Below are 457,531 nucleotides of genomic sequence, written 5' to 3' on the forward strand. Positions count from 1 at the left end.
CGGGGCCAGCGGGGGCGGCAAAAGTACCCTGGTGCAACTGCTGTTGGGGCTCTACACACCACAGTCCGGCAGCATCCGCTTCGGCGGTGCCACCCAAGAGGAAATCGGCTTGGAAACCATCCGCGAAAATGTCGCGGTGGTCCTGCAACATCCGGCGCTGTTCAACGACACGGTGCGCGCCAATCTGTCCATGGGCCGCGAGCGCAGCGACGAGGCGTGCTGGCGAGCCCTGGCGATTGCCCAACTGGACGAAACAGTGCGGGCGCTTCCGATGGGGCTGGAGAGCATCGTCGGGCGTTCCGGTGTGAGGCTGTCGGGCGGGCAACGCCAGCGACTGGCGATCGCCCGTATGGTCCTGGCCGATCCGCGCGTGGTGATTCTCGACGAAGCCACGTCCGCGCTGGACGCGGCTACGGAATACAACCTTCACCAGGCGTTGGCGCGGTTCCTGAGCGGGCGCACCACGTTGATCATCGCCCATCGGTTGTCGGCGGTGAAACAGGCTGACCGGGTATTGGTGTTCGACGGCGGGCAGATCGCCGAAGACGGCGACCACTTGCAGCTGATTGCCGAGGGTGGCCTGTACGCCCGGCTCTACGGTCATTTGCAACAAATACAGCGACCTTGAGTTTCGTGCACTTTTCTGTGCTTAGTATCGGAAAAAAATCAGCCAAATCCGTCGATTTTTCCAAATCTCCATCCTGAGCCGGGCGATCCGAACATCCAGTCCTTCGAAGGGTCGAAAACTAGCCTAGGCTGTTGAGTCAGGAACGGAATTCTCGCGGGTGCTCTATTGGCAATGCCTGTGCAAGGGACCTCATGAAGCAAAAGCGGACTCTCGGAACGCCTCGGTTGTTGGGCATCGTCTGGCCCTTTATCGCCGTCGTGCTATTTCAAGCATTGCTAGGAGGCGTCAGCCTTTATGTCCTGTCCGCAGTTCGCGGCTACGTGGCGGGGGAGAGCCTTTGGTCCAAGGGCCAGAAGGACGCTATCTATTACCTCAATCTTTACGCCGACAGCCGTGACGAGGCGATCTTTCGCAAATACCAGCAGGCCATCGCCGTGCCCGAGGGTGGACACGATCTACGCGTGGCCCTGGATCGCCAGCCGCCGGATCTCGAAGCGGCGCGGGTCGGGATTCTCCAGGGCGGCAATCATCCGGACGACGTGGCCAGCCTGATCTGGTTGTACCTCAACTTTCGCCATTTCAGTTATCTGGAAGAAGCCATCGATCTGTGGACGGTTGGCGATGGTTACCTGACCGAACTGGATAACGTCGCCCGGCAGATGCATCGCAGCATCACGGCGGGAGAACCCTCCGAGGCCGATGTCCGCGGCTGGAAAGCGCAGATTTTCGCCATCAACGATTCCGTTACCCCTGCCGCCAAGGCATTCAGCGACGCGCTGGGCGAAGGATCGAGGTTTATCCTGCGCCTGTTGCTGGTGACCAATTTCGCCACCGCGCTGGGATTGATCGTGCTGGCGCTGTTGCGCACGCACAAGTTACTGGCACAGCGGCAGGTCTTCGCCAATGCGCTGCAACTGGAGAAGGAACGGGCGCAGATCACCCTGCAATCGATTGGCGATGGCGTGATCACCACCGACGTCGAAGGCGCCATTGCGTACATGAATCCCGCTGCCGAAGCGATGACCCACTGGAAAGCCGAGCACGCCACGGGGCTGCCCCTGGCGGCGCTGTTCAATCTGCTTGACGACAATGCCCAGACCGAAGGCCTGACCTTGATCGAGCACATACTCAGCGGACGACTCGGCGGCGGCAGCGAGCATTCCAAGCTGATCCAGCGACTTGACGGCAGCACGGTGTCGGTGACCCTGGTGGGGGCGCCGATCCGTCATGCCGGCAAAGTCAGCGGCGCGGTCCTGGTGCTGCATGACATGACCCAGGAGCGCCAGTACATTGCCAACCTGTCATGGCAGGCTACCCACGACGCCCTGACCGGCCTGGCGAACCGCCGGGAATTCGAATACCGCCTCGAGCAGGCCCTGCACAACCTCACGCGCCAGGTCGGGCGCCACGCGTTGATGTTTCTCGACCTGGACCAATTCAAACTGGTCAACGACACCTGCGGCCACGCGGCGGGCGACGAGTTGCTGCGACACATCTGTGCCTTGCTGCAATCGGGGTTGCGGGAAAACGACACGCTTGCCCGGCTGGGCGGGGACGAGTTCGGCATCCTGCTGGAAAACTGCTCGCCCGAGGCGGCGGAAAAGATCGCCGAAGGCCTGCGCCAGACCGTGCAGAACCTGCATTTTGTCTGGAAAGGCCGGCCATTCGTGACCACTGTGAGCATCGGCCTGGTGCACATCGCCCAAAGCCCGACGACGCTGGAAGCCTCATTGCGTGCCGCCGACATGGCCTGCTATATGGCCAAGGAGAAAGGGCGCAACCGGGTCCAGGTCTACCATGCCGACGACTCGGAGTTGTCCCTGCGTTTTGGCGAAATGGCCTGGGTGCAGCGCTTGCACATGGCGCTGGAGGAAAACCGTTTCTGCCTCTACGCCCAGGAAATCGCCGCGTTGGGCCCGGGTGACCACGATGGCGGACATATCGAGATCCTGTTGCGCCTGCATGACGAGGCAGGGCGAATGATCCTGCCGGACAGCTTCATTCCGGCGGCGGAGCGTTACGGCTTGATGACCTCGCTGGACCGTTGGGTCGTGGAGAATGTGTTCAAGATCATTCGCCAATGCCTGAATGAGTCGCGGCAAGGTCCGTTGGCCATGTGTGCCATCAACCTGTCAGGCACCACCATTGGCGATCAGGCGTTCCTGGATTTCCTGCGTAAACAGTTCGCTGCCTACTCGATTCCCCCGGAAATGATTTGTTTTGAAATCACCGAGACCAGTGCCATTTCCAATCTGGGCAGCGCGATTCGTTTTATAAACGAACTCAAGAGCTTGGGTTGTTACTTCTCGCTGGATGACTTTTGTGCCGGAATGTCTTCATTCGCTTACTTGAAACATTTACCTGTAGACTTCCTGAAGATCGATGGGAGTTTCGTAAAGGATATGCTGGACGACCCGATTAACCGGGCAATGGTCGAGGTGATCAATCACATCGGCCATGTCATGGGGAAGCGCACCATTGCCGAGTTCGTGGAAACGACTCAGATCGAACAGGCATTGTTGGAAATCGGCGTGGATTTCGCCCAGGGTTATGTCATCGAGCGTCCACAACTGTTTACTTGTGACACGTTGCAATGCCGGCCGGCCAGGCCTCAGCCATTGTTGTTCAAGGCCCCCGGCACGTTTCGCTGAACCTCTTGTTGATCCGAAAAAATCACAATCAGAAGGAGCCCGACAGTGATCGACACATTCAACCGAACAGGCCCGCTCATGGACGCCGCCAGTTATCCACAATGGGCACAGCAGCTCATTGCCGACTGCAGCGAGAGCAAGCGCCGGGTTGTCGAACACGAACTGTATCAACGCATGCGCGACAACAAGCTCAGCGCCAAGACCATGCGCCACTACCTCATCGGTGGTTGGCCGGTCGTCGAACAGTTCGCCTTGTACATGGCACAGAACCTTACCAAGACCCGCTTCGCCCGCCACCCCGGCGAGGACATGGCGCGTCGTTGGTTGATGCGCAACATTCGTGTCGAGCTCAATCATGCCGATTATTGGGTCAACTGGAGCGCTGCTCACGGCGTGACGCTCGAAGACCTGCAGGCGCAGCAGGTGCCGCCTGAGCTTCATGCGTTGAGCCATTGGTGCTGGCACACCAGTTCGGCGGACTCGCTGATCGTGGCTATTGCCGCGACCAACTATGCCATCGAGGGGGCGACCGGGGAGTGGTCGGCACTGGTCTGCTCTACCGGTGTCTATGCGTCGGCGTTCGCCGAGGAAGACCGCAAGCGGGCCATGAAGTGGCTGAAGATGCATGCCCAGTATGACGATGCCCACCCGTGGGAAGCGCTGGAAATCATCTGTACGCTGGCGGGCATGAACCCGAGCAAGGCGTTGCAGATGGAACTGCGCCAGGCCGTTTGCAAGAGCTACGACTACATGTATCTGTTTCTCGAAAGGTGCATGCAGCTGGAACACTCGGGCGCCGGCGAAAAAGCCTCGGCTGGCCGTGAACGGCTGGCGCTGGCCAGTAACTGATACCCGACAGCTTCACCCTGTGGGAGCGAGCTTGCTCGCGATAGCGGTCTGCCTGACAACCTTGCGTTGGCTGGTCCGGCCCCTTCGCGAGCAGGCTCGCTCCCACATTGGTTTTGTGGTGCTGGCAAATCCCGAGGCCGCCATCACCCCCTGTGGGAGCGAGCTTGCTCGCGATAGCGGTCTGCCTGACAACCTTGCGTTGACTGGTCCGGCCCCTTCGCGAGCAGGCTCGCTCCCACATTGGTTTTGTGGAGTTGGGTGGGAGCGAGCCTGCTCGCGAAAGCGGTGTGTCGGCCAGCAGAGAAGCCTGGTTTCAGCCCGCCATCGTCAACCGGTTCCGCCCCTCGCGCTTGGCTACATACAGCGCATTGTCCGCCCGGCGCACGAGACTTTCAGCGGACTCGCCCGGCAGCAACGTCGCGCAGCCCAGGCTCACCGTCAATTCGATCCTCGTGCCGTCGGCAAAATAATCCTGGGCCTGGGCGGCATAACGCAGCCGTTCACCGACCATGGCCGCCGCTTCCCGGCTGGTGTTGGCCAGCAGGATCAGGAATTCCTCACCACCGAATCTGAACACCATATCCACATTGCGCAACTGGCCCTTGATCGAGTCGGCAACGGCCTTGAGTACTTCGTCGCCGACCCCATGCCCATGGCTGTCGTTGATGCGTTTGAAATGGTCGATGTCCAGCATCAGCAACGACAGCGGCTGCATGTGCCGCCTGGCCATGTCGATTTCCCGCTCCAGCGTCTGGTCCATGGCAATGCGGTTGCCGGTGCCGGTCAGTGGATCGCGCAGGGCGCTTTGGGTGGCGGCGCGGTAGAGCAATGCGTTACGCAGCGGGAAAAACAGCGCCGACAGGATTGACTCCAGGTCGCTTTGTTCCGCGCTGCTGAAGCGCTGGTTGCGCCGAAACACCAGCTCACCCAGATGCTCGCCCTCATGGCTGAGGTTGTAGCTGAGGTTGTGGTGCCCGCGCTGGCCAAACTCCAGGCGCAGGTCGCTGGGTTTATGCTGGTAAACCAGTGCGTCCAGAGGCACCAGCCGCTGGATTTCACGGAAGAACAAACCGAGAATCCTTTGCGGCTCCAGGCTGGTCTGCAACTGCTGGCCCAATTGCTGGCGCAGCTGCGTCAGGCTGATCGGCCGCGTCACGAGCGCCGACGGCTGGGCGAGGCCCAGGCGCTGCAACTTGGCGCTGTCGAAATCAATAGCATTGGTCTGCGTGGGCGTTTTCATATGGCGTGAGCCCCTGAACTGAATCGGTCCTGACCGGCGGGGGTGAAGCGGCTCTGGGCTGCGCGTCGTACTGATCCATCAGTCCCGAAGGACACTGAGTTGAGTCTAGTCCGCTTCGCTGTGCTGGCGGAGGTCTCGTCCCAATGTCCCGACTCGCCGGACACGGCGTGTTTGAATGGATTAGAGCGAAAGTCGTGCCATTCAGTTCATAGTGATAAAACTTGTCGATGAATCAATAAGTTGCAGGCTCGTAGCGTGAGCAACGGGCGGCAGGGCTTTGGCGTTTCGCCTGGCCGGGGGATCAAGGAGAGGCACGCCGCGACGGCAAACCGCCGCGACGTCGAGTCTGGCGCTTACTGCGCGTTGAAAGCCTGGCCGTTGACGCCGGTACTGTCCGGGCCCATGAGGTACAGGTACACCGGCAGGATTTCTTCGGGCGTCGGGTTGTTCAGCGGATTTTCTCCCGGATAGGCCTGTGCGCGCATGCTGGTGCGGGTGGCGCCGGGGTTGATGCTGTTGGAGCGCACCGGGGCTACCGTGTCGACTTCGTCGGCCAGGGTCTGCATAAGCCCCTCTGTGGCGAACTTGGACACGCCATAAGCGCCCCAATAGGCCCGGCCCTTGCGACCGACGCTGCTGGACGTGAACACCACCGATGCATCCTTGGACAGTTTGAGCAACGGCAGCAAAGTGCTGGTGAGCATGAACATGGCGTTGACGTTCACTTGCATCACCCGCATGAAGTTCTCGCCGGAAAGCTGTTCCAGCGGCGTGCGCGGGCCGATGATCGAGGCGTTGTGCAGGAGGCCGTCCAGATGGCCGAATTCGGTCTCGATCATCGCCGCCAGTTCATCGTATTGATGGGGCAGGGCGGTTTCGAGATTGAAGGGGATCACCGCTGGCTGCGGATGACCAGCCGCCTCGATTTCATCATAGACCTGGGTCAGGTTGGCTTCGGTCTTGCCCAGCAACAACACGGTGGCGCCATGGGCGGCATAGGCCTTGGCGGCAGCGGCGCCAATACCGCGACCGGCACCGGTGACCAGGATGATCCGGCCCTCGAGCAGGTCGGGGCGGGCGGAGTAGTCAAACATAAAAAACCTCAACAATTGAAAGCTGCACGAAACCGGCCTTTGTGGCGAGGGGATTTATCCCCGCTGGGTCGCGAAGCGGTCCGCCTCACAACTTGTTTGATGCAGTGCAGGGCAGATTTTGGGGGCGCTTCGCACCCCAGCGGGGATAAATCCCCTCACCACAAAAGCAACCTCGCCAGCATCAGATCAGCAACTGCACAACGCGTTATCCAGCACTTCGCGCAGCGCCAGAGGATGGTCGATTACCACATCCGCGCCCCAGTGCTTGGGGTTGTCGTCCGGGTGGATGTAGCCATAGGTCACCGCGCAAGTCTTGGTCCCGGCGCTGCGGCCGGACTCGATGTCCCGCAGGTCGTCGCCGATGAACAGCACGCTGGCCGGGTCGAGGTCGAGCATCTTGCAAGCGAGAATCAGCGGCTCGGGGTCCGGTTTGCTGTTTTTCACATGGTCGGGGCAGACCAGCACTTTCGACCGCTCGGCCAGGCCCAACTGCTGCATGATCGGCTCGGCGAAACGCACTGGCTTGTTGGTGACCACGCCCCAGATGAGATTCGCCGCCTCGATATCGGCCAGTATTTCGGCCATCCCATCGAACAGATGGCTGTGGACCGCGCAACCCTTGAGGTAGCGGTCGAGGAACTCCTGGCGCAACTCCTCGAAACCCGGCGATTCCGGGTCCATGGAGAACGTCACTGCGACCATCGCCCGGGCGCCGCCGGAAATCTCGTCGCGGATGTGCTGGGTGTTCATCGGCGGCAGGCCACGGTCGGCGCGCATGGCCTGGCAGATGGCGATGAAGTCTGGCGCGGTGTCGAGCAGCGTGCCGTCCATGTCGAAGAGAACCGCTTTGAGACGCATCGACTTATTCCTCGCGCAGGGTCTGGATCATGTAGTTGACGTCCACATCGGCAGCCAGCTTGTAGTGCTTGGTCAGCGGGTTGTAGGTCAGGCCGATGATGTCCTTGACGGTCAGCCCGGCCATGCGGCTCCAGGCGCCCAGCTCCGAAGGCCGGATGAATTTCTTGAAGTCGTGGGTGCCGCGTGGCAGCAGCTTCATGATGTATTCGGCGCCGATGATCGCGAACAGGTACGCCTTCGGGTTGCGGTTGATGGTGGAGAAGAACACCTGGCCGCCGGGCTTGACCATCTGGAAGCAGGCACGGATCACCGATGACGGGTCCGGTACGTGTTCGAGCATCTCCAGGCAGGTGACCACGTCGAACTGGCCGGGCATTTCCTCGGCCAGGGCTTCGGCGGTGATCTGCCGGTATTCGACGCTGACGCCGGACTCCAGCTGATGCAGTTGCGCCACCGCCAGCGGCGCCTCGCCCATGTCGATGCCCATTACGGTGGCGCCGCGCAGGGCCATGGCTTCACTGAGGATGCCGCCACCACAGCCGACGTCGAGGACTTTCTTGCCGGCCAGGCCGACGCGCTCGTCGATCCAGTTGACGCGCAGCGGGTTGATGTCGTGCAGCGGCTTGAATTCGCTTTCGCGGTCCCACCAGCGATGGGCCAGGGCCTCGAACTTGGCAATTTCAGCGTGGTCGACGTTGCTCATGTGCAGCTCCTCGAAAAACTTGAAAAATCGATGGTCCCGAGCCGTGGCTCAAGGGCTGTGCTATTCGTTCTGGCCGCTGACCCGACGGCCCCAGTCCTGGGCCGTGGCGATCAGCTGCGATTCGTCCATGCGCGTCAGGCGGCCATCCTCCAGCAACGGCTTGCCGGCCACCCAGAGGTGTTTCACGCAATGGCGGCCGGTGGCGTAGATCAGTTGCGACACCGGGTCATAGATCGGTTGTTGCGCCAGGCCGGACAGGTCGAAGGCCACCAGGTCGGCGGCCTTGCCGACTTCCAGTGAACCGACGATCGACTCGATGCCCAGCGCGCGGGCGCCATTGAGCGTGGCCATGCGCAACGCCCGATGCGCGTCCAGGGCCGTGGCCGAACCGGCGACAGCCTTTGCCAGCAGGGCGGCGGTGCGGGTTTCGCCCAGCAGATCGAGGTCGTTGTTGCTCGCCGCGCCATCGGTGCCGACCGCGACGTTGACGCCGGCCTGCCACAGGCGTTCCACCGGGCAGAAACCGCTGGCCAGCTTCAGATTCGATTCCGGACAATGGATCACGCTGCAATTGTGTTCTACCAGCAGCGCCTGGTCCTCGTCGCTGACCTGGGTCATGTGCACCGCCTGGAAGCGCGGCCCCAGCAGGCCAACGCGCGCCAACCGGGCCATCGGCCGCTCGCCAGTGTTATCCACAGCCTGCTGCACTTCGAAGGCGGTTTCATGAACATGCATGTGGATGGCCGCGTCCAGTTCCTCGGCGATCACGCGGATCTTTTCCAGGTTGTCATCGCCGACGGTGTACGGGGCGTGAGGGCCGAATGCGACTTTGATCCGCGGATGGTGCTTGAGGTCGCCAAACAATTCGATGCCCTGACGAATGGCTTCGTCGGCGCTGGCGGCGCCGGGGATCGGAAAGTCGAGGATCGGAATGGCGATCTGCGCGCGGATGCCACTGTTATGCACGCGTTCGCTGGCCACCTTGGGATAGAAGTACATGTCGGAGAAACAGGTGATGCCGCCCTGGATCTGCTCGGCGATCGCCAGGTCAGTACCGTCGCGGACGAAGGCCTCGTCGACCCATTTACCCTCGGCGGGCCAGATGTGCTGTTCGAGCCAGGTCATCAGCGGCAGGTCGTCGGCCAGGCCACGGAACAATGTCATTGCCGCGTGACCGTGGGCATTGACCAGGCCCGGACTGAGCAGCATGCCGGGCAGTTCGCGAACCTCCGTGGCAGCGCATTGCATGGCTTCGGCCCGTGGCCCGATGAACACGATGCAACCGTCGCGAATGCCCAGGCCATGATCCTTGAGCACGATACCGGCGGGTTCGACAGGCACCAACCAGGTCGGCAGCAATAATAAGTCGAGCGCAACGGCAGGCTTGGGCATCGTGGAACGGTTCCATGGGTTATAAAGGATGACGAAGTATACCCGAGCGTCTTCGCGGAGGGATCGCTATAATCGGCGGCTTTTGTTCTTGAGTGCGGGGTGAGGGATGCGCGATCGACTGTTGGCTGCGGAGAAGGTGAAGGCCATCGATTGGCGCGATGGCGCTCTTTACCTGCTGGATCAGCGTGTTTTGCCGTTCGAGGAAAACTGGATCGCCTACACCAGCGTGGCCGGTGTGGCCGAGGCCATTCGTTCGATGGTGGTGCGCGGTGCGCCAGCCATCGGTATCAGCGCCGCTTATGGCGTGGTGCTGGCGGCGCGGGCGCGGATGGCCGAGGGCGGCGATTGGCAAGCGGCGCTGGAAGCGGATTTCGCCTTGCTGGCCGATTCCCGGCCGACGGCGGTCAATCTGTTCTGGGCGCTGGATCGCATGCGGGACCGGTTGGGACGCTTGAAGGAGCATGCCGAACCGCTAGCGGTGCTTGAGGCTGAGGCCATTGCGATCCATGAAAGTGACCGCGAAGCCAACCTGACCATGGCCCAGCTTGGCGTCGACCTGATCCGCAAGCACCAGGGCAACGCCCAGGCCATCTTGACCCATTGCAACACCGGGGCCCTGGCCACCGGCGGCTTCGGAACGGCCCTCGGGGTAATTCGCGGGGCGTTTCTGGAGGGCATGGTCGAACGGGTCTACGCCGACGAAACCCGTCCATGGCTGCAGGGTTCACGGTTGACGGCATGGGAGCTGGCGAACGAGGGCATTCCGGTGACGCTCAACGCCGATTCCGCCGCTGCCCACATCATGAAGACCAAGGGCGTGACCTGGGTCATCGTCGGCGCCGACCGCATCACGGCCAACGGCGACGTGGCGAACAAGATCGGCACCTACCAGCTGGCGGTCTGTGCCATGCACCACGGCGTACGTTTCATGGTGGTGGCGCCGAGCTCGACCATCGACATGAACCTGGCCAGCGGTGATGACATCCCGATCGAAGAGCGCGACGGGCGCGAGCTGCTGGAAGTCGGCGGCAAGCGGGTCGGGGCGGATGCCGATGCGTTCAACCCGGTGTTCGACGTGACCCCGGCGGACCTGATCGATGCGATCGTGACGGAGAAGGGCATCGTCGAGCGGCCGGATACGGCCAAGATGGCCCAATTGATGTGTCGCAAGCGGTTGCATTGAAGGCTTTCGGCGCCTGAGCTGGCCCCATCGCGAGCAAGCTCGCTCCCACATTTGATTGCGATATGGCTCCATTGTGAGAGCGAGCTTGCTCGCGATAGGGCCGGCAAAGTCAGAAAAAATCCAAATCCAGCCACAAAATCTGCGTTTCAGCGCCTCTGAGCCCCTCTCGTCCCGTTCCAGCCTGTCATCGGTCAACTAACTACGCACCATGCGCATCAGGGGGATAGGTGCGTGGCGGCTCTTGTGATAACATCCGGCGGTTTCCAAGGCTGCCTCGCGAGGTGGCCTTTACTGCGCAGATCCATGGCATAACTCGTTGATTTGTCGTAAGTCGCTGCACGGCACTTGTCCTGCAGCGGCGAGCTTCGTTCATCCCATCTGGATGTAGCGAGGTTTCACCAGAAAAAGGAATCAGGCTTCTCATGGGCGAACTGGCCAAAGAAATCCTCCCGGTCAATATCGAAGACGAGCTGAAACAGTCCTACCTCGACTACGCGATGAGCGTGATCGTCGGGCGGGCGCTGCCGGATGCGCGCGATGGCTTGAAGCCCGTGCACCGGCGCGTGCTGTTCGCGATGAGCGAACTGGGCAACGACTTCAACAAGCCGTACAAGAAATCCGCCCGTGTCGTCGGCGACGTGATCGGTAAGTATCACCCCCACGGCGACACTGCCGTGTACGACACCATCGTTCGGATGGCCCAGCCATTCTCCCTGCGCTACCTGCTGGTGGACGGCCAGGGCAACTTCGGTTCGGTGGACGGCGACAACGCCGCGGCCATGCGATACACCGAAGTGCGCATGACCAAGCTGGCCCACGAGCTGCTGGCCGACCTGCACAAGGAAACCGTGGACTGGGTGCCGAACTACGACGGCACCGAGATGATCCCGGCGGTCATGCCGACGCGTATCCCGAACCTGCTCGTCAACGGCTCCAGCGGTATCGCCGTGGGCATGGCGACCAACATCCCGCCGCACAACCTCGGTGAAGTCATCGACGGTTGCCTGGCCCTCATCGACAACCCCGAGCTGTCCGTCGATGAACTGATGCAATACATCCCCGGTCCGGACTTCCCGACGGCGGCGATCATCAACGGTCGCGCCGGCATCATCGAGGCCTATCGCACCGGTCGCGGCCGCATCTACATGCGCGCCCGCTCGACCGTCGAGGACATCGACAAGGTCGGTGGCCGCCAGCAGATCGTCATCACCGAGCTGCCGTACCAGCTGAACAAGGCCCGCCTGATCGAAAAGATCGCCGAGCTGGTGAAAGAAAAGAAACTCGAAGGCATCACCGAGCTGCGTGACGAGTCCGACAAGGACGGCATGCGCGTCGTGATCGAGCTGCGCCGTGGCGAAGTGCCGGAGGTGATCCTCAACAACCTCTACGCCCAGACCCAGCTGCAAAGCGTGTTCGGCATCAACATTGTCGCGCTGATCGACGGCCGTCCGCGGATCCTGAACCTCAAGGACCTGCTGGAAGCCTTCGTGCGTCACCGTCGCGAAGTGGTCACCCGGCGGACCGTATTCGAACTGCGTAAAGCTCGCGAACGCGGCCACATCCTTGAAGGCCAGGCCGTTGCCCTGTCGAACATCGACCCGGTCATCGCCCTGATCAAAGCCTCGCCAACCCCGTCGGAAGCCAAGGAAGCGCTGATCAGCACCCCTTGGGAATCCTCCGCGGTGGTGGCGATGGTCGAGCGCGCCGGCGCCGACTCGTGCCGTCCGGAAAACCTCGACCCGCAATACGGCCTGCGCGAAGGCAAGTACTTCCTGTCCCCGGAACAGGCGCAAGCCATCCTGGAACTGCGCCTGCACCGCCTGACCGGTCTGGAGCACGAGAAGCTGCTGGCCGAGTACCAGGAGATCCTCAACCAGATCGGCGAGCTGATCCGCATCCTCAACAGCGCCACGCGCCTGATGGAAGTGATCCGCGAAGAACTGGAAGTGATCCGCGCCGAGTACGGCGACGTGCGCCGCACCGAGATCCTCGATGCGCGCCTCGACCTGACCCTGGGCGACATGATTCCGGAAGAAGAGCGCGTGGTGACGATTTCCCACGGCGGCTACGCCAAGACCCAGCCGCTGGCCGCCTACCAGGCCCAGCGTCGCGGCGGCAAGGGCAAGTCGGCGACCGGCGTCAAGGACGAGGACTACATCGCTCACCTGCTGGTCGCCAACAGCCATACCACGCTGCTGCTGTTCTCCAGCAAGGGCAAGGTGTACTGGCTCAAGACCTACGAAATCCCTGAGGCGTCCCGTGCGGCTCGCGGTCGTCCGCTGGTGAACCTGCTGCCGCTGGACAGTGACGAATACATCACCACCATGCTGCCGGTGGAGGAATACACAGAAGGTCACTTTATCTTCATGGCGACCGCCAAGGGCACCGTGAAGAAGACCCCGCTGGAATCCTTCAGCCGTCAGCGCAGCGTCGGCCTGATCGCCCTGGAGCTGGACGAAGGCGACGTGCTGATTTCCGCTGCCATCACCGACGGTGCGCGTGAAGTCATGCTGTTCTCCGACGGCGGCAAGGTCACGCGCTTCAAGGAATCCGACGTCCGCGCCATGGGCCGTACCGCCCGTGGTGTTCGCGGCATGCGCCTGCCGGAAGGGCAGAAGCTGATTTCCATGCTGATTCCGGAAGAAGGCAGCCAGATCCTCACCGCTTCCGCGCGGGGCTACGGCAAGCGTACCGCCATCAGCGAGTTCCCCGAGTACAAGCGTGGCGGCCAGGGCGTGATCGCGATGGTCAGCAACGAGCGTAACGGCCGTCTGGTCGGCGCTGTCCAGGTGCTCGATGGCGAAGAGATCATGCTGATCTCCGACCAGGGCACCCTGGTGCGCACGCGCGTCGCCGAAGTGTCGAGCCTGGGTCGTAACACTCAGGGCGTGACGCTGATCAAACTCGCCAGCGACGAAACGCTGGTCGGGCTTGAACGGGTCCAGGAGCCGTCGGAAGTCGAAGGCGAGGAGCTGGAAGGCGAGGAAGGCGTGGCGTTCGACGGCACCCTCGGTGCCGATGTCGATGACGCCGTCGGCGATCAACAGCTCGATGCCGCCGCAGACGAAGAAGAACCGCAGGACTAAGCGGACACACAGGGGGCGGATGAAGATTCGCCCCCTTGTTGTTTGTTCCGTTTGAAAATTTGCGACACTGCACATTCCCTATGGGACTGCCCCTCTCTTGAGGCTTGTTTGATTTATCGTGGCGAGGGAGCTTGCTCCCGCTTGAGTGCGAAGCGCTCACAACAAAGAGGGGCCGCTGCGCAGCCCAGCGGGAGCAAGCTCCCTCGCCACGAATTCATCCATGCCTTGAGTGAGCGGTAGCCCTGTGGGATCGGTGCAAATCAGAAGATTTAAGTGACCACCAGATCAGAGCGAGATTGGATGTGAGCAAGAGAGCCTATAACTTCTGTGCCGGCCCGGCGGCGCTTCCTGAAGCGGTCCTGAAGCGCGCCCAGGGTGAACTTCTCGACTGGCATGGCAAGGGCCTGTCCGTCATGGAAATGAGCCATCGCAGCGATGAGTTCGTGTCCATCGCGACCAAGGCCGAGCAGGACCTGCGCGATCTGCTGAACATCCCGTCCAACTACAAAGTGCTGTTCCTGCAGGGCGGCGCCAGCCAGCAGTTCGCGCAGATTCCGTTGAACCTGTTGCCGGAAAGTGGCAAGGCCGACTACATCGACACCGGTATCTGGTCGCAGAAAGCCATCGAAGAAGCGTCGCGCTACGGCCACGTCAACGTTGCCGCCACCGCCAAGCCTTACGACTATTTCGCGATCCCCGGCCAGAACGAGTGGAACCTGTCCAAGGACGCGGCCTACGTGCACTACGCGCCGAACGAAACCATCGGTGGCCTGGAATTCAACTGGATCCCGGAAACCGGTGACGTGCCGCTGGTGGCCGACATGTCCTCGGACATCCTCTCGCGTCCTGTGGATATCTCCCGTTTCGGCATGATCTACGCCGGCGCCCAGAAAAACATCGGCCCGAGCGGCATCCTGGTCGCGATCATCCGCGAAGACCTGCTCGGTCGCGCCCGTTCCCTGTGCCCGACCATGCTCAACTACAAGGTCGCGGCCGATAATGGCTCGATGTACAACACCCCGCCGACCCTGGCCTGGTACCTGTCGGGCCTGGTATTCGAGTGGCTGAAAGAGCAGGGCGGTGTCGAAGCCATCGGCAAGCTCAACGAAGTGAAGCAGCGCACGCTGTATGACTTCATCGACGCCAGCGGCCTCTACAGCAACCCGATCAACAAGTCCGACCGCTCTTGGATGAACGTGCCGTTCCGCCTGGCGGACGACCGTCTCGACAAGCCGTTCCTGGCCGGCGCCGACGAGCGCGGCCTGCTGAACCTCAAGGGCCACCGCTCGGTCGGCGGCATGCGCGCCTCCATCTACAACGCCGTAGACATCAACGCCGTCAATGCGCTGGTCGCCTACATGACAGAGTTCGAGAAGGAACACGGCTGATGTCTGAGCAAGAACTCAAGGCGCTGCGCCTGCGCATCGACGCCCTGGACGAAAAAGTCCTGGAACTGATCAGCGAGCGTGCACGCTGCGCCCAGGAAGTCGCCCGGGTGAAGATGGCTTCCCTGGCTGAAGGCGAAGTGCCGGTGTTCTATCGGCCGGAGCGCGAAGCCCAGGTGCTCAAGCGCGTCATGGAGCGCAACAAGGGCCCGCTGGGCAACGAAGAGATGGCGCGGCTGTTTCGCGAAATCATGTCCTCGTGCCTGGCCCTCGAACAGCCGCTGAAAGTCGCGTACCTGGGGCCGGAAGGCACCTTCACCCAGGCTGCCGCCATGAAGCATTTCGGTCATGCGGTGATCAGCAAGCCGATGGCGGCCATCGACGAAGTCTTCCGCGAAGTGGCCGCTGGCGCGGTGAATTTCGGTGTGGTGCCGGTGGAAAACTCCACCGAAGGCGCGGTCAACCACACGCTGGACAGCTTCCTTGAGCATGACATGGTGATCTGTGGCGAAGTCGAGCTGCGGATCCACCACCACCTGCTGGTGGGCGAGAGCACCAAGACCGACAGCATCAGCCGCATCTATTCCCACGCCCAATCCCTGGCCCAGTGCCGCAAATGGCTGGACGCGCATTACCCGAATGTCGAGCGCGTGGCAGTGTCGAGCAACGCCGAGGCGGCCAAGCGGGTCAAGGGCGAGTGGAACTCGGCGGCCATCGCCGGGGATATGGCGGCAGGCCTCTACGGCTTGACGCGCCTGGCCGAGAAAATCGAGGACCGTCCGGACAACTCCACCCGGTTCCTGATGATCGGCAGCCAGGAAGTCCCACCGACCGGCGACGACAAGACCTCGATCATCGTTTCCATGAGCAACAAGCCGGGCGCGCTGCACGAATTGCTGGTGCCGTTCCACGACAATGGGATCGACCTGACGCGGATCGAGACCCGTCCGTCGCGCAGCGGTAAATGGACCTACGTGTTCTTCATCGATTTTGTCGGCCACCACCGCGATCCGCTGGTCAAAGGTGTGCTGGAGAAAATCAGTCAGGAAGCAGTGGCACTCAAGGTGCTGGGTTCCTACCCCAAGGCAGTTCTTTAAGGGCGGATAGCAATGAGTGGCAACTTCCTCGCACTGGCGCAGCCAGGCGTGCAACAACTTTCGCCTTACGTTCCAGGCAAGCCTGTGGACGAACTGGCTCGCGAGCTGGATCTGGATCCGGCCAGCATCGTCAAGTTGGCGAGCAACGAAAACCCGCTGGGCGCGAGCCCCAAGGCATTGGCGGCGATCCGCGACGAGCTGGCCGAGCTGACCCGCTACCCCGACGGTAATGGCTTTGCCTTGAAAAGCCTGCTGGCCGAGCGCTGCGGCGTCGAGCTGAGCCAGGTGACCCTGGGTAACGGCTCCAACGACATTCTCGAGCTGGTCGCTCGTGCCTATCTGGCGCCGGGCCTCAACGCTGTGTTCAGCGAGCATGCGTTTGCGGTCTATCCGATTGCCACCCAAGCCGTTGGTGCCGATGCCCATGTGGTTCCGGCCAAGGATTGGGGACACGATCTGCCGGCCATGCTGGCCGCCATCGACGCCAATACCCGCGTGGTCTTCATCGCCAACCCGAACAATCCGACCGGCACCTGGTTCGATGCCCAGGCCCTGGACGACTTCCTGCAGGACGTGCCCGAGCACGTGCTGGTGGTGCTGGACGAGGCCTACATCGAGTACGCCGAGGGCAGCGACCTGCCCGACGGCCTGGATTTCCTCGCCGCGTACCCGAACCTGCTGGTGTCGCGCACGTTCTCCAAGGCCTATGGCCTGGCGTCGCTGCGGGTCGGTTACGGCCTCTCCACCGCAGTGGTGGCCGATGTGCTGAACCGCGTGCGCCAACCGTTCAACGTCAACAGCTTCGCCCTGGCCGCCGCCTGCGCCGCCTTGCAGGACGAGGCCTACCTGGCCGAGAGTCGCCGCTTGAACGAGGCCGGTATGCAGCAGCTGGAAGCCGGCTTCCGTGAGCTGGGGCTGAGCTGGATTCCTTCCAAGGGCAATTTCATCTGTGTCGACGTGGGCTGCGTCGCGGCGCCGGTGTTCCAGGGCTTGCTGCGCGAAGGCGTGATCGTCCGTCCGGTGGCCAATTACGGCATGCCGAATCACCTGCGGGTCACCGTCGGCCTGCCGGCGGAAAACAGCCGTTTCCTGGAGGCGCTGAGCAAGGTCCTGGCTCGTGGTTGATGTCACCTCGCTGCAACCTGCGACACCTATGATCGGTCGCCTGGTGGTGGTCGGCCTGGGATTGATCGGCGGTTCGTTCGCCAAGGGCCTGCGTGAAAGCGGGCTGTGCCGGGAGGTCGTGGGGGTCGACCTCGATCCGCAATCGCGCAGGCTCGCCGTCGAGCTGGGCGTGGTGGATCGCTGCGAGGATGACCTGCTGGTCGCCTGCCAAGGGGCTGACGTGATCCAGCTGGCGGTGCCGATCCTGGCCATGGAGAAACTGCTGGCCCGGTTGGCCGGCATGGACCTCGGGCAAGCGATTCTCACCGATGTCGGCAGCGCCAAGGGCAATGTCGTGCGGGCGGCGACCGAGGCGTTCGGCGGCATGCCGGCGCGCTTCGTGCCCGGTCATCCGATTGCCGGCTCCGAGCAGAGCGGGGTAGAGGCTTCCAACGCCGAGCTGTTCCGTCGTCATAAGGTCATTTTGACGCCGCTGGACCAGACCGATCCCGAGGCATTGTCGGTGGTGGATCGTCTGTGGCGCGAGCTGGGGGCCGATGTCGAGCACATGCAGGTCGAGCGACACGACGAAGTATTGGCCGCCACCAGCCATTTGCCGCACCTGTTGGCGTTCGGTCTGGTGGATTCATTGGCCAAACGCAATGAAAATCTTGAGATCTTCCGTTACGCTGCCGGCGGTTTCCGCGATTTCACGAGAATCGCGGGTAGCGACCCGGTCATGTGGCACGACATCTTCCTCGCCAACCGCGAAGCTGTCCTGCGCACACTCGATACATTTCGCAGCGACCTCGACGCCTTGCGCGACGCGGTCGATGCAGGGGACGGGCACCAATTGCTGGGCGTTTTCACACGCGCCAGGGTGGCCCGCGAGCATTTCAGTAAAATCCTGGCCCGTCGGGCCTATGTGGACGCTATGAACTCCAACGATCTGATTTTCCTGGCACAACCTGGTGGCTCCTTGAGTGGGCGGATTCGTGTACCGGGCGATAAATCGATTTCCCACCGCTCGATCATGCTCGGCTCCCTGGCTGAAGGCGTGACCGAGGTGGAAGGTTTCCTCGAGGGCGAAGACGCCCTGGCAACGCTGCAGGCATTTCGCGACATGGGCGTGGTCATCGAAGGCCCGCACCACGGCCGCGTGACTATCCATGGTGTTGGCCTGCACGGTCTGAAGCCCGCTCCGGGCCCGATCTACCTGGGCAACTCCGGCACGTCGATGCGCCTGTTGTCCGGCCTGCTGGCTGCCCAGGATTTCGACAGCACCCTGACCGGTGATGCCTCGCTGTCCAAGCGTCCGATGAACCGCGTCGCCAACCCGCTGCGGGAAATGGGCGCAGTGATCGAGACCGCGGCCGACGGTCGCCCGCCGATGACCATTCGCGGCGGCAACAAGCTCAAGGGCCTGACCTACACCATGCCGATGGCCAGCGCCCAGGTTAAATCCTGCCTGCTGCTCGCCGGCCTTTATGCCGAAGGCAAGACCACCGTCACCGAGCCGGCACCGACCCGCGACCACACCGAGCGCATGCTGCGTGGCTTCGGTTATCCGGTCAGCGTTGACGGCGCCACCGCTTCTGTCGAATCGGGCAGCAAGCTGACCGCGACCCATATCGAAGTGCCGGGCGATATTTCCTCGTCGGCGTTCTTCCTCGTGGCCGCGTCGATCGCCGAAGGCTCCGACCTGGTACTCGAACACGTCGGGATCAACCCGACCCGTACCGGCGTGATCGACATCCTGCGCCTGATGGGCGCCGACATCACCCTGGAAAACCAGCGTGAAGTGGGCGGCGAGCCCGTTGCAGACTTACACGTAAGAGCGGCTAAACTCAAAGGCATCGAAATTCCCGAGGCGCTGGTTCCCCTGGCGATCGACGAGTTCCCGGTGCTGTTCGTGGCGGCGGCGTGCGCAGAAGGCCGCACAGTGCTGACCGGCGCCGAAGAGCTGCGGGTCAAGGAGTCGGATCGCATTCAGGTTATGGCCGACGGCCTGCTGGCCCTTGGCGTCAAATGCGAACCGACGCCGGACGGCATCATCATTGATGGTGGCCAGATTGGCGGTGGCGAAGTCCATGGTCATGGCGACCATCGCATCGCCATGGCATTCAGTGTTGCGTCCCTGCGCGCCAGCGCGCCGATCCGCATCCATGACTGCGCCAACGTCGCCACGTCTTTCCCGAACTTCCTGGCGTTGTGCGCGCAGGTCGGTATTCGAGTAGCACAAGAGGCACAGTCGTGAACATCAAGGCACCGGTCATCACCATCGATGGCCCAAGCGGCTCGGGCAAGGGCACCATCGCCGGCATGCTGGCCAAGCAATTGGGCTGGAATCTGCTCGATTCCGGCGCCCTCTATCGCTTGCTGGCCTTCGCCGCCAAGAACCATGGCGTCGACCTGACCAACGAGGAACTGCTCAAGGCCCTGGCAGCCCATCTGGACGTGCAGTTCATCGCCGCCACCGATGGCCAGTTGCAGCGCATCATCCTGGAAGGTGACGAAGTCAGTGACGTCATCCGTACCGAAAGCGTTGGTGCCGGGGCCTCCCAGGTCGCCGCGCTGCCGGCGGTGCGCGAAGCGCTGCTGCAGCGTCAACGGGCGTTCCAGGAGCCGCCAGGACTGGTGGCCGATGGCCGCGACATGGGCACAGTGGTATTTCCGGATGCGCCGCTGAAGATATTCCTCACCGCCAGCGCGGAGGAGCGGGCTCGCCGCCGATATTTGCAGTTGAAGGGCAAAGGCGAGGATGTTAGTCTGTCGAGTCTGCTAGATGAGATCCGTGCACGCGACGAGCGTGATACCCAGCGCGCAGTAGCCCCGCTAAAGCCGGCGGCCGATGCGATTCAGCTGGATTCCACGGAGTTGTCCATTGATCAGGTGTTGCAACGCATCATGAGCGAGATCGCGCTTCGCGATATCGCCGGGTGACAGGAAGCTCCGCAGGGGACCAGTCATAGTCCTGCGGCGCTTCTTTTATATGAAACTAACCCACATCGTCTGGGGTGTGGAGATGGGCGTTTACTTCGCCCTAATCAACAGGAATTAAAATGAGCGAAAGCTTTGCGGAACTCTTTGAAGAAAGCTTGAAAACCCTGAACCTTCAGGCAGGCTCCATCATCACCGGCGTTATCGTTGATATCGATTACCAGGCTCGCTGGGTAACCGTTCACGCTGGTCTGAAGTCTGAAGCGCTGATCCCGCTTGAGCAGTTCTACAACGACGCTGGCGAACTGAACATCAACGTCGGTGACGAAGTTCACGTTGCGCTGGACTCGGTTGAAGATGGCTTTGGTGAAACCAAGCTGTCCCGTGAAAAAGCCAAGCGTGCTGAATGCTGGATCGTTCTGGAAGCGGCCTTCGCAGCTGAGGAAGTGGTCAAGGGCGTTATCAACGGTAAGGTTAAAGGCGGCTTCACTGTCGACGTTAACGGCATCCGTGCGTTCCTGCCAGGTTCCCTGGTTGACGTCCGTCCAGTGCGCGACACCACGCACCTGGAAGGCAAAGAGCTGGAATTCAAGGTCATCAAGCTGGACCAGAAGCGCAACAACGTTGTCGTTTCCCGTCGCAGTGTCCTGGAAGCCGAGAACTCCGCCGAGCGTGAAGCTCTGCTGGAATCGCTGCAGGAAGGCCAGCAGGTCAAGGGTATCGTCAAGAACCTCACCGATTACGGCGCATTCGTCGATCTGGGTGGCGTCGATGGCCTGCTGCACATCACCGACATGGCCTGGAAGCGTATCAAGCATCCATCGGAAATCGTCAACGTTGGCGACGAGATCGATGTCAAGGTTCTGAAGTACGATCGCGAGCGCAATCGTGTTTCCCTGGGCCTCAAGCAACTGGGTGAAGATCCATGGGTCGCTATCAAAGCCCGTTACCCAGAAGGCACTCGCGTTACCGCTCGTGTTACCAACCTCACCGACTACGGCTGCTTCGCTGAGCTGGAAGAAGGCGTTGAAGGCCTGGTACACGTTTCCGAAATGGACTGGACCAACAAGAACATCCACCCTTCGAAAGTCGTACAAGTCGGCGACGAAGTGGAAGTCATGGTTCTGGACATCGACGAAGAGCGTCGTCGTATCTCCCTCGGCATCAAGCAGTGCAAGTCCAACCCATGGGAAGACTTCTCTGGCCAGTTCAACAAGGGCGATAAAATCTCCGGCACCATCAAGTCGATCACCGATTTCGGTATCTTCATTGGTCTGGACGGCGGCATCGACGGCCTGGTTCACCTGTCCGACATCTCCTGGAACGAAGTGGGCGAAGAAGCCGTACGCCGCTTCAAGAAGGGCGACGAGCTGGACACCGTTATCCTGTCGGTTGACCCAGAGCGCGAGCGCATCTCCCTGGGTATCAAGCAACTGGAAAGCGATCCGTTCTCCGAGTACGTTCAAGAGAACGACAAAGGCGCAATCGTTAAGGGCATCGTGAAAGAAGTTGACGCCAAAGGCGCCATCATCACCCTGGCCGACGATATCGAAGCGACTCTGAAAGCCTCCGAAATCAGCCGTGACCGCGTTGAAGACGCGCGTAACGTTCTGAAAGAAGGCGAAGAAGTAGAAGCCAAGATCATCAGCGTTGACCGCAAGAGCCGCGTAATCCAGCTCTCCATCAAGTCGAAAGACGATGCTGAAGAGAAAGAAGCAATCCAGAGCCTGCGCGAGAAGCCAGCTACTGATGCTCCTGGTCCTACCACTCTGGGCGACCTGCTGCGTGCACAGATGGAAAAGCAGAACTGAGTTCTGTCAGACCATAAAAAAGGGCGACTTCGGTCGCCCTTTTTTGTGGGTGAATTTTGGGCGCAAGCAACGGTGCTATTGTCCGGCCGGCTGCGAAACCAACTTGGCAGCTAAATTGTCTCTTCCTTAGGCGGATCGGCTAGCTCTTCCACTCTTGGCTTACTACTGGAGAGTGATAAGTGCTCGATGTAAGGGATATTAATGAATAGATTCTTGATCATGGTGACGATGCTGGCATTGGCTGCGTGCACCACAGCTGCCAAGCCTCATGCGGTGCGCGGCGTCAGTGGTATTCAAGTCGACTGTTCGGGCCTAGGGGCGGGGTGGGGGAAATGCCACGAGCGGGCAGTAAAGGAATGCAAAGGGGCGGGATACAAGGTCATCACCCGGTCCGATGATGCAAAAGATGAAGATCAGTATCCTTTCGGTTTTAATCCAGCAGGGTACCTGACCCGTACGATGTTGATCATGTGCCGATAAGCGCGAGTAGATCTTCCTGGTGTATGTTCGTTCTGGCTTTGAGCAGAAATAGCATCAATGGATGCCGCCAATGCGACGGCATCCCAAAGGTTGTCAATCCGCTACGTTGTAGAAGTTCTTGTACCAGCTCACGAATTTATTAATGCCACTTTCTATTGACGTGCTGGGGGCATAACCGGTATCGATCTTTAGCTGTTCAACGTCGGCATAAGTATGTTCAACATCCCCTGGCTGCAATGGCAGCAGTTCCTTCTGCGCGCTTCGCCCCAATGCATTTTCAATATGGCCGATATAGGTGAGCAGTTCTACCGGCTGGCTATTTCCGATGTTATAGATTTTCCACGGCGCACGACTGGATGCAGGATCTGGCGCTAGCCCTGACCAGTCGGTATTCGGCGTTGCCGTATGGTCGAGAGCCTGCAGCACGCCTTCGACAATATCGTCGATATAAGTAAAGTCGCGACGATGTTTCCCATAATTGAAGATTTTTAACGGTTTACCTTGCAATATCGCCCTGACAAACAGGAACGGCGACATGTCAGGCCGCCCCCAAGGCCCGTACACCGTGAAGAAGCGCAACCCGGTAGTCGGCAAGCCATAAAGATGGCTATAGGAGTGAGCCATCAGTTCATTGGCTTTTTTAGTCGCTGCGTAAAGGGATACTGGGTGGTCGACATTGTCGTGCACCGAGAAGGGCATGCTCTCATTTGCTCCATAGACGGAGCTGGAGGAGGCATACACCAAGTGCTGTATTTTCCCCTGACGACAGCCCTCCAGGATATTCAAGAAACCGACAAGATTGCTGTCCGCATAGGCAAGAGGGTTTTCCAGTGAGTAACGGACTCCTGCTTGTGCCGCAAGGTGGACAACTTTGTCGAAACCTTCATTGGCAAAAAGAGCCGCCATTGTATTACGGTCGCCAATGTCCATCCGTATGAAGCGAAAGTTAGAATGAGGAGTCAGCAGCGCGAGCCGGGCTTCCTTGAGGGAAACCTCGTAATAATCATTCAGGTTATCGATGCCGATAACCTCGTCACCGCGGGCAAGCAGCGCCTGGCTCACATGAAAGCCGATAAAGCCAGCTGCCCCCGTCACTAAAACCTTCACAGGCGCGTTCCTTCCGGTTGTGGGGCATCACCACGGCCGATTGCGTAATACATCATCCCGGCTTCCTTGGCGGCAACCGGATCAAACAGGTTGCGCCCATCGATTAGCACTGGAAAATTAAGGCGGGTCTTGAGCCATTGGAAATCCACAGTACGGAACTGCTTCCATTCTGTACAAATGACCAGCGCATCGGCGCCTTCCAGGGCCTGCTCGCGATTGTCCACCAGTTTCAGATCGCTACGTGATCCGTAGATCCGAGATGTTTCGTTCATTGCGGCCGGGTCGAATGCTTGGACTTTTCCCCCCGCTGCCCAGATCGCTTCCAATAAATTGCGGCTCGGAGCGGCGCGCATATCGTCAGTATTGGGTTTGAAGGAAAGCCCCCAGACTGCGATGGTCTTGTTGGTCAGCTCATGGTCGAAGGCGTGGGATAGCTTGCTGAACAGCACATTTTTTTGACGATTGTTTACCGACTCCACAGCGTTGAGCAGCTCGGCTTCATAACCGATTTCTTGCGCGGTGCGAGCCAGCGCCTGGACGTCTTTGGGGAAGCAGGAGCCGCCGTAGCCACAGCCCGGATAGATAAACTGAAAGCCGATTCGCGGATCTGAGCCGATACCCAGCCTGACGTGCTCGATGTCCGCCCCGAGGCGTTCTGCCATCTGAGCAATTTCGTTCATGAAGCTGATTTTCGTCGCGAGCATTGCATTGGCTGCGTATTTAGTGAGCTCGGCGGAGCGCACGTCCATAAAAATCAACTTGTCGCGATTGCGGCTGTAAGGGGCATAGCATTCACGCATGACTGTTCTGACCATTTCCGAGTCGGTCCCGACAATGATGCGTGCTGCCTTGGAAAAGTCCTCAATGGCTGAACCTTCCTTCAGGAACTCCGGATTTGAGCATACTGAGAAGTCCAACTCGACTTGCCTGGCTCTAAGCGTTTCCTTGATCGCATCGGTTACCTTATCGGCCGTTCCCACGGGAACGGTCGATTTGTTGACGATGATTTTTGGGTCACTCATATGCTGGCCAATGGTGCGGGCGACGGCCAGTACATGTTGGAGATCTGCGGAGCCGTCTTCGTTGGGGGGCGTCCCCACGGCTATTATCTGCAATTCTGCGAAGTCGACGCCTTCGTGCGGGGCGGTCGTGAAGTGCAATCGGCCCTGCAACTGATTCTGTTCGATCAGCGCATCCAACCCAGGCTCGTAGATGGGGATGATCCCGCGCTTGAGGCCTTCGATCTTTCCGGCGTCGATATCGACGCACATGACTTCATGGCCGGCATCGGCAAGGCATGCGCCAGTAACGAGACCTACGTAGCCCGTGCCGAAAATTGTAACTCTCATAATTATGATCCTGATAAATACGGGAGGTCTGTCGAGGCCTCTTAAAGAGTTTTGTTGGACGCCAAGGTGAACTTGATGCGGTTCACGATCTTCCTGACAACCAGGCGCATGCCTCCTTCAGCGTAGACGGTAGAAGCCCTTACCCATAGGGATTCAAGCTGGAGGAAGCGGGTGATGATAAACGACCTCAGCCTGTTGACTCGCAACGCTTTGATTTTGGTGCGCCTCATGTGTCGCTGCACATGTGTGAAATGGTCGGACCAGATCGTAGCTACTCGTTCAACGCTGTGCTTCTCGAATACGTCTTGATATGCATTGGCTGCGATGCTCTCTCGTAGCGGCTGGTCGGAGATCAGTCGACTGATGGCTGAGAACCACGCCTGCGTGGTGTGCTCGGCCAGGACGCCGGTTTCGCCGTTGGTGACGGAGCGTTGATACGGTGGCATATCGGAATAGATCCCAGCTATGCCGCACGCTGAATACTCCCGATACTTGTTATTGGTTTTGCAGCGATTCGAGTAGTTGTCGATAAGCGGCGCCAGACCGATTGCCCATTGACGGCCCTGCTTGAAATGGACGAAGTCCTCGTAATCTGCATTGTGCGGAAAGCTGCGGATGCGGCTATCAGGTTCTATGCCTGACGGCATCGCGCCGATAAACTCGAAAACGACGTGCGGATAGGTATCCAGGATGGGTTGAATGACCGGTTTGATGATATTCAGATCATCAACTCTGGATGGGCTCCCGGCAAATCCGATGCGCAGCTCGTCGTGGGAAATGTCCTGCACGGGTTTTAGCAGGGAAAAATCGAAGAACGAAGGCAACACTTCTATTTTGCTGTTGAATTGGCAGAGAAACTCCGCCAATAAATCCGAGTTGGTCAGTACCCGGTAAGCCCCGCAGACGGCTGCTTCCAGGGTGTGACGAATTAGCGGATGCTGGTAATACAGGGCAATGGGAGAATTGCCTTCGATTTTCCAGAAATTATCATCCAGGTAATATATATAGGGATGATTGGCCCTGTGCAGCTTGTCAATCCAGAGACGCAGCGACGGGTCGCCGCTGCGGACGAATAACGGAATGGTGCTCTTCCGTATATCCGACGTCTTCAGAGCGGAAAGAAATACCTTGCGGTAAACGATCCGATAAGGTTTGCAGGCGGAGAGCATATGCTCAATCAAATGAGTCGTAGCAATCTCCCCCTCAATGACCAGCAGGATCTCTATATTCGGCGTTATCAAGCTGCGACCTTCCACCATTACTGTAATGCAGCAAAAGGGAAATATTTGTAGCGTTTCCTTATCAGCGAGTACTCGCTGACTTCATAAAGACCCACGGGGACGTCCGAGTCCTTTACGAAGATCCTCAGGTGCCAGTTTTGCTCCAGTGCGGTTGGTACCGGCAGTTCGAAATGTGTTGGTGCATCAGGGTCCACGCTAGCGAGCGGCAGGACGACTTGAGCGACCACCGCTTTATCCTTCGAGACAATTTCAATGCCAACCAGTCCTTGAGTTCCGCGCATCAGCGGACGGATCGCCAGGGTTACGCGGCATAGATCTTCCTGTTTGACTGGAATCAGATACTCGCGATACGGAATATTTCTCAGGTCGTCACTCAGCGCCAACTGTGGGCGGGAAGTGTTGAGGAGGTGTTTTTCCGTAAAGCTCCTGAGGGAGGAAAATGCTGGTGAAATCGAATCCCACAACGAGCCTTTGCTCTTGTACAGAGAGGCCAGTTGCAACGAGCGTGAAGCGCGATACCCGCTCACTTCCGCCTGAAGGTTGTCAATGACCTGCAGCGCCTCATGGCGGGAATGATGAGCGTGTTGCTGTGCGTTGTTCAGCGCCTGTTTCAAATGTTGTACTTCTTGCAGCAATGGAGACGACTGTCCCTGCGAAACCTGCTGCAGGGACAGTAGTTCCTGTTTGAATTTGTCCTGCTCGCCTTTCCAGGATCCCTCCTTGGTGCGATACCAATCAATAATGCCGTTGGCTGTCAAAAGTTCTGCCTTGAGCAGCGCAGCTTTTGCGTCAATTTTTGCGAGAGCTTCCAGCTTGCCGTGCAGTTCCTGGTTCGTCCGTAGCAGAACCAGGATCTCCTGGTTGGCCTCTACGGCATTTGCCTGGGCATGTGTCAGACGTTCCAACAACTCGTTGAGACGGCCAGACATTTGTTCAGCCTCGTCATGAAGACGCCTGTTTTGCTCGTTGAGATCAATGGTTTTCTCATCGAGTAACTGTTGCTGCAGCTCGGATTTCACCAGACGAGTATTGCTGTCCTGCAATTGAGTGCTGAGCAGTTCAGTTTTTTCAAACAGCCCCATGATTTGCAGGCGAAGTTGATGATTTTCCGTCCTGGCTTCATGAAGCAGCCGTTCGGATTGCGCACGGTCTTCCAACAGCTCACTGATTCGTTGCTCGACATTTCGATCAGGAGCATGAAGGGGGGCGGCCTTGCCGGCGAGTTGCGTCTCCAGAGCTTCGATGCGCTGACGAAGCGATGTTTCGGTCTGAGTGAACTTCTGAATGATTTCTTCTTGCTCGTGCATCTTGAGGTGCCTGATGTAATGAGGTTCATAGGGGACGAATGCGCTGACGTGATCCGCAAAGCTTGCATCAGGCGAGCATTCATCACCCTTCCAAACAATCAGTTGGTACATGATCTGGTCACATACATTGAATCGTTCGTTACGAAACTTTCTCTTTTGGTCGAGGGGTAAATGGCGGTATTCGGGAAAGTAGAAAAATTCAACGTTGATCAGACGGATGTCGAGCCCTGGGTTCGAATTGTCCGACTTTGAAAGACCCCATGGACGCTGTATCGGATCGGCATAGTCAAGTACGTCTACCGGAGTCTCGGGGTGATCCGTCCAGAAACGAGGCGTGTGTTCGTTGAACACCATAAGATGATAGGGGTTGGCGACGTTCAGCTTTTGTTCGTAGTAGGGCGCGATGATACATACTTGCGCGCCATGCTTACAAATCCGATAGATCTCGCGCATCGTGAACATCAAGTCCTTGGTATGTTCCAGGGCATGTGACGAGAACAATACGTCGACCGAGTTATCTTCTAGCGGCAGAACGGTATCGATATCTGCCAGGATATCGACTTCTGGCATGGGGAAACGGTCAATTCCGATGAAACCGTCCTGTTTGCGTTTGCCGCAACCGAGGTCGATTCTTACTGGTTCGTTTTCAGGTTTCATTATCCAGCGCTCTGCTCAATTGACTGATGTGTTTGCGCGTTTCAAAAAGTGTTTCGAGTAGCATGTCCTCGTGCGAGAGCATTGATAGCGTGTGTTCTGCGATCGTTGATGGCTGTGCGCCGGTCTTATGTTTGGAGAACTCGTCAAAGGCCTGATTGTACAAGTCCACCAGTTCGGAACGAACGTATGTAGGTTTGGCGAGAAATTGCATTGATCGCTGGGCCCGGTCAACGATTTCCAAACGCTGATCCGCCGACAGCTGCGCATATTCCGAAATCGCTGCGGCCAACGCTTCAGGGCTGTGATCCCGGGAGATGAAGCCACTGTAGCGATGCTTGATAATCTCAGCTACGCCGCCGACGTTGGTCGACACAACAGGGATGCCCATGGCCATGGCTTGTAGCATGGTTTGCGGCATCGATTCGTCGATGGCTGAAATCAGCAGAAGATCCGCCTTGTCATAAAAAGGTTTCGGGTCATCGATGAAACCGTAAATGGTGAATTTGTCTTTGAAGTCGCTGGCTGCGATCAATGACTTACACTGGCCCAAGTAGGCATCATTGAATACGTCATAGCCAATCAAATCCACCGATACATCCAGGCCCGCCTCATTCAAAAGTATCGCCGCCTGGATCGCGCCAAGCTGGTTTTTTCTTGGCTGGAGCGTACCTGAGACCAGTATTCGCAAGGTGTTCCGACTTTTTGCAACTCGCTCCCGATTTACTCGGAAAGAGTCGAAGTAGTCGCAAGAGACTGGACAGACGATTCGTCTGGCAGGGCTTTTCGACAGACGTGCCCATTTGAGCCCGTGGGTAAGCGAGGAGCAGTGGATCGAATCGGCGAAACGGTCGATAAAGCCTTCCGCCCCTTCATAATACTGGTGGACACTTGCGGTACACGGGATGCCCAAACGCTTGGCCAGCAGACTCATGGTGGGCGACCACGTCGCGAAGTGAAGAAGACCAATCTTCTGGTGGGCCAGGCGACGGGCAAGTTGATCGGCCGCCAACTCATCCTCGCGTTGAAATGGGCGCTGGGGCAGGGGGGGCTCAACGTAGCCTGAAGGCCAGCTCTCTTCAATGAGATTCGCCCTGTCAGTGGCGGCGTCCCAGCGAGATTTGAAAGCGGCGCTGTAGATGGGGTCTTTGGGAACGATCCCTACGACGCGAAAGCCAAGGGATACCAACAGGCTTGCATGTCTGATCAAGTGAAGCGTGGCGCCACCCAGGGCGGCTTCGTGAAATGCATAGGCGATTGTTTTATCGCCGAGCCTGGAGTGCAAGCGAACGGATTCGAACGTCGCCAGGAAGTCGTAGAACTGCGACTCGGTGGTATACCGGGACAGAACCAGTTCACGAGCATTTTCGAGCATTGTCGTTCGCTCTTGCTGGCCCATCTCATAGGCCTTTAGCAGTGCCTCCTCCCAAGCTGCCACGGTATTTTCAACCTTGAGACAACAAGCGTCTGGAATACTGGAGTAAGGGATGGTATCGGTGAAGATGCATATCGCGCCAGCGGCGACTGACTCCAGGAGCTTGACCGGGCTTTTGCTGCGTGCTGCCCGGGTACCGAAGTCCAGTGGGACCAGCGCTACGTCGAAGCTGCTCGTGCTCAGATCCCGAACATAGCTTTCATAGACGTGGGTGAACGGTTTGAAATGGACCGGACAGTCCAGGGGGCCGAATTTTTCCGGGTCCAGGCCCCAGAAATGAAACTCCACCGTCTCTGAATACCGGCGGGCAAAGTTCGCAAGGGCTGGCCAAAGCTCTCTCAGAATGTCTTCGCGCACCGCACCGGACATAACGGCGACTTTCAGGCGTTTAGCGCGATCATATTTCCGCTGCCGGACGAAACGAGCATTGATGTTGGTTTGGAGTCGCACGGTCTTGCTGTTGAGTTGTAGCAAGTCTTCATTGATCGCCTCGCTGTAGCCGATGCAGGTATCCACGTTCTTGATCTGATGAACGATTTCCTGATAAGCCGGTGTTCCAGGTGCAAGAAAACCGTGCTGCGGGCCCACAGCGTGAAAGTGCAGCATATTATCGTCCATCAGATAAGCCGTAGGCGTCTTACCTTTTTGGATGTTGACGAAGTGACTGGCCGCAGCACCAACGGTGCGGTAGAGCACAGCCACGTCGATACCGGTCACGTCGATAGTCAACAGCTCGTTCTCTTTGACGAATGTACTGCTGATTGCGCGTTGTGCCGGTAGCAACGCAAAGTTATTTATTGTGACGTCAATCGACGTGGAATAGTCCGGTTTGGCGGTCAGCAGATGAAGCTTGCGGCCGCGGGCACTTGCCGCCACAGCCATTTCGTCATCGCTGCAATAATCGTTGAATTTCGTCAGGAAGGGGATTGCCTCCATTCGGCGATACTCATCGATCTCCGCATCGGTAAATGCACCGGAGAACTGTGAAAGGTCAACGACGTCATAATTGTCGATCGCGGCAGGCGTCAACAGGTGATCACGGGGGATGGGTAGGCTCTTGCGATAACGAGTGAAGAACAATGGAATCTCCTTACCCAAGGAGTCCGCCAGGTTGGCGCGCACGTGGGACGTCACTTCGTCGACCCAAATGATGTCGGCATGCTTGGCGAATCTCAGCCACAAGTCATAGTCTGAGTATCGGCGCATCATTACGTGAGCGTCATACATGCCAGCGACGTCGAACAGCGCTTTGTGATGCATCACCGTGTTGTTGGCGATGTAGTTACCGTTCATCAAGAGACCGTAATTGAAAGGGCCGCCCAGCGTCCTTGAAGTCGTCGTGCCATCAGCGAGGGCAATATCAACACTGGCATTCGCATACACTACTGCCGGTTTGTTGCATTTATCCAGTTGCTCTACACGTACCTGCAAACTGTGTTCAGTCCATTGATCATCGTCGAACTGATAGGCGATGTACTTGCCCTTCGCCCGTAGCGCCGCCTGATTGACCCGAAGAGCCGGCAGACCACTGTTCTTGTGGTAGGAGTGGACGATGATTCGCGGGTCTTTCTTCAGGTACTCTTGCAGCACGAGCGCGGTACCGTCCCGAGAACCATCATCGACGATGATCAGCTCGAAATCGCTGTAGTTTTGAGCCAAGACACTTTCGATGGCTTCCTGCAGCGGGCCATGACCACGAGAATAAGTTGGCAGGATCACGGTGACTTTGGGAGTCGATGGAGCTCTGGGACTGGCGTGGATTTTCAGATCAGTGGAAAAATCGCTAAATTTCATGGCTGTTCCAAAGGCTGCCTAATTGAGGCATAGAGCTGTAAAGAGAGAAGGCGTTCAACCATTGGCGGGATTTCCAGATAAAGCCAAGGTGTGAGCTTGCCAATGTTGACGTGGTGGGCCGTGCCAAAATCGTCATTAGCAGAGAGTTGAAAATGTCCGTGCTTCCCGCAGGGGGACGGTAAACACGGGTAACATGAGGGGGTGGGCTGATGCTGATGTCCTTTCCATTATTCTTCCTGATGCTTGGTGCTGTTCGTTAACGTTGAACTCACAGGCTATTCGTATGCGCTTCGTTGTAGCGTTTTACGATTTCGTCAGTAGGGCCGTCAGCCACTATCTGACCTTTATGCAGCCATATTGTCCTGTTGCAGAAATCGTTCAAAAGACTGAAGTTGTGGGTGGTAAAGACGAGAATTTTTCCCTGCTCCATAAACTCGAACATTCTGCGCTTGGCTTTTTCGGCAAAGGAAATGTCGCCGGCCCCCATCACCTCATCAATCAAAAGGATTTCCGGGTTGATACTGGTCGATACAGCGAATGCCAAGCGAATGAACATGCCAGAGGAATAGGTTCGAACCGGGTAGTCTAGGAAATCGCCCAATTCGGTAAACTTCGCGATCTCAGGAAGCTTTTCTTCGATCGCCTCCGGAGACATCCCCAGGAGCAGCCCGCGGATACGGATGTTGTCCCAGCCGGATTGATTCATTTCGAAGCCGGTAGCAAATTCGAACATTGGGCAGACATGGCCCTTGATCAAAACTGTTCCGGATGTCGGGGGGTAGATATCTGCCATCACTTTGAGCAGAGTACTTTTGCCCGCGCCATTGAGTCCGATCAGGCCGACGCGCTCTCCATGATTGATTTCAAGATTGATGTCTTGAAGCGCGGCGATACGATAGTTGGTGGCAGTTGCAGCTTTACGAGTGAGCAGCTTGCGTTTGACCCAGCTTTTCAATCCTTCTTCGCTACTCAATGCTCCTTCGAAGGTGATATCGACATTCTTCAAAACAAGCGATGCATGAGTCATAACAGGAAAACCACGCGAGAGTCGAGCTTGAGGGCTGCCAGCAGTGCCACTATCCAGGAGACCAGTACATAGACACCTGCCCAAAGATAATTTTCCGGCAGTGCCAATTCACCTTGGATGATGGGGTGGCGTACTACATCAATGAGATAGTAAAGCGGATTGAGCTGATAGATAAATCCGAGTCCTTTATCATGCAACATCTTGATTGGAAACATGATGGGAGTGACAAAAAACAACATTTGCAGCATGACCGCCATTGCGTGGGGGAAATCCCGAAAACGCGCGCCGAGGTAGGCGCTGATCGTGATATGACCCAATGCCGCCATAACAAGAAGCAACAAGCCTGGGATTGCGCATAGCCAACCGATTGCGCTTACTTCATTGAAGAAGAGTTGGACCGGTATCACTACGGCAATGCCGATCAGTAGTACGATCACGCTTGATATCAAGGTTCTGAGCAAATAAATCTGCTTGGGATAGGAGAATTGCTTTATGTATCCTTCAGCCCTGACGAATGTTGCACTGGCGTCAGTGATGGAGGCGACAATAAATCCCCACAGAGCGAAACCGCACGCGAGATAGGGCAGGAACTCATGTACGGGCTGGCCGAACAATAATCCGTAGATCAAGCCGACACCGATCACGAAGAAACCGGTCGTCAACACGATCCATAGAGGACCTATGAACGATCGATGAAATCTTGCCTTGATGTCCTGAACGCCTAGGTAAGTCCATACACGCCACATCTTTAATGCGCGGCCGCTATCGATAAACAGTCTTGTGACACTCGTCATTCAATTCCCGCCTGGTTCTTTCGGACGCCCATTCTAATCAGTCCCTCGTAGCGCTGCTCTTCACGAAAACCATGCCGGAGATAAAGGCGGATTGCACGTTCATTAGTCTCGATGACTTCAAGAAATACATACTCCAAGTCCAGTGCGTCCCAACAGATGTCCAGCAGGTGCCCGCAGGCTCGGCTGATATGGCCCCGTCCCGAGTGATCGGGATCGGCCAGGAATCGGCCAACTTCGGCTGAGCGCTGTTGCCAGTCAATCGCGTACACCGAGGCTTGTCCCACCAGCGCACCGTCTGCTTCGACTACAAACAGAAAGTCATTATCCTTCGGTTGGTAGTGATTGTGGAACCAGTTGGAATGCTGCTCATAGGTCAATAGGGCCGAAGTCTTGAACCAGACACGAGCCTCGTCCCGGTTTCGCCAGGACAAGGTCTCATGCAAGTCACTCTCTTCGATTAAGCGAAGACGCAACGCGTCGTCTCCAAACGAGGGGAGTGAACGCTTCATTTTGCGTAGCGGATCAGGAGTTCGCACACGGTATCGACGTCGGCGCGCGTGAGGCCGAGGTGCATTGGCAGCGACAGGATTTCCAGGCTGGCCTGTGCGGCTTTAGGGCAAGTGCCTGCACCAAATGAGTACATGGCATACTCGGTGTTGTCGCGGTAGTGGACGCCAGGATAGATCTGGTGCTCGTTCAGAGCCAGCATCAGTGCGTCGCGATCCTTGACTCGGATTTGAAGCAGGTGCGTCGATGACTCGCAACCTGGCGTCACGTCGACAATGCGAATCTTTGCATGACCCGCGAGATTCTGGCGATACCAAGTGGCAAGCTGACGGCGATAAGCGTTGTCCTGATCCAAATACTTGAGCTGTACCAGGCCCATGGCAGCCATGATCGAGTTGCCGTGATACTTGTAACCCAACTCTTCGACGTCATACATCCACTTGTAGGCGCCCTGTGCCGCGGTGCGCGCAAAGGTGTCCTTGTTGATGCCCAGCCAAGTCAGCTTGCGAACGCGTTCATCGTCTTCCTGATCCTTGAAGCAGATCATGCCAGAGTCGGCGGTTGGCAGGTTCTTGACCGCTTGGAAACTGAATACAACGCTGTCTGCTTCTTGACCGACATGCTTGCCGTTGAATCGAGTGCCAGCCATATGAGCCGCATCGAGAATCAACTTGATACCGCGATCTCTGCAGATTTCCACGATCTTCTGATACTGACCGATATTACCGCCGATACCGACGAAAATCAGTGCTTTGGTCTTTGCGGTGATTCGCTCAACCACGCTTTCCGGATCCAGGCACAGGGATTCGTCGACATCCGCGAACACTGGCTTCATTCCCGCGTACAGGATGGCATGGTTGGTGGAAATAAAGGTCAGTGGAGTGGTGATGACCTCATCGTCGTCGGCCCAGCCGAACTTGGTCTTGAACAGCTCGACGGCCAGGTGTAGGCCGACGGTGTTTGAGCTCAGGAAGTGGGCGTGCGGCAAACCTGTGTAGGTTTTCCATTCCTCTTCCATGGTGGCTGTCTTGAAGCCGAGGCCGGTCCAGCCTTTTTCAAGGCATTCGCGGATCGCAGCGAGGCATTCATCGATGCGGAATTTTGGAACGAACAGCTGAATCGACATGGGAATATCCTTATAGGTAGGTTGGCCAAAGATCTAAGGCGTTACGTACCGATCGGGTGTTGTGCAAGTGTTGGGTGAAGGCTTGGTGCCCGACGACGAAGGTCGATACCCAGGTTCTGTTTTTGTGGCGCGCGGGCCGGTCAAGCGGGGTGAAGTTCAAGGGGCTGAGCGCATTCTCCATCTCTCGTTTTGTGGGCAAGAGGTCTTTCTACCTCTGACGGTGTTTCCCACTTCTGCTACCTGCTGGGCACATCCAGAGACCTGAAGCGCAGCGTGGTCGTAGCAGGAGGATTTCGTGGGTGAAAACAATTCGTCATGTCAAGCCAAGTCCTGGGCGACCAGGCACAGATTCGTGGTGGTGGAATCATGGCGAGTCAGTTGTTAAGTCGATTTTTCCGACAACTGCAGCTGAGTATCTCACCTGAGTATGTCCACTAATCCTACACGGGAGGAATGATAGTCATAAGTAGCTCCTGAAGCCATCCCTTTGGGAGGAGCGCAGGAATTCATCGCTTTTTTTCGAGGAAGACAGGCAGGGGCCAAGGCAGAATAATTCGCTACGACGAACATTTTGTAATGATTGGTGCTTACGCTCCGGTGTTGCAAAGCGGTAGCGAGCTGCATCGGGTCAGTCGCATTTTCGTCGACTGCCTTGTCCTGACATCGATCATATTCGCGTGTCCTCCAGAAGGAATCCGGCAATAGCCGTGGAGGGCGTTTCAGGGGCTTCGGTTGGCTAGGCCTTCACTCACGAAGGGGAGTGGGGCGATAAGTCAAGGCGGCGGGCTGTTCAAAAGCCTCCGAGCGTGCTAAAACCACTGAAGCGCTGGTCTAGCTGCTTGAAAAAGAAGGGAAAAATATGACGAAATCGGAGTTGATCGAACGAATTGTCACCCATCAAGGGCTGCTCTCGTCCAAGGATGTCGAGTTGGCCATCAAGACTATGCTTGAACAGATGTCACAATGCCTTGCAACTGGTGATCGAATAGAGATCCGCGGTTTTGGCAGCTTTTCCCTGCATTATCGCGCGCCACGTGTCGGCCGAAATCCCAAGACAGGCCAGTCTGTAAGTCTCGACGGAAAGTTCGTTCCTCATTTCAAGCCAGGCAAGGAGTTGCGAGATCGCGTGAATGAGGAGGAGGAGGGACATTGACAGGAAGCAGATATCAAAAGAGTTCCATGCGCAACATGATGCGCACGCTACTGGCGTTGTTTGCTCTGTTGCTGGTTCTGGCGACCCTGACCTTTGTCCTGGAGAATCAGGAGCCGACATCGTTGCTCTTCCTTGGTTGGAAGGCGCCGGAACTCCCAATCTCAATGCTTATGGTCTTCGCGTTGCTGCTCGGTATGAGCATCGGGCCGCTCATCGGGTGGAGCCTAGGGCGCAGATTCAGAGCTTCGCGTAATAAAGGAGGCTGAGAGCGACCACTGAAGTTGCCTGCCGATTTTTCGTTACGAGTTGTCTTATCCATTAGTAAATCCCTCGCTAAGCTGTAAAATGCTGCGCCTCTACGATCAGAATCGTTCCTGCATCGGTCAGATGATTTCCGCAGAAGATCCTGGCGATTTTGCTTGGCTTTTGCGTTCATGGATTTAGACAGTGCTCCGTTGAGGCCTGTCAGTAACTCAAGGGTATGGTTTCGAGTGAAAATTCTAGTAACCGGCGGCGCCGGGTTTATCGGGTCGGCAGTCATCCGTCATATCATTTCCAATACCACCGATTCTGTCATCAATGTCGATAAGCTTACGTATGCCGGTAACCTGGAGTCGCTTGCCGAAGCGAGCCTGAGCCCGCGATATGCGTTCGAGCACGTCGATATCTGCGATCGCAGCCAGATGGACCGGGTACTGAATGAGTATCAACCTGATGCGATCATGCATTTGGCAGCTGAGTCGCATGTAGACCGCTCGATCACTGGCCCATCTGAATTCATCCAGACCAATATCATTGGTACCTACACATTACTGGAAGCTGCGCGCCACTATTGGGCGTCACTCGATACCGCGCGCAAGAAGGATTTTCGCTTTCATCATATTTCCACCGATGAAGTCTACGGAGATCTTGAAGGGCCGGAAGACCTGTTCACCGAAACTACTCCCTATCAGCCAAGCTCACCGTACTCTGCGAGCAAAGCCAGCTCCGACCACTTGGTCCGTGCATGGGCACGAACGTACGGACTGCCAACGCTGGTCACCAATTGTTCCAATAATTATGGTCCGTGCCATTTCCCTGAAAAGCTGATTCCGCTGATCATTCTTAACGCACTGGAAGGCAAGTCTCTGCCCGTCTATGGCAAGGGTGATCAGGTTCGTGATTGGCTATACGTCGAAGATCACGCTCGCGCCCTCTACTGCGTTGTGACCAAAGGTGCCGTAGGCGAAACCTACAACATCGGTGGACACAATGAAAAACAGAACATCGAAGTCGTGCGCGCGCTCTGCGAGCTCCTTGACGACCTGTGTCCGGACTCTGCTTTTCATCCACATGCCAGTCTTATCACCTACGTTGAGGACCGTCCGGGCCACGACCAGCGTTACGCCATCGACGCCAGCAAAATCCAGCGCGAGTTGGGTTGGGTGCCAGAGGAAACCTTTGAGACTGGCCTGCGTAAAACAGTCGAGTGGTATCTGAACAACCCGGAATGGGTGGCTCATGTGAAGAGCGGTAGCTACCAGCAATGGATTGATCAGAACTACGCGGGACGCCCTAACAGCGCATGAAAGTCCTCCTACTTGGTAAGAATGGACAGATTGGGTGGGAGCTTCAGCGCTCACTCGCTCCGCTTGGAGAGTTGACCGCTCTCGCGCGTCATTCGGACGATGGCCCATATCTGGACGTATCCGACCTTGATGCGCTGCGTGCGATGATTCGCCAAGTCGAGCCGGACGTTATTGTCAATGCGGCAGCTTATACAGCGGTTGATAAAGCCGAGTCTGAAAAGGATTTGGCTGATCGCGTGAACAGGCAGGCAAGTGGGGTGATGGCCGAGGAGGCTTTACGCTTGGGCGCCTGGCTGGTCCATTACTCGAGCGACTACGTTTTTGGTGGCCAAGGGGTGGTTCCTTGGCAGGAAGCTGACAAGGTCGCGCCCGTAAATTATTACGGCATGAGTAAGTTGGCCGGCGAGCGGGCCATAATCGCGACAGGATGCAAATACCTGATTTTTCGTACTAGTTGGGTATACAGTGCTCGTGGTAATAATTTCGCCAAGACGATGCTGCGCTTGGCAGCGGAGCGCGAAACCTTGAGAGTGATTGCGGACCAGATTGGCGCCCCCACCAGTGCTGAATTAATCGCGGACGTGACGGCCCTGGTTCTTCGGCAGGCCATAGACCACCCTGAATTGGCTGGTCTCTACCATTTGGCGGCCAGGGGGGAAGTGTCATGGTACGGTTATGCTAATTATGTGATTGATTTTGCCAAGGCGAGCGGTGAGGCGCTTGCTGTCGAGTCGGTCGAACCGATCGAGGCAACTGCATACCCCGCTACCGCACGCCGTCCTTTGAATTCACGATTGAATACTCAGAAACTGCGCGACAGTTTTTCTTTACACTTGCCGGATTGGCAAAGTGGCGTAACCCGAATGCTTAGGGAAGTTTTAGACAAATGACCACGACAAATCGTAAGGGCATCATCCTCGCCGGTGGTTCAGGCACAAGACTGCACCCATTGACTCTCGGCGTGTCCAAGCAGATGTTGCCGATTTACGACAAGCCGATGATTTTCTATCCCTTGTCTGTACTGATGCTTGCAGGCATGCGTGAGATCCTGATTATTTCCACGCCTGAAGACCTGCCATGTTTTCGTAAGTTGCTGGGCGACGGCAGCCAGTACGGAATCAAACTGACCTATGCCGAGCAGCCTAGCCCGGATGGTCTGGCTCAGGCCTTCATTATTGGGGAAACGTTCATCGGCCAGGATCCCTGCTGTCTTATTCTCGGGGATAATATCTTCTACGGTCAGCATTTTTCGGAGAACCTGCGTTCTGCCTGCATGCAAGAGCAAGGCGCAACAGTATTCGGATATCACGTGTCGGACCCTGAGCGGTTTGGTGTGGTGGAGTTTGATGCGACCGGTCGCGCGTTGAGCATCGAAGAGAAGCCGGCCAATCCGAAATCCAGCTACGCAGTGACTGGTCTTTATTTTTACGACAATCAGGTTGTAGAGATAGCCAGGAATATCAAGCCTTCTGCGCGTGGAGAGCTGGAAATCACGGATGTCAACCGTGCTTATCTTGAGCAGAAGGAGCTTAATGTGGAAATGCTCGGGCGTGGCTTTGCATGGCTGGATACGGGTACCCACGATTCGCTGTTGGAAGCCAGTCACTTTGTGCATACGATCGAGCAGAGACAAGGCTTGAAAGTGGCGTGTCTGGAAGAGATTGCATACAACAATGACTGGATCACCGCCGAGCAGTTGGCTGTCCAGGCAGAGGCTCTGAAAAAAACCGGATACGGTCAGTATTTGCAGAAACTGCTGCGCTTGTCCAATCCCTGAGTCGCTTGTTCTATTCGTTTAGCCCAATGCATACAGGAATGGCATGTCGGTAAAGCTCCCCAAGATTGCAGTTTTGCTGGCTGCCTATAATGGTATGCGCTGGATTGAAGAGCAGTTGAATTCAATCCTCGGTCAGTTGACTGTGGATGTAACTGTTTTTATCAGCATTGATTCTTCCAGTGACGGCACTGAGGGATGGTGCGCGAGTTACGCCGAGGAGCGTTCCGGTATTGTCGTCCTGCCTTCCGCCGGTCGCTTCGGAGGGGCGTCGCGCAATTTTTTCAGGTTGGTCCGTGATGTTGATTTCAGTGATTATGATTTCATCGCTTTCGCTGATCAGGATGATATCTGGCAGCCTGATAAACTCCACCGCGCCACCCAAATCATGCGCACCCTTGATGTAGAAGGGTACTCCAGCAATGTAGTGGCGTTCTGGCCCGACGGCAAAACTCATTTGCTCGACAAGGCGCAGCCCCAGGTCGAATGGGATTTTCTATTTGAAGCAGCTGGGCCCGGCTGTACCTACGTGATGAGCAAGGGCCTGGCGGCTTCGCTCACGACTTCCGTTTGTGAAAACTGGCAACAACTGCAAAGCGTCAGCTTGCATGATTGGTATTGCTATGCGTACGCCCGTGCCCACGGTTATCGTTGGTACATTGATCCTCAACCATCAATGAGTTACCGCCAGCATGAAAGCAATCAGGTGGGTGCCAACAAGGGCTTGAGTTCTTTGCTGGCACGCTATAAGGCAATTCGCAGCGGCTGGTGGTTCAATCAGGTTCGGCTGATAGCCCAGTTAGTAGGGTGTTCAGACGAACCGTTTGTTAGAGGCTGGTTGGGATTGCAGCGTAAGCAACTAATAAGATTGTCGTTCAGCGCTCGGAAGTGCCGACGTTGCTTTCGAGACAGAGTGTTTTTCTTTCTGGTTTGCTGGGTAGTGGCTTTTAGAGAAAACACAGCCTGATGAGCGTTTCAAAGATCCTCGTGACAGGGGCGAACGGCTTTATTGGAAAAGCCTTGGTTTCCCGTTTGTTGGCGGATCGCCAATACGCCGTTATCGGGGCAACTCGTGACAAAACGCCGGCCAATGCGCAGTGTCAATTTGAGCGCCTCGATTTAACAGACCCTGACGTCTTGCCATCACTGCGGGACGTTCAAGTCATTGTCCATGCCGCCGCTCGTGTGCATGTCATGAATGACGTCGCAGTTGATGCGCTAGCTGAGTATCGCAAAGCCAACGTCGAAGGAACTCTGCGGCTGGCGAAGCTTGCAGCCGCCTCCGGCGTCAAGCGTTTTATCTTCATAAGTTCGATCAAGGTCAATGGTGAGCGAACTGGGCCGGGAAGGCCGTTCAGGGCCGACGACACGCCTGCTCCTGTGGATGCATATGGAATATCGAAACGGGAGGCAGAGGATGGTCTGATGAAGGTCAGCCGCGATACTGGGATCGAAATTGTGATCATCCGCCCGCCACTCGTGTATGGGCCCGGAGTAAAAGCCAACTTCCTGAATATGATGCGTTGGCTCAGCAGGGGAGTGCCGCTTCCGTTGGGTGGGCTGAACAACCGCCGCAGTTTGGTGGCGCTGGACAATCTCGTGGATCTGGTCATTACCTGTATTGCTCATCCTGCTGCCGCAAATCAAATTTTCCTCGTGAGCGATGGTGAGGATCTGTCTACGACGCAACTGCTCCTACGGATGGCTGAAGCGTTGGAGGTTCGCGTGTATTTGTTGCCGTTGCCGGAAACCGCGCTGCGCTTAGCTGCATCGTTGCTGGGGAAGAAGGCGATGGCAGACAGATTGTGTGCTTCATTACAGGTCGATATTGAAAAGACATGCTCCTTGTTAGGTTGGTCTCCGCCAGTCAGCGTGGACGAGGCGCTTGAATTGGTTGCTAACCGCCCATCATAAGAGGCTACAAGCAGATTGCCTGAGGTGAAGGTCGCGAAGCAGAGATCCAAACGTAGACGCTTCGGGGCGGGACGCGTTCTCTAAATGAGGACGCTGGCTGCCTCTGGAAAAAGATTATGCTTGTGGGGTCTGGCGGTCGCACCGGAGATGGAATACGTCAGGGAGTCAAGCGCGCCCCCGGGATTGCGCCCAGTACGAATCAACTGGAAACCTGGGAGCAAGCAGGCTCCGCCGGATCGGCTTGTCCGAAGAGGATGGACCTTCATTAATGCATACGATATCTCGCTTATCCATGCATTGGCAGAGGGCCCAATTGCAGTAATGGCATTACATAATGATGAATTTTTTGAGCCTGTGCAGAAAGGCAAGAGCGATTCATGAATATCAAAATGGCCGTGGTCAGGCGGTTTTTGACGTAGCTTATTCTTCGAATATTTAGGTGTATTTAGTGCTAAATTTCCCCATGACGCCGAAGGAAGCTATCAACAGTTTCTGGCGAAATCGCAGTTTGATCAGTGCATTGGTACAGCGAGAGGTGGTTGGACGATACCGGGGTTCGTTCATGGGTATTCTCTGGTCTTTTTTTAATCCTATATTCATGTTGGCCGTCTACACATTTGTATTTAGCGTCGTTTTCAAGGCTCGCTGGAGTGGTGGAAGTGATTCAAAAACGGAGTTTGCCTTGATTTTGTTTGCGGGCCTGATTGTGTTTAATCTGTTTGCGGAATGTTTCAATCGAAGTCCCACACTGATTATCGCCAATACGAATTATGTCAAGAAAGTTGTTTTTCCTCTGGAGATTCTACCGTGGGTGACAGTTGGCTCTGCACTGTTTCATATGGTAATCAGCTGGATCGTCTGGCTGGTCGCCTATATCCTGCTGTTTGGAGTGCCACAGATGACCGCCATACTTTTCCCCTTGGTAATATTGCCGCTGATATTTCTGCTGCTAGGGTTGATGTGGCTATTCGCCTCACTCGGTGTTTACTTGCGGGACGTGACACAAGTTATAGGTATATTAACCACCGTATTAATGTTCCTCTCACCCATTTTTTATCCTGTCAGTGCGTTGCCGGAGAGGTATCAGAGTTTCATGATTTTTAACCCACTCACTCCAGCCGTCGAGTATGCACGTGATGTGCTGTTTTGGGGGCGGTGGCCTGATTTTAAAGTATTGGCGATCTATATGGCTGGTTCGCTCACGGTGGCTTGGTTGGGCTTCGCATGGTTTCAGAAAACACGTAAGGGGTTTGCTGATGTCCTCTGAAATCGCCATTAAGGTTCAAAATCTCAGTAAGTGTTATGAGATTTATGACAAGCCAAGAGATCGATTGCTTCAAATGCTAAGCCGCGGAAAAAAACGCTACTGTCGGGAATTTTGGGCGCTCCGCGATATCTCTTTTGAAATACGTAAAGGAGAAACCGTAGGTATCGTCGGACGTAACGGCAGCGGTAAGTCGACCCTGTTACAAATTTTGTGTGGCACGCTTAATCCAACTGGCGGAACCGTAGAAACTCATGGTCGAATAGCGGCCTTGCTAGAGCTAGGGTCTGGTTTTAATCCGGACTTTACCGGGCGAGAGAACGTGTACCTGAACGCTTCGATTCTGGGGCTGAGTAAGGCGGAAATAGACAGTAAGTACGATGCCATCATAGGCTTCGCCGATATCGGCGACTTCATAAATCAGCCCGTAAAGACGTACTCGAGCGGCATGTTGGTACGTTTGGCTTTCTCCGTTCAGGCTCAGGTAGAACCTGACATTCTGATCGTTGACGAGGCCTTGGCCGTCGGGGATGCTAAATTCCAGGCGCGCTGTTTTGATCGCCTGAAAAAACTCAAGGAGAATGGCACCAGTATTCTCCTGGTTACCCATTCGAGTGAACAGATAGTTTCCCATTGCGATAAGGCGTTCCTGCTGGATTATGGCCTGCAGCTGGAGCAGGGAGAACCACGCCAGGTGGTCAATCGTTATCTGGACTTGCTTTTTGGCAAGACTCCGCATTCGGTAGCCACCATGGACGAATCGGTGAAGAGTGAGTCGCAGACGTACCTTACGCCCGCTGGAGGTGCTGACGTTTTCGAATCGCATCCCAATTACAACCCAAACGAGTACCGGTGGGGCGATGGAGCCGCCACGATCATCGATTTTTATCTTGGTTGTGCCGGAGTCGATTATCCTGTTGCCGTCGATACGGGATCGAACATCAAGCTTGTGGTCTTTGTGAAGTTTGATACCGATTTGGTATGCCCTATCCTCGGTATGACAATCAAAACCAAGGAAGGTGTAACCGTATATGGTGTCAACAGTGAGACTCTGGAATGTCCGGATTTCCGGATGTTAGGTCGCAAGGGCGATATTGTTGAAGTTGAAATGCGAATCTCCTGCGATCTGGCGCCTGGTGACTATTTCATTTCCATAGGTGTCTCGACCAAGGAAGGAGAGGATGTCACGCCAAGGGATCGCCGCTACGACTCGATTCATATTCAGGTTCGTCCTACAGATAAATTTTTTGGGCTGGTGAATCTTGACTCCAGCATTCGTGCCAAGAAGGTTGTAAATTGAATACTCTATTGAGGCAAGCCGGCTATCGTTTTGATGAGAATCTCAAGATTTGGTCAAAACCAGGTTATTCGAGCATTAACTATAGTGATGGCGACAATACTGAGTTGCGCATAAAGTTTTTGCTTGATCAAGCCAGCGATGTCAGTGTTTTTTCCGATGAGTTGCGCCGCTCCTGCACAGATTGGCCGTCGATGTACTATCTATCCAGCAGTCGTTCGAATTTGCTTCGGGTTTTCGAGGCAGAGTTTTCGGGTGACGTGTTGGAGATTGGCGCTGGTTGCGGAGCTATCACTCGTTACCTGGGCGAACAGGGGGGGCGAGTTTTGGCGCTGGAAGGCAGTTACCGAAGGGCAAGTATTGCACGAACTCGAACCAGAGACCTTGAGAATGTCTCCGTGTTGGCTGAGTCATTTGAAGATTTTGATATTGATAAAAAGTTTGATGTCGTTACGTTGATTGGCGTGTTTGAATATGCCAATTTATTCATTTCCGGAGACAGCCCCGGACCGAAGATGCTGGAAAAGGTTCGCTCACTGCTAAAGCCGGATGGATTGTTGATCATCGCTATCGAGAACCAGCTCGGCTTGAAATATTTTGCCGGTGCTCCTGAAGATCACGTGAGCGCGCCAATGTTTGGCGTTGAAGGTCGTTACAGCAGCCATACCCCGCAAACCTATGGAAAAAAGGCGCTGAGTTCATTACTTGCCGATGCGGGTTTTTCAACGCGAGAGTTCATGGCGCCCTTTCCGGATTACAAACTGCCGGTTTCAGTTGTAACCGAGCGCGGGTTTAATGAATCCGTCTTTGATGCGTGTGCTTTCGCTACGCAAACCGTTAGACGCGATCCGCAGCTGCCGAAACTTACGACGTTTTCGCTTGAGTTGTCTTGGCCGCAAATAATCAGTAACGGCCTTGGGCTGGATATGGCCAATTCTTTCCTGATTGCTGCTTCGGCCGGGTCGCGGAAACGAGTAGAGCCTGAGGTCTTGGCTGTGCATTACAGTTGCGACCGTCGCGCTGTCTATTGTAAGCGTTCAGAATTCAGGATGAACCCGAACGATGGGATTCGCGTGCATTATGAGAAGCTCGGCAAGCTTGCAGCCAACGCCTCCGATGAGGGCACCATCGTCAAGTTCAGGCTGCCTGAGTCAGAGCCTTACATACAGGGTGAGGTTTTTGTAAACAAGCTGATCCACATAGTCAATGCCGAGGGCTGGACGTACGCCGATGTGGGGGCGTTTCTTAAGCAATATGTAACTGTTCTGGGACTCGTATCGGAAACAGCGGGAAATGAGCTGAATATATTGCCAGGGACTTTGATAGACGCAGTCCCGCAGAATATTATTGTCAACGGTGATAGCAGTCCTCAGCTAATCGACAAGGAGTGGGCGCTGAATTCGCCTGTACGACTTGAATTTCTGTTGTTCAAAACCTTGACGCAGTTGTTGTCATCGGTAACTCGCTTCGCTAAAGGTGCTGAATCGGGACCTGTCACGAGAAGAGGTTTTGTTTTCAAAAGTTGTGAGGCGGCCGGTTATCCAATTAGCGATAACGATGTTAAAGATTTTCTGCTCCTCGAAGCGTCAGTTCAAAACGTCATCAATGGTCGGGAGATCAGTGAGTTCCTGAGTTGGGACGGTGATCAGATCATTACTGAAGATAATCTGTTCTCAGCCTTCAATGTTTCCCAAACCTTACTGGCGCAAACCTCTCGAGGCCTGAACGTTGCAGAAGAGGAGATCGACAGATTATCCAAACAGCTGGTTGAACGAGAGGCGATTTATGGCGCTATCGTCAGTTCCAACTCCTGGCTCATAACAAAACCTCTCCGTTTTTTTGCGCGCTCCCTGCGTAAAGGTAGTGGTTGTCTTCAAAGGGGATTGGAGCATTCCAAAAAAACGCTGACCGCTTATCTACGGGGTCAAGAGATAAATGCTTCGATGTTGGAAGCCACTCATGGCGTCGTGGAGGAGCCTGTAAAGCGTGTGCGTTCCATAAGTGTCATCTTGCCTATCTACAGGGATGTGGAGATGACCAGGCGCTGCATTCTGGCCGCAATGCCAGGCATTATTGCCTGTGAGTCGAAACTCATTGCGCTTAATGACTACAGTCCAGACGCGGGCATGCAGGACATGCTGCTTGAGTTGCAGAAACAATGGCCTGATGTCCTCATGGTTCTGGAAAATCAGCAGAATCTTGGTTTCGTCAAAACCGTGAATCGCGGTATGCGCCATAGGCCTGAGGACGACATTGTCTTTTTGAACAGTGACGTCATCGTTCCGGTGGATTGGTTGGAGCGTTTGGCGTCGGAGGCATACATCGCACCCAACATCGGCACGGTCACCCCATTTTCCAACAATGCTACTATCTGTAGTTTCCCGGCTTTTCTGCTCGAGAACGAAGCGGCGTTCGGATTAAGCGTCGACGAGATCGACTCGGTGTTCTCTAATCCGCGTCTGCCAGTCGCCCAGGTGCCGACGGGTGTAGGCTTTTGCATGTATGTACGTCGGGATTGCCTGGAGCTTATCGGTCTACTGAATGAAGAGAAGTTCGGTAGAGGTTACGGCGAGGAAAACGATTTGTGTCAGCGCGGACTGAAAGCGGGCTGGCTTAACATCGTCACCCCTAACCTTTATGCTTTTCATGAGGGAGGGGTAAGCTTCTCTTCCTCCAAACAGGCTCTGACTGACCATGCCTCCAAGATGATCGCGGAGCTTCATCCAGATTATCACTTGGACATACAACGCTTCATCGTTGCAGATCCGCTGAAGAGCGTCCGTATCAGGCGTTTTGCTCAACTGATCGGGTCTTTGGATCGGCCAAAGGTGTTGCACATTTCTCATGAAGCAGGCGGTGGCGTTCGACAGCATCTGGAAGAGTTGGCCGAAGCGGTCGGGTCCAATGCGTGCTGCCTGTTCTTGGCCCCTCACAGGGGCACCGCTGCGATTACGTTGCGTATGGGACTTTTTACCGGAGCGGACGAACTGGTGTTCCAGCTGCCCAAGGATCACAGCGCCCTCGTAGCGCTCCTAAAAGCCTGCGGAGTCAACTTGGTGCATTTCCATCATTCGTTAGGGCTCAATCCTGCGCTGCTGGAACTGCCCGCAGAACTGGACGCCGCGTATGCTTTGACGGTTCATGACTATTATTGGCTTTGCGGTAATCCTACGTTGACAAATCAACGAGGTTTCTACCCTGGTGCTTACGCGGATAACATTGAAAATCCGAACTTCCCTTTACCTCGTGGCGTTTCCGCGCAGGACTGGCGCGAACAGCTAAGGGGATTTATAGAACATGCCCTGAAGGTGATTTTTCCTTCCAGCTATACGCTTTCGATCTATAAACGACATTATGAATTGGCTAACGCTGTAATCGCAGGGCACGTCGAGCATTTGCGTAACATTCACGCTGCGGTAACCCCATTGTTGACCAAATCACGGTACAACGTGGGGGTGATCGGTGCGTTGGGTAAGGAAAAGGGCGCAGATTATCTGGAGCAGATGGCGGCAGTCGCATTCTCCACGCAAACCCCTATCGACTTTAAATTGATCGGATTTGCTTACCGAGAACTGAACGGTATTAAGTGCACTGGCCATTATGAATCTGACGAACTGGCCGCCTTGATCAAGGCTAACGATATCGATCTCTTCCTGTTTCCGAGTCAGTGCCCCGAAACGTACAGCTATACATTGAGTTTTGCGATGGAGTCAGGATTGCCCATCATCGCTCCCGATATTGGAGCTTTTCCGGAGCGGCTCAGTGGTCGAAACAGTACCCTGATCTATGAGTACGGGATGGAACCTGCCGTTTTGCTGTCAAAAATCCAGATGTTCATTAAGGAAGTGGCTGCCGGCCAAAGTTTACCCGCACCGTGTGTTGATAACTCGGCCTGCCAGGATGATTTTTACAACACCGATTACCTCGCGTTATGCCATTGTGGATTCGACGGTGCCCGAGACAGTCAAGCTGTACTGCAACTACCGGTTAGGTCAGCTGTTTCGGCTGATATGGACAGTTCGTTGACCTATAAAGAGTTGATGCTGCTGGCTCTTTGGACTCTTTACCGTAAGCCTGGAATGCACAGGGTTCGGGATTCCGTTCCGTATGAGGTGCGTCAGAAGATCAAGAGGATGCTGACAAAACGGCCTTTATATGAAGTGGTTGGTGTCCATAAGAAATGAACAGTTATATGCATTTGGTGATTGTCGAGTTTGATTGGCTTGCGGCGTGCCGGTGTTGTTTGTGGTCTCTGCGGATTGGGATGGCGACTCTATGAACTGGTTCTGGTTTTTGCTGTTCAGTTTCACCAGCGCGTTTGTTTTGACGGCGCTGTTGCGGCGCTATGCATTATGCAAAAGTTTAATCGATATGCCCAACGACCGTAGCTCTCATTCTATACCTACGCCGCGGGGTGGGGGGGTCGCTGTCGTCGTGACGTTTCTGGTCGCGCTGTCGGTACTGTTGTTTGAGCAATTGATCCCCGTCGATTTATTTCTGTCTGCGATTGGAGCTGGAGCATTTGTTGCAGTAATAGGTTTCATGGATGATCATGGGCATATTGCTGCGCGATGGCGGTTACTGGGACATTTTGCAGCAGCGATATGGGCTCTTTGTTGGATCGGCGGTCTAGCTCCTATAAGTGTATTTGGCGAGCATGTCAACTTAGGTTGGCTGGGGTCGATATTGGCTGCATTCTTCCTTGTCTGGATGCTTAATCTGTTCAACTTCATGGACGGTATCGATGGCATTGCAAGCATCGAAGTGATTACTGCTTGCTTGGGTGCATGTGTGCTGTATGCATTGGGCGATGCGGATCACTTGGTTTGGCCTGCTCTTTTGCTGGCCTCTTCCACTGCCGGATTTCTGCTATGGAATTTTCCACAGGCCCGAATTTTCATGGGGGATGCTGGCAGCGGGTTCCTGGGTATTATCCTTGGTATCGTCACGCTTCATGCAGCCTGGACATCATTTATGTTTTTCTGGGGCTGGTTGATTCTTTTAGGGGTATTTATCGTCGATGCATCCCTCACTTTATTTCGGCGTTTGATTCGCGGCGAGAAGGTCTATGAGGCGCACCGCAGTCATGCCTATCAAGTTGCATCGCGTAGATACCGCAGGCACTGGCCTGTGACCGTTGTGGTCGGAGGAATCAACTTGCTGTGGCTGTTACCCATCGCGGTGTGCGTCACATGGTACGGGTTGGATGGGGTTATAGGTTTGTCCCTGGCCTATTTACCCTTGGTACTGCTTGCGATCAAATACGAAGCGGGGCAGGCTGAAGCCGGATGATTTTGTTCACGCGCTTAGGCGCAACTGGCTTGCGCACGCCTGGCTAGAAACGGCGTCGTTGCGTTATACAGGCGTTCAGATTTTATTAAGGCACGCGGCGAGGAAGAGGCTGATATTCCCTTTGCTCGTCTGTCGGTATATTCCGGCTTCCTTCATCAGGCGTAATCTAGGGAATAGGGCGCTTTGGCGCGCTTGTTCGAATTGTTCAAGTGCGCGTCGGTTTTCCGTTGTCAATGTCGGCTTGAATTCGGCCAATACATTGAGGTTCTGGTCGCTCCACTCTTTGAACCGTCCCGTACACATCTTGACCAAGCGAGTCAGTCGCGCCCTGAGGCCTGAGTTTGCTCCGATCAGGTTGCCGTCATGTTGCCGGTAATCGAGGGTGGGCGTCTGATCGAAAAAAACTTTGCCCCCACACCCGCTGACCAAGAGATACGTCAACCAATCGTGGGCGACAATTATTGACTCGTCGGGCGTTTTCGCCAATAACGCTCGGGCCTGACGATTTATCAGCATTGTGTTGGCCCCGGCTATACTTTGAACCAATGCGTTGCGAAAGTGAGGAGGCGCTGAAAAGCGCGGCGAAAGCCCGATGAACTGCCCGTCGGCAGAAACAAGACGGGTTCTGGAGCAGTAAAGCGCCGGCGTGTCTTGCAGGGGCTCGAGCTGGGCGATACTTCGTTCTAATTTGTCGGGAAACCAGACATCGTCCTGGTCACTGAATGCGAAGTAGTCCGCTTCAATGGATCGGTTTTTTATTAAAGACAGGAAGTTTTTTGCAAAGCCCTGATGCGGGCCATTTAGAATGATTAAGCGGTCTTCTCCATTCTGGAGCTGGAAATTCTTGAGATGCTTTATGGTGTCGTCGCTTGAACCGTCATCGGATGCGTAGATTACCCAATCCTTATGGGTCTGGGTTGCAAATGAGCGCAATTGTTCCTGGATATAAGCAGCGCCATTATAGGTGCAAAGTAGAATACCAACTTTGCTGTGATGAGTTGTCAAGTCGATATCGGCTGCTGTGTGCAGATTCAATTCGGTGTGAGAAGGGCGCGTATTCATTCTTAATCTCAAACATTGCCAAATAGATGCGGTGCCGGCGCTGGCTTGCAGCTATAACGATTTCGTAATTCGAGCCAGACTGTCCTTGCGGACGGGAGCCATGGCCGAAGCCTCCTGCAGCACGTACCGGATGGGTATTTTAAAGTGGATTCGTTAAAAAGTCTTTTCTACAGGCAGTTCGTCAGGAAAAAGTGATCTATTCGAAACGCTGAGTCACCGTTCGTGTATTGGTTCGATTTTTTTCTGAACTGGGACGAGCGCGATCGGCTCATGCAGAAAAATCACATCGCACCACTCGCGTGTGGTTTCGTCAGTTCATGAGTCCTTGATGTAACATTGGGGGGCTTAGCCTTGCTGTGGTGGCGTTACAGTGGCTTCATGAAAGCTCGTTCCGGGGTGATGGTTATAGGTTAGTTCGTCCGGGAGATGTGCTAAAACTGAACAGGCAGTACAATTCCAGCGCTGCGTCATTAAAAAAGGGAGTGAGCGACAGTGTTCGATGACGTTATGAAGGGGCTGAGGACGTTCCTCTTAGGCTTGCCGCGTCGGAAAAAACGCCTCATTCAAGTCGTTACAGATGTAGCCCTTGTGTGGTTGGCCCTCTGGCTGGCCTTCATCGTCCGCCTCGGCATAGATGACATGTATGATCCTTTGAGGGCTCATGTCTGGCTGTTCGCCTCCGCTCCTCTCATCGCCATTCCGTTATTCATCCGTTTCGGTATGTATCGAGCGGTCATGCGCTATTTTGGCAACGACGCTCTTGTAGCCATTATCAAGGCGGTCAGCCTTTCGTCGCTTGTTCTGGCGGTCGTTGTCTATTGGTACAGTAACCACCAAACGGTGATCCCACGATCGATCATCTTTAACTATTGGTGGCTGAGCCTTGTCATTATCGGCGGATTGCGGCTGTGTATGCGCCAGTATTTCATGGGGGATTGGTTTACGGCTGCCCAGCATGTGCCGTTTACCACTCGTGACGATGGCCTGACCAAGGTCGCCGTGTATGGGGCGGGCGTGGCTGGCAATCAGTTGGTTGCGGCGTTGCGCATGGGAAAGGTCATGCGTCCGGTCGCTTTTATTGATGACGACCCCGGCATTGCCGATCGTTCCATCTCGGGTCTTCAGGTTTACAAGCCCAAGCACATCCAGCAAATGATTGATGTAACGGGTGCGCAGGAAATTCTCCTTGCGTTGCCGTCGTCCACCCGTGCACGGCGCAGGGAGATCCTCAATCTGTTGGAGGGTTATCCGCTTCACATACGAAGCGTGCCGAACTTTACTGATCTGGCCAGTGGCCGGGTAAAAGTGGACGATATCCAGGAAGTCGACATCGCCGACCTACTCGGTCGGGATGCCGTACCGGCTCGCCCTGACTTGCTCAGGCGTTGCGTCAAGGGTAAGACAGTGATGGTGACAGGCGCTGGGGGCTCAATCGGTTCGGAGCTGTGCCGGCAGATATTTTCCTTGGGGCCGACCACGCTTCTACTGTTCGATCACAGTGAGTTCAATCTCTACAGCATTCTGTCCGAGCTGCAGCAGCGTACTGATCGCGAGTCTACTTCGATCAAGTTGTTACCGATCCTGGGTTCTATCCGTCATCCGGAAAAATTGCTGGATGTGATGAAAACCTGGAAGGTGGACACCGTTTACCACGCGGCGGCGTATAAGCATGTGCCGATGGTAGAGCACAACATTGCCGAGGGCGTGTTGAACAACGTTATAGGTACGTTGAACACGGCGCAGGCTGCACTGCAGTCGGGGGTTTCCAATTTTGTTCTGATTTCCACCGACAAGGCGGTGCGGCCGACGAATGTCATGGGTAGCACCAAGCGTTTGGCTGAGTTGACGCTTCAGGCCTTGAGTCGGGAGGTTGCGCCTGTGTTGTTTGGCGACAGGGCTAATGTATCGCGGGTAAACAAGACCCGTTTCACGATGGTTCGCTTTGGCAACGTATTGGGTTCCTCGGGTTCAGTGATTCCTTTGTTTCACAGCCAGATCAAGTGTGGGGGGCCGCTGACGGTCACCCACCCGAAAATCACCCGTTATTTCATGACGATCCCCGAAGCTGCGCAGTTAGTGATCCAGGCGGGGTCCATGGGGCAGGGTGGGGATGTCTTCGTGTTGGATATGGGTGAACCGGTAAAGATTGTCGAGCTTGCGGAGAAGATGATTCATCTTTCCGGCTTGAGCATCCGTTCGGAGCGCAATCCCCAGGGTGACATTTCCATCGAGTTCACCGGCCTGCGGCCTGGTGAGAAGCTGTACGAGGAGTTGCTGATCGGCGACAACGTTGCGGCTACCGAGCATCCGATGATCATGACCGCCAACGAGGATCATTTGCCTTGGGACGTACTCAAGCTCAAGTTGGGCGAATTGCTCGTCGCGGTCGAGGGAGATGATTTCACTCGAGTGCGACAGCTGCTGCGCGAGACTGTCCACGGCTATACACCCGACGGCGAGATCGTCGACTGGGTGTACCAGCAGCGCCGTCTCGAACCCTGATTGTTACACACTTCGAAACGTACACATTTTTGACAGCCATCCATCATCGCCTAAGTTTGAGAAGCAGCTTCGGAAAAGCTGCTTTTCTCTTAACGATGTCATGGAGCGTCACTTATGCGTACAAGCTACCTCTACTCGGTGATCTTTGCCTTGCTTACCAGCGCCTCGATCGTTGCTATCGCGGCCCCAGCGGCCAAGCCGGTGTCAATGGCTGCGCCACAAGCGGTGGAGCAACCGGTCACCACGCAAAGCGCCAAGGTCGATATCAATGGGGCAGATGCTGCGACATTGCAGCGCGAGCTTTCCGGCATAGGCAAGGGAAAGGCTGAGGCGATTGTTGCATATAGGGATAGTAATGGACCTTTCTCTTCAGTAGAGGAGCTGCTGGAGGTCAAAGGGATCGGAAAGGCGATCCTCGACAGGAACCGCGACAAACTGGAAGTGAATTGAGGTAACGAAGGAGGCCGGTCGAATCGACTGGCCTTTTTATATCTGGTCGATCTGGCACGATAAATGGTTGGTTGTTGGCAAACGATTGTTCAACAATCCCAGGCTTACCCATGACTAGCTCTCTCTCCCTGGCCGACCAGATCACCCTCGAACTGCGAGCCGATATTATCGGCGGTCGCCTGGTTCCAGGCATGGCGCTGATAGAAAACAACCTGGCATCCGCCTATAACGCATCACGCAATACCATCCGCGAAGCCTTGCATCGTCTCGGCCAGGAAGGGTTGACCCGTTACGTGCGTAACAAAGGGGTGATGGTCCGTAGGTTGGATGCCGATGACGTGCGGGATCTGTTCAAGGTCCGTCGTACCTTGGAGCTACAGGCCATCATGGCCAGCAAGCCCTTGAGCGACTATCAGTCCGACCGGATGCTCGAAACCCTTGAAGCGGCTGAGCTGGCTCGTGAGCGCGAGGACTGGCGCGCCGTCGGGACCCACGGCTTGGCGTTCCACCAGCACATCGTTGGGCTGATGCGCAGTCCTTTGCTTGATGAGTTTTTCACTAACGTGGTTGCCCAGATGCGCCTGGTGTTCTGTTCCGCTCCCGATGAGGCGCGCTTCCAGGCGCCTTGGCTCGCCCGAGATCGACAAATCCATGACTGGTTGGCTGAAGGCAACAAGCTCGCAGCCCTGGAGGGGATGAACCTTTATCTCGACGATTCCGAACAGTTGCTTCTGCACCTGTTGGTTTGCGCCACACCTCAATGAACAAAGGACCTCGCCATGTACAAAGACTACCCCGCTGCTTACCAGGTCAGCAAAGGCTCAGCCTTGCAAGTAGACCAACCCTTCTACGAGCGCATCCGCGCCGAGCAGGGCAAGCGCACGCTCATCGAGCAGTTCGAGGTGCCGATCCGCACCGGTCGCGCTTGGCATGTGCCAGCGGGGCATGTGTTTCGCGTCACCACACCGGTGGGGCCGCAGGTGGGAGACTTCAACGTCTGGAATGCCCATGATCCGCGAGAGCGCCTGTGGGCTGCGCGTACTCGGCAACTCCAGGGTGCGCATGTCAGCACCCACGATCGGTTGTGGTCGAACTTGCCGTTTCTACGTCCACTGGTGACGATTACTGATGACAGCCTGGCCGGCTACGGCATCGACGAGCATGGCGGGCGTCTACATGATCTGTTGGGGACGCGTTGTGATCCTTACGTGAACAAGATGCTGACCGGTGAGGATTTCCATCATCATTGCCACTCGAATCTGACCCGGGCGGTATTGCCTCATGGTTTGACCGAGTTCGATGTGCACGATGTGTTGAATATTTTCCAATGCACCGGGCTGAATCATGACGACATGTATTTCATGAAGGCGTGTCCGGCGCAGAAGGGTGATTACTTGGAGTTCTTCGCAGAGATTGATTTGTTGTGCGCGTTATCGACCTGTCCTGGGGGTGATCTGTCGTTGGCCATGTGGGGGCCGGATGCCGAGGATCCTTTAAGCGTCTGTCGTCCGCTGGGGGTGGAGGTTTACCGGTTGGAGGATTCGTTGTTGCAGGGCTGGAGTCAACCGGAGCGGGCGGCTTACAAGGGGCTGCATGGGTTGCATATTGCCAAGGCGGATTGGGAGAAGTAATTGTGTTTGCTGGTTTGTTGTGGCGAGGGAGCTTGCGGGAGTGTCAGATTTTTTGTGTGCGGGCCGGTAACGGCCTGCCGTTAGGCAGACCTTCATTTACCACGTCGGCCTGATGAACCGATCCCCGTACAGGATCGCGAACTGATTCATGGCGCTTTTCCAGTCATGGGCTGCACTGCCCCAGTTTGCGGTTATATTGCGCAAGCCCAGCCAGATTAACTTGGTGGCAGCTTCATCGGTTGGGAAGTGCCCCCTCGTTTTAATGATCTTGCGCAGTTGAGCGTTGATGCTCTCGATTGCATTGGTCGTGTAAATCACTTTCCGGATGGCGGGCGGAAAGACAAAAAACGGGATGACTCGATCCCAGGCGCGTCGCCAGGCAGCTACGATGGTTGGGTACTGTTTGCCCCAGGGGCCATTTTCGAACGAGTCCAAAGCCGCTTCGGCGGCCTCGGCGTTGATCGCTTGATAGATCGGCTTAAGCGCTTTGGCCAGTTCCCGACGTTTGTCCCAGGCTGCATAGTCGAGGCTGTTGCGGATCAGATGTACGATGCAGGTTTGCAAAGTCGTCTCAGGAAACACCGCGCTCAGGGCTTCTGGCATGCCTTTGAGACCATCGGTCACGGCAATCAGCACATCTTCGACTCCGCGTGTCTTGAGGTCATTGAAGACCTTCATCCAGAACTTGGCGCCTTCCGTTGTCTCGATCCAGATGCCCAAGATATCGCGGGTTCCGTCCGGTAATACGCCCAAGGCCAAGTAGATGGCCTTATTGCGGACCAGTCCTTCTTCCCTGATTTTGACCCGCAACGCGTCGAAGAAGATGACCGGATACATCTGCTCAAGCGGTCGTTGCTGCCAAGCGCCGATCTCCTCCATCACCGCGTCGGTGACCGAACTGATGAAGTCGTGCGAGACATCTGTCCCGTACTGTTCCAAGAGAAACGCGCGAATCTCGCGAACCGTCATGCCCCGAGCGTACATGGCGATGATCTTGTCATCGAACCCGGTAAAGCGCCGCTCATGCTTGGGAATCAGGATCGGCGCAAAGCTGCCATCGCGATCACGGGGAATCTCCAGACGAAGCGGACCGTCGTCTGTCAGAACGGTCTTGCCGCTTTTACCGTTGCGCTGGTTACTCGACTCCTCGGGACGCTCCGCGCCCTGAGGATAGCCAAGATGGTGGCCCAGCTCTGCGCCCAGGGCTCGCTCGATAAGCGCCTTCTTGAAGGCCATCGACGCATCCTGAATCGCCTCGGCAGTCATTGGGCCTTTGACGAACTGATCAATCAGCTCCTTCGGGATCGAAGGGAGCTCGGCTTTGGCCTCCAAGGCCGTCTTCTTTTTGGTTGGCATACATGCACCTCTTCAGCATGTTATGCCCGAACACAAAATTTCTGACAGTCCCGAGCTTGCTCCCTCGCCACAACAGCAGCTCAGCGATCCTTGGCCTCCTTCGCATCCATTTCCGCATTGCGCTCGGCAACACGTTTGCGTTGCTCATCCGTCAGTTCCACCTTGTTGGCGGTGTCACGCAGCATCATCAGGCCGCCAACGATCGAGCCGATGGCGACGATCAGGATCAACCAGGCATACCAGGGCATAGGGTTCTCCTTGAGTGGGGCAGTAGCCAAGCGAGTATTTCGCTGGCCATTGCCTCTACCACTTATGAGCGAAGGCTGTTCGCAGTGGTTCCATACTACGCCGGTTATGCCGGGTCCACCTTATAGCCCGGTCAACATCGCATCGGCCGGCGCGTCTGCGCGCAGTTGTGCCGTGAGGAAGAAATAGACGAAGCCGACTGCCATGAAGCCGAGGAAGATCAGCCCGATCAGCGTGTTGAACCAGGCCATCGCCACCAGGCACACCAGCGCCAGCGCCAGGGCGATCCCCGGTACGATCGGATAGCCGGGGGCGCGGAACGTACGTTCGAGATTCGGTTCGGTTTTGCGCAGTTTGAACAGGCTGAGCATGCTCATGATGTACATGACGATTGCGCCGAACACGGCCATGGTAATCATGGCCGCGGTCAAGGTCATGCCGCCGAGGTTGATCAGGCCGTCGCTGTAGATCGCCGCGATGCCGATCAGGCCGCCGGCGATGATGGCCCGGTGTGGGGTCTGGAAGCGTGACAGTTTGGCGAGGGACGCGGGAAGGTAACCGGCGCGGGCCAGGGCGAAGAACTGGCGTGAGTAGCCAAGGATGATCCCGTGGAAACTGGCTACCAGGCCGAACAGGCCGATCCACACCAGCATGTGCAACCAGCCGGAGCTTTCACCGACGACGGTTTTCATGGCTTGCGGCAGGGGATCGTTGATGTTTGACAGGGTGCGCCAGTCACCGACGCCACCGGCGAAGAACATCACGCCCATGGCCAGGAACACCAACGTCAGGATGCCGCTGATGTAGGCTTTGGGGATCGTGCGTTTCGGATCCTTGGCTTCTTCAGCGGCCATGGCCGCGCCTTCGATGGCGAGGAAGAACCAGATCGCGAAGGGAATGGCGGCGAACATTCCGGCAATGGCCGGTGCACCGAACACGTCGGAACCGGCCCAGCCGTTCAGGGCAAAGCTGCTGAAACTGAACGCGGGTGCGACCACGCCCATGAAGACCAGCAACTCGGCGACGGCAAGCACGCAGACGATCAGCTCGAAGGTCGCGGCCAGTTTCACCCCGAGGATGTTCAGGCCCATGAACACGATGTAGGCGCCGACGGCAGCGTGTTTCGGGTCGAGCGCCGGAAATTGCACATTCAGGTAGGCGCCGATGGCCAAGGCAATGGCCGGTGGTGCGAAGACAAATTCGATCAGGGTTGCCAGGCCGGCGATCAAGCCGCCTTTTTCGCCAAAGGCTCGACGGCTGTAAGCGAACGGTCCGCCAGCGTGGGGAATGGCGGTGGTCAGTTCGGTAAAGCTGAAGATGAAGCAGGTGTACATGGCCGCGACCATGAACGACGTCACCAGAAAGCCCAGCGTTCCGGCGACTCCCCAGCCGTAACTCCAGCCGAAATACTCACCGGAAATCACCAGGCCAACGGCGATGCCCCATAAGTGCAGGGTGCCCAGGGTGGGTTTGAGTTGTGTGTTCATCGGTGGCTCCCCTCGATAAATAGCAAAAGCGCTGGGGAGAGGGCAGTGCAGTGGACGTGCCACAGGGCTGGAACCGGTCGTAATAGGCGAAATCGTGTCGTATCGGGAATGTTCACTGCTGGATTGGCCGGATTTATGCCCCAGTTCGGAGCGTAGGTGTCTGGGCTGGCCTCATCGCGAGCAAGCTCGCTCCCACAGGGATCTTCGGTAGACGCAAAATCTCTGTTCACAACAGAGCCATTGTGGGAGCGAGCAAGCTCGCGAAGGGGCCCGCCCAGCCAACCATCAAGTCGATTTTTACAGATTCTTTATCCCCCACACCCTGCCTCGATCTCGCGCCTTTACACCCTCCCTGCCGACAATCCCCCCACACACGGCATGACGCCGTACCACGGAGAAATCCCATGAGTGTTCTGGACGGGGTGTCATTGCTGCTGGCAGTGGCGCTGTTCATTTATCTGCTGGTTGCGCTGTTGCGCGCGGATCGGAACTAGGAGCGGTTATGCACGGTTATGACTTCGGGCTGATCCTCGGCTTTTTTGCTCTGGTGCTGATTCCGGCACCGTTTCTGGGACGGTTTTACTACCGGGTGATGGAGGGCCAGCGTACCTGGCTGTCGCCGATTCTTGGGCCGGTGGAGCGCGGTTGCTACAAGGTGGCCGGCATTGATCCGACTGCCGAGCAGAGTTGGCAGAAGTACACCCTGGCCTTGCTCGCATTCAATCTGGCGGGATTTGTGCTGTTGTTTGCGATCCTGTTGTTGCAGGGTCATTTGCCACTTAACCCGGAAAACCTGCCAGGCATGGAATGGACCCAGGCCTTCAATACGGCGGTCAGCTTCGTGACCAACACCAACTGGCAGTCCTACAGCGGGGAGGCGTCCCTCAGCTATTTGAGCCAGATGGTCGGTCTGACGGTGCAGAACTTCGTCAGCGCCGCCACCGGCTTGGCCGTGCTGGTGGCGCTGTGTCGTGGGATCGGGCGCAAGTCCGCGACGACGTTGGGCAATTTCTGGGTCGACATGACCCGTGCCACCCTCTATGGACTGTTGCCGCTGTGCCTGCTGCTGGCGCTGTTTCTGGTGTGGCAGGGCGTGCCGCAAACCTTCGCGCAGTATGTGCACGGGGTGACGATGCAGGGCGTCGACCAGGTGATTCCATTGGGCCCGGCCGCCAGCCAGATTGCAATCAAGCAACTGGGCACCAACGGCGGTGGTTTTTTCGGTGTCAACTCGGCGCACCCGTTCGAGAACCCGACGGCCTGGAGCAATCTGTTTGAAGTCGCGTCGATCATCCTGATCCCGGCGGCGCTGGTGTTCACGTTCGGCCATTACGTCAAGGACCTGCGCCAGAGTCGGGCAATCATCGCCTGCATGCTGGCGCTGTTCCTGATCGGCGGCGCGACGTCGCTGTGGGCGGAATTCCAACCCAACCCGGCCCTTGATAACGCGGCCGTTGAACAGGCCGCGCCGCTGGAAGGCAAGGAGTCACGTTTCGGCACCACGGCCACGGTGCTCTGGTCGGTGACCACCACGGCAGCCTCGAACGGCTCGGTCAACGCGATGCACGACAGCCTCAACCCGCTGAGCGGCATGGTCGCGCTGGTGAACATGATGCTGGGCGAAGTAATTTTCGGCGGTGTTGGCGCCGGGCTCTACGGGATGCTGCTCAACGTGTTGATCGCGGTGTTCCTGGCCGGGTTGATGATCGGTCGTACGCCGGAATACCTGGGCAAGAAACTCGGCGCCCGGGAAGTGCAGTTGCTGGTGGTGACGCTGCTGGTGATGCCGGTGAGTGTGCTGGTGCTCGGCGCGATTGCCGCAAGCCTGCCCGGGCCCGCCGCGGCGGTGAGCAATCCTGGCGCTCATGGCTTCAGTCAGTTGCTCTACGCCTACACCTCGGCGGGGGCGAACAACGGTTCGGCGTTTGCCGGTTTCGGCGCCAACACGCCGTTCCATAACCTGATGCTGGGCCTGGGCATGTTGATTGGCCGTTTCGGCTACATCCTGCCGGTGCTGGCGTTGGCCGGCAGCCTGGCGCTGAAGAAGACCGCACCGATCGGCCAGAACAGCTTCCCGACCCACGGCCCGCTGTTCGTGACCCTGCTGACCGTGACCATCCTCCTGGTGGGTGGCCTGACGTTCTTGCCGACCCTGGCCCTGGGGCCGATCGCCGAACACCTGAGCATGGGTTTCTGAGGAATAGATGATGAATATGCCAATGAGCAAAACCGTCGTCGCCAAGGCGCCGGAACAACCGCAAACCCAGCTGTCGGCGCTGTGGCGGCCGGCGCTGGTGCAAGCCTTCGTCAAGCTCGATCCGCGCCAGTTGCACCGCGCCCCGGTAATGCTGGTGGTGGAGCTGACCGCGATCCTCACCACGGTGCTGTGCCTGGTTCCCGACGACGCCGTGCCGACTTTCGTCGCTGCGCAGATCGCCCTGTGGCTGTGGTTCACCGTGTTGTTTGCCAACTTCGCCGAAGCCTTGGCCGAAGGTCGTGGCAAGGCCCGTGCCGACAGTCTCAAGGCCGGCAGCGAAGGCCTGAGTGCTCGCCGCCAGACGGCGGACGGCTTTGAAGTGATTCCCGCCACCCGTTTGCGCAAAGGTGACGTGGTGCGTGTCGCCGCAGGGGAAATGATCCCTGGCGACGGGGAAGTGATCGAGGGCATCGCGGCGGTCAACGAAGCGGCGATCACCGGGGAGTCGGCACCGGTCATTCGCGAATCCGGCGGGGACCGTTCGGCCGTCACCGGCAACACTCGGCTGGTCTCCGACTGGTTGCTGATACGCATCACCAGCAATCCCGGCGAATCCACCCTGGACCGCATGATTGCCTTGGTCGAAGGCGCCAAGCGCCAGAAAACCCCGAACGAAGTGGCGCTGGACATCCTGCTGATCGGCCTGACGCTGATCTTCCTGCTGGTGGTGGTGACGCTGCAGCCGTTCGCCCATTTCGCCAATGGCAGCCTGCCGCTGGTGTTTCTGGTAGCACTGTTGGTGACCTTGATTCCCACCACCATCGGCGGGCTGCTGTCGGCGATCGGCATCGCCGGGATGGACCGTCTGGTGCGCCTGAACGTCATCGCCAAATCCGGCCGTGCGGTGGAGGCGGCGGGCGATGTCCACGTGCTGATGCTGGACAAGACCGGCACCATCACCTTTGGCAACCGTCGCTGTGCGGCGATCTATGCCGCTCCTGGGGTGAGCGCCAGGGAACTGGCTGAAGGCGCGTTGTTCGCCTCGTTGGCCGATGATACGGCCGAGGGCAAATCCATCGTCGAGTATCTGCGCGGCTTGCATCCCCAACCCGAGCCTGCTTTGGACGCGCTGACGGCGGTGCCATTCAGCGCCGAGACGCGGTTGTCCGGCGTGGATCATCAGGGGCGCGTCTATCGCAAGGGCGCGGTGGATTCCTTGCTGAGTTTCATCGGCCTGCCACGCAACGAGCTGCCGCCGGTACTGGCGCGGGAAATCGACAAGATCGCCCAGAGCGGCGGCACGCCGTTGCTGGTCTGCGTGGACGGCAGATTGCTCGGTGCCATTCACCTCAAGGACGTGGTCAAGCCCGGCATCCGCGAGCGCTTTGCCGAACTGCGCAAGCTGGGCATCCGCACCGTCATGGTCACCGGTGACAACCCGCTGACCGCTGCCGCGATTGCCGCCGAGGCGGGCGTCGATGATGTGCTGGCGGAGGCCACGCCGGAGAAAAAACTGGCGCGCATCCGTCACGAACAGAACGACGGCCGGCTGGTCGCCATGTGCGGCGACGGCGCCAACGACGCCCCGGCCCTGGCCCAGGCCGATGTCGGCATGGCGATGAACGACGGCACCCAGGCGGCGCGGGAGGCGGCCAACATGGTCGATCTCGACAGCGACCCGACCAAGTTGCTGGACGTGGTCCAGATCGGCAAGGAATTGCTGGTAACCCGCGGGGCCCTGACGACTTTTTCCATCGCCAATGACATCGCCAAGTACTTTGCGATTTTGCCGGCGCTGTTCGCCTCGATTTATCCACAGCTCGGCGTGTTGAACGTCATGCACCTGAACAGCCCACAGAGCGCGATCCTCTCGGCCATCGTCTTCAATGCCTTGATCATCGTCGTGCTGATTCCCTTGGCCTTGCGTGGCGTGCGAGTGCAGGCGGCAAGTGCGGCGGCGTTGCTGCGACGCAATCTGCTGATCTACGGCCTCGGCGGGATCGCGGTGCCGTTCGTGGGGATCAAGGCGATTGATCTGTTGCTGACGGGGTTGGGGTTGGTTTGAGCCTGAAGACATCCATCACAGATGTGTTTTCAACTGAGGATTTGAAATGTTCACCATGATTCGCCCGGCCCTGAGCCTGTTATTGCTGATGACCCTGATCACCGGCGTCGCCTACCCGTTGTTCGTCACCGGCGTGGCACAAATCGCTTTTCCGGAGCAGGCCAACGGCAGTCTGATCCACGATGCCGACGGCAAGGTCCGCGGTTCCCGATTGATCGCCCAGGACTTCACCGGCGATGCCTGGTTTCATCCGCGCCCTTCGGCCGGCGCCTTCGCCACGGTCGCCAGCGGCGCGAGCAACTTTTCCCCGAGCAACCCGGCGCTGGCCGCCCGGGTCATCGATGACGCCGGCAAGCTGCAAGTGCCCGGCCAGGGACCGGTGCCCCTGGCGCTGCTGAGCACTTCCGGCAGCGGCCTGGATCCGCACTTGCCTCCGGCCGCGATTGCCTATCAACTGGCGCGTGTCGCCACGGCGCGCAACTTGCCGGTGTCGACGTTGCAGCAGTTGCTCGACAGCCATATCGAGCGGCCTTTGGTGGGCCCGCCCGTGGTGAACGTGCTGGCGCTGAACCTGGCCCTGGAAAACCTGTAAACCGCTGTGGGAGCGAGCCTGCTCGCGAAAGCGGTAGCTCAGCCAACACTGTCGTTGACTGACCCACCGCATTCGCGAGCAAGCTCGCTCCCACAGGGTATCTTGATCAAATCTGAAAGAGACCCAGCATGAGCGACTCCGGCCGCGCCGATGCACTGTTAGCCAACCTGCCACGCAACGACCGTGGCCGCCTCAAGGTTTTCCTCGGCGCCGCCCCAGGCGTGGGCAAGACCTACGCCATGCTGCAAGCGGCCCATACCCGGTTGCGCCAAGGAACAAACGTCATCGCCGCGGTCGTCGAGACCCACGGGCGCGCCGAGACCGAAGCCTTGTTGAATGGCCTGGCGCAACAGCCGATGGTGCGTTCGGAATACCGCGGCGTGATGCTCGAGGAGATGGATCTCGACGGCCTGCTTGCCGCTCGCCCGAGCCTGGCGCTGGTGGACGAGCTGGCCCACAGCAACGCCCCCGGCAGCCGCCATGCCAAGCGCTGGCAAGACATCCAGGAACTGCTCGCCGCCGGTATCGACGTCTTCACCACGGTCAACGTCCAGCATCTGGAAAGCCTCAACGATCAGGTTCGTGGCATCACCGGAGTGCAGGTGCGCGAGACTTTGCCGGACTGGGTCTTGCAGGAAGCCGATGAGCTGCTGCTGATCGACCTGCCACCGCGCGAACTGCTGGAGCGTCTGCGCGACGGCAAGGTCTATGTGCCGGAACAGGCCCGCGCGGCGATCGATGCGTTTTTCACCCAGACCAATCTCACCGCCCTGCGTGAGCTGGCCATGCAGACCGCTGCCGCACAAGTGGACAACGACCTGGCCCAGGGTTATCGGCAACTGGGCCAGTCGGCTCCGGCGGTCCAGGGCCGGTTGCTGGTGGGCGTGGACGCTGATCACCAGGCCGAACGGCTGGTGCGCCACGCCAGCCGGGTCGCCCAGCGCCGGCATCTGCCCTGGAGCGTGGTGCATGTAGACAACGGCACGGCACGGGACGAGTCCTCGCGCCAGCGTCTGCAGAGCGCCCAGCAACTGGCGGAACGCCTTGGCGGGGAAGTGGTGCTGCTGCGGGCGGGAGAGGTCGCCAGGACGCTCATCCAGCACGCGATGCAACGGCGTGCCACGTTGGTGTTGGTCGGCCAGTCCCGCCGGCGTTTGCGCAGGCGCCTGTTCGGCGGCGGCCTGGCTTCGCGATTGCTGCGCGATGCCCGTGGGCTGGAGATCAACGTGCTGGACGGCGATGAAGCACCGCCGCCGCCCCGCCTGCGTCCGGGCACCGTCCAGACCGGGTTCGACTATGCGCTGGCGGTGGTCGCTACGCTGGCCGCCAGTGCCCTGGCCTGGGGAATTTCCGGGTTGCTTGCGTTGCCCAATATCTCCCTGGTATTCCTGATGGCGGTGTTGCTGGTGGCGGTGCGCAGCAGCCTCGGCCCGGCGCTGGCCTGTGCGGCGCTGTCGTTCCTGGCGTACGACTTTCTGTTCATCCCGCCGAATTTCTCCCTGACGATCCAGCGCGAAGAAGACGTACTGACGCTGGTGTTTTTCCTCTTGATGGCCGCCCTGACCGGCAACCTCGCGGCGCGCCAGCGTCGGCAATTGCAGGCGCTGCGCGACACCCAGCAGGAAACCGCTGAGCTGCTGGATCTGTCGCGCAAACTGACGGCCGCGACCGATCGCCAGGCCGTAATCAGCGCCGCCGTGCAACACCTCAACAGCGAGGGCGATCTGCAACTGTGCCTGCTCAAGCGCGACGCACAGCACGGCTGGCACGTCGAGACGGTTGCACCGTTGACCTTTACCGAGGCCGAGCGCGCTGCCGCCGACTGGTCCTGGCAGCACGATCAGCCGGCCGGCGCCGGCACCGCGACGCTGCCGTCCGGGCGCTGGTGGTGGTGGCCCTTGTCGTCTGAGGGTGGTCCGCTGGGCCTGTTGGGAGTCTGCCTGAAAGACGGCAAGCCGTTGAGCGGTCAGCGTCGCCGCTTGCTGGCGGCGCTCAGCCAGCCGCTGGCCCAGGCGCTGGCTCGGGCGCAGCTGGCGCAGGACCTGGAAGCGGCGCGGCTGCACGGCGAAACCGAGCAATTGCGCAGCGCCTTGCTGGCCTCCGTCTCCCATGATTTACGCACGCCCTTGACTTCCATGCGCGGCAGCATCGACAGCCTGCTGGCGCTGGGCGAGGCGATCCCGCTGCAGGACCGTCGCGAATTGCTCGAAGGCACCCGCGACGAAGCCGAGCGCCTGGATCGTTATATCCAGAACCTGCTCGACATGACCCGCCTCGGCCACGGTGCGCTGAAGCTGGCGCGCGATTGGGTATCGCCGGCCGATATCGTTGCCAGTGCGTTGAACCGGTTGCGGGCGGTACTGGCGCCACTGGCGGTCAGCATCGAGGTGCCAACCGGCTTGCCGCTGTTGTATGTCCATGCGGCGCTGATCGAACAGGCGCTGGTCAACGTGCTGGAAAACGCCGCGCGGTTTTCGCCGGCCCATGGTCGGTTGCTGTTGAGCGCCGCAGCGACGACCGATGAAATATGCTTCGCCGTGGCCGATGAAGGGCCCGGAATTCCCGAGCCGGAGCGTGAGAAAATCTTCGACATGTTCTACACCGCTGCGCGCGGCGACCGTGGCGGGCAGGGCACCGGGCTGGGGCTGGCGATCTGTCAGGGCATGGTCGGCGCCCATGGCGGGCGGATCAGCGTCGACGAGGGGCTCGATGGGCGCGGCACCTGCATCACCTTGCACCTGCCCTTGCAGGCACAACCGGGCATGGACGATGAAGCCTGACTGGCGCTGCGTTATGCTCTCGCCACTTGATGGAAATGAACGGACCCCATGAGCCAGAACGCGACCCTTTTGGTCATCGATGACGAACCGCAGATCCGCAAGTTCCTGCGGATCAGCCTGACCTCGCAAGGCTACAAGGTGCTCGAAGCCGAGACCGGCGCAGCGGGCCTGGCCCAGGCGGCGTTGAACAAGCCTGATCTTCTGGTGCTCGACCTTGGCCTGCCGGACATGGACGGCCAGCAGGTACTGCGCGAGTTTCGCCAATGGTCTGCCGTGCCGGTGCTGGTCCTGTCAGTACGCGCCAGCGAAGCACAGAAGGTCGAGGCGCTGGACAACGGTGCGAATGACTACGTGACCAAGCCTTTCGGCATCCAGGAGTTCCTCGCCCGGGTGCGCGCGCTCCTGCGCCAGGCGCCAGCGGGCGAGGCACCGTCGGCGGCATTGACGTTCGGCCCGCTGACGGTCGACCTGGCTTACCGCCGGGTCCTGCTGGACGGCGCCGAAGTGGCCCTGACCCGCAAGGAATACGCGGTGCTGGCGCAACTGGCGCGGCATCCAGGGCGGGTCATCACCCAGCAACAATTGCTCAAGGACATCTGGGGCCCGACCCACGTCGAAGACAGCCATTACCTGCGCATCGTCATCGGTCACCTGCGGCAGAAACTCGCCGACGACCCGACTCGGCCGCGGTTCATCGTGACTGAGGCGGGCGTGGGGTATCGGTTGTTGGAGGAGGGTGGGTTTTAGTCTTGTCCTGCCTGGCTGGCCTCTTCGCGAGCAGGCTCGCTCCCACACTTGAGCGCATTTCATTGTGGGAGCGAGCCTGCTCGCGAAGGGGCCGAAACAGTCACTCGAAGCCTTCAGCTCTGCTCGCTCTCATACCGATCCAGCGTATCGCTGGCTATCTCCCGTCCCAGCGCGATCAGCTCCGGTGCCTTGTAGAACTCGAAGAATCGGCACACCCGTTTTGGCACGTTGATCAGCACATCCGGCGGGTAGCCGGCGATCTTGTATTGGGCCAGCGACGTCTGCATCACCTCGAAGCTCTGGTTGATCAGATCGAGCAACGAGGCCGGTCCGACGTTATCGATGATGAAAGATCCGGTGGCGGATTTCGGCGCGCCTTCGATTTCGGGCGCGGCGGCCGGTTGCTGGCCTTCCGGCTCGGCCGAATCGAGCCATGGGTTGATATCGGCCGCCTCGGCCTTCAGCGCTTCCTGTTCCAACAGCAACAGTTGCTCGGCTTGTTTGCGGCGAAACGGCAACCGTGAACCGAGGGAACTGACCAAGGTGTCGAAGCGCCGCCGGAACGCGGCGGGGCGCTGGATCACAGGCAACCGGTATTGTTTCTGGTTGGTGGCGTTGAGGTTGACCGCGATGATCAGGTCGCAATGGCTCGACACCACCGGCACGATCGGCAGCGGATTGAGCAAGCCGCCATCCACCAGCATGCGGTTGCCTTGCATCACCGGGGTGAACAGGCTGGGAATCGCCGCCGAGGCGCGCATCGCCTGGTGCAGGCAACCTTCCTGGAACCAGATTTCCTGCTGGTTGGTCAGGTCGGTGGCTACCGCCGTGTAAGGAATGCGCAGGTCTTCGATATTGAGCTCGCCGACGATCTTGCGGATCTGCCCGAAGACTTTTTCGCCGCGAATGGCCCCGAGGCGAAAGCTGACATCCACCAGCCGGAGCACATCCAGGTAGTCGAGGCTTTCGATCCAGTTGCGGTAGTCTTCGAGTTTGCCCGCCGCGTAGATCCCGCCTACGACCGCCCCCATGGAACAACCGGCGATACAGGCGATGTCATAGCCGCGTCGTTCGATTTCCTCGATCACTCCGATATGGGCATAGCCCCGGGCGCCGCCCGAGCCCAATACCAATGCGACACGTTTTGTCATGAGCAGGCCTCTTGTAGAACAGAGCTCAACAATGCACTCATCGACGGGCCGGCTCAATCGCTGTAGCGCAGGCGTCGTTTTTTGACACGTCGCAGCAGCATTTGCGTATGCTCGTGCCCACTTGAATATAGCGGCCGCGCCGAGGCACTTTTTGCCGGCGAAACCGTCTTACCAGCACGACTGTTGACCTGACTTGAGGTGTTATCGATGAAAGCCCGGATCTGCCTGCCCCTGGTGGCGTCCCTGATGGTTCTGGCCTTGGCCGGTTGTGCCGGCAAGACCGCTTACCGCGACAGTTGCGGCAGCCAGCTCGACAGCGCGTGGCGCGAACTTGACCTGGCCAAGGCCGAAGGCTTCGCTGGCACCGTCAGCTACTCCAAGGCTCTTTCATTGCTGACCGGGGCCAAGACCCAGCAGCAATTCGAAGCTTTCGAGGGCTGCGCCAAGAAAGCCGAGAAGGCGCGTTTCTACATTCGCGAATCCCGCGCGGGGCGATAAACACAGCGGCGAGCTGCAAGCTGTAAGCAGAAGCGAAACTGCTTTTTCTTGCGGCTTGTGGCTCGAAACTCGAAGCTGCGTACGGAGTACGCCCGATGATTGATCGGCTGGTGGCCCGTATTCTGGGCCTGGAAGTCCGCCTGCTGGCCTGTCAGGCCCGCTTGAATGCCCATACCGACAGCGAAGCTTTGCACGACCTGCGGACCACCGTTCGCCGTTTGCGCAGCCTGCTTCGTCCGTTGCGCGGATTGCCCGGCGTCGAGCAGTTGGAAACAGCCGCTTCGGCAGTTGGCAGCCTGACCACACCCTTGCGCGACCGTGAGGTGCTGGCAGCTTATCTTCAGCAGCACGGCAAGACCGAGGCCGCGCAGCGACGCCAGCTGCAAATGGCCGAGGCCTATCCCGCCGTGGCCAGCAGTCCGGAGTTGGCGCATTTGCTGATGATCCTCGATGCGTTCCCACGCTTCATCCGCGCTGCCCAGCGCCAGGGTCTGCTTGCAGGGTTGCGCAAACGTGTCGAAAAGCGCCTCGACAAACAATGGAAAAAGCTCGGCGAGGCCTTGCGCGATCCGGCTCACGACCGCCACCGACTGCGCCTGCTGATCAAGCGCGTGCGTTATGCCATCGAAGCCTATCCCGAACTCGACCGCTTGCCGGAAGCGGCCATGCCCCGACTCAAGGCCGCCCAAGGCGCGTTGGGCGATTGGCATGATTGCTGGCAATGGCTGGCGCGTGCCGAGCAGGAAGCCGACTTGCGGGCCTGCGTACCGGTTTGGCGGATCACCATGGAAAAGGCCGAGGCCAAGTCCGACCGGGTACTCGAAAAACTCCTCGTCAGCTGCTTCGATAAGTCCGGAATCTACCCGTAACCCCTGTGGGAGCGAGCTTGCTCGTGATAGCGGTGTATCAGTCAATCCTTACGCAAACTGACCCACCGTCATCGCGAGCAAGCTCGCTCCCACAGGGAATTGAGGAGTATTCAGAACACACGGCTTTTCTGTCAGCCTCTTTGGCCGGAATGAGCGCTGTACTGCCCGCTTTGGATAGTTAATATCCATCATCGTTTCCCATCTCTTCGAGGTTGCCATGCGCTTTTCCGATTTGATCGATGCCGTGCGTCATCAGCCAGGCGCCGTCACCATTCCACCTGAGTGGGGTCAGGGCCGGGCCAGTTTTGGCGGCCTGGTGGCGGCGCTGCAATACGAGGCGATGCGTGCCCGGGTTCCGGCCGATCGCCCGGTGCGCTCGCTGGCGATCACCTTTGTCGGCCCGGTCGAACCGGATGTCCCGGTCAGTTTCGAGGTTGATATATTGCGTGAGGGCAAGGCTGTCAGCCAGGTGCTGGGGCGCGCTGTGCAGAAAGGCCAGGTGGTGACTGTGGTGCAAGGCAGCTTTGGCGCATCGCGAACCTCGGTGGTGGCGGTACAGGCTGATCCCGCGCCGCCGTTCAAGGACGTCGAGCAATGCCAGGAATTGCCCTACATCAAAGGCGGGACACCGGAATTCATGCGGCATCTGGCGATGCGCTGGAGCGTCGGCGGCCTGCCGTTTTCCGGTAACAAATCCCGAAGCATGGGCGGCTGGGTGCGCTTGCGTGGTGATGTGAAAGAGGAGGCGCTGGACGAAGGCCATATCCTGGCGTTGGTGGACGCCTGGCCGCCGGCGTTGTTGCCTCACCTGACGCAAATGGCACCGGGCAGCACGCTGACCTGGACCATCGAGTTCGTCCAGCCATTGCTTGAGCTCACGACATTGGATTGGTGCCAGTACCTGGCCGAGATCGAGCATGCCCAGGATGGGTATGGCCATGTCGCGGCGAAGTTCTGGAGCGCCGATGGCCGCTTGATCGCCATGAGCCGGCAGACGGTGACGATTTTCGGCTAAGGCGTTACGGCGATTCAGTGACGGTGGCGATCCCGCCAGGCCCGCCACCATCCGCCGCTGAGGAAAAAGCGTGGGAAGGTCAGGAACTGTTCCACCAGCAGGCGCGACATGGCGTCCTTGCGATCGCTGAAAGGTTCTGAGGCCTGCGCCTCGAGACCGTGGCCGTGGCGCTGCAATCCGAGTGCGGCGAGTACACCGATCACGCCGATGGCGACATCGCCCAGGCTCAGGCTGAAGACGCCCGATACGATCAACAGAAACGCGACAATGAACAGCGGCACCGCGATCAGATGCAACACCAGGTTGGTCGGGTGGCGGTGATTCTCGGGATAGGCGCGCCATTGCCAGGCCGGAAGGTTGGGGTGACGTTTGCCCATGATGCTTTGTCCTTGAGTCCGTGAAATCCGAATAACCCAAGAATAGGCCGGGCCAGGCAGGGCGGCGAATCACGGTTGGCTATCGTAACGATAGGCGTCATAGGCATATGGCTGTTGGGATGAGGCCAGCCCTGATGATAAAGGCTTCCTTCGTGAGAAGAACCCGCTCTTGTGGCGAGGGAGCTTGCTCCCGCTCGGTTGCGCAGCGACCGTAAAATCCTGGGGCCGCTGCGCAGCCCAGCGGGAGCAAGCTCCCTCGCCACAAGAGCTGTGCAGCAGATCCGGAATTACAGCTTCAACTGCCCAATCGCCCTGTTCAACTCACCCGCCAGCGTCGCTAGCTCATCGCTGGTGGTGGCCGAATCCACGGTCTGGCGCACGGTATTTTCGGTCACGTCGCGGATGCTCACTACGGCGCGGTTCATGTCTTCGGCCACCTGGCTTTGCTGTTCGGCTGCGACCGCGATCTGCGTGTTGCTCTCGCGCATCTGCGCCACCGCCTCGGTGATCTGCAGCAACGCGTCGCCGGCCTCGCAAGCCTGTTGCACGCAGTCGTCAGCCTTGTGCGAGCTTTGCTGCATGAACTCCACCGCATCGCGGGTGCCTGCCTGCAAGGCCGACACCATGGCGGTAATCTCGTCGGTCGAGGTCTGGACCCGCTTGGCGAGGTTGCGGACTTCATCGGCCACGACTGCGAAACCCCGGCCCATTTCGCCGGCTCGCGCCGCTTCGATGGCGGCGTTGAGTGCCAGCAGGTTGGTCTGCTCGGCGATGCTGTGGATCACGTTGACCACACCGTTGATCTTCTGGCTGTCTTCGGCCAGGCGCTGGATCATTTCGGCGGTCTGCTGCACGCCAGTGGACAGCCCGGTGATCGATTGCTGCACGCGACTGACCACTTGCCGTCCGTTACCCGCCAGGATATCCGTGGTTTTCGACAGGTCGCGGGTGGCGCCGGCGTGCTGGGCGATGTGATAGACCGTGGCGGTCATCTCATTGATGGCCGTGGCGGCCTGATCCGTTTCGCTCTGCTGGCCGAGCATGCCCTGGCGCACATCGTTCATGCTCGAAGCCAGGCGCGTCGCACCGTTATCCAGCTGTCGAGCAGTGCTGGCAACGGTGTCCACCACCCGCTGGTAGCCAGCTTGCATGGCATTGAACGCAGCGGCCATCTGGCCCACTTCGTCCTTGCAGGCCAAAGGCACGCGGGCGGACAGGTCACCACTTTTCTCCACATGCAGCATCACGTCTTTCAACGTGTTGAGCTGACTGAGAAGAAAGCGGATCAATAGCTGCGATGCTCCCAACATCGCCAGCATCAGCACGAATACTGCCACGGCATATTGACTGAAGCGTTCGCCGAACACCTGGCCCAGGCTGACCCCTCGGACCTGCTGTTCAAGGTGCATGGCATAAAGCACCAACAGCAATGTGGTGACAAAGGCGACCGCATTGACCGCCCAGAATTTGTACTTCAGCGAGATATTGCTAAGCCAGGCACCCATGGAAGGTTTTCTCTGATAGCGGAAACAGTTTTGGCAAGGTGCCAGTATTCTGCTGCTATGCAGGGGGCGGGGTTTTGATGTGGGTCAATGGATACCAGGGAACCCTTGTAGGAGCGAGCCTGCTCGCGAAGGCGATCGATCTACTGCAGATAATCTGACTGACAGACCGCTTTCGCGAGCAGGCTCGCTCCCACAGGGGCCCATTCCGGTCAGGAAATCACCGGCAAGCCGAAAAACGCCCGCGCACACGCCGTGCTGTGGGCCGCCAGGTCTTCCTCGCTTTCGCCCCGGTGCAAGGCGACTTCACGCAATACGTCTGTCAGATAGGCCGGCTCATTACGACCGTTCTTGGGCTTTGGGCGCAGGGTGCGGGGCAGCAGATACGGGGCGTCGCTTTCGAGCATGAGCCGGCCGCGGGGAATTTCCCGCACCAACGGATGCAGATGTGTGCCTCGGCGCTCATCGCAGATCCACCCGGTAATGCCGATGTGCAAGTCCAAGTCCAGGTAACTGAACAGCGCTTTTTTCTCACCGGTAAAACAATGCACCACAGCGGCGGGCAATCGGTCGCGAAAGTCCCGAAGAATCTCCAGCAGTCGCTGGTCGGCGTCGCGCTCATGGAGAAACACCGGCATTTGCAACTCCAAGGCGAGCGCGAGGTGTTCTTCGAGGACTTTTTCCTGCAGCGGGCGAGGAGAAAAATCACGATTGAAATCCAACCCGCATTCACCCACCGCGCGCACACGGTCCTGCTTGAGCAACTCGTGCAAATGCCTGGCGCTGTCAGCTGTCCAGTCGCTGGCGCTGTGGGGGTGGATGCCGGCGGTGGAAAACAGTCGCGTCCCGTCCTCGTCGAGCTGCTGGCATAGTTCGAAGGCCTGTTCGCTGCCCTCGATGCTGGTGCCGGTCAGCACCAACTGGCAGACCCCGGCGGCATAGGCGCGCTCAAGCACCGCCTGGTGTTTTTCGGCGAAACTGGGGTTGGTCAGGTTGACGCCGATATCGATGAGTTGCATGGTGCTACCTCGGCCCAAAGGCCGGAAAGCATACCAGAGCTGTAGATTTATAAAAAAAGCCAAGAACTACAATGAGTTGCGGCTGTCTGTTGAGGCCACGAGACAGGTCGGGGTGGTATCAATGCCATCGCTGTGCCAGTCTTTCGCACTTTTCAGCGCCCCACGGTGCTCTGTTTTGCCGAATCAACCACGGTTTGCCACCGGGTTGGCTCGGCAACATTCTTCCGGAGTGTGGATGGTTCGTCCCCAGGTATTGCTACTGCTGTGTTGTTCGCTGCTGTTGCCAATGGCGGCCGAAGCACGCCTGCCCGGACCGTTGCAAGTGGTGGCGCCGGGCACCGTGCGTGATCTGGCGCAGATCCGCAGCAGCCGGGTACTGAAGGTGCTGGTCAACCAGAGCCGCAACAGCTCCGGTGAAGTCCAGGGTCAGCCCATCGGCGTCGAATACCATCGCTTGCGGGCCTTCGAACAGTACCTCAATGGTCATGCCCGGGATGGCCAGGAAATCACCCTCAAAATCATTCCCAAGGCCAAGGATCAATTGCTCGGCGCACTGCAGCGCGGGGAAGGGGATCTGGTGGCGCCAGGCGAATTGCTTGAGCCGCAAGCCGGCCATGCGGTGAGCGCCAGTGAGCCGATACGCACCGATGTGCCGTTGCTGCTGGTGGGGATCAAGGGCGAAAAGCGTTATTCGCGCGTGGAGCAATTGTCTGGCAAGACCCTGGCGCTGCCCAACGGCAGTGCGGCGGGGGATGCGGTCAGCCAGATCAACCAGAAGCTGGCGTTGCTCAAGTTGCCGCCGGTGAAAATCGAATGGGTCGATCCCACCCTGGCGGTGGAGGATGTGTTGGAGATGGTCCAGGGTGGGATCTTCCACTTGACCATCGTCGAACAACCCATCGCCGAACGCTGGGGCAAGATCCTGCCCAAGTTGCGTTTCGACCGCCAGGTGCTCATCGGCGAGCCGAGTGATGAATATTGGTTCGTCCGCCGCGACGCCGCCATGCTGCGGGCGAGCATTGATCGATTCCTCACCACCTATAAAGTCCCCGACAACCAGGACGCCGCATTCCTGCGTATCTACCGACGCTTGTACCAGGTTCACTACCCGCTGGCCCGGGCCAATCGCCAACGCCTGGAAAAACTTCGGCCGGTGCTGCAAAAACATGCCCAGGCCCAAGGCATGGACTGGCTCAACCTGGCGGCCCTGGCGTTCAAGGAATCAGCCTTGCAACCCAACGCGCGCAGCGGCAGCGGCCCCACCGGCCTGATGCAGATCACGCCGTCCGCGGCCCAGCGGGTCGGGGTCAACAACATCCAGGACCTGGATGCCAATGTGCAGGCCGGCGCCAAATACCTGGCCATGATCCGCCGCAAATTCTTCTCCAGCCCCAAGCTCAACGAGCGCGAACGCATGGCGTTTGTCCTGGCTGCGTACAACATGGGACCAGAGCGCGTCCAAGGCATGCGTGCCGAGGCCCGGCGGCGAGGCTTGAACCCTGACCAGTGGTTTTTCCAGGTCGAGCGAATAGCCATGGAGCAGGTGGGAATGGGCGCCGTCAGCTACGTTAACAGCGTGAACAAGTATTACCTGGCGTTTGATCGAGAGCGTGAATCCCTAGAGCCGCAAGAGCGGAAAGTGGCTTCGACTAAATCATCTAATTTATAGATTGGTTTGGTGGGTTTTTTGCGCTTTTTACTCGAGATTATTTGATTAATATGGCGCCCAACACACACATCTCCCAAGGAATGCACCTCATGAGCACTTTCATCAACAAGGTTCTGTTTTCCCGCGCCGGCTACGGCCTGACTGTCCTGCGCATCGTCGTCGGGGTCATTTTTGCCGCCCATGGCTCGCAGAAACTGTTCGGGCTGTTTGGCGGTTATGGGTTGGCGGGCACGGCGCAATGGATGGACAGCATCGGCCTGACGCCTGGCTACCTGATGGCAACCCTGGCCGGTGGCACCGAGTTTTTCGCCGGGCTGGCCTTGATCATCGGCCTGCTGACGCGCCCGGCGGCTTTGGGTCTGGCCTTCCTGTCACTGGTGGCGATTTTCTCCGTGCACATCGGCAACGGTCTGTTCATGGCCAACAACGGTTATGAGTTTGCCCTGGCCTTGCTGGCCGGCAGTATCGCGGTGTTGATCGAAGGTGCAGGCAAGCTGTCGGCGGATAACGCCATCGCCCGTTGATAACTTGCTCAAGACAACAAGGCCCGTCCAGTACGGGCCTTTTTTGTGCGCGTCGATTCTTGACACTGGCCAGTCAGCTTCTCTAGGATGCCGCTCATGCGCCGATTTAAACAGCTACTTGCGGGGCGCCAGGTGACTCATCCAGTCACCGACAGAAGCCGTGAAACAAGGCTTCGAAATACCGCTAAAGCGCTGGTTCGGTGTTGCCTCTCACCTGCCATGCAGACTTTTGAGGCAGAGACACGACACAATGAACGCACCCAGCCCCCTCGTACGTCTGGCGCCGATCACGGCGAACCTGCTGCAACGCAATCCGAAAATTCTCCTGGGCGGTACCCATCAGCCTACGCTGTTGCGTTATCTCGACGGCTGGCCGCGACGCAGCCATGGCCCCGCGGCCTTCCTGATCCAGTTTGTCGAAGACGGTGAGTCGCTGGCGCGTTTCGCCGATGACAGTTTCGACCTGGCGGTAATCCAGTCACCGACGGCGGCGGACGCTGCCGAAATGATCCGGCACTTGACCCGTGTTGCACGGCAGGGGCTGATCACTCGCCGTTGAGGCGAGTCGGGCTACGGATAGCTGATATCGACGATGTAGACGAGCTTTTCTCCGGTTGGCGCCTGGACCCTGACTTCAGCGTCCAGCGTCTTGCCAATCAGGGCGCGGGCCAGGGGCGAGTCGATACTGATCAGGTTCTGCTTCAGGTCCAGCTCGTCAGGCCCGACGATGCGATAGCGCGATTCCTTGCCGTCCTCATCCTCAACGGTGACCCAGGCGCCGAAATACACCTTGTTCGGGTCACTGGGTTTTTCGCTGACGACCTTGAGTGCTTCGAGGCGTTTGGTGAGGAAACGCACGCGACTGTCGATTTCCCTCAGCATCTTCTTGCCGTAGGTGTATTCGGCATTTTCCGAGCGATCACCCTGGGCCGCCGCTTCGCTGACCGACTGGGTCACCTGGGGGCGGCGGACATGCCACAGTTCGTGGAGTTCAGCGCGCATCCGCGCTTCACCCTCGGGGGTGATCAGCGCGGTGCCGGCGGTACGGGGTGGACGATAGCGGCTCATGGCAACTTCTGGTGATGGCGAGGCCCGAAGTCTATCAACCCTCGCGCAACACTGTCAGTGGGCTGGCGTTGAGCGCCCGGCGAGTGCCAAATACGCCCGCCGCACCGATCAGCAACGCGCCCACCAGCGGCAATACCAGCAGCCATGGATGCGGATGCCACGGCAAGTCGAAGGCGTAACGGTAGAGCACCAGGCTGACCAGTTCCGAACCCAGCGCCGCGAGCAAACCGCTGACCGCACCCAACAGGCCGAATTCGATGCGCCGGGCCTTGGTCAACAGCAACCGCTCGGCGCCCAGGGCACGCAGCAGCGCGCCTTGGCGGATCCTTTCGTCGAGGGTGGCCTGCAAGCCGGAGAACAGCACCGCCATCCCCGCCGCCAGCACAAACAGCAATACGTATTCCACGGCCAGGGTCACCTGGGCCAGGATGCTGCGCAGTTGTTCGAGCAACGCCTCGACTTGCAGGATCGTCACGGCCGGGAAGGCGCGGGACAGGTCGACGATCTGCTGGTCATGGCCGGGAGCCAGATAAAAGCTGGTGAGGTAGGTCGCCGGCAGGTCCTTCAGCGTACCGGGCTGGAAAATCATGAAGAAGTTCGGCTGGAAATTGTCCCAGTTGATTTCCCGCAGGCTGGTGACCTTGGCTTCCCGGTTGAGGCCGCCGACGTTGAACACCAGGCGGTCGCCCAGTTTGATCTTGAGGTTCTCGGCCACCTTGCCTTCCACCGAAACCCCCGGGATATCGTCCGGTGGCTGTTGCGGCCACCAGTTCCCGGCCGTGACGACGTTGCCCGCCGGCAGCTCCGCCGCCCAGGTCAGGCTCAAGTCGCGTTGCAGCGCACGGTCACCGGCCGAATCCTTGGTGACGAACTCCTTGGCCGGCTCGCCGTTGATGCTGATCAGCCGTCCCGGTACCACCGGGTAGAGCGGGGCCGACTGCGCCGACAACGCCATCAGCTTGTCGGTGAAGGCCTGCTTGTCGTTGGGCAGGATGTTCAAGGCGAAATAGTTCGGGGCGTTTTTTGGCAACTGGTTTTGCCAGGTGTCCAGCAACTCGCCGCGCAGCAGCGCGATCAAGGCCATGGACAACAGGATCAGGCCAAACGCCAGGGCTTGCCCGGCTGCCGCCAAGGGATGGCGCAACAGCTGACCGAGTCCCAACCGCCAGGGCAGCGAGGCCCGGGCCAGCATCCGGCGCAGGCTCTGCAGCACCAGCAACAGCAGTCCGCCGAGCACCAGTGCGGCAATCACCCCACCACCGAGCAGCGCGAAAGTCAGCACCAGGTCCAGGCTCAGGCGCCACATGATCAGCCCGAGCGCACCGAGGGCCGCACCGTAGACCACCCAGCTACTGGAGGGAATCGGCAACATGTCCCGACGCAGCACGCGCAACGGTGGGACCCGGCCCAGTGCGGCGAGCGGCGGCAAGGCAAAACCCGCCAGTGCCACCAGCCCGGTGCCGATCCCGGCGACCGCCGGCAACAGGCCACCCGGGGGGACGGCGGTGGGTAGCAAGTCATGCAGCAAGGCAAACAATCCCAACTGGGCCACCCAGCCCAGCAGCGCACCGCTGATGCTCGCCAACAGGCCCAGCACGGCCAGTTGCAGGCTGAACAGCACCATGGTTTCCCGGCGCGACAGGCCAAGGCAGCGCAGCAATGCACTGGCATCGAAGCGTCGAGTGGCGAAACGGTTGGCGGAGAGGGCCACGGCAACGCCGGACAGCAGCACCGCCACCAGGCTGGCCATGTTCAGGTAGCGCTCGGCCTTGCCCAAGGCGCCGCCGATCTGGCGATTGCCGTCGCGAGCGTCCTGCAGGCGCTGGTTCGGCTCAAGACCTGGCTTGACCAGGTCGCGATAGGTTTGCAGCGCCGACGCCGGGCCGCGCCACAGGTCGCGATAGCTGACCCGGCTGCCGGGTTGCACCACGCCCGTGGCGTCCAGGTCCTTGAGGTTGATCATGACGCGCGGGGTCAGGCTGTAGAAATTACCGGCGCGGTCCGGCTCATAAGTCAGCACGCGGCTCAGGCGAACGGTCTTGTTGCCGACATCGATGCTGTCACCGATCTTCAGGTCCAGCGCGGTCAGCAGCCGTGCTTCGACCCAGGCCTCCCCGGGGGCTGGTCGTCCACCGGTCTCTTCCGGAGCGAAGGGCGCCGGGGCGCTTTTCAGTTCCCCGCGCAAGGGATAGATGTCATCGGCTGCCTTGACGCTGGACAGCTGGATACCGTTGTCGGTGGCGACAACGCTGGAGAACTCCACCACCCGGGCATGTTCCAGGCCCAGTTCGGTGCCGCTGCGGATCTGCTCCGGGCGGGCAGGGGAGCTGCCCTCGAGCAGCAGGTCGGCGCCGAGAAATTCGGTCGCGCGCATCATCATCGCGCCATTCAGGCGGGCGCCGAAGTAACCGATGGCGGTGCTCGCCGCCACGGCCACCAGCAGGGCGAAGAACAGCACGCGCAACTCGCCGGCGCGGGCATCGCGCAGCAACTGGCGCAGGGCAAGGCTGAACAGGCGCAACAGGGGCAAGCGTGCCATCAAGGCTCCAGGGGCGCGACCATCAGGCCGGCTTCAAGTCGGATCAGGCGCCGGCAGCGATGGGCCAGGCGTTCGTCATGGGTCACCAGCACCAGGGTGGTGCCGCGTTCCTTGTTCAGCTCGAACAGCAGATCGCTGATGCGTTCGCCGGTGTGGCTGTCGAGGTTGCCGGTCGGTTCATCGGCGAACAGCACGTCGGGCTCGGCGGCAAAGGCGCGGGCAATCGCGACGCGTTGTTGTTCGCCGCCCGAGAGCTGGCGTGGCGAATGCGTCAGCCGTTGGCCGAGGCCGACCCGTTGCAGCAGTTGTGTAGCGCGTTCCCGGGCATCCTTGCGGCCGTCCAGTTCCAGCGGCAGCATGACGTTCTCCAGCGCGTTGAGGCTGTCGAGCAGTTGGAACGACTGGAAAACGAAACCGACGTGTTCGGCGCGAACCCGGGCGCGCTGGTCTTCGTCCAGTGCGCTGAGGGCTTGGCCTGCGAGGGTCACTTCACCGCTGCTGGGCAAGTCGAGGCCGGCCAGCAGCCCAAGGAGCGTGGATTTGCCGGAACCGGACGCGCCGACGATGGCCAGGCTGTCGCCCTTGTTCAGTTCCAGGCTGAGTTCGTGCAGGATGGTCAGTTCACCTTCCGCGCTGGGAACCACTTTGCTAAGGTCCTTCGCGGTGAGAATGCTTGAGCCCATGGAGAATCCGATGCGAGTGTGGTTTTTGAGTGCCGGCCTGGCCTTGATGTGCATGGTCCAGAACGCAGCGGCGGGTACAGTCCTGATCGTTGGCGATAGTATCAGCGCGGCTTTCGGCCTGGATACCCGCCAAGGCTGGGTGTCGTTGCTGGAACAACGGCTCAAGGCCGAGGGTTTCGACGATAAAGTGGTCAATGCATCGATCAGTGGCGACACCAGCGCAGGCGGCCTGGCGCGCCTGCCGACGCTGCTTGCAGCCCATAAGCCGGAGCTGGTGGTCCTGGAGTTGGGAGGCAACGATGGCCTGCGTGGACAGCCGCCAACACAATTGCAACAAAACCTTGCAGCGATGATCGACAGCTCCCGCGCCAGCGGTGCCAAGGTGCTTTTGCTGGGCATGCAGTTGCCGCCGAACTATGGGCGACGCTACACCGAGGCTTTCTCGAAGGTCTACAGCACCTTGGCCGAGGAGAAAAACGTCCCGCTGGTGCCGTTTTTCCTCAAGGATGTCGGCGGCGTTCAGGGAATGATGCAGGGCGACGGATTGCACCCGTCCGTCGCGGCCCAGGGCAAGTTGCTGGAAAATGTCTGGCCGACGCTGAAACCGCTGCTTTGACGCTTTTCTACAGGCGGTCTTTCGGCTAATGTGGCGCCCCCGATTTGGAGCCCCCGATGCCGCGTCCCGCCTGGTCCCTGTTTGCCTACCAACTGATCGAGCCTGACGAACAGCTGGATCTGTTCGCCTGCCAGGAAGTGCGGGTGCATCTGGTGACCCGGCAGCTGGAGCTCGGCGGCTCGGCCGACCGGACCCTTTGCGGCAGTCTTTTGCCGGCGCAGCCACGCTGGTCGGCCGTCGACCGCAGGATTTTCCAGGACCATCGCCTCTGTTCCTTGTGCCGGGCGATCCTGGAATCGCAGAAGCGCGGTACCTCGCCGATCTGGCCGGAGCTGCGGTTCGAGTTGTGATCAGCGCGACCAGTGTGGGAGCGAGCTTGCTCGCGATCTGGCCGGCACATTCAATACCGTGCATACAGACCCACCGCTATCGCGAGCAAGCTCGCTCCCACAAGGGCTCACCAGCTTGATGACTGCTACACATCGGACGCTTCGGCGCCGCTCTCCCCGAAATAACGGGACGCAGTGTACAATCGCGTTTTCATACCCTCTGTTCGATCTGCGAAGGATTTCCCGGATGTTGCCGCGCTTGCCTGCCGTCGCCCGCTGCCTGTCTCTTGCCGCCCTGTGTATGGCGGGTCCCGTTGCTGCATTGGAGCTGCCTCTGCCGCCACCGGGTGAAGACATCATCGGCCAGGTGCAGGTCATCAAGGCCAAATACGAAGACACCTTCGCTGACCTGGGCACCACCTATGACCTGGGTTACACCGAGATGGTCGCCGCCAACCCGGGCGTTGATCCGTGGTTGCCGGGTGCTGGCACTGAAATCGTCTTGCCGACCCGTTTTATCCTGCCACCGGGCCCGCGCGAAGGCATCGTGATCAACCTCGCGGAATACCGTCTCTATTATTTCCCCAAGGGGCGGAACGTGGTCTACACCTTCCCGCTGGGAATCGGTCGCGAAGGTTGGGGCTCGCCCATCGCCCACACCAGCATCATCGCCAAGACGCCAAACCCGACGTGGACCCCGCCGGCCTCGATCAAGGCTGAACATGCCGCCGACGGCGATCCCTTGCCGAATGTGGTTCCGGCCGGCCCCGATAACCCGCTGGGCCCGTTCAAGTTCACGCTGGGAACGCCGGGTTACCTGATCCATGGCTCGAACAAGAAATTCGGCATCGGCATGCGTACCAGCCACGGCTGCTTCCGGATGTTCAACAACAACGTGCTGGAGATGGCCGGCATGGTGCCGGTGGGGACTTCGGTCCGGATCATCAACGACCCGTACAAACTGGGCCTGAGTGGCGGCAAGGTTTACCTGGAAGCCCACACTCCGCTGGACGACAAGGGCAACCCGTCGGTGGTGGACAAACACACCGCGGTCATCAACGCGATGCTCAAGCGTGAGGACATCACCAGCAACTTGCGCATGAACTGGGATGTGGTGCGTGACGTGGTGGCCGCTGAAGACGGCCTGCCGATAGAGATCGCTGTTCCGAGTGCCTCGGCACCGATGGTATCGAGCGCGCCGATCGACCTGACGCAATAGGGCGACGCGCCAACCTGACCCGCCCACATCCAAGGATGTCGGCGGGTTTTTTATCGCCGGGGAAAACGCCGGGCAATAAAAAAGCCGACCCAGTAATGGGTCGGCTCGATAACAATCCCGAAGGACTATTACTTGCGGCTAGCTTTTTCCAGCATGCGCAGAGCACGCTCGTTAGCTTCGTCAGCAGTCTGTTGTGCTTTTTGAGCAGCAGCCAGAGCTTCATCAGCTTTGCGGTAGGCTTCGTCTGCACGAGCTTGGGCGCGAGCTGCTGCGTCTTCGGTGGCAGTCAGACGTGCTTCGGTTTCTTTCGATGCGCTGCTGCAACCGGTAGCCAGAACTGCGGCCAGGGCCAGAGCAGAGAATTTCAGAACGTTGTTCATCGTGTTCCCCTTCAAAGGACTTTCTATTTAGTGACTGTCTCCCCAGAGTGAGGAGTTAGCCGGCGTACATACTACTCATTACTTGTAGTAAGTAAACTGACGTAGCGCAAGAAGCAAAAAAATTGTAGGCGGTGATTCTTTTTCAAGCAACTTTTCCGAGCGGTGTTTGAAAAATATCCAGCGCCAAGCCCCGGAATGGAGCACGGCGATGAAGAAAAGTTCCGTTGACGCGACAACTCACAGGCCTGCGCTAAAGTCGCTGTTTATTGATTCCCTTAGAGTTTTGTTCATTTTTTGTGCAATCGTCCCGGCATCTTTTTATTGCCGGTGACGGTGACTTTAACAATCGGCGCTCGTCCAAGACTCAACAACTGGCGATGTTCACCTATTGCGCCTTGGGCGACTACCGCGCGACCGTGTCGCTCAATCGATAAACCCGTCGAGGTTTAACACCTCGGTGACAGGCGTGCCTTGAGCATTTGCGTCATTGGTGCCTACTATTCACGACGTGCTCGGGTTTGAGCGATTGGTTTTTTGCGCTCGGTGACCAGGCAGGCACGGGGTGGCGTAGATGTTCCTTCGCCGGAAAAACATCGGTAAGGTAGGGGTCGGCATTCAGACCCGCGAGGAGTAGTGATGAGCGAGGCGGTTTCCATCCACCATGACCAGGCTGGTCATCAGTTCGAGACCATTGTGGACGGTCATCGTGCCTATCTGACCTACATGGACCTGGGCAAACAGACCCTGGACATCTATCGCACCTTCGTGCCTAACGCGCTGCGTGGCAGGGGGATTGCTGCGAAGTTGACCGAAGAGGCGTTGAAGTACGCTGAAGAAATGGGCTACACGGTGATCCCGTCCTGCTCCTATGTGGAGCGCTACATGGAACGGCACCAGCGGCACGCGGCGAAGCTCTGACGCAATGATTCCCGATAAAAAAACGCCGGACTGAGAAGCCCGGCGTTTTTTTATGTGTTGATGTTTGGTGGATAAAGCCCGATCAGCTGCGCTGACGCTTTGGCAGCACGTCCTTGAGTTTGGCGTGCATGCCGCGCAGGGTCTTCTCGGTGGCGCTCCAGTCGATGCAGGCATCGGTGATGGAGACGCCGTACTGCAAATCGGCAAGGTCCTTCGGAATCGCCTGGCAGCCCCAGTTCAAGTGGCTTTCGACCATCAGGCCGATGATCGACTGGTTGCCCTCGAGGATCTGGTTGGCGACGTTTTCCATCACCAGCGGCTGCAATGCCGGATCCTTGTTGGAGTTGGCGTGGCTGCAATCAACCATGATGTTCGGCTTGATGTTCGCCTTGTTCAGCGCCTGCTCGCACAGCGCGACGCTGACCGAGTCATAGTTCGGCTTGCCGTTGCCGCCACGCAGCACGACGTGGCCGTAGGCGTTGCCCTTGGTGGTGACGATCGAAACGCCGCCTTCCTGGTTGATGCCCAGGAAACGGTGAGGACTGGACACCGATTGCAAGGCGTTGATCGCCACGGTGAGGCCGCCGTCGGTGCCGTTCTTGAAGCCCACTGCCGATGACAGGCCGGAAGCCATTTCGCGGTGGGTCTGGGATTCGGTGGTGCGCGCGCCGATGGCCGACCAGCTGATCAGGTCCTGCAGGTATTGCGGGGAGATCGGGTCCAGGGCTTCGGTGGCGGTGGGCAAGCCCATTTCGGCCAGGTCCAGCAGCAACTGGCGACCGATGTGCAGGCCATCCTGGATCTTGAAGGAGTCGTCCAGGTAAGGGTCGTTGATCAGGCCTTTCCAGCCGACGGTGGTCCGGGGCTTTTCGAAATACACCCGCATCACCAGGTACAAGGTGTCGGAGACTTCCGCCGCGAGCACTTTCAGGCGCTCGGCATATTCATGGGCGGCCTTGATGTCATGGATTGAGCAGGGCCCGATGACCACGAACAGGCGATGGTCGGTGCCGTCGAGAATGTTGCGGATGACTTCCCGGCCCTTGGTCACGGTGCGCAGTGCAGCATCGCTCAGGGGGATATCGCGCTTGAGCTGGTCAGGCGTGATGAGGGTCTCGTTGGAGGCGACGTTAAGGTCATTGATCGGTAAATCAGCCATCGTGTTACTCGTCAGGTCACGGGTGCCGGCCGCCAGCGATCCCCGCGCGGCGGTGCACAGCGGATTTAAGCGCGGCGGGGAGCCGAACCTTAGCGCGTTAAGAGGTGGCTCGACAATGGGCAGGGGCGGGTTTACTCCCCTATTTTCCGGGTAACCGTGATCGGGTCGGCCCGCGAAGGAATAGGTAACCGGGTGTAAGGACGTTTGCATGCCTGACCGCTCGCGCTGATAGTGTGCAGGGATTGTTCACCAGAGGAGTCGTGTGATGCAGGCAGGCGGTAAACCGAGGATCGGGGTGATCGGCACCGGCGCGATTGGCGGGTTCTATGGCGTGATGCTGGCTCGTGCCGGCTACGACGTTCACTTTCTGCTGCGCAGCGAATTTGCCGCCGTGGCCGAGGCTGGCCTGCGGGTCGACAGCGCGGTGCATGGCGCGCTGGCGCTCCAGCCGGCCCAGGCCTATCGCTCGGCGGCCGACATGCCGCCTTGCGACTGGCTGCTGGTCGGTGCCAAGACCACCAGCAATGCCGACCTGGCCCCAGCCATCATCCAGGCCGCGGCCGACGGCGCGAAAGTGCTGTTGCTGCAGAATGGCCTCGATGTCGAGGAGGAGCTGCGACCACTATTACCCGATTCACTGCACCTGCTTGGCGGCTTGTGCCTGATCTGCGTCAATCGGCTCGGCCCGGGCGTCATTGCCCACCAGGCGCTCGGGGCAATCAACATTGGTTACCACAGCGGTCCAGGGACGGATCAGGCCGCACGCATGGCGATCGTCGAGGAGGGAGCGGGGCTGTTCCGGGCAGCGGGCCTGGATTCCCAGGCCATGCCAGACCTCGGGCAGGCACGCTGGCAGAAGCTGGTGTGGAACGTGCCCTATAACGGCCTTTCGGTTCTGCTTGGCGCGAGCACGACGCCGTTGATGGCAGACGACCACAGTCGTGGACTGATCCAGGCGCTGATGGCTGAAGTGGTACGTGGCGCACAAGCCTGCGGTCATGAGATCGCGCCAGGCTACGCGGAATATCTGTTCACGATGACCGGAAAAATGCCCGACTATTGGCCCAGCATGTACCACGACTATTCCCAACGGCGCCCGTTGGAGCTGGAGGCGATCTACGCTCGGCCACTGGCGAGGGCCAGGGCGGCGGGGTGCGAGTTGCCGAAAATCGAAGCCTTGTATCAGGCACTGGCGTTCATCGATCGACGCAACCGCTGATCGGACGAAACGGGGGAAGCATGGCAAACAATATCGATGACAGGCTGGTGCTGGCGATTTCGTCGCGAGCGCTGTTCGACCTGAGCGAAAGCCACAAGGTTTACCTGTCGGGGGGCGTCGAAGCCTATCGGCAATACCAGATCGAACACGAGGATGAAGTCCTTGAACCGGGGGATGCCTTCGCGCTCGTGCAGAAACTGCTCAACCTCAACGAGCACCTGGGCCGTGCCCGCGTCGAGGTCATCCTGGTTTCGCGTAACAGCGCCGACACCGGCCTGCGGGTCTTCAACTCGATTCACCACTATGGACTGGCGATTTCCCGTGCCGCGTTTGTCGGCGGTCGCAGCCCATACCCGTACCTCAAGGCGTTCGGCTGCGATCTGTTCCTGTCCACTCACGCTGAAGATGTACGCAGTGCCCTGGATGCCGGATTTGCCGCAGCGACGATCCTTTCGGGCGGTGCCAGCCGCGCCGCCAGCGAAGAGCTGCGCATTGCCTTTGACGGCGACGCGGTGTTGTTTTCCGACGAGTCTGAGCGTGTCTACCAGGCTGGTGGCCTGGAGGCGTTCCAGGCCAGCGAACGCCAGGCCGCGCGCGAGCCGCTGCGAGGAGGGCCGTTCAAGGGGTTCCTGGCGGCGCTCAATGCGCTGCAACGGGAATTCCCCGAGGACGCCTGCCCGATCCGGACCGCGCTGGTCACCGCCCGTTCGGCGCCGGCCCATGAGCGGGTCATCCGCACGCTGCGCGAATGGGACATCCGCCTGGACGAGTCGCTGTTTCTCGGCGGCCTGACCAAGTCCGCCTTCCTCGAAGCCTTTGCCGCCGACGTGTTTTTCGACGACCAGACCGGGCACTGCGAACTTGCCCGGGAAGTGGTCGCCACCGGGCATGTGCCCCACGGTATCAGTAACGAAGTGAAGCCCTGAGCGCCCGTTCCCCGGGGCGCTGCTAAGCTGAATCAATCTCCGCCATCCTGGCACTCGAGGAGGTCACATGATTCGTTCGATGCTGTATGCCACGGACCTGGGGCTGTACGCCCCGTATGTGATGCAGCATGCCTTGGCGTTGGCACGGACGTTTGAAGCCGAGTTGTATGTGGTGCATGCGGTAGAGCCGATGGGGCTGTTCGCCGAATCGGTGTTGCAGAGCTATCTCGACGAGCAGGCGTTGAACGAATTTCATCGCCAGGGTCTGAGTACGGTGATGGCTAACATCGAGCAGCGGGTCCTCGACAATTTTCGCGAAGAGTTGGGCGAGGGGCAGCAGGACCTGAAATTGATCAAGTCGGTTCGGGTGTTCCAGGGCGACCCCTCCCAGGTCATTCTTGAACAGGCTGCGAAACTCTCCGTCGATTTGCTGATCGTAGGCAGTCATTGCCAGGGGGCGAGCGGCGAAACGCCGTTGGGCAGGACCGCCGCGCGGGTATTGCAGTTATCCCGCGTGCCGGTCTACCTGGTGCCGCTGGTCCAGCGCAGGCGCCAGGGCGAAGCTTGAGGCTAAATGATGGCTTTTTATAAAAAGTTCTAGATTTATTGGTGCGACCATTCATATAGTTATATACACCGTCGCTGATGCCCGTGACGTCCAACTGCTTTGAGGGATACATATGAAGCTTCAACAACTGCGCTACATCTGGGAAGTGGCGCACCACGACCTCAACGTTTCCGCAACCGCTCAAAGCCTCTACACGTCGCAACCTGGCATCAGCAAGCAGATCCGCCTCCTGGAAGACGAGCTGGGCGTCGAAGTCTTCGCCCGCAGCGGCAAGCACCTGACTCGCGTCACTCCCGCCGGTGAACGCATCATCACCACCGCCGGCGAGATCCTGCGCAAGGTCGAAAGCATCAAGCAGATCGCCCAGGAATTCTCCAACGAGAAAAAAGGCACCCTGTCCATCGCGACCACCCACACCCAGGCGCGTTATGCCTTGCCGCCGGTTATCAGCAATTTCATCAAGCAATACCCTGACGTGGCGCTGCACATGCACCAGGGGTCGCCGATGCAGATCGCCGAAATGGCCGCTGACGGCACCGTCGATTTCGCCATTGCCACCGAGGCCCTGGAGCTGTTCGGGGACCTGGTGATGATGCCGTGCTATCGCTGGAACCGCTGCGTGGTCGTGCCTCAGGGGCACCCGCTGACCAAGCTGCCGAAGCTGACCCTCGAAGCGCTGGCCGAATACCCGATCGTGACTTATGTGTTCGGTTTCACCGGTCGCTCGAAACTCGACGAAGCCTTCAGCCATCGCGGCCTGACCCCGAAAGTGGTGTTCACCGCTGCCGACGCCGACGTGATCAAGACCTATGTGCGCCTCGGACTGGGCGTGGGCATCGTCGCGAAGATGGCGGTCGACACCAAGCTCGACAATGACCTGGTGGTTCTGGACGCCAGCGAGCTGTTCGAATCCAGCGTGACCAAGATCGGTTTCCGCCGCGGTACGTTCCTGCGCGGATTCATGTGCGATTTCATCGAGAAATTTGCCCCGCACCTGACCCGGGAAGTCATGGCCAAGGCCATCCAGTGCCACAACAAGCAGGAACTCGAAGAACTGTTCGACGGCGTCGAACTGCCGGTGCATTAAGCAGACCTCTAGATCGCCTCGGTGACAGCGAACTGTTGCCGGGCGCCTGCCACGACGATCTCCACTTCATCCCCTTCGAATTTGCCCGACAAGCCTCGGCCCAGTGGTGAGCGAGGGGTGATGACGGTAATCGGCTGCCCCACCAGCGAGACCTTCAGCCCCGCCGCGTCGGGTCCCAGGAACAGCCACTGCTGGCGACCCTCCTCATCTTCCAGCCCGATCAATGTGCCGACCTGGATGCCGCGTTCTTCATCGTAAGGTCTCAGCGCGAGGTTCTGGCAGAGCACCAGTGCCTGGCGGATTTCCTCCACGCGCCTGGCTTGCCCGGCCGCAAGGTACGAAGCCTCCAGGCCCAGGGTGTCGTATTTGTTTTCGGCGATATTTTCCTCGTGGGTCGCGGTTTCGTAGGCGGTCTGCGCGGCGCGTTCGGCGATATCGAGGTCAATCCTGAGCTTGTCGAGAATCAGTTGGTGGACGGTCTGTTTGTTCATGTTCATTCGCAGAATTGCAGGACATTGGCGCGGCTTTTCTCGCTAGGCGCGTTCTGGTCCTGTTGGAGCCAGAATTGACACTTTGGGTTGGACAGGTTGCGAGGGTTGCTGCGGGCCTGGTCGAGGGCCTGGCGTTGCTCGTTCTTCTGCAGGTTCTGTTGATACTGCTCGAACATTGGGGTTGACGTTGGGGTCGGCTCCGGGGCTGGCGGTGCTGCCGGCGGCTGCGCCAATTGATGAACCGCGGCGGCCACCGGGGCCAGTTGCTCATCGAACAGAAACCTGGACAGCAGCCATCCCGTCAGCACGATGGCAAGGAATCCCAGCCACAAACCCAAGGCGATGCCCAGCGTCAGTTGCAACGTTGTGAGGCGGGGAGAGGAGTGGTCGGGCATGTCTGCTTCCTGGCGATGAACATGGAGGATGCGTTGATTGTCGCATGAAGATTAATCGCCGTCGGCCCTTCTGCTTCACGGCTTTAATGCGGGACAATCAGGCTTTGCCACAGGGAGTCGGGAATGACTGTGCGTTGGGATATTTTTTGCACCGTCGTCGATAACTATGGCGACATCGGCGTCACCTGGCGCCTGGCTCGGCAATTGGTCGCCGAGCATCAATGCGCGGTGCGGCTGTGGGTCGACGACCTGCGCGCCTTCGAGCGGTTATGTCCGTCTATCGATGTCACGCTGACCGAGCAATGGCAGCAAGGCGTACAGGTGCGTCACTGGCCCAAGGACTGGCAGCCCACCGAAGCTGCCGATGTAGTGATCGCCGCATTTGCCTGCCAGTTGCCCAGCGCCTACATGGACGCGATGGCCGAGCGTCCGGCGGCGCCTTTGTGGATGAACCTCGATTACCTGAGCGCCGAGGATTGGGTGATCGGTTGTCACGGTTTGCCGTCGGTGAAGTACAAACATGTGCAGAAATATTTCTTTTTTCCGGGCTTTCAGGAGGGCACCGGTGGCTTGCTGCGGGAGGCCGGTTTGTTGGGGCGTCGTCGAGAATTTCAGCAGGATGGCGAGGCGCAAAAGGCTTTCCTGCAAGGATTGGGTGTCGAGCGCGAGTCAGGGGCGCGGCTGATTTCGCTGTTTGCCTATGAGAACGACGGTTTGGCCAGCTGGTTTGATGCGCTGGCGACGGATGCTCGTCCGTCGCATGTGCTGGTTCCGGAGAGCCGCATTCTCGCCGATGTGGAGCGTTGGGTTGGAATCGACGGCCTGAAAACCGGTGCCGTGCATCGCCGTGGCGCCCTGACCGTACAGGTGCTGCCTTTCGTGCGCCAGGATGAATACGACCAACTGTTGTGGTGCTGTGATTTCAACGCCGTGCGTGGCGAAGACTCCTTCGTGCGCGCGCAGTGGGCCGGCCGGCCGCTGCTCTGGCATATCTATCAACAGGAAGAAGACGTCCACCTGGAAAAACTCGAGGCGTTTCTCCGCTTGTATACCGAGGGGCTCCCGGAGGCTGCGGAAAAAGCGATCAGCGGTTTCTGGCGGGCCTGGAACGCCGGCCAAGGCGTGGCAGAGCACTGGAGCGCCGCCTGCGAGCAACACCAGGTGCTCGCCGAACATGCCCAGGCGTGGTGCGAGAAACAGGCCTCTCGAGCCGATCTTGCCACGGCGCTGGTGAAGTTTTACCGAAATTGGATATGATACGCGGCCTAGATTTTTGTAAATCCCATCCAAATTCGGATATTCGCAATGAAAACTGGTAAAGAACTCAAACCCGGTACCGTGATTCGTATCGACAACGATCCTTGGCTGGTTCAGAAAGCTGAATTCACCAAGTCGGGTCGTAACAGCGCGATCATGAAGACCAAGCTGAAAAACCTGCTGACCGGCTACAAGACCGAAACCGTCTACGGTGCGGACGACAAGCTGGACGACGTGATCCTGGACCGTAAAGAGGCGACCCTGTCTTTCATCAGCGGCGATACCTACACGTTCATGGACACCACTGACTACACCATGTACGAACTGAACGCCGAAGACATCGAAAGCGTCCTGCCATTCGTTGAAGAAGGCATGACCGACGTCTGCGAAGCCGTATTCTTCGAAGAGCGCCTGGTTTCCGTGGAACTGCCGACCACTATCGTGCGTGTAGTTGACTACACTGAAGGTTCCGCTCGCGGCGACACTTCCGGCAAGGTCATGAAGCCTGCCAAGCTGAGCAACGGTACTGAGCTGCAAGTTGCTGATTTCATCGAAATCGGTGACAAAATCGAGATCGATACCCGCGAAGGCGGTTCCTACAAAGGCCGCGCTAAATAAGCGAAGCTTTCTGTATGAAAGAAAAGCCCGACCATTGAGTCGGGCTTTTTATTTCCTTCATTTTCGATCCGGGCTCTGTGGCTCCACCATTACTTCAGGTGTTGCTTGAGTTCCTCGGACGCCTGCAGCATCGCCGAACGCACCGCCGGTACCTGGCTCACCACGTTAAGCAAGCCATAGTCGTGGATCATGCCGTTGTAGCGCACGGCTGTAACCGGTACACCCGCCGCATCCAGTTTGCGCGCGTAGGCTTCACCTTCGTCGCGCAGCACATCAGCCTCGGCGGTCTGCACCAGCGCCGGCGGGAGGCCCTTGAGTTGTGCGGTAGTTGCCCGCAATGGCGAGGCATAGATCTCGTTACGCTGCCCCGCATCGGTGGTGTAGTTGTCCCAGAACCACTTCATCATGTTCTTGCTGAGGAAGTGCCCTTCGGCGAACTGGTTGTAGGACGCCGTCTCGAAGCTGGCGTCGGTCACCGGCCACAACAATGCCTGGAAGCGGATCGCCGGCGTACCCTTGTCCTTGGCCATCAGCGCGACGACCGCCGCCATGTTGCCGCCGACGCTGTTGCCCGCTACGGCCAGGCGCTTGCCATCGACATTGATCTGTTTGCCATGCTCGGCCACCCACTTTGTCGCGGCGTAGGCCTGGTTGATCGCTACCGGGTAATGCGCCTCGGGCGATGGTGTGTAGTTGACGAACACCGCAACGGCACCCGAACCCGCCACCAGATCCCGAACCAGTCGTTCATGGGTGGGGAAATCGCCCAGTACCCAGCCACCGCCGTGAAAGAACATGAACGCGGGCAACTCACCCTTGACCCCGGCCGGACGAACGATGGTCAGACTGATCGACTGGCCATCGACCTGGATGGTTTTCTCGCTGACGTCGGCCTTGGGTAGCGTCAACTTCACCCCCGCCTGGGCGCCGACCAGTACGGCACGGGCATCTTTTGGCGACAACTGCTCCAGCGGTTTGCCGGTGCCGGCATTCAGTGCGTCGAGGAACGCCTGGGTGTTGTGCTCGACGATGCCGTCGGCGAAGGCGTTGCTGATGCTCAGGGCGAGAAGGGTGCCGGTCAGGGCTTTGCTGAGGGTGTTCATGTGAATCTCCTTGAAGGTCGGTCCGGGGTAGGGGTTTAGACGGTTACGTGCAGGCGAACATCAACGTTGCCGCGGGTGGCGTTGGAGTACGGGCAAACCTGGTGAGCGGCTTCCACAAGGCTTTGGGCGTCGACCTGGTCAAGACCTGGCAGGCTGATGTGCAGGTCGATGTCGAGACCAAAACCACCGGGAATCTGGCCGATGCCGACGTGAGCAGTGATCGAGGCGTCGTCCGGGATCTTGCGTTTGCTCTGGCTGGCGACAAATTTCAGCGCGCCGATGAAGCAGGCCGAGTAGCCGGCGGCGAACAGTTGCTCTGGGTTGGTCGCAGCACCGCCCGCACCGCCGAGTTCCTTGGGCGTGGCAAGTTTGACGTCGAGGATGTTATCGCTGGAGATGGCACGACCGTCACGGCCGCCGGTGGAGGTTGCGATTGCGGTGTAGAGAGTTTTCATGGTGGACGCCTCGTTTGATGGTTGGTTTGCTGCGCTAATTATTTGCGCGCTAAGTAGGTGTGGGAAGAATGTAATACGCAAGTGTTTTGCGCGCAAGATAAAAATTCGAAATGAGTTTGGACAGACCAGTCCTGGATGGCTGAGAGCCTTGGTTTAGAGCGGTTTAGGGGGGCTGAATTTTTTTGATGTGCGAGGTCTGGCAGGCCGGCCAACGCTATCGCGAGACAGCGGATTGGTGGTGGCCACGGATTTTGTGACCAGTAAAGGTCAATGTGGGAGCGAGCCTGCTCGCGAAAGCGGTGGTTCAGTTGGCGGCGATGCTGGAGGTGCCGGCGCCTTCGCGAGCAGGCTCGCTCCCACAGGGGATCGGTGGTGGGCACTAATATTGTGACCAGTGAGGGTCAATGTGGGAGCGAGCCTGCTCGCGAAAGCGGTGGTTCAGTTGGCGGCGATGCTGGAGATGCCGGCGCCTTCGCGAGCAAGCCCGCTCCCACAGGGGGTTCGTGCTGGCCACGGATTTTGTGACCAGTGAAGGTCAATGTGGGAGCGAGCCTGCTCCCGATAGCGGTGGTTCAGTTGGCGGCGATGCTGGAGGTGCCGGAGCCTTCGCGAGCAGGCTCGCTCCCACAGGGGGTTGGTGGTGGCCACGGATTTTGTGACCAATGAAGGTCAATGTGGGAGCGAGCCTGCTCGCGAAAGCGGTGGTTCAGTTGGCGGCGATGCTGGAGGTGCCGGCGCCTTCGCGAGCAGGCTCGCTCCCACAGGGGATTGGTGGTGGGCACTAATATTGTGACCAGTGAAGGTCAATGTGGGAGCGAGCCTGCTCGCGAAAGCGGTGGTTCAGTTGGCAGCGATGCTGGAGGTGCCGGCGCCTTCGCGAGCAGGCTCACTCCCACAGGATTGGTTGCGTCAGAAAAATCAAAGGCTGTCCTGCAAATGCCCGCGCAGTTCCTGCAGGTCATGTTGCAGTTTTTTCAGTTGTTCCAGCGTCTGGCCGCTCGCGGCGAGGATGCATTGGGGGATGTCGAGGGCCTTTTTCTGCAGGGCGCGGCCCTGTTCGGTCAGCTCGACAATGACCACGCGTTCATCTTCGCGGCTGCGGGTGCGACTCAACAGGCCTTCGGCCTCCAGGCGCTTGAGCAGCGGGGTCAGGGAGCCAGGGTCGGTGAGCAGGCGGTTACTGATTTCGCCGACGGTCAGCCCGTCTTGTTCCCACAACACCATCATCGCCAAGTACTGCGGATAGGTCAGGCCCAACGCCTGGAGCAGGGGCTTGTAGACCTTGGTCATCAACAGCGACGTGGAGTGCAGGGCGAAGCAGACCTGGTTTTCCAGCAGCAGGGCTTCGCAAGGATCGGGGGTGTCGTGTTGGGTAGTCATGGCAAAACCTTTCATCAATGATCGTTACGAATCTAGCGGACAAGCCTTTAATGCACCAGATAATTCTGACGTATTGATCAGCCGTTACGTTTCCTGGTGACCGCCAACTGGGTAGGATAGGCGCCCTGATTAAGGGGAGAGTCGTCTGTGATCGAGGTCATGCTGTATTTGCTGTTGGGCGCCGCGCTGGGCACTTTGGGGGGATTGTTCGGCATTGGTGGCGGGCTGATCGCGATTCCAGTGCTGGGTGTATGGTTCGGCCTGGATCAGCATCTCGCCCAAGGTACGGCATTGGTGATGGTCGTCCCCAACGTGATGCTGGCGCTGTGGCGTTATCACCAGCGTAATCGTATCGAAATGCGCCATGTCCTGCCGCTGGCATCCATGGGCTTCTGCTTCGCGTGGCTTGGCTCCATCTGGGCCGTGGGCATTGACGCGCAAAGCATGCGGATTGGTTTTGTGGTGTTCCTGGTGGTCCTGGCGGCCTACAACCTGATCCGCATGTTCGCCGCGACGGCGCCGGCTTCGGCGCGGATGCGCCACGGCTGGCCTTGGCTCGCCGTGCTGGGCGCGGCATCGGGCACCATGGGCGGTCTGTTTGGGGTGGGCGGAGCGGTTGTCGCCACGCCAATACTCACCAGCGTGTTTGGCACTTCCCAGGTCGTCGCCCAAGGGTTGTCCCTGGCGCTGGCCTTGCCCAGCACCGGCGTGACCCTTGCCACCTATGCGTTTCACCATGAGGTGAACTGGTGGATCGGGCTGCCCCTGGCTGTCGGTGGGCTGATGAGCATCAGTTGGGGGGTGAAGGTCGCCCACGCGATGCCGGAGCGATTGCTGCGCGGGCTGTTCTGCGGCTTCCTGGTGCTGTGCGCGGTGTTGCTCCTGCTTAAAGTTTGAAACCTTCGACGATGTGTTCGGCCAGGCACTCGGTGATCGGCGACGGATTGTGCAGGTTGCGGATCAACATGATGCTGGCCTCGGGCAGCTCCGGCAGGTTCTCGGCCTCGCCGAGGACGCGCATGTCCGGGGTCAGCAGGCTCTCCAGTTGCGCGGTGATCGCCAGGCCCGCGCCAACCACCGCCATGATCGCCGACAGGCTTGAGCTGTTGTACGCCACGCGATAATCACGCCCCATGGCGTCCAGCGCATTGCACGCCCATTGCCGACAGAAACAATCACTGTTGAACATCGCCAGCGGCAGCGGTGTTTGTTCATGAGTGTTGAAGCAGGCCGCCTCGGCCCAGACAAAACGTTCCTTGCGCAGCAACTGACCGATCTCGTCGCCTGGTTTGCGAGTGACGATGGACAGGTCGAGATCCTGGCGCAGCAGCAGTTGCTTGGACGATTCGCAGTGCACTTCGATTTCGATCAGTGGATAGAACTGGGCGAAGCGCTGCAGGATTCCCGGCAAAAAGCGCATCACATAATCGTCCGGCGTGCCGATGCGGACCGTGCCGACCATGTGCGGTTCGCGCAGCGTGTTGAAGACTTCACTGTGCAGCTTGAGGATCCGCCGGGCATAACCCAGCAACACCTGGCCCTCGGCGGTGAGCTTGACCTGCCGCCCGTCGCGCTCGAACAGGCGGCGCTGCAAGACGTCCTCTTCCAGGCGCTTCATCTGCATGCTGACGGCCGATTGCGTACGGTTGACCAGCTCCCCGGCGCGAGTGAAGCCGCCCTGGTCGGCGATGGCGACGAAGGTCCGCAGCACTTCCGTATCAATGCTCGGGTAACTCGACAATTGATCAATCTCCGAGATGTATTGCATAAGAAACATTCGTTGGATTGATCTTATCCCTGGCGCGAGACTAGAGCCATCCCCAACGGAGGACATCACGATGAAAGGTCAAAAAGGTTATTTGCTGATTGATAAATTCTCATCCCACGGTTTTTCGCTCAGCGCGCTGTTGCACAAGTTTAGCCGCTGGTACGAATTGCACCACGAGCGTGAACTGCTCGCCTCGATGAGCGATGAGGCGCTCAAGGACATAGGTGTCAGCCGTGCCGATGTTGAAAAGGAAGTGGTTCGGCCATTCTGGGATGACCCGATGCACAAATGAGCCATCCTTCCCTACACAAACCGCTTAATGGTGAGGTAGGTTGCGAGCAGACAAGGAGATCTCCATGCCCGCGACTGTATCCTTTACCCTCAGACAGGCCCGACGCCTGGCGTTGGCCGCCCAAGGATTCGATGGGCGACCATCGCCAGCTTCGGTGCAACCCGCGCGCCTCAACCGTCTGATCGAGCGCCTCGGCGTCGTGCAGATCGATTCAGTCAATGCCTTGGTGCGCTCGCATTACCTCCCGCTGTTCTCCCGCCTTGGTCACTACAATCGCGACTTGCTCGATCAGGCAGCCTGGAGCCAGGGGGGCCGCCGTACGTTGTTTGAATATTGGGGGCATGAAGCTTCGTTGATGCCGGTTGCGATGTATCCGCTGATGCGTTGGCGCATGGCGCGGGCGGCCCGTGGCGAAGGCATTTACCAGCAGTTGGCGCGGTTTGGTCGTGAGCAGCAGGACGTGATTCATCGGGTCCTTCAGGCGGTTCAGGAGCAGGGCGCGCTTGGCGCCGGCAGCTTGTCCACCCGTCAGGAGAAGGCCGGTCCCTGGTGGGACTGGAGCGCCGAGAAACATGCGCTGGAATGGCTGTTCGCCGCGGGCAAAGTCACCGTAGCCGGGCGGCGGGGGTTCGAGCGGCTCTATGATCTGCCTGAGCGGGTGCTGCCCGAGTCGGTCCTGCGCCAACCGCAGCTGGACGAAGCCCATGCCCAACGCGCGTTGCTCCTGCATGCGGCGCAGGCCTTGGGCGTCGGCACCGAGAAGGACCTGCGTGATTACTTCCGCCTGGATCCGGCCGACAGCCGCGCGCGACTGGCCGAGTTGGAGGAGGCGGGTGAGTTGTTGCGATGTCAGGTGCAGGGCTGGAAGCAGCCGGCCTGGTGCCAACCCACCGTGAAAATCCCCCGCAAGGTCGCTGCCAGTGCCTTGCTGTCGCCGTTCGACTCGCTGGTCTGGGAGCGCAGCCGCACCGAGCGCTTGTTCGACTTCCGCTATCGCCTGGAAATCTACACGCCGGTGCACAAGCGCGTGTATGGCTATTACGTCTTGCCGTTTTTGCACAATGAGCGGATTGCGGCGCGGGTCGATCTTCGTGCGGAGCGGGCCTTGGGGCGGCTGGCCGTGCATGCCGTGCATGAGGAAGAGCCGGGGCTTGACGAGGAGGGCATGCAGGCGCTGGCGATGAATCTGCGGCGCATGGCTGACTGGTTGGGACTGGAGCGGGTGCAGCTCAATTGCCAGCGGGAGGGTGGGGTGCGGTTGGCGGTGGCGTTGGCGCGGGTTGATGGTGGCTGAGCTGGCCCCTTCGCGAGCAGGCTCGCTCCCACAAGGTATTTATGGTGACCACGGCTTTTGTGTCCGCAGCCAGTCACCTGTGGGAGCGAGCCTGCTCGCGAAGCGATTGAGCAGGCGAAGAAGCCCCTACTGACTCACCGCCGTACCTGCTTCAGCGTCTCGGCAATCAAGAACGCCAGCTCCAGCGACTGATCGGCATTCATCCGCGGGTCGCAGTGCGTGTGGTAACGATCCGACAGCCCATCCTCGGTGATCGGTCGGGCGCCGCCGATGCATTCGGTGACGTTCTGCCCGGTCATCTCGATATGAATCCCGCCGGCGTAGGTCCCTTCGGCTTCATGCACCTGGAAGAACTGCTTCACCTCGCCAAGAATCTGCGCAAAATCCCGGGTCTTGTAGCCGCTGCTGGCCTTGATGGTATTGCCGTGCATCGGGTCGGAACTCCAGAGCACCTGCTTGCCTTCACGCTGCACGGCGCGCAACAGTTGCGGCAGGTGATCAGCGACCTTGTTGGCGCCCATCCGCGCGATCAGGTTCAGTCGACCGGGGTCGTTATCCGGGTTGAGCACGTCGATCAGGCGGATCAGGTCGTCAGGGTTCATGCTCGGGCCGACCTTGACCCCGATCGGGTTGTTCACCCCCCGCAGGAACTCCACATGCGCTCCGTCCAGCTGGCGGGTACGATCGCCGATCCACAGCATGTGGGCGGAGCAGTCGTAATAATCGTTGGTCAGGCTGTCACGGCGTACGAAGGCTTCTTCATAGTTGAGCAACAACGCTTCGTGGGCGGTGAAAAAACTGGTCTCGCGCAGTTGCGGCGAGCTGTCCATGCCGCAGGCGCGCATGAACGCCAGGGTTTCGTCGATGCGGTCGGCCAAGTGGCTGTACTTTTCCGCCAGGGCCGAGTTGGCGATGAAGTCCAGGTTCCACTTGTGCACCTGGTGCAGATCGGCGAACCCGCCCTGGGCGAACGCCCGCAGCAGGTTGAGGGTTGCGGTGGACTGATGATAGGACTGCAAAAGCCGCTCCGGATCCGGCACGCGACTTTTCTCGTCGAAGCCGATGCCGTTGACGATGTCGCCCCGGTAGGCCGGTAGTGTCACGCCATCGATCGTCTCATCGTTGGCCGAGCGCGGTTTGGCGAACTGGCCCGCCATGCGCCCGACCTTGACCACCGGGCAACCGGCGGCGAAGGTCATGACAATCGCCATTTGCAGCAGCACCTTGAAGGTGTCGCGGATCTTGGCGGCGGAAAATTCGGCAAAGCTCTCGGCGCAATCGCCGCCCTGCAGCAGGAAGGCCCGACCCTGGGTGACTTCGGCAAACTGACGACGCAATTCCCGGGCTTCACCGGCAAACACCAACGGCGGATAACTGGCCAGGGTCTGCTCCACCTGCAGCAGATGCGCCGCGTCGGGGTAGCGGGGTTGTTGCTGGATCGGCAGGGCGCGCCAGCTGTCAGGGCTCCAGGGTTGGCTCATCATGATCTCTAGGTGATTTACGCTCGGGCGCTCATGTTATCAGCAAATTAGTGCGTGACCTGTTCCGCTCGCTTCGCCGACAATCGCGCCTTTGCCCCGTTTGCGCGGGCTTGAGCCAGCACGGCAACATCAGGAGAGGAAATGACAGAGGAGCGCGTCGAGCATTTGCTCGCCGAGGTGCACGACGAGTTCGGCATGATCCGCGTACTCGAAGTGGCCGATTACCGGTTTCTCGAATTTGGCGATGCGATCGAGCAGAGCTGCGTGTTCACGGCTGATCCGAGCTGGCTCGAATATGACTACACCCGCGCCATGCTCATCGGTGCGTTGTGCCACGAGCAACCGGAGAGCGCGCTGTTCCTCGGGCTGGGGGCCGGTACGCTGACCCAGGCCTGTCTCAAGTTCCTGCCGCTGGAAGATGTCGAGGCCATCGAACTGCGCCCCGACGTGCCGCGCCTGGCCATCGAATACCTCGGGCTGGACGATGATCCGCGCCTGTACATTCGTGTCGGTGATGCCTTGGAGCTGCTTGAAACGGCGGAGCCGGCGGACCTGATTTTCGTCGACCTCTATACCGATGTCGGTCCCGGCGTCGGTCACCTGGCCTGGGGATTTCTGGAAAACTGCCAGAAGCGCCTCAATCCCGGCGGCTGGCTGGTGATCAACCAGTGGGCCACCGACGATGGCAAGCCGCTGGGCGCGGCGCTCTTGCGCGGCTTGTATCACCGGCACTACTGGGAGTTGCCGGTGAAGGAGGGCAACGTCATCCTGATCGTGCCGGCGGACCTGGACCAGGCATTGGACATGCAAGGTCTGGTCGCCCGTGCCGAAGGGCTCGCGCCGCGGCTGGGTTATTCGTTGCAGTCGCTGATCAAGGCGATCCGCCCGGCGACTTGATCGGCTTTTCAAGCATTCTTTTGGATGGGTTCCCCCGTGGCGAGGGAGCTTGCTCCCGCTGGGCCGCGAAGCGGCCCCTTCGATTTCAGATATCAACCCAGGCGTCTGCTTCGCAGCCGAGCGGGAGCAAGCTCCCTCGCCACAGGGAGCTCATCACAGGGCTTAGCCATCCAAAGGTGAACCGTTTTAGCTAACGCCCTCAACGCCTGCTGCACAGAGCCCCACCACACCCTTCGTTGATAAAAAAATCTCCCTTTTTCAACGAATTCCGGTATAGTGCGCGCCGGCCTTTAGCCGGGCCGCGTCACGGTAGCGCAATTCCCCGAAGCCAGCTTCGGTTGCATGTCCGCACAACGGATGCTTCCACGACGTTCTTTTTCATTCATTCGTTTTCGCAAATCCCCGCCGACAAAGCAGCCAGGGCGACTCTTGAGTCTCAACACGGCATGCGCAGCTTTGGAGCATGGGTCTTTGCGGATGCACTTAGAGGCAGACCCATGACCCAGGAAACCGGCGGCTTCGCCGCTTTTAATCTCAACCCGAACATTCTTGCTGCCGTCATTGCGACTGGCTACGAAGAACCTTCGGCTATTCAGCAGCAATCGATCCCGATCATCATGGCCGGCCACGACATGATTGGCCAGGCGCAAACCGGTACGGGTAAAACCGCTGCGTTCGCCCTGCCGATCCTGCATCGCATCGATCCTGCCAAGCGCGAGCCGCAAGCCCTGATCCTGGCGCCAACCCGAGAGTTGGCGCTGCAAGTAGCAACCGCTTTCGAAACCTACTCCAAGCAAATGCCTGGCGTTACCGTTGTGGCCGTTTACGGCGGCGCCCCGATGGGCCCACAACTGAAAGCAATCCGTAATGGCGCGCAGATCGTTGTCGCCACCCCGGGCCGTCTCTGCGACCACCTGCGTCGTGACGAGAAAGTCCTCGCTACCGTGAACCACCTGGTTCTCGACGAAGCGGACGAAATGCTCAAGCTGGGTTTCATGGATGACCTGGAAGTCATCTTCAAGGCCCTGCCAGCGACTCGCCAGACTGTTTTGTTCTCGGCCACCTTGCCGCAATCGATCCGTGCCATTGCCGAGCGCCACCTGCGCGATCCGCAACACGTGAAGATCCAGACCAAGACCCAGACCGTTACCGCGATCGAGCAGGCTCACCTGCTGGTTCACGCTGACCAGAAGACTTCCGCCGTTCTCAGCTTGCTGGAAGTGGAAGACTTCGACGCCCTGATCATGTTCGTGCGCACCAAGCAAGCAACCCTGGACCTGGCCAGCGCCCTGGAAGCCAAAGGCTACAAAGCCGCTGCGCTGAACGGTGACATTGCCCAGAACCAGCGCGAGCGCGTGATCGATTCCCTCAAGGATGGCCGTCTGGACATCGTTGTGGCGACCGACGTTGCTGCCCGTGGTCTGGACGTTCCGCGCATCACCCACGTGTTCAACGTGGACATGCCGTACGATCCGGAATCCTACGTCCACCGTATCGGCCGTACCGGCCGTGCCGGTCGCGAAGGTCGCGCGCTGCTGCTGGTGACTCCGCGTGAGCGCCGCATGCTGCAAGTGATCGAGCGTGTAACCGGTCAGAAGGTCGCGGAAGTCCGCCTGCCGGACGCCCAGGCCGTCCTCGATGCCCGTATCAAGAAACTGACCAACAGCCTGTCGCCGCTGGTGGCTGACGCCGAATCGACCCACGGTGATCTGCTCGATCGCCTGACCGCCGACATCGGTTGCACCCCGCGTGCCCTGGCCGCTGCCCTGCTGCGCAAGGCTACCAACGGTCAGGCGCTGACCCTGGCGGCGATCGAGAAGGAACGTCCACTGGTGCCGAACAGCGCGCCGCGTGGCGATCGTCCCGAGCGTACCGGTGATCGTCCGGACCGTGGTGATCGCGAGCGTCGCGCGCCGATCCCGCTGGGCGAAGGCCGTGCCCGCTGCCGTACCGCGCTGGGCGCTCGTGACGGCATTGCCGCCAAGAACCTGCTGGGCGCGATCCTCAACGAAGGCGGCCTGGCCCGCGAAGCGATCGGTCGCATCCAGGTGCGTGACAGCTTCAGCCTGGTGGAACTGCCGGAAGAAGGCCTGGAGAAGTTACTGACCAAGCTCAAGGACACTCGCGTGGCTGGCAAGCAGCTCAAGCTGCGTCGTTACCGCGAGGATTGATCGGCCCGCAGGCTGATTGATCGAGCATGAAAAAATCCCCGACTGGTTCGGGGATTTTTTTTGCCTGTTATCTGGTGTTCCTGCCGGGGGAGCGGTGTTGAAGCCAATCGCGAGCAAGCTCGCTCCCACAGGGGATTTGTGAGGCCGAAAATCCAATGTGGGAGCGAGCTTGCTCGCGATTGGAGCGACTCGGTCTGCTGGTCAATCAAACCGATAAATGTCCATCCCCAACGTTCCCATCGTGAACCCTTCATGGGCAATGCTGAATTTCCCACCCGCACCCCGGGCAAAATACAGCGGCAACAGGTGCTCGTCGCTGGGATGGCTGCGCACCGCATTGGGGGCCTGGCGGCGGTAATCATGCAGCGCGAACTCGTCGTTGGCCGCCAGTTGCGCCACTATCCAATCGCGGAATGCCTTGGCCCAGGGCTCGATGCTGTCAGGGCCGGCGTTCCAGTCCAGATCCCCCAGGTTATGCGTGATGCTGCCGGAACCGATCAGCAGAATGTCCTGTTCGCGCAGTCCTGCCAGAGCCCGGCCGACCTGCGTCTGCAGTGTCGGGCCGCGCTGGCTGGGCAGGGAAACCTGTACCACGGGAATATCGGCCTCGGGGTACATCAACGACAGCGGCACCCAGACGCCATGGTCCGATGGCCGCACTGTCTCCAGGCGTGCCGGCAATTGCGCTGCATTGAGCAGTTCGGCGACCTGCGTTGCCAGCAGGGGATCGCCTGGCGCCGGATATTGCACTTCGTACAACGCTTTCGGGAAGCCACCGAAGTCATGCCATGTACGCGGTCGCGGGTTGGCGCTGACCAGCAGTTCATTACTCTCCCAATGGGCGGACACAATCACGATGGCCTTGGGCTTCGGCATTTGCGCGGCCAGGCGAGCCAAGGCCGGACCGCTCTCGCCGGGTTCCAGGGCAAGCATCGGTGAACCATGGGAGATAAACAGGCTGGGCAGCATGGACGGGCTCCTGAGCGTTAAGATGGGTTCATCTTCGGTCAGGTCAACGATCGAAATCTAATATAAGTTTTAACCCGTTTTGATCGAATTTATGGAGCGATTCCCATGGACCCCGAGTTTTGGCACAAGCGTTGGTCAACCAACCAGATCGGTTTTCATCTGCCGGAAGTGAACCCTTACTTGCAGCGTTTCTGGCCACAGTTGGGATTGCCTGAAGAAACTCGAGTATTGGTGCCCTTGTGCGGCAAGACGCTGGATCTGCTGTGGTTGGCGCAACAAGGTTTTTCCGTGCTGGGGGTGGAGCTATCGGAAAAGGCCGTCACTGATTTTTTCCAGGAGCATCAGCTTGAGCCAAACGTGAGTGAGGAGGGCGCCTTCAAGGTATTTCGTTCTGGTGCCATCGAGATCCGCTGCGGTGATGTCTTTGCGTTGACACCTTTGGACGTCGCGGATTGCGCGACGTTGTATGACCGTGCGGCACTGATCGCCCTGCCTGCACCGATGCGCGAGCGTTATGCGGCCCATCTGCAGAGCATAATGCCGGACTGCGTCGGCCTGCTGATTACCCTGGACTACAACCAGGACGAGATGCCTGGGCCGCCGTTCTCGGTAGGACATGAAGAGGTGCAGCGGTTGCTGGGCAGGGCTTGGCAATTGCAAGTCCTGCAGAAGCAGGATGTGCTGGGCGAGAGTTGGAAGTTCTTGCAGGCGGGCGTGAAGCGGCTGGATGAGCGGGTATATCTGGTGTCCAGTCGTGGGGTGCGCTCAATGACCCCGTCCCGGACGGGCCCGCTGCCGCTTTTGACTTAGCAGGCACAAGAAAGCCCGCATCGCTGCGGGCTTTCTTGTATCAGTTGGCGGTTAGCCGCGACGACGCAGTGCGTCGATTCGCTCTTCCAGCGGTGGGTGGCTCATGAACATGCGAGCCAGGCCCTGCTTGATGCCGCCGTTGATGCCGAAGGCATTCAAGGTATCGGGCATGTGCACCGGCAGGCCTTGTTCGGCGCGCAGGCGCTGCAGGGCGCCAATCATGGCGCTGGTGCCGGCCAGGCGCGCACCGGCGTCATCGGCGCGGAACTCGCGTTTGCGCGAGAACCACATGACGATGGCGCTGGCGAGGATGCCCAGGACCAGCTCGGCGAAGATGGTCGCCACGTAGTAGGCGATACCCTGGCCTTCTTCGTTCTTGAAAATCACCTTGTCGACAAAGTTGCCGATGATGCGGGCGAAGAACATGACGAAGGTGTTCACCACACCCTGGATCAACGCCAGAGTCACCATGTCGCCGTTGGCGACGTGGCCGATCTCGTGGGCCAGCACAGCTTTCACTTCATCTGGCGAAAACCGTTCCAGCAGGCCCTGGCTGACGGCAACCAGGGCGTCGTTCTTGTTCCAGCCGGTGGCGAAGGCGTTGGCTTCGTACGCCGGGAAGATCCCGACTTCCGGCATCTTGATCCCGGCTTCACGGGACAACTGCTCGACGGTCTGCAGCAGCCATTGTTCGTGACGAGTGCGCGGCTGGCTGATGATCTGGGTGCCGGTGCTCATCTTCGCCATCCACTTGGAGATGAACAGCGAGAAGAGGGAACCGGCAAAACCGAACACCGCACAGAAGATCAGCAGCTGATTGAGGTTGAGATCAACCCCGTTGGCCGCCATGAACCCGTTGAAGCCGAAAAGGCTCAGGGTGATGCTGGCAATCAGCACGACCGCCAGGTTAGTGGCCAAGAACAGCAGGATGCGCATCATGGTGGTAGCAATCTCCTCATGCTAAAGATGTAGCGTTATGCGGGGTATATAAGGTGCTGCCGCAGGCTATTCAACTCGCCTTCTATTTCAAACTGTGTCCTACAGCGGTCCTCATTGTTTGAAAGACTTTTCTGAAAGTTGCGCCGGAAAAGAAATGTGGCCGCTGCCCCCCGTGAACGTTGCGTCTCGTCGTCCATCGGACAACGAGTCCCCGCGTCAGAAACCTGCGGAGGCAGGAAAATGGATATGTTGCTGAATCAAACAGAGCGCGAGGCGAACGCCCCGCACTCCGTCTGGCTCATTGACGGTAGGATTTGAGGAAATTGCCGATGCGGCCAATGGCCTGATCGAGGTCGTCAACCCGCGGCAGGGTCACGACGCGGAAATGGTCCGGCCATGGCCAGTTGAACGCCGTGCCCTGGACGACCAGCAATTTCTCCGACAGTAGCAGGTCGAGGACGAATTTCTCGTCGTTGTGGATCGGGCAGACCTTCGGGTCGATTCGCGGGAAGGCATACAGCGCACCCATCGGTTTGACGCAGCTGACGCCGGGGATGTCATTGAGCAGTTCCCAGGTGCGATTGCGCTGTTCCAGCAAACGGCCCTGGGGCAGGACCAGGTCGTTGATGCTCTGGTAGCCACCCAACGCCGTCTGGATCGCATGCTGGCTCGGCACGTTGGCGCACAGACGCATGTTGGCCAGCATGTCGATGCCTTCGATGTAGCTCTGAGCGTGGTGCTTGGGGCCGGAGATGGCGATCCAGCCGGAGCGGAAGCCGGCGACACGATAGGACTTGGAGAGGCCGTTGAAGGTCAGGCACAGCAGGTCCGGTGCCAGCGAGGCGGTGCAGACGTGCACGGCGTCATCGTAGAGGATCTTGTCGTAGATCTCGTCGGAGAACACCACCAGGTTGTGCTGGCGGGCCAGTTCGAGCATGCCCAGCAGCACCTCGCGGGAGTACACCGCGCCGGTCGGGTTGTTCGGGTTGATGATCACCAGGGCCTTGGTATTCGGGGTGATCTTGGCCTTGATGTCCGCCAGGTCAGGGAACCAGTTGGCCTGCTCGTCGCACAGGTAATGCACCGGGTTGCCGCCGGACAGGCTGACGGCGGCGGTCCACAGCGGATAATCCGGCGCCGGCACCAGCACTTCGTCGCCGTTGTTGAGCAAGGCCTGCATCGACATCACGATCAGCTCGGACACGCCGTTGCCCAGGTAGATGTCCTCGATGCCGATGCCTTCGACCTGCTTCTGCTGGTAATACTGCATCACGGCCTTGCGCGCACTGAACAGGCCCTTGGAGTCGCTGTAGCCTTGCGCGGTCGGCAGGTTGCGGATGACGTCCTGGAGAATTTCATCGGGGGCTTCGAAACCAAAGGGCGCCGGGTTGCCGATGTTCAGCTTGAGGATGCGATGGCCTTCCTCTTCCAGGCGTTTGGCGTGCTTGAGCACCGGGCCGCGAATGTCGTAGCAGACGTTGGCGAGCTTGTTCGATTTGCTGACCTGCATGGCGATGTGTTCCCGAAAATGAACGATCCAGGCGGCGTATGAACTACCGTACTGGGGATCCTGCGTCTGTGCCCGGGCCGGACGCGGTAGATGCGCCACAATCCATTTGAATGCGCATGACGTGACTGCCAGACTGGCGCCTGACGAGGCGCAATCATACGTGCCGCCCGATCTGCGGAAAAGCGTCGGATCGGGCTTTTTCAATTGCCGAGGTAGGACGATGGAAAAGTTGCAGAAAACCCTTGAAGAATGGCGTGAGATGCTCGACCCGGAGCAGTACAACGTCTGTCGCCTCAAAGGCACCGAACGCCCATTTTCCGGCAAGTACAACGCGACCAAGACCGACGGCATCTACCACTGCATCTGCTGCAACGAGCCGTTGTTCGATTCGACGACCAAATTCGATTCCGGCTGCGGCTGGCCGAGTTTCTACGCCCCGATCGAGGGGAGCGCGGTGGTGGAAGTGCGAGATGTCAGCCACGGCATGATTCGCACCGAGGTGGTCTGCGCCAGATGCGACGCGCATCTGGGCCATGTCTTCCCCGACGGCCCACCGCCCACTGGCTTGCGTTACTGCATCAACTCGGTGTGCCTGGATCTCGTGCCTCGCGAGTAATCGGCACAGTCTTTGTGGTGAGGGGATTTATCCCCGCTGGGCTGCGAAGCAGCCCCATTCTTCTGTGTGCAGAGCGAGGGTATCCAACCTTCCAGGGTCGCTTTGCGACCCAGCGGGGATAAATCCCCTCGCCACAGGACTCGGTTTTGCAGCTAAATTAAATTGCACACAATTTAATTGCTCGCTATCTTCGGCATCCAACTTCCCTCTGGAGCCGTCCCATGACCGACAATCTGCTGAGCATTCCCTGCACCACCATCAAGGGCGAGCAGAAGACGCTCGCCGATTTCGCCGGCAAGGCCGTGCTGGTGGTCAACACCGCCAGCCAATGCGGCTTCACCCCGCAGTACAAAGGTCTTGAGGCTTTGTGGCAATCCTACAAGGACCAGGGCCTGGTGGTGCTGGGCTTTCCTTGCAACCAGTTCGGCAAGCAGGAACCAGGCAACGAACGGGCGATCTCCGAGTTTTGCGAGCTCAACTTCGGCGTGAGTTTTCCGCTGTTCAAGAAGATCGATGTCAACGGGGCCAACGCCCATCCGCTATTTGTCCAGCTCAAGCAGCGGGCGCCCGGTGTGCTGGGGTCCAAGGGCATCAAGTGGAATTTCACCAAGTTCCTGATTGGCAGGGACGGCCAGGTGGTCAAGCGCTTCGCCCCGACCACCAAGCCCGAGGATCTCACCGGCGAGATCGAAGCCCTGCTGAAATGAGCGACCTGTCAGTCGATTCGCTGAAGCTCGACAGCCAGTTGTGCTTCAAGCTGTACGCCGCATCACGGGCGGTGATTCGTGGCTACAAGCCGATGCTCGATCAGCTTGGCCTGACCTATCCGCAGTACCTGGCGATGCTGGTGCTGTGGGAATGGCAGGACAACACCCCGGAGCAGCCCACGGTCAAGGCGCTTGGAGAGCGTTTGCTGCTGGATTCCGGCACGCTGACGCCGTTGCTCAAGCGCCTGGAGCAACTGAGTCTGATCCGCCGCCAACGCTCGGTCCAGGATGAGCGAGAGGTGCATTTGAGCCTGTCGGATGCGGGCCGCGCCTTGCGCGAGCAGGTCGGCCCGCTCAAGGCGCGCCTGCTGTGCGACAGCGGGATCGATCTGGATCGCGTGGGCGAGTTGCGCGATGGCCTGGATCACCTGCTCAAGCAGATCAAAGGGCTGACGTAGTCGGCACCCACTGGTCCAGCAATGCCGCCAGTTCCTCGCGACGGAACGGCTTGGACAGGTAATCGCTCATGCCGGCGGCCCGGCAGCGTTCGCGTTCCTCGGGCATCGCGTTGGCCGTCAGCGCGACGATCGGCAGGTCCGGCCAGCGGCCGCTGCGGCGAATCTGCCGGCTGGCTTCGTAACCGTCCATGACCGGCATGTTGCAGTCCATCAGGACCAGGTCGAACGCTTGCTGTTCGAGCTGGTCCAGGGCTTCGGCGCCATGGGCCGCGACCACCACTTCACAGCCCAGCTTGACCAGCATGCCCTTGGCCACCAGTTGGTTGACCGGGTTGTCCTCCACCAGCAGCACCCGGCCACGCCGCGAGGGCGCCAGTGCTTCGATCTGCGCGTCGTTGATGGTCGTCGCCTCGCTTTGCAGGGCCCGGCGCAGGATCTGGTAAAGCGCGTGGCGCGCCAGCGGTCGGGCCTGCTGCAGCAAAGGCGCGAGGGCGGCGGCTTCTTCGCTGGGCATGAAACTGCCATAGGCGGTGACGAGCAGGATCGGGGCGTCGAAGGTCGGGCGTAAATTGAACAGGCATTCCGGGCAATCGGTGATCAGGATGTCCGGCTTGAGCCCCAGCAACCCGTCGTCCACGGTGCGCTGTATGTAGTCCAGTCCCCAGACCGGCAGCAGCATGCCCAGCAATTCGGCCAGCCCGCTGTTGGCGGTGGTGATGGCGACCACGTTGCCCCGCAAGGTCTCGACGGGCGCGGCCGGGCTGTGGGCGGGCAGCGGCAGGTCGGCGCAGAACTGGCTGCCGAAGCCCGCCTCGGAACTGATCGTCAACCGGCCCTGCATCGCCTCGCAGAGGTTGTAGGTCAGTGCCAGGCCCAGCCCGGTGCCGCCGAACTGGCGGGTAATGCCCGCGCCGGCCTGGGTGAACGGCTGGAGAATCCGCGCCTGGTCCTCCTGGGGAATGCCGATGCCGGTGTCCCAGACCTCGACCCGCACGCCGCCTTCATAGTGATTCAATCGCACATCGACCCGACCGAAACGGGTGAACTTCAACGCGTTGGAAAGCAGGTTGCTGACGATCTGGCGAACGCGGGTCGGGTCGCCCAGTACCTGGGCTGGGAACTGCGGATCGATCAGACACGCCAGTTCGACGCTTGGCGCCGCGTTCTGCGACAGCAGGTTGGCGGTGTCTTCGACCAGCGCGCCAAGGTCGAACGGGATACGTTCGAGTTCCAGTTGGCCGGCGTCGAATTTGGACAGATCGAGAATGTCGTTGAGCAGTTCGACCAATACCTTGCCGGAGTCATGCGCTATCGACAGCTGTTGTTGTTGCTCGGCCGTCAACGGGCCATCCAGGGACAGGGCGATCATCCCGAGCAAGCCATTGAGGGGGGTGCGGATCTCATGGCTCATGTTGGCCAGGAACGCGGAGCGCGCGTCAGCCATGTCGAGGGCGGTGCGCCGGGCAATATCCAGCTCCTCGTTGGACTGGCTGAGCCGGGCATTGATGGCCTTTAGCTCGGCCGTGCGCGCCGAAACGATATTCTCCAGTTGCGCCAGGTAATCGGTCAGACGATTTTCAGCCGCGCGCCGTTGCTGGATTTCAGTGGAGACATTCTCGAACTGCTGGTTGGCGACCGAGACCAGCACGCCGATTTCGTCGTGTTGGTGGCCGGAAGGACATTCCAGCGGGCGCTGTTCGCTGCTGCCCGGGTCGCGGCTGCTGAGTTCGCGGATAACCCGCACCAAGGGTTTGGTCAGCATGACGTAGAACAGCGCGAGCAGCAGGCCGGTCAGGATCAGGCTGCGGGCGAAACCGTTGAGCAGTGTCACCTCGGCCCGGCGCAGGAAACGGCTGCCGAACGCATAAGTGTCTACATCCAGTCGCAGCACGCCGAGGGACTCGCCCGGCGAATGATTCAGGTAGAGCCGGTCTTCGAACTGTCGTTGGGCGCCAAAAAGCGAGTCGCTGATAAATCGGTAGCTGCTTTGCAGCTCGGGTCGCTTGACGCTGGCCAGCACCGTATTGTTGTTATCGATCAGTTCGGCGCCGACGATGGCCGGCGAGCGCAACAGGCCCAGGGCCAATTCCTGGGCAAGCTCGGCATCGATGTTATAGGCGATGCGCGAGGCCGGGTTGTGGCTGATTTCCAGCAACGAGAGGATTTCACGGTTGATCGACGCGTCTTCGCTGGCATAATCGATGCCGATCTGTACCAGGCTTAGGAAGGTGCCCAGCACGAAACCCACCATGACGGTCAGTCGAGCCTGTTTGTACGACAGCCGTTGGGTGAATCTGATGTCCATGGGATGGTGAACCACTTACGTTTCCCTTCGCCGGTCAAGCATAGCTGATCATTTCCGAATACCGGTGCGGCCGGTTTGCATTGTCTGAAACAGACCCGCAGCTGGCCTCGTCGTTTCGTCGCTGTAGCGTCATCATTACCGTGAACTTGTCCGAGGAAAAGACGTGGACGCCCGATTGAATGCTTTTCTTGAGCGCGCCGATGCGGTGCTTGCCCGTATCGAGCCCTTGTTGCCCGCCCCGCGGCCCGACATCGACTGGAACCAGACCCTGGCCGCGCGCTGGCAACGTGACGGGCGCAGCGGTTTCCTGATGCCGTTGACGGTCAGCCTCGACATGCGCCTGTCGGACCTGATCGGTGTCGACCGTCAGGTTGAACAACTGGGCCGCAACACCCGTCAGTTCATCGATGGCATGCCGGCCAACCACGCTTTGCTCTGGGGCTCGCGCGGCACCGGCAAGTCGTCGCTGGTACGGGCCTTGCTGGCTGAGCATGCCGGGCAGGGCCTGCGCTTGATCGAGATCGAGCGTGACCACCTGGCCGATCTGCCCCGGGTAGTCGAGCAGGTGGCAAAACTGCCCCAGCGTTTTGTGCTGTTCTGCGATGACCTGTCGTTCGAGTCCGGCGAAGGCGACTACCGCGTGCTCAAGAGTGTGCTCGACGGTTCCCTGGAACAGGCGCCGGACAATGTGCTGCTGTACGCCACCTCGAACCGCCGTCACCTGGTACCGGAAAAGGAAAGCGACAACGAGAACTGGAAACGGGTCGACGGCGAGCTGCACCCCAGCGAGGCGGTGGAAGACAAGATCGCCTTGTCCGACCGCTTCGGGTTGTGGCTATCGTTCTATCCATTTACCCAGGAGCATTTCCTCGATGTGGTAGAGCATTGGATCGGCGAGCTGGCGGCCAAGGCCGGGCTCGACTGGCAGCGTGACGAAGCACTGGATGTGCAGGCGGTGCGCTGGGCAACCGGACGTGGCAACCGCAACGGACGTTGCGCCTATCAATTTGCCCGTTATTGGGTGGGCCTCAAACTCCTGGAGCACAAAGCATGATCGATTTGACCCACACCGGTGACGGCCTCGAAGGCTACGGCCTGTTGTCGGCACAGCTGCAATCGTTGCTGGCGGATGAACGCGACTTCATCGCCAATGCCGCGCAATTCTCGGCTTTCCTGTTCAGTCAGTTGGAGGGTCTGAACTGGGCCGGTTTCTACCTCAACCGCAGCGAGGAATTGGTGCTGGGGCCGTTCCAGGGCCAGATTGCCTGTGTGCGCATTCCCTTCGGTCGTGGTGTCTGCGGCACGGCGGCGGCGACTCGCCAAACCCAGCGTGTCGAAGATGTCCACGCGTTTCCCGGGCACATTGCCTGCGACAGCGCCTCGAACAGCGAACTGGTGGTGCCGCTGGTCAAAGAGGGACGACTGATCGGCGTGCTGGACCTGGACAGTCCGAAACCGGCGCGCTTCACCGAGCACGACCAGGCCGGCATCGAGCAACTGGCGGCAATCTTCCTGCGGCTGACCGATTGCTGATCACGCCTTCAGCCCGGCATTGACCAGCAGGCTGCCCGGGTCGATCTCATCGATCTGGCTCGGGTCCAGGAACTCATCGGCATAAAGCAAGTAGATTCGCTCGTCGACAAACAGCTGGAACAGCTCGGGATCGATGTGGGCGTCGCGGCACATGGTGGCCATGATGCCGAGGGCTTCACTCAGTTTCTTGGCTTTTTTATACGGGCGATCCGCTGCGGTCAGCGCTTCGAAGATATCGGCAATCGCCATCATTCGAGCCGGCAGGCTCATCTGCTCGCGCTTGAGTCGCTTCGGATAACCGGTGCCATCCATTTTCTCGTGATGGCCGCCAGCGATTTCCGCAACGTTTTCCAGGTGGCTGGGGAAGGGCAGCTGGCTGAGCATCAGGATCGTCTGCACCATGTGGTGGTTGATCACATAACGTTCTTCGCGGGTCAGTGTGCCGCGCGTGATGCTGAGGTTGTAGAGTTCGCCGCGGTTGTATTTCCAGCGCGGTACATCGAGCTGGAAGCCCCATGGGTTGTCTGCCGGAATCAGCTCGGCTGCATGCCGCTCGATCAAATGCTCGGGTTTGTCCGCCAGCAGCGATTCAGTCACCGGAAGCGTCGGCGAAGGTGTGCGCGCCTGGCGTCGGCTTTCCTCCCAGGAAACTCCCAGACGATCATCCAGGGTGCGCGTCCACGTGCGCTGGGCGATGCGTTGCAGACGCTGCAGATCACGCTCGGCCATGGCTTCGGAGCCCAGGTTGCAGCGTGCGACAAAGGCAAAGTCATCATCGAGGGCGGCCAGCGTCGCGTCGCGCTGGCGGGCCAGGGCTGACGACTCGCCACCGGTTGCCAGGGCCTGCCAGTAATTGATCCAGGCGTCGCGCTTGAGTACCTCGAAGCGGGTACGGATTTCATGGATCCGGTCGTTCAGGGTTTCCAGCTTGGTGGCCTTGTCCACTACGTACTCGGGTGTGGTGACCTTGCCGCAGTCATGCAGCCAGGCAGCGATGTGCAGCGCTTCCCATTCATCGTCCGTTGGCCGGTAGGCGTCGAACGCCGGTGCCTGGCTGGCGGCCGCGGCCTGGGCGAGCATCAGCGTCAGGGCTGGCACTCGCTGGCAATGGCCGCCGGTGTAAGGGCTCTTGGCATCGATCGCCCCGGCGAGCAGTTGGATGAATGAGTCCAGCAGCTGCTTTTGCCTGGCTTGCAGGCGCTGGCTTTCGATGCTCACCGTCGCGGTGCCGGAAACGGCCTGGAGAAAGGCGATGCGGTCCGGCTGGAGTTTCTCCAGGTCGGCTTCAGCGCCGCTGTCTGTGATCAACAGCAACAAGATGCCAACGGTTTCCTGATGGCGGTTGCGCAAGCGGATGCCGATCAGGTGCACGCGCGGGGCATCCAGTTCCAGCAGGACGCTGCGCAAATCGGCAGCCTGCTCGAAGCCCAGCGAGGACACCAGGGTCTCCGCGGTGGCCAGTTCCTGTAACCACGGCGGGCTGTCCGCGCCATTCAGTGCGTAGCCTCGCAGGGCGAAGGCTTGCAGGTCCCGAGGCGTCCCATCGATCACCAGCCCGTAGGGCTTGACTTGCTCCTCGTCGTGTTCGCGCAGATAGATCAGGCCGGCCTGGGCCTGGCCGATTTTCACCGTCTCGAACAACACCCGCTCCAATAGCGGGGCAAAGCGGGTTTCAGCGCGCAGGCTGGCCGTGATCTCGAAAAAACTCGCCAGGGTTTCTTTCATGCGTGCCATCGAAACACCCAGTTGATCGACCTCCAGCACCGGAGAACGGCGGGACACCGGATAGTTGAAGTCGAAGCTGCGAATGGCGTCGGCTTCCTTGACCAGTGCGCGCAAGGGCTTGACCAGGATTCGCGAGGTCAGCCAGCCGAGGGGCAGGCACATCAGCAACGTGGCGAGGGTAATCAGCGCGCCTTGCCAGCGCAGGCGATAGGCATCGGCGAGCAGTTCGTCCTCCGGCACCAGCAAGGCCAACTCCAAACCCTGCGGCCCGCCCTCCTGCATGTGGCTGCGGGAAACGATCCAATGGCGTCCGGCCGCTTCCAGGCGTGGCGTGTCAGTGTGGTCATCGAGCGCAGCGGCGATGGCCGGGGCAAGGTCACGCGCCTTGATCAGGCGGGACGACTGAATGTCGGCGATCAACCGGGGGCTGTCCGGATAGCCCACCGCGTTGCCTTGGGGATCGATCAGGACAATTTCGGTGCCGGCGCTCACCTTGTGCTTGGCCAATGTCTGGGACAGGGCGGCGAGGGTCAGGTCAGCGCCGATGACGGCCTGCTCGCCGCTGCGCCGCGCAAGGGTGGTGCCGATGTTTCGGGTGGAAAAGAACACGTAGGGTTCGGTGGTGATCTGTTCATGGCTGTTCAAGGCGCTACGGAACCAGCCCCGGCTCCGCGGATCGTAGGTTTCGTCAGGATGTTGCAGGCGGCTGAGAAGGTTAAGGTCCCGGTCATAGAACAACGATTGCGAGCGAACCAGGCCTTCGTTGCCGGCGCGCTCAACGGTCCAGACCTGATACAGCGCGCCGACCGGTGCCTTCATCGCAGCCCTCAAGGCATCGGTGCGCAACGGCCGGACCATGAAAAACTCGCCCTTGCTGTCACCCAGGTACAGCGACGCCAGGTTCGGGTTGTCTCGCAGCGCCTGGCTGAAGGGCACGAGCAGGTCCAGCCGTTGCGCCATCCCAGGCGCACGCGTCGCCGGGTAATCGGCCAGCAGGCCCAGCAGATGACGGATCGGTTCGTAGGTGTCGTACAGGTCCAGGCGTACGTCCTGTTCAATTCGATTGAACAGCTTTTCGCTGCTGGACAGGATGATCTGGGTGGTTTGCCGGTAGTTGAAGACGCCCAGCACGACGCCGGTCAGCAGCAGGAGCAGGGTAAACATCACGCTGATATGGACGTGCAGGGGAAACCGGCGTTTTTCCGGACGCGGTGCGCTGGGCATATCCGTCACTCCAAGTGTTCGGGGGGAGATCGCCCCCTGATACGCACTGCTGAGCCAACAGCATAGTAAACACTGGATTATCCTGCCTTGGCGATCTCCGTTTCCAGCGCCTGTTCCAGTTCGGTCATCGCTCGGTGGAGCGCTTTCGCGCAGGCGTCGATTTGTCCGGGTGCCTGCTCTTGATGACAGGCGATTTCCAGAGCCTCGCACAATTCGATCAGCCCATTTGCCTGCACGATACGGGCGACACCTTTTATCTTGTGCGCCGTTTCGGCGAGCGCTTGGGAAGCGCCGGTACGGGCGGCTTGGAGCAGTTCCTGGCGGTCGGAACGGTTGCTGCTGAGCAGTTCCGCCAGCAGCCGCCGGACGGAGATCGGGTCGCCGCCGGTGAGCATGTGCAGGCTCCGGACATTGAACACGGCTGGGCGGCTCGCGGGCTTGATCGTGTTCATCCATTGGCTCAGGCTGCTCAAGTTGATCGGCTTGAACAGGCAGTCGTCCATTCCGGCCTCCTTGCAGCGCTGCTTCTCCTCGGGTTGCGCATTGGCGGTGAACCCGAGGATGGTGCAGCGCGGCTGTTGATGTTCGGCCTCGTACCGACGGATGGCCCTGGCAAGCTCGTAACCGTTCATGACGGGCATGTTGCAGTCGGCGATGATCAGGTCGAAATCACCCTCATGCCAAGCCTTGAGCCCTTGCGCGCCATCGTTGGCGAGGGAGTGGCGATGACCGAGGTATTCCAGTTGCTGCGTCATCAATAAACGATTGGCCGGGTGATCATCCACCACCAGGACGCTCAATCGGGCCGTGGCCGTTTCGACCGCAGGCTCAGCCGGGACGCCGATCGTCGTTTCGGGCAGGATGCTCGGCTCCAGGGTAAGCCGGACCTGGGTACCGACGCCCGGTTGGCTGTCCAGAGACAACTCACCGCCCATCATCTGGCACAACTGGCGGCTGATCACCAGCCCCAGCCCCGCGCCTTTGCGGGCCATCCGGCTGCTGTTGTCGGCCTGGGCAAACGGTTCGAACAGGCGCTGCATGTCCACCGGACTGATGCCAATGCCGCTGTCGCTGACTTCTATCTGCATCCGCAACGTATTTTCGTGAGCGGTTCGGGAAAGCCTGGCGCGGACCTTCACCTCGCCCTGCTCGGTAAATTTCAAGGCATTGCTGATCAGGTTCGAGATCACCTGCTTGAATCTCGACGGGTCTATCAGGACGTCGTGTTTGTCGTCGGCGGGATCTACTTGCAGCGACAACAGCAGATTCTTTTGCCGGGCCAGTCCCTCGAATACCCTGACCACCGAGCGCAGCAAGGCGCTGACATTCACTCGTTCGGGGGCCAGGGTCAGGTGGCCTGATTCGATGCGGGCAATGTCCAGGATATCGCCGATCAGCTCCAGCATGCCTGAGGCCGATTCGTACGCGACCGCTATGGTCGAACGGTCGACCTGTCCCTTGTCGGCATGCTTGAGGGCCAGTTCCAGCATGCCGATCACTGCGTTCATGGGCGTACGGATTTCATGGCTCATGGTCGCCAGGAAGGTGCTTTTCGCGCGATTGGCGGCGTCGGCCTGTTCCTTGGCGGCATGCAGTTCCTCGACAAGCTGGCGCCGTTCACTGATGTCGATCCAGCCACCGATGATGCCTTGTACGTGTCCCGCGGCGTTACGGTAGGGGAGGATCCAGTGATAGATCGTCAGCTTCCGAGCGCCAATCTGCAGTGGCCGGTCGGTGATCAAGGCGGTGCCCTCGGCCATGACACGTTGGTAATCCGCCCGATATTCCTGCGCTTCGAAAACATTGCTCATGGATACCGCCGCGACGTCCTTGCCGATCACTTCTTCGCGTGTTGCGTTGAACGATTCCAGGTAACTGTCGTTACAGCTTTGCAGAAACCCATGGCGGTCCCTCACGTAGATCGGATGGGGGGTGCCGTTGAGCAGGGCATGCATGAATTCAAGCTGGTCATTGAGCGCCAGTTCCGCCTTCTGGCGTTGCCTGATCTGCCGCTGCATATAGGCATTCCACGCCAGGGACAGCAGCAATAACAGGCCGGCGCCTGCGACAAACTGCAGGAATACCCGGTGATAGGTGCGCCAGGTAAGCTCCGCCGCCGAGATATGCCCTCGCCAGCGGTTGTTGATGACCCCCAGTTCGGCGGGTTCGATGCTGGTCAGGGTCTTGTCCAGGATCGAGCTCAACTCTGGTGAGTTCGTTGCGCTGGCCAACGAGAACAGGGCTTGTCGGGTGCCTACGGTGCTGCTGATCTGCAATGTGTCGCGCAGCGTGTGGGAAGACAGGAAATAATTGGCCATGACCAGCGAACTGACGCTGCCATTGGCCTCACCCTGGGCAAGCATGTCGACGGCCCGCAGGGAGTCGGCGGCCTCGACCAGTTGGATATGCGGATATTCGCTGCGTAGCCAGTCGATGATGGGATTGCCTGCGGCGATTGCCAGACGCTTGCCGGCGAGCTGGTCGAGGGTCGCGGGCGTGTCGGATTGTTTGCGGGTCAGCAGGACAAAGGCGCTGTCGAGGTAGGGACGGCTGAACTTCAAGGACTGTTGCCGTTCGCTGCTGGGCAGGAGCGCGGCAATCATGTCGGCCTCGCCTTTCACCACCGCGGAGATCATTTCGCCGTCAGTCTGGCGCCGCTGGATCTCCAGGCGCAGGCCGGTACGCAGCCTGATCAGTTCCAGCAGGTCGGCGCTGATACCGCGAAAATCACCGTCCGGATCGAAGAACGTAAACGGCGCGAACGTTTCGTTTACGGCCACGCGAACGACGGGATGCTTCGTCAGCCAACGTTGTTCGCGGTCAGTCAGTTGTATCCGCTGATCCGTGAGGTACAGGTCGCTGCCGGCACTCCAGCGTTTTGAGATCGCCGTCTGCTCCGCAATCGGGAGCTGGCTCAGCGTGGCGTTCAGGATTTCCAGCAGCAGGGCATTATCCCGGCGGACCGCGAAACTGAAACCGTAGGTTTCGTGTTTTCCGAAGCTGGCCATGCGGACGTTGCTCAGGTAGCCCTTGTTGATCAGATAGTGGGTAGAAACGGTGTCGCCGAGAAATACGTCGGCCTGGCCGAAGGCGACGGCATTGATGGCGTTCTGGTAAGAGGTGTAGGTGGTGATCTGCGTCTTGGGATAGAGTTTTCTGATTTCATCCAGGGGCAGGTAGTGATAGGCCATGCTCAGCCGCAGCCCTTCGAGATCTTCGGTCAGGGACGGGCTGTCGCTCGTCCGGGTAACAAGGACGGGCTGGTCTACTGCATAGGGTTTCGACAGGGCGATGCCCGGATTGCTGGCCTCGAAACCGTTGGCGCTGCCGAGCAAGTCGATTTGCCCGCTTTCGAGCGCGGCAATCGCTTCGCCACGGGAACTGAAGCGCAATACCTTCATGGGCAAACCGGTCGCCTGGGCGACGACACCCGCGTAATCGGCAGTCATGCCTTCATAATCGCGGCCACTGGTGGAAAGGTCGAACGGGGGATAATCCGGTGCGGATGTACCCAGGACCAGCTCCTGACGACCTTGCAGCCAGGCGCGATGGGGAGCGTCGAGTCTGATCTGCATGGGATCCGCCGTCGCCCGACTCAGCAGCGTATAACGCTCGGGCAACTGCGGGGCGGCCATGAGAGTCGCGACATAGAGTCCTGCGCACGACAGCAGAAGAAATTCGCGTAGACATCTGTACATGCTGTTATTTCTCAAACCAGTGCGTTGCGCTTGGCCATCTCGATCAGATCTACCAGGGACTTGACCTTGAGTTTCTGCATCAAGCGTTTTTTATACGTGCTGACGGTTTTATTGCTGAGAAACATGCCTTTGGCGATGTCTTTGTTGGTACGGCCCTGCGCGAAAAGTTGCAGCACCATCAATTCGCGATCGTTGACGCTTTTGAAAAGATCCAGCTCGATACTGCGCGGATCATCATGACGCAGGGGCGTCAACGCCTGGCTCGGGAAATAGTTATAGCCGGACAGTACGGCCTTAATTGCGCTGATCAATTCACTGAGGTCTTCCTGTTTACACACATAGCCGGAGGCACCAGATTGCATGCAGCGGATGCCAAACAGCGTCGGTGATTGCGCCGTCAGCACCAGCGTCTTGATCGGGGCGGTCATTGCGTTGAAACGTGAAAGAATTTCCAACCCATCAAGCTTGGGAATGCTGATGTCCAGTATGACCAGGTCCGGCATACATTCACGGACCATTTGCATCGCGTCGACGCCGTTGTCGGTTTCTCCTACAACTTTATAACCTTCATGCTCCAGCAGCATTCGAACGGCGAGGCGGATGACCGGATGATCGTCGACAATGAAAACGGAGTTCATGAATAAATCCCCTGCGAACTGAATAAAGCGCGCACCTTAGCCCAGTTAAGTCAGGGTCGTACGAGGAGACGGGGCTACATTTCCAGTTTCGGAAGTTTCCTACAAGAAAAGAGGAAAGGTACTACGAAGTATTTAGGTTATTGGTAGGCGAATGGAGTGGGACGAGCGCGTCTTATATTCTATTCAAGGCAAGATGTTTAACTTTTAATCAAGCGCGCATAGTCCGTCAGTAGCTTGTTTCGCTCATTTCGTAGAGATAGCGAGTTTGAGAAAAGTTTGTTTATCTGTTGTTGAGTGAGCCGCCGATAAAGGCGGCGCTTAGCTCATTGACGAGTGCGACCGGTCATTTCCTGTGCCATTTCGCTGGCATAGCTGTCGGTCATGCCGGCGATGAAATCGATCATTCGCAGGAACGCGCTGTGCAAGGGGCCGTCAGGGTCTGGCGCGTTGTTACCCAGCAGATCGAGGATGCGCCGATTCTTGAACGAGGGTGTACGGCCGCCGTGTTGTTCCAGGGCGGCACCACAGAACCCGTTGAGCAGAATTTCCAGCGTGGTGTAGGCACCGATTTCATGCAGGGTCTTGCGCTTGTCCTGGAATATCTTCTTGCGGGCCATGTCCTTGGCGTTCAAGACACAGCGTTTGGCCGGGCCATGCATGTGTTCCACCAGGTCTCCCTGCAGCGTGCCTGCCAGCAGTGCCTCCTGCTGCTCGACGAACGCCCGGGCGGCGGCGTTGGTCAGGTGTTCGATGGCCTTGCCGCGCAGGATCGCCAGTTTGCGCCGCCGGGAATCCAGCGGGCCAAGCTGACGATAAGTCTCCGGCAGGTCATCGCCGACCAGATCCAGCAGCAGCGATTCCACCTGCGGGTATTCCAGCAGCTCCATTTCCACGCCGTCTTCCAGGTCGATGAGCGCGTAGCAGATATCGTCGGCGGCCTCCATCAGGTAGACCAGCGGATGCCTTGCCCAGCGCTGGTCCTCGATTTGCGGCAGGCCGAGCTTGTGGGCAATCTGCTCGAGCAACGGCAGTTCGCTCTGATAGCAGCCGAACTTGTGCTTCTTGTAGCCCAAGGAGTCGGCGTGGCGGGCAGTCCAGGGATATTTCAGGTAAGTGCCAAGTGTCGCGTAGGTCAGCCGGGTGCCGCCGTCGAACTGATGGTATTCGAGCTGCGTGAGGACCCGGAATCCTTGGGCATTACCCTCGAAATTGAGAAAGTCATTGCGCTCGGCCTCGCTCATGGCATCCAGCCAGCCTCGTCCGGCCGCCTGTTGAAACCAGTAGCGGATGGCGTCTTCACCGGAGTGGCCGAACGGCGGGTTGCCGATGTCGTGGGCCAGGCAGGCCGATTGCACCACCATGCCCAGGTCGCTGGGTTCACACCAGTCTGGCAGGGCGCCGCGGATGGTTTCTCCCACGCGCATGCCCAGGGAGCGCCCGACGCAACTGACTTCAAGCGAATGGGTCAGGCGCGTGTGGATATGATCGTTGCTGGAGACCGGATGCACCTGGGTCTTGCGTCCGAGGCGACGGAATGCACCGGAAAAGATGATGCGGTCGTGGTCTTTATGGAAAGGGCTGCGGCCCAGTTCTTCCGGACTGTGCAGGGGTTTGCCCAGGCGTTCGCGAGTCAGCAGGGTGTGCCAATCCAAGGCCAGTTGCTCCGTTTGGTGAGTCGATGCCCTAGCTTCCCGGTTCGGGACGCGTCCTGCAAGGGCCGCAGGCATCGACCTGTTGTACCCGGGTGTTGCACGGACGGGTCAATCGGGCCGTTCCAATGGAAAGGCCCGTTCAGGGTCGGTCCGCGGACACGGCCGTCAGGGTTTGCGTACAGTCTTGGCCAGCTTGATCAGCGGCAGCAGCGCGGTGGCCAGCCGGATCAGTCGCGAGAAGCCACCTGAGCGTCCTGAGCGTCCGCTTCGGGTCCGCTTGCCGCCGAGGAAGCCGAGCAAGGACACGGCGGCCACGCCCCAGAGTGACGCATGCTTCAGGCCGAAGCCCTCATGCCAGCTTTGCGTAAAGCCGCGCACCCGTTGCAGCGGGTGCAGCAGTTGCCGGGTTTCCTGACGAATTTCCTGGCGGTGCATCTCCATGCGCAGGCGCACCAGCGCCTTGCGCATTTCCTGCCGGGTACGGGCTTGGGGAATATCGGGCCGACTCATGGCAACAGGCGCTCCCGGTCGTTGGCGAGTTCTTCGAGGGTGGCATGGAAAGGCGAGGACTCATCAAAAATCGCTGCCTTGAGCCGAAGCCCGCAAAACAACGCCGCTAGCAGATAAAACAGGCAGAGGCCGATGATCCCCGCCAGGCGATAGGTATCCCACACCAGAATCAGTACCAGTGCGGACAGCCCGACCAGCAGCAGCAAACCGAAAACCAGCGCGAGCCCGGCAAACAACAACAGGCTGACGGTGCGGGCCTTCTGCTCCTGCAATTCGATGCCGAACAGTTCGACATGACTGTGCAGCAAGCCGAGGAATGCCGCGCCCAGGCGCCGCGCGGTAGGCTTCGTGCCCGATTCGGGCGAGCCGGATTCGTCGATGCCCATCATTAGCGCCGTGTCGCCAGCAGTCCGATCAAAAAGCCCACGCCCGCAGCGATGCCGACCGATTGCCAAGGATTGGCCTGCACATATTCTTCGGTGGCAATCACTGCAGCCTGACCGCGCTCGCGTACCGAGTCTTCGGTCAGCTGGAGGGTTTCACGGGCGCGCAAAAGGGTTTCGTGGATCTGGCTGCGCAATTCGTCAGCCTGATCACCAGCCAGGGTCGCCGTGTGGTCCAGCAACCGTTCGGTGTCCTTGACCAGCGTCTGGAAGTCTTCCTTCAAGGTTTCTTGAGCAGTCTTTGCCTGGGTTCTGGCCATTGGTGCATCTCCGTAAGTGACGTCTGAAGCGTTCGAGTATGAGCCTTGCCGGAAGGTTCAGTGAAACTGCTGGTACAACTTTTGCTCTGGCATCCGCCATGTACTGGTGCGTCAGCATGCGCCGGTGCGCTGAAGCTGGGCAAAAGCCCGCAGAACCTTAACTCAAATAATCAAAACCCGCGAAGCACCACGCTGCGCAACGTCGTGACAGCGGTTTTCGCGCACCAAAGCGGCTCGCAGGGGAATGAGGCGTTTCAACTTGGTGCGTCCGCCGCTCGATTGAACCGCTTTGGTGCCTTTTCAACTTTCTCAGGTCTGCCAACACCATGGAAAATCTGCAAAGCGCCGTGGACAATCTGGTCCACAGCTCCAACACGCTGTTCATCCTGCTCGGTGCGGTCATGGTTCTGGCCATGCACGCCGGCTTCGCGTTCCTTGAAGTAGGCACCGTCCGACAAAAGAATCAGGTCAATGCGTTGTCGAAGATTCTCAGCGATTTCGCAGTGTCGACCTTGGCCTATTTCTTCATAGGCTACTGGATTTCCTACGGCGTGACTTTTTTGCAGCCGGCGGCGGTGCTCAGCGCTGACCACGGCTACAGCCTGGTGAAGTTTTTCTTCCTGCTGACCTTTGCCGCCGCGATCCCGGCCATTATTTCCGGAGGGATCGCCGAGCGTGCCCGGTTCGTACCGCAGTTGTGCGCCACGGTGCTGATAGTAGCGTTCATCTACCCGTTTTTCGAAGGCCTGGTCTGGAATGGCAACTACGGCCTGCAAGGCTGGCTGCAAGCCCGTTTCGGCGCCAGTTTCCATGACTTTGCCGGCTCCGTGGTCGTGCATGCCATGGGCGGCTGGCTGGCATTGGCCGCGGTACTGTTGCTCGGGCCGCGCAATGGTCGCTACCGGGACGGGCGCCTGGTGGCGTTCGCGCCTTCGAGCATCCCGTTCCTGGCGTTGGGCTCGTGGATTCTTATTGTCGGCTGGTTCGGTTTCAACGTTATGAGTGCCCAGACGTTGCCTGGAGTCAGTGGGTTGGTGGCGGTCAACTCGTTGATGGCAATGGTCGGCGGGACCGTGGCGGCTTTGATCATCGGGCGCAACGACCCCGGCTTCCTGCATAACGGCCCGTTGGCCGGGTTGGTGGCGGTCTGTGCCGGTTCCGACCTGATGCATCCGGTGGGGGCGCTGGCGACCGGAGCCATCGCGGGCGGGCTGTTTGTCTGGTGTTTCACCGCGGCCCAGGGCAAGTGGAAAATCGACGACGTGCTCGGGGTCTGGCCCCTTCATGGCCTGTGCGGCGTCTGGGGTGGCATTGCCTGCGGCATTTTCGGCCAGCAAGCCTTGGGTGGCCTGGGCGGCGTCAGCCTGGTCAGCCAACTGGTCGGCACTGCGTTGGGCGTCGTCATTGCCCTGGTTGGCGGGTTCGCGGTTTATGGTGCGATCAAGTTCGTGCTGGGCCTGCGGCTGACCCAGGAAGAGGAGTACTACGGCGCCGATCTGTCGATCCACAAGATCGGTGCCGTCAGTCAGGACTGAACACTGCGCTACGGTTCCTTGTCCTGATTGCCGGGATAGAACCCGTGCAGCAGGCCATAGCGTTCGTGACGAACCTGATCCACATGATGCCGGACCCGCTGCTCCGGCAGCCCGAGCATGACCAGCGCGTGAGAGGCGAGCATCAGGCTCGATTCAAGCAGTTCCGGGACCACTTCGGTCGCTCCGGCGGCCTGCAGTTCGGCCAGTTGGCTGTCGTCCCGAGTGCGCACCAGGATCGGTACCTGCGAGTTTACGCGTCGGGCTGCCCTGAGCACGGTCAGCGCGATGTCCGTCTTGTCGACCGCAATGACCAGCAGCCGGGCGCGGCTCAGTCCGACGGCGGCCAGCAGGTCTGCCCGGCGTGAGTCCCCGTAATGTACGCAACGCTCGTCGACCGTGGCTTCCTGAATGATCACCGGGTCGTCGTCGAGGGCGACAAAGGCCAGGCCTTCGCGGCGCAGGAACCGCCCGATGGATTGGCCCACCCGACCATACCCGCAGATCACCACATGACCCGACAAGCCTGCATTGAGTTCGCTGATCTGGTCCAGTTGTGCTTCCTGGTTGGGTTTGCGGTGCAGGCGCGCGGCAATCGCCGGCGCTGCACGCAGCAAAAGCGGGGTCAGCAGCATCGAGCAGAATGTCGCGGCCAACAGCAGGCCGCCGATGTCGGCGGGCATCAGGCGGTTCTGCTGCATCAATGCCATCAGGGCAAAACAGAACTCGCCACCTTGAGCCAGGGCCAGGCCGCTGCGCCACGCGGTTTCGCCGTCGCTGCCGCGCCACTTGACCAGTGCGGCGACCACGCAGCCCTTGATGATCATCAAGCCGAGGGTCAATCCGAGTATCTGCAGGCCATCGTCGATGAACAGTCGAAGGTCGATCAGCATGCCGATGCTGACGAAAAACAGCCCCAGCAGGATGTCGCGGAATGGACGTATATCGGCCTCGATCTGGTGCCGGTAATGGCTTTCTCCCAGCAGCATGCCGGCCAGGAATGCCCCCAGGGCCGGTGACAGGCCGAGCAGGTGCGTCAGCCATGCGGTGAGCAGTACGATCACCAGCGCCAGCAGCACGAACAGTTCGGCGGACCGGGACGCGGCTACTTCATGGAATAGCCGGGGCAGCAGCCAGCGGCTGGCAAGCAGCAGACCGCCGAACAGAAACAGAGTCTTGCCCAGGGTCAGGGGCAGCGCCCAGTACCAGGCGTACTCGCTGCTGCCGGCAAAGACCGGCACCAGGGTCAGCAGTAATACCGCAACGACATCCTGGAACAGCAGCACACCGATAGCGTTCTGGCCGTGACTACTGAAAATTTCCCCCAGGCTGGTCAGCTCCTTGCTGACTATGGCCGTGGACGACAGCGCCAGCCCGGCGCCCAGGAGCAGTGCCGCCAGCGCCGGGGCACCGCAGATCACCAGCACGCCCCCCAGCAGCACCCCCGAACACACCACCTGCAAACTGCCGAGGCCGAACACCACCCTGCGCAGTTCGAGCATCTTCGACAACGAGAATTCCAGCCCCAGCGAGAACAACAGGAAGACCACGCCGAGTTCGGCCAGATCCGGCAATTCCTCGCTGTCGTTTACCCAGTCCAGGGCTGTGGGGCCGACCGCCAGCCCGACGCAGAGGTAGCCGAGCACCGGTGGCAGGCGTAATCGCCTGAACAGGGCGATGACTACCAGGGACGAGGCTAGGATGATCAGCAGGTTGGCGAACAAGAGGAACTCCGTTTCAAGACGCTGACATCCAGCTTAGGAGAGAAAATACGTCGAGCATTGCCGAAAAGACATTTGGGCTCAATGATTTGCGTCAGTGTTTTACTGAAACATGGTGAGCCACGGTACGCCGCTCGACGGCCACGTGGAGCGAGCCTAGAATGATGGTCTATTTTTTCGGGTCTACCTGCCATGCCGCCTGAATGCCAGTTGTTCGGCACCCTGGGGTGCCACCTGTGTGAAGTTGCCGAGGGCGTGCTGATGCCTTTCGTCGAGCATGGCCTCTTGGTAGAACTGGTGGATATCGCCGAAAGCGAGGCCTTGTCCGAAGCCTATGGCTTGCGCATCCCCGTGCTCCGTCGGATCGATACAGGGGCGGAGCTGGACTGGCCCTTCGATGACCCTGATCGGGTTGCGGCGTTTCTACGTTGATACCTTCCATCGCCTTAGTCCATCCACCGCCATTGGCGAAATGACATTCTTCGGTTACTGTATGCCCATACAGCAATCCGGAGTGCGTCCCTTGGTCAATGTCGAACAATTGAAAAACAGCGTGAACAGGATGTCCGCGGACGTTGTGCGCGAGGCGGTCCTGGAGTTGCGCCTGGATGGTCTGGTAACCGAAGGCAAGACACCCTTCAACAAGCTGCATTTCAACACCTGTTTTGCCGAGATCGAAGCGTTGTTCCAGCGTGCCGGTTACCACAAGCAATTGGACGTGGTGGGTTACCAGGGGCTGTTGTATGCATTGTACGACCCGGGACGTTGGGAGGCAGTCGAGGTGCTGCGCTGGTTGAAGGAGTTCACCGAGGCAGCGGAAAAACCGACATCAGTTCGCGCATGAGCCAATAAGCACTGTGCCGGCTTGTGCGAGTGGCGGATAATACCGGCCCCGTAAACGCTCAAGAGTTTTTAATGTCCGGTTCATCATTTTCCGCCGCGCACCATCAGGCCAGCACACTGTACTTGCCGCCTGGCTCCTGGCAGACGGTGCTGGAATGTCTTTGCGAGCATTTCAGCACGATCAGCCGCGAGCAGTGGCTGGATCGGATTGTCCGGGGGCGGGTGTTGGACGGGGAGGGGCGGGCGATCGGTATTGACCTGCCCTATCGCGAAGGTATGCGGATCCACTATTTTCGCGAAGTACCCGATGAAAAACCGATCCCTGTGGTGGAGTCGATTCTCTACATCGACGAGCATCTGGTGGTGGCGGACAAACCGCATTTCCTGCCTGTCACGCCGGCGGGGGAATACGTGGAGCAGACATTGCTGCGCCGTTTGATCCGTCGCCTGGACAACCCCCATCTGGTGCCCTTGCACCGTATTGATCGGCACACGGCCGGGCTGGTCTTGTTCTCAGCCAATCCGCAGACGCGTTCGGCTTATCAATCGTTGTTTCCGACGCGGCGAATCGAAAAAAGTTATGAAGCCATTGCCCCCGCACTGCCCGGAGTGGCTTTTCCGTGTGTGCACAGAAGCCGGATGATCGACGGCGAGCCTTTTTTCCGGATGCAGGAGGGGCCAGGCGAGCCCAATACCGAGACGGCCATGGAAGTGCTTGAGAGGAACGGCGACCTGTGGCGGTACGGCCTGTATCCGGTTACCGGGAAAAAGCACCAGCTGCGGGTGCATATGAGTGCCTTGGGGGCTGGCATCTGCAACGATCCGTTTTATCCCGATGTGATTAGGGATGCCCAGGATGACTATGCCAACCCGCTCAAGCTGTTGGCCAAGAGATTAGGTTTCATCGATCCGATCACGGGTCAGGAGCGGGTCTTCAAGAGTGATATTGCCCTGCGCTGGTAGCCATCGCACTTTCCGCCAGGCATTAAAAAGCCCGCAATGCTTGCGGGCTTTTTTCTATCTGGCTGTAACGCTGAAGATCACAGGTCTTTAACGGTACGAACCTGGTCCTTGTTCACGCGAGTCTGCTTGCCGTCCAGTTGCTCGAATTCGTAGAAGCCGCTGTCTTCGTCGTATTTTGGCGTGTCGACGGCCTGGATTTCGCGACCGTCATTCAGGGTAATCACTGTTGGCGATGCACACCCGGCGAGAGTGGCGAGGCCCAGCGCGAGCATGAAAGTGGCGAGGGTCCGTTGAGTCATGGTGTTTCTCCGAAATGGATTCTTCAAGTTACTGACCGTAAGACGTATACATCGCATGTTAGTTCCTGGCTAGTGTCAATCTGACACGCCTGTATGCCGGGCCAGCAGTTCCGGCGTATTGAGATTGGCCAGCCGGGCATCGTTGGCCGGGCATTGCAAGGCGACGGCGTGTAGCGTGCGCATGATGCGGCCGGGACTGCGTTCGCCTTCGTCCCAGGCCCTTTCAAAGTCTGCTGCCAGGACCCGTGGGATGATGCATAACAACGGCTCCCAATGCTCCCCCTGACGCACCATCAACGGCTTGCCGGGATGGCGGCTTGCCGTTTCGCGCATGCTGTCGAGCAGGCTTGAGTCGATTTGCGGGACATCGCAAGGCAGTACCAGCACATACGCATGCCGCGCCACCTTGAGGCCCGCCCGGATGCCTGCCAGCGGCCCGGGAAAATCCCCTTCGGCGTCATGCACCAGCTGGTCGGCATACAATGCGTAGCGCTCCGGGTTGCGGTTGCAAGAGATGATCAGATCGTCGCTCAGGGCCCGGGTCCGCCGATGAAGGTGGGCAATCAACGGTTCGCCTTGCCATTCCAGCAGGCCTTTGTCCTGGCCTCCCATGCGTTGTCCGCGGCCACCCGCCAGGAGCAGGATCGAGCAGGCTGGCAAGGGATCGTTCGAGGTCATGATGTGTCTCCGCACAGGCGAAAAAATGGGCCGCTGTGATATAACACCGGGCTGTTTCCCCTACAACTGGACGAGCCTATGAAAGCCAAGGCTGATGTACCTTTCGTACCGCTCAATATCGCGGTGCTGACTGTCAGTGATACCCGTACTCTGGAAACCGACACGTCGGGACAGGTTTTTGTCGACCGCCTCACGGAGGCGGGGCATAACCTTGCGGCCCGGGTACTGCTTAAAGATGATCTGTACAAGATCCGCGCTCAAGTCGCCACCTGGATCGCCGACGACGTGGTGCAAGTGGTGTTGATCACCGGTGGCACCGGTTTCACCGGTCGCGACAGCACGCCCGAGGCCGTTACGTGCCTGTTGGACAAGCAGGTCGATGGTTTTGGTGAATTGTTCCGGCAGATATCCGTGGCGGACATTGGCACTTCTACCGTTCAGTCCCGGGCGCTGGCCGGCCTGGCCAACGGTACGTTGGTCTGTTGCTTGCCGGGTTCGACCAATGCGGTGCGTACCGGATGGGACGGGATCCTCGCCGAACAACTGGACGCGCGCCATCGGCCGTGTAATTTCGTCGCCCATCTGAAACAGGCTGCCCCTTGTGAATCCCGTGGGTAAACCGGGCAAGGCCGGCGCCCTGATGGCCGTCGAGGTCGCGCTGGAGCGGTTGCTCGAGATGGCGGCAGCCACGCCCATTACTCAGCATGAGCGCGTGCCGCTGTCCGAGGCGCAGGGGCGAGTATTGGCCGAGGACCTGGTCTCGACACTTGACCTGCCGCCCTGGCCCAACAGTGCGATGGACGGCTACGCCTTGCGCCTGAATGACTGGAGCGGCGAGGCTTTGGTCGTCAGTCAGCGGGTTTTCGCCGGGCAGGCTCCAGACGCTCTCGCCGCGGGTACCTGCGCGCGTATCTTCACGGGTGCGCCGGTCCCGCCGGGTGCCGATTGCGTCGAAATGCAGGAAAACGCCATTGTCGACGATGATCAGCGGGTAAGATTCACCCAGCCCATGGTCAGCGGACAGAACATTCGACCTCAAGGACAGGAAACAACCATCGGGGAGCGAGTCCTCGACGCCGGCACCCGCCTGGGTCCGATCGAGTTGGGTCTAGCGGCATCCCTGGGGTGCGCATCGCTGCCAGTGGTGCGCAAAGTACGCGTTGCGGTGCTGTCGACCGGTGACGAACTGGTGGAGCCTGGTCAGAACCTGGGTCCAGGCCAGATCTATAACAGCAATCGTGTCCTGCTCTGTAGCTGGTTGCAGCGCCTGGGTTGCGATGTTGTCGACGCAGGTATCCTGCCCGATGATTTGCCCGCTACGCGTCGCTGTCTGGCCGGGCTGTCGGATGTCGACCTGATCCTTTCCACCGGCGGCGTATCGGTGGGGGAGGCGGATTTTCTAGGCGTTGCATTGCGCGAAGAAGGCGAGTTGACGCTCTGGAAGCTCGCTATCAAGCCTGGAAAGCCGCTGACGTTCGGGCACTTCCGTGGCCTGCCGGTAATAGGCCTGCCGGGAAATCCCGCTTCTACGCTGGTGACCTTTGCACTGTTGGCTCGGCCTTACCTGCTGCGGCGCCAGGGCGTTCAGTCAGTGGCGCCCCTCAAGTTCAAGATACCTGCAGGCTTCACCTGGCCGAAGGCGGGCTCTCGCCGAGAGTATTTGCGAGGTCGCATTGAAGACGGTCAGGCGATCATCTACCGCAACCAGAGCTCCGGTGTCCTGCGCAGCGCCGCCTGGGCCGAGGGGTTGGTCGAAGTCCTCGAAGGGCGAACACTGGTCCAGGGTGATGAAGTGAGCTTCATTCCCTTGAGCGAAGTGCTGGATTAATCCTGGCAACGTTGTCCGCCCCGAGTGAGTAACCGTGCCTTATGCCGGCCTTTATCGCGACAGCAACGTCACCACCTGATCGAAGCGGCTGTTCGCCACCCAGCCCAGCAGGCCGACCACCACTGCGGCTGCGCCGGCCAGATAGGCGAGCCGGTGTCGGACCGCTTTCACATCGGTACGGATTTCATCCATGTCCCTGCGGATGTATTTGAGGTGAGTTTCCAGTTCAACGACGCGCGGTTCCAAATCAATTCCTCCTACGGGATTAATGCAACTTTTGCCTTCGTTCTGCTTATCGGCCCGCTCGCTCCTGAGCGGGCCAAATTGCCGGGGGGACAATTTGAATTCATGGCCGGGCATGAGACGTTCCTCCGCGGTGTCCATGAGCCTTCAAATGATTGGTCCTGGCCCTGCGGGCCTTGATGCATCCATCCATGGGTTATTCATCCTTGTCTATTGGGTGTTTTTCGATTCAGCGCAACAGAATGCCAAGGTGTTCCAATACGGCTGGAGGGTCAATTGAGCTGATTCGCCAGATCTTGTAGGAAAAGTCCTTGAATGAAGGGTTGCCGAGAAGAGGCAGTCCGCCGCCTCCTTCGAGGTGCTGGGTCTTATTTTGTATAAATTGAGCAGCGCCGGGCTTTTTCGGCTGAATGAGCGGTCCCATTTCCTGAACCTTCCAATGACGGAGACAACGATGAGCAAAGGCAAGGCGCTACTGATCCTGCACGGCAAGCAAGCGCTCAACGAAGAGGTTCGCGCGGCAGTGATGCTCAAGCGCAAACAGGGCTGGGACCTGGCGGTACGGTTGACCTGGGAAGCTGGGGATGCCCGGCGATGCGTCGACGAAGCACTGGATGCCGGTTACACCCGATTGATCGCCGGCGGCGGTGACGGAACCCTGCGCGATATCGCCGAGGCGATGGTCCAGCGGCCTGGCGATGCCAGCCTGGTGTTGCTCCCCCTGGGCACTGCTAACGATTTTGCCCGGGCGGCCGGCGTCCCGTTGGAGCCGGACCAGGCCCTGGATCTGCTGGATGTCACGCCCAGGGCGATTGATGTGGGCGAGGTCGGCGGCTGTATTTTTCTGAACATGGCGACGGGCGGCTTCGGTAGCCAGGTGACCGCCAATACCTCCGAGGACTTGAAGAAAGTCCTTGGGGGCGCCGCTTATCTGTTTACCGGCCTGTCGCGTTTCAGCGAGTTGAGCGCAGCCTATGGCGAACTGCAGGGCCCCGATTTTCACTGGCGCGGCGACTTGCTGGCGCTGGGCATCGGCAATGGTCGGCAGGCGGGTGGGGGGCATTTGCTCTGTCCGCAGGCGTTCGCCGACGACGGTTTGCTCGATATCAGCATCCTCCCGGCGCCTCAAGAGGTTGTCAGTACGCTCAAGGACCTGCTGGCCGGTGGCCTGGGCATAGACAACATGTTCGTACGAGCGCGTTTGCCCTGGGTGGAAATCAAGGTGGCGCAGGGCCTGGACATCAATCTGGATGGCGAGCCGTTGCAGGTCGACGATCTACGTTTCACCGTGCGCCCGAAAGCGCTACGGGTGCACCTGCCGTCGGATTCGCCATTGCTGGAGGGTGCGGCGCTGCTCAGTCATCCAGGCTGATGATCTGTTCGCGGACCGCAAACAGTACCAGTCCGGCCACGTCATGGATCTGCAGGCGCTTCATGATCTGGGCCCGGTGCGTTTCCACGGTCTTGATGCTCAGGCTCAAGCCGTTGGCGATTTCCCGGGTGGACTTGCCACGAACGATCAGCCGCAGGATCTCCAGCTGGCGCGCCGTCAGGTTGTGGTTCTGGGCTGGATCGGGCTGATGTTTCTGAACGCGGGTCAGCGCCTGGTTGATCACGGTATGGGCAATGGCCGGGCTCAGGTAGCGTTCGTTGTTGCGCAACGCGTCCAGGGCGTGCGCCAGCTCGGTGGCCGTGGTGTCCTTGAGCAGGTAGCCATGGGCTCCTGATTCCAGCGCCTGCATGATCAGCGCGGGGTCAGTGTGCATGGACAGGATCAGCACCTTGCTCTGGGGGCGTACCTTCCTGAGTTGCTGCAAGGCTTCCAGGCCGCCGGTATCCTTCATGGAAATATCCAGCAGGACGATGTCGGGGTTGAGGCGTTCCACCAGTTCCGGCAATTGCGCGCCGTCACTGGCTTCGCCGACGACGGCGTAGCCAGGGAGATCCAGGACCAGGGCGCGTACACCGGCCCGGATCAGCGAGTGGTCATCTACCAGAAGCAAATTACAAGTCAATGGAGAACCTTATTCTTGCTGGCCCGCTCAAGGGCACGCGGTGCCCAGGGAATACGAGCTTCGATATGCGTGCCTTTGCCGGCCTCGCTGGTGACCTTGAGGGTGCCGCCCAACTGTTCGACTCGCTCCGACATGCCGGCCATGCCGCGCTGTCCTTCGCGGCCGGGGTGGCTGGCCGGGACGAATCCTCGGCCGTCATCGCTGATCAGCAACGTCAGCCCTTCAGGACGGCGTTGCAGGCGCACCAGCAGATTGCTCGCCTGGGCGTGGCGCAACATGTTGGTGACGGCTTCCTGGGTGATCCGAAAGGCGGCGACGGTCATTTCATCCGGGATGCCGGTCATGCGCTGCTGGCAATCGAGGCTCCATTTCACCGGCGTATTGGCCAATGTCTTGAGTAGATGAGCGCGGAGACTGGCTTCGAGCCCAAGGCTGGTCAGCTGCCTGGGATTGAGGATCGCCGAGACATCACGCACTTTGTTCAGGGTTTCGTCCAGCGTGTCGCTCAGTACGCTGCATTGGCCCTGCAAGTCTTCCGGCAGGCGGCGCTTGAGCCATTCACTTTGCAGTTTTGCCGCGGTCAGCAGTTGGCCAATGTCATCGTGCAGTTCGCGGCTGAGCCGGTGACGCTCGTTTTCCTGGACCTCCAGCAGTCGGTCAGCCAGTTCCTGCGGCTGGAACTTGATGGACTTGCGCGAGAGTCGATAGTGGATCCAGACACAGGCCAGCGCCGCGCCATTGAGCATCAGCAAGCCCAGCGGCAGCGGATGGGCCAACAAGTAGGCCAGCAGGCAACCGAGGGTCGAGCAGATACACAGCAGCAATGTGAACCGGCGGGCGTTTTCTCGGGACGGTGGCCAGGTGATGATTGACTTGAAGCTGGCGTGCATAACGGATGGAGCCAATGAATGTTCGCTGCGGGCAGGCCAGTCAGCGCATCTGACGGGCCGGGTCGGGTAAATGTTTCAGGTCGGGGACGGCTTCGGTTGGCGGCTTCTTGCGCCGCTGTCCGAGGCGACTGACGCGAGACATAGTACCACTTCGGATTTCGTTGGTCGCGCCCGGCTTGGCGGCGGCAAGGCACGACGGGCCAGGCACATGATGTTGGTCGGCTGCTACCAGCTCACGCTTGTTTTTGTGCGTAAGGAACCAACGCCATCGGGCGCGGCGTCGGCAACGCCTCGCAGGGACTCTGGCCAACCTGGAAGGCAAATGCTTCGATCAGGGAAGTCTGTTCAGTGTTGTCCAGACTCAGTTTGCCGGTGGTGTGGTCGACGAGCTCCAATTGCCAGGCCATCAGGGTAAAGCAATCTTTCAGCGCGACCAGTGCCTGGTCGTGCAGCTCCATGTGGTGTTGCGCATGACTGAGCAAGCCATGGATATGCAGCGAAAACTCCGAAACGGCCTCCAATGCGAGAGCGTCGGCCTTGTTTGCCAGCTTCAGCAACGTGCTGAGCATGCAGTCGATGGCGTCCTTGTCGTTGTTGATCAGCTCCAGATGGCTCAGGCATTCCTCCGACTTGGCCAAGAGTGTCTCGGCTTCAATCAGGAACTCGGGAAGGCGCTGGCTCCAATTGTTGCGATCGTTCGGCATGCTTATCTCCACAACATCATGTCAGGCGAAAGTAGATCGCGTGTGGCGAACGGCTTGATCTCATGGCCGGTACGAACGAAGGTGCCTTGCGGATCGCAAACTCGGCCTCGCAAACGATTGCACTGAAATCGGTTGGGAGACTGGAAATCCGTTGTTCTGCAGTCGCGCACAAAAGCCTGACTCCGTTCAGCAATGAGAATGGCGTCACATTAATGGCTATTGGATATCGGGAATATCAGGTTAGACCTGATTGTGCCTAGGGGAATCCCTTAGGCAGGGGAACTTACTGCATCAACGGAAGTCGCGCAGCGGAAAAAACGGATGTAAAACGGAAGGCCAGTAAAGCATGATGTCTATGTGACATCAATGCCCGCGGCGGTATTTAATGTCGGGGTCAAGATCCGGCGCATACCGCCGATAGCGTCTTTACAGATTCATCCGAACAAGCCCAGGAGTCATCGATGGCCGGCATTCTCGACACAGTAGATCAACGAACCCAATTGGTGGGTGAGAATCGCCTGGAAATTCTCATGTTTCGCCTGGCGGGGCGCCAATTGTTCGCCATCAACGTATTCAAGGTCCAGGAAGTGCTGCAACTGCCGAAGCTGACCTTGATGCCCCAGCGCCACCCGTTCGTCTGTGGTGTGGTCAATCTGCGTGGCCAGACCCTTCCGGTGATCGATCTTTCCCAGGCCATCGGCATGCGTCCGCTCGTGCCGGGACCTAACAGCACCATCATCGTCACCGAGTACAACCGTTCGGTACAGGCGTTCCTGGTAGGGGGCGTGGACCGCATCGTCAACATGAACTGGGAAGCCATCCTGCCGCCTCCGACCAGTGCCGGTCGCGAGCATTACCTGACGGCTATCAGCAAGGTCGACGACCAGTTGGTGGAAATCATCGACGTGGAGAAAGTCCTCGCCGAAATCGTCCCCTACAACGCCAAGGTCTCACGGGACAAGCTCGAGGATCCGGTGCTGGAACGAGCCCGCGGTCGAGAAGTCCTGCTGGTGGACGATTCCAATGTCGCGCTCTCGCAGTTGCGTGACACCCTGGGCCAGTTGGGCGTGAAGATGCACATCGCCAGCGACGGCTTGAAGGCACTGAACATGCTCAAGGCCTGGGCCGACACCGGCGAAGTGATGACCGACAAGTTGCTGATGATTTTCACCGACGCGGAAATGCCCGAGATGGACGGCTACCGCCTGACCACGGAAATCCGCAACGATCCACGCCTGCGTGGGCTCTACGTGGTGCTGCACACCTCGCTGTCCGGCAGCTTCAACGATTCGATGGTCAAGAAGGTTGGCTGTGACAACTTCCTTTCCAAATTCCAGCCGGACAAGCTGGTCGACGTGGTGCGCCAGCGGTTGATGCTCGGCTGAGGCTGATCGAGGTTTGCTTCACCGGCTCGCTCGTATAAGGTTGCGCTTTTTCGTCATCAGGGAAAGTTGATCATGTTGCGGCTGAGCGCGCTGTATCGGTATCCGTTGAAGTCCGGCAAGGGGCAGCCGCTGCAGGGCATCGGCCTGGACAAGCTCGGGCTCGACGGTGATCGACGCTGGATGCTGGTGGATGAGGCCAGCGGGCGCTTCCTGACCCAGCGGGCCGTGGCAAAGCTGAGCCAGCTTTCGGCGTTGTGGAACGCGGCGGGCGGACTGACACTCAGCGCGCCGGGCTACGGCGCCATCGAGGTGCCGCTGCCGCCTTCTCTCGAAGAACAACGGCGTGGCGTGATCATCTGGCGCGATACGCTGCGTGTGCCGGATGCCGGTGACGCGGCGGCTGCCTGGGTCAGTGAGTTCATCGGCAATCGCACCCGGCTGGTCCATGTGCCGGTGGAGTTGGCTCGTACCACGGCAGCCGGCTACGGCAAGGATGACGACAAGGTGGCCTTCGCCGACGGTTTTCCCTTGTTGTTGATCGGCCAGGCCTCGTTGGAGGATTTATCGGGCAGAGTTGGCCGCTCGCTGGAAATGCTGCGCTTTCGTCCCAACCTGGTGGTCGAGGGCAGCGAGGCGTTCGCCGAAGACGGCTGGAAGCGTATTCGTATCGGCGAGGTGGAGTTCCGGGTGGTCAAGCCGTGTTCACGCTGCATCATGACCACGGTCGATCCGCAAACCGGCGAACGCGATCCGCAGCGCGAGCCTTTCGCCACGTTGCAACAGTACCGTTCTACCCCGGATGGTGCGATGTTCGGCCAGAATCTGGTCAACGATGGCAATGGCCGACTTGAGGTCGGCATGCCGGTCGAGGTGCTGGAATAGAAGATCCCTGAATAAAAAATGCCCGTGTCGCTGGACACGGGCATTTTTATTTATGCAGGCGCTTTTTGTGGCGAGGGAGCAAGCTCCCTCGCCACGGCTCAGCCGCGATATTCGCAGAGGTAAGCCGTGTCGACGGCTACCTTGAGCTGAAACTTGCTGTTGGCCGGGACGTTGAACTGGCTACCGGCGGCGAAGGTTTCCCAATCGGTGCTGTCGGGCAGTTTCACGGTCAGGGCGCCGGAAACAACATGCATGATTTCCCGCTGCGCGGTGCCGAACTCATATTCGCCCGGTGCCATGACGCCGATGGTCGCTGGACCTTCGGCGGTGCCGAAGGCGATCGACTTGACGGTGCCGTCGAAGTACTCGTTGACTTTGAACATGGGCGATTCCTCGAGAAAGGGCTGAAAAAGGCCGGCCAGTATGCACAAGGCCACAACAGTCGTCATCTGTCGCGCCTGGCAGGGCGCTCAGCCGGTCAGCACCAGCGGCAACAATCGCGCCGTATTGCGGGCGTCCTCCAATGCACGGTGTTGTTGGCCGCAGAACTGCAGGCCGGCCAGTTGCAACGCCGCATTGAGCCCCAGCGGTCGCTCCAGCCGACGGGCCTTGGCAAAGCGCTGCTTGAGATTCATGTGCGGTACCTGGCCGAGCGCGCTGTGCAAGTGCTGGCCTTGCCATTCCTGAAGCAATTGCTTGCGGTCGTAGTCGCCCCAACTGACCCAGCCTTCGAGGTTCGCTCGATAAGGCGCCAGCCAGTGTTCGAATGCCGGCCAGACCTCGGTCAGCGGTGCGGCGCCGTCAATATTGGCCTGGCTGATATGCGTCAGCGTGCGACAGAAAGAGGTCAGCAACGGGCGCCTCAGCGGCCGTACAAAGCGCTGGAAATGATCCACCTCGCGCCCATCCCGATTCACCAGGGTGGCGCCGATTTCGATGATTTCCATTTCGGTAACCGGCCAGCCACCTTCGTCGGTGGTGGCTTCCAGATCAATCACCAGCCAGTAAGGCATTGCAAGGTTCCCGGTATCGGCGTGCAGATGGGTTTGAGCGTAGTCAAACCCGAAGCATCCGCCTAGTCCCTGATGACGCCCGAGCGACCAGACCGGCCTGATGGAGGTTGTCCTGCATGGAAGATGGCTGTTCGCTGTCCGAGCGCTTGCTTGGTTGTCTTGGCCAGCTTAAATTGCCCCGCGCGACCGGATGAAAGAAGAACAATGATCGAGCCGCTGTTTTAAATTGATCGTGCGGCTGGCTAAGCGGCTGAAACCGCCTAGCGTGAAGAGTGATGGGGACTTTGGGGAGTGGTTATCTTGACGTGTTCGCCGATGGGGATGACCTCACGTACCTTGCTGGCCGTCCTGGCCATGTTCTTGACCGTGTCAGCTGAAGCTGCACAAGTGGTCCGGATCGGCGCGGCGCATTTCCCGCCCTATACCGTTCGTCCCGAAAACGGCGCCGACACCGGTCTGTTACCGCAATTGGTGGAAGCCTTGAACCGGTCACAGGCCGATTATGAATTCGTGCTGGTACCCACTTCGATTCCGCGCCGGTTCAACGATTTCAAGCAGGGCCGGGTCGACATGGCGATTTTTGAAAACCCCGACTGGGGTTGGCAGGATGTGCCCCATACTCCGGTAGACATGGGCCTGGAGGATGCGGAGATATTCGTCGCCCAACGCCAGCCGGATCGCCAGCAGAGCTATTTCGCCGATCTCAGGGGCAAGCGCCTGGCCTTGTTCAGCGGTTATCACTATGCGTTTGCAGAATTCAACGCCGATCCGAAGTTCCTCATCGGCCAATACAACGCCACGTTGACCTATTCCCACGACAGCAACCTGCAAATGGTACTACGCACCCGCGCGGACATTGCCTTGGTGACCCGTTCCTACCTCAGCGATTACGTGTTGCGCAATCCGCAAGCGGCCTCGCAGTTGCTGGTATCCGAACGCATCGACCAGATTTACCACCATTACGCGCTGATTCGGCCCCAGGCGCCCATTTCCCCCCAAGCGTTCGCCCAGATATTGCAGAAGTTGCGGGACGACGGCCAGTTGCTGGAAATCTTCCAGCCCTACCGGATCGAGCTGGTGCCGACCCACGCCCATTGAAACCGGACCTTAAATTTATCTGCCTGGCTCACGTCACACGTTGACCACCGACGAAAACGTGAGCTCCCATGTCCAACCTCAATCAGCCGACCCTATTGCCCTTGCCCGGCGGGCGCAGCCTGGGTGCCGATGAAACCGAACGCCACCTGAGCCTGATGCTCGAAGGCGCGCCGCTGATCCGCCTGCGCCTGGAGCGCGGTCCCCAGTTGCACGTGCATTTGCAGGAAAACAACGACCGGCCGGTCGGCCCGGCACTCTGGGCGGCCTGCTATTGGCTGTTTGCCAGGGATCCCGAATGTCAGCGCCTGGTCTGGCACCTCAATGAGCGTCCCGGTGAGGCCCTGCTCAGTGGTTTGCTGACGGGCGGGGAACTCAGCGACGAATACATCTGCGAACGCACGCTGTTCTGGCAACTGCCGCAGCCTTGGTTGGGAGAGTCGTTCAGCGGCAGTTATCCGCAACAGATGATCGTCACCGACGGCAAGCGCCATCCACGTCGCCCGATCAAGCCGCGCGGCGAGGTGTATCGCCGTTTCGACGCGCGGCTAGGGGCCTGGGTGTCTTTGCGCACGCTTGAAATCGAGCAAGACCTGACGCGATTCAACCGCTGGCAGAACAGTCCCAGGGTGGCGAGCTTCTGGCAGGAGGAGGGCAGCCTGGAACAGCACCGCGAGTACTTGACCAGGCTTGAGCATGACCCTCGGGTCTTGACCTTGATCGGTTGTTTCGATGAGCAGCCATTCGCCTACTTCGAAGCCTATTGGGCCAAGGAGGATCGAATCGCACCGTTTTATGACGCTCACGCCTATGACCGCGGCATCCACATGCTGGTGGGCGAAGAGCAGCATCGAGGTCCGCACAAGGTCGCAAGCTGGTTATCGGCGCTGGTGCATTACCTGTTTCTCGACGATCCGCGTACCCAGCGCGTGGTGGCCGAGCCTCGGGCCGACAATGCCCGGATGATCGGGCATCTGCATAACCAGTGTTTTCACTGTGAAAAGGAATTCGATTTCCCGCACAAGCGCGCGGCACTGATGATCCTGGGGCGCGAGCGGTTTTTTGACCGGTGTTCGTTGGTGTAGGGCTTCAAGGCCCCATCGCGAGCAAGCTCGCTCCCACAGGTTGGTCGTGAACCCTGTGGGAGCGAGCTTGCTCGCGATGAGGACAGCAACCCAATGCGGATTTCACCGCCGGGCGAACGTATCCCCACGCACCCCTGACACCTTGCGGCAATGCACCAGGGCGTCGCGGATCATGAAGTTCACCAGTGTCGGCGAGACGCCCAGTTCCTTGGCGATGTCTTTCTGCGGTACGCCGTGCAGGCGGTACATCTCGAAGGCGTAACGGGTTCGGCTGGGCAGCTCGGTCAGCGCGTCGGCAATGTGCTCGAGGGTGGAAAAGTTGATATGCGACGTTTCTGGCGAAGCACCCTGGATCACCACGTTCAACCCTTCTTCTTCCGGCCCCGAATATTTCTGTTCCAACGCCTGTTTGCGGTAGTGGTCGATCGCCAGATTGCGCACGATCTGGAACAGGTAGCTGAGTTGAGCCTTGAAGGACGAGGTGATCTGGGGCGCCGATTGCAACCGGAAAAACGCATCCTGGACCACGTCTTCCGCGCGGGAGCGGCAACCGGTGATACGCGCTGCGATCTTGACCAGGATCATCCGGTTGTCGACGAAGGCCTGGAGTAGCGGTGAGTCGCACCTGCTTGTGGATACTTGTTCCGTCATGGAATTCACCTTACTGCAAATAGTTAGCGGGACGACCCGTGCATCGGATCCGTCCTACATGTCGAGCGCCAAATTAGGCTTAATGATAATCGTTGTCAATTGAGAAGAAGAATTATTGATGGGCGGAAGTCCAGCCTGGAAACTGCGACCCGTTGCCGCGGCGTGGCGCCGACCGATGATCATCCGGATGCGCGGAGGCAAGGCCTGCGACTAATTATTTGCCGGTGTAATCCGTTCCCAAGGGTGACCACTTGCAAGCCGAATCCAGGCAGGAACCCCAGATGACCGACGCGTTCGAACTCCCCAGCACCCTGGCCCATGCCCTCCAGCGCCGCGCCGCGTTGACGCCGGACCGGGTGGCCTTGCGCTTTCTTGCCGACACCCCGCAGCAGGGCGTCGTGTTGAGTTATCGCGACCTGGACTTGCGCGCCCGGACCATCGCCGCCGCTTTGCAGGCCGAGGCGGAACTGGGTGATCGCGCCGTACTGCTATTCCCGAGCGGCCCGGATTACGTCGCGGCGTTTTTCGGTTGCCTGTACGCCGGCGTGATCGCCGTTCCGGCCTACCCACCCGAGTCCACCCGCCGCCACCATCAGGAGCGTCTGCTGTCGATCATCGCCGACGCCCAGCCGCGGCTGTTGCTCACCAGCAGTGAGGTGCGCGACACGCTGCAGGCCATCGAATCGGCACCGCCGGTACTCTGTGTCGATATCCTCGATCCGGCCCACGCCGGCCAATGGCGGGCGCCGAACCTGCAAGACGACGACATCGCCTTCCTGCAATACACCTCCGGCTCCACTGCGTTGCCCAAGGGGGTGCAGGTGAGCCACGGCAACCTGGTGGCCAACGAAGCGCTGATCCGGCATGGCTTCGGGATTGACGTGAATCCCGACGACGTCATTGTCAGCTGGCTGCCGCTGTATCACGACATGGGCCTGATCGGCGGTTTGCTGCAACCGATCTTCAGCGGAGTGCCGTGCGTACTGATGTCGCCGGCGTATTTCCTCGCCCGACCGTTGCGTTGGCTGGAAGCGATCAGCGAGTACGGGGGCACCATCAGCGGCGGCCCGGATTTCGCCTACCGGCTGTGCAGCGAGCGGGTCAGCGAGTCGGCCCTGGAGCGCCTCGACTTGAGCCATTGGCGCGTGGCCTATTCCGGCTCCGAACCGATTCGCCTCGACAGCCTGGAGCGCTTCGCCGAAAAGTTTGCCTCGTGCGGCTTCACGCCGGACAGTTTCATGGCTTCCTATGGCTTGGCCGAAGCCACCCTGTTCGTCGCCGGCACGCCGCGTGGCCTAGGGATCCCCGCGATGCGAATGGATGACGCGGCATTGGCGCAAAACCGCGCCGAGCCGGGGCAGGGCAACGCAGTGATGAGTTGCGGCGTGAGCCAGCCGGACCACGCGGTACTGATCGTCGAGCCCGCCACGCTACAGCCGCTGGCCGACAATCAGGTCGGCGAAGTCTGGGCCGCCGGGCCGAGCATCGCCCACGGTTACTGGCGCAACCCCGAGGCCAGCGCCAGGACATTCGTCCAGCATGCCGGCCGCACCTGGCTGCGCACCGGCGACCTTGGCTTTGTGCGCGAAGGCGAGCTGTTCATCACGGGGCGCCTGAAGGATTTGCTCATCGTGCGCGGGCATAACCTTTATCCACAGGACATCGAGCAAGCCGTAGAGCGCGAAGTCGAGGTGGTGCGCAAGGGGCGGGTCGCTGCATTCGCGGTCGACAACGGCGGCGAAGAGGGGATCGGGATTGCCGCGGAAATCAGCCGCAGCGTGCAGAAAATCCTCCCGGCCGAGGCCTTGATCAAAGCGATTCGCCAGGCCGTGGCCGATGCCTGCCAGCAAGCCCCAAGCGTGGTGGTGCTGCTCAACCCAGGGGCCTTGCCGAAGACTTCGAGCGGCAAGCTGCAGCGTTCGGCCTGCCGGGCACGACTGGCTGACGGCAGCCTCGACAGCTATGCGCTGTTTCCCTCGGTCGAGGTGCAAACCCATGAGGCGGGCGCTTCATCGAAGCTGCAAACGCTGATTGGCCAGATCTGGTGCGAGCAGTTACAGGTCGACCAGGTCCAGGGCGCCGATCATTTCTTCCTGCTGGGTGGCAATTCCATCGCCGCCACCCAAGTCATTGCGCGGCTGAGCGAAACCCTCGGCCTGGAGCTCAACCTGCGCCTGCTCTTCGAAGCCCCAACGCTCGGCGCTTTTGCCGCGGCAGTGGCGAACCTGCAGCAGGACGGCGGCCAGGCCCAGGGCGCCATCAGCCGGTTGCCACGCCACGAGCCGCTGCCGCAATCGTTGGCGCAAAACCGCTTGTGGCTGACCTGGCAGCTGGATCCGGCAAGCCGTGCCTACAATATTCCCGGCGCCATCCGTCTGCGCGGCGAGCTGGACGAAAACGCCTTGCGCGCCAGCTTCCAGCAATTGATCGAGCGCCATGAGTCCCTGCGCACGCGGTTCCTGGAATGCGATGGGGTGGCCTTGCAGCAAATCGATCCGGCCGGCGAGTTCAATCTTCAGGTGATCGATCTTTGCGACATGCCTGCTGACCAGCGCGAAGCGCGGGCGCGGCAGATCCGCGAAGACGAAGCCGCCACCCAGTTCGATCTGGAAAAGGGTCCGCTGCTGTGGGTCACCTTGTTGCGCCTGGATCAGGACGACCACCAACTGTTGGTGACGATGCACCACATCATCGCCGATGGCTGGTCGATGAACGTCCTGATCGAGGAGTTCTCACGGCTCTATGCCGCGGCGTCCCAGGGACAGGTCGCCGAGTTGGCGCCGTTGCCGCTGCACTACGCCGACTACGGCAGTTGGCAGCGCCAATGGCTCGGGCAAGGTGAAGCCGAGCGCCAACTGGCCTATTGGAAACAGCAACTGGGCGATGAGCATCCGACCCTGGCGCTGAGCACCGATCATCCGCGCAGCGCCCTGCATCAGCGCAGCGCCGCGCGCCACAGCCTGCGCCTGGACAAGGACCTCGGCGATGCCCTGCGCCGGACGGCCCAGGCCCATGACGCCACGCCGTTCATGTTCTTGCTGGCGGCATTCCAGGCGCTGCTGCAGCGCTACACCGGCCAGTCCGACATCCGCATCGGCGTGCCCAACGCCAACCGCCCGCGCCGGGAAACCCAGGGCCTGATCGGCTTCTTCATCAACACCCAGGTGCTGCGCGCGCAAACCGATTCGCGCCAGCCATTCGCCGCGCTGCTGGCCCAGGCCCGGGAAGCCACGCTGGGCGCCCAGGCGCATCAGGACCTGCCTTTCGAACAACTGCTGGAAGCGTACCCACAGGCGCGGGACCAAGGTCTGTTCCAGGTCATGTTCAACCATCAGCAGCGCGACCTCGGCGCGTTGCGGCGCCTGCCGGGGCTGTTGGCCGATGAGTTGCCGTGGCACAGCCGCGAAGCCAAGTTCGACTTGCAGTTGCATAGCGAAGAGGACCGCAACGGACGGCTGACGCTGTCGTTCGATTACGCTGACGAGCTGTTCGAGGCGACGACTATCGCCCGCTTGGCCGAACACTTTTGCAGCCTGCTTCGGTCGGTTTGCAGCAACCCGCAACAGGCGATCGGCGACGTGCAGCTGTTGAGCGACGCTGAATCCGCGCAACAACTGCCATGGGGCTCGGGGCCTTGCGAGCCGGCCAGCCAGTGGCTGCCGGAACTGCTCAACGAACAGGCCCGCCGCACCCCGCAACGTACCGCGTTGCAGTGGGACGGTGGTGCGCTGGACTATGCCGAGCTGCACACCCAGGCCAATCGCCTGGCCCATTACCTGCGGGACAAAGGCGTCGGCCCGGACGTCTGCGTGGCGATTGCCGCCGAGCGTTCGCCGCAGTTGCTGATCGGCGTGTTGGCGATCATCAAGGCGGGGGGCGCCTATGTGCCGCTGGATGTCGATTATCCGGCCGAGCGCCTGGCCTACATGTTGGGTGACAGCGGCGTCGATCTGCTGCTCACCCAAACCGCCTTGCTGGACCGCTTGCCGGCCTGCGCAGGCGTCAGCGTCATCGCCATGGACGCCCTGCACCTGGAACAGTGGCCGAGCAACCCGCCGGGGCTGCATTTGCATGGCGAGCATCTGGCGTACGTGATCTACACCTCCGGTTCGACCGGTCAGCCGAAGGGCGTCGGCAACACCCATGCCGCCCTGGCCGAGCGCCTGCAATGGATGCAGGCCGCCTATGGGCTGAATGAAACCGACGTGCTCATGCAAAAGGCGCCGATCAGTTTCGACGTGTCAGTGTGGGAGTGCTTCTGGCCGCTGATCAACGGCTGCCAACTGGTACTGGCCGGCCCCGGCGAGCACCGCGACCCGCACCGCATCGCGCAGTTGGTCGAGCGGTTTGGCGTGACCACGCTGCATTTTGTACCGCCGCTGCTCAGCCTGTTCCTCGAGGAGCCGTTGAGCGCCCGCTGCACGAGCTTGCGGCGGATCTTTTCCGGCGGCGAAGCGTTGCCGGCCGAGTTGCGCAACCGGGTGCTGGCGCAACTGCCGGCGGTGCAGCTGCACAACCGCTACGGCCCGACCGAAACCGCTATCAACGTCACGCACTGGCACTGCAGCGAGGCCGATGGCGAGCGCTCGCCGATCGGTCGTCCGCTGGCCAATGTGCTCTGCCGCATCCTCGACAGTGACCTCAATCCGGTGCCGGTCGGTGTGCCGGGTGAATTGTGCATCGGTGGCCTCGGCCTGGCCCGGGGTTACCTGGGGCGACCGGGGCTGACGGCCGAGCGGTTTGTCGCCGACCCGCTGGGTTCGGCCGGCGCGCGGCTGTACCGCACCGGCGACCGGGCGCGCTGGGGCGCTGACGGCGTCATCGAATACCTCGGCCGCCTCGACCAGCAGGTCAAGCTGCGTGGTTTCCGGGTCGAGCCGCAGGAAATCGAAGCGCGACTGCTCGCCCAGCAGGGCGTCGCCCAGGCGGCGGTGCTGGTGCGTGACACCGCGGCCGGTGCGCAATTGATCGGCTACTACACCGCGGTCGATGTCGATGAAGATGAAACCGTCCAGGCTGCTCGCCTGAAAAACGCCCTCGTCGGTGAATTGCCCGACTACATGGTGCCTGCGCAATTGCTGCGCCTGGACGTCATGCCCCTGAGTCCGAGCGGCAAGCTCGACCGTCGCGCCTTGCCCGAGCCGCAGTGGCAAGTGCGCGAGCACGTCGAGCCGGTCAGCGCCCTTGAACAGCGGGTCGCCGGCATCTGGCGCGACGTGCTGGGTCTGGAGCGCGTTGGCTTGCGCGATGACTTTTTCGCCTTGGGCGGCCATTCGTTGCTGGCGACCCAGATCATTTCCCGCACCCGCCAGGCCTGCGATGTCGAGCTATCGCTGCGCGCGTTGTTCGAAGCCAGTGAGCTGGGCGCCTTCGCTGAGCAGGTGCGGTTGATCCAGGCCAGCGGCCAGACCAACCGCCAGCCGCCGATCGAGAAAGTCGACCGCAGCCAACCGGTGCCGCTGTCCTATTCCCAACAGCGTATGTGGTTCCTCTGGCAAATGGAGCCGGATAGCCCAGCCTACAACGTCGGCGGCATGGCGCGGTTGCGCGGGGTGCTGGATGTCGGACGCTTTGAAGCGGCGTTGCAGGCCCTGATCCTGCGCCACGAAACCCTGCGCACAACGTTCCCGAGCATTGATGGCGTGCCTCGCCAACAGGTACACGGCGAGACGGGCCTGCGCATGGGCTGGAAGGATTTCTCGATGCTGGACGCCGACATGCGCCAGCAACGGGTCCGGCAACTGGCCGACAGCGAGGCCCACGAACCCTTCGACCTGGAAGCCGGGCCGCTGCTGCGGGCCTGCCTGGTCAAGACCGCCGAGCATGAGCATTACTTTGTGCTGACCTTGCACCACATCGTCACCGAAGGGTGGGCGATGGATATTTTCGCCCGTGAGCTGAGCGCGCTGTATGAAGCCTTCGTCGATGATCGCGAGTCGCCGCTGGAGCCGTTGCCGGTGCAATACCTCGACTACAGCGTCTGGCAGCGCCAATGGCTGGAATCCGGCGAGCGCCAGCGTCAGCTGGACTACTGGACCGCCCAACTGGGCCGCGAACATCCCTTGCTGGAGCTGCCCGCCGATCGCCCGCGTCCGCCGGTGCAAAGTCATCGTGGCGAACTGTTCCGTTTCGACCTCAGCGATGAGTTGGCCGCGCGGGTCCGCGCCTTCAATGCCGAACGTGGCCTGACCCTGTTCATGACCATGACCGCCGCCCTGGCCGTGCTGCTCTATCGCTACAGCGGCCAGACCGACCTGCGCATCGGCGCGCCGGTGGCCAACCGCATCCGCCCGGAAAGCGAAGGGCTGATCGGCGCGTTCCTCAACACCCAGGTGCTGCGTTGCCAGCTCGACGGGCAAATGTCGGTGGGCGAACTGTTCGAGCAGGTGCGCCACACCGTGATCGAAGGCCAGTCCCACCAGGACTTGCCCTTCGATCATCTGGTCGAAGCCCTGCAGCCACCGCGCAGTGCCGCATACAACCCGCTGTTCCAGGTGATGTGCAACGTCCAGCGCTGGGAATTCCAACAGAGCCGCACGTTGGCCGGCATGAGCGTCGATTACTTGGTCAACGACGCCCGCGCCACCAAGTTCGACCTCAACCTGGAAGTCACCGACCTCGACCAGCGCCTGGGTTGCTGCCTGACCTACAGCACCGATCTGTTCGATGAGCCGCGCATCGCCCGCATGGCCGGTCATTGGCGCAACCTGTTGGAGGCGTTGCTGGTCGATCCGGCTCGGCGGCTGAGCGAATTGCCGTTGCTTGGCGTCGGCGAGCAGCAGCAAATGCTCGACAGCCTGGGCGTCGAGCCCGGTGAGCATCGCCTCGATCAATGCCTCCAGGTGCTGTTCGAAGAACAGGCCCGGGCGCGTCCCGACGCAGCCGCGCTGACGTTCGCTGGGCAGACCCTGAGCTATGCCGAACTCGAACGCCGCGCCAATCGCCTGGCCTGGATGCTGCGCGAGCGGGGCGTCGGGCCGCAGGTGCGGGTGGGCCTGGCGCTGGAGCGCTCGCTGGAAATGGTCATCGGCCTGCTGGCGATCCTCAAGGCCGGTGGCGCCTACGTGCCGCTGGATCCGGAATACCCGCTGGACCGTTTGCACTACATGATCGAAGACAGTGGCGTCGGTCTGCTGCTCAGCGACCGGACCATGTTCCAGGCCCTCGGCCCATTGCCGCCGGGCGTGCAGCGCTGGTGCCTGGAGGACGACAGCGAGGCGTTGGCGCAGTACCCGGACCAGTCGCCATCGCTGATCAATCTGCCGCAGCACCAGGCGTACCTGATCTACACCTCCGGCTCCACCGGCAAGCCCAAGGGCGTGGTCGTGTCCCACGGTGAAATCGCCATGCATTGCCAGGCGGTGATCCGCCGTTTCGGCATGCGCCCGGACGACTGCGAGCTGCATTTCTATTCGATCAATTTCGACGCGGCCACCGAACGCCTGCTGGTGCCGTTGCTCAGCGGCGCTCAGTTGGTGCTGCGCGCCCAGGGCCAGTGGGATGCTCAGGAGATTTGCGGGCTGATCCGTCAGCACCGCATCAATATTCTCGGCTTTACCCCGAGTTATGGCAGCCAGTTGGCGCAATGGCTGGCGACCCAGGGGCAAACGTTGCCGGTACGCATGTGCATCACCGGTGGCGAAGCCTTGACCGGCGAACACCTGCAGCGCATCCGCGCCGCGTTCAGCCCGAGTCTGTTTTTCAACGCTTATGGTCCGACCGAGACGGTGGTGATGCCGCTGGCGAGCCTGGCGCCGGAACAACTGGAGGAGGGCGCGGGCAGCGTACCGATCGGCAGCGTGATCGGCGCCCGGCGGGCCTACATTCTCGACGCGGACCTGGCGTTGGTGCCGCCAGGCGCGACGGGTGAGCTGTACGTTGGTGGCGCCGGCCTGGCCCAGGGTTATCACCAGCGTCCGGGCATGACCGCCGAGCGCTTCGTCGCCGATCCGTTTGCCGCCGATGGCGGTCGGCTGTACCGCACCGGCGACCTGGTGTGCCAGCGTGCCGACGGCCAAGTGGAGTACCTGGGACGAATCGATCATCAAGTGAAGATTCGCGGTTTCCGCATCGAACTGGGGGAAATCGAAAACCGCCTGCTGGAGCACGCTGCCGTGCGCGAAGCGGTGGTCCTGGCCCTCGACATGCCGGGCGGCAAGCAGTTGGCCGCTTATCTGGCCAGCGACATCGCCGAGCAGGACGCCACGGCGCAAGCGGCCCTGCGCGAAGCGCTGAAGCAGCACCTCAAGGCGCAATTGCCGGACTACATGGTGCCGACTCACCTGATCCTGCTGGCGAGCATGCCGCTGACCGCCAACGGCAAACTCGATCGCCGCGCCTTGCCGATGCCCGATCCGGAGCTCAATCGCCAGCAGTACGTGGCGCCGAGCAATGCCCTGGAACAAGCGCTCGCAGCGATCTGGTGCGAGGTGCTGAACGTCGGACAGGTTGGCCTCAACGACAACTTCTTCGAGCTGGGCGGCGATTCGATCCTGTCGATCCAGGTCGTCAGCCGTGCCCGGCAGCAGGGCATTCACTTCACGCCGCGAGACCTGTTCCAGCATCAGACCGTGCAGGCCCTGGCCGCCATCGCCACCCGCAGCGAGCAGGTGAGTGTCGAGCAAGGGCTGCTGAGCGGTGAGTCGGGACTTACGCCGATCCAGCACTGGTTCTTCGCCAGCGAGATACCCAACCGTCATCACTGGAACCAGGCGTTGCTGCTGGAGCCGACCACGCGTCTCGAACCACAGCTCCTGGAGCAGGCGTTGCAGGCTGTTTTCCAGCAGCATGATGCCTTGCGCCTTGGCTTCGCCAATACCAACGGGCATTGGCGCGCCGAGCACCAGCCCTTGTTCGATGGGGCGTTGCTGCAGCATCTTTCGGTGGAGTCCACACAAGCCTGCGAAGCGCTGTTTGCCCAGGCGCAGCTTGGCTTCCAGCTGTCGAGCGGGCCGTTGCTGCGCGCCGTGCTGGCGGACTTGCCGGACGGTCGGCAGCGCCTGCTGATCGCCATCCATCACCTGGTGGTGGACGGGGTTTCATGGCGGGTATTGATGGACGATCTGCAGACGGCTTACCGCCAATCTGCCGGCGGGCAAACGCTGCGGCTACCGGCCAAGACCAGCCCGTTGCGTGACTGGGCTGCGCGGTTGCAGGCCTACGCCGGCAGCGAATCCCTGCGCGAGGAATTGAACTGGTGGCGCGACCAACTGAGCGGGCCGGACGTTACGCTGCCTTGCGCGAACCCTGGCGGCGGGCGGCAGGAGCGACACGCCGCAAGCGTCAGCGTGCGCCTGGACGCCGAGCGTACCCGGCAACTGTTGCAGCAGGCACCGAGCGCCTATCGCACCCAGGTCAACGACCTCCTGCTCACGGCGCTCGCCCGCGTGCTGTGCCGCCAAGGCAATCAGCAATCGGCGCTGATCCAGCTCGAAGGCCATGGCCGCGAGGCGCTGTTTGATGACGTCGACCTGACGCGCACCGTGGGCTGGTTCACCAGTGTCTATCCGCTGCGCCTGAGCCCAGCGGCCGATGATGTCGGCGCGTCGATCAAAGCCATCAAGGAGCAACTGCGCGCGGTGCCCCACAAGGGCCTCGGCTACGGCGTGCTGCGTTATCTGGCGGACACCGGCACACGCCAGGCGATGGCCGGTTTGCCGCAAGCGGCGATCACTTTTAATTACCTCGGTCAGCTTGACCATACGCTCGGCCAGGACGCGTTGTTCCAACCGCTGGATGCGCCTCTTGGCGCCATTCATGACCCTGACGCGCCACTGCCGAACGAGCTGAGCGTCGACGGTCAGGTCAGCGGCGGCGAACTGCTGTTGCGCTGGACCTTCAGCGCCGAGCGGCATGACCGTGAAAGCATCGTCGCGCTGGCCGAGGCCTATCTCGACGAGTTGCAGCGGCTGATCGAACATTGCCTGGCGGACGAGGCGGGCGGCCTGACGCCGTCGGATTTCCCGCTGGCAAAACTGACCCAGGCGCAGTTGGACAACCTGCCGGTGCCGGCCGGGCAGATCGAGGATGTCTACCCGCTGACGCCGATGCAGGAAGGCATGTTGCTGCACACCCTGCTCGAACCGGGCACGGGCCTGTACTACATGCAGGACCGCTACCGCATCAACAGCGAACTGGACCCGCAGCGTTTCGCCCAGGCCTGGCAGGCGGTGATTGCCCGCCACGAAGCCTTGCGCGCTTCGTTCTGCTGGAACGTCGGCGAAGACATGCTGCAGATCATCCACAAGCCCGGGCGCACGCCGGTGGAATACCTCGACTGGCTGCACGTGCCTGAGAACAATCAGGAGCCCAAGCTCCAGGCGCTGCTCAAGCGCGAGCGCGAGGCCGGTTTCGATCTGCTCAACGAGGCACCGTTTCACCTGCGATTGATCCGGGTCGGCGCGGCGCGCTACTGGTTCATGATGAGCAACCACCACATCCTGATCGATGCATGGTGCCGCTCACTGCTGATGGATGATTTCTTCGAGATCTACACCGCCCTCGGTGAACATCGCGAGCCCCGGCTGGCCGTGCCGCCGCGCTATCGCGACTACATCGGCTGGTTGCAACGCCAGGGCCTGGCTGAAGCCCGGCAATGGTGGAAGCAGAACCTGCAAGGCTTCGAGCGGACCACGCCGATCCCCGCCGATCGCCCGTTCCTGCGCGAACACGCCGGTGACAGTGGCGGCATGGTCGTCGGTGACTGCTACACCCGGCTCGACGCTCGGGACGGCGCGCGACTGCGAGAACTGGCCCAGGCCCATCAATTGACCGTGAATACGTTCGCCCAGGCCGCGTGGGCCCTGGTGCTGCGCCGGGTCAGCGGCGATCGGGACGTACTCTTCGGCGTCACCGTGGCCGGGCGCCCGGTGGAATTGCCGCAGATGCAACACACCGTGGGCTTGTTCATCAACAGCGTCGCCCTGCGGGTGCAGATCCCGGGCGATGACCAGCGTTGCAGCGTGCGTCAGTGGCTCAACGGCTTGCTGGACAGCAACATGCAATTGCGCGAATACGAATACCTGCCGCTGGTGAGCATCCAGGAAGTCAGCGAACTGCCCAAGGGCCAACCGCTGTTCGACAGCCTCTTCGTGTTCGAGAACGCACCGGTGGAAGTCTCGGTGCTGGATCGTGCCCAGAGTCTCAATGCCACCTCGGACTCGGGCCGCACCCACACCAACTTCCCGCTGACGGCGGTCTGCTATCCGGGCGATGACCTGGGGCTGCACCTGTCTTACGACCAGCGCTATTTCGATGAGTCCACCGTCCAGGGCCTGCTGGGCGAGTTCAAGCGATTGCTGCTGGCCTTGATGGAAGGTTTCCACGGTGACGTGGCCGAGCTGCCGCTGATTGGCAGCGCGGAACAGGACTTCCTGATCGAAGGCTGCAACCAGAGCGAGCGCGCCTATCCGCTGGAGCGCAGTTATGTCGAGCTGTTCGAGGCCCAGGTGGCGGCCCATCCGCAACGCATCGCCGCCAGTTGCCTGGAGGACCGCTGCACTTACACCGAGCTGAACGAGCGCAGCAATCGCCTCGGCCACGCGTTGGTCGCCGCTGGCGTCGGGCTCGATCAACCGGTGGCGCTGCTGGCCGAACGCGATCTCGACCTGTTGGGCATGATCATCGGCAGCTTCAAGGCCGGCGGCGGTTACCTGCCGCTTGATCCGGGCCTGCCGAGCCAGCGCCTGAGCCGTATCATCGAACTGAGCCGCACGCCGTTGCTGGTCTGCACCCAGGCCTGTCATGAACAGGCGCTGGCCTTGCTGGAAGAGTTCGCCTGCGCCGGCCGGCCAAAGCTGCTGGTCTGGGAAACCGTTCAGGCCAGCGATGTGTCGCGGGACAATCCGCGCCTCTACAGCGGGCCGGAGAACCTGGCCTACGTGATCTACACCTCCGGTTCCACCGGCTTGCCCAAAGGCGTCATGGTGCAACAGCGGGGCATGCTCAATAACCAGCTCAGCAAGGTGCCATACCTGGCGCTGGACGAGACGGATGTGATCGCCCAGACGGCGTCGCAGAGCTTCGACATTTCCGTGTGGCAGTTCCTTGCCGCGCCGCTGTTCGGTGCTCGGGTGGACATCGTGCCCAATGCCATCGCCCACGATCCGCAAGGGCTGCTGGAGCACGTAAAACGCCAGGGCATCAGCGTGCTGGAGAGCGTGCCATCGTTGATCCAGGGCATGCTCGCCGAGGAACGCATCGGCTTGGAAGGCCTGCGCTGGATGCTTCCGACCGGCGAGGCAATGCCGCCGGAACTGGCCCATCAATGGTTGTTGCGTTATCCGGACATCGGCCTGGTGAATGCCTACGGTCCGGCCGAATGTTCCGATGACGTGGCGTTCTTCCGGGTCGACCTGGCTTCGACGCGCGGCAGCTACCTGCCCATCGGCACGCCGACCGACAATAACCGCCTGTACCTGCTCGACGGTGCGCTGGAGCTGGTGCCGCTGGGCGCGGTGGGCGAGTTGTGCGTCGCCGGCACCGGGGTCGGGCGCGGTTATGTCGGCGATCCGCTGCGCACGGCGCCGGTGTTCGTGCCCGATCCGTTCGGGGCGCCGGGCGACCGGCTGTACCGCACCGGTGACCTGGCGCGCCGCCGCAGCGATGGGGTGTTGGAATATGTCGGGCGGATCGACCACCAGGTGAAGATTCGCGGCTATCGCATCGAACTGGGGGAAATCGAAGCGCGGCTGCATGAACAGCCCGAAGTACGCGATGCGGCAGTGGGCGTGCAGGAAGGCGCCAATGGCAGACATCTGGTGGGTTATCTGGTCGCCGCCGACGCGACGCTGAGCCCGACCGAGCGCCTGGATCGCATCAAGCAGCGCCTGCGCAGCGAATTGCCGGAATACATGGTGCCGCTGCACTGGCTGTGGCTCGACCGCCTGCCCCTGAACGCCAACGGCAAGCTCGATCGCAAGGCCTTGCCGGCCCTGGAGATCGGCCAGTTGCAAAGCCAGGATTACCAGGCCCCGGCCAACGAGCTGGAACAGACCCTGGCGGAAATCTGGGCCGAGGTGCTGAAGGTCGAGCGGGTGGGCGTACGCGACAACTTCTTCGAGCTGGGCGGACACTCATTGCTGGCCACACAGATCGCCTCGCGCGTGCAAAAAACCCTGCAGCGCAACGTGCCGCTCAGGGCCATGTTCGAGTGCAGCACGGTGCAGGAACTGGCCGAATATATCGCAGGGCTGGAAGCCAGTGAAATCACCGAGGAGAAAGTCGATCGACTGAATGATTTGATGGCGGAATTGGAAGGAATGTAGTTTTGCGGCGTCTATAAGGACCCTTTCGCGAGCAGGCTCGCTCCCACAGTGGATTGGTGGACATGATCCATGTGGGAGCGAGCCTGCTCGCGAAGGCGTCTGCATAAACAGTGCAAAAGCCGAAGTTGACGACCCGCTCATCGCGGCCCAGTCTCCTGAAGGTTTTTCCGGACTCAATCAAGGAATTCACTCATGCCCTTCGCAACGATCGACGGACAACCGCTCCATTACCTCGACCAGGGCCAGGGCCCGGTGGTGCTGCTTGGCAGCAGCTATTTGTGGGACCACAGCATGTGGGCGCCGCAGATTGACGCCTTGTCGAAGCACTATCGGGTCATCGTCCCTGAACTGTGGGGCCACGGCCAGTCCGGACGTTTGCCCGAGAATACGTCCTCGCTGAACGATCTGGCTCGCCAGGCATTGGCGTTGCTCGATCAGCTGGGCATCGATTGCTTCAGCCTGGTGGGGCTGTCGGTGGGCGGCATGTGGGGCGCACGCCTGGCGCTGGCGGCGCCCAAACGCGTGCAGTCGCTGGTATTGATGGACACCTATGTGGGCGTCGAGCCGGAGCCGACCCGTCTGTACTACTTTTCGCTGTTCGACAAGATCGAGGCCAGCGGTGGAATCCCGGAGCCGTTGCTGGACATCGTCGTGCCGATTTTCTTCCGGCCCGGCATCGACCCGCAATCAGCGCTTTACCAGCAGTTTCGCGCCACCTTGGCGGCGTTGCCAGCCGACCGCCTGCGCGACAGCATCGTACCGCTGGGGCGGATCATCTTTGGTCGGGACGACATCCTGGGGCAATTGCTTGAGTTGAACGCCGAGCGCACGCTGGTGATGTGTGGTGACCAGGATAAGCCACGGCCACCGTCCGAGGCGCTGGAGATGGCTGAATTGATCGGCTGCGAGCATGTGTTGATTCCCGAGGCGGGGCATATTTCCAACCTGGAGAACCCGGCGTCTGTGACCGAGGCGTTGCTGGGGTTCCTAAAGCGCAGGGATTGACTTTGTGACGAGGGGATTTATCCCCGCTGGGTCGCGAAGCGGCCCTAATGCTGTCGACTCGGTATCAGGTGACCGTGGTGTCAGGTTTCAGGGCTGCTGCGCAGCCCAGCGGGGATAAATCCCCTCGCCACAGGTGGCCGGGGGTTTATTTCGGCCCGAGAATCTTCACCAGTTTGTCCGGCGAGGGCGCGCCTTGCTGCTGTTGCAGGTCGCCCTGTTCGTCCAGGTAGAAAATCGCCGGGGTCGCGGACAGCTCCAGTTCATCCATCAGTTGCTGGTTGGCGTCCAGTTTGGCCTGGATCGCCGGCGGTATTTCTTTCAGCGGTTTCAGGGCGCTGCCCTTGCCGGCCTTTTCGTGGTCCGCCAGGGCTTTTTCCGGTTCTTTGGCGGCCAGCAATGCGGCTGATTTCCCCGGGCTGTCTTCGCGGATGATGCCCACCATGATGTGGCGCAACTGCACCTTGCCGGCATTGACCCACGGCCGCGCCTGCTCCCAGAACATGTTGCAGTACGGGCAGTTCGGGTCGCTGAACAGATACACGGTGCGCGGTGCGTCCTTGCTGCCGTCGGCGATCCAGCTGCTGGCTTGCATCTTCGCCCAGATTTCCTTCGACATCGGATCGTAGACCAGCTTTTTCAGGGGTTCGAGGCTCAGGTCCTTGCCATCGGCGTCGTACAGGTTGCCCAGCAGCACATGCTGGCCGTCCGGCGTCAGGTAGAGCGTCATGCCGCGGCTCTGGTACTGCGCCGCGTAGCCGCGCAAGCCGTTCGGTGCGTCGAAGGTGCCGACGATCTTTGCGCCCTTGGCTTCGATCTTCCTGATCGCCGCGGGCAGCTCTTCGGCCTGAAGCAGCGGCGCTTGTAGCAGTGCGCCGGCGAATGCCAGGGTCAGCAGGTGGTGGAGGCGGGGCATGGCAATTTCCTTGTCGCGGGGTGGATCGCCGTGGTGGAACCCGGCGTTTCGAAATTTTCCAGGGCGCGGGCCAGGCTCGCTTCCGACAGTTCGCCCAGGTGGCTGCCCAGCAGGCGACCCTCGGCGCTGTAGAACAGGGTCGTTGGCAGGGCCATGGAGCCGACGGCCTGGCCGAGGCGTCCACTGCCGTCGAACAGCACGTTGGTCAGGCTCAGGCCCTGGGTGGCGAGGTAGGTGCTGACGCTTTGCATGCTTTCGGCCTGATTGACGAACAGGAACGTCAGGTCCGGGCGCTGTTTTTGCGCCTCTTCCAGGACCGGCATTTCCCGTCGGCAAGGCGGGCACCAGGTGGCCCACAGGTTGATCACCAAGGGGCCGCCCTGGTAGTCGGCGAGGTTCACGGTTTCGCCTTCAGCGTTGCGCAGCTCGATCTCCGGCAGCCGGGTGCCTTGCTCGTAGATCGTCAGCGACATTGTCGCCACCAGCCAGAACAGCAGACCGCTGCCGACGCTGAAGCCCAGGGGCCGGCGCAGGGCGGGTCGGCGACGCGCCCAGAGCAGCGCGGCGACCAGCAGGGCGATGATGCCAGGCCAGGCCAGGAATCCGCCGTCGCGTAAATCGACGATCTGCCACGGGTCGTCCCGGTAATGGTTCCAGTACGCGGCGACGAAGCCGATTCTCGCGGCAAGCAGTCCCAGCAGGAACAGCCCGAACAGCACCGACTCGGGGTTCTCGCCGCCGCGCTTGGCCACGCGCCAGCCGACGAAAGTCGCCAAGGCCAGTGCGCTGATCAGCAGCAGATGATTGAGGGCGATGGCAAAGGTGCCCAGGGTAAACGTCAGCATCAGCGTGCGTTCCGGGTCATGTTCCAACGTTCCAGGAACGCCTCGGCGTCCACTTCTCCGGTGATCCGCTGGCTGCGGCGCTCTTCACCGTCGGCACCGATCCACAACAGGCTCGGCGGCCCCGGCACTTTGTAGCGACCCAGCAGCTCACGGCTGGCGGCGTTGTCAGCGGTGACGTCCAGGCGTAGCAGGCGCACGCCTTTCAGGGCGTCGAGCACTTCGACGCGGCCGAACACCTGTTTTTCCATGATCTTGCAGGACACGCACCAGTCGGCGTAGTAATCGAGCAACACCCATTGGCCCTGCGCCTTGGCGGCGTCCAGTTCGCGCTGCAGGGCGGCGGGCTCGCTGACCGTGACGAAGGCATCGTGGGCGCTGACGGTGGCGCTGCCCCTGGCGCCGCTGTAGACCTGCAGCGGCCTGAACAGATCGTCGCTGCCGCCCGCCGCGCCAATCACCAGCACGCTACCCCACAGGCCGAACAGCAGCGATACGCTGCCCCACAGATAGGCGGCGCGACCGAAGCCCTGGGTCTGGCGCCAGGCGCAATAGGCGGCGACAACCAGTAACGCGCCCCACAGTCCGATCCACAATGAGCCATCGATGACCGGGCGGAGCATCAGCAGCGCGGTGCCCAGGAACAGGAAACCGAACACGCCCTTGAGCAGATTCATCCAGGCGCCGGGCTTGGGCAGGAAGCGATTGCCCACCGTCACCAGCAGCAACAGCGGCAGACCCATGCCGACACCCATGGTGAACAGGATCAACCCGCCATGCAGCGCGTTGCCGCTCTGGGCGATGTACAGCAGCGCGCCGGCCAGGGGCGCGGTCATGCAGGGGCCGACCAGCAGGCCGGACAACGCCCCGAGAACGCCCGCGCCCACCAGGCTGCCGCCGCGGCGCTGGCGGCCGGCATTTTCCAATCGATCACGCAGAGCGGCCGGCAGTTGCAGTTCGAAGAAACCGAACATCGGCAGCGCCAACACCACGAATACCGCGGCGAAAGTGCCCAGCAGCCAGGGTTGCTGGAGCAATGCCTGAAGATTGGCGCCCAACAGCGCAGCAAGCACGCCCATGGCGGCGTACACCAGCGCCATGCTGATGACATAACTGCCGGCCAGTGCCAGGCCGCGCCGGGGCCCGGCGCCGCTGCCCACCACCAGCCCCGCCAGGATCGGCAGCATCGGCAGCGAGCACGGGGTAAACGCCAGCAGCAGCCCCAGGCCGAAGAACACCAGCAGGCTCCAGCCCAGCGCGCGCTGTTGCAGGCCGCTGGCCAGGGCCTGGTCCTGCGCCTCGCCACTGGCCGTGGCCGGTGCGTCGCCGCCCAGGTCGACCACCTGGGTCTGGGGCGGATAGCAGAGGCCCGCGTCGGCACAACCCTGGAAACCGACCTTGATCTTGCCGGTGGCCCCGGCGGGAATCTTCAGCTCCAGTGCCTGGCGATAGACTTGCTGGTCGCCGAAGAACTCATCGCTGTGAGCTTCGCCCTCGGGCAGCCTGGGCTTCTGCGCGTCGGCCAGGCCGTCGAATTTGAGCCGTTGCTGATACAGGTAGCAACCGTCGGCGATCTGCCAGAACAACTGAGTCTCACCCGAGTCCAGGCGTTCGGAGGTAAAGACGAAGGCCTTTTCCACCGGCAGGAAGTCGGGTTTGGTCTCGAAGGGATTGGCGGCCTGGGCCAGACCCGAGATCAGCAGTAGACACAGCAAAAACAATCGACGCATGGATAAAGCCTTAGAACGAAGCAAGTGGAATGCACATTGGTGGCTGGCGATTAACCGTCGATTAACCCGGCGACGGCCGGTTTACAGCGAAGATCACCCATGCCTGGCGTACTCGTCGCATAATGTCGACTTAATCGGCCGGCGGCCTAATGTACCTTTTTCCACGGGGCTTACCATGCGCGTACTGGTCTGCGAAGACGACGAGTTGATCGCCAGCGGCATTGTCGCCGGGCTCACGGCTCAAGGCCTGACCGTCGAACATGTCGCCACCGCCTCGGCGGCGCGGGCGATGCTGGGTGTCGCCGAATTCGATGTCATGGTGCTGGATCTTGGCCTGCCCGATGAAGATGGTCTCAAGCTGCTCAAGCAATTGCGCCAGCAAGGCCTGGAGACGCCGGTGCTGATCCTCACCGCGCGGGATTCGGTGACCGATCGGGTCGACGGCCTGCAGGCCGGGGCCGATGATTATCTGCTCAAACCCTTCGATCTGCGGGAACTGGCGGCACGCCTGCACACCTTGCTGCGGCGCGTGGCGGGGCGCAGCGTCAACCTGATCGAGCACGGTCGCCTGACCTATGACCCCAGCAGCCGCGAAACCACCCTGGGCGGCCAGCCGGTGGACCTCTCGCGCCGCGAGCAGTCGCTGTTGCAGGCGCTGCTGCACAGTCGCGGTCGTGTGTTGTCCACCGAGCAACTCAAGGACAGTGTCTATGGATTCAGTGACGAGCTGGAAAGCAACGCCTTGAACGTGCATATCCACCATCTGCGCCGCAAGCTGGGCAACGGCATTGTCGAGACCGTGCGTGGCCTGGGGTATCGGCTGGGGCCGGCCGATGGCGGGGAATCCTCCAAGTGATGAGCCTGCGGCTACGGCTGAGCCTGACGCTCGGCGCGGCCTTTACCTTGATCTGGGCCCTGGCCGCGGCCTGGATGCTCAGCGACCTGCGCAACCAGATGATGTTTTCCCTCGACCAGCGCCTGGTGGCTTCGGCGCGGATGGTCGCCGGGTTGCTGGAGCAGTTGCCACCGGTGCCCAGCAAAGGTGAAGGCACGCACTTGAGCTCGGAGCAGTTGAGCATCCCGGGCGGCATGGCCTGCCAGGTCAGTTCCTTGCGCGGCGAGATCCTGGCACGCAGCCACGGTAACCCGGAACAGGCCCTGGAAGCCGAGAAGACAGGCTTCCATGACCAGATGATCGACGGTGCGCCATGGCGCAGCTTTACCCTGGTTCGAGGCGATTTGCGCATTACCACGGCCGACCGCCAGATCGAACGCGAAGCGTTGAACCTGTCGGTGCTGCTGGCAGCGTCGGTGCCGGTCGGCGTGGCGTTGCTCGGTTGCCTGTGCTTGTTGTGGCTGGGCATCGGCCAGGGCCTGGCGCCGCTCAACCGCATGCGTGATGCGTTGATGCGCCGTAACGCGGACTCCCTCGAACCCCTGCAGATCCATCCGCTGCCCAGCGAGCTGCGGCCCTTGCTGGAAACCCAGAACCAGCTGTTCCAGCGTATCGGCAAGACCATCGAGCGCGAGCGCCGGTTGACCGGTGACGCTGCCCATGAATTGCGCAGCCCGCTGACGGCCATCAAGACGCATCTGCAAGTGGCGCGCATGACCGAGGGGGCTGCGCGCGATCAGTCCTTGGCCCGGGCAGAGGAGGGCGCCGACCGCTTGCACCGTACCCTTGAGCAACTGTTGCTGCTGGCGCGGGTCGAGGGCAGCCTTTCGTTTGATGATGGCGTGCAATGCAACGCCGAGCAGGTCGCGCGACTGGCGATCCAGGATGCGGCCGGCGGCGCGCCCCAGCGGATCAGGCTGCACCTATCGCCGCCGCTGTCCGATGCGCCGGTGCAAATGCCGGCGGTGCTGGCCATCGCCGCGTTGCGCAACCTGCTGGAGAACGCCCTGCGCCACACCCCGGCCGATACCGAGGTCGAACTGAGCCTGGAGATGATCGGCCAGCGCGTGCGTTTCCTGGTACGTGATCATGGCGACGGAATCGCCGCCGACGATATCCAGCACCTGACCCAGCGTTTCTGGCGCAACGGCCACAGCACCGGCTGCGGTCTGGGCCTGGCGATCGTCCAGGCGATCGTCCAGCGTTGCGGCTGCGGTCTGCATTTCGACAGCCGCCCGGATGGGCTGCGGGTCGAACTGACCGTGCCAGTGCAAGTCTCTTCGGGCCAGTAGATCTCGTGGCGAGGGAGCTTGCTCCCGCTGAACCGCGCAGCGGGCCAAAACTTTTCACCTCGGTCAATCTGATCTACCGCGTGCTCTGGCTTGAGGGGGCTGCTGCGCAGCCCAGCGGGAGCAAGCTCCCTCGCCACGGGATAGGGTGATAGTAAATCCTTGCCTCGCTGATGCGTTTCCACAACAGGAAACCTGCATGTGCGCCTTGAATGCGCACCTGTCCGGTGTGCCGTTTGGTCACTCATCGCGGGGTCGAGAAATGTCAGTCGCCAATCCTTCTGTCGAAGCAGCGCCAGCGCGGGTCAGTCCCGCGTCGGGCGAGACGCTCTATCAATTCAACGAATCACCGTTGCTGGCCCGCCAGAGCCGGCAGGAATCCAATGCTCGCAGCTATCCCCGGCGGATTCCCCTGGCCCTCAAGCGCGCCAAGGGCCTTTACGTCGAGGATGTCGAAGGCCGCACCTTCATCGATTGCCTGGCCGGCGCCGGCACGCTGGCCCTCGGGCACAACCACCCGGTCGTGATCGAGGCGATCCGGCAGGTGCTCGCCGACGAGTTGCCCCTGCATACCCTGGACCTGACCACGCCGGTCAAGGACCGGTTTGTCCAGGACCTGTTCGGCCTGTTGCCGGCGAGCCTCGCCGCCGAGGCGAAGATCCAGTTCTGCGGCCCCACGGGGACCGACGCGGTGGAAGCGGCACTCAAATTGGTGCGCACCGCCACCGGGCGTAGCACCGTACTGTCGTTCCAGGGCGGATATCACGGCATGAGCCAGGGCGCGCTGAGCCTGATGGGCAGCCTGGGGCCGAAGAAGCCTTTGGGGGCATTGCTCAGCAACGGCGTGCAGTTCATGCCATACCCCTACGATTATCGCTGCCCGTTCGGGCTCGGTGGCGTCGAGGGGGTCAAGGCCAATCTGCATTACCTGGAAAACCTGCTGAACGATCCCGAGGCCGGGGTGCAGTTACCGGCGGCGGTGATCGTCGAGGTGGTGCAGGGCGAGGGCGGGGTCATACCGGCCGATCTTGATTGGCTGCGCGGCTTGCGGCGAATCACCGAGCAGGCCGGGGTGGCGCTGATCGTCGATGAAATCCAGAGTGGTTTCGGTCGCACCGGCAAGATGTTCGCGTTCGAGCACGCCGGCATCATTCCGGATGTGGTGGTGCTGTCCAAGGCCATCGGCGGCAGCCTGCCACTGGCCGTGGTGGTGTATCGCGATTGGCTCGACACCTGGTTGCCGGGCGCCCATGCCGGGACCTTCCGCGGTAACCAGATGGCGATGGCGGCGGGCAGCGCGGTGATGCGCTACCTGGTCGAACACAACCTGCCGGCCCACGCCGCCGCCATGGGCGCGCGCTTGAGCGAGCACCTGCATATCCTGCAGAGGGATTTTCCGCAATTGGGCGACATCCGCGGTCGCGGCCTGATGCTCGGCGTCGAGCTGGTGGACCCGACCGGCAAGCCGGACGCCTTGGGCCATCCTCCGGTGGACGCACGGCTGGCGCCGCGGTTGCAGCGTGAATGCCTCAAGCGCGGCCTGATCCTGGAGCTGGGTGGACGGCAGGGTGGCGTGGTGCGTTTCCTGCCGCCACTGATCATTACCGCGGTGGAAATCGACCGTGTGGCCGAGCTGTTCCGGCGCGCCCTGGAGGCTGCCGTGGCCGACGCCTAATTTTCATCCGGCCCGGTACGTTCCTTTTCATACCTTGGCTGCGCCCATGGCGCGGCGAACCTTGAGCAACGACGGAGAAACACCATGACTTCAGTATTCGACCGCGAGGACATCCTCTTCCAGGTCGTGGTCAACCACGAAGAGCAGTATTCGATCTGGCCGGACTACAAGGCCGTTCCGGAAGGTTGGCGGACCGTGGGCAAGAGCGGCTTCAAGAAGGAGTGCCTGGCCTACATCGAAGAGGTCTGGACCGACATGCGCCCGTTGAGCTTGCGCAAGAAGATGGAAGAGCAGGCGACTGTGGCCCATTGATACAGAAGTTCTGAGAACACCCCTGTGGGAGCGAGCTTGCTCGCGATAGCGGAGAGTCAGCCGGCATTAATGTTGCTGATCCACCGCTATCGCGAGCAAGCTCGCTCCCACAGGTTTTGGTTTTGGGCGTCTAGATTACTTGAACCGCCGCTCCACCCCTTTCTCCACCAGGATCTTCGCCGAAATCTCCTCCACGGAAAAATGCGTGGAGTTGATGTGGGGAATATTCTCCCGCCGGAACAGGTTTTCCACTTCGCGCACTTCGAATTCGCACTGGGCATAGCTCGAATAGCGGCTGTTGGGCTTGCGCTCGTTGCGAATCGCGGTGAGGCGGTCCGGGTCGATGGTCAGGCCGAACAGCTTGTGCTGATGGGCGCGCAAGGCGTTGGGCAGTTGCAGCCGCTCCATGTCGTCTTCGGTCAGCGGATAGTTGGCCGCGCGGATCCCAAATTGCATCGCCATGTACAGACACGTCGGCGTCTTACCACAGCGCGACACACCCACTAGGATCAAATCGGCCTTGTCGTAATAATGCGTGCGGGCGCCGTCGTCGTTGTCCAGCGCGAAGTTGACCGCCTCGATCCGCTCCATGTAGTTGGAGTTGTGGCCAATGGAATGGGACTTGCCGACCGAGTAGGAGGAGTGTTCGCTCAGTTCCTGCTCCAGGGGCGCCAGGAACGTGGAAAAAATGTCGATCATGAAACCATTGGACGTTGCGAGAATCTCACGGATGTCCTGATTGACGATGGTATCGAAGATGATCGGGCGAAAACCGTCGGTTTCGGCGGCTTTATTGATTTGCTGTACCATGGCCCGCGCCTTGTCGACGCTGTCTATATACGGCCGTGTCAGCTTGGTGAAGGTTATGTTTTCGAACTGCGCCAACAGGCTCTGGCCCAGCGTTTCGGCCGTGATGCCGGTGCCGTCGGAGATAAAGAAAGCGGATCGTTTCATTTGCGCCTTGGGCCTTAAGCTAGTGAGCTAGTAACGATTCTTGGATATGATAGGCGCGATTTGCCGGCCGCCCGTGGCCAGCATTCTCACTTATTTTCCAGGTCCAGGCCATATCGCCGGCGATTGCTCCCTGGAGCTGCCGGTACTTGAGCTTTTCCAACACAGTCAGTGGAGAGATCACCTTGGTAGAGTACGTAGTTTCCCTCGATAAGCTCGGCGTCCATGATGTAGAGCATGTGGGGGGCAAGAACGCATCCCTGGGCGAGATGATCAGTAACCTCGCCGGCGCCGGTGTCTCGGTGCCAGGTGGCTTCGCCACGACCGCCCAGGCATATCGTGATTTCCTGGAACTGAGCGGCCTGAACCAGCAGATCCACGATGCGCTCGACGCCCTCGACGTCGATGACGTCAATGCCCTGGCCAGGACCGGCGCCCAGATCCGCCAATGGATCATGGAAGCCGAGTTCCCCGAGAAACTCAACGCCGAGATCCGTACTGCTTTCGCCAAGCTGTCCGAAGGCAATCCCGACATCGCCGTCGCCGTCCGCTCCTCGGCCACCGCTGAAGACCTGCCGGACGCCTCGTTCGCCGGTCAGCAGGAGACCTTCCTGAACATCCGTGGCGTGGAAAACGTCATCCGGGCCGCCAAGGAAGTCTTCGCCTCCCTCTTCAACGACCGCGCCATTTCCTACCGCGTGCACCAGGGCTTCGACCACAAGCTGGTCGCCCTGTCCGCCGGCGTGCAGCGCATGGTCCGCTCCGAAACCGGCACCGCCGGTGTGATGTTCACCCTCGACACCGAGTCGGGCTTTCGTGACGTGGTGTTCATCACCGGCGCCTACGGCCTGGGCGAAACCGTCGTGCAGGGCGCGGTGAACCCGGACGAATTTTATGTCCACAAAGGCACCCTGGAAGCCGGCCGCCCCGCCATCCTGCGTCGCAACCTCGGCAGCAAGGCGATCAAGATGATCTACGGCGACGAGGCCAAGGCTGGTCGCTCGGTCAAGACCGTCGAGGTGGACAAGGCTGATCGCGCGCGCTTCTGCCTGACCGACGCCGAAGTCAGTGAACTGGCCAAGCAGGCGATGACCATCGAGAAACACTACAAGTGCCCGATGGACATCGAGTGGGCCAAGGACGGTGACGACGGCAAGCTGTACATCGTCCAGGCCCGCCCGGAAACCGTGAAGAGCCGCACCCAGGCCAACGTCATGGAGCGCTACCTGCTCAAGGAAACCGGCACCGTGCTGGTGGAAGGCCGGGCCATCGGCCAACGCATTGGCGCGGGCAAGGTGCGGATCATCAAGGACGTCTCGGAGATGGACAAGGTCCAGGCCGGCGACGTACTGGTTTCCGACATGACCGATCCGGACTGGGAACCGGTCATGAAGCGCGCCAGCGCCATCGTCACCAATCGCGGCGGGCGTACCTGCCACGCGGCAATCATTGCCCGTGAGCTGGGCATCCCGGCGGTTGTTGGTTGCGGCAACGCCACCCAATTGCTCAAGGACGGCCAGGGCGTCACCGTTTCCTGCGCCGAAGGCGATACCGGCTACATCTTCGAAGGCGAGCTGGGCTTCGACATCAAGAAGAACTCCGTGGACGCGATGCCGGAGCTGCCGTTCAAGATCATGATGAACGTCGGCAACCCGGACCGCGCCTTCGACTTCGCGCAGTTGCCGAATGCCGGCGTGGGCTTGGCCCGCCTGGAATTCATCATCAACCGCATGATCGGCGTGCACCCCAAGGCGCTGCTGAACTACGACGGCCTGCCGCAGGAAATCAAGGACAGCGTCGACAAGCGCATTGCCGGCTACGACGATCCGGTCGGTTTCTACGTCGAGAAGCTGGTGGAAGGCATCAGCACCCTGGCGGCGGCGTTCTCGCCGAAAAAAGTCATCGTGCGCCTGTCGGACTTCAAGTCCAACGAGTACGCCAACCTGATCGGCGGCAAGCTCTACGAGCCGGAAGAAGAGAACCCGATGCTGGGCTTCCGCGGAGCTTCGCGCTACATCAGCGAGTCGTTCCGTGACTGCTTCGAGCTCGAATGCCGGGCTCTGAAGCGCGTGCGTAACGAGATGGGCCTGACCAACGTCGAGATCATGGTGCCGTTCGTGCGCACCCTCGGCGAAGCGAGCCAGGTGGTCGACCTGCTGGCGGAAAACGGCCTGGCCCGTGGCGAAAACGGCTTGCGCGTGATCATGATGTGCGAGCTGCCATCCAACGCGATCCTGGCCGAAGAGTTCCTTGAGTTCTTCGACGGCTTCTCCATTGGTTCCAACGACCTGACCCAGTTGACCCTGGGCCTGGACCGCGACTCCGGGATCATCGCCCACCTGTTCGACGAGCGTAACCCGGCGGTCAAGAAGCTGCTGGCCAATGCGATTGCCGCCTGTAACAAGGCCGGTAAATACATCGGCATCTGCGGCCAGGGCCCTTCCGACCACCCGGATCTGGCCAAGTGGCTGATGGAGCAGGGCATCGAGAGCGTTTCGTTGAACCCGGACTCCGTGCTGGAAACCTGGTTCTTCCTGGCTGAGGGTCAGGCTGCGGTCTGATTGAGTGAAGGGGCTTCGCTGGTGATGTAAACCGAGGAATGCCTTGTGGGAGCGAGCCTGCTCGCGATTGCGGAGTGTCAGCCGATACGGGTTTTACTGACCCATCGTCTTCGCGAGCAGGCTCGCTCCCACAGGTTCGCGGGCGACCAGTCTCCCAGTCCCTTTTGATTTGAAGCAGGGCGGGCTCCACCAGGACGCCGCCCTTTTTTGTGCAAGAAGATCATGCAAAGCAGCAGCAACCTATTTCCTGTCGCCCTGATCAGCGCCGAGCGGCGCGGTGATCTGAGCGAAGATGTGTATCGCCTGAAACCTGGCAACAGCCCGGACTACAGCGTCGAAGTGGCCGTTACCCGCCTGGGCATGGCCGATGCCGGCGAGGTCCGTGGTGTTCCGGTGATCCTGCTCCACGGCAGTTTTTCCAACCGGCGCTTCTGGTATTCGCCCAAGGGCCTGGGGCTGGGAGCGTACCTGGTGCGCCTGGGGTTCGATGTCTGGATTCCCGAGATGCGTGGCCATGGGTTATCCCAGCGCAACCAGGGCTACCGCAATAACCGGGTCGCGGACTATGCCCGTTACGACTTGCCAGCCATCGGCGCTTTTGTGCGCGAGCAAAGCGGGCAAGTGCCCCACTGGATTGGCCATTCGCTGGGTGGCATCACCCTGGCGGCAGCGTTGGGCGGCCATTACCTGGGCGAGCCCGCCGTGGCGTCGGCGGCGTTTTTCGGCACTCAGGTCAGCCGCACTTACTGGCCCTTGAAAATCCCCCCGGTGGAGTGGAGCGGGCGCTTCATTCTCAAGCGTTTTTCCCAATTGTCCGGCCCAAGGCTCAAGCGCGGCCCGGAAGACGAGCCTATCGGCCTGGCCCTGGAGAGCATGCGCTGGTATGGCCTGTTCGGGCGTTTCGGCGATGCCGAGAAGAACTGGTGGGCCGGCCTGGCGGACGTGCAAGTGCCGGTACTGGCGGTGAGTGCCGCCGGCGATCAGCAGGATCCGACCTGGGCGTGTCGAAAACTTTTCGAGCAGATCGGTTCCGAGCGCAAGCAGTTTGTCTGCCTGGGCCGGGCGCAGGGCTTCGGTGATGATTACGGCCATGTCGAAATGCTTGTCAGCAAAGCCGCGCAAGCCGAGGTCTGGCCGCTGGTGGCGCGCTGGCTGGAAGATCAGCGCGCGCCGCTGTCGGCAGACCAGCCTCGCCTGGCCGAAGCGGTTTGAGGGGAAGGCTCTGACAAGGGCATTCCGCTCTGGTCGGCTTGCGGCTAAGATATGACGCGCTACGTTGTTTCGGTCACAAACGGTTATTCATTCAGCCAGACGTCCAACCCTTGCAGGAGCTGCCCGATGAACCATTACCTCACGCCCGACCTGTGCGATACCTACCCGGACCTGGTGCAGGTGTTGGAACCGATGTTCAGCAATTTCGGTGGCCGCGACTCCTTTGGTGGTGAAATCGTGACCATCAAGTGCTTCGAAGACAATTCGCTGGTCAAGGAGCAGGTTGAGCTCGAAGGCAAGGGCAAAGTGCTGGTCGTCGACGGTGGCGGGTCGCTGCGGCGGGCCCTGTTGGGTGACATGCTGGCCGAGAAAGCGGCGAAGAATGGCTGGGAAGGGCTGGTGATCTACGGCTGCATCCGCGATGTCGACGTCATTGCCCAGACCGACCTCGGGGTCCAGGCCCTGGCCAGCCACCCGATGAAAACCGACAAGCGCGGCATTGGTGATCTTAATGTACCGGTGACCTTCGCTGGCGTGACGTTTCGCCCGGGCGAGTATGTCTATGCGGACAACAACGGCGTGATTGTTTCGCCGAGCCCGCTGAAAATGCCTGAATGAAGCGCTACAGCCATAAGGGATGAGGATGTTCGAGGAAGAAAACGCGCAGTGGGGATTGGTGCATGCCCTGGTGCTGGATGGTAAAGGCGGCGCGCGTTCGATAGCCCGGACCGAACTGGACGACTTGCAGTTGCAGGCTCATGAAAGCCTGTGGCTGCATTGGGACCGCAGTCATCCGCAAACCCACACGTGGTTGCGCAAATCCAGCGGCCTGAGCGAATTCAATTGCGACCTGCTGCTGGAAGAGAACACCCGGCCGCGCCTGCTGCCGCTGCCCAATGCCGAGCTGCTGCTGTTTCTTCGCGGGATCAACCTCAACCCGGGCGCGGAACCGGAAGACATGGTCTCGGTGCGCATCTTCGCCTCGGCCCAGCGGGTGATTTCCCTGCGGTTGCGCCCGTTGCGCGCCACCGATGAGTTGCTGGCGGAACTGGCCGAGGGCAAGGGGCCCAAGACGGCTTCGGAACTCATCCTTTATATGGCGCAATACCTGACCAACAAAGTCCAGGACCTGGTCACCTGTCTCTCGGAAATCGTCGACGGCGAGGAAGAAAAACTCGATACCGACGAACGGTACACTCCCGAGCACGACGCCATTTTGCATATCCGTCGAAGGGCGGCCGGACTGAAGCGATTCCTGGCCCCGCAGCGGGATATCTTCGGCCAGATGTCACGGATCAAATTGCCCTGGTTCGTCGAGGACGACGGCGACTACTGGAATGAATTGAACAACAGCCTGACCCGTTACCTGGAAGAGCTGGAATTGACCCGGGAGCGCGTGGGGCTTGTGCTGGAGGCCGAGGACCGGCGTCTTTCGGTGCGCATGAACCGTACGATGTATCGCTTCGGCATCATCACCGGCATCTTCCTGCCGATGAGCTTTCTCACCGGGCTGCTGGGGATCAATGTCGGCGGCATTCCGTTTTCGGAAAGCCCCTATGGTTTCCTCGTTGCCTGCCTGTTGATGCTGTGCGTGGCCCTGGGGCAGTGGTGGCTGTTTCGCCGTTTGCGCTGGGTGTGACGAGGCTTCATGTGACCCAACGAAATCTGATCGCGTCTTCCACAGACATCACGAGAGGTGCGCGTATGCACGATCCGTTTGAACAGTCTCTGCGCGACATGCTCAAGGCTTCGCCGTCCAGCCGGGACGACGACGCATGCCTGGGACGCGTACTCAAAACCGCCAACCGTCAGGTTGGCGCCGGTGATCTTTTCAGCCTGCTGGGCCGCTGGCTGCCCGCGCTGATGATCGCCCTGAACAACGGGTCGGCCCATGTCTCGCCGGTCTCCCGTCGCAAACCCGTTACTCGCACCGCTGATAAGGCTGACTGAATATGGAACTTGATCTCTGGACCCAGAGCCTCGTCACGGCAATGACTGCGTTGTGGACCAAAGTGGCTAACTTCATCCCCAACCTCTTTGGCGCCCTGGTGGTGCTGTTGCTGGGTTTCGTGGTGGCCAAGCTCCTCGACACGCTGCTCTCCAAATTGCTCGCCAAACTTGGCCTCGACCGCCTGATGGGCGGTACCGGCCTGACCAAGTTGCTGTCGCGTGGCGGCATCCAGGTTCCGATCTCGACGCTGGTGGGCAAGATTGTCTACTGGTTCGTCCTGCTTATTTTCCTGGTTTCGGCGGCTGAGTCCCTGGGGCTGGAGCGGGTCTCGGCCACGCTCGACATGCTTGCGCTCTATCTGCCAAAGGTCTTCGGTGCCGCGTTGGTGCTGCTGGTGGGCGTACTGCTGGCGCAACTGGCCAACGGGCTGGTGCGTGGCGCGGCAGAGGGCGTCGGGCTGGATTATGCCTCGGGCGTTGGGCGTATCGCCCAGGGCCTGGTGATCATCATCAGTATTTCGGTTGCGATCAGCCAGTTGGAGGTCAAGACGGACCTGCTCAACCACGTGATCGTGATCGTCCTGATTACCGTTGGTCTGGCAGTCGCGCTGGCAATGGGGTTGGGGAGCCGGGAAATCGCCGGTCAGATTCTTGCGGGAATCTATGTGCGTGAATTGTATGAGGTTGGGCAACAAGTGCGTGTTGGCGAGGTCGAAGGCCAGATCGAAGAGATCGGCACGGTGAAAACCACATTGCTGACCGAGGAGGGCGAACTGGTATCGCTGTCTAATCGGATCCTGCTGGAGCAGCATGTGAGTAGCCGCTAACCCGGCAAATCCTGCTAATGTATGCCGCCGCAAAATGCCCGCCACGGCGGGTTGCGGCGCACATTGACCTAGACTGTCGGCCCGACTTGTTTTGAACAAACCCCAATCGCTATCCACGCGCTACGACCCCCGTGATCTCTCTGATGAGGAGTTGGTCGCGCGCGCGCATACGGAGCTGTTCCACGTCACGCGCGCCTATGAAGAGTTGATGCGCCGTTACCAGAGAACTTTATTTAACGTTTGTGCACGATATCTTGGGAACGATCGCGATGCTGATGATGTCTGTCAGGAGGTGATGTTGAAGGTGCTTTACGGGTTGAAGAACTTCGAGGGGAAATCGAAGTTCAAGACCTGGCTGTACAGCATCACCTACAACGAATGCATCACGCAGTATCGAAAGGAACGGCGAAAGCGTCGCTTGATGGACGCTTTGAGCCTGGACCCCCTCGAGGAAGCGTCTGAAGAAAAGGCGCCCAAGCCCGAGGAAAAGGGTGGGCTCGACCGCTGGCTGGTTTATGTGAACCCGATCGATCGGGAGATTCTGGTGCTACGATTTGTCGCAGAACTGGAATTCCAGGAGATCGCAGACATAATGCATATGGGTTTGAGCGCGACAAAAATGCGTTACAAGCGCGCGCTCGATAAGCTGCGTGAGAAATTTGCAGGCATTGCCGAAACTTAGTTCGGCGCAAATATCTCTTACGTGTAGGCAAGTTCTGATAGACTTGCCGCCGAGTTGTCCCCCGGTTTGCGGGACTGCTTCACAATCACCAGATGGGGATTTAACGGATGAAACTGAAAAACACCTTGGGCTTTGCCATTGGTTCTTTGATTGCTGCCACTTCGTTCGGCGCTCTGGCACAAGGCCAAGGCGCAGTTGAAATCGAAGGCTTCGCCAAGAAAGAAATGTTCGACAGCGCTCGTGATTTCAAGAACAACGGCAACCTGTTTGGCGGTTCGGTTGGTTACTTCCTGACCGACGACGTTGAACTGCGTCTGGCCTACGACGAAGTGCACAACGCACGTACCGACGACGGCACTAACGTCAAGGGCGCCAACACCGCTCTGGACGCTCTGTACCATTTCAACAACCCAGGCGACATGCTGCGTCCTTACGTCTCTGCCGGTTTCTCGGACCAGAGCATCGACCAGAATGGCAGCAACGGTCGTAACCGTTCTACCTTCGCCAACGTTGGTGGCGGCGCCAAGCTGTATTTCACTGACAACTTCTACGCCCGTGCCGGCGTTGAAGCTCAGTACAACATCGACCAGGGCGACACCGAGTGGGCGCCTAGCGTTGGTATCGGTGTGAACTTCGGTGGCGGTTCCAAGCCAGCCGCTGCTCCAGTTCCAGCACCTGCTGAAGTCTGCTCCGACAGCGACAATGATGGCGTGTGCGACAACGTCGACAAGTGCCCTGACACCCCAGCCAACGTAACCGTTGACGCTGATGGCTGCCCAGCTGTTGCTGAAGTCGTACGTGTTGAGCTGGACGTCAAGTTCGACTTCGACAAGTCGGTCGTTAAAGAAAACAGCTACGGCGACATCAAGAACCTGGCTGATTTCATGAAGCAGTACCCATCCACCAGCACCACTGTTGAAGGTCACACTGACTCCGTCGGTCCTGACGCTTACAACCAGAAGCTGTCCGAGCGTCGTGCAAACGCCGTCAAGCAGGTTCTGACCAACCAGTACGGTGTTGAATCGTCCCGCGTTCAGTCTGTTGGCTACGGCGAATCCCGCCCAGTTGCTGACAACGCCACTGAAGCTGGTCGTGCAGTTAACCGTCGCGTAGAAGCGCAGGTTGAAGCCCAAGCTAAGTAATTAGCCCAAAGCTTTGGAAAAGCCCGGCTCAGGCCGGGCTTTTCTTTGCCTGCGATTTGGTGAATTAGTGGCCGGCTGGAAAAACCAGGAACCTGTGGGAGCGAGCCTGCTCGCGAAGGCGGCCTGACAGTCGGCCCAGGGTTTTGTTGACTGGGTACATATCCGTTGCTGCGGTAACGGCTGCTTAGGGTTCCGCCCTTACGGCGGGTCACTTTTTTCAGACGCCAAAAAAGTAACCAAAAAGGCTTTGCGGTATGACTCACCCACATAGGTTACAAATCAGTTCACTCACATAGGTAACAGTTTTTAACTGGCAGGGTCGGTTTTCGAGGATCTGACCATGCCATGGCGAGAGCTGAAACCTATGGACCTGAAACTGCTATTCATCGCGGACTACATCAAAGGCCCGCCAAGCTTCAGTGCGCTTTGCCAGGCTTACGAGATCAGTCGCAAGACTGGCTATAAATGGGTCGAGCGGTATGAGAAGGAAGGGCCGGCGGGACTGGAAGAACATAGTCGTCGTCGGCTTACCCAGGAATGGGTAGTGCCCCTGGCTGTCCGTGAGGCGATCATTGAATTACGCGGTCGGGGTGAGACAGAGCCTGGCCCCAAGAAAATTCAGGCGGCTTTGCTCGAGCGTTTCCCTGACCAGACGCCGCCATCAAAGACGTCGATCTACAACATTCTAAAGAAAGCTGAGCTGGTCAAACCACGCCGATTGCGTCAACGGGTGGCGGTTTATCCCAAACCACTGCAGAAAGCAGAGGCTCCCAACCAGCTATTCAGCGCCGATTACAAAGGCCAATTCCTGACAGGTGCGGGTGTCTGGTGCTATCCATTGACGATCATGGACCATGCCAGTCGTTTCTTGCTCGCTTGCCACAGCATGGCTAACACCAACTTCCAGGAAACCCAGGCGGTGTTTACTCAGGTGTTTCGTGAGCATGGTCTGCCGGAGCGCATTCGTACCGACAATGGTGTTCCGTTTGCGAGCAAAGGGCGTGCGGGCCTTTCCCAATTATCCATCTGGTGGTTGCGTCTAGGGATCATTCCTGAGCGGATCGCACCCGGCAGGCCGGAGCAAAATGGCCGGCATGAACGTATGCATCGAACGTTGAAAAGTACTCTTCCGTCACCACCAGCGGTAGCGTGGGAGGCCCAACAACGGCACTTTGATCGTTTCAGGCAACATTACAACTATGAGCGTTTCCACGAGGCTCTAAAGCAGAAGACACCCGCGTCCTGCTATGAGCCTTCGTCCCGCCAATACCCTGAGAAGCTTCCTGAGATGACCTACCCGAGCCATATCGATAGCCTCCAAGCGGACTGCTCGGGCATCGTCAATCGTCGTGGTCTAAGGATCTACGTCGGCTATGTGCTCAAGCACCAGACCATTGGACTGGAGCAAATAGAGGACGGGATCTGGGATGTTATCTTCGGCCCAATCATCCTTGGACGGATTGACGTAAGAGATGCCATTGATGGCTACGTGACACTCCGGGTGTTACCTATGTGAGTGCACTTTTTTGTAACCCATGTGGGTGATCCGTATATTGCCCCACCACTCGGCACCTCGCCAAGGCTCGGTGTGCCCTCACTCCGGCATTGCTCCGTGGGCCCGCCGCGAAGGGCCGTCCCTGGCCCAGCGCGGCTATCCCGGCATCCATGCCGGGATGCCCACTGCGCAATGCCTGCGTTCGGCCAGCGTGGTTAACGGGGCGCCGAAATCAACGTCCACCGCGAGGCGGCCTTATAGCCGACCTGGTTTTGGGTGGATCCGCGTTTCCCTGTGGGAGCGAGCCTGCTCGCGAAGGCGGCCTGACAGTCGACCTATCTCTCCCAGTCGTACCTCAATCCCATTGTGGGAGCGAGCTTGCTCGCGAATGCGGTAAATCAGTCACCAGTGAGGTTGCTGATACATTGCATCGCGAGCAGGCTCGCTCCCACATTGTGCAGGGCTGTCAGATGGTTGATGCCTGGGCGAAGACCGGCGGGGAGGCGGCCAGTTCGGCTGCACCGGCCACCGCGCCAATCACCAGGATCGCCGGGCTCTTGAGTTGAAACGCGACGGCATCGGTCTCCATCGAGGCCAGGTCGCTGCGGCAGTCACGTTGATGGGGCAGGGAGGCGTTTTCGATCATCGCTACCGGCGTGTCCGCTGCCAGTCCGCCGGCCAGCAGTTGCTCGCGGATCTCGCTCAGTTTCGCCACGCCCATGTACACCACCAAGGTCGTGCCACTTTGCGCCAGGGCTTGCCAGTTCAGGCTGCTGCCGTCCTGGGTGTGAGCCGTTACCAGGGTCACGCCCCGGGCAACCCCGCGCAGGGTCAGTGGGATGTCGCACTGGGTCGCGCCCGCAAGACCGGCGGTGATGCCATTGACCAGCTCCACCTCGACGCCGTGCTCGCGCAGCCACTGGGCTTCTTCACCGCCCCGGCCGAAGATGCACGGGTCGCCGCCTTTGAGGCGCACCACGCATTTGCCTTGGCGGGCATAACGCAACATCAGCCGGTGGATGAACGCCTGGGGAGTGGAGCGGCAGCCGCCGCGCTTGCCGACGGCGATGATGCGCGCACTGGGGCAGTGCTCCAGCACCGCGTCGTTGACCAGGTCGTCGATCAACACCACGTCGGCCTCGCCCAGGGCGCGCACGGCTTTGAGGGTCAGCAATTCTGGGTCGCCAGGACCCGCACCTACTAGCCAGACTTTTGCGTTCATAGTGTTTTCCTCACGAGATCGCGGCGACCGGTTGCGCGGTGGCAACCAGCAGGCGCTTGATTTCCGGTACGCAGGAACCGCACTGCGTGCCGCAGCCCAGTTCTTTTTTCAGGCCCTGCAAATCCAGGCCGCGCTCGATGCCCGCGCAAACCGCACGCTGGCTGACATTCATGCAATTGCACAGCGTCTTCCCACCAGCCGTGGCGGCGCCGGTGTTACCCGGCGGTGCGCTCAAGGGGGCCAGCAGCCAGCGCCGCAACTGGTCGTCGGCGCGCCCTTCCAACCAGAGGTTTTGCAACCAATGCCGGGCCAGGGTTTCGCCGGCCAGGCGAATGGCGGTGATGCGGCTGTTTTCGATCCGTACCCGCTTGCCAATGGCGCGGCGCGGGTCGTCATAGGCCAGGACCGGGCCTTCGATCAGCCCCAGCTGTTCGTCGATCGCCTGCAAAAGCTGCGGTTCGGGCGCCACGGCGCTGGCAGCGCGTATCAGCAACGCTGGACGGTCGCGGCCGGTCAGGCTCAGGCTGACGTAGGAAAACGCCTCACACAGCGGACGCAACGCCTCCAGATGCTGTTGAACATTGCCTTCAACCAGGGCGAAAAGCTGCCAGGGCAGGTTCACTGGTTCCAGGCGTACGCCGCTGTGCTTGAGTTCCGGCTGTTTCGACAACGGGTCGAATGCCGGTTGAGTCAGGATGTTGACCCCGCCCTTGAGAAACCGGTCGCCCCAGTGCATGGGCAGGAAGGCCTGGCCGGGGCGCACGCTGTCGTCGCTGTCCACGGCCACGATCACGCTGCCGCGACGGCTCTTCAGACTGACCAGGTCGCCGGACTGCAGGCGATGGCGAAGCAATTCGTCGGGATGCAGGCTGAGCACCGCTTCGTTCACATGGCCGAACAACTGCGCGGCGGTACCGGTACGGCTCATCCCGTGCCACTGGTCGCGCAGCCGACCGGTGTTCAGCGTCAGGGGGTAGCGTGCGTCGCGCAATTCCTTGGCGGCGCGATAAGGGTCGGCCACGAATCGGGCGCGGCCGCTGTCAGTCGGGAAAATCCCGTCCCCGTACAAGCGCGCTGTTCCGACCGTGGCGCCCTCCGGGAAGGGCCATTGCTGAGGGCCGAGGCGGTCGATCACGTCATGGCTGATTCCGGACAGGTCCAGGTCGCGGCCACGGGTCAGTTGCTTGTATTCATCGAACAAATGGGCTGGGGTTTTAAAGGCGAACAGGCTGGGCTGGCCGGGGCGCAGGCGTTTCTCCAGTCGTTGCGCGAAATCTACCGTGATCGCCCAGTCCGGCCGTGCTTCACCCGGTGCGTTTATCGCCCGGCGAACGTGGGAAATGCGTCGTTCGGAGTTGGTGACCGAGCCTTCTTTTTCGCCCCAACTGGCCGCCGGCAGCAGCAGGTCGGCAAAGGCGGCGGTTTCGGTAGTCCGGAAGGCCTCTTGCAACACCACGAACGGGCAAGCTTGCAGGGCTTCGCGCACGGCGGCCTGGTCCGGCATCGACTGGGCCGGGTTGGTGCAGGCGATCCACAGGGCCTTGATCTTGCCGCTGCGTACCTGCTCGAACAATTCGATAGCGCTCAAGCCTGTGGTGCTCGGCAATTGCTCCACGCCCCAATAGCTGGCGACCTCGGCGCGATGCTCCGGATTGCCGGCTTCGCGATGGCCCGGCAGCAGGTTGGACAGGCTGCCGGTTTCGCGGCCGCCCATGGCGTTGGGCTGGCCGGTCAGCGAGAACGGTCCCGCGCCCGGTCGGCCGATCTGGCCGGTGGCCAGGTGCAGATTGATCAGGGCGCTGTTTTTTGCGCTGCCGGCAGTGGACTGGTTCAAGCCCATGCACCACAACGAGAGGAAACTTGGCGAGGTGCCGACCCACTCGGCGCATTGGTGCAGTTGCTCGACGCTGATCCCGCACAGCTGGGCAACCATGGCGGGGGTGTAGTCGCGCACCAGATTCTTCAGGTCCGCCAGGCCTTCGGTGTGGGCCTTGATGAAGCTGCGGTCGACCCAGTCTTCCCACAGCAGCAGATGCAAGATCCCGTGGAACAAGGCGACATCGGTGCCAGGCAGGATCGCCAGGTGCAGGTCCGCCAGGTCGCAGGTGTCGGTGCGCCGAGGGTCGATGACGATGACTTTCATCTGCGGCCGGCGGGATTTGGCTTCTTCGAGCCGACGAAACAGGATGGGATGGGCGTAGGCCATGTTACTGCCGACGATCATCACGCAATCGCTCAGTTCCACATCCTCATAGCTGCAAGGTGGCGCGTCGGCACCCAGGCTGCGCTTGTAGCCCACCACGGCGGAGGACATGCACAGCCGGGAATTGCTGTCGATGTTGTTGGTACCGACCAGCGCCCGGGCGAGTTTGTTGAAGGCGTAGTAATCCTCGGTCAGCAGTTGGCCGGAGATGTAGAACGCCACGCTGTCCGGTCCGTGCTCGGCAATCGTGTCGGCGAAGACGTTGGCGGCATGGTCCAGGGCGCTGTCCCAATCGGTACGGCCACGGGCCAGGCCTTTGCCCAGCCGCAGTTCGGGATAGAGGGCGCGCGCGGCGAGGTCGCCGGTCAAGTGCAGGGTCGAGCCCTTGCTGCACAGTTTGCCGAAGTTGGCCGGATGGGTGGGATCGCCACTGACGCCGAGAATGCGCTCGCCGTCATGTTCGATCAGCACGCCGCAACCGACCCCGCAATAACAGCAGGTCGAGGCAGTCGTCTGGCGGTTCATCAGCTTGCGTCCCGCAGGGCCAGCATCACCCGGCCGTTCTCGACGCGGGCCGAATGATGATGGGCGCAGCCCACGTCCGGGGCCTGGGCCTGGCCGGTTTCCAGGTCGATCTGCCAGTTGTGCAGCGGGCAGGCCACGCGCTTGCCGTAGATCAGGCCTTGGGACAGCGGGCCGCCCTTGTGCGGGCAACGGTCGTCGAGTGCGAATACTTCATTGTCGCTGGTGCGAAAAATCGCGATATCGCCTTTCGGCCCGTTGATGATGCGTGAGCCCAAGGCGTTGATGTCTTCCAGCGCGCAGATATCCAGCCAGTTCATGCCAGTACCTCCAGGTTCTTCACGGGGATGACCTCGAACTCTTTTTTCAGCTGCGGTTGTTCCAGCCGTTGTTTCCAGGGGTCCTGCTCCAGCGACAGGGAAAACTTCAAGCGCTCGTGCAGGGCCTTGCGCCGCTCCGGGTCTTCCAGCACGGCTTTCTTGATGTGTTCCATGCCGACACGCTGCATGTAGTGCACGGTGCGTTCGAGGTAGAAGGCTTCTTCGCGGTACAGCTGCAGGAAGGCGCCGTTGTATTCGCGCACTTCTTCGGCGGTCTTGAGCTTGACGAAAAACTCGGCGACTTCGGTCTTGATCCCGCCGTTGCCACCGATGTACATCTCCCAGCCGGAATCTACGCCGATGATGCCGACGTCCTTGATGCCCGCTTCCGAGCAGTTGCGTGGGCAACCGGAGACCGCCAGCTTCACCTTGTGCGGCGACCACATGTTGAACAGGTCGTGTTCCAGCTCGATGCCCAATTGGGTGGAGTTCTGCGTGCCGAAGCGGCAGAACTCGCTGCCCACGCAAGTCTTCACGGTGCGAATGGATTTGCCATAGGCGTGGCCGGACGGCATGTCGAGGTCTTTCCAGACGCCGGGCAGGTCTTGCTTCCTGATGCCCAGCAGGTCGATACGCTGGCCGCCGGTGACCTTGACCATGGGCACGTTGTATTTGTCGGCCACGTCGGCGATGCGGCGCAGCTCGGATGGGTTGGTCACGCCGCCCCACATCCGTGGGACCACCGAGTAGGTGCCGTCTTTCTGGATGTTGGCGTGGGCCCGCTCGTTGATCAGGCGCGACTGCGGGTCATCCTGGGCTTCGCCGGGCCAGGTGGAAATCAGGTAGTAGTTCAGGGCCGGACGGCAAGTGGCGCAGCCGTTCGGGGTGCGCCAGTTCAAGTAACCCATGGTCCCGGCGATGGTCAGCAGGTGCTGGTCGCGGATCGCCTGGCGGATCTGCCCATGGTTGAGGTCGCTGCAGCCGCAGATGGCTTTTTCGCTTTTCGGCTTGACGTCCGCCGCGCCGCCCACGGTGTTGATCAGGATCTGTTCCACCAGGCCGGCGCAGGAGCCGCAGGAGCTGGCGGCCTTGGTGTGTTTTTTCACGTCATCGACGCTGAACAGGCCGTGTTCCTGGATCGCCTTGACGATGGTGCCCTTGCACACGCCATTGCAGCCGCAGACTTCGGCGGTGTCGGCCATGCTCATGGCTTTGTCCTGGCCTTGATGGCCGACGTCGCCCAAAGCGTTTTCGCCAAACATCAGGTGATCGCGGATCTCGCTGATGCCATGGTTCTCACGGATCTGGCGGAAATACCAGCCGCCATCCGCGGTATCGCCGTACAGGCAGGCGCCGACCAGCACGTCATCCTTGATGACGAGCTTTTTGTAGACGCCGCCGATCGGGTCGGAAAGGGTGATGGTCTCGGTGCCTTCGCCGCCCATGAAATCCCCGGCGGAGAACAGATCGATACCGGTGACTTTCAACTTGGTCGACGTCACCGAACCCTTGTAAGTGGCGAAGCCCAGTTGCGCGAGGTGATTGGCGCAGACCTTGGCTTGCTCGAACAGCGGCGCCACCAGGCCATAGGCGGTGCCGCGATGGTTGGCGCACTCGCCGATGGCGTAGATGCGCGGGTCATAGGTTTGCATCGTGTCGTTGACGAGGATTCCGCGGTTGCACGGAATGCCGGATTTTTCCGCCAGTTCGGTATTGGGCCGGATACCGGCAGCCATCACCACCAGGTCGGCGGGAATGATGTCGCCGTTCTTGAACTGGACCGAGCCGACCCGGCCGTTGCCGGCGTCGTGCAAGGCCTGGGTCTGCTCGCTGAGGCGGAATTTCAGGCCACGGTTTTCCAGGGCGGTTTGCAGCAGCTGGCCGCTGGTCTTGTCCAGTTGGCGTTCCAGCAGCCATTCGCCGATGTGCACCACGGTCACGTCCATGCCGCGCAGTTTCAAGCCATTGGCGGCTTCTAGGCCGAGCAGGCCGCCACCGATGACCACCGCGTGCTTGTGGGTCTTGGCCGTGTTGATCATGGCCTGGGTGTCGGCGATGTCGCGGTAGCCGATCACGCCATCCAGAGTGTTGCCAGGGATCGGCAGGATGAACGGCGTGGAGCCGGTGGCGATGAGCAGGCGATCGTATTCGGCTTCGCTGCCGTCTTCGGCGATGACCCGGCGCTTGACCCGGTCGATCTCCACCACCTTGCGGTTGAGCAGCAGCTTGATGTTGTTGTCCAGGTACCAGCTCAGGTCATTGAGCACGATTTCTTCGAACGTCTGTTCCCCGGCCAGCACGGGCGAGAGCAGGATGCGGTTGTAGTTGGTGTGGGGCTCGGCGCCGAAGACCGTGATGTCGTAGAGCTCGTTGCTCAGTTTGAGCAGTTCCTCGAGGGTGCGAACCCCGGCCATGCCGTTGCCGATCATTACCAGTTTGAGTTTTTTCATCAGGGTTCTCCGCAAGCTCAGGCCCGTTTCATCACGGCGGTCGGGCTGGCTCGGCAATTTTTTCGAAAACAAAAAAAGGCGTCTCGCTAGCAAACTAGCGAGGACGCCTTTGTCCTGGTCCCGTTCTCTCGGGAAGCACCGCCTTCATCGTTGGAGGCGTTGCTTTATGTATGGTGGAAGAGGTTATGCAGTGGTTGTGCCAAGTGGCGCGAGGGCTTGGATTTACTGGAGGAGGCGCGGATTGGCCGCGTTGCGGGGGGATTTATTGCACCGAATCAAAGCGTGTTGCCCGGTAATGGAGCGTCAGCCTTGGCACAGGTAGCGGCTGTTACACCGCTTTCGCGAGCAGGCTCGCTCCCACAGGAGACCGCGATCAACCTGTGGGAGCGAGCCTGCTCGCGAAGGGGGCAACTGGGCTTCAGCTATGAAACACCAGAAACAGCAGCACAACATTCACCACCAACGACACCAGCGCCAACGTCCGCCAGACCTTCAGCGGCTCCCGCTCAAGCAATGGCCGGGGCCTTACGCTCAAGCTTCGCCGCTCGCCCTGTTCCAGCTGCAACAGCCATTCTTCTGCCGTTTCAAAGCGCTGCGCAGGGTCTGCCGCCACGGCGCGTTCCAGGCTCTGCCCGAGCCATTCGGGCAGGTCCGGTCGATAACGATTGGCGCTCACGGGCACACCAAAGCGCGGTCGCTGGAACGCTTCGATTTCGCCGTAGGGGTAATGCCCGGTCAGCAGGAAATACAAGGTCACGCCGACCGCATATAAGTCCTGTTGCGCCGTCGGCGCGGCGCCGCCGAAGGCTTCCGGCGCTATGTAGCTGGGGGTGCCAGGCAAGACGTTGGCCTGGTCTTCGGACAAACCGGGGCAGTACGCCAGGCCAAAATCCAGCAAGCGCAACTCCCCATCGTCGCCCTGGTGCAGGTTCTCCGGCTTGATGTCGCGGTGGTAGATCTGCCTTCGATGCAACAGGCCCACCGCGCGCACCAGTCGCTGCGCCAGCTCCAGCCATTGAGCCAGGGGCAACGGACCGCCCTGGTTGAACAGTTCGGCCAGGGTCGCGCCCGGATATTCACGCATCACGTAGTACAAATGCTGACGCTGCGGAACGCCATGCACCTCCGGAAACTGCCGACCCGCGACCCGCTTGAGAAACCATTCCTCCGACAACAGCGCCTGGCCGGCGCGGGTGTCGTCCCGTAGCTGCACGGGCAAGGTTTTCAACAGCCAGGGTAGGCCCTGACCATCGTGTACCCGGTAGAGCAACGATTGCTGGCTCTGGCCGAGCAGGCTTTCGATCTGCCAGCCTTCGAACACCTGGCCCGCCTTCAGTGCAGGGGGCAGCGGCCACTGTTGCAGTTGGATCAGCGCGTCGCCGATGCTCGCTTCGCCCACCGCATCGACCCGCACCAACAGCGCGCTGGCGTTGTCCTGGCTACCGGCCAGGTGCGCGGCGTTGACCAGCGTCTGCGCCGCGCGATCCAGGTCTGGCTGGTCGCGCAGGATGCCGGCAATGGCCGTGTCCCCCAGTACCGCCCAGACGCCGTCGCTGAGCAGCACGAAGGTTTCATCTTCACGCAGCTCACCGTCGAGGAAGTCGAGTATCAAATGCTGATCCAGCCCCAAGGCACGCTTGAGCACATGTTGCATGCCCTGTTGTTCCCAGACGTGATCTTCGCTGACCCGTTGCAAATGGTCGGCGTGCCACCGGTAGACCCGGCAATCGCCGACGTGGGCCAGGGTGAAGCGCCGCCCCCGCAAGACCAGCGCGCTGACCGTCGTCAGCAGCGGTTGGCCGCCACCGTTGGCTTGCAGCCAGCGATTCTGCGCCAGCAGCAGCCGGTCCAGCGCCTGGGCCACGCCCCAGGTCTGCGGCGTGGAGTAGTAGTCCAGGGCGAGTGCCTGCAAGGTCGAACGCGCGGCCAATCCGCCATCGGCGCATTGGCTCACGCCGTCGGCGATGGCGAACAGGTAACCCTTGCTGGCGGCCAGGGCCGGGGCGGGAGTGACCAGGCGCAGGGCGTCCTGGTTTTCCTCTCGGGGACCGGTAGCGCTGGCTTCGGCAAAACTCAGTTGCAGGCTCATGGTTGCAGGTTATACCCGAGCCGCGGTGACCGCTGCCGAACCCCAGGTGGTCCTCCAGCGACGCTTGACCCCGTGCAGGCCGAACCAGGCCAGGACACCGAGGCTGGCGAACAACCACAGCGCCAGCTGGTAGCTGCCGGTGCTCTGCTTGATCGCGCCCATGCCCGCCGCCAGGGCGAAGCCGCCGATGCCGCCGGCCATGCCGATCAGCCCGGTCATCACGCCGATCTCGCGACGAAAACGTTGTGGCACCAGTTGGAACACCGCGCCGTTGCCCGCACCCAGGCCGAGCATGGTGCAGACGAACAGGGCCAGCGCCGCGTAGGAACTCGGCAGGTTGAAGCCGACCGCGGCGATGCAGACAGCCGCCACGGTGTACATGCCCAGCAGGGTGCGGATGCCGCCGAAACGGTCCGCCAGCGCGCCACCCAAGGGCCGCATCAGGCTGCCACCGAAAACGCAGGCCGCGGTGTAGTAGCCGGCGGTCACCGGGCTCAGGCCATATTGGTCGTTGAAGTAGCCGGGCAGGGCGCTGGCCAGGCCGATGAAGCCGCCGAAGGTCACGCTGTAGAAGAACATGAACCACCAGCTGTCGCGGTCACCGAGGGCCTTGAGGTAGTCAGCCATGGATTTGGCCTTGGGCCGCTCCGGTGCGTTCTTGGCCAGCCAGGCGAACAAGACCAGGGTAATCACCAGCGGGATCACCGCGAAGCCGAACACGTTGGTCCAGCCGAAGGCCACCGCCATCACCGGAGCGATCAACGCGGCAAGCACGGTGCCCGAGTTACCGGCACCGGCGATGCCCATGGCCTTGCCCTGGTGCTGTGGTGGATACCACTGGGAAGCCAGCGGCAGGGCCACGGCGAACGAAGCGCCGGCCACGCCCAGAAACAGGCCCAGCAGCAAGGCTTGTTCGTAGCTGTGGATGCCCAGTTTCCAGGCGCAGAACAGCGCGCCGATCACGATCACCTGGCCGACCATGCCGGCGGTCTTCGGTGAAATGCGGTCGGCCAGCAGGCCCATGAACAGGCGCAGCACGGCGCCGGCGAGGATTGGCGTCGCGACCATCAGGCCGCGTTGCTGGGTGGTCAGGTGCAGGTCGGCGGAGATCTGTACCGCCAACGGGCCGAGCAGGTACCAGACCATGAAGCTCAGGTCGAAATAGAGGAAGGCCGCGAACAATGTCGGGGTGTGGCCGGATTTCCAGAAGCTTGAATTCATCGCGCACCTCAGCTGTAAAAGTCTCGAGAAATGAGTCAGTGCTTTGAGCAGTGCGCCGTCTGTGGTCGCACCACCGGCCCCGCGGGGCCAAAACAAAAAAACGCCGCAACCCGGATCGCCAGAGAGGCGAGGAGGGTGTGCGACGTCTTTGTCGTAGGTGGGGCAACCGCCGTTGGTTACCTGTGGGGTTGCTTAAGCGAGATCTGTGCCAACCTGCGAGGTTTGGGGGAGGCCTTCGCGAGCAGGCTCGCTCCCACATGGAATCAGAGTGTTCTCCGAACCTGTGGGAGCGAGCCTGCTCGCGAAGGCGGCTGGTCAGGCGCTACAAGGCTTTCAGCCGAGCAACTCGTTCATGGCAATGATCTGCTCCGCCACTTGGATCAGCTTCTGCTGGCGGCTCATGGCCTGGCGGCGCATCAGGGTGTAGGCCTGTTCCTCGTTGCAGTCCTTCATCTTCATCAGCATGCCCTTGGCCAGTTCGATGCGCTTGCGTTCGGCCAGTTGCTGGTCCCGGGCCAGGAGTTGCGCGCGCAGGGCCTGGTCGCTTTCGAAGCGGGCCATGGCCACGTCGAGGATCGGTTGCAGGCGTGCGGCATGGATGCCTTCGACGATGTAGGCGCTGACGCCTGACTTGATCGCCTGGCGCATCACATCCGGGTCGTGCTCGTCGGTAAACATGACGATCGGTCGTGGCTGGTCACGACTGACCAGCACCACTTGCTCCATGACGTCGCGCCCGGGTGACTCGGTATCGATCAGGATCACGTCCGGACGCACCGTTTCGACGCGCGCCGGCAGGTCGATGGTCAATCCGGATTCGTCGATCACCTCGAATCCGGCTTCAATCAGGGCCGCCTTGAGACGCCCGACTTTTTTCGCGGTGTCGTTGATCAGCAGGATACGCAGCATAATCGAGGCTCCTGTCAGCGGCTGGCGAGAAGGGGAGCCGCATCGCTCAAGGCGTGCAGTTTGAAGCTGCGGGCATACCCGACCGGGTCCGAGCCGTCCCAGGTCGTGCCGTCGATCAGTTGACTGCTGCGCATGTCCTGGCGAGGCGACGTCACGCCCAGCGCCGCGCAGGCTTCACGATACAGCTTGAGCTGTTGGACCTGGCGGGCCACGGCCAGGTAGTCCGGGTCTTCGCGCAGCAGACCCCAGCGCCGGAACTGGGTCATGAACCACATCCCGTCGGACAGGTACGGCAGGTTCACCTCGCCGTCCCCATGAAAGCGCATGGCGTGGGGATCCTGCCAGCTGTTGCCCAGGCCGTCGGCATAAATCCCGAGCAGGCGCGGCTCGATGCAATCGAGCGGAGCGTCGAGGTATTCCGGGGCGCTCAACAATTGCGCGGTACTGCGGCGGTTTTCAGTGCTTTGTTCGATGAAGCGGCTGGCTTCGAGGATGGCCATCACCAGCGCGCGGGCAGTGTTGGGGTATTGCTCGACAAACGCGCGGGTACAACCCAGGACTTTCTCCGGGTGGTCGGGCCAGATGGTCTGGGTAGTCGCCAGGGTAAAACCGAGGTTCTGCTTCACGGCGCTGGCGCACCAGGGCTCGCCGACGCAGAAACCATCGATGCGCCCGGCTTGCAGGTGCGCGATCATCTGCGGCGGTGGCACCACTACGCTGTCGACATCCGACAACGGATGAATGCCCTGGGCGGCGAGCCAGTAATAGAGCCACATGGCATGGGTGCCGGTGGGAAAGGTCTGGGCGAAGGTCAGTTTCGGGCGAGTTTGGTGCACATGCTGCTCCAGTGCCTCAGGACTGGTCACGCCTTGCGCCTGCAAACCATGGGACAGGTTGATGCTCTGGCCGTTCTGGTTCAGCCCCATCAGCACGGCCATGTCGGTCGGCGCGACGCCGCCGATCCCCAGGTGCACGGCATAAATCAGGCCGTACAGGCTGTGGGCCGCGTCGATTTCACCGCTGACCAGCTTGTCCCGCAGGTTGGCCCAGGAGGCCTGGCGCTTGAGGTTCAGCGTCAAGCCGTAGGGCTGGGCGAAGCCCTGGGTGGCGGCCACGACCACCGGGGCGCAGTCGCTCAGGGCCATGAAGCCGAGGTTGATCGCGCTCTTTTCCGGGGCATCGCTGCCATTGACCCAAGCCAGGGGGGGGGCTGGAATTTCATTCATCGCGCATCACCTTCCGCATAAAAAAGCGCCGTGCCCGGACCGATGCCAGAGCAAGGCCGGAGGACGACGCCGTTGTCCTTGAAACAGTGTGGCACTCATTCCGCCATTGGGATGGGTGCCGATGAACACGAAGGGTGCAAGGCATATGCCAGCTAGCGCCTCATCACCTTCCCATCAGGATTGCGGGCGGCGTGCCTTGCATCCTGTCGCTCCTTTCATCGCCACCTGGCAAAGGAGACGGATGTGCAGGAAAAATCGTTTTGCTTCCCGGCCTCGCCTGATCTGCGCGGGCGAGTGCTGCACCTGCGTGTTGCCCTGGGCCCGGTTCAACTGAACGCGGGGCAGCCGGGCCTCGGTCAGACACTGCCGTCCGGGTGGGAGGGGCTGCTGGTGCTGAGCGATTCGCTGCAATTTCACGGCGGCGAATTGCACGTCACACCGATTGACGAAGCGCCGTTGGTGAAGCTACTGGCTTTTTTCGACATGAGCGCTGCCTTCTCCGGGCAAAAGGCCGATGTTGCGCCGTGGGCGCTGTTGCCGGTAAACGAAGAAATCGTCCGCTCGCCGCAGCGCCTCGAACGCTGGTACATCGAGCAGGCGATGCGCGGCACCGAGGCCTATCACACGGTGGCCAACCTGTTGCGTCACCACGAGAGTTACGGGCTGGTGCGTTTTCTGTTGGAGCAGGGCACTCACAGCGAAAAGCTCAACACCCTGGCACAGCGCTACGGCGTCTCGGTTTCGCATTTTCGCAGGCTTTGCCGACAGGCCCTGGGGAGCGCGGCCAAACCGGCCCTGCGTGGCTGGCGCACGGCCCAGGCGTTACTGGACATGAGCCTGCGGGACTGTTCCCTGACCGACGTGGCGCTGGAGTTCGGCTTTGCCTCTTCTTCGCATTTCTCTCGGGAGATTCGTCAATTGGTGGGTTTTACGCCCAGCAGCCTGGCTGACATTACCTACTTGCCCAGGCCAGTGAACCGATGACACGCCGATTGTCCCTTACCGCTCTTCTCGTCTATTGCCTGGGCATCGCGGCGCTTGCGCCCGTTGTCGCGCAGGCCGATGTCTATGCGTTCGAAGCCAGGGAGCAGAGCGCGCGGACGTTTTTCAGCGAATTGTCCGCAGCCTTGGGCAAGCCGGTGATTGTCAGCAAGGCCGCAGCGGTCAAGCGGATCGGTGGGACGTTCGACCTGCGTACGCCGCAGCGGACTTTCGAGCGAGTCAGCGCGCAGATGGGGTTGATCTGGTACAGCGATGGCCAGGCGATCTACCTGTATGACGCTGCGGAATTCAAGAGCTCGATGATGTCGCTGCAAACCCTGACCGTGGCCAGGCTACAGGCATTCCTCGGGCGTTCCGGACTGGATGATCCGCGTTATCCGTTGCGCCACGACGGTTTACGGACCTTCCATGTGTCGGGGCCGCCGATCTATGTCGACCTGGTGACGCAAGCCGCAAGCTTGATGGACAACCAGCGCTCGGAGCTGCTGCTGGGCAAACAGCAGATCGGCGTCATCCATGTGCGCAACACCTTCGTCGGTGACCGCAAGTATGAGCTGCGTGACGACAAGGTCACCGTCCCCGGGCTGGCCACGGTGATCGAGCAGTTATTGCAGGGTGAGAAGCGTGGGGTCGAGCCGGTAGTGGCGCAAGCCCCCGCGCAACAAGCGCGTGGATCGATGCCGCAGTTCCCGTTGGAGGGACTGGCAAACGCCTCCTCGGACCAGGACCCGCTGGCACCACGGATCATTGCGCGGGAGCTGGCCGCCGGCAACATTCGGGTGGTGGCCTATCCGGATACCAACAGCCTGTTGGTCAAGGGGCTGCCGGAGCAGGTCCACTTCATCGAAAATCTCGTCAGTGCCCTGGACACGCCGAAACGACACGTCGAGTTGTCGTTGTGGATCATCGACCTGCACAAGGATGAGCTCAATCAACTGGGCATCAACTGGCAAGGCGCATTGAAGTCGGGCGGCCAGTTCAGTGCATCGCTCAACGCCGGTTCGGCCACCACCCTGGACGGTGTTTCGTTCGTCACCCAGGTCATGGCGCTGGAGCGTACCCAGCGGGCCAACGTCGTCTCGCGCCCGGTCATCCTGACGCAAGAGAACGTGCCGGCGATCTTCGATAACAACCGCACGTTCTACGCGCCGCTGGTAGGCGAGCGCAGCGTCGATCTGCAGCATGTGACCTACGGCACGCTGGTGAGCGTTCTGCCGCGTTTCGCCCAGTCGGATGAAATCGAGATGCTGCTCAATATCGAGGACGGCAACGAGGTGGAGAACCCCGGCCAGGGCGAACAGCAAGGGGCTTTGCCGACGGTCGGGCGCACGCGTATCAGCACCGTGGCGCGGGTGCCACAAGGCAAGAGCCTGCTGGTCGGCGGGTTCACCCGCGATGACCACGGCGAGCAGATCGGACGCATCCCGGTGCTGGGTTCGATTCCCTGGATCGGCAGGTTGTTCAGCTATCGCCAGAGCCGCTCGGCCAACACGGTTCGGGTGTTCCTGATCCAGCCCAAGGAGATCGTCGATGCCCTTGAGCCGGCCACGCTGGAGCAGGGCGCAGAAGTGCTGAGCCCGGAGCTGCACGAACGGGTGCGCCGAATGTACTTCCGGATGTCGGAGAAATGATCCTGACCCCGACTTCCCCAGGTGGGCGAGCCGCCCAGGCGCGCTTGAATACCGAGAAGGCCGCCGAGCAACGCCAGCCGTCAGTCGACGTCGAGACGGGCCCGGACGACAGCGCGACGGCCGCGGTGGCGCAGCGCATCGTGCAGATCAGCGACGAACTGTCGGCGGCGCTCGCACAGTTCCGTGGCCGACGGTTGTTCGAGCTCAAGTCAGGCACCCAGGCCGATACCTTCGAACGAGTGCTCGAGGACGATACCGTGCCCAAGGCGCGCCAGGTATTGAGCCTGGCCCGGCTGGCGGACAAACCTGTCGACTGGTTGCTGCAGATGGCACGCAGCCTGTTTCCCGATGACAGCGATCTGGTGCTGGTGCTGCGAGCGTTGTTGCGCCGCCGCACACTCGAAGCCTCCACGCGGCAGCGACTCACGGCGCTGAAGCAGACGGTGGTTGCCCAGGCTGATCCCAAGCGCATGAACGCCGGGATCAATGCGGCGCTCAAGGCGCGAATGTCTGGTTCGACCATGGCGGTGCGGGCCAGCCTGCTACGCGAGACCTACCGCGATTTCCTCGAGTCCGACGAAGGCTCGCTCGGTTGCTACCAGGACTGGATTGCCCAGTACGGCGCGCCACAGCGCATGAATGTGCTGGCCTTCATCGAGGCCGCATTGCTGACCGACATCAGTGCCCAGGACCCCAGTTGCTCGCGCATCGAGTTCGGCCTGCTTTTTGCCAGGGTGACCGATATCAAGCGCCTGCGCTCGGCCGACCAGCTGTTCGTCGGTGCTGTGCTCGACGATGGGCTCATCTGCCGGCACAACCCCCACGAGGCCGATTGGCTGGTGTTCCTGCTCGGCGTGTTGACCTGCCCCGATGATCTCGACCAACTGTTGCTCGGCACAGTGGGCGAGCAGGTGCTGCTCAGTTCCCACCGTGAACGCTCGATGTTGCTGCAAGCCGTGCGTCGGCTCTGCCTGCGCTTGCCCGCGCCACTGTTCGTCGACGAAGCCGCGCCGCAGCGCCTGGCCTTGCAGTTCACGCGCCTGGCCGATGTTGCCCATGCCCACGAGTGCATCGAGCAGCACCGCAGCGAGACCCAACCATGATGTCCTCCCGCCCCCCGGCCTCGCTGCTCAACGTCTTTCTGCGCAATGTCAGTGCTCGCCCGGAGCTGCTGATCCTGACGTTGATGGTGATGATCATCGCCATGCTGATCATTCCTCTGCCGACGGTGCTGGTGGATTTCCTCATCGGCCTGAACATCGTCATTTCTCTGCTGGTGTTCATGGGCTCGTTCTATATCGAACGCATCCTCAGCTACTCGACGTTCCCGGCATTGCTGCTGCTGACCACGCTGTTCCGCCTGGCGCTGTCGATCAGCACCAGCCGGCTGATCCTCAGCCAGGCCGATGCCGGGGAGATCATCGCCTCGTTCGGCGACTTCGTGATCGGCGAAAGCCTGGTGGTGGGGTTCGTGATTTTTTCCATCGTCACGATTGTCCAGTTCATCGTGATCACCAAAGGCTCGGAGCGGGTCGCCGAAGTGGCGGCGCGCTTCTCCCTGGACGGCATGCCCGGCAAGCAGATGAGTATCGACGGCGATCTCAAGGCCGGTGCCATCGATGCGACCCAGGCGCGGGAAAAACGCAGTGTGCTGGAGCGCGAAAGCCAGTTGTACGGTTCTTTCGACGGTGCGATGAAATTCATCAAGGGTGACGCAATCGCCGGCATCATCATTATTTTCGTCAACTTCATCGGCGGCATGGCCATTGGTGTCGGGCAGATGGGCATGGACATGTCCACGGCCCTGTCGACCTACACCCTGCTGACCATCGGCGACGGCCTGGTCGCACAGATACCCGCGCTGCTGATCGCCATTGGCGCAGGTTTCATCGTCACCCGGGTCAACGGTGACGACAGCAACCTGGGGCGCAACATGCTCGCCCAGATGCTCGGCAACCCGTTCGTCCTGGGTGTGACCGCGCTGCTGGCGGTGGGCGTGGGCCTGTTGCCCGGTTTTCCGTTGCTGACATTCCTCTCGATCGCCAGTGTGCTGGGGCTGGTTGTGTTTGTTCGCCATCGCCGCTCGTTGCGCCAGGCGGGGGCGGACGAAAGCCGCGTCGAACCCGCCGAACAGGGCGCGGTCCAGGGCGAATCGGGGTTGCTTGATAATGTCGACAACATCGCGACAGAAACCATTGCGCTGATGCTGCTGGTGCCCACGGCACGCCTGCAGGAGCTGGAAAAGAACCGCTGGGCGGCGCGCTTTCGCAGCCAGTTCTTCGTCGACTACGGGCTGCGCATTCCGGAGCCGCGGCTACGGGCCAGCGAAGCGCTGCCGGCGCATCAAGTGGCGGTGCTGATCAACGAAGTGCGCGCCGAACAGTTCGATATCCATTTCGACCATTGGCGCCTGCTGGACTATTCCCCCGAGCTGGAACCGCTGGGCTTTGCCCTGGTGCGCGGCGACGACAGCAATCGCCTCGGCGGAGTCTGGGTCAGCGCCGCCGACCGGGAGCGGGTGCAACAGTTGGGTTACCACCTGCGACCGGCTGACGAAGAATGCTACCGCTGCCTGGTCACGTTGCTGGCGCGCAACATCCAGGAATTTTTCGGCGTGCAGGAAACCAAGCACCTGCTCGACGAAATGGAAACGCGGTATCCCGATCTGCTCAAGGAAGTCTATCGCCACGTCACGGTGCAAAAGATCGCCGAAGTGCTGCAACGGCTGATCGGCGAGCGCATTTCGGTACGCAACATGAAGCTCATCCTGGAGGCACTGGCCCTTTGGGCCTCCCGCGAGAAAGACGTACTGGCGCTGGTCGAGCACGTTCGCGGCGCGATGGCCCGCTATATCAGCAACAAGTTTGCCCGGGGCAACGAGCTGCCGGTGTTGCTGTTGTCGGCGGAATTCGAGGACGTGGTACGCCGTGGCATCCGGCAGACCTCGGGCGGCCATTTTCTCAACCTGGAACCTTCCGAGTCGGAAGAGCTGATGGACCGACTCAGTGTCGGCCTGGACAGTCTGCACATCGCCCACAAGGACATGGTGCTGCTGTGTTCGGTCGACGTACGGCGCTACATCAAGCGGCTGATCGAGGGGCGTTTCCGGGAGCTGGACGTCATGTCGTTCGGCGAAGTTTCCGAGACCGTCTCGGTCAATGTCATCAAGACGCTCTAAGGAACCCTGCAAATGATACCGATGGATATTGCCGGCCTGTTGCGCGAAGCACTGCGTCACAGCGGTTGCGTGGACAGTCAGATAGGGGACTTCGACAGCCACGGCACGATAGCGATGCAATTAAGCAATCTGCCCGATGTGCATCTGGCTATCGTCGAAGGCGATACGTGGCTCTGGGCAGCAGTCGCCGAGGCGATGCCACAGTCGTTGAATTATTGTGCTTTCGATCTGCTGCAGTTCCTGCTCGAAGGCAACCCGTTTTCCCGTACCGGGCAACTGCACCTGTGCGAAGTCGAGGGGCGGCTGGAGTTGCGTTTGCTGGCCAACGTCCAAGCCCTGAGCGATGCCGAGCATCTGGCCCAGGCGCTCGATTCCTTTGTGCAGGGCCTTGGACGCCTCCTGGAAATCCTCCGTTGATCAACTTCCGGCTGGAACGACGGGCGGCCCATCCGTTGCGCCTGAGCGGTCCCTTGATCGAGGCGGCGTTGAGCGAGGTGGTCATTGGCGAGATCTGTGAGGTGCGTCGGCACTGGCGCTCGCCCGACATCGCCGCCAGGGCCCAGGTCATCGGCTTCAAGCCCGGTGCGGTGCTGCTCAGTTTGCTTGGCGATGCGAAAGGCCTGTCCCGCGAATCGATGATCGTGCCGACGGGCTCGTCCTTGCAACTGACCTGTAGCGACGCCTTGCTTGGCAGCGTGGTCGATCCGCAGGGCGTCGTGGTCGAGCGCCTGGCGCCGGCGACGTTGACCGTCCAGCGCGACTGCCCGGTGGATGCCGATCCGCCGTCGTACCAGCAGCGGCGGCCAGTCGTGGAACCCTTGCGAACCGGCATTCGGGTCATCGATGGTTTGCTGACCTGCGGAGTGGGCCAGCGCATCGGCATTTTTGCCGCCGCCGGCTCCGGCAAGACCACCCTGATCGACATGCTGATCGAGCACACGGACGCAGACGTCTTCGTGGTCGGCCTGATTGGCGAGCGCGGGCGCGAAGTGACCGAGTTCATCGAGCACCTGCGCCAGTCGCCCAAGCGCTCTTGTTGCGTGGTGGTGTACGCCACTTCGGATTTCTCCTCGGTGGATCGCTGCAACGCAGCGTTACAGGCCACCGCCATCGCCGAATATTTTCGTGACGAGGGACGGCGCGTGGTGTTGCTGCTGGATTCGCTGACGCGCTACGCCCGCGCGCGACGCGATCTGGCCCTGGCGGCTGGCGAAGCGCCGGCGCGGCGCGGCTATCCGGCCTCGGTGTTCGATGCCTTGCCGCGTCTGCTGGAACGACCCGGGGTGACCGCCTCGGGCAGCATTACCGCCTGGTACACGGTGTTGCTGGAAAGTGACGACGAGCCGGACCCGATCGCCGAGGAGATTCGCTCCATTCTTGACGGCCATGTTTACCTCAGCCGTGCCCTGGCGGCCAAGGGGCACTACCCGGCAATCGACGTCCTGCGCAGCGCCAGTCGGGTGGCGACGCAAGTCACCTCGCCAGAGGTCCGGCAGTTGGCTGCGGCGGCCCGGGAGATCCTGGCGCGCCTGGAACGGTTGCAGGTTTTTCTCGACATGGGCGAATTCAGCCCGGGTGCCGACGCCGCCAACGACCACGCGCTGCAACGTCGCGACGCGCTTGACGGGTGGCTGCGCCAACCGACAGCCGAATATTGCGCGCCGGACGAAGCACTGCGGAGCCTGCATGAACTCCTTGCATGATCGACGGCGCTTGCTGGCCTTCAGTCTGTTTCGCCGGCAACGCGGCGAACTGGCGGTGGTGCGCGCCCAGCGTCAGTTGCAGCCGCTGCTGCGAGAACGCGCCGGTTTCGATGAACAGGAAGCTGCGCTGCGACGCCTGCTGGCCAGCCATCGGGTGAACGATTGTGTGCTGGATCACGGACAACTGTTGACGCTGCTGCGCACCCAGGCGGTGATCCGCCGGAGGATCGACGTGTTGCGCGTCGAGCGTGACCGCGTCGAGCAGCAGTGCCGGCAGGCCGAGCAGCATTTGCTCGGGCAACGTGAGCTGCTGCGTTCATTGCAGCGCCGACATGACAAATATGTGGATTCAGTCCAGCGACTGGTGCGCGCGCAACGGCTTGAAGCGGCGCGCCGGGAAGAGCGGGAGCTGGAAGAGATGATCGGAGTTCGTCGATGAGCAAGATATCCGTGGTTCCCACTCGACCGATCCAGATCGAGGATCCCGCCGACCAGCGTTCGAGCGATGAGCACCGGACCGAGCTGGTTCCGGTGCAGTTGGACGAGCTGCCGCAAGGTGTCCTTGACCTGATGGCTTTGCTGATACGGCCGGGACCTGCCGAACCCCGTGGCGCAATGGCCTGGCACACGACAGTCGCTGCCCGGCGAAGCGTGGAAATTGAATTCGACGGCACTGCACCGATTGTCCAGGCGACGATGGATATCGAACCAGACACCGTTCAGCCGAATCTCCGGGCAGCCATGCCTTTTTCGGAAAAGCCTTTGTTGTCCGCTACACCGGTACAACAGGCGTTGCCACAACGTCCGGAGCCGGCGGCATCTGTTGTCGACAAGGTGATGCCGGCAGCGCTTGCACTTTTGCCCGAGCCGATAAACCGTCCCCTCGCCAGTGATACGCCAACGGCCCCCATCGGCGCCGAACAGATACCCCAACTGCCGTCGAATCTTCAAGCCCCGCGCCAGGTGTCGTCAGTTGTTTCCGTGCAGCGCCCGCTGCCGCCCATGCCGTCCTCGACAACCGACGCCTTGGTTGAAGCACTGCCATCGGCAGACCGGGGCTTGTTGCAGATCCCTTTCAACAAAGGCGCGGCCAGTGGTCAGGTGGTCATCAGCCGCGGGCCTGAAGAGCCCACTCGGAACCTGACGCTCAGCCCAAGCAATGCCTTGGTGTTCGAGCAGCTCAAGGAGCCTTTCGAGCTGGCCCGCGAGCCGGCCTGGCGACTCGCTGAACGTGGTGGCGAACAGCAGCGCCAAGGGTCGCAGCCATCGCCGGATGAGGATCAGGATGAATCGGCGGAGCATTCGGCATGAGCGCGCTGAAGCTGCGCCGCGTCGACGCTTCGGCGCACGCTCATGCCCAAGCGATTCAACGCTGGCGGCGTGCCGGGCGGGACGCGGGGCTGGAGCAGATGCCGCAGCGTCGCGGCTATCTGCGATTTCGCGCGCAGGGCGAGGGGGGCGGCTGGCAAGGGTTGATCATGGCCCACGACTGGTTGCATCACTCGATCCCCACCCTGCAACCGTTGCTGACGGCCGAATGCCCGTTGCCGAGTATCGTCGCCTTGTTTCGAGCCGTGCCACGGCCCTTGTTGCCGGACGTGGACGAGCTGGGCTACCGGGATCTGTGCGACATCGAATGCGTCGCCCCGACGCGATTACCCACTTACCCCTTGCCATGGATCGCGACGCCGCGGGGACGCCTGTGGTTGCAGCAGCTACCGACGCCTGGCACTGCCTGCGTCCCTTTGGAGGCGGATTCATGGCTGAGCGATCTGCCGTTGCGACTGATGTTCGTATTGGGCATCAGCCACCTGAGCCTCGCCAGTCGCCTGCGCCTGGCTCAGGGCGATGTCCTGCGGATCACCCGGCTGACCCGGCAGTGCTTTTTAATACAGCAATGCCTTGGCACTTTCACCTTGACCCAGGAGGGTTTACGCATGCAACCAACGCTGGCTGATGCCTGCCCGGAAGAAACGTCGGGGCCCGGCGCGCAGATCGACCTGGGGGCGCTCCCGGTGCGCCTGGAATTCGTCCTCGCCACCCATGCAACCGATCTGGCCATGCTCGCGCAGATCAGCGACGGGCAACTGATCCCTCTGCCCGGGGATGTCGCGCGAAACATCGAGGTCCGTGCCAACGGCAAGCCTGTCGCCCGTGGTGAGCTGGTGCAGTTGGACGGACAACTTGGCGTTGAACTGCTGGACGTCTATCGGGACCGTGGCGATGAATGATGTTTCGCTGATCGCCTTGCTGGCCTTCGCCTCGCTGCTGCCGTTCCTGGTGGCGGCAGGCACTTGCTACATCAAGTTTTCCATTGTCTTTGTCATCGTGCGCAACGCCCTGGGCTTGCAGCAGGTGCCGTCGAACATGGCCCTCAATGCAATTGCGCTGATGCTGGCGATTTTTGTCATGACGCCGGTCGTCAAGCAGGGCCACGACTATTACAAGACCGAAGCGGTGGCTTTTACCGATATCGAGTCGGTGGTGAATTTCGCCGAGAACGGCCTGGGCGGCTACAAGGATTACCTGCGCAAGTACACCGACCCGGAACTGGCGCTGTTTTTCGAGCGGGCCCAGGCGGTCCAGGATGGAACCGACGCAGACCCGCCGGCCGATGAAGAACTGACGCCGTCTTTGTTTTCGCTCCTGCCGGCCTATGCGCTGAGCGAGATCAAAAGTGCCTTCAAGATCGGTTTTTATCTGTACCTGCCCTTTGTGATTGTGGACCTGGTGATTTCCAGCATCCTGCTGGCGTTGGGCATGATGATGATGAGTCCGGTGATCATTTCCGTACCGATCAAGCTGGTGCTGTTTGTCGCACTGGACGGCTGGGCGCTGCTGTCGACCGGCCTGGTCAAGCAATACCTGACGCTGCTGGCATAGGCGCGGCCATGAATGATCTGGTTTATGCCGGTAACAAGACCTTGTACTTGATCCTGCTCATGGTGGCCTGGCCGATCATCGTCGCCACGGTAGTCGGGCTGGTGATCGGGTTGATCCAGACCGTGACCCAGTTGCAGGAACAGACGCTGCCCTTCGGCTTCAAGTTGCTGGCGGTCGCGGCGTGCCTGTTCCTGCTCTCGGGGTGGTACGGCGAAACCCTGCTCGATTTCAGTCGTGAAGTCATCCGCCTGGCGTTGGGTTAGCGATGTCCATGACGCTGTTCTTCGAACTCTATGCCGGGTTTGCCGCCGCAACACTGGGCGTGGCTCGCCTGGCACCGATTTTTTTCATGTTGCCGTTTCTCAACAGCGGTGTGCTGACCGGCGTGGCACGCCACGCGGTGATCCTGCTGGTGGCGCTGGGGTTCTGGCGTTACGTCGGCGTGCCCGCGCCAGCCCTCGACAGCCTGGCGTTCTTCGCCCTGATGCTGCGCGAGGCGGGTATCGGTGTGCTGTTGGGCGTGCTGCTGTGCTGGCCGTTCTGGGTGTTGCATGCCATGGGCAACCTGATCGACAACCAGCGCGGCGCGATGCTCAGCAGCACGGTGGACCCGGCCAACGGCGTCGATACTTCGGAGCTGGCGAATTTTCTCCAGTTGTTTGCCGCTGCGGTCTATCTCGAAGGTGGCGGCATGTTGTTGATGCTTGAGACCGTCAGTCATAGCTATCGCATCTGTGCGCCGGCGAATCACTGCCAGGTGATCCTGCCTGCCGTCCTGGATTTGCTGGATGCGCTGGTGAGCAAGACGCTGGTCATCAGCGCGCCAGTGGTGGCGACGTTGCTGATCAGCGAGGCCTTGCTCGGCTTGCTCTCGCGTTATGCGCCACAGATGAACGCCTTTTCCGTGTCGTTGACGGTCAAGAGCCTGGTGGCACTGGTAGTCCTGATCCTGTATTTCGGCGTGCATCTGCCGGATGAAGTCCTGCGCATGGGCATGCAGGCTGATGGGTTGGCGCGCTATCTGGAAAGCGGAGAGGCCAGTCATGTCGTCCAGCGCGTCGAAGACTGAAAAGCCCACCGCCAAGCGGCTCAGGGACGCGGCGCGCAAAGGGCAGACGTTCAAGGCCAAGGACCTGGTCATCACCTGCCTGACCCTGTGCGGCATTGCCTACATGGTATTCAACAGCTCGCTGGTCGAGATCATGGACGTTTATCGGCGCATCATCGCCAGCGATTTTCAGGCGGATCTGCAAGGTTACTCGGCGACGTTGGTGCTGCTCGGCCTCAAGACGCTGTTGCCGCTGTTGCTGGTGTGTGTACTGACCAGCGCGCTGCCGGCGTTGCTGCAAAGCGGTTTTGCCCTGGCCAGCGAAGCGTTGAAGCTCAATCTGGACGCCTTGAACCCGGTCAACGGCTTCAAGAAACTGTTCAGCCTGCGGACCGTCAAGGACACCTTCAAGGCGTTGTTGTACCTGGTCAGTTTTGCCATGGCGCTGTGGATCGTCTGGATCACTCAGCGGCAGCTACTGTTTGCCCAGTTGTTTGTCCAGGCGCCGGAGTTGTTCGCGATCTGGGGGCACTTGTTGCTGGTGCTGGTGCTGGCCTTCCTCGCCTGCGTCCTGCTGATCGTCGTGCTCGATGCTCTCAGCGAATACTGGCTGTTCATGAAAGACCAGATGATGGACAAGGACGCGGTCAAGCGTGAACACAAGGAGCAGGAGGGCGACCCGCAGATCAAGGGCCGCCGCCGTGACCTGCACATGGAACTGCTGTCGGAGCAGGTCAAGTCCGATGTGCGCAGCTCGCGCATGATCATCGCCAATCCGACCCACATCGCCATCGGCGTGTATTTCCGCCCGGAAATCACCTTGCTGCCGTTCATCTCGCTGATGGAAACCAACCAGCGCGCCCTGGCCGTGCGGGCATATGCCAAGGAGGTGGGCGTGCCGGTGGTCAACGACATCGCCCTGGCCCGGCGGATTTTCAAGACCCACCAGCGCTACAGCTTCCTCCAGGTGCAGGAAGTCGAGGAAGTGCTGCGCCTGCTGATCTGGCTCGAACAGGTCGAGCAGGCTTGAAGGACAACCAGGCTTGGCGGGGGAGCAATCGCGGCACAACGGCATGAGCGCAATCTGGCAGCGGCCTTTCAGCGTTTTTGGCTCAATGCATCGGTCAGCAACGCTGGCGTTTTCTCAGGAGTGTGGCGGATGAGTCGCGACAACAAACAAGACGAGCAGGTAGCCCTGGATGTCGTCGACGCCGTGCTCGGCGGCGCGGCGTTGAAGGATGTGCAAGGCATCACCGACGAACACATGGACAGTCTGTATGCCTTTGCCTTCCAGTTCTATGAACAGGGGCGGCTGGACGATGCCGAGAAGTTCTTCCACTTCCTGTGCATCTACGACTTCTACAACAGCCATTACTGGATGGGACTGGCTGCGGTGCATCAACTCAAGCAAAACCACCAGAAAGCCATCGACCTGTATGCGATTGCCTTTGCCCAGGGCAAGAACGACTACCGGCCCATGTTGTACACCGGCCAGTGTCACCTGGCCTTGGGCAAGGTCGGCAAGGCCCGGTTGTGTTTCGAGTATGTACTGGAACAAACCACGCAAGACGAGCTGCACGAGCAAGCCAGGGTATATCTCGACACGTTGGCTCGCATGATGGAACAGCAAGGTCCGGAGGACCGCACATGAGCGAAATAAGGACGACTGGCCACCCGGGGCATCACGGCCCCATGAGCCGTGGCGAGGCCTTTGAAAAATACGCCGAGGCGGCCGTCAAGGCCGCACGGACGGTGGACTACCAGAAGGCCGGGCAGGACGCCTTGGCACGCCTGATGTCGGTGAAGTACGAAGGCCGCGACGGTCAGCCTGGTGCCAACGCAGGCAAACCCGTACTGCAAGCGCCGCCTCCGCGCGCCGACGGCGGCAAGCCGGATACCAGTGGCGATCTGTTCACGCTGTTGATGGCAATGATCAACGAGCTGATCGGCGAGGTCGACGTCAAGAAGCTGAAGAGTCGCCTGGCAATGCTCCAGAGCATGGCCGGTGCCAGGCAGCAAGGGCACGAAAAGTTGTCCGCCGAATACACCGCTGCCGTCCAGGCGATGGAAGTTGCCGAGGGCGACGTCGGCAGTAGCCAGCAACACCTCGAGCAGTTGCGTGAACGGGTCGCGCATGCCCAGGGAGGGCTGGACGAAAGCGAGGCCCGGCTGATGAAGCTCGACCCGCAATCGCCGGAATACACGCGGGAGCTGGCGCGTCGCGACCAGCTCAAAGGCGAGCTGGCGAGCCACACCCAAGCCTTCAAGCTGGCAACCGATGCTCATCTGAAATTGATCGAAGTGGCCAACGCCTGTGCCAAGGCGGTGAGCGAAACAAGCGCAAAAGTGCATGCCTCCGGCATCAACACGCCCGGCGCTCGGCAAGCCGACGAAAAAGCCCTCTCCAGTGGGGCGCAAGCGTTGTTGAGCCGTTTGCAAATCATCGAGCTGCTCGGCGAGTCGGCGAAAAACAAGGAGGAGCTTAACCAGGAGCTTTTCCAGGAGCTGCAGACCAGGCTCCAGGCCCACATGGAACGTGAGTCGGAGAAATACCTGGAAGAAGTCCGCAAGGCTGAGGCATTGCAGAAAACCATGGGCTGCATCGGCAAGATCGTTGGCGCGATATTGGCCATCGCGACAATTGCCGCCGGTGTCTTGACCGCCAATCCGGTGCTGATCGCGGTGGGCGTGGTCGGCGCGGCCGTGATGATCGCCGATTCGGTGATCAAGGATAAAACCGGAGTGTCGTTCATGGGCGAAGTCATGAAGCCGCTGACCATCGTCATGCAGGAAGCCATCAAGCTGTTCACCGAGCTCTACACCAGGTTGCTGGTCGGCCTGGGCGTCGATGAGGACAAGGCCAAGGAAATCGCGCAGATCGCCGGCATGATCCAGGGGATCGTCGCGACGCTGGCCGCCGTCGCGCTGGTAGCCGTGGTCGGGGCGCAGGTGATCGGGCCGATGCTCAGCGCCGTTGCTTCGAAACTTGCCTCGATGGTCGCCCAGGCCGCACCCGCGGCGATGCAGGCGATGAAGCAAGTGGCAACCTCGGTCGGCAATACACTGACCCAGATGCTGACGCAACTGCGCAGCATCATTACCAACGGCGCCGATCCGGTAACGCTGGCGCGCTATGCCGCCAACCTGGAGATCACCCAGGCAATCACCGAATTCGGCAACGTGGCGGTGCAAGGCGGATTACAGATCAAGAGCGGCCAGCACCAGGCCCAGGCGGCCGTGCACCTCGCCGATGTGCGGGTGCGCATGGCCATCAGCGAGGAAGTCACCACCTACCTCACCCGAGTGGTCGAGGACTACGGCCAGGCAATGCAGGCCCGTACCCGTCAGATCGAACAACTGTTTGCCGACCTGCAACGAAGCCATTCCGTCAGCCTGCAAATGGCCCGGCACGTCTGACATCCCATCCGACAGGAACCCATCATGACCCTCATTACCACCACGGTCGGGATCGTTCCCGCTGCCGTTCACCACGACTCGTCCAACGACACAGGGCCGAGCGGACCTTCGCGGGACAAGTCCCTCGCGGGTTCGCCGATGCTCGACCGGATCACCGCGAAGCAGGTACTCCAGGACAGCCAGTTTCCGACGCCATCGGTTACGGAACTGGAAAACCGGATCAACGCCTATCAGCCTACTGAATCCGATCGAAAGGACTTCGATGAAGCCCTGTCGATGGTCGGCGAAGACGTGCGCAACGACCTGGTGTTTGACCCGGGCGCCTGGGAGAAACATGCCAACGTTCTGGTGGCCGCGATCATCGCGTTGAACATCGCACGGGTCGCCAACGCGCAGCTACGCGGCCACTTCGGCGTCATGGCCGCCGAGGCGGCCAAGGCCCAGGGGGCGGCTATCGTCGATTCAGGGCGGGCGGCGCTCAACAGCGCCATCACGTCGGCGGTCGTGTCCGGCGCCATCGCAGGCTTCGCCATGGTCAAGACTTTCCAGGGCCAGAATCTCAAGCATGCGGATATCGACCTGAACAAGCGCAACACGCTGGATGCCGGCAACGTTGAGCGCGACCTCAAGCTTGAGCGCGAGCGCAATGACTGGAATCCGGATGCCACTTACAAGCTCAAGACACTCGATGACTTCGGTCGCCCGACGACAGTCGATTTCAAACCCAAGGGGGCGGCACTGACACAGCAGGAACAGGCCTGGTTCGACGGCGAGATCCTCAAGGCCCAGAAGGTCGGCCAGACCTCCGACTGGTTGAGCCAGATGGGCAGCAAGGGCATCGAGAAGAAACTGGAAATCGGGCGCGCACTCAACGCGATGTCGATGAGCATGAGCCAGGTCGTGGCGAACACGGTACGCATGGCCGAGCACGCGGCGCGGGAAAAGGAGGTGTTGATGCAGAGCGCCCAGGCCAGCCAAAAGACCTTGGGCGATGAGGTTGGGCAGAAAGACGCAGCGGAAGCGGCGCTGGTGCAAAAACTGATGGAAATGGTGATGCAGCTCTTTCAATCGCGGAGCGATGTCATTCGTGCCCTGACGGCCTAGGAGTCAATCAGATGATCATTCAAGGGTTCACCCCAACCAACCACCGACTCACCGAACCGAACACCGCAGCCTCGCCGCCGACACCCGCCGAAATGCCCGCCGCCGTCGGGCCGGGATTTGATCTGACGGACCCGCTGGAACGTTCGGTAAAAAATCTCAATCGACATCTCGATCGTGCACTCGACGGGTCGACCGGGCAGGCCAAGGGAGCGCGCTACGAAATGTGGGCGCAGCAGTTGCAGCAATGTTTCGCCGTGATGACCTACAGCATCCAGGCGGCGTCCCTGAGCGAGGGTCAGCTTAAGCAACTGGCAGACAAGCAGGACAAGATTCTGAACAGCCTGGATGCACAGCGGACCCCGCCGGAGATCGCCGCGTTCAATACCGAGGAACCCGAGGACTTCTTCAAGAAATTGCGTGACCTGATCGACCTGATCAAGAACGGCTACCTTGCCGGCTATGAACATATCATCAAGGCCTACTCGGACTTTTTCGCCGAGTTCAACTCGAAAATCACTGCGATGATGAAGGATTGGGTCGAAGGGGCGAACGACGGGAAGGAGGTCAAGTTGAATGCGGGCGCATTGCACGCCGCATTGACTGAGCTTATCGGCAAGTACACCCATCCCGAGTCTGCCTCGGTTCTTTTTCCGAAACCGGGTGACGACGGAGCTAGCGAGGAAGCAGCAAAGAAGTGGCTTCAGGCGCTGGGCCTGCCCCCGCAATGTCTGAAGAAAAATGCCGATGAAACCTGGTGCGTTGTCATCGATACAGGCCCGCTTTGGAGTATGACGGGCAGTTTGCCGTCCAGCGGCACCGTAACGTGGGACACCGCCAGGTTCAACGCCTGGCAAACCGGCTTCAACGCCCAGGAAGAACGCATGAAAAACATGCTGCAGTCCTTGACGCAGAAATATTCGAACGCCAATTCATATCACGATAATTTCAACAAGACGTTATCGGCGCACTTGAATCAGTTTGCGGATATGTTGAAGGCAATGTTGAGTTTTTGAGCGAAGTAAAATAGTACTAACGAAACCCAGTAGTTGGTGTGAACGGGTGTCCCCTGGGCAGAAAGCTGCTGGCTTTCGAGGTCGACTGAATATGAAGTCTGCAACAGAAGAAAAAATATTTAAGCTCTTGTCCGTTCATTTTTCGATTGGGCAGGAAGTGATTACGCTCCGCTCAAACTTAATTGAGGAATTATATATGGACTCGATCGGGTTGCTAGAAATCGTGATGACGCTCAATGATGTGTTCAGCGTCGTGCTGCCCGAAGGCGGGTAGCGGACTTGAGGACGGTGGCTGATATGTGTTGTCTGGTTCGAGCCGAACAGTCCTTGGTTTAGGGGTGAGCAGTTTGTTGGGGAAGTGAAGTATCTTTTTTTGGTTTGAGAGAAGGTCATGCGTATAGATTCAAAAGTAACAACGGTATTGCCGTTGGCTGGGGAAAATATCAAAGCCTCCTTGCTGGCGTCGGAAATAATTGGCATATCGACTTCAAGCTCTGTTCCGGTCATTCGTAAGGGGTGGGAGGCAGAGGATATGGCTTGTTTTAATCAGTTGAAGAGCAATGGCGGGGGAGCAGGCAACTCCGATTGCAGACTTATTCCTAAGAGCTATGACCGTTATGATTTGGCAAGGTTGTCTGAGGTGCAGGAGCGGCCGAGGCCATCAGAGAAAGCTGCGAAGAAATATAACGGCCCGACGGTTGGGTTGGTGTCGGAAGAAAGTATGAGATTGCGCTTGGATCTATATAATAAGTCTTCAGTTTTTGGCGGCGTACCAGGATTCATAGATGCATTTCTCAGAGGGGAACCCGGGGGCAGGACTGAGGGCTATGTGCAGCGTCCCGAACAATTTTGCACAACGTCATTTCACCCGCGATTGGGAGGCTTCATCATTTCGCCGAATCAGAGCAATATCCCGGAAAGAGGGCAAAGTTATACGGATGATTCAGCAACTCTTCTAGAGAGAACTCGTGGCGGGGCAGGGTTTGGACTGGTCGCGTATTGGGTGCCTCCCTGCACGTATGAGCGGTACCCGATGTTTCAGGAATTGTTTCCCGGTACGGCGGTTCCTGAAAATGCTCCGGTGGTGGAGGTTTCGGCTGCTGATGTTTTTAACAGGCAGGGGAGACGCTCCACGCAAGAATCAAACGAGGCATATAAATTGCGCTCGGGTGTGGACTTTATTTCAGTTCCGTTAAACCTTCGAAGAGAACATCTGCCGTTACTTGAAGAGCTTAAAGAGAGGGCGCTTGCACATCTTCAAGAGCAATATAAGTGTGATGCGACGAAAGAGGCTGTTGAAATTTATACGCATGGACCCTTCTATCTGAACAATAGTTGCGGCTTCCATGTCCATGTCAGGGTAAGCGTGCCTCAGCATCCACTGGAGACGGATCTTCGTGTATTTTATATTGATGATGTATTGAAGCAGTTAGAAACGCATGGGAAAATTGTTGGTTTTCGCGGAGCTGCCACTGGTGGCTATCTCGAATTTTCCACCGAAGAGCTGAAAGCCAATGGCCTGGAATTCAAGAAACTTCCAAATGTGTGGGCTGACCCCGTTAAGCAGTTGATGAATGGCGCGCGAGGGCGCTTTTCACCTGACGGAGTCGCGTCAGATAACGGTATCTATAAAATGTCTTCTAAGTCAGTAATGAAATATGACAGCGAGGAGGTCGGGCTTGTTGAATTGCAAGCTCTGAAGTTGCGAATGGAACGGTATGGTGAGAATAGCGTCGTGCCGGATTTCGTACATGAATTTTTGACTAAGCCAGGGAGCCGGAAAGCTCAAGGTTTTTTTTCGTGTCCTGAGCAGTTTGCGGCGACTCGGTTTTCTGAAGAGCTTGGTGGGATTTTCATAATGCCTAATGCCAAGCATATACCGGGCAAGGTGGAGATTTTTTCTGATCCGGGCTCGGTCAAAAAAGATACACTGAACAAAGGCGGCTTTGCCCTTGTTGCTTACTGGGTGCCGCCGAAGATCTACGGAACTCAGCTGGTTTTCGAAAAGCTGTTCGGTGTCAACGATAACGTTGAGGGCAGCGATTGTTTGCAGCTTGAAACGGTTAATCAGTACAAGGCGCGTACGGGGTTGGGGCATATCACCAACTTGGTTGATGTAAAGAAAATGCATCTAACAATGTTGGAGGAATTCAAGGCTGTCGCGTTGAATCACCTTTCCGAGACTTATGGCGTGAGCGAAGGAGATAAAGTTGAGTTTTATTTTCATAGTCCTATCTATGGGAAAAAAACGGCAGGGCTGCATATCCATGTTCGAGTCAATCAGCGGCTACCGGCTGGCGAGTTGGACACCAATGCCCTGAAGCTGGAGGCGCTAATATCAATCCTCCAAGATGAGCATGTGCGAGATGACGATATAATGATGAAGGTTTTGGAATCAGTGCCGAAAACCAGTTCAGGAAAGTATTTTATGTATACCGCTGCTTGGGGTAAAAGAGAGTTTGAAGGAATAAAGGTTGATTTTGTTGGCAACCCGTGGCGGCGTCCTTAATTTTTTGCCGCCGGAAATATGATGTTCTTCGTTAGAAGATGATTCCGTTTTTTGGGGCGGTTGAGTTGCGTGAGTATATTTATGCGTTCACGCTAGATGAGTAGCTAGAGGATTTTCAAATCGGAGGGTTTAACTATCCCCATACATTTTCGGGGGTGATCGCTGCCCACAATTCGTGTCGCGATTTCCTACGTCTACAGCATCCAAATCCTACGGACTCCTCCCAAACATCTTCCTATAGTCACGCAGCTCGTCTCCCGAGCCCGATCACACCCCGGGCTTGATCGCGCTTCAGTAACTTTCTATAGAGAAATCCCTGCGTATGGACAGTACAACTGATCAAACACCGGCTCAGTCATATGTTTTTGACCGCTGGTTATTGCAAAGCGATGGAACGCTGATGCGAGAGGGACAAGGAGTTCACGTTCCACCCAAAGAGTTGCAGGTGCTGCGCCTGTTGTTGCGGACGGCGGGTACGGTCGTCCACAAGGATTACCTGCTAGATCATGTCTGGCCGCGAATGGATGCGGCGGAGGAGTCGTTGACCCGTTGTATCTATGCACTGCGCAAGTTGCTCAGGGAGGACAAGGATTACATTGCGACGGTTTACGGCCAGGGTTATCGATTCACCGGTTGCGTGGTTGAACTCGATGTGCCGAGCCAGGCGAGGGTGATAGCGCCGTCGCTGGCGGTTTTGCCTTTTCGTCACTTGGATGAGATGGCGGCGCTGGATCTGCAGGACCTAATGATCCGTCAACTGACCACGGCATTCGGCGAGGCGCTGCATGTCATTCCCTCGGGGCTGATCGCGTCCGCCCTGGTGTCGGCGGATTCACGGTCGCTGGCCGGGCGACTGTCGGCAGATTATTGCCTGAGCGGGCGTCATATCGGCTTGGGTGAACAGCGACACTGGTCGGTCGAATTGATTCGTGGCGGTGACCAGGCGCTGCTGCATGGGCAGACGCTGGACGCCCTCGACCGAGGGGAGGCACTGGGCGCGCTGACTTGTCTGGTTGCTCAGCGTGTGCCCGGCTTGCGCCCGGTGGGTGATCGTTGTGGGTCTTATCCGGTGGCGATGGCCTATCTCAATGGGCTGTGCTGCTTACAGCAACACACTGCGCAAAGTCTGCGTGACGCCCTGGTGTTGTTCAGGCATTGCCTGAAGCTCGATGCCGGGTATGCGCCGCCCTGGTGCGGTGTGGCGGATGTCTGGCTGGGGCAGGTAATGATCGGACTGGGTGAGCCGGAGCGGGCGATCGAAGAAGCGCATTCGGCGGTTTCCCAGGCGTTGGCGCTGGACCCATACAGCGTCCCGGCATTGACGCGACTGGCGCTGCTGACCAGCTTGCGCGGTTGCGATCAGGCGGCTCAAGTGTTGTTCCGGCGCTGCCTGTTGTCGGTCGACCAGGCGGATGTCCACTATTTCCATGCCTGGCACCACTGGTCCTGGCAGCGCAGCGATCAGGCTGCGCGGAGTATCGACAAGTGCCTGCAACATGATCCAGGGTGTGTCCGGGCGCAAGCCTTGCAGGCTCGAATTGAGCTTGGGCGCGATGGCGAATCGGTGGGTGCCTGGGCGTATCGGAACCTGCAACCGGGAGGCAGCCGTCCTGTCCATGAGCGGTGTCTGGCATGAGCCGGCGCGGGGTTCGCTGGTTTCGTTGGCCGCTTTACCTGGGCCTGATAGTGAGCATGCCTCAGGCGCACGCCTACTGCTGGAGCAAGGCGGGCGAGGCGCATGCGATCGAGCCCGAGTTGCTGCAAGCGATTGCCGACGTCGAATCCTCCCGGCGCTCCGATGTAATCAACCACAATGGCAATGGCACGCGTGATATCGGCCTGATGCAGATCAACAGCATCCACCTGCAACGATTGCGCGCGCGAGGTATTACCGAGCGACGTTTGCTGGCCGAACCTTGCCTGTCGGTGGAGGTCGGCGCATCGGTGCTCGCCGGGTTCATCAAGCGTTACGGTTATAACTGGACGGCGGTCGGCGCCTACAACGCGGGAAACTCTCCCGACCGTCAGGCCGCGCGGATACGTTATGCGCGCAAGGTCTGGCAGCGCTATCAAGTGCTCACCCAAGCCCGGGAATGACGGTGCCAATGACCCGGCGGGTCGGTAATTCTGATCCTGCGCAGGCAGCAGTCGACAGAATCCCATCAGGAAGTTCACGGACGGATTTCCTACCCTGCTTGCTCACTTGTCTGCGCCGGAATTTCTACCATGACAGTCCCGACGGCCACCGTTCTACAGCGCTATATCCTGCGGATCTTCAACGGTCCGTTGCAGGGTGCCGAGTTCCTGCTGGACGAAGGCTCGACCTTGTTTGTGGTCGGGCCTGCGCAGGTGCTGGGGAACGAAACGCGTTGCGCCAGCGTTCCCGTCAGTACGATCTACGTGCCGCTGGAACAGGGTGGATGCAATTTCGAGGTATTGGCCGATCAGGCCACTTCCGATGGAACGCCGGTGCGGCTGCTGGGCGACTCGGTGGAGGTACGCCGTTGTGCCTTCCAGGTCCGGGTCTGGATGGGCGGACTGGAAATTGCCTTGCGTCCCGAAAACCAGTCCTGGGCTTGCGGACTTTTCACCCTGCCGGGCAGCGAGCCGATTCACCAAGATGCTTTCGCAAGCTGGACTGCGCCGTCGATGCGCTGGGCCGCCGGCGGGCTGGCGCTGCTTGTGTCGGTGATCGCCACAAGTTTCTGGGGACTGCCGGAGCCGACGCCCGAGGCGGATATCCACGCATTGATCGCTGGGGCCAGTACGAAGGCGCAAGTGTTGCGCGGCCATGATGGTTCGGTGTACGTCTTTGTCGCTTCCGAACGCGATGCCGGCTGGAGTCGGCAGGTACTGACGCGTCACGACACTTCGGCCGGCCAGGTGTTGCTGATCGATCAGGAGCGCCGTCGATTGGAGCAATTGTTGGTCGATCACGATCCGCAACTGGCTTGGCATTTCCTCGATCTCAAGGACCCCTCGGTGCCGCGTCTGCTGCTCAGCGCGCAACGCAATGTGCTCTCACCGGACAAGCAGGCAGGGTTACTTGAAGTGCTGCTCGCGGCGGCGCCGTATGCCCGCGACATCGTGGTGCAGATGCAGGACGACGCGCTGCTTGCCGACGCGGCGCAAGGAGGCCTGGAACGGCTTGCATTGGGTTTCGAGCGGACCGAGCACGAAGGCGGCTTCACGTTCGCCGTCGCAGGCAACCTGCAGGACTACGAGCTGGCCGCGGCGCGCCGGTACGTCGACGACTTTTACCGGCAGTGGGGCAACCGTTATGTGCATTTCACTGTCGAGCTGAAGGACGACGCGCTCAAGGGCAAGTCGTTTCAAACCGGCCCGCAGGGCTACGTCAAGACGAGTGCTTCGTCCTGGCATTTTTCCCAGACAAACACAGTAGGTGAAGAATGAACGATACCTTGCCCATAAGAGTTCCTGAATTTCACGATGATTTTCTAGGGCAGCAAGCGGCTGCATTTGAGTCTGGCGCCGTGGAGCTCAAAAGAATTCTGGATAAAGCCCTTGAGGATCTGAAGGGGAATGCCTCCGATCCTTCGATGCTGGCCGCCTACCAGGCCGCATTTTCGTCGTACACGGTGTTCCGAAACGCCCAGACCAACACGGTCAAGGGCTTCAAGGACATCGACATGGCGATCATCCAGGCGGCGCGCTGAAGCGTTCTCTTCTTCATTGGCCATTGTCCCCGCGGCAATGGCCACCTGCACAGGTGCACCTATGTCCATCCAGAACGTTTCCCCTTCGCTCATCGCCCAGTCGTCCCTCAGAGAGTTGCGTAGCCCCGGAGAAGTCCCGGTCGTTTCACTTGAATCACGACTGATCGAGGCGTTTGCCGGCTCGGCGGTCAACAGCGGGCAGGAAGTTTCGGCAATCAACCAGTTGACCCAGCGCGCCGATGTCACCGACCCGGAAGTGCTCGCACAGTTGCAGGAACTGACAGGGCAGTACAACGTCGACATCAATTTGCTCAACGTGCTGGTCCGCAAAGCGGTAGGCACGGCTGAAACCCTTTTGCGTGCATCATGAAGCCAGGCGTGTGGCTGATTCTGTTGTGCCTCGCATTGTCTGCGTGCCGACAGCCCAGCCTGCTCGAAGGCCTGGACCAGCAGCAGGCCAACGAAGTGCTTGCGGTGCTGCAGCGTAACAACATCGTGGCGGTTAAAGTCGATGGCGGAAAAACCGGTTATGCAGTGAAGATAGATCAGCGCGACTTCGCGGCCGCGGTCGATCTGCTCAACCTCTATTCGTTACCGTCGCGACCACGCCTGCAGGTGGCCGAGATGTTTCCCGCAGATGCTCTGGTGGCCTCGCCCCGGGCGGAAAAAGCCCGGCTGTATTCAGCGTTGGAGCAGCGTATCGAACAATCGTTGGGCGTACTTGAAGGTGTGGTTTCCGCCCGGGTGCACGTCAGCTACGACCTGGATGCCGGGGAAGGCGGGCGTGCGGCGCCGCCCATTCATCTTTCTGCGATGGTCCTGCATGAGCGCGATGTCGAACCGCAACTGCTGATTACCGATATCAAGCGTTTCCTCAAGAACAGCTTCGCGGCCGTCGGCTACGAAAACATTTCGGTGGTACTGTCCAAGCGAGCGCCTATCCAGCATGTCGCGCCTTCGGTGGCTGTCACTCAAGGGCGGTCGAACTGGCCTTGGTGGCTGATCGGGATAACCGCTGTACTGACTATCGGTGGCGCGGCCTGGGCCTATCCAGTCGTCAGGCGCAGGGCGCGGTGATGTCGTCCGAGGCATGTCTGCAGGCGATCCTGGCCGAGCCTTTGGCTTACCTGCACCGGCAACGGCTGGTTGTCCCGGCAGGGTTCGATGGGCCCGAAGCGCGCAGCTTGCTCAATCGGATGGTGCTGGACGGGCTGGCGCTGCAGGGACCGGGGTTAGCGTCGGCGCCGCTGACGGCTGTGGCGCAACAATGGGTTCGTCATTGGCAACAGTTGCCCTATATCGCCAGGTTGATCGGGGCCGCTCGCTTGATGCCTGACCTCGCGCGCGGCGCGGCGCTGCTGCGCCTGGCGGAGCCGGTCCGCCGGTTCGCCTGCTACGGTTTCGGTAGTGGCGGCGCACTGATGTTCGATGGCTCACCGATTTCAGTGGACCAGGTCGATGCCGCTGGCCTCAACGCGTTAAGCAGCTGGTGCGAGCAGGTTCCGCCCCATCTGCTGGAGCGCCTGCCCCTGCAATTCTCCGAGCCGGTTGTTCGCCTGCACAGGCAATGGCCGCTCGCAAAACCTGACCCAGCTCTTTTTTTCCTGGCGGTGCAGCATGCTCGACTCCATCCGAACCCTGACTGACCTGCCTGCCAGCAGCGATGCGTACCTGGCGCGCGAGGACATCGTCGCTGCGCGTCGCCGCCACGCCATGCAGCGTGAGGCCCAGCGTCGGGCGCGCGAGTATATCGAGCAGGCACACCGCGACGTCGAGGCGGTACACGCGAAGGCGTTCCAGCAGGGCTATGCCGAGGGCATCCTGCGCGCGACCGGGCATCTGGCCGACGCTTTGCTTGAAGCGCAAACCTTGGCGTTCCAATTGCGCAAGGACCTGGCCCGGGCGGCGGGTGAGGTGCTCTCGCAAGCTTTGAGTAGCCCGCACTGGCTGGATGAAATGCTTGAGTGTTGGCTTCAGGCACAGCTACCAGACGATTCTGACGCGGTACTGCACTTGCTGCTGCCGTTGCATTGCCGTTCGCGAGGCAACGAACTGCTGGGACACTTGCGTGAACGCTGGTCCGGCAGACTGAGCCTGGAATACCACGCTCAAGAGCGCTATGTGCTGCGGCTCGCTGACCAACTGCTGGAGTTTGACGTCGAAGCTGCCCGGCAAAGGCTGGAGCCAAGGTTGTTGGCCAAAGTCGCCAATCTGCCTGAGGCTGTCCGCGCCCTAGACCAGACATCGAGACAGATGCTCATCGACTTGTGCTCGAGTTTTGCCGAGCAACCCGCAGATTCGCCATCCACTGCAGAAGCCGAGGTTCACCGTGAAAATTGAAGCAATGACCGGTGCCGGCGTGCCGGATTCAAGTGCCTGTCTGCCCGTCGAGCCCCTGGAGTCCCGGCTGCTTGCCGCTCGCCAGCCGGCGGTAGAAAGCCCGTCTTCGGATCCGCAGTTCGAGCAGCTGTATCAATTGCTGCTGGCGATGGAGGGGGAAGGGGAGAAAGCGATCTACGAGTTCATCCGCACGCGACTGGGTGCAGATGGAGAGACGCGTGCGTATCCCACCGCCAAGGAGTTGCTGGGGGTTACTCAGCGGGTCTTGGTTCAATTGGTGAAGGGGGGGCTGAGGGACTCATGCCTGTACGAGGAAGTCGCGGGCGCCAATGGCCGGGCGTTCTCGATGGATCTGTTCACGAAAGACTTCATGCGGCAGGTGTTCCAGCCGATGGGGGATGAGGCCTGGGAAAAGACTGAGTGGTAAATGCCATGCGCCTTGGCGAGAAGCGAGGCGCAGGTGTTTTTCCTCTGGAAGAAGTTGTTACGGCGCTGAGCGTTGGTTGATGTACACGCTGCTCCCGCGCGCAACGAAAAATAAGGCAGCAATCAGCAGATTGGCGATATGGTCCACCGTTTCTTTCGGGATTGGCAGGGTCGAAAAATATCGGGACGTCGAGAACAAAATGCCATAGAGCGTTTGGCCCGTGGAGGTTCGTATCGCGTTGGTGGACAGCAATTGGTCAAGCGCTTGCTCGGTGGTAGGGGTTCGTAGGGCGAGGGGATCAAGCCGGTAGCCTTTTTCAGAAGCGTTCGGCTGAAAGAAATGCATCACTTCACCCCCGAGCACTTGCCCGGCGACGTCGGCGCCGGCGTTGAAAACACCCCGCAATGCATCGTGCCCCAATACCGGAACCAGGGACTCGACGATCTGGTTGGCCCGGGCCTCGACCGATAGATTGGCATCGAGAGTCATACTCGCCTGTTGTTCCGCCCAGGATGCTAGTTGAAAGGCCAGGCCTTCCGTCTCGGGCGGTAGTGGCTCGCGACTTTGCGCCATCACGTATCCGGGTCCGGAATGCGGTGCGGTGTAGTTCATGCCGGTAAAGGACAGGAACTGAAGGGCGCCGTTCAGCGCTCCGGTGGCTGCCGTGCCGTTGGCGTTGGCCGTTGTGTTGTCTTTGGCCGGGCAAAACAGGTTTACCAGGTCCTGGGCAAAAGTGTAGAAGGCCATTTGTGGGCCGAAGGAGGCCAAAGCCGGCAGCACGGTGGGTACCGATACCGCGGCAGCGAAAGCGGCTATCGACAGCGCGAATGCGGCGAGGCGAGCCAGGCGAGTTTCTGCATTTGCGGTTCCGTTGCACTCGTCCCGGATCGCGCCGAGGGTGTTCAGCACCGGGCCGATCGCCAGGGCTATCCCACCGATAACGTTGCGAGTCAGAGGCGAGGCGGCATTGGATTGCAAGGCTTTTTCCACGGCGAACCCGATGAGCTGCCTGAGCACCGTCAAGGTGCCGGTAACCAGCCCGGTGCGCACCGTGGAAATGGTCAGGTTGCTGGCCCAGCGTCCGAGATCGCCTTCGAATTCGTTCCTGGCCAGTTTGCCCAACTGCTCGCCGAGATAATCCATGAGGATTGTGCCGCGTTGTATGAGTGTTTCGGGCTCTGCGGAGTGTATCGAGTTATCGAACAGCTCTGGACTCTCGATATCCAGGACGATGTAGTCGCTCCGGTCTTTTATTCGGTCGGGGACGCCCTGCATCAACGCTTGTATGTCAAGAACCAGCTCCTGGACCTTGATCGGAGCATTCTCCATGCCCTGTGTTATGAGATCGCCAAGTTCATCGTTGATCCTTGTCAGTATCGGGATGATGTTATCCATCCGAAGTCGATCCATTCGCTGGTCGGGCTCATTCAAATGTTCGAGCAGCTCGCTATGAGCCTTGGTGCAATCGCCCATTTCTATGGTCGTGTGAAGTTTGTTCGTGGTGTTGGCCGCTGGACCGTTCGTGTTGACGCCTGATGGGTTGAAAGGTGAGGTAATCAAGCCTGGAGTCAAAGGGATCATTATTCATCCTGCATGATTGGGGGGCCGATGAGCTGTTACGGCTGTTCAATCATCAAGCGCTTCCGGGAGGCGGAACTATCAAATAGCGCTCTATTGACAGGGTTGCTCGCCTGGCCTCTTCCGGCCCGGCTATAATCGCCGACTCATTTCTCTGATCGAGTCAAAGCCGCCCATGTACACCCTGGCCCGTGAACTGCTGTTCAAACTTTCCCCGGAAACTTCCCATGATCTGTCCCTGGACCTGATCGGCGCGGGTGGACGTTTGGGGCTCAACGGGTTGCTCTGCAAGGCTCCGGCAAAACTGCCGGTGACAGTCATGGGCCTCGAATTTCCCAACCCGGTCGGCCTGGCCGCAGGCCTGGACAAGAATGGTGCGGCCATCGACGGGTTCGCCCAGCTGGGGTTCGGCTTCGTTGAAATCGGCACCGTGACGCCGCGTCCGCAGCCGGGCAATCCCAAGCCACGGCTGTTCCGTTTGCCGCAGGCCGAGGCAATCATCAACCGCATGGGCTTCAACAACCTGGGCGTCGATCATTTGCTGGCCCGTGTGGCCGCTGCCAGGTACAAGGGTGTGCTGGGGATCAACATCGGCAAGAACTTCGATACGCCGGTGGAGCGCGCCGTCGACGATTACCTGATCTGCCTGGACAAGGTCTACGCTCACGCCAGTTATGTGACCGTCAACGTCAGTTCGCCGAACACGCCAGGGCTGCGCAGCCTGCAGTTCGGCGATTCGCTCAAGCAACTGCTGGCCGACCTGGCGCGACGTCGCGCGGAACTGGCGGTGACGCACGGCAGGCATGTGCCGCTGGCCATCAAGATTGCCCCGGACATGAGCGACGAAGAAACCGTCCAAGTGGCCCAGGCCTTGATCGAGACCGGCATGGATGCGGTGATCGCCACCAATACCACGCTGGGCCGCGAAGGTGTAGAAGGCCTGGAGCATGGTGAGGAGGCGGGCGGCCTGTCTGGCGCTCCGGTGCGCGACAAGAGCACCCACACGGTGAAAGTGCTGGCCGGCGAATTGGCGGGACGCTTGCCGATCATCGCGGCGGGCGGTATTACCGAAGGCCGGCATGCCGCCGAGAAAATCACGGCAGGGGCGAGCCTGGTGCAGGTTTATTCCGGGTTCATCTACAAGGGCCCGACGTTGATTCGCGAGTCGGTGGATGCGATTGCGGCGTTGGGTTGATTCCCAAGGCTGGTGAGGCCCATTTGTGGCGAGGGGATTTATCCCCGCTGGGCTGCACAGCAGCCCCAAAAAAATCACACAATAAACCTGACACACCGAGGGCTGCTTACTGGGGCTGCTTCGCAGCCCAGCGGGGATAAATCCCCTCGCCACAGCAGCGTTCGCAGCTCAAGGTCAAGAACCAGGCATAAAAAGGGCTCCTCAAGGGAGCCCTCTGGGCCGTAGCCCGCCGCCCGGATGGGACGTGCGTGGTTAAAACGATTTGAATGTCAGATTGTCGGGTTTTTGATTATCAGGGCCCTGTGTCAGCCGACGGCGTGAAGTTCGTTGAGTCTGTGGATACCCGCAGTGCCGGTCATACCGTCCCAGTTGTCGCCGCGTCCTTCTCGCCAGCCGTTGATCCAGGCTTGACGTACCGACGGTAGAGTAAAGGGGCAAAGCTCACGGGATTTACCACCAACGCCATATTGGTAACCGCGTAAAAATGCTCTTTCCAACGGATCACGCTTAAGTCTTCTCATAGGGTGTTGCCCTCACTTGTTGACTGTTGCTTAGCGTCGACCTCTATCGAGGCCGGGGCAGAATCATTCTGCCGTTGGTGGCTCGTTGCCGGCGTGACGAGCCAAGGGTGTTGACGCCGTTGCGACGTCAACCTGTGGTGAGTTCTAACCAAAGCGTCACATGGATGGAATGATCGTTTTGTCATAAGCACGTAACAAGAAAGATGTTAGTGCGATAAGTAACATCATGTTCGGCGCCCGCTTTTGCGTCAGACCCCTGTATGATCAGCCCTGCGCCGAAGGGCGGCCGCCGGTGTCGAATGAGAATGTCCCCCCGTTGCACTCGGGTACTATTCGACGAAAGGGACAATTTTTCACAATTTGTTGCACAGAATTTTCTATCTGTCCTCGCATCTAAGCTCTTTGAACCTGAGCGGCGAGTACGGAACGGCACACGTTCGTGCCACGCGGGTGCTCTTGAGAAAAGCACCTGATTGAACCCGGCCCGGCAATGCGTTGCCCGGCCCACTTAGCCAAAGGCTCTGAATCCCATGTCCGATCGTTTCGAACTCTTCCTCACTTGCCCCAAGGGCCTCGAAGGCCTGCTTCTCGAGGAAGCCGTCGGGCTTGGCCTTGAAGAGGCGCGCGAGCACACCTCGGCCGTTCGCGGCATCGCCGACATGGAAACGGCCTATCGCCTGTGCCTGTGGTCGCGCCTGGCGAACCGCGTATTGCTGGTGCTCAAGCGCTTCGCGATGAAAGACGCTGAAGACCTGTACCACGGGGTGCTGGACGTCGACTGGCAAGACCACATGCTCGCCGATGGTACCTTGGCGGTCGAGTTCAGCGGTCACGGCTCGGGCATCGACAACACGCATTTCGGCGCCTTGAAGGTCAAGGATGCCATTGTCGACAAGCTGCGCACGCCGTCGGGCGAGCGGCCATCCATCGACAAGCTCAACCCGGACCTGCGCATCCACCTGCGCCTGGACCGTGGCGAAGCAATCCTGTCCCTCGACCTTTCGGGCCATAGCCTGCACCAACGTGGCTATCGCTTGCAGCAGGGCGCCGCCCCGCTGAAGGAAAACCTCGCCGCCGCCATCCTGATTCGCGCCGGTTGGCCACGCATTGCCGCCGAAGGCGGGGCACTGGCGGACCCGATGTGCGGCGTCGGCACGTTCCTGGTGGAAGCCGGAATGATCGCCGCCGACATGGCGCCGAACCTGCGTCGCCAGCAATGGGGCTTTACCGCCTGGCTCGGCCATGTGCCGGCGTTATGGAAAAAACTCCACGAAGAAGCCAGCGAGCGCGCCGCCGCCGGGCTGGCCAAGCCACCGTCGTGGATTCGCGGCTACGAAGCTGACCCACGGCTGATCCAGCCGGGCCGCAACAACGTCGAACGTGCGGGCCTGAGCGAGTGGATCAAGATCTATCAGGGCGAAGTCGCCACCTTCGAGCCGCGCCCGGACCAGAACCAGAAGGGCCTGGTGATCTGCAACCCGCCGTACGGCGAGCGTTTGGGCGACGAAGCCAGCTTGCTCTATCTGTACCAGAATCTTGGTGAACGCCTGCGCCAGGCCTGCCTCAACTGGGAGGCCGCGGTGTTCACTGGCGCGCCGGACCTGGGCAAGCGCATGGGCATTCGCAGCCACAAGCAGTATTCGTTCTGGAACGGCGCCTTGCCGTGCAAGTTGCTACTGATCAAGGTGCTCCCGGATCAGTTCGTCACTGGCGAGCGTCGCACCCCGGAACAACGCCAGGCCGAGCGTGAACAGGCTGTCTACGATCAAACCCCTGAAGTACCGCAAGAGCGCCAGTACAACAAGAATGGCAACCCGATCAAACCGGCCCCGGCGCCAGCCCCTGTGGTCGAGCAGGCGCGGTTGAGCGAAGGCGGGCAGATGTTCGCCAATCGCCTGCAGAAAAATCTCAAGCTGCTGAGCAAGTGGGCCAAGCGTGAAGGCGTCGACTGCTACCGGGTCTATGATGCCGACATGCCGGAATATTCCATGGCCATCGACCTGTATCACGACTGGGTGCACGTCCAGGAATACGTCGCGCCGAAGTCCATCGACCCGGAAAAGGCCTCGGCCCGGTTGTTCGATGCGCTGGCCGCCATTCCCCAGGCCTTGAATGTCGACAAGAGCCGCGTTGTCATCAAGCGCCGCGAGCGCCAGAGCGGCACCAAGCAGTACGAGCGCCAGAGCGCCCAGGGCAAGTTCACCGAGGTCAACGAGGGCGGCGTGAAGCTGCTGGTCAACCTCACCGACTACCTCGACACCGGGTTGTTCCTCGATCACCGGCCAATGCGCCTGCGGATCCAGAAAGAGGCCGCCGGCAAGCGCTTCCTCAACCTGTTCTGCTACACCGCGACCGCCAGCGTCCATGCCGCCAAGGGCGGGGCGCGCAGCACTACCAGCGTCGATTTGTCGAAAACCTATCTGGACTGGGCGCGGCGCAACCTGTCGCTCAATGGTTTTTCCGACAAGAACCGCTTGGAGCAGGGCGATGTCATGGCCTGGCTTGAAGCCAGTCGCGACGAGTACGACCTGATCTTCATCGATCCACCGACGTTCTCCAACTCCAAGCGCATGGAAGGCGTGTTCGACGTGCAGCGCGACCACGTCCAGCTGTTGGATCTGGCCATGGCGCGCCTGGCGCCGGGTGGCGTGCTGTATTTTTCCAACAACTTCCGCAAGTTCCAGCTCGAAGACAACTTGGGCGAGCGTTACGCCGTGGAGGAAATCACCGCCGGGACCATCGACCCGGATTTTGCCCGAAACAGCAAGATTCACCGCGCCTGGAAAATCATGGCGCGCTGACCGGCGGTCGATTGGATCCATGCAGGCCTTGAAATTCAAGGCTTGCAGGCGTTTTTGGGACTGGCAAAAGTAATGGCAAATAGCTATAACTTAGTGTGTGACCGGGGCTGGACCAATGCCTGGTCCTTTCTGAGTCATGTTTATGGCATTACATCAGGTGCGTCCCAGGATCCTGGGCTTTATCAGCGAAGATGTTTCAGCATGGCTCGTGGCTTGCGTCGTCCTGATGGCAGGCCTGCTGCTGACCGGTTTGTTGGCCTGGGGCACGTTGAAGCAGTTCAACCAGCAATTGCGCCAGCGCTTCGAATTGCTCGCCGAAGAACGCTATAGCCGCCTCGACGAGCGTTTCCAGGACCAGGAGCAACGTCTCGACAGTCTGAGGCGGTTCTTTGCCAACTCCGCGGGAGTGTCTGGCGCCGAATTCCATGGCTATACCGAAGCGCTCTTGCGGCGTACCCGGGCCTTTGCCTGGGCGCCACGGGTGCTGCGGGAGGAGCGCCAGGCATTCGAGCAACAGGCACGAGCCGAAGTATCCACTACCTTTACCGTTCGTGAACGAGACGAGGCCGGAATCCTGCGCCAGGCCGCTGAGCGGAATGAATACGCGCCGCTGCTGTATATCCAGAGCCAGCCATCCTATGGCGCGCCGCTGGGCCTGGATCTGCTTTCGCATCCACTGCGCCGTGCCACGCTGGAACGGGCGCGCCAGCGTAACGCCCTGGTAGTTTCCGAGCCCATTGATCTGATCGGGAGCGATCCGGCCTTTGCCCGAGGTGTGATGCTGGCGGCGCCCGTTCTCAAGCCTCTGGCCCGCGAGCCGTTCGGCTACGTGGTGGCGGCCATCAGCATGCGCCAGTTGGTCGCCGATGGGCTGCCGGAGGCGGAGGATGACAGTCTGACGATGCGTGTGATTGATTCCGCCCACGATACCCCTTGGGAAGTCCTGTTCGAAACATCCAACCGACCGGGTAAAAGCGAGCTGTCGGCGGTCCGGATGTTGCGCCTGGCCGATCATGACTTCCGCGTGGAGTTGCGGCCCAGTCTCGCGTTCCTGTCGAACAATCATTCCAGCGTCGTGAGCGTCACGGTGTTGGGCGGGCTGCTCAGCCTGATGCTCAGCGTCTTGCTGTATACGTTGGTCAGCCAGCGACAGCGGGCCTTGGCGCTGGTGGAACAGCGCACCCGGGAACTGCATGCCCGGGAATCGGAACTGCGCGGCACCCACGGCCAATTGAAAGGCGTGCTCGACGCCGCGACGCAAGTCGCGATCATCGCGACCGACCTGCGCGGTGTCATCACCACGTTCAATGCCGGCGCCGAGCAGATGCTCGGCTATCGCAGTTGCGATGTCTTGCAGAGCATGACCCTGGAAAGTCTTCACGTTCCGCGTGAGCTGCAGCATCGGGCCGCACAGCTGGCCGTGCGTTTCGGCAAGCCAATCCCGACGTGCCATGCAATGCTGCTCGAAGGCGGTGAGCAGGGCGGCCAACAGGCTCGGGAGTGGACCCTGGTGCGCCGCGACGGCAGCCACCTGACGGTCAACATGCTGGCCACGCCCGTGCTCGACGACCAAGGGTTGTGGGTCGGGCACCTGGCAATCTGCATCGACGTCACCGAACGCAAGCGCGTCCACGAAGCCTTGGCCGCACGGGACCTGCTGTTGAAAAAACTCAGCGCCCATGTCCCCGGCGGCATCTATCAGTTCAAGATGGACTTTACCGGTGAGTTCAGCGTGATCTATGCCAGCGACGGCATCCGCGACATCTACGAACTGGAGCCTGACGTGCTGGTACGGCACGCCGAAGCGGTGTTTTCGCGCATCCATCCGCTGGACAGCGCGCGGGTGCGTGCTTCGATCCGCATCTCGGCGGAGACATTGAGCCCGTGGCGCGAAGAGTACCGGGTGCAACTGCCGCAGCGCGGTCTGCGCTGGGTACGCGGAGAGGCCACGCCCGAGCAATTGCCTGGCGGCGGTGTGTTGTGGCACGGCTATGTCTCGGACATCTCCGACCTCAAGCGCGTGGAAGAAGAACTGCGGGCACTGTCCATCACCGACGCCTTGACCGGCATTCGCAACCGACGCTATTTCCAGGAGCGCCTGACTTCGGAGATGGCCCGGGTTGAACGGGGCTCCGGCGAGCTGGCGGTCATCATGCTCGACATCGATCACTTCAAGCGCATCAACGACCAGCATGGCCATGCGGTGGGTGATCGGGTGTTGCAGGCGGTCTGCCAGCGCATCACCCAACGGCTGCGCCGCACCGACGTATTCTGCCGGTTGGGCGGCGAAGAGTTCGTGGTGCTCTGCCCGGATACGGACAATGAAAGTGCCTACACCCTGGCGTTGGGGTTATGGGACGGCCTGCGGGGTTCGCCGATCGACGACATCGGCACCATCACCGCCAGTTTTGGCATCGCCAGCTGGCGCCTTGGCGAAGGTGCCGACGCGCTGCTGTTGCGCGCCGACTCAGGTGTGTACGCGGCGAAGCAGGCCGGGCGGGATCGGGTCGAGGTGCAGTTGGGCTAGCCAACTTCACCCCGAGACGATGTGGGAGCGAGCTTGCTCGCGAAGCGGTGATTCAGTCCATGAAGAGTCTGAATGTTCCGGCGCTTTCGCGAGCAGGCTCGCTCCCACACATCTGGTTTTGTGTTGGGGCTGGCTCAGAGCACCGACGCCGTCTGCGGCAGTTTCGGCTGGCGATACAAGTCCAGCAGCACCTGGTCGAGCACGGAGGAGGCGCCCCATGGCTTCGGATCGTTGAGGATCGCCACGACCGCCCAGGTATTGCCATTGATGTCGCGGCTATAGCCGGCAATGGCGCGGACTGTGTTCAACGTACCGGTCTTGACGTGCGCTTCGCCGGCCATGGCGGTGGTCTTGAGGCGTTTGCGCATGGTGCCGTCCGTGCCGGCGATGGGCATCGAGCTGATGAACTCCGCCGCATACGGGCTGCGCCATGCCGCCTGCAGCATCGCCGCCATTTCCCGGGCGCTGACCCGTTCGGCGCGGGACAGGCCGGAGCCGTTTTCCATCACCAGGTGCGGCGCGGTGATGCCTTTCTTGGCCAGCCACTGGCGCACCACTCGCTGCGCAGCCTTGGCATCGTCGCCGTCGGCCTCGTTGCGAAACTCCGCGCCCAGGCTCAGGAACAGTTGCTGGGCCATGGTGTTGTTACTGTATTTGTTAATGTCGCGGATGATCTCCGCCAGGTCCGGGGAGAACGCCCGGGCCAGCAGCTTGGCGTTCTTCGGCGTCGCGGCCAGGCGGTCGCTGCCCTGGATGCTGCCGCCCAGCTCCTTCCAGATCGCTCGCACGGCGCCAGCGGTGTAGGTGGCATGGTCGAGCAGCGACAGGTAGGTCTGGGAGCTGCAACCCTCGCCGAGTTGGCCGCTGACGGTCACGGTCATGCTGCCGTCAGCCTGGGCCACCGGGTTGTAGCGCACGCCACCGGTGCATTGCTTGGAGTTGGCGGCCTTGACCACATTCTCGATGCGGATGCTGGCGATGGGCGGTTCGACCGATATCAGTACCCGGCCAGCGTCATTGCGGGCCACGAAGCGCAGCGCCTTGAGGTTGACCAGCAGCGAATCGGGCTTGACCAGGAAGGGTTTGTTTTCGTCATTGCCGTCGTCGTTGAACTCGGGCAATTGCGGCTGGATGAAGAAGCTGCGGTCCAGCACCAGGTCGCCGGTGATCTGCTGCACGCCGTTGGCTCGCAGGTCACGCATCAACAGCCAGAGCTTTTCCATGTTCAGCTTGGGATCGCCGCCGCCCTTGAGGTACAGGTTGCCGTTGAGAATGCCCCCGCTGAGGGTGCCGTCGGTGTAGAACTCGGTTTTCCACTGATGGTTCGGCCCGAGCATTTCCAGGGCTGCGTAGGTCGTTACCAGCTTCATGGTGGACGCCGGGTTCACCGAGACATCGGCGTTATACAGCGTCGGGGTGCCGGGGCCGTTGAGCGGTACCATCACCAGGGACAGGGCGTGGTCTTGCAGTTTGCTGTTCTTCAGGGCCTTTTGCACATTCGGCGACAGGGCGGTGTTGATGGTGGCGGCTTGGGTGGGGACAGGCAGGGCCAAAGGAAGAAGAAGGCTGGCCAGAAGCAATGGGCGCAAAGATTTGATCATGTGAAATAAAACCCTGCAGGCGAGGGGGAAAAGAACGAGGACATGAAAATGAACGCCCTCAACGGTCATGAAAGTGTCGGCATTATGCCCCAAGGCGCAACGGCTTGTGCCGTGCCCAAGCCCAGCGAAGCGGTATTTTTTTACCGGCGGTAGGCGGACTTGCCCGATCAGTCGGGCAATCGACGCACCAAACTGGTAAAGTGCCGGCCGTTATTACTTATGAGGATTGTTCCAATGGCGACTAACCGTTCCCAGCGTCTGCGCAAAAAGCTGTGCGTGGATGAATTTCAAGAGCTGGGTTTCGAACTGAACCTGGATTTCAAAGAAGATCTGGCCGATGAGGCTATTGACGCTTTCCTCGACGCTTTCCTGAAAGAAGCCATGGAAGCCAATGGCCTGGGCTATGTCGGCGGTGACGACTATGGTCTGGTCTGCCTGCAGAAGCGTGGCTCGGTGACCGAAGAGCAGCGCGCTGCCGTTGAAGCCTGGCTCAAGGCCCGTCCTGAGCTGACCAGTGTTGAAGTCAGCCCGCTGATGGATGTCTGGTATCCGGAAAAGCCGATCAACAAGGCTTGATGGTCTGAAAAAAACCGGCAACCCGTTTGGGTGCCGGTTTTTTTGTGCCTGTCGGTTGGGTAATTGTTGTCCTTCAGGTCGCTTTCGCGAGCAGGCTCGCTCCCACCGGGGATGTGTGAACACCGACCCAATGTGGGAGCGAGCCTGCTCGCGAAGCTTTCAAGATTCAGGCATTCCGCCAGTTCAGGATGAGCAAGGTCACCACCCCCGCGACAATCCCCCAGAACGCCGAGCCGATGGAAAACAGCGTCAACCCCGACGCCGTGACCATGAAGGTGATCAACGCCGCTTCCCGTTCCTTCGCTTCGCTCATGGCGATGCTCAGGCCATTGATGATCGAGCCGAACAGCGCCAATGCCGCGATGGACAGCACCAACTCCTTGGGCAGCGCAGCGAACAGCGCCGCCAGCGTTGCGCCGAAAACCCCGGCAAAGCCGTAGAAAATCCCGCACCAGACGGCCGCCGTGTAGCGCTTGTCGCGATCTTCATGGGCATGTGGCCCGGTGCAGATCGCCGCGCTGATGGCGGCGAGGTTGATACCATGGGAACCGAATGGGGCCAGCAACAGCGACGCAACGCCGGTGCTGGTGATCAATGGCGAGGCCGGTACGTTGTAGCCGTCGGCGCGCAGCACGGCGATGCCAGGCATGTTCTGCGAGGTCATCGCCACCACGAACAGCGGGATACCGATGCTGATGGTGGCCCCCAGGGAAAATTCTGGCGTGGTCCAGACCGGTGTCGCCACTTCCAGGGCGAAACCGCTGAAGTCGAGAAGTCCGAGCAAGCCCGACAGGGCAGTGCCGACCAGCAGCGCGGCCAATACCGCATAGCGGGGCGACAGGCGCTTGACGATCAGATAGGTAAAGAACATCCCCAGCACCAGGCCGGTGCGATGTTGCGCGGCGACAAATATTTCGCTGCCGATCTTGAACAGGATTCCCGCCAGCAGCGCGGCCGCCAGCGAAGCCGGAATGCGTTTGACCAGGCGCTCGAAGCTGCCGGTCAGGCCACAGATCGTCACCAGCACCGCACAGGTGATGTACGCGCCGATGGCTTCGCCATAACTCACGCCGCCCAGGCTGGTGATCAGCAAGGCTGCGCCGGGTGTTGACCAGGCGATGGTGATTGGCGTGCGGTAGCGCAGCGACAAGCCGATGGAGCACACCGCCATGCCGATGGAGATGGCCCAGATCCATGATGAAATCTGCCCGCTGGTCAGCCCCGCCGCCTGCCCGGCCTGGAACATCAGTACCAGTGAGCTGGTGTAGCCGGTCATCATGGCGATGAAACCGGCGACGATGGCCGAGGGCGAGGTATCGGCCAGGGGGCGAAGTGGCGCGGTGCTGATTTCGGTCATGGTGAGCGGTTGTCCTTGTTGTAGATTGGCTGGACTGGCGGAGCCACGGATTGCCGGATCAAGCCTAAACTCAACGCAGTTGTCGATTGCAATACAGCCATGCCCGCAAAGAGCCGTACAGTCGTGTTGCCATCAGAGGTTGTGTACAATCGCCGTGTTTATTACGCGATACTTGCCAGCGACCCGCTGTGCCGTATTACAGTCACGGTTAAATCGCCGCAGTTCTCCCGACTCGAGTGCCCATGAACGAACAGTTGCAACCCCTCAAGAAACAACCGCGAGCAGGCAAAGCCGGCCGCAGCGGAACCCAGGACGATATTGTCTACGCGCACATTTTCGAGGCCATCCTCGCACAGCGTCTGGCGCCTGGTACGAAGTTGAGTGAAGAGGCGCTTGGGGAGATTTTCGGGGTGAGTCGCACCATCATTCGTCGCGCGCTGTCGCGCCTGGCTCATGAAGGCGTGGTGCTGCTGCGCCCGAATCGCGGTGCGGTGGTCGCCAGCCCAAGTGTCGAAGAGGCACGCCAGGTGTTCTTTGCCCGGCGCATGGTGGAGAAGGCAATCACTGAGCTGGCGGTACAGCACGCCAGCGCCGAACAGCTTGCCGAGCTGCGGCAGATGGTCAGCGACGAGCGCGACAGTTTTTCCCGGGGGGACCGTGGCGCCGGTATCCGGTTGTCGGGCGAGTTCCACCTCAAGCTGGCCGAGGCGGCAAAAAACGCGCCGCTGATCAGCTTCCAGCGCAGCCTGGTATCACAGACTTCATTGATCATCGCCCAGTACGAAAGCGGTAACCGTTCCCACTGTTCCTATGACGAACACACCCAGCTGATCGACGCCATCGAGGCCCGTGACGCAGCCCTGGCGGTGAACCTGATGATGCATCACATGGATCACATCGACAGCAAGCTCAACCTCGACGAAGAAAGCGCGTCGGACGATTTGCATGCAGTGTTCTCGCATCTGTTGCAGAGCAAGAAGCCGGGGCGGTCGACGGCCAAGCTCTGATTGAGTTGAGTCAGCGATGCCGAGGCGCGCCCTTCGCGAGCAGGCTCGCTCCCACAGTGGATTTGTGTTGGTCACACTGACCCTGGACTGTCTCCAGAAAGTTGGACACCAATCTGGCTTCTGGGGTCAGGCAACCCTGTGGGAGCGAGCCTGCTCGCGAAAGCGGTCTGGCAGGCGCTGAAAGTTAGCGCTGGTGCACCAACCGGCCTGCCGCATAAGTCTGCGCCACCGTCCGGTCATCCCCCAGGGTCATCAGTACGAACAACCGCTCGGCCATGTCCTTGGCCTGCTTCAGGCGATAGCTCAACAGCGGCGTGGCGTTGTAGTCCAGCACCAGGAAGTCCGCGTCCGTGCCCGGCTGCAACGTGCCGATCCGGTCTTCCAGGCGCAAGGCCCGGGCGCCGCCGAGGGTGGCCAGGTACAGCGATTTGAACGGGCTCAGTCGCGCACCTTGCAACTGCATGACCTTGTAGGCTTCGTTCAGGGTTTGCAGCAGCGAAAAACTGGTTCCGCCGCCCACGTCGGTGCCAAGGCCCACATTGACTTTGTGCTTCTCGGCCATCGGCAGGTTGAACAGGCCGCTGCCCAGGAACAGGTTCGAGGTCGGGCAGAACGCGATGGCCGAACCGGTTTGTGCCAGGCGTGCGCATTCTTCGTCGCACAGATGCACGCCATGGGCAAACACCGAGCGCTCGCCGAGCAATTGGTAGTGGTCGTAGACGTCCAGGTAGCCTTTGCGCTCGGGGAACAGCTCCTTGACCCATTGCACTTCCTGCAGGTTCTCGCTGATGTGCGTCTGCATGTACAGGTCCGGGTATTCGCCGAGTAACTGGCCGGCCAGGGTCAGCTGCTCCGGTGTGCTGGTCGGCGCGAAGCGCGGGGTCACGGCGTAATGCAGGCGACCCTTGCCATGCCAGCGTTCGATCAGCGCCTTGCTCTCGGTGTAGCTGGATTCGGCGGTGTCGACCAGGTAGTCCGGCGCGTTGCGGTCCATCATGACCTTGCCGGCGATCATCCGCAGGTCGAGTTTCTCGGCAACCTCAAAAAAAGCGTTCACCGATTGCGGGTGCACACTGCCGAATACCAGGGCTGTGGTGGTGCCGTTGCGCAGCAGTTCCTTGACGAAAATGTCCGCCACCGCCTCGGCGTGGGCCGGGTCGGCGAACTGGCTTTCGCAGGGGAACGTGTAGGTGTTGAGCCAATCCAGCAACTGCTCGCCATAGGCGCCCACCATGCCGGTCTGCGGCAGGTGGATATGGGTGTCGATGAAGCCGGGAGTGATCAGGGTGTCCTGGTAGTGCGTGATCTCGATATCCGCCGGAAGGGTCGGCAACAAATCGCTGGCGTGGCCGATAGCGCTGATCAGGCCATTTTCAACTACCAGCAGGCCATCCTCGAAATACTCATAGGACGCCTCGATACCGACTTCGGCCGGGTCGGCGAGGCTGTGGAGCAGGGCGGCGCGGTAGGCTTTGCGTGTCAGGGGCATGGGAATTCTCGATAACAGGGTTAACGCTGGTTGCGGCGCGAGACCGGCAGCAACCTGGCAATGGGTTCGGCGCGGGAGGTGTGCTGGCCGAAATCCGCGTTATAGGTGGCGATGATTTCGCCGGCGATGGAGATGGCGATTTCAACGGGCAGCTTGCCTTTGACTTCGCCGATGCCCATCGGGCAGCGCATGCGTTGCAGGGCGCCACTGTCGAAGCCGCGATCACGCAGGCGATGTTCGAACTTGACGCGTTTGGTCTTCGAGCCGATCAGGCCGAAGTAGGCGAAGTCGTTGCGCTTGAGGATCGCGGCGCTCAGTTCCAGGTCGAGCTGGTGGTTGTGGGTCATGACGATGCAGTAGCTGCCGGCGGGCAGTTCGTCGACTTCGTCCAGCGGGTCTTCAGTCACGATTTTCTGTACGCCGTGGGGCAACTGCTCAGGAAATTCCGATTCCCGCGAGTCGATCCAGCGCACCCGGCAAGGCAGGCTCGCCAGTAGCGGCACCAGGGCGCGGCCGACATGACCGGCACCGAACACGGCAATTCGCGCCTGGACCTGGCCCATGGGTTCGAACAGCAACACGGTAACGCCACCGCAGCACTGGCCCAGGCTGGCGCCGAGGCTGAAGCGCTCGAGATGGGTGTTCTGCTGGCCGCTGGCAAGCATCTGCCGGGCAATCTCCATCGCCTTGTATTCCAGATGACCGCCGCCAATGGTGTCGAATGTCTGGCGGGCGCTGATGACCATCTTCGAGCCGGCGTTGCGCGGGGTGGAGCCGAGCTCCTCGATGATCGTCACCAGCACGCAGGGTTCGCCGCGGGTTTGCAGGTCGGCGAGGGCGCTGATCCAGTTGTACATATTCACCTCGACATCTTTGTTGTCTGTTCCGGCCTCATCGCGAGCAAGCTCGCTCCCACATTGGATCGGTGTTCACAAATCCCTTGTGGGAGCGAGCCTGCTCGCGAAGGCCGCGTCGCGGTCTAAAGCGGAGCCAGCTCAGCCTCGGCTGCCGCAGGCTTCACAGCCTTTGACTGGCGCATCTGCTCACATCCCCACAACACCCGCTCCGGCGTCGCCGGCGCGTCGATTCTCGGTTGCTGCCGATAATCCCCCAGGCTCGCCACGGCGTCCTTGATGGCGCACCACGCGGCGATGCCGAGCATGAACGGCGGCTCGCCCACGGCCTTGGAATGGAACACCGTGTCTTCGGGGTTCTTGCGGTTTTCCACCAGTCGCACCCGCAGGTCCAACGGCATGTCGGCCACGGCCGGGATCTTGTAGCTGGCCGGGCCATTGGTCATCAGCTTGCCCTTGTCGTTCCACACCAGTTCTTCCATGGTCAGCCAGCCCATGCCCTGGATGAAACCGCCCTCGACCTGGCCGATATCGATGGCCGGGTTCAGCGAGGCGCCAACGTCGTGGAGGATGTCGGTGCGCAGCATCTTGTATTCGCCGGTGAGGGTGTCGACGATCACCTCGGCACACGCGGCGCCGAAGGCGTAGTAATAGAACGGCCGGCCACGGGCCTGGCTGCGGTCGTAGTAGATTTTCGGGGTCTTGTAGAAGCCGGTGCTCGACAGCGAGACCTGTGCGAAGTAGGCCTGTTGTACCAGCGCTTCGAAGGTCAGGATGTGATCGCGCACCCGCACGTGGCCGTTGTGGAATTCCACGTCTTCTTCGCTGACCTTGTATTGCCGCGCGGCGAATTCCACCAGGCGTTGCTTGATGGTTTCGGCGGCATTCTGCGCGGCCTTGCCGTTCAGGTCAGCGCCGCTGGACGCGGCGGTGGGCGATGTGTTCGGGACCTTGTCGGTATTGGTCGCGGTGATCTGCACGCGGTCCATTTCCACCTGGAACACCTCGGCCACCACTTGGGCGACTTTGGTATTGAGCCCCTGGCCCATTTCCGTGCCGCCGTGGTTCAGGTGGATGCTGCCGTCGGTGTAGACGTGGATCAGAGCCCCGGCCTGGTTGAGGAAACTGGCGGTGAAGGAAATGCCGAACTTCACCGGCGTCAGCGCCAGGCCTTTCTTGAGGATCGGGCTGCCTGCGTTGTAGCGGCGGATCGCTTCGCGGCGCTCGGCGTACTGGCTGCTTTCCTCCAGTTCAGCGGTCATTTCCTCGAGCATGTTGTGCTCGACGGTCTGGTAGTAGTGCGTGACGTTGCGCTCGGTCTTGCCGTAGTAGTTGACCTTGCGCACCGCCAGCGGGTCGAGCCCCAGGTGCCGGGCGATGGCATCCATCACCTCTTCGATGGCGACCATGCCTTGGGGCCCGCCGAAACCACGGTAAGCGGTGTTCGACGCGGTGTTGGTCTTGCAGCGATGGCCGTTGATGGTCGCATCGCCCAGGTAGTAGGCATTGTCGGCATGGAACATCGCCCGGTCGACAATCGAGGCCGACAGGTCCGGCGAGCAACCGCAGTTGCCGGCCAGTTCCAGGGCGATGCCATGCAGGCGCCCGATGTCGTCGAAGCCAACGTCGTATTCGATATAGAAAGGATGGCGCTTGCCGGTCATCAGCATGTCCTCCACCCGGGGCAGGCGCATCTTGGTCGGCTGGCCGGTGAGATGCGCGATGACGGCGCACAGGCAGGCCGGGCTGGCGGCCTGGGTTTCCTTGCCGCCAAAGCCGCCGCCCATGCGGCGCATGTCCACCACGACCTTGTTCATCGACACGCCCAACACTTCGGCCACCAGCTTCTGCACTTCGGTGGGGTTCTGGGTCGAGCAGTAGACGATCATGCCGCCGTCTTCGGTGGGCATCACCGAGGAAATCTGGGTCTCCAGGTAAAAGTGTTCCTGGCCGCCGATGTGCAGCGAGCCTTGGATGCGATGTTCGGCGGTGGCCAGCGCCGTGGCCGAATCGCCGCGCTGGTGGGTGTGACTGTCGAGCACGAAGTGCCGCTTGCGCAGCGCCTCGACCACATCCAGCACCGGTTCGAGGTCTTCATATTCAATGATCGCGGCCATGGCTGCCTGGCGTGCGGTCTCCAGATCCCTGGCCGCCACGGCGAGTACCGGTTGGCCGACGAACTGCACGTCATCGATCGCCAGCAGCGGGTCGCCGGGCAACAACGGGCCAATGTCCTTCAGGCCTGGTATGTCCTGATGGGTAATGGCGATGCGCACCCCTTCGAAGGCGTAGCAGGGCGTGGTGTCGATACGCAGGATTCGCGCATGGGCGCGATCCGACAGCCGGGCATAGACGTGCAACTGGTTGGGAAATTCCAGCCGGTCATCGATGTACTGGGCTTCGCCGGACACGTGTTTGGCAGCGCTGTCATGCTTGACACTGCGGCCCACGCCCGTGGTCAGGTCGCGGGCGAACAGCTCGGCCAGTTCGGCCTGGGTCTTCTCTACGGCGTGATGGTTAGACATAAGCGGTCACCCGAGTCTCGATGTGCGGCGTTTGCAGCTCGATGAAGTATTTGCGCAGCAGGTTGCGAGCGCTGAGCAGACGGTATTCCTTGCTGGCGCGGAAGTCCGACAGCGGCGTGAAATCCTCGGCCAAGGCCGCGCAGGCGCGTTCGAGGGTGCTGTCGTTCCACGGCGCGCCGATCAGTGCGGCTTCACAGTGCCTGGCACGCTTGGGTGTTGCCGCCATGCCGCCGAAGGCGACACGCGCGTCCCCCACCAGACCGTTTTCAATATGCAGGTTGAACGCCGCGCACACTGCGGAAATGTCATCGTCCAGGCGCTTGGAAACCTTGTAGGCGCGGAACGTCTGTTCGGCGCTGGCTCGGGGCACGATGATCTTTTCGATAAATTCGCTTTCCTGGCGGGCGGTTACCCGGTAGTCGATGAAATAGTCTTCCAGGGCCAGGGTGCGGCGGGTCTGGCCCTTGCACAGCACGATCTGCGCGCCGAGGGCGATCAGCAGGGGCGGGGAGTCGCCGATGGGCGAGGCGTTGCCGATGTTGCCGCCCAACGTGCCCTGGTTGCGGATCTGTAGCGAGGCGAAACGCTGCAGCAGTTCGCCGAAATCCGGGTATTCGGCTTTTAATGCCTCGTAGCAATCGGAAAGCGCGGTGGCGGCGCCGATCTCCAAACGGTCTTCAAAACGCTCGATGCGCTTGAGTTCGGCGACGTTTCCTACGTAGATCATCACCGGCAGGGTGCGGTGGAACTGCGTGACTTCCAAGGCCAGATCGGTGCCGCCCGCCAGTAGCCGCGCCTGCGGATAGGCGTCGTAGAGGTCGGCCAGGTCGGCCACGGTCAGCGGCACCAGGCAACGCTTGTCACCGCTGTTGAGCTCTCCGGTTTCGGTCGGGGCGATAGCTTTCAGGCGGGCGATGGTCTGGGCTTCGCGGGCGTCGAACTGGTCCGGTTGTTTGCCGCAGCAGGCCTGGTCGGCCGCCGCCAGGATCGGCCGGTAGCCGGTGCAGCGGCACAGGTTGCCGGCCAAGGCTTCGTGGGCCTTGTGGGCGTCGGGTTGTTCGCTGTTCTTTTGCAGGGCGAACAGTGACATCACGAAGCCCGGGGTGCAGAAACCGCATTGCGAGCCGTGGCAGTCGACCATCGCCTGCTGGACGCTGTGCAACTGGCCATTGTGCTTGAGGTCTTCGACGCTGATCAGTTGCTTGCCGTGCAGCGACGAGACGAAGGTCAGGCACGAATTGAGGCTGCGGTAGCGGATGCGCTCGCTACCGTTCGCGTCCGTTTCCAGTTCGCCCACCACCACGGTGCATGCACCACAGTCGCCGCTGGCGCAGCCTTCCTTGGTGCCGGGTTTGCCTACATGCTCGCGCAGGTAGTTGAGCACGGTCAGGTTCGGGTCCAGGGCGTGCTCGCTACGGAGTTCCTGGTTGAGTAAAAACTGGATCACGGAAGGCCTCGCAGATTCATTATTGTTGTATCGACGTGGGCTGAATTTAGCAGTTCTGACTTTTCGGTCAACGATTTTCTGACTTAAAGGTCAAGAAAAGCTGTTTTGTCGATACACAATGACCTATGGACACTGTAGAGCCCTGTGGGAGCGAGCTTGCTCGCGATGACGGCGTTACATTCAGTATGGATGCAAGCTGACAGACCGCTATCGCGAGCAAGCTCGCTCCCACAGTTTTTTGTTTCGGTACAAACTCCTGAAGTTTTTGCTTATATCGTGCCAAAAACCCGGTGCAGGCCCTGCGCCATGACGTATCGAGTGCGCTACACTGCGCCGCTTGTGCAGATCGAAGAGTTTGAAGGACAACCATGACGTTCAAGGCCCCGGACAGCCTCGCCGAGCAAATCGCCCATTACCTCGCCGAACGCATCATTCGCGGCGAAATGAAACCGGGAGAGCGCATCCAGGAGCAAAAGGTCACACTGGCGCTCAATGTCAGTCGCGGCTCGGTCCGCGAGGCCTTGCTGATCCTCGAACGGCGTCACCTGATCGCCATCCTGCCGCGCCGTGGCGCCCACGTCACCGAGCTTACCGAGCACAAGGTGCGCAGCCTGTGCGCCTTGATGAGCGAGCTCTACATCCTGCTGGGCAACGCGGTGGCTCATGGCTGGAAGGAACAGGCCGACATGGCCCCGTTCGTGGCGATCCAGCAACGCCTCCAGCAAGCTTACGAGCGCCAGGACATCCGCACTTTCGTCGATGAAAGCTTCAGCGTGATGCGCGCGGCCTATCCGTTTGCCGACAATCCGTATCTGCAAGAGACCGTCGAGAACCTGCAACCGGCGATGAGTCGCGCCTACTTCCTGGCACTTGAGCAGCGCAAGGCTGAAATGAGCGAATTCCTCGACCTGTTCCAGCGTCTGCTTGTAGCGGTGCTGGCCCGCGATCTGCCGCAGATCCGCATCGTGCTGACGGCCTATGCCCAGCGCAGTTGCGATCTGGTGGTTTCGGCCCTGACGGCGGCCTGACGTGCGGCTCAAGTGCATCAAGCTGGCGGGGTTCAAATCCTTCGTCGACCCGACCACGGTGAACTTCCCCAGTAACATGGCGGCGGTGGTCGGGCCCAATGGCTGCGGCAAGTCGAACATCATCGACGCCGTGCGCTGGGTGATGGGCGAAAGCTCGGCCAAGAACCTGCGCGGCGAATCGATGACCGACGTCATCTTCAACGGCTCCACCAGTCGCAAACCGGTGAGCCAGGCCAGTATCGAGCTGGTGTTCGATAACTCCGACGGCACTTTGATCGGTGAATACGCGGCCTACGCGGAAATCTCCATTCGTCGCAAAGTGACCCGCGACAGCCAGAACAGCTATTTCCTCAACGGCACCAAATGCCGTCGCCGCGACATCACTGACATCTTCCTCGGCACCGGCCTGGGCCCGCGCAGCTACTCGATCATCGAGCAGGGCATGATCTCCAAGCTGATCGAGGCCAAGCCGGAAGACCTGCGTAATTTCATCGAGGAAGCCGCCGGCATCTCCAAGTACAAGGAGCGGCGCCGGGAAACCGAAAACCGCATCCGCCGTACCCACGAGAACCTTGCGCGCCTGACCGACTTGCGCGAGGAGCTCGAACGTCAGCTCGAACGACTGCATCGCCAGGCCGAGGCCGCCAAGAAGTATCAGGAATACAAGGGCGAGGAGCGCCAGCTCAAGGCCCAGCTTTCAGCGTTGCGCTGGCAGGCGTTGAACGAACAGGTCGGCCAGCGAGAGGCGATCATCGGCAACCAGGAAGTCAGTTTCGAAGCACTGGTGGCCGAGCAGCGCAATGCCGATGCCGCCATCGAGCGCCTGCGCGACGGGCACCACGAACTGTCCGAGCGCTTCAATCTGGTGCAGGGACGCTTCTATTCGGTGGGTGGCGACATTGCCCGGGTCGAACAGAGTATCCAGCACGGCCAACAGCGTTTGCGCCAGTTGCAGGACGATTTGAAGGAAGCCGAGCGCGCGCGCCTGGAAACCGAATCCCACCTGGGCCACGACCGCACCTTGTTGCTGACCCTTGGTGAAGAGCTGGACCGTCTTGTGCCGGAACAGGAAATCACCAGCGCCGCCGCCGAAGAGGCCGCGGCAGCCCTGGAAGAAGCCGAGCTGACCATGCACGGCTGGCAGGAGCAGTGGGACAGTTTCAACCTGACTTCCGCCGAACCGCGGCGCCAGGCCGAGGTGCAGCAGTCGCGCATCCAGCAGCTCGAAACCAGCATGGAACGTTTGGCTGAACGGCAACGGCGCCTGGCTGAAGAGCGGGCGTTGCTCGCTGCGGATCCGGAAGACGCGGCGATCCTCGACCTGAGCGAGCAGCTCGCCACCAGCGAAGCGACCCTGGAAGATTTGCAGGCCAGCGAAGACGCCCAGGTCGAGCGGCTGGAACAACTGCGCCAAGCCTTGCAACTGGCCTTGCAGAACCAGCAGCAGGCCCAGGGCGAACTGCAACGCCTCAACGGCCGCCTGGCCTCGCTGGAAGCGTTGCAACAGGCCGCGCTGGACCCAGGCACCGGCACGGCCGAGTGGTTGCGCGACCAGCATCTGGCCGAGCGCCCGCGTCTGGCCGAGGGGTTGAAAGTCGACGCGGGCTGGGAGCTGGCGGTGGAAACCGTGCTGGGCGCCGACCTGCAAGCGGTGCTGGTGGATGATTTCGCCGGCTTCGATCTCTCGGGGTTTGCCCAAGGCGATTTGCGCCTGCTCAGTCCGGCTGGCGATGGCGTGCGGATCCCTGGAAGTCTGCTGGACAAAGTCGAGGCCCAGGTTGACTTGTCGCCCTGGTTGGGTCAGGTCAAACCCGTGGATAGCCTGCAGCAGGCGCTGGCCTTGCGTGGTCAATTGGCCGCCGGCGAGAGCCTGATCAGTCGTGACGGGTACTGGGTCGGCCGGCATTTCCTGCGGGTGCGCCGGGCCGGCGAGGCCGAAAGCGGCATGCTCGCCCGTGGCCAGGAAATCCAGCGTCTGGTCGCCGAGCGCGAAGAGCGCGAGGCCAGCGTCGAAGCCCTGGAAACCGAATTGCAGAACCTGCGGGCGCAACAGCGCCAGCAGGAAAACGGTCGCGAACACCTGCGCCGCTTGTTGCAGGACGAGGCGCGCCAGCAGGGCGAACTCAAGGCGCAGCTGTCCGCCGGCAAGGCCAAGGTTGAACAACTGGCCCTGCGGCGCACCCGTCTCGATGAAGAAATGGCCGAGTTGGGCGAACAGCGAGCGCTGGAGCACGAACAGATCGGCGAGGCGCGCCTGCAATTGCAGGAAGCCCTCGACGCCATGGCGCTGGACACCGAACAACGCGAATTGCTCCTGGCCCAGCGTGACAGCCTGCGCGAACGCCTCGATCGGGTGCGCCAGGAAGCGCGCCAACACAAGGATCATGCCCATCAGCTGGCAGTGCGCCTGGGCTCGCTCCAGGCCCAATACGATTCCACGCGCCAGGCGCTGGAACGTTTGGAAATGCAATCCGAACGCCTCACCGAAAAGCGCGAACAGCTGAGCCTCAACCTGGAGGAGGGCGAGGCGCCGCTGGAGGAGCTGCGGCTGAAACTCGAGGAATTGCTCGACAAACGCATGAGTGTCGACGAAGAACTGAAGACCGCGCAGATCGCGCTGGAGGACGCCGACCGCGAACTGCGCGACGCGGAGAAGCGCCGCAGCCAGGCCGAGCAGCAATCCCAGCTGATTCGCGGCCAGATGGAGCAGCAGCGCATGGAATGGCAGGCCCTGACGGTCCGCCGCAAAGCCTTGCAGGACCAGTTGCTGGAGGACGGCTACGACCTCAACGGAGTGCTCGCCACCCTCGTGGCAGGTGCCAACGAGAAAGAGGCCGAGGAAGAACTCGAACGCATTGCCGCGCGCATCCAGCGCCTGGGCGCGATCAACCTGGCCGCCATCGACGAGTATCAGCAGCAGTCCGAGCGCAAGCGTTACCTCGACGCCCAGAACGATGACCTGGTGGAGGCGCTGGAGACCTTGGAAAACGTCATTCGCAAGATCGACAAGGAAACCCGCAATCGCTTCAAGGATACCTTTGATCAGATCAACGGCGGTTTGCAGGCACTTTTCCCGAAAGTTTTCGGCGGCGGCAGTGCCTATTTGGAACTGACGGGCGAAGATCTACTCGATACTGGGGTGACAATCATGGCGCGTCCTCCCGGCAAGAAGAACAGCACCATTCATTTACTTTCCGGTGGCGAAAAGGCCCTGACCGCATTGGCCCTGGTTTTTGCCATTTTCAAGTTGAATCCGGCGCCGTTCTGCATGCTCGACGAAGTCGATGCGCCACTGGACGACGCCAACGTGGGCCGTTACGCACGTCTGGTAAAGGAAATGTCTGAAACGGTGCAGTTCATCTACATCACCCATAACAAAATCGCCATGGAAATGGCCGATCAGTTGATGGGCGTCACCATGCATGAGCCGGGTTGCTCGCGACTGGTGGCGGTGGATGTGGAAGAGGCCATGGCGATGGTTGATGCGTAAAGCATGTCTGTAGGCGCTTTGCGTAGGGCGTTGTAGGCCTTTTTACCCTTTTGGCTTGTCACTCAATTCACAGATTGGGCATAAGCCAATGCGACAGACGGTGTAAAGTTGTCTTTGGTCGTGCTAGTTTAATGTCAATTTTTCGTGTGCGTGGGCAAAACGCCATTCAGAACATAGAGTTGGCGCCACGTTTTAAAGCGGTTTGCAAATAGCTAAGCCCCTTATTTATCAGCATTTTTATAGAGGCACGGGATTACATGGAAATCGGTCTGCGCGAGTGGCTGATCGTCATCGGCATCATTGTCATTGCCGGTATTCTTTTCGACGGCTGGCGTCGCATGCGCGGCGGCAAGGGGAAACTCAAGTTTCGCCTGGATCGCAGCCTGTCGAACCTGCCGGATGAAGATGACAGTGCCGAACTGCTGGGCCCGCCCCGGGTGCTGGATACCCACAAGGAGCCGCAGCTGGACGAACACGACCTGCCGTCCATGAGCGCGCCGGCGCGCGAGCCACGTGAGTCGGGCTCCAAGCGCGGCAAGCGCAACAGTGAGCCGTCCCAGGGCGACCTGAACCTGAACCTCGACCTCGATGGCGGTCCAGGCTTCAGCAGCCGTGACGGTGATTTCCCGGACGAGAGCAAGGCCTCCGGTTCCAACGGTGACAAGGACCAGGCCCAGGCTGAAGAAGTGCTGGTGATCAGTGTGATCTGCCGCGATCCAGCCGGCTTCAAGGGCCCGGCGTTGCTGCAGAACATCCTCGAAAGTGGCCTGCGTTTCGGCGAAATGGATATTTTCCATCGCCACGAAAGCATGGCAGGCAATGGCGAGGTGCTGTTTTCCATGGCCAACGCCGTCAAGCCAGGCGTGTTCGATCTGGACGACATCGATCATTTCAGTACCCCGGCGGTGAGCTTCTTCCTTGGGCTGCCAGGCCCGCGCCATCCAAAACAGGCTTTCGATGTGATGGTGGCCGCGGCTCGCAAGCTGGCCCAGGAACTCAATGGTGAATTGAAGGATGACCAGCGCAGCGTGCTGACCGCCCAGACCATCGAGCATTACCGCCAGCGCATCGTCGAGTTCGAGCGCCGGGCATTGACCCAGAAACGCTGAAGTCGCCAGAGTCTTTATGGCTAGGGCTTTATGTGGCGAGGGAGCTTGCTCCCGCTGGAGGGCGAAGCCCTCCCAGAAAGTCTTGAAAAAATGAGCAGCCCAGGCTGCTCTTTTGCTTTATGAGAGAACACCCATGAACGCCGTCGAAACCCGCATCCTGGAGCTGCGCTCCGAGCTGGACCAGCATAACTATCGCTACCACGTCCTTGACGAACCGACCATCCCGGACGCCGAGTACGATCGCCTGTTCCACGAACTCAAGGCCCTGGAAGAGCAGCATCCGGAGCTGGTGACCAGCGATTCCCCGACCCAACGGGTCGGCAGCGTGGCGCTGTCGGCGTTCAGCCAGGTGCGTCATGAAATCCCGATGCTCAGCCTGGGCAACGCCTTCGATGAAAACACCATGCGTGACTTCGACCGCCGGGTGACGGAAGGCCTGGACTTGCCCACGGGCGATTTGCTCGGCGCTGGCGCGGCGGTGGAGTACAGCTGCGAACCGAAACTCGATGGTCTGGCCGTCAGCCTGTTGTATCAGGACGGCATGCTGGTGCGCGGGGCGACGCGCGGTGACGGAACCACGGGCGAGGACATCAGTGTCAACGTGCGCACCGTGCGCAATATTCCTCTCAAGCTGCAGGGCAGCGGCTGGCCACCGGTGTTGGAAGTGCGTGGCGAGGTGTACATGTCCAAGGCCGGTTTCGAGCGTCTCAACGCTACGCAACTGGAGGTGGGCGGCAAGACCTTCGCCAACCCGCGCAACGCCGCGGCGGGCAGCTTGCGCCAGCTGGATTCGAGGATCACCGCCAACCGTCCCCTGGAGTTCTGCTGCTATGGTATCGGCCAGGTGACCTCGGACATCGCCGATACCCACATCGGCAACCTCAAGCAGCTCAAGGCCTGGGGCATGCCCGTCAGCCGCGAGCTGAAGCTGGCCCACGGTATCGACGAATGCCTGGACTACTACCGCGACATCGGCGAACGGCGCAATTCGCTGCCCTACGAAATCGACGGCGTGGTGTTCAAGGTCAACAGCATCGCCTCGCAGCGCGAGCTGGGTTTCCGGGCACGGGAGCCGCGCTGGGCCATCGCGCATAAATTCCCCGCCAGCGAAGAACTCACCGAGTTGCTGGACGTGGAGTTCCAGGTCGGCCGCACCGGCGCCGTCACCCCCGTGGCGCGGCTCAAACCGGTCAAGGTGGCTGGCGTGACCGTGGCCAACGCCACGCTGCACAACATGGACGAAGTGGCGCGGCTGGGCTTGATGATCGGCGATACGGTGATCATTCGCCGCGCCGGTGACGTCATTCCGCAGGTGGTGCAAGTCGTCACCGAGCGTCGTCCGGACAACGCCCGGGCGGTGCAGGTGCCTGAGCAGTGTCCGGTCTGCGGTTCCCATGTCGAGCGCACGCAGCTGATCAAACGCAGCAAGGGCCGCGAAACCGTCAGCGAAGGCGCGGTGTACCGCTGCGTCGGTCGGCTGGCCTGCGGCGCGCAACTCAAGCAGGCGATCATCCACTTTGTCTCGCGCCGGGCGATGGACATCGAAGGCCTGGGTGAAAAAAGCGTCGAGCAGTTAGTGGATGAAGGTCTGGTGGGCTCGCCAGCCGATCTCTACGCGCTGACGTTCGAGCAAGTGGTCGATCTGGAAGGTTTCGCCGAGTTGTCGAGCAGGAACCTGCTGGCGGCTATCGTCGACAGCAAGAAGCCGAGCCTGGCGCGCTTCATCTATGCCCTCGGCATTCCGGACGTGGGCGAGGAAACCGCCAAGGTCCTGGCCCGCTCCCTCGGTTCGCTGGAGCGCGTGCAGGCGGCCTTGCCCCAAGTGCTGACGTACTTGCCGGATGTCGGCCTGGAAGTCGCTCATGAGATCCACAGCTTTTTTGAGGATCCGCACAATCGCCAGGTCATCAAGGATTTGCTGCGTCATGGCCTGGAGATTCAGGACCAGGGCGAACTCGGCGCCGAGTTTTCCGCCAGCACCGCCCTGGGCGGCTTCCTCGACAAGCTGCACATCCCTTCGGTCGGACCGGGCGGGGCGCAAAAACTGGCGGACAAATTCGGCTCCCTCGAAGCGGTCATGAATGCCGACTGGCTGGACATGCGCCAGGCATTGCCGGAAAAGCAGGCCAACGCCGTGCGGGAGTACTTCGCCAGCGCCGCCAGCCGCGAGCTGGCCGTGGCCGCAGAGCAGCAATTGCGCGATTTCGGCATGCACTGGCAGAGCGAGAAAAAAGTCGTCGAGGGTTTGCCTGAAGCGGGGCATACCTGGGTGCTGACCGGCTCGCTGGAATTGATGAGTCGCGACGTCGCCAAGGACAAGCTGGAAAGCCTCGGCGCCAAGGTGGCCGGTTCCGTGTCGGCAAAGACCCATTGCGTGGTGGCCGGGCCGGGCGCCGGTTCGAAGTTGGCCAAGGCCAATGAGCTGGGGCTCAAGGTGCTCGACGAACAAGCCTTCGTCGATTTCTTGAAGGGGCATGGCATCACAGTGTGAGTGGGCGCCCGGCTTTTGTGGTGAGGGGATTTATCCCCGCTGGGCTGCGCAGCAGCCCTGGACCTGTCGCTTTGTGTGTCAGGTGGATAGTGTCCAGCTTCTTTGGGGCCGCTGCGCGACCCAGCGGGGATAAATCCCCTCGCCACGATTATCCGGTGCCAGCAGTACATGGCGTGGGAACGATCATGCACGCAGGGTGATCTAGTCTTGCACGCTCCAGGGAGAGATCGCCATGTACCGCTTCTTCGAACAACTGAGCTCACGCATCGCTGCGCCGTTCCTGGGCGACCGATCACGCAACAGCAAGATCTGGCCGTGTCGCTGCGGCCAGTCATTGTTCTTTCGCAACAGCCAGTGCCTGGCCTGCCTGGCGGCGCTGGGCTATCAGCCGGAGCAGAGCCGCCTGTCGTCCCTGCAACCCGGCGCGCAACCGGATACCTGGACCCTGGATGTCGATCCGCAGGCGGGACTGTTTCGTCGCTGCGCCAATCTCGATACCCCGGCGTCGTGTAACTGGCTGCTGCCTGCCAACGGGCAAGACACGCTGTGCATCGCTTGTTGCCTGAATCGCACGATTCCCGACCTGTCGGTCCCCGAAAATCCCGAGCGCTGGCGCAAGGTCGAAACCGCCAAGCGTCGCCTGGTAGCGCAACTGATCACCCTCGGTTTGCCGGTCATTCCGAAGGCCGTCGACGAGAATATCGGCCTGGCCTTCGATTTCATCGGCGTCGACCTCGACGGCAAACCGCCGACGACCGGGCACGCCAGTGGACTCATCACCCTCGATATCAAAGAGGCCGACGATGCTCACCGCGAACACGTGCGTCAGCAGATGCGCGAGCCGTATCGCACCTTGCTCGGACACTTTCGCCATGAGGTGGGTCATTACTATTGGGATCGCCTGATTGCCGACAGCCATTGGCTGGAACCCTTCCGCGAGCTGTTCGGCGACGAGCGCGCCAGCTATTCCGAAGCCTTGGAGCGGCACTACCAGCAAGGCGCGCCGATGGACTGGCAGTCCCGTTACGTCAGCGCCTACGCCACCATGCATCCGTGGGAGGACTGGGCCGAAACCTGGGCTCATTACCTGCACATGATGGACGCGGTGGATACGGCGCTGGGCTTTGGCATGAGCGCGCGGGAAATGGATTTCGACTACCAGCCATTTCCCCCCGAAACCCTGTTCGACCCCGAGCACACCGGCGGCGCGGCGTTCCTGTCATTCGTCAACGCCTGGATCGAACTGGCCGGCATGCTCAACGAGCTCTCGCGCAGCATGGGCCAGCCGGATTTCTACCCGTTCGTCGTGCCGGCGGCGGTGATCACCAAGCTGCATTTCATCCATCTGGTGATTCAGGAGGAGGGTGGCCGGGCGGATGAGGTGCTGTTGTAGTCTGTGGAAGGAGGCTGCCCCTATCTCGAATGTACCGACGCCTTCGCGAGCAGGCTCGCTCCCACCTTTGGATACCTTATCTGTTCTGTGGGAGCGAGCCTGCTCGCGAAAGCGTCCGGCCCGCCTGCATCCGGGTCGATGTGTGCAGATCAGCCGAAGCAAGTGCTTGAGCTTAATCAGTTTTTAATCCCGCACGAACGGTTGTAACTTCTTGTCAGATAGGTACAATGGCGCGGCTCGCCGTCAGGCGGGCGTCGTTATGGTGACCCCATCGGTCCCCCCGCAACGATTACCCGTGAACCTGGTCAGATCCGGAAGGAAGCAGCCACAGCGGGAACATTGTGTGCCGGGGTGTGGCTGGTGGGGTTGCCTCCATAACGCCCAAGGCCTTCGTTCGCAAGGTTTGCCGAATACTACCTAGCCTTTTCTGTTGATCCATATAGATCGTCGCGCTCGGCTGTCCCACGCTTTGGTCTGCTCGACGATTGAATGAAAAAAGGAGCCGATCCGTCGAAAAACGACAGGTTGGGCTCCTTTTTCATATCCACCTCAAGACTTGGCCAACGCCTGCTCAACCGCGGCAATCAGCTTCCCGAGATCCTTCGAAGTGGCTTTGTGAATGACATTGAACAGGTATGCCCGCTGTTCATCTTCCTCGCCCATGTCGGCGAAAAAAGCCTTGGGCTGTACGTCCAGCGCGTTGGCCAGCAGGAACAAGGCTTCGACGCTGGGAGTGTAGGTGCCGGTCTCGAAGCGGCTGATGGTTTTGGGGTCAAAACCGGTCTTTTCGCCAAGTTCAGCCTGAGTGAGCCCCGCTACTTTGCGGTAGCGTCTGATGGCCGAGCCCAGACTTGAAATTTGCATCGCTTAATTCCCATTCAGAATCAAGAACTTAACGATAGATTTTCGCATTAGGCAACCGCGCGTTCCATCACCTTGCTTTGCAAAATGTGATGCGTTTCGTAGAATCAGCCTTTGGCATGGGGATTTGGTGACCTGCTTCAGAAGCCGGGTGTGCGAAAAGACCGGGGCTCGCGCTTCTTTGCAGCGACACAAGGCGGGGCCTGGAGCATGCAGGTCGCACCGCCAGCGTCCGTGCTCCAGCTTTCTCAAGGTATTTGAGCCTAGTTGATTTTCGCCCGTCCGGGGGCGGTGCAACCGCGCGCGACAAACGAGCCTGACTCATGGATGACTGCTTCGATGGATAAGAAGTACCGCAGGGCTGTTGACGCCGCCGCGATCTTTTCCGAAACCGATTTGAGCGGGCGCATCACCTACGTCAACGATCAATTCTGCGCCCTGTTTGGCTACCGACGCGATGAGCTGCTGGGATCCAACCACCGGTTGCTCAACTCGGGGCAGCACCCCAGCGAATTTTTCAGTGCGATGTGGCGCACCATCGCCCTGGGTAATGTCTGGAAAGGTGAAATCTGCAATCGGGCCAAGGACGGCACGCTGCATTGGGTTGATACCACCCTGGTACCGGTAGCCGACGAAACGAGCGGGCACATCGAGCGCTACCTGGCGATTCGCTTCGATGTCAGCGAAAAGCGCCGGTTGTTGCACTCGTTGCAATGGCGTGTCGGGCACGACGTGCTGACCGGGTTGCCCAATCGCACCTACCTGTCCGAGCTGCTGGACCAGGCCCTGGACTTTTCGCGGGGGGAAAGTCTGCCCCTGGCGGTGTGCATGCTCGATCTGGATGGTTTCAAGGCCGTCAACGACGGTTATGGCCATGCCAGCGGTGACCGGCTGCTGGTGGAAGTCGCCCGGCGGCTGCGCAGCATTGTGCGCGGCGAGGATGTGGTGGCGCGACTGGCTGGCGACGAGTTCGTACTGGTGCTGCGTCATGTGCTTGGAATGGACGAGCTGCATGCCGCATTGAACCGGGTACTGATTGCGGTTTCCATGCCCTATGCGATCGACGGCAAGAGTATCAACGTCTTCGCCAGCATTGGTGTCACGTTGTCGCCATGGGATAACGAAGACGCCGATACGTTGCTGCGCCACGCCGATCAAGCGATGTATGTCGCCAAGCAGAGCGGCCGCAATCGTTTTCATCTGTTTGATGTATCCCGGGACAAGGAAGTGCGGGCCACTTACCAGATTGTCGATCGGGTGCGGCAGGCACTCGCCGGCGATGAGCTGCGGCTGCATTTCCAGCCCAAGGTCAATATGCGCAACGGCGCGGTAGTCGGTCTCGAAGCCTTGTTGCGCTGGAAGCATCCGCAACGAGGCCTGGTGCCGCCGCGCGAATTCCTGCCACTGGTAGAAGAGACCGACCTGATTGTCGAGATCGGCGAATGGGTCATGGGCCAGGTCCTGACGCTGCTTCAGCAATGGCAGCAGGCTGGGCAGGGCTGGCCGGTGAGCATCAATATTTCGGCGCGGCATTTCCAGCGGGCGGATTTCGTCGAGCGGCTGCAGCGCATGCTGGAACGGCATCCGACGGTGCCGCCGCGGATGCTCGATCTGCAGATCGTCGAGTCGGTAGCCGTGGAAAATCTGGCCCATGTCAGTGCCTGCCTCCAAGCGTGCCAGGCCTTGGGCGTAGGGTTTTCACTGGGCGGTTTCGGCACGGGTTATTGCTCGCTCAATGACCTCAAGCACTTGCGCACGCAAACCATCAAGATCGACAAGACGTTCGTGCGCGACATCCTCGACGACCGGGACGACCTGGCATTGACCGAGGCGGTAATCGGCCTGGCCCGGGCGTTCGGCCGGCAAGTGGTCGCGGAAGGCCTGGACAGTCTCGAACATGGGCAATTGTTGCTGCGCCTGGGCTGCGAAGTGGCCCAAGGTTACTTCATCGCCCGGCCCATGCCGGCCGACGAGGTCCCGGGCTGGGTAAGGGACTTCATCTCGCCGCCGCAGTGGCAGGCCCACCCGGGCAGTCAAGGGGAGGCGGCCTGCGACCCTTCGTTGCGGCCGGTATAAAGCTGGATGATCGCGTCGATTTCCCCGGACATTTTCATTTTTAACAAGGTGCGCAGAATGCGTTGCGCCGGAATGTCCGGGTCATTGCGCACATAACAGCTCAGTTGCTGTTCCTGGAGGACGGCAACCTCATGCAGTTGCCGGTCGGCGCCATGCCGTTGATTGAACCAGTCCAGTGCCCATTGATTGCTGACCGCATAGCGGTAGCGGCCGGCCAGCAGTTTCGCCAGCACCTGGTCCTGGCTGCGCGCGTCGTCACGACGCAGATGGCCGCTGTCGAACAAGGGTTGCAGCGTCGGGTAGCGATAGCTGAGCACGGTACCGATGGATTGCTGGGCGAGTGTTGCCGGTGTCACTCGGGCGGGGGCGCTGGCCGAGCCAACGAGCACATCGCGCTGAAAGAACAGCGGGACGCTCCAAAGGTAATCGCCCCCTTTATCCTTCACCCAGTCGGGCGAGACGTAACATCGCATGTCTATTTCGCCGTGTTCCATGGCGCTGTCCAATCGCGCGCGGGCAAGGACATGAAACTGTGCCGGTATGCCGACCTGAGTTGCCAGGCTGGTCATGACGTCCGGAAGAATGCCCTGGGTCGGACGGCCCCGTTCGATCTGTACCATGGGCATGGCCCAGCCATCGGTAATGGCGAAGCGCAGGGGCCCTTCGGCGGCGAAACATCCTGTACCCAGCAACAGCAAAGCCCCCATGGCTGAGCGCATAAACTCTCCTGACTGTGCAAAACCGCGTCGACAACCGAGCCCCAACTCAAGCTTAGTCAGATTAGACGAGCCACCGGATGCAATTTCGGCCCTGCTCCGCTAGCATTAGCCGCTTATGTTCCTTCGTTGCGACGGTTTTCGATGAGTTATCAGGTTCTTGCACGTAAATGGCGTCCGCGCTCGTTCCGCGAAATGGTCGGCCAGACCCATGTGCTCAAGGCTCTGATCAACGCCTTGGACAGCCAGCGGCTGCACCATGCCTACCTGTTTACCGGCACCCGTGGCGTGGGCAAGACGACCATTGCGCGGATCATTGCCAAGTGCCTGAACTGTGAAACCGGTATCACCTCGACGCCCTGCGGCGAATGTTCGGTCTGCCGGGAAATCGACGAAGGTCGTTTCGTCGACCTGATCGAGATCGACGCCGCCAGCCGCACCAAGGTCGAAGACACCCGCGAGCTGCTCGACAATGTGCAGTACGCCCCGAGCCGCGGGCGCTTCAAGGTCTACCTGATCGACGAAGTGCACATGCTTTCCAGCCATTCCTTCAATGCGCTGCTCAAGACCCTCGAAGAGCCGCCGCCCTACGTCAAATTCATCCTGGCCACCACCGACCCGCAGAAACTTCCGGCAACGATTCTGTCGCGCTGCCTGCAGTTTTCTCTGAAGAACATGACGCCGGAACGGGTGGTCGAGCACCTGACGCACGTCCTCGGGGTCGAGAACGTGCCCTTCGAGGACGACGCGCTCTGGCTGCTGGGCCGCGCTGCCGATGGTTCGATGCGCGACGCCATGAGCCTGACCGACCAGGCGATCGCCTTTGGTGAGGGCAAGGTCATGGCTGCCGATGTGCGCGCCATGCTCGGTACCCTCGATCACGGCCAGGTCTATGACGTGTTGCATGCGCTGATAGAAGGTGACGCAAAGGCGCTGCTTGAAGCGGTGCGTCACCTGGCCGAGCAGGGGCCGGACTGGAATGGCGTACTCTCGGAAATTCTCAACGTACTGCACCGTGTCGCCATCGCCCAGGCCTTGCCTGAGGGTGTCGATAACGGTCACGGGGACCGCGATCGCGTACTGGCATTGGCCCAGGCGCTGCCGGCCGAAGACGTGCAGTTCTATTACCAGATGGGCCTGATCGGTCGACGCGACTTGCCTTTGGCCCCGGATCCGCGTGGCGGCTTCGAAATGGTCCTGCTGCGCATGCTCGCGTTCCGGCCGGCCGATACGCCGGACGCGCCGAGACAAGCGCTAAAGCCAGTGGGAATCAGCCAGGCCACAGCTGATTCCGCCAAGCCAGTGGCTGCCACGCCCGTTGTTGCGTCGGCAGCGGCTTCTGCCCCGGCAGCGGTGGCGCCCGTGGCCGAGCCGACAGCTGTCGTCGCTACACCCGAGCCGGTCGTCGAGTCGCAGCCTGAGCCGGCTGTCGAGGCGCCATCCGAGCCGGTCGCCGAAGCCATTGTCGACCTGCCCTGGAATGACCCGGTCGAGCCAGAAATCGTCCAGCAACCTGCCGTGGAACCGGTGCTGGAAACCGTCGCCGAGCAGCCTGAGCTGCCGCCGATGCCGATGCCCACGCCTGACAGTGTGGTGCCCGATGCACCCGAGTGGGTGGCCGCGCCGATGCCTGAGCCGACGGTGGCTGACGTTGCTGTCGCCACGCCGGGCATCGACCTGGACGATGAGCCACCGTTGGATGAGGACTACATCGAGCCGGACATGGACTCGGCCTACAGCTATCTGGACGACCTGGCCAGCGAGCACGCCGCCGAGCCGGCGCCGGAGCCCGAGCCGGAACCGGCGGCAATGCCGGCCACCGGGCTGGCGCTGCAATGGCTGGAGTTGTTCCCGAAGCTGCAGATCAGTGGCATGACCGGCAGCATCGCCGCCAACTGCACCTTGATTTCGGTGGACGGCGACCATTGGCTGCTGCACCTGGACCCGGCCCACAGCGCGCTGTTCAACGCGACCCAGCAACGTCGCCTGAACGATGCGCTGAACCAATATCACCAGCGCACCCTGACGTTGACCATCGAGCTGATCAAGCCCGAGCAGGAAACCCCGGCCCAGGCCGCATCCCGCCGGCGTGCCGACCGCCAGCGCGAAGCCGAGGAGTCGATCCACAACGATCCGTTCATCCAGCAGATGATGCAACAGTTCGGCGCCGTGGTCCGTCACGATACTATCGAACCTGTCGAGGCCCCGGTTACCCAGGGCTCATAATTGAAAGCGCCGGCCTGAACGCCGGGCGCTGTGTTTATCCACGTACTTTCGAGGTGATTCCCATGATGAAAGGTGGCATGGCCGGCCTGATGAAGCAGGCGCAGCAGATGCAGGAAAAAATGGCCAAGATGCAGGAAGAGCTGGCCAACGCCGAAGTCACCGGCAAGTCCGGCGGCGACATGGTGACCGTGGTCATGACCGGTCGCCACGACATCAAGCGCGTCAGCATCGACCCGAGCGTGGTCGAGGGCTTGAGCGAAGACGACAAGGAAATGCTCGAGGCCCTGTTTGCCGCCGCCGTCAATGACGCGGTGCGCAAGATCGAAGCCAACAGCCAGGACAAAATGTCCGGCATGACCGCCGGCATGCAACTGCCGCCGGGCATGAAGCTGCCGTTCTGATTCGCCATCCCGCTCGGGATGGGCTACATACAATGCCAGGCATCGCGCCTGGCATTTTTGTTTCTGCTTCAGAGATAGCGGTGGATGCCAGATCGCTATCGCGAGCAAGCTCGCTCCCACAGTGGATTGTGATGAATACAAGATGTGTGTTCACCCATGAACCCTGTGGGAGCGAGCTTGCTCGCGATGCGGCCACTGCGGACCAACTGAACAAACATCGAACGCCGCCCCCTCGGCAATGGTCTGCTCCCTATACGTGTCCACTCACCGAACAAGGAGACCGCCTCCATGTCATCGATTTCCAATCAGCGCATCGTCCTGGCCTCGCGCCCCCAAGGTGCGCCAACCCCGGAAAACTTTCGTCTTGAAGACGTGACGCTGCCGGACCTGGCGGACGGGCAGATCCTGCTAAAGACGCTGTACCTTTCGCTCGATCCCTACATGCGTGGGCGTATGAGTGACGCGCCTTCCTACGCAGCGCCAGTGCAAATCGACGAAGTGATGACCGGTGGCGCCGTCAGTCGTGTGGAGCGCTCGATGCACCCGAAATTCCAGGAAGGTGATCTGGTGGTCGGCGCTACTGGCTGGCAGAGCCACTGCATCAGCGATGGCCGCAACGTCATCCCCATCCCGTCCGGACTCCCCAGCCCCTCGATGGCGCTCGGCGTACTGGGCATGCCGGGCATGACCGCCTACATGGGACTGATGGACATCGGCCAACCCAAGGCAGGCGAGACCCTGGTGGTCGCGGCGGCATCGGGCGCCGTGGGCTCGGTGGTCGGCCAGGTGGCGAAGATCAAGGGGCTGCGGGTGGTGGGCGTGGCCGGTGGCAGTGAAAAATGCAAATACGTGGTCGACGAGTTGGGATTTGACGCCTGCATCGATCACAAGAGTGCGAATTTCGCCGACGAACTGGCCCGGGCCTGCGACCAAGGCATCGACATCTATTACGAAAACGTCGGCGGCAAGGTCTTCGACGCGGTGGTGCCGCTGCTCAACGCCAAGGCACGCATCCCTCTTTGCGGCTTGATCGCGGCCTACAACGATCATCAGCCGCCAAGCGGTCCGGATCGCTTGCCGCAGCTGCAACGCACGTTGCTGACCAAACGCGTGCGGATCCAGGGCTTCATCGTGTTCGACGACTACGGCGACCGCCAGCCGGAGTTCATCAGCGCGATGGCGCCGTGGGTGCGCGATGGCAAGGTCAAGTTCCGCGAAGATGTGGTGGATGGCCTGGAGAACGCGCCGCAGGCTTTCATCGGGCTGCTGGAAGGGCGCAACTTCGGCAAATTGGTGATACGCGTGTCGAAGGATTGAGTATTTGACGCTAAACGGAGGCGCGGGTATAAACCGCGTCTCGTTGTTATGTCGGACGTTTCCTCCATGAGCTTCAGCCCTTTGATCCGCCAACTGATCGATGCCCTGCGAACCTTGCCGGGTGTGGGTCAGAAAACTGCCCAGCGCATGGCGTTGCAATTGCTTGAGCGTGATCGCAGCGGCGGGTCGCGCCTGGCCCAAGCCCTGAGCCAGGCCATGGAAGGGGTAGGGCATTGCCGCTTATGCCGCACCCTCACCGAAGACGACCTCTGCCCGCAATGTGCCGACCCGCGCCGGGACGACAGCCTGCTCTGCGTGGTGGAGGGGCCGATGGATGTCTACGCGGTGGAGCAGACCGGTTTCCGTGGCCGCTACTTTGTACTCAAGGGCCACTTGTCGCCGCTTGACGGCCTGGGGCCGGAGGCCATCGGCATTCCACAACTGATGGCGCGCATCGAAGAGGCGGGCACGTTCACCGAAGTCATCCTCGCGACGAACCCGACGGTGGAAGGCGAAGCTACCGCCCATTACATCGCTCAGTTGCTGGGCAACAAGGGCCTGGTTGCCTCCCGCATCGCCCATGGCGTGCCATTGGGTGGCGAGCTGGAGCTGGTGGATGGCGGGACGCTGGCGCATTCGTTTGCCGGGCGCAAGCCGATCGCCTTATAGCCGCAACACAAATCCCCTGTGGGAGCGAGCTTGCTCGCGATAGCGGTGTGTCAGCCGGTATAGGTATCGACTGATCTACCGCTATCGCGAGCAAGCTCGCTCCCACAGGGCTATTCATCGCCCTGAGGTTATTTTTCGCTAAGCGAAAACCGGGTCAGGCAGAACGTCGGTATTCCCATGTCCTCCAGCCGCCGGGAACCGAGCAATTCCGGCAAGTCGATGATCGCGGCCGCTTCATGGACCGTGGCGCCCATGCGGCGGATCAGGTTGGCGGCGGCGATCAGCGTACCGCCAGTGGCGATCAGGTCATCGAACATCACCACCGAATCGCCCTCGCACAGGCTGTCGGCGTGTACTTCCAGGAAAGCCTCGCCGTACTCGGTCTGGTAACCCTCGGCCAGCACGTCGGCCGGCAATTTACCTTGCTTGCGGAACAGCACCAGCGGTTTGTTCAACTGATAGGCCAGGATCGAGCCGATCAGGAAGCCGCGCGCGTCCATCGCGCCGATGTGCGTGAAGCTGGCCTCGACGTAGCGATGGGCGAAGCTGTCCATGACCAGCCGCAGCGCGGTGGGGGACTGGAACAGTGGGGTGATGTCGCGAAAGATCACGCCTGGCTTGGGGAAGTCGATTACCGGGCGGATCAGGGATTTGATGTCGAAGGAGTCGAAGACCATCGTCGAGGTGTCCTGGCTGGCTGCAAACGCGGCAGTATAGCGCGGCGGCGGCAAAGCCTCAGCCGCGCAGGCGCATCAGCCTTCGACCGAGCCGCCGGCCAGGGCGCACAGCTGGATGGGGTCAAGGATATGGATTTCCTTGCCCTCGGCGGCGATCAGTTTGCTCTGCTGGAAACGGGTAAACACCCGGGACACGGTTTCCACCGCCAGGCCCAGGTAGTTGCCGATCTCGTTGCGCGACATGCTCAGGCGAAACTGATTGGCCGAAAAGCCACGGGCGCGGAAACGCGCCGAGAGGTTGACCAGGAAGGTCGCGATGCGCTCGTCGGCGGTTTTCTTCGAGAGCAGCAGCATCATCTGTTGGTCGTCGCGGATCTCCCGGCTCATCACGCGCATCAGTTGACGACGCAGTTGCGGCAGTTGCAAGGCCAGTTCGTCCAGGTGATCAAACGGAATCTCGCACACCGAGGTCGTCTCAAGCGCCTGGGCTGAGACCGGATGGGTCTCGGTGTCCATGCCCGACAGGCCGACCAGCTCGCTGGGCAAGTGGAAACCGGTGAGTTGTTCTTCGCCACCGTCGCTCAGGTTGAAGGTCTTCAAGGCGCCCGAGCGCACGGCGTAGACCGAATCGAAGGCATCGCCCTGGCGGAACAGGAACTCGCCTTTTTTCAACGGGCGGCCTCGTTTGACGATGTCGTCCAGCGCGTCCATGTCCTCCAGATTCAACGAAAGTGGCAGGCACAGAGGGGCCAGGCTGCAGTCCTTGCAATGGGCCTGGTTATGAGCGCGCGATTTGACTGGCTCGGACATTTCTTAAATCCTTGTGGGAAAACACACATAAGCCGTAAGGGTAACTCAGCACGCAAACACCGGCCAGTGTGGTATTGCCGTCAAATTGTCGCGCTCAGATGACGCGGGAGAAACGCTGCCGATTCTGCTGCTGCAGATACGCGTCGAATACCATGCAAACCGAACGCACCAACAGACGTCCGGCAGGGAGTACCTTGATGTGCGTAGCCGTCAGTTCAACCAGCCCGTCGTCGTTCATCGTCTGTAGTTGCGGCCATATAGAGCCGAAATACCCCCGGAAATCGATATTGAAGACTTGTTCGATCTCGGCGAATGCCAGGCTGAAATGGCAAATCAGTTGTTGGATCACCGCGCGTCGCAGCCTGTCGTCGGCATTGCACACAATGCCCCGGCTGGTTGCCAATTGCCCGTCGGCTAGGGCGTTCTGGTATTGGTTCAGGTCACTGCTGTTCTGGCAGTACAAGTCGCCGATCTGGCTGATGGCCGAGACCCCGAGGCCGATCAGGTCGCAATGGCCGTGGGTGGTGTAGCCCTGGAAGTTGCGCTGTAAGGTCGCTTCCTCCTGGGCGATCGCCAGTTCGTCATCGGGCAGGGCGAAGTGGTCCATGCCGATGTAGCGATAACCGGCGGCGGTCAGCTGTTCAATGGTGCCTTGTAGCATGGCCAGTTTCTGCACAGGATTCGGCAGGTCCTGGCTGTTGATGCGCCGCTGCGGCATGAAGCGCTCCGGCAGGTGGGCGTAGTTGAACACCGAGAGACGGTCCGGTTGCAGGCTGATCACTTCCTCGACGGTGCGGGCGAAGTTTTCCGGCGCCTGCTTGGGCAAGCCATAGATCAGATCGATGTTGATCGAGCGAAACTGCAGGGTCCGGGCGGCTTCGATCACCGCACGGGTTTCGTCCAGGCTTTGCAGGCGGTTGACGGCACGCTGCACGGTAGGGTCAAGGTCCTGCAGGCCGATGCTGACCCGGTTGAAACCCAATTCCCGCAGCAGACCCATGGTCGACCAATCCGCCTCTCGCGGGTCGATCTCGATGCCGTAGTCACCGCAGTCATCGTCCATCAGGTTGAAACTCTCACGCAGCCTGGCCATCAACTGGCGCAGCTCGTCGTGACTGAGGAAGGTTGGCGTGCCACCGCCCAGGTGCAACTGTTCCACGCGCTGGGCCGGGTCCAGGTGGCAGCCGATCAGCTGGATTTCCTGCTCCAGGCGTTGCAGGTAGGCATGGGCGCGGCCGCGGTCCTTGGTGATGACCTTGTTGCAGGCGCAGTAGTAGCAAATGTTCGCGCAAAACGGCACGTGCACATAAAGCGACAAAGGCCTGCGGGCCTTGCGGCTGTCGCGCAGGGCATGGAGCAGGTCGAACGTGCCCACCTGGCCGGCGAACTGGGCCGCGGTCGGGTACGAGGTATAGCGCGGTCCCGCCAGGTCGTAGCGGCGGATCAGGTCTGAGTCCCAACGAATGGCGTCGAGCATGCGGGCGTTCCCCGGTTAGGCTGGCATGCTTGAAGTCTATGAGGCGAAGGGAAGGGGCGTGTTGATTTGCGTCAACGGGGCATGGGGTAGTCAGTGATCATGCCAGCCCAGGCAACTCAAAACCCGTGGCGAGGGAGCTTGCTCCCGCTCGGCTGCGCAGCAGACGCAATGTCAATGAGCCCTGCCTGGGATCGTTGGGGCCTGCTTTGCAGGCCAGCGGGAGCAAGCTCCCTCGCCACAGGGTTGCTGAGCATTCCCCATTGTCTGTGAGCTCGGTCAATGCCCCATGAGCCAATGCTGATGCGGCCCCGGCAATGTCCAGATGCCGAAGACCATCACCAGCAACCCCCCGGCCATGCGCACGCTGCGTTTGCGCAGCAGTGCCGTGACGCGCTCTGCCGCGAGGCCGGTAGCGAGCAGGACCGGCCAGGTGCCCAGGCCGAAGGCGAGCATCAGCAGTGCACTGTCCACCGCGTTACCTTGGCTGGCGGACCACAGCAGGGTGCTGTAGACCAGTCCGCAGGGCAGCCAGCCCCACAGCGCGCCGAGCAGCAGGGCCCGGGGCAGGCTCGACACCGGCAGCAGGCGGTTGGCGATGGGTTGGATACGCCGCCACAAACCACGGCCCAGGCTTTCGATACGGGTCAGGCCGCTCCACCAGCCCGCCAGGTAAAGTCCCATGACAATCATCAGTAAACCGGCCAGCACGCGCAGGATCATCGCCGCCGGGCTGTTCGCCACGGCCCAGCCGGCCAGGCCGATCAGCAGGCCGGCCGCGGCGTAGCTGACGATGCGTCCCAGGTTGTACGCGAGCAATAGTCGCAAGCGGCGGCTGCGTTGCTCCTTGGGAATCGCCAGGGTCAGGGCGCCCATCAGGCCACCGCACATGCCCAGGCAATGGCCGCCACCGAGCACGCCGAGGATGACGGCGGAAACCAGCATTGGCGCGAGGTCAAGCATGGGGCGGCGCCTTGTCGTCCGGCTTGTGGTCCGCGCTGCTGGCTTCCTCGACGGCCGCCTTGTGGTTCGGGTCCTGGTCGTCGAACAGGATGCTATGGGCCGGGCCGTCGAGGTCGTCGTATTGGCCGCTGTCCACGGCCCAGAAGAAAATGTAGACGGCGACGGCCACGATCAACAGTGCGGCCGGGATCATCACGTAGAGAGCTGGCATCTCGGAACTCCATGCCCGCGCGGCTCAGGCCGGCAGCGGACGGGTATCGGGCGTGGTTTCGCCAACCTGCGCTTGCGGTTGGCGGGTCAGCCGCAAGGCATTCAGCACCACGGTCAACGAACTGATGGACATGCCGATCGCGGCCCACACCGGCGTGATCCAGCCGAGGGCGGCGAACGGCAACATGAGGCCATTGTACAGCCCTGCCCAGAGCAGGTTCTCTATGATCACGCGGCGGGTACGCCGGGCCAGGCTGAATGCATGAATCAGGGCATCCAGGCGGTTGGACAGCAGCACTGCGTCGGCGCTGGTCTTGGCAAGGTCGGTGGCCGAACCCATGGCGACACTGATGTCCGCCGCCGCCAGCACCGGCACGTCATTCACGCCATCACCGAGCATCAGCACCTTGCGACCCTGCTGGTGCAACTGCTGGAGCACGGCCAGCTTGTCGTCCGGACGCAAGCCGCCGCGGGCCTCGTCGATGCCCAGCTCGGCGGCGACACTGGCCACCATCGGCGAGCTGTCGCCGGAGAGCAATAGCGTACGCCAGCCCCGCGCCTTGCAGGCGGCGAGCAGCGCCGGCGCATCAGCGCGCAGGCGGTCATCGAGGACAAACCAGGCCAGTGGCCCGATGTAGTCGCCCAGCAACAGCCATTGTCCGGGTTCGTCCGGCATCGGCGGTACGGCCGAGCCGCTCAGTCCGCAGACAAAACCGGGCTGGCCGATGCGCAGGCGTTGTTCGGCGACCAGGCCTTCGAGTCCCAGCCCTGGGCTGCTGTGTACCTGTTCGGCGGCCAACGGTGCGCGACCAAAAGCTCGGGCGATGGGGTGTTCCGAACGGTTTTCCAAGGCCGCGGCCAAGCCCAGGCATTGATCACCGTCGAGGGCGGCCAATGGCCTGATGGCGCGTAACGCCAGGCGACCTTCCGTGAGGGTGCCGGTCTTGTCGAAAATCACCGTGTCGATCTGGTTAAGGCCTTCCAGCACATGACCACGCGTCAGCAGCAGGCCGAGTTTGTGCAGGGTTCCGGTGGCAGCTGTCAGAGCGGTTGGTGTCGCCAGGGACAGCGCACAAGGACAGGTCGCGACCAGCATCGCCAGGACGATCCAGAACGCACGCGAAGCATCCAGCTGCCACCACAACAGGCCGATGGCCGCCGCTGCGACCAGGGAGAACAGCAGGAACCATTGGGCGGCGCGGTCGGCGATTTCCGCCAGTCGTGGCTTTTCGGCCTGGGCCCGTTCCAGCAGGCGCACGATGGCCGATAACCGCGTGTCCTGTCCCAACGCCCGTACCTCGACCGTCAGGGCGCCTTCGACGTTGAGCGTGCCTGCCGTTACCGCGTCGCCTGCCTGGCGCGGTTGCGGCAGGTATTCGCCGGTCAGCAGCGATTCGTCGACGCTGGACTGGCCGTCGAGAATCGTGCCATCGGCGGGCAGGATCGCTCCGGGTTGGACCAGCACCCGGTCACCGGTGCGCAGTTCGCTGAGCAGGATGCGTTCGCTCTGGCCGCGCTCGTCCAGGCGCAGGCACGACGCTGGCAGCAGGTTGACCAGTTGGGCGGTGGCCGCAGCAGTGCGCTCCCGGGCCCGGCGTTCCAGGTAGCGGCCGGCGAGCAGGAACAGGGCGAACATGCCGACCGCATCGAAGTACAGCTCGCCCACCCCGGTGATGGAGGTCCAGATCCCGGCGACGTAGGCGCCGCCGATGGCCAAGGACACCGAAACGTCCATGGTCAGGTGGCGGGTGCGCAAATCTCGCAGCGCACCTTTGAAAAACGGCGCGCAACTGTAGAACACGATAGGCGTGGTGAGAAACAGTGCGACCCAGCGCAGGATGGTGTGCATCTCCGGGCTCAGGTCGATGTTGAATTCGGGCCAGGTCGCCATCGTCGCCATCATTGCCTGGAACCACAGCAACCCGGCCACGCCCAATTGACGCAGGGCCAGGCGGTTTTGCGCGGCGAGCTGCTCGCTGGCCTGATCGGCCTGGTACGGGTGCGCGGCATAGCCGATTTGGCGCAGTTCGGCGAGCAGCGTGCTCAGCGGCAGTTGCGCGTCGGCCCAGCGTACGTGCAGGCGGTGGTTCGACAGGTTCAACCGCGCCTCGGCCACGGCCGGCAGGCTGCGCAATTGCTTTTCGATCAGCCAGCCGCAGGCGGCGCAACTGATGCCTTCCATCAGCAGAGTCGTTTCGGCCAGCTCACCTTCATGGCGGACGAACGATTGCTGCACATCGGGGCGATCGTACAACGCCAGCTCGTCGGTCAATTGAACGGGCAGGGTTTGTGGGTTGGCCGACGCTTCGCTGCGGTGTTGGTAATAATGCTCAAGGCCGCCGGCAACGATCGCTTCGGCCACCGCCTGGCAACCGGGGCAACACAGCTCGCGGGTCTCACCGAGGACAACGGCGGTGAAGCGACTGCCGGGCGGGACGGGCAGGGCGCAGTGGTAGCAGGGCTGTGGAGTGGTCATGTTGTCGCGTGAAAACCTTTTTGTGGCGAGGGAGCTTGCTCCCGCTCGGCTGCGAAGCAGTCGCAGTCTGAGTACAACAATACGCCTGAGGAATGCCTGGATTAAAAAGCGGGGCCGCTTTGCGCCCCAGCGGGAGCAAGCTCCCTCGCCACACAACAGCGGTCTACTTTTTCAGGTCTTCAGCGCCTTGCAGCGGCTCGTCGCCAAGCTGGATGTCCTGGCCGTGGCTGATCTGTTCTTCTTCGAACAAGCGCCAGGTCCGATCGTGTTCCACACCCAGCAATTCGACAAAACGCCGACCTTCGATCTTGTCCGCCAGTTGGCCGACGTAGCGTCCTGGTTCGCTGTCGTTGCGGGTCAACAGGATCTTGCGGTCTTTCTCCGGCTGCGTTGGGGAGATCAGGCTCAGCTCCACGGTCTGGGGCCGGCTGTTGCCGTTCAGGCGCAGGCTCACTTCACCGGTGAGGTCGTCCAATTGCACGTTGGCATGCAACTGCAGGGTCTGGGCCAGCAGTTCGCGTTCCAGCGAGCGATTGATGCCCTTGCCGGCTTCGTAATAGTTGTCATTGACCAGGTTGTCCGGGTTCTTCACCGCGATGGTCACCATGGTCAGGCTCAGCGTCACCGAGCAAGCGAGGATCCCGATGATGATCCACGGCCAGAGGTGCTTGTACCAAGGGCTGGTGGCGGTTGCTGCAGGCATGTGCATTTCTCTCAACGAGTCTGTGGGCCGATGAACCGGCTCTTGGCTTCAACATGGACGCTGTCGTCATCGGCATCCTTGAGGATGAAGGTCACCTCATTGGTGCTGGACGGCAATTGTTCCGGTGCGCTGGATAGCTCTACCGGCTGGCTGTAGATATCACCGGCCGCGACCTTGATCTCCCGTTTACCCTGCAGCTTCAGATCAGGCAAACCGGTGGCTTCCAGCACGTAGGTATGGTCACGCTGGTCCTTGTTCATGATCTTCAGGCTGTAGACGTTCTCGATCCGGCCTTCGGCGTTCTCGCGGTACAGCACGCGGTCCTTGCTGACGTCGAAACCCACCAGCGAGCGCATGAAGAACGCGGTCACCAACAGGCTGATCATTGCCAGCAGCACCAGGGCATAACCGATCAGGCGCGGGCGCAGTTTATGGGTTTTCTGCCCCGAGAGGTTGTGTTCCGTGGTGTAGCTGATCAGGCCGCGGGGATAATCCATCTTGTCCATGATGTTGTCGCAGGCATCAATGCAGGCTGCGCAGCCGATGCATTCGATCTGCAGGCCGTCGCGGATGTCGATGCCGGTAGGGCAGACCTGGACGCACATGGTGCAATCGATGCAGTCCCCCAGGCCCAGCGCCTTGTAGTCGATGCCTTTCTTGCGCGGGCCCCGGGCTTCGCCGCGACGCGGGTCGTAGGAGACGATCAGGGTGTCCTTGTCGAACATCACGCTCTGGAAGCGGGCGTACGGGCACATGTAGATGCACACTTGCTCACGCAGCCAGCCGGCGTTGCCATAGGTGGCGAGGGTGAAGAAACCGACCCAGAAATACGACCAGCCATCGGCCTGGCCGGTGAAGAACTCGAAGACCAGCTCACGGATCGGGGTGAAGTAGCCAACGAAGGTCATGCCCGTGACAAAACCGATCAGCAGCCACAGGCTGTGCTTGGCGAACTTGCGCAGGAATTTGTTGGCGCTCATGGGCGTTTTGTCGAGCTTGATGCGCTGGTTGCGGTCGCCTTCGGTGACCTTTTCGCACCACATGAAAATCCACGTCCATACGCTTTGTGGGCAGGTATAGCCGCACCAGACCCGACCGGCATAGACGGTAATGAAAAACAGGCCGAAGGCCGCGATGATCAGCAGCCCCGAGAGCAGGATGAAGTCCTGGGGCCAGAAGGTCGCGCCGAAAATAAAGAATTTGCGTTCCGGCAGGTTCCACCAGACGGCCTGATGACCGCCCCAGTTCAGCCAGACGGTACCGAAATACAGCAGGAACAGAACCGCCCCGCCAACCATGCGCAGGTTGCGAAACAGGCCAGTGAAGGCGCGGGTGTAGATTTTTTCCCGAGAGGCATAGAGGTCGACGCTTTTGTTGGCGTCCTTGGCAGGCGGGGTAACGTCATGTACCGGAATCTGGTTGCTCATCAATTGCATCCCACGGCAGTGGAAAAATGCCGAGGCCAGTACGTGCCGACCGCGGTCAGAAAGGGTGTTGCAATGGCGCAATGATACGCCTGTCGCTCTGGCTCAAGCGTGCGACCTTTGGTCGCGTTGGGCGTCGGCGCCGAATGGTGTAGCGGATGTAACAACTCATGACCCAGATCAATTGACTATAGCCATGTCATGGTTTCCGGCGCGCGCATCTGTTGCTTGGCTAGCTAACCCATGGGTTGATCAGCGCCACGCCGCTGCTTCTGAAATCCGCCACGTTGCGGGTTACCACGGTCAGCCCATGGACCAGCGCCGTGGCGGCGATCAGCGCATCGCACTCATTGCTGCGGTCCGGGACATGCAGGCGGGCGCAACGCAGGGCCACGGCGCGGTCGACCGCGAGGATCCTGCCGGCAAACGCGGGCATGACGTGGTTATTCAGCCATGCACGCAAACGGCTGCCTTGCGCCGGGTCCTTGCGCTCAAAGCGCAAGACTCCGGTTTCCAGTTCCAACACGGTGATGGCCGAAACATACAGGCTGGGAGCGGGGACACTGCGCGCCCAGGCTTGTACGTTTTTATCGGCCTGGGGCTTGCGCAGCTCCGAGATGACGTTGGTATCGAGCAGGAACATTCAGGACAGGTCCACCGAGCGGGGCGTGATGACGGCGCGCTCGGGATCGAAGTCGATATCCGGCGCATCGGGCATGACCAGCAACTCGACGATGCTGGTGCCAGCGCCGGTCAGTTTCTGGTACTCCTCAATGCTTAGCAGCACATGGGCCGGCTTGCCACGGTCGGTGATGATGACCGGGCCTTCTCGGGTAGCTTTTTTGGCACCGCTTGTGTCGTGGTTGAACTCGCGGCTGGAAATGGTGGTGATGGACACGGCGGCGTCCCCATTGAGTGTGAATGTAGGCACGTTACTACCGGCGCCGGATGCAAGCAAGGGTGAACAGGTGCAGCATGTTTCCCTGCGGACAAAAAAGGCCCCGCCAATGTGATTGGCGGGGCCTTCGTGTATCAGCTGCTTGCCTTACTGAGCGTCAGCAGCCGGAGCCTTTTCGCCGTGGGACAGGCTGTAGACATAGGCAGCCAACAGGTGGACCTTGTCGTTGCCCTGCAGATCGGCCTGGGCCGGCATCTGGCCTTGGCGACCGTAGCGGATGGTCTGCTGCAACTGAGCGAAGCTCGAACCGTAGATGAAACCGGCCGGGTGCGTCAGGTCGGGTGCGCCCATGGCGGGCGTGCCTTTGCCGGCGGGGCCGTGGCAGGCCACGCAGTTGGCGGCGAACAGCTTCTGGCCGTTGGCCGGATCGGCCTTGGCGCCTTCTGGCAGTTTGCGGCTGTGCAGGCTGGTTACCAAATAGGCAGCCACGTCGGCGACGCCTTGTTCGCCAACCACGGCAGCCCAGCCCGGCATGACGGCATGACGACCGCCCATGATGGTGGTCTTGATGGTCTCTGGCTCGCCACCCCAGCGCCAGTCGGCGTCGGTCAGGTTAGGGAAGCCGTAGGCGCCCTTGGCGTCGGAGCCGTGGCAGACCGAGCAGTTGGAGGCAAACAGGCGGCCACCCATCTTCAGGGCCTGCGGGTCCTTGGCGACTTCTTCAATCGGCATGGAGGCAAACTTGGCGAAGATCGGACCGAACCTGGCATCCGAGCGGGCCATTTCCTTTTCCCACTCGTGCACGCCGGTCCAGCCGGTCTGTCCGTTGGCGAAAGATGTCTGCTTTTCAGTGTCCAGGTAGTTATAGCCTGGCAGCAGGCCTTTCCAGTTGCCCAGGCCAGGGTAGAGCACCAGGTAACCAAGGGCGAACACGATGGTGCCGATGAACAGCATGAACCACCATTTCGGCAGCGGGTTGTCGTACTCCTCGATCCCGTCGAAGGAGTGGCCAACCGTTTCCTCGGTGGCTTCGCTGCGCTGGCCCTTGCGGGTCGACAGCAGCAGCCAGGTCAGGGCGAAGATCGTTCCCAGGCTGAGGACTGTGACGTACAGACTCCAGAACGTAGTCATTCTTTGTTACTCCTAGAAGCTTGCTCGACGTGCTTGATGGCTTCGGGATCATCCGCGAACGGCAGCAAGGTCGCGTCTTCGAACTCCGACTTGCGCTTGGGGCTGAACACCCACAGGGCCAGGCCGATAAAGGCCACCATCACGACGACGGTGCCCAGGCCACGAATCATCCCGATATCCATCCAGATCACCGTTTGCTTTTGATGATGGTGCCCAGGCCTTGCAGATAGGCCACCAGCGCGTCCATTTCAGTCTTGCCTTTCACGGCATCCCTGGCTCCGGCGATGTCTTCGTCGGTGTAGGGCACGCCGAGGGCGCGCAGGACTTCCATTTTCTTGGCGGTGTCTTTGCCGTCGAGCTTGTTTTCTACGAGGAACGGGTAGGCCGGCATCTTCGATTCAGGCACTACGTTGCGCGGGTTGTACAAGTGCGCACGCTGCCAGTCATCGGAGTAGCGACCACCGACGCGGGCCAGGTCCGGACCGGTGCGCTTGGAGCCCCACAGGAACGGGTGGTCCCAGACGCTTTCACCGGCAACGGAATAGTGACCGTAGCGTTCGGTTTCAGCACGGAACGGACGGATCATCTGCGAGTGGCAGCCGACACAACCGTTGGCGATGTAGACGTCGCGGCCTTCCAGTTCAAGGGCGGTGCGCGGCTTCATGCCTTCGACCGGCTTGTTGGTGACATCCTGGAAGAACAGCGGAACGATCTGGGTCAGGCCGCCAATGCTGACGGCGATGACCATGAAGAAGGCCAGCAGGCCGATATTCTTCTCTACTGCTTCGTGCTTCATCAGTGAGCTCCAACTACGGCGATCTTGGCGGCGGCTTCTGCTTCAACCGGGTCAGAGGCACGAACGGTGCGATACACGTTGTAGGCCATCAGCAGCATGCCGCTGGCGAAGAACGCGCCGCCCAGGGCACGGACGATGAAACCGGGGTGGCTGGCTTGCAGTGCTTCGACGAACGAATAGGTCAGGGTGCCGTCGTCGTTGATCGCGCGCCACATCAGGCCCTGGGTGATGCCGTTGACCCACATCGAGGCGATGTAGAGCACGGTACCGATGGTGGCGAGCCAGAAGTGCGCGTTGATCAGGCCGGTGCTGTGCATCTGCGCACGACCGAACAGTTTCGGGATCATGTGGTAGATGGCGCCGATGGAGATCATCGCGACCCAGCCGAGCGCACCGGCGTGTACGTGGCCGATGGTCCAGTCGGTGTAGTGGCTCAGGGAGTTGACGGTCTTGATCGCCATCATCGGACCTTCGAAGGTCGACATGCCGTAGAACGCAAGGGATACCACCAGAAAGCGCAGGATCGGGTCGGTGCGCAGCTTATGCCAGGCGCCCGACAGGGTCATCATGCCGTTGATCATGCCGCCCCAGCTTGGCGCCAGCAGGATGATCGACATTGCCATGCCCAGGGATTGCGCCCAGTCCGGCAGCGCGGTGTAGTGCAGGTGGTGCGGACCGGCCCAGATGTACAGGGTGATCAGCGCCCAGAAGTGCACGATGGACAGGCGATAGGAATAGATCGGACGCTCGGCCTGTTTCGGCACGAAGTAGTACATCATCCCCAGGAAGCCGGTGGTCAGGAAGAAGCCCACGGCGTTGTGGCCGTACCACCACTGGATCATCGCGTCGGTCGCGCCCGAGTAGGCCGAGTAGGACTTGAAGAAGCTGACCGGCAGCGACGCGTGGTTGACGATGTGCAGCATGGCGGTCACGACGATGAATGCACCGTAGAACCAGTTGCCGACGTAGATGTGCTTGGTCTTGCGCTTGACGATGGTGCCGAAGAACACCAGACCGTAGGTCACCCAGACAATGGCGAGCAGAATAGCCAGGGGCCATTCCAGTTCCGCGTATTCCTTGGTGGTGGTGAAACCCATTGGCAAGGTCACGATCGCGCCGACGATCACCGCTTGCCAACCCCAGAAGGTGAAGGCGGCGAGGCTGTCGGAAATCAGTCGCGTCTGGCAGGTTCGCTGCACGACGTAGTAGGAGGTGGCAAACAACGCACAGCCACCGAAGGCGAAGATCACCAGGTTGGTGTGCAGCGGGCGCAGGCGTCCAAATGTCGTCCATGGCAGATCGAAGTTCAACTCCGGCCAGACCAGTTGCGAGGCGATGAAGACACCGAGCCCCATGCCAAGGATCCCCCAGACCACCGTCATGATGGCGAACTGGCGGACTACCTTATAGTTATAAGCAGTCGGACTGATTGCTGTGCTCATTCTAAGGTTCCACGGTTTGGGTATTTTATTAGGATAAAAATCGGCCGCAAGTATGGAGAAAGCGGGGGGTCATTGCAACGCGCCATGACCTGCGTCAATGCTTTCCAACGCTGATTCTGCGGCCTTTCCATGCGCCGCGTAGGGACAAAAATCGCCCCCGACAAATTGTCGCGTCAAATGTACGAGGCGAGGGGGGCGGGTCGGTTGTAACGGGGTGTGTTCAAACGCTGCGTTCGGGGGATGCCCAGGTGTCCTCGCAACCGTCGGTATCTACCTGACTTCGCGGGGTTTTTATCGAACGAGCGGCAAACACATCGGGTCGGCTCGACCAGGTCCCGGCAGTCGCCCACATGCTTTGGGGCAAGCTTAGACGCGATTGCAGCGAACCGAAAGGAAGACCTTGGAAGGGTGCGACAATGCGTCGCGCAATGACATGGATCAGCCGCATCCGGATGAATGCGACTGATCAAACGGACAGGATTTATTCGCCTTCGCGTTCAGCTTGCAGGCGCTCGGTACCGGCGCCGTGGGAAAGGCTGTAGACGTAGGCGGCGAGCAGTTGCACCTTGTCGTTGCCGAGCAGTTCATTCTGCGCCGGCATATGGCCCTGACGGCCATGGCGGATGGTCTGCTGCAACTGCGCCAGGCTGGTGCCGTAGATGAAACCGGCCGGTTGCGTCAGGTTCGGCGCGCCCATGGCTTCGGTGCCCTGGCCGTTGGCGCCGTGGCAAGCCACGCAAGTGGTGTTGAAGGCTTGCTGGCCGGCTTGCAGGTCGGCACCGCTGTCGGCCGGTAGAGGCAGGCCAGCCAGGTCGTGGCGCACATAGGCGGCGACGTTCCTGACCCCGGCGTCCCCCAGCACTTCACCCCAGGCCGGCATTGCCGCCATGCGACCGCCCATGATGGTTGCCTTGATGGTCTCGGCAGTGCCGCCCCAGCGCCAGTTGCTGTCGGCCAGGTTCGGAAAGCCGAAGGCGCCCTTGGCGTCCGAGCCATGGCAGACCGAGCAGTTGGAGGCGAACAGGCGGCCCCCCATTTTCAAGGCTTGCGGGTCCTTGGCAACCTCTTCCACCGGCATTGCGGCGAATTTGGCGAAGATCGGCCCGAACTTGGCGTCGGCCCTGGCCATTTCCCTTTCCCATTCGTGGGCGCCGGTCCAGCCATTCTCGTAGCCGGGCAGGATACCTTTCCAGTTGCCCAGGCCGGGATACAGGACCAGGTAGCCGACGGAGAACACCAGGGTGCCGGCAAACAGCAGGAACCACCATTGCGGCAATGGGTTGTCGTACTCCTCGATGCCGTCGAAGCTGTGGCCCATGGTCTGGTCGACGCTGCCCTTGGTTTCGCCCTTGCGGGTGCCGATCAGCAACCAGGTCAGGCCGATGAGGCTGCCGAGGGTCAGTACGCAGATCCACGTACTCCAGAAAGTGCTCATGACCGGGTACTCCTTGGTGCGGGGTCTTGGGGGGTAGCGTCAGCGGGCGGCTCGTCGGCGAACGGCAGCAGGCGCGCCTGGGCGAATTCCGGGCCGCGCTTGCTGCTGAATACCCAAAGGGTCAGGCCGATGAAGGCCACAAACACCACGACCGTGCCCAGGCCGCGAATCATTCCAGTGCTCATTTCAAGGAACATCGCGCTTACCTCTTGCTCTTGATGGCAGTGCCGAGCACTTGCAGGTAGGCCACCAGTGCGTCCATCTCGGTCTTGCCCTTGAGCGAGGCTGTCGCGCCTGCAATGTCGTCGTCGCTGTACGGCACACCGAGGGTGCGCATGGCGCGCAGCTTGCCTTCGGTGTGGCTGCTGTCGACCGCCTGGGTCACCAGCCATGGGTAGGCCGGCATTTTCGACTCGGGGACGACGTTGCGCGGGTTGTACAGGTGGGCGCGATGCCAGTCATCGGAGTAGCGCGCGCCGACCCGGGCCAGGTCCGGGCCGGTGCGCTTGGAACCCCACAGGAAGGGGTGGTCCCAGACGCTTTCGCCAGCGACGGAGTAGTGCCCGTAACGTTCGGTTTCGGCGCGGAACGGACGGATCATCTGCGAGTGGCAGCCGACGCAGCCTTCGCGGATATAGATATCGCGGCCTTCAAGCTGCAGAGCGGTGTAGGGCTTCATGCCGTCCACCGGTTTGTTGGTCACGTCCTGGAAGAACAGCGGCACGATCTGGGTCAGGCCGCCGACACTCACGGCCAGGACCATCAGCAGCATCAGCAGGCCGACGTTTTTTTCGATTGTTTCGTGTTTCATGGCGGACTCCTCAAGCCATCTGCGCGGCAGCGGCGGCTTCGGCTGGCTGGTAGGCCCGCACGGTGCGCCAGGTGTTGTAGGCCATCAGCAGCATGCCGGCGAGGAAGATCGCCCCGCCCGCCAACCGCACGATGAAGCCGGGATGGCTGGCCACCAGGGTTTCGACGAAGGAGTAGGTGAGCGTGCCGTCCTCGTTCACCGCTCGCCACATCAGGCCCTGGGCGATGCCGTTGACCCACATCGAGGCGATGTAGAGCACGGTACCGATGGTCGCGAGCCAGAAGTGCGCGTTGATCAGGCCGATGCTGTGCATCTGCGCCCGGCCGAAGACTTTCGGGATCATGTGGTACAGCGCACCGATGGAAATCATCGCCACCCAGCCGAGTGCACCGGCGTGTACGTGGCCGATGGTCCAGTCGGTGTAATGGGAGAGGGCGTTGACGGTCTTGATCGCCATCATCGGGCCTTCGAAGGTCGACATGCCGTAGAACGCGAGGGATACCACGAGAAAGCGCAGGATCGGGTCGCTGCGCAATTTATGCCAGGCCCCCGAGAGGGTCATCATGCCGTTGATCATGCCGCCCCAACTGGGCGCCAGCAGGATCAGCGACATCACCATGCCCAGCGACTGCGCCCAATCCGGCAGGGCGGTGTAGTGCAGATGGTGCGGGCCGGCCCAGATGTACAGGGTAATCAGCGCCCAGAAGTGGACGATGGACAGGCGATAGGAATACACCGGGCGCTCGGCCTGTTTCGGCACGAAGTAATACATCATCCCGAGGAAACCGGCGGTGAGGAAAAAGCCCACGGCGTTGTGCCCGTACCACCACTGCACCATCGCGTCCGTGGCGCCGGCATACACCGAGTAGGATTTGGTGAGACTCACCGGCAGTTCCAGGTTGTTGACGATGTGCAGGAGCGCCACGGTCAGGATGAAACCGCCGAAAAACCAGTTGCCGACGTAGATGTGTTTGGTGTTGCGCTTGGCCACGGTGCCAAAGAACACGATGGCGTAGGCGACCCAGACAATGGTGATGAGAATGTCGATTGGCCACTCGAGCTCGGCATATTCCTTGGAACTGGTGTAGCCCAGTGGCAGGCTGATGGCCGCCAGCAGGATCACCAGTTGCCAGCCCCAGAAGCAGAACGCGGCGAGTTTCGGCGCAAACAGCTGGGTCTGGCAGGTGCGTTGCACCGAGTAGAACGAACTGGCGAACAGGGCGCAGCCGCCGAAGGCGAAAATCACCGCGTTGGTGTGCAGTGGGCGCAGGCGGCCGAAGCTGGTCCAGGGCAAATCGAAATTGAGCTGTGGCCAGACCAATTGGGCCGCGAGAAAAACCCCGAGGCCCATGCCGACGATGCCCCACACCACCGTCATAATGGCGAATTGGCGGACCACCTTGTAGTTGTAGGCGGTACTGATTGAAGTGTTCATGGTTCCCCATCCACGGTTCAGCCGAAGTGCGCGCCCGCGCAGGGCAGGTGCAGCGTTCTTCGCCTGGAGTTATAGGCAGACTGAAAGCGAGGCAAGCATGAACAAAAAGCACAAGGCCAGTATTGACGGGGATCAATGGGCGCGATGCGTGACCGAGCGCGGCTGGTTGTGGACAGCCGCGAAACCCGGTGCTGGCGCCGAATCGCCGACGCTGATTTTGGCCCATGGTGCGGGTGCGCCGATGGACAGCGGCTTCATGAACGAAATGGCCGCGCGCCTTGCCGCGCAAGGCATCAATGTGTTGCGCTTCGAGTTTCCCTACATGGCCCAACGGCGCCTGGACGGCGGCAAGCGCCCACCCAACCCGGCGCCTAAGCTGCTGGAATGCTGGCGTGAGGTCTACGCCACGGTGCGACCCTATGTCGCTGGGCGGCTGGCGATTGGCGGAAAATCCATGGGCGGGCGCATGGCAAGCCTTGTGGCCGATGAGCTGGGTGCCGATGCGCTGGTGTGCCTCGGGTATCCCTTCTATGCCGTGGGCAAACCGGAGAAACCGCGGGTCGAACATTTGGCGGCGTTGAACACCCGGGCGCTGATTGTCCAGGGCGAGCGGGATGCGCTGGGTAATCGTGAGGCGGTCGAAGGTTATGCCTTGTCACCTGGCATCGAAGTGCTGTGGTTGGCGGCCGGGGATCATGACTTGAAGCCGCTGAAGGCTTCGGGGTTCAGTCACGAGCAGCATCTGGAGGCGGCGGCGCAGAGAGTGGCTGGGTTTCTTTTCCAAGACTGATGCTGATTGTTCCGGCCTCTTCGCGAGCAGGCTCGCTCCCACAGGGGAGTGAACGCTGCAAATCCAGGGCGGGAGCGAGCCTGCTCGCGAAAGCGATCTTTCAGACAAGAAAAAACCCGGAAGCTGTCGCTGTCCGGGTTTTCAGTCTTCCAATCCAAATCAGCGGTTGAACCGCTCCACCAACGAATACTGGGTATTGGCCGTTCGAGTCAGTTCTTCGCTGAGCAGCGCCGAGCTGTGGGCCTGTCCCGAGGTCTGGTCGGCCAGTTCCGAGATGTTGCTGATGTTGCGGCTGATCTCCTCGGCCACCGAGCTCTGCTCCTCGGTGGCAGCCGCGATCTGGGTGGTCATGTCGGTGATGTGGGCCACCGCTTCGCTGATCCCGACCAGCGCCTGGTCCGCTTCCATGACCCGCGCCACGCCTTCTTCGGCCTGGCGATGGCCAGCATCCATGGTCTGTACGGCGTTGTTGGCGGTCTGTTGAAGCTTGGCGATCAGGGCATGGATCTGCCCGGTGGATTCGCTGGTGCGCTGGGCCAGTTGCCTTACTTCGTCGGCCACCACGGCAAAGCCGCGGCCCATTTCACCGGCGCGGGCCGCTTCAATGGCGGCGTTGAGCGCCAGCAGGTTGGTCTGGTCGGCGATGCCCTTGATCACGTCGACCACACCACCGATTTCGTCGCTGTCCTTGGCCAGCTGGGTCACGGTCTGCCCGGTCTCGCCCACTACCACCGACAGGCGTTCGATGGCTTCACGGGTTTCTCCGGCAATGTCACGACCGCGACTGGTCAGGCGATTGGCCTCCTGGGTGGCATCGGCGGTGCGCTGCACGTGGCTGGCGACTTCCTGGGTGGTCGCGGCCATCTGATTGACGGCGGTGGCCACCTGCTCGGTTTCCACCCGCTGACGCTCCAGGCCAGTGGAACTGTCGTGGGCCAGGGAATTGGACTGCCGCGCTTGCGCGTTGAGATGTTCGGCGGTGTCCTGCAGGCGGGTCAGGCAGGTTTTGAGACGTGCTTCCTGGCTGAGGATCGACATTTCCAGGCGTGCCTGGACACCACGGCTGTCGGTATACATCCGCGCGATCAACGGATCGGAGGTGGTCTGCTCGGCCAGGCGCAGCAGGCGCTTGATCCCGCGTTGCTGCCATTGCAGGCCCATCAACCCCAACGGCACCGACAGCAGGGCTGCCAGGGCGAAGCCCCAGGAAGAATTGAGGAACGCGCCGACGACGAAGCTCAACTGGCTGACCAGGATGAATGGCAGCCAGTCCTGCAGGATCGGCAGCCATTTGTCGCTGCCGGGTACCGCGGCCTTGCCCTGGTTGATGCGTTGATAAAGCGCTTCGGCTCGGGAGATCTGCTCGGCGCTGGGTTTGACCCGTACCGATTCATAGCCGACCACCTGATTGCCTTCGAATACCGGCGTGACGTATGCGTTGACCCAGTAATGGTCACCGTTCTGGCAGCGGTTCTTGACGATGCCCATCCATGGCAAGCCTTGTTTCAGCGTGTCCCACATGTGGGCGAACACGGCCGACGGAACGTCGGGATGGCGTACCAGGTTGTGCGGCGCATGGATCAGCTCTTCCTTCGAGAACCCACTGATCTCAACGAACGCGTCGTTGCAGTAGGTGATCACACCCTTGGTATTGGTGGTGGAAATCAATCTCTGCTGGGCCGGGAAGGTCCTTTCGCGCTGTGTAATAGGTTGGTTGTTACGCATGGTGGTGTAGTCCGCAAGGCTTTGAAAGGTTGTCGGCACCGTCAGCTTTTTGTTGAAAAAATTCTGCCCGGCGGCGTCACGCCAGCATCGGGTAAGTAAACAGGGCGAAATGCAGCAGGTTGAGGCCGAAATGTGTGGCAATCGCCGCGCCCAGGCCGCCAAACCGATAGGCGAGGCCATAACCGATCCCGGCCAGCCCCGACAGCAATATCCACTGCCAGCCGGCACCGGCATGCACCAGGCCGAACAGCAGCGAGGCCAGCAGCAATGCGAGGTTGTCGCCATGGCGCAGATGTTCGAAGCGTCGGCTCAGGCCGCCCTGGATGTAGCCACGAAACAGTGCTTCCTCGACCAAGGTCACCAACAAAAGATTGTTGAGCACCCAGATCCAGGCCTGGTCCGGCCACTTCGGTGCCCAATGGATCATGCCCAGCAACATGGCCCCGCCCAAGGCCATTATCGCGCTTAGCGCAAGACCCAGGGCCGTGCCGTAGACCGCGCCACGAAACGAGCGGCGGCCAACGATCCAGGGGCACGCCAGCAACAGCCAGAAACCGATCAGGGGCTTGTCCTGGTTCAGATACATCGCAAACCGCACGGCGTCATCGCTCAAACGTTGCGCCGCGATCGCCCGGCCGTTGAAGAAACCCGGCATCCAATGCAATGCCAACGCGACCGCCAGGACGATGAACAGGCAATGCCCGAGAAACTGCCCGACCGGCGTCTGCCGCTGGCGAACCGCGTACCCGGCGAACAGCAGCAGCGCGACCGAGATGATGGCAGTCCAGGCCAGATGGCCGTACGCGAGGGCCAGGCCATAACCGATCGAGAGAAGGGCCAGGTACGGCCAGGGTAGGGAGAGCATGTGGAGTCCTTTGGGGCGGAAACATTCGAGGCTGTCGGGGCCGGCGGGATTATAGGCAGACCCAAACGAAAACACCGCCCTCAAGAGGCGGTGTTTTCGTAGGACGCTTCTTTTTTTATCCTGCAATTAATTGCCGCAGGACAAAATGCAGGATCCCGCCAGCCTTGAAATATTCCACTTCGTTCAAGGTGTCGATCCGGCACAACACTTCAATCCGCTCCTGGCTGCCATCCTCACGGGTGATGACCACGGGCAGGTTCATGCGCGGCGTCAGCTCGGCATCGCTCAGCCCGAGGATATCAAGGGTCTCCCTGCCAGTGAGGTTCAGGCTCTTGCGATTCTGATCGAGCTTGAATTGCAGCGGCAGCACGCCCATGCCCACCAGGTTGGAGCGGTGGATGCGTTCGAAGCTTTCGGCGATCACGGCCTTCACGCCCAGCAGGTTGGTACCCTTGGCCGCCCAGTCCCGGCTCGAACCGGTGCCATATTCCTGCCCGGCAATGACCACCAGAGGCGTGCCGGTGGCCTGGTACAACATGGCCGCATCGTAGATCGACATTCTTTCGCCGTTGGGGATATAGATCGTATTGCCGCCTTCTTCGCCGCCGAGCATCTCGTTGCGGATACGGATGTTGGCGAAGGTGCCGCGCATCATCACCTGGTGATTGCCCCGTCGCGAACCGTAGGAGTTGAAGTCCCGCGGTTCCACGCCTTGCTCGCGCAAGTAACGGCCGGCAGGGCTGTCTGTCTTGATATTGCCGGCTGGCGAGATATGGTCGGTGGTCACCGAGTCTCCGAGCAGCGCAAGGACGCGCGCGCCCTCGACATTCCTGACCACCGGTGGCGGCCCGCCGATATCGTCGAAGAATGGCGGATGCTGGATGTAGGTCGAGTCGTCCTGCCATACATAAGTAGCCGCCTGCGGCACTTCGATGGCTTGCCACTGTTCGTCACCGGCGAACACGGCGGCGTATTCCTTGTGGAACATGCTGGTGTCGACCTGGGCCACGGCGTCGGCTACTTCCTTGCTGCTTGGCCAGATGTCGCGCAGGTAGACCGGATTGCCGTCCCGGTCGTTGCCCAGCGGTTCGCTGCTGATATCGATGCGCACGGTGCCGGCCAGGGCGTAGGCGACCACCAACGGCGGCGAGGCCAGCCAGTTGGTTTTCACCAGTGGATGCACCCGGCCCTCGAAGTTGCGGTTACCCGACAGCACCGAAGCCACGGTCAGGTCGGCTTTCTGGATAGCTTTTTCGATGGGGTCGGGCAGAGGGCCGGAGTTGCCGATACAGGTTGTGCAGCCGTAGCCCACCAGGTCGAAGCCGAGTTTGTCCAGGTACTCGGTCAAGCCCGCGGCATTGTAGTAGTCGGTCACTACCTTGGAGCCAGGCGCCAGGGAGCTTTTGACCCAGGGCTTGCGTGTCAGGCCTTTTTCCACGGCTTTTTTTGCCACCAGCCCGGCGGCCATCATCACGCTGGGGTTGGAGGTGTTGGTGCAAGAGGTGATGGCGGCAATCACCACCGCGCCGTTTTTCAGGCGATGGGTCTGGCCATCGAATTCGTACTCGGCTTCGCCTACCTGGTCGGCATTGCCTACCGCGACGCCTCCGCCGCCTTCGCTTTCCAGGCGGCCCTCATCCTTGCTGGTGGGTTTGATCTGCAGGCCGAGGAAATCACTGAAGGCCTGGCCGACATTCGGCAGCGAGACCCGGTCCTGGGGACGCTTGGGGCCAGCGAGACTGGCCTCGACGCTGCCCATGTCCAGTTCCAGCGTATCGGTGAACACCGGTTCCTGGCCGGGCAGACGCCACAGGCCCTGGGCCTTGCAATAGGCTTCCACCAGTTTCACGGTTTCCGCCGGGCGCCCGGACAGGCGCAAGTAATCCAGCGTTACATCGTCCACCGGGAAGAAACCGCACGTGGCGCCGTATTCCGGGGCCATGTTGGCGATGGTGGCGCGGTCGGCCAGGGGCAGGTCGGCGAGACCGTCGCCATAAAACTCGACGAATTTGCCCACCACACCCTTCTTGCGCAGCATCTGCGTGACGGTCAGCACCAGGTCGGTCGCGGTGATACCTTCGCGCAGCTTGCCGGTGAGCTTGAAGCCGACAACCTCGGGGATCAGCATCGATACCGGTTGGCCGAGCATTGCCGCTTCCGCCTCGATCCCGCCGACGCCCCAGCCGAGCACGCCGAGGCCATTGATCATCGTGGTGTGAGAATCGGTGCCGACCAGCGTGTCCGGGAAGGCGTAGGTGCGGCCGTCTTCCTCTTTGGTCCAGACGGTGCGACCGAGGTATTCCAGGTTCACCTGGTGGCAGATGCCGGTGCCCGGTGGCACCACGCTGAAGTTGTCGAAGGCACTCTGGCCCCAGCGCAGGAAGGCATAACGTTCGCCGTTGCGCTGCATTTCGATGTCGACGTTCTGCTCGAAGGCCTGGCGGCTGGCGAATTTGTCCACCATCACCGAGTGGTCGATCACCAGGTCGACCGGTGACAACGGGTTGATTCGCTGGGGATCGCCTCCGGCCTTTTCCACGGCGGCGCGCATGGCGGCCAGGTCGACCACGGCGGGCACGCCGGTAAAGTCCTGCATCAGCACCCGCGCCGGGCGATACTGGATTTCGCGGTCGGAGCGGCGCTCCTTGAGCCAACCGGCCAGGGCCTTGAGGTCGGCGCCGGTGACGGTTTTTTCATCTTCCCAGCGCAGCAGGTTTTCCAGCAGCACCTTGAGGGACATCGGCAGTTTATCCAGATCACCGAGGCTTCGCGCGGCGTCCGGCAAGCTGAAATAGTGATAAGTCCTGGCGTCGACTTGCAATGTTTTAAGGGTTTTCAGGCTATCGAGGGACGGCATTGAAATCACTCCTTTGAGTCCGCACGGCTACGGACTGACGGAACGGACAGAGCCTTTAACCTAGCCCTGTTTTGAGCGTATGACTAATCACTGGACTCTATGGACAGGTTCGCGGTTCCGAACTCCGCTATCATGCGGCGGTTTTCGTGACAGGCTTTGCTACGGAGTTTCAATGAACACGCTTTTTATGCACTGCCGACCGGGCTTCGAAGGCGAGGTCTGTTCCGAGATCGCCGAACATGCCGCGCGGCTGAACGTGGCCGGCTACGCCAAGGCCAAGCCGGCCAGCGCCTGCGCCGAATTCGTCTGCACTGAAGAAGACGGCGCCGAGCGGCTGATGCGTGGACAGCGCTTTGCCGAGCTGATTTTCCCGCGCCAGTGGGCGCGTGGCTCGTTCATCGAGTTGCCGGAGACCGACCGCATCAGCGTCATCCTCGCCCATCTGGCGGCTTTCCCGACGTGCGGCAGCCTGTGGCTGGAAGTGGTCGATACCAACGACGGCAAAGAGCTGTCGAACTTCTGCAAGAAATTCGAAGGTCCGTTGCGCAAGGCCTTGAGTGGCGCCGGCAAGCTGGTGGACGACCCGCACAAGCCGCGCCTGCTGCTGACGTTCAAGAGTGGCCGCGAAGTGTTCCTTGGCCTGGCGGAAGCCGACAATTCGGCAATGTGGCCGATGGGTATTCCGCGGCTTAAATTCCCTCGGGAAGCGCCGAGCCGCTCGACCCTCAAACTCGAAGAGGCCTGGCACCATTTCATCCCCCGTGACCAATGGGACGAGCGGCTGCACAGCGACATGACCGGCGTGGACCTCGGCGCCGCGCCGGGTGGCTGGACCTGGCAATTGGTCAACCGGGGCATGCTGGTGACGGCCATCGACAACGGTCCGATGGCTGAAAGCCTGATGGACACCGGCCTGGTGCAGCACTTGATGGCGGACGGCTTCACGTTCAAGCCCAAGCAGCCGGTGGACTGGATGGTCTGTGACATCGTCGAAAAACCCGCGCGCAATGCGGCGATGCTGGAAGAGTGGATTGGCGAGGGACATTGCCGTGAAGCGGTGGTCAACTTGAAACTGCCGATGAAGCAGCGTTACGCCGAGGTGAAGCGTCTGCTCGAACGCATCGCCGAGGGTTTCAAGGCCCGGGGTATCAAGGTCGAGATTGGCTGCAAGCAGCTGTATCACGACCGTGAGGAAGTGACGTGCCATCTGCGGCGGCTGGATAGCAAGAAGCCGAAGTCTCGCTAAAGCCAAAGAGCCAGCCTTTGTGGCGAGGGAGCTTGCTCCCGCTGGGTTGCGAAGCGACCCCAATGCCCTGTCGGATTCCAAGAGCGACGACTACTGCGCAGCCGAGCGGGAGCAAGCTCCCTCGCCACAGTTGGATGCGCATTTGTTAAGAGCGCCGACATTGCGCGACAATGGCGGCCAGTTTCAGGAGTAGAACATGAGTGAAATGAACGAAACGCCGGTCGACGGCACGCTGGACGCCACCGGCCTCAACTGTCCGGAGCCGGTGATGATGCTGCATCAGCATATCCGTGACCTGGCCCCCGGCGGACTGCTGAAAGTCATTGCCACCGACCCGTCAACTCGCCGTGATATCCCCAAGTTTTGCGTGTTTCTCGATCACGAACTGGTCAGCCAGGATGAAGTGGACGGCACCTACCGCTACTGGATCCGCAAGAAGCTCGCTTAACCCGTCGAGCGACTGAGGCGAATCTGCCCGCGGGCACTGCGCGTCAGTCGGATTGACAGCATCAACGCCGCGCAGCTTAATCCCACGATCAAACCCTGCCACAATCCGCTTGGGCCGCTGGCGGTGCCGAGCCAGTCGGTCAGGCCCAGGGCGTAACCCACCGGCAAGCCGATGCCCCAGTAAGCGAAGAGCGTCAGGATCATCGTCACCTGGGTGTCCTGGTAACCGCGCAACGCGCCCGCCGCCGTGACCTGGATGGCATCGGAAAACTGAAACAGCGCCGCGTAGACGATCAGCATCGATGCCACTTCGATCACCACGGGGTCGGCGGTATAGATCGCCGCGATAGGCCCACGCAACGCGAACATCAGGCTCGCCGACAGGCAGGCGTACGCCAGGGCCGTGGCCATGCCGACACCCGCCGCAAAGCGCGCTTCCCGAGGCTGGCTACGCCCCAGCGCCTGGCCGACCCGTACGGTCACGGCCATGCCCAGGGAATAGGGGATCATGAACACCAGCGAGCTGAAATTCAGGGCGATCTGGTGTCCGGCCACCACCGTGGCGCCGAGGCTGCCGATCAGCAGGGCGATGACCGCGAAGATGCTCGATTCGGCAAACACCGCGATGCCGATCGGCAGGCCGATGCCGAGCAGGCGCTTGATGACCGACCATTGCGGCCAGTCGAAACGGCTGAACAGCTGACTCGATTGATAGATCGGGCCCCAGCGTGTCCAGGCGGCCATGCCCGCCGCCATGAACCACATCACGATGGCCGTGGCCCAGCCGCAGCCGACACCGCCCATGGCGGGGACGCCCAGGTGTCCATAGATGAAGATGTAGTTGAGCGGAATGTTCAGGGCCAGCCCGCACAGCCCCAGCACCATCGCCGGTCGCGTACGCCCCAGGCCGTCGCTGAAGCAGCGCAGCACGTAATAGATTGCCACCGCCGGGAGGCCGCTGCCGATGCCGCGCAGGTATTCCATGCAAGGGCCGATCAGTTCGGGATCGACTTTCATGACATGCAGGATCGGTTCGGCGCTGAGCAGCGCCAACGTTGCGATCAGCCCCACCGCGAGTGCCAGCCACAATGCCTGACGCACCAATGGACCGATCTGTTCAAACGTACCGGCACCGAAACGCTGGGCCACCTTCGGCGTGGTAGCCAACAGCGTGCCGGTCATCAACAGGAATACCGGAACCCAGATCGAGTTGCCCAGCGCCACCGCCGCGAGATCCCGCGGCCCGACCCGGCCGGCCATCACCGCGTCGACAAAGCCCATGGCGGTGGTCGCCAATTGCGCCACCATGATCGGCAGGGCCAGGGCCAGCAGGGTCTTGAGCTCCAGGCGCACCCGGGCCGGGCGGGAGAGAGTGGTGGCGGTGTCGATCACAGGATTCACAGGGCAAGCATCCGAAAATATTAAGCGCAAGGCGGCGAATTCTACGCCTTGACGCATCGGTCAGGAAAAAACCTGTGTTGGGGATTTGTAATCGGGCAGTACGGCAGCTTTCGTGGCGAGGGAGCTTGCTCCCGCTCGGCTGCGCAGCAGTCGCTGGCATTTTGGGCCCGCTTCGCAGGCCAGCGGGAGCAAGCTCCCTCGCCACAATGGTACTGCTCGCTCCTGGTAATGCGCGAAGCAACCGGAACGCCTACACTGCCCACCCCGCCAAAGGAGCTTTGCCATGCTGATCGTTGCCGACGAAAACATTCCCTTGCTCGATGCGTTTTTTCAAGGTTTTGGTGAAATCCGCCGGGTGCCGGGGCGGGGCATCGACCGGGCGTTGGTCGAGCAGGCTGACGTGCTGCTGGTGCGTTCGGTCAGCCAGGTCAATCGGGCGCTGCTGGAAGGCAGCAAGGTGCGTTTTGTCGGGACCTGCACCATCGGCACCGATCACCTGGACCTGGAATATTTCGCCGAAGCCGGCATCCGCTGGGCCAGTGCCCCGGGCTGTAACGCCCGCGGTGTGGTGGACTATGTGCTGGGCAGTCTCATGACCCTGGCGGAAATCGAAGGCGCGGATCTTGCGCAGCGCACCTTTGGCGTCGTCGGCGCGGGGCAGGTGGGCGGGCGATTGATCAAGGTACTCAAAGACCTGGGCTGGGTCGTGAAAGTCTGTGATCCGCCGCGTCAGGCTGCCGAAGGCGGCGATTATCTGAGCCTGGAGCAGATTATCGAGCAGTGCGATGTGATCAGCCTGCACACACCCCTGACCCGCGATGGCGAGCAACCGACCTGGCACCTTTTCGACGAGCAACGATTGAACAACCTCAAGCCGGGGACCTGGTTGATCAACGCCGCGCGCGGCCCGGTCATCGACAACATGGCGCTGCGCGAGGTGCTGCTGGAGCGTGAAGATCTGCAAGCGGTGCTGGATGTCTGGGAGCGGGAGCCGACAGTCGACGTCGATCTGGCCGACCTCTGCGTGATCGCCACTCCGCACATCGCCGGCTATAGCCTTGACGGTCGCCAGCGTGGCACGGCGCAGATTTATGAAGCCTTGTGCGGATTCCTGCAGCGGCCGGTGGAAGTCAGCCTGGCCGAGCTGTTGCCACGGCCGTGGCTCGCCGGCCTCACGCTGGATGCCGCCACCGACCCGGCCTGGGCCCTGGCGGCGTTGTGCCGGAGCGTTTACGACCCGCGCCGTGACGATGCGGACTTTCGCCGCAGCCTTATCGGCACCGACAGCGAGCAACGTAGCGCCTTTGATGCCTTGCGCAAGCATTATCCGCCACGCCGGGAAATCGACAGCTTGAAGGTGCGGATCGAAGGGCAATCGCCGACGTTGGAAAATATCGTGGCAGCCCTGGGCGCCACCATTGCTTGAGCATAGAGCGCCTTGTGGCGAGGGAGCTTGCTCCCGCTCGGCTGCGAAGCAGTCGCCGACTGCAACTGTCCAGCCGGAGCAAGCTCCTTCACCCCGCAAGGCGGCAAATCAAAGGCATAAAAAACCCGACATCAAGGTCGGGTTCAGCTGAAGACGGGCTGTATCACTTTTGTTCGGCAGGTTTGACCAGTCGTTTTTCCAGTTCGCTGCAGGCTTTCTGGATCATGTCTTCGGTGATCGGTACTTCGCGCCCTTGGGCATCGATGAACGAGCAGCCCAAGGACTGGTCCGGTTGCGTGCGGATCACTTGAATCTTGTCTTCGCTGCTGTGTTGCAAGGACATGGCCTGTCTCCTCATCAGGTTGCGTGCCTATAGTAATGTCGCCAGGTGACCGAGCCATGACACTCCTTGAAGGTTCACGGCGACAGCTCCACTCAACCAGAAACGCTGACGCATTTCCAGCCAGACTTTAGACCGATAACATCTAGAGCCTGATCTTGGCGGTCATATCTAACCTGACTCATCCTGACTCAAATTGGTTCCGCTGCGTTTCGGTGCTCGTGACCGACTCCTTTTCCCGTTGCATTATCGGATGCCCTCGATGCTTTCTTCCCGACAACGCCGTGCCATACGCCTGGCCAGCGGCTTCATTGCTCCTTACCGCAAACAGGTCTTTGGCGCTTTGCTGGCCCTGATCGTCACCGCCGGCATTACCTTGTCCATGGGGCAGGGTATCCGGTTGCTGGTGGATCAGGGTTTCATGACGCGCTCGCCGCATCTGCTCAATCAATCGATCGGGTTGTTCATGGTCCTGGTGGCGGGGTTGGCGGTCGGTACGTTTGCCCGTTTCTACCTGGTGTCGTGGATTGGCGAGCGGGTGGTGGCCGATATCCGCCGACAGGTTTTCAACCACCTGGTGTATCTGCATCCCGGGTTCTATGAAAACAACCGCAGTTCGGAAATCCAGTCACGCCTGACCGCCGATACCACGCTGCTGCAATCGGTGATCGGTTCGTCGTTGTCACTGTTTCTGCGCAACGCGCTGATGGTGGTCGGAGGCATCGTGCTGCTGTTCGTCACCAATCCCAAGCTCACCAGCATCGTGGTGATTGCGCTGCCGCTGGTGCTGGCGCCGATCCTGGTCTTTGGCCGGCGAGTGCGCAGCCTGTCCCGCGAAAGCCAGGACCGCATCGCCGATGTCGGCAGTTACGTTTCCGAAACCCTCGGCCAGATCAAGACGGTGCAGGCCTATAACCACCAGGTCCAGGACGAGCACCGTTTCGCTGCTACCGTGGAGCAGGCCTTCGACACTGCCCGCAAGCGCATCGCCCAGCGTGCCTGGTTGATTACTCTGGTGATCGTTCTGGTGCTGGGTGCGGTGGGCGTAATGCTCTGGGTCGGTGGCATGGACGTGATCGCCGGGCGCATTTCCGGCGGTGAGCTGGCGGCATTCGTGTTCTACAGCCTGATTGTCGGGAGCGCTTTCGGTACGCTCAGCGAAGTGATCGGCGAGCTGCAGCGGGCGGCCGGCGCCGCTGAGCGAATTGCCGAGTTGCTGCGTTCGCAAAACATCATCCAGCCGCCGGCGACGGGCCTTGTCACGTTGCCGCAGCGGGTCAGGGGCGACCTGCGCCTTGAAGGTGTACGGTTTTCCTACCCGTCGCGGCCGGAAAGCTATGCGGTCGATGGCCTGGACCTGAGCGTCAACGCTGGCGAAACCGTCGCGCTGGTCGGTCCGTCCGGGGCGGGCAAATCCACCGTGTACGACCTGCTGCTGCGGTTCTACGATCCAGTGCAGGGGCAGATATACCTCGATGGTGTGCCGCTGACCTTGCTTGACCCGTTGGACCTGCGTCGTCACTTCGCCCTGGTCTCGCAGAGCCCGGCACTGTTCTTCGGTACGGTGGAAGAAAATATTCGCTACGGCAATCCGCAAGCCACCGACGAACAGGTGCGCGAAGCGGCGCGGATCGCTCACGCCCATGACTTCATCGAGAAAATGCCGGATGGCTACCAGACCCATCTGGGCGATGGCGGCCTGGGTTTGTCCGGTGGTCAGCGCCAACGCCTGGCCATCGCCCGGGCACTGCTGATCGACGCGCCGATCCTGCTGTTGGACGAAGCCACCAGCGCGCTCGATGCACAAAGCGAACACCTCATCCAGCAAGCCCTGCCCAGCCTGATGAAAAACCGCACCACCCTGGTCATCGCCCACCGCCTGGCCACGGTGAAAAATGCCGACCGGATCGCGGTGATGGACCAGGGCAGGGTGGTCGCCGTGGGCACTCATCAGGAGTTGGTGGCGAGTAATGCGCTGTATGCGCGGTTGGCGGCGTTGCAGTTCAACGTTGGCTTGGAGTCGGCAGCCGACTGAGCGCAGCGTCTACACGAATCCCTTGTGGGAGTGAGCTTGCTCGCGATAGCGGTGGGTCAGCTTGCATCCATGTTGAAGGTGCCGACGGCATCGCGAGCAAGCTCGCTCCCACAAGGTCCAGCACCGACCAAGTAACCGACCAAGTAACCGACCAAGTAACCGACCAAAAAAATGCCCGCACTTTCGATGCGGGCATTTTTTTCTTCTCAGGACAGCTTCTCGCTAATACTCACTGATCATCGAAATAGCGCTCGTGCCAGTCCACCAACGGTTGTGGCGAGTTGAGTTTCTGGCCGTAGATCACCGAGTAGGACAGCACGTTCTGTACGTACTGGCGGGTTTCGTCGAAAGGGATGCTTTCGACCCAGACGTCGAAGCTCAGGTGGTCAGCGCCACGCAGCCATTGACGCACGCGGCCAGGGCCGGCGTTGTACGCGGCGGAGGCGAGGACCCGGTTGCCGTTGAATTGGCTGTGCACCTGGCTCAGGTAAGCCGCGCCGAGCTGGATGTTCTTGTCCGGGTTGAACACTTGCTGGGGCGATGCCAGGGGAATGTTGAACTTGCGGGCGGTTTCCTTGGCGGTGCCTGGCATCAACTGCATCAGGCCGCTGGCACCGACGCTGGAGCGGGCATCGTCCATGAATGCGCTTTCCTGGCGGGTGATGGCGAACGCCCAGCTTGGATGCAGGCCGCGGATCCTGGCTTCGCGCACCAGCGTGTCGCGGTGGGCCATCGGGAAGCGGATATCCAGGTCGTCCCAGTATTTGGCCTGGCTGATGGTGCGGATGGCCGGGAAGTACCATTTCAGGTCATAGGCCAGTTTCGCCTGGGCAACCATTTCGTCCCGGTTGAAATGGCGGCTGACGTGATACCACTCGCGGCGGCCATCGACGATCTGTCCGCGCGCATGAAACTCCAGCGCGCGGCGCACTCCAGGGGTGTTGCGCACTTTGTTGATCAGCGCCTGGCTCATCACCAGCGGCTTGTTGTTGAGCGAATAGGGTGACTGGGAGCGGTCGGCCGCCAGGAAGCCGTAGAAGTCACGCTCCCGGGCCAGTTGCTTGTAGAGCGTCACCGCTTGCGGGTTCTGCGGCTGCGCCAGCTCCAGGCTGCGGGCCTGCCAGTAACGCCAGCGGTTGGTGGTGGCGAGCGACTCGGGCAGGCGGCGGGTCAACTGATAGGCATCTTCCCAGCGGGCCAGGCGCAACAGCAGGCGCAAACGCCATTCCGAGACAGTATCATCGCGCAGCTCCGGGTCGTATTTGGTCATCACGTCGAGGGCGCGGCTGTCGAAGCGTTTGGCCAGGGTCAGACCAATTTCCCGGGCGATTGCCACTTTCTCGTCTCGAGAGAAATGCATGGTGCTGGCATACCCGTCCAGCAACGCCATGGCTTTTTCCGGGTCCTGGCGGGCCAGGCGTCGCAAGCCGAGGCTCACGACATCGGACATCGGTTCATCGGCGGGCGCGAAGCGCGAAGGCTGGTTGAGCAGTTCGGGCTTCTGCGCCACGTCGATCAACAGGCTGCCGCGAGGCGCCAGGGTGGTCAGGCCGCTCACCAGGCTGTTGGCCAGCGGATAGTTACGCGCCTGGGCGGCCAGTTTGGCGCGCTCCCAGCGTTTCTGTTCAGTCAGTTGGCCTTGGGCCGCCCACATGCCGAACAGCGCATCGCAGGCCGCCGGCTGGGATTTGCCGGTAAGCCAGAGTTTCTCGGCGTTGGCGTAGCCTTCGGCCTTGAGGCCATGGCTCAGTTGATATTGAGCGTTGAGGCAATCGAGTTCGGTGAAGTTGAGCTTGGGGTCGTAATACTTGACGAAGGTTGCCCAGTCGCCACGCTCAGCCAGCCAGCGCAACCAGCGCAGCTTCATCCAGTTGGCCTGGGGCAGGTCGCCATGTTCGGCGAGGAATTTCTCGATCTCGGCATTGCTCGCGCTTTTCAGGCGAGCGGTCAACTCATCGTAGGCGAGGTAGGGCTCCAGCGGATAATCGCGCAGGGCCTGGCTGTAGCGCAAATAGGGGCCGGAATCACCTTTGGCCAGGGCGCGCTTGGCCTCATCGTAATACTGGCGCTGGGTGGAAATATCCACCGCCTGGGCGGTCTGAACGGCAGTGGCACACACAAACAAACAAGATAAGACACTGAAAAGGCGACTGCGCATGATACGTCCGGGCAGAAAAAACAAGACAAGCCCGGGGGGAGCCCGGGGTAACTGCCTGTAGCTTAGCCTTTTGCCAGCAACCGGCGAAAGCTTTGCAGGGCCGTTCGCGCAAGTTCGCAACAATTGTTGTGCAGAGTGCTTCGGAGGCGAAATTGGCGGACCTTTGAGGCCTCTTCTCAGGTAGAATGCGCGCCCGGTTTTTGGAGAAGCTCATGACCCTGCTCAAATTCAGCGATGTGTCCCTTGCTTTCGGCGCGATGCCGTTGTTGGACAAGGTGTCCTGGCAGATCGCCCGTGGAGAGCGGGTGTGCATCATCGGCCGCAACGGCACTGGCAAGTCCAGCATGATGAAGCTGGTCAAGGGCGACCAGAAGCCCGACGACGGCTCGGTCTGGCGCGCGCCAGGCCTGAAGATCGGCGAATTGCCCCAGGAACTGCCGGTAGCCGACGAGCGGACGGTATTCGACGTGGTCGCCGAAGGCCTGGACGGTGTCGGCGCGCTGTTGGCCGAATATCATCACCTGAGCCAGAACATCGTCACCGATGCCGACCTGGACAAGCTGATGCATGTCCAGCACGACCTCGAAGCCCGTGACGGCTGGCGCCTGCAGCAATTAGTCGACAGCACGCTGAGCCGCTTGCAACTGCCGGCCGACAAGACCCTGGCCGAGCTGTCCGGTGGCTGGCGTCGCCGCGTCCTGCTGGCCCAGGCCCTGGTGTCCGAACCCGATCTGCTGCTGCTCGACGAGCCGACCAACCACCTCGACATCGGCGCCATCGCCTGGCTTGAAGAGGCCCTCAAGGATTTCCAGGGCGCGGTGCTGTTCATCACTCACGACCGTTCCTTCCTGCAGAACCTGGCGACCCGCATCCTCGAACTGGATCGCGGCGGCCTGATCGACTGGAACGGCGACTACGCCAGTTTCCTGGTTCACAAGGAAGCAGTGCTGGCGGCGGAAGAAACCGCCAATGCGCTGTTCGACAAGCGCCTGGCCCAGGAAGAGGTCTGGATCCGCCAGGGCATCAAGGCCCGGCGTACCCGTAACGAAGGTCGCGTACGCGCCCTCAAGGCCCTGCGCGTTGAGCGTAGCGAGCGACGCGAGCGCACCGGCAAGGCGAATATCCAGCTGGAAACCGCCGACAAGTCGGGCAAGCAGGTCATGGTGCTGGAGAACGTCAGCTTCGCCCACCCGGGTGGCCCGTTCCTGGTCAAGGACTTCTCCATGGTTCTGCAGCGCGGCGATCGGATCGGCCTGCTGGGCGCCAACGGTACCGGCAAGACCACCTTGCTCAAGCTGATGCTTGGCGGTCTGGTGCCGACCAGCGGCAAGGTGGAAGAGGGGACAAAAATCGATGTCGCCTATTTCGACCAGTTGCGCCACCAGCTGGATCTGGAAAAAACCGTGATCGACAACGTGGCCGAAGGTCGCGACTTCATCGATATCGACGGCCAGAGCCGCCACGTGCTGAGTTACCTCGGCGATTTCCTGTTCAGTCCGCAGCGCGCCCGTACCCCGGTGAAGGCGTTGTCGGGTGGCGAGCGCGCTCGTCTGTTGCTGGCCAAGCTGTTCAGCAAGCCGGCGAACCTGCTGGTGCTCGACGAACCGACCAACGACCTGGACGTGGAAACCCTCGAACTGCTGGAAGAGGTGTTGCTGACCTTCAACGGCACCGTGCTGATGGTCAGCCACGACCGGGCCTTCCTCGACAACGTGGTCACCAGCACCCTGGTTTTCGAAGGCGAAGGGCTGGTTCGCGAGTACGTTGGTGGTTACCAGGACTGGCTGCGCCAGGGTGGCTCGCCACGTCTCCTGGGCGTGACCGAGAGCAAATCCGGCAAGGCCGACCTGAATTCGGCGGTCGTCAAGGCTGAGCCGGCTCCGGTTGCCGCCACTGCCGCGCCTGCCCCTGCGAAAAAGAAGCTCAGCTACAAACTTCAGCGTGAGCTGGAAGCATTGCCTGGCGATATCGAGGCGAAGGAGCAGCAGATTGCAGCGGTGGAGGCCGAGATGGCTGACGCCGGTTTCTACCAGCGACCAGCGGCCGAAACCGCCAAGGTGATTGCCCACCTGGGGCAGTTGCAGGCCGAGCTGGATGCGCTGGTAGAGCGCTGGGCTGAACTGGACGCCTGATCCGTTGACGTAAAAAATCCCGGCACTCAGCGATGAGTACCGGGATTTTTGTTCGAAACGCTTGCCCTTGTGGGAGCGAGCCTGCTCGCGAAAGCGGTGTATCAGGCGACTTGAACGTCGGCTGTCATGGCGCTTTCGCGAGCAGGCTCGCTCCCACAGGTTTGCCGTTTACGAGCGCTTGACCAGATGCACCGCCAGCACGTCGCATGGAGCGCCATGCAATACGTCGTTGGCGGTGGAGCCCAGCAGCAGCGCGAGACCGTGGCGGCCATGGCTGCCGACAACGATCAGGTCGCAGCCCTGTTCCTTGGCCAGGTGATGGATTTCCTGGCGCGGCTGGCCGTAGGTCAGGTGGCTGTTTTCCTTTTTTAATGCCGGGTATTTCACGATCAGTCGATCAAGGCGTTCCTTGGCCTGGTCAAACTGTTGCTGCTGCAACTGGGAAAGGTCCATTGGGACGTCGCCGCCGAAGGCCATGGCCATCGGCTCGACGATATGCACCAGCGACAGTTTGTTGTCCCGGCCTTCGCAGAGAGCGAGGGCTCGCTTGACGACAGGATCGCATTCTTCAGTAAGGTCGACGGCGACCAGGACGTGTTCGTAGTACATGAAAAGCACTCCAGAGAATGGCGATACGGTAAGTATGGCTGGTTTCAAGCGCATTGACGGCGATGCGGGTCAACGGGCTCATCAGAATTCGGGAGTACAGATATGACGGTCTGGATAGTGGTGTCAATCCTGTTGGTGGTATTGAGCCCCTTGGCATGGTTGCGGCCATCGCGTGTCCAGAGCGGTCGCATGGCCCTGCGCATGGAGGCGCGACGCCTCGGCCTGGCCATGCAACTGGCTACCCAGGAGTGGCCGCACTGGCTCAGTCAGCCGCCGCCCAACCCTTGCGCTCAGTACCACCGGCCCCGACGTGGCAAGCAGCCGGCCCTCTGGAGCTACTGGCAGAGCGCCCCTGGCGTGTGGGTCAATCAGTGGCGCGAGCCCTGTCTGGACGAGTCGCTGCTGGCGCATTTCCACAAGCTGCCCGCCAACGTGTACAAAATCGAAGCCGACAAGCAGATGATTACCTTGTATTGGGGCGAAAAGGGCGAGGCGAGTGTTTTGCAGGATATATCCGCAGTGCTCAACGCATTGGCTTGAGGCGTAAAAAAGCCCGACAGATTCATCGGGCGGGTTGGCCAGGCAGGCCGGTAAACCATCTCCTCGGGACGTTCATTCGAACGTCCTTTCTTCATTCGGCTCAAACGTCTTGTCACCAGCTTAGCCGGTTGAATAAGGCGCGCTCGGAATTAGGGCGACTTTTCTAATTATTGATTCTATGAATGGCTGCCCATGCGGCGTCGTGTTGCGGATCCGCAGGGTACGGAAATGACCGTAAAGTCGCGTTCAAGCGCTTGTTTAGGGCGATTGACAATTGACGGAAATTCCGTGAAGGTGACGTACCCAAATCAAACGGGCGTATGAATTGAGCGTTTGTATTTTCAGAACGTTCCTACAGAACCCGACGATCGCGTTGGCGGGTGTGCCTGGCGGATTGGCGTAGCATCGACGGTAATGTCCATGCCGAACCAGCGGTCAGCGTTCAACGTGTACTGTTCAGCTTCCATATCGTGGAGATCAGTTGATGATTTACGAAGGTAAAGCCATCACGGTTAAGGCTCTTGAAAGTGGCATTGTCGAACTGAAGTTCGATCTCAAGGGTGAGTCCGTCAACAAGTTCAACCGTCTAACCCTGAACGAATTGCGTCAGGCCGTGGACACTATCAAGGCAGATGCTTCGATCAAGGGTGTGATCGTCAGCAGCGGCAAGGACGTGTTCATCGTCGGCGCCGACATCACCGAATTCGTCGACAACTTCAAGCTGCCCGATGCCGAACTGATCGCAGGCAACCTCGAAGCGAACCGTATCTTCAGCGATTTCGAAGACCTTGGCGTGCCAACGGTTGCGGCCATCAACGGCATCGCCCTGGGTGGCGGCCTGGAAATGTGCCTGGCGGCCGATTACCGTGTCATGTCCACCTCCGCCAAGATCGGCCTGCCGGAAGTCAAGCTGGGCATCTACCCGGGCTTCGGCGGTACCGTGCGCCTGCCGCGCCTGATCGGTGCCGACAATGCCATCGAGTGGATTGCCGCTGGCAAGGAAAACCGTGCCGAAGACGCGCTGAAAGTCGGCGCCGTGGATGCCGTGGTCGAACCTGGCAAGCTCCAGGAAGCGGCGCTTGAGACGATCAAGCGCGCCATCAGCGGCGAGTTCGACTACAAGGCCAAGCGCCAACCGAAGCTGGAAAAGCTCAAGCTCAACGCCATTGAACAAATGATGGCCTTCGAAACCGCCAAGGGCTTCGTCGCCGGTCAGGCTGGCCCGAACTACCCGGCGCCGGTCGAAGCCATCAAGACCATCCAGAAAGCCGCGAATTTCGGTCGCGACAAGGCCCTGGAAGTCGAGGCCGCCGGTTTCGTCAAGCTGGCCAAGACCTCGGCTGCGCAAAGCCTGATCGGCCTGTTCCTCAACGATCAGGAGCTGAAGAAAAAGGCCAAGGCCTACGACGAAATCGCTCGCGACGTGAAGCAGGCGGCTGTGTTGGGTGCTGGCATCATGGGCGGTGGTATCGCCTACCAGTCGGCGTCCAAGGGCACGCCGATCCTGATGAAAGACATCAACGAACATGGCATCGAACAAGGCTTGGCCGAAGCTGCCAAGCTGCTGGTCGGCCGTGTGGACAAAGGTCGCATGACCGCCGCGAAGATGGCCGAAGTGCTCAACGGCATTCGCCCGACGCTGTCCTATGGCGATTTCGGCCATGTCGACCTGGTGGTCGAAGCCGTTGTCGAGAACCCGAAGGTCAAGCAGGCGGTACTGGCTGAAGTCGAAGACAAGGTCAAGGAAGATACGATCCTTGCCTCCAACACCTCGACCATTTCCATCTCGCTGCTGGCCAAGGCCCTCAAGCGTCCGGAAAACTTCGTCGGCATGCACTTCTTCAACCCGGTGCACATGATGCCGCTGGTGGAAGTCATCCGTGGCGAGAAGTCCAGTGAGCAGGCGATCGCCACCACCGTGGCCTACGCGAAAAAAATGGGCAAGAACCCGATCGTGGTCAACGACTGCCCGGGCTTTCTGGTCAACCGCGTGCTGTTCCCGTATTTCGGCGGTTTCGCCAAGCTGGTCAGCGCTGGCGTGGACTTCGTGCGCATCGACAAGATCATGGAAAAATTCGGCTGGCCGATGGGCCCGGCGTACCTGATGGACGTGGTTGGCATCGACACCGGCCACCACGGTCGCGATGTCATGGCCGAAGGCTTCCCGGATCGTATGAAGGACGATCGCCGTTCGGCTGTCGACGTGCTCTATGAAGCCAAGCGCCTTGGCCAGAAGAACGGCAAGGGCTTCTACGCCTACGAGACCGACAAGCGCGGCAAGCAGAAGAAAGTCGCCGATTCGTCGGTGCTCGAAGTGCTCAAGCCGATCGTCTACGAGCAGCGCGAAGTCACCGACGAGGACATCATCAACTGGATGATGATCCCGCTGTGCCTGGAAACCGTGCGTTGCCTGGAAGACGGCATTGTCGAAACCGCCGCCGAAGCCGACATGGGTCTGGTCTACGGTATCGGTTTCCCTCCATTCCGTGGCGGTGCGCTGCGCTACATCGATTCGATCGGTGTCGCCGAGTTCGTTGCCCTGGCTGACCAGTACGCTGATCTGGGCGCGCTGTACCACCCGACCGCGAAGCTGCGTGAAATGGCCAAGAACGGCCAGCGTTTCTTCGGTTAAGCGCCCAACGACTAGAGCGAGAGAACATTTATGAGCTTGAATCCTAGAGACGTCGTGATTGTCGACTTCGGTCGTACGCCGATGGGCCGCTCCAAGGGCGGCATGCACCGCAACACCCGTGCCGAGGACATGTCGGCGCATCTGATCAGCAAGCTGCTGGAGCGCAACGCGAAGGTCGACCCCAACGAGGTCGAGGACGTGATCTGGGGCTGTGTGAACCAGACCCTGGAGCAGGGCTGGAACATCGCCCGCATGGCTTCGCTGATGACCCAGATCCCTCACACCGCGGCCGGCCAGACCGTCAGCCGCCTGTGCGGTTCGTCCATGAGCGCGCTGCACACCGCCGCCCAGGCGATCATGACCGGCAACGGTGATGTATTCGTCGTCGGCGGTGTCGAGCACATGGGCCACGTGAGCATGATGCACGGCGTCGATCCGAACCCGCACATGTCGCTGTACGCGGCAAAAGCCTCGGGCATGATGGGCCTGACCGCGGAAATGCTCGGCAAGATGCACGGCATCACCCGCGAACAGCAGGACGCCTTTGGCGTGCGCTCCCACCAGCTCGCCCACAAGGCGACGGTGGAAGGCAAGTTCAAGGATGAAATCATCCCGATGCAGGGTTACGACGAGAACGGCTTCCTGAAGCTGTTTGACTACGACGAGACCATTCGTCCGGAAACCACCCTGGAAAGCCTGGCGACGTTGAAGCCGGCCTTCAATCCAAAGGGCGGCACCGTGACAGCCGGTACCTCGTCGCAGATCACCGATGGTGCCTCGTGCATGATCGTGATGTCGGCCCAGCGTGCCCAGGACCTGGGCATCCAGCCGATGGCGGTGATTCGTTCGATGGCCGTCGCCGGTGTGGATCCCGCAATCATGGGCTATGGTCCAGTACCGGCCACGCAGAAAGCCTTGAAGCGCGCGGGCCTGAGTATCTCCGACATCGACTTCTTCGAGCTCAACGAAGCTTTCGCCGCACAGGCCCTGCCAGTGCTGAAAGATCTGAAAATACTCGACAAGATGAACGAGAAGGTTAACCTGCACGGCGGCGCCATCGCCCTGGGTCATCCGTTTGGCTGCTCCGGTGCGCGTATCTCCGGCACGCTGCTCAACGTCATGAAGCAGAACGGCGGCACTTTTGGGGTGTCCACCATGTGCATTGGCCTCGGCCAAGGCATCGCCACCGTCTTCGAGCGCATCTAAGCGTCACGTCGATGGAAGCCGGGGCCAAGTGCCCCGGTTTTTGTTTTTCTGGGTTTTCAACAAGAAAAATTTTGTTTTTATTTTGGAAAGATTCAGCGAGGGCCAAAGCATGCCGATACAACCTGGGCTCTACCAACATTACAAAGGCCCGCAGTACCGCGTATTCAGTATTGCGCGGCATTCCGAGACCGAGGAAGAAGTGGTCTTCTATCAAGCCCTGTATGGCGATTACGGTTTCTGGGTGCGTCCGTTGAGCATGTTCCAGGAGTCCGTCGAGGTTGACGGCGAACAGGTGCCACGCTTTGCTTTGGTGCAGGCCGAGGAGAGCATTTTTTCCAGGCCTTGAGGCCAACATGAGGGCGAGCCTGCCCTTGACCTCACCTTGCAGCCACTATATATAGCGGTGCCGCGTCAGGCGCCAACCGCCTTTCACTTTTTAGAATTCAGGAATTTTCTGATCCATGGGCAAATCGCTGGTCATTGTGGAATCCCCGGCTAAGGCCAAGACCATCAACAAGTATCTGGGTAACCAATACGTGGTGAAGTCGAGTATCGGCCATATCCGAGACCTGCCCACCAGCGGTTCGGCTAGCGCCAGCAAAGAGCCTGCTGCCAAGCGCGGCAAGGCTGCCGCCGGCGAAGCGCCAGCGTTGTCGCCGAAGGAAAAGGCGCGCAAGCAGTTGGTCTCGCGCATGGGGGTTGATCCGGAACACGGCTGGAAAGCCAAGTACGAGATCCTCCCGGGCAAGGAAAAGGTCATCGAAGAGCTGCGCCGGCTCGCCAAGGATGCCGACACCATCTATCTCGCGACGGACTTGGACCGCGAAGGGGAAGCCATTGCCTGGCACCTGCGCGAAGCCATCGGTGGTGATGACAGCCGCTACAAGCGTGTGGTGTTCAACGAAATCACCAAGAAGGCCATCCAGGAAGCCTTCTCCCAGCCGGGCGAGCTGGATATCGATCGGGTCAACGCTCAACAGGCGCGACGTTTCCTTGACCGCGTGGTGGGCTACATGGTCTCGCCATTGCTGTGGGCCAAGATCGCTCGCGGCCTGTCCGCCGGACGTGTGCAATCGGTCGCGGTGAAACTGGTAGTGGAGCGCGAGCGGGAAATCCGCGCGTTCATCCCTGAAGAATATTGGGAAGTCCACGCTGATCTGGGTACCGCCAAGGGCGCCACCGTGCGCTTCGAAGTGGCCCGCGAGAAAGGCGAGGCCTTCAAGCCGCTCAATGAAGCGCAGGCCATGGCCGCGCTGGAAAAGCTCAAGGCTTCTAGCTACAGCATCGTCAAGCGTGAAGACAAGCCCACCAGCAGCAAGCCTTCGGCGCCGTTCATCACGTCCACGCTGCAGCAGGCCGCGAGTAACCGCCTGGGCTTCGGCGTGAAGAAAACCATGATGATGGCCCAGCGTCTGTACGAAGCGGGCTACATCACCTACATGCGTACCGACTCGACCAACCTCTCGGTCGATGCCGTGGCGATGGCGCGTACTTATCTAGAAACCGAGTTCGGCAAGAAATACCTGCCGGAAACGCCAAACGTCTACAGCAGCAAGGAAGGCGCCCAGGAAGCTCACGAAGCGATTCGTCCATCCGACGCCAACACCACGCCAAGCAAGCTGTCTGGCATGGAGCGCGACGCCGAGCGTCTCTACGAGCTGATCTGGCGCCAGTTCCTGGCTTGCCAGATGCTGCCGGCCCAATACCTGTCGACCACCGTCAGCGTCGGTGCTGGCGACTTCGAGCTGCGTGCCAAGGGCCGTATCCTGAAGTTCGACGGCTACACCCGTGTCATGCCGCAGATCGCCAAGCCAGGGGATGACGACGTCCTGCCCGACATGGCCCAGGGCGACGTGATGAAGCTGCTCAAGCTGGATCCTACCCAGCACTTCACCAAGCCGCCGGCCCGGTATTCGGAAGCCAGCCTGGTCAAGGAAATGGAAAAGCGTGGCATCGGTCGCCCTTCGACTTATGCGGCTATCATTTCGACGATCCAGGACCGCGGCTACGTGGCGCTGCACAACCGTCGTTTCTATTCGGAGAAGATGGGCGACATCGTGACCGAGCGCCTGTCCGAGAGCTTCTCGAACCTGATGGACTACGGCTTCACCGCCGGCATGGAAGAGAACCTCGATGACGTGGCCCAGGGTGAGCGGGACTGGAAAAACGTGCTCGACGAGTTCTACGGCGACTTCAAGAAGAAGCTCGAAGTGGCCGAAAGCCCTGACAGTGGCATGCGCGCCAACCAGCCGGTGATGACTGATATTCCGTGCCTGACCTGCGGCCGACCGATGCAGATCCGCACGGCTTCAACCGGTGTTTTCCTCGGATGCTCGGGCTACAGCCTGCCGCCAAAGGAGCGCTGCAAGGCAACGGTCAACCTGGTGCCCGGTGATGAAATCGCTGCGGACGACGAAGGTGAATCGGAATCCCTGGTGCTGCGCGGCAAGCATCGCTGCCCGATCTGCAGCACCGCAATGGACGCCTATTTGCTGGATGAAAAGCGCAAGCTGCACATCTGCGGTAACAATCCGGATTGCGCCGGTTACGAGATCGAAGAGGGCAGCTACCGCATCAAGGGCTATGAAGGTCCGAGCCTGGAATGCGACAAGTGCGGCAGCGAGATGCAGCTCAAGACCGGGCGTTTCGGCAAGTTTTTCGGCTGTACGAACCCAACCTGCAAGAATACCCGCAAGCTGCTCAAGAGCGGCGATGCGGCACCGCCAAAAATGGACCCGGTGAAGATGCCCGAGCTCAAGTGCGAGAAGGTCAATGACACCTACATCTTGCGCGACGGTGCTTCTGGCCTGTTCCTGGCGGCGAGCCAGTTCCCGAAAAATCGTGAAACCCGTGCGCCGTTGGTGATGGAGATTGTCCCGCACAAGGACGAAATCGATCCGAAGTATCACTTCCTTTGCGACGCACCGCAGAAAGACCCGGACGGCCGCCCGGCGGTGATTCGCTACAGCCGCAAGACCAAAGAGCAATACGTGCAGACCGAGGTTGACGGCAAGCCTACCGGCTGGAAGGCGTTTTACGACGGCGGCAAGTGGACCGTCGAAGACAAGCGCTGATCGGGATGGCGTAAGGGCCTTTGATGGCGAAGGAGCTTGCTCTCACTCGCCGACGTGTCGTCGTCCTGCACTTCAGGCAAAAAAAAGCCGCATGACAACCTATGGGTTTTCATGCGGCCTTGCTGTTTTTGGCTTGCAGTGGCCTCGGTTGATCCACGACACTGTCGCACCTGCGTGACGCTTTTATTTCGTTGGGGAGATGCCGCCATGGCCCACGAACTCTATACCCGCACCAATCAGAAAATTTATTTCGCCGGCCTTTCGCTTGAAGCGCTTGCGCGGGCGGAGGATGGGCGTGCAATGAATTCCCCTGCGCTGGTCCAGGCGGGGCGCGAATCGGCGTTGTTTCATTTGTACGGTGCGTTGTTGGGCCTGTGCCACGAAATCGCCGGTTTTTATCGCTTGCCCCAGGCGAATGCGTCACGGGCCGAGCTGGTGTTGACTCGTGAGGTGCTGGAAACAATCGCAATTCCGGAGCTGGCCGAAATGGTCGAACTGGCGCAGAACCCGGAAACCTGGCTGGCCAGATTGCTGGCGGCCCACCAGGCGCTGTTCCAGCCACCACGGGCTCCGCGCAAGCCCAAGGGCGACGTGACCCAGCCGCTGATCGTGGCGGTCAATCTTGACGAAGAAGAGCCAGAGCAAGAGCTTAATCGGGAAGAGTTGGAGAGCTGGCGGCAGAATCTCAAGAACCTGGCCATTCGCTTTCGCGAAGGGTTGAACGAGTGCTGAGTTCAGTTCGTCCCGTAACGTTCGCTAACGACGCTTGGTCAAGATCCCGAGCGAAGCCTGGCCGATGACTATATAATCCCCGCCTTTCGTGGAGAACAGACTTTTATGCCTACGTCCTTTCTAGAAATTGTCGAGCTTCCTGATGGCCGCATCGAGCTGCGCCGGGCCGAAGACGAGGGGTCTCTGGTTACCCTGAACTTCTCTGAGGACGCCAAGGTATTCCTGCAAGGTCAACACGTTGAGGTCGCCAAGGCGATGCTGAGCGTGGGTGTCCAGATGGCTGGCCGCCTGGTTGAAGGCGAATTCAACAAAGAAGAGGGGCCACGGGTTCTTCATTGATCCTGTTCGGCGACTTTTGAGATCTGGTAGCTGTTCTGGCTTCTCTGCCCTGGAGAAGCCCTGCGTTTGTCTTAACCCAATCGAATATTCAGGCTTTGTGCGTCCCCGGTGCGTGCGGCGCTGATCAACTGTTGGCGAGCTGTCGCGGTCAGGGGGTTGAGCCAGCTGACCACCGTATGACTGCGGCCCAGGCGCAACGCTTCGCACGTCAATTGCTGGGCGCTCTGTGTGCCGCGTGGTTGCAATAACAGGATCCGCTCGCGATTGAGACCGGCATCCCGCAACCAGGCCTGGGTAACGCTGGCGGGTGGCGCGATCAGCGTCAGCCACCGAGCGTCCTGGTCCTGGCTCAACTCCCGCAGAATAGGTGCCAGCAGATTCAGGCAATTCCCGGCCGCACCACGCAACGACAATTCGCTGAAGGCCTCGGGCTCGACGCCCCAAGGCGATTCGATGACCTCTTTCAGGACTGGAACCAGCGGTTGGGCCATGAATGCCTCGAACAGCGGAAGTTGCGTGTGCTGTGGTGTGTGAGGGAATTGCATAAAGCCTCCTTTAGCGGCGAATGACGCCGACACTCAAGCCTTCGATGACCAGGTCCTGATCTTTCAGGTCCACTTCGATGGGGGCGAACTCGGGATTTTCGGCTATCAGCCAGACCTTGCTGCCATCGCGCTTGAACCGCTTGACGGTGACTTCGTCGCCGATGCGCGCCACCACGATCTGCCCGTTGCGAGCCTCGCGGGTGGTGTGGACAGCCAGCAGATCGCCGTCGAAAATGCCGATATCCTTCATGCTCATACCGTGCACGCGAAGAAGGTAATCAGCCCTCGGGTGAAAGAACGAGGGGTTGATGTTGCAGGATTCTTCAACGTGCTGCTGGGCTAGGATCGGAGCGCCAGCGGCGACACGGCCGATGATTGGCAGCGTGGTTTCGTCAGCCTTGGCTTCGAAGCCGGGGATGCGAATGCCTCTCGAGGCACCGGGTGTCATCTCGATCGCGCCCTTGCGGGCCAATGCCTTGAGGTGTTCTTCCGCCGCGTTGGGCGACTTGAAGCCCAGTTCCTGGGCGATTTCCGCACGGGTCGGCGGGTAGCCATTGTCTTCGAGGCAACGTTTGATGAAGGCCAGAATCTCTGCTTGGCGTGGCGTCAGCTTTAGCATATCGATCGCTCTGTCTTTTTATACAGTGACTGGGATTATATACAGTGCGAGCCGCTTGGCAATGCCCCTTTTTTCGTGCGCCGCTCGACGGTCGTTTCGGCCGCTATGAAGGGCAGGGCTACAGCCCGGATGAAGGTGTGGTTAAATAGCTGACCGAGCGTTCGCAAAACGTCCCGGCAGGCTTGACAAGCCCAGGGCTGAAACGTATGTTTCAAACAAGTGTTTGTCAGGCGGAGTAGCCATGGCCCAGTCGGAAACCGTTGAACGCATTCTCGATGCTGCCGAGCAGTTGTTCGCGGAAAAAGGTTTTGCCGAAACCTCTTTGCGTCTGATCACCAGCAAGGCCGGGGTAAACCTGGCTGCGGTGAACTATCACTTCGGTTCCAAGAAGGCGCTGATCCAGGCGGTGTTCTCACGTTTCCTCGGGCCGTTCTGTATCAGCCTCGACCGTGAACTGGAACGTCGCCAGGCCAAGCCTGACGTCAAGCCCACCCTGGAAGAGCTGCTCGAGATCCTGGTCGAGCAGGCCCTTGTTGTCCAACCACGCAGCGGTAATGATCTTTCCATTTTCATGCGCCTTTTGGGCCTGGCATTCAGTCAAAGCCAGGGTCACCTGCGGCGTTATCTGGAAGACATGTACGGCAAGGTGTTCCGTCGCTACATGCTGCTGGTCAATGAAGCCGCGCCACGCATACCACCGATCGAATTGTTCTGGCGCGTGCACTTCATGCTTGGCGCCGCTGCGTTCAGCATGTCTGGGATCAAGGCGCTGCGGGCCATCGCCGAAACCGATTTCGGCGTGAATACATCCATCGAACAGGTCATGCGTCTGATGGTGCCGTTTCTGGCTGCCGGCATGCGTGCCGAAAGCGGCGTCACCGATGAGGCAATGGCGACAGCGCAGTTGCGTCCTCGCAGCAAATCCGCCCCGGCGCTCGCCAAGGCGTAAGGCCACGGGTGGGCGCGGCTGCTTACATCCGCTAAGCTAGCCGCCCATGCCGATTCTGCCTTTGAGTTCGTATTAAATTCATCGCCGATGCGCGACCTGCCAGGCCTGGAGCCTGGCGGCGTCATCGTGCATGCGTCGCCGTGCGCATCCATCGTTATTAAGGAATTGCTATGACTGCTGGCCTGCAAGGCTCGTTGATGGTGGACGTCGCCGGTACCTGGCTGACGGCCGAGGATCGCCATCTGTTGCGTCAGCCCGAAGTGGGCGGCTTGATCATCTTCGCTCGCAACATCGAGCATCCGCGCCAGGTGCGCGAGCTGAGTGCGGCGATCCGCGCCATTCGTCCCGACCTGTTGCTGGCGGTCGATCAGGAGGGCGGGCGTGTCCAGCGCCTGCGCCAAGGGTTCGTGCGTCTGCCGGCGATGCGGGCCATTGCCGATAACCCGAATGCCGAATACCTGGCCGAACAATGCGGCTGGATCATGGCCACCGAGGTGCTGGCGGTCGGCCTTGATCTGAGTTTCGCCCCGGTGCTGGATCTCGATTATCAGCGCAGTGCCGTGGTTGGCAGTCGTTCATTCGAGGGCGATCCCGAACGCGCCGCATTGTTGGCCGGTGCTTTCATTCGGGGCATGAACGCCGCGGGCATGGCCGCCACGGGCAAGCATTTTCCTGGGCACGGCTGGGCCGAGGCGGACTCCCATGTGGCCATCCCCAATGATGAGCGCAGCCTGGAACAGATCCGCGCCAACGATCTGCTGCCGTTTGCCAGGCTGGGCAAGCAGCTTGGCGCCGTGATGCCGGCCCATGTGATCTATCCGCAGGTCGATGCCAGCCCGGCCGGGTTTTCTCGACGTTGGCTGCAGGATATCCTGCGAGGCGAGTTGCAGTTCGACGGGGTGATTTTCAGTGATGACCTGTCAATGGCCGGTGCCCATGTGGTGGGTGATGCCGCGAGTCGTATCGAGGCCGCATTGACTGCCGGTTGCGACATGGGGTTGGTGTGCAACGACCGCGCTGCCGCAGAGTTGGCATTGAGCGCCGCCCAACGCTTGAAGATCAAGCCGTCGGCGCGGATCGCCCGCATGCGTGGCCAAGCCTTCGCCAGTACCGAGTATCGCCAGGATCCACGCTGGCTGACAGCGATTGGCGCACTGAAAGCCGCCCAACTGATCGATTAAGGACGTTTGTTATGACCGTTTACGCAATTATCGGCGGCACAGGCCTGACCCAGCTGGAAGGCCTGACCATTCGCCAGTCCCTGGCGGTGGAAACGCCCTATGGCGCGCCATCGGCTGACGTGCAGATTGGCGAATATGCCGGGCGTGAGGTGCTGTTCCTGGCCCGTCATGGCCATCCTCATCGTTTTCCGCCGCACCAGGTCAACTATCGCGCCAATCTCTGGGCCCTGAAGCAGGCGGGTGCCGAGGCCATCCTGGCGGTCAACGCCGTGGGCGGGATCCACGCGGCGATGGGCACCGGGCATTTCTGCGTGCCCCATCAGTTGATCGATTACACCAGTGGCCGCCAGCACACGTATTTTGCCGATGACCTGGAAGCGGTTACCCATATCGATTTCAGCTATCCCTACACGGAGACGCTGCGCCAGAAATTGATTGCCGCCCTGGCCGCCGAGGGCTGCGGCTACAGCAGCCATGGCGTCTATGCCTGCACGCAGGGGCCGCGCCTGGAAACGGTGGCTGAAATCGCCCGCCTGGAACGCGATGGCTGCGACATCGTCGGCATGACAGGTATGCCGGAAGCGGCATTGGCTCGCGAGCTGGAGCTGGACTACGGGTGCCTGGCCCTGGTGGTTAATCCCGCGGCAGGCAAATCCACGGCGGTGATCACCATGGCCGAGATCGAGCAAGCGCTGCATGACGGGATGGGGAAGGTGAAGTCGACCCTGGCGCGAGTGTTGGCGACAGGCTGATCCGGCCATCTTGACGCAGGGTGGGAGCGAGCCTGCTCGCGAAGCGGTTAACCGTTGTTACGAGGGTGGCTGTGAAGTAGCCATCGCGAGCAGGCTCGCTCCCACAGGCATAAACGAACCTCAGCGCTTCTCCAGCTTATCCGGCAGCGGTGCGAACAACGCATCGATGTCTTCGTTCTGCAGTTTCCAGTCCCCGGCCACGCGCCCATCCAGCACGCCGGCCGCGAGGTCGGATTTTTCCTTCTGCAGCAGTTGAATCTTTTCTTCCACGGTTCCCCGGGCTATCAGCTTGTAGACGAACACCGGCTTTTCCTGGCCGATGCGATAAGCGCGGTCGGTCGCCTGGTTTTCGGTGGCCGGGTTCCACCACGGGTCGTAGTGAATCACCGTGTCCGCTTCCGTCAGGTTCAGACCCACGCCGCCGGCCTTCAGGCTGATCAGGAAGATCTGACGCTTGCCGCTCTGGAATTCCTTCACCGGAGTGCGTCGGTCCCGGGTTTGGCCGGTCAGGATGGCGTATTCCACACCGCGCTTTTTCAGTTCGTCTTCGATCAGCGCCAGCATGGACGTGAACTGGGAAAACAGCAGCACCCGCCGACCTTCTTCAAACAACTCCTCGAGCATCTCCATCAGGCTGTCGAGCTTGCCCGAAGCACTGCCTCGGGCTGGCAGGGCGGCGTCGCTGATCAGGCGCAGGTCGCAGCACACCTGGCGCAGCTTGAGCAGCGCCTCGAGGATGATGATCTGGCTGCGCGCCACGCCTTTGCGGGTGATTTCGTCACGCACCTTCTTGTCCATCGCCAGGCGCATGGTTTCATAGACATCCCGTTGGGCGTCGCTGAGTTCGACCCAATGGATGATCTCGGTCTTGGGCGGCAATTCGGTTGCGACCTGTTCCTTGGTCCTGCGCAGCAAAAACGGTTTTATCCGACCGTTAAGGTGCTGCAATCGTACGGCGCTCCCGCGTTTTTCGATCGGCACGCGGTAGTCGCGGTTGAAATCCTTGATGTCGCCGAGCCAGCCCGGCAACAGGAAATGAAACAGCGACCACAATTCACCCAGGTGGTTTTCCAGCGGTGTCCCGGACAGGCACAACCGCTGCCGGGCATCGAGCTCACGGGCGGCCTGGGCGGCCTTGCTGGTGGGGTTCTTGATGTACTGGGCTTCATCCAGGATCAATACGTGCAGCGGTTGCGCTTTAAGGCGCTCGACATCCTTGGGCAGCAATGCATAGGTGGTCAGGATCAGGTCGTAGTCGGCCAACCGCTCGAAATGTTTCTTGCGTCCGGCACCGTACAGGGCCAATACCTTGAGCTGCGGGGTGAAGTGGCTGGCTTCATCGAGCCAGTTGGGAATCAGGCTCGTCGGCATCACCACCATGCACGGCCTGTCGAGGCGGCCGGCGTTTTTTTCGCTGAGAATGTGCGCCAGGGTCTGTAGGGTTTTGCCCAGGCCCATGTCATCCGCGAGAATGCCGCCAACCTCCAGTTGTCGTAGCGATTGCATCCAGCTCAGGCCTTCGAGCTGATAGGGCCGCAGCGTTGCGTTCAAGCCTTCCGGTGCCGCCGCGGTGTAGTCCTTGATGTCGCGCAGCCGCTGGGCCAGGCCACGGATATGTTCGCCCCCTTCCCAGCGCAGCGGCATGTCTTGCAGCGGGTTCAGGCGCAGGGCGTCCGCACTGTTCAGGCGCAGTTTGCTGGTGCCGGGTTCTTGCAGGTAAAACTCGCCAAGGGTCGCCAGCACCGGCTTCAGGCGTCCATAGGGCAGGGCGACTTGCTGCGGGCCGAATTCCGAATTGGGACGGTGCGGCAGGTTGACCAGGATGAGTTCGTCGTCGCGGCGCCGGGCCAGGCGTTCCGGGTTGAACAGCTCGATGTGCGAGCGCATCAGGTTCAGCAGGATCGGCAGCAGGCTCAAGCGCTCGCCGTTGACGATGATCCCCAATTCCAGATCAAACCAGTCTCGCTCCGGAGTTTCCTCGACGCTGGCGTACCACTCGTCCACGGCCGTCAGGTCGAAGCCGAAATCCTCGTCGATCTGCAGCTCCCAGCCTTGGTTGCGCAGTTTTGGCAGGTCATTGAGGGTAAAGGTCAACCAGGCACTGTCGTTGACCATCTCGTAAAGCTCGCCGGCGCTTTCCGGCAGCGCCTTGCTTTGCCGGGTGGCGACCTTGAAACCGAGGATTCGCAGTTGTTCGCGGTAGGACTGTTCCACATCGGTCTGGCGTTTAATACGCAGCGTCTGGGTTTCCTGGCGAATCAGTACGTCAGTGTTGCGCTGGCCGCTGACGTATTCGTCCAGATAGCTGAAGGACAGGGCAGCGCGGTGCTGGATGTAGCGCTGCATCTTGCCGTTGCGCGGCTCGAAGGCGCTGAACTCGATACTCGCCAGCCACAGGCGCGGCACCGGTTGCACGTTTTCCACGAGCACCTGCGGCGGGGCCTTGGGACTGCGGTTGTCGAGCACGGTCTGGAGTTTTTCCAGCAGATGCGCGTCTTTCTCGGCGGCTGGGTAGGCCAGGGTTTCCTGGACCTGCAACAAGACCGCCGCGCAATGTTTGCAGTTGATGCGCACCGGGCAGGAGCAGGCCGCTTCGAGCAGGATCAGCGTGCCCTTGGCTGACTCCTTGAGGCGAATGGTCTGACGATAGACGCTGCCGCCAGAGCCTTCGCAGCTGGCGATGATGCTGCTGTCTCCGGTCTCGACGATCCTGACGCGATTTTCCAGCGCGTATCGGCGTCCGCGCTCCAGGCTTTGTTCCTTGAATCGATTGACCCAGGAGGGTGCCAGGGGTTTGCTCAGGGGCGAGGGCATAGGCGCGCCGGTCAGTCCGGAATCGCTTCGGGCGCCTGCCGTGGCGCGGGCGCGGTCAGCGAGGTGATCTTGATCAGCAGGCCGAGGTGACCGTTATCGAGGAAATTCAGCTGGCCGTTCTTGGTGTGGCTCTGTTGCTTGAGGCGTTCGCTGGCGGTGACCAGGCCATTGGCGTCGATCTGGTTGACCCAGAAGTCGGCGTCGACGTCGGTAAAGCGGCCCAGTTTCATTTCCAGGGTGCCCTCGATGGGAAACTGGCCGAACTGTTCGGTGCCGTCGCTGACAGCGACCTTGCTGCCCTGTTCGCCCAGGTTCTGTTGCCAGGCCTTGTGCATCAGCACGCTGTATTGGCCGCTGGCGTTGAGTTTTTCGACGATATTGCCCAATGCTGGCGTGCGCTGGCTGTCCGGGGGCAGGCGTTGTGCGCCGGCGTCCCAGTCTTCCGGCGCGGCGCGACTGAGAATCGCCGGCTCGGCATTCTGGCGAACCAGGATCATTTCCACCTGATACAGGTCGTCGGCGAAGGCCAGGGGGGCGACCAGGGTCATCAACAACGTCAAGGAGCGAAACAGGCGCATTGGGCGTCCTTCAAGCAGTGGTCGGAGTGAGGCGCTCGAACAGCGCCTCCACGGTATTAAAACGCTCTTCCGGGCGTTCCATGGGCACCATGAACTTGAACATCGTGGCGCCTTCGAACTTGTAGCGTTTGGGCTGGCCCTGGATCAGCTTGATCAGTACCAGCGGATCGACCGGCGTCTGGGCTTCGAATTCGATGCGGCCGCCGTTGGGCCCACCGTCGACTTTCTTGATGCCCAGTTGCTCGGCCTTGAGTTTGAGCAGCGTGGTGCGCACCAGGTTCTTGGTCGGCTCCGGCAGCAGCCCGAAGCGGTCGATCATCTCCACCTGCAAGTCTTTCAGGCCTTCCTCGTCGGTGGCCGAGGCGATGCGTTTGTAGAGGATCAGCCGCGCATGGACGTCTGGCAGGTAATCTTCCGGGATCAGTGCCGGCACCCGCAGATTGATCTCCGGCCCACCGCCCAGAGGCTGGTCGAGGTTCGGTTGCTCGCCCTTGCGAATCGACTTGACCGCGCGTTCGAGCATTTCCATGTACAGCGTAAAGCCGACGGCCTGGATCTGGCCGCTCTGGCCGTCGCCGAGCAATTCGCCGGCACCACGGATTTCCAGGTCATTGGTGGCCAGCACGAAGCCGGCGCCGAGGTCCTGGGTGTTGGCGATGGCCTCCAGGCGCTTTTCCGCGTCTGGGGTGATCTGCTGGCGCGGCGGCGTCAGCAGGTAGGCATAGGCCTGGTGGTGGCTACGGCCGACCCGGCCGCGCAACTGGTGCAACTGGGCCAGGCCGAACTTGTCGGCGCGCTCGATGATGATGGTGTTGGCGCTCGGCACGTCGATGCCGGTCTCGATGATGGTCGAGGCGATCAGCACGTTGAAACGCTTGTGATAGAAGTCGCTCATCACCTGTTCGAGTTCGCGCTCGCGCATCTGTCCGTGGCCGATGCCGATACGGGCTTCCGGCACCAGCTCGGCGAGGTCGGCGGCACATTTCTCGATGGTCTTCACGTCGTTGTGCAGGTAATAGACCTGGCCGCCGCGCAGCAACTCCCGCAGCAGCGCTTCCTTGACCGTGCTTTTGTTCTGCTCCATCACGAACGTACGCACCGACAGGCGGCGGGCCGGCGGCGTGGCGATGATCGACAGGTCACGCATGCCCGACACCGCCATGTTCAGCGTGCGCGGGATCGGCGTGGCCGTCAGGGTCAGGATGTCGACTTCGCTACGCAGGGCCTTGAGCTGTTCTTTCTGGCGCACGCCGAAGCGGTGTTCTTCGTCGATGATCACCAGGCCGAGGCTTTTGAATTTCACGTCGTCCTGGAGCAGTTTGTGCGTGCCGATGACGATGTCGATCTTGCCCTCGGCCAGGTCGGCCACGGCGGCATTCACTTCCTTGGTCGACTTGAAGCGGCTCATCACTTCCACAGTCACCGGCCAGTCGGCGAAGCGGTCGCGGAAACTGTTGTAGTGCTGCTGGGCGAGCAGGGTGGTCGGCACCAGGATTGCCACCTGCTTGCCGCCATGCACGGCGATGAACGCGGCGCGCATCGCCACTTCGGTCTTGCCGAAGCCGACGTCGCCGCAGACCAGTCGGTCCATCGGCTTGGGCGCGAGCATGTCGGCGCGCACGGCTTCGATGGTGGTCTGCTGGTCGACGGTTTCCTCGAACGGGAAGCCGGCGCTGAAGGTTTCGTAATCGGCTTTCGGGTCGGCGAACGCGTAGCCTTCGCGCGCGGCGCGACGGGCGTAGATGTCAAGCAGTTCGGCGGCCACGTCGCGCACCTGTTCGGCGGCCTTGCGCTTGGCTTTCTGCCAGGTTTCCGAGCCCAGGCGATGCAGCGGCGCCAGCGCATCGTCGCTGCCGGTGTAGCGGGCGATCAGGTGCAGGTTCGCCACCGGCACATAAAGTTTGGCGCCCTCGGCGTATTGCAGAGTGAGGAATTCGGCGACCTGGTTTTCGATCTCCAGGGTCGCCAGGCCCAAGTAGCGGCCCACGCCATGGTCGATGTGCACCACCGGCGCGCCCTCGCGCAACTCGGTAAGGTTCTTGATGACCGCGTCGTTGGCAGCGTCTGCGCGCTTCTCGCGACGGCGACGCTGCATCACCCGCTGGCCGAACAACGGGCTCTCGGCGACCAGTGCCAGGGCGGGATCATCCAGGACCAGCCCGTCATTGAGCGGCGCGATGGTGATTGCCAGGCGCTCCTTGCCGGCGACGAAATCCGGCCAGCTGTCGACAGTCTTCGGTCGCAGCTTCAGGCGTTCGAGCAGCTCCAGCAATACTTCGCGACGGCCGGCGGACTCGGCGGTGAACAGCACGCGGCCAGGGAATTGGTCGAGGAAACCGGCCAGGGCCGCCAACGGTTGCGTGGCCTTGGCTTCGATCGCCAGGTCCGGCAGCGCTCTGGCGGGGAAGCGTTCGCGACCGACGCCGGTTTCCACATCCTGTTGGCTCGCCACCACGCGCGGCCAGCTCTTGAGGCGGGCGAAGCAGTCTTCAACCGGCAGGAACAACTCGGCGGGCGGCAATAGAGGACGGGATGGGTCGACACGCCGCTCTTCGTAGCGGTTGCGCACGTCATTCCAGAAGTTTTCCGCCGCTTGCTCGATGCCGGGCAGGGAAAATACCTGGGTATCCTGGGGCAGGTAATCGAACAGGGTGGAGGTTTCTTCGAAGAACAGCGGCAGGTAATACTCGATACCGGCCGGGGTGATGCCGCTGCTGAGGTCCTGGAAGATCGGGCAGCGCCGGAAGTCCACGTCGAAGCGTTCGCGAAACCGCGCCTTGAAACGCGTCACCGCGTCTTTTTGCAGAGGGAATTCCTTGGCCGGCAACAGGCGGATCGACTGCACTTTGTCGATGGAACGCTGGTTTTCCGGATCAAAGGTGCGCAAGGTCTCGATCTCGTCATCGAACAGGTCGATGCGATAGGGCAGTTTGCTGCCCATCGGAAACAGGTCTATCAACGCGCCGCGGACCGTGAACTCGCCGTGCTCGTACACGGTATCGACGTAGCGGTAGCCGCTGGCCTCAAGCCGGGTGCGCATTTGCTCGACGTCGAGCTTCTGGCCGATGTCCAGCACCAGGCTGCTGCCCAGCAGGAATTGGGTCGGCGCCAGGCGATGTAGGGCTGTGGTAATCGGCACTACCAAAACGCCATGACTGAGCTCCGGCAGCCGGTAAAGGCTGGCGATGCGCTGGGAAATGATGTCCTGGTGCGGCGAAAAAAGGTCGTAGGGCAGGGTTTCCCAGTCCGGGAAATGCAGCACTGGCAAATCCGGGGCGAAGAAAGCCAGCTCCTGTTCCAGCCGTTCGGCGCTTTGGCTGTCGGCGGTCAGCAGCAGGGTAAAGCGCTTTGCAGCGCTGGCAGCCTCGGCGATGGCCAGGCTCAGGGCGGCACCGGGCAGGTTGCCCCAGTGCTGTTTACCTGCCGCGGCAGGGAGAAGCGGAAGACGCAGAACGGGCACGGAAGGTTGAGCTCCAGCGTTGCGACAAAGTCGACAATTGTAGCGGGGGAAGGGGGCTGCTGTCAGTCGCGGACTATGCTGCAGGAACGCAAAACCACGGCGCGACGGGCGCGCATTGCTCCGCCGATGACTCGGCGGCATAATGTAGCCCCTTTTTTCAGCCCCTACATGTGGAAGGTTACCGTGACTCAGAAGCCCGACCAGTGTCTTGGTGAATGGATTGATCGTGAAGCACTCGCAGAAGCGATGATCCCTCTCATCGGTCAGCTCTACCGCAATAACAACGTGGTGAGCTCGATCTATGGCCGCAGCCTGATCAACCAGTCTGTCATCGCGATCCTCAAGGCCCACCGCTTTGCTCGCCACCGTTCTTCCGACGACAGCGAACTCTCCGTCCACGAAACATTCCCCCTGCTCAAGGCGATGAGCGAGCTCAAGCTCGGCGCGGCCTCGGTGGACCTGGGCAAGCTGGCGTTCAAATTCCGTAACGAAGCCAATGGCCGTAGCGCCGAACAGTTCGTGCGCGAAGAAATGGCTGACGTGGTTGGTCAGCAGAACGCTTCGGCTCGTAAAGGTACCGACGTGGTCCTGTACGGCTTCGGTCGTATCGGCCGTCTGCTTGCGCGTATCCTGATCGAGAAAACCGGTGGTGGCGACGGCCTGCGCCTGCGCGCCATCGTCGTGCGCAAGGGCGCCGAGAACGACCTGACCAAGCGTGCCAGCCTGCTGCGCCGCGACTCGGTGCATGGTTCCTTCAACGGCACCATTACCATCGACGAAGAAAACAACACCATCACCGCCAACGGTAACCTGATCCAGGTGATCTACGCGAAGAACCCGACCGAGGTGGACTACACCCAGTACGGCATCAAGGACGCCCTGCTGGTGGATAACACCGGTGTATGGCGCGATGCCGATGGCCTTGGCCAGCACCTGGCCTGCCCGGGTATCGACCGCGTTGTCCTGACCGCACCTGGCAAGGGCAAGCTGAAGAACATCGTTCACGGTATCAACCACACCGAAATCACCGCTGACGACAAGATCATCTCTGCCGCTTCCTGCACCACCAACGCCATCGTGCCGGTGCTCAAAGCCGTGAATGACAAGTTCGGCATCATCAACGGTCACGTCGAAACCGTTCACTCGTACACCAACGACCAGAACCTGATCGACAACTTCCACAAGGGCGATCGCCGTGGCCGTAGCGCCGCGTTGAACATGGTCATCACCGAAACCGGTGCCGCCACTGCTGCCGCCAAGGCCTTGCCTGAGCTCGCTGGCAAGCTGACCGGCAACGCGATCCGTGTGCCGACGCCGAACGTGTCGATGGCCATTCTCAACCTGAACCTTGAGAAAGCCGCCACCCGTGAAGAGATGAACGAGTACCTGCGCTACATGGCGCTGCACTCCGACCTGCACAAGCAGATCGACTTCGTCAACTCGCAGGAAGTGGTGTCCACTGACTTCGTCGGTTCGCGCCACGCTGGCGTTGTCGACGCCGAAGCGACCATCGTCCAGGACAATCGTGTTGTCCTGTACGTCTGGTATGACAACGAGTTCGGCTACAGCTGCCAGGTAGTTCGCGTAATGGAAGACATGGCTGATGTGAATCCGCCTGCGTTTCCGCGCTAAGCCTTAAAGCTTTAGCTGCTGGTGAAAAAACGCCCCGACTTGTCGGGGCGTTTTTTTGTCTGGGTTTTGCTGTGTTTGGGCGGGCCTCATCGCGAGCAAGCTCGCTCCCACATTGGACCGCATACATCAGCAACAACTCGGTCAACTGTGGGAGCGAGCTTGCTCGCGATGACGATTTATCAGGCACCGCCCACTACAGAGGCCTGCGCCGTGCGCAGTTCATGCCGATTACCCTTGAACAGTACCAACGTCGCAATCAACCCCAACACCGCCGCACCACTGAGCCAGATCCCCGGCGCCGCTTTGTTATCCAGCACATGGATCAGATAGGTACAGGCCGCCGGCGTGAACCCGCCGAACGTTGCCGTCGCGAGGCTATAGGCCAGGGAAAAGCCAGTAGTACGCACTTCAACCGGCATGATTTCCGTCAGGGCGACCACCATGGCGCCGTTGTACGATCCATACAGGAACGACAACCACAGCTCGACGATCAGTAAATGGCTGAAGCTGGGGTTCGCCACCAGCCAGGACAGCGCCGGGTAGGCGGTCAGGATCGCCAGGATTGTCGCAGCCAGCAGCAGGGGTTTGCGCCCGATCTTGTCGGAAAGCGCGCCCATGACTGGCAGCCAGAAGAAATTCGACAAGCCGATACACACCGTGACCAGCAACGCATCCAGCTCCGACAGGTTGAGCTCAGCCTTGCCAAATGTCGGCGTGTAGGCCGTGATCAGGTAGAACGACACCGTAGTCATCACCACCAGTGCCATGCCGGCCAGGACAATGCCGAAGTTCTGGCCAATGGAGCGGACGATTTCCGACAGGGTAGAGCGGTGTTTTCTCGCCTGGAATTCCGGCGTTTCTTCCAGCGAGCGGCGAATTACAAAAATGACCGGTACGATCAGGCAACCGATCAGGAACGGCACGCGCCAGCCCCATTCGCCCATTTCTTGCGGGTTCAGCCAATGATTGAGGCCAACCCCCAGCAGACCGGCAAAGACCACGGCGGCCTGTTGGCTCGCGGACTGCCAACTGACAAAAAAGCCCTTGCGCCCCGGCGTAGAGATTTCCGCCAGGTACACCGAGACCCCACCGAGCTCCACGCCTGCGGAAAAGCCCTGCAGCAATCGGCCCAGCAATACCAGCAGCGGCGCCGCCACGCCCAACGTGGCGTAACCCGGTACACAGGCGATCAGCACCGTGCCGGCGGCCATCATCGCGAGGGTGATGATCAGGCCTTTGCGCCGGCCGTGACGGTCGATGTAGGCGCCAAGGAAGATCGCGCCCAGCGGACGCATCAGGAACCCGGCGCCGAATGTCGCCAGGGACAGCATCAGCGAGGCGAAGGCACTGTCGGTCGGGAAGAACGTCTTGGCAATGGCCGTGGCGTAGAAGCCATAGACCATGAAGTCGAACATCTCCAGGAAGTTGCCGCTGACAACGCGAAAAATCGCCTTGCCGTTGCTCGTGTTGGAAGGCATGTGTAGGTACTCACTCTGGCAATCTTGTATGAAAGCGCTGCAATCCATGTGGGAGCGAGCCTGCTCGCGAAGGTGGTGTGTCAGGCACCTTGACCTTGATCGGTCCATTGCTTTCGCGAGCAGGCTCGCTCCCACAGGTTTTTTTGCATGCGCTGTAGCCCATAATGGCCGGCGTGGTTTTGTGGGGAGATGAAGATTTGTTAACTGGACGATGGATTGGGCTTGTGATGCTGGCCGGCGTTGTGTCCGGCTGCGGCCGGGGCGATACCCTGGAACGCTTCGATGGCCCGACCATGGGCAGCCGTTATTCCGTCCAGTACGTCAGGCATGCCGCCACGCCCGGTCCGAACGTGGTGCAGGCCGAGGTGGAAAAAATTCTCGCTGAAGTGGATCGGCTGTTTTCCACCTATCGCAGCGATTCGGAAATCGAGCGCTTCAATGCCCTGCCTGGCGGCAGTTGCCTGACCATGCCGGGACCTGTGTTTGAACTTGTCCGGGTGGGTGAGCAGCTATCTTCGCAAAGCCATGGCGCGTTCGATCTGACGGTGGAGCCTTTGCTGAACCTGTGGGGCTTCGGCCCGCAATCCCGGCGAGAGGCGGTGCCCAGCGCCGAGGCCCTGGCCCTGGCGCGACGACAGGTTGGCCATGGCTACTTGCGGATCGAAGGCGACCGGTTATGCAAGGACGCCGCGGTGGAAGTCGATTTCAACAGCATCGCGGCGGGTTATGCCGTCGACCGCATCGCCGCGAAGCTCCAGGCTTTGGGCATCGACAGCTACCTGGCCGAAGCCACCGGGGAGCTCAAGGCTGTCGGGCACAAGCCGGATGGGTCGGCCTGGCGCATCGCCCTGGAAGAGCCTCGGAACGATCGGCAAATGGCTGAGCGTGTCATCGAGGTCAACGGCTACGGGGTTTCAACGTCGGGCGACTATCGTAAATATTTCGAGCAGGGCGGCAAGCGTTACTCCCACACCTTTGATGCGCGCACCGGGGCGCCGGTCCTACACAACCTGGCGTCAGTCACGGTAATTCATCCTTCAGCGATGTTGGCCGATGGACTATCGACGCTGTTGCTGATTCTCGGTCCCGAAGAGGGTTGGGATTATGCCCAGGAGCACGGCATCGGAGTATTTTTTGTGCTGCGCGATGGAGAGCGTTTCGTCGTACGTACAAACGATGCGTTTGAACGGATGGCCGGCGAAAAAACCCAATAGATCGTCCAGCAATGAATCCGTGGCGAGGGAGCTTGCTCCCGCTGGGCTGCGTAGCGGCCCCTTTTGTGAGCGCTTCGCACTCAAGCGGGAGCAAGCTCCCTCGCCACGATGATGCAGGCAGGTTTTTGTATATGCATGACAGCGCCATGAAAGGTTACCTGTGGCGAAATAGCGCAGGTAAAGGGGAGCGCCCCCTAGCCTACGACGCGACCAAGGGGTAATGTGCGCGGCGTTGACGCTTCTATAGACTGTGGCCGGGCGCGTGAACCGGTCCCAAATTGTTCCTTCATGCCGCCGGCCGGCATGATTTAGCCGTCGGTGCCAACTGTGGCATCGCGGCCTGTTCTGAGGAGTACGCATGGCTGTCTACAACTACGACGTGGTGGTACTGGGTTCCGGCCCGGCGGGGGAAGGCGCGGCAATGAACGCCGCCAAGGCAGGGCGCAAGGTGGCGATGGTCGACAGCCGTCGGCAGGTTGGCGGCAACTGCACCCACTTGGGTACCATCCCGTCCAAGGCCTTGCGTCACTCGGTCCGGCAGATCATGCAGTTCAACACCAACCCGATGTTCCGGGCAATCGGCGAGCCGCGCTGGTTCTCCTTCCCGGACGTGCTCAAGAGCGCCGAGAAGGTGATTTCCAAGCAAGTGGCTTCGCGTACCGGCTATTACGCCCGCAACCGTGTGGACGTGTTTTTCGGCACCGGCAGCTTCGCCGACGAGCAAACGGTCGAAGTGGTCTGCGGCAATGGCGTAGTCGAGAAACTGGTGGCCAAGCACATCATCATCGCCACCGGCTCGCGTCCGTATCGCCCGGCGGACATCGATTTCAACCACGCACGTATCTACGATAGCGACACGATCCTGAGCCTGGGGCATACCCCGCGCAAACTTATCGTCTACGGTGCCGGCGTGATCGGTTGCGAATACGCCTCGATCTTCAGCGGCCTGGGCGTGCTGGTGGAACTGGTGGACAACCGTGGCCAATTGCTGAGCTTCCTGGACTCGGAAATTTCCCAGGCCCTCAGCTACCACTTCAGCAACAACAACATCACCGTGCGCCACAACGAGGATTACGAGCGCGTCGAAGGCGTGGACAACGGTGTGATCCTGCACCTCAAGTCCGGCAAGAAGATCAAGGCCGACGCCTTGCTCTGGTGCAACGGCCGCACCGGCAACACCGACACCCTGGGCCTGGAAAACATCGGCGTGAAGGTCAACAGCCGCGGCCAGATCGAGGTCGACGAGAACTACCGCACCTGCGTGCCGAACATCTACGGTGCCGGTGACGTGATCGGCTGGCCGAGCCTGGCCAGTGCCGCCCACGACCAGGGCCGTTCGGCCGCCGGCAGCATCGTCGACAACGGCAGCTGGCGTTTCGTCAATGACGTGCCGACCGGCATCTACACCATTCCGGAAATCAGCTCGATCGGCAAGAACGAGCAGGAGCTGACCCAGGCCAAGGTGCCTTACGAGGTCGGCAAGGCCTTCTTCAAGAGCATGGCGCGGGCGCAGATCGCCGGCGAGCCGCAAGGCATGCTGAAAATCCTGTTCCACCGCGAGACCCTGGAAGTGCTGGGCGTGCACTGCTTCGGCTACCAGGCCTCGGAAATCGTCCACATCGGCCAGGCGATCATGAACCAGCCGGGCGAGCTGAACACGTTGAAGTACTTCGTCAACACCACGTTCAACTACCCGACCATGGCCGAAGCCTATCGGGTAGCGGCCTATGACGGGCTCAACCGGCTTTTTTGAGCGGCTCCGGCCGGTGGCCTGAGCCGGCCGGGGAGACCGATTTCAGCAATTCTCGAGGGTGGCGGTGGCCAAACCGGGAAAGTCTGTAATCAGGCTGTCAGCGCCAAAGTCGGCGAGCCTGCGCATGAGCGCGGGCTCGTTGACGGTCCACACCGACACATGCAGCCCCTGGCGCTGCGCCTTGATCAGGCGTTCCGGCGTGCACAGGGTCCAGTTCAGCGCCAGAATCTCACAGCCATAGCTCTGGGCGACCTTCAACGGGTCGAGCCAGGCGTATTCGGCGACCAGTCCACGGGAAATGTCCGGAGTCAGATCCAGCGCGGCCTTGAGCACTTCCCGGGAACTGGAAGTGATGGTGATTTTGTCCAGCAGGCCGAAGCGCTGGGCCATTTCACGGATGCCCAGCACGGTGGCGGCGGCGCGGGTGCGTGAGGCGCTTTTCACCTCCAGTTGCCAGTGCTCGAAATCACACTTCTCGAACAACTCTTCCAGGCGTGGAATCGGGCACGGCTTGATCCAGCCCGGGCCACCCTTGCGCGCGTCATAAGTCACCAGTTCAGCAGCGGTGTGTTCGACCACCTTGCCCCGGCGATCGGTGGTGCGCTTGAGGGTCGGGTCATGGATCACCATCAACTCGCCGTCCATGGACAGGTGCAGGTCCAGCTCGCAACGGCGTACGCCGTGCTTGAGGCATTCCTGGAAACCGGTGAGGGTGTTTTCCGGTGCTTCGCCCTTGGCGCCGCGGTGGCCATAAATGAGGGTCACGGTTATTCCTTATCGATGCCAGATTCGTTCAGTTCCCGGGCCAGGCGCCGTTCCTGCGCCTGCTTCTGCAGGATGTAGCGGGCCAGCAATTGGCGCTGGGCGTCGGTCGGGTGCTCAAACTCGGTGCCTACGTCATAACCGTTGCCCTTGGGGTCGCAATGGGTGACGCGGGCGCGCAACAACAGCCCCAGGGCCTGGGGCATCAGCACCAGCTTGACCGAAAGGTGCGCGCCGACGGCAATGGCGCTGGGGTACTGGAAATCGATGCCGCCTTCGGAAATGATTACCGGCTGGGGATCGCCGATTTCGCCGAGCACCGTTACGGCGATGACCTGGCTGAGCAGGTCGATGCGTTTGTTCATGGCCTTGAGGTAGGCCGCGATGCTGCGCTCGCGCTCGCTGATCTGGCGCAACAGGTGTTGTGATTCGAACTCGCTCAGGTGCAGCTCGCTGAGGAGGTTGAACAGTGGGGACTCATCCTGCAACACTTCCTGGCTGGCTGCTTCAGGAATGGACAGGGGCCGAATTTCCAGTGCGATCGTGTCCTCGATACGGTAGTATTCGCGGCGATCTTCTTCATCTAATGTCGACATGGCGAACCCATGGTAGCGGCGGTGGTCTGAGTGTAAAGCTGGTTTGTGACCCCCGCCACAAGGACGTTCCTTTTCCCTCCGAACAAGCCCCGACATGTTCAGACCTCTCTTCGTATTCATCGGCACGCGTTATACCCGTGCAAAGCGTCGCAATCATTTCGTATCGTTCATTTCCCTGACGTCCATCATCGGCCTGGCCCTTGGCGTGGTCGTGATGATCGTCGTGCTGTCGGTCATGAACGGCTTCGACCATGAAATGCGCACCCGCGTGCTCGGCATGGTGCCCCACGCGACCCTCGAAACCGGCGAAGCCATCAGCGACTGGCCAAGCCTGGCCGCCAAGGTCAAGCAGAACCCGCAGGTGTTGGCCGTTGCGCCGTTCACCCAGATGCAGGGGTTGCTGACCAACGACGGCAAGGTCTCCAAGGTCTTGCTCAATGGCATCGATCCCGGGCTGGAGCGGCAGGTGTCGATCATCGACAACTTCATGCGGCAGGGCAAACTCGACGACCTCGCGCCGGGCAGCTTCGGTATCGTGATCGGCGACAAGGCGGCGACCAAGCTCGGCGTGGCCATCGGCGACAAGCTGACGTTTGTCGCGCCGGAGGTCACTGTCACTCCAGGCGGCATGTTTCCGCGCATGAAGCGCTTCACCGTGGTCGGCATCTTCCATGTTGGCGCCGGCGAGCTGGACGGTTACCTGGGGGTGACCAACCTTCAGGATCTCGCGCGGCTGCATCGCTGGAAGCCGGATCAGGTCCAGGGCCTGCGGTTGAAGTTCGATGACCTGTTCCAGGCGCCGCGCGTGGCGTGGAGCATCGCCCAGCAGCTCGGCGAAGACCGTTATTACGCCCGCGACTGGACCCGCACCCACGGCAACCTGTATCAGGCGATCCGCATGGAAAAAGCCATGATCGGTCTGCTCCTGTTGCTGATCGTCGCCGTGGCGGCGTTCAACATCATTTCCACGCTGGTAATGGTGGTGAACGACAAGAAAGGCGACATCGCCATCCTGCGCACCCTCGGCGCCACGCCGGGGCAGATCATGCGGATTTTCATGGTCCAGGGCACCGTCATCGGCGTCATCGGCACGTTTGTAGGCGCCTTGGTCGGGATGTTCGCCGCACTGAATGTCAGCGCCGCGATTGCCGCCCTCGAAGGGCTGATCGGGCACAAGTTTCTCAACGCCGACGTGTACTTCATCGACTACCTGCCCTCGCAGTTGCAGGCCGATGACGTGTTGATGGTCTGCGGCGCCGCGTTGATCCTGAGTTTCCTCGCCACCCTGTATCCAGCCTGGCGTGCCGCGCGCACCCAGCCGGCGGAGGCGTTACGTTATGAGTGAGTCGGGCATGAGTGAAAAAGCAATCTTGAGCTGCCGCAACCTGGGCAAGTCCTACGAGGAAGGCCCGGAATCGGTGGTGGTGTTGTCGGGCCTCCAATTGGAGCTGCATCCCGGTGAACGCGTGGCGATCGTCGGGACTTCCGGATCGGGCAAAAGTACCTTGTTGAACTTGCTCGGTGGCCTCGATACGCCGACCGCCGGCAGCGTCTGGCTGGCGGGCGAAGAGCTTTCGGCGCTGAACGAAAAGGCCCGCGGCCTGTTGCGTAACCGCTCCCTGGGCTTCGTCTACCAGTTCCACCATCTGCTGCCCGAGTTCACCGCGCTGGAAAACGTCTGCATGCCGCTGTTGATCGGCCGCACCGCTATTCCCGAAGCCCGCCAGCGAGCTACGGCGTTGCTGGAGCGCGTGGGACTGGGCCATCGCCTGGAGCACAAGCCGGCCGAGCTGTCCGGCGGCGAGCGCCAGCGCGTCGCGATTGCCCGGGCCCTGGTCAACAAGCCTGGGCTGGTGATGCTCGACGAGCCGACCGGCAACCTCGATTCCCACACCGCGCAAGGCATTCAGGACTTGATGCTGGAACTCAGCACCTCGATGCGCACGGCGTTCCTGGTGGTGACCCACGACATGAACCTGGCCCGGCAGATGGACCGCGTCCTGCATTTGCAGGAAGGTTGCCTGACGCCGATCTGACCGACCGAAACCCGGTAGCTGATACGGCGCCGGGTCTTTTATTTTCATACGGTGCCCAGCGAATGTTCAGACCGTTATCGATTTTCATCGGCACGCGCTATACCCGCGCCAAGCGCCGCAATCGTTTTGTCTCGTTCATTTCCATGACCTCGATGATCGGCCTCGCCCTTGGCGTGTTGGCGATGATTGTCGTGCTGTCGGTGATGAACGGCTTCCAGCGCGAAATGAGCTCGCGCATCCTCGGCATGGTGCCTCACGCCACCATCGTCGGGGTCAACCCGATCGACGATTGGCAGCCGGTGGCCGCCGCGGCATTAAAAAACCCTGAAGTGACGGCTGCGGTGCCGTTCACCGAGATGGAAGGGATGCTGAGCCATAAAGGCTCGATGCAGCCGATCCAGATCAGCGGCGTCGATCCGGCCCAGGAAGGCAAGGTCTCGATCGTCGCCCAGCACATCGTCCAGGGGCGTCTCGACGCCTTGAAGCCCGGCGAGTTCGGCGTGGTGATCGGTGAGATCACCGCGCGGCGCTTTCGCTTGAATGTCGGCGACAAGGTCACCTTGATCGTGCCGGAAGTCAGCACCGCGCCGGGGGGTATCACCCCGCGGATGCAACGGCTGAATGTGGTGGGGGTGTTCAAGGTCGGTGCCGAGCTGGACGGCTCCATGGCGCTGATTCACCTGGCTGACGCCGCGCAGATGCAGCATTGGCAACCGAACCAGGTACAGAGCGTGCGCCTGGCGGTGAAAGATTTGTACGCGGCGCCGAAAGTCTCCGGTGACATCGCCAGCGGGCTTGGCGCGGCCTACAAGGCCGACGACTGGACCCACACCCAGGGTAGCCTGTTCAGCGCCATGAAAATGGAAAAAACCATGATCGGCCTGCTGCTGTTGATGATCGTCGCGGTGGCGGCGTTCAACATCATCGCCACGTTGATCATGGTGGTGAACGACAAGGGCGCGGACATCGCGATCCTGCGTACCATCGGCGCCACGCCGCGACAGATCATGGCAATCTTCATGGTCCAGGGCACGGTGATCGGCGTGGTGGGCACGTTGATCGGCGGGGTGCTGGGGGTGATTGCGGCGTTGAATGTCAGCGCGCTGGTGGGTTGGCTGGAAAGGGTCAGCGGCCAGCACATTTTCAGTTCCGATGTGTACTTCGTCAGCAACCTGCCGTCGGAACTGCAGCGTGGCGACGTGCTGCTGATCTGCTCCGCCGGGTTCATCCTCAGCTTCCTCGCCACCGTATACCCGGCCTGGCGCGCGGCGAAGATCGAACCTGCGCAGGCGTTGCGGTATTCCTGAGCCTGGACAGGCTTTCGTGGCGAGGGAGCTTGCTCCCGCTGGAGTGCGCAGCGCTCCCAAAAATCTAAACTCCTCCTATCACTAGTGAGATTGGGGCTGCTGCGCAGCCCAGCGGGAGCAAGCTCCCTCGCCACAGGGGTTGAGTCCGGCCTAATTATCCTTGGGCAACTCGATCACGAACCGCGTCCAGCCATCGGCCGATTCACAGCGGATATCCCCGCCATGGGCGCGGATGATGGAGCGGGTAATGGCCAGCCCCAGCCCGGCGTGTTCACTGCTGCCTTCCTGGCGAGCCGGGTCGGCGCGGTAAAAACGGTCGAACAGGCGCGGCAGCAGCGCCGCCGGAATTTCCCCGCCAATGTTTTCCACGTCGATGCGCACAGTCTGCGGCCCGTCGACAATCCGTATCCGCACCTCGCCACCACCGGGGCTGAAGCGCAGGGCGTTGTCCAGCAGATTGGACAGCGCGCGGCGCAGCATGCTGCGGTCGCCCTCGATACGTCCGTTCCCTTCGCGGCTCAGCTTTACCTCGGCGTCTTCGGCCAGTGGCGCGAAAAACTCCAGCAGCAGGTCCGTTTCCAGCGCCAGCTCCAGCGGCTCGCGCTGGACGGCCAGCAAGCCATGGTCGGCCTTGGCCAGGTAAAGCATGTCGTTGACCAGTTGCGCCATCCATTGCAGCTCTTCGAGATTGCTGTGCAGGGCTTCGCGATAGTCGTCCAGCGAGCGTTCGCGGGTGAGCGTGACCTGGGTATGGGTCAGCAGATTCGACAACGGCGTACGCAGCTCATGGGCGATATCGGCGGAGAAGGCGGAGAGGCGCTGGAAGGCATCGTCGAGGCGTCCAAGCATGTCGTTGATGCTGTGGGCCAGTTCCGCCAGTTCGGCGGGCATGTGTTCTTCTGGCAGTCGAGCATTGAGCGAACGTGCCGAGACGCTGCTGGCAATGGCGCCCATACGGCGCAGGGGGCGCAAGCCACGCCGGGCGGCCCAGGCGCCAAGCAGGGCGGTCGCCAGCGCCGAGAGGCCGACGGTCAGCCAGATCAGACGCTGCATGCGTTGCAGGAAATGCTGGTGGTGGGTGATGTCCAGCAACAGTGTCAGTTGGGGCGAATCCGCACGATTGGGATCCAGCGGCGCGTTTAATACGCGGTAGTCATTGTCGGTGTCGTTGAGGGTCGACAGGCCCGGCCGTTCAGGCACCTGGGCCGGCAGGCGGATCGAGCTGTCATGCCAGCGCACGCCATCGCGGTCCTTGATGCGCAAGGCAAGGTCCGGCTGGCGGCTCAACTCGTCCGCCAGGCGCGCCTGGGGGTTGGGGCCATCTTGCAGGGCGCGGCGCACGCCAGTCAATTTGGCTTCGAGCAACTGCTGGTCCAGTTCGATGAAGTGTGCCTCGCTGCCGCGGCTGAACAGCACGCCGGCAAACAACGACACGATGGCAGTGCAGGCGGCAAAAAGCAGCGCCAACCGATTGCTCAGCGACCATCGGCGACTCACAGGTTGCGCTCTTCAAGGACATAGCCCATGCCGCGCACGGTGTGGATCAGCTTGTCGGGAAACTCGTCGTCGATCTTGATCCGCAGACGCCGGATCGCCACCTCGATGACATTGGTGTCACTGTCGAAATTCATGTCCCAGACTTGTGAGGCAATCAACGACTTTGGCAATACCTCGCCTTGGCGCCGCAGCAGCATCTCCAGCAGGGCGAATTCCTTGGCGGTCAGGTCGATGCGTTTGCCGCCGCGTTCTACCCGGCGCCGGATCAAGTCCAGCCGCAGGTCCGCCAGTTGCAGGCTGGTTTCCTGGGCCGCCGAACTGCCTCGGCGCAGCAGGCTGCGCACCCGGGCCAGCAGTTCGGAAAAGGCGAAGGGCTTGATCAGGTAATCATCGGCACCCAGTTCCAGGCCATGCACACGATCCTCTATCGCATCCCGCGCGGTGAGAAACAGCACCGGCGTGTCCAGCCCGGCGCCGCGCACCGCTTGCAGAATCTGCCAGCCATCGCGGCCGGGTAGCATCACGTCAAGAATCAACAGCGCGTATTCACCGCTCACGGCCAGTTGCTGGCCGGTGCTGCCATCAGCCACCAGATCGGCGTTGAACCCGGCTTCGCTCAAACCCTGGCGCAAGTACTGGCCGGTTTTCAGTTGGTCTTCGACGATCAGCAGTTTCATGGTCGGGCTCAAGGCTGTGTTTGAACGTGGGCGTTATACCGTGGTGCATGATGTCATGGGGCAAGCTGACAAAGTTGTAATGCAACTGTAAGCCAGTTGGCGGAGCAAGCGCTCAAGGAAACCGTAAAGGCTGGTAGAATCCGCTGATTCTTCAGTCAGGTTTCCGTCATGCATCCCGCAGCCGAACACTCGCCGCTGGGCAAATCCAGCGAATACATCGCCACGTACACGCCGTCACTGCTGTTTCCGATCCCGCGCACCGCGAAATGGGCGGAACTGGGCCTGACGGCTGAGACCCTGCCGTACAAGGGCGTGGATTTCTGGAACTGTTTCGAGCTGTCATGGCTGCTGCCGTCCGGCAAGCCGGTTGTCGCCATTGGTGAATTCGCGATCCCGGCGGATTCGCCGAATATCATCGAATCCAAATCTTTCAAGCTGTACCTGAACTCCTTGAACCAGACGGCGTTCAACGACAGCGCGAGCCTGGAAGCCACGCTGCGCCAGGACCTTTCCGCCGCGGCGGGCAAGCCGGTAGACGTGCGGATTCGCAGCCTCAAGGATGTCGAAAGCGAAGGCACCGTTGCATTACCCGGTGTCTGCGTTGACGACCTAGACATCACTGTCGACTCCTACGAGCACCCGCGTCCGGAGCTGCTGCGTTGCGATGCATCGCGTATCGTCGAGGAAAGCCTGCACAGCCATCTGCTCAAGTCCAACTGCCCGGTAACCAGCCAGCCGGACTGGGGCAGCGTGGCGGTGGAGTATCGCGGCGCGGCGCTGGACCACGCCAGCCTGCTGGCTTACATCGTCAGCTTCCGCCAGCATTCGGACTTCCATGAACAGTGCGTCGAGCGGATCTTCCTCGACCTGCAACGCTTGCTCAAGCCGGAGAAATTGACGGTGTATGCGCGGTATGTGCGCCGGGGTGGGTTGGATATAAATCCGTATCGCAGCACCAAGGATGTGCAACTGCCGAACCAGCGTCTGGTTCGTCAATAAAATTTCTTGCTGAAGAGTTCTTGTGGGAGGACTCTTGTGGGAGCGAGCCCGCTCGCGAAAGCGGTCGTACATTCAACGCATGTGCTGACTTTCACGCCGCTTTCGCGAGCAGGCTCGCTCCCACAGTGGATCGCATTTCAATTTGCAGATACTAAAAAGCCCTGCTGGCGATAGCAGGGCTTTTTGCGTTTGACGGGCTTAGATCCCCATGCTGCCCAAGGTGTTAACGATATTGCGCAGTGTTCCGGCAATCGTTGGATGCTCCAGCTCGAAGCGTTCGACGGCCAGGTTCACATTGTCAGCGAGGTTGGTGTCCGGTGTTTGGGTTTCCAACTCAAGCTCAAGTTCTATCTGTTGCATCAGCGCGTGCAGGTCGTCGCGCTCGACTTCGGAAAGCGGTGGATTCTGTTCCAATTGCTCGCGCAGTTTGTTGAGCTGTTCTTGCAATTCGCGGGCAGGCATTGGCGTACTCCCTTTATTGATAGGCACTGCCATGGACCGCGACGCTGCGTCAAAAGTCCGTGGCTTGCCTTAAGAGTAATCCACACTCAAGCGCCCTGCATGATCCTGGTCACGGCTTCTCGCCTTTGAGACGACGCAGGCTGATATCGGCCAGGCAGGTATCGAGTTCGCCCAGGTGATCGATCACCGAATGCACGCCCAGGCCGAACAATTGCACCGTGGCCTTGGCCCGTTTGATTTCCCGTTCCTGCTGGCTCAAGGCTTGCCATTCGGCGGGCGTAAGGCCGCACAGCGACCCGCAGGATGCCAGCCCGATGGTCCATAGACCGGCGTTTAGCCCCGACTGCAACAGCTTCGGTTCGCCGCTGACCAATACGCAGCCATCCAGTTGCCTGACATCCAGCGCCATAAGGGCTTGCCAACAGGCATGGGGCGCTGGCCACGGATTATTTGTTGCAGGAAGTTGCGGAGATTTCACCCATGCCGGCAGTGAGGCCGCCAACCCGTGGCTGATGGCGGGTGGCAATTCGTCAAGCCAGGCGCAGGGGATGTCGAGCTGCCGCAGGCGTTGCAGGCTTTCCAACGCCCCGGGTGTAAGTTGCGTGTGCTCGGCCGGCATAATCCCTGGCTGGCGAGCACGCGAGCCGAAATCAACCAGGCATCCGCTGAGGCCAAACAGGACGGCCGTCAGGCTGGGGGCGGGGAGCGGCTTGGTTTCGGCGCGGGGCATGTGGACGTCCTTGAAATAACCCGCAGCCTAACGAGGCACGATGACAGTCCGGTTACAGTGGGATGAAGGCGACCCGTATGGAAAATTCTTACGGAGAGCTTCCTTTTTCTCTGCTGCCTATCCACGCGTTCCGCCTTATACTAGCCACCTTACCGCCTGGGCTCGGCGCCCTTGCCTGAATAATCCAAGGAGTTTTTCCCTATGCGCTGGAGCCATCGTCTAGCTCAGCTGTGTCTATCTGCCAGCGTTCTGCTGGTGCCGTTCGCCGCTCACGCCGCCACGGAAGAAGATCCTTGGGAAAGCGTCAACCGTCCGATATTCACCTTCAACGACACCATCGATACCTACGCGCTGAAGCCGCTGGCCCAGGGTTACCAGTACGTGACGCCGCAGTTCCTCGAGGACGGCATCCACAATATGTTTCGCAACATCGGTGACGTCGGCAACCTGGCCAACGATGTGCTGCAAGCCAAGCCGGCTGCCGCCGGAGTCGATACTGCCCGGTTGATCTTCAACACGACGTTCGGCCTGCTGGGCTTCTTCGATGTCGGGACCCAGATGGGGCTGCAGCGCAACGATGAAGATTTCGGCCAGACCCTGGGATATTGGGGGCTGGGCAGCGGCCCCTACCTGATGTTGCCACTGCTGGGGCCGAGCACTCTGCGTGATGCGCCGGCCAAACTGGTCGACAGCTACGCCACCCCATACCCCTACATCGACAACGTCTCGGTGCGTAATTCGATCTGGGGCCTGAACATCGTCGATACCCGCGCCAGCCTGTTATCGGCCGAGAAAATGGTCAGTGGCGACAAGTATGTGTTCCTGCGCAACGCCTTCCTGCAGAACCGTGAATTCAAGGTCAAGGATGGTCAGGTCGAAGACGATTTCTGAGTTCGGCCGGTTGAATGTGAAAGGCGGCCCGAAAGGCCGCCTTTCGTGCTTTGGCTTATGTCCAGGGCCGGAATCAACCTTCCATTGAGTTACGCTTCGCTCGGTTCTTATAACTCTCTGTGCTTTGACAAATAAAGAGCTCGAGCGGGCTATCTGCATGAGCTTGAAACGCCCCGCGGATGGGAGTACCGTCTGCGCCTTAGAAGGGCACCTCTGATGTATATGCGTGTAGGGCAAACGCCTGAAACCTGTACGACAGAGAGGCTAGAAAGCGAATCCAGTAGTGCGTGCCAGGCCCAGTTGCCCAGCCCCCTACGCCAACCTAATTCTGGCGCCGTTTGCCCACATGCCAAAAACCAGTGCCACGCTGCTGATAATCGATGATGACGAAGTGGTGCGAGCCAGCCTCGCCGCCTACTTGGAAGACAGTGGTTTCAGCGTCCTGCAGGCCAGCAACGGCCAGCAGGGTCTTCAGGTATTCGAGCAGGACAAGCCCGACCTGGTCATCTGCGACCTGCGCATGCCGCAGATGGGCGGACTCGAACTCATTCGCCAGGTCACCGAGCTGTCGTCACAGACTCCGGTGATCGTGGTGTCGGGCGCGGGGGTGATGAACGACGCGGTCGAGGCATTGCGCCTGGGCGCGGCGGATTACCTGATCAAGCCCCTCGAAGACCTTGCCGTGCTCGAGCATTCGGTGCGTCGAGCCCTGGACCGCTCGCGGCTGTTGGTCGAGAACCAGCGCTATCGCGAGAAGCTGGAAACGGCCAACCGTGAGCTGGAAGCCAGCCTGAACCTGTTGCAGGAAGACCAGAACGCCGGGCGTCAGGTGCAGATGAACATGCTGCCGGTCAGCCCCTGGACCGTCGACGGTTTCCGTTTTGCCCACCAGATCATCCCGTCGTTGTACCTGTCGGGTGATTTTGTCGATTATTTCCGGGTCGACGAGCGCCGAGTGGCTTTCTACCTGGCGGATGTTTCCGGACACGGTGCTTCGTCGGCATTCGTGACCGTACTGCTGAAGTTCATGACCACGCGCCTGCTGTTCGAATCCAAGCGCAATGGTACGTTGCCCGAATTCAAGCCTTCGGAGGTCCTTGGGCATATCAACCGAGGCCTGATCAGTTGTAAGCTGGGCAAACACGTCACGATGGTCGGTGGAGTCATCGACGAGGAGACTGGTTTGTTGACGTATAGCATCGGCGGTCACCTGCCGTTGCCCGTGTTGTACACACCTGACAGTGTTCGTTACCTGGAAGGGCGTGGCTTGCCGGTGGGCCTGTTCAACGAGGCCACCTATGAAGATCACGTGCTGGAACTGCCCCCGGCTTTCAGTCTGACGCTGATGTCTGATGGCATTCTGGACCTTTTGTCGGAACCTACACTCAAAGAGAAAGAAGCGGCCTTGCCTGAACGGGTAAGTGCGGCGGGCGGCAGCCTGGAAGGCCTGCGGCAAGTGTTTGGATTAGCCACGCTAGGGGAGATGCCGGATGATATCGCCCTGTTAGTGTTGAGCAGGAATCTTTGATGAGTACCGGTAGAATCCAGTTCGCCGAGCAGGACGGCACCTTCGTCCTGAAGTTTGTCGGTGAAGTGCGCCTGACCTTGTGTTCGGCGCTGGATGCGACAATCGAGAAGATCTTCACCGCGTTGAACTTCAACGCCATCGTGATCGACCTGACCGAAACCCGCAGCATCGACAGCACCACCCTGGGCCTGCTGGCCAAATTGTCGATCCTGTCGCGGCAAAAGGTCGGCCTGCTGCCGACCGTTGTCACCACCCACAACGACATTACCCGTTTGCTGCAGTCGATGGGCTTCGATCAGGTGTTCAACATCGTCGGCGATCCGGTGCCATGCCCGGAATGCCTGGATGATCTGCCTGATCAGGACCAGTCCGAAGAGGACGTGCGGATCAAGGTGCTTGAAGCGCACAAGATCCTCATGGGGCTGAACGACTCCAATCGTGAAGCGTTCCATGACTTGGTGAGTGCGTTGGAGCGGCCCTGATTCCTGGGTGTTGTAGACCGAGCTGAGGCCTTCGCGAGCAGGCTCGCTCCCACAGGGATCAAGGTTGGACTCGGTCAGAAACTATGGGAGCGAGCTTGCTCGCGATGGCGTTTGTCGATCCGCCATATCTTTTGAGCCAAACAGAACAAAAAAGGGCGAACCCATCCAGGTTCGCCCTTTTTCATGCCGCCGGTTCAGCTCAAAGCTTGGCTTGCAGCAACGCTTCCAGCTTCTCCTGGTCCCGAGCGAACTGACGAATGCCTTCAGCCAGTTTCTCGGTCGCCATGGCATCCTCGTTGGACAACCAGCGGAACTGCGCCTCATTGAGGCTCAGGCGCGCTTCCCCGGCCTGGCCAGGCGCCAGCTTGCGTTCCAGCTTGCCCTCGTCGGCGGCCAGTTTTTCCAGCAGTTCGGGGCTGACGGTCAAGCGGTCGCAGCCGGCCAGTTGCTCGATCTGGTTGAGATTACGGAAGCTGGCGCCCATGACCACGGTCTTGTAGTCATTGGCCTTGTAGTAGTTGTAGATGCGCGTCACCGACTGCACGCCGGGATCGTCGGCCCCGGTGTAGTCATTGCCATTGGCCTTTTTGTACCAGTCATAGATACGGCCCACGAATGGCGAAATCAGGAACACACCGGCGTCGGCGCAGGCCGCGGCCTGGGCGAAGGAGAACAGCAGCGTCAGGTTGCACTGGATGCCTTCGCGCTCCAGTTGCTCGGCGGCGCGGATGCCTTCCCAGGTGGAGGCGATCTTGATCAGCACGCGATCCCGGCCCACACCGGCCTTTTCGTACAGGTCGACCAGGCGATGGGCGCGCTTCAACATGGCCTCGGTATCGAACGACAGGCGTGCATCCACTTCGGTGGAGATGCGCCCCGGAATCACCTTGAGGATTTCTTGCCCGACCGCTACACCAAAACGGTCGCTGGCCAGGCCCACGTCACCCTTGCAATCCGCCACGCAGGCGTTCAGCAGCTCGGCATAACCGTGAATGGCCGAAGCCTTGAGCAGCAGGGACGGGTTGGTGGTGGCGTCCACCGGTTTGATGCGGGCGATGGCTTCGAAGTCGCCGGTATCGGCCACGACGGTAGTGAACTGCTTGAGTTGTTCCAGCTTGGAAGTCATGAGCGTGCTCTGTCCTATGGGTCCGTTGACATTACCCGAGGGCCGGCAGCCACTCAAGGGCGTGAAGAGGTATCGATGGCCCCAGCGGCAACAACCCGGAAACGGCTGTTTGAAAGGCCGGGGCAACTATCGGTAGATACGATGCCAAAACAGCGCGCAGGTTCAAAGCAAGTGATGGTTAACGCCCTTCAAGCAACTGCCCGGCCTGATCCAGGAGCGCCAACGGATCCTTGGTCTTGTGAATGTCCACCGACAACAACTGCCGGAACCGCCGCGCCCCCGGAAACCCCGTGCCCAGCCCCAGCACATGCCGGGTGATGTGATGCATGGCGCCGCCAGCCGCCAAGTGGGCGGCGATATAAGGCCGCAATTGCGCCAAGGCCTCGGCGCGGCTGATGACGGGCGCAGTGCTGCCGAACAATTGCTGGTCCACTTCGGCCAGCAGATAAGGGTTGTGGTATGCCTCGCGTCCGAGCATCACCCCGTCGAACGTCCGCAGGTGTTCATGACACGCCTCCAGCGTCTTGATGCCGCCGTTGAGGACGATTTCCAGCTCAGGGAAGTCAGCTTTCAGCTGCGCCACCACGTCATAACGTAGCGGTGGAATGTCGCGGTTTTCCTTGGGCGACAACCCCTCCAGAATGGCGATTCGCGCATGCACGGTAAAACTGCCGCACCCGGCCTCACGCACTGTCCCGACGAAATCGCACAATTGTTCGTAGCTGTCTCGACCATTTATTCCAATCCGATGTTTCACCGTCACTGGAATCGACACCGCATCACGCATGGCCTTCACACAATCGGCCACCAGCCCGGGATGGCCCATCAGGCAGGCGCCAATCATGTTGTTCTGCACCCGGTCGCTGGGGCAACCGACGTTCAGGTTGACTTCATCGTAGCCATGTTCCTCGGCCATTCGGGCGCAGGCGGCCAAGTCGGCGGGAACGCTGCCGCCCAATTGCAGGGCCAGCGGGTGCTCGGCTTCGTGGTGACGCAGGAAACGCTCGTGATCACCGTTGAGCAGGGCGCCGGTGGTGACCATCTCGGTGTAGAGCAGGGCATGTTTGGAGAGGATGCGCAGGAAGTACCGGCAATGGGGGTCAGTCCAATCCATCATGGGGGCAACACTAAAGCGCCGAGACAGCGTAGGCCTTGAATTCACTGGGCTAAAACTCTGTTTATCTAGCATTTTCTTCAACGTGTTCTGGGCGTGATTTCGGGCGTTTTCAGGCGTTTTTGAAGGCTCGGTGGTACGATGTACCACTTCAAAACTGACGCGTACCACTTTTGACATGGCGACTATCAGGGCAAGAAAACTGGCGGATGGGTCTGTTAGCTACACGGCTCAGATCCGCATCAAGCGCGACGGAGTGCAAGTCTATCAAGAGAGCCAGACCTTCGCCCGGAAACAGGCGGCGCAGGCCTGGGCACGCAAGCGTGAGTCCGAGCTAGATGAGCCTGGTGCGATTGAGCGGGCGAGCCGGAAAGGCGTCACGCTCAAAGACATGATCGATCGATATCTAATCGAGGTTGAGAAAGCCCGGCCGCTGGGCAAGACAAAGCGAGCAACCCTTACGGCCATCGGCCAGACGTACATGGGCAAGTTGGCCGACACTGACATCAACACCCAATGCCTGGTTGATTACGCGCTGTGGCGGATGAGCCCAGAGGGGGGAGGCGTCCAGGCGCAGACCGCCGGCAACGACTTGGCGCACCTTGGCGCCGTGCTTTCCATCGGCAAAGACGCCTGGGGTTATCAGCTCGATCCCATGGCGATGGGCGGCGCACGGCGTGTGCTGCGCAAGCTGGGCTACAACTTGAAGAGCCGCGAGCGTGACCGGCGCCCCACGCTGGATGAGCTGGGGGAGCTCATGAAGCACTACCGGGATATGCAGGACCGGCGTCGCAGCATCATCAACATGATGAAAGTGGTGGGCTTCGCCCTGTTCTCGACGCGCCGTCTCGACGAAATCACCCGAATTCGCTGGGATGACCTCGACGAGGCCGGCCAGCGGGTGTTGGTACGCGACATGAAGAACCCAGGCCAGAAGATTGGCAACGACGTCTGGTGCTACATCCCAGACGAGGCCTGGAAGATCCTCCAGACCATGCCCCGTGCCGGCGAGGATATTTTCCCATACAGCCCTGAATCAATTTCCACCTCATGGGCAAAGGCCTGCAAATTCCTGGAAATCAATGATCTGCACTTCCATGACCTGCGGCACGAAGGTGTAAGCCGCCTGTTCGAAATGGACTGGGACATTCCCCGGGTGGCGAGCGTTTCGGGGCATCGTGACTGGAATTCGCTGAGGCGATACACCCACCTACGTGGCAAGGGTGATCGCTATGTGAAGTGGGAGTGGTACGAAGAAATATTGAGGGCGCCCGTCCAACTGGGCGCCGCATCAATGAAGTGGCTCAAAAGGCGTGTTTTAACCCGTTGAGCTGGCTGTTCTCCTTAACCGCGGCTGCCCGCTGTAGATCGAGATAAGCGGCCAAGTCGGTGATATGGATCCCCTTGGCCGATTTCTGGCTGCGTTCCAGGCGGGTGATGGGGATCTTGATCTGACCGCTCATCACCTTGCGCTGGAACATGTCAGGCGTCAGGTGCGTGAAGTAGTCCCGGCAGACCTGCTCCAGCGAGATAATCGCCTGGCCGTCGTACTGGGCCATCAGGATAAAGGCTGTGTTCATGATGTCCCTCACATCCGAAACGATTGGTGAATGAGCGTCGGTCGGGCGGTAGTCCTTGCCGGCTGTGCGCTGTCGGTCTGGATCTCGCAAACGAACCGATGTCGCTCCCGGTTCGGTGCGCTCAATGCCTGAGTAAGCCCTGGCACTGCGCTGACGCACTGCTCATAAGCGTCGGGACCGTCCCAGCGTTGAGCGGGCAAGACCTGGCAATCCGTTCGTGTCGCGTCTGCACATAGATAGAGCAGAAGGAATACGCTCATACGGTGGCCTCGCCGGCATCCATAGTGTTCGTGCTAGTCTTCGCGGCGCTGCTGCTTGGGTTCTGTGCTTGCATGGTGCTGCTCCTTAGTGGTGGTAGGTGTCGGGGAGTTGGCGCTCCTCGACACCATCTTTCAGGCCGTTGTGGCCTGGTCTTGCTTGATGATTGCGATGACTTCATCCCGATCCTTCGCGTAAGCGAAAGGCAGTTCGCCACCTGGGCGAGTGATGGGGTAACGCGCTTCTGGCAACCGGCACTCGGCCACGGTGTAGCCGCTGTCGGTAACCCAGCAGTTCTGCTGCACTTGCCCGTCTCGGTTGCGTTTCGGTGCCCACTTCATGCCCAAGCCCTGATCAGTTCTGCCCAGATGGCGTCGCCGTTGGGGAAGTAGGTGTGCACTTCCTGTTCTGGTGAGAAATCCAGTTGCAGCACGGCCAGGCAGTCTTCGAACAGCGCTGTGTCGAGGCCGCGTAGGCTTGTCAGCACAAACGGGTAGTCGTGGCCGTTGTAGAGCCCGAGCAGGAAACGGCCGACAACGGCGCTCTGGCCTGTACCGCGCTGGGCGACAGGGATAAGGCGGTTCAGTGCCTTGATACCGGCCTTGCGGACGGCGGGGCGCTTTGCTTCGAACTCTTGCAACTGCTGGAACCAATTGGTCTGTTGTTTTTGGGGCGCCGTGTTCATGGGAACTCTCCTTTTGTTGCGGTGGTTAAACGCCCTGGAAAACCCAGCAGCGAATGGTTTTCGGCTTGTCGAAAGCATCCAGCAACCGCACCGAGTTAACGGGCTTGTTCGACTCCAGAAACTTGGGTGACTTGCTGGTCTTAAGCAGGCGTTTCAGGTCGCTGAGCGCGGGCACCTGCTGCCGCTTGTTGGCGGCCATTTCTACGAACTCGTTGAGGTTCACGGCGATCAGGCCGTCCCGACGCGCATGGTTGAGCGCGCCTTTCTCATCCAGGCCATTGAGGAATTCGTACAGGTCCCAAAACTCGCGCACGGTCGGGTGGTCGGCGTTGATTGCCTGCTGTCTCTCCAAGGCCATGCGGCTGACTTCGGCGTGCGCCAGAGCCTTGCGGCGTTCGCCCAGGGGCACTATTTCTGCCAATGCATCCACCAGGCTGCGCAATTGGGCGTGGTTCTTGGCGATACGCACGGTGCGCACGCCGGGCTGGGCCAGCAGCTCCTGTTCGTAGCGGGAGGTGTTCTCCTCCATCAGGCTCATGGTGCTGGCTTCGCGTTGCAGGGCCTTGACCAGGAAGCCGCTGATGTTTTCCATCGGCATGCGTTCCAGTTGCTCGGCGAACTGCTTGGTTTCCGGCGTGTGGTGCTCCCGCGTCAGGTGGACATGGCAAAGTCGCTGCAGGATGGGTTCCGAGGCGCTCACCGGGTTGTTCTGCGCGATCAGCAGGGCTGCGCGGAACGGCGGTTCATGGGTGTCGTTGCCATTGTTCTTCACGCCGGTGGAGCGAACGCTGCGGCCGTTGTAGGCGGTTTTAAGTTCGTCCCAATCGAAGTGTTTAACAGGCTGGCCATCCTTCTGTTCACGCTCCGACTCGATCAGGACCACCGGCAAGTTGCTGACCTGCGAAAAATTTCGTGCACGGCTCGCGGCTGTCGCTTTGGATGGGTCGAAACCCTCGTAGTCAGTGCGCCCAACGAGTTTCCACAGCAGCTCGATCAATGTGGTTTTGCCTGAACCGGCTTCACCCACCAGCTCCAGAAACATCAGGGATTTGTGGATCTGGCGGATCTGCTCAGCGTGCAAGGCGCCCAGCCACCAGGCCAGCACCACCAGGCCCTGTACGCCAAAGCAGCGCCAGAAAATGTCGAACCAACCTTCGTTATAGGTATTGAGGTCAGTATTGATGTGCAGCACCGGCGACTGGCTCTGCGACTTGATGCTCAGCTTGCCGAGGTCGAAGAAGTCTTCCTTGTTGCGCTTCTGTATCGTCCCGCCGTAGAAGGCCAGATCGTTGAACACATAGGCACCGTGCTCGCGGCTGTAGCCGATCCACTCAATGGTGTTCACCGTTTTCAGGCAATCGAGCTGGGGCGCCAGGATCCGTTTCAGTTGTTGGGCGCTACCCTCGAACATCGCGCCATTGGAAACGTTGAGCAGGCGATTCGCGAATTCAGGCGCAGAGGTGAGCTGCTTGGCCGTGAACGTACTTTTGATGACGGCACCTTGCGGGCGCTCGATGCGGAAGTAGTACCAGGCCTCGTCGGTCAGATCGTTGCGCATGTAATACAGCGCCTGGAAATTGCAGTTGGCGATGCTGGTGACCGAGCCCGATTGACGCAACGCCTTGTAGCGGCGCTGTTCATCCGTGAGCAACTGATCCTCATGCCGGTCCGAACTCTCCAGGTCACCCATGGCACGGTCGTACCGTTCAAGGTCCAGCCGAAACCAGTACAGGCGCTTGCGAAACGAAAAATGGAATTCCTTGCGCTCGTCGCGCAGGTAGATCAGAAATCCCTTTTCCTCTGCGGAATCAGCCAGAAGCAAGTCCCCATGGTGAAGGGCTTCGTCGAAGTCTCGCTTGATCTGCTCGGCGCGTTTGTCGTCGCCCTCGATCGACTTCCACCGTAGGTGAAGGTCGTTCCAGTCCACTTTTCTGCCATTGGGCTGCGGAATCACTGCGGCTTTGCAGGTGAATCCCAGGTCGCGGGCTTCCTTTGCCCAGCGGCGCATGTTGGCCTTTGCGACGGGCTCGTTATCCAACGCCCAAACCAGGCGCGGCAGGCGCTTGTCTGCGTCGTGGCGCAGCTTGACCAGGGCCTTGAGCGAGTCGGTCGGGCAGGGGGCGCTGGACATCATCGACACGGCCGAGGTGTCGTTATGCAGCAGTGCGATGGCATCGAAAATGCCCTCTGTAATCCAGAGTTCATCGACGTTCAGCAGGTCCACGCTTGGCGGACACCACCAGACGCCCTTGTAACCTGGCAAGCCTTCACCGGTTGGTCGGAAGCGGGCTTTCATCTTGCCGAATCGGTCAGGTCGGTCTATCAGGCGCTCCCAGTAGCCGCCTTTTTCCAGGGGGAAACGCACCGTGGCACTGCCGATGTTCAGCCGGCTATCCCAGTAGTTCTCCTGGGTGAACCAACCGGCGATCAGCTCAAATTTGAAGCCCCGAGCGAACTCAAGGTAGGCGCGTGCTGTGGCGACCGGGTTATCTGGTGTAGATGGTGCGTTCTTGCTCCAGTCGTTGAACAAGTCGGCGTAGACGTCCTTGACGTGGACACGGTGGCCGCATTTTTCCGGCCGGCCACAGATCAGCGTCCAGGGCGAATCGTAGAAGGTGTACAGGGTCTTCTGGCCGCATCCTGGCGCAGGGCATACACCCTTGCGCATGTAGTTGGTGCCGGGCATGTGCTTGAGCTGGTAGTCCCGCTCAATGCGTTGGATGACGTCGGCTCGCAGCCTTTGTTCCATTTCCATCGTGGCTTACTTCGCTTCGTCGAGACTGTGTTTAATGGCGCCGATCAGGCGTTTTTGCGCGGCCATCACCGGGAAGGCCGCGAGCAACGAGCCATGCCGCAACCCCTCGGGGATCATGCGAAAGCGGTCGTCGTACCAATGCTCGTTGAACTGCTGGGCGTACTGGCTCCGTAGCGCTTGGAGCAGCGCTTCGGCCTCTTCGCGTGGCAGTTTTGCGGTGATGGCGACGTCGATTTGCATGGTCCACCTCGAATTTCGGGCAAAGCTCACCCAAACCCACGGGAAGCGGGGCAGGGCGGGTTGTTTAAACGGGGGTTACTGAGGGTGTTGCTTCAGCGCGTCATCGCGCTGGGCGAGCAGGGTTTGTGGCAGCAGCCTTGCCGGAACCGGGTACCGAAGGTCGGCCCGAGTATCGATAAGGTGGACGACAGTGCTGCCTGGGCTGTTTCCCCAGTCCACGCCGATCCACCTGCGCTGGTTGATGACCTGCAATTCAGTCCAGGCGTTGTGCACCAGCTTTTGCGCCATGAACACCGGCACTTCCATCGCGGTGGTCATGTGCCGAACGCAGTTTTCGTACAACAGATCGGAGTCCACCAGGTGCTGCGCTTCGTGCCGTTGCAGGTAGGCGAACGCCACCCGCTGCATGCTGCTGCGGTAATCGTGGTCAAGCTCTTCATGGTTCATTGCGCACACTCCATTTCCATTTGGTCGAGCAGGTCGGGTTGATCGTTGGCGGATTTCATCGCGGCACGGCGCAGAGCAATGTCGGCGATGGGCAGTTTGACGGTGGGGTTAGCCATGCCGCTGGGGCTCATTTCATGAGTCATTTCGAACTCAGCCCGCACCGACCAGCCGCAGGCCTCGTTGGTGCATTGCAGGTAGGCCACCCGCAGGAAAATGTGTGTGCCTTCGCTGGTGCGGATACGCATGCGGCCGAGGCAGTGAGGGCAGACCAGCTTGTAAGTGCTCAATGCTTGCGCTCCTTGCTGTGCAGCTGGATGGTGGCCAGCACTTCGGAATGGCGCGCAGCCATGTAGCGATTGTGAGCACCGAGAATTGCCGCAGCCTCGCCTGGTTCAACCACGCCGTCTTCTAGCGCCTTCGCAATGATCTGATCGACATAGCCGCGCTTCGCTGCGGCGTGTACCGACCGGCTGTACAGGTCGATGTTGTCCAGCGTCTCGGGTTTAGCGAGCGGCACAAACATGCCGCCATACATGGCTGCGACGTATTCAGGCAGGTGGGTCGTGCCGGCGTCCTGCTCAAGCAAGTGAATCTGCTCATCGCTCAGGGGGCGGCTGCCGGCGTTTTCGTAAACATGGTTATCGAACTTCTTGAGTTCATAACCGAGCCGGGCAGCGGCGCACTCGCGCCCGCCGGGGTAAGCGCAGATGACTGCGCTCATCACTTGGCGCTTGGTCGCTAGTAGTGGGCGTTTCATGTTCTGGTTTCTCCCTGGCGCCATCGGCCCTACAGTCACTTCACACAGCCTTGCATTCTGTTTGCTCGTTGGAATCCGCCAGGATTCCGGGTAGGACTTCCTTGCCGATCACCTTGGAGAGGTCACGCAGAATGCGGAACGACAATCGCCCCCGAGGCAGCGTGTCGTGACCGGCCCAGCGTTGGACTACCTGAGTCACCGTGCGTGGCTCGTAGCCGTGACTGATCGCGAACTGGCGGAAATTACTGCCGTGCTCAATCAGTCGCGCCTGAATCTGACGCTTTTCCATGGCTTGGCTCATGGTTGATGTGTTCCTGTTTGGTTAAGATGTACTCGTTACGCATAAGCCTATTTACTCTTTCTGAATAAATCAAGCGGTATTGACTCTAAATGAATAAAACGTCGCTCGACGCCGTGCTTGATCGTTTGATGACGGTATTTTCGGTTGATAACGATAGCGAGCTGGCTAGAAAGCTCCATGTGAACCGCCAGACGCTCGGCAGCTGGCGAAGTCGTCAGTCAATTCCTTATGCATTGTGCGTAAGCGTGAGCGACACCGTAGGAATTTCACTTGATTGGCTGCTTGCGGGTGAGGGCCCTATGCATCGCAATCTTCCTGAGACGAAGCCCTCACCAGCGCTGATTGATCCCCGGGAGGAGGCCATGCTTGAGCTGTTCCGGTCGTTGGGAGAGGCGGGTAAACGGGAGATACAAAGCGCTGCTGAGGAAAAGAAACGCTTAATGGACATTGAGCAGCGCCTCAAGGATTTGACTGAAGCCCTTGCCGATACCAAACGGCCAGCATAATCTGTACCCATTAAGAACGGATGTATTCGCTAACGGCGTAAGGCCGATGACTTACGCTTCCTCCGCCGCACAAGGGACGTGATGCATGCTTAGGAAAAATCTCGTCTCTGCGTCAGTAAAATATTCGCAAGAGCTTATACGTACAGAACTCTCATTCTTATGTAGTAAGCAAGAAGCATGCTCTATGCCTTGTTTTCCGATAAAAGACAGCAATCGCTGCCATGTCTAATTTCAAATTTTCGCGGGGTTCATTATGCCTGAACCATTAATCGTGATTGAAGAGCCTAAAGGTGACTTTCACGAGTTTACGGTCGATGCTGCATTGTTCCGAGAGTTGGGCGAGCGACTAGTTGGGAAACCTCACGTTGCATTGGCAGAGCTTGTAAAGAACTCTTACGATGCAGAAGCTACAGAGGTGACCATAGAGTTTAAAGACGACAGTATCATCGTTGCGGACAACGGCGACGGCATGTCCAAAAATGATTTTATCAATTACTGGTTAAGAGTTGGGACTACTCATAAGCAAGAGCGACAAGTAACTGCGAATCTTAATCGGTCAATAACGGGCTCTAAAGGAGTTGGGCGATTGTCGGCTCAATTTTTGGGTGATGTCCTAACGATTGAGACTGTTAAGCGTAACGAGCGAGAATTTGTTGAGGCTACTGTAAATTGGAGCAACGCTAGAGGTGCTGGTGAGATGATAAATGCGGGTGCATTCATCGACACCAGCCAGCACTCTAGTTTGATTTATCAAAAATATCCTAACGGCACTTGCGTAAAAATTGAAGGTTTGAAGCAGATTTGGAGTTCTGATGATCTTCGAGAGTTGGCAAAGGAGCTTTGGTTTCTGCGTCCTCCCGCGAAACTTATGGGTGGGCTAGATGTAAAAGACCAATTTGATGTCATCGTGAAGGGATTGCCGGATGAGGACATAGGCGAATTTTCTAGGCAGATGAATAAAGCCCTAGATAATTGGATCGCAATTATCGAAGGGTCGCTGGAGGATGGTAGGGGGAAAGGTGAAACAAATGTTACTGTTACGTTCAAGAATGGAGATGTCTATGAGGCTTCGTTCGAACCAAGCAAACGGGTGCTTGATGAGGTAAAGTTCAAGATTTTTGTCTTCAAGTTGTCAGGTAAGCAAGCAGGCGATGTAAAAGTTGGGGACGCGCGAGAGTATTTTAAAAAGTTTGGTGGTGTTCATATCTACGATAATAGCTTTCGGTTGCCATTCTATGGTGGGGGGGAGCAGGACTGGCTTCAGTTGGAGATTGATCACTCCCACCGTCTTAATAAATCCCAGCTTTTGCCTGCCAACTTGCAAGTATCAAGCGGGTTGAACGATCTACCCACAAATGGTCGTATATTTGGTGTTTCTCAAATATCGACCTCGCATGAGCGGAGTGCAGCCTCTTACGAAGATGTTGAGCGAGGTAATTATCTTAACGTACAGGTCACGCGAGATAGGCTTATTGATAATCTCGCATTTGATGAGCTGGAAAGGTCAGTAAGATGGGCGATCGATTTTTATGCGATGCGTTCATTTGAACGACGACAGATGATGAAAAATGCCGCTCGACTTGATGTCCCTAAAACCGAGCAGAAAATATCTGAGATTAGAGAGGGGTTGTTTCAGCTCTCGCTTAAAGTACCTGATTCTATAGCGAGCGAAATTGAGGTCGTATCCAACCGGTTTAAAGAGCTTGAAGATCTTGAGGGAAAACGTAGAGCTGCGTTGAATGAGGAGCGGGTACTGCTTGGCGCTTTAGCTACCACAGGTATGGCTGCAATAGCTTTGGAGCATGAATTAGGGAAGGAACTCACGGCTTTAAATGACATAATCTTACGGCTTTCTAATAATACAGATGCAGTTTCGCTCGGTCAGGGTTCTGAGCTTTTGGCTATTATAAGGTCTTGGGCAGATAGATCCGCAAAAGCTCGAAAGCTATTTTCACCGCTTATGAGTCAATATGATCGCGAGGGCAGAAATAAGTACAACGCACAAAAGGTGCTCAAAAACGTCATAAATAATTCCGAAGCCTTACTAAGGAATGTATCAGTTAGTGTGGAGAGGGTTTCTAAGACGGTCATATTGCCTGAGGGGACTTTAGCTGCATGGAATGCCATTTTTCAGAATGTTTTAATAAATTCAATAAATGCGATGATTGATTCTGACGTTAAAGAAATTTCTTGTTTCGGAGAGAATTTCGAAAACGGTCGCTCCGTAGTTTATGTGATGGATACGGGCGTTGGGGTGAGATTGCACGACAGCGCTGACTTATTCAAACCTTTTATCCGCAGGCTCGAAATTCCAGATGAGAGAAAAGCTCTCGGCTTAGGTGGGGTTGGGTTAGGCCTGACTATTGTCAAAATGGTGGCCGACTCGCTTGGTTGCGATGTTTCATTTGCGGAACCGTTACCAGGGTTTAAAACCGCATTTAAAATTGAATGGTTCAGTTGAGGGTGGCATGAAATTTCTAATTTTGGATGATGAAACAGGTCGCGCCGAAACGTGGGCGGATACCATACGGAAGTTTCTGGTTGATGGAAGCGAAGTTAAGGTGTTTAACCGTGATGAAGTTTCGGATGTTATAAACGAAATACAGCAAAAGAGAATTGAAGCAAGAAATGGTAGATTTGAAAGCGTTAAAGCACTTGATGGTTATGATTTGGTGATTATAGATTACGACTTGCTTGGTTTAGACTCGAGTGGTGGTAATGCAGGCTGGTCTACCGGGGCGGAAATTGCGTACGCTGCCAGGCTTATGTGTGACGTGGGGCCGTTGGTGGTTGTGAATCAATACGGGAATAACTCTTTTGATCTGACCATGAAGCGCTCTTGGTTTTCGAAAGCTGACTTAGATATGGGTAGTCATCAGGTGGTGAATCCTGGAGCCTGGAAGTCAAATGGTTTTTCTGGTTTTAGGCCTTGGCATTGGCCAAATCTTCAGGAAGAGGCGGCTCGCTTTTCGAAAATGACAGACTTTGTACGGGAAAGACTAGATGCCAGTATCATCAAAACATTTGGATTTGTTTTAGAAGACACCTCTTCTCCTAAATATATCGGATACGAGCTCTCCGGGCTTCTAGGAATAAAGGATGAGGACGTGACTTTTAGAGAGCTGCTCACTACTGCGACTGACGTGCGAGTCTTTCATATTCTTGAGAAAGATCTCAAAATTTTGCAGGCTATGGATAATGATCGTTTGGCAAGAGTTACGGCTAACGTTGTTTGGCGTTGGCTTGAAAAAATAGTTCTACCTAGTCAAGAGACACTTTCTGATCTGCCTCACTTGGCTCTTGAATTACCTTGGATCTTTACAGGTTGGAGAGATTCTGAACAGTGGAATCGACTCAGTGATTTGACATTGACTGCTGAATTGAATCCTTTGGCTAAAGAATATGCATTTGTACCGGATTTTATGTTTTCACGACCTGTTTACTGGGGGGGTATGTTAAAAGAAAAATTGGTTCGCCCTGATGATTTTGATGTCTCGCAGATACCAAATTTAGTTTTTTGCGAGGACACTTCCCAGTTTGTTTGCGAGGAAGAGGCGACAGATTTTCCTAGTGATTTACCAGCCTTTGAAAAACAACGCTGGGTGAAAAACGGCTCTCCCGACTTCGCTATTGAGGTTAATTATGAACCACAGTCGTACCTGCTGATGTAGAGGTTTTCCATGAGTAAGGAGTTTGAGTCTTTAGGGAAATTTTTAGTTCAGTTGCACGCTCGGAATTCCGATCGGTTGCAAACAGTCGGTAGTTTAAAAAAATACTGGGGGTTGCGCGCTACACCTAGAACGGTCGGGGGGTTTGATTTTCTTTTTGCGGGCGATCATAAAGTTAAGCTTGAAAGGGATTTGGCGGATTTTCTAAAAAATCCTAGAGGATTAACTCCGTTTTATCTGTTGGACGCCGATGAAAGAAAAGATTGGGTTACGTTAATTCGATTAATTGCAAAGGATAACAACAAAATCAATGCCGAAATTGTATCATTAAAGCAAATGGCCGGTGAGTATAAAGGATTTGGTTATAGATACGAACACCCAGAAAATGCAGGTGATAAACATAATTTTTTTCACATACAACCAATCCGCTCCACTGACTGCGGAGCGATAATTCCTGGGGTAGAAAATTGGCTTCCTGTAAGCTATCCCGCTTTTTTCATGATGGCGGCTAGTTCTTTTGAATTGATTTTATATTCCATACATTCTCTATGTGGATGGAAAGTTGTCAGTGAGTATATGATAAGGAATAAGTTAAATAGTGCAGCTGTGGATATGATGCTGCGAACAGCGGTTTAAGCTGTTCGCTGTAGCCATATTTATTTTAACTTGATTTGCTTTATGTGAATTAAGAGGCTTTCGCCAATTACTTCGCCTAAGCGCACGGGGACAGCATTACCAATCATTCGTCCAACAGCTTTGAAAGTTATTTGGTCTGGTGGCATAAATAGGTAATCCTCAGGAAAAGACTGAAGTGTCGCAGCTTCCCGCAAAGAGATTCCTCGATCTTGGCTGGGGTGACCGAAACGTCCGTTTCCAAATCCATAACAAAGCGTAGTCATGGTCGGGCTGGGCTTATCCCAGCTCATGCGCCCATAAACACTTGGATATGTTTTACCGCTTTCTTTCTGATGGCACTTGGCTCGAAGATCTGGTCTCCAGTCCTTCCATGTGCCTCCTTCAACAGATTGCTGGATTCGCTCAAGATTGATTGGTGTCAAGCTGGCGGATCGATGCATTGGGTCTGATGGATGGCATTCGCCGGCCGCAATGGCAGGAAAGTGCGCAATCTTTTTCCTAACTGTCACATGGTCGTTAGCATGCGTCGGATCAATCAGCTTGATTTTTCCAAGCTTTGAGGCAAGTAGTACATGCCTTTTGCGGCGTTGGGGTAAGCCATAATCGGCGCAGGCGACGGTTCCGGACCAGATTTCGTAGTGATCTTGAAGGGACGCTACGAAGTCATGATAAACCTGGTGTTTGGTAACGTCTGGAACGTTCTCCATGGTTACCAACTCGGGTTGAACCTCTCTTATGAGGCGTTGAAATGCATAGAGCAAGGGCCATTTTCGATCGGTTGTGGTGTCCCTGCCTTGGTTGTAGGACGAAAACGGCTGGCAAGGCGCGCAGCCAGCGAGAAGCTTTATTGATCCAGGCGTATAGCACCGTTCGATTTCTTCAGCCGTAACGTCTTCAACGTTTTTCCCGAAAAATACGGCTCCATTATTCCGCGTGTAAGCATATTCACAGCTAGCGTCGATATCAAAACCTGCGCGTACCCGAATTCCGGCCTCGCGTAATCCCGCGGTCAGGCCACCAGCTCCGCAGAAAAGGTCTACAGCGTCAATTTTGAACATTTTTTTGCCTCCGAGCGGGAGGCATTCTAGCGCGTAAGACGGTAAAGATCGAGGTCGGGCACTGAAAATATATACATGTCTTTTACGTTTGCTGCCTCGCTGCTTGTGTCAGTGCTTTGAGCTGTTCAGAATCGGCCATTGGAGGCGCACGTGAGTCATGCGGTAGCAGATGGAGCATAGAAGCATCAGGTCATTGAGCCGGGTAGGGCCTTTGCGTGTGGATCGGCTTGGCTTTGTGTGGTGAACGTCCATCAATCCTTCACTTATACTGCTGCAAACGATCTATACAGTCATGGTAGGAATGATGAGCGTCGCCGACATGCGCATTAAGGAAAATGATCTTCTGATTCGTCTTAGAGACCGGCTTACGAGAGCAATTGAACACGGTCGTTCCGATCGTTGGTGTCTGGCGCTCTGGAGCCGGTTTATTAGGGCCAGGGATGGTTATCAATGCATCGTTTGCGATTCTGATGACCGGATTGAAGCGCACCATGTGTTCAGGAGAACCTTGGTTCCACGGGCAAGGTACGAAACGGGCAATGGAATCACGCTTTGTCGCAAATGCCATAAGGTCGCACATGAAGGCTTCAATGGGAGGCCGGATTTGAGTCTACCGATAGGAGCCCAGGGCGGGGATGATCAAGATGAGATCGCTTTTTATTATCTAAAGCTACTTGAAGCTGCGGAGGCACGGGATCTAGCTCACGACGAGTTCTATGCATTCAGCAATGAAATGCTGTATTTCTTCGTAAAAGTACAGGGCTTTGAGCAATTCTATTGGAGAGTCCAGGAGAAGGAAATAACAGGTCTCATAATGGCTTACAACATATGGAGACGTGCACCTGAGAAGATGACGATGGCTGTTTTGAGAGCTAACCTTCCAGAGTTTTTTTAACCAATTTTGACTGCTCGCGATCCGCGGCACGCTTCGCTGTTCTCTCGCTTGCGTACAACCACCGCAACCGCTTCGGCTTGCTCTGATCCCCCGCCGTCACAGTCTTTTCCTTCCCGGTTTTCTTGTCGCGATAATACGCAATGATACCCGTGTAATCCCCTTTGTTTTCCTCTGCCAACCCCTCAACCGTATCCTCGGGCAGCTTGCTCTCCAGCTCCAGGCTCACGGTGTATCCATTGTCCGGGCTAAGGGTGTGCTGCACGTTGCCGCCGTACCAGATGATCTCGTCAATCTCCGGTTTCACGCCCTGGAGCGTGTAGGTCAGTTCGGGAATAAGGTCAGGCCGCCCCCGCGCCAGGGTATAGCTGAGCGTCGCGCTGCCACGTTGCAGGCGGTTGAATTCCGCCCGGGCAGCGCGCAGGCCGGACTGGCGGTCGCTGAAGGTGTGGCGCAGGTCTTTGAGGTTTTCACCACCACCGGCGATGGCCTCCTGTTTCTTCGCACTGTTCACGTCGTAAAAATAGGCGCGCACACCGTCGTAGCTGTCGCGGTCAGCTTGCAGATAACGGTGTTGGTCTCCATCGGTGCGGGTGAGAGTGATATGCGGCAGCTCGGCGCCGGTGGCCGTTTTGCCGCCGCCCGCCGGCAGGCACAGCAGGCAGCCGGCCTTGACGGTGACCACCGCGTCGAACTCTTCCCCCAGGCGGCTGATCAGGTTGGCGTCGGATTCGTTGGCCTGGTCCAGCTGAAGGATGGGCAATCCGTCCAGGGCGCCGGCGATGGTGGCGGTGAGGCCGTTGCCCAAGGCGATATCGCCCAGGACGTCGCCGAGGGTGGTGTTGCTCCAGCTGCGCTCGCGTTTAGTCTTCAGTCCTTTGCGAAGATCCGCCGAGCGGGCGCGGATACTCAGTACGTCCGGCGCGCCGCTGTGTTCGGTTTCATCGACGGTGTAGGTGCCTTTGTCCACCAGGCCGGTGTCGCTCCAACCCAGCCACAGCCGGATGGTCGCGCCTTTGGGCGGGATCGCCAGCAGCCCGTCGTGGTCGCTGAGGGTGATGCTGAGCTGGTCGGCCTCGATCCCGCGATTGTCGGTCAGCTCCAGGCTCATCAGCCGTGGGCTGATCAACTGGGCGATGTCATTGCCATCGACGGTGATACGAAACGCCGGCACCGGGTAGGCCGCATCGCGGCGGTAGCGTTCGACCAGGTCTTCGACGTAGCCAGTAACCTTGGACAGGGCAGCATCAATCACAGCAGCGATCTCAAGATGTTGACGCCTGCGCTGGTACCAGCGCCGAGCAGATCGATCCGGTTGTCATCGATACGCTTGAGGTTGATCGTGAATTCAATACGCCGAGGCGTGCCGTCACGGAAAAACAGCGTCTTGGTTTCGCTCAGGCCTTCGATAATCCACAAGCCGTAGATCCGGCCACTGCCTTCGACCATCGGCCAGGCCTTGCCGGTGTTCGCCATCAGGCGCAGGGCGTCGAGGCTAAGGGCGGTGCCGGCCAGCTCCGGCAGGATGACGCCGGGTAGGGTGATGGTGTCGTCGCCGCGCCCGACAAACTGTCGAGCCGGAGCGGCGCCGACGCGGCTGTTGCTCGCGTGGCGCCAATCCGTTTGACGTTGCAGCTCCTGGTAAGCGGCGGTGGACAGGCTGAACACGAACATGCCCAAGGCAAGCATCATGGTGGGTTACTCCAGATCTGACAGTTTGCTGCGCTGGCGGGCAGCCTTTTCGCTGGCGATGCGCGCCAGCTCGGCCCGCACGGCGCGGCTGATCGCCTGGGCGTCCATGCCTGGCGTGGTGTGGATGTTGATTTCGTAGGTGTCGTGGCTGTCATGGACAGGTGCCGGGGCAGGGCTGATGGGCGCACGATCATCGATCGACAGCGAAGAGGCAGCGGCAGCCCCGGCCGGGAATTGCTGCAACGGCATGGCCGCCAGAGGCATGGCGGTTGCACCGAGGGCCAGTGTGCCGGCTGCCGTGAGTTGTTTGCTCAGGCTTGTCATGGCGTCCAGCGGCCCGTCTTGACTGCCCTCAAGCCCCTGGGCCAGACCGGCCATGGTGAAGCCGCCCAGCTCCGCGAACACACGCGAGGGGCTGTGGATGTCGAGCTTTTCCTTGAACCAGCCAATCACCGCATCGCCTGCCCCGGTAATGGCCTCCTTGGCTACGGTCAGGCTGTTGGTGATGCCATTTGCCAGGCCTTGAATCATCTGCGTACCCAGTTCAGCGAACTGTGCAGGTAGGCCTAACAAAAGGCTGAGCATATTGCCGATGACAGCGCCAAAACGTTCGCCCATTGACTGAGCGGCGCCACCGACATCTTCGACGGGCGCAAGTAGCTGGCCGAACCAGGTGATCAAACTGCTGACGCCATCTGATATCAGACTGAACAGCGGGCGTGCGATGTTGCCCAGAAGCTCCATCGCCGCGCCGACACCTGGCAGCGTCATGACGACCTGGCCCAGGTTCAGCAGCGATTGGCCGAGCCCGGCGAAACTATCGAGTACCGGTTGCAAGGCCCCGACCAGGCCTTGCCAGAAACCGAGGAAGAAGCCCTTGATGGGGTTCCAATACTTGTAGACCAGCACACCCGCCGCAACCAGGGCCGCAATGGCCGCCAGCAGCCAGCCGATGGGCGTCGCCATGATGGCGGTACCAACTGCACTGATCGCGCCACCGAGCATTGGCAGCACGCTGGCAGCAGCCAGGCGTGCGCTGCTGACAAAAGCGGGTAACGCACTGAGCAAGCCGCCCGCCGAGCGCGTCGCGACCAAAGACCGCCAGACTTTCCCAAGCCTGCCGATGTTGGCACCGGCGCCTGCTGCTGCGGTGCGCGTGCCGATCAACTGGGCTTTAACAATGCCCAGGCGGATGCCAAACATGCCCATGCCGTATCGCACCATGGCGAAAGGGCCGAGTAGGCTCGCCATCGTCAATGCCAGGCCACCAAACACGAAGGCCAGGCCGGCTACAGCAGCTACGACCTTGACCAGGCCGCCGGCCAGCTTGGGGTTCGCGCGGGCCCAGGCGCCAACGTTGTTGGCGACCTCTCCCAAGGTTTGGATCACCTCTTTTAGCTCAGGCGCCACGGCGGCGCCGAACTCGGCCATGGCATTTGTCCAACTGCCTTGAGCGGCCTCTATGACATTGGTGAGGGTACCGAGTTGTTCATTGACGCGCTCGCGCAGGTCGGCCTGGTTCTGCAGCTTCTGCTGGATTTCCCGGTAACCGTCGAGCCCCTTGCTCATCATGGTGTTCAAGGTGGTCATGGTTTCGGAGTCGTCGCCGAACAGATCCTTGATGGTGGTGGTGCGGTCTTCGTCGTTCAGTGTCTTGAGTTTTTCGACCTGAGCGAACAGATTTTCCAGGCCCGCGAAGTTGCCTTTGTTGTCGGTAAATTTGAAGCGGATGGGCTTGCCTTCCAGCTCCATGATTTTGTTAACGTCCTTGACCCCGTCCTTGTTCAGCCCGGCCTGAAAGATCTTCCGGAAGGCGTTACCGGCCGCGCCGCCATCCATGCCGGCTTGGTCCATCATGATCAGCAGCGGCGCCAGTTCGGCAGCGGCGTCGATGCCAGATTTTTTGATGGTGTCCATGACCGGTGCAATCTTGCTGAAGCCCTGGAGCATGTTGGTGGGCTGGACACCTGAGTAGAACCCACGCTGAATGATGTCCATCAGGGACATCATGTCTTTTTCTGATGTTCGGGTGGCGTCCTGCATCTTCGCGGCAAATTCAGCCGCGGCGGTTACGGGCATCTGCAACTGAACACCCAGGTAAGCGGCAGCTTCGCCGGTGCCGCCCAAGATGCTTTTTGCGCTGAGGCCTTGGCGCCGCAGCATAGTCATCATTTCCTGAAAGTCGGCCGTGGTACCAGGCAGGCGGTCGCCCAGCTTGGTCGCCAGGTCGGTGATTATCTGAAAATCCTCAGACACCTTGCCGGTGCCGTCCATCATCGAAACCTTGAGTTGCGTGGCCGAGTCTTCGTTCGGCGCGAAGGCACCGATGGCCTTAGCCACAGGCCGACTCGCGGCATATCCCACACCCAGGCCGGCGGCGCCGTTCATAGCCATGTTGCCGGCGAGGTTCTGGGTTTTCTCCAGCCTGGCGCGCTCGATGGCAAGGCGCTTTTGCTGAGCGTTCAACGCGACCAGGCGTTTGCCTTGTTCGCTGATGCTGGCGTTGGTGGCGCTGATTTGCTCGCGCAGCTGGCGTTCGTGACTGCTGAGGTTCTTGGTGCTGATGCCGGCACCTTGCAGCTTGCTGCGCAGGGCCTGGAGCTGTTCGCCCTGTTGTTGATGTTGTTCCTTGAGTTTCTGCGCTTCGCGAACGGCTGCCCGAAAGTCCTTGGTCATTGCCTTGGTCGGCGCACCGGTGGCAGCGAACTGCTGGGACAGCGCCCGTACTTTGTCGCGGGCGGCGACGAGGGCTTGCTCGGTTTGTTCGGCGGCAGCGCGCTGGGTGCGCCAGGCGCTGACGTCCTTCTGTTGGGTGTTGAGTTCTTTGAGGCGGTCGCGGGCTTCCTTGAGGGCGCGGGCGGCACCTATGCTGCCGTTGTTGATGGCCTTCAGGGGGCCGCTCGCCTTGTCGATGGCGTTGAGCAGAACCTGAAGTTTTAAATCATTCGCCATCGGTGGAACTCCGCACCCGGGCGCGCTCGCGCCACTCCATCAGTTCTTGCAGGCCCAGCTGGTCCATGTCAACCGGTGCCCAATGGAAAACCACGGCCAGATCGGCCATGGCGTCTTCTACGCAATGAGGGATGCGTCCGTCTTCACCGACTTCTGCAACAAAAAACCGGATATCTTGCTGCCGCAGGCGAGCAGGTCGGCCGGGTCCATGCTGGCGGCTTCGGGCGCGGTGATGCCGGGTGAGCTGATGCGCGGCAGGATCTTGATAAGGGTTGCTACGTCCATGTTCAGCAGCTCGACCAGTTGCACGCCGCGCAGCTCGCCGGATTGCGGTTTGCGCAGGGTGATGCTGTCGATGACGGTCTTTCCCCGGGTGATCGGGGTGTCCAGGGTGACGGTGTTGTCATCAACGGGTGGCAGCGCTTCGAGGGTGTCTTCAGGTTTCATAAATGGCTCCGGTTTGCAGGGTTAACCGCCCTGCGAAAGGGCGGGTGGGGTCAGATGCCGAGGGCTTGGCGCTGCTTTTCCAGCATGTCCACGCCGTTCACGTTCTCGATGAAGTTGAGCAAGTCGATCTCGATGATTTCTTCGTTATCGACGATCAATTTGTAGTAGGTGCAGGTGGTGGTGATGCTGTGCTCGGTGTCTTCGCCCGGCTGTGCATCACCCATTTCGATGGTTTCATGCCGGCCGCGCATGACGACCTCCACGGCGCTGACTTCTTCGGTGTCGTCCTGCTGGAACGAGCCAGTGAAGCGCAACGCGACGCCCGAAGCATTGACGGCGCCGAACTGTTTGAGGGCGATCAGATCCAGGCCGCCGGTCTTCCATTCGAACTGGATGCCGTCGTCCGAGAAGCCCAGATCGGCCTTGACCGGGCCATTCATGCCGCCGCCGCGATAGGCTTCCATTTTGCGGCCGAGCGGGGGCAGGGTGACCGACTTGACCACGCCCAGGTAGCTGTTGGCGTCGTTGAACAGGTTGAGGTTTTTGAGTTTGCGGGGCATGGCCATGGCGGGGTTCTCCGTTGCTCAGGCACAGGGTCAGCTCCCCTTGCGGGGAGGCCCGGTTTAGCTGTTGATCTTGCTGGCGAAGTCGATCAGGTAGCGGTCAGTGATGCGCTGCCGCAACGTGAGGTCTTCCAGCGGTGGCACCGGCGTGTAGTCGTAATCCAGGAACAGCTTGCCGGCCTTGAGCGTGTCCTTGTCGTTGGCGTCCTCCGGATACCAGCACCTGCCGCCGATCAGGTACCCAGCCGCGATCAACTCGCGGAACTTGGCGTTGATCCCTTCGATGATGTCGCGCACCAGGGAGGCATGCATGGGCTTGTCCACGGCCCACATATGCGCTTCGGCCATGGTGTCGGCGAGGATCTGCGCGGTGCGGGTGTAGTTCTCAAAGGCAAACAACGGGTCTTCGCTGGTGGTGCGGCTGCCCCAGAAGCGAAAGCCGCCTTCATTGATGAGGGTGGTGACTTCGTTGCTGTTCAGGTAGTTGGCGTCCGTGGCCGGGTTTTGCAGATCCCAGAACACATCGGCGCTGATGCCGGTGACGCCATTGACCGCGACGTTGGACAGCGTCTTGTGCCAGCCCACTTCCTGATCGATCTTGGCGCGCAGGCCCAATGCCCGGGCCACAGCCGAGGCGGTGACGGTCGCGTTGGTGACGGTGCTCCAGTTCTGGAACTCCGGCCAGATGATCATGGCTTCGCGAGCGCCGAAGTTGTCACGGTAGGCGACCACCTCTTCCTTGGTTTTGCAGCCCCAGGCACTGACGTAGGCGAAGGCGCGCAATTGCTGGGCGATGGTGACCAGGGCGGTGGCAACCGGCAGGCTGTCGAGGCCTGGCACACCGAGGATGCGCGGCACCATGCCGACGCGAGCCTTGGCGGCGAGCAGGGCTTTCATGCCAGTGTATTTGCCCTCGGCCGTGGTGGTGCCGATCAAGGCGCTAGTGGTTTCTGCCTCGGTGGCGCCTTCCTTCACTCGCACGACGATGGTGTAGGGCTTGGTCTGGTCGGCGATGGCCTGAAGGCTCTTCGCCAGGGTGCCCGTGGTGCCGGCTTTACCGATGGCGGTTTGGACGTTGGTCAGCAGTACCGGCGTGTCGAATGGAAAGGCGGTGGCATCAGCGTCGTCGGCCGTGCAGACCATGCCGATAACAGCGGTGGGGATGGTGCGAATGGGGCGGGTGCCGTCGTTGAGTTCGATGACCCGCACGCCGTGAAGATAATCGGCCATGGGTTTGCCTGCGCAGTGATTGGGATGACAGTGCACAGGCTGCCGCGCGCGCGCCGGTTGGGCGAGCGCGGCGGGTTGTAGGGGAGGGCGCTACAAAGCTCAAGCGGGTTTGCCTGAACTTTAACGGATGTGTTCAGCCAGCCAGGACGGGGCAACTGGCCGATGTTCTTCCAGAGGAAACTGACTCGTTTGCGGCCAGTCTCGCAACTGGCGCCGGTAGGCCTGCAACGCAACGTATCGTTCCGCTGTGAGCGTTGTTGTCATACCGCTTTCAGATTCGTCGCGGTGGCGCGCAACCGCTCCGTCAGTGGCGGACAACTGCGATGCTCGCCAGCTACGCTCGATCTCGGCCAATTGATCCATCGACAACGGTGGTCGCTCCAGAAGAGACGGCGGCTCGGTTTCGAAGTTGATAATCAAGCCCTCCATCTGTCCCCTCAGTAAGTGCTGATGCAGCTCACGTGATATCTCAGCTGCGTCCGCCGGCAGGTCCCCTCCTAAGTCCGAGTCATAGAACAGGCCTGTTGTTTTGCTGGAATAGATCATTGTGCCCCCTTAGTAACCAAACGCGTGCACCCGAACAGCCGATTGACTGGCGGTGTAGTTGGATTGCAAAAGAACCTGGCCGAGTCCGTTGGGCATGCCCGCGACGAAGGGCTGACCGGTACTGTCGTAAATGGCGCTGTCCGTCAGGCTGACACTGCACCCGAAAAACTGGTTAGGGAAAGCAGCTGGCAGATTGAAGACGACCCCCTTAAGTGCCGAAGCAAAGTTTGCAGTCATCCACTGCATCAACAAGCCAGACGGCAATCGCTGGTAACCATTCGGGGCCAGCAGAGCGCCGAACTGACGGGTTTTCCCAGCGACCCCTGTACCCATCAACATCCAAACTCCAGATCCGATGTATATGCAATCTACGTAGGTGTCCGGCGGAATCGACCGGGTGGCCGCAGAAGACGTGGTGTCATTGTTTTCCTGCGCTTTGTCTGCGCCTTGAACAGCGAGCGCCAGGTTTGAAACGGACCAATTGTGAAGCCGTATTACCGCGCCTGGGAGTATGTTGTTCGCGGTGGAGTCGGGCAGGCTGTAGGAGGGAAAGCCCGCACCGGTAAAATGCACAATCCCACCGATATGCGAAACGTTGCCTGGCACTGCGCCGCCGAGAGAAACAAAACCGGAATATTGAAGGCCCCGGGTCTGTACCGCTGCCGCCGTCATCACCTGATCACTGACATCGAAACGCGGCGCTTTGGGCGCCGTCGGCGTTCCTCTCAGTACAGGACTGATGAAGTCAGATTGCTGAAGGTAAATATTCGAGCCGTCACCGAACAGGAGCGACGACTGGCCCTGACTGATACCGACGCCGGTCCCCGCCGCAGTTTTTACTGTAAGCGTGAAGTTTCCGGTCGTGGCGTTCCAGAACTGATAACGCCCGATCACTGTAGGAACAATTACCACTCTGTTGCCAGTCAAAGCACCGGTTAACACAACCAACCCGGCCCCTAGTTGCGAGGCGGTCAACACGATATTCCCCGAGCCTGCAACGTTGAGCACGCTGCCGCCATTCAATGCCTGCTGAACGTAGGCGGTGGTCGCCAGGGAGGTGTCGCTATCCCCAGGCGCCGGGGTAGGCGCTCGTGGCTCGCCGGTGAAAACCGGACCGTTGAGCGGCGCTTTCGTGGCTAATGAGTTCGTGACCGTCGTTGCAAAATTTGGGTCATCGCCCAGCGCGGCGGCCAACTCGTTCAGCGTATCCAAGGCACCTGGCGAAGAATCCACCAATGCTGCTATGGCGGCCTGGGTGAACGCCGTCGTTGCCAACTGGTTGGTATTGGTGCCCACCGGCGCTGTCGGGGCGATAGGCGTACCGGTAAATGCAGGGGAATTGATGGGAGCCAAACCATGATTGACGTTTTGGAACACCAACGGCGTGGTGCCCAGTGCAATGTTCCCGTCCGTCACCAGCTGCCAACGCGTATCGGCTTGGGTGTTGCCTTGCTCCACAGAAGCCTGTAACGCTGACGTGACGTCGGCATTGCTGTCTGCATCCGGTGCACGTTTCCATTCCAGAGGGTCAGCAATCCATAGTCCGTTGTCCTTCGCCGCTGCTTGATTCTTCACCAGCACCCTGTCGCCTGCCGCCAACGTCACCCCGTCGATCGCCTGAAGACCTGACAGCGAGATGTTTCCCGTTGTAGCCACGCGCACCGACTGCTTGCTGTCGAGCTTGTACAGCTCCTCACGTACTTTCGAGTCCACGTAGTTGCGGGTTGCCAGGACGACGCTCGGGTCGATCTTCAGCTCGACGTTGGCGGTGTTGCTGACGATGAGGTTCATCCGCACCACTTGGGTTCGGCCAGATCCTTGAGTCAGAAGCGGCTTGAAGCTTGGCGCGCAATTCGCCACGGCGACCAGGTCGCCGTCGGCGTCGTACAGACCAACCTCACGAATCCACCAGCCGCCGATGTTCTCGGGGATGACCTGCTCGGCGATGATGATATTGGGGTTGGCAGGATCAACGCTGAGCTGATTCAGCGGGGCGCGCCTGCGCTCATTGATCAGCCGCGTTTGCTGCGCGTTGGGGATCGGGTCGGTGTCATTGGCATCGCCGACGCCCATCTGCGCGAACGTCCAGGGGATGCCCAGGGCGTCGGCGTTGGCCTGTTTGGCCTTGCCGATGGCGGTGAGAATTGCGAAAAACTGGGTGTTTTGGTCTGTCATGGGTAGATGTCCATGGTGTCTATCTGGTGCTCACGGCCGCCCTGGTGGATATAGCCCGTGACCTCGATGTCGCGCTGCGTGGGTGGATAGATATCGATTTCGTCGCCTTCGGTGATGCAGGCGCCGATATGAACAAGGCCGTGGTTTCCAGGCTGATGGCGAGCCCGGTGAGGTGGCGTGTCAGGGGCTTGGCATCGTCGATCAGCCAGGTGAGTTCCTGATACATCTCTTCGGTGATACCGGTGTCCAGCACGCCGACCTTGAGCTTGAAGGTGGCCCGAGGGCCGACCGGCACGGTCTGCCACCACTCAATGATTTCAATTAGGTAGCCGAGCGGTTCTACGACGCGGCGCAGTGAACCAATGGTGCCTTTGCGTGAGTGGATGTAGTACGCGCTGCGGATGGCGGCGCGCTTGGCCGCTTCGGTCCATTTGCTGTCCCAGCGATCCACTGAGAAGGCCCAGGCCAGGTAGGGCAAAAGGGGCAGTGGGCAAAGGTCGGGGTTGTACAGCGTGCGCAACGGGATAGGCACACGCTGGATCTGGGCCAGCGCCTGCGCCGCTTGGCGCTCTAACGGCGTCGAAGTGCTGGGGATCAGGGGCGCGTCTGCCATCATTCAACTCCCACCGCCAAGTCGATGGCCGTGCAGTACGGGGCCTGGTACTTCATGGCAACGATATCTGCCCAATCTTCCAGCACGACCTTGCGCACACCCTCGACGTGCAGCGAGGCGTGGATAATCGATTCCGAAACTTCCAAGCCCAGGCGGCGCCGTTGGTGGACGAAGGTCAGCAACTGCGCATTGGCTGCCGCGAGAATCAATTCGCTCTCCGGGCCGGACGTCGAAAGAAACAGCTTTGCTTTGACCTGGTAGTTGATGACCTGAGCGCTTTGCACGGTGAGCCGATCCGCGACAGGGCGGCGGTCGTCGTCGCTGAGGTAGGCATTGACCTTTGCCAGCAGCGCGGGCGAGGCGGTGCCATCACCCAGGATTGATTGCACCGTCACCACCGCTTCGGCCGGGGCGGGGCTCTCGGCAGTGGCGTCGGCAACCTGGCCGTCAGCAGAGCGCGCATGAAAGATGTAGCTGTTACGCGGCCCGGCAGTGCTCAATCCTTCCCACGCCATTTGAGCCCGCTCCCGCAGGCTGTCGTCGCTTTCCATCAGCAACGGTACCGGCGGCACGGCCGAGGGCTTGGCGGCCTGGATGACCAGGCGCTTGACGTTGTAATTGCCGGCCAGGTTCTCCAGATCGCTGCCCTTTGCCAGGGCCAGCATGTTGGCGACGGACGCCTCATTGACGCGCTGGCGCCACACTGTCTCGCGGTAGGCGTTTTCCTGGAGCAGTTTGGTCAGGGGTTCAGACTCCAGCTCAAGCCGTGCAGCGATTACGGCTTGTTCCTCGACCGGCCAGAGGCTGATGGTGTAGGCCTTGCGCTCGGCGAGGATCTGCTCGTAATCGATCTGCTCAACGACCTCAGGCGCGGGAAGCTGGCCCAGGTCAATCGCGACGAATGAGTTCATACGCTACCCCCCAAGTTCAGTGGGACGCTAAGGCTCAGCGGCTCGTTGCTATCGACAATGCTGCCCTCGATGTCTAGCGAGGATTGACCTTGCAGCGTGGCGCCCAGGAACTGCACGCGGCTCAGGCTGATGCGCGGCTCCCAGCGCATCAGCGCCATGACGGTGGCCGCGTACACCTGCAAGCGGGTGATGTCGTTGAAGGGGTGGTCAACCAGCTCGGGCAACAGGCTGCCGTATTCGCGCCGCATGACCCGGGTACCAATGCGCGTGCTGAGGATGTCGCTTATGGATTGGGCGATGCTTTCCACGGTGCTGATGGCGGCGCCGGTGTGTCGGTTCATTCCGGTTTCCCCGTCTTGCCGCTGCCAGGCATGACGCCACCGTGCGGGTGCTTCACCAGGCTGATACCTGCGGCCACCACATCCACCGAGACGGTGACCTTACCGGTGACGTTCTGGTTGCCGGTCTGGGTGTAATCGCCCTGGTGCGTGATGTTGCCGACAATGTTGATGCCGCCGGTGCTGATCAGGTTGGTGGTACCGCCATCGGCGAGCGTGGCATTGAGGTGGTGCTCGACGCTGTCGTACTCAATCACCGTGCCGTCGCGGTACGTGACGCGGTGCAGTCCTTCGCGGTCGCCATTGGCGGGGATCTGGTCGCTGAAGAGGCCGGTCAAGGCGACGCCGTTGCCGAGTTGGCCCGAGGGGCTGAAGAGCAGAACTTGTTCGTTGACGGTCGGCGGGTTCCACACCCGGTCAGCGCCGGCCCGCAGGGCGATCCACGGTAACCAGGCAGTGGTCAGGGTTCCGGTTTTGACCTGCACACGCGGGGGCTGCATCTGGACGGCAGCGATGGTGCCGAAGCGGATGAGGTTTTCGATCAGGCGGGCGAGGGTGGCTAAGTCGTTCATGGCGCCGATAGTGGCGCCACGCGTGCGGGAGTGCAGCTCGGGGGTGTTGTAGGCGGGGCCTTTACAGTTTATCTATGCAGTGTTCAGCACCATTGCGCATGTTTCTTAGGATGATATTTTTGTTCGGCCTATTGGATTAAATATATCCCTAGAATCATTAATGTTGAGGCGGTCAGTACGCCGATGGTGATGTTGAATTTTTTATTTAAATTTTCTATGGCTGTTGTTAGGTGTTTTAATTCCGGTTTCAGGTCTGGAATTTTATTGCTTGGCACAGCTGCGTCGTTATCTAGAGAAGTTTTGTCTGCGTGAGCCGCAATTATGCTTCCTCCCGCGCCTGAGCATGCAAATAGTAAAACTTGCGAGTAGATATCAAGGTAGCTTTTCCAATCTTCTGGAATTGTGTTCTCGGGAACGAAAATGAATACTAATTCTAAGTAGATTGTTTGGAATGATACTCCAAGCAATATTATTAACAGTCCTTTGATTATGCGGTCTTGTCTTATATCAAGAACTAGTATTAAAGTTAAGAATATTCCGATAATTAACGTGAATATTGCTAGTTCAGGTTGCTTGTAAATGCCTGCGATGATAGGGGACGGAAATGTTAAGAGAAAAGCAGCGATCCATAAGCCAGCAATTATTCTAAAACTTTGGCGTACCATTTTTTTGCAGTCCTTATCTGTTAGTTCTTAGTCGTGTGGAGATTGTTGTGCGCGAGTAAACATTTTATTCAGAGATGTGGGCAATTAATCCGTCTCGAATCAAATCAAGATCCGCCTCAGTGAACCCCAGTACCTCGCGCTGCTCGTAGCGCACGTCGGGCGCGCCACGCTCGGCGCGATCCTTTAAACCGTACTGGTGGACCCTGGCAATTCTGGCGATTCGGCCTGTGAACCCCACTCTGATGGCATCGCCGTCGCTGTGTACCTTCAGAAAACTCGTCGTGCGCAGCTTCTGAAACATCTGCACCTTCCGCTTTACCCGCCCTTGCTTCCCCCGCAGGTTACGCTGCTTTCGCGGTACGTACTTGCTGCCGTCCGGGTTGCGCTGAGCGATGATTCGCTGCTGCTGACTGCGCCGCAGCGCCTGACCGATGCTGCGGGCTAGTTTGTTGCGCGATGCCGGTGCGAGTTGCCCGAGCAGGCCAGCCGCCCAATCCTCCAATGTTTCCAGCCGGTTGGTCACTTCGGCACAACCCATTCACTGCCGGTGCCTTGGGCGCCAGGTATCCACGCCGGATCGAGGAACGCGGCTACCTGCCGAGGTTCACCCGGATGGTGGACGGTGGTATTGCCGTCGGCGTCTTTCCCCACAACCACACGCTCGGTCAGCGGCAGTGTCAGGCTCAGGTCCACCTTGCTGTTGTCCAGGATGTCGGCCTCGAACTGGATGCCCTGAGCAGACTTGTTCAAGTTCTCCAGCAGCTCGGACTGATTCACGCTCAGCCAGCCCAGCAACGGCAACATGACGCTGTCGGGGTGACCTGCGTAGTCGGTGAGGATGACCTGTAAATCAAAGCTGTATTCGAACGACAGCGAGGCAGCCGCGGTGCAGCGGATTTTGCCGTTGTCGATGAAGATCAACAGCCGGTCGGGGTTGTGCTTGAGTTCTGTCACGGTCGCCAGCAGGTGGGCGCGCAGGCTTTCGGGTTTGTTCATGGGGCTGCCTGTTGATGGTTGAACACCATGTCTACCTGCCCGGCGCATTCAGCCCATGCGGCTTCGACGCGGTCCTGGTCGGTGAGCTGATCGCCGTTATTGAGCGGGCTTGTCGCCGGCAGGGTGCAGGGCACCACGGCCGGACAGCCACTGACGATAAGCGTCGGCGCCGGTGAGGGCGGGGCGCTCGCGCAGCCGGCGAGCAAGCTCAGGCAAAGGCTGGTCAGCCCAATTGCGAAGGTCTTCGTTTTCAAGTTTCAGCGCCTCGATTGTTTGCTCGCGCTTTGCCAGGCCTTGGCGTAGCTGATCCTGCTGGGTCCGCAGGAAGGCCTGGGCAACACGTTCGGCATTCAGGGTGGTTTGCAGCGTGCCGACCGTGGTGCGCAGCCTGTCAGCCTCATCGCGTGCGGTTTTGGTGTCCTTCTCCGCCAGCTCGGTGTTCTTCTCGGCTACGGTGAGGCGTTGTTCCTGGCCCCAGATCAGCAGAGCCAGGGCGCCCAGCAGGGCGATGCCGTACAGCGCCTGGCGCAGGGTGCTCATGCGCGGTACCAGCCCAGTTTGTTCATGCCGCCGACGTCCAGCAGCTCCACCGGACCTCGCACGATGACGACCCGACAACCGGGTGTCATGTAAGCCAGGGCTTCGCACAGCAGCTCCATATCGGCTTGCCCAGTATTTTCCGGCACCACCAACAGGTTGCCGTCCTGGACATCCAGTTTGCGCACCGCCTCCAGATCGATCATGCCGCCACCGCCTGGCCGCAGCCGCACTCAGCGTGCCGCTCATAGGCGCGCTGGAGCTTGATGTCGTACAGGTTCCGCTGGTAGTCCGGGCCGTTGTAGAGCTTGGCGAATTCGGCCCATTTGCGGCCTTTCAACGCCTTGTGCAGCACCGGGTCGGTCTGGATGAAACGCACGAAGGCAGCGAACTGTTGAGACTCGCCTGCACTCATGTCCTCGACCAGCGCTTGCACGCTGGCATAGCCCAGGCGGTACCAGTGGAAGCCCATGATCTGGAACGCACCCCAGGAAGCGGATTCCAGCGCGGCGGTGTCATCGATCAGGCGCGCATGGCTCAGGCGCTGGTGCTCAGCAGTGCCGCCGGCGTAGCCGCCGGACTTCGGGTTGGCGATGGCCGGATTGGCGGCGGCGAGCTGGTCGGCGTGGCGCTTGAGTTCGTCGGGGTTGTCGCCTTCGTGTCGCGGTGTGGTGAGTTGGCGGTACATGATGTGCCGCTCGAACAGAATCACCGGCTTGCCATTCGCCAGGAAGCCCTTGCCCTTCGATTCAACCTCGTTGACGGCGTAGACGCTTGCCAGCGGTACGTCGAGGATCTGCGCGGCCTGCACCAGGTCTTCGTTTCTCAACAGAAGCTGACAGTCACCGCCGGCCAGGCTGGCCTGGGTCTTTTCGCCGGCAACACCATCGGCGACCAAGCCGACTTTCAACTGATACGCCCGCACGGCGGCCTCGGTGGAATCGCCATAGTCGCCGTCCACCACCAGCCTGGCGCCGTGGTCGTTCAGATTTTTTTGCAGGATGCGCACCGCCTGGGAGCGGTCGCCGTGACGCAACGTGATGGTCATGCGCTGGGCCTCAACAGGGCGGCGACGTTGCCGCGAGAACGAAAAATCAGGGTGCACAGCAGCACCGTGGCGATGGCGTGCCAGAGGCTGACTGGTGGCCGGTACAGAATGATTTCCAAACCGCAAAGGCACAGGGAGGCGCCGAACAGGCTGGCGAGCAGTGAGATACCGCGGCGAAACCGTGCGGCACCTCGGCTGTAGCAAGCCAGGCGCAGGGCGCTGAGCAGATAGGCCAGGGCAGTAGTCAGGGGGATGATCAGTTCGATGGTGAGCATGCTCAGCTACCTCCTCTGATACGTCTCACGATTTCCCAGAGGTCGGCCTTTTCCACCCACACCATGGCTTTGATGCTGATCGGGATGATGACCAGGGCGCAGCCGAACGCCGCGCCGCCGCTGGTAAGAAAGGGCATTAGCTGCAACGCCATCGGCGCAAACAAGTAGCCGACGCCGGCGGACAGAAACAGCGAACCCAGCCGCTGCCATACCTTGAGGTCGTGCTTGGTGCTGGTCACCAGCCAGGCACCGAGCAGCGCGCCGAACAGCGCTTCGCCGTCGATGATTGGCATGGCGGTCGCCAAGCCGAGGCCCATGACAACGCCAGTCACGGCGCTGGAAGTCGGATCAGCCATGGCGCAGGGTTCCTTGGTTGGAGGTGGTCAGTCCCATAGGTTCACCATCTGCCGCTGTGGCGCGGCCGTCTGGGCTTCGGGCATTTGCACGGCCAGGCCTTGGGGCAGGATCGGCCCGTAGTCGGCCAGGCCAGGGTTGGCTTCGAGTACTGCTTCGGTCACACCGGCGGTGCGGCCGTAGTGACGCCAGCACAGGGCGTCAACGGTGTCGTTTTGAAAGGCGCGGACAGTGACGGGCATCAGATCAGCTCCACGGTCGTGCGGTTGATGCCGAGGAAGTCGCGCACGGCCCAGCGCAAGTCCCGGCGGTAGTCGTCGATGTTGGGCGTGAGGTCTTCGGCGTTCTGGTTGCCGCTGTTGGTGCTGTCGTAGGAGCGGTAGCGCTCACACACTTCGGCGCCGGTGGCGGCTTCGATGGCGCGGCGGTAGAGGTGCACCAAGACAGATACATCGTTGATTTTTTCGCCGGGAACGTCTGCCAGTTCGGCATGGCCTGCGGCCTGCTGAATGGCGCGCCATCCGCTCAACTCGCGGTTGACGCTAATGGCGGCGGCAACGGCGGCGGTTTCCAAACGTGGCGCGGTGACGCTGGCATCGATCCGCAGGGTGGCTCGCAGCTCGTCGAGATCAATCGAGGGCCAGAAGGCGTCGGTGTTGATATGGCCGCTGGCGACGGGGCCGCTGGCTACGAATCCGCTCATGAACAGCACTCAAAAATAGGTCGCCGGTGGTCGGGGCTTCACGTTCAGGAGGAGCGGCCTGGCCGATCCGCCCCGAGCCGGCGGGGTGCGTGGGGACGCTCGGTTAGCCGGCAGGGCCGGCAAGTTTGTTGAGCAGGCGTTCGGCCCGCTCCAGATCTTTCTTGCCACCGCAGGCGTCGTGCAGAGCGATGGCTTTTTTCAGCAGATCCACACCGGCCTGGAGCTGGCCGGGTTGTCCAGGGGCCTCTTCGGTGATTCCTTCCAGCGTGGCGCGGCCCATGGCGAGAAACAGCTTGGCGCGGGCCTGGTCGGGCATGTCTTCGGCGTCGGTGAGTGCGGCGGTGCGGTGCAGGATCGCCAGGTCGAACGGTTCGCCAACCTTTTGGGCCTTGAAGGCTGCCGTGGCGACTTCCTCGGCGACCAGGCAGCCCAAGGTGCGGGCGAAGCGGTCGGGCATGACCATCTTGTGTTCCAGCACGTAGGTCGCGATGTCGAGCCCACCGGTGAAGTCGCCGGCATCGAAGCGCCAGACCATGACGGTGGTCAGCACCTCGTCCTGCGCGCCCTGGCCGCCTTCCAGCACACCTTGCACATAGGATTCATAGCTCGGCAGCAACTGGCGCTTGAGTTCGGCCTTGCCCTGGTTGGACTGGACCTGTTTCAGGCGCAGGCGGTCTTGCAGCAGTTGGTTGAGCTGGTGTTCGTAGGCTGTAGCGCCGGCCATGGTTTGGGTGGGTTCGGTCGCTGCCGCCTCAATGGCGGCAGTGACGCGCTGGTAGTGGCGCTTGGCGAGGCTGTTAGCCATGGATCAGGCCCCCTCAAGCTCGATGTTTTCGATCAGGCAGCCGAGGCCGTAATCCTCGACGACATACGCGTCGTTGCTGGACTCGTAGTTTTCGATGCGGTTTTTTTCTGGTGCTTCTTTGACATAGCGACGTCTACCGCCGATCTGCCAATAGATAGCCAGGTTCGCCAGGGTGGTGACCAACGCCGCGCCGTCAGGCACATACGGCACTTCGACCGGTTGCTTCCCGCCCATGCGTTTCTGCGAAAGGATCATGTCGGTTGCCAATTTTTCGGAGGCTGGCTGTTCCTTGTTGATCAAGGGGAAATATTTGTCGTGCACCAGGTTGCTACCGAGGATGACAACGATCCCCGGATCTTTGCGGTGCCAGGGGTCGAGGAGGTTAGCGACGGCATCGAACACCAGGGCGTCTAGGTTGTTGTAGTCGGCCTCTGCACCGGTGCCAATGACGATCTTCCCGGCAGCCTTACCATCTTTGAGGACACGCGCAGGTGCGTTGAGGCGGTACTGTTCCAGCCAGCCGATATTGACGTCTTGCAACAGAGGGTTGGCCTGGCGGTCGGTAGTGGCGGCAGCGCTGACGCCGTTGAAGCCGATCATGATGCGGTCGAGGGCCTGGCGCTTGAGGATTGCGTCGCGCAGGCGCGCCTGGAAGTCCGGGAATTTCGCCCAGGCATCAAGCTGCGCGTAGCGAATCGCGGTATCAAAGTCGGTTTGCTTGGCTTCGTAGCCCTTCTTGTCCAGCGACGATACGTCGCGAGGCTGGCGCACACCATTGCCAGTGGTGTCGGTGCGGCCGGCGATGGTGCTGCTGACGCCCAGGCCGACTTTTTCACCTTTCAGTTCATCAACTCCGATGATGCCGATCTGACCGAGGAAGTCACTGGACTCCTGCATGCGGGTTTCCAGCGTCTGCTGAACCGTCGGGTCAACCGCAAAGGTGGCGGCGGTCGAGGACACGCCGTTGAGACGAGCTACTTGTGACAGGTAGGTGTTGAAATGTTCGCGAGTGTCGTTGCGCATGAATATCGTCCTTCGTTTGTTCGGGGCTGTGGGTGGCCGGCTGTCAGCAGTCGGTCATGACCTGTTTGTCGCCACCGGTAACCGGAGGGCGCGTCTTTTGGTTGTGGTCTTGGGTGGTGGAGAGCTTGGCTTTCAGCTCCGTGAGTTCCGTGCTGATCTGGTCGAGCTGGGTTTTTAGCCCCGCCGAGAATTTCTTTTCGGCGGCCAGTTGGTCGGGTAGATCCTTGACGTGTTCGGCGATGGCTTCGACGGCTTCGCCGATCTGAGCAAACTCGGTGTCGTCCTTGGCCTGCTTGCCGGTCAGCAGCGCTTGCACCTTGTTGAACAACTGGGCGCCGATGCTGGGCTTCTCTTCGATTTCCTCGAACTTCAACTCGGTTTCCACCGCCTCGGTAAACATCGACGTTGCCGAGTAGTGGCGATCCTTGAAGGGGCTGGCGTCAGGTTTCTGGGCAGAGAAGGCCAGGACGTCGGTGCCCAGGCTGGCGGGCGAGTCAGTGACCGCCAGGCCGACGATGTAGGCTTCGCCGGTGTCGGCAAAGCTGTCGTCGATTTCGATGGAGGTGTAGATCTTCTGTTTCGCCTTGTTCATGGCGATCAGCTCAGGGGTGGGCTCAACCTGGGCGAACAGGGCCAGTTTTTTCTGGCCGTTGATGTCCACCTCTTCGGTTTTCACTGCCAGGACATCGCCGTAGGCCTTGAACGGGCTATCGGGCAACAGGCTGCGGAAATGCTCCAGCCAAATACGGGCGCCGTAGGTGGACGGGTTGAAGTTCTTGGCGGCCTGTTCCAGCCAGCTGCGTTTGATGGTGCGCTTGTCCGAAGTAGCGCCCTCGACGGCGACGCGGAACCAGTTGCTGCGAAACTTCTTCATGCCGGGAATCCTCAGTGCGTGGGGCGCCTGCTGGGTTGAGCAGTGCGTTGCAATGAGGGGCATGGTCGTCACGGGCGCGAGCGGCGGCAACGAGGCGGGACTGTAGGCGGGGAGGGTACAAGGGGCGGCGCTATTGAGTCGTCGCCATGGGCGGCAGCATCTCGGCCATGACGACGACCTGCCTGCTGCCTATCGATCCCCGACGCCAATCCAAGTTCCTGTACTGGATGGGTTGGCGCATCTGCGAGATTGCCGAGGCTACGGGTGAAAAGGAAAAAACGCTACACAGCTGGAAGGCCCGCGACGAGTGGGACCGGGCCGACAACGTCGAGCGCATCGGCGGCGCCCTGGAAGCGCGCTTGGTGCAGTTGATCCTCAAGGACAACAAGACCGGCGGCGATTTCAAGGAGATCGATCTGCTGCATCGGCAGCTTGAGCGCCAGGCGCGCATTCAGCGTTTCCAGGGCGGCGGCACCGAAACCGACCTCAACCCGAACCTCGCCAAACGCAACGAGGGGCCGAAGAAAAAGTCGCCGAAGAACGACATCAGCGAAGACCAGATCGAGCTGCTGCGCGAGGCGTTCATCGACGGCTGTTTCGACTACCAGAAAGATTGGTACCGGGCGGGTAACCAGCGCACCCGCGTCATCCTCAAAAGCCGCCAGATCGGCGCCACGTACTACTTCGCTCGCGAGGCGTTCATCGACGCCCTGGACACCGGCCGCAACCAAATTTTCCTGTCGGCTTCGAAGAACCAGGCCTATCTGTTCCGGGGCTACATCCAGGCCTTTGCCCGGGAAACCATCGGCGTCGAGCTGACCGGTGACCCGATTGTGCTGCCCAACGGCGCCGAGCTGTTTTTCCTCGGGACCAACGCCCGCACCGCCCAGGGCTATCACGGCAATTTCTACTTCGACGAATTCTTCTGGACGTTCAAGTTCGAGGAGTTGAACAAGGTCGCCTCGGGCATGGCGATGCACAAGAAGTGGCGAAAAACGTATTTCTCCACGCCGTCGAGCATGGCCCACGAGGCTTATACCTTCTGGACCGGTGAGCGTTTCAACAAGGGCAAACCTGCCGCGCAGCACACCAAAGTGGACGTGACCCACGGCGCGCTTCAGCAGGGCCGGTTTTGTGAGGATCGGTTGTGGCGACAGATCGTCACCATCCTCGACGCCGAGCGGGGCGGGTGCGATCTGTTCGACATCGAAGAGTTGCGCCGTGAGTACAGCCCCGAGGCCTTCGCCAACCTGCTGATGTGCGAGTTCGTCGATGACGGCGCGAGCATCTTCCCGCTATCGGTGTTGCAGTCCTGCATGGTCGATAGCTGGGTGGAGTGGGCCGAGGACTACAAACCTTTCGCCATGCGTCCGTTTGGCGACCGTCAGGTGTGGGTCGGCTACGACCCGGCCGAGACGGGCGATTGTTCCGGCCTTGTGGTCGTCGCGCCGCCCCTGGTACCCGGCGGCAAATTCCGCGTGCTCGAGCGCCACCAATTTCGCGGCATGGACTTCGCCGCCCAGGCCGCCGCCATCAAGGGCGTGTGCGACCGTTACTGGGTCACCTACATCGGTATCGACGTCACCGGCCTGGGTAGCGGCGTTGCCCAGCTGGTGCGCCAGTTCTTCCCGGCTGTGACTACTTTCAGCTACTCGCCCGAGGTGAAAACCCGCTTGGTGCTGAAGGCCTACGACGTGATCCACAAGGGCCGGCTGGAGTTCGATGCCGGCTGGACCGACATGGCCCAGTCGCTCATGGCAATTCGCAAAACCATCACCGCCGGCGGTCGCCAGTTCACCTACACCGCCGGCCGCAACGACAACACCGGCCATGCCGACCTGGCCTGGGCACTCTTCCACGCATTGCACAACGAACCGCTCGAAGGGCAGACCACTGCCAATACCGGGCGTATGGAGATTTTCTCATGACCGAACAACTCGCCAGCCAGACACATTTGCCGGCCACCATTGACGCCGCCAGTGCGGGGACCCAGGTGTTCAGCTTTGGGGAGCCGACGCCAGTGCTGGGTGGGCGGGAGGTGTTCGATTACTTGGAATGCTGGTTCAACGGGCGGTGGTATGAGCCGCCGTTGTCGCTTAACGGCCTGGCCCGGTCGGTGGGGGCTAGCGTGCATTTGCATTCGGGGTTGATGTTCAAGCGCAACCTGTTGAGCAAGACCTTTATCCCGCATCCGATGCTGTCCCGGGCGGCTTTTGAACAATTCGCCCTGGACTTCCTGTGCCTGGGCAATGGCTATCTGGAAAAGCGCCGTTCGGTGCTGGGCAGCACCAGGCAATTGGTGCCGTCGTTGGCGAAGTACATGCGGGTAGGGCCGGAGGGGCAGTTCTACCAGGTGCAGGGCTGGAAGAACGAGCACGCGTTTGAGCTAGGCAGCATCTTCCACTTGCGCGAGGCGGATTTGCACCAAGAAATTTATGGGCTGCCGGAGTGGATCAGTGCCTTGCAGTCAGCACTTCTCAACGAGTCGGCGACGCTGTTCCGGCGCAAGTATTACGAGAACGGCAGTCACGCCGGTTTCATCCTGTACATGACCGACGCGGCCCAGACCGAGGCGGACATCGATGCCTTGCGCAAGGCGTTGAAGGAGTCCAAGGGGCCGGGGAATTTTCGCAACCTGTTTGTCTACTCACCCACGGGCAAGAAGGATGGGATTCAGCTCATCCCTGTAAGCGAGGTAGCGGCCAAAGACGAATTCAACTCTATCAAGAACCAGACCCGTGATGACGTGCTGGCGAGCCTGCGCATTCCGCCACAACTGATGGGCATTGTGCCGCAAAATGCGGGTGGGTTTGGATCTATTCGAGAGGCGGCTCAGATCTTCGCCTTGAACGAATTAGAGCCTATACAGGCTAGGATGACCCAGGTAAATGAATGGCTTGGCGACGAAGTTTTTCGGTTCAGGGTATATGATTCGGTTCAATGATGGCAGAGCACCTTAATTAGTCGGATTGTCGGGATGATGACGGCATAAACTGGATTGTAAAATTCCCCAAATTTTCTCGGAGCAAAAAAGTTCTTTTGGTTTTTTCTAAGTTGGATATTAAATATTTGTCTCCGACCTTTGCAATTAGCCTTTTAGATGGGGCGATGTTGCTAATGTAACCATCGCTCAGTTGTGGAAAGGTTCTATCCATATTTTCGATATCGTAACGCGCGGATGCGCTTCCGAACATGTACGCTGCTCCGAAAATGCTAAAGGAACACGCTAGCAGATACGCAACCGAACCTTTCAGTCCTTCTTTGTTTGGAGATCTTAAGATATACAATGTGTCAGCCGCATAAGAGCCAAATATAACGCTTATCCAAAAGGCTATAATCCACAATATTACGTTAACGGTCATAAATTCTAGGGAGTGGTTTGCAACTAAAGCTATAGCGAGGATGGAGCCTGGAACAAACAAGTAAAATTTAAGGATCTTGATGTACTTAATTGAATCAAGCAATAAGTTCAGAGTTAATATAAACCCCAGTAGAATGGCGAGCGCTGTAGGAAGTGCGTATGATAGCGTTTCTTGGAAGGTTAAAAATTTATAAGCCCAGCCGCATTGTAATTCCGTAAAGTAGCCTTTTGCATAATTACTGCCCAAGAGGTAAGCCAAAGGGATTAGAATGGTTGCTGATTGTGCTAATTCAGAAATTATACCCGGCCCTTGGGATTGATAATTTTGGTTTTGCATACGGCATTCCGCTTCCTTGGTTTGTTGAGAATTTTAACCAATTGCATTAAATGATGCGATGGTTGTTGCGCTATTTTCTATCCGATAATGCGCTAAGATCTTACGGGTTGTTGTTCTTGTCTAGAGTTGGTTCAAGTGTTAATGCTAGGTCTATTAAGTTGATCCAGTATTTTAGCTGTAAGGAGCTAGCATCATAAGCAGGCAGGGAGTTAGTTTGGTCAGGATCGGAGATAAAACCGCCACCATCTAATACGAATTTTTTTATTGTGCGTGTGGAGTTGTCTAAAAGAAGTTCGAAAAATATTGCGTACCCACGAATGCTTTCCCCGGTGACTTGTGGGAGAAGTTCTACGCCAAATTTGCGGCCGTACGCGTTAATATCTAAATGCTGCTTGTTTTCATCTCTTGTAATTGTAATGCCTTTAACGCCGGCTCCCTCCAAATTGTCGAGATGCTCACAAAATGCATCAAAGTCGCGTCGGACTCTTTCCCAGCGGTTCCCAAATGCGATGTAATTTTGCACAGCCTTGTTTACATCTGCGTACTTAGACATTAAGAGCTCCTTTCTGAGTGAAAGGCGACTTTGCCTGTGATTTCCGCATTTGCAAAGGGCCAATGCGCATGAATGGTGGTGTGAGCTTGATCAGCCTGGACGTCGTTCCTTCGTACAGGTGAGACAAGCGGATTTGGGGGGGGGCGTCTCCCTCCGCCTGTCAGATTTTTTCCTATACAAATTGACCAGAAAACTTGTACAAAGTTAACTGTATGTCCGTACAGTATTTCGGATGTCGTGCGTCATGACCTTTTCAATTCTTGGTCCTATTGCTACGGGTGGCTTGAAGCTGCCTTTGTGTTCGTTTCGAGTGCCTGCCGGCTTTCCATCTCCGGCAGCGGACCACATCGAAGCGCACATCTCATTGGATGAGGTTCTGAACATTCGCGCCCCGCATGTCTATCTGGTCTCAATCGCTGGGGAGAGCATGCAGGGCGCCGGTATTTTTGAAGGCGATCTCGCTGTGGTGGACCGCGCTTTGGAGCCTGCGCACGGTCATATCGTCGTAGCGCTGCTGAACAACGAGCCCGTATGCAAGCGGCTTTGCATTCGCGGCAGGGAGGTGATTCTCCTGTCGGAGAACCCAAAGTATCCACCGAGGTACGTGCTTGAGGGCGACGAACTGGTGATCTGGGGCGTCATTACATGCAGCGTGCGCAGCCATGTCTAAACCCCAGCCAGTTTTCGCTCTGATCGACTGCAACAGCTTCTATGCCAGTTGCGAGCGCGTGTTTCGACCCGACCTGGCCCGCGTGCCCATTGTGGTGCTGAGCAACAACGACGGCTGCGTGATCGCCCGCAGTTACGACGCCAAGCCCTATGTGAAGATGGGCGAACCGTATTTCCAGATCAAGCACAAGCTGCACAAGCACGGCATCGTCCCGTTCTCGTCGAATTACGCGCTCTACGGCGACATGAGCGAGCGGGTCATGACACTCATTGAATCAATGGTGCCTGCCGTCGAGGTCTACAGCATCGACGAAGCTTTTGCCGACATGACCGGCATCGACGGGCGGGAGGCCCTCGGGCGGAAGATCCGCAGCCAAGTGCTGCGCTGCACCGGCATACCGGTCGGGGTGGGGATCGCCCACACCAAAACTCTGGCAAAGCTGGCAAACCACACCGCCAAACGGCTCCAGGTGGAAACCGGCGGTGTGGTCGATATCTGCGACCCGTTCAAGCGTGACTGGGTTCTGCGCAACACCGACGTGTCCGAGGTCTGGGGCGTCGGTCGCAAGATGAAACTTCACCTGGACGCCATGGGCATCAAGACCGCAATGGACCTGGCGAAGGCCGACCCGTGGACGCTACGCAAGAAGTTCAGCGTGGTGATCGAGAAGACTGCCCGCGAGTTGGCCGGCACGCCGTGCCTGGAGCTGGACGAGCCGGACCCACCGAAGCAGGAAATCTGCTGTAGTCGGATGTTCGGGAACCGGCTTACGGACCTGGCACCCATCAAGGAAGCGGTGGCTACCTACATGATGCGTGCTTCGGAAAAGCTCAGGGCGCAGCAGTCGCTGTGCAAGAAGATCCGCGTCAGCATCCGCACTGGCATGTTCAACCCGGAGGAGGCGAAGTACGCCAATGGTGTGCTGATCGACATGCCGTACCCCACTGATGATGTGCGGCTGCTGACCAAGGCAGCAGTGGACGCGCTCGATCGCGTGTTTCGGCCGGGCTTCAAGTACAGCAAGGCTGAGGTGTTGTTGATGAACCTATGTCAACAGGGGGAGTACACCGACGACCTGTTTGCCACCTCCCAACCAGCCGACGCCACGAAGTTGATGGCGGTGCTGGACCAGATCAACGGGCGATGGGGTAGAGGGACACTCCGATCAGCCAGCGTGCCCGTCAACCCTGACTGGGGCATGCGGCGGGAGATGATGAGCCAGAGTTACACGACCAGGCTGGACCAGCTGTGGCAAGTGTCCTGTCGATGACCCGCTGACCCATGAGCCGCCCGCCGAGGCGGCTTTTTTTTGCCCCGAAATAGTGCGCCAGCGGCGGGCCGTGGCGTGCTTCAAACCTGGCGCGCGCCGTCGTCCCCCCACCTCGCCTGCGGGCTAAATAGGTCTTTTTTTCTGCACGCCTGCGGTTTGCTCTAAACGAGCCAGGCTGGGGGGCATCTGGCGATTCTGAGGGGCGTAGAAACCTGCGGATCCCTGCACGTCGAAGGGATTTGCTCAGTCACTTCGACACGCGTTTGGCTTGGGGGAGGGGGCGGTGTGGAAAAAGAGTAATTTCAGTAATCAGTGGTGGTGGATGGCCTGTAGCCCACGTATTCCGTGGCTCTGCTGATTACAAAGAGGAGTAACAAAGAGGTAACTGAAAAAGTAACAGCCTCTCAAGCTATTGATTTTAAAGGGTTTTCAAATCGGCTCGAATTACATGAAATAAGAGTAATCAGATTACTTCAATATTACTTAAATGTTACCTTTTCCAGTTTTCAAAAAAGCCTTTAATTTCAAGGGCTTGATCTTAGTTTTTCAGCGGTGTTACTCATGTTACTCTTTTTTTTGCCCCCCTAAATATTTCGATTCTCTCGGCCCCAGACGTGTAGGCGCGCACGTACGACTGGCATTTGTCGAGTAGATAATTTGCGGTGGACTGGATTGCTGGGGCGATGCTGCGGATTGGAGCGACAGGCACTGCCGCAAGGGACGTTACGCCCTGGCAGCATGGTGAGTTTCGAAGTAGTGGTGGTACGAAAATGGTACGCGAGTTTTTATGGTTCGCTGAAAGCCACGTATTACGAGGCCTTCAGGATCAGCCGTTCCAATCCATCATGGGGGCAACGGAAAAGCGGCGGGACAGCGGAGCAGGTTGTAGGGGCATTGGAAATCTGAGTCATCGGGGCGAATGAGGCGCAGTTTATCAGGGTTGCTTGTCGGGTACTTGGCGGGTTCTCGAGCCTCGCCACTCGATCTTCGGTGACATCCAGTCGGATCACATGCTCGGTTAGGGTTCGACGCGCACCTTGTGTTGATAAATTATTGTGGATACGATAATTGCATGCAGATTACTTATGACCCAGCCAAAGATGCTCGCAACGTGGAAGAACGTGGACTCCCGTTTGCCCTCGTGCGGGACTTTGAATGGTCTACCGCATTGATCCTGGAAGATGATCGATTCGACTACGGTGAGTGTCGTTATCGGGCGATGGGATACATAGGGGATCGGCTGCATGTCGTAGTGTTTACACCACGGAGTGACGCGGTCCACGTCATCAGCTTTCGTAAAGCCAACAAACGGGAGGTCAAAAATTATGACCAAGAAACCCAGTCCTGAGAAGGTCGACACGGCAAACCCCGAATGGTCGACCGAGGACTTTGCCAAGGCCAAACCCGCCAGCGAGGCGCTTGTGGGGTTGTTTGGTGGAGCTCAGGCAAAGGAAATGCTCAAGCCGAAGCGTGGCCGGCCAAAGTCGGCAGCCACTAAAGAGCACGTCAATGTTCGTTTCGATGCCGACGTGCTGGAGAGATTCAGAGCTTCAGGGCCGGGCTGGCAAACAAGGATGAACGCCGCCTTGGCCGATTGGCTTAAGACGCATAAGCCAGAAGAACTGAAGGCTTAGTCGCTAAAATATCTTTCCAAAAAAATTAGCCGCCGATGAGGCGGCTTTTTGAGGGCTGCTGATTGGATTTGTGTCGGTAGCTGTATAAATGATCCGTCCCCTTTTTCCAAAACAGAAACTTGGACTCATTTTCGATGGCTCGGTGTGAAGCGACACCGTCGGCCATGCCGCTAACGTTCCCCAAGGCTCATATCAGCGTGTACGCCTTGTCAAAATCACTGAAAGCCTGTTCGACTTTGTAGCGAAGCATCAACGATGCAGAAAGCTTAACCATCGCTTCGAAAAGCACGTGCCCTGATTTAATCTCACATTGACCAACGCATCGCCCACCATATCCGCCGGGCTCATATGCCTAGACAGTATAGAAAACACCACGAGAGTCTCGATTTAAACCTGCAGTGAGATGCGTTAGATGGCTTTCTCCGTTTGAACCGTCAGGAAGCGTAAATTCTAAGACATCATCAAAAGGAATGAACATAGCTGAAGCGGACATTACAAACAGACTTGCGATGTCTAGCGCTTCCTCAACTGATTTAAGCTCTGGGAGTCCATATTCATGCTCAAGAATATTCCGCATTTTGACCACTTTACGCAAAAGGCTCGGCGCCAGTAAGCCAAGCGCTCTCAATCGCCTTATCTTTGGTCAAGCTGACAGACAATTGCGCGCTTCACATTAGTTGTTGCATTGATAAGGGCCGACAGGCCGCCTCGTTCAAAATCGTCTTCCGCTAAGCTCAAGAATTCCACAGGCGAGGTTTTGAGCTTCACCAATACGAAGCTCCCACCACCTAACGCGACTGCACATTTGCTCATATCGAATCCATGAGCGAGGCAAAACTCTTTGATATCCATTTTCTTAACCCAGCTTGTCGTTTAGGGCAATGACCAGATGTCAATTCATATCTGCACTTGAGCGCAAACTGAGATGCATATGTTTGATGATTGGGTTCAGCTATGAAAAGGCGTCGTCGTTGCAACCGACGCGGGACTCTCAACGTATGGGTCGGGTAGATCTCGTACCAATTTCAGTACCAATCGTTGCGTTTCGGCGAAAGAAATCAGGTAACCCTGAGCTCACCCCCTCCCAATTTCATTACCTCTCGCTACCAAGCGGAACCCACCCTACATAGCGGTGTGATTCTCGGCCAGCGCCGCACGGTTGTAAACGCGCCAAGCTGTGGTTGCTAGATATTTGCACCAGGAACGATGAAGAAAGCGGCGCTAAGCAAGCGGAGCGGAGTGTAAAGACATTGGGAATTTGAATCAGAAGGGCGGATCGGCGCAGTTTATCAGTGATGAAGTGCAACTGTCCGCGGCTCAGGTCTGAATCATTTCCCCAATGCACTTCTCAAAAACCGCCTCCATGGGGCCCAGCACACAGTTATAAGCCGCGATATTGGCGTCGATCCATTCGTCTTTATCGATCCCCCACCAACTGATCTCGAATCCGGCATTCATGATGAGGTGTTCGAACAGGATGCGCTGGGCGCGGCCGTTGCCTTCGCGGAATGGGTGGATGATGTTGATATCGGAATAGGCATCCGCCACGGCGATGATCAGTTCAGTTCTGCTCAGTCCCTCGAACCAGTTCGACGCCGTCAGGTTGGCGAATATCTTGTTGGCTTCCTTTTCCATGTATTCAGGTTGGCAAAAACGCGTGGCTTGCTTGGCCATGCCAACGGTCCGCAGCGCTCCGGCCCATTCGAACAAATCCGAGAACAGCGCTCGATGAATATCCTGCAGATAAGCCAGGTTGTAGGGAGGAGGGTTGAATTCGACGTTGCCCGCGGCGATGGCCGAGAGCTGTTGTTCGGCTTCGCTCAAGGTCTGTTCATCGCGGATATCGAGTTTATTGCGCAGGACCGTGGAGCCCGGGTAACAATAGGCGTCTTCGCCGACGCCGTATTTGTCGGGCATCAGGCTCGAGTCTTGGTGAAGGTCTTCAAGACTTCCTCACGGGAAGGCAGCTTGTCTTCGCTGTCTTGCGCAGACACCTTGAACCCTTCCAGGCGCAGGCTGGCCGCGTAGTTGGACCGGCGAGTCCTGGCCGCGTAGGCCTTTTTTGTTTCCAGGCTGACAGTGCCCATCGGGGTGGACCTCGAATCGCGTTGGTTGGCGAATTATAGCCCATCGCCCCGGCAAGGCCTATGTCGCGGTCCGGATCAGTCGGTCCATCGGCAAACGGATTGACCAACGGGACTTGCATATCGGCGCATCTCCAAATACTGTTCATGCATCCAGTATTCGGGAATTCTCCATGCAGCTCATCGCCAAGCTCGGCATTCTTGCAGACGCCGCCAAATATGACGCGTCGTGTGCCAGCAGTGGGGCGCCCAAGCGCAGTTCGCGTGGTCGCGATGGGCTTGGGGCCACCGATGGCATGGGGATCTGCCACAGTTACACGCCGGATGGGCGCTGTGTCTCGCTGCTCAAGGTGTTGCTGACCAATTTCTGTCTGTACGACTGCCAGTATTGCGTCAACCGTCGTTCCAGCAACGTGCCGAGGGCGCGCTTTACGCCGGAGGAAGTGGTGCGGTTGACGCTGGATTTCTATCGTCGCAATTGTATCAGCGGGCTGTTCCTGAGTTCCGGCATCATTCGCTCGGCCGACTACACCATGGAGCAACTGGTTCGCGTGGCGCGCTTGCTGCGCGAGGAGCATCAATTCCGAGGCTACATTCACCTCAAGACCATTCCCGATGCCGATCCGCTATTGATCGAGGAGGCGGGTCGGCTAGCGGATCGCCTGAGTGTGAACATCGAACTGTCCTCCGAGGTGAGCCTCAAGCGCCTCGCGCCGGAAAAGCAATTGACCACGATTCGTCAGGCCATGGGCACCATCCATGACGGTCAGCAGGCGGTGGCTGGCGAGCCGCGGGCGCCGCGCTTTGCGCCGGCCGGGCAGAGCACCCAGGTGATCGTGGGAGCGGATGCTACCGACGACCATGCCATCCTGAGCAACGCCGAGTCGCTCTACCAGGGCTATGGTTTGCGGCGGGTCTACTATTCCGCCTTCAGTCCGATTCCCGACAGCCCAGCCAGTGTGCCGCTCGCCGCGCCGCCGTTACTGCGTGAGCATCGGCTGTATCAAGCCGACTTCCTGATGCGTGGCTACGGCTACAAGGCAGGCGAACTGTTGAACACGTCCAGCAACCTGGACCTGGACATCGACCCGAAACTGGCCTGGGCGCTGGCTAATCGCGATGTGTTTCCACTTGACCTCAACCGTGCCGAGCCGGCGCTGCTGGCGCGCATTCCCGGGATCGGCCTGCGTAGCGTGCAGCGCCTGGTGACGCTGCGCAGGGAGCGGCGGATTCGGTATGACGATCTGGTGCAGTTGCGCTGCGTGCTGGAAAAGGCCCGCCCGTTCATTGTGACCAGCGATTACCGGCCCGCTGACGCGCAAACGCGCAGCGGCTTGCTGCGGGCACGTTTGCGCGATCCGCAAAGGCCTGTGCAAATGGGGCTGTGGGGATGATCGCGCTGGATTGCGATGACGATTTCGCCATCTGGCGCGACCAAGCCCGGACGTTGCTTGGTCACGGAATAGACCCCTGTGACGTGACTTGGGCCCAGGGGCCCATCGCCGATCTGTTGGCAATGCCGACGCCCTTGCCGCAAGGCCCGGGTCCGTTCCGCACTCGCGTCCCGGCAGCGTTGTTGAGCCAGTTGCAACAGGCCAGTCGTTATCACGGCGGACAGCGCTGGAACCTGTTGTACGAAGTGCTCTGGCGCGTAGCCCATGGCGACCGCACCGCCATGCTCGCGGGCGATCGCCTGGGCAGCGAGTTGCAACGGCGCATCAAGCAGGTCAGTCGCGAGGCTCATCACTTGCACGCCTTCGTGCGCTTCATCCCCTTGCCGCCAGCCGTGGCAGAACAATTGCAGTTGGACCTGGTGGCGTTCCACCAGCCGGCGCACGACATCCTCGAAAGCGCGAGCGGTCATTTTGCCGAGCGGCTCGGTCGGCAACGCTGGCTGATTGCAACGCCTCGCGACGGTATTCGTTTCGACGGCCAATCGCTGGATTACCAGCGCCACTGCCCCGCGCAATGGCAACAATGGGCCCGCCACGCCGAAGACCCCGGCGCCGAGTTGTGGCGCACCTATTACAGGCACATCTTCAACCCGGCGAGGCTCAACCCGACCGCGTTGCGCCAGCACATGCCCGGGCGGTTCTGGAAGCATTTGCCTGAGGGGGAATTGATTCCTCAACTGGTGGGGCAGGCGCGGCAGGGGAAGCAGAGGGATGGGCAGGCGTTGGAGGTGGGGGAGAAGATGGGTAAGCGGATTGTCGTAGGCGCTGCGGTAGGGGCACAGGGATAAGACAGCGCCCACGATGGCTCCGGCACAGTAGTCAGATACCCTTGCTCGCACTTGCCGGCCTGCGCAACGCCGCAATGTCCCGCTTGGGCGACGCACCGAACAGGCGGGCGTATTCGCGGCTGAACTGCGAGGGGCTTTCGTAACCCACTCGGTAGGCGGCGTTGGCCACGTCCAGGTGTTCGTTGAGCATCAGCCGTTTTGCTTCGTTCAGCCGCAGCCACTTCTGATATTGCAGGGGGCTCATCGCCGTGAGCTGGCGGAAGTGATGGTGAAAGGTCGGGGCGCTCATCTGCACCCGCGCCGCCAGGTCATCCACGCGGATTGGCGCGGCGTAGTTCAACTTCAGCCAGTCGATGGCCTTGGCGATCCGGTAGCCCTGGCTGTCGACGGACGCGATCTGGCGCAGCCGCGCCGCCTGGTCGCTCATCAGTAATCGGTAATGGATCTCGCGCTGGATCAGCGGCGCCAGGATGGGGATCGCCTCGGGTTCATCCAGCAATGCCAGCAGGCGTACGAACGGCGCCAGGAAGTCCGCTGTGCTGGTGCCGATTCCCGCACCAATCCCGACTGGGCGCTCAAGACGCGGCGCCAGCCCGCCTTGGGCGACCAGATCGGCAACCATGCGCAAATCCAGCCGCAACACCAAGCCCAGGCATGGCTGTTCCGGGCTTGCGACCATCACTTCGGAATTTGCCGGCATATCCAGTGAAGTCATCAGGAATCGCCCGGTGTCGTACCCATACGCCTGGCCACCAATCCAGACCTGCTTCATCCCCTGGGCGACGAGGACGATGCTCGGTTCGATCATGCAGGTCGCGGGCGGGGCAGGGGCGTCGCGCCGGAAGAGGCAGAGGCCAGGCATCGACGTTTCGACGTCTCCCGATTCTGTGGTCCGGGGAGCGATGAGGTCCGCGAGCATCTTTTGCGGCGATTTGCCGTGGCTGGTCATGTCGATTGTCTGTCGGGGTGATAGTTATAGGCAGAACCTTAACTCGCCAAGCGAAGCGCTGCCTACGGCAAATAGGCAGGCTCACAGGATCGGGCAAGAACTTCAGCGAAATGTTCTACCGGCGAATGGCGCCGGTCCCTGAAACTGCCAGTCGAATTCAACTCAACAAGGAGTCATCTCATGCGTGTACAAGCCTACGGCGCCCACGCGGGCGACAAACCCCTTGAACCGATGCAAATCAATCGCCGCGCACCCGGCGCGCACGACGTGCAGATCGACATCGCCTTTTGTGGGATCTGCCACTCGGACCTGCACCAGGTGCGCGCCGAGTGGGCAGGCACTCAGTTCCCTTGCGTCCCTGGCCACGAAATCGTCGGCCGCGTGTCGGCGGTGGGCGCCCATGTTTCCGCGTTCAAGACCGGTGATCTGGTCGGCGTCGGCTGCATTGTCGACAGCTGCAAGCACTGCGAGGACTGCGAAAGCGGCCTGGAAAACTACTGCGACGGCATGATCGGTACCTACAACTTCCCGACGCCGGACGAACCGGGCTGGACCCTGGGTGGCTACTCGCAGAACATCGTGGTGCATGAGCGTTATGTGCTGCGCATCCGTCACCCCGAAGAGCAATTGGCCGCCGTCGCGCCACTGCTTTGTGCAGGCATCACCACCTATTCGCCATTGCGTCACTGGAACGCCGGGCCGGGCAAGAAAGTCGGCGTGGTCGGGATCGGTGGCCTGGGGCACATGGGCATCAAGCTCGCTCACGCGATGGGCGCACACGTCGTGGCGTTTACCACTTCGGAATCCAAGCGCGAGGCCGCCCGGCAGTTGGGCGCCGATGAAGTCATCGTGTCGCGCAATGCTGATGAAATGGCCGCCCACGCCAAGAGCTTCGACTTCATCCTCAACACCGTGGCGGCGCCCCACGACCTCGACGTTTTCCTGGTATTGCTCAAGCGCGACGGCGCGATGACCCTGGTGGGCGCTCCGGCGACGCCTCATTCGTCGCCCAATGTCTTCAACTTGATCCTGAAGCGTCGAACCATTGCCGGCTCGATGATCGGTGGGATTGCCGAAACTCAGGAAATGCTGGATTTCTGCGCTGAGCACGGCATCGTTGCCGAGATCGAGCTGGTTCGTGCCGATCAGATCAACGCGTCCTACGAGCGGATGCTCAAGGGCGACGTCAAGTATCGCTTCGTGATCGACAACGCTACGTTGGCCGGTTGAATGTAAGTCTCAAAGCGTTCAGGCCCGATTGATGCGGGAGCGGGCCTGCTCGCGATCGCGGTGTTCCAGTCGCCTGTGCGCGGATTGCGCCGCCGTCATCGCGAACGAGCTCGCTCGCCCAAGGGTTTCTAACCCTTCCATAAATTTCAGGTTGTTACCCATGACCCATACTTTATCGCCCACCCCGCGGGGTAAGCCTGCGTGGGGCGCGGTGCTTGCCATGTCGTTGGCTGCCTTCGCGCTGGTCGCCTCGGAATTCATGCCGGTCAGCCTGCTGACACCGGTAGCGGCGGACCTTCATGTCAGCGAAGGGCAGGCCGGCCAAGGCATCGCCGTCTCCGGCGCCTTCGCCCTGGTCACCAGCCTGTTCGTCGCCTCGATTGCCGCCCGGGTCGACCGCAAATGGCTGCTCTCGGCATTGACACTGCTGATGATAGTTTCCGGCACAGTGGCTGCGCTGGCCCCCGACTACGTGACGTTCATGGTCGGCCGCGCCTTGATCGGCGTTGCGATTGGCGGCTTCTGGTCGCTGTCGGCGGCTACGGCCATGCGCCTGGTGCCGGAGGACAAAGTCCCCCGCGCATTGGCCATCGTCAACGGCGGCAATGCCTTGGCGACGGTAGTCGCTGCGCCATTGGGCAGCTTCCTGGGCGCAATCATCGGTTGGCGTGGCGCGTTCTTCTGCACCGTCCCCGTCGCCGCGCTCGCCCTGGCGTGGTTGCTGTTGAGCCTGCCCTCGCTGCCCTCGCGGGTGAAGCAGGACAGCGGCAATCCTTTCAAACTGATGACCCAGGCACCGGTTGCGTTGGGCATGCTGGCCGTCAGCACGTTCTTCATGGGCCAGTTCATGTTGTTCACCTATCTGCGTCCCTTCCTCGAAACGGTGACGCAGGTGAGCGTGTCGCTGTTGTCGTTCATGTTGTTGGTGATTGGCCTGGCCGGTTTGCTCGGAACCTTCCTGATCGGTTCGTTCTTGAGGAGCGGCCTGTATCGGACCCTCATCGTCATCCCGTTGTTGATGGCTGCAATCGCTCTTGCGCTGGTTGCGTTCGGCGGGTCAGCGGTCATGACCGCGGTGCTGCTGGGCGTCTGGGGGCTGGTGGCAACGGCGGCGCCGGTTGGCTGGTGGACCTGGCTGGCCAGGACGTTGCCGGAAAATGCCGAGGCCGGCGGCGGATTGATGGTGGCGATCGTCCAGCTCGCCATTGCGTCTGGTGCCACGGTGGGTGGCGTCCTGTTCGACCTGAGCGGTTATCGGGCGACGTTTGAAACCAGCGCGGCCGTGTTGGTCGTTGCGGCGGTGCTGACCATGCTGGCGGCCCGTGCCGCGGCTCGCAAGTCTTCGCAAGCGTCGAGCGACGCGACATATGGCGCGGTGCGGGAGTCAACCTGATCGAAACCAATGCAGGCTTCGTTGATCCATAAGCAGGGGAAAAAATCCCTGATGCTATCGGGCAACCGAAGCTGGACGAGACCGTTGGGCGCCTGCAGTTTGGTGGCATATTGATATCTTGGTAAGCTTCAAGCTCGTTACCTACCGAGTTGGTTAGTTGTGTCTACTGAAAGAATTTCCCAATTGGAGCAGGCGCTCCTGGCGGTCATTGCGGCCGCGGGCAAGATGGGCGTCAGTTGTGATGAACTTTGCGCGCAGGCTGTGGGCGGGCTGGTGTCCGAGCGCTACTGGAGCTGGGCGGATGCCCAGCACGCTCAAGGCGCAGCTGACCAGATCGATAACGCCTTGGCAGTCCTGGTCGGCCGGTATACGGCTACGCCTGGCAATCCCGTGCAAAGCGGGCCCGATGCAGCATTTGAATCGGCTGCCGGCTGATCCTCCTGTCTTCAGAAATGGGCGACTCGATAGGTCGCCCATTTGCTTTAAAGCCCCAACCCTTCTTCGATGATCAAGAGAAGAGCATCTTCATCCAGCGCTACGGGTTCGGTGTGTTGCCCGGCCGGCCGCAGCTGCCAAAGTGATTCGCCATGTTTGCCCACGGTGCGCAGGATGCAATGCTTCACGCCTTGCATATGGATTTCGATGCATCCCTCTGCGCTGGTGGAGAAGCGGGCGATCGGATCGAGCGAGATGCGCCGGTGGTTGCCCTCGATCACCAATTGGTCAATGGCGTAGTTGTACGTCGAACCGCTGGAGTGGCGCTCGAAGACGTGGGTCGGATTGCGCCGGATAACCAGGCCCGCCTCACACACCGGCGCGAGCCACGTTTCGATCTGACGGTACAAGTCATAGACCTGGCCGGGCCAGTATTCGATGGCCAGGTCGGCGCAGTTGTCGATGTCGGCTGGGGTTCGTTGGGCCTGCCTCAGCTTCGCCGCGAGTTCGTCTGCCTTGCTCATGTCGATTCCCTGTCGTGGTGATAGGTTGAGCGTAGCTGATGGAGTGGGGGCTCAGTTGCGCTGGGTCATGGCGCGGTTTCGTTTTGCGCAGCGAGCTGATTTCGGGCGTTTCGCAGCCATATGCGAGTATCCTTTCGAATCTGGTGACCTATATGGCGAGGGCATTGATGACGTGTTCAGGGTCGTTATGAATGGCGCGCAACAGAGCTTTCGCGGGACCGGTTGGCTCGCGCCGCCCTTGCTTCCAATTGCGTAGCGTGCCCAACTGAACGTCGATCAATGCTGCAAACTTGGCTTGGGTCAGGCCGGTGGCTTTTCGTATCTCCTTCACCTGCAGCGCATCGACGATGAATTCCCGGGACGGCTGACGCTCTCCTCGGACAATCTCATCCATCTGTTGCACGCTTTCCATCAGCTCATCGAAAAATCTGCTCATGGTTATCTCCATTGCTCGACGATCATTTTCAACGCCTTGCGTTGATCACCGGCGGACAATGCTATAGGACGCAGCTCCCCTATTCATCTGGTGAGTTGTAACGGCAATCTCCAACGTCTGCGTGGACTCAGTGTTGCGCCCGAAACGAGGGAGCGCTTTGCGTGGGGGGCCTCTCGTTGCCTCTGCTGGCCATCCGCTCCACCGCATCCGGCAACGAAGCCACATGCACCGCGCGCGACGGCATGGCGAAGCGCACGCCGATCGTGGCGAACTCTTCCATCATGCCCAGGTTGATCGCCTGCTGGATGTCCATGTAGACGTTGTAGCTGGGGTCCAGCACGATATAGACCGTTTCGAACTCCAGTGCGCTTTCGCCGAAACCGCGAAAATGCGCGCGGTCGAAGCGGGTTTTTTCCTGGGCCTTGATGATCTTTTCGACGATGACCGGCACTTGCCGCAGTTGTTCTGTCGAGCATTCCTGGGGCAGGGCGAATTCGAAGACGATCCGGCGCTCCTGGAGGCGTTTGTAGTTCTGGATGGTGGTGCTGATCATGCCGGCGTTCGCCATGACGATTTGCTCGCCACCCAGGCTGCGGATTCGCGTGGTCTTCAGGCCGACATGTTCCACGGTCCCGGCCAGGGAGCCGACGACGATGAAGTCGCCGACTTCGAAAGGTTTGTCCACGGCAATCGACAGCGAAGCGAACAGGTCCCCGAGGATATTCTGCACCGCGAGCGCCACGGCGATGCCGCCCACGCCGAGGCTGGCAACGAACGCCGTGATGTTCACGCCCAGGTTGGAAAGCATCGCCAGGAGCACCACCGCCCAGAGAAATACTTTCGCACCCCACAGGCTCAGGGTGGCCAAGGCGCTTTTCTGATGAATGTCGGAGTGGCTGTGGCGGGCGAAATAATGCATCAACGCCAGGGCGATCGCTCGGTTTGCCCATAATCCCACTTGCAGGGCCGCCACCACGAACCAGAGGCTGCTGACTCGACTCAGCCAGCGTTCCGGCAAGTCCAGTACGCCAACGCCGATCAGGATCGAGGCCAGCAATAACAAGGTATTGCTGGTACTGGACAGTACTTCGACGGCGATGTGGCTGACATAAGCGTCGGGTTTTTGTGCCCGGGCACGCACGTTTTTCAATAGAAAACCGACGCCAGCCCTGGCGATGATGAAGCTCACCGTCATCACGCTCAGTGCCAGCAGCCAATTGGCGATGGAAATGCCCAGTACCTGGGTGTCGGTAAAAATATCGAGGGAGCTTGAGTCCATGGATGGATCACCTGTGCCATTTCTGTTCAGGTTGTGCCCTGGCCGCACCGGCCGGGCCATGAACTTGGTTAGTTCGCAGGTGGCAGAGGCCCGTTCAATTTTCTTGCCGTCAGCGGCCCCGGCATGGGCCGCTGATCTGACTCAAGCGCCTCTCTTAGCGCAGCAGATGCACCGCCAGCCCGGCCAGGCCGCAGGCCAGCAATACCTGGATGACGCCGCGTTTATAGCGGAACAATGCAATGAACGCCGCGACTGCAAGAATTGCCGATGGCCAGTCCAGTGCTGCGTGTAAGCCCTTGGGCCAGAGCACGTGATAACCAAAGAAGCAGGCGAGGTTGAGAATCACCCCCACCACCGCCGCGGTGATCGCTGTGAGCGGCGCGGTGAATTTCAACTCGTCATGGGTCGATTCCACCAGCGGACCGCCGGCCAGGATGAACAGGAACGAGGGCAGGAAGGTGAACCAGGTCACCAGCGTGGCCGCAACCGCGCCCGCCAGAAACGCCTGTTCGGGGCCGAACACCTGCGTCACGTAACCCCCGACGAAACCCACGAACGCGACTACCATGATCAGCGGTCCCGGAGTGGTTTCGCCCAGGGCCAGGCCGTCAATCATCTGGGTCGGTGTCAGCCAGCCGAAATGTCCGACGGCGCCTTGATACACGTAGGGCAGCACCGCATAGGCGCCGCCGAAAGTCAGCAGTGCCGCCTTGGTAAAGAACCAGGCCATCTGCGTCAAGGTTCCTTCCCAACCAAACATCGCGGTCAACAGGCCTATCGGCAGAATCCACAGCAGCGCCCCGACGATCAGCAGTCGGGCCAGGCGGGTGGCACTGAAACGAGCGTGTTCCGGGGTCGGTGTATCGTCATCGATCAGCGCCGGGCCGAACGACTTGTGCCTGGCATCGTGGCCGCCCAGGCTGAACTTTGCCGGTGCCCAGCGACCGCCGAAGTAACCGACGACCGCCGCCCCCAGTACGATTAGCGGGAAGGGTACGTTGAAGGCGAAGATCGCCGTAAACGACGCGGCGGCGATTGCCCACAGCCAGTTGTTCTTGAGCGCGCGCGCGCCTATCCGGTGCGCGGCATGCACGACGATCGCCGTCACGGCGGGCTTGATGCCATAAAAAATGCCGGCCACCACCGGCACTTCGCCAAAGGCGACGTATAGCCAGGATAATGTGATGAGAATGAACAGCGAGGGCAGGACAAACAACGCCCCGGCGATTACTCCGCCCCAGGTTCGATGCATCAGCCAGCCCAGGTACGTCGCCAGTTGCTGGGCCTCGGGGCCGGGCAGCAGCATGCAGTAGTTCAAGGCGTGGAGGAAGCGACGCTCGGAGATCCAGCGCCGACGCTCCACCAATTCCTGGTGCATGATCGAGATCTGGCCCGCCGGTCCGCCGAAGCTGATGAAACCCAGTTTCAGCCAGAACCAGAAGGCCTCTCGCAGGCTGACGGTCGACGGTCTGGTCTGTACCTGTTCTACAGTGCTCGGGTTCGGAGTGCTCATGGTCCGCGGGGCCTTGATATAAAGGCCACCTACGTTATGGGGCGAGACACGTTTTAGATAGCCCCCGGTAAGGTTCGCGTGTAAAAAAACGCGCCAAGGGGCGGCAGAATTGCCAGATGATGAGGGGGATTTTGGATCCACTGCGCCATCCATCGACTACGCCCCACTGGCAAATTGCCGGCCTCCAAGCGGTACGCTAAGCTCACGAATATTGGGGGCTTTGAGCGTTTTGCTCATGCTTTGCCCTCTTCAGGAATTCGCTTGCCTATCCCCATCAACGATCCGCTCCATGCGCCCGGCGGCACCCTCAAGCGCCTGCCATTGCTCAAGGCTGCGGTGGCGTTTATTGCGGCGGTTTGCCTGTGCCTCTGCGGTTTGCTCTATCTGCAACTGGAGCAATCTCGTCGTCACGACCTGGAGTCGGCGCGGATTGCTTCGGCCAACCTTACCCGTGCCATGGCCCAGCAGGCCCAGGATACTTTCCTGCAGGCCGATCTCGTGCTCGGCAGCCTGGCAGACGGGATCCAGATCGATGGCTACGGCCCGGCCGTGCGCGCGCGCCTGCAACAGACATTCGCCCGGCGCGTGTTATCTCTGGAACAACTGCATGGCCTGTTTCTGTTCGACAAGAGCGGCCAGTGGATCATCACCTCGTTTGAAAAGCTGCACCGGGGATCCGGTATCGCGGATCGCGAGTATTTCCAGTTTCACCAGGAGAATGCCTCGCTCGTCGCCCATATCGGCCCGGCGATCCGCAGCCGGCAGAACGGCGAATGGATCATCCCCGTTTCCCGTCGGCTGAATGACCGCAAAGGCAATTTCCAGGGCGTGCTGATGGCCGGGATCAAAATGTCGTATTTCGACCAGTTCCTGAGGAGTTTCAATCTCGATGACCAAGGCGAGATGGCCCTGGCGTTGTCCGATGGGACTTTGCTGGCGCGCCGGCCCTTCGACGAGGCGCTGATTGGTGCGTCCATGGCGCGGCATCATATTTTCCAGCACGATCCGGTGGTGGGGGCTTCCGGCGATGAGATGATCCGCTCCGACACCGATAATATCGTCAGGCTCTATGGCCATCGGCATCTGCAAGCCTACCCACTGGTGGTCGTTGCCGCGATGTCCGAGTCAGCGATCCTGGCGGGCTGGTATGACCGGGCGGTGCAATCGAGCCTGATCGTGGCCTTGGTGGTGCTGGGTATCTGTCTGTTTGGCTGGGTTTTCGTGCATCAGGTGCGTAACAGCGAGCGGATTGAAGCGGACCTGCGCAAGGCCCAGCAAGCGCTGGAGCTGATCGCCACTCATGACAGCCTGACCGGGCTGGCGAATCGCCGGCTGTTCGAGCGGGCCCTGGGCATCGAGTTCGGCCGAGGCGCCCGCCAGCGCAGCCCCCTGAGCCTGATCATGCTCGACATCGATTTTTTCAAGCGCTACAACGATACCTACGGGCATGTCGCGGGTGATCATTGCCTGGCGGAGGTCGCGAAAGTGCTCAAGGACTGCTGTCATCGCAAGGCCGACCTGGCGGTGCGTTTTGGTGGCGAAGAGTTTGCTGTCCTGCTGCCCGATACCAACCTGCACGGCGCCATGGCATTGGCCGAACAGATCCGCCGCCGCGTCATCGACAGGCAGATTACCCATTCGGCTGCCCCCTCCGGCTACCTGACGGTGAGCCTGGGTTGCCATGCCTTCGTGCCCAGCAGCCTGGACAGTACGGAAGTCTTCATCCAGCGAGCCGATGCGGCGCTGTATCAGGCCAAACACAGCGGTCGCAACTGTGTCGCGGCGTTGTCCAGGGAAGACGCGTTCGATGCGCTGGAGCGTTCCGATCGCTGAGATTCGTCGGAATCATCGGTGGCGGATCAAGGTCCATTGTTCAACGCACAGGCGACGCGTAGCCCTTTTCGTCAAACTCTGTAGGCTCGCCAACTGACGCGGCAGCGGCTGCTAAGGTTAAGAAAACCCAAGGGTCAAACGCAGTTCATGCAGTGAAGTTTGCACGGCGAAGCCAACGCCGAAGGACAGGAGCAGGTCAATGGACACCGCTGCCGATATCCCCCCTGACGTCACGCGTCACACGCCGATTACCCGTCGCCTGGTGGTGGCGGTCGGCGTGCTGTTCGTAATGGGTGTCCTGATGGCTGTCGCCGCGCTGTTCAACATTGCGCAAAAGCTGGACGCGGACGACGTGGGCAAGACCCACTTCTACATTGAGCGCGCGCTCGAGAATCGCATCACCGCGTCGAAAAACTACATGGCCAGTTACGCCTACTGGACCACCGGCTATGAGCGTCTTAACGGCGAGGTCGATGTGCAATGGGCCTATGCCGAACAGAACATCGGCAAGACCCTGTTCACCAACGATGAATACGAAGGGGTGTTCGTCATCGACCGTGAACGCACCAAATATGCGGTGGTGCGGGGACAAAATGTCCAGGCAGAGGCGACGGCCTACATCGATACACCGCTGAGGGACCTTGTCGATCAGCTCCAGGCGCAACCGGACCTGACCAGGCCCATGATCCGCTACACCTTGTTCGAAGGCTGGCCGGCCATCGTCACGGCTTCGGTGATCCTGCCCAACGACGAACGTCCTCAGGTCGAGGCCAAGGGGACGTCGGTGCTGCTTTTTGTCGACCAGCTGACGCCGGTCAAGCTTCGTAAGGTAGGCAAGAGCTACGGCCTGAACGAGTTGAACCTGGTGAAAGATACGGCGCTGGCGCCCGGTCAGCCAGCCGTACCGCTGGATAGCACCGGTTACAGCCTGGTATCCCGGCTGGAGCGGCCAGGCCACCAATTGTTGTGGTCCCTGGTTCCGCCATTGGGCGGGGCGTTGCTGATCCTGGCGTTGCTCACCGCTTATTTTTTCCGCTATGCCATGCGTACCGCTCGACAGGTGGACGCCAGCTACGACAGCCTGGAAACCTCAAAGCAGGCGCTCCAGGCGAGCGAAGAGCGCTTCCGTGCCGTGGCGGAGGCGGCGTCGGACTGGATATGGGAAATCGACAGCCAGCAGCGCATCACCTATCTGTCGGGGCGCTTCAACACCGTTACCGGTTTTTCCGATCAGCAATGGCTGGGACAGGACATCGAACAGTTGCTGTATTGCGACACCACGCCGATTGCCTTGTGGCTGGGCAAACTGGTCGAAGAACAGAATGCCAGCAACCTGCGGTGTTCCTACCGCGACCATTCCGGACAGTTGCGATTTTGTCGGGTATCGGCGCGGCCGATCTATGACAAGGCCTTGGTAACGGGCTATCGCGGCACCGCCAGCGACATCACCGATGAAGTTGCCGCCCACGCCCAGGTCCAGCATCTGTCGATGCACGATGCGCTGACCGGCCTGCCGAATCGCAACAAGTTGGCCCGGCACCTGGACGATGCATTGCTTGCCAAGGAGCATTCCGTACCGCTGGCCTTGCTGATGGTGGATCTGGATAACTTCAAGCCGATCAACGATTCGCTGGGCCACCCGGCCGGCGATGCGGTGCTGCTGGAAGTGGCCCAGCGCCTGCGCGACTGCACCCGAGAGCACGATCTGGTGGCGCGCCTGGGTGGGGATGAGTTCGTGGTGGTGCTCAGCGGAGTGGAGCACTCCACCGAAATCGACCGGTTTTGCGCACGGCTGATCGACAGCCTGCAGCAACCGATCCATTACGAGACCCATTCGTTGCACATTGGCGCCAGCATCGGCATTGCCGTAAGCCGGCGCCAAGGTTATCTGCCGGGCGAGTTGATCCGTTGCGCCGACATCGCCCTGTACCAGGCCAAATCCGAGGGCAAGAAGACCTGGTGCTACTTCGCCTCGCACATGAACGATCAGATCCAGCATCGTCGCCAGCTGGAAAGCGACCTTCGCCAGGCATTGAAGAAAAATGAATTCGTCCTGCATTTTCAGCCTCGCTATACCGTCGATGGCAAGACCATCGTCGCTGTCGAGGCGCTGGTTCGTTGGCAACATCCGACCCAGGGCTTGCTGGGCCCCGACGCGTTTATCCCGCTGGCCGAGCAAACCGACCTGATTGTCCCGCTTGGGCGTTGGGTGTTACGCGAGGCCTGCGAAACCGCGTTGACCTGGCCGGGCGAGCTGATGGTCTCGGTCAACCTCTCGCCTGCGCAATTCGAACGCAGCGATGTGGTCGAGGACGTGCGCCAGGTATTGATCGAAACCCACTTCCCGGCAAGTCGCCTGGAGCTGGAAATCACCGAAAACGTCATGCTGAACGACGTGGACGGTGCGCTCCAGGTCATGAATGCGCTCAAGGAACTGGGGGTGCGCCTGAACATGGACGATTTTGGTACCGGCTATTCGTCGCTCGGTTATTTGCGCACCTATCCGTTTGATGGCATCAAGATCGACAAGCGCTTCATCGCCTCCATGAGCAACAGCAGCAACGACCGCGCCGTGGTCCAGGCGATCATCAACCTGGGCAAGGCCATGGGCCTGACAGTCACCGCCGAAGGTGTCGAAACCCTGGCCCAACTGGGCACGCTGGGTTCGGATGAATGCCACGAGGTGCAAGGCTATTTTCTCAGCCGCCCCATCGACAAGCAGGCGTTCGCGCATCTGCTGGAAAGCGCTCCGCCCCTGTCGAAAACCGGTTCCTGAGCGGTTGTTGCAACCTCCGCGGCTTGTCATCGGTCACAGCTAGTACGTTGGTTTTTCGAGTTGCCTGCCCATGAAAAAGCTGCGAATCGCGACCTTCAATATCAACGGTATCCGGGCTCGGCTGCCCAACCTGCTGGAGTGGCTGGAGCGGGAGAAACCCGACATCGCCTGCTTGCAGGAGTTGAAGGCTGCCGATAAGGATTTCCCGGCGGCGGAGCTTGAGTCGGCCGGTTACGGGTCGATCTGGCACGGCCAGGCTTCCTGGAATGGCGTCGCGATCCTGGCCCGCGATGCGCAACCGCTGGAAAGTCGGCGCGGCCTGCCGGGCGGAGAGGAAGACAGTCACAGTCGGTATATCGAGGCAGCCGTGCATGGCGTCCTGGTAGGTTGCCTTTATCTGCCCAACGGCAATCCGCAGCCTGGTCCGAAGTTCGACTACAAGCTGGCATGGTTCGAGCGGCTGATCGATTATGCCCAGGGACTACAAGCCAGCGATCACCCGGTGGTGCTGGCGGGCGACTACAATGTCGTGCCCACCGACTTCGACATCTACAACCCACGCTCCTGGCTCAAGGATGCCCTGTTGCAGCCGGAAAGTCGCGAGCGGTACCAGCGCCTGCTGGACCAGGGCTGGACGGATGCGCTGCGACATCTCTACCCGCAAGAACGGATCTATACGTTCTGGGACTATTTCCGCCAGCACTGGCAAAAAAACTCCGGGCTACGTATCGACCACCTGTTGCTCAACCCTGCCGCCAGTGCCTACCTGAGCGAGGCGGGGGTGGATGCCTGGGTCAGGAACCAGCCACACCCCAGCGACCATGCCCCGACGTGGATTCGTCTGTCTTCGCGCAAGCGCCGTTGAAGCCGCCGGATCATTGTCCACCCAGGGGAAATGCCTTATACCTGTGCCAACGGCGGGGTGCCTGCACAAGCCCTGCACCTGAACAGGAAAGGACACCCCATGAACCAACCTCGACTGAGTGATTGCGGTCGTTATCTGCGGCGCCTGGGTTTCGACACGGCGCCACCCCCGACGCTCGATTCGTTGCGCCAGTTGCAGTGGCGTCATACGACCGAGTTCCCCTTCGAAACCCTCGCGACGCTGCTGGGGCAGCCGGTGCCGATCGACCTTGAGTCGGTGGAACGAAAAATCTTCGAGCAAGGGCGCGGCGGTTATTGCTACGAGCTCAATCAGCTATTCCTGGCCCTTTTGCAGGACCTGGGCTTCGAGGCCCGCGGCATTACCGGGCGAGTAGTGATGAACGCGCCTGAAGGCGCCTGGACCGCACGCACCCATCGCTTGAGCCTGGTGACGCTTGACGGCGTGCGCTATGTAACCGACGTCGGCTTCGGTGGCATGGTGCCGACCGCGCCACTGTTGCTGGACAGTCGCGAGGTCCAGGCCACTCCTCACGAGCCATACCGCATCGAGACCACTGAAGACGGCTACATGCTGCGCGCCAACGTAGGGGGCGAATGGCGGCCCATGTACCTGTTCGACCTGCAGCGTCAGGAAGAGATCGATTACATCCTCGGTAATTGGTACGTCTGCAGTCATCCGGATTCCCCGTTCAAGGACCGGTTGATGGTCGCCCGCACGGGTGACGGTTTGCGCAAGACCCTCAACGGCAACAGCTATGCCGTGCACCGGATCGGGCAGGAAAGCGAACGACGCACAATCATGGACGCCGACGAGTTGATCGACCTGCTGGAGACGGAGTTCGGGCTGCGGGTGCCGCCACGGGAACTGCTGCGGCCGGCGCTGGAAGGGCTGATAGCGCGAAGTTGAATGCAATCTGGTTCGGGATTTGCAACCTTGCCCGTGATCAGTGCGCAACAAGTTGTATACAACTCTATGGACATTTGTCCTGAGTTTTGAATACAGTGTGCGCATAACAAAAAACAGGGAACCCCCGAACCATGAAAACGCCCCATGTTTCACTCCCACGGCCCGAGGACGAAAACCTTGGCGTCGGCGCGAATATGGCTTACGGCCTGCAACATGTGTTGACCATGTACGGCGGCATCGTCGCGGTGCCCTTGATCATCGGCCAGGCGGCCGGCTTGTCGCCGGCGGACATCGGTCTGCTGATCGCCGCGTCATTGTTCGCGGGAGGGCTGGCGACGTTGCTGCAAACGCTTGGCCTGCCGTTCTTTGGCTGCCAGTTGCCGCTGGTGCAGGGCGTTTCGTTCTCCGGCGTCGCGACCATGGTGGCGATCGTTGGAACCGGCGGGGAAGGGGGCTTCCAGGCCATCCTTGGTGCGGTAATCGCGGCGTCCCTGATCGGCTTGTTGATCACTCCGGTATTCTCGCGCATCACCCGGTTCTTCCCGCCGCTGGTCACCGGCATCGTCATCACCACCATAGGCCTGACGTTGATGCCGGTGGCGGCGCGCTGGGCCATGGGCGGCAACAGCCACGCCGCGGATTTCGGCAGCATGGCGAACATCGGCCTGGCTGCGCTGACCCTGGTACTGGTGCTGGTACTGAGCAAAATGGGCAGTGCGACGATTTCCCGCCTGTCGATCCTGCTGGCGATGGTCATCGGCACCGTCATCGCGGTATTCCTCGGCATGGCGGACTTTTCGTCCGTCAGCGAAGGCCCGATGTTCGGGTTTCCAACGCCGTTCCACTTCGGCATGCCGACTTTCCATATCGCCGCGATCCTGTCGATGTGCATCGTGATCATGGTGACGCTGGTGGAAACCTCCGCTGACATCCTGGCGGTGGGGGAAATCATCGACACCAAGGTCGATTCCCGCCGTCTGGGCAATGGTCTGCGAGCCGATATGCTGTCGAGCATGATCGCCCCGATCTTTGGCTCCTTCACCCAGAGTGCCTTTGCCCAGAACGTCGGGCTGGTGGCGGTGACCGGTATCAAGAGCCGTTTTGTCGTGGCAACTGGCGGGATATTCCTGGTGGTGCTCGGGCTGCTGCCGTTCATGGGGCGGGTGATCGCCGCCGTGCCGACCTCGGTGCTCGGTGGTGCTGGTATCGTGCTGTTCGGTACGGTTGCCGCCAGTGGTATCCGAACCCTGTCGAAGGTTGACTACCGCAACAACGTCAACCTGATCATCGTCGCCACTTCCATTGGCTTCGGCATGATCCCGATCGCCGCACCGAACTTCTACGACCATTTCCCCAGCTGGTTCGCGACGATCTTCCATTCGGGGATCAGCTCTTCGGCAATCATGGCAATTATCCTGAACCTGGCGTTCAACCATTTCACCACCGGCAACTCCGACCAGCAGTCAGTTTTTGCCGCCGGTACCGAGCGGGTGCTGCGCTACCAGGACCTTGCTGCACTGCGTGAAGGTGATTATTTCAGCGACGGAAAATTGCATGACTGCGACGGCAACGAGATTCCAGTGGTGGCGGAACCCGCCCACTCGCCGGGAGAGCACGGCCCGGTGCGGCTGAAGAGCAGCGAGCACGTCTGATCTGGCGATCGCAGAGGAGTGAAAACAAAAGCAGCCGGTGATCATCGATCACCGGCTGCTTTTTTATGACCCCTGAACGGACTACCAGCGACCGTAATGGCCGCGCGGCGGGCCATCGTAATAGCCCCGTGGTGGCCCGTAATACACCGGCGCCGGGCGATAGTAGACAGGGCGCTCGATGTATACCGGTTGCGGCGCGTAATAGACCGGTGGCGGTTGCTGCACATAGACAGGTTGTTGCACGTAGACCGGTTGTGGCTGGACATACACCGGTTGCTGGACATAAACCGGTCGGTCGCGGCTGATGAGCGCGGAGCCGACAATGGCCGAGCCGACGATTGCACCAAACACCGCGGGACCCTCCCAACCACCGCGACCATGGGCGGATGCCTGGCCGGTGACCGCGAGTGCCCCCACGAGCAGGGCGATAATGGGAAGTTTGCGTTTCATGGCGATTCCTCGTTCCGGCCCCGGCGCCTGTGGCCTGCGACAGACCCGATCAGGGGCGCGGGGATACTTGCTCTGACAGCGATTTTCCCAGGATTTGCACCGCCGTTGGGTAAATATTGTGTAAGGTCTGTGGCTGATTTTTTTACAGCGGATGGCGAGTCGCTGCGCTGCGCCCGAGGTCTGAGCATCGAACAGGACCGGTCGGTACGGCGATCGCGTTTATCCGAAAGTGTATCAAGGAGACGAGCATGCAGATGAACCCCAACAAAGATACCCAGCTGTGCATGTCACTATCGGGGCGCCCGGGCAACTTCGGCCTGCGCTTTCATAATCACCTCTATGAACAACTGGGCCTGAATTTCTACTACAAGGCGTTCAGCAGTCGCGACCTGCCGGGTGCGGTGCGCGGAATTCGCGCCCTGGGCATCCGCGGGTGTGGCGTGTCGATGCCGTTCAAGGAGGCCTGCATCGCCCTGGTCGATGAGTTGGACCCTTCCGCCGCCGCGATCCAGTCGATTAACACCATCGTCAACACTGACGGCCATTTGAAGGCCTACAACACCGACTATATTGCCGTCGCCCAATTGCTGCAGACCCACGCCGTACCCAAGGATTCGACTTTCGCCCTGCGTGGCAGCGGCGGCATGGCCAAGGCGGTCGCCAGTGCCTTGCGCGATGGCGGCTATAAAAATGGCCTGATCGTCGCCCGCAACGAAACCACCGGCCGAGCCCTGGCCGACTCCCTGGGATACGAATGGCAAGCCGAGCTGGGCGATCGCCGGCCACAAATGCTGATCAACGTGACGCCGATCGGCATGGCCGGCGGTCCTGAAGCGGGCCACCTGGCGTTCGAGCCCGATGCCCTCGTGGCAGCCGAGACGGTATTCGACGTGGTGGCGATTCCATCGGAAACGCCGTTGATCGTCCGGGCCCGGGCAGAAGGCAAGCGGGTCATCACCGGGCTGGAGGTGATCGCGATCCAGGCCTTGGAGCAGTTTGTGCTGTACACGGGCGTGCGGCCCAACCTGGAGCAATTCGACAGGGCCGTGGCTTTCGCCCGGTCCTGATTACTCCAGGCGCGCCAGACGCTCCTCCAGCGCGGCGATCCGCGCTTCGAGCTCTTCAAGGCGTTCCAGTGACACGCCGCTGCCGGCGCCACTGCGTTCTATCGGGTGCTGGCGAGCGGCGAGGATGGCCTCGATGTCCGCGGGGTCGCCCATGGCGTGCACGTAGCGGTCTTCACGCTGGCCGGCCTGGCGCGGCACCAGCAGCGCCAGGCCTCGGGCGATCAGGCGCTCAAGCTGATGCACGACCTGCTCGGTGTCTTCGAAATCATGCATGCGGCCGCTGCGGGTCAGCAGTTCATTGACGGTCTGTGGGCCGCGCAGGAACAGCAATCCCATCAGGATCACCTGGGCCGGCACCAACTCCAGCGCCTTGTCGACCCGGTGCTCCCAGCGGTCGGCGCGGCTGCCCATGACCAGCCGGGTAAAACCGCGGCCTTCCAGGGCTCGCAAGCTCTGGCCGACCTGGCCCGGACTGAGATTGGTCACCGGTTCGCGACTGGTCTTCTGGTTGCAGGCCAGCACTAGCGCGTTGAGGGTGAGAGGGTAGGTCTCGGGGTTGGTGGCCTGTTTTTCGATCAGGGCGCCAAGGATGCGGATTTCCGTGCTGTTGAGCCGTGGTTCTTCGGCCTGGCTTTGTTCTTCGATGCTCATTGCGCGTTTCCCTATGCCGTGGAAGCCGCCTAGCCTAATCCTTGCGTAATAAAAGACAAGGAGCGCAACAAGCCGTGGCTATAATCGCCGACGTTTGATTTGTTTCCTCCTACCACCCGCATGAGATCGCCATGACCATTTCCCTGTACGCCGCCTCCGTCCCGGTTTTCAAACAGATGCTCAACGCCCTGAGTGATGTGCTGAACAAGGCCGAAGCCCACGCCACCGCGAAAAACATCGATCCGAACGCTTTCCTGCAAGCACGCCTGTTCCCGGACATGTTCCCGCTGGTGCGTCAGGTGCAGATCGCCGTCGACTTCGCCAAGGGCGTGTCCGCGCGCCTGGCCGAGATCGAAGTGCCGAAATACGACGACAGCGAGACCACCTTCGCTGAGCTGCAAGCGCTGATCGCCAAGGTGCTGGCCTTCATCGACGGCATCAGCCCCGAGCAGATCGATGGCAAGGAAGGCATTGAAATTGTCACCCGTCCGGGCACCCCGAAGGAAAAACGCTTCAGCGGTCAAACCTACCTGCTGACCTACGGCCTGCCGCAGTTCTTCTTCCATGTCACCACCACTTATGCACTGCTGCGTCACAACGGCGTAGAAGTAGGCAAGCGCGATTACATGGGCGCGTTCTAAACCCGCGAGCATGAAAAAGCCCGGGACGGTGTGAGCCGTTCCGGGCTTTTTTGTGGTTGTCTGTCAGGTCATCAGCGCCTGTTGCGCCGCTTCGCGAGCAGGCTCGCTCCCACAGGAATCAATGATTGCGCAGGGTCCTTGTGGGAGCGAGCCTGCTCGCGATGAAGACGCACGGTTTATGCAGTACGCCGCGCCCGCTCTTCTTCACCCAGGCAAGCCGCCGCCGTGAACAGCACATCCGTGGACGAGTTGAGCGCGGTTTCAGCTGAATCCTGCAGCACGCCGATGATGAACCCTACCGCGACCACTTGCATGGCGATTTCGCTGGGGATGCCAAACAGGCTGCACGCCAGGGGAATCAACAGCAGCGAACCGCCGGCGACCCCGGACGCGCCGCAGGCGCAGATGGCGGCGACGACACTGAGCAATACGGCCGTGGGCACATCCACCACGATGCCCAGGGTATGTACGGCCGCCAGCGTCAACACGGTGATCGTAATGGCGGCCCCGGCCATGTTGATGGTGGCGCCCAGCGGGATCGAGACCGAGTAGGTATCTTCGTGCAGGCCGAGGCGCTTGCTCAGCTCCAGGTTCACGGGAATGTTGGCCGCGGAGCTGCGCGTGAAGAACGCGGTGATGCCGCTTTCACGCAGGCAGGTGAACACCAGCGGGAAGGGGTTGCGACGCAGTTTCCAGAGCACGATGAGCGGGTTGACCACCAGTGCCACGAACAGCATGCAGCCGATCAGCACGGTCAACAGGTGCAGGTAACCGAGCAGCGCACCAAAGCCGGAGGTGGCCAGGGTCGAGGCTACCAGGCCGAAAATACCCAGCGGGGCGAAGCGGATGACCAGCCGCACAATCACGGTCACGCCATTGGACAAGTCTTCGAGTACGGTGCGCGTGGTTTCGCCGGCATGGCGAATGGCAATACCCATGCCGATGGCCCAGGCCAGGATGCCGATGAAGTTACCGTCCATCAGCGCTCGCACGGGGTTGTCCACCACGCTGAGCAACAGGCTCTGCAGCACTTCACTGATCCCGCCGGGCGCGGTAACGGCAACGTCCTGGGCGCTCAACACCAGGCTGGAGGGAAACAGCGTGCTGGCAATGACCGCGACCACGGCCGCAGCGAAAGTGCCCAGCAGATAAAGGAAGAGGATCGGGCGGATATGGGTTTCCTGGCCGTGCTTATGGTTGGCGATCGACGCCATGACGAGCACGAACACCAGGATCGGCGCCACCGCCTTGAGCGCCGACACAAAGACCTTGCCGATGAACGCCGTGGATTTCGCCACGTCAGGGGCCAGCCACGCCAGGACAATGCCGGCGATCAGGCCGATGACAATTTGCGTCACCAGGCTGGTGCGTTTGAAGCGGTGCAGAAGGGAAGAGGACACAGCAGTCATGACGGTATCTCTGATTTTTTATGTGCAACGGTCCGTCAATCAGGGCAACAAGCGGGCAGGCCACATGATCGGGACCGAAAAGAGTGTGGAGCATTTGCAGGCCGCGGACTTTATCACAGCCCGGCGAAAAATCTGACGGACCTGTGACGATCCGTCACCTGCCTGTTTATCTGCTTTTTTCTAACGGCCCCAATCTGTTAGGCTTTGCCACTCTCACTTCATTTGTTTTCCAGCGGGCCCTTGGGCTAACGCTGGTGTCGTCGTTTTGTTGGAGTTCTGCATGCTGTTGCCCATCTTCCTGTTGTCCGCCGCCGGCTTCACGGTGTTGACCACGGAATTCATCATTGTCGGCCTGTTGCCAGCCATCGCCCGGGACCTGCAAGTCACCATCCCTCAGGCTGGACTGCTGGTGACTTTGTTCGCGTTTACTGTCGCGGCGTTCGGGCCGTTCCTGACCGCGTGGTTTGCCCGTGTCGAGCGGCGTCGGCTGTTTATCAGCGTGCTGGTGATGTTCGGCCTGGCCAACACTTTGGCGGCGCTGGCGCCGAACATCTGGGTCATGGCCATTGCCCGGTTGGTCCCGGCTTTGGGCCTGCCGGTATTCTGGGCGTTGGCCAGTGAAACCGCAGTGGACATCGTCGGGCCGCAGTTTGCCGGGCGAGCCATCGCGCGGATCGGCTTCGGTATCGTCTGCGCCACGGTATTCGGCATTCCGGTCGGCACCCTGATCTCCGACGCATTCGGCTGGCGCAGCGCTTTTGCAATCCTGGCGGTCATCGCGTTTGCCAAGGCGCTGCTGCTGTTTATCTACCTGCCGAAAACCAATCTGCACCAGCACCAAGTGAGCTTTCGCTCGCAATTCAAGATCCTGCGCAGCCCCCTGATGCAGGGGCATGTGCTGCTGTCGATCCTGGTATTCAGCGGCATGTTTACCGCCTATACCTATCTGGCGGATATCCTCGAACGCCTGGCCGGGTTCGACGGTACGCTCGTGGGTTGGTGCCTGATGGGCTTCGGGGCCGTGGGCCTGCTCGGCAACTCCCTGGGTGGTCGCGCGGTAGACCGGCATCCGCTGATCGCCTCAATGGTGTTCTGCCTGTTCATGATCGGCGGCATGGTGGCGCTGGTGCCGAGCATTCATTCGACGCTGGGGTTGGCCGCCGCGATGGGTATCTGGGGCGTGACCCAGGCGGCGCTGTTCCTGGTCAGCCATGTGCGGCTGATGAAAGCGGCCCCTGAAGCGCCGGCGTTTGCTGCTTCGCTGAACATCGCCGGGGCCAACCTGGGCATTGGCCTGGGGGCGTTGGTGGGCGGTCGGGTCATCGATACGCTGGGCCTGGGCAGCGTCGGTTTCGCCGCGGCCGGATTCATCCTGGTATCGATCCTGCTGGCGCTGTTGCTGATGACGTTCAAGCCCCGCAATGCCTGCGCTGATTGCTAGGCGCTGAACAGCTCGCGGCGTGCCCCTTCGGCAATTGCGACGATGCCAGGGTGGCTGACCTTGCGTTCCACGGAAATGGCGTAGAACGACTCGCTCACTGCCTCGGTCTGGCCGATGACCTGCACCCCATATTGCCGCTTGACCTCTTCGGCAATCACGCTGGGACCGATAAAAATCCCGCTGCCTGACTGGCCGAATGCCTGCATCAACGCGCTGTCGTCGAACTCGCCGACAATCCGCGGCTGGATCTGCTGTTCGGCGAACCAGCGTTGCAGGCGGCTGCGTACGACGGTTTCCGGTCCCGGGATCAGCAGCGGGGCGTCATGCAGGCCATGGGGAAAATTCTGCCCATGACGATCGGCCAGCGCGGCGGTGGCAAAAAAGCTGATCCCGCATTCTCCAAGCTTCTGGCTGTAGCCCTTGATATCCAGGTGAGTCGGCATCGGGCTGTCGGAAATCACCAGGTCCAGGCGTTGGATTGCCAGGTCCGCCAGCAGCCGTTCGAGCTTGTCCTCGCGACAGGTGATACGCAGTGGCTCGCTCAGTTCCATGGTCGGGGCCAGCAGCCGATAGACGATGGACTTGGGCACGACATCCGCCACCCCGACCCGAAACAGTGTCTGCTGCTCGTTGGGCTGGGCGCGCAATATCAATTCCAGTTCACCGCCGAGTTGGAACATGTGTTCGGCGTAAGGCAACGTCTGGCGACCGGCTTCTGTCAGCTCCAACTGGCGCCCGACGCGCTGGAACAATTTGATGTTGTAGGTCTGTTCGAACAGGGAGATCTGCCCGCTGATGGTTTGCGGGGTCAGGTTCAATTGCTCACAGGCGCGCACGATGCTGCCGGTTTTTGCCACCACCCAGAAATAATGCAGCTGTCGATAATTGAGCATGGTTTTCGCCGGTTCGTAAAAACCGAAGTATAGCCGCTGAAAATACGAATTTTCCTGAAGTATCAGCCTCTCTAGAATGCCAGGCCATCGGTGAGCCATCTTTGTGCTCCATCCATTTCTGAAGAGGCACTGTCCATGACGTATAAATCCTTGGGTCTTGCAGCCTTCCTGTCGCTGTCATCGATAGCGCTCGTGGGTTGTGAACAAGCGGAAAAGAGCGCCCAGCAGTTGGCCGAGCAACTTAAGGAACAAGCAGTCGAGACGGCCAAGCAGACAATCGACGATACTCACAAGGCTGCCGAGCAAGCCATCAGCGAGGCTACCGGTGGGCTGATAAGCCCCAAAAAAGAGCCGGAGAAAGACGCTGAAGAATCCGAATCCTCCACCAAGACCATCTAACCCCGTCATATCGAGTCAGGACTGACCCATGGATTATCTGTTACAGCTTGCCGCCAGCCCCACCGCCTGGATTGCCTTGGCCACCCTGGTCGTCATGGAAATCGTGCTTGGCATCGACAACCTGATCTTCATTTCGATCTTGACCAACAAGCTGCCCGAACAGCATCGCGCCAAGGCGCGGCGGATCGGTATCGGCATGGCGCTGATCCTGCGCCTGGGCCTGCTGAGCACCATCGCGTTCATTGTGCAGTTGACGGAACCGGTCATCGAGATCCTTGGCCAGGCCTTTTCCTGGAAGGACATGATCCTCATCGCCGGTGGCCTGTTCCTGTTGTGGAAGGCGACCACCGAGATCCATCACAGCATGGACCCGGCGCCGAACGATCCCAAGTCGGCCACATCGGGCGTGACCCTCGGGTTCGCTGCTGCGATCGGTCAGATCCTGATGCTCGACCTGGTGTTTTCCATCGACAGCATCATTACCGCGGTGGGTATGACCGAACACTTGCCGATCATGATCATCGCCGTGGTGGTTTCGGTGCTGGTGATGCTGCTGGCCGCCGAGCCGTTGGCGAAGTTCATCAATGACAACCCCACCGTGGTCATGTTGGCCCTGGGCTTCCTGATCATGATTGGCATGACCCTGATCGCCGAAGGTTTCGGTGCCCATGTGCCCAAGGGCTATATCTACGCGGCCATGGCCTTCTCGGCGGCGATCGAGGTGTTGAACATGTTGTCCCGACGCGCCAGGGAGAAAGCGCTCGTCGACAAAGCCTGATACCAGGCAGACAAAAGCCGCCCGGGTCCAAGGCCCGGGCGGCTTTTTCATGCGCGGCGATAATGTCAGTGTGCGGTGGCGTGGCGCCTGGCGGGTTTGGGGGGCCGTTTCGCTTGAGGGGGAGGTGCGTGATGATGGCGCCGGGCGATCCGCATTACGCCCCACAACATGGCGGTCGCTACGCTCAGCCAGCCAAATATCAGCATCAGAATAGTCGTCGTCAGGCTCATCTGTGCCTCCTTCAGCCCGGACTCGGGCAATGCACTCATTACAATGGACAGTCTAGCCGCTCGAGTGTTACGAGCAGTCGATCGCCGGCAGTGGCGACGGATCGGTTTGTTCTATCGCGGTTGTGAATCTCTTGCTTGTGGCTATACCCAGGCGGGCGCGCACTTTATGATCGTCGGCCCAAGCCCGGCCCGGATGCCGGGTCTGCCTGAACAAGAGAGTCATTAATGGTGCCGGTAATTTCATCTTTTCGATCACTGGTAGTGGCGCTGACCTGTGCCGCTGTCCTGGTTGGGTGCGCGGGGGGCGTGTCGCCGCAGATAAAGCGTCTGCCCGAGCGGGTCGAACTCAACAGCGTGCCGTTCTTTCGCGGCGAGATGTATCAGGGCGCTCCGCAATCGTTGGCGGCTCTGCTGACTCTGCAAGGGACGGTCATCACGCCCGGGTTGCTGGAAAAACCGTTACACCTGCCCGGTGGCGAGGCGCGTTTGCAGCAGAGTCTGCAAACCTTGGCGCGTGAATACGGACTGGTCGTCTATCCCCTCGACCATGAGCTCGCGGCGTTGCTCGAACAGGTGGCGGCGGGTTATCCCGTGCTGTTGCGCTACACCGAGGGTTCGGCGTTCTGGTCCGGGCCACGCTACGCGATCCTGGCTGGCTACAACCGACAAAAACGTACCGTGCTGCTGCGGTCGGGGATGAACCGGCGGTCGTTGATGAGTTTCGATGCATTCGAATCGGCGTTCAAAGGCGCGGGCGGTTGGGCGGTGTTGATACAGCAGCCCACGCAACTTCCGGCCAACGTTGACTCCCAGCGCTGGTTGAAGGCCGCCGACGAGTTAGCCGGGGCGGGGCAGGAGCAGGCCGCCGCGCGGGCCACCAAGGCGCTGGGCTCCGCACGCTGAGTCGCGTCCCCGTTCGTCAGCTTTCGGGCACGACCTCGCATGCCTCGGGTTCTTAACGTCAGGGCCTGGAATTTCCGGGCCATGATTCAAGGAGGCAACCATGGCACAGTCGAAAACACCTTCAGGGCCGCATTCTTCCGAGCATTCATCCGGTGATGATGACTTGGGATTCGATCCGGACTCGCCGGATCTCGACGATCCGCAAGTGGACCCGGTAGGGCCGGCCAAGGCGCCCCGGGACGAGGAGGATGAGGAACCACCTTCCTCGAGAGCCTATGACCCACTGGGTAACCTTAAGCCCTGACAAAAATAGCCCCGACGAGTCGGGGCTATCTGTTTGCGCCTGGCCGAATTATTTTGACGCTTCTACCACGCCACTCTGGCGGCTCTTGAGGTTCTTGGCGGCCTTGTATTGCAAGGCCACGGCCGGGACACTGGCGCTTTTGCCTGTCTCGACCCAGCTGCGAATACGGCTGGCATCGGCAAAATGAGTGTATTTGCCGAACGCGTCGAGAATCACCAGCGCCATCGGACGATTACCCATTTTTGTCACCAGCACCAGGCAATGACCGGCCTGGTTGGTGAAGCCGGTCTTGGTCAACTGAATGTCCCAGTTGGCCTTGTGGACCAGATGATCGGTGTTGCGAAAGCCCAGGCTGTAGACCGGCTTGCGGAACGTCACGGTCTTTTCCTTGGTGGTACTCAATTCGCTCAGCAATGGATACTTGCGAGCGGCGATCAACAGCTTGGTCAGGTCCCGGGCGGTCGAGACGTTGTGAATGGACAGGCCGGTGGGCTCGACATAGTGGGTGCTGGACATGCCCAGCGCCTTGGCCTTGGCGTTCATCGCCGCAATGAACGCCGCGTAGCCGCCCGGATAATGATGGGCGAGGCTGGCGGCGGCGCGGTTCTCCGACGACATCAGGGCGATCAGCAGCGTGTCCCGGCGTGACAGTTCACTGTTGAGCTTGACCCGGGAAAACACACCTTTCATTTCCGGCGTGTTGGCGATGGTCATGGAAATGTATTCGTCCAGGTTCTGCCTGGCGTCCAGCACGATCAGGCCGGTCATCAACTTGGTTACCGATGCGATCGGCACCACGACGTCCGGATTGCTCGAATAGACCACCTTGTCCGTCTGCAGGTCCAGCAGGATCGCACTGCCGGAGGCGACCTGCAGTTTTGAAGTGTCTCGTGGCGGGGCAATGGTTTCCTGCGCGCTGATGTTCTGCGTGATGAAGGTGCCCGTGAAAAGGAAAAACAGGCTGAGGATCGAAAGACGGATTTTCACGCGAGTAGACTCGATGGAGTTGAAGGTGCTGTCGAGCAGCGGCTTGTTGAAAAAGCGCCGCATTTTAGGAGTATGGGCGACGCCAGCGCTATATGCCTGTGCCGTCGGGGCGCATCAATAAATAAAGTTTAATGAAGGCGATTCTGGCGAATCGGATCTGAAAAATTTGTAAATTGGCAGATTCGGGGGCGCGCTGCACGGGCCGACGTCCGCCGATCAGGGATCAGATGACAAAATACTGTGGGAGCGAGCCTGCTCGCGATAGCGGTGTCTCTGCCAGCATTGATATTGGCTGATCCCAAGCTATCGCGAGCAGGCTCGCTCCCACAGGGTTTGTGGCTGAGTTGAAACGGCTAATTCAGCTATGCAGCGTCTCGGCCGCATAAAGGGTGTTTTCCAGCAGGCAGGCCCGGGTCATCGGTCCTACGCCGCCGGGTACCGGCGTGATCCAGCCGGCGCGGGGCAGGGCGGTCTCGTAGACCACATCGCCCACCAGCTTGCCGTCGTCCTGGCGGTTGATGCCGACGTCGATGACGATGGCGCCTTCCTTGATCCATTCGCCTTTGACCAGGCCCGGCTTGCCGGCGGCCACCACCACCAGGTCAGCCCGACCGACGTGGCCCGCCAGGTCCTTGGTGAAGCGATGGGTCACGGTGACGGTACAGCCAGCGAGCAGCAATTCCATGGCCATCGGCCGGCCAACGATGTTGGAGGCGCCCACGACCACGGCGTCGAGCCCGTAAAGATCCACGCCAGTGCTTTCCAGCAAGGTCATGATGCCCTTGGGCGTGCACGGGCGCAGCAATGGGATGCGTTGGGCGAGGCGACCGACGTTATAAGGATGGAAACCGTCGACGTCCTTGTCCGGGCGGATACGCTCCAGCAGTTTAGAGGCGTCAAGGTGTTCGGGCAGCGGTAGCTGGAGCAGCACGCCATCGATGTTCGGATCGTCATTGAGGCGGTCGATCAGATCGGCCAGCGCTTGCTGAGTGGTTTCGGAAGGCAGGTCGTAGGCCTGGGAAAGGAAGCCGACCTCTTCACAGTCTTTACGCTTGTGCGAGACATAAACCTGAGAGGCAGGATCGCTGCCGACCAGGATCACCGCAAGGCCGGGCGTGCGCAGGCCTTGCTGGCGGCGCTCGGTGACTCGTTGGGCGATCTGCTGGCGCAGGCTGGCGGCGATCGATTTGCCGTCGATAAGTTGTGCAGTCATTGCGCGTGGTTAACCATCGAGAGGGGAAAAAAAGAGATCGCATTCTCGCATGCCGAGGCGTGAGGGCAAAGGCGCTTGGTCTGCAAATTCCCCTAACCCCTTTAATTAAATGAATTTTTTTTAAAAAAGAGTTGACGACCTATCGGGCCGTCTATAACATTCGTCGCACTTGTCGGGCACAGCCTAGCACTGGTTAAGAAGGTTGAGCGGAGTTGGTAGTTTAAACTCGGCAAAACTGAAAGCACTTAGTTTGTAATCGTCCAAGAATACAGATTAAAAAGGCGCCCGTAGCTCAGCTGGATAGAGCATCCGCCTTCTAAGCGGATGGTCGCAGGTTCGAGTCCTGCCGGGTGCGCCAATTAGGCAGCTTTGGCACAAGTAACGCTACAAGGCAATATGGTGGGCGTAGCTCAGTTGGTAGAGCACGGGATTGTGACTCCCGTTGTCGTGGGTTCGATCCCCATCGTCCACCCCATATTCTAGAAAGGCGCCAGATCTAACAATCTGGCGCCTTTGCTTTAAAAGCTTGATACGCGGATGTGGTGGAATTGGTAGACACACTGGATTTAGGTTCCAGCGCCGCAAGGTGTGAGAGTTCGAGTCTCTCCGTCCGCACCATACAAGTCGCTATTTAATTAGCAGAGAACGGCGCAGAACCTGAGAAGGGGCTGCGCCGTTTTTGTTTTCACCGGTTACGTGTCGGCGTCGGTCCTTGGGGCGGGCGCGCGGCGGCAGTGTTCGCGATTGTGTTTCGCGATGATACTCGGCATGCCCGTCGGTCTTTTTATAAAAGGCCGCATGCCAAGCGCGCGGTTGCGGTGCTTCTATATAGGAAGGTGCTGCGCAGAGCCTTGGCGGTGATCGACTGTATTAGCAAACCGGGCGGGGCATGAACCATGGCCCTGCTTATAAATTCGGCGTCTGTTTCCTGCGTGTTTTCAGTAGGGTGACTTCTTGAGTTTGACCTACTAGAATGCATGCCCTTGATTCTGGGGTCGGAAACGCCCGGCCAACGTCTGTGCAACGAGGAATATCCATGCAAGTTTCTGTTGAAAATACTTCTGCTCTTGAGCGCCGCATGAGCATCACCGTGCCAGCTGAGCGTATCGAGACTCAGGTCAACAAGCGTCTGCAGCAGACTGCCCAAAAGGCCAAAATCCCAGGTTTCCGCCCAGGCAAAGTGCCAATGAGCGTGATCCGTCAGCGTTACGAAGCTGATGCGCGCCAGGAAGCCGTGGGCGACGTGATCCAGTCTTCGTTCTACGAAGCGGTGGTCGAGCAGAAGCTGAACCCGGCTGGCGCTCCTTCCGTAGAGCCTAAAGTGCTGGAGAAAGGCAAGGATCTCGAGTTCGTTGCCACCTTTGAAGTGTTCCCCGAGTTCACCGTCGCCGGTTTCGAGTCCATTGCCGTCGAGCGCCTGAGCGCTGACGTTTCGGATGCCGACCTGGACAAGATGCTCGACATCCTGCGCAAGCAGAACACCCGTTTCGAAGCCACTGATCGTGCCGCCCAGAACGAAGACCAGCTGAACATCGATTTCGTCGGCAAGGTCGACGGTGAAGTGTTCGCTGGCGGTTCCGCCAAGGCTACCCAGCTGGTGCTGGGCTCCGGTCGCATGATCCCGGGCTTCGAAGACGGCCTGGTTGGCGCCAAGGCTGGCGAAGAGCGCGTTCTGAACGTGACCTTCCCAGAGGACTATCAGAACCTGGATCTGGCCGGCAAAGCCGCCGAATTCACCGTGACCGTCAACAGCATTTCCGAGCCTAAGCTGCCTGAGCTGAACGAAGAGTTCTTCGCCCAGTTCGGTATCAAGGAAACCGGTCTGGAAGGTTTCCGCGCCGAAGTTCGCAAGAACATGGAGCGCGAGCTGCGTCAGGCCATCAAGTCCAAGGTCAAGAACCAGGTCATGGACGGTCTGCTGGCCTCCAACCCGATCGAAGTGCCGAAGGCTCTGCTGGACAACGAAGTGAACCGTCTGCGCGTGCAGGCCGTTCAGCAGTTCGGTGGCAACATCAAGCCTGACCAACTGCCGGCCGAACTCTTCGAAGAGCAAGCCAAGCGCCGCGTCGTGCTGGGCCTGATCGTCGCTGAAGTGGTCAAGCAGTTCGAACTCAAGCCTGACGAAGCCCGCGTTCGCGAGCTGATCCAGGAAATGGCCTCGGCTTACCAAGAGCCTGAGCAGGTAGTGTCCTGGTACTACAAGAACGAGCAGCAGCTGAACGAAGTCCGTTCGGTTGTGCTGGAAGAGCAAGTTGTGGATACTGTTCTGCAGAAAGCTAGCGTGACCGACAAAGCGGTCTCTTACGAAGAAGCGGTCAAGCCGGTGGAAGCTCCACAAGCCGATTGATGGTTCTGCGGTAAGAAATACACACCATAAGCCAGCCTTCGCGCTGGCTTATGCGTATTCAAGACATAACTATTTGGGAGTGACTGCGAGACATGTCCCGCAATTCTTTTTATCAGCAGAGCTCTGACATCCAGGCCGCAGGCGGCCTGGTCCCTATGGTTATCGAGCAGTCCGCCCGTGGCGAACGTGCCTATGACATCTATTCGCGTCTGCTCAAGGAGCGAGTGATCTTTTTGGTAGGTCCGGTAGAGGACTACATGGCCAACCTGATCTGTGCACAACTGCTGTTCCTTGAAGCCGAAAACCCGGACAAGGACATCCATCTCTATATCAACTCCCCGGGCGGTTCGGTGACGGCGGGAATGTCGATCTACGACACCATGCAGTTCATCAAGCCTAACGTTTCGACGACCTGCATCGGTCAGGCGTGCAGCATGGGTGCGTTTTTGCTGACGGCCGGTGCCCAAGGCAAGCGTTACTGCCTGCCGAATTCCCGCGTGATGATTCACCAGCCTTTGGGTGGTTTCCAGGGCCAGGCATCTGATATCGAAATCCATGCCAAGGAAATCCTCTTCATCCGCGAGCGCCTCAACACGTTGATGGCCAAGCACAGCGGGCGCACGCTTGAAGAAATCGAGCGCGATACCAATCGCGACAATTTCATGAGCGCTGAAGCCGCACGTGAATATGGTCTGATCGATGAAGTGATCAGCCAGCGCCCCGCTTAAAATAAGCAGCTCAAAATAAGGTTGATCGGCAGGTCCGATCATCTGCGGGCTTGAAAAAGCCCGCAATTGCCTTCATCTTGTGTTGCAAGCCTATCGGATTTGGATCGATCGAATGACTGACACCCGCAACGGCGAGGACAACGGCAAACTGCTCTATTGCTCCTTCTGTGGCAAAAGCCAGCATGAAGTACGCAAATTGATTGCCGGCCCCTCGGTCTTCATTTGCGACGAGTGCGTCGACCTGTGCAATGACATCATCCGCGAGGAGGTGCAGGAAGCCCAGGCCGAAAGCAGCGCGCATAAGTTGCCTTCGCCCAAAGAAATCAGCGGCATCCTTGACCAGTATGTAATCGGTCAGGAGCGCGCGAAAAAGGTACTGGCCGTAGCGGTGTACAACCACTACAAGCGCCTGAACCAGCGTGACAAGAAGAATGACGAAGTCGAACTCGGCAAGAGCAACATCCTGCTGATCGGCCCGACAGGCTCGGGTAAGACCCTGCTTGCCGAAACCCTGGCCCGTTTGCTGAACGTTCCGTTCACCATCGCCGACGCAACCACCCTCACCGAGGCGGGTTATGTGGGTGAGGACGTCGAGAACATCATTCAGAAACTGCTGCAGAAGTGCGACTACGACGTGGAAAAGGCCCAGATGGGCATTGTCTACATCGATGAAATCGACAAGATTTCCCGCAAGTCCGACAACCCGTCCATCACCCGGGATGTTTCCGGCGAGGGCGTGCAGCAGGCCTTGCTCAAGTTGATCGAAGGCACGGTCGCTTCCGTTCCGCCCCAAGGCGGTCGCAAGCACCCGCAGCAGGAATTCCTGCAGGTCGACACACGTAACATCCTGTTCATCTGCGGTGGTGCGTTCTCCGGTCTGGAAAAGGTCATCCAGAACCGTTCCACCCGCGGCGGCATCGGCTTCAACGCCGAGGTTCGCAGCAAGGAAGAGGGCAAGAAGGTCGGTGAATCCCTGCGTGAAGTCGAGCCTGACGATCTGGTCAAGTTCGGCTTGATTCCGGAATTCGTCGGTCGTCTGCCGGTCCTGGCGACACTGGACGAGCTGGATGAAGCTGCGTTGATGCAGATTCTGACCGAGCCGAAAAACGCCCTGACCAAGCAATATGCCAAGCTGTTCGAAATGGAAGGCGTAGACCTCGAATTCCGTTCCGACGCGCTGAAATCCGTCGCCAAGCGTGCCCTGGAGCGTAAAACCGGTGCCCGTGGGTTGCGTTCGATTCTCGAAGGCGTATTGCTCGATACGATGTACGAAATCCCCTCGCAGTCCGAGGTGAGTAAAGTCGTCATCGACGAAAGCGTCATAGAAGGCAAGTCCAAGCCACTGTATATCTACGAAAACAGTGAGCCGGCTGCCAAGGCTGCGCCGGACGCATAAGTGTCCCGCTGTCGGAATAAAGGAGGGGCCTTCGGGCCCCTTTGCTATTAGCGCGTTTTAGACGCGTCTTAGCGCTTGTTTTTTTTGAAGGCTGCCCCCATCTTGGTTTCAAGCTTACTTCCATCTGTTCACGGCCTTACGGCCGCCGTAGAGGCGAAATCATGAAGACAACCATCGAATTGCCTCTCCTGCCATTGCGCGATGTCGTGGTATATCCGCACATGGTTATCCCGCTGTTCGTGGGGCGCGAGAAGTCCATCGAAGCCCTCGAGGCCGCGATGACGGGTGATAAGCAGATTCTTCTGATCGCTCAGAGAAACCCTGCCGACGATGATCCCGGTGAAGACGCACTTTATCGCGTAGGTACGATTGCAACGGTCCTGCAACTGCTCAAGCTTCCTGACGGCACCGTCAAGGTCCTGGTCGAGGGCGAACAGCGCGGGGCGGTCGAGCGTTTCAGCGAAGTGGACGGGCATTGCCGTGCCGAGGTGTCGCTGATCGACGAAGTCGAGGCGCCGGAGCGTGAGTCGGAGGTTTTTGTCCGCAGCCTGCTGTCGCAGTTCGAACAGTATGTGCAGTTGGGCAAGAAGGTGCCTGCCGAGGTCCTGTCGTCGCTCAACAGCATCGACGAGCCAGGACGCCTGGTCGATACGATGGCGGCCCACATGGCCCTCAAGATCGAGCAGAAGCAGGAAATCCTCGAGATTATCGAGTTGTCGGCGCGTGTCGAGCACGTACTGGCATTGCTCGACGGCGAAATCGACCTGCTTCAGGTTGAAAAACGCATTCGTGGTCGCGTCAAGAAACAGATGGAGCGCAGTCAGCGTGAGTACTATCTGAATGAGCAGATGAAGGCCATTCAGAAAGAGCTCGGCGATGGCGACGAAGGTCACAACGAAATCGAAGAGCTGAAGAAGCGCATCGATGCCGCTGGCCTGCCAAAGGATGCGCTCGCCAAGGCCCAGGCCGAGCTGAACAAGCTCAAGCAGATGTCGCCGATGTCTGCCGAAGCCACCGTGGTGCGTTCCTACATCGACTGGCTGGTCCAGGTGCCGTGGAAAGCCCAGAGCAAAGTCCGCCTGGACCTGGCGCGTGCCGAGGACATCCTCGATGCGGACCATTACGGCCTGGAAGAGGTCAAGGAACGCATCCTTGAATACCTCGCCGTGCAGAAACGCGTGAAGAAGATTCGTGGCCCGGTCCTGTGCCTGGTCGGTCCTCCGGGTGTCGGTAAAACTTCCCTGGCGGAATCGATCGCCCACGCCACCAACCGCAAATTTGTGCGAATGGCGCTTGGCGGGGTGCGTGACGAGGCGGAAATTCGTGGTCATCGCCGCACGTACATCGGTTCCATGCCAGGAAGATTGATTCAAAAGATGACGAAGGTCGGTGTGCGCAACCCGCTGTTCCTTTTGGATGAAATCGACAAGATGGGCAGCGATATGCGCGGTGATCCTGCGTCCGCGTTGCTTGAGGTGCTCGATCCCGAGCAGAATCACAATTTCAACGATCACTATCTGGAAGTCGACTACGACCTCTCCGACGTGATGTTCCTGTGCACCTCCAACTCAATGAATATCCCGCCAGCGTTGCTGGACCGGATGGAGGTGATTCGTCTGCCGGGCTACACCGAAGACGAGAAGATCAACATCGCCGTCAAGTACCTTTCGCCCAAGCAGATCCAGGCCAACGGCTTGAAAAAGGGTGAGCTGGAATTTGACGAGGAGGCGATTCGCGACATCATTCGTTACTACACCCGTGAAGCCGGTGTGCGTGGTCTCGAGCGGCAGATTGCCAAGGTCTGCCGCAAGGCGGTCAAGGAGCACGCGCTGGAAAAACGCTTCGCGGTCAAGGTGACATCCGATCTGCTGGAGCACTTCCTCGGTGTGCGCAAGTTCCGCTACGGGCTCGCCGAGCAACAGGACCAGATCGGTCAGGTGACCGGCCTCGCGTGGACGCAGGTCGGCGGCGAGTTGCTGACCATTGAAGCCGCCGTGGTTCCGGGCAAGGGCCAATTGATCAAGACCGGTTCCCTCGGCGATGTCATGGTGGAGTCGATCACCGCGGCGCTGACAGTTGTGCGCAGCCGTGCGCGCAGCCTGGGCATTCCCCTGGATTTCCATGAGAAGCGGGACACGCATATCCACATGCCGGAGGGGGCTACACCCAAGGATGGACCGAGCGCCGGCGTGGGCATGTGCACCGCCCTGGTTTCTGCATTGACCGGCATTCCGGTGCGTGCGGATGTCGCCATGACCGGTGAAATCACCCTGCGTGGCCAGGTCCTGGCGATTGGCGGCCTGAAAGAAAAACTTCTGGCAGCTCACCGTGGCGGGATCAAGATCGTGATCATTCCGGAAGAGAATGTCCGTGATCTCAAGGAAATTCCCGACAACATCAAGCAGGATCTTCAGATCAAACCGGTTAAATGGATTGACGAAGTCCTGCAAATTGCGCTGCAATACGCGCCGGAGCCCTTGCCGGATGTGGCTCCGGAGATTGTCGCAAAGGAAGAAAAGCGAGAGTCTGACTCTAAGGAAAGAATTAGCACGCATTAATACGCATTTGCCTGGGGGGCTTCCTTGACAGTTTTTTAGAGCCCTTGTTATAAAGCGGCTCTTAAGTGTCTGCAGGCCATTCAGCACTCGTTTTTGCTTTCACCAAAAAAACTTAGAATCATCTCAAATAGATATAAGGGGACTTAGAGTGAACAAGTCGGAACTGATTGATGCTATCGCTGCATCCGCTGATATCCCGAAAGCTGCTGCTGGCCGTGCGCTGGACGCTGTAATCGAATCCGTCACTGGCGCTCTCAAGGCTGGCGACTCTGTTGTTCTGGTGGGTTTCGGTACTTTCTCCGTTACCGATCGTCCAGCTCGTGTTGGTCGCAACCCGCAGACTGGCAAGACGCTGCAAATCGCCGCTGCCAAAAAGCCAGGCTTCAAAGCTGGTAAAGCGCTGAAAGAAGCCGTCAACTAAGGTTTCATTGAGTTTATCCGGGTCGGGGTCATGCCTGGCTTGGCAGCGGAGCGGTAATGCAGCCGGCACAAACGGGCTGTCACGCCAGGGCTCGCGGGTTCGAGCCCGGTCCGCTCCGCCAGTTACGAGAAGGCGCATCCTCGGATGCGCCTTTCTTCTATCCGGATTCTACCCACGCTCCACGGTTGCCTAATTTTGAAGTTCAACCGTTTCTGGGGGACGCATGCTGCAGAATATCAGGGACAATTCACAAGGCTGGATTGCCAAGACCATCATCGGAATCATCGTCGCATTGATGGCGTTGACCGGTTTCGAAGCTATTTTTCAAGCCACCACCAACAGCAATGACGCGGCCAAGGTCAACGGGGAAAAAATCAGCCAGAACGAGCTGAGCCAGGCGGTCGATATGCAACGCCGTCAGCTCATGCAACAGCTGGGCAAGGATTTCGACGCCTCCCTGCTGGACGAGAAGATGCTGCGTGACTCGGCGCTCAAAGGGCTGATCGATCGCAAGCTGTTGCTGCAAGGCGCACACGATGCGAAATTCGCTTTCTCCGAAGCCGCGCTGGACCAGGTGATCCTGCAAACGCCGGAATTCCAGGTCGATGGTAAATTCAGTCCTGAGCGTTTCGACCAGGTGATTCGCCAGTTGGGTTATGGCCGACTGCAGTTCCGCGAGATGCTGGCGCAGGAAATGCTCATTGGCCAATTGCGTGCCGGTCTCGCTGGCAGCGGTTTTGTCACCGATGCCCAGGTGTTGGCATTCGCCCGCCTGGAAAAGCAGACCCGTGATTTCGCTACGCTCACCGTCAAGGCGGATCCGGCGGCCGTGAAGCTGACCGACGATGAGGTCAAGGCTTACTACGATCAGCACGCCAAGGAGTTCATGACGCCTGATCAGGTCGTCATCGACTATCTCGAGCTGAAGAAGGCTTCGTTCTTCGATCAGGTCAGCGTCAAGGATGAAGATCTGCAGGCGGCTTACCAGAAAGAGATCGCCAATCTTTCCGAACAGCGTCGTGCTGCGCACATCCTGATTGAAGTGAACGACAAGGTCACCGAAGCCCAGGCCAAGGCCAAGATCGAGGAAATCCAGGCTCGACTGGCCAAAGGCGAGTCGTTTGAGGCGCTGGCGAAGGAATTCTCCCAGGATCCGGGCTCAGCCAACAACGGCGGCGATCTCGGTTATGCCGGTCCAGGTGTCTATGATCCGGAGTTCGAAAAGGCGCTGTATGCGTTGAACAAGGATCAGGTCTCGGCACCGGTGCGAACCGATTTCGGCCTGCACCTGATCAAGCTGCTGGGTGTCGAAGCGCCTGAGGTTCCGAGTTTTGCGAGCCTGAAGGACAAGCTGACCCGCGACCTGAAGACCCAGCAAGTGGAGCAGCGGTTCGTCGAGGCGACCAAGCAACTGGAAGACGCTTCGTTCGAGGCTTCCGACCTGGCCCAGCCAGCCCAGGACCTTAAGCTGACCGTCCATACGTCGGCACCGTTCGGTCGTGAAGGCGGCGAAGGAATCGCGGCCAACCGTGCCGTGATCACCGCTGCGTTCAGCCCGGAAGTGCTGGAGGAGGGGGCCAACAGTACCGCCATCGAGCTGGATCCGGAAACCGTCGTGGTGCTGCGCGCCAAGGAGCATCGCAAGCCTCAGCAGCTTCCGCTGGAAAACGTGGCCGGGCCGATCCGCGCCCAATTGGCCAAGGAACACGCCAGCGCTGCCGCCAAGACCCAGGCCGATGAGTTGATTGCCAGCCTGCGTGATGGCAAGACGGCGCTGGACAAGCCTGTCAACGGTCAAGGCTGGAAAGTCGTCGAGGCGGCGACCCGCAGCCAGGAAGGTATCGACCCTGCGGTGCTGCAGGCGCTGTTCCGCATGTCCAAGCCTGAGTCGAAGGACAAGCCGACATTCGCCAGCGTGACCCTGCCTGACGGCGGCGTGACGGTCCTGCGCTTGAACGGCGTCAACGAAGGTGCTGCTCCGACCGAGGAAGAAAAGGCCGAATACCGTCGGTACCTGGCGTCCCGTGTCGGCCAGCAGGACTTCGCGGCTTATCGCAAGCAATTGGAAAGCGAGGCAGACATCAAGCGCTTCTGACTTGATGCGTGACCCTGAAGACCCCGGCCGAAAGGTCGGGGTCTTTTTGTATCCGTGTATTGCCAGGACGGCGATGTTCGTCGATTCATCAGGATTGCTTCTTTTTCCCGCTGGCATCCCCCCGTAGACTTGTAAGCCCTTTGAGACAAGATTACCCAAGCTGTCCGGCCGCATTCTGTTGCACAATACGCCCCGGACTGTTTTCCTCAGGATGTTCAATGTTCAGATCATTTCACATGCGCACCGTTGGGCTGGCATTGCTGCTAGTCGTCGCGACCGGTTGCTCTTCCAAGAAAGCGGCCATTTACGAGCACGAGAACTTCGATGATTCGGGCACGTTCTCGCGTACCTATCCGGTGACTGACGTGGCGACTTGTGAAGCAGGACGTCGTGCGCTGCTGAGCCAGGGGTACATCATCACCAGCAGCGATCCGAAGCTGGTCAGCGGCCACAAGAGTTTCCAGCAGACTGGCGACACGCACATGGAGATCAGTTTCAACCTGGTCTGTGCCGAAGATGGCGGTCCGGGCCACCGCGCCACGATCTTTGCCAACGCTCTACAGGACCGGTATGCCCTGAAGAAGACCAATAACTCCGCCAGCCTGGGCGTGGGTGTATTGGGGTCGGTGTCGATGCCGATTGGCTCGTCGGACGATTCGATGGTCAAGGTCGCCAGCGAAACGGTGTCCGCAGCCAAATTCTATGAGCGTTTCTTTGCGCTGGTGGAGGTGTTCCTGCCTCCCGAAGCGAAAAAAGCCGCTGGAAACGTCGACAAACCGAAAGCCGAACTGGGCATTCCAGAGCCGAAGGTGGAGCCGGCTGCCCTGGCTCCCGCCGCAACTCCAGCGCCCGCGACAGTCCCGGTACCCGAGCCGACTCCTGCTCCCGTTGCGCCGGTCGAAGAGGCTGCTCCAGCGCCTGTCGAAACCGCGCCGGCCGCTTCCGAGCCGGTCGCGCCGCCTGCCGAGCCTGCGCCAATCGCTCCCAGCGAGCCGGAGTCCTACGCACCCCCGTCGACAGAGAGCATTACTCCGCCACCGCCCAGTTCCTTGCCGGCGCCAACCGAGCCGATCCAGCCGCTTCCTGCATCCTGAGCCTGTGGTCGGGCGGTAACGCCTTGCCACACCTGCGCTGATTAAATTCCCAATGCTGTGCTACGTTTAATTCAGGAAGCCTTGGCTTCATGTTTTGTTCATCAAGCAGCTTTATGCTGATTCCAAGGCCATCAGGCATCGGTTTCAACGATTATTGGGAAGGACAGGCAATGGACGATTATCAGGAAGAGCTGCTCGAATATCAGGCTTATGAACTGGACCCCCTGGAACCTGCCGAAGACGCCACGGAACTGTAGGTAGGAGACATTACAGTGCAGGCCGGGAGCCTGGTGTTCAAGTCGCTCTACGGCTACGCCGGAACTCTCCCGGCGTCTGGTTGTTCCAGCGCTTGAAAGCCCGTTGGAATGCCTCGGCCGAGGCGAACCCCAGCAGGTAAGCGATTTCGCCAAAGGCCAGCTCCGTGTCGCGGATGTACGTCATGGCGAGGTCTCGGCGAGTGTCGTTGAGGATCGCCCGGAACTGCGTACCTTCTTCCGCCAGCTTGCGGCGCAGCGTCCAGGTCGGCAGCTTCAGGCGCATCGCCACTTCTTCCAGATCCGGCTCCCGTCCGCCGTTGAGCAGCGGCCCCAGCAATTGAATGATGCGCTCGCGCAGAGTGCGGGTGCGAGTCAGCTGTTCCAGTTCCCGTTCACATAACTGAACCAGATGGCGCCAGGTGCTGGGGCAATGCTGTGGGTTGCGCAGGGCGAGGCTTTCCAGCCCCAGGCGCAATTGGTTCTGCTCGGCTGCGAACTGGATCGGGCCTTCGCCGAGGCTGCGGTAGGCTTCGAGGTAAGTTGGCTCCTCGAATTCGATTTCGATACGTTCGGCCCGCAACACCACGTCACAGACGCTGGACAGTTGCTGGAGCCAGCCGGCAATGATCGAGTCCACGACGAAGCGGTTGTAGGCGTTATACGGGCTGATGGAGTAGAACCGCAGCCACGCGCCCCGGGCGTCCTCGTGAAGACTCGATTGACCACGGTAATTGGAACCGTACAGCGGCTCGAAGCGGATCATGCAGCGTGCGGCTTCGCGTACGGTGGGCGCCTGGGCCGCGGTGACGCCGGCCAGCCCGGCCTGGCTCAGGCGACTGAGCTGGCCCATGCGCAGGCCCAGGGCCGGATCCTGTGTCAGTTGGATGGCGGCATGGCCCAGGCGCATGTAGCGCGGGATCGACAGGCGCGCCCCGGGCTCAGCCAGGCGCGCGGCATCGAGGCCGTATTGTTCGAGCAATGGCTGTGGATCATGGCCGTGACTGGCCACCGCGTCCGCCAGGCTATGGACGAAACCTACGGACAGGTCACCCAGGCGCATAGGCTTTTGCATACCTAAAGCCACAAGTTCAGCAGGCGTGCGCCACGGGCTTCACCATCGGTGAATTGCTCGCCGTTGTGGCTGATGAAGCTCTGGCCAGCGCTGCCGTTGTCCCAGAACTGCCCACGCAAGAATACGCTGACGCCGCCGCGGGCCTGGCTGATGGGCAACCGGCTGGTCAACGTCAGTCGACGCCAGGCCTGCCCTTCACTCACCTCACCAGGCTTGAGGCTCACTTCGCTTGGCGTGGACAGGCCTTTGTAGCCGGCCCAAGGCTTGTTCCAGGCGTCGCGGCCGATGACAAAGGCGGGCACGGCGATCAGTTGGGCCCCTTGTTCGTCAAGTTGTCGATAATGAAGCGGATACCAACTGTCGCTGCCGATCAGCACGCCCAGGCGCCCGGCCGGCGTGTCAATGACATGGGTGACGTCCGGTCGTTCGGCCCCAAGCACGTCCTGCTGGTCAAACACCGGGTGTCGCTGGCGTTGTGGTTGGCCGATCGGCCGGCCGTCACGACCGAACACCAGGCTGCTGTTGTACAACGCGCCACCACCGATTTTCAGCTCGCCTTCGCTGACGCTGGGCTCGGGCAGTACGATGGAGCCGGCCACGAGCGTTACGCCGAACTCCTTGGCCAGTCCACCGAACAGCGCCTGGTAGTCATGGGCCATGCTGTCCGCTTTCATGCGCAGGTACGCATCGTCCAGCCGGCTGTCGCCCTGGGCGTCCGCCAATGCGCGGATAAAGGCCAGCGGATTGCTGATGGCGAGCCAGTTCATGGCCTGTTTGAAGGTAGTGGCCTGGTACACCTCGTCCTTTTCGCCGCTGACCATCAGCCAGGTGCCGATATGCTCGGGCAGCACCACGACGGTTTTTTCGTTGACGAACCCTTGGTCGCGGGCAGTCTGCAGGTACGCTGCCAGCTTGCGATGCAGGCGTTCGGGGCTCTGGTAGTCGGTGGGGAACAATTCCGGCTGGATGCCCAGCAGGTTGCCTCGGTCGGCCGGCGTGCCCCGGTCGACCGCCAGGTTGATCCGCAGGTCTGACAGGTAATGGCCCGCCGGACGGTCTGCTGTCCACAGTGCGTAAGTGATCAGGACGGCCGTCAGGGCCATTGAGAACAGCAGGTACAGAAATTTGCGCATGGGGACAGTCGATGGCCGCGTACAGGTTCGTGATTTTCATCAGAAGTCACGCGGCAGGGTACGGTAAAACAACGGTTTAGCGAAAGGGCGCATGCGTGCACTTCGGGAACCGTCTGCCGGCGCGGGCTCTGTGCATTTCGATCATCAAGTTGTCAGTTACGGCCATTGAGCGTTCGCATCCCGACTCTTACGCTGTCGGTCATGACTGATGGAAGCCGCAGAGCTTCCGCATTTTTCCGTGATCGCCCGTGGAGTTATCGATGACCGCCCCTCATTACCCGCATTTGCTGGCCCCGTTGGACCTGGGTTTCACCACGTTGCGCAACCGTACCCTGATGGGATCGATGCACACCGGCCTTGAAGAAAAGCCCGGCGGCTTCGAGCGCATGGCGGCGTACTTCGCCGAGCGGTCCCGGGGTGGGGTCGGCCTGATGGTCACCGGTGGAATCGGGCCGAACGATGAAGGTGGCGTGTACTCCGGCGCGGCCAAGCTGACCACCGAGGAAGAGGCCCTCAAGCATCAGGTCGTCACGCGGGCCGTGCACGAAGCGGGGGGCAAGATCTGCATGCAGATCCTCCACGCGGGACGTTATGCCTACAGCCCCAAGCAGGTGGCGCCAAGCGCGATCCAGGCTCCGATCAACCCGTTCAAGCCCAAGGAGCTGGACGAAGAGGGCATCGAGAAACAGATCCGCGATTTTGTCACCTGTTCGGTATTGGCTCAAAAGGCCGAGTACGACGGTGTCGAAATCATGGGCTCGGAAGGCTATTTCATCAACCAGTTCCTGGCTGCGCATACCAACCACCGTACCGACCGCTGGGGTGGGAGCTACGAAAACCGCATGCGCCTGCCGGTGGAAATCGTGCGCCGCGTACGCGAAGCGGTGGGGCCGAATTTCATCATTATCTTTCGCCTGTCCATGCTCGACCTGGTTGAGGGTGGCAGCACCTGGGATGAAATCGTCCAGTTGGCCAAGGCCATCGAACAGGCCGGCGCAACTATCATCAATACCGGTATCGGTTGGCATGAGGCGCGTATTCCCACTATCGCCACCAAGGTCCCGCGGGCGGCGTTCAGTAAAGTCACCGCCAAGCTGCGCGGCTCGGTGAGTATTCCGTTGATCACCACCAACCGCATCAACACCCCTGAGGTGGCCGAGCAGATCCTCGCCGAGGGCGACGCCGACATGGTGTCCATGGCGCGGCCGTTCCTTGCGGACCCGGAGTTCGTCAACAAGGCCGCCGCTGGCCGCGCAGACGAAATCAACACCTGCATCGGTTGCAACCAGGCCTGCCTCGACCATACGTTCGGGGGCAAGCTCACCAGTTGCCTGGTGAATCCGCGGGCCTGCCATGAGACCGAACTCAATTACCTGCCCGTAACCCAGGTGAAGAAAATCGCCGTGGTGGGCGCCGGTCCTGCCGGATTGTCCGCGGCCACCGTGGCGGCCGAACGCGGTCATCAAGTGACACTGTTCGATTCGGCCAGTGAAATTGGCGGCCAGTTCAACGTCGCCAAGCGCGTTCCGGGCAAGGAGGAGTTCTTCGAAACCCTGCGTTATTTCAAACGCAAGCTGCAGACTACCCACGTCGAGTTGTGCCTCGACACCCGGGTCGATGTGGCGCAACTGGTGGCCGGCGGTTTTGACGAGATCATCCTGGCCACCGGCATCGCCCCGCGCGTACCGGCGATCCCGGGTGTCGAGCATCCCAAGGTGCTGAGCTACCTGGACGTGATCCTTGAGCGCAAGCCGGTGGGCCGCAGTGTCGCCGTGATCGGGGCCGGCGGGATCGGTTTCGATGTGTCGGAGTTTCTCGTTCATCAGGGGGTTGCCACCAGCCAGGACCGTGAGGCGTTCTGGAAGGAGTGGGGCATCGACACCCAGCTGCAGGCTCGCGGCGGCGTGGCTGGAATCAAGCCCGAACCTCATGCACCGGCGCGGCAGGTGTTCCTGTTGCAGCGCAAGAAGTCCAAGGTCGGCGACGGGCTGGGCAAGACCACCGGCTGGATTCATCGCACCGGCCTGAAGAACAAACAGGTGCAGATGCTCAACAGCGTCGAATACCTGAAGATCGATGACCAAGGACTGCACATTCGCATCGGCGAAACGGGCGAGCCACAAGTGCTGGCCGTCGACAATGTGGTTATTTGTGCCGGCCAGGATCCGTTGCGCGAGTTGCAGGAAGGCCTGGAGGCGGCGGGGCAGACTGTCCACCTCATCGGCGGCGCGGATGTGGCGGCGGAGCTGGATGCCAAACGCGCGATCAACCAGGGCTCGCGGTTGGCGGCGCAGTTGTAGCGCTCAGCCTTCCGGGAAAGGTTTGCCCTTGTGGGAGCGAGCTTGCTCCCACAAGGAATGGGGTGTATCCGGATCCTTCATACCGGCCGCCACCAAGCTGATAAGATCCCGGCACCTTCCCATCCGGTCTGCTGCAATGCTTTTGTCTGCCCTCGACTGGCATCCTCAACCGCGCCTCGAACCCCTTCACCTCGACTGGCTGGCGCGGGCCGGTATCGAGGTGGCGGTCTTGCGCCTGGACCGGATCGATCCGCTTATCAGCGGCAATAAATGGTTCAAGCTGCTTCATCATCTGCGTGCTGCCCATGCCAACGGCGCGGAGGGCGTGATGAGCCTCGGCGGCGCCTATTCCAATCATTTGCATGCGTTGGCGGCGGCGGGGCAGCGATTCGGTTTCCAGACGGTGGGGTTATTGCGCGGCCATCCCCGGGAGACGCCTACGACGCTTGATCTACAGACGTTCGGCATGACCTTGCACTGGTTGGGTTACGGCGGGTATCGAGAGCGGCATGAGCCGGGGTTCTGGGCTCCCTGGCAGGCAAAGTACCCGCATTTATGGCCGATAGCTGAAGGGGGCTCGGGGTTGCCCGGCGCGCAAGGCTGCATGTCCTGGGTAACGGCCGCCCGCAGCCAATTGGCCACGTTGGGTTGGGAGGATCATGACGGTTGGTGGCTGGCCTGCGGCACCGGGACGTCGCTGGCGGGGTTGGTTCTGGCTGAAGCGGGCGAGCATCCGGTTCATGGTGTCCTGGCGGTGCCTGAAGACCATGGGGTGCTGCAACATGTTGAAAGCATTCTGGTGGAGGCGGGGCTGGGCAATCCAGCTTATGAGTTGCTTGACGGCAGCCGTGGCGGTTTTGCCCGGGTGGATGCCGGGCTCAGCGAGTTCATCGAAACTACCAGCGCTATCGAACTGGAACCGCTGTACACGGGCAAGGCGCTGATGCTGCTCAGGGCCCGGATTGAAGCCGGGACATTTGTCGCCGGCACTCGCTTGATTTTCGTTCACACCGGCGGCTTGCAAGGTCGCCGCGGGTTCGATTAATCGACCGTCAACTATGTTCCGGCATTATACCCAGCAATGCAGGTGAGTATTGCTGGTTTGGCTGGATTCATATTTGTACGCTTTTTATCATTTGTAAGATGGAGGGGATCTATTTATTGTTGTCCGCAAGTTTGCTGGATTGGCGAACTAACGATTCAGCTTAGCCTGATCGTACTTAATTTTTAAAGGGAATTAGAATATGAATAAGTTTTGTGGCAGCTACGGTTATAAAGGTATCGCGAGCAAACTGATGGCAATCGGGCCGCCGAGGCCGAGGCCGGTCAAGCCAGCGGTCAAACCGCCGGTCAAGCCGCCGGTAAAGCCACCGGTAAAGCCACCGGTCAAACCGCCAATCAAGCCGCCGGCCACCCCCCCAAAGCCGGTCAAACCGCCGGTCGCACCGCCAAAGCCGGTCAAGCCACCGGTCACACCCCCAAATAAGCCGGGCAATCGACCAGTATCCAAGCCCAAACCAAACGACGCGCCGTCAACTCCTCCACAAAATAAGCCTAAGCCCACGCTCCCGCCGTCGCCTCCGTTGAACCCCTGGCCTGTTTTGGATCTCCTTGACGCTTCTGTCGCTATTGTAAATCTAGTCGATGCGGTCGGAAGTATTAAGAACAATAATGGAACCACTTCTTTACCCGATGGCAGTGTGGTCGATGCTGAAAAAACTTCCGTGACGCGGCCGGATGGGATTATTCAGTATGATGACGGAACAGTGGAGCATCCTGATGGAACTATTGTTTTTGCCAGTGGCGAAATTCAATATCCGGATGGCAGCGTGTTGTATCCCGACGGGGATTTGCTGGATAAAGATCACCATAAAATTAATTGATGCCTTTACATCTTTTCGCAACCTTGCCGGGCGGTACCGACGCTTCGAGTGGTCCACATCGAAGGGGGGCGGCCGCTCAATAATCCGCGCGTTCAAGCGATGGGGTCAGGGCGGTTCAGCAGCCAGTCCAGCAATAACCCCGCATCACGACAGGGCGGCGTTGAGGGGCCAACGATTGACCCGCCGAGGTCGCCGGCGCCGGAGCCCGGGAGGCTGAATATTCCTGGGCATAGCACTGGCCTGTCGGGATCGCCGTCGAGAAAAGTCACCAGCACCAGGCTGCCAGCCGGCGGCGCCTGGCAGTCATGCAAGGTCAACCGCGACAGAGGCAATGTGATGACTTCGCCCTCCGGGGTCCAAAGGCTGACGTTTACCTGGTCATGCCCATGCTGACCGTGCACATAGGCAAGATGACTGCCGGCGATGCGCGGCTTTGGGTGCTTGAGGGCTGGCCTGAACACAGTGGACCAGGGAATGGCCAGGAACCGATTGCGATAGTGTTGCGACGCAGGAGAGGAAGATGGGGCTTCGAGGATCGACGGCTGTCGCCCGCGATGCTTGATCTCGGAAATTAACCATTGATCGTTGAACGTAGATATCGGATGGCCACCGATCTGCACGATGGAGGCACTGCGCAAGGTCGGTTGGCTGCTCTGGCCGTGGATTTCCCTTTGCGTGCAGCGCAGCCGCTCGAGGGTACGGCGACCTGCCTGTTGGGCTTGCGCAACGTTGGTCCAGGCCGCCTCCAGCGTGGGGGTGAAAGGGTGGTTGGCTGCCGAGGTTTCAGAAACCCCGGCCAACGCCCGATCCCTGGCGTTGGCCGGCAACAGAGGTGGCGTCAGGTGATGGCGCTGATACAGGCGCTCAACGGCCGGTTGGCCTTCCTCCTGATGCAGGTTCAACCCGACCGGCTGATCAGGGAAACTTGTCGCCTCTTCGGCAAATACCAGCACATGGCCGGTAGGGGCGTGCTCGAAGTGATAGTGGATGCCTTCTTCCTCACACAGCCGTTGCAACAGTTCGAGGTCGCTTTCGTCGTATTGGACACAGAACGGCCGGCATGGGTAGTGCCCGTGTGGCAATTCAAACCGGTAACTGTGGGTGGGCAGTTGGTGTTCTTCCAGCAAGTGTTGCAGCACCTGGACTGCGCTGAGTCGGCCAAAGACCCGGCGTCGCGGACTCTGCTCCAGCCTCTGCAGGTAAGGCACCAGCGTCAGGCGGTAGCCTACGCATTGCCGGGAATGGGAGGTCAGGCTGACGCTGGCGATGATCCCATGCACGCCCGACTCGGCACTGAGGTGCAGGAACGCCTGTTGGCCGAGAATGATATCGAGGTCGATCGGCGGCGTCAGGCCGAGCAAGTCGAGGTCGAACCGAAAAGGTTGGTTGAGGGCTTCTCGGCCGCCAAATCTCTGGACGTGAAGCTGCAGGTTGCTTTCGGTGAGTGTGAGGCTGAAGGAATAATCCGTGTCGTTGCGCATCGCAGCTCTTATTTACTGGGAGAGGGCGCTGAGGGTACGAAACCGCTGTGCACTAAGGTGTACCCGAACGGCACTTTCAGAAATTCCCTACGTCAGATTGTGAAAATGTCGATCCGGCCAGCGCGATTTTTTGGTCGATCAGCCGGTTTAGGCCGTATAAACTTGGCGCCACAGCGCCGGCCGGCAGATGTCTCGGCGCGTCAGACAAGAGAGTGAGTAATGGGCGCACAGTGGAAGGTTAAACACAAAGAAGCGGCTGCCAACGCCAAAGGCAAGATTTTCGGCAAGCTGGTGAAGGAGATCACCATCGCGGCGCGTAACGGCGCCGATGTCGCTACCAATGCACACCTGCGCCTGGTGGTTGAACAGGCGAAAAAGGCCTCGATGCCCCGCGAGACCCTGGAGCGCGCGATCAAGAAAGGCTCCGGCCAGCTCGGTGAAACCGTTCAGTATCATCGCGTGACCTACGAAGGGTTCGCGCCCCATCAGGTGCCGCTGATCGTTGAGTGTGTGACCGACAACATCAACCGTACCGTCGCCGAAATCCGTGTCGCGTTCCGCAAGGGCCAGTTGGGTGCTTCCGGTTCGGTCGCCTGGGATTTCAACCATGTCGGCATGATCGAAGCTGCGCCGGACAGCCCTGACGCCGATCCGGAAATGGCCGCCATCGAGGCCGGTGCCCAGGATTTCGAGCCGGGCGAAGACGGGGCGACGCTTTTCATCACCGAACCTGCCGACCTTGACGCCGTTCAGAAAGCGTTGCCGGAGCAGGGTTTCACCGTGTTGTCGGCCAAATTGGGCTATCAGCCGAAAAACCCGGTCAGCGGCCTGAGCGACGAGCAGATGGCCGAAGTCGAGGCGTTCCTGGAAGGCCTCGACAACCATGACGATGTGCAGGACATGTTTGTCGGCCTGGCCGGTTAAGCGACTTACCTTGTGGTGAGGGAGGCAGCTCCCTCGCCACGGTCGCCGAACAAGCCAGCTATCTCGTCAAACCCCGGCCGCGCCAGTACGTCCGGCTGACAGCAGCGCGTCTCCAGCTGTCGCAACCGCTCAAGCGTCTCATCCGCGAGCGCCGGCTCGATCCGCGCCAGCAACTCCCCCAGCAGAATCCCGAACGCCCGCACCTCGATGCGTTGCAGGGCGCGCGTTTGCGGCGTGTCAGCCGTGGCATGGAAAGACGCCGCGCCGAAGTCGCCGAGCAGGCAATCGCCCTGGTCGTTGCAGAGGATATTGTGGCCGTACAGATCCCCATGGGTGATGCCCTGGCGATGCAGGTGCGCCGCCACCGACGCAACGCCTTGGGCGATGCGCAAGGCCGCCGCTGCGCTCAGCCGCAGCTCGTCGTCGTAGACGTCGCGGGTGCAGGACGCCAGGCTCGGCAGCCCGGCCAGGTTGCGGTAATCGGGTCCGATCAGGGCCATCACCAGCCCGGCCTGTTGCCCGGGATGACCGCTGACCTGGCCCAATACTTCGATCAGGTTAGGATGCTTGCCGGCTGTGATGCAGGCATGCATTTCATGCAGTGGCGAGCCATCGCTGGTCATCTGGCCTTTGTACAGCTTGACCGCGACGTTTCGCGCGGGGCGGCCCGGTGCTTGCCACAGCGCTTGATGAATCACCCCCGAAGCACCTTCGCCGAGAGTGTGTTGCAATCTCAGTTGCAGCCAGTCGACAGGCGTGGCGGCATGCAGCGCGGCGGCCTCGGCCTGGGCTTCCAAGGGATTCCCGGCGTAGGCCAGCCAACTGAGGCTAGGCAGCTCAAACAACCAGGACGGCAATTCGGTCAGTTGATTGGCGGCGATGCGCAGCAATTCGAGGCGATGACACTGGGCGAGGCTCTCGGGCAGTTGCTGAAGACGATTGCCCGCCAGCATCAGCTTTTGCAGGTGCGGGCGATGGCCCAGTTCATCCGGCAACTGGCTGACGCGGTTATCGGTCAGGATCAGCCAGCGCAGCAGTGGCGGCAAAGCCTGAGCGGTCACGTGTTCGATGCGGTTGGCCTTGAAGCCGATCATGGTCAACGCGCTGCAGCGTCCCAGGCATTCGGGCAATTCAGTGAAGTGGTTGTCGGAGCAGAACAGCACGCGCAGGTGCGGCAGCCGATACAGGTCGTCGGGCAGCGTATCGAGCTGGTTGCCGCTCAGGTCGAGGATTTCGAGGGAGTCCGCCAGGTTGAAAATTTCCCGGGGAAACTCCGTCAGGCCGCACGAGAGCTTCAGTCGGGTAATGCCTGACAGCTGGCCGGTACGCAGTTGGGTGAGGGTGTGCATGGGCGGGTTCGCATAGAGGCCATGAGGAGAGCGCAAATATCGAAATCAGCACCGAACCCGTGGCGAGGGAGCTTGCTCCCGCTGGGCTGCAGCGCAGCCCCAAAGCTGCAACTCCATCAACCTGACACACCGAGGTGTCAGATTCGGGGTCTGCTTCGCAGCCCAGCGGGAGCAAGCTCCCTCGCCACAGGGATCAAGCGTCGAGTTCGTTGGCGTTGTTGACCCGCATGATAAACAAAAAGACCGGCGCCTGTTGCCTAGCGCTCGATGCTGCGATTCCACCGCGCGTTCCAGGCCGGACGTTGCTCATTGACCTGGTCCCAATCCACCGCGATCGCGGTTTCCAGGTATTGCTTCATCGCTTCCACCTGGCCACGAGTCTTGTCGGTGGTCGGGGTGTTGGGGTTGGACGGGATCTGGTCGCCTTCCTCCAGGGCAATGGCCTGGGCTTCAGGCGTCAGCAGGAACGCGGCAAGTTTCTGCGCGAGTTCGGGTTCGCTGTTGTGGGCCACCGCGCATTCCGCGACGTTGAGCACCACTGCGCCTTCCTTCGGTTGTGCATACTCGACTGGCATGCCCTTGAGTTTCAAGGCGGTCACCTGGGTCGGCGTCAGCGGGAACAGCGCGGCTTCGTCGGTTTGCAGCATTTCGGAGATTTTCGCCGAGCTGGGAATGTACTCCAGCACGTTGCGCCCGATCGTGTTCGGCCAGGCCTTGAAACCCGGTTCGACGTCGGTTTCGCTGCCGCCCTGGATCCGGTTGAACATCAGGAAACCGTGCAGGCCGAAGGTTGACGACGCCATGGACTGGAACACCACCTTGTCCTTGAACCGCGGATCGGCCAGGTCCATCCACGAGGTGGGTGTGTTCCAGCCTTTTTCCTTGAACAGCCGCGTGTTGTAAGCAAGCCCGGTGACCCCGAGGCTGACAGCTACGGCCTGGTCCTTGATCCGGCCCTTGGCCGGAATCTGCGCCAGGGGCGGGCTGTCTTCAAGCTTGTCGCACAGCCCCATGGCGATGGCGCGGTACATGATGCCATCGTCGAGGAACATCACGTGCATCTGCGGGTTGCCCTTGCTGGCCTGGACCTTGGCGAGGATGTCGGCCGAGGTGCCTGGCACGATCACCACCTTGACGTTGTTGGCTTTCTCAAAGGCCGGCAGGACCTTGTCGGCATACAGCCGCTCCATGGTGCCGCCGTTCATGCCCAGGTAAAGCGTCGGTTCGGCCAACGCCTGGGTGACCGGGAGCAGGGCGCCCAGGCAAGCGGAGCCCAGCGAGCAGAAACCGAACAGTGCACTGCGTTTGACGTTATTCATTGGCGCGACCTTCCTCTATCAAGCAACGGAGATGGAGTGAAACCGAGTGATGGAAAACGCATCCAGCGGCGTGGTTGAGGCGCCGCAGCAGATGATCTCAGTGAGCGCCTGGCCCACCGCCGGGCCGATCTGGAAACCGGCGCCGGCAAAGCCGAACGCATGCAACAGGCCGGACTGGGTACTGCTCGGGCCGATCACCGGTTGGCGATCGGGCAGGTAACCTTCGGTGCCGCTCCAGGTACGAATCGCCTGGGCGCCCTCCAGGAAAGGGTAGAGTTCGACGGCCTGGCGCAGGATCTCGATGACGGCGTTCTGGCCGGGGCGGGCGCGGGCGTCATCGAGGGCGAAACCCTGGCCGCCACCCAACACGCAATTGCCCCGGGCGACCTGGCGCGCATAAATGCCGCCGCCTTCTACGCCAGTGCTGGCGTCCATCACGACCGGCAGCGGCTCGGTGACCAGCATGGCCGGGTGCCCGGCGTGCATCGGTACGGCCTCGCCAAACTGCGCGGCGAACCGACTCGCCCAGGCCCCGGCGCAGTTCAGCAGCCACGGCGCGCGCAGCTCAAGGCCTGTCTCGGTGCGCACGACAAAGCGCTGGCCGTCGTGCGTCACCTGGCTGACCTGGCATTGTTCGTAAACCTTTGCGCCATGCCTGCGAGCCGCCTGGGCAAATGCCGGCGAGACCAGGCGCGGATTGGCGTGACCGTCGCCCGGGCACAGCGAGGCGCCGACCGCGACGTCGCCGACCCAGGGAAACCGCCTGCGCAGTTGATCGCGATCCAGCAATTGCAGATCCAGGCCGAAGCCATGACTGCTCGCGGCATAATCATGCAACGCACGCAGGTCATCGAGGCTGCGGGCCAGCTTCAGATGACCGCTACGCTGATACTCACCGTCGATGCCGATCAGTTGCGGCAATCGCGCCCAGATCTCATGCGCGCGTTGCGACAACGGCAGTTGCGACAATGGCCGCCCCTGGCGCCGTACGCCGCCATAATTCACGCCGCTGGAATGCGAACCGCAGAAGTCCCGCTCCAGTAGCGCCACGCTCCGCCCGGCCTGGCTCAGGAACAACGCCGCCGAGGCGCCGACGATACCGCCGCCGATGACCAGCGCATCCACTTCGATCATGACTCGACCTCCAGGCCAAACGGGACCGGCTTGATCGGCGCCTGTGCCCGCAGACGGCCGATTTCCTGAACGTTGCGTCCACTTTCCCGAGCGATGATTTCCGCCGCCGCGGCACCGCACATCCGCCCCTGGCAGCGGCCCATGCCGACCCTGCAATGGGCCTTGACCCGGTTGATCTCCCAGTGGCCTTCACCCACGATTTGCCGGATGTCACCGACGCTGACTTCTTCGCAGCGGCAAATCATCAGCCCATCAGCGGCGCGGTCCGCCCAGTCCTCGGGAAACGCAAAGGCGCGCTCCAGGCCTTGCCGGAAACGGCCGATGCGTTCGAGGGATTGTTCCAGCTGGGCGCAGCGTTGCGGGTCGATCTGGTAACCGAGATCTTCGAGCAATGCCAGGGCTGCCCGTTCGCCGGCCATTTCGGCGGCATCGGCGCCCATGATCCCGGCGCCATCGCCGGCCAGGTAGACCCCTGGCGAGCTGCTGCGCCCGGCGCGGTCGCGCTGCGGCAACCAGGCTCGGTTGAGCGGGTTCCAGGCAAATTCACAACCGAGCAGGTCGGCCAGTTGGGTTTCGCTGCGCAAGCCGTGGGCGAAGGCCACCGCATCGCAATCGAGCCGGTGCTGGCCTTTTCCGTTTTGCCATGACAACGACTGCACCCGGCGTTCGCCGTCGATGCGCGAAAGGCTGGCGCCTTGCTGCACGGCGATGCCGTGGGCTGTGAGCCAGGCGCGGTAATAGAGGCCTTTGGCGAGGGTGGCCGGTTGTGCGAGCAGGCCGGGCAGGGCGCGGCACTGGGCGCTCAAGGGGGAGCTGTCGAGCACCGCGACGACATGGGCGCCGGCCTTGGCGTATTGGTACGCCACCAGATACAACAACGGCCCGCTGCCGGCGAACACCACTCGCTCGCCGATGGCGCAGCCCTGGAACTTCAGGGCGATTTGCGCCGCGCCCAGGCTGTACACCCCCGGCAGCGTCCAGCCAGGCACCGGCAGGATCCGGTCGGTGGCGCCCGTCGCGACGATCACGCTGGCATACGCCAGGCGCGCGGCGCGGCCTTCATGCAAGGTATCCAGCAGCCCGCCCTCGGCGTTCCACACCAGCGTGTCGGGGCGATAGTCGATCTGCTCGCGCAATTCATCCACGGTTTGGTGCAGGGCGCTGGCCTTGTGCGCTTCGAAGCCATAGAGCTGGTTCGGCGTGCGCGTGAAGTTGGCCGGCTGGCGCCGATAGATCTGACCGCCGCCGCGTGCCGCCTCGTCCAGCAGGACCGGGTACACGCCATGGGCAACCAGGGTTTGCGCAGCGCGGATGCCGGCGGGGCCGGCGCCGATGATGGCTATGGGGTTCATGGCCACCTCGCTGGCGATGCTTGGAGACCGGTGGAGTGGCTGATGCCGCCTTCGCGAGCAGGCTCGCTCCCACAATGGGGTTGTGATGATGCCGGCTCTTCTGTGGGAGCGAGCCTGCTCGCGAAGAGGCCGCGTCTGCCAAAGTCATTCATACCTTGCGCCCCGGTTCGCGGCTGATCTGCTGGCCGGCTTCGAGCAGCGTCGAGCAGGCGCGCACGCGGCGACCGTCGCCCAATCGGACCCAGCAATCCTGGCAGGCGCCCATCAGGCAGAAACCGGCCCGGGGCTCCGCGCCGAAGTCGCTGCCGCGCAAGTGCTCAGCGCAGGTCAGCACGGCGGTCAGCACGGTATCGCCGAGCAGACCGCTGGCAGGCAAGCCGTCGAGCGTGAAGTCCAAGGCCGGGCGATCGCGCTCGGCCAGTCGTTTCAGCAGAGCCATGGCGCCCTCATTGTTTGCCCACCAGGACCCGATCCAGGCCATAGACCCGGTCGAGCAAAATCATCGTCAATGCAGTCAGCCCGATAACCAGCGCCGACACCGCCGCCATCATCGGGTCGATGGATTCGGTGGCGTACACATACATGCGCACCGGCAGGGTTTGCGTGGCCGGCGAGGTGACGAAGATCGACAGCGTGACTTCATCGAAGCTATTGATGAACGCCAGCAACCAGCCTCCGGCCACGCCCGGCAGAATCATCGGCAAGGTGATCTGCCGGAACAGGGTGAAGCGCCCCGCGCCCAGCGATTGCGCAGCCTGTTCGGCGCTGCGGTCCAGGCCGATGGCCGAAGCCAGCACCAGGCGCAGCACATAGGGCGTGATCACCAGCACGTGGGCGAAGATCAGCCAGGTAAAACTGCCGTTCACGCCCATCAGCGCAAACAGGCGCAGTAACGCGACGCCCAGCACCAGGTGCGGAATGATGATCGGCGACAGGAACAGGCCGTTGAAAAAATCCCGGCCAGGAAACTCCAGCCGGGTGATTGCCAGCGCCGCCGGCACCGCGATCAACGTCGCCAGCGACGCCGCGCAGAACGCCAGGACCAGGCTGTTGTAGAACGCATCGACAAAATCCGCGCGCTCGAACACGGCACGGAACCAGCGCAGGGAAAACTCCGTGGTGGGCAGGCTCAGGGTGTTTTCCGGGGTGAAGGCCACCAGGCAGACCACCACCAGTGGCGCCAGCATGAACACCACGACCAGGGCGTGAAACAACAGGGCGAAAGGACCGTTCCTGGACATGAAGAATTACCCCAATGATTTCTTGTAGCGGCCTTCGATCATGCGGTTCCACGAGAGCATGATCAGCAGGTTGAGCAGCAGCAGCGCGACGGCAATGGCCGCGCCCATGGGCCAGTTGAGTTCCGACAGGTACTGGTCGTAGATCAGCGTGGCGACCATCTTCAAGCGACGCCCGCCGAGCAGGCCGGGTATCGCGAAGGAACTGGCGGCGAGGCCGAACACAATCAGGGTGCCGGACAGTACGCCGGGCATGATCTGCGGCAACACGACCTTGCGGATCACCGTGAACTGGCTCGCGCCCAGGGACAGCGCGGCCTGTTCGGCGGCCGGGTCGAGTTTCTGCAACGAGGTCCAGACCGGAATGATCATGAACGGCAACATTACATGGACCAGGGCGATGACCACGGCAAACGGCGTGTAGAGCAGCTTCATCGGCGAGCCGCCAAGGGCCTGCAACGTCTGGTTGACCAGGCCGTCGGCGCCGAGCAGCAGGCTCCAGCCGAAGGCCCGCACCACCACCGAGATCAACAGCGGCGTGAGGATCAGAATCAGGAAAATCGAGCGCCAAGGCGCGCCCATGCGGCTGAGAATGTAGGCCTCGGGCACGCCGATCAGCACGCAGAGCACGGTGGTCAGGGCGCTGATCCACAACGTGCGCAGGAAGATTTCATAAAAGTACGGATCGCCCAGCAGGCTGGTGTAATGCTCGAACGTGTAGGCCTCGCTGTTGATGCCCGAGCCGTAGTCGAAGACGTTGAACGACAACACCAGCGTCAACCCGAGGGGAATGACCAGCAGGCTCAGGTACAAGGCCAGGGCCGGGGCCGACATCAGGTAACCCTGGCGGCCGCGCTTGATGGCATACATCAGCTTCATGCCGACACCTCGTCCACGCTCAGCACCCGCAGCAGCGCCGGATCCCAGTCCAGGCCGACGGCGGTGCCTTCGGTCAGGGGCGCCGAGCCGTCGTTGCGGCGCACCACGCTGAGCTCGCCCAGGTGGGTGTCGACGCCGTACAGCCACTGGCTGCCGAGGAAAAAACGGCTGGTGACAGTGCCTTGCAGCCGCCCCGCGCCGGCGGCGCACAGATCGATTTTCTCCGGGCGCAGGCTCAGGGTCAGCTCGCCTTGACCGGCGCCAAAGACTTGCACGACGCCGGCGCTGTCCCGCTGGCCCGGGAGCAGGTTGGCTTTGCCGACAAAACCGGAAATGAACTCGGTGCGCGGGTGTTCATAAAGCGTGTAGGGCGCGTCGATCTGGGTGATGCGCCCGGCCTGCATCACCACCACCCGGTCGCTGATCGACAGCGCCTCGGACTGGTCATGCGTCACCATCAACGTAGTGATGCCGACCTCGCGCTGGATGCGGCGGATCTCGAACTGCATCTCCTCGCGCAGGTTGGCGTCGAGGTTGGACAACGGTTCGTCTAGTAGCAGCACCGGCGGTTCGATCACCAGCGCCCGGGCCAAAGCCACGCGCTGGCGCTGGCCGCCGGAGAGTTCACGCGGGTAGCGCTCGGCGTGCTGGTCGAGGCGCACCAGCTTGAGTACCCGATCGACCCGTGTCTGCAATTCGGTGCTCGGCACTTTGCGCATACGCAAGCCGAAGGCAACGTTGTCCTTGACGGTCATGTGGGGGAACAGCGCGTAGCTCTGGAACACCACGCCCAGGCCCCGGCTGGCCGGCTTGGCGTGAGTGATGTCGCGACTGTCGAGGAGGATGCGCCCGCTGCTGGCTTCGACGAAGCCGGCGATCATTTGCAGGGTCGTGGTCTTGCCGCAACCTGATGGCCCCAGCAGGGAGACGAACTCGCCTTTTTCCACCGAGAGGTTGGTGGCGACCACGGCGTCGAGGTCGCCATAACGTTTGCTCAAGTTTTCAAGTTGCACGAAAGCCATGACTGCGCTCCACCTGAGATTGTTATGCGTCGCCGCGAGGCGCGCTTTTTTGTATGGGCAGATACGAAAGGATGTCGCGGGGTGCGTTGGCGCTCGAGATCAAGTCGGCTGCCGCTGTTGTTCGAATCGCCCCTGTATGGACGCAGAGTAGGACGAAGAATAGGATGGGCTCAATGGACTATTTCACTGAGACGACAACTATTTTCAGTTTCATCCGGTGAGTAAACTATCTGAAGAGAAATGACATGCCTTATTCCACTGAGCGGAATTTAGAAAAAGGTGAAGTTGGGGTCGGCTCGGTCTCACGGCTGTTCGCGGTGCTGCGCAGCCTGGGCGAGACCGTTGAAGGCGGTGAGCGCGTGACGCAACTGGCCCAGCGCATCGGCCTGTCCCAGCCGACCACGCACCGCTTGCTGCGCAACCTGATGGACGAGGGCATGGTCGAGCAGGATGCGCGCAGCAAACGCTATCGGCTCAGCCTGGACTTCTTTGCCCTGGCTGCCCGCGCCGGCAATACCGGTAACCTGCGTGAACTGGCCAGGCCCGCCATGTTGCGGCTGTCGGCGTCGCTGGGGGATTCGCTGTTTCTGCTGGCGCGTTGCGGTTTCGATGCCATCTGCCTGGATCGCAGCGAGGGGCCGTTTCCGATTCGCACCTTCACCGGTGACATCGGCGGCCGCGTGGCACTGGGCGTGGGGCAGGGCAGCCTGGCGATCCTGGCATTCCTGCCAGAGGAGGAGCGCGACACGGTGATCCATTACAACCTGCCGCGGCTCAAGGATTTTCATTTGTACGATGAAGTCTTCCTGCGCACCGAGGTCGAGAACGTGCGGACACTGGGCTACGCCGGACGCAACACGGGTGTGTTGCAAGGCATGGCCGGGGTCGCGGTGCCCATTCTCGATCGTGAAGGCCGGGCCGTCGCAGCGCTGAGCGTGGCGACCATCAGCGACCGGCTCGGGCCGGATCGCCTGCCGACGGTGGTGGAGATGCTCAAGCGCGAAGCCGCGGCGATCGGTCCGCGCATCAACCCGTTCGACCCGCTGCTGCGCAGGCCTTCGCAGGTGTTCAGGCAGGGGTGAGCAGCGCTTGCTGGCCGTCGCTACTCTCTGTGGGAGCGAGCCTGCTCGCGAAAGCGGTGTGCCAGTCGACATCACCGGGGCAGATACGCCGTCTTCGCGAGCAGGCTCGCTCCCACAGGGGGCCACAGGGGGCCCGCAGGCGGCAGTGGCGATCAGAAGTTCAGGGTTTGCTTGAGCTTCTGCGCCGCCGGCATATCACTCGGGATGACCATCGCATAGTTGTATCCCGGCCCGGACCAGTATTCGGCCTGCAATTCACCGTCGCGCCGGCTGCCACGGGGCAGCAGGTAGTTTTTCGGGCCAGGTGGACGCACGTAGAAACTGATCTTCAGGCCGCTCGGGTCCTGATAGACCACCATCGCAGCGGCGCCTTGGTCAGTACTGAGCAATCGTCCGCTGACCGGCTTGAAGCCCGCCGCCGAGAGATCCGGCAAGCGGTCGGCCTGGGTGAAGTAGCGGTCGAGCCAGCCTTGCATGCTTTGCTCGTCGCCCGTCTGGTAGTCCGCGGGCAGGACGCCCTGCTGGGCAATCAAGCGATAGGCCTGCAGCGCATCAGCCATGGGCGCTGCGGCGCTGAGCAGGGTCATCTGCCGGGCCTGCCATCCGCCGAATCCGCCGACCCCGACCGCCAGCACCAGCACCGCCGCATTGGCCAGCTGGCGTCGGGACCGGTGCCTGAGGCGTTGCCGAATGATCGCCGGATCCAGGCCAGGGTTGGGTGATTGCTGCAGGGCCGCGCTCATGGCCGCGCGCAATTGCTGGGTGTCTTGCTGCCATCCGCGGACCCGCGCGGCGACATCGGGATGGCTGTCGAGGTAGATCTGCACCTGGCGTTGGTCGTCTTCGCTGAGCTGGCGATCGACATAGGCGTGCAGGTCGCTGTCGCTGGGGGGCATGCTGATCATTTGAGTATCCGCAGGGCAGGGCGGGCGATTTCGCCTTCGCTGAGTTGACGCAACGCTTGGCGCGCACGGGACAGACGCGACATCACGGTGCCCGTCGGCACGTCCAGGATGTCGGCCACTTGCTGGTAGCTCAAGCCTTCCACCGAGACCCATAACAGCAGCGCACGTTGCTCGGTGGGCAGTTGATCGAAGGCCTGGAGTGACGATTGGGCGATGACACTGCGTTCGGCCGAAGGGTGCGCATCGTCGCGGCCGGTGAACAGTTCGAGCATCCGCGCATAACGTCGGGAGCGGCGATGGGCATCGAGGAACTGCCGGTAGAGAATCGAAAACAGCCAGGCCCGCAGGTCGCCGTCCGGGCGCTTGTCGGTCCATTTCGACAAGGCCCGTTCCAGGCATGTCTGCACCAGGTCATCGGCATTGCTGGGGTTGCGAGTCAGCGACACGGCAAAACGTCGTAGCCGTGGGATGAGCAGGCGCAACTGGTCGTCGAGTTCGTTCATGGGCGGGCAGCTTCGTTGGGCAATCGCTGGGTTGGGACTGGAAAGACGACCCGGGAACGAGATTATTCCAGCGCAGGAAAAATAAATACGCGACGTGGGAATAAACCCGTCGGGCTTTCGTCTGACGGGTCCTTTCCACAGATGGCCGTGTGCCCTGGAGTCTGCAAATGGTTGACCCTTCTTCTGAATCGAGTCGGCCGCCGTTGAGCGCTGCCAGCCTGGCGTTGCGCCTGACCGGCATCGCCGCGGTCGTCGCCGCGCTGGCCGGGGCATTCGCTTACGTGAACGGTACCCTGGACCCGCAACGACTGACGCCCAAGGCCTTGGTCAACGTGCTGGAAACCAATAACGGGGTTCATCCGGGTTTTCGGCGCAATCACTCCAAAGGTGTCTGCGTTGCGGGCTATTTTGAGAACAGCGGCGAGGCGCGAGCCTACTCCAGCGCGCAGGTGTTCAATGATGCGCGGACGCCGGTGGTGGGTCGTTTTGCACTGCCCAGCGGCAACCCCTACGCACCCGATGGCAGCGTGCCGATCCGCAGCCTGGCGTTGCGTTTTACCCAGTCCGATGGCCAGCAATGGCGCACGGGCATGAACAGCATGCCGGTTTTCCCGGTGGGGACGCCCGAGGCGTTCTTCCAGCTTCAACAGGCCCAGTCGCCGGATCCGGCCACGGGTAAACCGAATCCGGCGGCGGTGCCGGCGTTTTTTGCCGCGCATCCCGAGGCGATGCCGTTCCTGCAATGGATCAAGACCGCAAAACCCTCGGCCAGCTATGCCACCGAAACTTATAACGGGATTAACGCGTTCTATCTGGTCAACCCCTCGGGGGAGCGCCAGGCGGTGCGCTGGGCGGTAGTACCAACTAGCCAGGACGCGGCTCAGACCACGCCGCCCCAAGGCGCTGATTTCCTTGAGCAGGACCTGACGAAACGCCTGGCTGCCGGGCCACTGCGCTGGCAGCTGAACATTACCCTGGCCAATCCGGGCGACCCGGTCAACGACGCCAGCAAGGCCTGGCCCGGCGACCGCAAGGCGCTCAACGCCGGTACCCTGGTACTGGAGCGCGCCCAGGCGCAGGACAACGGGGATTGCCGCGACATCAACTATGACCCGCTGATCCTGCCCAGTGGCATCGAAGGCTCGGATGATCCGCTGCTGGCCGCCCGCTCGGCAGCCTATGCCAGTTCCTATCTGCGGCGCACCAGCGAAGTCAGCCAATTGCCCGCTACCCAGGAGTCCCGTCAATGAACGCCCCTCGACACTTCGCACCGCTGGCTCGGCTGCTGCATTGGCTGATGGCCCTGATGATCATCGCCATGCTGTTTATCGGCGCAGGCATGGTCGCCTCGGTGTCCGAGCGCCACGAATGGTTGCTCCAACTGCACAAACCTCTGGGCATCGCGATTCTGTTGCTGGTGATCGTGCGCCTGGTGGTGCGCTTCACCCGCCGTACGCCGCCGCTGCCAGCCGATCTGCCGGGGTGGCAGGTATTGGCGGCCAAGGCCTCGCATGTCTTGCTGTACGCCTTGATGCTGATCCTGCCGCTGTTGGGCTGGAGCATGATTTCGGCAGCAGGCGACCCGGTGATGCTTAGCGAATCGCTGCGGTTGCCCTCCATCCTGCCAGCGGATGCCCAGACTTTTGCGTGGCTGCGCAAGGCCCATGGCTACCTGGCCTATCTGTTGTTCCTGACCGTGCTGGTGCATTTGGCGGCGGCGCTGTTCCATGGGTGGGTGCGCCGGGATGAGGTGTTGGGCAGCATGTTGCGCGGCAAGGACTGACGCGTAACCCGTGGCGAGGGAGCTTGCTCCCGCTCGGCGGCGCAGCCGTCGTAAAACCGGCTGACGCGATATGTCTGAAAAACTGCATCAATCCATTCGGGGTGGCTACGCCACCCAGCGGGAGCAAGCTCCCTCGCCACGGGGAGCGGGGCGCCGGGGAATATCAGCGCAATTCGTCGATGATGTCCTCGACCGTGCTCAGCACGTCCTTGCCCAGTTGCATTGAGCGTCTGCCGGACCAGCCCGTGCGTGGGTTCGGGTGATCGTCGTGGTCCTTGAACGGCATTTCCAAGGTCAGGGACAGGCAATCATATTTCTGGCCAACCGCGTTGCAGGCCAAGGTCATGTTAGCCTGACCCGGTTCGTCGCGGATGTAACCATGGGCGGTCTGGAAGTCCTTGGTCTGGTGCTTGAGGTGGCTGCGAAAGCGCTCTTCGAGTCCGGCGATGCGCGGCGTATAGCCCGGGTTGCCTTCGCAACCGGCAGTGAAGACGTGGGGTATCTCTTCGTCACCGTGGACATCAAGGAACAGATCGACGCCGTACTTTTCCATCTGTTGCTGTACGAAATAGACCTCGGGGCTGATTTGCGGACTGGCGCTCTGCCAGGCCCGGTTGAGGTCCTGGCCCATCGCGTTAGTGCGCAGGTGCCCGTGGAACGCGCCATCCGGATTCATGTTCGGCACCACGTACAGATCGGCCTTGGCGAGCAAACGGTTCAGCTGGGCGTCGTCCTGATGCTGGAGACGTTCGATTACTCCTTCCATGAACCACTCGGCCATGTGCTCGCCGGGGTGCTGCTGCGCAATGATCCAGATCTTGCGTCGGCCCTCGGCACCGCTGCCTTTGCGCAGCAATTGAATATCACGGCCCTCGACGCTTTTGCCGATCGCCAGCAGTTCGGTACCGGCCTTGTGCTGCGCCTGTTCGATCAGCCAGTCGTGACGGCCGCGGCTGTAGGGTTCGAAATAGGCAAACCAGGCGTGGGGCTGTTCGGCTTCCAGATGAAAGCGCAGGGCGTCGCCCTCGAATTGCGTAGGAATACGGAACCAGTTGACATGATCGTAGGACGCTACGGCTTGGTAGCCTGTCCACGCCTTGTTGTAGGACGATTGGCTGGCGTTGAGCAGGCGGAAGGAATATTCCTGGCCGACGTGCAGGCCACTGGCCTTGAAATGAAACCATTGGAAATGCGCGCTACGGGTGTCTGGCCTGATTTTCAGCAGCGACTGCAACGGGTTGCTGATGTCCACGACGTCAATATTGCCACTGTCGAAGTTGGCGCTGATATCAAAGGAAGATTTAGCCACGGTCACGGTTCCGGTAGAGGATCTGGTGGCCGTTACTTTACACGCAGGACGGGCGAACCGGGACGATCAGCGCCATGAAAAGAAGGGGGCGCCCTCCCTGGACGCTTAAGCAGATTAGACAGTCCCTGAATGATTCTCAAGTGCTGCCTGTCGTTCATTCACTCTGTTGCAGCGCAGATGCTTTGGCGAGCGAAGTGCGTTTGCTATCATCGCCGTCATCGAATCAGCAACATCCAAAGACTTCATTAGCCTGAAGCCATAAGCCGAAAAATCGGCAAAAAAAGACCCGGCAAAAAGCCGGGTCAAAAACCGTGATTAGCCTGATGAGGAGATATTCCAGAGGTCCGACCTAAGGTCCTCTGGGCTATCGACTGATCTCGCGACCAGCTGATGCAATAATAATCATTATCATTTGCAAGTCAAATGTTTTTATTGCCTCAATTGGAAATTATTTCTCGTGGCCCGCGTTCGCGGCGTCATTCAAGCGTTGCGACTAGCGTGCCGGATAGCCGTCCAGGGTCCGGTCGAGCATGACCTTGACCAGATCGATCATATGCACCACCGAAAATGCCAGGTCACGGCTCGGGCCGTTCAATCGGCTGGCGGATTCGTGGGCGGTCGCGGCTGCACAACGTAGCAGGTCGCAAGCATGAACCAGGGCTTCCTCCCCACTGATGTTTCGGTTGACGTCGAAGAAGCGATGTTCCGCCGGGTTGTCGGCAATATCCGGTTTCAGGTAATGGTCCAGGGCGCGTTTGGCCGCCGGACAATCCTGAAGCGACAAAAATGGGTTGTTCGAGGGGGCTGCGGGCTCATCGTTGTTGGGCTTGTCCATGATGTCGAGTTTCTCCGTGCGGGTTTGGAAATCCTGATCCCAGCTTAGTACTCGGCGTAATTGTGACGATAATTTAAATACTACAACTTGTGTTTTGCTGGACGGCGTCAGCCACGTATCGTGCCGCTCATGGATAAATGGATAGAGTTGGTCAAGGCCAGGATGAAGGAGCAGCACATCACGCAAGTGGTGCTCGCAGAGCGTCTGGGGATGTCTCAGGGTGGGGTCGGCCATTGGCTGACCAAGCGCCGACAACCCAGTCTTGGAGACATGAACCGGGTGCTGCAGGAGCTGGGGCTGGAGTTCCTCGAGGTGGCAATGGTGATCCGCGAGCCGGACACTTCCACCGACGAGGGGATGGCCCTGGCGCAGAAGTACAACCCGTACTTTCGCTACCCGGTCAGTGACTGGCGCGACATCGGTCTCGTTCGCGAAGAGAATGTCGCGGACTACGGCCAGCCGCGCTATGAGCTGACGGATTACCATGCACGGGGCGACGCGTTCTGGCTGGTGGTGATGGGGGATGCGATGACGGCGCCAAGCGGCTTGAGCATTCCCGAGGGCATGTCGATCCTGGTGGATCCGGCGATCGAAGCGGTGCCCGGGAAACTGGTGATTGCCCGATTGCCAGGCAGCAGCGAAGCGACTTTCCGCAAGCTGATGGAAGAGAGCGGGCAGCGTTACCTGGTTCCGCTCAATCCGACTTATCCGAAAACCCTGTTTACCGACCAATGCCGCATCATCGGCGTGGTCGTACAGGCAACCATCAGGTTCTGACTGGATCGGCCCGGAAACCGGGCCGAATGGCTATTCTTCCAGTTCCACCAGCGCGCTGCCGTCGCTGACCATCTCTCCCTCCTGGCAATACACCGCCTTGATCACGCCAGCCTTGGGCGCGCGGATGCTGTGCTCCATTTTCATCGCCTCCAGCACCACCAGTTGCGCGCCGGCTTCCACCGCCTGGCCAGCGCTCACCAGCACCCGAACGATGCTTCCATTCATGGGGGCGACCAGGCCGCCCTGCTGGCTGTGGCTGGCCTCGGCCGCCGCCAGCGGGTCGTAGGAGTCGACTCGATACAGATCGCCCTTCCATTGCAGGTAGAGGCTGTCGTCGTGGCGAATGGCTCGATGTTCGCGGCGCACACCGTTGTGCTCGATGATCAACTGCTCGCCCCTGAGCTCGGCGCCGCGACCAGCAACATCCAGCGTCACGGCGCGGTCCTGGCCATCGCAACTCAGGTGGAGGGTGATTTCCGCTGGCAGCCCCAGGCGCAGCCCGGCGGTAGCGGCCCATGGCGAGTTGCTGTCATCGGCGCGGACACGTGGCGTCAGGCTCAAGGCGAAACCCTGGGCCGCAGCGCGCCAGAAATCGTCATCCAGTTCGCCGGGCTCCGGCAGCAATTGCGCCTGGTAGCGCGGGATGAAACCGGTGTCCAGTTCCGCCGCCGCGAAGGCGGGGTGAGCGATGATACGGCGGAGAAAACCGATGTTGGTTTTCAGCCCGCCAATGGCGAACTCGTCGAGCATGGCCAACAACCGCAAACGTGCCTGTTCACGGTTTTCCCCCCAGGCAATCAACTTGCCGAGCATCGGGTCGTAGAAGGGCGAGATCTCATCGCCTTCGTCAACACCACTGTCTACCCGGCGACCCGCGTCTTCGGCCGACTCGCGATACAGCGACAAGCGCCCCGTGGCGGGAAGAAAATCATTGGCCGGATCTTCGGCGTACAGACGTACTTCGATGGCGTGACCCAGCAGCGGCACCTGCTCCTGGGTGATCGGCAATGGCTCGCCCTGGGCGACGCGGATCTGCCAGGCCACCAGGTCGAGCCCGGTGATCGCTTCGGTCACCGGATGCTCGACCTGCAGCCGGGTATTCATTTCCATGAAGAAGAATTCGCCTCGCGAATCCAGCAGAAACTCCACCGTACCCGCGCCGACATAGCCGATCGCCTTGGCCGCCCGTACGGCGGCTTCGCCCATCGCCCGGCGCAATTCCTGGCCCAGGCCCGGCGCCGGTGCCTCCTCCACGACCTTCTGATGGCGACGCTGGATCGAGCAGTCGCGTTCGTTGAGATACAGGCAGTTGCCGTGCCGGTCGGCGAACACCTGGATTTCCACGTGGCGTGGCTTGAGCAAGTATTTTTCCACCAGCATTCGCGCATCGCCGAACGACGATTGCGCCTCGCGCTGCGCAGAGGCCAATGCCTCGGCCAGTTGGCTGACTTCCTCGACGACCTTCATGCCTTTGCCGCCGCCGCCTGCCGTGGCCTTGAGCAGCACCGGATAACCGATGCGCTCGGCGGCGGCGCGGAACGTCTCCAGATCCTGGGCTTCACCGTGATAGCCGGGTACCAGCGGCACGCCGGCGGTTTCCATCAAGGCCTTGGCGGCGGACTTGCTGCCCATGGCTTCGATGGCCGAGGCGGGTGGGCCGAGAAAGATCAACCCGGCATTTTCGATGGCCCTGGCGAACCCGGCATTCTCGGAAAGAAAACCGTAGCCTGGGTGGATAGCCTGGGCGCCACTGGCTTGCGCCGCAGCGATCAGTTTGTCGATTTGCAAATAGCTGTCGGCGGCCTTGCTGCCGCCCAGATCGACACGCACGTCGGCTTCCCGGCTATGACGCGCGTCACGATCGGTGGCGCTGTGCACCGCAACGGTGGTCAGGCCCATGGCCTTGGCTGTGCGCATGACGCGGCAGGCGATTTCGCCGCGGTTGGCGACCAACAGGGTAGTGAGGGCAGGGGCGCTCATCGACGCGGCTCCTTGTTGTTGGACTCGGCTTGCCAGCTCGGCGGTCGTTTTTGCAAGAACGCCCGCAGGCCTTCCTGGCCTTCAGGACTGACCCGTATCCGCGCGATGGCATTTTCGGTGTAGCGCCGCAACGCCGGGGTCAACGCACCGTTGCCGACTTCGCGCAGCAGTTCCTTGCTGGCGCGCATGGCCGCCGGACTGTTGAGCAGCAGGTTGTCGATCCACTTGCCGAGCTGATCATCCAGCGCCTCGGCCGGGTAACTGTCCGCCAGCAAACCGATTTCCTTCGCCCGTTGCCCACCGAAACGTTCAGCCGTCAGGGCGTAACGCCGTGCCGCCCGTTCGCCGATGGCCTGCACCACGAATGGACTGATCACGGCCGGCGCCAGGCCGATGCGTACTTCGGACAGGCAGAACTGTGCATCATCGGCACCGATGGCCATGTCACAGGCGCTGATCAAACCCAGCGCGCCGCCGAATGCCGCGCCCTGGACAACGGCGAGTGTCGGGATCTTCAGCTTGGCCAGGTTGTACATCAGCTCCGCCAGTTCCCGAGCGTCGTCGAGGTTGGTGTGGTAATCGAGTTCGGCGGACTGCTGCATCCAGGCCAGGTCGGCGCCGGCGCTGAAGTGTTTGCCACGACCACGGATCAGCAGGAAACGCAGGGTCGGATCGCTGCCGACCTGGTCCAGGGCGAGGATCAGCTCGCGGATCATCTCGGCGTTGAACGCGTTGTTTTTCGACTCGCGGTCGAGCCACAAGGTGGCGAAGCCGCGCGGGTCCATCTGCAATTGGAGCGTGTTGTAATGATTCATGGGCGTTCCCCGGTTACATCCTGAACACGCCGAAGCGGCTCGGTTCGATGGGCGCGTTCAGCGACGCGGACAAGGCCAGGCCCAGCACATCGCGCGTCTGCGCCGGGTCAATGACGCCGTCATCCCACAGCCGCGCGCTGGAATAGTAGGGATGCCCCTGTTCTTCGTACTGGTCGAGGATCGGTTGCTTGATCTCGGCCTCCTGAACTGCGCTGAACGGCTGGCCGCTGCGTTCGGCCTGTTCGCGCTTGACCTGCACCAGCACGCCGGCCGCCTGTTCGGCGCCCATCACGCCGATCCGCGCATTCGGCCACATCCACAAAAAGCGTGGGTCATAGGCGCGGCCGCACATGCCGTAGTTACCGGCGCCGAAACTGCCGCCGATGATCACGGTGAATTTCGGCACCCGGGCGCAGGCCACCGCGGTCACCAGTTTTGCGCCATGCTTGGCGATGCCGCCGGCTTCGTATTTCTGACCGACCATGAACCCGGTGATGTTCTGCAGGAAGAGCAGCGGTATGCCGCGCTGGCAGGCCAGTTCGATGAAGTGCGCGCCTTTTTGTGCGGCCTCGGCGAACAGGATGCCGTTGTTGGCCAGGATGGCGACCGGGTAACCGTGCAAGTGGGCGAAACCGCACACCAGGGTCGTTCCGAACAGGGCTTTGAATTCATCGAACACCGAGCCGTCCACCAGACGTGCTATCACTTCCCGCACGTCGAATGGCTGCTTCGCGTCGGCCGAAACCACGCCGTACAGCTCCTCACTCGAATACAGCGGGGCGGTGGGCGGGCGTCGCTGCACATCACCGAGCTTGCGCCAGTTGAGGTTGGCCACGCTGCGGCGGGCCAGCGCCAGGGCGTGTTCATCGCTGTCGGCGTAATGGTCGGCGACACCGGAAATCTTGCAGTGCACGTCGGCGCCGCCCAGGTCCTCGGCACTGACCACCTCTCCAGTCGCCGCTTTTACCAACGGCGGGCCGGCGAGGAAAATCGTTGCCTGCTGGCGGACCATGATCGCCTCGTCCGCCATCGCCGGCACGTACGCGCCGCCAGCGGTGCAGGAACCCATGACAACGGCAATCTGCGGGATGCCCTGGGCACTCATGTTGGCCTGGTTGAAGAAGATCCGGCCAAAGTGCTCACGATCGGGGAAGACTTCGTCCTGGCGCGGCAGGTTGGCACCGCCGGAATCCACCAGGTAGATGCAGGGCAGGCGGTTCTGTTGGGCGATGGTCTGGGCGCGCAGGTGTTTTTTCACCGTCAGCGGGTAATACGAACCACCTTTGACGGTCGCGTCGTTGGCGACAATCATGCATTCGACGCCTTCTACTCGACCGATCCCGGCGATCACGCCGGCGGCCGGAACGTCTTCGCCGTACACTTCGTAAGCCGCCAGCGGACTGATCTCCAGGAACGGCGAACCCGGGTCGAGCAAGCGATTGATGCGTTCCCTGGGCAGCAATTTGCCCCGTGAGGTATGCCGTTCCTGGGCCTTGGCTCCGCCGCCTTGCTGGACGTGGGCGAGCAAGGTACGCAGGGCCTCGACCTGGCCGAGCATCGCGTCGCGGTTGGCGCTGAATTCCGGTGAGCGTGGGTTGAGCTGAGTGTGCAGCGTGGCCATGGTCAGCTCCGTTAGCGGGTTTCGTTGAACAGTTCGCGGCCGATCAGCATCCGTCGGATCTCACTGGTGCCGGCGCCGATTTCATACAGCTTGGCGTCACGCAGCAGGCGCCCGGCCGGGAATTCATTGATATAGCCATTGCCGCCCAGGATTTGGATGGCATCAAGGGCCATTTGCGTCGCGCGTTCGGCGCTGTAGAGGATCACTCCGGCGGCGTCCTTGCGCGTGGTTTCGCCGCGCTCGCAGGCTTGGGCCACCGCATACAGGTAGGCGCGGCTGGCGTTGAGCTGGGTGTACATATCCGCAACCTTGCCCTGGATCAGCTGGAATTCGCCGATGCTCTGGCCGAACTGCTTGCGATCATGGATATAGGGCACGATCAGGTCCATGCAGGCCTGCATGATCCCGGTCGGGCCGCCGGACAAGACCACGCGTTCATAATCGAGGCCACTCATCAGGACCTTCACGCCACCATTGAGTACGCCGAGGATGTTTTCTTCCGGCACCTCGACGTCGTCGAAAAACAGCTCACAGGTGTTGGAGCCGCGCATGCCGAGCTTGTCGAACTTGTTGCTGCGGCTGAAGCCTTTCCAGTCGCGTTCGACGATGAACGCAGTAATGCCGTGGGCGCCTTTTTCCAGGTCGGTCTTGGCGTAGATCACATAGGTGTTGGCGTCAGGCCCGTTGGTGATCCAGGTCTTGCTGCCGTTGAGAACGTAGCGGTCGCCGCGTTTGTCGGCGCGCAGTTTCATCGAGACCACATCGGAGCCGGCGTTCGGTTCGCTCATGGCAAGGGCGCCGATGTGTTCGCCGCTGATCAGCTTGGGCAGGTATTTGGTTTTCTGCTCATGGTTGCCGTTGCGATTGATCTGGTTGACGCACAGGTTGGAGTGGGCGCCGTAGGAGAGGGCGACCGAGGCCGAGCCGCGGCTGATTTCTTCCATCGCCACCACATGGGCCAGGTAACCCAGGCCAGCGCCACCATATTCTTCCGGGACGGTGATGCCCAGCAGGCCCATGTCGCCGAACTTGCGCCACATATCGGCGGGGAACAGATTGTCGATGTCGATCTGCGCCGCCCGAGGCGCCAACTCTGCCTTGACGAAGGATTGCACCTGGTCGCGCAACATATCGATAGTTTCGCCGAGGGCAAAATTCAGGGATGGGTAGCTCATGGGACACCTTTTGGATTTTTTGTCGGGTGCGGGGAGCGGCGGGAGCGCTCTCACCTTTACGTTAACGTAAGCGCGCGATCCATGGCTGTCAATCGCTCTTTACGTTAACGTCAACTTGGGCCAGAGTAAGGCCGCTTGAACAGCTTTCGAAGTCGTGAGATTCCACCGATACACCCACTAATAAAGACAACAGGGGGCGTCATGGATCAACCCGGTTCGCATACGCAACTCAGCTATACCCGCGGTTCCCAGGCCAAGGCCTTGCTGGCCCAAACCATCGGCGAGGCGTTTGACCAGACGGTGACCGACTGTCCTGACGGCGAAGCGCTGGTGGTTCGCCACCAATCATTGCGCTACAGCTGGCGCGAATTGGCCGCGGCGGTCGATCTGCACGCCCGGGCCATGCTCGCGCTGGGTTTGGAAACCGGCGATCGGCTGGGCATATGGGCACCCAATTGCGCGCAGTGGTGCATTACCCAATTTGCCAGCGCGAAGGTCGGCGTGATCCTCGTCAACATCAACCCGGCCTATCGGGCCTCGGAACTGGAATACGTGCTCAAGCAGTCCGGATGCCGCTGGCTGGTGTGTGCGGGGGCTTTCAAGACTTCGGATTACCACGCCATGTTGCAGGCATTGGCGCCGGAACTGGCAGAGCAATCGATCGGCCAACTGCGAAGCGAATGCTTGCCGGATCTGCGCGGCGTGATCAGCCTCGATTCCCAGCCGCCTTCAGGCTTCCTGCCCTGGTCGCAGCTGGCCGACCTCGGTGCAGCCATCTCGCCTGGGCAATTGGCCGAGCGCCAGGACAGCCTGCATTTCGAGCAGCCGGTGAATATCCAGTACACCTCCGGCACCACCGGATTTCCCAAGGGCGCCACCCTCAGTCACCAGAACATTCTCAACAACGGTTACATGGTCGGTGAAAGCCTCGGCCTGACCGCCGGCGATCGTCTGGTGATCCCGGTGCCGTTGTATCACTGCTTCGGTATGGTCATGGGTAACCTGGGGTGCATGACCCACGGCAGTACCATGATCTACCCCAACGATGCCTTCGATCCGTTGCTGACGCTACGGACCGTGGCCGAAGAAAGAGCCACCGCGCTGTACGGGGTCCCCACCATGTTCATCGCCATGCTGGACCAGCCGCAGCGCGGGGATTTCGACCTGTCCAGCCTGCGCACCGGGATCATGGCCGGAGCCACCTGTCCGATCGAGGTGATGCGGCGGGTCATCAGCGAGATGCACATGGCCCAAGTGCAGATTGCCTACGGCATGACGGAAACCAGCCCGGTGTCGTTGCAGACTGGTCCCACGGATGAACTGGAGTTGCGTGTCACCACCGTTGGGCGTACCCAGCCGCAACTGGAGAGCAAGATCATCGACGGGAACGGCGAGGTTGTCCCCCGCGGCACCATCGGCGAATTGTGCACGCGTGGTTACAGCGTGATGCTCGGCTACTGGAACAACCCCAAGGGCACGGCCGAGGCGACCGATGCGCAGGGCTGGATGCACACCGGCGACCTGGCGAGCATGGATGAGCAGGGTTACGTCTGTATCGTCGGACGGAACAAGGACATGATCATCCGTGGCGGCGAGAATGTTTATCCCCGCGAACTGGAGGAGTTCTTTTTCACCCATCCCGCCGTGGCGGATGTGCAGGTGATCGGCATTCCATGCCCACGCTACGGTGAAGAGATCGTGGCCTGGATCAAACTCCATCCCGGCCACAGCGTCACCGAGGAGCAGTTGCAAGCGTGGTGCAAGGAACGCATCGCTCACTTCAAGACACCGCGTCATTTCAAATTTGTCGAGCAGTTCCCGATGACGGTTACCGGCAAGATCCAGAAATTTCGCATGCGCGAAATCAGTATCGAAGAGCTGCGCAATCGCCAGGAACCACAATCCTAGTGTGGGAGCGAGCCTGCTCGCGAATACGGTGTGTCATTCAAGCTGCCAGGGTGTGACACACCACACTTTGAACCCCCAGGAAAAAAAACCAAACCCCAGACAGCACAAAGGGGAGCCGAAGCTCCCCTTTAATTTTGTCGTCGCGTGCTCTTTTTTTATTATTGAGGGGCGGCCTGTTGTTGTTTTTGGCAGCCGTGACCCTTTACCGCTGTTTTTGGCGATCCCCATCCGGGATCAAGAGCAAACGTATTTTTTTGAGCGCTGATCTGCTTTTTCGCCTTGCGATCCAACCGATTCGGGAGCTACCTGGAGGTAGTTTTATTATTCTCTGCCCGGTTGCGGGTTGCTCCTGGAAGCACCCTGAAAAGCACATCTTCTCCAAAAAAATCTGTTAGCTGCGTCTCTGCCGTGTTGTTTTTGTTATGTCAGAGTCGTTTCGTCTTGTTTTTATTGGGTTTGTCGCTTTTTTTTATTCTTGTTGTACTGGAGATATAGCAGGTGCCGTGCCAACTTTATAAAAACCTTTTAAATCAAGAGATTAGGTTTTCTGGCTGAAAACCCGGTACGACGATTCCAGACAAATTGTTTCCGTGTTACTCGTTTCGCCCCCGTTACAAGCGGGGCGGTAACACCTCACCGCGCCAGGCGCGCCTTGGCCACCCGCGAACCGGTCGAGCGACCCAGCACGTCGCAGATCTGCTGGGCCGCGGCGATGAGTGCATCCAGATTAATGCCGGTCTCGATGCCGAGGCCGTTGAGCAGGTACAGCACGTCTTCCGTGGCGACGTTACCGCTGGCGCCCTTGGCATAAGGGCAGCCGCCCAGGCCGGCGATTGAGCTGTCGAACACGGCGATACCTTCCAGCAAGCTGGCGTAGACGTTGGCCATGGCCTGGCCATAGGTGTCATGGAAATGTCCCGCCAGTTTGTCCCGGGGCACGTCCGCGCCGACTACCTCGAACATCCTGCGCGTTGCACCGGCGGTGCCGGTGCCGATGGTGTCACCGAGGGACACCTCGTAACAGCCCATGGCGTACAGCTCCCGGGCGACCCACGCGACCTGCTCGGGCTTGACCTCGCCCTCATAAGGGCAGCCCAGCACGCAGGACACGTAGCCGCGCACGCTGACGCCGCTGTGCTTCGCCGCCTCCATGATCGGTGCGAAGCGTTCCAGGCTTTCCTGGATCGAACAATTGATGTTGCGCTGGGAAAACGCTTCGGACGCCGCGGCGAATACAGCGACTTCCTTGACCCCCGCCGCCAGTGCATCCTCGAAACCCCGCAGGTTCGGTGCCAGGGCGCCATAGGTCACGCCAGGCTTGCGCTGGATCTGCGCAAATACCTCGGCCGAACCGGCCATCTGCGGCACCCATTTGGGCGAGACAAAACTGCCGACTTCGATGTAACCCAGGCCCGCATCGCTCAGGGCGTCAACCAGACGCACCTTGTCCGCCACGCTGATGGGTTGGGATTCATTCTGCAGGCCGTCGCGGGGGCCGACTTCGATCAAACGTACAAAGGAGGGGAGGGACATGGGGATTGACCTGTAGTGAGTTGCCAGAACATCGAGAACGATGATGAGCACCCCTGTGGGAGCGAGCCTGCTCGCGATGACGGAACGACTGGCAAAATTGATATGACTGACACACCGCCATCGCGAGCAGGCTCGCTCCCACAGGGGACGTGTCGTGTTACTGGACGACTTCCTCGCCTTTGATCGTCTGCTCCAGCGCCTGGATGCAACGTTCTTCGGCGGTGTCGAGCTCCAGCTTCATCTGTTCGATATCCAGCAACTGCTGTTCGAGCTGTTCGCGCCGTTCGGCGATTTTCGCCAGCATGCTGTGCAGTTGTTTCTGATTGCCGCTGCTGGGGTCGTAGAGTTCGATCAACTCACGGCACTCGGCGAGAGAGAAACCGATGCGCTTGCCCCGCAGGATCAGTTTCAGGCTGACCTTGTCCCGCGGCGAGTAGATACGTTCCTGACCACGGCGCTCCGGGCGCAACAGACCCTGTTCTTCATAGAAGCGGATGGCGCGGGTGGTGATATCCAGTTCGCGGGCGAGGTCGGAGATGCTGTAGGTCTGGCTGCTCATGTAAGCGCTCGAAACGAAAGGGGTTGGCGCTAAGCTAATGGCAGGTTGACGTTCACGTCAAGCAATGAGCTGTCGGCGAAACCTGTGGGAGCGAGCCTGCTCGCTCCCACATTGGACGGGCTAAACCTTATCAAGCTTCTTCTCATGCGCCGTCACCTGCTGGCACAGCTCGATCATCTGCTCGCGCATCCAGCGGTTGGCCGGGTCCTGGTCGGTGCTTTCGTGCCAGTAGAGATGGGTTTCCACCGGTGGCACATCGTTGACGGGCAACAGGAAGGCATGCAGGTCGTGGCGACGGGCGAAACGTTCGGGAACGGTCATGACCATGTCGGTCTGCTGGAGTACCTGGGAGGCCATCAGATAATGCTGCGAGCGCAGGGCGATTTTGCGCTGGATGCCCATCTTGCCCAATGCCAGGTCGACATAACCGAGGCCGTTGCGGCGGCTGGAGATATGTACATGGGTCTGGGCCAGGTAATCATCCAGGCTGAGTTTTTCCTTGCCCGCCAACGGGTGGCCCTTGCGCATGGCACACACGTAGCGATCTTCCATCAGCTTGACGTGGCGCACCTGCGGATCGGTATTGAGTGGAGCATCAACCGCGAAATCCAGGCGCCCGGCGGCCAGCTCCTTGGTGGTTTCCCGACGCTTGGACAGGAAACTCTCGATGGCCACGGTCGGCGCCAGGCGGCGCAGGCGCTGGAACAGCGGCGGCAGGATCACGCCCTCGGTGAGGTCGGTCATGCTGATGCGATAGGTCTTCACGGCTTGCAGCGGGTTGAAGATCCGGCTTTCCTGCACCGACACCCGGAGCAGCGACAGGGCGTTGCGCACCGGCCCGATAATATTCTGGGCCATCGGCGTGGGCACCATGCCTTGGGCAGTACGCACGAACAGCGGGTCGTTGAACGTCTCGCGCAAACGCGCCAGGGCATTGGACACCGCCGGTTGAGTGATGCCGACGATCTGCCCGGCCCGGGTCAGGTTGGCTTCGGTGTAGATCGCATCAAAGACAATGAAAAGGTTGAGGTCGACCTTGCTCAGATTCATGGCGCTGCACTCTTGTTCTTGGGCTTGTTGTGAGGTGCCGGAAGGCGATGCGAATCAGTGAACCATATATCGGTGATGAATGTTAATACACGCTGAGAATAGGTTAGGTAAATTTTCGTAGCTGAACTAGCATCGATTTCATGACCTAAAAACAACCTCTGCCAAGAAGGTGCTGCCCATGGATTTTGCCTACTCCCCCAAGGTTCAGGAACTGCGTGAGCGCGTCACGGCGTTCATGGATGCCTATGTCTACCCGGCCGAGGCCGTGTTCGAACGGCAAGTGGCTGAAGGCGACCGTTGGCAGCCGACTGCGATCATGGAGGAGCTCAAGGCCAAGGCCAAAGCCGAAGGGTTGTGGAATCTGTTCCTGCCCGAGTCCGAGTTGGGGGCCGGCCTGACCAACCTGGAATATGCACCGCTGGCGGAGATCATGGGGCGTTCGCTGCTGGGCCCGGAGCCGTTCAACTGTTCGGCGCCGGACACCGGCAACATGGAAGTGCTGGTGCGTTACGCCAACGAGGAACAAAAGCAGCGCTGGCTCGAACCGCTGCTGCGGGGCGAGATTCGTTCGGCCTTTGCCATGACCGAACCGGACGTTGCTTCGTCGGACGCCACCAACATGGCGGCCCGTGCCGAGCGTGACGGCGATCAATGGGTCATCAACGGCAAGAAATGGTGGACCTCGGGCGCCTGCGACCCACGCTGCAAGATCCTGATCTTCATGGGCCTGAGCAATCCCGACGCACCTCGTCACGCCCAGCACTCGATGATCCTGGTGCCGGTGGACACCCCCGGGGTAAAGATCGTCCGGCCGCTACCGGTGTTCGGCTATGACGATGCACCTCACGGCCACGCCGAAGTGCTGTTCGATAACGTGCGGGTGCCGTACGAAAACGTCTTGCTGGGCGAAGGACGCGGCTTTGAAATTGCTCAGGGTCGCCTCGGGCCGGGCCGGATTCACCACTGCATGCGCTCCATCGGCATGGCCGAGCGTGCCTTGGAATTGATGTGCCAGCGCGCCATCAGTCGAACCGCGTTTGGCCAGCCGCTGGCGCGCCTGGGTGGCAACATCGACAAGATCGCCGACTCGCGAATGGAAATCGACATGGCGCGCCTGCTGACCTTGAAGGCGGCGTACATGATGGACACGGTCGGCAATAAAGTGGCCAAGAGCGAAATCGCCCAGATCAAGGTCGTCGCGCCGAACGTGGCCTTGAAAGTCATTGATCGGGCGATCCAGATCCACGGCGGGGCCGGGGTTTCCAACGATTTCCCGCTGGCCTACATGTATGCCATGCAGCGCACGCTGCGCCTGGCCGATGGTCCGGATGAGGTCCATCGGGCGGCTATCGGCAAGTTCGAGATCGGCAAGTATGTGCCCAAGGAGATGTTGCGTAGCGGGCGCTGAAGCTCGTTCAGGCTGAGACTGCTATCGCGAGCAGGCTCGCTCCCACAGAGGTTCATCGGTGGACGCGTTATTGGCGCTCACCACAAGCCCCTGTGGGAGCGAGCTTGCTCGCGATGGCGGCCTCCAGGTCGATGAATCAGCTCACTCCTTGACGCTCATATACTCCTCGGCCCAGCGGATATATTCCTCGGGCTGGGTGTAGGTGTGGGTCAGTTCCGTGGCGCTGAGGTCTGATGCCTGGGTGAAGATCTGACGCTGTTCCCGCAGGCTGTCGTAGGTAGCCTTGATCGCGGCGAAATACGCGCCGTGGCCGTCAATCGTGATTCTCACGCCCAGTTCAGCCAGGCGTTTATCGTCGCGCAGCAGCGGGTTGCCATAAGTCACGAGCATCAGCGGTACGTTCAGGTTCTCGCTGATCTGCTCCAGATGCTCGAAATCCTGCACGCCTACCATGCAAATGCCGTCCGCGCCGGCGCGCTCGTATTGCCGGGTGCGACTGATGATCTCCTGGACCGGCAGAATCCCCGCGTTCGTGCGGGCGACGATGGCCATTTCCGAGTCGACCCGCGCCTCCAGAGCCGCGCGAATCTTGCCGACGCCTTCGGCCACGCTGATCAGGTCGGTGGATTTGCGGCCAAATTGTGCCGGCAGCAAGGTGTCTTCAATCGTCAGCGCCGCCACGCCGGCGCGTTCGAGCTCGATGATGGTACGCATCACGTTCAGTGCGTTGCCGTAGCCGTGGTCGGCGTCGGCGATCACCGGTAGTTGCGCGACGCGTCCGATGCGGGTGGCCTGCTCGGCAAATTCGCTGAGGGTGATCAGGGCAAAATCCGGCGCGCCCAATACTTGCAGTGACGCCACCGAGCCTCCAAGGATGCCTACCTCGAAACCCAGGTCGGCGGCAATGCGCGCCGACATCGGATCGAACACTGAAGCTGTGTGGTAGCAATTTGTGGAAGCCAGCAATTGGCGGAAATTTCGACGCAAATCTTGATGGGAAAGCCTGGACATATGAGTTCCACCAATGGAATGGAAGGGCTTGAGCAAAAGTGTCAACGCCTAAGGATGGAAAGCTATCACGCGGGACGGCCAAGGATGATGACGAATTTACAGGGACAGGCTGGTCGAAGTCGATCCCATGAGATAGGGCAGGCGCCGCGCCGCTATGCCGCCACCGCCTGGCGATCCTGTTTGAACAGCAGCACGGCGCGCACCGTGTCACCCGGTTGTACTTGCAGGCGTTTGGCGGTCAGGCGATCGACGACCAGGCCCTGGCCGTGCAGGTGCCCCCGGGCGCTGGTGACGCGGCAGTTCTCCAGGCGCCGGTTATGAATCAGCCAGACCGGCGCCCGTTCGTCCGGGGTGCCTATGGTCAGCGTCAGCGACTGGCTGTCGCGGACGCTGCGGATGTTCGATACCGGCGCTTCGATCACCGGGCCGGCGTCAAAGATATCCACGTACCCTTTATGGGAAAAACCCTCATCGCCAAGGATCTTCAAGGCCGGTTCGGTGTTGGGGTGAGCCTTGCCGATCACGGCCTGGGCCTGCTCGGTGAGCAGGCAGGTGTACAGCGGTTGGCGGGGCATCAGCTCGGCGATGAAGGATTTGTTGCCCATGCTGGACAACTGGTCGGCGTGGCTGAAGTCCTTCTGGAAAAAGTGTCGTCCCAGGCTGTCCCAGAACGGCGAGCAACCTTGTTCATCGGCGTGGCCGCGTAATTCGGCGATCAGCTTATCGCCAAACAGCCCGGAAAACTCCGCCACGAACAGCAGGCGCGCCAGGGACAGCAGGCGCCCGTTATGGCCGCGACGGTGCTGGGGATGAAGAAACAACGAGCAGATTTCCGACTGCCCGGTCATCTCGTTACTGAGGAACAGCGTCGGAATATGCCGCTGGATGCCCAGCTCGGGCGCCGAGCTGACCGTGACCCCGAGCCGATAGTTGTACCAGGGCTCGCGCAGTCCGATTGCGCCAGTGAGAGCGCTGATACCCACTACCTGACGGTCGTCGTCTTCGAGCACGAACAGATAGTCGGCGTCCGCCCGTTCGACCTGTCCGGCGAAGGTGCGCTGGGCCCAGCGTACCCGGTGCGCCAGGCGCTCCTCGTTGGCCGGCAGGCTGGTGAACCCAGGGCCGGCGCAACGGGCGAGGTCCATCAATGCGGGCAAGTCGGTCAGGGCAACCGGGCGGACTACCACGAAGCGCCTCCTTCTACAGGCCGGGCGCGACGCTGGCGCACGATGCGCAATCGATTGCAGTTCATAGGCTGACCACCCGGACCCGGTCACCGTCGGCAACGTCAAGCGCTGCCAGCATGTCAGGGGACAGGCGCACGAAGCCTTCGGCGTCAAGGTCCAGATCGGCGATGATGGCCCGGTAATTACCCAGGCCATCATTACTCACCAGGTAGCGCCCCGTGGCGTCAACCTGCTGGCTCGGACGCACGACGGCCGAGCGGCTGTGAATGATCGAGCGGATGTTCGCGACCCGGGCATGCATCGTCGGCCCGCCGTCAAAGATGTCCACGTAGCTATTGGTTTCGAAACCCTCGCGTTCGAGAATGTCGAAGGCTTCCTGGCCGTCGGGGTGGATCCGGCCGATACAAGCCTGGGCCTGGGGCGGCAACATAGGGACATAGATCGGGTATTGCGGCATCAGGTCGGCGAGAAAGGTCCGACTCTGCAGGCCGCACAATCGTTCGGCTTCGGTGTAGGACAGGTCGAAAAAGTGCTGGCCAATGGCATCCCAGAAGGGCGAATGGCCTTCCTCGCTGCTGTACCCGACGATCTCTGTGATCACCGAGTCGGCAAAGCGTTGGGGATGGGCGCCAATAAACATCAGCCGGGCGCGGGACAACAATTGCGATTGCGGCGTGTGCACGTGTGCGGCGTCGATATGAAAGCCGCGCAGCAGCGTCTGGCCATTCAGGTCCTGGCACAGCGACAGTGCCGGTACGCCATGCTGGATGTTCAACTCCCGGGACTCGCTGGAAAACGGCCGGTTGCGCAGGCTGTAGAACGGCTCGTCGCAACCGGTGGCCGCAACGATTTCCGAGCAGCCCAGCAGGCGGCTCGACACCAGGTCCTGCAGGACAAAAAAGTAATTCTGCGCACCGGGGCGTTGCACGTCGGTTTCGAACGAGGCGCATGAGCTGAGGATTCTGTCCCGCAGGCGATCAGTGTCGTCGGGAAGCGAGGTGACGCCCACCAGACTGTCGCGGGCCAGCTGCTGCAACTGCGGCAAATCGGTTAACTGAACTGGACGTAAAGCCAGCATGGATAACACTCCTGTTTCAAAGAGCCCGCCGAGAGGTGCCGGGCCTGACGATCACTGTCGATGTCCACGCGTTGAAGCTTGTAGCAGAGATTTGACACTGTCGCGTTACAGCAGCGGCGCGAGATAGGCGCTCCAGGTCCGCACCGATTCGGAACTGCGCAACAGGTCATTGCGTACTTCGATCAGCACCGAATCCAGGCCGCGGCCGTCGCCGTGGACTGGAACCGTCATGTCACTCAACGGGCTGACCTTATAGGGCTGATTGCCGGCGGCCCGCAGCGAATGGCGCGCCAACCCGTCGACGATGCGCTGGGCATATTCCCGGGCTTCGCCAAACAATACCCCGGCCTCAAGGGCCCGCGGCTGGCCGTAGAACACCGGGGTGAAACTGTGGATGCCGACCACTCGCACGGTCCGCTTGTCGGCCAGGCGTTGGTCGATCAAGGCGCGCAATTGATCATGGAATGGATGGAAGAGGCACCGTTGGCGATACGCGCGCGTAGCGTCATCCAAGGACTGGTTGCCAGGAATCTGGTAGATCTCGCTTTGCGCCGGAATGCTGTCGGCGACGTGAAGCGGACGGTTCAGGTCGATCAACAACCTTGAATAGTTGGCCGACAGCAAGGTGGCGCCGAGGGTTTCGGACAGCCGCTCGGCCAGGGCCAGCGCACCGATGTCCCAGGCAATATGTTCCTGAGCGGCGGTTTCATCCAGGCCCAGGTCGTTCAGTGCATCAGGAATGTAGCGGCTGGCATGTTCGCAAACCAGCAACAATGGATGCTCGGAGTCTTCACGCAGCAACCGGAAAGCAGGCTTGGTATAGAGGCCCGATTCGGCACATTCAATGGATTCACGCATAGTGCTCACAAAGTTCGGCTGGTGACAGCGCCTGGGGCAAGGCGTCGGGCGGCGCCCGGCCATACAGGGCACATATGACCTTGTGTACCGAAAGCATCATAGCCAGGCACGGATCAGTGATCGGGTCTCTGAAGAGAGGCATCCGTGCTCCTTGCCGGGATGAGTGCTGGTTTCTTTTCTAGCGCCGAAAATAGTATTTGGGCAGCAGGTGTCGCGTGTCCAGAGGTTTTTACTTTCCGTTTAAAAAGCCTCAAGGCCTGTAGAGGCCTTGTAGGGCAAGGGTTTGGTTGGAACGCCAATGTATGTCAGCTATCGCTCCCGTCTGTGTCAGACATACCGCCTTTTTGTCCGGGTTATTTGATTTCATATAAGGTGTTGTACAAGAAAATACGGGGGGGTTGCTGTGTTGAGCCGTCCGACAGCCTGAGTATCCAATGTGCAAGCCACTCGCCTTACCCTGATCTGCCATGCCCGCACCGCCGCCCAGAAAGATGCACGTTTCGGCTTGGACGAACCGCTGGACGCCGGCTGGCTGGCGACGCGTGCCGAGATTGGCCATGAATACCGGAACGTCCCCCGCCTGCTCTGCGGGCCAGAGCTGCGCACCCGCCAGACCGCGGCGCTGTTGGGCGACGATCCGCAGGTGGTCCAGGCGTTGGCCGATTGTGATTTCGGGCGTTGGCGCGGGATGTCTGTCGATGAATTGCTCAAGACGGAGCCGGAATGCCTTCAAGCCTGGCGTGACGACCCGGACGCCGCGCCCCACGGCGGCGAGTCCGTCAGCGGGGTATGTCGCCGGGTCGGCGACTGGCTGACGACGCTGCAACACACTCCGGGCCACTGGCTGGCCGTTACCCATCCGTTCGTGATTCGCGCTGCCCTGCTGAACGTAATGGGTTGCCCGCTGGGCATGTTCCACCGGATCGACATCGAATCGCTTTCCGTCACTGAGTTGCGTTTCAACGGGGTGTGGCGATTTCGCACCCAGGGGCCTGGCCGGGAGCCGCAAGCATGAAGAGATTGTCGGTGATAGGCATCGGTGCCGGTGATCCCGATCACCTGACGATGCAAGCGGTGAAGGCCCTGAATCAGGTCGATGTGTTTTTCCTGATGGACAAAGGGCCCGGCAAGGATGCGCTGTTGGACCTGCGTCGCGACATCTGTCGCCGCTACATCACTGATCGAACCTACCGTTTTGTCGAAGCCGGCAGTCCCGAGCGCCAGCGCGAGGATCTGGACTACACGGCCAGTGTCGAGGCACTTAACCGGGCGAAGCAGGCAACGTTCGAAAGATTGATCAATGAGCAATTGTCTGACGGGCAGCGTGGCGGTTTCCTGGTGTGGGGCGACCCATCGCTGTACGACAGCACCCTGCGCATCCTGCAGGCGATCCTTGATTCGGGGCGCTGCGTCTTCGAGTTCGATGTCGTTCCGGGGATTACCAGCGTCCAGGCCCTCGCGGCGCGACACAAGGTGCCGTTGAACAGTATCGGCGGCTCGCTGGAGATCACCACGGGGCGCAGGCTGGCGGTGGGGCAGGTTGGCGATGCCGCGAGCACGGTGGTGATGCTTGATGCCGAGGATGCGTATCGCCAGGTCAGCGATCCTGATACGCAGATCTATTGGGGCGCCTACGTGGGAATGGCGGATGAATTGCTCATTGCCGGACGGCTGGGGGACGTGGCCGACGACATCGAACGCACCCGCAAGGCGGCGCGACAGGCGAATGGGTGGATCATGGATACGTATTTGTTGCGCAAACCCTGATGGTGCGGATCAACCCGTGGCGAGGGAGCTTGCTCCCGCTCGACTGCGAAGCAGGCGCAAGACATCAGCCATCTGTGCATCGGGGTTGCTGCGCAACCCAGCGGGAGCAAGCTCCCTCGCCACGGAGGACCTCGAAGACGTCGTCACCCTCGCCCAAACCGCTCCCGGTACACCGACGGCGCCAGCCCTACCACGTTGCGAAACGCTACCCGGAAACTTTCCACCGAACGATAGCCACACAGCTGGGCAATGTTATCGGTGTTGTCTTGCGTGCTTTCCAGCAATTCCCGCGCCCGTGCCAGGCGCTCATGTTGCAGCCAGGCCTTGGGCGACAGGCCGCAAGCCTGGGTGAAGCGACGCAGGAAGGTCCGTTCGCTCATGGCGGCGTGACTGGCCAGGTCGCGCACTCCCAGCGGCTCGTGGAGACGTTCCCGGGCCCATTGCATGACGCCGGACAAATCGCTGCGCGGCGTGCGACTGACCGGCGAGGGGATGAATTGCGCCTGGCCACCGGTGCGTTGGGTCGGCATGACCAGCCGGCGCGCCACGGCATTGGCGACCTGGGCGCCGAAATCCCGCGCCACCAAGTGCAGGCAGGCATCGATGCCGGCCGCGCTGCCAGCCGAGGTGATGATCTGGCCGGAGTCGACATAAAGTACATCGGGATCGACTTCGATGGTCGGGTAGCTGTCGGCGAGTTCGTCGGTGTAGCGCCAATGCGTGGTGGCGCCCAAGCCGTCAAGCAGCCCGGTGGCCGCCAGGACAAAAGCCCCCGAGCAGATCGACAACAGGCGAGCGCCACGGGCATGGGCTCGTCGCAAGGCCTGGAGCAGGGCATCGGAGGGCGGTTCGCTGCGACTGCGCCAGCCCGGCACGATAATGGTTCGCGCGCTGTCGAGCAGTTCCATGCCGCCATCGGCCAATACCTGGAAGCCGCCCATGGCGCGCATCGGGCCGTCGTCGACAGCGACGATGCGGTGTTCATACCAGGGAAAATCAAACTCGGGCCGTGCCAGCCCGAATATCTCGACGGCGACGCCGAATTCGAACGTGCACAGCCCGTCGTAGGCGAGAATCGCGACGAGGCCAGGGGTAGGCTGCATTTGGCGGAAAATTCCCACAGAGTGTCTTGTACGCCACTGTAGCGGTTGGCGGCGGGTGGATAAAGTCTCTCCAAGCCCTTATACGTCCTTGGAGTAAACCACGATGACCAGCCCTGTTCGCGAAGTGCCTGCCGCCCCGTCCGACATTGCCCTGCAACATTTCAGCCGGCGCCTGATGTTCGAAACCGATTGTTCCGACGTACGTGCCAGCCAGGACGCCGCTGAGATCGATTTTGTCCTCGTCGATGTGCGCGGGCCGCAGGCTTACGCACGCGGGCACGTGCCCGGGGCGATCAACCTGCCGACGCGCACGCTGACCACCGAGGCGCTTGCGGCCTATCCCCAGACCACCTTGTTCGTAGTCTATTGTGCGGGGCCGCATTGCAACGGCGCCAACAAGGCTGCGGTGCGCCTGGCGACCCTGGGGTACCCGGTCAAGGAAATGATCGGTGGCGTCATGGGTTGGCTCGACGAAGGTTTCCGCCTGACCGGTTCGGTGGAGCGCGTGGCGGAGCAGGCGGTCAGCTGCGATTGTTGAACGGTGCGTCCTCCTTGTGGTGAGGAAAACAGGCTCCCTCGCCACAAGGGCTGATTGCTTTCAATTTCGCAAATGCTCTGCATCTTTATAACTATTTGTCGCCTATACGCAATTCCGCTCCCGGGTGCCCCTCTAGACTCCTGCCCACTTCGGTTTTCGCTGACCGAACGCTGTTTCCGAATCTGCCCATAACGATCAAAAAAACCTGCGCACTCAGGAGCAAAAATGAAGAAGCTTGTCATGTTCGGTGCCCTGGCACTGTCCGTACTCTCCCTGTCGGCTGTGGCCGAAGACGCCAAGCCGATCCGTCTCGGGATCGAGGCCGGTTATCCGCCTTTTTCGATGAAGACGCCTGACGGCAAGCTGACCGGCTTCGATGTGGATATCGGCGACGCGCTGTGCGCGCAGATGAAGGTCAAGTGCACCTGGGTCGAGCAAGAGTTCGACGGGCTGATTCCGGCACTGAAGGTGAGGAAGATCGACGCGGTCCTGTCGTCGATGACCATCACTGATGACCGCAAGAAAAACGTCGACTTCACCATCAAGTACTACCACACCCCGGCGCGTTTCGTGATGAAGGAAGGTACGGACGTCAAGGACCCGCTGACCGAACTCAAGGGCAAGAAAGTCGGCGTGCTGCGCGCCAGTACCCATGACCGCTTCGCGACCGAAGTGCTGGTGCCGGCGGGAATCAACCTGGTGCGCTACAGCTCCCAGCAGGAAGCCAACCTGGACATGGTCGCCGGTCGCCTCGACGCGATGCTGGCCGACTCGGTCAACCTCGACGAAGGTTTCCTGAAAACCGCCGCTGGCAAAGGCTTTGCCTTCGTCGGGCCGACCTATGAAGACGCCAAGTATTTTGGCGGCGGCGCCGGCATCGCGGTGCGCAAGGGTGACAAGGCCCTGGCGGACCAATTCAACGCCGCCATCAGCGAAATCCGCGCCAATGGCACCTACAAGAAAGTGCAGGACAAATACTTCGCTTTTGACGTCTATGGGCATTAATCGCTGAAGGAAACAGGTGGCCCGCCGCTGACCCGGCCGGCCACCTTTTTCATGGGCGATTGTTTTACCCTGAGCCTGTCGAGAACCGATATCTGGAGTGCCAATGCAACGCATCGACCATACCCTGCCGTGGAGCCACCTGGGCACGGAGCGCCGGCTCAGCGTGTTTCGTTTCGGCCATGGCCCGCGCAAGGCCTACATCCAGGCCAGCCTGCACGCCGATGAACTGCCGGGCATGCGCACGGCATGGGAACTGAAACAACGGCTCAGCGACCTTGAGTCCCGGGGCCTGCTCAAAGGCGTGATCGAACTGGTGCCGGTGGCCAATCCCATCGGCCTGGACCAGCATCTGCAGAGTGCCCACATGGGGCGTTTCGAGCTGGGCAGCGGGAAAAATTTCAACCGTTCCTTCGTCGAACTCAGCGCCCCGGTGGCGCAGCGCATCGGGGCTCGTCTGGGCGACGATCCGGCTGCCAACGTCACCTTGATCCGGCAAACCATGGCCGAGGTGCTCGACGAACTACCCGCGCCACCTTCGCAACTCGAAGCCATGCATCGGCTGTTGCTTCGCCATGCCTGCGACGCCGACATCACGCTCGACCTGCACTGCGATTTCGAGGCCACGATCCACTTGTACGCGTTGCCGCAACAATGGCCGCAGTGGCGCTCGCTGGCCGCGCGGCTGAGGGCCGGTGTGGCGTTGTTGTGCGAAGATTCCGGCGGCAGCTCGTTCGATGAGTCCTGTTCCACGCCCTGGTTGCGCCTGGCGAGGATCTTTCCGCAAGCGGCCATTCCGGCGGCCAACCTGGCGACGACGCTGGAATTGGGCAGCATGGGCGACACCCGGGTGGAGCAGGCCCGGGCGAATTGCGAGGCCATCCTCGGATTTCTCGCCGAACAGGGACTCATCGGCGGTGACTGGCCGGCCGCGCCGGCGCAATGCTGCGAGGGTTTTCCGTTCGAAGGCACCGAATACCTGTTTGCCCCGCACCATGGCGTGGTGAGCTTCCTGCGCGAAGCTGGCGAGTGGGTGGAGCGGGGCGGTGCTTTGTTCGAGGTGGTCGATCCGTTGAACGACCGAGTGACCACGGTCCGCGCCGGCACCAGCGGCGTATTGTTCGCCCTGGATCGCGGGCGCTATACCCAGCCGGGCATCTGGCAGGCGAAAGTCGCCGGGCGTGAGCCGATTCGGGCGGGGAAATTGATCAACGACTGATAAGTGCTGTCTACCTCACCGCACGGTCGTCACCGTGCGGTTATCCAATGCTGGAGGAAGACCGATGTTCAAAGCGTTCGCCCTGTTTCTGCTGCTGGTGTCTGCCGGAGCGCAGGCCCAACCGTCGCTGCATACCGACTTGCCACTCAACTACCTGGCCCGCGCCGATGAACAGGCCAGGAACCGGCCGCTGGTGATTTTCCTGCACGGTTCGGGCAGCAACGAAGAAGACCTGCTGACGCTCGCCGACGAACTGCCCAAGCACTACAACTACCTTTCGGTGCGGGCACCCAAGTCGATGGAGCCGGGGCGCTACCAATGGTTTGCCAGGAAAGGCGAGGGCGCCTATGAAGGTGACACGTCAGACCTGAAGGCCAGCGGCCAGATGCTCCTGGAATTCATCGAGAAGGCTCGGGCCAAATACCCGACCGATGCGAGCAACGTCTATCTGGTGGGTTTCAGTCAAGGCGCGATGATGAGCTACGAGGTAGCCCTGAGACACCCCGAAGCCGTTGGCGGCATTGCCGCGATGGGCGGGCGAGTTCTTTCGGTGTTGCGCGCCGAACTGACGCCCGATGAATCGCGCCGGGCGCTGGCGGTGTTCATAGGCCACGGCACGGTGGACCCGATCATTCCCTACCACGACGGCACCGACGCTGACACGTTCCTCAAGACCCTGGCCCTGGAACCGGAATTCCACGCGTATCCGGGGCTTGGTCACAATATCAGCGCGCAGGAGGTGAAGGACCTGCGGGCCTGGCTGGAGCGGCTCAACCCTTGATCCAGCCGGATCCCTGTGGGAGCGAGCCTGCTCGCGAATGCAGCAATGGGGTCCACCAGGCACACCGCACAGGCCCGTCACTTCCCGCTGGCGATCTGCTTGACCAATGCCTCATGACCGGCCTGGTCGCTCGCCCTGGAGATGATCTGCACCACGGCCATGCGCGTGCCGGAAGCCCCTATCAGGGTAGTGTCCAACGTGGGCCCGCCACCTTGGGTGGCCCGGGTGTCGAGCTGGCGCAGGCCGAGGCCGGTGGCTTTCAGGGTCAGGCTTTTTTCCCCGAGGATCTTGGCATCCGGCAGGGCCTTGGTCTTCTGGACGGCGAAATCGGCGAAGGCCGTATCCAGGAAGGCTGCGTCGTTATCGTTTACATTTGCCCCGTCAACCAGGGTGTTCTCCGCCGTGATCACCACCGTTTTGCGGGTGGCATTGCTGTACATCGTACCGCTCGCCCCGGCGGTTCCCTGCGCCACGTCCCCTGCTGACAAGGGCGTCGCCGTGAAGCCCTGGAGGGTGAAGCTGAACTTGCCGCCCAGCATCGAAACCTTCTGGGCCGGTGCTTGCGCCACGGGTTTCTTGGGCTGGGCGGCAAGGGCCGGGAATGCGACCAGGCTGGTGATCGCTGCCAGTAGCAGGGCGGCGGCTGGTTTACTCAGCAATGACATTAAAACGCTCCATGGGCTGGTTGGCTTGAAACTGGAACACGAGTCGTCCTTGTCGGTCATGGGTTCGATACGTTAACACCGACGGCACTGAAGCGCCGCGCCAGCGCCTGACGTTCGAAGTGCTCGGTAATGAAGTCGACAAAGACCCGGGTCTTGGCGGGCATCAGCGTACGACTCGGGTAATAGAGCGAGATCGCGCCAAGGTCGACATACCATTGCGGCAGCAGCCGCACCAGCTCGCCGCGCTCCAGCCAGGGCAAGACATCCGGCACCGTCAACAGCGCAACGCCCAGGCCGAGCAAGGCAGATTCACGCATCGCGACCGGATCGTTGAAGGTGATCGACTCCGGCAACGACACCGCGCACTCGAGCCCGGCGCTGTTGCGCATCATCGGTTGGCGCACACGGCCGGTCAGGCTGGAGCGCAGGACGATGTTAGCGTGATCGGCCAATTGCTCCGGATGCTGGGGCTGGGCACGACCGGCCAGGTACTGCGGGCTGGCGACGGCAATCAGGTGGGCTGGCGCCAAGGTCCGGGACACCACGCCGGGGGTCAATTCGAAACCGCCTCCAATCGCCGCGTCGAAACCCTCGGCAATCAAGTCGACCCGACGATTTTCGAAATGCCATTCCGGCCGGATCAGGGGATATCGACCGAGGAAAGCAGGCATTAACGGCAAGACGTGAGCCATGCCGAAGCTGGGGGAGAGGCTGACCCGCAACACGCCGGCCGGCTCGCCACGTTCGGCGCTCACCGCGCCAATCGCAACCTGCAGGGCTTGAAGGTTGCCGCCGATGCTGGCGAGGAAATGTTCGCCGGTTTCGGTCAGGGAAAGCTTGCGGGTCGAACGCTGGAACAGGCGCACACCCAGGTTTCGCTCCAGCATCGCCACGTTGCGGCTGACGGCGGCGGGCGTCAGCGCCAGCAGCCTGGCGGCAGCGGAAAAACTGCCGGTCTCGGCACTGCGCACGAAACATTCGAGGTTGGCGAGGGTTTCCATTTGATGGGACCTGATAGTAATGCTTGAAGATAATTCAAGTCATTACCGACTAATCAGGGCGCAATGGCAAGCGCAATATGCACCTCAACGGCGGACATCACCGCACGGTTTTTCCAACCATTGAGGACATCACATGAACACCATCGGCATTATCGGCGCTGGCGCCATCGGCAGCGCATTCGCCCGGGCCCTGGCTCGCCAAGACATCAATGCGGTCATTTCCAACAGTCGCGGGCCGGAAAGCCTGACCGAGCTGGTCGCCGAACTGGGCCCGACCGTACGTGCCGGCACCGTGCAGGAAGCTGCCGCGCAACCCATGGTGCTGGTGGCCGTCAACTGGCAGAAGTTGCCGCAAGCCCTGGCAGGTTTGCCGGATTTCGCCGGGCGGATCGTGATTGACGCCAACAATGCCATCAAGGTGCCGGAGTTCCAGGCGATCGATCTGCACGGGCGGACCTCCACCGAGGTGTTCAGCGAGTGGGTGCCCGGCGCGCGGGTGGTCAAGGCATTCAACCACATGCTGGCGAAATTGCTCGAGGCTGATCCGGCGGCCGAGGGTGGCAAGCGTGTGCTGTTCCTGACCGGCGATGACCAACAGGCGCGTGTGGAAGTGGCCGGGTTGATCGAGCGGCTGGGATTCTTCGCCGTGGACCTCGGCCCGCTGAGCGCCGGAGCGCACCTGACGCAATTCCCCGGCGGCCCGTTGCCGGTGCTGAATCTGGTCAAGTTCGACTGAGCCACCCCGGGCGATCAAGGACGATCCCAGTAGGGCACTTCGCCGAAACACTCGAGGAAAAAATCGATCACCGTGCGCACTTTCACTGACAGGCGTCGGCTGCCGGGCCAGAGGATGGCGATTTGCTGGGGTTCGAGGCTGTTGGACGCTTCGTAATCGCCCAGGACCGGCACCAGCGTGCCGTTGCGCACGGCTTCGCCGATCAGCCATGACGGAAACATCACCAGGCCCAGGCCTTGTTCGGCGGCCTGGGTCAGGGTGTCGGCGTGGTTGCCGGTGATCGGCCCGCTCACGCTGTAGCGTATCCAGGCTTGACCCGGCTTGCGGAAAAACCAGCGCTGTTGCCCGGCTACGCCTTTGTAGGCCAGGCACTGATGGGCCGCCAGGTCTTCGGGTTCTTGTGGAACGCCGTGGCGGGCCAGGTAGGCGGGGCTCGCCGCGATCTGGAAACGGTGCGGCGCGATGATCCGCGCTTGCATACTGGAGTCATGCAACGAGCCGATGCGAAAGAGCAGATCGGCACCTTCCTGCAGCGGGTCGACGTAACTGTCGGTCTGCTGGATATCCAGCTGCAGCTTCGGGTAGCGCTCGCACAGTTGTCCCAGCCAGGGCGTCAGGTGGCGCTGTCCGAAGACTACCGGGGCGTTGATCCGCACGAGTCCGGCCGGTTCGCTGCGCTGTTCCTGCAAGGCTTGTTCGGCTTCCTCCAATTGCACCAGCAGCAAGCGTGCATGGTGCCCGAGCAGGCGGCCGGCTTCGGTGGGCGAAACGGCGCGGGTATGGCGATACAGCAACTGCTGGTTCAGCGCCTGCTCCATCAGTTGGATCTGCCGGGAAATCGAGGAAGGCGCCAGCCCCTCGCGCCGCGCGACTTCCGAGAAGCTGCCGAGATCGAGCACCGCGACGAACAATCGGAGTGCCTTGAAACCCAGTTCATCAAGACCGTGCATGGGAATCCGCTGTGCGTGTTACGCAAAAGAGTTGTCAGAATGCTCCCATTTATCGCACAACAGCGCCAGCCGATAATGCCCGTCGTTTCTTTTCAGGCAGGTTATCTCATGCAATCAACATCCACCCCCTCCGCCGCAGCGGTAGCGGATGCCGCGCCACCCCGGACTTTCCTGCGCTGGCTCCTGCTACCCCTGGTGATCCTGGCGGGCATGGGGCTATCGGTGGAGGCCGGGCTGCTCGGGCCGCTCGGTGTCCAGGTCGGTCATCTGTGGGCAACGTTGAGCATCTTTGGCGTTGGCGCGGCGCTGTTGTTCCTGCTGTTGCTGCTCAGCGGTCCGCAACGGGGCCCGGCCCTGAATGAATTGCCGCGCTGGCAATTGATCGGTGGCTTCCTGGGGCCGATCTACGTGGTGGTACTGACGCTCGCCACCCCGCACATCGGCATTGCCATGACCATGATCGCGATTCTCTCCGGACAGGTCGGCAAAAGCGTGCTGATCGACCATTTCGGCTGGTTCGGCGCGAGCCGCAAGCGTGTCAACCGCGAGCGCTGGCTGGCGTTGGCGTTGATTGTCGTGGCCCTTGTCCTGATTGCCCGAGGTTGACATGAGCGTGATCCTGTTATTGCTGGTGGTTGTCGCCGCCGGCGCGGTATTGAGCGTCCAGGCGGCCATCAACGGGCGTCTGGGCGAGACGGTCGGCGTACTGCGCAGCAGTCTGCTGACCTTTGCGGTCGGCACGGTGGTGACCGGTCTGTTGATCGTGTTTTTCGAGCCGGCCCATGCGGTAAGCCTGTTGGACGTGCCGAAATGGCAGCTCAGCGGCGCATTGTTTGGTGTGGTGTACATGATCGTGATGGTCGGCGCGGTGCCGAGAGTCGGCACAGCCGTGGCAACCGTCGCGGTCATCGTCGGGCAACTTGCCATGGGCATGCTGATCGACAACTTCGGCTGGCTGGGCAATCCGCCTGTCGAACTGTCCGCCAGCCGCTTGTTGGCCATGGCCTGTCTGGCACTGGCGCTGGTGTTCATGTATCGCAGCAGTACGCGGCGGAACTGAACGGCTCAGTCCGGTTCGACGTCCAGTTGCAGGCTGTCATCGGCCAGGCGCTCGGTACGTCGGACTATGCCGCTGATGCGCCGGCCTTCGACGCTGAACACCACGATCTGGGCTTTTGCCAGGTCTTCGGGCAGGGGTGGGCGTACATGCAGGGCGAACCATGGCGGCTCGCCGTCGTCGAGACGCTTGACATCGAACTGGCAGTCGACGCTTTTGGTTTCGCGTCCGAACAGCGTGTCGAGGCCGTAATCGAGGTGGGTGTCCACGCGTGGGTTCAAGTCCATCGGCAATCTCCCGGATGAAGGCTCGGCTAATGTTCAAGTGAGTCTGTTGGCAACGGAAAAATTCCGTCGGATGAGTGCCGACTGGTCGTGACCGGCAGTGAACGGCTGGCGTTGCTGCTAGAATCGGCCACCTTGACTTACGAGAGGTATGCCCATGAGCGAGCCGATTCGCCTGACCCAGTACAGCCACGGTGCCGGTTGCGGCTGCAAGATTTCGCCCCAGGTGCTGGAAGTGATCCTGGCCGGCAGCGGTGCGCAAAACCTTGATCCCAACCTGTGGGTCGGGAATGCTTCCCGGGACGATGCGGCGGTCTATGCCATCGACGAGGAGCGCGGCGTGGTCTCGACCACCGATTTCTTCATGCCGATCGTCGACGATCCGTTCGACTTCGGTCGCATCGCCGCGACCAATGCCATCAGTGATATCTATGCCATGGGCGGTGATCCGCTGATGGCAATTGCGATCCTCGGCTGGCCAGTCAACGTGCTGGCCCCGGAAATCGCGCGCGAGGTGATTCGCGGTGGCCGCTCGGTGTGCGACGAGGCAGGCATCCCCCTGGCGGGCGGGCACTCGATCGATGCGCCCGAGCCGATTTTCGGTCTGGCGGTGACGGGCCTTGTGCAAAAGCGCCACATGAAACGCAACGACACCGCCACCGCGGGCTGCCGGTTGTACCTGACCAAACCCCTGGGCATCGGCATCCTCACGACGGCGGAAAAGAAAGGCAAGCTGCGCGCCGCCGACGTGGGCCTGGCCCGAGACTGGATGTGCACGCTGAACAAGCCCGGCAGCCGTTTCGGCAAGCTTGATGGCGTGACGGCGATGACCGATGTCACCGGTTTCGGCTTGCTCGGGCACTTGGTAGAGATGGCCGATGGCAGCCAACTGACCGCGCGTATCCGCTACGACGCGGTGCCGCGCCTGCCAGGCGTCGAGTACTACCTCGATCAAGGCTGCGTACCAGGCGGCACATTGCGCAACTATGACAGCTACGCCAGCAAGGTCGGTCGCGTCCAGGAGCTGCACAAGCGAGTGCTGTGCGACCCGCAGACCAGTGGCGGCCTGCTGATTGCCGTCACACCCGAAGGGGAGAGCGAGTTCCTGCGGGTCGCCGTTGAACTGGGTCTGGCGCTGGAAC

General features: G+C 60.4%; 411 protein-coding genes, 3 tRNA genes, 1 other RNA gene and 4 pseudogenes (2 of these 419 only partly in view). 217 read left to right on the forward strand and 202 right to left on the reverse strand.

Annotated features, from left to right (window positions below; genetic code table 11):
- The 3 genes from J3P84_RS08525 to J3P84_RS08535 all read left to right on the forward strand — a co-directional run.
- Positions 1–628: the end of an ABC transporter ATP-binding protein gene (locus J3P84_RS08525; RefSeq protein ID WP_434629305.1), read on the forward strand. The gene continues 1,202 nt to the left of window position 1, outside the view; only the last 628 of its 1,830 coding nucleotides appear in the window; the start codon falls outside the window, past its left edge; it ends in the stop codon at positions 626–628.
- Positions 629–819: 191 nt separating this feature from the next.
- Positions 820–3,279, forward strand: coding sequence for an EAL domain-containing protein (locus J3P84_RS08530; RefSeq protein WP_434629307.1), 2,460 nt, complete (start codon positions 820–822; stop codon positions 3,277–3,279).
- A 78-nt stretch (positions 3,280–3,357) separates the two neighbouring features.
- On the forward strand, positions 3,358–4,128 hold the full coding sequence (locus J3P84_RS08535) for a TenA family transcriptional regulator (RefSeq protein ID WP_434605177.1): 771 nt from the start codon (positions 3,358–3,360) through the stop codon (positions 4,126–4,128).
- Positions 4,129–4,441: 313 nt separating this feature from the next.
- Here the strand turns inward: J3P84_RS08535 and J3P84_RS08540 are convergent, their stop codons facing one another.
- From J3P84_RS08540 to J3P84_RS08560, 5 genes are all read right to left on the reverse strand, one after another.
- Positions 4,442–5,368, reverse strand: a complete 927-nt coding sequence (locus tag J3P84_RS08540; RefSeq protein WP_434629309.1) for a GGDEF domain-containing protein — start codon at positions 5,366–5,368, stop codon at positions 4,442–4,444.
- Positions 5,369–5,721: 353 nt separating this feature from the next.
- Entirely contained in the window at positions 5,722–6,462 is a 741-nt protein-coding gene (locus J3P84_RS08545) for a YciK family oxidoreductase (RefSeq protein WP_434572716.1), read from the reverse strand.
- A 186-nt stretch (positions 6,463–6,648) separates the two neighbouring features.
- The gene (gene mupP / locus J3P84_RS08550) at positions 6,649–7,320 is read right to left on the reverse strand and encodes an N-acetylmuramic acid 6-phosphate phosphatase MupP (RefSeq protein WP_434572718.1); all 672 of its coding nucleotides are present in this window, start codon (positions 7,318–7,320) and stop codon (positions 6,649–6,651) included.
- A 4-nt stretch (positions 7,321–7,324) separates the two neighbouring features.
- Positions 7,325–8,023, reverse strand: a complete 699-nt coding sequence (gene ubiG / locus J3P84_RS08555; protein WP_305499685.1) for a bifunctional 2-polyprenyl-6-hydroxyphenol methylase/3-demethylubiquinol 3-O-methyltransferase UbiG — start codon at positions 8,021–8,023, stop codon at positions 7,325–7,327.
- 60 nt (positions 8,024–8,083) lie between these two features.
- The gene (locus J3P84_RS08560) at positions 8,084–9,415 is read right to left on the reverse strand and encodes a TRZ/ATZ family hydrolase (RefSeq protein WP_434629312.1); all 1,332 of its coding nucleotides are present in this window, start codon (positions 9,413–9,415) and stop codon (positions 8,084–8,086) included.
- Between the two features lie 106 nt (positions 9,416–9,521).
- On the opposite strand from J3P84_RS08560, the gene mtnA reads away from it, so the two are divergent.
- The 9 genes from mtnA (at position 9,522) to J3P84_RS08605 (ending at position 22,501) form a co-directional block, all read left to right on the forward strand.
- Positions 9,522–10,598, forward strand: a complete 1,077-nt coding sequence (gene mtnA / locus J3P84_RS08565; RefSeq protein ID WP_434629314.1) for an S-methyl-5-thioribose-1-phosphate isomerase — start codon at positions 9,522–9,524, stop codon at positions 10,596–10,598.
- 422 nt (positions 10,599–11,020) lie between these two features.
- Complete coding sequence (gene gyrA, locus J3P84_RS08570) at positions 11,021–13,684, forward strand: DNA gyrase subunit A (protein ID WP_434629315.1); 2,664 nt, start codon at positions 11,021–11,023, stop codon at positions 13,682–13,684.
- Positions 13,685–13,986: 302 nt separating this feature from the next.
- The gene (serC, locus tag J3P84_RS08575; protein ID WP_434601436.1) at positions 13,987–15,072 is read left to right on the forward strand and encodes a 3-phosphoserine/phosphohydroxythreonine transaminase; all 1,086 of its coding nucleotides are present in this window, start codon (positions 13,987–13,989) and stop codon (positions 15,070–15,072) included.
- Positions 15,072–16,166 carry a prephenate dehydratase gene (gene pheA, locus J3P84_RS08580; RefSeq protein ID WP_305499689.1) on the forward strand — a complete coding sequence of 365 codons (1,095 nt, stop codon included), beginning with the start codon at positions 15,072–15,074 and terminating at the stop codon, positions 16,164–16,166. Before serC ends, pheA begins: the two co-directional genes overlap by 1 nt.
- A 12-nt stretch (positions 16,167–16,178) precedes the next feature.
- A complete protein-coding gene (gene hisC, locus J3P84_RS08585; protein WP_434629318.1) occupies positions 16,179–17,291 on the forward strand; it encodes a histidinol-phosphate transaminase in 1,113 nt (370 codons plus the stop codon).
- Between the two features lie 28 nt (positions 17,292–17,319).
- Positions 17,320–19,527 (forward strand): bifunctional prephenate dehydrogenase/3-phosphoshikimate 1-carboxyvinyltransferase, encoded by a 2,208-nt coding sequence (locus tag J3P84_RS08590; protein ID WP_434631215.1) that lies wholly within the window; start codon positions 17,320–17,322, stop codon positions 19,525–19,527.
- The gene (gene cmk / locus J3P84_RS08595; protein ID WP_434572729.1) at positions 19,524–20,213 is read left to right on the forward strand and encodes a (d)CMP kinase; all 690 of its coding nucleotides are present in this window, start codon (positions 19,524–19,526) and stop codon (positions 20,211–20,213) included. The genes J3P84_RS08590 and cmk overlap by 4 nt, the downstream gene beginning before the upstream one ends.
- A 119-nt stretch (positions 20,214–20,332) precedes the next feature.
- The gene (rpsA, locus tag J3P84_RS08600) at positions 20,333–22,021 is read left to right on the forward strand and encodes a 30S ribosomal protein S1 (RefSeq protein ID WP_186704721.1); all 1,689 of its coding nucleotides are present in this window, start codon (positions 20,333–20,335) and stop codon (positions 22,019–22,021) included.
- 201 nt (positions 22,022–22,222) lie between these two features.
- The gene (locus J3P84_RS08605) at positions 22,223–22,501 is read left to right on the forward strand and encodes a hypothetical protein (protein WP_434629320.1); all 279 of its coding nucleotides are present in this window, start codon (positions 22,223–22,225) and stop codon (positions 22,499–22,501) included.
- A gap of 93 nt (positions 22,502–22,594) precedes the next feature.
- Here the strand turns inward: J3P84_RS08605 and J3P84_RS08610 are convergent, their stop codons facing one another.
- The 9 genes from J3P84_RS08610 to J3P84_RS08650 form a co-directional block, all read right to left on the reverse strand.
- Entirely contained in the window at positions 22,595–23,608 is a 1,014-nt protein-coding gene (locus tag J3P84_RS08610; RefSeq protein ID WP_434629323.1) for an NAD-dependent epimerase, read from the reverse strand.
- Complete coding sequence (locus J3P84_RS08615; RefSeq protein WP_434629325.1) at positions 23,605–24,957, reverse strand: UDP-glucose dehydrogenase family protein; 1,353 nt, start codon at positions 24,955–24,957, stop codon at positions 23,605–23,607. Before J3P84_RS08615 ends, J3P84_RS08610 begins: the two co-directional genes overlap by 4 nt.
- Before the next feature lie 41 nt (positions 24,958–24,998).
- Positions 24,999–26,216 (reverse strand): glycosyltransferase family protein, encoded by a 1,218-nt coding sequence (locus tag J3P84_RS08620; RefSeq protein ID WP_434629328.1) that lies wholly within the window; start codon positions 26,214–26,216, stop codon positions 24,999–25,001.
- Positions 26,216–28,162, reverse strand: a complete 1,947-nt coding sequence (locus J3P84_RS08625) for a methyltransferase domain-containing protein (RefSeq protein ID WP_434629331.1) — start codon at positions 28,160–28,162, stop codon at positions 26,216–26,218. The genes J3P84_RS08620 and J3P84_RS08625 overlap by 1 nt, the downstream gene beginning before the upstream one ends.
- Positions 28,152–31,388 carry a glycosyltransferase gene (locus J3P84_RS08630; protein WP_434629334.1) on the reverse strand — a complete coding sequence of 1,079 codons (3,237 nt, stop codon included), beginning with the start codon at positions 31,386–31,388 and terminating at the stop codon, positions 28,152–28,154. Before J3P84_RS08630 ends, J3P84_RS08625 begins: the two co-directional genes overlap by 11 nt.
- Positions 31,389–31,656: 268 nt before the next feature.
- The gene (locus J3P84_RS08635) at positions 31,657–32,415 is read right to left on the reverse strand and encodes an ABC transporter ATP-binding protein (protein ID WP_434629336.1); all 759 of its coding nucleotides are present in this window, start codon (positions 32,413–32,415) and stop codon (positions 31,657–31,659) included.
- Positions 32,412–33,209, reverse strand: a complete 798-nt coding sequence (locus tag J3P84_RS08640) for an ABC transporter permease (protein WP_434629338.1) — start codon at positions 33,207–33,209, stop codon at positions 32,412–32,414. The genes J3P84_RS08635 and J3P84_RS08640 overlap by 4 nt, the downstream gene beginning before the upstream one ends.
- Positions 33,206–33,718 (reverse strand): GNAT family N-acetyltransferase, encoded by a 513-nt coding sequence (locus tag J3P84_RS08645; protein WP_434629342.1) that lies wholly within the window; start codon positions 33,716–33,718, stop codon positions 33,206–33,208. Before J3P84_RS08645 ends, J3P84_RS08640 begins: the two co-directional genes overlap by 4 nt.
- Entirely contained in the window at positions 33,715–34,842 is a 1,128-nt protein-coding gene (locus tag J3P84_RS08650) for a DegT/DnrJ/EryC1/StrS family aminotransferase (RefSeq protein WP_434629345.1), read from the reverse strand. Before J3P84_RS08650 ends, J3P84_RS08645 begins: the two co-directional genes overlap by 4 nt.
- Positions 34,843–35,701: 859 nt before the next feature.
- On the opposite strand from J3P84_RS08650, the gene ihfB reads away from it, so the two are divergent.
- The 11 genes from ihfB to J3P84_RS08705 all read left to right on the forward strand — a co-directional run bounded on the left by ihfB (position 35,702) and on the right by J3P84_RS08705 (position 49,104).
- The gene (gene ihfB, locus J3P84_RS08655) at positions 35,702–35,995 is read left to right on the forward strand and encodes an integration host factor subunit beta (protein WP_434629348.1); all 294 of its coding nucleotides are present in this window, start codon (positions 35,702–35,704) and stop codon (positions 35,993–35,995) included.
- 26 nt (positions 35,996–36,021) lie between these two features.
- Positions 36,022–36,261: a lipopolysaccharide assembly protein LapA domain-containing protein gene (locus J3P84_RS08660; protein ID WP_434629351.1), complete on the forward strand. Its 240-nt coding sequence runs from the start codon at positions 36,022–36,024 to the stop codon at positions 36,259–36,261.
- A gap of 225 nt (positions 36,262–36,486) precedes the next feature.
- The gene (gene rfbB / locus J3P84_RS08665; protein ID WP_434629354.1) at positions 36,487–37,563 is read left to right on the forward strand and encodes a dTDP-glucose 4,6-dehydratase; all 1,077 of its coding nucleotides are present in this window, start codon (positions 36,487–36,489) and stop codon (positions 37,561–37,563) included.
- A complete protein-coding gene (gene rfbD / locus J3P84_RS08670) occupies positions 37,560–38,453 on the forward strand; it encodes a dTDP-4-dehydrorhamnose reductase (RefSeq protein WP_434629357.1) in 894 nt (297 codons plus the stop codon). Before rfbB ends, rfbD begins: the two co-directional genes overlap by 4 nt.
- The gene (gene rfbA, locus J3P84_RS08675) at positions 38,450–39,340 is read left to right on the forward strand and encodes a glucose-1-phosphate thymidylyltransferase RfbA (protein ID WP_434629359.1); all 891 of its coding nucleotides are present in this window, start codon (positions 38,450–38,452) and stop codon (positions 39,338–39,340) included. Before rfbD ends, rfbA begins: the two co-directional genes overlap by 4 nt.
- 43 nt (positions 39,341–39,383) lie before the next feature.
- Positions 39,384–40,304, forward strand: coding sequence for a glycosyltransferase (locus J3P84_RS08680; RefSeq protein WP_434629361.1), 921 nt, complete (start codon positions 39,384–39,386; stop codon positions 40,302–40,304).
- Entirely contained in the window at positions 40,304–41,251 is a 948-nt protein-coding gene (locus J3P84_RS08685; protein ID WP_434629364.1) for a UDP-glucose 4-epimerase family protein, read from the forward strand. Before J3P84_RS08680 ends, J3P84_RS08685 begins: the two co-directional genes overlap by 1 nt.
- A gap of 463 nt (positions 41,252–41,714) precedes the next feature.
- Positions 41,715–42,518, forward strand: a complete 804-nt coding sequence (locus J3P84_RS08690) for an ABC transporter permease (RefSeq protein WP_434629367.1) — start codon at positions 41,715–41,717, stop codon at positions 42,516–42,518.
- Positions 42,505–43,815 (forward strand): ABC transporter ATP-binding protein, encoded by a 1,311-nt coding sequence (locus tag J3P84_RS08695; RefSeq protein WP_434631218.1) that lies wholly within the window; start codon positions 42,505–42,507, stop codon positions 43,813–43,815. Before J3P84_RS08690 ends, J3P84_RS08695 begins: the two co-directional genes overlap by 14 nt.
- Positions 43,812–47,996, forward strand: coding sequence for a methyltransferase (locus J3P84_RS08700; protein WP_434629370.1), 4,185 nt, complete (start codon positions 43,812–43,814; stop codon positions 47,994–47,996). The genes J3P84_RS08695 and J3P84_RS08700 overlap by 4 nt, the downstream gene beginning before the upstream one ends.
- A gap of 91 nt (positions 47,997–48,087) precedes the next feature.
- Entirely contained in the window at positions 48,088–49,104 is a 1,017-nt protein-coding gene (locus J3P84_RS08705; protein WP_434629373.1) for an MraY family glycosyltransferase, read from the forward strand.
- Positions 49,105–49,179: 75 nt separating this feature from the next.
- Here the strand turns inward: J3P84_RS08705 and J3P84_RS08710 are convergent, their stop codons facing one another.
- Entirely contained in the window at positions 49,180–50,166 is a 987-nt protein-coding gene (locus J3P84_RS08710; protein ID WP_434629375.1) for a glycosyltransferase family 2 protein, read from the reverse strand.
- Between the two features lie 507 nt (positions 50,167–50,673).
- Between J3P84_RS08710 and J3P84_RS08715 the strand changes: the two genes are divergently transcribed.
- From J3P84_RS08715 to J3P84_RS08730, 4 genes are all read left to right on the forward strand, one after another.
- Positions 50,674–52,668, forward strand: coding sequence for a polysaccharide biosynthesis protein (locus tag J3P84_RS08715; RefSeq protein WP_434631221.1), 1,995 nt, complete (start codon positions 50,674–50,676; stop codon positions 52,666–52,668).
- Between the two features lie 114 nt (positions 52,669–52,782).
- Entirely contained in the window at positions 52,783–53,118 is a 336-nt protein-coding gene (locus J3P84_RS08720) for a ComEA family DNA-binding protein (protein WP_434629378.1), read from the forward strand.
- 110 nt (positions 53,119–53,228) lie between these two features.
- Positions 53,229–53,882 (forward strand): GntR family transcriptional regulator, encoded by a 654-nt coding sequence (locus tag J3P84_RS08725; protein WP_434629381.1) that lies wholly within the window; start codon positions 53,229–53,231, stop codon positions 53,880–53,882.
- Positions 53,883–53,897: 15 nt separating this feature from the next.
- Positions 53,898–54,749: an urea carboxylase-associated family protein gene (locus J3P84_RS08730; protein ID WP_434629384.1), complete on the forward strand. Its 852-nt coding sequence runs from the start codon at positions 53,898–53,900 to the stop codon at positions 54,747–54,749.
- A gap of 96 nt (positions 54,750–54,845) precedes the next feature.
- Here the strand turns inward: J3P84_RS08730 and J3P84_RS08735 are convergent, their stop codons facing one another.
- The 3 genes from J3P84_RS08735 to eat all read right to left on the reverse strand — a co-directional run bounded on the left by J3P84_RS08735 (position 54,846) and on the right by eat (position 57,838).
- On the reverse strand, positions 54,846–56,105 hold the full coding sequence (locus tag J3P84_RS08735) for an IS256 family transposase (protein WP_434577927.1): 1,260 nt from the start codon (positions 56,103–56,105) through the stop codon (positions 54,846–54,848).
- 80 nt (positions 56,106–56,185) lie between these two features.
- The gene (locus J3P84_RS08740) at positions 56,186–56,353 is read right to left on the reverse strand and encodes a DUF2897 family protein (RefSeq protein WP_003183831.1); all 168 of its coding nucleotides are present in this window, start codon (positions 56,351–56,353) and stop codon (positions 56,186–56,188) included.
- Positions 56,354–56,473: 120 nt separating this feature from the next.
- Positions 56,474–57,838, reverse strand: a complete 1,365-nt coding sequence (gene eat, locus J3P84_RS08745; RefSeq protein WP_434629387.1) for an ethanolamine permease — start codon at positions 57,836–57,838, stop codon at positions 56,474–56,476.
- 404 nt (positions 57,839–58,242) lie between these two features.
- Here eat and kdpF point away from each other — a divergent pair, with 404 nt between their 5' ends.
- The 6 genes from kdpF (at position 58,243) to J3P84_RS08775 (ending at position 66,219) form a co-directional block, all read left to right on the forward strand.
- Positions 58,243–58,332, forward strand: coding sequence for a K(+)-transporting ATPase subunit F (gene kdpF, locus J3P84_RS08750; protein ID WP_003218754.1), 90 nt, complete (start codon positions 58,243–58,245; stop codon positions 58,330–58,332).
- An 8-nt stretch (positions 58,333–58,340) separates the two neighbouring features.
- Positions 58,341–60,035 (forward strand): potassium-transporting ATPase subunit KdpA, encoded by a 1,695-nt coding sequence (gene kdpA, locus J3P84_RS08755; RefSeq protein WP_434629390.1) that lies wholly within the window; start codon positions 58,341–58,343, stop codon positions 60,033–60,035.
- A gap of 10 nt (positions 60,036–60,045) precedes the next feature.
- A complete protein-coding gene (gene kdpB / locus J3P84_RS08760) occupies positions 60,046–62,100 on the forward strand; it encodes a potassium-transporting ATPase subunit KdpB (protein WP_434629393.1) in 2,055 nt (684 codons plus the stop codon).
- 46 nt (positions 62,101–62,146) lie between these two features.
- The gene (gene kdpC, locus J3P84_RS08765; RefSeq protein ID WP_434629396.1) at positions 62,147–62,692 is read left to right on the forward strand and encodes a potassium-transporting ATPase subunit KdpC; all 546 of its coding nucleotides are present in this window, start codon (positions 62,147–62,149) and stop codon (positions 62,690–62,692) included.
- A 128-nt stretch (positions 62,693–62,820) separates the two neighbouring features.
- Positions 62,821–65,472: a DUF4118 domain-containing protein gene (locus J3P84_RS08770; RefSeq protein WP_434629399.1), complete on the forward strand. Its 2,652-nt coding sequence runs from the start codon at positions 62,821–62,823 to the stop codon at positions 65,470–65,472.
- A gap of 48 nt (positions 65,473–65,520) precedes the next feature.
- Entirely contained in the window at positions 65,521–66,219 is a 699-nt protein-coding gene (locus J3P84_RS08775; protein WP_434629402.1) for a response regulator, read from the forward strand.
- 113 nt (positions 66,220–66,332) lie between these two features.
- Here J3P84_RS08775 and J3P84_RS08780 read toward each other — a convergent pair whose 3' ends face one another.
- Positions 66,333–67,370: a patatin-like phospholipase family protein gene (locus J3P84_RS08780; RefSeq protein WP_305499728.1), complete on the reverse strand. Its 1,038-nt coding sequence runs from the start codon at positions 67,368–67,370 to the stop codon at positions 66,333–66,335.
- 207 nt (positions 67,371–67,577) lie between these two features.
- On the opposite strand from J3P84_RS08780, the gene J3P84_RS08785 reads away from it, so the two are divergent.
- From J3P84_RS08785 to J3P84_RS08795, 3 genes are all read left to right on the forward strand, one after another.
- The gene (locus J3P84_RS08785; protein ID WP_014337256.1) at positions 67,578–67,868 is read left to right on the forward strand and encodes a hypothetical protein; all 291 of its coding nucleotides are present in this window, start codon (positions 67,578–67,580) and stop codon (positions 67,866–67,868) included.
- A 95-nt stretch (positions 67,869–67,963) separates the two neighbouring features.
- Positions 67,964–68,737, forward strand: coding sequence for a CHAD domain-containing protein (locus tag J3P84_RS08790; RefSeq protein WP_434629406.1), 774 nt, complete (start codon positions 67,964–67,966; stop codon positions 68,735–68,737).
- 217 nt (positions 68,738–68,954) lie between these two features.
- Positions 68,955–69,752, forward strand: coding sequence for an acyl-CoA thioesterase (locus J3P84_RS08795; protein WP_434629409.1), 798 nt, complete (start codon positions 68,955–68,957; stop codon positions 69,750–69,752).
- A gap of 14 nt (positions 69,753–69,766) precedes the next feature.
- Here the strand turns inward: J3P84_RS08795 and J3P84_RS08800 are convergent, their stop codons facing one another.
- The 3 genes from J3P84_RS08800 to J3P84_RS08810 form a co-directional block, all read right to left on the reverse strand.
- Positions 69,767–70,129 (reverse strand): Mpo1-like protein, encoded by a 363-nt coding sequence (locus J3P84_RS08800; protein ID WP_305499732.1) that lies wholly within the window; start codon positions 70,127–70,129, stop codon positions 69,767–69,769.
- 287 nt (positions 70,130–70,416) lie between these two features.
- Complete coding sequence (locus J3P84_RS08805) at positions 70,417–71,634, reverse strand: methyl-accepting chemotaxis protein (protein WP_434629412.1); 1,218 nt, start codon at positions 71,632–71,634, stop codon at positions 70,417–70,419.
- A gap of 209 nt (positions 71,635–71,843) precedes the next feature.
- Positions 71,844–72,650 carry a TatD family hydrolase gene (locus J3P84_RS08810; RefSeq protein WP_434629415.1) on the reverse strand — a complete coding sequence of 269 codons (807 nt, stop codon included), beginning with the start codon at positions 72,648–72,650 and terminating at the stop codon, positions 71,844–71,846.
- 235 nt (positions 72,651–72,885) lie between these two features.
- On the opposite strand from J3P84_RS08810, the gene J3P84_RS08815 reads away from it, so the two are divergent.
- From J3P84_RS08815 to J3P84_RS08825, 3 genes are all read left to right on the forward strand, one after another.
- Positions 72,886–74,319, forward strand: coding sequence for a transglycosylase SLT domain-containing protein (locus tag J3P84_RS08815; RefSeq protein WP_434629418.1), 1,434 nt, complete (start codon positions 72,886–72,888; stop codon positions 74,317–74,319).
- Between the two features lie 89 nt (positions 74,320–74,408).
- Positions 74,409–74,843 carry a DoxX family protein gene (locus J3P84_RS08820; RefSeq protein ID WP_434629421.1) on the forward strand — a complete coding sequence of 145 codons (435 nt, stop codon included), beginning with the start codon at positions 74,409–74,411 and terminating at the stop codon, positions 74,841–74,843.
- Positions 74,844–75,093: 250 nt separating this feature from the next.
- Complete coding sequence (locus J3P84_RS08825; protein WP_434629424.1) at positions 75,094–75,402, forward strand: class I SAM-dependent methyltransferase; 309 nt, start codon at positions 75,094–75,096, stop codon at positions 75,400–75,402.
- 11 nt (positions 75,403–75,413) lie between these two features.
- Here J3P84_RS08825 and greB read toward each other — a convergent pair whose 3' ends face one another.
- Genes greB through J3P84_RS08840 form a run of 3 tightly spaced genes read right to left on the reverse strand, consistent with a single transcriptional unit; the run spans position 75,414 to position 79,133 of the window.
- A complete protein-coding gene (gene greB / locus J3P84_RS08830) occupies positions 75,414–75,911 on the reverse strand; it encodes a transcription elongation factor GreB (RefSeq protein ID WP_434572793.1) in 498 nt (165 codons plus the stop codon).
- Positions 75,912–75,945: 34 nt separating this feature from the next.
- Positions 75,946–78,450, reverse strand: coding sequence for an ABC transporter permease (locus tag J3P84_RS08835; protein WP_434629427.1), 2,505 nt, complete (start codon positions 78,448–78,450; stop codon positions 75,946–75,948).
- Positions 78,450–79,133: an ABC transporter ATP-binding protein gene (locus tag J3P84_RS08840; RefSeq protein WP_305499741.1), complete on the reverse strand. Its 684-nt coding sequence runs from the start codon at positions 79,131–79,133 to the stop codon at positions 78,450–78,452. Before J3P84_RS08840 ends, J3P84_RS08835 begins: the two co-directional genes overlap by 1 nt.
- A 10-nt stretch (positions 79,134–79,143) precedes the next feature.
- Between J3P84_RS08840 and J3P84_RS08845 the strand changes: the two genes are divergently transcribed.
- The 3 genes from J3P84_RS08845 (at position 79,144) to J3P84_RS08855 (ending at position 81,297) form a co-directional block, all read left to right on the forward strand.
- Entirely contained in the window at positions 79,144–79,749 is a 606-nt protein-coding gene (locus tag J3P84_RS08845) for an arylesterase (protein WP_434629432.1), read from the forward strand.
- 56 nt (positions 79,750–79,805) lie between these two features.
- On the forward strand, positions 79,806–80,099 hold the full coding sequence (locus J3P84_RS08850; protein WP_024776677.1) for a hypothetical protein: 294 nt from the start codon (positions 79,806–79,808) through the stop codon (positions 80,097–80,099).
- 226 nt (positions 80,100–80,325) lie between these two features.
- A complete protein-coding gene (locus tag J3P84_RS08855) occupies positions 80,326–81,297 on the forward strand; it encodes a L,D-transpeptidase family protein (RefSeq protein WP_305499745.1) in 972 nt (323 codons plus the stop codon).
- Between the two features lie 128 nt (positions 81,298–81,425).
- On the opposite strand, the gene oprI is transcribed toward J3P84_RS08855, so the two are convergent.
- A complete protein-coding gene (gene oprI / locus J3P84_RS08860; RefSeq protein ID WP_011335311.1) occupies positions 81,426–81,677 on the reverse strand; it encodes an outer membrane lipoprotei OprI in 252 nt (83 codons plus the stop codon).
- 636 nt (positions 81,678–82,313) lie between these two features.
- Between oprI and J3P84_RS08865 the strand changes: the two genes are divergently transcribed.
- Positions 82,314–82,595, forward strand: coding sequence for a GNAT family N-acetyltransferase (locus tag J3P84_RS08865; RefSeq protein WP_186610534.1), 282 nt, complete (start codon positions 82,314–82,316; stop codon positions 82,593–82,595).
- A gap of 82 nt (positions 82,596–82,677) precedes the next feature.
- Here J3P84_RS08865 and J3P84_RS08870 read toward each other — a convergent pair whose 3' ends face one another.
- Positions 82,678–83,754 (reverse strand): 3-deoxy-7-phosphoheptulonate synthase, encoded by a 1,077-nt coding sequence (locus J3P84_RS08870; protein ID WP_305499748.1) that lies wholly within the window; start codon positions 83,752–83,754, stop codon positions 82,678–82,680.
- Positions 83,755–84,019: 265 nt separating this feature from the next.
- Between J3P84_RS08870 and J3P84_RS08875 the strand changes: the two genes are divergently transcribed.
- The 4 genes from J3P84_RS08875 (at position 84,020) to cysB (ending at position 87,554) form a co-directional block, all read left to right on the forward strand.
- Positions 84,020–84,973, forward strand: a complete 954-nt coding sequence (locus J3P84_RS08875; protein WP_434629436.1) for a putative 2-dehydropantoate 2-reductase — start codon at positions 84,020–84,022, stop codon at positions 84,971–84,973.
- A 20-nt stretch (positions 84,974–84,993) separates the two neighbouring features.
- Positions 84,994–85,899 (forward strand): 5'-nucleotidase, encoded by a 906-nt coding sequence (locus tag J3P84_RS08880; RefSeq protein WP_434572801.1) that lies wholly within the window; start codon positions 84,994–84,996, stop codon positions 85,897–85,899.
- Between the two features lie 67 nt (positions 85,900–85,966).
- Complete coding sequence (locus J3P84_RS08885) at positions 85,967–86,467, forward strand: universal stress protein (protein WP_305499752.1); 501 nt, start codon at positions 85,967–85,969, stop codon at positions 86,465–86,467.
- 112 nt (positions 86,468–86,579) lie between these two features.
- On the forward strand, positions 86,580–87,554 hold the full coding sequence (gene cysB, locus J3P84_RS08890; protein WP_003183769.1) for an HTH-type transcriptional regulator CysB: 975 nt from the start codon (positions 86,580–86,582) through the stop codon (positions 87,552–87,554).
- An 8-nt stretch (positions 87,555–87,562) separates the two neighbouring features.
- On the opposite strand, the gene J3P84_RS08895 is transcribed toward cysB, so the two are convergent.
- Positions 87,563–88,045, reverse strand: a complete 483-nt coding sequence (locus tag J3P84_RS08895; protein ID WP_434629440.1) for a GreA/GreB family elongation factor — start codon at positions 88,043–88,045, stop codon at positions 87,563–87,565.
- Positions 88,046–88,047: 2 nt separating this feature from the next.
- On the reverse strand, positions 88,048–88,440 hold the full coding sequence (locus tag J3P84_RS08900; RefSeq protein ID WP_434601403.1) for a hypothetical protein: 393 nt from the start codon (positions 88,438–88,440) through the stop codon (positions 88,048–88,050).
- A 123-nt stretch (positions 88,441–88,563) separates the two neighbouring features.
- Here J3P84_RS08900 and earP point away from each other — a divergent pair, with 123 nt between their 5' ends.
- Both earP and J3P84_RS08910 read left to right on the forward strand, forming a co-directional pair.
- A complete protein-coding gene (earP, locus tag J3P84_RS08905) occupies positions 88,564–89,697 on the forward strand; it encodes an elongation factor P maturation arginine rhamnosyltransferase EarP (protein WP_434629443.1) in 1,134 nt (377 codons plus the stop codon).
- A 48-nt stretch (positions 89,698–89,745) separates the two neighbouring features.
- Positions 89,746–90,315, forward strand: coding sequence for an elongation factor P (locus J3P84_RS08910; protein WP_025113141.1), 570 nt, complete (start codon positions 89,746–89,748; stop codon positions 90,313–90,315).
- 89 nt (positions 90,316–90,404) lie between these two features.
- Here the strand turns inward: J3P84_RS08910 and J3P84_RS08915 are convergent, their stop codons facing one another.
- From J3P84_RS08915 to J3P84_RS08925, 3 genes are all read right to left on the reverse strand, one after another.
- On the reverse strand, positions 90,405–91,418 hold the full coding sequence (locus J3P84_RS08915; RefSeq protein ID WP_434572808.1) for an alpha/beta hydrolase: 1,014 nt from the start codon (positions 91,416–91,418) through the stop codon (positions 90,405–90,407).
- Between the two features lie 35 nt (positions 91,419–91,453).
- Positions 91,454–91,873, reverse strand: coding sequence for an organic hydroperoxide resistance protein (locus J3P84_RS08920; protein ID WP_434629447.1), 420 nt, complete (start codon positions 91,871–91,873; stop codon positions 91,454–91,456).
- A 918-nt stretch (positions 91,874–92,791) separates the two neighbouring features.
- Positions 92,792–93,253 carry a MarR family winged helix-turn-helix transcriptional regulator gene (locus J3P84_RS08925; protein WP_434572811.1) on the reverse strand — a complete coding sequence of 154 codons (462 nt, stop codon included), beginning with the start codon at positions 93,251–93,253 and terminating at the stop codon, positions 92,792–92,794.
- Positions 93,254–93,412: 159 nt separating this feature from the next.
- Between J3P84_RS08925 and J3P84_RS08930 the strand changes: the two genes are divergently transcribed.
- Positions 93,413–94,150: a sulfite exporter TauE/SafE family protein gene (locus tag J3P84_RS08930; RefSeq protein WP_434631224.1), complete on the forward strand. Its 738-nt coding sequence runs from the start codon at positions 93,413–93,415 to the stop codon at positions 94,148–94,150.
- On the opposite strand, the gene J3P84_RS08935 is transcribed toward J3P84_RS08930, so the two are convergent.
- Positions 94,140–94,994: a LysR substrate-binding domain-containing protein gene (locus J3P84_RS08935; protein WP_420764840.1), complete on the reverse strand. Its 855-nt coding sequence runs from the start codon at positions 94,992–94,994 to the stop codon at positions 94,140–94,142. The two genes, J3P84_RS08930 and J3P84_RS08935, sit on opposite strands and share 11 nt — an antisense overlap.
- Positions 94,995–95,091: 97 nt before the next feature.
- Between J3P84_RS08935 and J3P84_RS08940 the strand changes: the two genes are divergently transcribed.
- Both J3P84_RS08940 and J3P84_RS08945 read left to right on the forward strand, forming a co-directional pair.
- The gene (locus J3P84_RS08940) at positions 95,092–95,313 is read left to right on the forward strand and encodes a DUF1127 domain-containing protein (RefSeq protein WP_305499769.1); all 222 of its coding nucleotides are present in this window, start codon (positions 95,092–95,094) and stop codon (positions 95,311–95,313) included.
- Positions 95,314–95,377: 64 nt separating this feature from the next.
- A complete protein-coding gene (locus J3P84_RS08945; RefSeq protein ID WP_434629451.1) occupies positions 95,378–96,607 on the forward strand; it encodes a winged helix-turn-helix domain-containing protein in 1,230 nt (409 codons plus the stop codon).
- Between the two features lie 134 nt (positions 96,608–96,741).
- Here J3P84_RS08945 and J3P84_RS08950 read toward each other — a convergent pair whose 3' ends face one another.
- Positions 96,742–98,088, reverse strand: a complete 1,347-nt coding sequence (locus J3P84_RS08950; RefSeq protein WP_305499772.1) for a class II 3-deoxy-7-phosphoheptulonate synthase — start codon at positions 98,086–98,088, stop codon at positions 96,742–96,744.
- Between the two features lie 141 nt (positions 98,089–98,229).
- Here J3P84_RS08950 and J3P84_RS08955 point away from each other — a divergent pair, with 141 nt between their 5' ends.
- Entirely contained in the window at positions 98,230–98,985 is a 756-nt protein-coding gene (locus tag J3P84_RS08955) for a spermidine synthase (protein WP_305499774.1), read from the forward strand.
- Between the two features lie 497 nt (positions 98,986–99,482).
- Entirely contained in the window at positions 99,483–101,156 is a 1,674-nt protein-coding gene (locus tag J3P84_RS08960) for a DEAD/DEAH box helicase (RefSeq protein WP_305499776.1), read from the forward strand.
- Between the two features lie 201 nt (positions 101,157–101,357).
- Here the strand turns inward: J3P84_RS08960 and J3P84_RS08965 are convergent, their stop codons facing one another.
- Positions 101,358–102,125: a DODA-type extradiol aromatic ring-opening family dioxygenase gene (locus tag J3P84_RS08965; RefSeq protein WP_434629459.1), complete on the reverse strand. Its 768-nt coding sequence runs from the start codon at positions 102,123–102,125 to the stop codon at positions 101,358–101,360.
- A 105-nt stretch (positions 102,126–102,230) separates the two neighbouring features.
- Here J3P84_RS08965 and J3P84_RS08970 point away from each other — a divergent pair, with 105 nt between their 5' ends.
- Positions 102,231–102,935: a thiopurine S-methyltransferase gene (locus J3P84_RS08970; RefSeq protein WP_434629462.1), complete on the forward strand. Its 705-nt coding sequence runs from the start codon at positions 102,231–102,233 to the stop codon at positions 102,933–102,935.
- Positions 102,936–102,986: 51 nt separating this feature from the next.
- On the opposite strand, the gene htpX is transcribed toward J3P84_RS08970, so the two are convergent.
- The gene (gene htpX / locus J3P84_RS08975) at positions 102,987–103,874 is read right to left on the reverse strand and encodes a protease HtpX (RefSeq protein ID WP_003183732.1); all 888 of its coding nucleotides are present in this window, start codon (positions 103,872–103,874) and stop codon (positions 102,987–102,989) included.
- Between the two features lie 298 nt (positions 103,875–104,172).
- Positions 104,173–105,384 carry a pyridoxal phosphate-dependent aminotransferase gene (locus J3P84_RS08980; protein WP_018603142.1) on the reverse strand — a complete coding sequence of 404 codons (1,212 nt, stop codon included), beginning with the start codon at positions 105,382–105,384 and terminating at the stop codon, positions 104,173–104,175.
- 220 nt (positions 105,385–105,604) lie between these two features.
- On the opposite strand from J3P84_RS08980, the gene msrB reads away from it, so the two are divergent.
- The 3 genes from msrB to J3P84_RS08995 all read left to right on the forward strand — a co-directional run bounded on the left by msrB (position 105,605) and on the right by J3P84_RS08995 (position 107,165).
- Positions 105,605–106,000, forward strand: a complete 396-nt coding sequence (msrB, locus tag J3P84_RS08985; protein WP_434629465.1) for a peptide-methionine (R)-S-oxide reductase MsrB — start codon at positions 105,605–105,607, stop codon at positions 105,998–106,000.
- 221 nt (positions 106,001–106,221) lie between these two features.
- Positions 106,222–106,707 (forward strand): glutathione peroxidase, encoded by a 486-nt coding sequence (locus tag J3P84_RS08990; protein WP_434629468.1) that lies wholly within the window; start codon positions 106,222–106,224, stop codon positions 106,705–106,707.
- Positions 106,704–107,165, forward strand: a complete 462-nt coding sequence (locus tag J3P84_RS08995; RefSeq protein ID WP_434572825.1) for a MarR family winged helix-turn-helix transcriptional regulator — start codon at positions 106,704–106,706, stop codon at positions 107,163–107,165. The genes J3P84_RS08990 and J3P84_RS08995 overlap by 4 nt, the downstream gene beginning before the upstream one ends.
- Here the strand turns inward: J3P84_RS08995 and J3P84_RS09000 are convergent.
- Positions 107,149–109,470, reverse strand: coding sequence for a response regulator (locus tag J3P84_RS09000; protein WP_434629472.1), 2,322 nt, complete (start codon positions 109,468–109,470; stop codon positions 107,149–107,151). The genes J3P84_RS08995 and J3P84_RS09000 overlap by 17 nt on opposite strands.
- Before the next feature lie 163 nt (positions 109,471–109,633).
- Between J3P84_RS09000 and J3P84_RS09005 the strand changes: the two genes are divergently transcribed.
- On the forward strand, positions 109,634–110,524 hold the full coding sequence (locus tag J3P84_RS09005; protein ID WP_434629475.1) for an ATP-binding protein: 891 nt from the start codon (positions 109,634–109,636) through the stop codon (positions 110,522–110,524).
- A complete protein-coding gene (locus J3P84_RS09010; RefSeq protein ID WP_434629478.1) occupies positions 110,521–111,003 on the forward strand; it encodes a GAF domain-containing protein in 483 nt (160 codons plus the stop codon). The genes J3P84_RS09005 and J3P84_RS09010 overlap by 4 nt, the downstream gene beginning before the upstream one ends.
- Here the strand turns inward: J3P84_RS09010 and J3P84_RS09015 are convergent, their stop codons facing one another.
- The 7 genes from J3P84_RS09015 to J3P84_RS09045 form a co-directional block, all read right to left on the reverse strand.
- Positions 111,004–113,952, reverse strand: a complete 2,949-nt coding sequence (locus J3P84_RS09015) for an HD domain-containing phosphohydrolase (protein ID WP_434629481.1) — start codon at positions 113,950–113,952, stop codon at positions 111,004–111,006.
- A gap of 77 nt (positions 113,953–114,029) precedes the next feature.
- Complete coding sequence (locus tag J3P84_RS09020) at positions 114,030–117,587, reverse strand: transporter substrate-binding domain-containing protein (RefSeq protein ID WP_434631227.1); 3,558 nt, start codon at positions 117,585–117,587, stop codon at positions 114,030–114,032.
- 74 nt (positions 117,588–117,661) lie between these two features.
- On the reverse strand, positions 117,662–118,288 hold the full coding sequence (locus J3P84_RS09025; protein ID WP_305499795.1) for a response regulator transcription factor: 627 nt from the start codon (positions 118,286–118,288) through the stop codon (positions 117,662–117,664).
- A gap of 323 nt (positions 118,289–118,611) precedes the next feature.
- Positions 118,612–119,940 carry a deoxyguanosinetriphosphate triphosphohydrolase gene (locus J3P84_RS09030; protein WP_305499797.1) on the reverse strand — a complete coding sequence of 443 codons (1,329 nt, stop codon included), beginning with the start codon at positions 119,938–119,940 and terminating at the stop codon, positions 118,612–118,614.
- A gap of 165 nt (positions 119,941–120,105) precedes the next feature.
- The gene (locus J3P84_RS09035; protein WP_434629485.1) at positions 120,106–120,450 is read right to left on the reverse strand and encodes a hypothetical protein; all 345 of its coding nucleotides are present in this window, start codon (positions 120,448–120,450) and stop codon (positions 120,106–120,108) included.
- Positions 120,447–120,836 carry a phage holin family protein gene (locus J3P84_RS09040; RefSeq protein WP_305499799.1) on the reverse strand — a complete coding sequence of 130 codons (390 nt, stop codon included), beginning with the start codon at positions 120,834–120,836 and terminating at the stop codon, positions 120,447–120,449. The genes J3P84_RS09035 and J3P84_RS09040 overlap by 4 nt, the downstream gene beginning before the upstream one ends.
- A 2-nt stretch (positions 120,837–120,838) precedes the next feature.
- The gene (locus tag J3P84_RS09045) at positions 120,839–121,153 is read right to left on the reverse strand and encodes a DUF883 family protein (protein WP_434572838.1); all 315 of its coding nucleotides are present in this window, start codon (positions 121,151–121,153) and stop codon (positions 120,839–120,841) included.
- A 326-nt stretch (positions 121,154–121,479) separates the two neighbouring features.
- On the opposite strand from J3P84_RS09045, the gene J3P84_RS09050 reads away from it, so the two are divergent.
- On the forward strand, positions 121,480–122,688 hold the full coding sequence (locus tag J3P84_RS09050; RefSeq protein ID WP_434629488.1) for an ammonium transporter: 1,209 nt from the start codon (positions 121,480–121,482) through the stop codon (positions 122,686–122,688).
- An 8-nt stretch (positions 122,689–122,696) separates the two neighbouring features.
- On the opposite strand, the gene J3P84_RS09055 is transcribed toward J3P84_RS09050, so the two are convergent.
- Positions 122,697–124,409 (reverse strand): cation:proton antiporter, encoded by a 1,713-nt coding sequence (locus J3P84_RS09055; RefSeq protein ID WP_434629491.1) that lies wholly within the window; start codon positions 124,407–124,409, stop codon positions 122,697–122,699.
- Positions 124,410–124,598: 189 nt separating this feature from the next.
- Here J3P84_RS09055 and J3P84_RS09060 point away from each other — a divergent pair, with 189 nt between their 5' ends.
- From J3P84_RS09060 to J3P84_RS09070, 3 genes are all read left to right on the forward strand, one after another.
- Entirely contained in the window at positions 124,599–124,838 is a 240-nt protein-coding gene (locus J3P84_RS09060) for a glutaredoxin family protein (protein ID WP_434574141.1), read from the forward strand.
- A 91-nt stretch (positions 124,839–124,929) separates the two neighbouring features.
- Entirely contained in the window at positions 124,930–125,250 is a 321-nt protein-coding gene (locus J3P84_RS09065) for a transcriptional regulator (RefSeq protein WP_434631229.1), read from the forward strand.
- 71 nt (positions 125,251–125,321) lie between these two features.
- Positions 125,322–126,212, forward strand: coding sequence for a pseudouridine synthase (locus tag J3P84_RS09070; RefSeq protein WP_434631232.1), 891 nt, complete (start codon positions 125,322–125,324; stop codon positions 126,210–126,212).
- Positions 126,213–126,289: 77 nt separating this feature from the next.
- Here J3P84_RS09070 and J3P84_RS09075 read toward each other — a convergent pair whose 3' ends face one another.
- Entirely contained in the window at positions 126,290–126,511 is a 222-nt protein-coding gene (locus J3P84_RS09075; protein ID WP_025212647.1) for a YgdI/YgdR family lipoprotein, read from the reverse strand.
- A gap of 75 nt (positions 126,512–126,586) precedes the next feature.
- Positions 126,587–127,189, reverse strand: a complete 603-nt coding sequence (gene mobA, locus J3P84_RS09080; RefSeq protein ID WP_434629495.1) for a molybdenum cofactor guanylyltransferase MobA — start codon at positions 127,187–127,189, stop codon at positions 126,587–126,589.
- A 78-nt stretch (positions 127,190–127,267) separates the two neighbouring features.
- On the opposite strand from mobA, the gene moaB reads away from it, so the two are divergent.
- A complete protein-coding gene (moaB, locus tag J3P84_RS09085) occupies positions 127,268–127,807 on the forward strand; it encodes a molybdenum cofactor biosynthesis protein B (RefSeq protein WP_434572850.1) in 540 nt (179 codons plus the stop codon).
- Between the two features lie 22 nt (positions 127,808–127,829).
- Positions 127,830–129,017, forward strand: a complete 1,188-nt coding sequence (locus J3P84_RS09090; protein ID WP_434631235.1) for a molybdopterin molybdotransferase MoeA — start codon at positions 127,830–127,832, stop codon at positions 129,015–129,017.
- A 51-nt stretch (positions 129,018–129,068) separates the two neighbouring features.
- Here the strand turns inward: J3P84_RS09090 and J3P84_RS09095 are convergent, their stop codons facing one another.
- Positions 129,069–129,377 (reverse strand): hypothetical protein, encoded by a 309-nt coding sequence (locus J3P84_RS09095; RefSeq protein WP_305499812.1) that lies wholly within the window; start codon positions 129,375–129,377, stop codon positions 129,069–129,071.
- A gap of 337 nt (positions 129,378–129,714) precedes the next feature.
- On the opposite strand from J3P84_RS09095, the gene yegS reads away from it, so the two are divergent.
- Positions 129,715–130,632, forward strand: a complete 918-nt coding sequence (gene yegS, locus J3P84_RS09100; protein WP_434629499.1) for a lipid kinase YegS — start codon at positions 129,715–129,717, stop codon at positions 130,630–130,632.
- On the opposite strand, the gene J3P84_RS09105 is transcribed toward yegS, so the two are convergent.
- From J3P84_RS09105 to J3P84_RS09115, 3 genes are all read right to left on the reverse strand, one after another.
- The gene (locus J3P84_RS09105) at positions 130,616–131,275 is read right to left on the reverse strand and encodes a response regulator (RefSeq protein ID WP_305499816.1); all 660 of its coding nucleotides are present in this window, start codon (positions 131,273–131,275) and stop codon (positions 130,616–130,618) included. The genes yegS and J3P84_RS09105 overlap by 17 nt on opposite strands.
- Positions 131,272–132,165: a sensor histidine kinase gene (locus tag J3P84_RS09110; RefSeq protein WP_434631238.1), complete on the reverse strand. Its 894-nt coding sequence runs from the start codon at positions 132,163–132,165 to the stop codon at positions 131,272–131,274. The genes J3P84_RS09105 and J3P84_RS09110 overlap by 4 nt, the downstream gene beginning before the upstream one ends.
- A 233-nt stretch (positions 132,166–132,398) precedes the next feature.
- Complete coding sequence (locus J3P84_RS09115; protein WP_305499818.1) at positions 132,399–132,869, reverse strand: hypothetical protein; 471 nt, start codon at positions 132,867–132,869, stop codon at positions 132,399–132,401.
- A 461-nt stretch (positions 132,870–133,330) separates the two neighbouring features.
- Here J3P84_RS09115 and J3P84_RS09120 point away from each other — a divergent pair, with 461 nt between their 5' ends.
- Complete coding sequence (locus tag J3P84_RS09120) at positions 133,331–134,254, forward strand: chemotaxis protein CheV (RefSeq protein WP_214999118.1); 924 nt, start codon at positions 133,331–133,333, stop codon at positions 134,252–134,254.
- Positions 134,255–134,326: 72 nt separating this feature from the next.
- Positions 134,327–135,136: an MOSC domain-containing protein gene (locus tag J3P84_RS09125; RefSeq protein WP_434629504.1), complete on the forward strand. Its 810-nt coding sequence runs from the start codon at positions 134,327–134,329 to the stop codon at positions 135,134–135,136.
- A 98-nt stretch (positions 135,137–135,234) separates the two neighbouring features.
- On the opposite strand, the gene J3P84_RS09130 is transcribed toward J3P84_RS09125, so the two are convergent.
- Both J3P84_RS09130 and J3P84_RS09135 read right to left on the reverse strand, forming a co-directional pair.
- Complete coding sequence (locus tag J3P84_RS09130) at positions 135,235–135,519, reverse strand: pyrimidine/purine nucleoside phosphorylase (protein ID WP_003183665.1); 285 nt, start codon at positions 135,517–135,519, stop codon at positions 135,235–135,237.
- 87 nt (positions 135,520–135,606) lie between these two features.
- Entirely contained in the window at positions 135,607–136,149 is a 543-nt protein-coding gene (locus J3P84_RS09135; RefSeq protein ID WP_305499825.1) for an exonuclease domain-containing protein, read from the reverse strand.
- Positions 136,150–136,470: 321 nt separating this feature from the next.
- Here J3P84_RS09135 and J3P84_RS09140 point away from each other — a divergent pair, with 321 nt between their 5' ends.
- On the forward strand, positions 136,471–137,247 hold the full coding sequence (locus J3P84_RS09140) for a substrate-binding periplasmic protein (protein WP_434629508.1): 777 nt from the start codon (positions 136,471–136,473) through the stop codon (positions 137,245–137,247).
- A 68-nt stretch (positions 137,248–137,315) separates the two neighbouring features.
- Positions 137,316–138,329: a GNAT family N-acetyltransferase gene (locus tag J3P84_RS09145; protein ID WP_434629510.1), complete on the forward strand. Its 1,014-nt coding sequence runs from the start codon at positions 137,316–137,318 to the stop codon at positions 138,327–138,329.
- 102 nt (positions 138,330–138,431) lie between these two features.
- Here J3P84_RS09145 and J3P84_RS09150 read toward each other — a convergent pair whose 3' ends face one another.
- Entirely contained in the window at positions 138,432–138,980 is a 549-nt protein-coding gene (locus J3P84_RS09150; protein ID WP_025212663.1) for an RNA polymerase factor sigma-70, read from the reverse strand.
- Between the two features lie 281 nt (positions 138,981–139,261).
- Here J3P84_RS09150 and J3P84_RS09155 point away from each other — a divergent pair, with 281 nt between their 5' ends.
- Positions 139,262–152,245, forward strand: a complete 12,984-nt coding sequence (locus J3P84_RS09155) for a non-ribosomal peptide synthetase (RefSeq protein ID WP_434629513.1) — start codon at positions 139,262–139,264, stop codon at positions 152,243–152,245.
- A 192-nt stretch (positions 152,246–152,437) separates the two neighbouring features.
- Positions 152,438–153,250: an alpha/beta fold hydrolase gene (locus J3P84_RS09160; RefSeq protein ID WP_434629516.1), complete on the forward strand. Its 813-nt coding sequence runs from the start codon at positions 152,438–152,440 to the stop codon at positions 153,248–153,250.
- 145 nt (positions 153,251–153,395) lie between these two features.
- Here J3P84_RS09160 and dsbG read toward each other — a convergent pair whose 3' ends face one another.
- Genes dsbG through dsbD form a run of 3 tightly spaced genes read right to left on the reverse strand, consistent with a single transcriptional unit; the run spans position 153,396 to position 156,735 of the window.
- Positions 153,396–154,163, reverse strand: coding sequence for a thiol:disulfide interchange protein DsbG (dsbG, locus tag J3P84_RS09165; protein ID WP_434629519.1), 768 nt, complete (start codon positions 154,161–154,163; stop codon positions 153,396–153,398).
- Complete coding sequence (locus tag J3P84_RS09170) at positions 154,139–155,008, reverse strand: TlpA family protein disulfide reductase (protein WP_434629522.1); 870 nt, start codon at positions 155,006–155,008, stop codon at positions 154,139–154,141. The genes dsbG and J3P84_RS09170 overlap by 25 nt, the downstream gene beginning before the upstream one ends.
- Positions 155,008–156,735 carry a protein-disulfide reductase DsbD gene (gene dsbD / locus J3P84_RS09175; protein WP_434629525.1) on the reverse strand — a complete coding sequence of 576 codons (1,728 nt, stop codon included), beginning with the start codon at positions 156,733–156,735 and terminating at the stop codon, positions 155,008–155,010. Before dsbD ends, J3P84_RS09170 begins: the two co-directional genes overlap by 1 nt.
- Before the next feature lie 175 nt (positions 156,736–156,910).
- Between dsbD and J3P84_RS09180 the strand changes: the two genes are divergently transcribed.
- The 4 genes from J3P84_RS09180 to J3P84_RS09195 all read left to right on the forward strand — a co-directional run bounded on the left by J3P84_RS09180 (position 156,911) and on the right by J3P84_RS09195 (position 160,906).
- Entirely contained in the window at positions 156,911–157,591 is a 681-nt protein-coding gene (locus J3P84_RS09180; RefSeq protein WP_305499838.1) for a response regulator, read from the forward strand.
- Positions 157,588–158,922 carry an ATP-binding protein gene (locus J3P84_RS09185; protein WP_434629528.1) on the forward strand — a complete coding sequence of 445 codons (1,335 nt, stop codon included), beginning with the start codon at positions 157,588–157,590 and terminating at the stop codon, positions 158,920–158,922. Before J3P84_RS09180 ends, J3P84_RS09185 begins: the two co-directional genes overlap by 4 nt.
- Before the next feature lie 259 nt (positions 158,923–159,181).
- Complete coding sequence (locus J3P84_RS09190) at positions 159,182–160,594, forward strand: aspartate aminotransferase family protein (protein WP_434631241.1); 1,413 nt, start codon at positions 159,182–159,184, stop codon at positions 160,592–160,594.
- Between the two features lie 84 nt (positions 160,595–160,678).
- Complete coding sequence (locus J3P84_RS09195) at positions 160,679–160,906, forward strand: MbtH family protein (protein ID WP_305499843.1); 228 nt, start codon at positions 160,679–160,681, stop codon at positions 160,904–160,906.
- A gap of 135 nt (positions 160,907–161,041) precedes the next feature.
- On the opposite strand, the gene ppsR is transcribed toward J3P84_RS09195, so the two are convergent.
- Positions 161,042–161,860 carry a posphoenolpyruvate synthetase regulatory kinase/phosphorylase PpsR gene (gene ppsR / locus J3P84_RS09200; protein WP_434572879.1) on the reverse strand — a complete coding sequence of 273 codons (819 nt, stop codon included), beginning with the start codon at positions 161,858–161,860 and terminating at the stop codon, positions 161,042–161,044.
- Between the two features lie 182 nt (positions 161,861–162,042).
- Here ppsR and ppsA point away from each other — a divergent pair, with 182 nt between their 5' ends.
- The 9 genes from ppsA (at position 162,043) to J3P84_RS09245 (ending at position 171,747) form a co-directional block, all read left to right on the forward strand.
- Positions 162,043–164,418 (forward strand): phosphoenolpyruvate synthase, encoded by a 2,376-nt coding sequence (gene ppsA / locus J3P84_RS09205; protein ID WP_434629532.1) that lies wholly within the window; start codon positions 162,043–162,045, stop codon positions 164,416–164,418.
- Positions 164,419–164,640: 222 nt separating this feature from the next.
- Entirely contained in the window at positions 164,641–165,630 is a 990-nt protein-coding gene (locus tag J3P84_RS09210) for an alpha/beta fold hydrolase (protein WP_434629535.1), read from the forward strand.
- Between the two features lie 126 nt (positions 165,631–165,756).
- Positions 165,757–166,248, forward strand: coding sequence for a ribonuclease E activity regulator RraA (gene rraA, locus J3P84_RS09215; RefSeq protein WP_305499847.1), 492 nt, complete (start codon positions 165,757–165,759; stop codon positions 166,246–166,248).
- 25 nt (positions 166,249–166,273) lie between these two features.
- Complete coding sequence (locus J3P84_RS09220) at positions 166,274–167,269, forward strand: zinc transporter ZntB (RefSeq protein ID WP_434572885.1); 996 nt, start codon at positions 166,274–166,276, stop codon at positions 167,267–167,269.
- 65 nt (positions 167,270–167,334) lie between these two features.
- Complete coding sequence (locus J3P84_RS09225; RefSeq protein ID WP_014337331.1) at positions 167,335–167,580, forward strand: hypothetical protein; 246 nt, start codon at positions 167,335–167,337, stop codon at positions 167,578–167,580.
- A gap of 2 nt (positions 167,581–167,582) precedes the next feature.
- Positions 167,583–168,407, forward strand: coding sequence for a mechanosensitive ion channel family protein (locus J3P84_RS09230; protein WP_305499852.1), 825 nt, complete (start codon positions 167,583–167,585; stop codon positions 168,405–168,407).
- A gap of 91 nt (positions 168,408–168,498) precedes the next feature.
- The gene (sigX, locus tag J3P84_RS09235) at positions 168,499–169,089 is read left to right on the forward strand and encodes an RNA polymerase sigma factor SigX (RefSeq protein ID WP_025212681.1); all 591 of its coding nucleotides are present in this window, start codon (positions 168,499–168,501) and stop codon (positions 169,087–169,089) included.
- Between the two features lie 107 nt (positions 169,090–169,196).
- On the forward strand, positions 169,197–170,231 hold the full coding sequence (locus J3P84_RS09240) for an OmpA family protein (protein WP_058542369.1): 1,035 nt from the start codon (positions 169,197–169,199) through the stop codon (positions 170,229–170,231).
- A 340-nt stretch (positions 170,232–170,571) separates the two neighbouring features.
- Entirely contained in the window at positions 170,572–171,747 is a 1,176-nt protein-coding gene (locus J3P84_RS09245) for an integrase core domain-containing protein (protein ID WP_434623684.1), read from the forward strand.
- A gap of 445 nt (positions 171,748–172,192) precedes the next feature.
- On the opposite strand, the gene cobA is transcribed toward J3P84_RS09245, so the two are convergent.
- The 8 genes from cobA to J3P84_RS09285 form a co-directional block, all read right to left on the reverse strand.
- On the reverse strand, positions 172,193–172,948 hold the full coding sequence (gene cobA, locus J3P84_RS09250) for a uroporphyrinogen-III C-methyltransferase (RefSeq protein ID WP_434629540.1): 756 nt from the start codon (positions 172,946–172,948) through the stop codon (positions 172,193–172,195).
- Positions 172,949–172,958: 10 nt separating this feature from the next.
- Entirely contained in the window at positions 172,959–175,676 is a 2,718-nt protein-coding gene (locus J3P84_RS09255) for a nitrate reductase (RefSeq protein WP_434629543.1), read from the reverse strand.
- Positions 175,676–175,993 carry a nitrite reductase small subunit NirD gene (gene nirD / locus J3P84_RS09260; RefSeq protein WP_434629546.1) on the reverse strand — a complete coding sequence of 106 codons (318 nt, stop codon included), beginning with the start codon at positions 175,991–175,993 and terminating at the stop codon, positions 175,676–175,678. Before nirD ends, J3P84_RS09255 begins: the two co-directional genes overlap by 1 nt.
- A complete protein-coding gene (nirB, locus tag J3P84_RS09265) occupies positions 175,990–178,443 on the reverse strand; it encodes a nitrite reductase large subunit NirB (protein WP_434601377.1) in 2,454 nt (817 codons plus the stop codon). Before nirB ends, nirD begins: the two co-directional genes overlap by 4 nt.
- A gap of 418 nt (positions 178,444–178,861) precedes the next feature.
- The gene (locus J3P84_RS09270) at positions 178,862–180,532 is read right to left on the reverse strand and encodes a protein kinase domain-containing protein (RefSeq protein WP_434629549.1); all 1,671 of its coding nucleotides are present in this window, start codon (positions 180,530–180,532) and stop codon (positions 178,862–178,864) included.
- Positions 180,533–180,541: 9 nt separating this feature from the next.
- Positions 180,542–181,753 (reverse strand): nitrate/nitrite transporter, encoded by a 1,212-nt coding sequence (locus J3P84_RS09275; RefSeq protein WP_305499861.1) that lies wholly within the window; start codon positions 181,751–181,753, stop codon positions 180,542–180,544.
- Between the two features lie 333 nt (positions 181,754–182,086).
- Complete coding sequence (locus J3P84_RS09280) at positions 182,087–182,662, reverse strand: ANTAR domain-containing response regulator (protein WP_047737436.1); 576 nt, start codon at positions 182,660–182,662, stop codon at positions 182,087–182,089.
- A 14-nt stretch (positions 182,663–182,676) separates the two neighbouring features.
- Positions 182,677–183,888, reverse strand: coding sequence for a CmpA/NrtA family ABC transporter substrate-binding protein (locus J3P84_RS09285; protein ID WP_434629553.1), 1,212 nt, complete (start codon positions 183,886–183,888; stop codon positions 182,677–182,679).
- A 243-nt stretch (positions 183,889–184,131) separates the two neighbouring features.
- On the opposite strand from J3P84_RS09285, the gene J3P84_RS09290 reads away from it, so the two are divergent.
- From J3P84_RS09290 to J3P84_RS09425, 28 genes and pseudogenes are all read left to right on the forward strand, one after another.
- Entirely contained in the window at positions 184,132–184,872 is a 741-nt protein-coding gene (locus tag J3P84_RS09290) for a helix-turn-helix domain-containing protein (RefSeq protein ID WP_434629556.1), read from the forward strand.
- Complete coding sequence (gene sctC / locus J3P84_RS09295; RefSeq protein WP_434629559.1) at positions 184,869–186,521, forward strand: type III secretion system outer membrane ring subunit SctC; 1,653 nt, start codon at positions 184,869–184,871, stop codon at positions 186,519–186,521. The genes J3P84_RS09290 and sctC overlap by 4 nt, the downstream gene beginning before the upstream one ends.
- A complete protein-coding gene (sctW, locus tag J3P84_RS09300) occupies positions 186,518–187,624 on the forward strand; it encodes a type III secretion system gatekeeper subunit SctW (protein ID WP_434629561.1) in 1,107 nt (368 codons plus the stop codon). The genes sctC and sctW overlap by 4 nt, the downstream gene beginning before the upstream one ends.
- Before the next feature lie 23 nt (positions 187,625–187,647).
- Entirely contained in the window at positions 187,648–189,699 is a 2,052-nt protein-coding gene (locus tag J3P84_RS09305; protein ID WP_434631244.1) for an EscV/YscV/HrcV family type III secretion system export apparatus protein, read from the forward strand.
- Between the two features lie 12 nt (positions 189,700–189,711).
- Positions 189,712–190,116 (forward strand): Invasion protein B family, encoded by a 405-nt coding sequence (locus tag J3P84_RS09310; RefSeq protein WP_434629564.1) that lies wholly within the window; start codon positions 189,712–189,714, stop codon positions 190,114–190,116.
- Positions 190,116–191,402 (forward strand): type III secretion system ATPase SctN, encoded by a 1,287-nt coding sequence (gene sctN, locus J3P84_RS09315; RefSeq protein WP_434631247.1) that lies wholly within the window; start codon positions 190,116–190,118, stop codon positions 191,400–191,402. Before J3P84_RS09310 ends, sctN begins: the two co-directional genes overlap by 1 nt.
- Entirely contained in the window at positions 191,386–191,841 is a 456-nt protein-coding gene (locus tag J3P84_RS09320; protein WP_434629567.1) for a type III secretion protein, read from the forward strand. Before sctN ends, J3P84_RS09320 begins: the two co-directional genes overlap by 17 nt.
- On the forward strand, positions 191,838–192,713 hold the full coding sequence (locus J3P84_RS09325) for a SpaN/EivJ family type III secretion system needle length determinant (protein WP_434629569.1): 876 nt from the start codon (positions 191,838–191,840) through the stop codon (positions 192,711–192,713). Before J3P84_RS09320 ends, J3P84_RS09325 begins: the two co-directional genes overlap by 4 nt.
- Positions 192,710–193,633 (forward strand): FliM/FliN family flagellar motor switch protein, encoded by a 924-nt coding sequence (locus tag J3P84_RS09330; RefSeq protein WP_434629571.1) that lies wholly within the window; start codon positions 192,710–192,712, stop codon positions 193,631–193,633. The genes J3P84_RS09325 and J3P84_RS09330 overlap by 4 nt, the downstream gene beginning before the upstream one ends.
- Positions 193,626–194,285 (forward strand): EscR/YscR/HrcR family type III secretion system export apparatus protein, encoded by a 660-nt coding sequence (locus tag J3P84_RS09335; protein ID WP_434629574.1) that lies wholly within the window; start codon positions 193,626–193,628, stop codon positions 194,283–194,285. The genes J3P84_RS09330 and J3P84_RS09335 overlap by 8 nt, the downstream gene beginning before the upstream one ends.
- Before the next feature lie 8 nt (positions 194,286–194,293).
- On the forward strand, positions 194,294–194,548 hold the full coding sequence (locus J3P84_RS09340; RefSeq protein ID WP_434629577.1) for an EscS/YscS/HrcS family type III secretion system export apparatus protein: 255 nt from the start codon (positions 194,294–194,296) through the stop codon (positions 194,546–194,548).
- Between the two features lie 2 nt (positions 194,549–194,550).
- Positions 194,551–195,354 (forward strand): type III secretion system export apparatus subunit SctT, encoded by an 804-nt coding sequence (sctT, locus tag J3P84_RS09345; RefSeq protein ID WP_434629579.1) that lies wholly within the window; start codon positions 194,551–194,553, stop codon positions 195,352–195,354.
- Positions 195,329–196,363, forward strand: coding sequence for an EscU/YscU/HrcU family type III secretion system export apparatus switch protein (locus J3P84_RS09350; protein WP_434629582.1), 1,035 nt, complete (start codon positions 195,329–195,331; stop codon positions 196,361–196,363). The genes sctT and J3P84_RS09350 overlap by 26 nt, the downstream gene beginning before the upstream one ends.
- A 129-nt stretch (positions 196,364–196,492) precedes the next feature.
- Positions 196,493–196,984 (forward strand): type III secretion system translocator chaperone SicA, encoded by a 492-nt coding sequence (sicA, locus tag J3P84_RS09355; RefSeq protein WP_434629585.1) that lies wholly within the window; start codon positions 196,493–196,495, stop codon positions 196,982–196,984.
- Positions 196,981–198,750 (forward strand): type III secretion system translocon subunit SctE, encoded by a 1,770-nt coding sequence (sctE, locus tag J3P84_RS09360; protein WP_434629588.1) that lies wholly within the window; start codon positions 196,981–196,983, stop codon positions 198,748–198,750. The genes sicA and sctE overlap by 4 nt, the downstream gene beginning before the upstream one ends.
- Positions 198,751–198,774: 24 nt before the next feature.
- A complete protein-coding gene (locus J3P84_RS09365) occupies positions 198,775–199,854 on the forward strand; it encodes a cell invasion protein (RefSeq protein ID WP_434629591.1) in 1,080 nt (359 codons plus the stop codon).
- An 11-nt stretch (positions 199,855–199,865) separates the two neighbouring features.
- The gene (locus J3P84_RS09370) at positions 199,866–200,867 is read left to right on the forward strand and encodes an IpaD/SipD/SspD family type III secretion system needle tip protein (RefSeq protein ID WP_434629594.1); all 1,002 of its coding nucleotides are present in this window, start codon (positions 199,866–199,868) and stop codon (positions 200,865–200,867) included.
- A 91-nt stretch (positions 200,868–200,958) separates the two neighbouring features.
- Positions 200,959–201,141, forward strand: a complete 183-nt coding sequence (locus tag J3P84_RS09375; protein WP_434629597.1) for an acyl carrier protein — start codon at positions 200,959–200,961, stop codon at positions 201,139–201,141.
- A 117-nt stretch (positions 201,142–201,258) separates the two neighbouring features.
- Positions 201,259–203,376 (forward strand): hypothetical protein, encoded by a 2,118-nt coding sequence (locus J3P84_RS09380; protein ID WP_434629600.1) that lies wholly within the window; start codon positions 201,259–201,261, stop codon positions 203,374–203,376.
- Between the two features lie 400 nt (positions 203,377–203,776).
- Positions 203,777–205,012 carry a winged helix-turn-helix domain-containing protein gene (locus tag J3P84_RS09385; RefSeq protein WP_434629603.1) on the forward strand — a complete coding sequence of 412 codons (1,236 nt, stop codon included), beginning with the start codon at positions 203,777–203,779 and terminating at the stop codon, positions 205,010–205,012.
- A gap of 56 nt (positions 205,013–205,068) precedes the next feature.
- Positions 205,069–205,473 (forward strand): transglycosylase SLT domain-containing protein, encoded by a 405-nt coding sequence (locus J3P84_RS09390; protein ID WP_434629605.1) that lies wholly within the window; start codon positions 205,069–205,071, stop codon positions 205,471–205,473.
- Between the two features lie 129 nt (positions 205,474–205,602).
- The gene (locus tag J3P84_RS09395) at positions 205,603–206,790 is read left to right on the forward strand and encodes a PrgH/EprH family type III secretion apparatus protein (protein ID WP_434629608.1); all 1,188 of its coding nucleotides are present in this window, start codon (positions 205,603–205,605) and stop codon (positions 206,788–206,790) included.
- The gene (gene sctF, locus J3P84_RS09400) at positions 206,787–207,053 is read left to right on the forward strand and encodes a type III secretion system needle filament subunit SctF (RefSeq protein ID WP_434629610.1); all 267 of its coding nucleotides are present in this window, start codon (positions 206,787–206,789) and stop codon (positions 207,051–207,053) included. The genes J3P84_RS09395 and sctF overlap by 4 nt, the downstream gene beginning before the upstream one ends.
- Positions 207,054–207,114: 61 nt before the next feature.
- Positions 207,115–207,423 carry a type III secretion system inner rod subunit SctI gene (gene sctI, locus J3P84_RS09405; protein ID WP_434629613.1) on the forward strand — a complete coding sequence of 103 codons (309 nt, stop codon included), beginning with the start codon at positions 207,115–207,117 and terminating at the stop codon, positions 207,421–207,423.
- A pseudogene (locus tag J3P84_RS09410) lies at positions 207,420–208,140 on the forward strand (EscJ/YscJ/HrcJ family type III secretion inner membrane ring protein); the annotation flags it as partial. The gene sctI and the pseudogene J3P84_RS09410, both read left to right, overlap by 4 nt.
- Entirely contained in the window at positions 208,130–208,699 is a 570-nt protein-coding gene (locus J3P84_RS09415) for a secretion system protein (RefSeq protein ID WP_434629616.1), read from the forward strand. The pseudogene J3P84_RS09410 and the gene J3P84_RS09415, both read left to right, overlap by 11 nt.
- On the forward strand, positions 208,671–209,393 hold the full coding sequence (locus J3P84_RS09420; RefSeq protein ID WP_434629618.1) for an oxygen-regulated invasion protein OrgB: 723 nt from the start codon (positions 208,671–208,673) through the stop codon (positions 209,391–209,393). Before J3P84_RS09415 ends, J3P84_RS09420 begins: the two co-directional genes overlap by 29 nt.
- Positions 209,383–209,820, forward strand: coding sequence for a hypothetical protein (locus J3P84_RS09425; RefSeq protein WP_434629621.1), 438 nt, complete (start codon positions 209,383–209,385; stop codon positions 209,818–209,820). Before J3P84_RS09420 ends, J3P84_RS09425 begins: the two co-directional genes overlap by 11 nt.
- Positions 209,821–209,877: 57 nt before the next feature.
- On the opposite strand, the gene J3P84_RS09430 is transcribed toward J3P84_RS09425, so the two are convergent.
- Entirely contained in the window at positions 209,878–211,401 is a 1,524-nt protein-coding gene (locus tag J3P84_RS09430; protein ID WP_434629624.1) for a hypothetical protein, read from the reverse strand.
- A 172-nt stretch (positions 211,402–211,573) separates the two neighbouring features.
- On the opposite strand from J3P84_RS09430, the gene J3P84_RS09435 reads away from it, so the two are divergent.
- Positions 211,574–212,593: a quinone-dependent dihydroorotate dehydrogenase gene (locus J3P84_RS09435; protein WP_434629626.1), complete on the forward strand. Its 1,020-nt coding sequence runs from the start codon at positions 211,574–211,576 to the stop codon at positions 212,591–212,593.
- A 305-nt stretch (positions 212,594–212,898) separates the two neighbouring features.
- Here J3P84_RS09435 and rmf read toward each other — a convergent pair whose 3' ends face one another.
- Positions 212,899–213,114, reverse strand: a complete 216-nt coding sequence (rmf, locus tag J3P84_RS09440) for a ribosome modulation factor (protein WP_003223300.1) — start codon at positions 213,112–213,114, stop codon at positions 212,899–212,901.
- Between the two features lie 530 nt (positions 213,115–213,644).
- Between rmf and rlmKL the strand changes: the two genes are divergently transcribed.
- Positions 213,645–215,915, forward strand: a complete 2,271-nt coding sequence (gene rlmKL / locus J3P84_RS09445; protein WP_434629628.1) for a bifunctional 23S rRNA (guanine(2069)-N(7))-methyltransferase RlmK/23S rRNA (guanine(2445)-N(2))-methyltransferase RlmL — start codon at positions 213,645–213,647, stop codon at positions 215,913–215,915.
- Between the two features lie 142 nt (positions 215,916–216,057).
- The gene (locus J3P84_RS09450; RefSeq protein WP_434629631.1) at positions 216,058–218,442 is read left to right on the forward strand and encodes a sensor domain-containing diguanylate cyclase; all 2,385 of its coding nucleotides are present in this window, start codon (positions 216,058–216,060) and stop codon (positions 218,440–218,442) included.
- A gap of 134 nt (positions 218,443–218,576) precedes the next feature.
- On the opposite strand, the gene dacB is transcribed toward J3P84_RS09450, so the two are convergent.
- Positions 218,577–220,043: a D-alanyl-D-alanine carboxypeptidase/D-alanyl-D-alanine endopeptidase gene (dacB, locus tag J3P84_RS09455; protein ID WP_434629634.1), complete on the reverse strand. Its 1,467-nt coding sequence runs from the start codon at positions 220,041–220,043 to the stop codon at positions 218,577–218,579.
- Positions 220,044–220,277: 234 nt separating this feature from the next.
- On the opposite strand from dacB, the gene J3P84_RS09460 reads away from it, so the two are divergent.
- Entirely contained in the window at positions 220,278–220,619 is a 342-nt protein-coding gene (locus J3P84_RS09460) for a YggL family protein (RefSeq protein WP_434572947.1), read from the forward strand.
- Between the two features lie 166 nt (positions 220,620–220,785).
- Here the strand turns inward: J3P84_RS09460 and J3P84_RS09465 are convergent, their stop codons facing one another.
- Positions 220,786–221,976, reverse strand: coding sequence for a benzoate/H(+) symporter BenE family transporter (locus tag J3P84_RS09465; RefSeq protein WP_434629638.1), 1,191 nt, complete (start codon positions 221,974–221,976; stop codon positions 220,786–220,788).
- Positions 221,977–222,218: 242 nt separating this feature from the next.
- Here J3P84_RS09465 and J3P84_RS09470 point away from each other — a divergent pair, with 242 nt between their 5' ends.
- Entirely contained in the window at positions 222,219–222,983 is a 765-nt protein-coding gene (locus J3P84_RS09470; RefSeq protein WP_434629641.1) for a GntR family transcriptional regulator, read from the forward strand.
- A 184-nt stretch (positions 222,984–223,167) separates the two neighbouring features.
- Here J3P84_RS09470 and guaD read toward each other — a convergent pair whose 3' ends face one another.
- From guaD to xdhA, 4 genes are all read right to left on the reverse strand, one after another.
- Positions 223,168–224,472, reverse strand: a complete 1,305-nt coding sequence (gene guaD, locus J3P84_RS09475) for a guanine deaminase (RefSeq protein ID WP_434629644.1) — start codon at positions 224,470–224,472, stop codon at positions 223,168–223,170.
- A gap of 20 nt (positions 224,473–224,492) precedes the next feature.
- Complete coding sequence (gene xdhC, locus J3P84_RS09480) at positions 224,493–225,329, reverse strand: xanthine dehydrogenase accessory protein XdhC (protein ID WP_434629647.1); 837 nt, start codon at positions 225,327–225,329, stop codon at positions 224,493–224,495.
- 122 nt (positions 225,330–225,451) lie between these two features.
- The gene (gene xdhB / locus J3P84_RS09485) at positions 225,452–227,851 is read right to left on the reverse strand and encodes a xanthine dehydrogenase molybdopterin binding subunit (RefSeq protein WP_434629650.1); all 2,400 of its coding nucleotides are present in this window, start codon (positions 227,849–227,851) and stop codon (positions 225,452–225,454) included.
- Complete coding sequence (gene xdhA, locus J3P84_RS09490; RefSeq protein ID WP_434629653.1) at positions 227,844–229,298, reverse strand: xanthine dehydrogenase small subunit; 1,455 nt, start codon at positions 229,296–229,298, stop codon at positions 227,844–227,846. The genes xdhB and xdhA overlap by 8 nt, the downstream gene beginning before the upstream one ends.
- A gap of 368 nt (positions 229,299–229,666) precedes the next feature.
- On the opposite strand from xdhA, the gene J3P84_RS09495 reads away from it, so the two are divergent.
- From J3P84_RS09495 to ffs, 6 genes are all read left to right on the forward strand, one after another.
- On the forward strand, positions 229,667–230,326 hold the full coding sequence (locus J3P84_RS09495) for a GntR family transcriptional regulator (RefSeq protein ID WP_305499923.1): 660 nt from the start codon (positions 229,667–229,669) through the stop codon (positions 230,324–230,326).
- A gap of 1 nt (position 230,327) precedes the next feature.
- Positions 230,328–233,816: a chromosome segregation protein SMC gene (gene smc / locus J3P84_RS09500; protein WP_434629656.1), complete on the forward strand. Its 3,489-nt coding sequence runs from the start codon at positions 230,328–230,330 to the stop codon at positions 233,814–233,816.
- 257 nt (positions 233,817–234,073) lie between these two features.
- The gene (gene zipA / locus J3P84_RS09505; protein ID WP_434572960.1) at positions 234,074–234,925 is read left to right on the forward strand and encodes a cell division protein ZipA; all 852 of its coding nucleotides are present in this window, start codon (positions 234,074–234,076) and stop codon (positions 234,923–234,925) included.
- Between the two features lie 133 nt (positions 234,926–235,058).
- Complete coding sequence (ligA, locus tag J3P84_RS09510; protein ID WP_434629659.1) at positions 235,059–237,416, forward strand: NAD-dependent DNA ligase LigA; 2,358 nt, start codon at positions 235,059–235,061, stop codon at positions 237,414–237,416.
- 232 nt (positions 237,417–237,648) lie between these two features.
- On the forward strand, positions 237,649–238,809 hold the full coding sequence (locus tag J3P84_RS09515) for a zinc-binding metallopeptidase family protein (protein ID WP_434629661.1): 1,161 nt from the start codon (positions 237,649–237,651) through the stop codon (positions 238,807–238,809).
- A 269-nt stretch (positions 238,810–239,078) separates the two neighbouring features.
- Positions 239,079–239,175, forward strand: an RNA gene (gene ffs / locus J3P84_RS09520) — signal recognition particle sRNA small type.
- Between the two features lie 183 nt (positions 239,176–239,358).
- Here the strand turns inward: ffs and J3P84_RS09525 are convergent.
- Positions 239,359–239,673: a helix-turn-helix domain-containing protein gene (locus J3P84_RS09525; RefSeq protein ID WP_434572969.1), complete on the reverse strand. Its 315-nt coding sequence runs from the start codon at positions 239,671–239,673 to the stop codon at positions 239,359–239,361.
- A gap of 336 nt (positions 239,674–240,009) precedes the next feature.
- Here J3P84_RS09525 and J3P84_RS09530 point away from each other — a divergent pair, with 336 nt between their 5' ends.
- On the forward strand, positions 240,010–241,746 hold the full coding sequence (locus tag J3P84_RS09530) for a putative bifunctional diguanylate cyclase/phosphodiesterase (RefSeq protein ID WP_434629664.1): 1,737 nt from the start codon (positions 240,010–240,012) through the stop codon (positions 241,744–241,746).
- Here the strand turns inward: J3P84_RS09530 and J3P84_RS09535 are convergent.
- Positions 241,704–242,465, reverse strand: a complete 762-nt coding sequence (locus J3P84_RS09535) for a substrate-binding periplasmic protein (RefSeq protein ID WP_434629667.1) — start codon at positions 242,463–242,465, stop codon at positions 241,704–241,706. The genes J3P84_RS09530 and J3P84_RS09535 overlap by 43 nt on opposite strands.
- 141 nt (positions 242,466–242,606) lie before the next feature.
- Between J3P84_RS09535 and dnaX the strand changes: the two genes are divergently transcribed.
- The 4 genes from dnaX (at position 242,607) to recR (ending at position 247,075) form a co-directional block, all read left to right on the forward strand.
- Entirely contained in the window at positions 242,607–244,688 is a 2,082-nt protein-coding gene (gene dnaX / locus J3P84_RS09540; RefSeq protein ID WP_434629670.1) for a DNA polymerase III subunit gamma/tau, read from the forward strand.
- Between the two features lie 62 nt (positions 244,689–244,750).
- Positions 244,751–245,089, forward strand: coding sequence for a YbaB/EbfC family nucleoid-associated protein (locus tag J3P84_RS09545; RefSeq protein ID WP_003183512.1), 339 nt, complete (start codon positions 244,751–244,753; stop codon positions 245,087–245,089).
- A 288-nt stretch (positions 245,090–245,377) separates the two neighbouring features.
- Positions 245,378–246,406: an NADP-dependent oxidoreductase gene (locus J3P84_RS09550; protein ID WP_434629673.1), complete on the forward strand. Its 1,029-nt coding sequence runs from the start codon at positions 245,378–245,380 to the stop codon at positions 246,404–246,406.
- Positions 246,407–246,472: 66 nt separating this feature from the next.
- Positions 246,473–247,075, forward strand: a complete 603-nt coding sequence (gene recR, locus J3P84_RS09555) for a recombination mediator RecR (protein WP_305499942.1) — start codon at positions 246,473–246,475, stop codon at positions 247,073–247,075.
- Between the two features lie 128 nt (positions 247,076–247,203).
- On the opposite strand, the gene J3P84_RS09560 is transcribed toward recR, so the two are convergent.
- The 18 genes from J3P84_RS09560 to ccoN (J3P84_RS09645) form a co-directional block, all read right to left on the reverse strand.
- Complete coding sequence (locus J3P84_RS09560; protein WP_305499944.1) at positions 247,204–247,752, reverse strand: adenine phosphoribosyltransferase; 549 nt, start codon at positions 247,750–247,752, stop codon at positions 247,204–247,206.
- A gap of 75 nt (positions 247,753–247,827) precedes the next feature.
- On the reverse strand, positions 247,828–248,562 hold the full coding sequence (gene fnr, locus J3P84_RS09565) for a fumarate/nitrate reduction transcriptional regulator Fnr (protein WP_305499946.1): 735 nt from the start codon (positions 248,560–248,562) through the stop codon (positions 247,828–247,830).
- A gap of 94 nt (positions 248,563–248,656) precedes the next feature.
- Entirely contained in the window at positions 248,657–250,039 is a 1,383-nt protein-coding gene (gene hemN, locus J3P84_RS09570) for an oxygen-independent coproporphyrinogen III oxidase (protein WP_434629678.1), read from the reverse strand.
- Between the two features lie 276 nt (positions 250,040–250,315).
- On the reverse strand, positions 250,316–250,999 hold the full coding sequence (locus J3P84_RS09575) for a sulfite exporter TauE/SafE family protein (protein ID WP_434629680.1): 684 nt from the start codon (positions 250,997–250,999) through the stop codon (positions 250,316–250,318).
- The gene (gene ccoS, locus J3P84_RS09580; RefSeq protein ID WP_434572984.1) at positions 250,992–251,210 is read right to left on the reverse strand and encodes a cbb3-type cytochrome oxidase assembly protein CcoS; all 219 of its coding nucleotides are present in this window, start codon (positions 251,208–251,210) and stop codon (positions 250,992–250,994) included. Before ccoS ends, J3P84_RS09575 begins: the two co-directional genes overlap by 8 nt.
- 24 nt (positions 251,211–251,234) lie before the next feature.
- The gene (locus J3P84_RS09585; protein ID WP_434629685.1) at positions 251,235–253,685 is read right to left on the reverse strand and encodes a heavy metal translocating P-type ATPase; all 2,451 of its coding nucleotides are present in this window, start codon (positions 253,683–253,685) and stop codon (positions 251,235–251,237) included.
- Between the two features lie 163 nt (positions 253,686–253,848).
- Entirely contained in the window at positions 253,849–254,388 is a 540-nt protein-coding gene (locus J3P84_RS09590) for a FixH family protein (RefSeq protein WP_434629688.1), read from the reverse strand.
- 11 nt (positions 254,389–254,399) lie between these two features.
- Positions 254,400–255,815, reverse strand: a complete 1,416-nt coding sequence (gene ccoG, locus J3P84_RS09595) for a cytochrome c oxidase accessory protein CcoG (protein ID WP_434601329.1) — start codon at positions 255,813–255,815, stop codon at positions 254,400–254,402.
- A 229-nt stretch (positions 255,816–256,044) separates the two neighbouring features.
- Complete coding sequence (locus J3P84_RS09600; RefSeq protein ID WP_434629691.1) at positions 256,045–256,455, reverse strand: type II toxin-antitoxin system VapC family toxin; 411 nt, start codon at positions 256,453–256,455, stop codon at positions 256,045–256,047.
- On the reverse strand, positions 256,456–256,710 hold the full coding sequence (locus J3P84_RS09605) for a type II toxin-antitoxin system Phd/YefM family antitoxin (RefSeq protein WP_434631250.1): 255 nt from the start codon (positions 256,708–256,710) through the stop codon (positions 256,456–256,458).
- A 147-nt stretch (positions 256,711–256,857) separates the two neighbouring features.
- The gene (gene ccoP / locus J3P84_RS09610) at positions 256,858–257,841 is read right to left on the reverse strand and encodes a cytochrome-c oxidase, cbb3-type subunit III (RefSeq protein ID WP_434629694.1); all 984 of its coding nucleotides are present in this window, start codon (positions 257,839–257,841) and stop codon (positions 256,858–256,860) included.
- Entirely contained in the window at positions 257,838–258,023 is a 186-nt protein-coding gene (locus J3P84_RS09615; RefSeq protein ID WP_003175465.1) for a CcoQ/FixQ family Cbb3-type cytochrome c oxidase assembly chaperone, read from the reverse strand. Before J3P84_RS09615 ends, ccoP (J3P84_RS09610) begins: the two co-directional genes overlap by 4 nt.
- Before the next feature lie 5 nt (positions 258,024–258,028).
- Positions 258,029–258,637, reverse strand: a complete 609-nt coding sequence (gene ccoO / locus J3P84_RS09620; RefSeq protein ID WP_305499959.1) for a cytochrome-c oxidase, cbb3-type subunit II — start codon at positions 258,635–258,637, stop codon at positions 258,029–258,031.
- Positions 258,637–260,079 (reverse strand): cytochrome-c oxidase, cbb3-type subunit I, encoded by a 1,443-nt coding sequence (ccoN, locus tag J3P84_RS09625; RefSeq protein WP_186636610.1) that lies wholly within the window; start codon positions 260,077–260,079, stop codon positions 258,637–258,639. Before ccoN (J3P84_RS09625) ends, ccoO (J3P84_RS09620) begins: the two co-directional genes overlap by 1 nt.
- A 481-nt stretch (positions 260,080–260,560) precedes the next feature.
- Positions 260,561–261,514 (reverse strand): cytochrome-c oxidase, cbb3-type subunit III, encoded by a 954-nt coding sequence (gene ccoP / locus J3P84_RS09630; RefSeq protein WP_434629698.1) that lies wholly within the window; start codon positions 261,512–261,514, stop codon positions 260,561–260,563.
- Positions 261,511–261,711, reverse strand: coding sequence for a cbb3-type cytochrome oxidase subunit 3 (locus J3P84_RS09635; protein WP_305499961.1), 201 nt, complete (start codon positions 261,709–261,711; stop codon positions 261,511–261,513). Before J3P84_RS09635 ends, ccoP (J3P84_RS09630) begins: the two co-directional genes overlap by 4 nt.
- A gap of 5 nt (positions 261,712–261,716) precedes the next feature.
- The gene (gene ccoO, locus J3P84_RS09640) at positions 261,717–262,325 is read right to left on the reverse strand and encodes a cytochrome-c oxidase, cbb3-type subunit II (protein ID WP_434572998.1); all 609 of its coding nucleotides are present in this window, start codon (positions 262,323–262,325) and stop codon (positions 261,717–261,719) included.
- 10 nt (positions 262,326–262,335) lie between these two features.
- Positions 262,336–263,760, reverse strand: a complete 1,425-nt coding sequence (gene ccoN / locus J3P84_RS09645; protein ID WP_305499963.1) for a cytochrome-c oxidase, cbb3-type subunit I — start codon at positions 263,758–263,760, stop codon at positions 262,336–262,338.
- Between the two features lie 97 nt (positions 263,761–263,857).
- Here ccoN (J3P84_RS09645) and J3P84_RS09650 point away from each other — a divergent pair, with 97 nt between their 5' ends.
- On the forward strand, positions 263,858–264,550 hold the full coding sequence (locus tag J3P84_RS09650; RefSeq protein ID WP_434629703.1) for an alpha/beta family hydrolase: 693 nt from the start codon (positions 263,858–263,860) through the stop codon (positions 264,548–264,550).
- A 159-nt stretch (positions 264,551–264,709) separates the two neighbouring features.
- Here J3P84_RS09650 and J3P84_RS09655 read toward each other — a convergent pair whose 3' ends face one another.
- The 3 genes from J3P84_RS09655 to acnA form a co-directional block, all read right to left on the reverse strand.
- A complete protein-coding gene (locus J3P84_RS09655) occupies positions 264,710–266,275 on the reverse strand; it encodes a methyl-accepting chemotaxis protein (protein WP_434573002.1) in 1,566 nt (521 codons plus the stop codon).
- Between the two features lie 76 nt (positions 266,276–266,351).
- A complete protein-coding gene (locus J3P84_RS09660) occupies positions 266,352–267,140 on the reverse strand; it encodes a lysostaphin resistance A-like protein (protein ID WP_434629706.1) in 789 nt (262 codons plus the stop codon).
- A 115-nt stretch (positions 267,141–267,255) separates the two neighbouring features.
- On the reverse strand, positions 267,256–269,997 hold the full coding sequence (gene acnA / locus J3P84_RS09665) for an aconitate hydratase AcnA (protein ID WP_434629709.1): 2,742 nt from the start codon (positions 269,995–269,997) through the stop codon (positions 267,256–267,258).
- 172 nt (positions 269,998–270,169) lie between these two features.
- Between acnA and rlmM the strand changes: the two genes are divergently transcribed.
- Both rlmM and tusA read left to right on the forward strand, forming a co-directional pair.
- On the forward strand, positions 270,170–271,243 hold the full coding sequence (gene rlmM / locus J3P84_RS09670; protein WP_434629712.1) for a 23S rRNA (cytidine(2498)-2'-O)-methyltransferase RlmM: 1,074 nt from the start codon (positions 270,170–270,172) through the stop codon (positions 271,241–271,243).
- A 196-nt stretch (positions 271,244–271,439) separates the two neighbouring features.
- Positions 271,440–271,691 (forward strand): sulfurtransferase TusA, encoded by a 252-nt coding sequence (gene tusA / locus J3P84_RS09675; RefSeq protein ID WP_305499973.1) that lies wholly within the window; start codon positions 271,440–271,442, stop codon positions 271,689–271,691.
- Here tusA and J3P84_RS09680 read toward each other — a convergent pair.
- A complete protein-coding gene (locus J3P84_RS09680; RefSeq protein WP_434629716.1) occupies positions 271,688–273,091 on the reverse strand; it encodes an MATE family efflux transporter in 1,404 nt (467 codons plus the stop codon). The genes tusA and J3P84_RS09680 overlap by 4 nt on opposite strands.
- Before the next feature lie 283 nt (positions 273,092–273,374).
- Here J3P84_RS09680 and pdxB point away from each other — a divergent pair, with 283 nt between their 5' ends.
- Positions 273,375–274,517 carry a 4-phosphoerythronate dehydrogenase PdxB gene (gene pdxB / locus J3P84_RS09685; RefSeq protein ID WP_434629719.1) on the forward strand — a complete coding sequence of 381 codons (1,143 nt, stop codon included), beginning with the start codon at positions 273,375–273,377 and terminating at the stop codon, positions 274,515–274,517.
- Between the two features lie 163 nt (positions 274,518–274,680).
- Here the strand turns inward: pdxB and J3P84_RS09690 are convergent, their stop codons facing one another.
- Positions 274,681–274,860, reverse strand: a complete 180-nt coding sequence (locus J3P84_RS09690) for a PA1571 family protein (protein ID WP_123341965.1) — start codon at positions 274,858–274,860, stop codon at positions 274,681–274,683.
- A 250-nt stretch (positions 274,861–275,110) separates the two neighbouring features.
- On the opposite strand from J3P84_RS09690, the gene J3P84_RS09695 reads away from it, so the two are divergent.
- Entirely contained in the window at positions 275,111–276,892 is a 1,782-nt protein-coding gene (locus tag J3P84_RS09695) for an ABC transporter transmembrane domain-containing protein (RefSeq protein ID WP_434629722.1), read from the forward strand.
- Positions 276,893–277,121: 229 nt separating this feature from the next.
- On the opposite strand, the gene J3P84_RS09700 is transcribed toward J3P84_RS09695, so the two are convergent.
- Positions 277,122–279,050 (reverse strand): transglycosylase SLT domain-containing protein, encoded by a 1,929-nt coding sequence (locus J3P84_RS09700; RefSeq protein ID WP_434629725.1) that lies wholly within the window; start codon positions 279,048–279,050, stop codon positions 277,122–277,124.
- Between the two features lie 212 nt (positions 279,051–279,262).
- Here J3P84_RS09700 and J3P84_RS09705 point away from each other — a divergent pair, with 212 nt between their 5' ends.
- Complete coding sequence (locus J3P84_RS09705; RefSeq protein WP_434629728.1) at positions 279,263–281,182, forward strand: ATP-binding cassette domain-containing protein; 1,920 nt, start codon at positions 279,263–279,265, stop codon at positions 281,180–281,182.
- Positions 281,183–281,350: 168 nt separating this feature from the next.
- Here the strand turns inward: J3P84_RS09705 and J3P84_RS09710 are convergent, their stop codons facing one another.
- Positions 281,351–281,791, reverse strand: coding sequence for a universal stress protein (locus tag J3P84_RS09710; protein WP_305499988.1), 441 nt, complete (start codon positions 281,789–281,791; stop codon positions 281,351–281,353).
- Between the two features lie 102 nt (positions 281,792–281,893).
- On the opposite strand from J3P84_RS09710, the gene J3P84_RS09715 reads away from it, so the two are divergent.
- The 7 genes from J3P84_RS09715 (at position 281,894) to J3P84_RS09745 (ending at position 290,314) form a co-directional block, all read left to right on the forward strand.
- Entirely contained in the window at positions 281,894–282,331 is a 438-nt protein-coding gene (locus tag J3P84_RS09715; protein WP_434629731.1) for a hypothetical protein, read from the forward strand.
- Between the two features lie 484 nt (positions 282,332–282,815).
- Positions 282,816–284,963 carry a fatty acid oxidation complex subunit alpha FadB gene (gene fadB, locus J3P84_RS09720; RefSeq protein ID WP_434629734.1) on the forward strand — a complete coding sequence of 716 codons (2,148 nt, stop codon included), beginning with the start codon at positions 282,816–282,818 and terminating at the stop codon, positions 284,961–284,963.
- 30 nt (positions 284,964–284,993) lie between these two features.
- A complete protein-coding gene (gene fadA, locus J3P84_RS09725; RefSeq protein WP_305499994.1) occupies positions 284,994–286,169 on the forward strand; it encodes an acetyl-CoA C-acyltransferase FadA in 1,176 nt (391 codons plus the stop codon).
- A 109-nt stretch (positions 286,170–286,278) separates the two neighbouring features.
- Positions 286,279–286,515, forward strand: coding sequence for a DUF1653 domain-containing protein (locus J3P84_RS09730; RefSeq protein ID WP_072389007.1), 237 nt, complete (start codon positions 286,279–286,281; stop codon positions 286,513–286,515).
- Between the two features lie 115 nt (positions 286,516–286,630).
- Positions 286,631–289,243 carry a type I DNA topoisomerase gene (topA, locus tag J3P84_RS09735; RefSeq protein ID WP_434629738.1) on the forward strand — a complete coding sequence of 871 codons (2,613 nt, stop codon included), beginning with the start codon at positions 286,631–286,633 and terminating at the stop codon, positions 289,241–289,243.
- 207 nt (positions 289,244–289,450) lie between these two features.
- Complete coding sequence (locus J3P84_RS09740) at positions 289,451–289,975, forward strand: DUF6586 family protein (RefSeq protein WP_434629741.1); 525 nt, start codon at positions 289,451–289,453, stop codon at positions 289,973–289,975.
- Positions 289,976–290,080: 105 nt separating this feature from the next.
- On the forward strand, positions 290,081–290,314 hold the full coding sequence (locus J3P84_RS09745; RefSeq protein ID WP_003183419.1) for a hypothetical protein: 234 nt from the start codon (positions 290,081–290,083) through the stop codon (positions 290,312–290,314).
- A gap of 71 nt (positions 290,315–290,385) precedes the next feature.
- Here J3P84_RS09745 and sulA read toward each other — a convergent pair whose 3' ends face one another.
- Together sulA and lexA are read right to left on the reverse strand one after the other, a co-directional pair.
- A complete protein-coding gene (sulA, locus tag J3P84_RS09750; protein ID WP_003199648.1) occupies positions 290,386–290,859 on the reverse strand; it encodes an SOS-induced cell division inhibitor SulA in 474 nt (157 codons plus the stop codon).
- Between the two features lie 10 nt (positions 290,860–290,869).
- Positions 290,870–291,478: a transcriptional repressor LexA gene (gene lexA, locus J3P84_RS09755; RefSeq protein ID WP_186609823.1), complete on the reverse strand. Its 609-nt coding sequence runs from the start codon at positions 291,476–291,478 to the stop codon at positions 290,870–290,872.
- A 241-nt stretch (positions 291,479–291,719) separates the two neighbouring features.
- On the opposite strand from lexA, the gene J3P84_RS09760 reads away from it, so the two are divergent.
- The 3 genes from J3P84_RS09760 to J3P84_RS09770 all read left to right on the forward strand — a co-directional run bounded on the left by J3P84_RS09760 (position 291,720) and on the right by J3P84_RS09770 (position 294,360).
- Positions 291,720–292,427 (forward strand): TetR family transcriptional regulator, encoded by a 708-nt coding sequence (locus tag J3P84_RS09760; RefSeq protein WP_434629744.1) that lies wholly within the window; start codon positions 291,720–291,722, stop codon positions 292,425–292,427.
- Between the two features lie 182 nt (positions 292,428–292,609).
- Positions 292,610–293,608, forward strand: coding sequence for a beta-N-acetylhexosaminidase (gene nagZ / locus J3P84_RS09765; protein ID WP_434631252.1), 999 nt, complete (start codon positions 292,610–292,612; stop codon positions 293,606–293,608).
- Between the two features lie 11 nt (positions 293,609–293,619).
- Positions 293,620–294,360: an S-methyl-5'-thioinosine phosphorylase gene (locus J3P84_RS09770; RefSeq protein WP_434629747.1), complete on the forward strand. Its 741-nt coding sequence runs from the start codon at positions 293,620–293,622 to the stop codon at positions 294,358–294,360.
- Between the two features lie 120 nt (positions 294,361–294,480).
- Here J3P84_RS09770 and J3P84_RS09775 read toward each other — a convergent pair whose 3' ends face one another.
- The 3 genes from J3P84_RS09775 to mfd are packed head-to-tail and all read right to left on the reverse strand — an operon-like array spanning position 294,481 to position 301,212.
- The gene (locus J3P84_RS09775) at positions 294,481–297,174 is read right to left on the reverse strand and encodes a DEAD/DEAH box helicase (RefSeq protein WP_434629750.1); all 2,694 of its coding nucleotides are present in this window, start codon (positions 297,172–297,174) and stop codon (positions 294,481–294,483) included.
- A gap of 11 nt (positions 297,175–297,185) precedes the next feature.
- Positions 297,186–297,752: a CsiV family protein gene (locus J3P84_RS09780; protein ID WP_434629753.1), complete on the reverse strand. Its 567-nt coding sequence runs from the start codon at positions 297,750–297,752 to the stop codon at positions 297,186–297,188.
- A gap of 10 nt (positions 297,753–297,762) precedes the next feature.
- Positions 297,763–301,212, reverse strand: a complete 3,450-nt coding sequence (gene mfd, locus J3P84_RS09785; RefSeq protein WP_434629756.1) for a transcription-repair coupling factor — start codon at positions 301,210–301,212, stop codon at positions 297,763–297,765.
- Positions 301,213–301,380: 168 nt separating this feature from the next.
- On the opposite strand from mfd, the gene J3P84_RS09790 reads away from it, so the two are divergent.
- Positions 301,381–302,844 (forward strand): glyceraldehyde-3-phosphate dehydrogenase, encoded by a 1,464-nt coding sequence (locus J3P84_RS09790; protein ID WP_305500011.1) that lies wholly within the window; start codon positions 301,381–301,383, stop codon positions 302,842–302,844.
- A gap of 179 nt (positions 302,845–303,023) precedes the next feature.
- Here J3P84_RS09790 and J3P84_RS09795 read toward each other — a convergent pair whose 3' ends face one another.
- A complete protein-coding gene (locus tag J3P84_RS09795) occupies positions 303,024–304,322 on the reverse strand; it encodes an MFS transporter (protein WP_434629759.1) in 1,299 nt (432 codons plus the stop codon).
- Positions 304,323–304,549: 227 nt separating this feature from the next.
- On the opposite strand from J3P84_RS09795, the gene J3P84_RS09800 reads away from it, so the two are divergent.
- Together J3P84_RS09800 and sthA are read left to right on the forward strand one after the other, a co-directional pair.
- Positions 304,550–305,536: an FAD:protein FMN transferase gene (locus J3P84_RS09800; protein WP_434629762.1), complete on the forward strand. Its 987-nt coding sequence runs from the start codon at positions 304,550–304,552 to the stop codon at positions 305,534–305,536.
- A 358-nt stretch (positions 305,537–305,894) separates the two neighbouring features.
- A complete protein-coding gene (gene sthA / locus J3P84_RS09805) occupies positions 305,895–307,289 on the forward strand; it encodes a Si-specific NAD(P)(+) transhydrogenase (RefSeq protein WP_245142796.1) in 1,395 nt (464 codons plus the stop codon).
- A 42-nt stretch (positions 307,290–307,331) separates the two neighbouring features.
- Here sthA and J3P84_RS09810 read toward each other — a convergent pair whose 3' ends face one another.
- Positions 307,332–308,054, reverse strand: a complete 723-nt coding sequence (locus J3P84_RS09810) for a glycerophosphodiester phosphodiesterase (protein ID WP_003199672.1) — start codon at positions 308,052–308,054, stop codon at positions 307,332–307,334.
- 2 nt (positions 308,055–308,056) lie between these two features.
- Positions 308,057–308,647, reverse strand: coding sequence for a PilZ domain-containing protein (locus J3P84_RS09815; RefSeq protein WP_305500019.1), 591 nt, complete (start codon positions 308,645–308,647; stop codon positions 308,057–308,059).
- Between the two features lie 94 nt (positions 308,648–308,741).
- On the opposite strand from J3P84_RS09815, the gene J3P84_RS09820 reads away from it, so the two are divergent.
- The 3 genes from J3P84_RS09820 to J3P84_RS09830 all read left to right on the forward strand — a co-directional run bounded on the left by J3P84_RS09820 (position 308,742) and on the right by J3P84_RS09830 (position 311,990).
- Positions 308,742–309,992, forward strand: a complete 1,251-nt coding sequence (locus J3P84_RS09820) for a lipoprotein-releasing ABC transporter permease subunit (RefSeq protein ID WP_434629766.1) — start codon at positions 308,742–308,744, stop codon at positions 309,990–309,992.
- A 7-nt stretch (positions 309,993–309,999) separates the two neighbouring features.
- Positions 310,000–310,683 (forward strand): lipoprotein-releasing ABC transporter ATP-binding protein LolD, encoded by a 684-nt coding sequence (lolD, locus tag J3P84_RS09825; protein ID WP_162843734.1) that lies wholly within the window; start codon positions 310,000–310,002, stop codon positions 310,681–310,683.
- A 62-nt stretch (positions 310,684–310,745) separates the two neighbouring features.
- Entirely contained in the window at positions 310,746–311,990 is a 1,245-nt protein-coding gene (locus J3P84_RS09830) for a lipoprotein-releasing ABC transporter permease subunit (protein WP_434629769.1), read from the forward strand.
- A 150-nt stretch (positions 311,991–312,140) separates the two neighbouring features.
- Here the strand turns inward: J3P84_RS09830 and J3P84_RS09835 are convergent, their stop codons facing one another.
- Positions 312,141–313,487, reverse strand: a complete 1,347-nt coding sequence (locus tag J3P84_RS09835) for a heavy metal sensor histidine kinase (protein ID WP_434629771.1) — start codon at positions 313,485–313,487, stop codon at positions 312,141–312,143.
- Complete coding sequence (locus J3P84_RS09840) at positions 313,484–314,164, reverse strand: heavy metal response regulator transcription factor (RefSeq protein ID WP_434629774.1); 681 nt, start codon at positions 314,162–314,164, stop codon at positions 313,484–313,486. Before J3P84_RS09840 ends, J3P84_RS09835 begins: the two co-directional genes overlap by 4 nt.
- 168 nt (positions 314,165–314,332) lie before the next feature.
- Here J3P84_RS09840 and queF point away from each other — a divergent pair, with 168 nt between their 5' ends.
- On the forward strand, positions 314,333–315,163 hold the full coding sequence (gene queF / locus J3P84_RS09845) for an NADPH-dependent 7-cyano-7-deazaguanine reductase QueF (protein ID WP_434629777.1): 831 nt from the start codon (positions 314,333–314,335) through the stop codon (positions 315,161–315,163).
- Between the two features lie 198 nt (positions 315,164–315,361).
- Here queF and J3P84_RS09850 read toward each other — a convergent pair whose 3' ends face one another.
- Together J3P84_RS09850 and J3P84_RS09855 are read right to left on the reverse strand one after the other, a co-directional pair.
- The gene (locus J3P84_RS09850; protein WP_434629780.1) at positions 315,362–315,625 is read right to left on the reverse strand and encodes a DUF4404 family protein; all 264 of its coding nucleotides are present in this window, start codon (positions 315,623–315,625) and stop codon (positions 315,362–315,364) included.
- Between the two features lie 109 nt (positions 315,626–315,734).
- A complete protein-coding gene (locus tag J3P84_RS09855) occupies positions 315,735–316,355 on the reverse strand; it encodes an HAD family phosphatase (RefSeq protein WP_434629783.1) in 621 nt (206 codons plus the stop codon).
- Positions 316,356–316,556: 201 nt separating this feature from the next.
- Here J3P84_RS09855 and J3P84_RS09860 point away from each other — a divergent pair, with 201 nt between their 5' ends.
- The 3 genes from J3P84_RS09860 to rssC all read left to right on the forward strand — a co-directional run bounded on the left by J3P84_RS09860 (position 316,557) and on the right by rssC (position 319,256).
- Positions 316,557–317,246 carry an MlaA family lipoprotein gene (locus J3P84_RS09860; protein WP_434629786.1) on the forward strand — a complete coding sequence of 230 codons (690 nt, stop codon included), beginning with the start codon at positions 316,557–316,559 and terminating at the stop codon, positions 317,244–317,246.
- A 346-nt stretch (positions 317,247–317,592) separates the two neighbouring features.
- A complete protein-coding gene (gene rssB, locus J3P84_RS09865) occupies positions 317,593–318,774 on the forward strand; it encodes a two-component system response regulator RssB (RefSeq protein WP_434573055.1) in 1,182 nt (393 codons plus the stop codon).
- Entirely contained in the window at positions 318,774–319,256 is a 483-nt protein-coding gene (gene rssC, locus J3P84_RS09870) for an anti-sigma factor antagonist RssC (RefSeq protein ID WP_305500035.1), read from the forward strand. The genes rssB and rssC overlap by 1 nt, the downstream gene beginning before the upstream one ends.
- Before the next feature lie 199 nt (positions 319,257–319,455).
- Here the strand turns inward: rssC and tal are convergent, their stop codons facing one another.
- Positions 319,456–320,382, reverse strand: a complete 927-nt coding sequence (gene tal / locus J3P84_RS09875; RefSeq protein WP_305500037.1) for a transaldolase — start codon at positions 320,380–320,382, stop codon at positions 319,456–319,458.
- A gap of 178 nt (positions 320,383–320,560) precedes the next feature.
- Positions 320,561–321,571 carry a tRNA dihydrouridine(20/20a) synthase DusA gene (gene dusA, locus J3P84_RS09880; protein WP_434629791.1) on the reverse strand — a complete coding sequence of 337 codons (1,011 nt, stop codon included), beginning with the start codon at positions 321,569–321,571 and terminating at the stop codon, positions 320,561–320,563.
- Positions 321,572–321,674: 103 nt separating this feature from the next.
- Here dusA and J3P84_RS09885 point away from each other — a divergent pair, with 103 nt between their 5' ends.
- The gene (locus J3P84_RS09885; RefSeq protein WP_434629793.1) at positions 321,675–322,826 is read left to right on the forward strand and encodes a tyrosine-type recombinase/integrase; all 1,152 of its coding nucleotides are present in this window, start codon (positions 321,675–321,677) and stop codon (positions 322,824–322,826) included.
- Here the strand turns inward: J3P84_RS09885 and J3P84_RS09890 are convergent.
- From J3P84_RS09890 to J3P84_RS09930, 9 genes are all read right to left on the reverse strand, one after another.
- The gene (locus tag J3P84_RS09890; protein ID WP_024778225.1) at positions 322,801–323,076 is read right to left on the reverse strand and encodes a pyocin activator PrtN family protein; all 276 of its coding nucleotides are present in this window, start codon (positions 323,074–323,076) and stop codon (positions 322,801–322,803) included. The two genes, J3P84_RS09885 and J3P84_RS09890, sit on opposite strands and share 26 nt — an antisense overlap.
- Positions 323,077–323,468: 392 nt before the next feature.
- Positions 323,469–323,675 (reverse strand): hypothetical protein, encoded by a 207-nt coding sequence (locus J3P84_RS09895; protein WP_258690712.1) that lies wholly within the window; start codon positions 323,673–323,675, stop codon positions 323,469–323,471.
- The gene (locus J3P84_RS09900) at positions 323,672–324,019 is read right to left on the reverse strand and encodes a DUF7673 family protein (protein ID WP_434629798.1); all 348 of its coding nucleotides are present in this window, start codon (positions 324,017–324,019) and stop codon (positions 323,672–323,674) included. The genes J3P84_RS09895 and J3P84_RS09900 overlap by 4 nt, the downstream gene beginning before the upstream one ends.
- A gap of 25 nt (positions 324,020–324,044) precedes the next feature.
- The gene (locus J3P84_RS09905; protein WP_434631255.1) at positions 324,045–326,768 is read right to left on the reverse strand and encodes a toprim domain-containing protein; all 2,724 of its coding nucleotides are present in this window, start codon (positions 326,766–326,768) and stop codon (positions 324,045–324,047) included.
- 12 nt (positions 326,769–326,780) lie between these two features.
- The gene (locus tag J3P84_RS09910) at positions 326,781–327,014 is read right to left on the reverse strand and encodes a hypothetical protein (protein WP_434629801.1); all 234 of its coding nucleotides are present in this window, start codon (positions 327,012–327,014) and stop codon (positions 326,781–326,783) included.
- A gap of 75 nt (positions 327,015–327,089) precedes the next feature.
- On the reverse strand, positions 327,090–327,461 hold the full coding sequence (locus tag J3P84_RS09915) for a hypothetical protein (protein ID WP_434629804.1): 372 nt from the start codon (positions 327,459–327,461) through the stop codon (positions 327,090–327,092).
- Positions 327,458–327,748, reverse strand: coding sequence for an ogr/Delta-like zinc finger family protein (locus tag J3P84_RS09920; RefSeq protein WP_434629807.1), 291 nt, complete (start codon positions 327,746–327,748; stop codon positions 327,458–327,460). The genes J3P84_RS09915 and J3P84_RS09920 overlap by 4 nt, the downstream gene beginning before the upstream one ends.
- Entirely contained in the window at positions 327,745–328,218 is a 474-nt protein-coding gene (locus J3P84_RS09925) for a YmfL family putative regulatory protein (RefSeq protein WP_434629810.1), read from the reverse strand. The genes J3P84_RS09920 and J3P84_RS09925 overlap by 4 nt, the downstream gene beginning before the upstream one ends.
- Positions 328,219–328,258: 40 nt before the next feature.
- Entirely contained in the window at positions 328,259–328,507 is a 249-nt protein-coding gene (locus J3P84_RS09930) for a hypothetical protein (protein WP_144924355.1), read from the reverse strand.
- A gap of 101 nt (positions 328,508–328,608) precedes the next feature.
- Between J3P84_RS09930 and J3P84_RS09935 the strand changes: the two genes are divergently transcribed.
- The 4 genes from J3P84_RS09935 to J3P84_RS09950 all read left to right on the forward strand — a co-directional run bounded on the left by J3P84_RS09935 (position 328,609) and on the right by J3P84_RS09950 (position 333,329).
- Positions 328,609–329,025: a helix-turn-helix domain-containing protein gene (locus tag J3P84_RS09935; RefSeq protein WP_434629812.1), complete on the forward strand. Its 417-nt coding sequence runs from the start codon at positions 328,609–328,611 to the stop codon at positions 329,023–329,025.
- Positions 329,026–329,278: 253 nt separating this feature from the next.
- Positions 329,279–331,486: an ATP-binding protein gene (locus J3P84_RS09940; protein ID WP_434629815.1), complete on the forward strand. Its 2,208-nt coding sequence runs from the start codon at positions 329,279–329,281 to the stop codon at positions 331,484–331,486.
- A gap of 7 nt (positions 331,487–331,493) precedes the next feature.
- Complete coding sequence (locus J3P84_RS09945; RefSeq protein ID WP_434629817.1) at positions 331,494–332,696, forward strand: hypothetical protein; 1,203 nt, start codon at positions 331,494–331,496, stop codon at positions 332,694–332,696.
- A 9-nt stretch (positions 332,697–332,705) separates the two neighbouring features.
- A complete protein-coding gene (locus J3P84_RS09950; RefSeq protein WP_434629820.1) occupies positions 332,706–333,329 on the forward strand; it encodes a hypothetical protein in 624 nt (207 codons plus the stop codon).
- Positions 333,330–333,349: 20 nt separating this feature from the next.
- On the opposite strand, the gene J3P84_RS09955 is transcribed toward J3P84_RS09950, so the two are convergent.
- Both J3P84_RS09955 and J3P84_RS09960 read right to left on the reverse strand, forming a co-directional pair.
- Positions 333,350–334,387, reverse strand: a complete 1,038-nt coding sequence (locus tag J3P84_RS09955; protein ID WP_434629823.1) for a DNA cytosine methyltransferase — start codon at positions 334,385–334,387, stop codon at positions 333,350–333,352.
- A gap of 108 nt (positions 334,388–334,495) precedes the next feature.
- Complete coding sequence (locus tag J3P84_RS09960; protein WP_434629826.1) at positions 334,496–334,639, reverse strand: HNH endonuclease; 144 nt, start codon at positions 334,637–334,639, stop codon at positions 334,496–334,498.
- A gap of 52 nt (positions 334,640–334,691) precedes the next feature.
- On the opposite strand from J3P84_RS09960, the gene J3P84_RS09965 reads away from it, so the two are divergent.
- Positions 334,692–335,282 carry an HNH endonuclease gene (locus tag J3P84_RS09965; RefSeq protein ID WP_434629828.1) on the forward strand — a complete coding sequence of 197 codons (591 nt, stop codon included), beginning with the start codon at positions 334,692–334,694 and terminating at the stop codon, positions 335,280–335,282.
- Here the strand turns inward: J3P84_RS09965 and J3P84_RS09970 are convergent.
- The 28 genes and pseudogenes from J3P84_RS09970 to J3P84_RS10105 all read right to left on the reverse strand — a co-directional run bounded on the left by J3P84_RS09970 (position 335,260) and on the right by J3P84_RS10105 (position 354,598).
- Entirely contained in the window at positions 335,260–336,534 is a 1,275-nt protein-coding gene (locus tag J3P84_RS09970; RefSeq protein ID WP_434629831.1) for a phage late control D family protein, read from the reverse strand. The two genes, J3P84_RS09965 and J3P84_RS09970, sit on opposite strands and share 23 nt — an antisense overlap.
- Positions 336,531–336,971, reverse strand: coding sequence for a phage tail protein (locus tag J3P84_RS09975; RefSeq protein ID WP_434629834.1), 441 nt, complete (start codon positions 336,969–336,971; stop codon positions 336,531–336,533). Before J3P84_RS09975 ends, J3P84_RS09970 begins: the two co-directional genes overlap by 4 nt.
- Positions 336,972–336,977: 6 nt before the next feature.
- Entirely contained in the window at positions 336,978–339,923 is a 2,946-nt protein-coding gene (locus tag J3P84_RS09980; RefSeq protein WP_434629836.1) for a phage tail tape measure protein, read from the reverse strand.
- Positions 339,913–340,032 (reverse strand): GpE family phage tail protein, encoded by a 120-nt coding sequence (locus J3P84_RS09985; protein WP_434629839.1) that lies wholly within the window; start codon positions 340,030–340,032, stop codon positions 339,913–339,915. Before J3P84_RS09985 ends, J3P84_RS09980 begins: the two co-directional genes overlap by 11 nt.
- 8 nt (positions 340,033–340,040) lie before the next feature.
- On the reverse strand, positions 340,041–340,370 hold the full coding sequence (locus tag J3P84_RS09990) for a phage tail assembly protein (RefSeq protein ID WP_434629842.1): 330 nt from the start codon (positions 340,368–340,370) through the stop codon (positions 340,041–340,043).
- A gap of 50 nt (positions 340,371–340,420) precedes the next feature.
- Positions 340,421–340,936 (reverse strand): phage major tail tube protein, encoded by a 516-nt coding sequence (locus tag J3P84_RS09995; RefSeq protein ID WP_095962940.1) that lies wholly within the window; start codon positions 340,934–340,936, stop codon positions 340,421–340,423.
- 57 nt (positions 340,937–340,993) lie between these two features.
- Entirely contained in the window at positions 340,994–342,163 is a 1,170-nt protein-coding gene (locus J3P84_RS10000; RefSeq protein ID WP_434629845.1) for a phage tail sheath protein, read from the reverse strand.
- 120 nt (positions 342,164–342,283) lie between these two features.
- Positions 342,284–342,709: a phage tail assembly chaperone gene (locus J3P84_RS10005; RefSeq protein ID WP_434629848.1), complete on the reverse strand. Its 426-nt coding sequence runs from the start codon at positions 342,707–342,709 to the stop codon at positions 342,284–342,286.
- 9 nt (positions 342,710–342,718) lie between these two features.
- Positions 342,719–343,381, reverse strand: coding sequence for a gp53-like domain-containing protein (locus J3P84_RS10010; protein WP_434631257.1), 663 nt, complete (start codon positions 343,379–343,381; stop codon positions 342,719–342,721).
- Positions 343,382–343,945: 564 nt separating this feature from the next.
- Positions 343,946–344,884 (reverse strand): annotated as a pseudogene (locus J3P84_RS10015) (phage tail protein); the annotation flags it as partial.
- A pseudogene (locus tag J3P84_RS10020) lies at positions 344,881–345,497 on the reverse strand (phage tail protein I). The pseudogenes J3P84_RS10015 and J3P84_RS10020, both read right to left, overlap by 4 nt.
- Positions 345,497–346,408: a baseplate J/gp47 family protein gene (locus J3P84_RS10025; RefSeq protein WP_434629851.1), complete on the reverse strand. Its 912-nt coding sequence runs from the start codon at positions 346,406–346,408 to the stop codon at positions 345,497–345,499. The pseudogene J3P84_RS10020 and the gene J3P84_RS10025 overlap by 1 nt, the downstream one beginning before the upstream one ends.
- Positions 346,405–346,749: a GPW/gp25 family protein gene (locus tag J3P84_RS10030; RefSeq protein ID WP_434629854.1), complete on the reverse strand. Its 345-nt coding sequence runs from the start codon at positions 346,747–346,749 to the stop codon at positions 346,405–346,407. The genes J3P84_RS10025 and J3P84_RS10030 overlap by 4 nt, the downstream gene beginning before the upstream one ends.
- A complete protein-coding gene (locus tag J3P84_RS10035) occupies positions 346,746–347,318 on the reverse strand; it encodes a phage baseplate assembly protein V (protein ID WP_434629857.1) in 573 nt (190 codons plus the stop codon). The genes J3P84_RS10030 and J3P84_RS10035 overlap by 4 nt, the downstream gene beginning before the upstream one ends.
- 128 nt (positions 347,319–347,446) lie before the next feature.
- Positions 347,447–347,983, reverse strand: a complete 537-nt coding sequence (locus tag J3P84_RS10040) for a hypothetical protein (protein WP_434629860.1) — start codon at positions 347,981–347,983, stop codon at positions 347,447–347,449.
- 64 nt (positions 347,984–348,047) lie between these two features.
- Positions 348,048–348,506, reverse strand: a complete 459-nt coding sequence (locus J3P84_RS10045) for a phage virion morphogenesis protein (RefSeq protein ID WP_434631259.1) — start codon at positions 348,504–348,506, stop codon at positions 348,048–348,050.
- The gene (locus J3P84_RS10050; RefSeq protein ID WP_434629862.1) at positions 348,503–348,979 is read right to left on the reverse strand and encodes a phage tail protein; all 477 of its coding nucleotides are present in this window, start codon (positions 348,977–348,979) and stop codon (positions 348,503–348,505) included. The genes J3P84_RS10045 and J3P84_RS10050 overlap by 4 nt, the downstream gene beginning before the upstream one ends.
- Positions 348,976–349,164 (reverse strand): annotated as a pseudogene (lysC, locus tag J3P84_RS10055) (Rz1-like lysis system protein LysC); the annotation flags it as partial. The gene J3P84_RS10050 and the pseudogene lysC, both read right to left, overlap by 4 nt.
- Positions 349,076–349,519: an Rz-like lysis system protein LysB gene (gene lysB / locus J3P84_RS10060; RefSeq protein ID WP_434629865.1), complete on the reverse strand. Its 444-nt coding sequence runs from the start codon at positions 349,517–349,519 to the stop codon at positions 349,076–349,078. The gene lysB and the pseudogene lysC, both read right to left, overlap by 89 nt.
- Positions 349,516–349,722 carry a hypothetical protein gene (locus J3P84_RS10065; RefSeq protein ID WP_434629867.1) on the reverse strand — a complete coding sequence of 69 codons (207 nt, stop codon included), beginning with the start codon at positions 349,720–349,722 and terminating at the stop codon, positions 349,516–349,518. Before J3P84_RS10065 ends, lysB begins: the two co-directional genes overlap by 4 nt.
- Complete coding sequence (locus J3P84_RS10070; protein ID WP_434629870.1) at positions 349,719–350,564, reverse strand: N-acetylmuramidase domain-containing protein; 846 nt, start codon at positions 350,562–350,564, stop codon at positions 349,719–349,721. The genes J3P84_RS10065 and J3P84_RS10070 overlap by 4 nt, the downstream gene beginning before the upstream one ends.
- Positions 350,561–350,839, reverse strand: coding sequence for a phage holin family protein (locus J3P84_RS10075; RefSeq protein WP_310356142.1), 279 nt, complete (start codon positions 350,837–350,839; stop codon positions 350,561–350,563). Before J3P84_RS10075 ends, J3P84_RS10070 begins: the two co-directional genes overlap by 4 nt.
- A gap of 2 nt (positions 350,840–350,841) precedes the next feature.
- On the reverse strand, positions 350,842–351,195 hold the full coding sequence (locus J3P84_RS10080) for a putative holin (RefSeq protein WP_039011048.1): 354 nt from the start codon (positions 351,193–351,195) through the stop codon (positions 350,842–350,844).
- Positions 351,196–351,222: 27 nt separating this feature from the next.
- On the reverse strand, positions 351,223–351,435 hold the full coding sequence (locus tag J3P84_RS10085) for a tail protein X (protein WP_003199765.1): 213 nt from the start codon (positions 351,433–351,435) through the stop codon (positions 351,223–351,225).
- Entirely contained in the window at positions 351,435–351,896 is a 462-nt protein-coding gene (locus J3P84_RS10090) for a head completion/stabilization protein (protein ID WP_053214238.1), read from the reverse strand. The genes J3P84_RS10085 and J3P84_RS10090 overlap by 1 nt, the downstream gene beginning before the upstream one ends.
- Positions 351,897–351,999: 103 nt before the next feature.
- Entirely contained in the window at positions 352,000–352,701 is a 702-nt protein-coding gene (locus J3P84_RS10095; RefSeq protein ID WP_434629873.1) for a terminase endonuclease subunit, read from the reverse strand.
- Positions 352,702–352,704: 3 nt separating this feature from the next.
- The gene (locus J3P84_RS10100) at positions 352,705–353,724 is read right to left on the reverse strand and encodes a phage major capsid protein, P2 family (RefSeq protein WP_434629876.1); all 1,020 of its coding nucleotides are present in this window, start codon (positions 353,722–353,724) and stop codon (positions 352,705–352,707) included.
- A gap of 43 nt (positions 353,725–353,767) precedes the next feature.
- Positions 353,768–354,598 (reverse strand): GPO family capsid scaffolding protein, encoded by an 831-nt coding sequence (locus tag J3P84_RS10105; RefSeq protein ID WP_434629879.1) that lies wholly within the window; start codon positions 354,596–354,598, stop codon positions 353,768–353,770.
- Positions 354,599–354,765: 167 nt separating this feature from the next.
- On the opposite strand from J3P84_RS10105, the gene J3P84_RS10110 reads away from it, so the two are divergent.
- Entirely contained in the window at positions 354,766–356,526 is a 1,761-nt protein-coding gene (locus J3P84_RS10110; RefSeq protein ID WP_434631262.1) for a terminase ATPase subunit family protein, read from the forward strand.
- Positions 356,523–357,542 (forward strand): phage portal protein, encoded by a 1,020-nt coding sequence (locus J3P84_RS10115; protein ID WP_434629881.1) that lies wholly within the window; start codon positions 356,523–356,525, stop codon positions 357,540–357,542. Before J3P84_RS10110 ends, J3P84_RS10115 begins: the two co-directional genes overlap by 4 nt.
- 16 nt (positions 357,543–357,558) lie before the next feature.
- On the opposite strand, the gene J3P84_RS10120 is transcribed toward J3P84_RS10115, so the two are convergent.
- Both J3P84_RS10120 and J3P84_RS10125 read right to left on the reverse strand, forming a co-directional pair.
- Positions 357,559–358,296, reverse strand: coding sequence for a hypothetical protein (locus J3P84_RS10120; protein ID WP_434629884.1), 738 nt, complete (start codon positions 358,294–358,296; stop codon positions 357,559–357,561).
- A gap of 100 nt (positions 358,297–358,396) precedes the next feature.
- The gene (locus J3P84_RS10125) at positions 358,397–358,849 is read right to left on the reverse strand and encodes a hypothetical protein (protein WP_434629887.1); all 453 of its coding nucleotides are present in this window, start codon (positions 358,847–358,849) and stop codon (positions 358,397–358,399) included.
- Between the two features lie 244 nt (positions 358,850–359,093).
- On the opposite strand from J3P84_RS10125, the gene J3P84_RS10130 reads away from it, so the two are divergent.
- The 4 genes from J3P84_RS10130 to J3P84_RS10145 all read left to right on the forward strand — a co-directional run bounded on the left by J3P84_RS10130 (position 359,094) and on the right by J3P84_RS10145 (position 362,423).
- Positions 359,094–359,519 carry a LexA family protein gene (locus tag J3P84_RS10130; protein ID WP_434629889.1) on the forward strand — a complete coding sequence of 142 codons (426 nt, stop codon included), beginning with the start codon at positions 359,094–359,096 and terminating at the stop codon, positions 359,517–359,519.
- Complete coding sequence (gene umuC / locus J3P84_RS10135) at positions 359,512–360,789, forward strand: translesion error-prone DNA polymerase V subunit UmuC (protein ID WP_434629890.1); 1,278 nt, start codon at positions 359,512–359,514, stop codon at positions 360,787–360,789. Before J3P84_RS10130 ends, umuC begins: the two co-directional genes overlap by 8 nt.
- A gap of 1,072 nt (positions 360,790–361,861) precedes the next feature.
- A complete protein-coding gene (locus tag J3P84_RS10140) occupies positions 361,862–362,137 on the forward strand; it encodes a BrnT family toxin (protein WP_434629893.1) in 276 nt (91 codons plus the stop codon).
- Entirely contained in the window at positions 362,115–362,423 is a 309-nt protein-coding gene (locus tag J3P84_RS10145) for a BrnA antitoxin family protein (protein WP_434629895.1), read from the forward strand. Before J3P84_RS10140 ends, J3P84_RS10145 begins: the two co-directional genes overlap by 23 nt.
- Before the next feature lie 633 nt (positions 362,424–363,056).
- Here the strand turns inward: J3P84_RS10145 and J3P84_RS10150 are convergent.
- From J3P84_RS10150 to J3P84_RS10160, 3 genes are all read right to left on the reverse strand, one after another.
- Positions 363,057–363,275 (reverse strand): hypothetical protein, encoded by a 219-nt coding sequence (locus J3P84_RS10150; RefSeq protein ID WP_434629898.1) that lies wholly within the window; start codon positions 363,273–363,275, stop codon positions 363,057–363,059.
- 465 nt (positions 363,276–363,740) lie between these two features.
- On the reverse strand, positions 363,741–364,340 hold the full coding sequence (locus J3P84_RS10155; RefSeq protein WP_434629900.1) for a putative adenosine monophosphate-protein transferase Fic: 600 nt from the start codon (positions 364,338–364,340) through the stop codon (positions 363,741–363,743).
- Positions 364,340–364,510 (reverse strand): YhfG family protein, encoded by a 171-nt coding sequence (locus J3P84_RS10160; protein ID WP_434601288.1) that lies wholly within the window; start codon positions 364,508–364,510, stop codon positions 364,340–364,342. Before J3P84_RS10160 ends, J3P84_RS10155 begins: the two co-directional genes overlap by 1 nt.
- Positions 364,511–364,680: 170 nt before the next feature.
- On the opposite strand from J3P84_RS10160, the gene J3P84_RS10165 reads away from it, so the two are divergent.
- Positions 364,681–365,901: a putative DNA modification/repair radical SAM protein gene (locus tag J3P84_RS10165; protein ID WP_305500041.1), complete on the forward strand. Its 1,221-nt coding sequence runs from the start codon at positions 364,681–364,683 to the stop codon at positions 365,899–365,901.
- Entirely contained in the window at positions 365,898–366,749 is an 852-nt protein-coding gene (locus tag J3P84_RS10170; RefSeq protein WP_434629904.1) for a TIGR03915 family putative DNA repair protein, read from the forward strand. Before J3P84_RS10165 ends, J3P84_RS10170 begins: the two co-directional genes overlap by 4 nt.
- Positions 366,750–366,780: 31 nt before the next feature.
- Here the strand turns inward: J3P84_RS10170 and J3P84_RS10175 are convergent, their stop codons facing one another.
- The gene (locus J3P84_RS10175) at positions 366,781–367,698 is read right to left on the reverse strand and encodes an AraC family transcriptional regulator N-terminal domain-containing protein (protein WP_434573144.1); all 918 of its coding nucleotides are present in this window, start codon (positions 367,696–367,698) and stop codon (positions 366,781–366,783) included.
- A gap of 180 nt (positions 367,699–367,878) precedes the next feature.
- On the opposite strand from J3P84_RS10175, the gene J3P84_RS10180 reads away from it, so the two are divergent.
- From J3P84_RS10180 to J3P84_RS10190, 3 genes are all read left to right on the forward strand, one after another.
- On the forward strand, positions 367,879–368,928 hold the full coding sequence (locus J3P84_RS10180) for an NAD(P)-dependent alcohol dehydrogenase (RefSeq protein ID WP_434629907.1): 1,050 nt from the start codon (positions 367,879–367,881) through the stop codon (positions 368,926–368,928).
- A gap of 160 nt (positions 368,929–369,088) precedes the next feature.
- Positions 369,089–370,321, forward strand: coding sequence for an MFS transporter (locus J3P84_RS10185; RefSeq protein WP_434629910.1), 1,233 nt, complete (start codon positions 369,089–369,091; stop codon positions 370,319–370,321).
- A 159-nt stretch (positions 370,322–370,480) separates the two neighbouring features.
- The gene (locus tag J3P84_RS10190) at positions 370,481–370,756 is read left to right on the forward strand and encodes a hypothetical protein (RefSeq protein ID WP_434629912.1); all 276 of its coding nucleotides are present in this window, start codon (positions 370,481–370,483) and stop codon (positions 370,754–370,756) included.
- Positions 370,757–370,803: 47 nt separating this feature from the next.
- On the opposite strand, the gene J3P84_RS10195 is transcribed toward J3P84_RS10190, so the two are convergent.
- The 4 genes from J3P84_RS10195 to chrA form a co-directional block, all read right to left on the reverse strand.
- Positions 370,804–371,280: a hypothetical protein gene (locus J3P84_RS10195; RefSeq protein WP_434629915.1), complete on the reverse strand. Its 477-nt coding sequence runs from the start codon at positions 371,278–371,280 to the stop codon at positions 370,804–370,806.
- A 148-nt stretch (positions 371,281–371,428) separates the two neighbouring features.
- Positions 371,429–371,716 carry a helix-turn-helix domain-containing protein gene (locus tag J3P84_RS10200; protein ID WP_434629918.1) on the reverse strand — a complete coding sequence of 96 codons (288 nt, stop codon included), beginning with the start codon at positions 371,714–371,716 and terminating at the stop codon, positions 371,429–371,431.
- 127 nt (positions 371,717–371,843) lie between these two features.
- Positions 371,844–372,995: a mechanosensitive ion channel family protein gene (locus tag J3P84_RS10205; protein ID WP_434629921.1), complete on the reverse strand. Its 1,152-nt coding sequence runs from the start codon at positions 372,993–372,995 to the stop codon at positions 371,844–371,846.
- Between the two features lie 154 nt (positions 372,996–373,149).
- A complete protein-coding gene (gene chrA / locus J3P84_RS10210) occupies positions 373,150–374,508 on the reverse strand; it encodes a chromate efflux transporter (protein WP_434629924.1) in 1,359 nt (452 codons plus the stop codon).
- Positions 374,509–374,769: 261 nt separating this feature from the next.
- On the opposite strand from chrA, the gene J3P84_RS10215 reads away from it, so the two are divergent.
- The 5 genes from J3P84_RS10215 to J3P84_RS10235 all read left to right on the forward strand — a co-directional run bounded on the left by J3P84_RS10215 (position 374,770) and on the right by J3P84_RS10235 (position 382,561).
- Complete coding sequence (locus tag J3P84_RS10215) at positions 374,770–376,341, forward strand: diguanylate cyclase (RefSeq protein WP_434629927.1); 1,572 nt, start codon at positions 374,770–374,772, stop codon at positions 376,339–376,341.
- Positions 376,342–376,540: 199 nt separating this feature from the next.
- A complete protein-coding gene (locus J3P84_RS10220; RefSeq protein WP_434629929.1) occupies positions 376,541–379,117 on the forward strand; it encodes a bifunctional diguanylate cyclase/phosphodiesterase in 2,577 nt (858 codons plus the stop codon).
- 70 nt (positions 379,118–379,187) lie between these two features.
- Complete coding sequence (xth, locus tag J3P84_RS10225) at positions 379,188–379,982, forward strand: exodeoxyribonuclease III (RefSeq protein ID WP_434629931.1); 795 nt, start codon at positions 379,188–379,190, stop codon at positions 379,980–379,982.
- Between the two features lie 99 nt (positions 379,983–380,081).
- The gene (locus J3P84_RS10230; protein ID WP_434629933.1) at positions 380,082–380,909 is read left to right on the forward strand and encodes an arylamine N-acetyltransferase family protein; all 828 of its coding nucleotides are present in this window, start codon (positions 380,082–380,084) and stop codon (positions 380,907–380,909) included.
- A 131-nt stretch (positions 380,910–381,040) separates the two neighbouring features.
- Complete coding sequence (locus J3P84_RS10235) at positions 381,041–382,561, forward strand: nucleobase:cation symporter-2 family protein (RefSeq protein ID WP_434629935.1); 1,521 nt, start codon at positions 381,041–381,043, stop codon at positions 382,559–382,561.
- 81 nt (positions 382,562–382,642) lie between these two features.
- Here J3P84_RS10235 and J3P84_RS10240 read toward each other — a convergent pair whose 3' ends face one another.
- Complete coding sequence (locus J3P84_RS10240) at positions 382,643–383,011, reverse strand: hypothetical protein (RefSeq protein WP_434629937.1); 369 nt, start codon at positions 383,009–383,011, stop codon at positions 382,643–382,645.
- Between the two features lie 248 nt (positions 383,012–383,259).
- On the opposite strand from J3P84_RS10240, the gene J3P84_RS10245 reads away from it, so the two are divergent.
- Positions 383,260–384,078, forward strand: a complete 819-nt coding sequence (locus tag J3P84_RS10245; RefSeq protein ID WP_434629938.1) for a shikimate 5-dehydrogenase — start codon at positions 383,260–383,262, stop codon at positions 384,076–384,078.
- Here J3P84_RS10245 and J3P84_RS10250 read toward each other — a convergent pair whose 3' ends face one another.
- Positions 384,079–384,729, reverse strand: a complete 651-nt coding sequence (locus J3P84_RS10250; RefSeq protein ID WP_434629940.1) for a YceH family protein — start codon at positions 384,727–384,729, stop codon at positions 384,079–384,081.
- Positions 384,730–384,860: 131 nt separating this feature from the next.
- Between J3P84_RS10250 and J3P84_RS10255 the strand changes: the two genes are divergently transcribed.
- Positions 384,861–385,370: a DUF1993 domain-containing protein gene (locus tag J3P84_RS10255; protein WP_434573173.1), complete on the forward strand. Its 510-nt coding sequence runs from the start codon at positions 384,861–384,863 to the stop codon at positions 385,368–385,370.
- Positions 385,371–385,546: 176 nt separating this feature from the next.
- On the opposite strand, the gene sstT is transcribed toward J3P84_RS10255, so the two are convergent.
- The gene (gene sstT, locus J3P84_RS10260; protein ID WP_434601272.1) at positions 385,547–386,779 is read right to left on the reverse strand and encodes a serine/threonine transporter SstT; all 1,233 of its coding nucleotides are present in this window, start codon (positions 386,777–386,779) and stop codon (positions 385,547–385,549) included.
- Between sstT and J3P84_RS10265 the strand changes: the two genes are divergently transcribed.
- Both J3P84_RS10265 and J3P84_RS10270 read left to right on the forward strand, forming a co-directional pair.
- On the forward strand, positions 386,778–386,915 hold the full coding sequence (locus tag J3P84_RS10265; protein WP_434629941.1) for a hypothetical protein: 138 nt from the start codon (positions 386,778–386,780) through the stop codon (positions 386,913–386,915). The genes sstT and J3P84_RS10265 overlap by 2 nt on opposite strands.
- Before the next feature lie 144 nt (positions 386,916–387,059).
- Entirely contained in the window at positions 387,060–388,220 is a 1,161-nt protein-coding gene (locus J3P84_RS10270; protein WP_305500068.1) for an MFS transporter, read from the forward strand.
- Here J3P84_RS10270 and nhaR read toward each other — a convergent pair.
- Complete coding sequence (gene nhaR, locus J3P84_RS10275) at positions 388,217–389,113, reverse strand: transcriptional activator NhaR (protein WP_434629942.1); 897 nt, start codon at positions 389,111–389,113, stop codon at positions 388,217–388,219. The genes J3P84_RS10270 and nhaR overlap by 4 nt on opposite strands.
- 135 nt (positions 389,114–389,248) lie before the next feature.
- On the opposite strand from nhaR, the gene J3P84_RS10280 reads away from it, so the two are divergent.
- From J3P84_RS10280 to J3P84_RS10295, 4 genes are all read left to right on the forward strand, one after another.
- Complete coding sequence (locus J3P84_RS10280; RefSeq protein WP_434629943.1) at positions 389,249–389,512, forward strand: hypothetical protein; 264 nt, start codon at positions 389,249–389,251, stop codon at positions 389,510–389,512.
- A gap of 28 nt (positions 389,513–389,540) precedes the next feature.
- Complete coding sequence (locus J3P84_RS10285; protein WP_434573180.1) at positions 389,541–390,290, forward strand: TerC family protein; 750 nt, start codon at positions 389,541–389,543, stop codon at positions 390,288–390,290.
- Positions 390,291–390,745: 455 nt separating this feature from the next.
- Entirely contained in the window at positions 390,746–391,423 is a 678-nt protein-coding gene (locus J3P84_RS10290; RefSeq protein ID WP_434629945.1) for a peptidase C39 family protein, read from the forward strand.
- 100 nt (positions 391,424–391,523) lie between these two features.
- Entirely contained in the window at positions 391,524–391,727 is a 204-nt protein-coding gene (locus J3P84_RS10295) for a DUF6021 family protein (RefSeq protein WP_305500075.1), read from the forward strand.
- A gap of 48 nt (positions 391,728–391,775) precedes the next feature.
- Here the strand turns inward: J3P84_RS10295 and pbpG are convergent, their stop codons facing one another.
- Both pbpG and folD read right to left on the reverse strand, forming a co-directional pair.
- Complete coding sequence (gene pbpG, locus J3P84_RS10300) at positions 391,776–392,714, reverse strand: D-alanyl-D-alanine endopeptidase (protein ID WP_434631265.1); 939 nt, start codon at positions 392,712–392,714, stop codon at positions 391,776–391,778.
- A 358-nt stretch (positions 392,715–393,072) separates the two neighbouring features.
- On the reverse strand, positions 393,073–393,927 hold the full coding sequence (gene folD, locus J3P84_RS10305) for a bifunctional methylenetetrahydrofolate dehydrogenase/methenyltetrahydrofolate cyclohydrolase FolD (RefSeq protein ID WP_039589132.1): 855 nt from the start codon (positions 393,925–393,927) through the stop codon (positions 393,073–393,075).
- A 281-nt stretch (positions 393,928–394,208) separates the two neighbouring features.
- On the opposite strand from folD, the gene J3P84_RS10310 reads away from it, so the two are divergent.
- The 11 genes from J3P84_RS10310 (at position 394,209) to J3P84_RS10360 (ending at position 404,823) form a co-directional block, all read left to right on the forward strand.
- Positions 394,209–394,285: transfer RNA gene (locus J3P84_RS10310), tRNA-Arg, on the forward strand.
- Positions 394,286–394,326: 41 nt separating this feature from the next.
- Positions 394,327–394,402, forward strand: a tRNA-His gene (locus tag J3P84_RS10315).
- 58 nt (positions 394,403–394,460) lie between these two features.
- Positions 394,461–394,545 (forward strand) — tRNA-Leu (locus tag J3P84_RS10320).
- Positions 394,546–394,963: 418 nt separating this feature from the next.
- The gene (gene tig / locus J3P84_RS10325) at positions 394,964–396,274 is read left to right on the forward strand and encodes a trigger factor (RefSeq protein ID WP_434573186.1); all 1,311 of its coding nucleotides are present in this window, start codon (positions 394,964–394,966) and stop codon (positions 396,272–396,274) included.
- 92 nt (positions 396,275–396,366) lie between these two features.
- Positions 396,367–397,002 (forward strand): ATP-dependent Clp endopeptidase proteolytic subunit ClpP, encoded by a 636-nt coding sequence (gene clpP, locus J3P84_RS10330; RefSeq protein ID WP_030140021.1) that lies wholly within the window; start codon positions 396,367–396,369, stop codon positions 397,000–397,002.
- Between the two features lie 112 nt (positions 397,003–397,114).
- Positions 397,115–398,398 (forward strand): ATP-dependent Clp protease ATP-binding subunit ClpX, encoded by a 1,284-nt coding sequence (clpX, locus tag J3P84_RS10335; RefSeq protein ID WP_024778305.1) that lies wholly within the window; start codon positions 397,115–397,117, stop codon positions 398,396–398,398.
- A gap of 161 nt (positions 398,399–398,559) precedes the next feature.
- Positions 398,560–400,956, forward strand: coding sequence for an endopeptidase La (gene lon, locus J3P84_RS10340; RefSeq protein WP_305500081.1), 2,397 nt, complete (start codon positions 398,560–398,562; stop codon positions 400,954–400,956).
- A 148-nt stretch (positions 400,957–401,104) separates the two neighbouring features.
- Positions 401,105–401,377, forward strand: a complete 273-nt coding sequence (locus tag J3P84_RS10345; protein ID WP_008077714.1) for an HU family DNA-binding protein — start codon at positions 401,105–401,107, stop codon at positions 401,375–401,377.
- Between the two features lie 223 nt (positions 401,378–401,600).
- On the forward strand, positions 401,601–403,472 hold the full coding sequence (locus J3P84_RS10350; RefSeq protein ID WP_434629948.1) for a SurA N-terminal domain-containing protein: 1,872 nt from the start codon (positions 401,601–401,603) through the stop codon (positions 403,470–403,472).
- A gap of 218 nt (positions 403,473–403,690) precedes the next feature.
- A complete protein-coding gene (locus J3P84_RS10355; RefSeq protein WP_434629950.1) occupies positions 403,691–404,566 on the forward strand; it encodes a DUF2242 domain-containing protein in 876 nt (291 codons plus the stop codon).
- 113 nt (positions 404,567–404,679) lie between these two features.
- Positions 404,680–404,823: a hypothetical protein gene (locus J3P84_RS10360; RefSeq protein WP_434573193.1), complete on the forward strand. Its 144-nt coding sequence runs from the start codon at positions 404,680–404,682 to the stop codon at positions 404,821–404,823.
- A 37-nt stretch (positions 404,824–404,860) separates the two neighbouring features.
- Here the strand turns inward: J3P84_RS10360 and J3P84_RS10365 are convergent, their stop codons facing one another.
- Together J3P84_RS10365 and J3P84_RS10370 are read right to left on the reverse strand one after the other, a co-directional pair.
- Positions 404,861–405,895, reverse strand: coding sequence for an AraC family transcriptional regulator (locus J3P84_RS10365; RefSeq protein WP_434629952.1), 1,035 nt, complete (start codon positions 405,893–405,895; stop codon positions 404,861–404,863).
- Positions 405,896–405,897: 2 nt separating this feature from the next.
- Entirely contained in the window at positions 405,898–407,028 is a 1,131-nt protein-coding gene (locus J3P84_RS10370; protein ID WP_434629954.1) for a carbon-nitrogen hydrolase family protein, read from the reverse strand.
- 260 nt (positions 407,029–407,288) lie between these two features.
- On the opposite strand from J3P84_RS10370, the gene J3P84_RS10375 reads away from it, so the two are divergent.
- The 3 genes from J3P84_RS10375 (at position 407,289) to J3P84_RS10385 (ending at position 411,211) form a co-directional block, all read left to right on the forward strand.
- Positions 407,289–409,328, forward strand: coding sequence for an FAD-dependent oxidoreductase (locus J3P84_RS10375; protein WP_434629956.1), 2,040 nt, complete (start codon positions 407,289–407,291; stop codon positions 409,326–409,328).
- A gap of 136 nt (positions 409,329–409,464) precedes the next feature.
- The gene (locus J3P84_RS10380) at positions 409,465–410,373 is read left to right on the forward strand and encodes a 1-aminocyclopropane-1-carboxylate deaminase/D-cysteine desulfhydrase (RefSeq protein ID WP_434629958.1); all 909 of its coding nucleotides are present in this window, start codon (positions 409,465–409,467) and stop codon (positions 410,371–410,373) included.
- 199 nt (positions 410,374–410,572) lie between these two features.
- The gene (locus J3P84_RS10385; protein WP_434629960.1) at positions 410,573–411,211 is read left to right on the forward strand and encodes a hypothetical protein; all 639 of its coding nucleotides are present in this window, start codon (positions 410,573–410,575) and stop codon (positions 411,209–411,211) included.
- A gap of 92 nt (positions 411,212–411,303) precedes the next feature.
- Here the strand turns inward: J3P84_RS10385 and J3P84_RS10390 are convergent, their stop codons facing one another.
- Positions 411,304–412,692 carry a type VI secretion system Vgr family protein gene (locus J3P84_RS10390; protein ID WP_434629962.1) on the reverse strand — a complete coding sequence of 463 codons (1,389 nt, stop codon included), beginning with the start codon at positions 412,690–412,692 and terminating at the stop codon, positions 411,304–411,306.
- A 219-nt stretch (positions 412,693–412,911) separates the two neighbouring features.
- Here J3P84_RS10390 and J3P84_RS10395 point away from each other — a divergent pair, with 219 nt between their 5' ends.
- The gene (locus J3P84_RS10395) at positions 412,912–413,616 is read left to right on the forward strand and encodes a YebC/PmpR family DNA-binding transcriptional regulator (protein ID WP_305500095.1); all 705 of its coding nucleotides are present in this window, start codon (positions 412,912–412,914) and stop codon (positions 413,614–413,616) included.
- A 5-nt stretch (positions 413,617–413,621) separates the two neighbouring features.
- Here the strand turns inward: J3P84_RS10395 and J3P84_RS10400 are convergent, their stop codons facing one another.
- The 8 genes from J3P84_RS10400 to J3P84_RS10435 all read right to left on the reverse strand — a co-directional run bounded on the left by J3P84_RS10400 (position 413,622) and on the right by J3P84_RS10435 (position 421,909).
- Positions 413,622–414,965 (reverse strand): leucine-rich repeat-containing protein kinase family protein, encoded by a 1,344-nt coding sequence (locus J3P84_RS10400; RefSeq protein WP_434629965.1) that lies wholly within the window; start codon positions 414,963–414,965, stop codon positions 413,622–413,624.
- Between the two features lie 257 nt (positions 414,966–415,222).
- Positions 415,223–416,284 (reverse strand): ABC transporter substrate-binding protein, encoded by a 1,062-nt coding sequence (locus J3P84_RS10405; RefSeq protein WP_434601258.1) that lies wholly within the window; start codon positions 416,282–416,284, stop codon positions 415,223–415,225.
- An 18-nt stretch (positions 416,285–416,302) separates the two neighbouring features.
- Positions 416,303–417,418: an NAD(P)/FAD-dependent oxidoreductase gene (locus J3P84_RS10410; RefSeq protein WP_434629967.1), complete on the reverse strand. Its 1,116-nt coding sequence runs from the start codon at positions 417,416–417,418 to the stop codon at positions 416,303–416,305.
- Complete coding sequence (locus tag J3P84_RS10415; protein ID WP_434629969.1) at positions 417,415–418,770, reverse strand: FAD-dependent oxidoreductase; 1,356 nt, start codon at positions 418,768–418,770, stop codon at positions 417,415–417,417. Before J3P84_RS10415 ends, J3P84_RS10410 begins: the two co-directional genes overlap by 4 nt.
- 148 nt (positions 418,771–418,918) lie before the next feature.
- Positions 418,919–419,209: a (2Fe-2S)-binding protein gene (locus J3P84_RS10420; RefSeq protein ID WP_434629971.1), complete on the reverse strand. Its 291-nt coding sequence runs from the start codon at positions 419,207–419,209 to the stop codon at positions 418,919–418,921.
- A 7-nt stretch (positions 419,210–419,216) separates the two neighbouring features.
- Positions 419,217–420,011 carry an ABC transporter permease gene (locus J3P84_RS10425; protein ID WP_434573214.1) on the reverse strand — a complete coding sequence of 265 codons (795 nt, stop codon included), beginning with the start codon at positions 420,009–420,011 and terminating at the stop codon, positions 419,217–419,219.
- Between the two features lie 6 nt (positions 420,012–420,017).
- Positions 420,018–420,887 (reverse strand): ABC transporter permease, encoded by an 870-nt coding sequence (locus J3P84_RS10430; protein ID WP_434629973.1) that lies wholly within the window; start codon positions 420,885–420,887, stop codon positions 420,018–420,020.
- On the reverse strand, positions 420,884–421,909 hold the full coding sequence (locus J3P84_RS10435) for an ABC transporter ATP-binding protein (RefSeq protein WP_434629975.1): 1,026 nt from the start codon (positions 421,907–421,909) through the stop codon (positions 420,884–420,886). The genes J3P84_RS10430 and J3P84_RS10435 overlap by 4 nt, the downstream gene beginning before the upstream one ends.
- A 245-nt stretch (positions 421,910–422,154) precedes the next feature.
- Between J3P84_RS10435 and J3P84_RS10440 the strand changes: the two genes are divergently transcribed.
- Complete coding sequence (locus J3P84_RS10440; protein WP_434629977.1) at positions 422,155–422,991, forward strand: IclR family transcriptional regulator; 837 nt, start codon at positions 422,155–422,157, stop codon at positions 422,989–422,991.
- Between the two features lie 152 nt (positions 422,992–423,143).
- Here the strand turns inward: J3P84_RS10440 and J3P84_RS10445 are convergent, their stop codons facing one another.
- Positions 423,144–423,896, reverse strand: coding sequence for an anti-sigma factor family protein (locus J3P84_RS10445; protein WP_434629979.1), 753 nt, complete (start codon positions 423,894–423,896; stop codon positions 423,144–423,146).
- Complete coding sequence (locus J3P84_RS10450; protein WP_434629981.1) at positions 423,893–424,399, reverse strand: sigma-70 family RNA polymerase sigma factor; 507 nt, start codon at positions 424,397–424,399, stop codon at positions 423,893–423,895. Before J3P84_RS10450 ends, J3P84_RS10445 begins: the two co-directional genes overlap by 4 nt.
- A gap of 167 nt (positions 424,400–424,566) precedes the next feature.
- On the opposite strand from J3P84_RS10450, the gene J3P84_RS10455 reads away from it, so the two are divergent.
- Entirely contained in the window at positions 424,567–425,649 is a 1,083-nt protein-coding gene (locus J3P84_RS10455; RefSeq protein WP_434629983.1) for a catalase family peroxidase, read from the forward strand.
- Positions 425,646–426,182 (forward strand): cytochrome b, encoded by a 537-nt coding sequence (locus J3P84_RS10460; RefSeq protein WP_434573226.1) that lies wholly within the window; start codon positions 425,646–425,648, stop codon positions 426,180–426,182. The genes J3P84_RS10455 and J3P84_RS10460 overlap by 4 nt, the downstream gene beginning before the upstream one ends.
- 163 nt (positions 426,183–426,345) lie before the next feature.
- On the opposite strand, the gene J3P84_RS10465 is transcribed toward J3P84_RS10460, so the two are convergent.
- Both J3P84_RS10465 and J3P84_RS10470 read right to left on the reverse strand, forming a co-directional pair.
- On the reverse strand, positions 426,346–427,497 hold the full coding sequence (locus tag J3P84_RS10465) for a M14 family metallopeptidase (protein WP_434629986.1): 1,152 nt from the start codon (positions 427,495–427,497) through the stop codon (positions 426,346–426,348).
- 487 nt (positions 427,498–427,984) lie between these two features.
- Positions 427,985–428,326: a DUF6124 family protein gene (locus tag J3P84_RS10470; protein ID WP_434629988.1), complete on the reverse strand. Its 342-nt coding sequence runs from the start codon at positions 428,324–428,326 to the stop codon at positions 427,985–427,987.
- Between the two features lie 129 nt (positions 428,327–428,455).
- Here J3P84_RS10470 and J3P84_RS10475 point away from each other — a divergent pair, with 129 nt between their 5' ends.
- On the forward strand, positions 428,456–429,103 hold the full coding sequence (locus tag J3P84_RS10475) for a LexA family protein (protein ID WP_434573230.1): 648 nt from the start codon (positions 428,456–428,458) through the stop codon (positions 429,101–429,103).
- A gap of 30 nt (positions 429,104–429,133) precedes the next feature.
- Here the strand turns inward: J3P84_RS10475 and J3P84_RS10480 are convergent, their stop codons facing one another.
- Genes J3P84_RS10480 through J3P84_RS10495 form a run of 4 tightly spaced genes read right to left on the reverse strand, consistent with a single transcriptional unit; the run spans position 429,134 to position 434,694 of the window.
- A complete protein-coding gene (locus tag J3P84_RS10480; protein ID WP_434629990.1) occupies positions 429,134–431,083 on the reverse strand; it encodes an acetyl/propionyl/methylcrotonyl-CoA carboxylase subunit alpha in 1,950 nt (649 codons plus the stop codon).
- Positions 431,080–431,898, reverse strand: coding sequence for a gamma-carboxygeranoyl-CoA hydratase (locus tag J3P84_RS10485; RefSeq protein ID WP_434629992.1), 819 nt, complete (start codon positions 431,896–431,898; stop codon positions 431,080–431,082). Before J3P84_RS10485 ends, J3P84_RS10480 begins: the two co-directional genes overlap by 4 nt.
- Before the next feature lie 13 nt (positions 431,899–431,911).
- Entirely contained in the window at positions 431,912–433,519 is a 1,608-nt protein-coding gene (locus J3P84_RS10490; RefSeq protein WP_434629994.1) for a carboxyl transferase domain-containing protein, read from the reverse strand.
- A gap of 11 nt (positions 433,520–433,530) precedes the next feature.
- The gene (locus tag J3P84_RS10495; protein WP_434629996.1) at positions 433,531–434,694 is read right to left on the reverse strand and encodes an isovaleryl-CoA dehydrogenase; all 1,164 of its coding nucleotides are present in this window, start codon (positions 434,692–434,694) and stop codon (positions 433,531–433,533) included.
- Between the two features lie 201 nt (positions 434,695–434,895).
- On the opposite strand from J3P84_RS10495, the gene J3P84_RS10500 reads away from it, so the two are divergent.
- Positions 434,896–436,602 (forward strand): AMP-binding protein, encoded by a 1,707-nt coding sequence (locus J3P84_RS10500; protein WP_434629997.1) that lies wholly within the window; start codon positions 434,896–434,898, stop codon positions 436,600–436,602.
- Positions 436,603–437,235: 633 nt separating this feature from the next.
- Here J3P84_RS10500 and J3P84_RS10505 read toward each other — a convergent pair.
- The 3 genes from J3P84_RS10505 to J3P84_RS10515 form a co-directional block, all read right to left on the reverse strand.
- A complete protein-coding gene (locus tag J3P84_RS10505) occupies positions 437,236–438,135 on the reverse strand; it encodes a hydroxymethylglutaryl-CoA lyase (RefSeq protein WP_434629999.1) in 900 nt (299 codons plus the stop codon).
- A 157-nt stretch (positions 438,136–438,292) separates the two neighbouring features.
- A complete protein-coding gene (locus J3P84_RS10510) occupies positions 438,293–438,694 on the reverse strand; it encodes a MerR family transcriptional regulator (RefSeq protein ID WP_305500139.1) in 402 nt (133 codons plus the stop codon).
- A 120-nt stretch (positions 438,695–438,814) separates the two neighbouring features.
- Positions 438,815–439,744 carry a LysR family transcriptional regulator gene (locus J3P84_RS10515; RefSeq protein WP_434573242.1) on the reverse strand — a complete coding sequence of 310 codons (930 nt, stop codon included), beginning with the start codon at positions 439,742–439,744 and terminating at the stop codon, positions 438,815–438,817.
- 178 nt (positions 439,745–439,922) lie between these two features.
- On the opposite strand from J3P84_RS10515, the gene J3P84_RS10520 reads away from it, so the two are divergent.
- A complete protein-coding gene (locus J3P84_RS10520; RefSeq protein WP_434601242.1) occupies positions 439,923–441,152 on the forward strand; it encodes an acyl-CoA dehydrogenase in 1,230 nt (409 codons plus the stop codon).
- Positions 441,153–441,293: 141 nt separating this feature from the next.
- On the opposite strand, the gene J3P84_RS10525 is transcribed toward J3P84_RS10520, so the two are convergent.
- From J3P84_RS10525 to J3P84_RS10540, 4 genes are all read right to left on the reverse strand, one after another.
- The gene (locus J3P84_RS10525; protein ID WP_434601241.1) at positions 441,294–442,163 is read right to left on the reverse strand and encodes an isocitrate lyase/PEP mutase family protein; all 870 of its coding nucleotides are present in this window, start codon (positions 442,161–442,163) and stop codon (positions 441,294–441,296) included.
- A 152-nt stretch (positions 442,164–442,315) separates the two neighbouring features.
- On the reverse strand, positions 442,316–443,350 hold the full coding sequence (astA, locus tag J3P84_RS10530) for an arginine N-succinyltransferase (protein WP_434630003.1): 1,035 nt from the start codon (positions 443,348–443,350) through the stop codon (positions 442,316–442,318).
- 61 nt (positions 443,351–443,411) lie between these two features.
- On the reverse strand, positions 443,412–444,428 hold the full coding sequence (locus J3P84_RS10535; protein WP_434630005.1) for an arginine N-succinyltransferase: 1,017 nt from the start codon (positions 444,426–444,428) through the stop codon (positions 443,412–443,414).
- A gap of 105 nt (positions 444,429–444,533) precedes the next feature.
- Positions 444,534–445,286, reverse strand: a complete 753-nt coding sequence (locus J3P84_RS10540) for an N-formylglutamate amidohydrolase (protein WP_434630007.1) — start codon at positions 445,284–445,286, stop codon at positions 444,534–444,536.
- A 436-nt stretch (positions 445,287–445,722) separates the two neighbouring features.
- Between J3P84_RS10540 and J3P84_RS10545 the strand changes: the two genes are divergently transcribed.
- Positions 445,723–446,301, forward strand: coding sequence for a histidine phosphatase family protein (locus J3P84_RS10545; RefSeq protein ID WP_434630009.1), 579 nt, complete (start codon positions 445,723–445,725; stop codon positions 446,299–446,301).
- Positions 446,298–447,053, forward strand: coding sequence for a precorrin-6A synthase (deacetylating) (gene cobF / locus J3P84_RS10550; protein WP_434630011.1), 756 nt, complete (start codon positions 446,298–446,300; stop codon positions 447,051–447,053). The genes J3P84_RS10545 and cobF overlap by 4 nt, the downstream gene beginning before the upstream one ends.
- Positions 447,054–447,196: 143 nt before the next feature.
- On the opposite strand, the gene ftrA is transcribed toward cobF, so the two are convergent.
- A complete protein-coding gene (gene ftrA, locus J3P84_RS10555; protein WP_434630012.1) occupies positions 447,197–448,156 on the reverse strand; it encodes a transcriptional regulator FtrA in 960 nt (319 codons plus the stop codon).
- Between the two features lie 103 nt (positions 448,157–448,259).
- Here ftrA and J3P84_RS10560 point away from each other — a divergent pair, with 103 nt between their 5' ends.
- The 4 genes from J3P84_RS10560 (at position 448,260) to J3P84_RS10575 (ending at position 451,696) form a co-directional block, all read left to right on the forward strand.
- Positions 448,260–448,694 (forward strand): rhodanese-like domain-containing protein, encoded by a 435-nt coding sequence (locus J3P84_RS10560; protein ID WP_434630014.1) that lies wholly within the window; start codon positions 448,260–448,262, stop codon positions 448,692–448,694.
- Positions 448,695–448,919: 225 nt separating this feature from the next.
- Entirely contained in the window at positions 448,920–449,699 is a 780-nt protein-coding gene (locus J3P84_RS10565; RefSeq protein ID WP_434601234.1) for an ABC transporter substrate-binding protein, read from the forward strand.
- A 103-nt stretch (positions 449,700–449,802) separates the two neighbouring features.
- Entirely contained in the window at positions 449,803–450,915 is a 1,113-nt protein-coding gene (locus J3P84_RS10570) for a succinylglutamate desuccinylase/aspartoacylase family protein (protein WP_434630017.1), read from the forward strand.
- Between the two features lie 64 nt (positions 450,916–450,979).
- On the forward strand, positions 450,980–451,696 hold the full coding sequence (locus J3P84_RS10575) for an alpha/beta hydrolase (protein WP_434630019.1): 717 nt from the start codon (positions 450,980–450,982) through the stop codon (positions 451,694–451,696).
- Between the two features lie 77 nt (positions 451,697–451,773).
- On the opposite strand, the gene J3P84_RS10580 is transcribed toward J3P84_RS10575, so the two are convergent.
- Positions 451,774–452,361, reverse strand: a complete 588-nt coding sequence (locus J3P84_RS10580; protein WP_434630021.1) for a hypothetical protein — start codon at positions 452,359–452,361, stop codon at positions 451,774–451,776.
- Between the two features lie 56 nt (positions 452,362–452,417).
- Complete coding sequence (locus J3P84_RS10585; protein ID WP_434630023.1) at positions 452,418–453,362, reverse strand: LysR substrate-binding domain-containing protein; 945 nt, start codon at positions 453,360–453,362, stop codon at positions 452,418–452,420.
- 133 nt (positions 453,363–453,495) lie between these two features.
- On the opposite strand from J3P84_RS10585, the gene J3P84_RS10590 reads away from it, so the two are divergent.
- The gene (locus J3P84_RS10590; RefSeq protein WP_434630025.1) at positions 453,496–454,098 is read left to right on the forward strand and encodes an NADPH-dependent F420 reductase; all 603 of its coding nucleotides are present in this window, start codon (positions 453,496–453,498) and stop codon (positions 454,096–454,098) included.
- A 14-nt stretch (positions 454,099–454,112) separates the two neighbouring features.
- Here J3P84_RS10590 and J3P84_RS10595 read toward each other — a convergent pair whose 3' ends face one another.
- Complete coding sequence (locus J3P84_RS10595; RefSeq protein ID WP_434630027.1) at positions 454,113–455,048, reverse strand: LysR family transcriptional regulator; 936 nt, start codon at positions 455,046–455,048, stop codon at positions 454,113–454,115.
- A gap of 108 nt (positions 455,049–455,156) precedes the next feature.
- Here J3P84_RS10595 and J3P84_RS10600 point away from each other — a divergent pair, with 108 nt between their 5' ends.
- Positions 455,157–455,654, forward strand: coding sequence for a DMT family transporter (locus J3P84_RS10600; protein ID WP_434630029.1), 498 nt, complete (start codon positions 455,157–455,159; stop codon positions 455,652–455,654).
- A 1-nt stretch (position 455,655) separates the two neighbouring features.
- Positions 455,656–456,108 carry a DMT family transporter gene (locus J3P84_RS10605; protein ID WP_434630031.1) on the forward strand — a complete coding sequence of 151 codons (453 nt, stop codon included), beginning with the start codon at positions 455,656–455,658 and terminating at the stop codon, positions 456,106–456,108.
- Between the two features lie 5 nt (positions 456,109–456,113).
- Here J3P84_RS10605 and J3P84_RS10610 read toward each other — a convergent pair whose 3' ends face one another.
- Positions 456,114–456,392 (reverse strand): hypothetical protein, encoded by a 279-nt coding sequence (locus tag J3P84_RS10610; protein ID WP_305500172.1) that lies wholly within the window; start codon positions 456,390–456,392, stop codon positions 456,114–456,116.
- 154 nt (positions 456,393–456,546) lie between these two features.
- On the opposite strand from J3P84_RS10610, the gene selD reads away from it, so the two are divergent.
- A protein-coding gene (gene selD, locus J3P84_RS10615) for a selenide, water dikinase SelD (RefSeq protein ID WP_305500173.1) crosses the window boundary here: on the forward strand, positions 456,547–457,531 show its 5' portion. 50 nt of this gene lie beyond the right edge of the window; 985 of the gene's 1,035 nt are visible here — the first part of the coding sequence; the start codon lies at positions 456,547–456,549; its stop codon lies beyond the right edge, outside the window.

Origin of the sequence: Pseudomonas sp. Z1-29 (genome assembly GCF_051131995.1) — a bacterium.
Lineage (GTDB): Bacteria > Pseudomonadota > Gammaproteobacteria > Pseudomonadales > Pseudomonadaceae > Aquipseudomonas.

Excerpts from the sequence above, each read along its gene's own strand:
- J3P84_RS08530 (WP_434629307.1), top strand. The coding sequence starts at position 820 with ATGAAGCAAAAGCGGACTCTCGGAACGCCTCGGTTGTTGGGCATCGTC.
- J3P84_RS08535 (WP_434605177.1), top strand. The coding sequence starts at position 3,358 with ATGGACGCCGCCAGTTATCCACAATGGGCACAGCAGCTCATTGCCGAC.
- J3P84_RS08540 (WP_434629309.1), bottom strand. The coding sequence starts at position 5,368 with ATGAAAACGCCCACGCAGACCAATGCTATTGATTTCGACAGCGCCAAG.
- J3P84_RS08545 (WP_434572716.1), bottom strand. The coding sequence starts at position 6,462 with ATGTTTGACTACTCCGCCCGCCCCGACCTGCTCGAGGGCCGGATCATC.
- mupP (WP_434572718.1), bottom strand. The coding sequence starts at position 7,320 with ATGCGTCTCAAAGCGGTTCTCTTCGACATGGACGGCACGCTGCTCGAC.
- ubiG (WP_305499685.1), bottom strand. The coding sequence starts at position 8,023 with ATGAGCAACGTCGACCACGCTGAAATTGCCAAGTTCGAGGCCCTGGCC.
- J3P84_RS08560 (WP_434629312.1), bottom strand. The coding sequence starts at position 9,415 with ATGCCCAAGCCTGCCGTTGCGCTCGACTTATTATTGCTGCCGACCTGG.
- mtnA (WP_434629314.1), top strand. The coding sequence starts at position 9,522 with ATGCGCGATCGACTGTTGGCTGCGGAGAAGGTGAAGGCCATCGATTGG.
- gyrA (WP_434629315.1), top strand. The coding sequence starts at position 11,021 with ATGGGCGAACTGGCCAAAGAAATCCTCCCGGTCAATATCGAAGACGAG.
- pheA (WP_305499689.1), top strand. The coding sequence starts at position 15,072 with ATGTCTGAGCAAGAACTCAAGGCGCTGCGCCTGCGCATCGACGCCCTG.
- hisC (WP_434629318.1), top strand. The coding sequence starts at position 16,179 with ATGAGTGGCAACTTCCTCGCACTGGCGCAGCCAGGCGTGCAACAACTT.
- J3P84_RS08590 (WP_434631215.1), top strand. The coding sequence starts at position 17,320 with ATGATCGGTCGCCTGGTGGTGGTCGGCCTGGGATTGATCGGCGGTTCG.
- rpsA (WP_186704721.1), top strand. The coding sequence starts at position 20,333 with ATGAGCGAAAGCTTTGCGGAACTCTTTGAAGAAAGCTTGAAAACCCTG.
- J3P84_RS08605 (WP_434629320.1), top strand. The coding sequence starts at position 22,223 with ATGAATAGATTCTTGATCATGGTGACGATGCTGGCATTGGCTGCGTGC.
- J3P84_RS08615 (WP_434629325.1), bottom strand. The coding sequence starts at position 24,957 with ATGAGAGTTACAATTTTCGGCACGGGCTACGTAGGTCTCGTTACTGGC.
- J3P84_RS08620 (WP_434629328.1), bottom strand. The coding sequence starts at position 26,216 with ATGGTGGAAGGTCGCAGCTTGATAACGCCGAATATAGAGATCCTGCTG.
- J3P84_RS08625 (WP_434629331.1), bottom strand. The coding sequence starts at position 28,162 with ATGAAACCTGAAAACGAACCAGTAAGAATCGACCTCGGTTGCGGCAAA.
- J3P84_RS08630 (WP_434629334.1), bottom strand. The coding sequence starts at position 31,388 with ATGAAATTTAGCGATTTTTCCACTGATCTGAAAATCCACGCCAGTCCC.
- J3P84_RS08635 (WP_434629336.1), bottom strand. The coding sequence starts at position 32,415 with ATGACTCATGCATCGCTTGTTTTGAAGAATGTCGATATCACCTTCGAA.
- J3P84_RS08640 (WP_434629338.1), bottom strand. The coding sequence starts at position 33,209 with ATGACGAGTGTCACAAGACTGTTTATCGATAGCGGCCGCGCATTAAAG.
- J3P84_RS08645 (WP_434629342.1), bottom strand. The coding sequence starts at position 33,718 with ATGAAGCGTTCACTCCCCTCGTTTGGAGACGACGCGTTGCGTCTTCGC.
- J3P84_RS08650 (WP_434629345.1), bottom strand. The coding sequence starts at position 34,842 with ATGTCGATTCAGCTGTTCGTTCCAAAATTCCGCATCGATGAATGCCTC.
- ihfB (WP_434629348.1), top strand. The coding sequence starts at position 35,702 with ATGACGAAATCGGAGTTGATCGAACGAATTGTCACCCATCAAGGGCTG.
- J3P84_RS08660 (WP_434629351.1), top strand. The coding sequence starts at position 36,022 with ATGCGCAACATGATGCGCACGCTACTGGCGTTGTTTGCTCTGTTGCTG.
- rfbD (WP_434629357.1), top strand. The coding sequence starts at position 37,560 with ATGAAAGTCCTCCTACTTGGTAAGAATGGACAGATTGGGTGGGAGCTT.
- rfbA (WP_434629359.1), top strand. The coding sequence starts at position 38,450 with ATGACCACGACAAATCGTAAGGGCATCATCCTCGCCGGTGGTTCAGGC.
- J3P84_RS08680 (WP_434629361.1), top strand. The coding sequence starts at position 39,384 with ATGTCGGTAAAGCTCCCCAAGATTGCAGTTTTGCTGGCTGCCTATAAT.
- J3P84_RS08685 (WP_434629364.1), top strand. The coding sequence starts at position 40,304 with ATGAGCGTTTCAAAGATCCTCGTGACAGGGGCGAACGGCTTTATTGGA.
- J3P84_RS08690 (WP_434629367.1), top strand. The coding sequence starts at position 41,715 with ATGACGCCGAAGGAAGCTATCAACAGTTTCTGGCGAAATCGCAGTTTG.
- J3P84_RS08705 (WP_434629373.1), top strand. The coding sequence starts at position 48,088 with ATGAACTGGTTCTGGTTTTTGCTGTTCAGTTTCACCAGCGCGTTTGTT.
- J3P84_RS08710 (WP_434629375.1), bottom strand. The coding sequence starts at position 50,166 with ATGAATACGCGCCCTTCTCACACCGAATTGAATCTGCACACAGCAGCC.
- J3P84_RS08715 (WP_434631221.1), top strand. The coding sequence starts at position 50,674 with ATGAAGGGGCTGAGGACGTTCCTCTTAGGCTTGCCGCGTCGGAAAAAA.
- J3P84_RS08720 (WP_434629378.1), top strand. The coding sequence starts at position 52,783 with ATGCGTACAAGCTACCTCTACTCGGTGATCTTTGCCTTGCTTACCAGC.
- J3P84_RS08725 (WP_434629381.1), top strand. The coding sequence starts at position 53,229 with ATGACTAGCTCTCTCTCCCTGGCCGACCAGATCACCCTCGAACTGCGA.
- J3P84_RS08730 (WP_434629384.1), top strand. The coding sequence starts at position 53,898 with ATGTACAAAGACTACCCCGCTGCTTACCAGGTCAGCAAAGGCTCAGCC.
- J3P84_RS08735 (WP_434577927.1), bottom strand. The coding sequence starts at position 56,105 with ATGCCAACCAAAAAGAAGACGGCCTTGGAGGCCAAAGCCGAGCTCCCT.
- J3P84_RS08740 (WP_003183831.1), bottom strand. The coding sequence starts at position 56,353 with ATGCCCTGGTATGCCTGGTTGATCCTGATCGTCGCCATCGGCTCGATC.
- eat (WP_434629387.1), bottom strand. The coding sequence starts at position 57,838 with ATGAACACACAACTCAAACCCACCCTGGGCACCCTGCACTTATGGGGC.
- kdpF (WP_003218754.1), top strand. The coding sequence starts at position 58,243 with ATGAGTGTTCTGGACGGGGTGTCATTGCTGCTGGCAGTGGCGCTGTTC.
- kdpA (WP_434629390.1), top strand. The coding sequence starts at position 58,341 with ATGCACGGTTATGACTTCGGGCTGATCCTCGGCTTTTTTGCTCTGGTG.
- kdpB (WP_434629393.1), top strand. The coding sequence starts at position 60,046 with ATGAATATGCCAATGAGCAAAACCGTCGTCGCCAAGGCGCCGGAACAA.
- kdpC (WP_434629396.1), top strand. The coding sequence starts at position 62,147 with ATGTTCACCATGATTCGCCCGGCCCTGAGCCTGTTATTGCTGATGACC.
- J3P84_RS08770 (WP_434629399.1), top strand. The coding sequence starts at position 62,821 with ATGAGCGACTCCGGCCGCGCCGATGCACTGTTAGCCAACCTGCCACGC.
- J3P84_RS08775 (WP_434629402.1), top strand. The coding sequence starts at position 65,521 with ATGAGCCAGAACGCGACCCTTTTGGTCATCGATGACGAACCGCAGATC.
- J3P84_RS08780 (WP_305499728.1), bottom strand. The coding sequence starts at position 67,370 with ATGACAAAACGTGTCGCATTGGTATTGGGCTCGGGCGGCGCCCGGGGC.
- J3P84_RS08785 (WP_014337256.1), top strand. The coding sequence starts at position 67,578 with ATGAAAGCCCGGATCTGCCTGCCCCTGGTGGCGTCCCTGATGGTTCTG.
- J3P84_RS08790 (WP_434629406.1), top strand. The coding sequence starts at position 67,964 with ATGATTGATCGGCTGGTGGCCCGTATTCTGGGCCTGGAAGTCCGCCTG.
- J3P84_RS08795 (WP_434629409.1), top strand. The coding sequence starts at position 68,955 with ATGCGCTTTTCCGATTTGATCGATGCCGTGCGTCATCAGCCAGGCGCC.
- J3P84_RS08800 (WP_305499732.1), bottom strand. The coding sequence starts at position 70,129 with ATGGGCAAACGTCACCCCAACCTTCCGGCCTGGCAATGGCGCGCCTAT.
- J3P84_RS08805 (WP_434629412.1), bottom strand. The coding sequence starts at position 71,634 with ATGGGTGCCTGGCTTAGCAATATCTCGCTGAAGTACAAATTCTGGGCG.
- J3P84_RS08810 (WP_434629415.1), bottom strand. The coding sequence starts at position 72,650 with ATGCAACTCATCGATATCGGCGTCAACCTGACCAACCCCAGTTTCGCC.
- J3P84_RS08815 (WP_434629418.1), top strand. The coding sequence starts at position 72,886 with ATGGTTCGTCCCCAGGTATTGCTACTGCTGTGTTGTTCGCTGCTGTTG.
- J3P84_RS08820 (WP_434629421.1), top strand. The coding sequence starts at position 74,409 with ATGAGCACTTTCATCAACAAGGTTCTGTTTTCCCGCGCCGGCTACGGC.
- J3P84_RS08825 (WP_434629424.1), top strand. The coding sequence starts at position 75,094 with ATGAACGCACCCAGCCCCCTCGTACGTCTGGCGCCGATCACGGCGAAC.
- greB (WP_434572793.1), bottom strand. The coding sequence starts at position 75,911 with ATGAGCCGCTATCGTCCACCCCGTACCGCCGGCACCGCGCTGATCACC.
- J3P84_RS08835 (WP_434629427.1), bottom strand. The coding sequence starts at position 78,450 with ATGGCACGCTTGCCCCTGTTGCGCCTGTTCAGCCTTGCCCTGCGCCAG.
- J3P84_RS08840 (WP_305499741.1), bottom strand. The coding sequence starts at position 79,133 with ATGGGCTCAAGCATTCTCACCGCGAAGGACCTTAGCAAAGTGGTTCCC.
- J3P84_RS08845 (WP_434629432.1), top strand. The coding sequence starts at position 79,144 with ATGCGAGTGTGGTTTTTGAGTGCCGGCCTGGCCTTGATGTGCATGGTC.
- J3P84_RS08850 (WP_024776677.1), top strand. The coding sequence starts at position 79,806 with ATGCCGCGTCCCGCCTGGTCCCTGTTTGCCTACCAACTGATCGAGCCT.
- J3P84_RS08855 (WP_305499745.1), top strand. The coding sequence starts at position 80,326 with ATGTTGCCGCGCTTGCCTGCCGTCGCCCGCTGCCTGTCTCTTGCCGCC.
- oprI (WP_011335311.1), bottom strand. The coding sequence starts at position 81,677 with ATGAACAACGTTCTGAAATTCTCTGCTCTGGCCCTGGCCGCAGTTCTG.
- J3P84_RS08865 (WP_186610534.1), top strand. The coding sequence starts at position 82,314 with ATGAGCGAGGCGGTTTCCATCCACCATGACCAGGCTGGTCATCAGTTC.
- J3P84_RS08870 (WP_305499748.1), bottom strand. The coding sequence starts at position 83,754 with ATGGCTGATTTACCGATCAATGACCTTAACGTCGCCTCCAACGAGACC.
- J3P84_RS08875 (WP_434629436.1), top strand. The coding sequence starts at position 84,020 with ATGCAGGCAGGCGGTAAACCGAGGATCGGGGTGATCGGCACCGGCGCG.
- J3P84_RS08880 (WP_434572801.1), top strand. The coding sequence starts at position 84,994 with ATGGCAAACAATATCGATGACAGGCTGGTGCTGGCGATTTCGTCGCGA.
- J3P84_RS08885 (WP_305499752.1), top strand. The coding sequence starts at position 85,967 with ATGATTCGTTCGATGCTGTATGCCACGGACCTGGGGCTGTACGCCCCG.
- cysB (WP_003183769.1), top strand. The coding sequence starts at position 86,580 with ATGAAGCTTCAACAACTGCGCTACATCTGGGAAGTGGCGCACCACGAC.
- J3P84_RS08895 (WP_434629440.1), bottom strand. The coding sequence starts at position 88,045 with ATGAACAAACAGACCGTCCACCAACTGATTCTCGACAAGCTCAGGATT.
- J3P84_RS08900 (WP_434601403.1), bottom strand. The coding sequence starts at position 88,440 with ATGCCCGACCACTCCTCTCCCCGCCTCACAACGTTGCAACTGACGCTG.
- earP (WP_434629443.1), top strand. The coding sequence starts at position 88,564 with ATGACTGTGCGTTGGGATATTTTTTGCACCGTCGTCGATAACTATGGC.
- J3P84_RS08910 (WP_025113141.1), top strand. The coding sequence starts at position 89,746 with ATGAAAACTGGTAAAGAACTCAAACCCGGTACCGTGATTCGTATCGAC.
- J3P84_RS08915 (WP_434572808.1), bottom strand. The coding sequence starts at position 91,418 with ATGAACACCCTCAGCAAAGCCCTGACCGGCACCCTTCTCGCCCTGAGC.
- J3P84_RS08920 (WP_434629447.1), bottom strand. The coding sequence starts at position 91,873 with ATGAAAACTCTCTACACCGCAATCGCAACCTCCACCGGCGGCCGTGAC.
- J3P84_RS08925 (WP_434572811.1), bottom strand. The coding sequence starts at position 93,253 with ATGACTACCCAACACGACACCCCCGATCCTTGCGAAGCCCTGCTGCTG.
- J3P84_RS08930 (WP_434631224.1), top strand. The coding sequence starts at position 93,413 with ATGCTGTATTTGCTGTTGGGCGCCGCGCTGGGCACTTTGGGGGGATTG.
- J3P84_RS08940 (WP_305499769.1), top strand. The coding sequence starts at position 95,092 with ATGAAAGGTCAAAAAGGTTATTTGCTGATTGATAAATTCTCATCCCAC.
- J3P84_RS08945 (WP_434629451.1), top strand. The coding sequence starts at position 95,378 with ATGCCCGCGACTGTATCCTTTACCCTCAGACAGGCCCGACGCCTGGCG.
- J3P84_RS08950 (WP_305499772.1), bottom strand. The coding sequence starts at position 98,088 with ATGAGCCAACCCTGGAGCCCTGACAGCTGGCGCGCCCTGCCGATCCAG.
- J3P84_RS08955 (WP_305499774.1), top strand. The coding sequence starts at position 98,230 with ATGACAGAGGAGCGCGTCGAGCATTTGCTCGCCGAGGTGCACGACGAG.
- J3P84_RS08960 (WP_305499776.1), top strand. The coding sequence starts at position 99,483 with ATGACCCAGGAAACCGGCGGCTTCGCCGCTTTTAATCTCAACCCGAAC.
- J3P84_RS08965 (WP_434629459.1), bottom strand. The coding sequence starts at position 102,125 with ATGCTGCCCAGCCTGTTTATCTCCCATGGTTCACCGATGCTTGCCCTG.
- J3P84_RS08970 (WP_434629462.1), top strand. The coding sequence starts at position 102,231 with ATGGACCCCGAGTTTTGGCACAAGCGTTGGTCAACCAACCAGATCGGT.
- htpX (WP_003183732.1), bottom strand. The coding sequence starts at position 103,874 with ATGATGCGCATCCTGCTGTTCTTGGCCACTAACCTGGCGGTCGTGCTG.
- J3P84_RS08980 (WP_018603142.1), bottom strand. The coding sequence starts at position 105,384 with ATGCAGGTCAGCAAATCGAACAAGCTCGCCAACGTCTGCTACGACATT.
- msrB (WP_434629465.1), top strand. The coding sequence starts at position 105,605 with ATGGAAAAGTTGCAGAAAACCCTTGAAGAATGGCGTGAGATGCTCGAC.
- J3P84_RS08990 (WP_434629468.1), top strand. The coding sequence starts at position 106,222 with ATGACCGACAATCTGCTGAGCATTCCCTGCACCACCATCAAGGGCGAG.
- J3P84_RS08995 (WP_434572825.1), top strand. The coding sequence starts at position 106,704 with ATGAGCGACCTGTCAGTCGATTCGCTGAAGCTCGACAGCCAGTTGTGC.
- J3P84_RS09000 (WP_434629472.1), bottom strand. The coding sequence starts at position 109,470 with ATGGACATCAGATTCACCCAACGGCTGTCGTACAAACAGGCTCGACTG.
- J3P84_RS09010 (WP_434629478.1), top strand. The coding sequence starts at position 110,521 with ATGATCGATTTGACCCACACCGGTGACGGCCTCGAAGGCTACGGCCTG.
- J3P84_RS09015 (WP_434629481.1), bottom strand. The coding sequence starts at position 113,952 with ATGCCCAGCGCACCGCGTCCGGAAAAACGCCGGTTTCCCCTGCACGTC.
- J3P84_RS09020 (WP_434631227.1), bottom strand. The coding sequence starts at position 117,587 with ATGGCCGCCCCGCAGTTGCCCGAGCGTTATACGCTGCTGAGTCGGGCG.
- J3P84_RS09025 (WP_305499795.1), bottom strand. The coding sequence starts at position 118,288 with ATGAACTCCGTTTTCATTGTCGACGATCATCCGGTCATCCGCCTCGCC.
- J3P84_RS09035 (WP_434629485.1), bottom strand. The coding sequence starts at position 120,450 with ATGAGTCGGCCCGATATTCCCCAAGCCCGTACCCGGCAGGAAATGCGC.
- J3P84_RS09040 (WP_305499799.1), bottom strand. The coding sequence starts at position 120,836 with ATGGGCATCGACGAATCCGGCTCGCCCGAATCGGGCACGAAGCCTACC.
- J3P84_RS09045 (WP_434572838.1), bottom strand. The coding sequence starts at position 121,153 with ATGGCCAGAACCCAGGCAAAGACTGCTCAAGAAACCTTGAAGGAAGAC.
- J3P84_RS09050 (WP_434629488.1), top strand. The coding sequence starts at position 121,480 with ATGGAAAATCTGCAAAGCGCCGTGGACAATCTGGTCCACAGCTCCAAC.
- J3P84_RS09060 (WP_434574141.1), top strand. The coding sequence starts at position 124,599 with ATGCCGCCTGAATGCCAGTTGTTCGGCACCCTGGGGTGCCACCTGTGT.
- J3P84_RS09070 (WP_434631232.1), top strand. The coding sequence starts at position 125,322 with ATGTCCGGTTCATCATTTTCCGCCGCGCACCATCAGGCCAGCACACTG.
- J3P84_RS09075 (WP_025212647.1), bottom strand. The coding sequence starts at position 126,511 with ATGACTCAACGGACCCTCGCCACTTTCATGCTCGCGCTGGGCCTCGCC.
- mobA (WP_434629495.1), bottom strand. The coding sequence starts at position 127,189 with ATGACCTCGAACGATCCCTTGCCAGCCTGCTCGATCCTGCTCCTGGCG.
- moaB (WP_434572850.1), top strand. The coding sequence starts at position 127,268 with ATGAAAGCCAAGGCTGATGTACCTTTCGTACCGCTCAATATCGCGGTG.
- J3P84_RS09090 (WP_434631235.1), top strand. The coding sequence starts at position 127,830 with ATGGCCGTCGAGGTCGCGCTGGAGCGGTTGCTCGAGATGGCGGCAGCC.
- J3P84_RS09095 (WP_305499812.1), bottom strand. The coding sequence starts at position 129,377 with ATGCCCGGCCATGAATTCAAATTGTCCCCCCGGCAATTTGGCCCGCTC.
- yegS (WP_434629499.1), top strand. The coding sequence starts at position 129,715 with ATGAGCAAAGGCAAGGCGCTACTGATCCTGCACGGCAAGCAAGCGCTC.
- J3P84_RS09110 (WP_434631238.1), bottom strand. The coding sequence starts at position 132,165 with ATGCACGCCAGCTTCAAGTCAATCATCACCTGGCCACCGTCCCGAGAA.
- J3P84_RS09115 (WP_305499818.1), bottom strand. The coding sequence starts at position 132,869 with ATGCCGAACGATCGCAACAATTGGAGCCAGCGCCTTCCCGAGTTCCTG.
- J3P84_RS09120 (WP_214999118.1), top strand. The coding sequence starts at position 133,331 with ATGGCCGGCATTCTCGACACAGTAGATCAACGAACCCAATTGGTGGGT.
- J3P84_RS09125 (WP_434629504.1), top strand. The coding sequence starts at position 134,327 with ATGTTGCGGCTGAGCGCGCTGTATCGGTATCCGTTGAAGTCCGGCAAG.
- J3P84_RS09130 (WP_003183665.1), bottom strand. The coding sequence starts at position 135,519 with ATGTTCAAAGTCAACGAGTACTTCGACGGCACCGTCAAGTCGATCGCC.
- J3P84_RS09135 (WP_305499825.1), bottom strand. The coding sequence starts at position 136,149 with ATGCCTTACTGGCTGGTGATTGATCTGGAAGCCACCACCGACGAAGGT.
- J3P84_RS09140 (WP_434629508.1), top strand. The coding sequence starts at position 136,471 with ATGACCTCACGTACCTTGCTGGCCGTCCTGGCCATGTTCTTGACCGTG.
- J3P84_RS09145 (WP_434629510.1), top strand. The coding sequence starts at position 137,316 with ATGTCCAACCTCAATCAGCCGACCCTATTGCCCTTGCCCGGCGGGCGC.
- J3P84_RS09150 (WP_025212663.1), bottom strand. The coding sequence starts at position 138,980 with ATGACGGAACAAGTATCCACAAGCAGGTGCGACTCACCGCTACTCCAG.
- J3P84_RS09155 (WP_434629513.1), top strand. The coding sequence starts at position 139,262 with ATGACCGACGCGTTCGAACTCCCCAGCACCCTGGCCCATGCCCTCCAG.
- J3P84_RS09160 (WP_434629516.1), top strand. The coding sequence starts at position 152,438 with ATGCCCTTCGCAACGATCGACGGACAACCGCTCCATTACCTCGACCAG.
- dsbG (WP_434629519.1), bottom strand. The coding sequence starts at position 154,163 with ATGCCCCGCCTCCACCACCTGCTGACCCTGGCATTCGCCGGCGCACTG.
- J3P84_RS09170 (WP_434629522.1), bottom strand. The coding sequence starts at position 155,008 with ATGCTGACGTTTACCCTGGGCACCTTTGCCATCGCCCTCAATCATCTG.
- dsbD (WP_434629525.1), bottom strand. The coding sequence starts at position 156,735 with ATGCGTCGATTGTTTTTGCTGTGTCTACTGCTGATCTCGGGTCTGGCC.
- J3P84_RS09180 (WP_305499838.1), top strand. The coding sequence starts at position 156,911 with ATGCGCGTACTGGTCTGCGAAGACGACGAGTTGATCGCCAGCGGCATT.
- J3P84_RS09190 (WP_434631241.1), top strand. The coding sequence starts at position 159,182 with ATGTCAGTCGCCAATCCTTCTGTCGAAGCAGCGCCAGCGCGGGTCAGT.
- J3P84_RS09195 (WP_305499843.1), top strand. The coding sequence starts at position 160,679 with ATGACTTCAGTATTCGACCGCGAGGACATCCTCTTCCAGGTCGTGGTC.
- ppsR (WP_434572879.1), bottom strand. The coding sequence starts at position 161,860 with ATGAAACGATCCGCTTTCTTTATCTCCGACGGCACCGGCATCACGGCC.
- J3P84_RS09210 (WP_434629535.1), top strand. The coding sequence starts at position 164,641 with ATGCAAAGCAGCAGCAACCTATTTCCTGTCGCCCTGATCAGCGCCGAG.
- rraA (WP_305499847.1), top strand. The coding sequence starts at position 165,757 with ATGAACCATTACCTCACGCCCGACCTGTGCGATACCTACCCGGACCTG.
- J3P84_RS09220 (WP_434572885.1), top strand. The coding sequence starts at position 166,274 with ATGTTCGAGGAAGAAAACGCGCAGTGGGGATTGGTGCATGCCCTGGTG.
- J3P84_RS09225 (WP_014337331.1), top strand. The coding sequence starts at position 167,335 with ATGCACGATCCGTTTGAACAGTCTCTGCGCGACATGCTCAAGGCTTCG.
- J3P84_RS09230 (WP_305499852.1), top strand. The coding sequence starts at position 167,583 with ATGGAACTTGATCTCTGGACCCAGAGCCTCGTCACGGCAATGACTGCG.
- J3P84_RS09240 (WP_058542369.1), top strand. The coding sequence starts at position 169,197 with ATGAAACTGAAAAACACCTTGGGCTTTGCCATTGGTTCTTTGATTGCT.
- J3P84_RS09245 (WP_434623684.1), top strand. The coding sequence starts at position 170,572 with ATGCCATGGCGAGAGCTGAAACCTATGGACCTGAAACTGCTATTCATC.
- cobA (WP_434629540.1), bottom strand. The coding sequence starts at position 172,948 with ATGAACGCAAAAGTCTGGCTAGTAGGTGCGGGTCCTGGCGACCCAGAA.
- J3P84_RS09255 (WP_434629543.1), bottom strand. The coding sequence starts at position 175,676 with ATGAACCGCCAGACGACTGCCTCGACCTGCTGTTATTGCGGGGTCGGT.
- nirD (WP_434629546.1), bottom strand. The coding sequence starts at position 175,993 with ATGAACTGGCTGGATATCTGCGCGCTGGAAGACATCAACGCCTTGGGC.
- nirB (WP_434601377.1), bottom strand. The coding sequence starts at position 178,443 with ATGAAAAAACTCAAACTGGTAATGATCGGCAACGGCATGGCCGGGGTT.
- J3P84_RS09270 (WP_434629549.1), bottom strand. The coding sequence starts at position 180,532 with ATGAGCCTGCAACTGAGTTTTGCCGAAGCCAGCGCTACCGGTCCCCGA.
- J3P84_RS09275 (WP_305499861.1), bottom strand. The coding sequence starts at position 181,753 with ATGAATTCAAGCTTCTGGAAATCCGGCCACACCCCGACATTGTTCGCG.
- J3P84_RS09280 (WP_047737436.1), bottom strand. The coding sequence starts at position 182,662 with ATGCTGCGTATCCTGCTGATCAACGACACCGCGAAAAAAGTCGGGCGT.
- J3P84_RS09285 (WP_434629553.1), bottom strand. The coding sequence starts at position 183,888 with ATGAATGAAATTCCAGCCCCCCCCCTGGCTTGGGTCAATGGCAGCGAT.
- sctC (WP_434629559.1), top strand. The coding sequence starts at position 184,869 with ATGACACGCCGATTGTCCCTTACCGCTCTTCTCGTCTATTGCCTGGGC.
- sctW (WP_434629561.1), top strand. The coding sequence starts at position 186,518 with ATGATCCTGACCCCGACTTCCCCAGGTGGGCGAGCCGCCCAGGCGCGC.
- J3P84_RS09310 (WP_434629564.1), top strand. The coding sequence starts at position 189,712 with ATGATACCGATGGATATTGCCGGCCTGTTGCGCGAAGCACTGCGTCAC.
- J3P84_RS09320 (WP_434629567.1), top strand. The coding sequence starts at position 191,386 with ATGAACTCCTTGCATGATCGACGGCGCTTGCTGGCCTTCAGTCTGTTT.
- J3P84_RS09325 (WP_434629569.1), top strand. The coding sequence starts at position 191,838 with ATGAGCAAGATATCCGTGGTTCCCACTCGACCGATCCAGATCGAGGAT.
- J3P84_RS09330 (WP_434629571.1), top strand. The coding sequence starts at position 192,710 with ATGAGCGCGCTGAAGCTGCGCCGCGTCGACGCTTCGGCGCACGCTCAT.
- J3P84_RS09335 (WP_434629574.1), top strand. The coding sequence starts at position 193,626 with ATGAATGATGTTTCGCTGATCGCCTTGCTGGCCTTCGCCTCGCTGCTG.
- J3P84_RS09340 (WP_434629577.1), top strand. The coding sequence starts at position 194,294 with ATGAATGATCTGGTTTATGCCGGTAACAAGACCTTGTACTTGATCCTG.
- sctT (WP_434629579.1), top strand. The coding sequence starts at position 194,551 with ATGTCCATGACGCTGTTCTTCGAACTCTATGCCGGGTTTGCCGCCGCA.
- J3P84_RS09350 (WP_434629582.1), top strand. The coding sequence starts at position 195,329 with ATGTCGTCCAGCGCGTCGAAGACTGAAAAGCCCACCGCCAAGCGGCTC.
- sicA (WP_434629585.1), top strand. The coding sequence starts at position 196,493 with ATGAGTCGCGACAACAAACAAGACGAGCAGGTAGCCCTGGATGTCGTC.
- sctE (WP_434629588.1), top strand. The coding sequence starts at position 196,981 with ATGAGCGAAATAAGGACGACTGGCCACCCGGGGCATCACGGCCCCATG.
- J3P84_RS09365 (WP_434629591.1), top strand. The coding sequence starts at position 198,775 with ATGACCCTCATTACCACCACGGTCGGGATCGTTCCCGCTGCCGTTCAC.
- J3P84_RS09370 (WP_434629594.1), top strand. The coding sequence starts at position 199,866 with ATGATCATTCAAGGGTTCACCCCAACCAACCACCGACTCACCGAACCG.
- J3P84_RS09375 (WP_434629597.1), top strand. The coding sequence starts at position 200,959 with ATGAAGTCTGCAACAGAAGAAAAAATATTTAAGCTCTTGTCCGTTCAT.
- J3P84_RS09380 (WP_434629600.1), top strand. The coding sequence starts at position 201,259 with ATGCGTATAGATTCAAAAGTAACAACGGTATTGCCGTTGGCTGGGGAA.
- J3P84_RS09385 (WP_434629603.1), top strand. The coding sequence starts at position 203,777 with ATGCGAGAGGGACAAGGAGTTCACGTTCCACCCAAAGAGTTGCAGGTG.
- J3P84_RS09390 (WP_434629605.1), top strand. The coding sequence starts at position 205,069 with ATGCCTCAGGCGCACGCCTACTGCTGGAGCAAGGCGGGCGAGGCGCAT.
- J3P84_RS09395 (WP_434629608.1), top strand. The coding sequence starts at position 205,603 with ATGACAGTCCCGACGGCCACCGTTCTACAGCGCTATATCCTGCGGATC.
- sctF (WP_434629610.1), top strand. The coding sequence starts at position 206,787 with ATGAACGATACCTTGCCCATAAGAGTTCCTGAATTTCACGATGATTTT.
- sctI (WP_434629613.1), top strand. The coding sequence starts at position 207,115 with ATGTCCATCCAGAACGTTTCCCCTTCGCTCATCGCCCAGTCGTCCCTC.
- J3P84_RS09415 (WP_434629616.1), top strand. The coding sequence starts at position 208,130 with ATGTCGTCCGAGGCATGTCTGCAGGCGATCCTGGCCGAGCCTTTGGCT.
- J3P84_RS09420 (WP_434629618.1), top strand. The coding sequence starts at position 208,671 with ATGCTCGACTCCATCCGAACCCTGACTGACCTGCCTGCCAGCAGCGAT.
- J3P84_RS09430 (WP_434629624.1), bottom strand. The coding sequence starts at position 211,401 with ATGATCCCTTTGACTCCAGGCTTGATTACCTCACCTTTCAACCCATCA.
- J3P84_RS09435 (WP_434629626.1), top strand. The coding sequence starts at position 211,574 with ATGTACACCCTGGCCCGTGAACTGCTGTTCAAACTTTCCCCGGAAACT.
- rmf (WP_003223300.1), bottom strand. The coding sequence starts at position 213,114 with ATGAGAAGACTTAAGCGTGATCCGTTGGAAAGAGCATTTTTACGCGGT.
- rlmKL (WP_434629628.1), top strand. The coding sequence starts at position 213,645 with ATGTCCGATCGTTTCGAACTCTTCCTCACTTGCCCCAAGGGCCTCGAA.
- J3P84_RS09450 (WP_434629631.1), top strand. The coding sequence starts at position 216,058 with ATGGCATTACATCAGGTGCGTCCCAGGATCCTGGGCTTTATCAGCGAA.
- dacB (WP_434629634.1), bottom strand. The coding sequence starts at position 220,043 with ATGATCAAATCTTTGCGCCCATTGCTTCTGGCCAGCCTTCTTCTTCCT.
- J3P84_RS09460 (WP_434572947.1), top strand. The coding sequence starts at position 220,278 with ATGGCGACTAACCGTTCCCAGCGTCTGCGCAAAAAGCTGTGCGTGGAT.
- J3P84_RS09465 (WP_434629638.1), bottom strand. The coding sequence starts at position 221,976 with ATGACCGAAATCAGCACCGCGCCACTTCGCCCCCTGGCCGATACCTCG.
- J3P84_RS09470 (WP_434629641.1), top strand. The coding sequence starts at position 222,219 with ATGAACGAACAGTTGCAACCCCTCAAGAAACAACCGCGAGCAGGCAAA.
- guaD (WP_434629644.1), bottom strand. The coding sequence starts at position 224,472 with ATGCCCCTGACACGCAAAGCCTACCGCGCCGCCCTGCTCCACAGCCTC.
- xdhC (WP_434629647.1), bottom strand. The coding sequence starts at position 225,329 with ATGTACAACTGGATCAGCGCCCTCGCCGACCTGCAAACCCGCGGCGAA.
- xdhB (WP_434629650.1), bottom strand. The coding sequence starts at position 227,851 with ATGTCTAACCATCACGCCGTAGAGAAGACCCAGGCCGAACTGGCCGAG.
- J3P84_RS09495 (WP_305499923.1), top strand. The coding sequence starts at position 229,667 with ATGACGTTCAAGGCCCCGGACAGCCTCGCCGAGCAAATCGCCCATTAC.
- zipA (WP_434572960.1), top strand. The coding sequence starts at position 234,074 with ATGGAAATCGGTCTGCGCGAGTGGCTGATCGTCATCGGCATCATTGTC.
- ligA (WP_434629659.1), top strand. The coding sequence starts at position 235,059 with ATGAACGCCGTCGAAACCCGCATCCTGGAGCTGCGCTCCGAGCTGGAC.
- J3P84_RS09515 (WP_434629661.1), top strand. The coding sequence starts at position 237,649 with ATGTACCGCTTCTTCGAACAACTGAGCTCACGCATCGCTGCGCCGTTC.
- J3P84_RS09525 (WP_434572969.1), bottom strand. The coding sequence starts at position 239,673 with ATGCAAATTTCAAGTCTGGGCTCGGCCATCAGACGCTACCGCAAAGTA.
- J3P84_RS09530 (WP_434629664.1), top strand. The coding sequence starts at position 240,010 with ATGGATAAGAAGTACCGCAGGGCTGTTGACGCCGCCGCGATCTTTTCC.
- J3P84_RS09535 (WP_434629667.1), bottom strand. The coding sequence starts at position 242,465 with ATGCGCTCAGCCATGGGGGCTTTGCTGTTGCTGGGTACAGGATGTTTC.
- dnaX (WP_434629670.1), top strand. The coding sequence starts at position 242,607 with ATGAGTTATCAGGTTCTTGCACGTAAATGGCGTCCGCGCTCGTTCCGC.
- J3P84_RS09545 (WP_003183512.1), top strand. The coding sequence starts at position 244,751 with ATGATGAAAGGTGGCATGGCCGGCCTGATGAAGCAGGCGCAGCAGATG.
- J3P84_RS09550 (WP_434629673.1), top strand. The coding sequence starts at position 245,378 with ATGTCATCGATTTCCAATCAGCGCATCGTCCTGGCCTCGCGCCCCCAA.
- recR (WP_305499942.1), top strand. The coding sequence starts at position 246,473 with ATGAGCTTCAGCCCTTTGATCCGCCAACTGATCGATGCCCTGCGAACC.
- J3P84_RS09560 (WP_305499944.1), bottom strand. The coding sequence starts at position 247,752 with ATGGTCTTCGACTCCTTCGACATCAAATCCCTGATCCGCCCGGTAATC.
- fnr (WP_305499946.1), bottom strand. The coding sequence starts at position 248,562 with ATGTCCGAGCCAGTCAAATCGCGCGCTCATAACCAGGCCCATTGCAAG.
- hemN (WP_434629678.1), bottom strand. The coding sequence starts at position 250,039 with ATGCTCGACGCCATTCGTTGGGACTCAGACCTGATCCGCCGCTACGAC.
- J3P84_RS09575 (WP_434629680.1), bottom strand. The coding sequence starts at position 250,999 with ATGCTTGACCTCGCGCCAATGCTGGTTTCCGCCGTCATCCTCGGCGTG.
- ccoS (WP_434572984.1), bottom strand. The coding sequence starts at position 251,210 with ATGCCAGCTCTCTACGTGATGATCCCGGCCGCACTGTTGATCGTGGCC.
- J3P84_RS09585 (WP_434629685.1), bottom strand. The coding sequence starts at position 253,685 with ATGACCACTCCACAGCCCTGCTACCACTGCGCCCTGCCCGTCCCGCCC.
- J3P84_RS09590 (WP_434629688.1), bottom strand. The coding sequence starts at position 254,388 with ATGCCTGCAGCAACCGCCACCAGCCCTTGGTACAAGCACCTCTGGCCG.
- ccoG (WP_434601329.1), bottom strand. The coding sequence starts at position 255,815 with ATGAGCAACCAGATTCCGGTACATGACGTTACCCCGCCTGCCAAGGAC.
- J3P84_RS09600 (WP_434629691.1), bottom strand. The coding sequence starts at position 256,455 with ATGTTCCTGCTCGATACCAACGTCATCTCGGAGCTGCGCAAGCCCCAG.
- ccoP (WP_434629694.1), bottom strand. The coding sequence starts at position 257,841 with ATGACTACGTTCTGGAGTCTGTACGTCACAGTCCTCAGCCTGGGAACG.
- J3P84_RS09615 (WP_003175465.1), bottom strand. The coding sequence starts at position 258,023 with ATGGATATCGGGATGATTCGTGGCCTGGGCACCGTCGTCGTGATGGTG.
- ccoO (WP_305499959.1), bottom strand. The coding sequence starts at position 258,637 with ATGAAGCACGAAGCAGTAGAGAAGAATATCGGCCTGCTGGCCTTCTTC.
- ccoN (WP_186636610.1), bottom strand. The coding sequence starts at position 260,079 with ATGAGCACAGCAATCAGTCCGACTGCTTATAACTATAAGGTAGTCCGC.
- ccoP (WP_434629698.1), bottom strand. The coding sequence starts at position 261,514 with ATGAGCACTTTCTGGAGTACGTGGATCTGCGTACTGACCCTCGGCAGC.
- J3P84_RS09635 (WP_305499961.1), bottom strand. The coding sequence starts at position 261,711 with ATGTTCCTTGAAATGAGCACTGGAATGATTCGCGGCCTGGGCACGGTC.
- ccoO (WP_434572998.1), bottom strand. The coding sequence starts at position 262,325 with ATGAAACACGAAACAATCGAAAAAAACGTCGGCCTGCTGATGCTGCTG.
- ccoN (WP_305499963.1), bottom strand. The coding sequence starts at position 263,760 with ATGAACACTTCAATCAGTACCGCCTACAACTACAAGGTGGTCCGCCAA.
- J3P84_RS09650 (WP_434629703.1), top strand. The coding sequence starts at position 263,858 with ATGAACAAAAAGCACAAGGCCAGTATTGACGGGGATCAATGGGCGCGA.
- J3P84_RS09655 (WP_434573002.1), bottom strand. The coding sequence starts at position 266,275 with ATGCGTAACAACCAACCTATTACACAGCGCGAAAGGACCTTCCCGGCC.
- J3P84_RS09660 (WP_434629706.1), bottom strand. The coding sequence starts at position 267,140 with ATGCTCTCCCTACCCTGGCCGTACCTGGCCCTTCTCTCGATCGGTTAT.
- acnA (WP_434629709.1), bottom strand. The coding sequence starts at position 269,997 with ATGCCGTCCCTCGATAGCCTGAAAACCCTTAAAACATTGCAAGTCGAC.
- rlmM (WP_434629712.1), top strand. The coding sequence starts at position 270,170 with ATGAACACGCTTTTTATGCACTGCCGACCGGGCTTCGAAGGCGAGGTC.
- tusA (WP_305499973.1), top strand. The coding sequence starts at position 271,440 with ATGAGTGAAATGAACGAAACGCCGGTCGACGGCACGCTGGACGCCACC.
- pdxB (WP_434629719.1), top strand. The coding sequence starts at position 273,375 with ATGCTGATCGTTGCCGACGAAAACATTCCCTTGCTCGATGCGTTTTTT.
- J3P84_RS09690 (WP_123341965.1), bottom strand. The coding sequence starts at position 274,860 with ATGTCCTTGCAACACAGCAGCGAAGACAAGATTCAAGTGATCCGCACG.
- J3P84_RS09695 (WP_434629722.1), top strand. The coding sequence starts at position 275,111 with ATGCCCTCGATGCTTTCTTCCCGACAACGCCGTGCCATACGCCTGGCC.
- J3P84_RS09700 (WP_434629725.1), bottom strand. The coding sequence starts at position 279,050 with ATGCGCAGTCGCCTTTTCAGTGTCTTATCTTGTTTGTTTGTGTGTGCC.
- J3P84_RS09705 (WP_434629728.1), top strand. The coding sequence starts at position 279,263 with ATGACCCTGCTCAAATTCAGCGATGTGTCCCTTGCTTTCGGCGCGATG.
- J3P84_RS09710 (WP_305499988.1), bottom strand. The coding sequence starts at position 281,791 with ATGTACTACGAACACGTCCTGGTCGCCGTCGACCTTACTGAAGAATGC.
- J3P84_RS09715 (WP_434629731.1), top strand. The coding sequence starts at position 281,894 with ATGACGGTCTGGATAGTGGTGTCAATCCTGTTGGTGGTATTGAGCCCC.
- fadB (WP_434629734.1), top strand. The coding sequence starts at position 282,816 with ATGATTTACGAAGGTAAAGCCATCACGGTTAAGGCTCTTGAAAGTGGC.
- fadA (WP_305499994.1), top strand. The coding sequence starts at position 284,994 with ATGAGCTTGAATCCTAGAGACGTCGTGATTGTCGACTTCGGTCGTACG.
- J3P84_RS09730 (WP_072389007.1), top strand. The coding sequence starts at position 286,279 with ATGCCGATACAACCTGGGCTCTACCAACATTACAAAGGCCCGCAGTAC.
- topA (WP_434629738.1), top strand. The coding sequence starts at position 286,631 with ATGGGCAAATCGCTGGTCATTGTGGAATCCCCGGCTAAGGCCAAGACC.
- J3P84_RS09740 (WP_434629741.1), top strand. The coding sequence starts at position 289,451 with ATGGCCCACGAACTCTATACCCGCACCAATCAGAAAATTTATTTCGCC.
- J3P84_RS09745 (WP_003183419.1), top strand. The coding sequence starts at position 290,081 with ATGCCTACGTCCTTTCTAGAAATTGTCGAGCTTCCTGATGGCCGCATC.
- sulA (WP_003199648.1), bottom strand. The coding sequence starts at position 290,859 with ATGCAATTCCCTCACACACCACAGCACACGCAACTTCCGCTGTTCGAG.
- lexA (WP_186609823.1), bottom strand. The coding sequence starts at position 291,478 with ATGCTAAAGCTGACGCCACGCCAAGCAGAGATTCTGGCCTTCATCAAA.
- J3P84_RS09760 (WP_434629744.1), top strand. The coding sequence starts at position 291,720 with ATGGCCCAGTCGGAAACCGTTGAACGCATTCTCGATGCTGCCGAGCAG.
- J3P84_RS09770 (WP_434629747.1), top strand. The coding sequence starts at position 293,620 with ATGACCGTTTACGCAATTATCGGCGGCACAGGCCTGACCCAGCTGGAA.
- J3P84_RS09775 (WP_434629750.1), bottom strand. The coding sequence starts at position 297,174 with ATGCCCTCGCCCCTGAGCAAACCCCTGGCACCCTCCTGGGTCAATCGA.
- J3P84_RS09780 (WP_434629753.1), bottom strand. The coding sequence starts at position 297,752 with ATGCGCCTGTTTCGCTCCTTGACGTTGTTGATGACCCTGGTCGCCCCC.
- J3P84_RS09790 (WP_305500011.1), top strand. The coding sequence starts at position 301,381 with ATGTGGAAGGTTACCGTGACTCAGAAGCCCGACCAGTGTCTTGGTGAA.
- J3P84_RS09795 (WP_434629759.1), bottom strand. The coding sequence starts at position 304,322 with ATGCCTTCCAACACGAGCAACGGCAAGGCGATTTTTCGCGTTGTCAGC.
- J3P84_RS09800 (WP_434629762.1), top strand. The coding sequence starts at position 304,550 with ATGCTGGCCGGCGTTGTGTCCGGCTGCGGCCGGGGCGATACCCTGGAA.
- sthA (WP_245142796.1), top strand. The coding sequence starts at position 305,895 with ATGGCTGTCTACAACTACGACGTGGTGGTACTGGGTTCCGGCCCGGCG.
- J3P84_RS09815 (WP_305500019.1), bottom strand. The coding sequence starts at position 308,647 with ATGTCGACATTAGATGAAGAAGATCGCCGCGAATACTACCGTATCGAG.
- J3P84_RS09820 (WP_434629766.1), top strand. The coding sequence starts at position 308,742 with ATGTTCAGACCTCTCTTCGTATTCATCGGCACGCGTTATACCCGTGCA.
- lolD (WP_162843734.1), top strand. The coding sequence starts at position 310,000 with ATGAGTGAAAAAGCAATCTTGAGCTGCCGCAACCTGGGCAAGTCCTAC.
- J3P84_RS09830 (WP_434629769.1), top strand. The coding sequence starts at position 310,746 with ATGTTCAGACCGTTATCGATTTTCATCGGCACGCGCTATACCCGCGCC.
- J3P84_RS09840 (WP_434629774.1), bottom strand. The coding sequence starts at position 314,164 with ATGAAACTGCTGATCGTCGAAGACCAACTGAAAACCGGCCAGTACTTG.
- queF (WP_434629777.1), top strand. The coding sequence starts at position 314,333 with ATGCATCCCGCAGCCGAACACTCGCCGCTGGGCAAATCCAGCGAATAC.
- J3P84_RS09850 (WP_434629780.1), bottom strand. The coding sequence starts at position 315,625 with ATGCCTGCCCGCGAATTGCAAGAACAGCTCAACAAACTGCGCGAGCAA.
- J3P84_RS09855 (WP_434629783.1), bottom strand. The coding sequence starts at position 316,355 with ATGCCCCGCGCCGAAACCAAGCCGCTCCCCGCCCCCAGCCTGACGGCC.
- J3P84_RS09860 (WP_434629786.1), top strand. The coding sequence starts at position 316,557 with ATGCGCTGGAGCCATCGTCTAGCTCAGCTGTGTCTATCTGCCAGCGTT.
- rssB (WP_434573055.1), top strand. The coding sequence starts at position 317,593 with ATGCCAAAAACCAGTGCCACGCTGCTGATAATCGATGATGACGAAGTG.
- rssC (WP_305500035.1), top strand. The coding sequence starts at position 318,774 with ATGAGTACCGGTAGAATCCAGTTCGCCGAGCAGGACGGCACCTTCGTC.
- tal (WP_305500037.1), bottom strand. The coding sequence starts at position 320,382 with ATGACTTCCAAGCTGGAACAACTCAAGCAGTTCACTACCGTCGTGGCC.
- dusA (WP_434629791.1), bottom strand. The coding sequence starts at position 321,571 with ATGCTAGATAAACAGAGTTTTAGCCCAGTGAATTCAAGGCCTACGCTG.
- J3P84_RS09885 (WP_434629793.1), top strand. The coding sequence starts at position 321,675 with ATGGCGACTATCAGGGCAAGAAAACTGGCGGATGGGTCTGTTAGCTAC.
- J3P84_RS09890 (WP_024778225.1), bottom strand. The coding sequence starts at position 323,076 with ATGAACACAGCCTTTATCCTGATGGCCCAGTACGACGGCCAGGCGATT.
- J3P84_RS09895 (WP_258690712.1), bottom strand. The coding sequence starts at position 323,675 with ATGAAGTGGGCACCGAAACGCAACCGAGACGGGCAAGTGCAGCAGAAC.
- J3P84_RS09900 (WP_434629798.1), bottom strand. The coding sequence starts at position 324,019 with ATGAACACGGCGCCCCAAAAACAACAGACCAATTGGTTCCAGCAGTTG.
- J3P84_RS09905 (WP_434631255.1), bottom strand. The coding sequence starts at position 326,768 with ATGGAACAAAGGCTGCGAGCCGACGTCATCCAACGCATTGAGCGGGAC.
- J3P84_RS09910 (WP_434629801.1), bottom strand. The coding sequence starts at position 327,014 with ATGCAAATCGACGTCGCCATCACCGCAAAACTGCCACGCGAAGAGGCC.
- J3P84_RS09915 (WP_434629804.1), bottom strand. The coding sequence starts at position 327,461 with ATGAACCATGAAGAGCTTGACCACGATTACCGCAGCAGCATGCAGCGG.
- J3P84_RS09925 (WP_434629810.1), bottom strand. The coding sequence starts at position 328,218 with ATGAAACGCCCACTACTAGCGACCAAGCGCCAAGTGATGAGCGCAGTC.
- J3P84_RS09930 (WP_144924355.1), bottom strand. The coding sequence starts at position 328,507 with ATGGAAAAGCGTCAGATTCAGGCGCGACTGATTGAGCACGGCAGTAAT.
- J3P84_RS09935 (WP_434629812.1), top strand. The coding sequence starts at position 328,609 with ATGAATAAAACGTCGCTCGACGCCGTGCTTGATCGTTTGATGACGGTA.
- J3P84_RS09940 (WP_434629815.1), top strand. The coding sequence starts at position 329,279 with ATGCCTGAACCATTAATCGTGATTGAAGAGCCTAAAGGTGACTTTCAC.
- J3P84_RS09945 (WP_434629817.1), top strand. The coding sequence starts at position 331,494 with ATGAAATTTCTAATTTTGGATGATGAAACAGGTCGCGCCGAAACGTGG.
- J3P84_RS09950 (WP_434629820.1), top strand. The coding sequence starts at position 332,706 with ATGAGTAAGGAGTTTGAGTCTTTAGGGAAATTTTTAGTTCAGTTGCAC.
- J3P84_RS09955 (WP_434629823.1), bottom strand. The coding sequence starts at position 334,387 with ATGTTCAAAATTGACGCTGTAGACCTTTTCTGCGGAGCTGGTGGCCTG.
- J3P84_RS09960 (WP_434629826.1), bottom strand. The coding sequence starts at position 334,639 with ATGGACGTTCACCACACAAAGCCAAGCCGATCCACACGCAAAGGCCCT.
- J3P84_RS09965 (WP_434629828.1), top strand. The coding sequence starts at position 334,692 with ATGAGCGTCGCCGACATGCGCATTAAGGAAAATGATCTTCTGATTCGT.
- J3P84_RS09975 (WP_434629834.1), bottom strand. The coding sequence starts at position 336,971 with ATGATGCTTGCCTTGGGCATGTTCGTGTTCAGCCTGTCCACCGCCGCT.
- J3P84_RS09980 (WP_434629836.1), bottom strand. The coding sequence starts at position 339,923 with ATGGCGAATGATTTAAAACTTCAGGTTCTGCTCAACGCCATCGACAAG.
- J3P84_RS09985 (WP_434629839.1), bottom strand. The coding sequence starts at position 340,032 with ATGGCCGATCTGGCCGTGGTTTTCCATTGGGCACCGGTTGACATGGAC.
- J3P84_RS09990 (WP_434629842.1), bottom strand. The coding sequence starts at position 340,370 with ATGAAACCTGAAGACACCCTCGAAGCGCTGCCACCCGTTGATGACAAC.
- J3P84_RS09995 (WP_095962940.1), bottom strand. The coding sequence starts at position 340,936 with ATGGCCATGCCCCGCAAACTCAAAAACCTCAACCTGTTCAACGACGCC.
- J3P84_RS10000 (WP_434629845.1), bottom strand. The coding sequence starts at position 342,163 with ATGGCCGATTATCTTCACGGCGTGCGGGTCATCGAACTCAACGACGGC.
- J3P84_RS10005 (WP_434629848.1), bottom strand. The coding sequence starts at position 342,709 with ATGATCTATTCCAGCAAAACAACAGGCCTGTTCTATGACTCGGACTTA.
- J3P84_RS10010 (WP_434631257.1), bottom strand. The coding sequence starts at position 343,381 with ATGACGGCGGCAGCGGTACAGACCCGGGGCCTTCAATATTCCGGTTTT.
- J3P84_RS10025 (WP_434629851.1), bottom strand. The coding sequence starts at position 346,408 with ATGAACTCATTCGTCGCGATTGACCTGGGCCAGCTTCCCGCGCCTGAG.
- J3P84_RS10030 (WP_434629854.1), bottom strand. The coding sequence starts at position 346,749 with ATGAACCGACACACCGGCGCCGCCATCAGCACCGTGGAAAGCATCGCC.
- J3P84_RS10035 (WP_434629857.1), bottom strand. The coding sequence starts at position 347,318 with ATGAACGACTTAGCCACCCTCGCCCGCCTGATCGAAAACCTCATCCGC.
- J3P84_RS10040 (WP_434629860.1), bottom strand. The coding sequence starts at position 347,983 with ATGGTACGCCAAAGTTTTAGAATAATTGCTGGCTTATGGATCGCTGCT.
- J3P84_RS10050 (WP_434629862.1), bottom strand. The coding sequence starts at position 348,979 with ATGAACAAACCCGAAAGCCTGCGCGCCCACCTGCTGGCGACCGTGACA.
- lysB (WP_434629865.1), bottom strand. The coding sequence starts at position 349,519 with ATGAGCACCCTGCGCCAGGCGCTGTACGGCATCGCCCTGCTGGGCGCC.
- J3P84_RS10065 (WP_434629867.1), bottom strand. The coding sequence starts at position 349,722 with ATGATCGATCTGGAGGCGGTGCGCAAACTGGATGTCCAGGACGGCAAC.
- J3P84_RS10070 (WP_434629870.1), bottom strand. The coding sequence starts at position 350,564 with ATGACCATCACGTTGCGTCACGGCGACCGCTCCCAGGCGGTGCGCATC.
- J3P84_RS10075 (WP_310356142.1), bottom strand. The coding sequence starts at position 350,839 with ATGCTCACCATCGAACTGATCATCCCCCTGACTACTGCCCTGGCCTAT.
- J3P84_RS10080 (WP_039011048.1), bottom strand. The coding sequence starts at position 351,195 with ATGGCTGATCCGACTTCCAGCGCCGTGACTGGCGTTGTCATGGGCCTC.
- J3P84_RS10085 (WP_003199765.1), bottom strand. The coding sequence starts at position 351,435 with ATGCCCGTCACTGTCCGCGCCTTTCAAAACGACACCGTTGACGCCCTG.
- J3P84_RS10090 (WP_053214238.1), bottom strand. The coding sequence starts at position 351,896 with ATGAGCGGATTCGTAGCCAGCGGCCCCGTCGCCAGCGGCCATATCAAC.
- J3P84_RS10095 (WP_434629873.1), bottom strand. The coding sequence starts at position 352,701 with ATGGCTAACAGCCTCGCCAAGCGCCACTACCAGCGCGTCACTGCCGCC.
- J3P84_RS10100 (WP_434629876.1), bottom strand. The coding sequence starts at position 353,724 with ATGCGCAACGACACTCGCGAACATTTCAACACCTACCTGTCACAAGTA.
- J3P84_RS10105 (WP_434629879.1), bottom strand. The coding sequence starts at position 354,598 with ATGAAGAAGTTTCGCAGCAACTGGTTCCGCGTCGCCGTCGAGGGCGCT.
- J3P84_RS10110 (WP_434631262.1), top strand. The coding sequence starts at position 354,766 with ATGACGACGACCTGCCTGCTGCCTATCGATCCCCGACGCCAATCCAAG.
- J3P84_RS10115 (WP_434629881.1), top strand. The coding sequence starts at position 356,523 with ATGACCGAACAACTCGCCAGCCAGACACATTTGCCGGCCACCATTGAC.
- J3P84_RS10120 (WP_434629884.1), bottom strand. The coding sequence starts at position 358,296 with ATGCAAAACCAAAATTATCAATCCCAAGGGCCGGGTATAATTTCTGAA.
- J3P84_RS10125 (WP_434629887.1), bottom strand. The coding sequence starts at position 358,849 with ATGTCTAAGTACGCAGATGTAAACAAGGCTGTGCAAAATTACATCGCA.
- J3P84_RS10130 (WP_434629889.1), top strand. The coding sequence starts at position 359,094 with ATGACCTTTTCAATTCTTGGTCCTATTGCTACGGGTGGCTTGAAGCTG.
- umuC (WP_434629890.1), top strand. The coding sequence starts at position 359,512 with ATGTCTAAACCCCAGCCAGTTTTCGCTCTGATCGACTGCAACAGCTTC.
- J3P84_RS10140 (WP_434629893.1), top strand. The coding sequence starts at position 361,862 with ATGCAGATTACTTATGACCCAGCCAAAGATGCTCGCAACGTGGAAGAA.
- J3P84_RS10145 (WP_434629895.1), top strand. The coding sequence starts at position 362,115 with ATGACCAAGAAACCCAGTCCTGAGAAGGTCGACACGGCAAACCCCGAA.
- J3P84_RS10150 (WP_434629898.1), bottom strand. The coding sequence starts at position 363,275 with ATGGATATCAAAGAGTTTTGCCTCGCTCATGGATTCGATATGAGCAAA.
- J3P84_RS10155 (WP_434629900.1), bottom strand. The coding sequence starts at position 364,340 with ATGCCCGACAAATACGGCGTCGGCGAAGACGCCTATTGTTACCCGGGC.
- J3P84_RS10160 (WP_434601288.1), bottom strand. The coding sequence starts at position 364,510 with ATGGGCACTGTCAGCCTGGAAACAAAAAAGGCCTACGCGGCCAGGACT.
- J3P84_RS10165 (WP_305500041.1), top strand. The coding sequence starts at position 364,681 with ATGCAGCTCATCGCCAAGCTCGGCATTCTTGCAGACGCCGCCAAATAT.
- J3P84_RS10170 (WP_434629904.1), top strand. The coding sequence starts at position 365,898 with ATGATCGCGCTGGATTGCGATGACGATTTCGCCATCTGGCGCGACCAA.
- J3P84_RS10175 (WP_434573144.1), bottom strand. The coding sequence starts at position 367,698 with ATGACCAGCCACGGCAAATCGCCGCAAAAGATGCTCGCGGACCTCATC.
- J3P84_RS10180 (WP_434629907.1), top strand. The coding sequence starts at position 367,879 with ATGCGTGTACAAGCCTACGGCGCCCACGCGGGCGACAAACCCCTTGAA.
- J3P84_RS10185 (WP_434629910.1), top strand. The coding sequence starts at position 369,089 with ATGACCCATACTTTATCGCCCACCCCGCGGGGTAAGCCTGCGTGGGGC.
- J3P84_RS10195 (WP_434629915.1), bottom strand. The coding sequence starts at position 371,280 with ATGAGCAAGGCAGACGAACTCGCGGCGAAGCTGAGGCAGGCCCAACGA.
- J3P84_RS10200 (WP_434629918.1), bottom strand. The coding sequence starts at position 371,716 with ATGAGCAGATTTTTCGATGAGCTGATGGAAAGCGTGCAACAGATGGAT.
- J3P84_RS10205 (WP_434629921.1), bottom strand. The coding sequence starts at position 372,995 with ATGGACTCAAGCTCCCTCGATATTTTTACCGACACCCAGGTACTGGGC.
- chrA (WP_434629924.1), bottom strand. The coding sequence starts at position 374,508 with ATGAGCACTCCGAACCCGAGCACTGTAGAACAGGTACAGACCAGACCG.
- J3P84_RS10220 (WP_434629929.1), top strand. The coding sequence starts at position 376,541 with ATGGACACCGCTGCCGATATCCCCCCTGACGTCACGCGTCACACGCCG.
- xth (WP_434629931.1), top strand. The coding sequence starts at position 379,188 with ATGAAAAAGCTGCGAATCGCGACCTTCAATATCAACGGTATCCGGGCT.
- J3P84_RS10230 (WP_434629933.1), top strand. The coding sequence starts at position 380,082 with ATGAACCAACCTCGACTGAGTGATTGCGGTCGTTATCTGCGGCGCCTG.
- J3P84_RS10235 (WP_434629935.1), top strand. The coding sequence starts at position 381,041 with ATGAAAACGCCCCATGTTTCACTCCCACGGCCCGAGGACGAAAACCTT.
- J3P84_RS10240 (WP_434629937.1), bottom strand. The coding sequence starts at position 383,011 with ATGAAACGCAAACTTCCCATTATCGCCCTGCTCGTGGGGGCACTCGCG.
- J3P84_RS10245 (WP_434629938.1), top strand. The coding sequence starts at position 383,260 with ATGCAGATGAACCCCAACAAAGATACCCAGCTGTGCATGTCACTATCG.
- J3P84_RS10250 (WP_434629940.1), bottom strand. The coding sequence starts at position 384,729 with ATGAGCATCGAAGAACAAAGCCAGGCCGAAGAACCACGGCTCAACAGC.
- J3P84_RS10255 (WP_434573173.1), top strand. The coding sequence starts at position 384,861 with ATGACCATTTCCCTGTACGCCGCCTCCGTCCCGGTTTTCAAACAGATG.
- J3P84_RS10265 (WP_434629941.1), top strand. The coding sequence starts at position 386,778 with ATGACGGTATCTCTGATTTTTTATGTGCAACGGTCCGTCAATCAGGGC.
- sstT (WP_434601272.1), bottom strand. The coding sequence starts at position 386,779 with ATGACTGCTGTGTCCTCTTCCCTTCTGCACCGCTTCAAACGCACCAGC.
- J3P84_RS10270 (WP_305500068.1), top strand. The coding sequence starts at position 387,060 with ATGCTGTTGCCCATCTTCCTGTTGTCCGCCGCCGGCTTCACGGTGTTG.
- nhaR (WP_434629942.1), bottom strand. The coding sequence starts at position 389,113 with ATGCTCAATTATCGACAGCTGCATTATTTCTGGGTGGTGGCAAAAACC.
- J3P84_RS10280 (WP_434629943.1), top strand. The coding sequence starts at position 389,249 with ATGACGTATAAATCCTTGGGTCTTGCAGCCTTCCTGTCGCTGTCATCG.
- J3P84_RS10285 (WP_434573180.1), top strand. The coding sequence starts at position 389,541 with ATGGATTATCTGTTACAGCTTGCCGCCAGCCCCACCGCCTGGATTGCC.
- J3P84_RS10290 (WP_434629945.1), top strand. The coding sequence starts at position 390,746 with ATGGTGCCGGTAATTTCATCTTTTCGATCACTGGTAGTGGCGCTGACC.
- J3P84_RS10295 (WP_305500075.1), top strand. The coding sequence starts at position 391,524 with ATGGCACAGTCGAAAACACCTTCAGGGCCGCATTCTTCCGAGCATTCA.
- folD (WP_039589132.1), bottom strand. The coding sequence starts at position 393,927 with ATGACTGCACAACTTATCGACGGCAAATCGATCGCCGCCAGCCTGCGC.
- tig (WP_434573186.1), top strand. The coding sequence starts at position 394,964 with ATGCAAGTTTCTGTTGAAAATACTTCTGCTCTTGAGCGCCGCATGAGC.
- clpP (WP_030140021.1), top strand. The coding sequence starts at position 396,367 with ATGTCCCGCAATTCTTTTTATCAGCAGAGCTCTGACATCCAGGCCGCA.
- clpX (WP_024778305.1), top strand. The coding sequence starts at position 397,115 with ATGACTGACACCCGCAACGGCGAGGACAACGGCAAACTGCTCTATTGC.
- lon (WP_305500081.1), top strand. The coding sequence starts at position 398,560 with ATGAAGACAACCATCGAATTGCCTCTCCTGCCATTGCGCGATGTCGTG.
- J3P84_RS10350 (WP_434629948.1), top strand. The coding sequence starts at position 401,601 with ATGCTGCAGAATATCAGGGACAATTCACAAGGCTGGATTGCCAAGACC.
- J3P84_RS10355 (WP_434629950.1), top strand. The coding sequence starts at position 403,691 with ATGTTCAGATCATTTCACATGCGCACCGTTGGGCTGGCATTGCTGCTA.
- J3P84_RS10360 (WP_434573193.1), top strand. The coding sequence starts at position 404,680 with ATGCTGATTCCAAGGCCATCAGGCATCGGTTTCAACGATTATTGGGAA.
- J3P84_RS10365 (WP_434629952.1), bottom strand. The coding sequence starts at position 405,895 with ATGCAAAAGCCTATGCGCCTGGGTGACCTGTCCGTAGGTTTCGTCCAT.
- J3P84_RS10370 (WP_434629954.1), bottom strand. The coding sequence starts at position 407,028 with ATGCGCAAATTTCTGTACCTGCTGTTCTCAATGGCCCTGACGGCCGTC.
- J3P84_RS10375 (WP_434629956.1), top strand. The coding sequence starts at position 407,289 with ATGACCGCCCCTCATTACCCGCATTTGCTGGCCCCGTTGGACCTGGGT.
- J3P84_RS10380 (WP_434629958.1), top strand. The coding sequence starts at position 409,465 with ATGCTTTTGTCTGCCCTCGACTGGCATCCTCAACCGCGCCTCGAACCC.
- J3P84_RS10385 (WP_434629960.1), top strand. The coding sequence starts at position 410,573 with ATGAATAAGTTTTGTGGCAGCTACGGTTATAAAGGTATCGCGAGCAAA.
- J3P84_RS10390 (WP_434629962.1), bottom strand. The coding sequence starts at position 412,692 with ATGCGCAACGACACGGATTATTCCTTCAGCCTCACACTCACCGAAAGC.
- J3P84_RS10395 (WP_305500095.1), top strand. The coding sequence starts at position 412,912 with ATGGGCGCACAGTGGAAGGTTAAACACAAAGAAGCGGCTGCCAACGCC.
- J3P84_RS10400 (WP_434629965.1), bottom strand. The coding sequence starts at position 414,965 with ATGCACACCCTCACCCAACTGCGTACCGGCCAGCTGTCAGGCATTACC.
- J3P84_RS10405 (WP_434601258.1), bottom strand. The coding sequence starts at position 416,284 with ATGAATAACGTCAAACGCAGTGCACTGTTCGGTTTCTGCTCGCTGGGC.
- J3P84_RS10410 (WP_434629967.1), bottom strand. The coding sequence starts at position 417,418 with ATGATCGAAGTGGATGCGCTGGTCATCGGCGGCGGTATCGTCGGCGCC.
- J3P84_RS10415 (WP_434629969.1), bottom strand. The coding sequence starts at position 418,770 with ATGAACCCCATAGCCATCATCGGCGCCGGCCCCGCCGGCATCCGCGCT.
- J3P84_RS10420 (WP_434629971.1), bottom strand. The coding sequence starts at position 419,209 with ATGGCTCTGCTGAAACGACTGGCCGAGCGCGATCGCCCGGCCTTGGAC.
- J3P84_RS10425 (WP_434573214.1), bottom strand. The coding sequence starts at position 420,011 with ATGTCCAGGAACGGTCCTTTCGCCCTGTTGTTTCACGCCCTGGTCGTG.
- J3P84_RS10430 (WP_434629973.1), bottom strand. The coding sequence starts at position 420,887 with ATGAAGCTGATGTATGCCATCAAGCGCGGCCGCCAGGGTTACCTGATG.
- J3P84_RS10435 (WP_434629975.1), bottom strand. The coding sequence starts at position 421,909 with ATGGCTTTCGTGCAACTTGAAAACTTGAGCAAACGTTATGGCGACCTC.
- J3P84_RS10440 (WP_434629977.1), top strand. The coding sequence starts at position 422,155 with ATGCCTTATTCCACTGAGCGGAATTTAGAAAAAGGTGAAGTTGGGGTC.
- J3P84_RS10445 (WP_434629979.1), bottom strand. The coding sequence starts at position 423,896 with ATGATCAGCATGCCCCCCAGCGACAGCGACCTGCACGCCTATGTCGAT.
- J3P84_RS10450 (WP_434629981.1), bottom strand. The coding sequence starts at position 424,399 with ATGAACGAACTCGACGACCAGTTGCGCCTGCTCATCCCACGGCTACGA.
- J3P84_RS10455 (WP_434629983.1), top strand. The coding sequence starts at position 424,567 with ATGGTTGACCCTTCTTCTGAATCGAGTCGGCCGCCGTTGAGCGCTGCC.
- J3P84_RS10460 (WP_434573226.1), top strand. The coding sequence starts at position 425,646 with ATGAACGCCCCTCGACACTTCGCACCGCTGGCTCGGCTGCTGCATTGG.
- J3P84_RS10470 (WP_434629988.1), bottom strand. The coding sequence starts at position 428,326 with ATGGACAAGCCCAACAACGATGAGCCCGCAGCCCCCTCGAACAACCCA.
- J3P84_RS10475 (WP_434573230.1), top strand. The coding sequence starts at position 428,456 with ATGGATAAATGGATAGAGTTGGTCAAGGCCAGGATGAAGGAGCAGCAC.
- J3P84_RS10480 (WP_434629990.1), bottom strand. The coding sequence starts at position 431,083 with ATGAGCGCCCCTGCCCTCACTACCCTGTTGGTCGCCAACCGCGGCGAA.
- J3P84_RS10485 (WP_434629992.1), bottom strand. The coding sequence starts at position 431,898 with ATGAATCATTACAACACGCTCCAATTGCAGATGGACCCGCGCGGCTTC.
- J3P84_RS10490 (WP_434629994.1), bottom strand. The coding sequence starts at position 433,519 with ATGGCCACGCTGCACACTCAGCTCAACCCACGCTCACCGGAATTCAGC.
- J3P84_RS10495 (WP_434629996.1), bottom strand. The coding sequence starts at position 434,694 with ATGAGCTACCCATCCCTGAATTTTGCCCTCGGCGAAACTATCGATATG.
- J3P84_RS10500 (WP_434629997.1), top strand. The coding sequence starts at position 434,896 with ATGGATCAACCCGGTTCGCATACGCAACTCAGCTATACCCGCGGTTCC.
- J3P84_RS10505 (WP_434629999.1), bottom strand. The coding sequence starts at position 438,135 with ATGTCCCTCCCCTCCTTTGTACGTTTGATCGAAGTCGGCCCCCGCGAC.
- J3P84_RS10510 (WP_305500139.1), bottom strand. The coding sequence starts at position 438,694 with ATGAGCAGCCAGACCTACAGCATCTCCGACCTCGCCCGCGAACTGGAT.
- J3P84_RS10515 (WP_434573242.1), bottom strand. The coding sequence starts at position 439,744 with ATGAATCTGAGCAAGGTCGACCTCAACCTTTTCATTGTCTTTGATGCG.
- J3P84_RS10520 (WP_434601242.1), top strand. The coding sequence starts at position 439,923 with ATGGATTTTGCCTACTCCCCCAAGGTTCAGGAACTGCGTGAGCGCGTC.
- J3P84_RS10525 (WP_434601241.1), bottom strand. The coding sequence starts at position 442,163 with ATGTCCAGGCTTTCCCATCAAGATTTGCGTCGAAATTTCCGCCAATTG.
- J3P84_RS10535 (WP_434630005.1), bottom strand. The coding sequence starts at position 444,428 with ATGCTGGCTTTACGTCCAGTTCAGTTAACCGATTTGCCGCAGTTGCAG.
- J3P84_RS10540 (WP_434630007.1), bottom strand. The coding sequence starts at position 445,286 with ATGCGTGAATCCATTGAATGTGCCGAATCGGGCCTCTATACCAAGCCT.
- cobF (WP_434630011.1), top strand. The coding sequence starts at position 446,298 with ATGAAGAGATTGTCGGTGATAGGCATCGGTGCCGGTGATCCCGATCAC.
- ftrA (WP_434630012.1), bottom strand. The coding sequence starts at position 448,156 with ATGCAGCCTACCCCTGGCCTCGTCGCGATTCTCGCCTACGACGGGCTG.
- J3P84_RS10560 (WP_434630014.1), top strand. The coding sequence starts at position 448,260 with ATGACCAGCCCTGTTCGCGAAGTGCCTGCCGCCCCGTCCGACATTGCC.
- J3P84_RS10565 (WP_434601234.1), top strand. The coding sequence starts at position 448,920 with ATGAAGAAGCTTGTCATGTTCGGTGCCCTGGCACTGTCCGTACTCTCC.
- J3P84_RS10570 (WP_434630017.1), top strand. The coding sequence starts at position 449,803 with ATGCAACGCATCGACCATACCCTGCCGTGGAGCCACCTGGGCACGGAG.
- J3P84_RS10575 (WP_434630019.1), top strand. The coding sequence starts at position 450,980 with ATGTTCAAAGCGTTCGCCCTGTTTCTGCTGCTGGTGTCTGCCGGAGCG.
- J3P84_RS10580 (WP_434630021.1), bottom strand. The coding sequence starts at position 452,361 with ATGTCATTGCTGAGTAAACCAGCCGCCGCCCTGCTACTGGCAGCGATC.
- J3P84_RS10585 (WP_434630023.1), bottom strand. The coding sequence starts at position 453,362 with ATGGAAACCCTCGCCAACCTCGAATGTTTCGTGCGCAGTGCCGAGACC.
- J3P84_RS10590 (WP_434630025.1), top strand. The coding sequence starts at position 453,496 with ATGAACACCATCGGCATTATCGGCGCTGGCGCCATCGGCAGCGCATTC.
- J3P84_RS10595 (WP_434630027.1), bottom strand. The coding sequence starts at position 455,048 with ATGCACGGTCTTGATGAACTGGGTTTCAAGGCACTCCGATTGTTCGTC.
- J3P84_RS10600 (WP_434630029.1), top strand. The coding sequence starts at position 455,157 with ATGCAATCAACATCCACCCCCTCCGCCGCAGCGGTAGCGGATGCCGCG.
- J3P84_RS10605 (WP_434630031.1), top strand. The coding sequence starts at position 455,656 with ATGAGCGTGATCCTGTTATTGCTGGTGGTTGTCGCCGCCGGCGCGGTA.
- J3P84_RS10610 (WP_305500172.1), bottom strand. The coding sequence starts at position 456,392 with ATGGACTTGAACCCACGCGTGGACACCCACCTCGATTACGGCCTCGAC.